General features: G+C 42.0%; 549 protein-coding genes, 17 tRNA genes, 1 rRNA gene, 1 pseudogene and 1 riboswitch (1 of these 569 only partly in view). Of the genes and pseudogenes, 315 read left to right on the top strand and 253 right to left on the bottom strand.

Going from position 1 to position 448,038, the window contains the following annotated elements; all coding sequences use genetic code 11:
- Window positions 1–302, top strand: partial view of a UbiD family decarboxylase gene (locus NITUZ_RS07870; RefSeq protein ID WP_048196804.1) — the 3' portion only. Its footprint begins 1,027 nt before the window's first position; the window shows 302 of its 1,329 coding nt (coding positions 1,028–1,329); the start codon falls outside the window, past its left edge; the stop codon is at window positions 300–302.
- Between the two features lie 16 nt (window positions 303–318).
- Here the strand turns inward: NITUZ_RS07870 and NITUZ_RS07865 are convergent, their stop codons facing one another.
- Both NITUZ_RS07865 and NITUZ_RS07860 read right to left on the bottom strand, forming a co-directional pair.
- The gene (locus NITUZ_RS07865; protein ID WP_052370134.1) at window positions 319–681 is read right to left on the bottom strand and encodes a hypothetical protein; all 363 of its coding nucleotides are present in this window, start codon (window positions 679–681) and stop codon (window positions 319–321) included.
- 83 nt (window positions 682–764) lie between these two features.
- Window positions 765–2,060 (bottom strand): APC family permease, encoded by a 1,296-nt coding sequence (locus NITUZ_RS07860; RefSeq protein ID WP_048196803.1) that lies wholly within the window; start codon window positions 2,058–2,060, stop codon window positions 765–767.
- A 233-nt stretch (window positions 2,061–2,293) separates the two neighbouring features.
- Here NITUZ_RS07860 and NITUZ_RS07855 point away from each other — a divergent pair, with 233 nt between their 5' ends.
- On the top strand, window positions 2,294–2,752 hold the full coding sequence (locus NITUZ_RS07855) for a hypothetical protein (RefSeq protein ID WP_048196801.1): 459 nt from the start codon (window positions 2,294–2,296) through the stop codon (window positions 2,750–2,752).
- Window positions 2,753–2,776: 24 nt separating this feature from the next.
- Window positions 2,777–3,685 carry a malate dehydrogenase gene (locus NITUZ_RS07850; protein ID WP_048196799.1) on the top strand — a complete coding sequence of 303 codons (909 nt, stop codon included), beginning with the start codon at window positions 2,777–2,779 and terminating at the stop codon, window positions 3,683–3,685.
- Window positions 3,686–3,718: 33 nt separating this feature from the next.
- Here the strand turns inward: NITUZ_RS07850 and NITUZ_RS07845 are convergent, their stop codons facing one another.
- Complete coding sequence (locus NITUZ_RS07845; protein ID WP_048196796.1) at window positions 3,719–4,282, bottom strand: methane monooxygenase/ammonia monooxygenase subunit C; 564 nt, start codon at window positions 4,280–4,282, stop codon at window positions 3,719–3,721.
- Between the two features lie 275 nt (window positions 4,283–4,557).
- Here NITUZ_RS07845 and NITUZ_RS07840 point away from each other — a divergent pair, with 275 nt between their 5' ends.
- From NITUZ_RS07840 to NITUZ_RS07830, 3 genes are all read left to right on the top strand, one after another.
- A complete protein-coding gene (locus tag NITUZ_RS07840; RefSeq protein ID WP_239654860.1) occupies window positions 4,558–4,869 on the top strand; it encodes an ArsR family transcriptional regulator in 312 nt (103 codons plus the stop codon).
- A gap of 250 nt (window positions 4,870–5,119) precedes the next feature.
- Window positions 5,120–5,602, top strand: a complete 483-nt coding sequence (locus NITUZ_RS07835) for a hypothetical protein (RefSeq protein ID WP_048196793.1) — start codon at window positions 5,120–5,122, stop codon at window positions 5,600–5,602.
- Window positions 5,603–5,607: 5 nt separating this feature from the next.
- On the top strand, window positions 5,608–5,943 hold the full coding sequence (locus NITUZ_RS07830; protein ID WP_155991497.1) for a hypothetical protein: 336 nt from the start codon (window positions 5,608–5,610) through the stop codon (window positions 5,941–5,943).
- Here the strand turns inward: NITUZ_RS07830 and NITUZ_RS07825 are convergent, their stop codons facing one another.
- On the bottom strand, window positions 5,944–6,762 hold the full coding sequence (locus NITUZ_RS07825) for an ATP cone domain-containing protein (RefSeq protein ID WP_155991494.1): 819 nt from the start codon (window positions 6,760–6,762) through the stop codon (window positions 5,944–5,946).
- Between the two features lie 2 nt (window positions 6,763–6,764).
- Window positions 6,765–8,402 (bottom strand): thermosome subunit beta, encoded by a 1,638-nt coding sequence (thsB, locus tag NITUZ_RS07820; RefSeq protein ID WP_048196790.1) that lies wholly within the window; start codon window positions 8,400–8,402, stop codon window positions 6,765–6,767.
- A gap of 127 nt (window positions 8,403–8,529) precedes the next feature.
- On the opposite strand from thsB (NITUZ_RS07820), the gene NITUZ_RS07815 reads away from it, so the two are divergent.
- Both NITUZ_RS07815 and NITUZ_RS07810 read left to right on the top strand, forming a co-directional pair.
- Window positions 8,530–8,967 (top strand): hypothetical protein, encoded by a 438-nt coding sequence (locus NITUZ_RS07815; RefSeq protein WP_048196788.1) that lies wholly within the window; start codon window positions 8,530–8,532, stop codon window positions 8,965–8,967.
- 193 nt (window positions 8,968–9,160) lie between these two features.
- Window positions 9,161–9,847, top strand: a complete 687-nt coding sequence (locus NITUZ_RS07810; protein ID WP_048196785.1) for a VIT1/CCC1 transporter family protein — start codon at window positions 9,161–9,163, stop codon at window positions 9,845–9,847.
- 1 nt (window position 9,848) lies between these two features.
- On the opposite strand, the gene NITUZ_RS07805 is transcribed toward NITUZ_RS07810, so the two are convergent.
- A complete protein-coding gene (locus NITUZ_RS07805; protein ID WP_048196783.1) occupies window positions 9,849–10,325 on the bottom strand; it encodes a CBS domain-containing protein in 477 nt (158 codons plus the stop codon).
- 112 nt (window positions 10,326–10,437) lie between these two features.
- On the opposite strand from NITUZ_RS07805, the gene NITUZ_RS07800 reads away from it, so the two are divergent.
- From NITUZ_RS07800 to NITUZ_RS07790, 3 genes are read left to right on the top strand one after another with little or no spacing between them, the layout of a single operon-like run.
- Window positions 10,438–10,860 (top strand): universal stress protein, encoded by a 423-nt coding sequence (locus NITUZ_RS07800; protein ID WP_048197080.1) that lies wholly within the window; start codon window positions 10,438–10,440, stop codon window positions 10,858–10,860.
- Between the two features lie 5 nt (window positions 10,861–10,865).
- Window positions 10,866–11,732, top strand: a complete 867-nt coding sequence (locus tag NITUZ_RS07795; protein ID WP_048197079.1) for a CBS domain-containing protein — start codon at window positions 10,866–10,868, stop codon at window positions 11,730–11,732.
- 44 nt (window positions 11,733–11,776) lie between these two features.
- Window positions 11,777–12,409, top strand: a complete 633-nt coding sequence (locus NITUZ_RS07790; protein WP_048196781.1) for a phosphoribosyltransferase — start codon at window positions 11,777–11,779, stop codon at window positions 12,407–12,409.
- On the opposite strand, the gene NITUZ_RS07785 is transcribed toward NITUZ_RS07790, so the two are convergent.
- Window positions 12,402–12,866 (bottom strand): universal stress protein, encoded by a 465-nt coding sequence (locus tag NITUZ_RS07785; RefSeq protein ID WP_048196779.1) that lies wholly within the window; start codon window positions 12,864–12,866, stop codon window positions 12,402–12,404. The genes NITUZ_RS07790 and NITUZ_RS07785 overlap by 8 nt on opposite strands.
- Window positions 12,867–12,870: 4 nt before the next feature.
- Window positions 12,871–13,299 (bottom strand): universal stress protein, encoded by a 429-nt coding sequence (locus NITUZ_RS07780; RefSeq protein WP_052370133.1) that lies wholly within the window; start codon window positions 13,297–13,299, stop codon window positions 12,871–12,873.
- A 266-nt stretch (window positions 13,300–13,565) separates the two neighbouring features.
- Between NITUZ_RS07780 and NITUZ_RS07775 the strand changes: the two genes are divergently transcribed.
- The 3 genes from NITUZ_RS07775 to NITUZ_RS07765 are packed head-to-tail and all read left to right on the top strand — an operon-like array spanning window position 13,566 to window position 14,808.
- Window positions 13,566–13,991: a universal stress protein gene (locus tag NITUZ_RS07775; protein ID WP_048196778.1), complete on the top strand. Its 426-nt coding sequence runs from the start codon at window positions 13,566–13,568 to the stop codon at window positions 13,989–13,991.
- Window positions 13,992–14,048: 57 nt separating this feature from the next.
- Window positions 14,049–14,525 carry a pyridoxamine 5'-phosphate oxidase family protein gene (locus tag NITUZ_RS07770; RefSeq protein WP_048196776.1) on the top strand — a complete coding sequence of 159 codons (477 nt, stop codon included), beginning with the start codon at window positions 14,049–14,051 and terminating at the stop codon, window positions 14,523–14,525.
- 4 nt (window positions 14,526–14,529) lie between these two features.
- Complete coding sequence (locus NITUZ_RS07765; protein ID WP_048196775.1) at window positions 14,530–14,808, top strand: hypothetical protein; 279 nt, start codon at window positions 14,530–14,532, stop codon at window positions 14,806–14,808.
- Here NITUZ_RS07765 and NITUZ_RS07760 read toward each other — a convergent pair whose 3' ends face one another.
- The gene (locus NITUZ_RS07760; RefSeq protein ID WP_048196773.1) at window positions 14,809–15,180 is read right to left on the bottom strand and encodes a hypothetical protein; all 372 of its coding nucleotides are present in this window, start codon (window positions 15,178–15,180) and stop codon (window positions 14,809–14,811) included.
- Between the two features lie 119 nt (window positions 15,181–15,299).
- On the opposite strand from NITUZ_RS07760, the gene NITUZ_RS07755 reads away from it, so the two are divergent.
- On the top strand, window positions 15,300–15,737 hold the full coding sequence (locus tag NITUZ_RS07755; RefSeq protein WP_048196771.1) for a CBS domain-containing protein: 438 nt from the start codon (window positions 15,300–15,302) through the stop codon (window positions 15,735–15,737).
- On the opposite strand, the gene NITUZ_RS07750 is transcribed toward NITUZ_RS07755, so the two are convergent.
- Window positions 15,734–16,153: a phosphoribosyltransferase gene (locus NITUZ_RS07750; protein ID WP_048197076.1), complete on the bottom strand. Its 420-nt coding sequence runs from the start codon at window positions 16,151–16,153 to the stop codon at window positions 15,734–15,736. The two genes, NITUZ_RS07755 and NITUZ_RS07750, sit on opposite strands and share 4 nt — an antisense overlap.
- A 103-nt stretch (window positions 16,154–16,256) precedes the next feature.
- On the opposite strand from NITUZ_RS07750, the gene NITUZ_RS07745 reads away from it, so the two are divergent.
- From NITUZ_RS07745 to NITUZ_RS07735, 3 genes are all read left to right on the top strand, one after another.
- Complete coding sequence (locus NITUZ_RS07745) at window positions 16,257–16,691, top strand: universal stress protein (RefSeq protein WP_048196768.1); 435 nt, start codon at window positions 16,257–16,259, stop codon at window positions 16,689–16,691.
- A gap of 64 nt (window positions 16,692–16,755) precedes the next feature.
- Window positions 16,756–17,517, top strand: a complete 762-nt coding sequence (locus NITUZ_RS07740) for an SDR family NAD(P)-dependent oxidoreductase (RefSeq protein WP_048196766.1) — start codon at window positions 16,756–16,758, stop codon at window positions 17,515–17,517.
- A gap of 90 nt (window positions 17,518–17,607) precedes the next feature.
- Window positions 17,608–18,114, top strand: coding sequence for a cupredoxin domain-containing protein (locus NITUZ_RS07735; protein WP_244443846.1), 507 nt, complete (start codon window positions 17,608–17,610; stop codon window positions 18,112–18,114).
- 3 nt (window positions 18,115–18,117) lie between these two features.
- Here NITUZ_RS07735 and NITUZ_RS07730 read toward each other — a convergent pair whose 3' ends face one another.
- Window positions 18,118–18,987, bottom strand: coding sequence for a CBS domain-containing protein (locus tag NITUZ_RS07730; RefSeq protein WP_244443845.1), 870 nt, complete (start codon window positions 18,985–18,987; stop codon window positions 18,118–18,120).
- A gap of 101 nt (window positions 18,988–19,088) precedes the next feature.
- Between NITUZ_RS07730 and NITUZ_RS07725 the strand changes: the two genes are divergently transcribed.
- Genes NITUZ_RS07725 through NITUZ_RS07715 form a run of 3 tightly spaced genes read left to right on the top strand, consistent with a single transcriptional unit; the run spans window position 19,089 to window position 21,382 of the window.
- A complete protein-coding gene (locus tag NITUZ_RS07725) occupies window positions 19,089–20,234 on the top strand; it encodes a CBS domain-containing protein (RefSeq protein WP_048196764.1) in 1,146 nt (381 codons plus the stop codon).
- Between the two features lie 18 nt (window positions 20,235–20,252).
- Window positions 20,253–20,990, top strand: coding sequence for a proteasome assembly chaperone family protein (locus tag NITUZ_RS07720; protein ID WP_177309477.1), 738 nt, complete (start codon window positions 20,253–20,255; stop codon window positions 20,988–20,990).
- A 5-nt stretch (window positions 20,991–20,995) separates the two neighbouring features.
- On the top strand, window positions 20,996–21,382 hold the full coding sequence (locus NITUZ_RS07715; protein WP_239654857.1) for an Hsp20/alpha crystallin family protein: 387 nt from the start codon (window positions 20,996–20,998) through the stop codon (window positions 21,380–21,382).
- Here the strand turns inward: NITUZ_RS07715 and NITUZ_RS07710 are convergent, their stop codons facing one another.
- Window positions 21,383–21,646 (bottom strand): hypothetical protein, encoded by a 264-nt coding sequence (locus NITUZ_RS07710; RefSeq protein ID WP_048196758.1) that lies wholly within the window; start codon window positions 21,644–21,646, stop codon window positions 21,383–21,385.
- Window positions 21,647–21,770: 124 nt separating this feature from the next.
- Here NITUZ_RS07710 and NITUZ_RS07705 point away from each other — a divergent pair, with 124 nt between their 5' ends.
- Window positions 21,771–22,253 carry an Hsp20/alpha crystallin family protein gene (locus NITUZ_RS07705; RefSeq protein WP_048196756.1) on the top strand — a complete coding sequence of 161 codons (483 nt, stop codon included), beginning with the start codon at window positions 21,771–21,773 and terminating at the stop codon, window positions 22,251–22,253.
- Window positions 22,254–22,266: 13 nt separating this feature from the next.
- Here NITUZ_RS07705 and NITUZ_RS07700 read toward each other — a convergent pair whose 3' ends face one another.
- The 3 genes from NITUZ_RS07700 to NITUZ_RS07690 all read right to left on the bottom strand — a co-directional run bounded on the left by NITUZ_RS07700 (window position 22,267) and on the right by NITUZ_RS07690 (window position 24,158).
- Window positions 22,267–22,854, bottom strand: a complete 588-nt coding sequence (locus NITUZ_RS07700; RefSeq protein WP_048196750.1) for a hypothetical protein — start codon at window positions 22,852–22,854, stop codon at window positions 22,267–22,269.
- Window positions 22,855–22,888: 34 nt separating this feature from the next.
- Window positions 22,889–23,746 (bottom strand): CBS domain-containing protein, encoded by an 858-nt coding sequence (locus NITUZ_RS07695; protein WP_048197064.1) that lies wholly within the window; start codon window positions 23,744–23,746, stop codon window positions 22,889–22,891.
- Between the two features lie 79 nt (window positions 23,747–23,825).
- Window positions 23,826–24,158 carry a helix-turn-helix domain-containing protein gene (locus NITUZ_RS07690; protein ID WP_048196747.1) on the bottom strand — a complete coding sequence of 111 codons (333 nt, stop codon included), beginning with the start codon at window positions 24,156–24,158 and terminating at the stop codon, window positions 23,826–23,828.
- A 95-nt stretch (window positions 24,159–24,253) separates the two neighbouring features.
- Here NITUZ_RS07690 and NITUZ_RS10195 point away from each other — a divergent pair, with 95 nt between their 5' ends.
- On the top strand, window positions 24,254–24,394 hold the full coding sequence (locus tag NITUZ_RS10195) for a hypothetical protein (RefSeq protein ID WP_177309476.1): 141 nt from the start codon (window positions 24,254–24,256) through the stop codon (window positions 24,392–24,394).
- A gap of 1 nt (window position 24,395) precedes the next feature.
- On the opposite strand, the gene NITUZ_RS07685 is transcribed toward NITUZ_RS10195, so the two are convergent.
- A complete protein-coding gene (locus NITUZ_RS07685; RefSeq protein WP_048196745.1) occupies window positions 24,396–24,833 on the bottom strand; it encodes a universal stress protein in 438 nt (145 codons plus the stop codon).
- A 140-nt stretch (window positions 24,834–24,973) separates the two neighbouring features.
- On the opposite strand from NITUZ_RS07685, the gene NITUZ_RS07680 reads away from it, so the two are divergent.
- Window positions 24,974–26,575: a peptidase gene (locus NITUZ_RS07680; protein WP_244443844.1), complete on the top strand. Its 1,602-nt coding sequence runs from the start codon at window positions 24,974–24,976 to the stop codon at window positions 26,573–26,575.
- Window positions 26,576–26,779: 204 nt separating this feature from the next.
- Here the strand turns inward: NITUZ_RS07680 and NITUZ_RS07675 are convergent, their stop codons facing one another.
- Window positions 26,780–27,109, bottom strand: coding sequence for a P-II family nitrogen regulator (locus tag NITUZ_RS07675; RefSeq protein WP_048196743.1), 330 nt, complete (start codon window positions 27,107–27,109; stop codon window positions 26,780–26,782).
- Window positions 27,110–27,241: 132 nt separating this feature from the next.
- Here NITUZ_RS07675 and NITUZ_RS07670 point away from each other — a divergent pair, with 132 nt between their 5' ends.
- Entirely contained in the window at window positions 27,242–28,516 is a 1,275-nt protein-coding gene (locus NITUZ_RS07670) for an ammonium transporter (protein WP_048196742.1), read from the top strand.
- A gap of 61 nt (window positions 28,517–28,577) precedes the next feature.
- Window positions 28,578–28,997 carry a pyridoxamine 5'-phosphate oxidase family protein gene (locus NITUZ_RS07665; RefSeq protein WP_177309475.1) on the top strand — a complete coding sequence of 140 codons (420 nt, stop codon included), beginning with the start codon at window positions 28,578–28,580 and terminating at the stop codon, window positions 28,995–28,997.
- Here NITUZ_RS07665 and amrS read toward each other — a convergent pair.
- Window positions 28,994–30,049 (bottom strand): AmmeMemoRadiSam system radical SAM enzyme, encoded by a 1,056-nt coding sequence (amrS, locus tag NITUZ_RS07660; RefSeq protein WP_048197059.1) that lies wholly within the window; start codon window positions 30,047–30,049, stop codon window positions 28,994–28,996. The two genes, NITUZ_RS07665 and amrS, sit on opposite strands and share 4 nt — an antisense overlap.
- A gap of 102 nt (window positions 30,050–30,151) precedes the next feature.
- On the opposite strand from amrS, the gene NITUZ_RS07655 reads away from it, so the two are divergent.
- Window positions 30,152–31,354 (top strand): methionine adenosyltransferase, encoded by a 1,203-nt coding sequence (locus NITUZ_RS07655; protein WP_081844904.1) that lies wholly within the window; start codon window positions 30,152–30,154, stop codon window positions 31,352–31,354.
- Here the strand turns inward: NITUZ_RS07655 and NITUZ_RS07650 are convergent, their stop codons facing one another.
- Entirely contained in the window at window positions 31,355–32,803 is a 1,449-nt protein-coding gene (locus tag NITUZ_RS07650; protein WP_048196738.1) for an RtcB family protein, read from the bottom strand.
- Between the two features lie 30 nt (window positions 32,804–32,833).
- Window positions 32,834–33,103, bottom strand: a complete 270-nt coding sequence (locus tag NITUZ_RS10190; RefSeq protein WP_048196737.1) for a nitroreductase family protein — start codon at window positions 33,101–33,103, stop codon at window positions 32,834–32,836.
- 55 nt (window positions 33,104–33,158) lie between these two features.
- On the opposite strand from NITUZ_RS10190, the gene NITUZ_RS07640 reads away from it, so the two are divergent.
- A complete protein-coding gene (locus tag NITUZ_RS07640) occupies window positions 33,159–34,070 on the top strand; it encodes a ribose-phosphate diphosphokinase (RefSeq protein WP_048196735.1) in 912 nt (303 codons plus the stop codon).
- Window positions 34,071–34,538: 468 nt separating this feature from the next.
- Here the strand turns inward: NITUZ_RS07640 and NITUZ_RS07635 are convergent, their stop codons facing one another.
- The 3 genes from NITUZ_RS07635 to NITUZ_RS07625 all read right to left on the bottom strand — a co-directional run bounded on the left by NITUZ_RS07635 (window position 34,539) and on the right by NITUZ_RS07625 (window position 37,494).
- A complete protein-coding gene (locus NITUZ_RS07635; protein ID WP_048196732.1) occupies window positions 34,539–34,883 on the bottom strand; it encodes a P-II family nitrogen regulator in 345 nt (114 codons plus the stop codon).
- 58 nt (window positions 34,884–34,941) lie between these two features.
- Window positions 34,942–35,811: a transcription initiation factor IIB gene (locus NITUZ_RS07630; protein ID WP_081844917.1), complete on the bottom strand. Its 870-nt coding sequence runs from the start codon at window positions 35,809–35,811 to the stop codon at window positions 34,942–34,944.
- Between the two features lie 147 nt (window positions 35,812–35,958).
- Window positions 35,959–37,494: an AMP phosphorylase gene (locus NITUZ_RS07625; RefSeq protein ID WP_048196728.1), complete on the bottom strand. Its 1,536-nt coding sequence runs from the start codon at window positions 37,492–37,494 to the stop codon at window positions 35,959–35,961.
- Window positions 37,495–37,593: 99 nt separating this feature from the next.
- Between NITUZ_RS07625 and NITUZ_RS07620 the strand changes: the two genes are divergently transcribed.
- Both NITUZ_RS07620 and NITUZ_RS07615 read left to right on the top strand, forming a co-directional pair.
- Entirely contained in the window at window positions 37,594–38,007 is a 414-nt protein-coding gene (locus NITUZ_RS07620) for a universal stress protein (RefSeq protein WP_048196727.1), read from the top strand.
- Window positions 38,008–38,056: 49 nt separating this feature from the next.
- Complete coding sequence (locus NITUZ_RS07615; RefSeq protein ID WP_048196722.1) at window positions 38,057–38,479, top strand: hypothetical protein; 423 nt, start codon at window positions 38,057–38,059, stop codon at window positions 38,477–38,479.
- Window positions 38,480–38,486: 7 nt separating this feature from the next.
- Here NITUZ_RS07615 and NITUZ_RS07610 read toward each other — a convergent pair whose 3' ends face one another.
- On the bottom strand, window positions 38,487–38,969 hold the full coding sequence (locus tag NITUZ_RS07610) for a hypothetical protein (RefSeq protein ID WP_048196720.1): 483 nt from the start codon (window positions 38,967–38,969) through the stop codon (window positions 38,487–38,489).
- 101 nt (window positions 38,970–39,070) lie between these two features.
- Between NITUZ_RS07610 and NITUZ_RS07605 the strand changes: the two genes are divergently transcribed.
- The 4 genes from NITUZ_RS07605 (at window position 39,071) to NITUZ_RS07595 (ending at window position 41,015) form a co-directional block, all read left to right on the top strand.
- Complete coding sequence (locus NITUZ_RS07605) at window positions 39,071–39,520, top strand: bifunctional nuclease family protein (RefSeq protein ID WP_048196718.1); 450 nt, start codon at window positions 39,071–39,073, stop codon at window positions 39,518–39,520.
- Between the two features lie 105 nt (window positions 39,521–39,625).
- A complete protein-coding gene (locus tag NITUZ_RS10305; RefSeq protein WP_244443843.1) occupies window positions 39,626–39,751 on the top strand; it encodes a DUF2225 domain-containing protein in 126 nt (41 codons plus the stop codon).
- Window positions 39,752–39,759: 8 nt separating this feature from the next.
- On the top strand, window positions 39,760–40,296 hold the full coding sequence (locus tag NITUZ_RS07600; RefSeq protein WP_155991488.1) for a hypothetical protein: 537 nt from the start codon (window positions 39,760–39,762) through the stop codon (window positions 40,294–40,296).
- A gap of 173 nt (window positions 40,297–40,469) precedes the next feature.
- On the top strand, window positions 40,470–41,015 hold the full coding sequence (locus NITUZ_RS07595) for an MEDS domain-containing protein (RefSeq protein WP_048196715.1): 546 nt from the start codon (window positions 40,470–40,472) through the stop codon (window positions 41,013–41,015).
- 2 nt (window positions 41,016–41,017) lie between these two features.
- Here the strand turns inward: NITUZ_RS07595 and NITUZ_RS07590 are convergent, their stop codons facing one another.
- Together NITUZ_RS07590 and NITUZ_RS07585 are read right to left on the bottom strand one after the other, a co-directional pair.
- On the bottom strand, window positions 41,018–41,710 hold the full coding sequence (locus NITUZ_RS07590) for a signal peptidase I (RefSeq protein WP_048196714.1): 693 nt from the start codon (window positions 41,708–41,710) through the stop codon (window positions 41,018–41,020).
- A 1-nt stretch (window position 41,711) separates the two neighbouring features.
- Window positions 41,712–42,434 carry a PRC-barrel domain-containing protein gene (locus NITUZ_RS07585; RefSeq protein WP_048196712.1) on the bottom strand — a complete coding sequence of 241 codons (723 nt, stop codon included), beginning with the start codon at window positions 42,432–42,434 and terminating at the stop codon, window positions 41,712–41,714.
- Window positions 42,435–42,529: 95 nt separating this feature from the next.
- Here NITUZ_RS07585 and trxA point away from each other — a divergent pair, with 95 nt between their 5' ends.
- A complete protein-coding gene (gene trxA / locus NITUZ_RS07580; RefSeq protein ID WP_048196711.1) occupies window positions 42,530–42,862 on the top strand; it encodes a thioredoxin in 333 nt (110 codons plus the stop codon).
- A gap of 50 nt (window positions 42,863–42,912) precedes the next feature.
- The gene (locus NITUZ_RS07575) at window positions 42,913–43,440 is read left to right on the top strand and encodes a zinc ribbon domain-containing protein (RefSeq protein ID WP_048196710.1); all 528 of its coding nucleotides are present in this window, start codon (window positions 42,913–42,915) and stop codon (window positions 43,438–43,440) included.
- 636 nt (window positions 43,441–44,076) lie between these two features.
- Here the strand turns inward: NITUZ_RS07575 and NITUZ_RS07570 are convergent.
- Together NITUZ_RS07570 and NITUZ_RS07565 are read right to left on the bottom strand one after the other, a co-directional pair.
- Window positions 44,077–44,436: a zinc ribbon domain-containing protein gene (locus NITUZ_RS07570; protein ID WP_048196708.1), complete on the bottom strand. Its 360-nt coding sequence runs from the start codon at window positions 44,434–44,436 to the stop codon at window positions 44,077–44,079.
- A gap of 31 nt (window positions 44,437–44,467) precedes the next feature.
- Window positions 44,468–44,896: an AsnC family transcriptional regulator gene (locus tag NITUZ_RS07565; protein ID WP_048196707.1), complete on the bottom strand. Its 429-nt coding sequence runs from the start codon at window positions 44,894–44,896 to the stop codon at window positions 44,468–44,470.
- An 82-nt stretch (window positions 44,897–44,978) separates the two neighbouring features.
- Here NITUZ_RS07565 and NITUZ_RS07560 point away from each other — a divergent pair, with 82 nt between their 5' ends.
- The 4 genes from NITUZ_RS07560 (at window position 44,979) to NITUZ_RS09740 (ending at window position 47,928) form a co-directional block, all read left to right on the top strand.
- Window positions 44,979–45,971, top strand: coding sequence for a cytochrome c biogenesis CcdA family protein (locus NITUZ_RS07560; protein WP_048196705.1), 993 nt, complete (start codon window positions 44,979–44,981; stop codon window positions 45,969–45,971).
- Window positions 45,971–46,105 (top strand): YHS domain-containing protein, encoded by a 135-nt coding sequence (locus tag NITUZ_RS09870; RefSeq protein WP_081844902.1) that lies wholly within the window; start codon window positions 45,971–45,973, stop codon window positions 46,103–46,105. The genes NITUZ_RS07560 and NITUZ_RS09870 overlap by 1 nt, the downstream gene beginning before the upstream one ends.
- A complete protein-coding gene (locus NITUZ_RS07555; protein WP_048196703.1) occupies window positions 46,102–46,329 on the top strand; it encodes a glutaredoxin family protein in 228 nt (75 codons plus the stop codon). Before NITUZ_RS09870 ends, NITUZ_RS07555 begins: the two co-directional genes overlap by 4 nt.
- 69 nt (window positions 46,330–46,398) lie before the next feature.
- Window positions 46,399–47,928 carry a hypothetical protein gene (locus NITUZ_RS09740; RefSeq protein WP_155991485.1) on the top strand — a complete coding sequence of 510 codons (1,530 nt, stop codon included), beginning with the start codon at window positions 46,399–46,401 and terminating at the stop codon, window positions 47,926–47,928.
- Here the strand turns inward: NITUZ_RS09740 and NITUZ_RS07545 are convergent.
- Both NITUZ_RS07545 and NITUZ_RS07535 read right to left on the bottom strand, forming a co-directional pair.
- Window positions 47,925–48,854 (bottom strand): CBS domain-containing protein, encoded by a 930-nt coding sequence (locus NITUZ_RS07545; RefSeq protein WP_244443842.1) that lies wholly within the window; start codon window positions 48,852–48,854, stop codon window positions 47,925–47,927. The two genes, NITUZ_RS09740 and NITUZ_RS07545, sit on opposite strands and share 4 nt — an antisense overlap.
- 501 nt (window positions 48,855–49,355) lie before the next feature.
- Window positions 49,356–50,330 (bottom strand): DMT family transporter, encoded by a 975-nt coding sequence (locus NITUZ_RS07535; protein ID WP_177309474.1) that lies wholly within the window; start codon window positions 50,328–50,330, stop codon window positions 49,356–49,358.
- A gap of 153 nt (window positions 50,331–50,483) precedes the next feature.
- Between NITUZ_RS07535 and NITUZ_RS07530 the strand changes: the two genes are divergently transcribed.
- The gene (locus NITUZ_RS07530; protein ID WP_048196700.1) at window positions 50,484–52,427 is read left to right on the top strand and encodes a type IV secretory system conjugative DNA transfer family protein; all 1,944 of its coding nucleotides are present in this window, start codon (window positions 50,484–50,486) and stop codon (window positions 52,425–52,427) included.
- 25 nt (window positions 52,428–52,452) lie between these two features.
- Here NITUZ_RS07530 and NITUZ_RS07525 read toward each other — a convergent pair whose 3' ends face one another.
- Complete coding sequence (locus NITUZ_RS07525) at window positions 52,453–53,631, bottom strand: hypothetical protein (RefSeq protein ID WP_048196698.1); 1,179 nt, start codon at window positions 53,629–53,631, stop codon at window positions 52,453–52,455.
- An 81-nt stretch (window positions 53,632–53,712) separates the two neighbouring features.
- Window positions 53,713–53,784, bottom strand: a tRNA-Ala gene (locus tag NITUZ_RS07520).
- 80 nt (window positions 53,785–53,864) lie between these two features.
- On the opposite strand from NITUZ_RS07520, the gene NITUZ_RS07515 reads away from it, so the two are divergent.
- The 13 genes from NITUZ_RS07515 (at window position 53,865) to hisI (ending at window position 63,847) form a co-directional block, all read left to right on the top strand.
- Window positions 53,865–55,091 (top strand): adenosylhomocysteinase, encoded by a 1,227-nt coding sequence (locus tag NITUZ_RS07515; RefSeq protein ID WP_048196697.1) that lies wholly within the window; start codon window positions 53,865–53,867, stop codon window positions 55,089–55,091.
- A 149-nt stretch (window positions 55,092–55,240) separates the two neighbouring features.
- Window positions 55,241–56,218 (top strand): ATP phosphoribosyltransferase, encoded by a 978-nt coding sequence (gene hisG, locus NITUZ_RS07510; RefSeq protein WP_048197048.1) that lies wholly within the window; start codon window positions 55,241–55,243, stop codon window positions 56,216–56,218.
- The gene (hisD, locus tag NITUZ_RS07505; protein ID WP_048196695.1) at window positions 56,215–57,474 is read left to right on the top strand and encodes a histidinol dehydrogenase; all 1,260 of its coding nucleotides are present in this window, start codon (window positions 56,215–56,217) and stop codon (window positions 57,472–57,474) included. The genes hisG and hisD overlap by 4 nt, the downstream gene beginning before the upstream one ends.
- Complete coding sequence (gene hisC / locus NITUZ_RS07500; protein ID WP_048196693.1) at window positions 57,471–58,532, top strand: histidinol-phosphate transaminase; 1,062 nt, start codon at window positions 57,471–57,473, stop codon at window positions 58,530–58,532. Before hisD ends, hisC begins: the two co-directional genes overlap by 4 nt.
- Window positions 58,529–59,503, top strand: a complete 975-nt coding sequence (locus NITUZ_RS07495; RefSeq protein ID WP_048196690.1) for an HAD family hydrolase — start codon at window positions 58,529–58,531, stop codon at window positions 59,501–59,503. The genes hisC and NITUZ_RS07495 overlap by 4 nt, the downstream gene beginning before the upstream one ends.
- A gap of 14 nt (window positions 59,504–59,517) precedes the next feature.
- The gene (locus tag NITUZ_RS07490) at window positions 59,518–60,105 is read left to right on the top strand and encodes an imidazoleglycerol-phosphate dehydratase (RefSeq protein WP_048196689.1); all 588 of its coding nucleotides are present in this window, start codon (window positions 59,518–59,520) and stop codon (window positions 60,103–60,105) included.
- Window positions 60,106–60,242: 137 nt separating this feature from the next.
- The gene (hisH, locus tag NITUZ_RS07485; protein ID WP_048196687.1) at window positions 60,243–60,845 is read left to right on the top strand and encodes an imidazole glycerol phosphate synthase subunit HisH; all 603 of its coding nucleotides are present in this window, start codon (window positions 60,243–60,245) and stop codon (window positions 60,843–60,845) included.
- Complete coding sequence (gene hisA / locus NITUZ_RS07480) at window positions 60,842–61,546, top strand: 1-(5-phosphoribosyl)-5-[(5-phosphoribosylamino)methylideneamino]imidazole-4-carboxamide isomerase (protein WP_048197046.1); 705 nt, start codon at window positions 60,842–60,844, stop codon at window positions 61,544–61,546. The genes hisH and hisA overlap by 4 nt, the downstream gene beginning before the upstream one ends.
- Complete coding sequence (gene hisF, locus NITUZ_RS07475; protein ID WP_048196685.1) at window positions 61,543–62,346, top strand: imidazole glycerol phosphate synthase subunit HisF; 804 nt, start codon at window positions 61,543–61,545, stop codon at window positions 62,344–62,346. The genes hisA and hisF overlap by 4 nt, the downstream gene beginning before the upstream one ends.
- Window positions 62,347–62,424: 78 nt before the next feature.
- Window positions 62,425–62,670, top strand: a complete 246-nt coding sequence (locus tag NITUZ_RS07470; protein WP_155991482.1) for a hypothetical protein — start codon at window positions 62,425–62,427, stop codon at window positions 62,668–62,670.
- Between the two features lie 166 nt (window positions 62,671–62,836).
- Window positions 62,837–63,085 carry a hypothetical protein gene (locus NITUZ_RS07465; protein ID WP_048196681.1) on the top strand — a complete coding sequence of 83 codons (249 nt, stop codon included), beginning with the start codon at window positions 62,837–62,839 and terminating at the stop codon, window positions 63,083–63,085.
- A 13-nt stretch (window positions 63,086–63,098) separates the two neighbouring features.
- Window positions 63,099–63,467, top strand: a complete 369-nt coding sequence (locus NITUZ_RS07460; protein WP_211198875.1) for a type II toxin-antitoxin system VapC family toxin — start codon at window positions 63,099–63,101, stop codon at window positions 63,465–63,467.
- A gap of 53 nt (window positions 63,468–63,520) precedes the next feature.
- Window positions 63,521–63,847, top strand: coding sequence for a phosphoribosyl-AMP cyclohydrolase (gene hisI / locus NITUZ_RS07455; RefSeq protein ID WP_048196674.1), 327 nt, complete (start codon window positions 63,521–63,523; stop codon window positions 63,845–63,847).
- Here the strand turns inward: hisI and NITUZ_RS07450 are convergent.
- Complete coding sequence (locus NITUZ_RS07450) at window positions 63,844–64,311, bottom strand: hypothetical protein (RefSeq protein WP_052370130.1); 468 nt, start codon at window positions 64,309–64,311, stop codon at window positions 63,844–63,846. The genes hisI and NITUZ_RS07450 overlap by 4 nt on opposite strands.
- A gap of 159 nt (window positions 64,312–64,470) precedes the next feature.
- On the opposite strand from NITUZ_RS07450, the gene NITUZ_RS07445 reads away from it, so the two are divergent.
- From NITUZ_RS07445 to NITUZ_RS07420, 6 genes are all read left to right on the top strand, one after another.
- Entirely contained in the window at window positions 64,471–65,685 is a 1,215-nt protein-coding gene (locus tag NITUZ_RS07445; RefSeq protein ID WP_048196673.1) for a threonine synthase, read from the top strand.
- The gene (locus tag NITUZ_RS07440) at window positions 65,686–67,020 is read left to right on the top strand and encodes a ThiF family adenylyltransferase (RefSeq protein ID WP_048196672.1); all 1,335 of its coding nucleotides are present in this window, start codon (window positions 65,686–65,688) and stop codon (window positions 67,018–67,020) included.
- A gap of 46 nt (window positions 67,021–67,066) precedes the next feature.
- On the top strand, window positions 67,067–68,077 hold the full coding sequence (locus NITUZ_RS07435; RefSeq protein WP_244443841.1) for an SIS domain-containing protein: 1,011 nt from the start codon (window positions 67,067–67,069) through the stop codon (window positions 68,075–68,077).
- Window positions 68,078–68,235: 158 nt separating this feature from the next.
- The gene (locus tag NITUZ_RS07430) at window positions 68,236–73,455 is read left to right on the top strand and encodes a hypothetical protein (RefSeq protein WP_048196670.1); all 5,220 of its coding nucleotides are present in this window, start codon (window positions 68,236–68,238) and stop codon (window positions 73,453–73,455) included.
- Between the two features lie 97 nt (window positions 73,456–73,552).
- Complete coding sequence (locus NITUZ_RS07425; protein ID WP_048196668.1) at window positions 73,553–74,515, top strand: hypothetical protein; 963 nt, start codon at window positions 73,553–73,555, stop codon at window positions 74,513–74,515.
- Between the two features lies 1 nt (window position 74,516).
- Complete coding sequence (locus tag NITUZ_RS07420; RefSeq protein WP_052370129.1) at window positions 74,517–78,644, top strand: S8 family serine peptidase; 4,128 nt, start codon at window positions 74,517–74,519, stop codon at window positions 78,642–78,644.
- A 14-nt stretch (window positions 78,645–78,658) separates the two neighbouring features.
- Here the strand turns inward: NITUZ_RS07420 and NITUZ_RS09865 are convergent, their stop codons facing one another.
- On the bottom strand, window positions 78,659–78,814 hold the full coding sequence (locus NITUZ_RS09865) for a type II toxin-antitoxin system HicA family toxin (protein ID WP_244443840.1): 156 nt from the start codon (window positions 78,812–78,814) through the stop codon (window positions 78,659–78,661).
- A gap of 317 nt (window positions 78,815–79,131) precedes the next feature.
- Here NITUZ_RS09865 and NITUZ_RS07415 point away from each other — a divergent pair, with 317 nt between their 5' ends.
- The 5 genes from NITUZ_RS07415 (at window position 79,132) to NITUZ_RS07395 (ending at window position 82,396) form a co-directional block, all read left to right on the top strand.
- A complete protein-coding gene (locus NITUZ_RS07415; protein ID WP_048196666.1) occupies window positions 79,132–79,731 on the top strand; it encodes a twin-arginine translocation signal domain-containing protein in 600 nt (199 codons plus the stop codon).
- Window positions 79,712–81,193, top strand: a complete 1,482-nt coding sequence (locus tag NITUZ_RS07410) for a cytochrome b (protein WP_048196664.1) — start codon at window positions 79,712–79,714, stop codon at window positions 81,191–81,193. The genes NITUZ_RS07415 and NITUZ_RS07410 overlap by 20 nt, the downstream gene beginning before the upstream one ends.
- 93 nt (window positions 81,194–81,286) lie before the next feature.
- Complete coding sequence (locus NITUZ_RS07405; protein ID WP_048196658.1) at window positions 81,287–81,505, top strand: hypothetical protein; 219 nt, start codon at window positions 81,287–81,289, stop codon at window positions 81,503–81,505.
- Entirely contained in the window at window positions 81,502–81,891 is a 390-nt protein-coding gene (locus tag NITUZ_RS07400; protein ID WP_048196657.1) for a type II toxin-antitoxin system VapC family toxin, read from the top strand. The genes NITUZ_RS07405 and NITUZ_RS07400 overlap by 4 nt, the downstream gene beginning before the upstream one ends.
- A 106-nt stretch (window positions 81,892–81,997) precedes the next feature.
- A complete protein-coding gene (locus tag NITUZ_RS07395; protein WP_081844914.1) occupies window positions 81,998–82,396 on the top strand; it encodes a cupredoxin domain-containing protein in 399 nt (132 codons plus the stop codon).
- Here NITUZ_RS07395 and NITUZ_RS07390 read toward each other — a convergent pair.
- Window positions 82,393–82,737: a hypothetical protein gene (locus NITUZ_RS07390; RefSeq protein ID WP_048196654.1), complete on the bottom strand. Its 345-nt coding sequence runs from the start codon at window positions 82,735–82,737 to the stop codon at window positions 82,393–82,395. The genes NITUZ_RS07395 and NITUZ_RS07390 overlap by 4 nt on opposite strands.
- Window positions 82,738–82,996: 259 nt before the next feature.
- Complete coding sequence (locus NITUZ_RS07385) at window positions 82,997–83,839, bottom strand: ferredoxin--NADP reductase (protein WP_048196653.1); 843 nt, start codon at window positions 83,837–83,839, stop codon at window positions 82,997–82,999.
- A gap of 125 nt (window positions 83,840–83,964) precedes the next feature.
- Between NITUZ_RS07385 and NITUZ_RS07380 the strand changes: the two genes are divergently transcribed.
- Window positions 83,965–84,038, top strand: a tRNA-Ala gene (locus NITUZ_RS07380).
- A gap of 4 nt (window positions 84,039–84,042) precedes the next feature.
- Here NITUZ_RS07380 and NITUZ_RS07375 read toward each other — a convergent pair.
- Window positions 84,043–84,573: a HEAT repeat domain-containing protein gene (locus NITUZ_RS07375; protein WP_048196651.1), complete on the bottom strand. Its 531-nt coding sequence runs from the start codon at window positions 84,571–84,573 to the stop codon at window positions 84,043–84,045.
- 96 nt (window positions 84,574–84,669) lie between these two features.
- On the opposite strand from NITUZ_RS07375, the gene NITUZ_RS07370 reads away from it, so the two are divergent.
- On the top strand, window positions 84,670–84,957 hold the full coding sequence (locus NITUZ_RS07370; RefSeq protein ID WP_048196650.1) for an AlbA family DNA/RNA-binding protein: 288 nt from the start codon (window positions 84,670–84,672) through the stop codon (window positions 84,955–84,957).
- A 7-nt stretch (window positions 84,958–84,964) separates the two neighbouring features.
- Here the strand turns inward: NITUZ_RS07370 and NITUZ_RS07365 are convergent, their stop codons facing one another.
- The gene (locus NITUZ_RS07365; RefSeq protein ID WP_048196647.1) at window positions 84,965–85,840 is read right to left on the bottom strand and encodes an isocitrate lyase/PEP mutase family protein; all 876 of its coding nucleotides are present in this window, start codon (window positions 85,838–85,840) and stop codon (window positions 84,965–84,967) included.
- A 112-nt stretch (window positions 85,841–85,952) separates the two neighbouring features.
- Here NITUZ_RS07365 and NITUZ_RS07360 point away from each other — a divergent pair, with 112 nt between their 5' ends.
- Window positions 85,953–86,738 carry a hypothetical protein gene (locus NITUZ_RS07360; protein WP_048196646.1) on the top strand — a complete coding sequence of 262 codons (786 nt, stop codon included), beginning with the start codon at window positions 85,953–85,955 and terminating at the stop codon, window positions 86,736–86,738.
- A 22-nt stretch (window positions 86,739–86,760) separates the two neighbouring features.
- Here NITUZ_RS07360 and NITUZ_RS07355 read toward each other — a convergent pair whose 3' ends face one another.
- Window positions 86,761–87,255, bottom strand: coding sequence for a PadR family transcriptional regulator (locus tag NITUZ_RS07355; protein ID WP_048196644.1), 495 nt, complete (start codon window positions 87,253–87,255; stop codon window positions 86,761–86,763).
- Window positions 87,256–87,353: 98 nt separating this feature from the next.
- Here NITUZ_RS07355 and NITUZ_RS07350 point away from each other — a divergent pair, with 98 nt between their 5' ends.
- From NITUZ_RS07350 to NITUZ_RS07335, 4 genes are read left to right on the top strand one after another with little or no spacing between them, the layout of a single operon-like run.
- Window positions 87,354–89,066, top strand: coding sequence for a succinate dehydrogenase/fumarate reductase flavoprotein subunit (locus NITUZ_RS07350; protein ID WP_048197038.1), 1,713 nt, complete (start codon window positions 87,354–87,356; stop codon window positions 89,064–89,066).
- Window positions 89,067–89,498, top strand: a complete 432-nt coding sequence (locus NITUZ_RS07345) for a succinate dehydrogenase/fumarate reductase transmembrane subunit (RefSeq protein WP_048196642.1) — start codon at window positions 89,067–89,069, stop codon at window positions 89,496–89,498. It abuts the gene before it with no gap.
- A gap of 1 nt (window position 89,499) precedes the next feature.
- Window positions 89,500–89,847, top strand: a complete 348-nt coding sequence (locus tag NITUZ_RS07340; RefSeq protein ID WP_048196641.1) for a succinate dehydrogenase/fumarate reductase transmembrane subunit — start codon at window positions 89,500–89,502, stop codon at window positions 89,845–89,847.
- Complete coding sequence (locus tag NITUZ_RS07335; protein WP_048196639.1) at window positions 89,848–90,615, top strand: succinate dehydrogenase/fumarate reductase iron-sulfur subunit; 768 nt, start codon at window positions 89,848–89,850, stop codon at window positions 90,613–90,615.
- A 1-nt stretch (window position 90,616) separates the two neighbouring features.
- Here the strand turns inward: NITUZ_RS07335 and NITUZ_RS07330 are convergent, their stop codons facing one another.
- A complete protein-coding gene (locus NITUZ_RS07330) occupies window positions 90,617–90,940 on the bottom strand; it encodes a metal-sulfur cluster assembly factor (RefSeq protein WP_048196637.1) in 324 nt (107 codons plus the stop codon).
- Between the two features lie 49 nt (window positions 90,941–90,989).
- Between NITUZ_RS07330 and argH the strand changes: the two genes are divergently transcribed.
- The gene (gene argH / locus NITUZ_RS07325) at window positions 90,990–92,447 is read left to right on the top strand and encodes an argininosuccinate lyase (protein ID WP_048196635.1); all 1,458 of its coding nucleotides are present in this window, start codon (window positions 90,990–90,992) and stop codon (window positions 92,445–92,447) included.
- A gap of 351 nt (window positions 92,448–92,798) precedes the next feature.
- Here the strand turns inward: argH and NITUZ_RS07320 are convergent, their stop codons facing one another.
- Complete coding sequence (locus tag NITUZ_RS07320) at window positions 92,799–93,128, bottom strand: hypothetical protein (RefSeq protein WP_048196633.1); 330 nt, start codon at window positions 93,126–93,128, stop codon at window positions 92,799–92,801.
- A 304-nt stretch (window positions 93,129–93,432) separates the two neighbouring features.
- Window positions 93,433–93,506: transfer RNA gene (locus NITUZ_RS07315), tRNA-Lys, on the bottom strand.
- A 97-nt stretch (window positions 93,507–93,603) separates the two neighbouring features.
- Between NITUZ_RS07315 and NITUZ_RS07310 the strand changes: the two genes are divergently transcribed.
- Window positions 93,604–93,678 (top strand) — tRNA-Asp (locus NITUZ_RS07310).
- 119 nt (window positions 93,679–93,797) lie between these two features.
- Here the strand turns inward: NITUZ_RS07310 and NITUZ_RS10045 are convergent.
- The 3 genes from NITUZ_RS10045 to NITUZ_RS07295 are packed head-to-tail and all read right to left on the bottom strand — an operon-like array spanning window position 93,798 to window position 95,114.
- A complete protein-coding gene (locus NITUZ_RS10045; RefSeq protein ID WP_052370128.1) occupies window positions 93,798–94,391 on the bottom strand; it encodes a TetR/AcrR family transcriptional regulator in 594 nt (197 codons plus the stop codon).
- A gap of 10 nt (window positions 94,392–94,401) precedes the next feature.
- Window positions 94,402–94,908 (bottom strand): RDD family protein, encoded by a 507-nt coding sequence (locus tag NITUZ_RS07300; RefSeq protein WP_048196631.1) that lies wholly within the window; start codon window positions 94,906–94,908, stop codon window positions 94,402–94,404.
- Entirely contained in the window at window positions 94,905–95,114 is a 210-nt protein-coding gene (locus NITUZ_RS07295) for a hypothetical protein (protein WP_048196630.1), read from the bottom strand. The genes NITUZ_RS07300 and NITUZ_RS07295 overlap by 4 nt, the downstream gene beginning before the upstream one ends.
- A 109-nt stretch (window positions 95,115–95,223) precedes the next feature.
- Between NITUZ_RS07295 and NITUZ_RS07290 the strand changes: the two genes are divergently transcribed.
- On the top strand, window positions 95,224–96,156 hold the full coding sequence (locus tag NITUZ_RS07290; RefSeq protein WP_048196628.1) for a hypothetical protein: 933 nt from the start codon (window positions 95,224–95,226) through the stop codon (window positions 96,154–96,156).
- Here NITUZ_RS07290 and NITUZ_RS07285 read toward each other — a convergent pair.
- Window positions 96,151–96,951: an inositol monophosphatase family protein gene (locus NITUZ_RS07285; RefSeq protein ID WP_048196627.1), complete on the bottom strand. Its 801-nt coding sequence runs from the start codon at window positions 96,949–96,951 to the stop codon at window positions 96,151–96,153. The genes NITUZ_RS07290 and NITUZ_RS07285 overlap by 6 nt on opposite strands.
- 77 nt (window positions 96,952–97,028) lie before the next feature.
- Here NITUZ_RS07285 and NITUZ_RS07280 point away from each other — a divergent pair, with 77 nt between their 5' ends.
- The 8 genes from NITUZ_RS07280 to NITUZ_RS07245 all read left to right on the top strand — a co-directional run bounded on the left by NITUZ_RS07280 (window position 97,029) and on the right by NITUZ_RS07245 (window position 104,744).
- The gene (locus NITUZ_RS07280; protein WP_048196625.1) at window positions 97,029–98,144 is read left to right on the top strand and encodes a hypothetical protein; all 1,116 of its coding nucleotides are present in this window, start codon (window positions 97,029–97,031) and stop codon (window positions 98,142–98,144) included.
- Between the two features lie 9 nt (window positions 98,145–98,153).
- On the top strand, window positions 98,154–99,311 hold the full coding sequence (locus NITUZ_RS07275) for an AAA family ATPase (protein WP_048196624.1): 1,158 nt from the start codon (window positions 98,154–98,156) through the stop codon (window positions 99,309–99,311).
- Window positions 99,308–99,634 (top strand): hypothetical protein, encoded by a 327-nt coding sequence (locus NITUZ_RS07270; protein ID WP_048196623.1) that lies wholly within the window; start codon window positions 99,308–99,310, stop codon window positions 99,632–99,634. The genes NITUZ_RS07275 and NITUZ_RS07270 overlap by 4 nt, the downstream gene beginning before the upstream one ends.
- 86 nt (window positions 99,635–99,720) lie before the next feature.
- Window positions 99,721–100,731, top strand: a complete 1,011-nt coding sequence (locus NITUZ_RS07265) for a sensor histidine kinase (protein WP_052370127.1) — start codon at window positions 99,721–99,723, stop codon at window positions 100,729–100,731.
- Window positions 100,732–100,793: 62 nt separating this feature from the next.
- Window positions 100,794–101,111: a hypothetical protein gene (locus NITUZ_RS07260; RefSeq protein ID WP_155991479.1), complete on the top strand. Its 318-nt coding sequence runs from the start codon at window positions 100,794–100,796 to the stop codon at window positions 101,109–101,111.
- Between the two features lie 77 nt (window positions 101,112–101,188).
- Window positions 101,189–102,736 carry an acyl-CoA carboxylase subunit beta gene (locus NITUZ_RS07255; protein ID WP_048196621.1) on the top strand — a complete coding sequence of 516 codons (1,548 nt, stop codon included), beginning with the start codon at window positions 101,189–101,191 and terminating at the stop codon, window positions 102,734–102,736.
- A 5-nt stretch (window positions 102,737–102,741) separates the two neighbouring features.
- Entirely contained in the window at window positions 102,742–104,229 is a 1,488-nt protein-coding gene (locus NITUZ_RS07250) for an acetyl-CoA carboxylase biotin carboxylase subunit (protein ID WP_048197030.1), read from the top strand.
- 2 nt (window positions 104,230–104,231) lie between these two features.
- Window positions 104,232–104,744: an acyl-CoA carboxylase biotin carboxyl carrier protein subunit gene (locus NITUZ_RS07245; protein ID WP_048197024.1), complete on the top strand. Its 513-nt coding sequence runs from the start codon at window positions 104,232–104,234 to the stop codon at window positions 104,742–104,744.
- Between the two features lie 5 nt (window positions 104,745–104,749).
- On the opposite strand, the gene NITUZ_RS07240 is transcribed toward NITUZ_RS07245, so the two are convergent.
- On the bottom strand, window positions 104,750–105,223 hold the full coding sequence (locus NITUZ_RS07240) for a redoxin domain-containing protein (protein ID WP_048197022.1): 474 nt from the start codon (window positions 105,221–105,223) through the stop codon (window positions 104,750–104,752).
- Window positions 105,224–105,380: 157 nt separating this feature from the next.
- On the opposite strand from NITUZ_RS07240, the gene NITUZ_RS07235 reads away from it, so the two are divergent.
- Genes NITUZ_RS07235 through NITUZ_RS07185 form a run of 11 tightly spaced genes read left to right on the top strand, consistent with a single transcriptional unit; the run spans window position 105,381 to window position 115,704 of the window.
- Window positions 105,381–105,713 (top strand): NADH-quinone oxidoreductase subunit A, encoded by a 333-nt coding sequence (locus NITUZ_RS07235; protein WP_048197020.1) that lies wholly within the window; start codon window positions 105,381–105,383, stop codon window positions 105,711–105,713.
- A gap of 43 nt (window positions 105,714–105,756) precedes the next feature.
- The gene (locus NITUZ_RS07230; RefSeq protein WP_048196620.1) at window positions 105,757–106,272 is read left to right on the top strand and encodes an NADH-quinone oxidoreductase subunit B; all 516 of its coding nucleotides are present in this window, start codon (window positions 105,757–105,759) and stop codon (window positions 106,270–106,272) included.
- Between the two features lie 9 nt (window positions 106,273–106,281).
- Window positions 106,282–106,830: an NADH-quinone oxidoreductase subunit C gene (locus NITUZ_RS07225; protein WP_048196618.1), complete on the top strand. Its 549-nt coding sequence runs from the start codon at window positions 106,282–106,284 to the stop codon at window positions 106,828–106,830.
- Window positions 106,831–106,832: 2 nt separating this feature from the next.
- Complete coding sequence (locus NITUZ_RS07220; protein ID WP_048196617.1) at window positions 106,833–107,966, top strand: NADH-quinone oxidoreductase subunit D; 1,134 nt, start codon at window positions 106,833–106,835, stop codon at window positions 107,964–107,966.
- Window positions 107,967–109,268 (top strand): NADH-quinone oxidoreductase subunit NuoH, encoded by a 1,302-nt coding sequence (nuoH, locus tag NITUZ_RS07215; RefSeq protein WP_048196616.1) that lies wholly within the window; start codon window positions 107,967–107,969, stop codon window positions 109,266–109,268.
- A complete protein-coding gene (locus tag NITUZ_RS07210) occupies window positions 109,268–109,768 on the top strand; it encodes an NADH-quinone oxidoreductase subunit I (RefSeq protein WP_048196615.1) in 501 nt (166 codons plus the stop codon). The genes nuoH and NITUZ_RS07210 overlap by 1 nt, the downstream gene beginning before the upstream one ends.
- Complete coding sequence (locus tag NITUZ_RS07205; RefSeq protein WP_048196614.1) at window positions 109,761–110,273, top strand: NADH-quinone oxidoreductase subunit J family protein; 513 nt, start codon at window positions 109,761–109,763, stop codon at window positions 110,271–110,273. The genes NITUZ_RS07210 and NITUZ_RS07205 overlap by 8 nt, the downstream gene beginning before the upstream one ends.
- The gene (gene nuoK / locus NITUZ_RS07200; RefSeq protein ID WP_048196613.1) at window positions 110,254–110,559 is read left to right on the top strand and encodes an NADH-quinone oxidoreductase subunit NuoK; all 306 of its coding nucleotides are present in this window, start codon (window positions 110,254–110,256) and stop codon (window positions 110,557–110,559) included. The genes NITUZ_RS07205 and nuoK overlap by 20 nt, the downstream gene beginning before the upstream one ends.
- The gene (locus NITUZ_RS07195) at window positions 110,559–112,130 is read left to right on the top strand and encodes a complex I subunit 4 family protein (RefSeq protein ID WP_048196612.1); all 1,572 of its coding nucleotides are present in this window, start codon (window positions 110,559–110,561) and stop codon (window positions 112,128–112,130) included. Before nuoK ends, NITUZ_RS07195 begins: the two co-directional genes overlap by 1 nt.
- Window positions 112,130–114,211, top strand: coding sequence for an NADH-quinone oxidoreductase subunit 5 family protein (locus NITUZ_RS07190; protein ID WP_048196611.1), 2,082 nt, complete (start codon window positions 112,130–112,132; stop codon window positions 114,209–114,211). Before NITUZ_RS07195 ends, NITUZ_RS07190 begins: the two co-directional genes overlap by 1 nt.
- Before the next feature lie 8 nt (window positions 114,212–114,219).
- Complete coding sequence (locus NITUZ_RS07185) at window positions 114,220–115,704, top strand: NADH-quinone oxidoreductase subunit N (RefSeq protein WP_048196610.1); 1,485 nt, start codon at window positions 114,220–114,222, stop codon at window positions 115,702–115,704.
- Here NITUZ_RS07185 and NITUZ_RS07180 read toward each other — a convergent pair.
- Both NITUZ_RS07180 and NITUZ_RS07175 read right to left on the bottom strand, forming a co-directional pair.
- Entirely contained in the window at window positions 115,688–116,539 is an 852-nt protein-coding gene (locus NITUZ_RS07180; protein ID WP_048196609.1) for a polyprenyl synthetase family protein, read from the bottom strand. The genes NITUZ_RS07185 and NITUZ_RS07180 overlap by 17 nt on opposite strands.
- A gap of 87 nt (window positions 116,540–116,626) precedes the next feature.
- Window positions 116,627–116,702, bottom strand: a tRNA-Glu gene (locus NITUZ_RS07175).
- Window positions 116,703–116,781: 79 nt separating this feature from the next.
- Here NITUZ_RS07175 and NITUZ_RS07170 point away from each other — a divergent pair.
- From NITUZ_RS07170 to NITUZ_RS09730, 3 genes are all read left to right on the top strand, one after another.
- Complete coding sequence (locus NITUZ_RS07170) at window positions 116,782–117,429, top strand: iron-containing redox enzyme family protein (RefSeq protein WP_048196608.1); 648 nt, start codon at window positions 116,782–116,784, stop codon at window positions 117,427–117,429.
- Window positions 117,430–117,459: 30 nt separating this feature from the next.
- A tRNA-Ile gene (locus NITUZ_RS07165) sits at window positions 117,460–117,533 on the top strand.
- Between the two features lie 119 nt (window positions 117,534–117,652).
- A complete protein-coding gene (locus NITUZ_RS09730) occupies window positions 117,653–118,210 on the top strand; it encodes an ArsR/SmtB family transcription factor (protein WP_052370125.1) in 558 nt (185 codons plus the stop codon).
- 93 nt (window positions 118,211–118,303) lie between these two features.
- On the opposite strand, the gene NITUZ_RS07155 is transcribed toward NITUZ_RS09730, so the two are convergent.
- A complete protein-coding gene (locus NITUZ_RS07155) occupies window positions 118,304–119,053 on the bottom strand; it encodes a hypothetical protein (protein ID WP_048196607.1) in 750 nt (249 codons plus the stop codon).
- A gap of 240 nt (window positions 119,054–119,293) precedes the next feature.
- On the opposite strand from NITUZ_RS07155, the gene NITUZ_RS07150 reads away from it, so the two are divergent.
- The 4 genes from NITUZ_RS07150 (at window position 119,294) to NITUZ_RS07130 (ending at window position 122,661) form a co-directional block, all read left to right on the top strand.
- A complete protein-coding gene (locus tag NITUZ_RS07150) occupies window positions 119,294–119,674 on the top strand; it encodes a hypothetical protein (RefSeq protein WP_048196606.1) in 381 nt (126 codons plus the stop codon).
- A gap of 154 nt (window positions 119,675–119,828) precedes the next feature.
- A complete protein-coding gene (locus NITUZ_RS07145; protein ID WP_155991473.1) occupies window positions 119,829–120,746 on the top strand; it encodes a hypothetical protein in 918 nt (305 codons plus the stop codon).
- A gap of 542 nt (window positions 120,747–121,288) precedes the next feature.
- The gene (locus NITUZ_RS09725) at window positions 121,289–121,705 is read left to right on the top strand and encodes a hypothetical protein (RefSeq protein WP_155991470.1); all 417 of its coding nucleotides are present in this window, start codon (window positions 121,289–121,291) and stop codon (window positions 121,703–121,705) included.
- Window positions 121,702–122,661, top strand: a complete 960-nt coding sequence (locus NITUZ_RS07130) for a hypothetical protein (RefSeq protein WP_048196603.1) — start codon at window positions 121,702–121,704, stop codon at window positions 122,659–122,661. The genes NITUZ_RS09725 and NITUZ_RS07130 overlap by 4 nt, the downstream gene beginning before the upstream one ends.
- 85 nt (window positions 122,662–122,746) lie before the next feature.
- On the opposite strand, the gene NITUZ_RS07125 is transcribed toward NITUZ_RS07130, so the two are convergent.
- A complete protein-coding gene (locus tag NITUZ_RS07125; RefSeq protein ID WP_048196602.1) occupies window positions 122,747–123,085 on the bottom strand; it encodes a winged helix-turn-helix domain-containing protein in 339 nt (112 codons plus the stop codon).
- A gap of 62 nt (window positions 123,086–123,147) precedes the next feature.
- Between NITUZ_RS07125 and NITUZ_RS07120 the strand changes: the two genes are divergently transcribed.
- The 6 genes from NITUZ_RS07120 (at window position 123,148) to NITUZ_RS07105 (ending at window position 125,725) form a co-directional block, all read left to right on the top strand.
- Window positions 123,148–123,423, top strand: a complete 276-nt coding sequence (locus NITUZ_RS07120) for a hypothetical protein (protein ID WP_048196601.1) — start codon at window positions 123,148–123,150, stop codon at window positions 123,421–123,423.
- Between the two features lie 71 nt (window positions 123,424–123,494).
- The gene (locus NITUZ_RS10040) at window positions 123,495–123,647 is read left to right on the top strand and encodes a hypothetical protein (RefSeq protein ID WP_155991467.1); all 153 of its coding nucleotides are present in this window, start codon (window positions 123,495–123,497) and stop codon (window positions 123,645–123,647) included.
- 37 nt (window positions 123,648–123,684) lie between these two features.
- Entirely contained in the window at window positions 123,685–124,719 is a 1,035-nt protein-coding gene (locus tag NITUZ_RS07115) for a nucleotidyltransferase domain-containing protein (RefSeq protein ID WP_048196600.1), read from the top strand.
- On the top strand, window positions 124,682–125,113 hold the full coding sequence (locus NITUZ_RS07110; protein ID WP_081844899.1) for a HEPN domain-containing protein: 432 nt from the start codon (window positions 124,682–124,684) through the stop codon (window positions 125,111–125,113). The genes NITUZ_RS07115 and NITUZ_RS07110 overlap by 38 nt, the downstream gene beginning before the upstream one ends.
- A 177-nt stretch (window positions 125,114–125,290) precedes the next feature.
- The gene (locus NITUZ_RS10035) at window positions 125,291–125,434 is read left to right on the top strand and encodes a hypothetical protein (RefSeq protein ID WP_155991464.1); all 144 of its coding nucleotides are present in this window, start codon (window positions 125,291–125,293) and stop codon (window positions 125,432–125,434) included.
- 3 nt (window positions 125,435–125,437) lie between these two features.
- Complete coding sequence (locus NITUZ_RS07105; protein WP_048196598.1) at window positions 125,438–125,725, top strand: hypothetical protein; 288 nt, start codon at window positions 125,438–125,440, stop codon at window positions 125,723–125,725.
- A 71-nt stretch (window positions 125,726–125,796) separates the two neighbouring features.
- Here NITUZ_RS07105 and NITUZ_RS09855 read toward each other — a convergent pair whose 3' ends face one another.
- The 3 genes from NITUZ_RS09855 to NITUZ_RS07095 form a co-directional block, all read right to left on the bottom strand.
- The gene (locus tag NITUZ_RS09855) at window positions 125,797–126,012 is read right to left on the bottom strand and encodes a type II toxin-antitoxin system HicA family toxin (protein ID WP_081844898.1); all 216 of its coding nucleotides are present in this window, start codon (window positions 126,010–126,012) and stop codon (window positions 125,797–125,799) included.
- The gene (locus tag NITUZ_RS07100) at window positions 126,009–126,221 is read right to left on the bottom strand and encodes a type II toxin-antitoxin system HicB family antitoxin (protein WP_048197014.1); all 213 of its coding nucleotides are present in this window, start codon (window positions 126,219–126,221) and stop codon (window positions 126,009–126,011) included. The genes NITUZ_RS09855 and NITUZ_RS07100 overlap by 4 nt, the downstream gene beginning before the upstream one ends.
- A 205-nt stretch (window positions 126,222–126,426) precedes the next feature.
- Window positions 126,427–126,624, bottom strand: coding sequence for a hypothetical protein (locus tag NITUZ_RS07095; protein WP_048196597.1), 198 nt, complete (start codon window positions 126,622–126,624; stop codon window positions 126,427–126,429).
- Window positions 126,625–126,718: 94 nt separating this feature from the next.
- On the opposite strand from NITUZ_RS07095, the gene NITUZ_RS07090 reads away from it, so the two are divergent.
- Complete coding sequence (locus tag NITUZ_RS07090) at window positions 126,719–127,747, top strand: dienelactone hydrolase family protein (RefSeq protein ID WP_244443839.1); 1,029 nt, start codon at window positions 126,719–126,721, stop codon at window positions 127,745–127,747.
- On the opposite strand, the gene NITUZ_RS07085 is transcribed toward NITUZ_RS07090, so the two are convergent.
- Entirely contained in the window at window positions 127,748–128,074 is a 327-nt protein-coding gene (locus NITUZ_RS07085) for a hypothetical protein (protein ID WP_244443838.1), read from the bottom strand.
- Window positions 128,075–128,125: 51 nt separating this feature from the next.
- Here NITUZ_RS07085 and NITUZ_RS07080 point away from each other — a divergent pair, with 51 nt between their 5' ends.
- Entirely contained in the window at window positions 128,126–128,986 is an 861-nt protein-coding gene (locus NITUZ_RS07080; protein ID WP_048196596.1) for a class I SAM-dependent methyltransferase, read from the top strand.
- Between the two features lie 2 nt (window positions 128,987–128,988).
- Here NITUZ_RS07080 and NITUZ_RS07075 read toward each other — a convergent pair whose 3' ends face one another.
- Window positions 128,989–129,486: a universal stress protein gene (locus NITUZ_RS07075; RefSeq protein ID WP_048196595.1), complete on the bottom strand. Its 498-nt coding sequence runs from the start codon at window positions 129,484–129,486 to the stop codon at window positions 128,989–128,991.
- 209 nt (window positions 129,487–129,695) lie between these two features.
- Complete coding sequence (gene pyrE, locus NITUZ_RS07070; RefSeq protein ID WP_048196594.1) at window positions 129,696–130,304, bottom strand: orotate phosphoribosyltransferase; 609 nt, start codon at window positions 130,302–130,304, stop codon at window positions 129,696–129,698.
- Between the two features lie 50 nt (window positions 130,305–130,354).
- Here pyrE and NITUZ_RS07065 point away from each other — a divergent pair, with 50 nt between their 5' ends.
- Window positions 130,355–131,440, top strand: a complete 1,086-nt coding sequence (locus NITUZ_RS07065; protein WP_048196593.1) for a nickel-dependent lactate racemase family protein — start codon at window positions 130,355–130,357, stop codon at window positions 131,438–131,440.
- Here NITUZ_RS07065 and NITUZ_RS07060 read toward each other — a convergent pair.
- Window positions 131,423–132,514, bottom strand: a complete 1,092-nt coding sequence (locus tag NITUZ_RS07060; protein WP_048196592.1) for a site-2 protease family protein — start codon at window positions 132,512–132,514, stop codon at window positions 131,423–131,425. The two genes, NITUZ_RS07065 and NITUZ_RS07060, sit on opposite strands and share 18 nt — an antisense overlap.
- Before the next feature lie 88 nt (window positions 132,515–132,602).
- On the opposite strand from NITUZ_RS07060, the gene rimI reads away from it, so the two are divergent.
- Window positions 132,603–133,103 (top strand): ribosomal protein S18-alanine N-acetyltransferase, encoded by a 501-nt coding sequence (gene rimI, locus NITUZ_RS07055; protein ID WP_048196591.1) that lies wholly within the window; start codon window positions 132,603–132,605, stop codon window positions 133,101–133,103.
- 1 nt (window position 133,104) lies between these two features.
- Here rimI and NITUZ_RS07050 read toward each other — a convergent pair whose 3' ends face one another.
- From NITUZ_RS07050 to NITUZ_RS07035, 4 genes are read right to left on the bottom strand one after another with little or no spacing between them, the layout of a single operon-like run.
- Window positions 133,105–133,377, bottom strand: coding sequence for an Lrp/AsnC ligand binding domain-containing protein (locus NITUZ_RS07050; protein ID WP_048196590.1), 273 nt, complete (start codon window positions 133,375–133,377; stop codon window positions 133,105–133,107).
- 1 nt (window position 133,378) lies between these two features.
- The gene (locus tag NITUZ_RS07045) at window positions 133,379–134,218 is read right to left on the bottom strand and encodes a mechanosensitive ion channel family protein (protein ID WP_048196589.1); all 840 of its coding nucleotides are present in this window, start codon (window positions 134,216–134,218) and stop codon (window positions 133,379–133,381) included.
- Window positions 134,219–134,992, bottom strand: a complete 774-nt coding sequence (locus NITUZ_RS07040) for a DUF432 domain-containing protein (RefSeq protein ID WP_048196588.1) — start codon at window positions 134,990–134,992, stop codon at window positions 134,219–134,221.
- A 20-nt stretch (window positions 134,993–135,012) separates the two neighbouring features.
- On the bottom strand, window positions 135,013–136,473 hold the full coding sequence (locus NITUZ_RS07035) for a KamA family radical SAM protein (RefSeq protein WP_244443837.1): 1,461 nt from the start codon (window positions 136,471–136,473) through the stop codon (window positions 135,013–135,015).
- Window positions 136,474–136,624: 151 nt separating this feature from the next.
- Between NITUZ_RS07035 and NITUZ_RS07030 the strand changes: the two genes are divergently transcribed.
- On the top strand, window positions 136,625–137,179 hold the full coding sequence (locus NITUZ_RS07030; protein WP_048196587.1) for a hypothetical protein: 555 nt from the start codon (window positions 136,625–136,627) through the stop codon (window positions 137,177–137,179).
- Here NITUZ_RS07030 and NITUZ_RS07025 read toward each other — a convergent pair.
- Complete coding sequence (locus tag NITUZ_RS07025) at window positions 137,161–137,403, bottom strand: hypothetical protein (RefSeq protein ID WP_048196586.1); 243 nt, start codon at window positions 137,401–137,403, stop codon at window positions 137,161–137,163. The two genes, NITUZ_RS07030 and NITUZ_RS07025, sit on opposite strands and share 19 nt — an antisense overlap.
- A gap of 159 nt (window positions 137,404–137,562) precedes the next feature.
- On the opposite strand from NITUZ_RS07025, the gene NITUZ_RS07020 reads away from it, so the two are divergent.
- The 3 genes from NITUZ_RS07020 to NITUZ_RS07010 all read left to right on the top strand — a co-directional run bounded on the left by NITUZ_RS07020 (window position 137,563) and on the right by NITUZ_RS07010 (window position 139,397).
- Window positions 137,563–137,814: a helix-turn-helix domain-containing protein gene (locus NITUZ_RS07020; protein WP_052370122.1), complete on the top strand. Its 252-nt coding sequence runs from the start codon at window positions 137,563–137,565 to the stop codon at window positions 137,812–137,814.
- Window positions 137,815–137,924: 110 nt separating this feature from the next.
- Window positions 137,925–139,124, top strand: coding sequence for a cation:proton antiporter (locus NITUZ_RS07015; RefSeq protein ID WP_048196585.1), 1,200 nt, complete (start codon window positions 137,925–137,927; stop codon window positions 139,122–139,124).
- Window positions 139,125–139,175: 51 nt separating this feature from the next.
- Window positions 139,176–139,397 (top strand): transcriptional regulator, encoded by a 222-nt coding sequence (locus tag NITUZ_RS07010; protein ID WP_048196584.1) that lies wholly within the window; start codon window positions 139,176–139,178, stop codon window positions 139,395–139,397.
- Here the strand turns inward: NITUZ_RS07010 and NITUZ_RS07005 are convergent, their stop codons facing one another.
- Window positions 139,398–140,228, bottom strand: a complete 831-nt coding sequence (locus tag NITUZ_RS07005; RefSeq protein WP_048196583.1) for a class I SAM-dependent methyltransferase — start codon at window positions 140,226–140,228, stop codon at window positions 139,398–139,400. It lies immediately after the preceding gene.
- A gap of 50 nt (window positions 140,229–140,278) precedes the next feature.
- Complete coding sequence (locus tag NITUZ_RS07000) at window positions 140,279–142,063, bottom strand: ribosome biogenesis/translation initiation ATPase RLI (protein ID WP_048196582.1); 1,785 nt, start codon at window positions 142,061–142,063, stop codon at window positions 140,279–140,281.
- A gap of 83 nt (window positions 142,064–142,146) precedes the next feature.
- Here NITUZ_RS07000 and rrf point away from each other — a divergent pair.
- Both rrf and NITUZ_RS10030 read left to right on the top strand, forming a co-directional pair.
- A 5S ribosomal RNA gene (gene rrf, locus NITUZ_RS06995) occupies window positions 142,147–142,266 on the top strand.
- A complete protein-coding gene (locus tag NITUZ_RS10030; RefSeq protein WP_155991461.1) occupies window positions 142,255–142,431 on the top strand; it encodes a hypothetical protein in 177 nt (58 codons plus the stop codon). The genes rrf and NITUZ_RS10030 overlap by 12 nt, the downstream gene beginning before the upstream one ends.
- Here the strand turns inward: NITUZ_RS10030 and NITUZ_RS06990 are convergent.
- The 4 genes from NITUZ_RS06990 to NITUZ_RS06975 all read right to left on the bottom strand — a co-directional run bounded on the left by NITUZ_RS06990 (window position 142,418) and on the right by NITUZ_RS06975 (window position 145,486).
- Window positions 142,418–143,893, bottom strand: a complete 1,476-nt coding sequence (locus NITUZ_RS06990; RefSeq protein ID WP_048196581.1) for a leucyl aminopeptidase — start codon at window positions 143,891–143,893, stop codon at window positions 142,418–142,420. The two genes, NITUZ_RS10030 and NITUZ_RS06990, sit on opposite strands and share 14 nt — an antisense overlap.
- Before the next feature lie 228 nt (window positions 143,894–144,121).
- Window positions 144,122–144,619 carry a universal stress protein gene (locus NITUZ_RS06985; protein ID WP_052370121.1) on the bottom strand — a complete coding sequence of 166 codons (498 nt, stop codon included), beginning with the start codon at window positions 144,617–144,619 and terminating at the stop codon, window positions 144,122–144,124.
- A gap of 64 nt (window positions 144,620–144,683) precedes the next feature.
- Window positions 144,684–145,028, bottom strand: coding sequence for a large conductance mechanosensitive channel protein MscL (gene mscL, locus NITUZ_RS06980; protein ID WP_048196580.1), 345 nt, complete (start codon window positions 145,026–145,028; stop codon window positions 144,684–144,686).
- 77 nt (window positions 145,029–145,105) lie between these two features.
- Entirely contained in the window at window positions 145,106–145,486 is a 381-nt protein-coding gene (locus tag NITUZ_RS06975; RefSeq protein WP_048196579.1) for a hypothetical protein, read from the bottom strand.
- Between the two features lie 116 nt (window positions 145,487–145,602).
- Here NITUZ_RS06975 and NITUZ_RS06970 point away from each other — a divergent pair, with 116 nt between their 5' ends.
- The 3 genes from NITUZ_RS06970 to fsa are packed head-to-tail and all read left to right on the top strand — an operon-like array spanning window position 145,603 to window position 148,897.
- Window positions 145,603–147,267: a ribulose-phosphate 3-epimerase gene (locus NITUZ_RS06970; RefSeq protein WP_048196578.1), complete on the top strand. Its 1,665-nt coding sequence runs from the start codon at window positions 145,603–145,605 to the stop codon at window positions 147,265–147,267.
- A complete protein-coding gene (locus NITUZ_RS06965) occupies window positions 147,267–148,241 on the top strand; it encodes a transketolase family protein (RefSeq protein ID WP_048196577.1) in 975 nt (324 codons plus the stop codon). Before NITUZ_RS06970 ends, NITUZ_RS06965 begins: the two co-directional genes overlap by 1 nt.
- Window positions 148,241–148,897, top strand: a complete 657-nt coding sequence (fsa, locus tag NITUZ_RS06960) for a fructose-6-phosphate aldolase (RefSeq protein WP_048196576.1) — start codon at window positions 148,241–148,243, stop codon at window positions 148,895–148,897. The genes NITUZ_RS06965 and fsa overlap by 1 nt, the downstream gene beginning before the upstream one ends.
- A gap of 33 nt (window positions 148,898–148,930) precedes the next feature.
- Here the strand turns inward: fsa and thsB (NITUZ_RS06955) are convergent, their stop codons facing one another.
- Window positions 148,931–150,568, bottom strand: a complete 1,638-nt coding sequence (thsB, locus tag NITUZ_RS06955) for a thermosome subunit beta (RefSeq protein WP_048196575.1) — start codon at window positions 150,566–150,568, stop codon at window positions 148,931–148,933.
- 135 nt (window positions 150,569–150,703) lie between these two features.
- On the opposite strand from thsB (NITUZ_RS06955), the gene hsp20 reads away from it, so the two are divergent.
- On the top strand, window positions 150,704–151,189 hold the full coding sequence (gene hsp20 / locus NITUZ_RS06950) for an archaeal heat shock protein Hsp20 (RefSeq protein WP_048196574.1): 486 nt from the start codon (window positions 150,704–150,706) through the stop codon (window positions 151,187–151,189).
- Between the two features lie 641 nt (window positions 151,190–151,830).
- Window positions 151,831–152,904, top strand: coding sequence for a hypothetical protein (locus tag NITUZ_RS06945; protein WP_048196573.1), 1,074 nt, complete (start codon window positions 151,831–151,833; stop codon window positions 152,902–152,904).
- Between the two features lie 13 nt (window positions 152,905–152,917).
- Here the strand turns inward: NITUZ_RS06945 and NITUZ_RS09720 are convergent, their stop codons facing one another.
- Window positions 152,918–153,886 (bottom strand): CAP domain-containing protein, encoded by a 969-nt coding sequence (locus NITUZ_RS09720; RefSeq protein WP_052370120.1) that lies wholly within the window; start codon window positions 153,884–153,886, stop codon window positions 152,918–152,920.
- A gap of 142 nt (window positions 153,887–154,028) precedes the next feature.
- Complete coding sequence (locus NITUZ_RS10380; protein WP_048196572.1) at window positions 154,029–154,316, bottom strand: TRAM domain-containing RNA chaperone; 288 nt, start codon at window positions 154,314–154,316, stop codon at window positions 154,029–154,031.
- A 225-nt stretch (window positions 154,317–154,541) separates the two neighbouring features.
- On the opposite strand from NITUZ_RS10380, the gene NITUZ_RS10025 reads away from it, so the two are divergent.
- Together NITUZ_RS10025 and NITUZ_RS06925 are read left to right on the top strand one after the other, a co-directional pair.
- The gene (locus NITUZ_RS10025) at window positions 154,542–154,700 is read left to right on the top strand and encodes a hypothetical protein (RefSeq protein WP_155991458.1); all 159 of its coding nucleotides are present in this window, start codon (window positions 154,542–154,544) and stop codon (window positions 154,698–154,700) included.
- Between the two features lie 9 nt (window positions 154,701–154,709).
- Entirely contained in the window at window positions 154,710–154,952 is a 243-nt protein-coding gene (locus tag NITUZ_RS06925) for an Lrp/AsnC ligand binding domain-containing protein (RefSeq protein WP_048196570.1), read from the top strand.
- Here NITUZ_RS06925 and NITUZ_RS06920 read toward each other — a convergent pair.
- Genes NITUZ_RS06920 through NITUZ_RS06910 form a run of 3 tightly spaced genes read right to left on the bottom strand, consistent with a single transcriptional unit; the run spans window position 154,949 to window position 157,422 of the window.
- The gene (locus tag NITUZ_RS06920; protein ID WP_048196569.1) at window positions 154,949–155,512 is read right to left on the bottom strand and encodes a TATA-box-binding protein; all 564 of its coding nucleotides are present in this window, start codon (window positions 155,510–155,512) and stop codon (window positions 154,949–154,951) included. The two genes, NITUZ_RS06925 and NITUZ_RS06920, sit on opposite strands and share 4 nt — an antisense overlap.
- Before the next feature lie 39 nt (window positions 155,513–155,551).
- The gene (locus NITUZ_RS06915) at window positions 155,552–156,037 is read right to left on the bottom strand and encodes an ASCH domain-containing protein (protein ID WP_244443836.1); all 486 of its coding nucleotides are present in this window, start codon (window positions 156,035–156,037) and stop codon (window positions 155,552–155,554) included.
- Complete coding sequence (locus NITUZ_RS06910; RefSeq protein WP_048196568.1) at window positions 156,019–157,422, bottom strand: rhodanese-like domain-containing protein; 1,404 nt, start codon at window positions 157,420–157,422, stop codon at window positions 156,019–156,021. Before NITUZ_RS06910 ends, NITUZ_RS06915 begins: the two co-directional genes overlap by 19 nt.
- A 134-nt stretch (window positions 157,423–157,556) precedes the next feature.
- Here NITUZ_RS06910 and NITUZ_RS06905 point away from each other — a divergent pair, with 134 nt between their 5' ends.
- Window positions 157,557–158,501, top strand: coding sequence for a sensor histidine kinase (locus NITUZ_RS06905; protein ID WP_048196567.1), 945 nt, complete (start codon window positions 157,557–157,559; stop codon window positions 158,499–158,501).
- 14 nt (window positions 158,502–158,515) lie between these two features.
- On the opposite strand, the gene NITUZ_RS06900 is transcribed toward NITUZ_RS06905, so the two are convergent.
- The 9 genes from NITUZ_RS06900 to NITUZ_RS06860 all read right to left on the bottom strand — a co-directional run bounded on the left by NITUZ_RS06900 (window position 158,516) and on the right by NITUZ_RS06860 (window position 166,977).
- The gene (locus NITUZ_RS06900; protein WP_048196566.1) at window positions 158,516–160,084 is read right to left on the bottom strand and encodes a vWA domain-containing protein; all 1,569 of its coding nucleotides are present in this window, start codon (window positions 160,082–160,084) and stop codon (window positions 158,516–158,518) included.
- On the bottom strand, window positions 160,084–160,884 hold the full coding sequence (locus NITUZ_RS06895) for an AAA family ATPase (RefSeq protein ID WP_155991455.1): 801 nt from the start codon (window positions 160,882–160,884) through the stop codon (window positions 160,084–160,086). Before NITUZ_RS06895 ends, NITUZ_RS06900 begins: the two co-directional genes overlap by 1 nt.
- A 58-nt stretch (window positions 160,885–160,942) precedes the next feature.
- Window positions 160,943–162,355: an NAD(P)/FAD-dependent oxidoreductase gene (locus NITUZ_RS06890; protein ID WP_048196995.1), complete on the bottom strand. Its 1,413-nt coding sequence runs from the start codon at window positions 162,353–162,355 to the stop codon at window positions 160,943–160,945.
- A 198-nt stretch (window positions 162,356–162,553) separates the two neighbouring features.
- Window positions 162,554–162,982 (bottom strand): RNA-binding domain-containing protein, encoded by a 429-nt coding sequence (locus tag NITUZ_RS06885; protein WP_048196564.1) that lies wholly within the window; start codon window positions 162,980–162,982, stop codon window positions 162,554–162,556.
- A gap of 10 nt (window positions 162,983–162,992) precedes the next feature.
- Window positions 162,993–163,607 carry a 30S ribosomal protein S3ae gene (locus NITUZ_RS06880; protein ID WP_048196563.1) on the bottom strand — a complete coding sequence of 205 codons (615 nt, stop codon included), beginning with the start codon at window positions 163,605–163,607 and terminating at the stop codon, window positions 162,993–162,995.
- 31 nt (window positions 163,608–163,638) lie between these two features.
- Window positions 163,639–164,904 (bottom strand): serine--tRNA ligase, encoded by a 1,266-nt coding sequence (gene serS, locus NITUZ_RS06875; RefSeq protein WP_048196562.1) that lies wholly within the window; start codon window positions 164,902–164,904, stop codon window positions 163,639–163,641.
- The gene (locus NITUZ_RS06870) at window positions 164,905–165,141 is read right to left on the bottom strand and encodes a KEOPS complex subunit Pcc1 (protein ID WP_244443835.1); all 237 of its coding nucleotides are present in this window, start codon (window positions 165,139–165,141) and stop codon (window positions 164,905–164,907) included.
- Window positions 165,110–166,531 carry a RecJ family nuclease gene (gene recJ / locus NITUZ_RS06865; RefSeq protein ID WP_048196561.1) on the bottom strand — a complete coding sequence of 474 codons (1,422 nt, stop codon included), beginning with the start codon at window positions 166,529–166,531 and terminating at the stop codon, window positions 165,110–165,112. Before recJ ends, NITUZ_RS06870 begins: the two co-directional genes overlap by 32 nt.
- On the bottom strand, window positions 166,531–166,977 hold the full coding sequence (locus NITUZ_RS06860; RefSeq protein ID WP_048196989.1) for a 30S ribosomal protein S15: 447 nt from the start codon (window positions 166,975–166,977) through the stop codon (window positions 166,531–166,533). Before NITUZ_RS06860 ends, recJ begins: the two co-directional genes overlap by 1 nt.
- A 112-nt stretch (window positions 166,978–167,089) precedes the next feature.
- On the opposite strand from NITUZ_RS06860, the gene NITUZ_RS06855 reads away from it, so the two are divergent.
- Window positions 167,090–167,419 (top strand): hypothetical protein, encoded by a 330-nt coding sequence (locus tag NITUZ_RS06855; protein WP_048196560.1) that lies wholly within the window; start codon window positions 167,090–167,092, stop codon window positions 167,417–167,419.
- A gap of 111 nt (window positions 167,420–167,530) precedes the next feature.
- Entirely contained in the window at window positions 167,531–167,800 is a 270-nt protein-coding gene (locus tag NITUZ_RS06850; RefSeq protein WP_048196559.1) for a hypothetical protein, read from the top strand.
- Window positions 167,801–167,875: 75 nt separating this feature from the next.
- Here NITUZ_RS06850 and NITUZ_RS06845 read toward each other — a convergent pair whose 3' ends face one another.
- Both NITUZ_RS06845 and NITUZ_RS06840 read right to left on the bottom strand, forming a co-directional pair.
- Complete coding sequence (locus NITUZ_RS06845; protein ID WP_048196558.1) at window positions 167,876–168,394, bottom strand: hypothetical protein; 519 nt, start codon at window positions 168,392–168,394, stop codon at window positions 167,876–167,878.
- Window positions 168,395–168,472: 78 nt separating this feature from the next.
- Complete coding sequence (locus NITUZ_RS06840; protein WP_048196557.1) at window positions 168,473–169,039, bottom strand: methane monooxygenase/ammonia monooxygenase subunit B; 567 nt, start codon at window positions 169,037–169,039, stop codon at window positions 168,473–168,475.
- 282 nt (window positions 169,040–169,321) lie between these two features.
- Here NITUZ_RS06840 and NITUZ_RS06835 point away from each other — a divergent pair, with 282 nt between their 5' ends.
- The 4 genes from NITUZ_RS06835 to NITUZ_RS06820 all read left to right on the top strand — a co-directional run bounded on the left by NITUZ_RS06835 (window position 169,322) and on the right by NITUZ_RS06820 (window position 172,077).
- A complete protein-coding gene (locus NITUZ_RS06835) occupies window positions 169,322–169,885 on the top strand; it encodes a methane monooxygenase/ammonia monooxygenase subunit C (RefSeq protein ID WP_048196556.1) in 564 nt (187 codons plus the stop codon).
- Between the two features lie 101 nt (window positions 169,886–169,986).
- Entirely contained in the window at window positions 169,987–170,346 is a 360-nt protein-coding gene (locus NITUZ_RS06830; protein ID WP_048196555.1) for a hypothetical protein, read from the top strand.
- Between the two features lie 102 nt (window positions 170,347–170,448).
- Window positions 170,449–171,099 carry an ammonia monooxygenase family protein gene (locus NITUZ_RS06825; protein ID WP_048196554.1) on the top strand — a complete coding sequence of 217 codons (651 nt, stop codon included), beginning with the start codon at window positions 170,449–170,451 and terminating at the stop codon, window positions 171,097–171,099.
- Between the two features lie 126 nt (window positions 171,100–171,225).
- Window positions 171,226–172,077, top strand: coding sequence for a DNA adenine methylase (locus NITUZ_RS06820; RefSeq protein WP_420887319.1), 852 nt, complete (start codon window positions 171,226–171,228; stop codon window positions 172,075–172,077).
- Window positions 172,078–172,079: 2 nt separating this feature from the next.
- Here NITUZ_RS06820 and NITUZ_RS06815 read toward each other — a convergent pair.
- Window positions 172,080–172,153, bottom strand: a tRNA-Thr gene (locus tag NITUZ_RS06815).
- A 94-nt stretch (window positions 172,154–172,247) separates the two neighbouring features.
- Between NITUZ_RS06815 and NITUZ_RS06810 the strand changes: the two genes are divergently transcribed.
- Window positions 172,248–172,368, top strand: a tRNA-Leu gene (locus NITUZ_RS06810).
- Window positions 172,369–172,391: 23 nt separating this feature from the next.
- Here the strand turns inward: NITUZ_RS06810 and NITUZ_RS06805 are convergent.
- On the bottom strand, window positions 172,392–172,778 hold the full coding sequence (locus tag NITUZ_RS06805; protein WP_048196552.1) for a hypothetical protein: 387 nt from the start codon (window positions 172,776–172,778) through the stop codon (window positions 172,392–172,394).
- A 107-nt stretch (window positions 172,779–172,885) separates the two neighbouring features.
- Here NITUZ_RS06805 and NITUZ_RS06800 point away from each other — a divergent pair, with 107 nt between their 5' ends.
- On the top strand, window positions 172,886–173,779 hold the full coding sequence (locus NITUZ_RS06800; protein WP_048196551.1) for an HTH domain-containing protein: 894 nt from the start codon (window positions 172,886–172,888) through the stop codon (window positions 173,777–173,779).
- 6 nt (window positions 173,780–173,785) lie between these two features.
- Here NITUZ_RS06800 and NITUZ_RS06795 read toward each other — a convergent pair.
- Window positions 173,786–173,876, bottom strand: a tRNA-Ile gene (locus NITUZ_RS06795).
- Between the two features lie 38 nt (window positions 173,877–173,914).
- Window positions 173,915–174,466: a thioredoxin family protein gene (locus NITUZ_RS06790; RefSeq protein WP_048196550.1), complete on the bottom strand. Its 552-nt coding sequence runs from the start codon at window positions 174,464–174,466 to the stop codon at window positions 173,915–173,917.
- An 85-nt stretch (window positions 174,467–174,551) separates the two neighbouring features.
- Here NITUZ_RS06790 and NITUZ_RS06785 point away from each other — a divergent pair.
- The 4 genes from NITUZ_RS06785 to NITUZ_RS06770 all read left to right on the top strand — a co-directional run bounded on the left by NITUZ_RS06785 (window position 174,552) and on the right by NITUZ_RS06770 (window position 176,886).
- A tRNA-Ala gene (locus NITUZ_RS06785) sits at window positions 174,552–174,623 on the top strand.
- A gap of 293 nt (window positions 174,624–174,916) precedes the next feature.
- Window positions 174,917–175,996, top strand: a complete 1,080-nt coding sequence (locus tag NITUZ_RS06780) for a CARDB domain-containing protein (RefSeq protein WP_048196549.1) — start codon at window positions 174,917–174,919, stop codon at window positions 175,994–175,996.
- Between the two features lie 29 nt (window positions 175,997–176,025).
- On the top strand, window positions 176,026–176,490 hold the full coding sequence (locus tag NITUZ_RS06775) for a phosphopantetheine adenylyltransferase (RefSeq protein ID WP_048196548.1): 465 nt from the start codon (window positions 176,026–176,028) through the stop codon (window positions 176,488–176,490).
- Window positions 176,491–176,556: 66 nt separating this feature from the next.
- Window positions 176,557–176,886, top strand: a complete 330-nt coding sequence (locus tag NITUZ_RS06770; RefSeq protein ID WP_048196547.1) for a hypothetical protein — start codon at window positions 176,557–176,559, stop codon at window positions 176,884–176,886.
- Here the strand turns inward: NITUZ_RS06770 and NITUZ_RS06765 are convergent.
- Both NITUZ_RS06765 and NITUZ_RS06760 read right to left on the bottom strand, forming a co-directional pair.
- Window positions 176,883–177,164 carry a hypothetical protein gene (locus NITUZ_RS06765; RefSeq protein WP_048196546.1) on the bottom strand — a complete coding sequence of 94 codons (282 nt, stop codon included), beginning with the start codon at window positions 177,162–177,164 and terminating at the stop codon, window positions 176,883–176,885. The genes NITUZ_RS06770 and NITUZ_RS06765 overlap by 4 nt on opposite strands.
- Window positions 177,161–178,273, bottom strand: a complete 1,113-nt coding sequence (locus NITUZ_RS06760; protein WP_048196545.1) for a tryptophan--tRNA ligase — start codon at window positions 178,271–178,273, stop codon at window positions 177,161–177,163. The genes NITUZ_RS06765 and NITUZ_RS06760 overlap by 4 nt, the downstream gene beginning before the upstream one ends.
- Before the next feature lie 52 nt (window positions 178,274–178,325).
- Between NITUZ_RS06760 and pheS the strand changes: the two genes are divergently transcribed.
- The 7 genes from pheS (at window position 178,326) to NITUZ_RS10020 (ending at window position 183,902) form a co-directional block, all read left to right on the top strand.
- Window positions 178,326–179,732, top strand: coding sequence for a phenylalanine--tRNA ligase subunit alpha (gene pheS / locus NITUZ_RS06755; RefSeq protein WP_048196544.1), 1,407 nt, complete (start codon window positions 178,326–178,328; stop codon window positions 179,730–179,732).
- The gene (gene pheT / locus NITUZ_RS06750) at window positions 179,723–181,354 is read left to right on the top strand and encodes a phenylalanine--tRNA ligase subunit beta (protein ID WP_048196543.1); all 1,632 of its coding nucleotides are present in this window, start codon (window positions 179,723–179,725) and stop codon (window positions 181,352–181,354) included. The genes pheS and pheT overlap by 10 nt, the downstream gene beginning before the upstream one ends.
- A 66-nt stretch (window positions 181,355–181,420) precedes the next feature.
- The gene (locus NITUZ_RS06745; RefSeq protein WP_048196542.1) at window positions 181,421–182,098 is read left to right on the top strand and encodes a hypothetical protein; all 678 of its coding nucleotides are present in this window, start codon (window positions 181,421–181,423) and stop codon (window positions 182,096–182,098) included.
- Window positions 182,099–182,354: 256 nt separating this feature from the next.
- Window positions 182,355–182,765, top strand: coding sequence for an EVE domain-containing protein (locus NITUZ_RS06740; protein ID WP_048196541.1), 411 nt, complete (start codon window positions 182,355–182,357; stop codon window positions 182,763–182,765).
- A gap of 49 nt (window positions 182,766–182,814) precedes the next feature.
- Window positions 182,815–183,054 carry an Lrp/AsnC family transcriptional regulator gene (locus tag NITUZ_RS06735; RefSeq protein WP_042683546.1) on the top strand — a complete coding sequence of 80 codons (240 nt, stop codon included), beginning with the start codon at window positions 182,815–182,817 and terminating at the stop codon, window positions 183,052–183,054.
- An 18-nt stretch (window positions 183,055–183,072) separates the two neighbouring features.
- A complete protein-coding gene (locus NITUZ_RS06730; protein WP_048196540.1) occupies window positions 183,073–183,636 on the top strand; it encodes a hypothetical protein in 564 nt (187 codons plus the stop codon).
- A 47-nt stretch (window positions 183,637–183,683) separates the two neighbouring features.
- The gene (locus tag NITUZ_RS10020) at window positions 183,684–183,902 is read left to right on the top strand and encodes a hypothetical protein (RefSeq protein WP_155991452.1); all 219 of its coding nucleotides are present in this window, start codon (window positions 183,684–183,686) and stop codon (window positions 183,900–183,902) included.
- On the opposite strand, the gene NITUZ_RS06725 is transcribed toward NITUZ_RS10020, so the two are convergent.
- Window positions 183,899–184,534, bottom strand: a complete 636-nt coding sequence (locus tag NITUZ_RS06725) for a hypothetical protein (protein WP_048196539.1) — start codon at window positions 184,532–184,534, stop codon at window positions 183,899–183,901. The two genes, NITUZ_RS10020 and NITUZ_RS06725, sit on opposite strands and share 4 nt — an antisense overlap.
- Window positions 184,535–184,703: 169 nt before the next feature.
- On the opposite strand from NITUZ_RS06725, the gene NITUZ_RS06720 reads away from it, so the two are divergent.
- Window positions 184,704–186,974 (top strand): aconitate hydratase, encoded by a 2,271-nt coding sequence (locus NITUZ_RS06720; protein ID WP_081844913.1) that lies wholly within the window; start codon window positions 184,704–184,706, stop codon window positions 186,972–186,974.
- 2 nt (window positions 186,975–186,976) lie between these two features.
- Here NITUZ_RS06720 and NITUZ_RS06715 read toward each other — a convergent pair.
- A tRNA-Trp gene (locus NITUZ_RS06715) sits at window positions 186,977–187,124 on the bottom strand.
- A gap of 100 nt (window positions 187,125–187,224) precedes the next feature.
- Here NITUZ_RS06715 and NITUZ_RS06710 point away from each other — a divergent pair.
- The 4 genes from NITUZ_RS06710 to pdxT are packed head-to-tail and all read left to right on the top strand — an operon-like array spanning window position 187,225 to window position 190,618.
- Window positions 187,225–187,758 carry a hypothetical protein gene (locus NITUZ_RS06710; protein WP_048196986.1) on the top strand — a complete coding sequence of 178 codons (534 nt, stop codon included), beginning with the start codon at window positions 187,225–187,227 and terminating at the stop codon, window positions 187,756–187,758.
- Window positions 187,755–188,993, top strand: a complete 1,239-nt coding sequence (locus NITUZ_RS06705) for a hypothetical protein (protein ID WP_048196537.1) — start codon at window positions 187,755–187,757, stop codon at window positions 188,991–188,993. The genes NITUZ_RS06710 and NITUZ_RS06705 overlap by 4 nt, the downstream gene beginning before the upstream one ends.
- 51 nt (window positions 188,994–189,044) lie before the next feature.
- On the top strand, window positions 189,045–190,013 hold the full coding sequence (pdxS, locus tag NITUZ_RS06700; protein WP_048196536.1) for a pyridoxal 5'-phosphate synthase lyase subunit PdxS: 969 nt from the start codon (window positions 189,045–189,047) through the stop codon (window positions 190,011–190,013).
- Entirely contained in the window at window positions 190,010–190,618 is a 609-nt protein-coding gene (pdxT, locus tag NITUZ_RS06695) for a pyridoxal 5'-phosphate synthase glutaminase subunit PdxT (RefSeq protein WP_048196535.1), read from the top strand. The genes pdxS and pdxT overlap by 4 nt, the downstream gene beginning before the upstream one ends.
- 21 nt (window positions 190,619–190,639) lie before the next feature.
- On the opposite strand, the gene NITUZ_RS10015 is transcribed toward pdxT, so the two are convergent.
- The 6 genes from NITUZ_RS10015 to NITUZ_RS06670 form a co-directional block, all read right to left on the bottom strand.
- Window positions 190,640–190,777 (bottom strand): hypothetical protein, encoded by a 138-nt coding sequence (locus tag NITUZ_RS10015; RefSeq protein ID WP_155991449.1) that lies wholly within the window; start codon window positions 190,775–190,777, stop codon window positions 190,640–190,642.
- A 100-nt stretch (window positions 190,778–190,877) separates the two neighbouring features.
- Window positions 190,878–191,207, bottom strand: coding sequence for a YnfA family protein (locus NITUZ_RS06690; RefSeq protein ID WP_048196534.1), 330 nt, complete (start codon window positions 191,205–191,207; stop codon window positions 190,878–190,880).
- Entirely contained in the window at window positions 191,195–191,560 is a 366-nt protein-coding gene (locus NITUZ_RS06685) for a YnfA family protein (protein WP_048196533.1), read from the bottom strand. The genes NITUZ_RS06690 and NITUZ_RS06685 overlap by 13 nt, the downstream gene beginning before the upstream one ends.
- A 41-nt stretch (window positions 191,561–191,601) precedes the next feature.
- The gene (locus NITUZ_RS06680) at window positions 191,602–193,920 is read right to left on the bottom strand and encodes a valine--tRNA ligase (protein ID WP_048196532.1); all 2,319 of its coding nucleotides are present in this window, start codon (window positions 193,918–193,920) and stop codon (window positions 191,602–191,604) included.
- A gap of 5 nt (window positions 193,921–193,925) precedes the next feature.
- Window positions 193,926–194,750 (bottom strand): 6-pyruvoyl trahydropterin synthase family protein, encoded by an 825-nt coding sequence (locus tag NITUZ_RS06675; RefSeq protein ID WP_048196531.1) that lies wholly within the window; start codon window positions 194,748–194,750, stop codon window positions 193,926–193,928.
- A gap of 53 nt (window positions 194,751–194,803) precedes the next feature.
- A complete protein-coding gene (locus NITUZ_RS06670) occupies window positions 194,804–195,082 on the bottom strand; it encodes a 4a-hydroxytetrahydrobiopterin dehydratase (RefSeq protein ID WP_048196983.1) in 279 nt (92 codons plus the stop codon).
- Window positions 195,083–195,167: 85 nt separating this feature from the next.
- Between NITUZ_RS06670 and NITUZ_RS06665 the strand changes: the two genes are divergently transcribed.
- Window positions 195,168–196,238 (top strand): zinc-binding dehydrogenase, encoded by a 1,071-nt coding sequence (locus NITUZ_RS06665; protein WP_048196530.1) that lies wholly within the window; start codon window positions 195,168–195,170, stop codon window positions 196,236–196,238.
- Here NITUZ_RS06665 and NITUZ_RS09715 read toward each other — a convergent pair.
- Window positions 196,235–197,095: a S16 family serine protease gene (locus tag NITUZ_RS09715; RefSeq protein WP_052370118.1), complete on the bottom strand. Its 861-nt coding sequence runs from the start codon at window positions 197,093–197,095 to the stop codon at window positions 196,235–196,237. The two genes, NITUZ_RS06665 and NITUZ_RS09715, sit on opposite strands and share 4 nt — an antisense overlap.
- A 208-nt stretch (window positions 197,096–197,303) precedes the next feature.
- Here NITUZ_RS09715 and NITUZ_RS06655 point away from each other — a divergent pair, with 208 nt between their 5' ends.
- A complete protein-coding gene (locus NITUZ_RS06655) occupies window positions 197,304–198,050 on the top strand; it encodes an asparagine synthase C-terminal domain-containing protein (RefSeq protein WP_048196529.1) in 747 nt (248 codons plus the stop codon).
- Here the strand turns inward: NITUZ_RS06655 and purB are convergent.
- Window positions 198,043–199,404: an adenylosuccinate lyase gene (gene purB, locus NITUZ_RS06650; protein ID WP_048196528.1), complete on the bottom strand. Its 1,362-nt coding sequence runs from the start codon at window positions 199,402–199,404 to the stop codon at window positions 198,043–198,045. The genes NITUZ_RS06655 and purB overlap by 8 nt on opposite strands.
- A 100-nt stretch (window positions 199,405–199,504) precedes the next feature.
- On the opposite strand from purB, the gene NITUZ_RS06645 reads away from it, so the two are divergent.
- Genes NITUZ_RS06645 through NITUZ_RS06635 form a run of 3 tightly spaced genes read left to right on the top strand, consistent with a single transcriptional unit; the run spans window position 199,505 to window position 201,667 of the window.
- The gene (locus NITUZ_RS06645) at window positions 199,505–200,953 is read left to right on the top strand and encodes an RtcB family protein (protein WP_048196527.1); all 1,449 of its coding nucleotides are present in this window, start codon (window positions 199,505–199,507) and stop codon (window positions 200,951–200,953) included.
- Window positions 200,950–201,366 carry a DNA-binding protein gene (locus NITUZ_RS06640; RefSeq protein WP_048196526.1) on the top strand — a complete coding sequence of 139 codons (417 nt, stop codon included), beginning with the start codon at window positions 200,950–200,952 and terminating at the stop codon, window positions 201,364–201,366. Before NITUZ_RS06645 ends, NITUZ_RS06640 begins: the two co-directional genes overlap by 4 nt.
- Window positions 201,347–201,667 (top strand): hypothetical protein, encoded by a 321-nt coding sequence (locus NITUZ_RS06635; protein WP_048196525.1) that lies wholly within the window; start codon window positions 201,347–201,349, stop codon window positions 201,665–201,667. The genes NITUZ_RS06640 and NITUZ_RS06635 overlap by 20 nt, the downstream gene beginning before the upstream one ends.
- Here NITUZ_RS06635 and NITUZ_RS06630 read toward each other — a convergent pair.
- From NITUZ_RS06630 to NITUZ_RS06620, 3 genes are all read right to left on the bottom strand, one after another.
- The gene (locus NITUZ_RS06630) at window positions 201,664–202,062 is read right to left on the bottom strand and encodes a 30S ribosomal protein S11 (protein ID WP_048196524.1); all 399 of its coding nucleotides are present in this window, start codon (window positions 202,060–202,062) and stop codon (window positions 201,664–201,666) included. The genes NITUZ_RS06635 and NITUZ_RS06630 overlap by 4 nt on opposite strands.
- A 98-nt stretch (window positions 202,063–202,160) precedes the next feature.
- Entirely contained in the window at window positions 202,161–203,108 is a 948-nt protein-coding gene (gene thiL, locus NITUZ_RS06625) for a thiamine-phosphate kinase (protein ID WP_048196523.1), read from the bottom strand.
- Window positions 203,092–204,384, bottom strand: coding sequence for a phosphohexomutase domain-containing protein (locus NITUZ_RS06620; RefSeq protein WP_048196522.1), 1,293 nt, complete (start codon window positions 204,382–204,384; stop codon window positions 203,092–203,094). The genes thiL and NITUZ_RS06620 overlap by 17 nt, the downstream gene beginning before the upstream one ends.
- A 52-nt stretch (window positions 204,385–204,436) precedes the next feature.
- Between NITUZ_RS06620 and NITUZ_RS06615 the strand changes: the two genes are divergently transcribed.
- Window positions 204,437–204,510: transfer RNA gene (locus NITUZ_RS06615), tRNA-Thr, on the top strand.
- A 181-nt stretch (window positions 204,511–204,691) separates the two neighbouring features.
- Here NITUZ_RS06615 and NITUZ_RS10185 read toward each other — a convergent pair.
- Window positions 204,692–204,868: a hypothetical protein gene (locus tag NITUZ_RS10185; protein WP_177309473.1), complete on the bottom strand. Its 177-nt coding sequence runs from the start codon at window positions 204,866–204,868 to the stop codon at window positions 204,692–204,694.
- 50 nt (window positions 204,869–204,918) lie between these two features.
- Between NITUZ_RS10185 and NITUZ_RS06610 the strand changes: the two genes are divergently transcribed.
- Complete coding sequence (locus tag NITUZ_RS06610) at window positions 204,919–205,098, top strand: hypothetical protein (RefSeq protein WP_048196521.1); 180 nt, start codon at window positions 204,919–204,921, stop codon at window positions 205,096–205,098.
- A 1-nt stretch (window position 205,099) separates the two neighbouring features.
- Here the strand turns inward: NITUZ_RS06610 and NITUZ_RS06605 are convergent, their stop codons facing one another.
- Window positions 205,100–205,360, bottom strand: coding sequence for a winged helix-turn-helix domain-containing protein (locus tag NITUZ_RS06605; RefSeq protein ID WP_048196978.1), 261 nt, complete (start codon window positions 205,358–205,360; stop codon window positions 205,100–205,102).
- Window positions 205,361–205,516: 156 nt separating this feature from the next.
- On the opposite strand from NITUZ_RS06605, the gene NITUZ_RS06600 reads away from it, so the two are divergent.
- Window positions 205,517–206,083, top strand: a complete 567-nt coding sequence (locus NITUZ_RS06600; RefSeq protein WP_048196520.1) for a hypothetical protein — start codon at window positions 205,517–205,519, stop codon at window positions 206,081–206,083.
- Here NITUZ_RS06600 and NITUZ_RS10010 read toward each other — a convergent pair.
- Both NITUZ_RS10010 and NITUZ_RS06595 read right to left on the bottom strand, forming a co-directional pair.
- The gene (locus NITUZ_RS10010) at window positions 206,077–206,241 is read right to left on the bottom strand and encodes a hypothetical protein (RefSeq protein WP_155991446.1); all 165 of its coding nucleotides are present in this window, start codon (window positions 206,239–206,241) and stop codon (window positions 206,077–206,079) included. The two genes, NITUZ_RS06600 and NITUZ_RS10010, sit on opposite strands and share 7 nt — an antisense overlap.
- Before the next feature lie 171 nt (window positions 206,242–206,412).
- Window positions 206,413–208,167 carry an AIPR family protein gene (locus NITUZ_RS06595; protein WP_048196519.1) on the bottom strand — a complete coding sequence of 585 codons (1,755 nt, stop codon included), beginning with the start codon at window positions 208,165–208,167 and terminating at the stop codon, window positions 206,413–206,415.
- A 112-nt stretch (window positions 208,168–208,279) separates the two neighbouring features.
- On the opposite strand from NITUZ_RS06595, the gene NITUZ_RS06590 reads away from it, so the two are divergent.
- Window positions 208,280–208,696 (top strand): cupredoxin domain-containing protein, encoded by a 417-nt coding sequence (locus NITUZ_RS06590; RefSeq protein ID WP_048196518.1) that lies wholly within the window; start codon window positions 208,280–208,282, stop codon window positions 208,694–208,696.
- A 2-nt stretch (window positions 208,697–208,698) separates the two neighbouring features.
- On the opposite strand, the gene NITUZ_RS06585 is transcribed toward NITUZ_RS06590, so the two are convergent.
- Both NITUZ_RS06585 and NITUZ_RS06580 read right to left on the bottom strand, forming a co-directional pair.
- Window positions 208,699–208,770: transfer RNA gene (locus NITUZ_RS06585), tRNA-Cys, on the bottom strand.
- Window positions 208,771–208,808: 38 nt separating this feature from the next.
- A complete protein-coding gene (locus NITUZ_RS06580; protein WP_048196517.1) occupies window positions 208,809–209,030 on the bottom strand; it encodes a histone family protein in 222 nt (73 codons plus the stop codon).
- A gap of 104 nt (window positions 209,031–209,134) precedes the next feature.
- Between NITUZ_RS06580 and NITUZ_RS06575 the strand changes: the two genes are divergently transcribed.
- Window positions 209,135–209,893 (top strand): TatD family hydrolase, encoded by a 759-nt coding sequence (locus NITUZ_RS06575; RefSeq protein ID WP_048196516.1) that lies wholly within the window; start codon window positions 209,135–209,137, stop codon window positions 209,891–209,893.
- Window positions 209,894–209,916: 23 nt separating this feature from the next.
- Here the strand turns inward: NITUZ_RS06575 and NITUZ_RS06570 are convergent, their stop codons facing one another.
- A complete protein-coding gene (locus NITUZ_RS06570) occupies window positions 209,917–210,909 on the bottom strand; it encodes a TIGR00341 family protein (RefSeq protein ID WP_048196515.1) in 993 nt (330 codons plus the stop codon).
- A 116-nt stretch (window positions 210,910–211,025) separates the two neighbouring features.
- On the bottom strand, window positions 211,026–211,226 hold the full coding sequence (locus NITUZ_RS06565) for a hypothetical protein (protein ID WP_048196514.1): 201 nt from the start codon (window positions 211,224–211,226) through the stop codon (window positions 211,026–211,028).
- Window positions 211,227–211,481: 255 nt separating this feature from the next.
- Here NITUZ_RS06565 and NITUZ_RS06560 point away from each other — a divergent pair, with 255 nt between their 5' ends.
- Entirely contained in the window at window positions 211,482–211,904 is a 423-nt protein-coding gene (locus NITUZ_RS06560; protein WP_048196513.1) for a hypothetical protein, read from the top strand.
- 36 nt (window positions 211,905–211,940) lie between these two features.
- On the opposite strand, the gene NITUZ_RS06555 is transcribed toward NITUZ_RS06560, so the two are convergent.
- Entirely contained in the window at window positions 211,941–212,351 is a 411-nt protein-coding gene (locus NITUZ_RS06555; RefSeq protein WP_048196512.1) for a hypothetical protein, read from the bottom strand.
- 124 nt (window positions 212,352–212,475) lie between these two features.
- On the opposite strand from NITUZ_RS06555, the gene NITUZ_RS06550 reads away from it, so the two are divergent.
- The 3 genes from NITUZ_RS06550 to cgi121 are packed head-to-tail and all read left to right on the top strand — an operon-like array spanning window position 212,476 to window position 213,621.
- Window positions 212,476–212,838, top strand: a complete 363-nt coding sequence (locus NITUZ_RS06550) for a hypothetical protein (protein WP_048196976.1) — start codon at window positions 212,476–212,478, stop codon at window positions 212,836–212,838.
- 12 nt (window positions 212,839–212,850) lie between these two features.
- Window positions 212,851–213,111 carry a MoaD/ThiS family protein gene (locus NITUZ_RS09710; RefSeq protein WP_081844894.1) on the top strand — a complete coding sequence of 87 codons (261 nt, stop codon included), beginning with the start codon at window positions 212,851–212,853 and terminating at the stop codon, window positions 213,109–213,111.
- On the top strand, window positions 213,112–213,621 hold the full coding sequence (gene cgi121, locus NITUZ_RS09705; protein ID WP_155991440.1) for a KEOPS complex subunit Cgi121: 510 nt from the start codon (window positions 213,112–213,114) through the stop codon (window positions 213,619–213,621).
- Here the strand turns inward: cgi121 and NITUZ_RS06540 are convergent.
- From NITUZ_RS06540 to NITUZ_RS06525, 4 genes are all read right to left on the bottom strand, one after another.
- Window positions 213,610–214,131, bottom strand: coding sequence for a THUMP domain-containing protein (locus tag NITUZ_RS06540; RefSeq protein WP_048196511.1), 522 nt, complete (start codon window positions 214,129–214,131; stop codon window positions 213,610–213,612). The two genes, cgi121 and NITUZ_RS06540, sit on opposite strands and share 12 nt — an antisense overlap.
- 160 nt (window positions 214,132–214,291) lie before the next feature.
- Complete coding sequence (locus NITUZ_RS06535; RefSeq protein ID WP_048196510.1) at window positions 214,292–214,558, bottom strand: winged helix-turn-helix domain-containing protein; 267 nt, start codon at window positions 214,556–214,558, stop codon at window positions 214,292–214,294.
- Between the two features lie 119 nt (window positions 214,559–214,677).
- Entirely contained in the window at window positions 214,678–215,313 is a 636-nt protein-coding gene (locus NITUZ_RS06530) for a hypothetical protein (RefSeq protein WP_048196509.1), read from the bottom strand.
- Between the two features lie 30 nt (window positions 215,314–215,343).
- Window positions 215,344–215,553: a hypothetical protein gene (locus NITUZ_RS06525; RefSeq protein WP_048196508.1), complete on the bottom strand. Its 210-nt coding sequence runs from the start codon at window positions 215,551–215,553 to the stop codon at window positions 215,344–215,346.
- Between the two features lie 102 nt (window positions 215,554–215,655).
- On the opposite strand from NITUZ_RS06525, the gene NITUZ_RS06520 reads away from it, so the two are divergent.
- A complete protein-coding gene (locus NITUZ_RS06520; RefSeq protein WP_048196507.1) occupies window positions 215,656–215,934 on the top strand; it encodes a Fe(2+)-trafficking protein in 279 nt (92 codons plus the stop codon).
- On the opposite strand, the gene NITUZ_RS06515 is transcribed toward NITUZ_RS06520, so the two are convergent.
- Entirely contained in the window at window positions 215,931–216,392 is a 462-nt protein-coding gene (locus NITUZ_RS06515) for a hypothetical protein (RefSeq protein ID WP_048196506.1), read from the bottom strand. The two genes, NITUZ_RS06520 and NITUZ_RS06515, sit on opposite strands and share 4 nt — an antisense overlap.
- 86 nt (window positions 216,393–216,478) lie before the next feature.
- On the opposite strand from NITUZ_RS06515, the gene NITUZ_RS06510 reads away from it, so the two are divergent.
- Genes NITUZ_RS06510 through NITUZ_RS06500 form a run of 3 tightly spaced genes read left to right on the top strand, consistent with a single transcriptional unit; the run spans window position 216,479 to window position 218,921 of the window.
- A complete protein-coding gene (locus NITUZ_RS06510) occupies window positions 216,479–217,480 on the top strand; it encodes an adenylosuccinate synthetase (RefSeq protein ID WP_048196505.1) in 1,002 nt (333 codons plus the stop codon).
- A 54-nt stretch (window positions 217,481–217,534) separates the two neighbouring features.
- A complete protein-coding gene (locus NITUZ_RS06505) occupies window positions 217,535–218,197 on the top strand; it encodes a hypothetical protein (protein WP_048196504.1) in 663 nt (220 codons plus the stop codon).
- Window positions 218,190–218,921 (top strand): orotidine 5'-phosphate decarboxylase, encoded by a 732-nt coding sequence (locus NITUZ_RS06500; protein WP_048196503.1) that lies wholly within the window; start codon window positions 218,190–218,192, stop codon window positions 218,919–218,921. The genes NITUZ_RS06505 and NITUZ_RS06500 overlap by 8 nt, the downstream gene beginning before the upstream one ends.
- Here NITUZ_RS06500 and NITUZ_RS06495 read toward each other — a convergent pair.
- The 4 genes from NITUZ_RS06495 to NITUZ_RS06480 form a co-directional block, all read right to left on the bottom strand.
- Complete coding sequence (locus NITUZ_RS06495; RefSeq protein ID WP_048196502.1) at window positions 218,898–219,320, bottom strand: bis(5'-nucleosyl)-tetraphosphatase; 423 nt, start codon at window positions 219,318–219,320, stop codon at window positions 218,898–218,900. The two genes, NITUZ_RS06500 and NITUZ_RS06495, sit on opposite strands and share 24 nt — an antisense overlap.
- 6 nt (window positions 219,321–219,326) lie before the next feature.
- On the bottom strand, window positions 219,327–220,016 hold the full coding sequence (gene uppS / locus NITUZ_RS06490; RefSeq protein ID WP_420887314.1) for a polyprenyl diphosphate synthase: 690 nt from the start codon (window positions 220,014–220,016) through the stop codon (window positions 219,327–219,329).
- An 89-nt stretch (window positions 220,017–220,105) separates the two neighbouring features.
- Complete coding sequence (locus NITUZ_RS06485; protein ID WP_048196500.1) at window positions 220,106–221,260, bottom strand: DUF373 family protein; 1,155 nt, start codon at window positions 221,258–221,260, stop codon at window positions 220,106–220,108.
- An 83-nt stretch (window positions 221,261–221,343) separates the two neighbouring features.
- On the bottom strand, window positions 221,344–221,838 hold the full coding sequence (locus NITUZ_RS06480) for a hypothetical protein (RefSeq protein WP_048196499.1): 495 nt from the start codon (window positions 221,836–221,838) through the stop codon (window positions 221,344–221,346).
- 207 nt (window positions 221,839–222,045) lie between these two features.
- Here NITUZ_RS06480 and NITUZ_RS10295 point away from each other — a divergent pair, with 207 nt between their 5' ends.
- From NITUZ_RS10295 to NITUZ_RS06445, 8 genes are read left to right on the top strand one after another with little or no spacing between them, the layout of a single operon-like run.
- Window positions 222,046–222,192, top strand: a complete 147-nt coding sequence (locus NITUZ_RS10295) for a DUF5679 domain-containing protein (protein ID WP_239654915.1) — start codon at window positions 222,046–222,048, stop codon at window positions 222,190–222,192.
- A gap of 60 nt (window positions 222,193–222,252) precedes the next feature.
- Entirely contained in the window at window positions 222,253–222,675 is a 423-nt protein-coding gene (locus NITUZ_RS06475) for a translation initiation factor IF-2 subunit beta (protein WP_048196498.1), read from the top strand.
- Complete coding sequence (locus tag NITUZ_RS06470; RefSeq protein ID WP_048196497.1) at window positions 222,675–222,971, top strand: DUF424 domain-containing protein; 297 nt, start codon at window positions 222,675–222,677, stop codon at window positions 222,969–222,971. Before NITUZ_RS06475 ends, NITUZ_RS06470 begins: the two co-directional genes overlap by 1 nt.
- A 37-nt stretch (window positions 222,972–223,008) precedes the next feature.
- The gene (locus NITUZ_RS06465; protein ID WP_048196975.1) at window positions 223,009–223,320 is read left to right on the top strand and encodes a translation initiation factor eIF-1A; all 312 of its coding nucleotides are present in this window, start codon (window positions 223,009–223,011) and stop codon (window positions 223,318–223,320) included.
- Between the two features lie 25 nt (window positions 223,321–223,345).
- Complete coding sequence (locus NITUZ_RS06460) at window positions 223,346–224,149, top strand: serine protein kinase RIO (RefSeq protein WP_048196496.1); 804 nt, start codon at window positions 223,346–223,348, stop codon at window positions 224,147–224,149.
- Window positions 224,146–224,709, top strand: a complete 564-nt coding sequence (locus tag NITUZ_RS06455; protein ID WP_048196495.1) for a KH domain-containing protein — start codon at window positions 224,146–224,148, stop codon at window positions 224,707–224,709. The genes NITUZ_RS06460 and NITUZ_RS06455 overlap by 4 nt, the downstream gene beginning before the upstream one ends.
- The gene (locus NITUZ_RS06450) at window positions 224,702–226,543 is read left to right on the top strand and encodes a DNA topoisomerase VI subunit B (RefSeq protein ID WP_048196494.1); all 1,842 of its coding nucleotides are present in this window, start codon (window positions 224,702–224,704) and stop codon (window positions 226,541–226,543) included. The genes NITUZ_RS06455 and NITUZ_RS06450 overlap by 8 nt, the downstream gene beginning before the upstream one ends.
- Window positions 226,521–227,627 carry a DNA topoisomerase IV subunit A gene (locus NITUZ_RS06445; RefSeq protein ID WP_048196493.1) on the top strand — a complete coding sequence of 369 codons (1,107 nt, stop codon included), beginning with the start codon at window positions 226,521–226,523 and terminating at the stop codon, window positions 227,625–227,627. The genes NITUZ_RS06450 and NITUZ_RS06445 overlap by 23 nt, the downstream gene beginning before the upstream one ends.
- Here the strand turns inward: NITUZ_RS06445 and NITUZ_RS06440 are convergent.
- Window positions 227,614–228,084: an Hsp20/alpha crystallin family protein gene (locus NITUZ_RS06440; protein WP_177309472.1), complete on the bottom strand. Its 471-nt coding sequence runs from the start codon at window positions 228,082–228,084 to the stop codon at window positions 227,614–227,616. The two genes, NITUZ_RS06445 and NITUZ_RS06440, sit on opposite strands and share 14 nt — an antisense overlap.
- Before the next feature lie 59 nt (window positions 228,085–228,143).
- Entirely contained in the window at window positions 228,144–229,328 is a 1,185-nt protein-coding gene (locus tag NITUZ_RS06435; protein WP_244443833.1) for a sensor histidine kinase, read from the bottom strand.
- A gap of 120 nt (window positions 229,329–229,448) precedes the next feature.
- Between NITUZ_RS06435 and NITUZ_RS06430 the strand changes: the two genes are divergently transcribed.
- The 4 genes from NITUZ_RS06430 to NITUZ_RS06415 are packed head-to-tail and all read left to right on the top strand — an operon-like array spanning window position 229,449 to window position 230,780.
- Window positions 229,449–229,670: a hypothetical protein gene (locus NITUZ_RS06430; protein ID WP_048196491.1), complete on the top strand. Its 222-nt coding sequence runs from the start codon at window positions 229,449–229,451 to the stop codon at window positions 229,668–229,670.
- 41 nt (window positions 229,671–229,711) lie between these two features.
- Window positions 229,712–230,065, top strand: a complete 354-nt coding sequence (locus NITUZ_RS06425) for a MarR family transcriptional regulator (RefSeq protein ID WP_048196968.1) — start codon at window positions 229,712–229,714, stop codon at window positions 230,063–230,065.
- 22 nt (window positions 230,066–230,087) lie between these two features.
- Window positions 230,088–230,486 (top strand): hypothetical protein, encoded by a 399-nt coding sequence (locus tag NITUZ_RS06420; RefSeq protein WP_048196490.1) that lies wholly within the window; start codon window positions 230,088–230,090, stop codon window positions 230,484–230,486.
- Between the two features lie 51 nt (window positions 230,487–230,537).
- The gene (locus NITUZ_RS06415; protein WP_420887318.1) at window positions 230,538–230,780 is read left to right on the top strand and encodes a hypothetical protein; all 243 of its coding nucleotides are present in this window, start codon (window positions 230,538–230,540) and stop codon (window positions 230,778–230,780) included.
- Here NITUZ_RS06415 and NITUZ_RS06410 read toward each other — a convergent pair.
- From NITUZ_RS06410 to NITUZ_RS06395, 4 genes are read right to left on the bottom strand one after another with little or no spacing between them, the layout of a single operon-like run.
- Window positions 230,777–231,565: an S-methyl-5'-thioadenosine phosphorylase gene (locus NITUZ_RS06410; RefSeq protein ID WP_420887313.1), complete on the bottom strand. Its 789-nt coding sequence runs from the start codon at window positions 231,563–231,565 to the stop codon at window positions 230,777–230,779. The two genes, NITUZ_RS06415 and NITUZ_RS06410, sit on opposite strands and share 4 nt — an antisense overlap.
- Entirely contained in the window at window positions 231,565–232,077 is a 513-nt protein-coding gene (locus NITUZ_RS06405; RefSeq protein ID WP_048196489.1) for an adenine phosphoribosyltransferase, read from the bottom strand. Before NITUZ_RS06405 ends, NITUZ_RS06410 begins: the two co-directional genes overlap by 1 nt.
- 40 nt (window positions 232,078–232,117) lie before the next feature.
- Window positions 232,118–234,268, bottom strand: a complete 2,151-nt coding sequence (locus NITUZ_RS06400; RefSeq protein WP_155991437.1) for a biofilm-associated protein — start codon at window positions 234,266–234,268, stop codon at window positions 232,118–232,120.
- Window positions 234,269–234,325: 57 nt separating this feature from the next.
- Complete coding sequence (locus tag NITUZ_RS06395; protein WP_048196488.1) at window positions 234,326–236,416, bottom strand: AAA family ATPase; 2,091 nt, start codon at window positions 236,414–236,416, stop codon at window positions 234,326–234,328.
- 98 nt (window positions 236,417–236,514) lie between these two features.
- Between NITUZ_RS06395 and NITUZ_RS06390 the strand changes: the two genes are divergently transcribed.
- The 3 genes from NITUZ_RS06390 to NITUZ_RS06380 all read left to right on the top strand — a co-directional run bounded on the left by NITUZ_RS06390 (window position 236,515) and on the right by NITUZ_RS06380 (window position 238,255).
- The gene (locus NITUZ_RS06390; RefSeq protein ID WP_155991434.1) at window positions 236,515–236,964 is read left to right on the top strand and encodes a hypothetical protein; all 450 of its coding nucleotides are present in this window, start codon (window positions 236,515–236,517) and stop codon (window positions 236,962–236,964) included.
- 65 nt (window positions 236,965–237,029) lie between these two features.
- Entirely contained in the window at window positions 237,030–237,665 is a 636-nt protein-coding gene (locus NITUZ_RS10290) for a transcriptional regulator (protein ID WP_244443832.1), read from the top strand.
- A complete protein-coding gene (locus NITUZ_RS06380) occupies window positions 237,662–238,255 on the top strand; it encodes an RlmE family RNA methyltransferase (protein WP_048196486.1) in 594 nt (197 codons plus the stop codon). The genes NITUZ_RS10290 and NITUZ_RS06380 overlap by 4 nt, the downstream gene beginning before the upstream one ends.
- 2 nt (window positions 238,256–238,257) lie before the next feature.
- On the opposite strand, the gene NITUZ_RS06375 is transcribed toward NITUZ_RS06380, so the two are convergent.
- Window positions 238,258–239,388, bottom strand: a complete 1,131-nt coding sequence (locus NITUZ_RS06375; RefSeq protein ID WP_048196485.1) for a tRNA (guanine-N1)-methyltransferase — start codon at window positions 239,386–239,388, stop codon at window positions 238,258–238,260.
- A gap of 62 nt (window positions 239,389–239,450) precedes the next feature.
- Between NITUZ_RS06375 and rnhB the strand changes: the two genes are divergently transcribed.
- Window positions 239,451–240,077 (top strand): ribonuclease HII, encoded by a 627-nt coding sequence (gene rnhB / locus NITUZ_RS06370; protein ID WP_048196484.1) that lies wholly within the window; start codon window positions 239,451–239,453, stop codon window positions 240,075–240,077.
- Here rnhB and NITUZ_RS06365 read toward each other — a convergent pair.
- The gene (locus NITUZ_RS06365) at window positions 240,065–240,742 is read right to left on the bottom strand and encodes a fibrillarin-like rRNA/tRNA 2'-O-methyltransferase (protein ID WP_048196483.1); all 678 of its coding nucleotides are present in this window, start codon (window positions 240,740–240,742) and stop codon (window positions 240,065–240,067) included. The two genes, rnhB and NITUZ_RS06365, sit on opposite strands and share 13 nt — an antisense overlap.
- Window positions 240,726–242,036 (bottom strand): NOP5/NOP56 family protein, encoded by a 1,311-nt coding sequence (locus tag NITUZ_RS06360; RefSeq protein ID WP_048196482.1) that lies wholly within the window; start codon window positions 242,034–242,036, stop codon window positions 240,726–240,728. Before NITUZ_RS06360 ends, NITUZ_RS06365 begins: the two co-directional genes overlap by 17 nt.
- 79 nt (window positions 242,037–242,115) lie before the next feature.
- Here NITUZ_RS06360 and NITUZ_RS06355 point away from each other — a divergent pair, with 79 nt between their 5' ends.
- The 7 genes from NITUZ_RS06355 to radA all read left to right on the top strand — a co-directional run bounded on the left by NITUZ_RS06355 (window position 242,116) and on the right by radA (window position 248,430).
- Window positions 242,116–243,024: a dihydroorotate dehydrogenase gene (locus NITUZ_RS06355; RefSeq protein ID WP_048196481.1), complete on the top strand. Its 909-nt coding sequence runs from the start codon at window positions 242,116–242,118 to the stop codon at window positions 243,022–243,024.
- Window positions 243,008–243,820 (top strand): dihydroorotate dehydrogenase electron transfer subunit, encoded by an 813-nt coding sequence (locus NITUZ_RS06350; RefSeq protein ID WP_048196480.1) that lies wholly within the window; start codon window positions 243,008–243,010, stop codon window positions 243,818–243,820. The genes NITUZ_RS06355 and NITUZ_RS06350 overlap by 17 nt, the downstream gene beginning before the upstream one ends.
- 104 nt (window positions 243,821–243,924) lie before the next feature.
- Window positions 243,925–245,652: a B12-binding domain-containing radical SAM protein gene (locus NITUZ_RS06345; protein ID WP_048196479.1), complete on the top strand. Its 1,728-nt coding sequence runs from the start codon at window positions 243,925–243,927 to the stop codon at window positions 245,650–245,652.
- A gap of 38 nt (window positions 245,653–245,690) precedes the next feature.
- Window positions 245,691–245,870 (top strand): 30S ribosomal protein S30e, encoded by a 180-nt coding sequence (locus NITUZ_RS06340; protein WP_048196478.1) that lies wholly within the window; start codon window positions 245,691–245,693, stop codon window positions 245,868–245,870.
- A 181-nt stretch (window positions 245,871–246,051) separates the two neighbouring features.
- Complete coding sequence (locus NITUZ_RS09700) at window positions 246,052–246,261, top strand: C2H2-type zinc finger protein (protein ID WP_052370114.1); 210 nt, start codon at window positions 246,052–246,054, stop codon at window positions 246,259–246,261.
- A gap of 23 nt (window positions 246,262–246,284) precedes the next feature.
- Window positions 246,285–246,359, top strand: a riboswitch (Fluoride riboswitch).
- An 11-nt stretch (window positions 246,360–246,370) separates the two neighbouring features.
- A complete protein-coding gene (locus NITUZ_RS06330) occupies window positions 246,371–246,748 on the top strand; it encodes a fluoride efflux transporter FluC (protein WP_048196477.1) in 378 nt (125 codons plus the stop codon).
- Window positions 246,749–247,434: 686 nt separating this feature from the next.
- Window positions 247,435–248,430, top strand: coding sequence for a DNA repair and recombination protein RadA (gene radA / locus NITUZ_RS06325; RefSeq protein WP_048196476.1), 996 nt, complete (start codon window positions 247,435–247,437; stop codon window positions 248,428–248,430).
- Window positions 248,431–248,466: 36 nt separating this feature from the next.
- Here radA and NITUZ_RS06320 read toward each other — a convergent pair whose 3' ends face one another.
- A complete protein-coding gene (locus NITUZ_RS06320; protein WP_048196475.1) occupies window positions 248,467–248,844 on the bottom strand; it encodes an SHOCT domain-containing protein in 378 nt (125 codons plus the stop codon).
- Between the two features lie 255 nt (window positions 248,845–249,099).
- Here NITUZ_RS06320 and NITUZ_RS06315 point away from each other — a divergent pair, with 255 nt between their 5' ends.
- The 6 genes from NITUZ_RS06315 to NITUZ_RS06290 all read left to right on the top strand — a co-directional run bounded on the left by NITUZ_RS06315 (window position 249,100) and on the right by NITUZ_RS06290 (window position 252,112).
- Window positions 249,100–249,630, top strand: a complete 531-nt coding sequence (locus NITUZ_RS06315; protein ID WP_244443831.1) for a hypothetical protein — start codon at window positions 249,100–249,102, stop codon at window positions 249,628–249,630.
- Between the two features lie 65 nt (window positions 249,631–249,695).
- Complete coding sequence (locus tag NITUZ_RS06310) at window positions 249,696–249,998, top strand: 50S ribosomal protein L21 (RefSeq protein ID WP_048196474.1); 303 nt, start codon at window positions 249,696–249,698, stop codon at window positions 249,996–249,998.
- Window positions 249,999–250,325: an RNA polymerase Rpb4 gene (locus NITUZ_RS06305; protein ID WP_048196473.1), complete on the top strand. Its 327-nt coding sequence runs from the start codon at window positions 249,999–250,001 to the stop codon at window positions 250,323–250,325.
- 18 nt (window positions 250,326–250,343) lie between these two features.
- The gene (locus NITUZ_RS06300; RefSeq protein WP_048196472.1) at window positions 250,344–250,910 is read left to right on the top strand and encodes a DUF655 domain-containing protein; all 567 of its coding nucleotides are present in this window, start codon (window positions 250,344–250,346) and stop codon (window positions 250,908–250,910) included.
- Window positions 250,897–251,601 carry a ribosomal RNA small subunit methyltransferase A gene (locus tag NITUZ_RS06295; protein ID WP_081844893.1) on the top strand — a complete coding sequence of 235 codons (705 nt, stop codon included), beginning with the start codon at window positions 250,897–250,899 and terminating at the stop codon, window positions 251,599–251,601. The genes NITUZ_RS06300 and NITUZ_RS06295 overlap by 14 nt, the downstream gene beginning before the upstream one ends.
- Window positions 251,582–252,112, top strand: a complete 531-nt coding sequence (locus NITUZ_RS06290; RefSeq protein WP_048196470.1) for a HemK2/MTQ2 family protein methyltransferase — start codon at window positions 251,582–251,584, stop codon at window positions 252,110–252,112. Before NITUZ_RS06295 ends, NITUZ_RS06290 begins: the two co-directional genes overlap by 20 nt.
- On the opposite strand, the gene NITUZ_RS10005 is transcribed toward NITUZ_RS06290, so the two are convergent.
- Genes NITUZ_RS10005 through NITUZ_RS06280 form a run of 3 tightly spaced genes read right to left on the bottom strand, consistent with a single transcriptional unit; the run spans window position 252,105 to window position 252,953 of the window.
- Window positions 252,105–252,272, bottom strand: a complete 168-nt coding sequence (locus NITUZ_RS10005; protein WP_155991431.1) for a hypothetical protein — start codon at window positions 252,270–252,272, stop codon at window positions 252,105–252,107. The two genes, NITUZ_RS06290 and NITUZ_RS10005, sit on opposite strands and share 8 nt — an antisense overlap.
- Complete coding sequence (locus tag NITUZ_RS06285) at window positions 252,263–252,451, bottom strand: hypothetical protein (protein ID WP_048196469.1); 189 nt, start codon at window positions 252,449–252,451, stop codon at window positions 252,263–252,265. Before NITUZ_RS06285 ends, NITUZ_RS10005 begins: the two co-directional genes overlap by 10 nt.
- 25 nt (window positions 252,452–252,476) lie before the next feature.
- Window positions 252,477–252,953, bottom strand: coding sequence for a Dps family protein (locus tag NITUZ_RS06280; protein WP_048196468.1), 477 nt, complete (start codon window positions 252,951–252,953; stop codon window positions 252,477–252,479).
- A 98-nt stretch (window positions 252,954–253,051) separates the two neighbouring features.
- Between NITUZ_RS06280 and NITUZ_RS06275 the strand changes: the two genes are divergently transcribed.
- Window positions 253,052–253,483: a Fur family transcriptional regulator gene (locus NITUZ_RS06275; protein WP_048196467.1), complete on the top strand. Its 432-nt coding sequence runs from the start codon at window positions 253,052–253,054 to the stop codon at window positions 253,481–253,483.
- Between the two features lies 1 nt (window position 253,484).
- Here the strand turns inward: NITUZ_RS06275 and NITUZ_RS06270 are convergent, their stop codons facing one another.
- A complete protein-coding gene (locus NITUZ_RS06270; protein WP_048196466.1) occupies window positions 253,485–254,519 on the bottom strand; it encodes an isocitrate/isopropylmalate dehydrogenase family protein in 1,035 nt (344 codons plus the stop codon).
- An 88-nt stretch (window positions 254,520–254,607) separates the two neighbouring features.
- On the opposite strand from NITUZ_RS06270, the gene NITUZ_RS06265 reads away from it, so the two are divergent.
- Window positions 254,608–255,351 carry a metallophosphoesterase family protein gene (locus tag NITUZ_RS06265; protein WP_048196465.1) on the top strand — a complete coding sequence of 248 codons (744 nt, stop codon included), beginning with the start codon at window positions 254,608–254,610 and terminating at the stop codon, window positions 255,349–255,351.
- A gap of 32 nt (window positions 255,352–255,383) precedes the next feature.
- Window positions 255,384–255,467: transfer RNA gene (locus tag NITUZ_RS06260), tRNA-Ser, on the top strand.
- Window positions 255,468–255,608: 141 nt separating this feature from the next.
- Here NITUZ_RS06260 and NITUZ_RS10000 read toward each other — a convergent pair.
- Window positions 255,609–255,758, bottom strand: coding sequence for a hypothetical protein (locus NITUZ_RS10000; RefSeq protein WP_155991428.1), 150 nt, complete (start codon window positions 255,756–255,758; stop codon window positions 255,609–255,611).
- 885 nt (window positions 255,759–256,643) lie between these two features.
- Between NITUZ_RS10000 and NITUZ_RS06250 the strand changes: the two genes are divergently transcribed.
- The 3 genes from NITUZ_RS06250 to NITUZ_RS10360 all read left to right on the top strand — a co-directional run bounded on the left by NITUZ_RS06250 (window position 256,644) and on the right by NITUZ_RS10360 (window position 258,041).
- Complete coding sequence (locus NITUZ_RS06250) at window positions 256,644–256,886, top strand: Lrp/AsnC ligand binding domain-containing protein (protein WP_048196463.1); 243 nt, start codon at window positions 256,644–256,646, stop codon at window positions 256,884–256,886.
- Between the two features lie 15 nt (window positions 256,887–256,901).
- Entirely contained in the window at window positions 256,902–257,813 is a 912-nt protein-coding gene (locus NITUZ_RS06245; RefSeq protein ID WP_177309471.1) for a transcription initiation factor IIB, read from the top strand.
- Between the two features lie 96 nt (window positions 257,814–257,909).
- Complete coding sequence (locus tag NITUZ_RS10360; RefSeq protein WP_275040829.1) at window positions 257,910–258,041, top strand: hypothetical protein; 132 nt, start codon at window positions 257,910–257,912, stop codon at window positions 258,039–258,041.
- Between the two features lie 700 nt (window positions 258,042–258,741).
- Here the strand turns inward: NITUZ_RS10360 and NITUZ_RS10180 are convergent.
- Window positions 258,742–258,912: a hypothetical protein gene (locus tag NITUZ_RS10180; protein WP_177309470.1), complete on the bottom strand. Its 171-nt coding sequence runs from the start codon at window positions 258,910–258,912 to the stop codon at window positions 258,742–258,744.
- Window positions 258,913–259,034: 122 nt separating this feature from the next.
- Here NITUZ_RS10180 and NITUZ_RS06235 point away from each other — a divergent pair, with 122 nt between their 5' ends.
- The 4 genes from NITUZ_RS06235 to NITUZ_RS10170 all read left to right on the top strand — a co-directional run bounded on the left by NITUZ_RS06235 (window position 259,035) and on the right by NITUZ_RS10170 (window position 260,174).
- The gene (locus NITUZ_RS06235) at window positions 259,035–259,370 is read left to right on the top strand and encodes a DUF6659 family protein (protein ID WP_155991423.1); all 336 of its coding nucleotides are present in this window, start codon (window positions 259,035–259,037) and stop codon (window positions 259,368–259,370) included.
- A 71-nt stretch (window positions 259,371–259,441) separates the two neighbouring features.
- Window positions 259,442–259,639 (top strand): CDGSH iron-sulfur domain-containing protein, encoded by a 198-nt coding sequence (locus NITUZ_RS06230; RefSeq protein ID WP_048196951.1) that lies wholly within the window; start codon window positions 259,442–259,444, stop codon window positions 259,637–259,639.
- Between the two features lie 130 nt (window positions 259,640–259,769).
- Window positions 259,770–259,931 (top strand): hypothetical protein, encoded by a 162-nt coding sequence (locus NITUZ_RS10175; RefSeq protein ID WP_177309469.1) that lies wholly within the window; start codon window positions 259,770–259,772, stop codon window positions 259,929–259,931.
- Between the two features lie 69 nt (window positions 259,932–260,000).
- Window positions 260,001–260,174, top strand: coding sequence for a hypothetical protein (locus NITUZ_RS10170; protein ID WP_177309468.1), 174 nt, complete (start codon window positions 260,001–260,003; stop codon window positions 260,172–260,174).
- Here the strand turns inward: NITUZ_RS10170 and NITUZ_RS06225 are convergent.
- Complete coding sequence (locus NITUZ_RS06225; protein WP_048196460.1) at window positions 260,164–260,988, bottom strand: SirB1 family protein; 825 nt, start codon at window positions 260,986–260,988, stop codon at window positions 260,164–260,166. The two genes, NITUZ_RS10170 and NITUZ_RS06225, sit on opposite strands and share 11 nt — an antisense overlap.
- Window positions 260,985–262,175 carry a hypothetical protein gene (locus tag NITUZ_RS06220; RefSeq protein WP_048196459.1) on the bottom strand — a complete coding sequence of 397 codons (1,191 nt, stop codon included), beginning with the start codon at window positions 262,173–262,175 and terminating at the stop codon, window positions 260,985–260,987. The genes NITUZ_RS06225 and NITUZ_RS06220 overlap by 4 nt, the downstream gene beginning before the upstream one ends.
- Window positions 262,176–262,262: 87 nt before the next feature.
- On the opposite strand from NITUZ_RS06220, the gene NITUZ_RS06215 reads away from it, so the two are divergent.
- On the top strand, window positions 262,263–263,171 hold the full coding sequence (locus NITUZ_RS06215; RefSeq protein ID WP_048196458.1) for a methyltransferase domain-containing protein: 909 nt from the start codon (window positions 262,263–262,265) through the stop codon (window positions 263,169–263,171).
- Window positions 263,172–263,304: 133 nt separating this feature from the next.
- Window positions 263,305–263,988, top strand: coding sequence for a DsbA family protein (locus tag NITUZ_RS06210; protein ID WP_048196457.1), 684 nt, complete (start codon window positions 263,305–263,307; stop codon window positions 263,986–263,988).
- Window positions 263,989–264,254: 266 nt separating this feature from the next.
- Here the strand turns inward: NITUZ_RS06210 and NITUZ_RS06205 are convergent, their stop codons facing one another.
- The 4 genes from NITUZ_RS06205 to NITUZ_RS06190 all read right to left on the bottom strand — a co-directional run bounded on the left by NITUZ_RS06205 (window position 264,255) and on the right by NITUZ_RS06190 (window position 265,791).
- Window positions 264,255–264,668 (bottom strand): type II toxin-antitoxin system VapC family toxin, encoded by a 414-nt coding sequence (locus NITUZ_RS06205; RefSeq protein ID WP_048196456.1) that lies wholly within the window; start codon window positions 264,666–264,668, stop codon window positions 264,255–264,257.
- The gene (locus NITUZ_RS06200) at window positions 264,665–264,910 is read right to left on the bottom strand and encodes a hypothetical protein (RefSeq protein WP_048196455.1); all 246 of its coding nucleotides are present in this window, start codon (window positions 264,908–264,910) and stop codon (window positions 264,665–264,667) included. Before NITUZ_RS06200 ends, NITUZ_RS06205 begins: the two co-directional genes overlap by 4 nt.
- A gap of 298 nt (window positions 264,911–265,208) precedes the next feature.
- Window positions 265,209–265,604, bottom strand: a complete 396-nt coding sequence (locus NITUZ_RS06195; protein WP_048196454.1) for a PIN domain-containing protein — start codon at window positions 265,602–265,604, stop codon at window positions 265,209–265,211.
- On the bottom strand, window positions 265,585–265,791 hold the full coding sequence (locus tag NITUZ_RS06190) for an AbrB/MazE/SpoVT family DNA-binding domain-containing protein (protein ID WP_048196453.1): 207 nt from the start codon (window positions 265,789–265,791) through the stop codon (window positions 265,585–265,587). Before NITUZ_RS06190 ends, NITUZ_RS06195 begins: the two co-directional genes overlap by 20 nt.
- A 276-nt stretch (window positions 265,792–266,067) precedes the next feature.
- Here NITUZ_RS06190 and NITUZ_RS06185 point away from each other — a divergent pair, with 276 nt between their 5' ends.
- Both NITUZ_RS06185 and NITUZ_RS06180 read left to right on the top strand, forming a co-directional pair.
- The gene (locus NITUZ_RS06185) at window positions 266,068–266,379 is read left to right on the top strand and encodes a hypothetical protein (protein ID WP_048196452.1); all 312 of its coding nucleotides are present in this window, start codon (window positions 266,068–266,070) and stop codon (window positions 266,377–266,379) included.
- A gap of 58 nt (window positions 266,380–266,437) precedes the next feature.
- Complete coding sequence (locus NITUZ_RS06180) at window positions 266,438–266,776, top strand: hypothetical protein (protein ID WP_048196451.1); 339 nt, start codon at window positions 266,438–266,440, stop codon at window positions 266,774–266,776.
- Window positions 266,777–267,187: 411 nt separating this feature from the next.
- Here NITUZ_RS06180 and NITUZ_RS06170 read toward each other — a convergent pair whose 3' ends face one another.
- The 5 genes from NITUZ_RS06170 to NITUZ_RS06150 all read right to left on the bottom strand — a co-directional run bounded on the left by NITUZ_RS06170 (window position 267,188) and on the right by NITUZ_RS06150 (window position 272,899).
- Entirely contained in the window at window positions 267,188–267,454 is a 267-nt protein-coding gene (locus NITUZ_RS06170; protein WP_048196449.1) for a hypothetical protein, read from the bottom strand.
- Window positions 267,455–267,532: 78 nt separating this feature from the next.
- Window positions 267,533–267,635: transfer RNA gene (locus NITUZ_RS06165), tRNA-Met, on the bottom strand.
- A gap of 302 nt (window positions 267,636–267,937) precedes the next feature.
- Window positions 267,938–269,503 (bottom strand): DNA topoisomerase I, encoded by a 1,566-nt coding sequence (locus NITUZ_RS06160; protein WP_048196448.1) that lies wholly within the window; start codon window positions 269,501–269,503, stop codon window positions 267,938–267,940.
- Between the two features lie 89 nt (window positions 269,504–269,592).
- Window positions 269,593–270,420 carry an SDR family oxidoreductase gene (locus NITUZ_RS06155; protein WP_048196447.1) on the bottom strand — a complete coding sequence of 276 codons (828 nt, stop codon included), beginning with the start codon at window positions 270,418–270,420 and terminating at the stop codon, window positions 269,593–269,595.
- 34 nt (window positions 270,421–270,454) lie between these two features.
- A complete protein-coding gene (locus tag NITUZ_RS06150) occupies window positions 270,455–272,899 on the bottom strand; it encodes a DEAD/DEAH box helicase (RefSeq protein ID WP_244443829.1) in 2,445 nt (814 codons plus the stop codon).
- Window positions 272,900–273,142: 243 nt separating this feature from the next.
- Here NITUZ_RS06150 and NITUZ_RS06145 point away from each other — a divergent pair, with 243 nt between their 5' ends.
- On the top strand, window positions 273,143–273,349 hold the full coding sequence (locus tag NITUZ_RS06145; protein WP_048196445.1) for a hypothetical protein: 207 nt from the start codon (window positions 273,143–273,145) through the stop codon (window positions 273,347–273,349).
- Window positions 273,350–273,395: 46 nt separating this feature from the next.
- Here NITUZ_RS06145 and NITUZ_RS06140 read toward each other — a convergent pair whose 3' ends face one another.
- Together NITUZ_RS06140 and NITUZ_RS06135 are read right to left on the bottom strand one after the other, a co-directional pair.
- Window positions 273,396–274,133: a DNA-methyltransferase gene (locus NITUZ_RS06140; RefSeq protein WP_048196950.1), complete on the bottom strand. Its 738-nt coding sequence runs from the start codon at window positions 274,131–274,133 to the stop codon at window positions 273,396–273,398.
- Between the two features lie 38 nt (window positions 274,134–274,171).
- Entirely contained in the window at window positions 274,172–274,516 is a 345-nt protein-coding gene (locus tag NITUZ_RS06135) for a Sec-independent protein translocase subunit TatA/TatB (protein ID WP_048196444.1), read from the bottom strand.
- A gap of 126 nt (window positions 274,517–274,642) precedes the next feature.
- Here NITUZ_RS06135 and NITUZ_RS10160 point away from each other — a divergent pair, with 126 nt between their 5' ends.
- The gene (locus NITUZ_RS10160; protein ID WP_177309467.1) at window positions 274,643–276,067 is read left to right on the top strand and encodes a CFI-box-CTERM domain-containing protein; all 1,425 of its coding nucleotides are present in this window, start codon (window positions 274,643–274,645) and stop codon (window positions 276,065–276,067) included.
- Here the strand turns inward: NITUZ_RS10160 and NITUZ_RS06125 are convergent, their stop codons facing one another.
- The 3 genes from NITUZ_RS06125 to NITUZ_RS06115 are packed head-to-tail and all read right to left on the bottom strand — an operon-like array spanning window position 276,068 to window position 278,669.
- On the bottom strand, window positions 276,068–277,210 hold the full coding sequence (locus NITUZ_RS06125; protein WP_048196443.1) for an MFS transporter: 1,143 nt from the start codon (window positions 277,208–277,210) through the stop codon (window positions 276,068–276,070).
- The gene (locus NITUZ_RS06120; RefSeq protein ID WP_048196442.1) at window positions 277,207–277,896 is read right to left on the bottom strand and encodes a class I SAM-dependent methyltransferase; all 690 of its coding nucleotides are present in this window, start codon (window positions 277,894–277,896) and stop codon (window positions 277,207–277,209) included. Before NITUZ_RS06120 ends, NITUZ_RS06125 begins: the two co-directional genes overlap by 4 nt.
- 41 nt (window positions 277,897–277,937) lie before the next feature.
- Complete coding sequence (locus tag NITUZ_RS06115; RefSeq protein WP_048196948.1) at window positions 277,938–278,669, bottom strand: archaeal proteasome endopeptidase complex subunit alpha; 732 nt, start codon at window positions 278,667–278,669, stop codon at window positions 277,938–277,940.
- Between the two features lie 125 nt (window positions 278,670–278,794).
- On the opposite strand from NITUZ_RS06115, the gene NITUZ_RS06110 reads away from it, so the two are divergent.
- Entirely contained in the window at window positions 278,795–279,175 is a 381-nt protein-coding gene (locus NITUZ_RS06110) for an ArsR/SmtB family transcription factor (protein ID WP_244443828.1), read from the top strand.
- Here the strand turns inward: NITUZ_RS06110 and NITUZ_RS06105 are convergent, their stop codons facing one another.
- Together NITUZ_RS06105 and NITUZ_RS06100 are read right to left on the bottom strand one after the other, a co-directional pair.
- Complete coding sequence (locus NITUZ_RS06105; protein ID WP_052370112.1) at window positions 279,176–279,544, bottom strand: PPOX class F420-dependent oxidoreductase; 369 nt, start codon at window positions 279,542–279,544, stop codon at window positions 279,176–279,178.
- A gap of 136 nt (window positions 279,545–279,680) precedes the next feature.
- Window positions 279,681–280,904, bottom strand: coding sequence for a DUF7482 domain-containing protein (locus NITUZ_RS06100; RefSeq protein WP_048196946.1), 1,224 nt, complete (start codon window positions 280,902–280,904; stop codon window positions 279,681–279,683).
- 270 nt (window positions 280,905–281,174) lie between these two features.
- On the opposite strand from NITUZ_RS06100, the gene NITUZ_RS06095 reads away from it, so the two are divergent.
- The 11 genes from NITUZ_RS06095 to NITUZ_RS06045 all read left to right on the top strand — a co-directional run bounded on the left by NITUZ_RS06095 (window position 281,175) and on the right by NITUZ_RS06045 (window position 291,071).
- A complete protein-coding gene (locus NITUZ_RS06095) occupies window positions 281,175–281,486 on the top strand; it encodes a DoxX family protein (RefSeq protein WP_081844911.1) in 312 nt (103 codons plus the stop codon).
- Window positions 281,487–281,519: 33 nt separating this feature from the next.
- The gene (locus NITUZ_RS09690) at window positions 281,520–282,158 is read left to right on the top strand and encodes a cupredoxin domain-containing protein (RefSeq protein ID WP_052370111.1); all 639 of its coding nucleotides are present in this window, start codon (window positions 281,520–281,522) and stop codon (window positions 282,156–282,158) included.
- Between the two features lie 698 nt (window positions 282,159–282,856).
- A complete protein-coding gene (locus NITUZ_RS06085) occupies window positions 282,857–283,096 on the top strand; it encodes a hypothetical protein (RefSeq protein ID WP_048196440.1) in 240 nt (79 codons plus the stop codon).
- A gap of 103 nt (window positions 283,097–283,199) precedes the next feature.
- Window positions 283,200–284,471, top strand: a complete 1,272-nt coding sequence (locus tag NITUZ_RS06080) for a Glu/Leu/Phe/Val family dehydrogenase (RefSeq protein ID WP_048196439.1) — start codon at window positions 283,200–283,202, stop codon at window positions 284,469–284,471.
- 55 nt (window positions 284,472–284,526) lie between these two features.
- Entirely contained in the window at window positions 284,527–285,048 is a 522-nt protein-coding gene (locus NITUZ_RS06075; protein WP_048196438.1) for a hypothetical protein, read from the top strand.
- Window positions 285,048–285,740, top strand: a complete 693-nt coding sequence (locus NITUZ_RS06070; RefSeq protein WP_048196437.1) for a type 1 glutamine amidotransferase — start codon at window positions 285,048–285,050, stop codon at window positions 285,738–285,740. Before NITUZ_RS06075 ends, NITUZ_RS06070 begins: the two co-directional genes overlap by 1 nt.
- Before the next feature lie 31 nt (window positions 285,741–285,771).
- Window positions 285,772–287,883 (top strand): 3-hydroxypropionate--CoA ligase, encoded by a 2,112-nt coding sequence (locus NITUZ_RS06065; protein ID WP_048196436.1) that lies wholly within the window; start codon window positions 285,772–285,774, stop codon window positions 287,881–287,883.
- 32 nt (window positions 287,884–287,915) lie between these two features.
- A complete protein-coding gene (locus tag NITUZ_RS06060) occupies window positions 287,916–288,677 on the top strand; it encodes an enoyl-CoA hydratase/isomerase family protein (protein ID WP_048196435.1) in 762 nt (253 codons plus the stop codon).
- 80 nt (window positions 288,678–288,757) lie between these two features.
- Window positions 288,758–289,108 carry an iron-sulfur cluster insertion protein ErpA gene (erpA, locus tag NITUZ_RS06055; protein ID WP_048196434.1) on the top strand — a complete coding sequence of 117 codons (351 nt, stop codon included), beginning with the start codon at window positions 288,758–288,760 and terminating at the stop codon, window positions 289,106–289,108.
- Window positions 289,109–289,236: 128 nt separating this feature from the next.
- Window positions 289,237–290,385, top strand: a complete 1,149-nt coding sequence (gene dnaG, locus NITUZ_RS06050; RefSeq protein WP_048196433.1) for a DNA primase DnaG — start codon at window positions 289,237–289,239, stop codon at window positions 290,383–290,385.
- Between the two features lie 5 nt (window positions 290,386–290,390).
- A complete protein-coding gene (locus tag NITUZ_RS06045) occupies window positions 290,391–291,071 on the top strand; it encodes a DUF120 domain-containing protein (RefSeq protein WP_048196432.1) in 681 nt (226 codons plus the stop codon).
- On the opposite strand, the gene egtB is transcribed toward NITUZ_RS06045, so the two are convergent.
- Window positions 291,068–292,360, bottom strand: coding sequence for an ergothioneine biosynthesis protein EgtB (gene egtB, locus NITUZ_RS06040; protein WP_048196431.1), 1,293 nt, complete (start codon window positions 292,358–292,360; stop codon window positions 291,068–291,070). The genes NITUZ_RS06045 and egtB overlap by 4 nt on opposite strands.
- A gap of 106 nt (window positions 292,361–292,466) precedes the next feature.
- Here egtB and egtD point away from each other — a divergent pair, with 106 nt between their 5' ends.
- From egtD to NITUZ_RS10355, 3 genes are read left to right on the top strand one after another with little or no spacing between them, the layout of a single operon-like run.
- Entirely contained in the window at window positions 292,467–293,486 is a 1,020-nt protein-coding gene (egtD, locus tag NITUZ_RS06035) for an L-histidine N(alpha)-methyltransferase (protein WP_081844887.1), read from the top strand.
- Window positions 293,483–293,761 (top strand): DUF427 domain-containing protein, encoded by a 279-nt coding sequence (locus NITUZ_RS06030; RefSeq protein WP_048196430.1) that lies wholly within the window; start codon window positions 293,483–293,485, stop codon window positions 293,759–293,761. Before egtD ends, NITUZ_RS06030 begins: the two co-directional genes overlap by 4 nt.
- 44 nt (window positions 293,762–293,805) lie before the next feature.
- Window positions 293,806–293,934: a hypothetical protein gene (locus NITUZ_RS10355; RefSeq protein ID WP_275040826.1), complete on the top strand. Its 129-nt coding sequence runs from the start codon at window positions 293,806–293,808 to the stop codon at window positions 293,932–293,934.
- Here NITUZ_RS10355 and NITUZ_RS06025 read toward each other — a convergent pair whose 3' ends face one another.
- The 13 genes from NITUZ_RS06025 to NITUZ_RS05965 all read right to left on the bottom strand — a co-directional run bounded on the left by NITUZ_RS06025 (window position 293,935) and on the right by NITUZ_RS05965 (window position 304,765).
- Window positions 293,935–294,546, bottom strand: a complete 612-nt coding sequence (locus NITUZ_RS06025) for an FAD synthase family protein (protein WP_048196429.1) — start codon at window positions 294,544–294,546, stop codon at window positions 293,935–293,937.
- A 37-nt stretch (window positions 294,547–294,583) separates the two neighbouring features.
- Window positions 294,584–295,624, bottom strand: coding sequence for a diphthine synthase (gene dph5, locus NITUZ_RS06020; protein WP_048196428.1), 1,041 nt, complete (start codon window positions 295,622–295,624; stop codon window positions 294,584–294,586).
- On the bottom strand, window positions 295,624–296,754 hold the full coding sequence (locus tag NITUZ_RS06015; protein ID WP_048196427.1) for a M20/M25/M40 family metallo-hydrolase: 1,131 nt from the start codon (window positions 296,752–296,754) through the stop codon (window positions 295,624–295,626). Before NITUZ_RS06015 ends, dph5 begins: the two co-directional genes overlap by 1 nt.
- 2 nt (window positions 296,755–296,756) lie before the next feature.
- Window positions 296,757–297,602 carry a lysine biosynthesis protein LysX gene (lysX, locus tag NITUZ_RS06010; protein WP_048196426.1) on the bottom strand — a complete coding sequence of 282 codons (846 nt, stop codon included), beginning with the start codon at window positions 297,600–297,602 and terminating at the stop codon, window positions 296,757–296,759.
- Window positions 297,599–297,766, bottom strand: a complete 168-nt coding sequence (gene lysW/argW / locus NITUZ_RS06005; protein ID WP_048196425.1) for an alpha-aminoadipate/glutamate carrier protein LysW — start codon at window positions 297,764–297,766, stop codon at window positions 297,599–297,601. Before lysW/argW (NITUZ_RS06005) ends, lysX (NITUZ_RS06010) begins: the two co-directional genes overlap by 4 nt.
- 2 nt (window positions 297,767–297,768) lie before the next feature.
- Window positions 297,769–298,950: a LeuA family protein gene (locus tag NITUZ_RS06000; protein ID WP_048196424.1), complete on the bottom strand. Its 1,182-nt coding sequence runs from the start codon at window positions 298,948–298,950 to the stop codon at window positions 297,769–297,771.
- A 115-nt stretch (window positions 298,951–299,065) separates the two neighbouring features.
- Window positions 299,066–299,485, bottom strand: a complete 420-nt coding sequence (lysM, locus tag NITUZ_RS05995; protein WP_048196423.1) for an HTH-type transcriptional regulator LysM — start codon at window positions 299,483–299,485, stop codon at window positions 299,066–299,068.
- On the bottom strand, window positions 299,466–300,656 hold the full coding sequence (locus tag NITUZ_RS05990; RefSeq protein WP_048196422.1) for an aspartate aminotransferase family protein: 1,191 nt from the start codon (window positions 300,654–300,656) through the stop codon (window positions 299,466–299,468). Before NITUZ_RS05990 ends, lysM begins: the two co-directional genes overlap by 20 nt.
- Entirely contained in the window at window positions 300,653–301,453 is an 801-nt protein-coding gene (locus NITUZ_RS05985; RefSeq protein WP_048196421.1) for a [LysW]-aminoadipate/[LysW]-glutamate kinase, read from the bottom strand. The genes NITUZ_RS05990 and NITUZ_RS05985 overlap by 4 nt, the downstream gene beginning before the upstream one ends.
- A 4-nt stretch (window positions 301,454–301,457) precedes the next feature.
- Window positions 301,458–302,513, bottom strand: a complete 1,056-nt coding sequence (gene argC / locus NITUZ_RS05980; protein WP_048196420.1) for an N-acetyl-gamma-glutamyl-phosphate reductase — start codon at window positions 302,511–302,513, stop codon at window positions 301,458–301,460.
- A gap of 27 nt (window positions 302,514–302,540) precedes the next feature.
- Complete coding sequence (gene lysX / locus NITUZ_RS05975; RefSeq protein ID WP_048196419.1) at window positions 302,541–303,398, bottom strand: lysine biosynthesis protein LysX; 858 nt, start codon at window positions 303,396–303,398, stop codon at window positions 302,541–302,543.
- Window positions 303,399–303,566, bottom strand: a complete 168-nt coding sequence (gene lysW/argW / locus NITUZ_RS05970) for an alpha-aminoadipate/glutamate carrier protein LysW (RefSeq protein WP_048196940.1) — start codon at window positions 303,564–303,566, stop codon at window positions 303,399–303,401.
- 11 nt (window positions 303,567–303,577) lie between these two features.
- Entirely contained in the window at window positions 303,578–304,765 is a 1,188-nt protein-coding gene (locus tag NITUZ_RS05965; protein WP_048196418.1) for an argininosuccinate synthase, read from the bottom strand.
- Window positions 304,766–304,927: 162 nt separating this feature from the next.
- Here NITUZ_RS05965 and NITUZ_RS05960 point away from each other — a divergent pair, with 162 nt between their 5' ends.
- The 4 genes from NITUZ_RS05960 (at window position 304,928) to NITUZ_RS05945 (ending at window position 308,106) form a co-directional block, all read left to right on the top strand.
- A complete protein-coding gene (locus NITUZ_RS05960) occupies window positions 304,928–305,926 on the top strand; it encodes an ABC transporter substrate-binding protein (RefSeq protein WP_048196417.1) in 999 nt (332 codons plus the stop codon).
- A 1-nt stretch (window position 305,927) separates the two neighbouring features.
- The gene (locus NITUZ_RS05955) at window positions 305,928–306,695 is read left to right on the top strand and encodes an ABC transporter ATP-binding protein (RefSeq protein ID WP_048196416.1); all 768 of its coding nucleotides are present in this window, start codon (window positions 305,928–305,930) and stop codon (window positions 306,693–306,695) included.
- The gene (locus NITUZ_RS05950; RefSeq protein ID WP_048196415.1) at window positions 306,696–307,454 is read left to right on the top strand and encodes an ABC transporter permease; all 759 of its coding nucleotides are present in this window, start codon (window positions 306,696–306,698) and stop codon (window positions 307,452–307,454) included.
- 79 nt (window positions 307,455–307,533) lie between these two features.
- A complete protein-coding gene (locus NITUZ_RS05945; protein ID WP_048196414.1) occupies window positions 307,534–308,106 on the top strand; it encodes a hypothetical protein in 573 nt (190 codons plus the stop codon).
- A 30-nt stretch (window positions 308,107–308,136) separates the two neighbouring features.
- On the opposite strand, the gene NITUZ_RS05940 is transcribed toward NITUZ_RS05945, so the two are convergent.
- From NITUZ_RS05940 to NITUZ_RS05920, 4 genes are all read right to left on the bottom strand, one after another.
- Window positions 308,137–309,228, bottom strand: coding sequence for an MFS transporter (locus NITUZ_RS05940; RefSeq protein WP_048196413.1), 1,092 nt, complete (start codon window positions 309,226–309,228; stop codon window positions 308,137–308,139).
- 342 nt (window positions 309,229–309,570) lie between these two features.
- Window positions 309,571–312,048, bottom strand: a complete 2,478-nt coding sequence (locus NITUZ_RS05930; RefSeq protein ID WP_155991414.1) for a methionine synthase — start codon at window positions 312,046–312,048, stop codon at window positions 309,571–309,573.
- A gap of 33 nt (window positions 312,049–312,081) precedes the next feature.
- A complete protein-coding gene (locus tag NITUZ_RS05925; RefSeq protein ID WP_048196411.1) occupies window positions 312,082–313,038 on the bottom strand; it encodes a homocysteine S-methyltransferase family protein in 957 nt (318 codons plus the stop codon).
- Between the two features lie 13 nt (window positions 313,039–313,051).
- Complete coding sequence (locus NITUZ_RS05920; protein ID WP_048196410.1) at window positions 313,052–313,822, bottom strand: methylenetetrahydrofolate reductase; 771 nt, start codon at window positions 313,820–313,822, stop codon at window positions 313,052–313,054.
- A 223-nt stretch (window positions 313,823–314,045) separates the two neighbouring features.
- Here NITUZ_RS05920 and NITUZ_RS05915 point away from each other — a divergent pair, with 223 nt between their 5' ends.
- Genes NITUZ_RS05915 through NITUZ_RS05905 form a run of 3 tightly spaced genes read left to right on the top strand, consistent with a single transcriptional unit; the run spans window position 314,046 to window position 315,302 of the window.
- Entirely contained in the window at window positions 314,046–314,600 is a 555-nt protein-coding gene (locus NITUZ_RS05915; protein ID WP_048196409.1) for an NUDIX hydrolase, read from the top strand.
- A 53-nt stretch (window positions 314,601–314,653) separates the two neighbouring features.
- Window positions 314,654–314,812 (top strand): 50S ribosomal protein L39e, encoded by a 159-nt coding sequence (locus NITUZ_RS05910; RefSeq protein ID WP_048196407.1) that lies wholly within the window; start codon window positions 314,654–314,656, stop codon window positions 314,810–314,812.
- A gap of 1 nt (window position 314,813) precedes the next feature.
- Window positions 314,814–315,302 carry a 50S ribosomal protein L31e gene (locus NITUZ_RS05905; RefSeq protein ID WP_048196405.1) on the top strand — a complete coding sequence of 163 codons (489 nt, stop codon included), beginning with the start codon at window positions 314,814–314,816 and terminating at the stop codon, window positions 315,300–315,302.
- 12 nt (window positions 315,303–315,314) lie between these two features.
- Here the strand turns inward: NITUZ_RS05905 and NITUZ_RS05900 are convergent, their stop codons facing one another.
- The 3 genes from NITUZ_RS05900 to NITUZ_RS05890 all read right to left on the bottom strand — a co-directional run bounded on the left by NITUZ_RS05900 (window position 315,315) and on the right by NITUZ_RS05890 (window position 318,961).
- Entirely contained in the window at window positions 315,315–316,259 is a 945-nt protein-coding gene (locus tag NITUZ_RS05900; RefSeq protein ID WP_048196403.1) for an FtsZ/tubulin family protein, read from the bottom strand.
- Window positions 316,260–316,329: 70 nt separating this feature from the next.
- Window positions 316,330–317,598: a tRNA (N(6)-L-threonylcarbamoyladenosine(37)-C(2))-methylthiotransferase gene (locus NITUZ_RS05895; protein WP_048196400.1), complete on the bottom strand. Its 1,269-nt coding sequence runs from the start codon at window positions 317,596–317,598 to the stop codon at window positions 316,330–316,332.
- Window position 317,599: 1 nt separating this feature from the next.
- Window positions 317,600–318,961 (bottom strand): aspartate ammonia-lyase, encoded by a 1,362-nt coding sequence (locus NITUZ_RS05890; protein WP_048196398.1) that lies wholly within the window; start codon window positions 318,959–318,961, stop codon window positions 317,600–317,602.
- Window positions 318,962–319,101: 140 nt separating this feature from the next.
- On the opposite strand from NITUZ_RS05890, the gene NITUZ_RS05885 reads away from it, so the two are divergent.
- From NITUZ_RS05885 to NITUZ_RS05875, 3 genes are all read left to right on the top strand, one after another.
- Complete coding sequence (locus tag NITUZ_RS05885; protein ID WP_048196935.1) at window positions 319,102–320,433, top strand: multicopper oxidase domain-containing protein; 1,332 nt, start codon at window positions 319,102–319,104, stop codon at window positions 320,431–320,433.
- A 106-nt stretch (window positions 320,434–320,539) separates the two neighbouring features.
- On the top strand, window positions 320,540–321,472 hold the full coding sequence (locus tag NITUZ_RS05880; protein ID WP_048196933.1) for a D-2-hydroxyacid dehydrogenase: 933 nt from the start codon (window positions 320,540–320,542) through the stop codon (window positions 321,470–321,472).
- A 168-nt stretch (window positions 321,473–321,640) separates the two neighbouring features.
- Window positions 321,641–322,486 (top strand): EB domain-containing protein, encoded by an 846-nt coding sequence (locus tag NITUZ_RS05875; protein WP_052370110.1) that lies wholly within the window; start codon window positions 321,641–321,643, stop codon window positions 322,484–322,486.
- Here the strand turns inward: NITUZ_RS05875 and NITUZ_RS05870 are convergent.
- Window positions 322,483–323,064: a hypothetical protein gene (locus NITUZ_RS05870; RefSeq protein WP_155991412.1), complete on the bottom strand. Its 582-nt coding sequence runs from the start codon at window positions 323,062–323,064 to the stop codon at window positions 322,483–322,485. The genes NITUZ_RS05875 and NITUZ_RS05870 overlap by 4 nt on opposite strands.
- A gap of 40 nt (window positions 323,065–323,104) precedes the next feature.
- The gene (locus tag NITUZ_RS05865; protein ID WP_048196392.1) at window positions 323,105–323,800 is read right to left on the bottom strand and encodes a hypothetical protein; all 696 of its coding nucleotides are present in this window, start codon (window positions 323,798–323,800) and stop codon (window positions 323,105–323,107) included.
- 234 nt (window positions 323,801–324,034) lie between these two features.
- On the opposite strand from NITUZ_RS05865, the gene NITUZ_RS05860 reads away from it, so the two are divergent.
- Both NITUZ_RS05860 and NITUZ_RS05855 read left to right on the top strand, forming a co-directional pair.
- Window positions 324,035–324,487 carry an eL15 family ribosomal protein gene (locus tag NITUZ_RS05860; RefSeq protein WP_048196931.1) on the top strand — a complete coding sequence of 151 codons (453 nt, stop codon included), beginning with the start codon at window positions 324,035–324,037 and terminating at the stop codon, window positions 324,485–324,487.
- 46 nt (window positions 324,488–324,533) lie between these two features.
- Entirely contained in the window at window positions 324,534–325,007 is a 474-nt protein-coding gene (locus NITUZ_RS05855; RefSeq protein WP_052370109.1) for a hypothetical protein, read from the top strand.
- A 217-nt stretch (window positions 325,008–325,224) separates the two neighbouring features.
- Here NITUZ_RS05855 and NITUZ_RS05850 read toward each other — a convergent pair whose 3' ends face one another.
- Window positions 325,225–325,887, bottom strand: coding sequence for a peroxiredoxin family protein (locus NITUZ_RS05850; RefSeq protein WP_048196390.1), 663 nt, complete (start codon window positions 325,885–325,887; stop codon window positions 325,225–325,227).
- 86 nt (window positions 325,888–325,973) lie between these two features.
- Between NITUZ_RS05850 and NITUZ_RS05845 the strand changes: the two genes are divergently transcribed.
- The 6 genes from NITUZ_RS05845 to NITUZ_RS05815 all read left to right on the top strand — a co-directional run bounded on the left by NITUZ_RS05845 (window position 325,974) and on the right by NITUZ_RS05815 (window position 334,045).
- The gene (locus NITUZ_RS05845; protein ID WP_048196388.1) at window positions 325,974–326,462 is read left to right on the top strand and encodes a HEAT repeat domain-containing protein; all 489 of its coding nucleotides are present in this window, start codon (window positions 325,974–325,976) and stop codon (window positions 326,460–326,462) included.
- 87 nt (window positions 326,463–326,549) lie between these two features.
- Entirely contained in the window at window positions 326,550–327,650 is a 1,101-nt protein-coding gene (locus NITUZ_RS05840) for a DNA double-strand break repair nuclease NurA (RefSeq protein WP_048196386.1), read from the top strand.
- Window positions 327,650–329,215, top strand: coding sequence for an ATP-binding protein (locus NITUZ_RS05835; RefSeq protein ID WP_177309466.1), 1,566 nt, complete (start codon window positions 327,650–327,652; stop codon window positions 329,213–329,215). Before NITUZ_RS05840 ends, NITUZ_RS05835 begins: the two co-directional genes overlap by 1 nt.
- 3 nt (window positions 329,216–329,218) lie before the next feature.
- A complete protein-coding gene (locus NITUZ_RS05830) occupies window positions 329,219–330,460 on the top strand; it encodes a metallophosphoesterase family protein (RefSeq protein WP_048196384.1) in 1,242 nt (413 codons plus the stop codon).
- Window positions 330,457–332,889, top strand: coding sequence for an AAA family ATPase (locus NITUZ_RS05825; protein WP_048196382.1), 2,433 nt, complete (start codon window positions 330,457–330,459; stop codon window positions 332,887–332,889). Before NITUZ_RS05830 ends, NITUZ_RS05825 begins: the two co-directional genes overlap by 4 nt.
- A gap of 364 nt (window positions 332,890–333,253) precedes the next feature.
- A complete protein-coding gene (locus NITUZ_RS05815) occupies window positions 333,254–334,045 on the top strand; it encodes a hypothetical protein (RefSeq protein WP_244443827.1) in 792 nt (263 codons plus the stop codon).
- Here NITUZ_RS05815 and NITUZ_RS05810 read toward each other — a convergent pair whose 3' ends face one another.
- Window positions 334,046–335,092, bottom strand: a complete 1,047-nt coding sequence (locus tag NITUZ_RS05810; protein ID WP_048196926.1) for a V0D/AC39 family V-type ATPase subunit — start codon at window positions 335,090–335,092, stop codon at window positions 334,046–334,048.
- 169 nt (window positions 335,093–335,261) lie between these two features.
- On the opposite strand from NITUZ_RS05810, the gene NITUZ_RS05805 reads away from it, so the two are divergent.
- On the top strand, window positions 335,262–335,960 hold the full coding sequence (locus tag NITUZ_RS05805; RefSeq protein WP_155991409.1) for a CPBP family glutamic-type intramembrane protease: 699 nt from the start codon (window positions 335,262–335,264) through the stop codon (window positions 335,958–335,960).
- 1 nt (window position 335,961) lies between these two features.
- Here the strand turns inward: NITUZ_RS05805 and NITUZ_RS05800 are convergent, their stop codons facing one another.
- The gene (locus tag NITUZ_RS05800; protein WP_048196373.1) at window positions 335,962–336,582 is read right to left on the bottom strand and encodes a hypothetical protein; all 621 of its coding nucleotides are present in this window, start codon (window positions 336,580–336,582) and stop codon (window positions 335,962–335,964) included.
- 56 nt (window positions 336,583–336,638) lie between these two features.
- Between NITUZ_RS05800 and NITUZ_RS05795 the strand changes: the two genes are divergently transcribed.
- From NITUZ_RS05795 to nadA, 3 genes are all read left to right on the top strand, one after another.
- Entirely contained in the window at window positions 336,639–337,811 is a 1,173-nt protein-coding gene (locus NITUZ_RS05795; RefSeq protein ID WP_155991407.1) for a hypothetical protein, read from the top strand.
- A gap of 177 nt (window positions 337,812–337,988) precedes the next feature.
- Window positions 337,989–338,807 (top strand): aspartate dehydrogenase, encoded by an 819-nt coding sequence (locus NITUZ_RS05790; protein ID WP_048196925.1) that lies wholly within the window; start codon window positions 337,989–337,991, stop codon window positions 338,805–338,807.
- 93 nt (window positions 338,808–338,900) lie between these two features.
- The gene (gene nadA, locus NITUZ_RS05785; RefSeq protein ID WP_048196368.1) at window positions 338,901–339,836 is read left to right on the top strand and encodes a quinolinate synthase NadA; all 936 of its coding nucleotides are present in this window, start codon (window positions 338,901–338,903) and stop codon (window positions 339,834–339,836) included.
- Here the strand turns inward: nadA and nadC are convergent.
- From nadC to NITUZ_RS05765, 4 genes are all read right to left on the bottom strand, one after another.
- Window positions 339,833–340,651, bottom strand: coding sequence for a carboxylating nicotinate-nucleotide diphosphorylase (nadC, locus tag NITUZ_RS05780; RefSeq protein WP_048196366.1), 819 nt, complete (start codon window positions 340,649–340,651; stop codon window positions 339,833–339,835). The genes nadA and nadC overlap by 4 nt on opposite strands.
- 32 nt (window positions 340,652–340,683) lie before the next feature.
- The gene (locus NITUZ_RS05775; RefSeq protein ID WP_048196364.1) at window positions 340,684–341,574 is read right to left on the bottom strand and encodes a sensor histidine kinase; all 891 of its coding nucleotides are present in this window, start codon (window positions 341,572–341,574) and stop codon (window positions 340,684–340,686) included.
- A gap of 138 nt (window positions 341,575–341,712) precedes the next feature.
- Window positions 341,713–341,901, bottom strand: coding sequence for a transcription elongation factor subunit Spt4 (spt4, locus tag NITUZ_RS05770; protein WP_048196362.1), 189 nt, complete (start codon window positions 341,899–341,901; stop codon window positions 341,713–341,715).
- Window positions 341,902–342,510 (bottom strand): DNA-directed RNA polymerase, encoded by a 609-nt coding sequence (locus NITUZ_RS05765; protein WP_048196924.1) that lies wholly within the window; start codon window positions 342,508–342,510, stop codon window positions 341,902–341,904. It abuts the gene before it with no gap.
- Window positions 342,511–342,751: 241 nt separating this feature from the next.
- Here NITUZ_RS05765 and NITUZ_RS05760 point away from each other — a divergent pair, with 241 nt between their 5' ends.
- From NITUZ_RS05760 to NITUZ_RS05740, 5 genes are all read left to right on the top strand, one after another.
- Window positions 342,752–343,834: an Mrp/NBP35 family ATP-binding protein gene (locus NITUZ_RS05760; RefSeq protein WP_048196361.1), complete on the top strand. Its 1,083-nt coding sequence runs from the start codon at window positions 342,752–342,754 to the stop codon at window positions 343,832–343,834.
- An 11-nt stretch (window positions 343,835–343,845) separates the two neighbouring features.
- Window positions 343,846–344,337 (top strand): GTP-dependent dephospho-CoA kinase family protein, encoded by a 492-nt coding sequence (locus NITUZ_RS05755; RefSeq protein WP_048196359.1) that lies wholly within the window; start codon window positions 343,846–343,848, stop codon window positions 344,335–344,337.
- Window positions 344,338–344,442: 105 nt separating this feature from the next.
- Entirely contained in the window at window positions 344,443–344,979 is a 537-nt protein-coding gene (locus NITUZ_RS05750) for an inorganic diphosphatase (protein ID WP_048196357.1), read from the top strand.
- Between the two features lie 61 nt (window positions 344,980–345,040).
- Window positions 345,041–345,415: a M48 family metalloprotease gene (locus NITUZ_RS05745; protein ID WP_048196355.1), complete on the top strand. Its 375-nt coding sequence runs from the start codon at window positions 345,041–345,043 to the stop codon at window positions 345,413–345,415.
- 35 nt (window positions 345,416–345,450) lie between these two features.
- The gene (locus NITUZ_RS05740; protein ID WP_420887312.1) at window positions 345,451–347,538 is read left to right on the top strand and encodes a sodium-translocating pyrophosphatase; all 2,088 of its coding nucleotides are present in this window, start codon (window positions 345,451–345,453) and stop codon (window positions 347,536–347,538) included.
- Here the strand turns inward: NITUZ_RS05740 and NITUZ_RS05735 are convergent.
- Window positions 347,535–347,834 carry a winged helix-turn-helix transcriptional regulator gene (locus NITUZ_RS05735; protein ID WP_052370143.1) on the bottom strand — a complete coding sequence of 100 codons (300 nt, stop codon included), beginning with the start codon at window positions 347,832–347,834 and terminating at the stop codon, window positions 347,535–347,537. The genes NITUZ_RS05740 and NITUZ_RS05735 overlap by 4 nt on opposite strands.
- A 69-nt stretch (window positions 347,835–347,903) precedes the next feature.
- Entirely contained in the window at window positions 347,904–348,128 is a 225-nt protein-coding gene (locus NITUZ_RS05730) for a hypothetical protein (RefSeq protein WP_155991404.1), read from the bottom strand.
- Window positions 348,129–348,348: 220 nt separating this feature from the next.
- Here NITUZ_RS05730 and NITUZ_RS05725 point away from each other — a divergent pair, with 220 nt between their 5' ends.
- A complete protein-coding gene (locus NITUZ_RS05725; protein ID WP_048196349.1) occupies window positions 348,349–348,531 on the top strand; it encodes a hypothetical protein in 183 nt (60 codons plus the stop codon).
- Window position 348,532: 1 nt separating this feature from the next.
- Here NITUZ_RS05725 and NITUZ_RS05720 read toward each other — a convergent pair whose 3' ends face one another.
- The 4 genes from NITUZ_RS05720 to NITUZ_RS05705 form a co-directional block, all read right to left on the bottom strand.
- Complete coding sequence (locus tag NITUZ_RS05720; protein WP_048196347.1) at window positions 348,533–348,715, bottom strand: hypothetical protein; 183 nt, start codon at window positions 348,713–348,715, stop codon at window positions 348,533–348,535.
- A 51-nt stretch (window positions 348,716–348,766) separates the two neighbouring features.
- Window positions 348,767–349,024, bottom strand: a complete 258-nt coding sequence (locus NITUZ_RS05715) for a DUF2024 family protein (protein ID WP_048196921.1) — start codon at window positions 349,022–349,024, stop codon at window positions 348,767–348,769.
- Window positions 349,025–349,108: 84 nt separating this feature from the next.
- Window positions 349,109–349,516 (bottom strand): M67 family metallopeptidase, encoded by a 408-nt coding sequence (locus NITUZ_RS05710; protein ID WP_048196345.1) that lies wholly within the window; start codon window positions 349,514–349,516, stop codon window positions 349,109–349,111.
- A 2-nt stretch (window positions 349,517–349,518) separates the two neighbouring features.
- Entirely contained in the window at window positions 349,519–351,090 is a 1,572-nt protein-coding gene (locus NITUZ_RS05705; RefSeq protein ID WP_177309465.1) for a cupredoxin domain-containing protein, read from the bottom strand.
- A 94-nt stretch (window positions 351,091–351,184) separates the two neighbouring features.
- On the opposite strand from NITUZ_RS05705, the gene NITUZ_RS05700 reads away from it, so the two are divergent.
- Entirely contained in the window at window positions 351,185–352,072 is an 888-nt protein-coding gene (locus NITUZ_RS05700) for a heme o synthase (RefSeq protein ID WP_048196343.1), read from the top strand.
- Here NITUZ_RS05700 and NITUZ_RS05695 read toward each other — a convergent pair.
- From NITUZ_RS05695 to NITUZ_RS05680, 5 genes are read right to left on the bottom strand one after another with little or no spacing between them, the layout of a single operon-like run.
- Window positions 352,069–352,371, bottom strand: coding sequence for a hypothetical protein (locus NITUZ_RS05695; RefSeq protein ID WP_048196341.1), 303 nt, complete (start codon window positions 352,369–352,371; stop codon window positions 352,069–352,071). The two genes, NITUZ_RS05700 and NITUZ_RS05695, sit on opposite strands and share 4 nt — an antisense overlap.
- Before the next feature lie 4 nt (window positions 352,372–352,375).
- On the bottom strand, window positions 352,376–354,547 hold the full coding sequence (locus NITUZ_RS05690; protein WP_048196340.1) for a CDC48 family AAA ATPase: 2,172 nt from the start codon (window positions 354,545–354,547) through the stop codon (window positions 352,376–352,378).
- A gap of 5 nt (window positions 354,548–354,552) precedes the next feature.
- Window positions 354,553–354,834 (bottom strand): elongation factor 1-beta, encoded by a 282-nt coding sequence (locus NITUZ_RS05685; RefSeq protein WP_048196338.1) that lies wholly within the window; start codon window positions 354,832–354,834, stop codon window positions 354,553–354,555.
- A gap of 3 nt (window positions 354,835–354,837) precedes the next feature.
- Complete coding sequence (locus NITUZ_RS09840) at window positions 354,838–355,017, bottom strand: zinc finger domain-containing protein (protein WP_081844886.1); 180 nt, start codon at window positions 355,015–355,017, stop codon at window positions 354,838–354,840.
- Window positions 355,018–355,067: 50 nt separating this feature from the next.
- Complete coding sequence (locus NITUZ_RS05680; protein WP_048196336.1) at window positions 355,068–356,204, bottom strand: NAD(P)/FAD-dependent oxidoreductase; 1,137 nt, start codon at window positions 356,202–356,204, stop codon at window positions 355,068–355,070.
- A gap of 84 nt (window positions 356,205–356,288) precedes the next feature.
- Between NITUZ_RS05680 and pth2 the strand changes: the two genes are divergently transcribed.
- The 7 genes from pth2 (at window position 356,289) to NITUZ_RS05645 (ending at window position 362,736) form a co-directional block, all read left to right on the top strand.
- Window positions 356,289–356,642, top strand: coding sequence for a peptidyl-tRNA hydrolase Pth2 (pth2, locus tag NITUZ_RS05675; protein WP_048196333.1), 354 nt, complete (start codon window positions 356,289–356,291; stop codon window positions 356,640–356,642).
- A 34-nt stretch (window positions 356,643–356,676) separates the two neighbouring features.
- On the top strand, window positions 356,677–358,227 hold the full coding sequence (locus tag NITUZ_RS05670) for an NHL repeat-containing protein (RefSeq protein WP_048196330.1): 1,551 nt from the start codon (window positions 356,677–356,679) through the stop codon (window positions 358,225–358,227).
- Window positions 358,224–359,420, top strand: coding sequence for a tRNA pseudouridine(13) synthase TruD (gene truD, locus NITUZ_RS05665; protein ID WP_048196327.1), 1,197 nt, complete (start codon window positions 358,224–358,226; stop codon window positions 359,418–359,420). The genes NITUZ_RS05670 and truD overlap by 4 nt, the downstream gene beginning before the upstream one ends.
- 68 nt (window positions 359,421–359,488) lie before the next feature.
- Window positions 359,489–360,661, top strand: coding sequence for a glycosyltransferase (locus tag NITUZ_RS05660; protein WP_048196324.1), 1,173 nt, complete (start codon window positions 359,489–359,491; stop codon window positions 360,659–360,661).
- A gap of 53 nt (window positions 360,662–360,714) precedes the next feature.
- Window positions 360,715–360,975 (top strand): hypothetical protein, encoded by a 261-nt coding sequence (locus NITUZ_RS05655; protein WP_155991401.1) that lies wholly within the window; start codon window positions 360,715–360,717, stop codon window positions 360,973–360,975.
- A 37-nt stretch (window positions 360,976–361,012) separates the two neighbouring features.
- On the top strand, window positions 361,013–362,500 hold the full coding sequence (locus NITUZ_RS05650; RefSeq protein ID WP_048196320.1) for a thioredoxin-like domain-containing protein: 1,488 nt from the start codon (window positions 361,013–361,015) through the stop codon (window positions 362,498–362,500).
- A 5-nt stretch (window positions 362,501–362,505) separates the two neighbouring features.
- A complete protein-coding gene (locus NITUZ_RS05645) occupies window positions 362,506–362,736 on the top strand; it encodes an Lrp/AsnC ligand binding domain-containing protein (protein ID WP_048196919.1) in 231 nt (76 codons plus the stop codon).
- Here NITUZ_RS05645 and NITUZ_RS05640 read toward each other — a convergent pair.
- Window positions 362,733–362,930, bottom strand: a complete 198-nt coding sequence (locus NITUZ_RS05640; protein ID WP_048196317.1) for a hypothetical protein — start codon at window positions 362,928–362,930, stop codon at window positions 362,733–362,735. The two genes, NITUZ_RS05645 and NITUZ_RS05640, sit on opposite strands and share 4 nt — an antisense overlap.
- A 22-nt stretch (window positions 362,931–362,952) precedes the next feature.
- Window positions 362,953–363,372 (bottom strand): hypothetical protein, encoded by a 420-nt coding sequence (locus NITUZ_RS05635; protein ID WP_048196314.1) that lies wholly within the window; start codon window positions 363,370–363,372, stop codon window positions 362,953–362,955.
- Between the two features lie 128 nt (window positions 363,373–363,500).
- Between NITUZ_RS05635 and NITUZ_RS05630 the strand changes: the two genes are divergently transcribed.
- Window positions 363,501–364,070: a hypothetical protein gene (locus tag NITUZ_RS05630; protein ID WP_048196311.1), complete on the top strand. Its 570-nt coding sequence runs from the start codon at window positions 363,501–363,503 to the stop codon at window positions 364,068–364,070.
- A 135-nt stretch (window positions 364,071–364,205) separates the two neighbouring features.
- A complete protein-coding gene (locus NITUZ_RS05625; protein ID WP_048196308.1) occupies window positions 364,206–364,895 on the top strand; it encodes a hypothetical protein in 690 nt (229 codons plus the stop codon).
- Window position 364,896: 1 nt separating this feature from the next.
- Here NITUZ_RS05625 and NITUZ_RS05620 read toward each other — a convergent pair whose 3' ends face one another.
- Window positions 364,897–365,166: a hypothetical protein gene (locus tag NITUZ_RS05620; protein ID WP_048196306.1), complete on the bottom strand. Its 270-nt coding sequence runs from the start codon at window positions 365,164–365,166 to the stop codon at window positions 364,897–364,899.
- Between the two features lie 86 nt (window positions 365,167–365,252).
- Between NITUZ_RS05620 and NITUZ_RS05615 the strand changes: the two genes are divergently transcribed.
- Window positions 365,253–365,600 (top strand): hypothetical protein, encoded by a 348-nt coding sequence (locus NITUZ_RS05615; protein WP_048196917.1) that lies wholly within the window; start codon window positions 365,253–365,255, stop codon window positions 365,598–365,600.
- Window positions 365,601–365,707: 107 nt separating this feature from the next.
- On the opposite strand, the gene NITUZ_RS05610 is transcribed toward NITUZ_RS05615, so the two are convergent.
- From NITUZ_RS05610 to NITUZ_RS05605, 3 genes are all read right to left on the bottom strand, one after another.
- On the bottom strand, window positions 365,708–365,893 hold the full coding sequence (locus NITUZ_RS05610) for a hypothetical protein (RefSeq protein WP_420887317.1): 186 nt from the start codon (window positions 365,891–365,893) through the stop codon (window positions 365,708–365,710).
- 80 nt (window positions 365,894–365,973) lie between these two features.
- Complete coding sequence (locus tag NITUZ_RS10155; RefSeq protein WP_177309464.1) at window positions 365,974–366,126, bottom strand: hypothetical protein; 153 nt, start codon at window positions 366,124–366,126, stop codon at window positions 365,974–365,976.
- A 97-nt stretch (window positions 366,127–366,223) separates the two neighbouring features.
- Window positions 366,224–367,258 (bottom strand): alcohol dehydrogenase catalytic domain-containing protein, encoded by a 1,035-nt coding sequence (locus tag NITUZ_RS05605; protein WP_048196302.1) that lies wholly within the window; start codon window positions 367,256–367,258, stop codon window positions 366,224–366,226.
- 80 nt (window positions 367,259–367,338) lie between these two features.
- On the opposite strand from NITUZ_RS05605, the gene NITUZ_RS05600 reads away from it, so the two are divergent.
- Both NITUZ_RS05600 and NITUZ_RS05595 read left to right on the top strand, forming a co-directional pair.
- A complete protein-coding gene (locus tag NITUZ_RS05600) occupies window positions 367,339–367,551 on the top strand; it encodes a hypothetical protein (RefSeq protein ID WP_048196300.1) in 213 nt (70 codons plus the stop codon).
- Window positions 367,552–367,592: 41 nt separating this feature from the next.
- On the top strand, window positions 367,593–369,620 hold the full coding sequence (locus tag NITUZ_RS05595; RefSeq protein WP_048196298.1) for a thioredoxin domain-containing protein: 2,028 nt from the start codon (window positions 367,593–367,595) through the stop codon (window positions 369,618–369,620).
- Here NITUZ_RS05595 and NITUZ_RS05590 read toward each other — a convergent pair.
- Together NITUZ_RS05590 and NITUZ_RS05585 are read right to left on the bottom strand one after the other, a co-directional pair.
- Entirely contained in the window at window positions 369,612–369,935 is a 324-nt protein-coding gene (locus tag NITUZ_RS05590) for a hypothetical protein (protein WP_048196296.1), read from the bottom strand. The genes NITUZ_RS05595 and NITUZ_RS05590 overlap by 9 nt on opposite strands.
- A 29-nt stretch (window positions 369,936–369,964) precedes the next feature.
- The gene (locus NITUZ_RS05585) at window positions 369,965–370,276 is read right to left on the bottom strand and encodes a hypothetical protein (protein ID WP_239654929.1); all 312 of its coding nucleotides are present in this window, start codon (window positions 370,274–370,276) and stop codon (window positions 369,965–369,967) included.
- Between the two features lie 33 nt (window positions 370,277–370,309).
- Here NITUZ_RS05585 and NITUZ_RS05580 point away from each other — a divergent pair, with 33 nt between their 5' ends.
- Window positions 370,310–370,762 carry a hypothetical protein gene (locus NITUZ_RS05580; protein ID WP_048196293.1) on the top strand — a complete coding sequence of 151 codons (453 nt, stop codon included), beginning with the start codon at window positions 370,310–370,312 and terminating at the stop codon, window positions 370,760–370,762.
- Here NITUZ_RS05580 and NITUZ_RS05575 read toward each other — a convergent pair.
- Window positions 370,759–371,247, bottom strand: coding sequence for a hypothetical protein (locus tag NITUZ_RS05575; protein WP_052370105.1), 489 nt, complete (start codon window positions 371,245–371,247; stop codon window positions 370,759–370,761). The genes NITUZ_RS05580 and NITUZ_RS05575 overlap by 4 nt on opposite strands.
- 95 nt (window positions 371,248–371,342) lie before the next feature.
- On the opposite strand from NITUZ_RS05575, the gene NITUZ_RS05570 reads away from it, so the two are divergent.
- Entirely contained in the window at window positions 371,343–372,158 is an 816-nt protein-coding gene (locus NITUZ_RS05570) for a hypothetical protein (RefSeq protein WP_048196291.1), read from the top strand.
- An 8-nt stretch (window positions 372,159–372,166) separates the two neighbouring features.
- On the opposite strand, the gene NITUZ_RS05565 is transcribed toward NITUZ_RS05570, so the two are convergent.
- The 4 genes from NITUZ_RS05565 to NITUZ_RS05550 all read right to left on the bottom strand — a co-directional run bounded on the left by NITUZ_RS05565 (window position 372,167) and on the right by NITUZ_RS05550 (window position 374,409).
- Complete coding sequence (locus tag NITUZ_RS05565) at window positions 372,167–372,454, bottom strand: hypothetical protein (protein ID WP_048196288.1); 288 nt, start codon at window positions 372,452–372,454, stop codon at window positions 372,167–372,169.
- A 28-nt stretch (window positions 372,455–372,482) separates the two neighbouring features.
- Window positions 372,483–372,719, bottom strand: coding sequence for an Lrp/AsnC family transcriptional regulator (locus NITUZ_RS05560; RefSeq protein WP_048196285.1), 237 nt, complete (start codon window positions 372,717–372,719; stop codon window positions 372,483–372,485).
- 64 nt (window positions 372,720–372,783) lie between these two features.
- Window positions 372,784–374,229, bottom strand: coding sequence for a DEAD/DEAH box helicase (locus NITUZ_RS05555; protein ID WP_081844884.1), 1,446 nt, complete (start codon window positions 374,227–374,229; stop codon window positions 372,784–372,786).
- A 106-nt stretch (window positions 374,230–374,335) separates the two neighbouring features.
- Window positions 374,336–374,409 (bottom strand) — tRNA-Thr (locus tag NITUZ_RS05550).
- 100 nt (window positions 374,410–374,509) lie between these two features.
- Between NITUZ_RS05550 and NITUZ_RS05545 the strand changes: the two genes are divergently transcribed.
- The gene (locus NITUZ_RS05545) at window positions 374,510–374,716 is read left to right on the top strand and encodes a hypothetical protein (RefSeq protein ID WP_048196283.1); all 207 of its coding nucleotides are present in this window, start codon (window positions 374,510–374,512) and stop codon (window positions 374,714–374,716) included.
- Here the strand turns inward: NITUZ_RS05545 and NITUZ_RS05540 are convergent.
- Window positions 374,696–375,262, bottom strand: coding sequence for a hypothetical protein (locus tag NITUZ_RS05540; protein ID WP_048196280.1), 567 nt, complete (start codon window positions 375,260–375,262; stop codon window positions 374,696–374,698). The genes NITUZ_RS05545 and NITUZ_RS05540 overlap by 21 nt on opposite strands.
- A 47-nt stretch (window positions 375,263–375,309) precedes the next feature.
- Between NITUZ_RS05540 and NITUZ_RS05535 the strand changes: the two genes are divergently transcribed.
- Both NITUZ_RS05535 and NITUZ_RS05530 read left to right on the top strand, forming a co-directional pair.
- Window positions 375,310–375,768, top strand: coding sequence for a peroxiredoxin (locus NITUZ_RS05535; protein WP_244443825.1), 459 nt, complete (start codon window positions 375,310–375,312; stop codon window positions 375,766–375,768).
- A gap of 48 nt (window positions 375,769–375,816) precedes the next feature.
- On the top strand, window positions 375,817–376,368 hold the full coding sequence (locus NITUZ_RS05530) for a pyruvoyl-dependent arginine decarboxylase (protein WP_048196275.1): 552 nt from the start codon (window positions 375,817–375,819) through the stop codon (window positions 376,366–376,368).
- Here the strand turns inward: NITUZ_RS05530 and NITUZ_RS05525 are convergent.
- Together NITUZ_RS05525 and NITUZ_RS05520 are read right to left on the bottom strand one after the other, a co-directional pair.
- Window positions 376,365–377,510 carry a hypothetical protein gene (locus NITUZ_RS05525; RefSeq protein ID WP_048196273.1) on the bottom strand — a complete coding sequence of 382 codons (1,146 nt, stop codon included), beginning with the start codon at window positions 377,508–377,510 and terminating at the stop codon, window positions 376,365–376,367. The genes NITUZ_RS05530 and NITUZ_RS05525 overlap by 4 nt on opposite strands.
- 142 nt (window positions 377,511–377,652) lie before the next feature.
- Complete coding sequence (locus tag NITUZ_RS05520; RefSeq protein WP_048196272.1) at window positions 377,653–379,419, bottom strand: M3 family oligoendopeptidase; 1,767 nt, start codon at window positions 379,417–379,419, stop codon at window positions 377,653–377,655.
- A gap of 71 nt (window positions 379,420–379,490) precedes the next feature.
- Between NITUZ_RS05520 and NITUZ_RS05515 the strand changes: the two genes are divergently transcribed.
- The 7 genes from NITUZ_RS05515 (at window position 379,491) to NITUZ_RS05485 (ending at window position 384,267) form a co-directional block, all read left to right on the top strand.
- Window positions 379,491–379,584, top strand: a tRNA-Val gene (locus NITUZ_RS05515).
- Window positions 379,585–379,611: 27 nt separating this feature from the next.
- The gene (locus NITUZ_RS10150; RefSeq protein ID WP_048196269.1) at window positions 379,612–379,947 is read left to right on the top strand and encodes a hypothetical protein; all 336 of its coding nucleotides are present in this window, start codon (window positions 379,612–379,614) and stop codon (window positions 379,945–379,947) included.
- A gap of 11 nt (window positions 379,948–379,958) precedes the next feature.
- Entirely contained in the window at window positions 379,959–380,570 is a 612-nt protein-coding gene (locus tag NITUZ_RS05505) for a DUF4367 domain-containing protein (RefSeq protein WP_177309463.1), read from the top strand.
- A 99-nt stretch (window positions 380,571–380,669) separates the two neighbouring features.
- The gene (locus NITUZ_RS05500) at window positions 380,670–381,851 is read left to right on the top strand and encodes a hypothetical protein (protein WP_155991398.1); all 1,182 of its coding nucleotides are present in this window, start codon (window positions 380,670–380,672) and stop codon (window positions 381,849–381,851) included.
- Window positions 381,852–381,893: 42 nt separating this feature from the next.
- Window positions 381,894–382,442 carry an IS5 family transposase gene (locus tag NITUZ_RS05495; RefSeq protein ID WP_177309462.1) on the top strand — a complete coding sequence of 183 codons (549 nt, stop codon included), beginning with the start codon at window positions 381,894–381,896 and terminating at the stop codon, window positions 382,440–382,442.
- Between the two features lie 206 nt (window positions 382,443–382,648).
- Window positions 382,649–383,908, top strand: coding sequence for a PQQ-dependent sugar dehydrogenase (locus tag NITUZ_RS05490; protein WP_155991395.1), 1,260 nt, complete (start codon window positions 382,649–382,651; stop codon window positions 383,906–383,908).
- 50 nt (window positions 383,909–383,958) lie between these two features.
- Entirely contained in the window at window positions 383,959–384,267 is a 309-nt protein-coding gene (locus NITUZ_RS05485) for a hypothetical protein (RefSeq protein WP_048196257.1), read from the top strand.
- 48 nt (window positions 384,268–384,315) lie between these two features.
- Here the strand turns inward: NITUZ_RS05485 and NITUZ_RS05480 are convergent, their stop codons facing one another.
- Entirely contained in the window at window positions 384,316–384,438 is a 123-nt protein-coding gene (locus NITUZ_RS05480) for a CxxC-x17-CxxC domain-containing protein (protein ID WP_420887316.1), read from the bottom strand.
- A gap of 171 nt (window positions 384,439–384,609) precedes the next feature.
- Here NITUZ_RS05480 and NITUZ_RS05475 point away from each other — a divergent pair, with 171 nt between their 5' ends.
- Window positions 384,610–385,557 (top strand): radical SAM protein, encoded by a 948-nt coding sequence (locus NITUZ_RS05475; RefSeq protein WP_048196252.1) that lies wholly within the window; start codon window positions 384,610–384,612, stop codon window positions 385,555–385,557.
- Window positions 385,558–385,724: 167 nt separating this feature from the next.
- Complete coding sequence (locus NITUZ_RS05470) at window positions 385,725–386,738, top strand: aldo/keto reductase (RefSeq protein ID WP_420887311.1); 1,014 nt, start codon at window positions 385,725–385,727, stop codon at window positions 386,736–386,738.
- A 10-nt stretch (window positions 386,739–386,748) separates the two neighbouring features.
- Here NITUZ_RS05470 and NITUZ_RS05465 read toward each other — a convergent pair whose 3' ends face one another.
- Window positions 386,749–388,833: a methyl-accepting chemotaxis protein gene (locus tag NITUZ_RS05465; RefSeq protein ID WP_048196248.1), complete on the bottom strand. Its 2,085-nt coding sequence runs from the start codon at window positions 388,831–388,833 to the stop codon at window positions 386,749–386,751.
- Window positions 388,834–389,007: 174 nt separating this feature from the next.
- On the opposite strand from NITUZ_RS05465, the gene NITUZ_RS09685 reads away from it, so the two are divergent.
- The 4 genes from NITUZ_RS09685 (at window position 389,008) to NITUZ_RS05445 (ending at window position 393,424) form a co-directional block, all read left to right on the top strand.
- A complete protein-coding gene (locus NITUZ_RS09685; protein ID WP_052370104.1) occupies window positions 389,008–390,507 on the top strand; it encodes a sensor histidine kinase in 1,500 nt (499 codons plus the stop codon).
- A gap of 244 nt (window positions 390,508–390,751) precedes the next feature.
- A complete protein-coding gene (locus NITUZ_RS05455) occupies window positions 390,752–391,150 on the top strand; it encodes a hypothetical protein (protein ID WP_048196246.1) in 399 nt (132 codons plus the stop codon).
- Between the two features lie 175 nt (window positions 391,151–391,325).
- On the top strand, window positions 391,326–392,399 hold the full coding sequence (locus NITUZ_RS05450; RefSeq protein WP_052370103.1) for a methyl-accepting chemotaxis protein: 1,074 nt from the start codon (window positions 391,326–391,328) through the stop codon (window positions 392,397–392,399).
- 83 nt (window positions 392,400–392,482) lie between these two features.
- A complete protein-coding gene (locus tag NITUZ_RS05445) occupies window positions 392,483–393,424 on the top strand; it encodes a TerC family protein (protein ID WP_048196242.1) in 942 nt (313 codons plus the stop codon).
- 23 nt (window positions 393,425–393,447) lie between these two features.
- Here the strand turns inward: NITUZ_RS05445 and NITUZ_RS05440 are convergent, their stop codons facing one another.
- From NITUZ_RS05440 to ileS, 5 genes are read right to left on the bottom strand one after another with little or no spacing between them, the layout of a single operon-like run.
- Window positions 393,448–393,615, bottom strand: coding sequence for a 50S ribosomal protein L40e (locus NITUZ_RS05440; RefSeq protein WP_048196240.1), 168 nt, complete (start codon window positions 393,613–393,615; stop codon window positions 393,448–393,450).
- Between the two features lie 28 nt (window positions 393,616–393,643).
- Complete coding sequence (gene sucD, locus NITUZ_RS05435) at window positions 393,644–394,507, bottom strand: succinate--CoA ligase subunit alpha (protein WP_420887315.1); 864 nt, start codon at window positions 394,505–394,507, stop codon at window positions 393,644–393,646.
- A gap of 52 nt (window positions 394,508–394,559) precedes the next feature.
- Window positions 394,560–395,672, bottom strand: coding sequence for a succinate--CoA ligase subunit beta (locus NITUZ_RS05430; RefSeq protein ID WP_048196236.1), 1,113 nt, complete (start codon window positions 395,670–395,672; stop codon window positions 394,560–394,562).
- A 32-nt stretch (window positions 395,673–395,704) separates the two neighbouring features.
- Window positions 395,705–396,034: a hypothetical protein gene (locus NITUZ_RS05425; protein WP_048196234.1), complete on the bottom strand. Its 330-nt coding sequence runs from the start codon at window positions 396,032–396,034 to the stop codon at window positions 395,705–395,707.
- Window positions 396,035–396,090: 56 nt separating this feature from the next.
- Window positions 396,091–399,285 carry an isoleucine--tRNA ligase gene (ileS, locus tag NITUZ_RS05420; protein WP_048196232.1) on the bottom strand — a complete coding sequence of 1,065 codons (3,195 nt, stop codon included), beginning with the start codon at window positions 399,283–399,285 and terminating at the stop codon, window positions 396,091–396,093.
- Window positions 399,286–399,409: 124 nt separating this feature from the next.
- On the opposite strand from ileS, the gene purD reads away from it, so the two are divergent.
- Window positions 399,410–400,675, top strand: coding sequence for a phosphoribosylamine--glycine ligase (purD, locus tag NITUZ_RS05415; RefSeq protein WP_048196230.1), 1,266 nt, complete (start codon window positions 399,410–399,412; stop codon window positions 400,673–400,675).
- Here purD and NITUZ_RS05410 read toward each other — a convergent pair.
- The gene (locus NITUZ_RS05410; protein ID WP_320409004.1) at window positions 400,670–401,239 is read right to left on the bottom strand and encodes a 5-formyltetrahydrofolate cyclo-ligase; all 570 of its coding nucleotides are present in this window, start codon (window positions 401,237–401,239) and stop codon (window positions 400,670–400,672) included. The two genes, purD and NITUZ_RS05410, sit on opposite strands and share 6 nt — an antisense overlap.
- A complete protein-coding gene (locus NITUZ_RS05405; RefSeq protein WP_048196228.1) occupies window positions 401,217–402,083 on the bottom strand; it encodes a bifunctional 5,10-methylenetetrahydrofolate dehydrogenase/5,10-methenyltetrahydrofolate cyclohydrolase in 867 nt (288 codons plus the stop codon). Before NITUZ_RS05405 ends, NITUZ_RS05410 begins: the two co-directional genes overlap by 23 nt.
- An 87-nt stretch (window positions 402,084–402,170) precedes the next feature.
- Here NITUZ_RS05405 and NITUZ_RS05400 point away from each other — a divergent pair, with 87 nt between their 5' ends.
- A complete protein-coding gene (locus tag NITUZ_RS05400; protein ID WP_048196226.1) occupies window positions 402,171–402,497 on the top strand; it encodes a winged helix-turn-helix domain-containing protein in 327 nt (108 codons plus the stop codon).
- Here the strand turns inward: NITUZ_RS05400 and NITUZ_RS05395 are convergent.
- Both NITUZ_RS05395 and NITUZ_RS05390 read right to left on the bottom strand, forming a co-directional pair.
- Window positions 402,477–402,857 (bottom strand): hypothetical protein, encoded by a 381-nt coding sequence (locus NITUZ_RS05395; protein ID WP_052370102.1) that lies wholly within the window; start codon window positions 402,855–402,857, stop codon window positions 402,477–402,479. The genes NITUZ_RS05400 and NITUZ_RS05395 overlap by 21 nt on opposite strands.
- Window positions 402,858–402,904: 47 nt before the next feature.
- Complete coding sequence (locus NITUZ_RS05390; RefSeq protein WP_048196223.1) at window positions 402,905–403,366, bottom strand: cupredoxin domain-containing protein; 462 nt, start codon at window positions 403,364–403,366, stop codon at window positions 402,905–402,907.
- Between the two features lie 211 nt (window positions 403,367–403,577).
- Here NITUZ_RS05390 and NITUZ_RS10350 point away from each other — a divergent pair, with 211 nt between their 5' ends.
- From NITUZ_RS10350 to NITUZ_RS05380, 3 genes are read left to right on the top strand one after another with little or no spacing between them, the layout of a single operon-like run.
- Window positions 403,578–403,712, top strand: a complete 135-nt coding sequence (locus NITUZ_RS10350; protein ID WP_275040824.1) for a hypothetical protein — start codon at window positions 403,578–403,580, stop codon at window positions 403,710–403,712.
- A 7-nt stretch (window positions 403,713–403,719) separates the two neighbouring features.
- A complete protein-coding gene (locus NITUZ_RS05385) occupies window positions 403,720–404,661 on the top strand; it encodes a COG1361 family protein (RefSeq protein ID WP_052370100.1) in 942 nt (313 codons plus the stop codon).
- 4 nt (window positions 404,662–404,665) lie between these two features.
- Window positions 404,666–404,986, top strand: a complete 321-nt coding sequence (locus NITUZ_RS05380) for a cupin domain-containing protein (RefSeq protein ID WP_048196903.1) — start codon at window positions 404,666–404,668, stop codon at window positions 404,984–404,986.
- On the opposite strand, the gene purN is transcribed toward NITUZ_RS05380, so the two are convergent.
- Complete coding sequence (gene purN / locus NITUZ_RS05375) at window positions 404,967–405,596, bottom strand: phosphoribosylglycinamide formyltransferase (protein ID WP_048196221.1); 630 nt, start codon at window positions 405,594–405,596, stop codon at window positions 404,967–404,969. The two genes, NITUZ_RS05380 and purN, sit on opposite strands and share 20 nt — an antisense overlap.
- A 23-nt stretch (window positions 405,597–405,619) precedes the next feature.
- Window positions 405,620–406,627: a sensor histidine kinase gene (locus tag NITUZ_RS05370; protein WP_052370099.1), complete on the bottom strand. Its 1,008-nt coding sequence runs from the start codon at window positions 406,625–406,627 to the stop codon at window positions 405,620–405,622.
- A gap of 126 nt (window positions 406,628–406,753) precedes the next feature.
- On the opposite strand from NITUZ_RS05370, the gene NITUZ_RS05365 reads away from it, so the two are divergent.
- The 3 genes from NITUZ_RS05365 to NITUZ_RS09990 all read left to right on the top strand — a co-directional run bounded on the left by NITUZ_RS05365 (window position 406,754) and on the right by NITUZ_RS09990 (window position 408,066).
- Window positions 406,754–407,038, top strand: a complete 285-nt coding sequence (locus NITUZ_RS05365) for a hypothetical protein (RefSeq protein ID WP_048196218.1) — start codon at window positions 406,754–406,756, stop codon at window positions 407,036–407,038.
- Between the two features lie 2 nt (window positions 407,039–407,040).
- Window positions 407,041–407,823 carry a hypothetical protein gene (locus tag NITUZ_RS09680; protein ID WP_052370098.1) on the top strand — a complete coding sequence of 261 codons (783 nt, stop codon included), beginning with the start codon at window positions 407,041–407,043 and terminating at the stop codon, window positions 407,821–407,823.
- A gap of 78 nt (window positions 407,824–407,901) precedes the next feature.
- A complete protein-coding gene (locus NITUZ_RS09990; protein ID WP_155991389.1) occupies window positions 407,902–408,066 on the top strand; it encodes a hypothetical protein in 165 nt (54 codons plus the stop codon).
- On the opposite strand, the gene NITUZ_RS05355 is transcribed toward NITUZ_RS09990, so the two are convergent.
- Window positions 408,063–408,416, bottom strand: a complete 354-nt coding sequence (locus NITUZ_RS05355) for a response regulator transcription factor (protein ID WP_048196216.1) — start codon at window positions 408,414–408,416, stop codon at window positions 408,063–408,065. The genes NITUZ_RS09990 and NITUZ_RS05355 overlap by 4 nt on opposite strands.
- 1 nt (window position 408,417) lies before the next feature.
- The gene (locus NITUZ_RS05350; RefSeq protein WP_048196214.1) at window positions 408,418–408,921 is read right to left on the bottom strand and encodes a HEAT repeat domain-containing protein; all 504 of its coding nucleotides are present in this window, start codon (window positions 408,919–408,921) and stop codon (window positions 408,418–408,420) included.
- 81 nt (window positions 408,922–409,002) lie between these two features.
- On the opposite strand from NITUZ_RS05350, the gene NITUZ_RS05345 reads away from it, so the two are divergent.
- From NITUZ_RS05345 to NITUZ_RS05335, 3 genes are all read left to right on the top strand, one after another.
- Complete coding sequence (locus NITUZ_RS05345) at window positions 409,003–409,605, top strand: hypothetical protein (protein WP_048196212.1); 603 nt, start codon at window positions 409,003–409,005, stop codon at window positions 409,603–409,605.
- A gap of 418 nt (window positions 409,606–410,023) precedes the next feature.
- Entirely contained in the window at window positions 410,024–410,986 is a 963-nt protein-coding gene (locus tag NITUZ_RS05340) for an MBL fold metallo-hydrolase RNA specificity domain-containing protein (RefSeq protein WP_048196898.1), read from the top strand.
- Window positions 410,987–411,024: 38 nt separating this feature from the next.
- Window positions 411,025–411,579 carry a hemerythrin domain-containing protein gene (locus tag NITUZ_RS05335; protein ID WP_048196205.1) on the top strand — a complete coding sequence of 185 codons (555 nt, stop codon included), beginning with the start codon at window positions 411,025–411,027 and terminating at the stop codon, window positions 411,577–411,579.
- A gap of 27 nt (window positions 411,580–411,606) precedes the next feature.
- Here NITUZ_RS05335 and NITUZ_RS10280 read toward each other — a convergent pair whose 3' ends face one another.
- On the bottom strand, window positions 411,607–411,909 hold the full coding sequence (locus tag NITUZ_RS10280; RefSeq protein ID WP_244443824.1) for a cupredoxin domain-containing protein: 303 nt from the start codon (window positions 411,907–411,909) through the stop codon (window positions 411,607–411,609).
- Between NITUZ_RS10280 and NITUZ_RS10275 the strand changes: the two genes are divergently transcribed.
- Window positions 411,899–412,096 (top strand): hypothetical protein, encoded by a 198-nt coding sequence (locus NITUZ_RS10275; RefSeq protein ID WP_244443823.1) that lies wholly within the window; start codon window positions 411,899–411,901, stop codon window positions 412,094–412,096. The genes NITUZ_RS10280 and NITUZ_RS10275 overlap by 11 nt on opposite strands.
- 178 nt (window positions 412,097–412,274) lie before the next feature.
- On the top strand, window positions 412,275–413,576 hold the full coding sequence (locus NITUZ_RS05325; RefSeq protein WP_048196896.1) for an ArsB/NhaD family transporter: 1,302 nt from the start codon (window positions 412,275–412,277) through the stop codon (window positions 413,574–413,576).
- Here the strand turns inward: NITUZ_RS05325 and NITUZ_RS05320 are convergent.
- The 7 genes from NITUZ_RS05320 to uvrB all read right to left on the bottom strand — a co-directional run bounded on the left by NITUZ_RS05320 (window position 413,567) and on the right by uvrB (window position 421,817).
- A complete protein-coding gene (locus NITUZ_RS05320; protein ID WP_155991387.1) occupies window positions 413,567–414,130 on the bottom strand; it encodes a hypothetical protein in 564 nt (187 codons plus the stop codon). The genes NITUZ_RS05325 and NITUZ_RS05320 overlap by 10 nt on opposite strands.
- Before the next feature lie 485 nt (window positions 414,131–414,615).
- Window positions 414,616–414,864 (bottom strand): Lrp/AsnC ligand binding domain-containing protein, encoded by a 249-nt coding sequence (locus NITUZ_RS05310; protein WP_048196197.1) that lies wholly within the window; start codon window positions 414,862–414,864, stop codon window positions 414,616–414,618.
- The gene (locus NITUZ_RS05305; RefSeq protein WP_052370096.1) at window positions 414,864–415,082 is read right to left on the bottom strand and encodes an Lrp/AsnC ligand binding domain-containing protein; all 219 of its coding nucleotides are present in this window, start codon (window positions 415,080–415,082) and stop codon (window positions 414,864–414,866) included. Before NITUZ_RS05305 ends, NITUZ_RS05310 begins: the two co-directional genes overlap by 1 nt.
- Window positions 415,083–415,115: 33 nt before the next feature.
- Entirely contained in the window at window positions 415,116–415,355 is a 240-nt protein-coding gene (locus NITUZ_RS05300) for an Lrp/AsnC ligand binding domain-containing protein (RefSeq protein ID WP_048196193.1), read from the bottom strand.
- 126 nt (window positions 415,356–415,481) lie between these two features.
- On the bottom strand, window positions 415,482–417,065 hold the full coding sequence (gene uvrC / locus NITUZ_RS05295; protein ID WP_048196191.1) for an excinuclease ABC subunit UvrC: 1,584 nt from the start codon (window positions 417,063–417,065) through the stop codon (window positions 415,482–415,484).
- The gene (uvrA, locus tag NITUZ_RS05290) at window positions 417,062–419,875 is read right to left on the bottom strand and encodes an excinuclease ABC subunit UvrA (protein ID WP_048196189.1); all 2,814 of its coding nucleotides are present in this window, start codon (window positions 419,873–419,875) and stop codon (window positions 417,062–417,064) included. The genes uvrC and uvrA overlap by 4 nt, the downstream gene beginning before the upstream one ends.
- Complete coding sequence (gene uvrB, locus NITUZ_RS05285; RefSeq protein ID WP_177309461.1) at window positions 419,865–421,817, bottom strand: excinuclease ABC subunit UvrB; 1,953 nt, start codon at window positions 421,815–421,817, stop codon at window positions 419,865–419,867. The genes uvrA and uvrB overlap by 11 nt, the downstream gene beginning before the upstream one ends.
- A gap of 110 nt (window positions 421,818–421,927) precedes the next feature.
- Here uvrB and NITUZ_RS05280 point away from each other — a divergent pair, with 110 nt between their 5' ends.
- A complete protein-coding gene (locus NITUZ_RS05280; protein WP_048196187.1) occupies window positions 421,928–422,626 on the top strand; it encodes a hypothetical protein in 699 nt (232 codons plus the stop codon).
- 1 nt (window position 422,627) lies between these two features.
- On the opposite strand, the gene NITUZ_RS05275 is transcribed toward NITUZ_RS05280, so the two are convergent.
- The 6 genes from NITUZ_RS05275 to NITUZ_RS05250 all read right to left on the bottom strand — a co-directional run bounded on the left by NITUZ_RS05275 (window position 422,628) and on the right by NITUZ_RS05250 (window position 427,438).
- Window positions 422,628–423,260, bottom strand: a complete 633-nt coding sequence (locus NITUZ_RS05275) for a pyridoxamine 5'-phosphate oxidase family protein (RefSeq protein ID WP_048196185.1) — start codon at window positions 423,258–423,260, stop codon at window positions 422,628–422,630.
- Window positions 423,261–423,431: 171 nt separating this feature from the next.
- The gene (locus NITUZ_RS05270; RefSeq protein WP_048196184.1) at window positions 423,432–423,842 is read right to left on the bottom strand and encodes a RusA family crossover junction endodeoxyribonuclease; all 411 of its coding nucleotides are present in this window, start codon (window positions 423,840–423,842) and stop codon (window positions 423,432–423,434) included.
- Between the two features lie 77 nt (window positions 423,843–423,919).
- On the bottom strand, window positions 423,920–424,429 hold the full coding sequence (locus NITUZ_RS05265) for an HD domain-containing protein (RefSeq protein WP_048196182.1): 510 nt from the start codon (window positions 424,427–424,429) through the stop codon (window positions 423,920–423,922).
- A 14-nt stretch (window positions 424,430–424,443) separates the two neighbouring features.
- On the bottom strand, window positions 424,444–425,529 hold the full coding sequence (locus tag NITUZ_RS05260) for an LLM class flavin-dependent oxidoreductase (RefSeq protein WP_048196180.1): 1,086 nt from the start codon (window positions 425,527–425,529) through the stop codon (window positions 424,444–424,446).
- A gap of 76 nt (window positions 425,530–425,605) precedes the next feature.
- On the bottom strand, window positions 425,606–426,550 hold the full coding sequence (locus NITUZ_RS05255) for an iron-containing alcohol dehydrogenase (protein WP_048196178.1): 945 nt from the start codon (window positions 426,548–426,550) through the stop codon (window positions 425,606–425,608).
- 24 nt (window positions 426,551–426,574) lie between these two features.
- Window positions 426,575–427,438: an arginase family protein gene (locus NITUZ_RS05250; RefSeq protein ID WP_048196176.1), complete on the bottom strand. Its 864-nt coding sequence runs from the start codon at window positions 427,436–427,438 to the stop codon at window positions 426,575–426,577.
- Between the two features lie 114 nt (window positions 427,439–427,552).
- Between NITUZ_RS05250 and NITUZ_RS05245 the strand changes: the two genes are divergently transcribed.
- On the top strand, window positions 427,553–428,818 hold the full coding sequence (locus NITUZ_RS05245; RefSeq protein WP_244443821.1) for a glycerate kinase type-2 family protein: 1,266 nt from the start codon (window positions 427,553–427,555) through the stop codon (window positions 428,816–428,818).
- A 209-nt stretch (window positions 428,819–429,027) separates the two neighbouring features.
- Here NITUZ_RS05245 and NITUZ_RS05240 read toward each other — a convergent pair whose 3' ends face one another.
- Window positions 429,028–429,417 (bottom strand): hypothetical protein, encoded by a 390-nt coding sequence (locus NITUZ_RS05240; RefSeq protein WP_048196892.1) that lies wholly within the window; start codon window positions 429,415–429,417, stop codon window positions 429,028–429,030.
- A gap of 75 nt (window positions 429,418–429,492) precedes the next feature.
- Here NITUZ_RS05240 and NITUZ_RS05235 point away from each other — a divergent pair, with 75 nt between their 5' ends.
- Window positions 429,493–429,699 carry a hypothetical protein gene (locus NITUZ_RS05235; protein ID WP_048196171.1) on the top strand — a complete coding sequence of 69 codons (207 nt, stop codon included), beginning with the start codon at window positions 429,493–429,495 and terminating at the stop codon, window positions 429,697–429,699.
- 235 nt (window positions 429,700–429,934) lie between these two features.
- Here the strand turns inward: NITUZ_RS05235 and NITUZ_RS05230 are convergent, their stop codons facing one another.
- Complete coding sequence (locus NITUZ_RS05230; RefSeq protein WP_048196169.1) at window positions 429,935–431,101, bottom strand: citrate synthase; 1,167 nt, start codon at window positions 431,099–431,101, stop codon at window positions 429,935–429,937.
- A 108-nt stretch (window positions 431,102–431,209) separates the two neighbouring features.
- On the opposite strand from NITUZ_RS05230, the gene NITUZ_RS05225 reads away from it, so the two are divergent.
- Both NITUZ_RS05225 and NITUZ_RS05220 read left to right on the top strand, forming a co-directional pair.
- Window positions 431,210–431,407: a hypothetical protein gene (locus NITUZ_RS05225; RefSeq protein WP_048196167.1), complete on the top strand. Its 198-nt coding sequence runs from the start codon at window positions 431,210–431,212 to the stop codon at window positions 431,405–431,407.
- A gap of 98 nt (window positions 431,408–431,505) precedes the next feature.
- Window positions 431,506–432,456, top strand: coding sequence for a DHHA1 domain-containing protein (locus tag NITUZ_RS05220; protein ID WP_081844881.1), 951 nt, complete (start codon window positions 431,506–431,508; stop codon window positions 432,454–432,456).
- Here NITUZ_RS05220 and NITUZ_RS05215 read toward each other — a convergent pair.
- Window positions 432,446–432,907, bottom strand: a complete 462-nt coding sequence (locus NITUZ_RS05215) for a RidA family protein (protein WP_048196163.1) — start codon at window positions 432,905–432,907, stop codon at window positions 432,446–432,448. The genes NITUZ_RS05220 and NITUZ_RS05215 overlap by 11 nt on opposite strands.
- A gap of 31 nt (window positions 432,908–432,938) precedes the next feature.
- Window positions 432,939–434,096 (bottom strand): TrmB family transcriptional regulator, encoded by a 1,158-nt coding sequence (locus tag NITUZ_RS05210; RefSeq protein ID WP_048196890.1) that lies wholly within the window; start codon window positions 434,094–434,096, stop codon window positions 432,939–432,941.
- Window positions 434,097–434,256: 160 nt separating this feature from the next.
- Here NITUZ_RS05210 and NITUZ_RS05205 point away from each other — a divergent pair, with 160 nt between their 5' ends.
- The 6 genes and pseudogenes from NITUZ_RS05205 to NITUZ_RS05180 all read left to right on the top strand — a co-directional run bounded on the left by NITUZ_RS05205 (window position 434,257) and on the right by NITUZ_RS05180 (window position 441,908).
- Window positions 434,257–434,814 carry a hypothetical protein gene (locus NITUZ_RS05205; RefSeq protein WP_048196161.1) on the top strand — a complete coding sequence of 186 codons (558 nt, stop codon included), beginning with the start codon at window positions 434,257–434,259 and terminating at the stop codon, window positions 434,812–434,814.
- 14 nt (window positions 434,815–434,828) lie between these two features.
- A complete protein-coding gene (locus NITUZ_RS05200) occupies window positions 434,829–435,317 on the top strand; it encodes a hypothetical protein (protein WP_048196158.1) in 489 nt (162 codons plus the stop codon).
- Window position 435,318: 1 nt separating this feature from the next.
- Window positions 435,319–436,518 (top strand): AAA family ATPase, encoded by a 1,200-nt coding sequence (locus NITUZ_RS05195; protein WP_048196156.1) that lies wholly within the window; start codon window positions 435,319–435,321, stop codon window positions 436,516–436,518.
- 46 nt (window positions 436,519–436,564) lie between these two features.
- Window positions 436,565–437,743, top strand: coding sequence for a glutamine-hydrolyzing carbamoyl-phosphate synthase small subunit (gene carA / locus NITUZ_RS05190; RefSeq protein WP_048196154.1), 1,179 nt, complete (start codon window positions 436,565–436,567; stop codon window positions 437,741–437,743).
- Window positions 437,733–440,993 (top strand): annotated as a pseudogene (carB, locus tag NITUZ_RS05185) (carbamoyl-phosphate synthase (glutamine-hydrolyzing) large subunit). The gene carA and the pseudogene carB overlap by 11 nt, the downstream one beginning before the upstream one ends.
- A gap of 279 nt (window positions 440,994–441,272) precedes the next feature.
- A complete protein-coding gene (locus tag NITUZ_RS05180) occupies window positions 441,273–441,908 on the top strand; it encodes a hypothetical protein (protein ID WP_155991384.1) in 636 nt (211 codons plus the stop codon).
- A gap of 14 nt (window positions 441,909–441,922) precedes the next feature.
- On the opposite strand, the gene NITUZ_RS05175 is transcribed toward NITUZ_RS05180, so the two are convergent.
- Both NITUZ_RS05175 and NITUZ_RS09825 read right to left on the bottom strand, forming a co-directional pair.
- Entirely contained in the window at window positions 441,923–442,396 is a 474-nt protein-coding gene (locus tag NITUZ_RS05175; protein WP_052370095.1) for a universal stress protein, read from the bottom strand.
- Window positions 442,397–442,432: 36 nt separating this feature from the next.
- A complete protein-coding gene (locus tag NITUZ_RS09825) occupies window positions 442,433–442,582 on the bottom strand; it encodes a CxxC-x17-CxxC domain-containing protein (protein ID WP_081844909.1) in 150 nt (49 codons plus the stop codon).
- A 104-nt stretch (window positions 442,583–442,686) separates the two neighbouring features.
- On the opposite strand from NITUZ_RS09825, the gene NITUZ_RS05170 reads away from it, so the two are divergent.
- Window positions 442,687–443,076 (top strand): hypothetical protein, encoded by a 390-nt coding sequence (locus NITUZ_RS05170; RefSeq protein WP_048196150.1) that lies wholly within the window; start codon window positions 442,687–442,689, stop codon window positions 443,074–443,076.
- 11 nt (window positions 443,077–443,087) lie between these two features.
- On the opposite strand, the gene NITUZ_RS05165 is transcribed toward NITUZ_RS05170, so the two are convergent.
- Window positions 443,088–443,837, bottom strand: coding sequence for a metallophosphoesterase (locus NITUZ_RS05165; RefSeq protein WP_155991381.1), 750 nt, complete (start codon window positions 443,835–443,837; stop codon window positions 443,088–443,090).
- Window positions 443,838–443,871: 34 nt separating this feature from the next.
- Between NITUZ_RS05165 and NITUZ_RS05160 the strand changes: the two genes are divergently transcribed.
- Entirely contained in the window at window positions 443,872–444,168 is a 297-nt protein-coding gene (locus NITUZ_RS05160) for a hypothetical protein (RefSeq protein WP_048196148.1), read from the top strand.
- 7 nt (window positions 444,169–444,175) lie between these two features.
- On the opposite strand, the gene NITUZ_RS05155 is transcribed toward NITUZ_RS05160, so the two are convergent.
- Both NITUZ_RS05155 and NITUZ_RS05150 read right to left on the bottom strand, forming a co-directional pair.
- Entirely contained in the window at window positions 444,176–444,370 is a 195-nt protein-coding gene (locus tag NITUZ_RS05155) for a DUF1059 domain-containing protein (protein WP_048196147.1), read from the bottom strand.
- A 75-nt stretch (window positions 444,371–444,445) separates the two neighbouring features.
- Window positions 444,446–444,742, bottom strand: a complete 297-nt coding sequence (locus NITUZ_RS05150; RefSeq protein ID WP_048196145.1) for a hypothetical protein — start codon at window positions 444,740–444,742, stop codon at window positions 444,446–444,448.
- A gap of 82 nt (window positions 444,743–444,824) precedes the next feature.
- Between NITUZ_RS05150 and NITUZ_RS05145 the strand changes: the two genes are divergently transcribed.
- Window positions 444,825–445,121, top strand: coding sequence for a V-type ATP synthase subunit F (locus tag NITUZ_RS05145; RefSeq protein WP_048196144.1), 297 nt, complete (start codon window positions 444,825–444,827; stop codon window positions 445,119–445,121).
- Here the strand turns inward: NITUZ_RS05145 and NITUZ_RS05140 are convergent.
- Window positions 445,118–445,825, bottom strand: coding sequence for a hypothetical protein (locus NITUZ_RS05140; protein WP_052370094.1), 708 nt, complete (start codon window positions 445,823–445,825; stop codon window positions 445,118–445,120). The genes NITUZ_RS05145 and NITUZ_RS05140 overlap by 4 nt on opposite strands.
- A 128-nt stretch (window positions 445,826–445,953) precedes the next feature.
- Here NITUZ_RS05140 and NITUZ_RS05135 point away from each other — a divergent pair, with 128 nt between their 5' ends.
- Window positions 445,954–446,979, top strand: a complete 1,026-nt coding sequence (locus NITUZ_RS05135; RefSeq protein ID WP_048196141.1) for a zinc-dependent dehydrogenase — start codon at window positions 445,954–445,956, stop codon at window positions 446,977–446,979.
- A 107-nt stretch (window positions 446,980–447,086) separates the two neighbouring features.
- Window positions 447,087–448,038 (top strand): 3-hydroxy-5-phosphonooxypentane-2,4-dione thiolase (lsrF, locus tag NITUZ_RS05130; RefSeq protein ID WP_048196138.1); only part of this gene is annotated, 952 nt, incomplete at its 3' end.

Raw genomic sequence — 448,038 nt, 5'->3', positions numbered from 1 at the left:
TAGAGAAGACATTTGCAGCTCATCGATCACTAAAGATGGTCACAGTAGTAGATGAGGACATAGACCCGTCAGACCCCGTAGCAGTAGAATATGCTATGGCTACAAGATTCCAAGCAGACAAGGATCTTACAATCATAAAAAAGGTGCGTGGTTCAAGCCTTGATCCGTCAAGTGATCAAAAAAATCTGCTTACCGCAAAACTTGGAATTGATGCCACAAGACCACTTTCAAAGAGAAAAGAAGGATTTGAGATTGCCAAAATTCCAAAGGCTGACAGGATTTCTCTGAAAGACTATGTCTGATTTTAAAACCTGTCGTCTAGAGCGGCATGTTCAAACTCTGAATCTTCTTGATTATCTGGTCATGGTCACCATGAACGTCGATTGAAAATATCAGCAGGCCGTCGTCCAAAAACAATGTGATAAGCTTTACCTTTTCCTTTGCGGTAATCATCCAATTTGTCTTTCCAAGTGGACCATCGAACATCTCCTCCATTTCCGCCTTTACGGACGCTACGTAATGTGCAAGATTGCCAAGCTCCGTATCTAAAAGCGGCTTTTTTGCAGGATGTCTTGCAAACGCAATCACTTTTTTGTCCTTTATCCTGCCTACGAACCTCATGGATTCATCAAGGCTCATGACGTGCTTGCACACATCCAATGGACTGTACTGTCTGTTCAATTTCTCCCCTACCGCTCAGGCATCTCCAAATTAATTAAAAATCTTTTGAAATTAGATTTGATCGGGTTTGAAGATAGGCGAATTTAAAATCGGTTCCTTTCTTTTGTCAGTTTACTGTATGCAAAATAAAACAACATACCTAACACAACTACCACCATTCCCATCATTATTATGTACGGTTCAAACTGAACTGCGCCAAATACAGGAGTAATTATGCCAAGAACTGGCAGGATTGGAAGTTTTTTCACCGACAGGGGAACCTTGAATTGCCTTTCTGCATTTGGCTGCTTGAATCTGAGCCAGATCAGGGAGAAATTTACCAGTATGAATACCATAATTATGCCAAAAACAGAGATATTTGCAACCGTGGAAAGATCTCCTACTAGGGTGAACAGAACTGAGAGAAATCCGATGACCAGCACGGCAGCCCACGGTGTATTTCTTTTGCTGTGAATCCTGCTGAAAATAGACGGAAGTGACTTGTCATTTGATATGCCATAAAGTATTCTTGAGCCTGATACCAGCATGATAAGAACAGTATTTGTGGTGGCAAAAAGAGCTATTGCAGCTATTGCGATATGGGCCTGCGGCCCAAGCGCTCTTTTTGCAACATCAGCAAGAGGCGCAATTGATGCGTCAAGCTCCTGCCAGCTCAGAACTCGGATAGCGGAAACTGATACAAGTATGTAGATTATTGCAGTTATTGATATTGCAAGTATGATTGCACGTGGTAATACCTTCTTTGGATTCCGTATTTCTTCTGCAATGTTTGCAATGTTCTCAAATCCTATGTATGCAAAAAACGCCAAAGTGAAGGCAGAAAATATCCCAGATATGCCCTGCGGAGCATCAAAATAGTCGATTGATACATCCACAAAAAGAGTCATTCCTATCCAGATTATCATCCCAAGCCCAGCTGCTTCTATCAGTGTGAAAATTATGTTCATTGATGATGATTCCCTAATTCCGATGAAATTAACAAACGAGAGTGCGATTATCACGGAGATCGCACAAAAAAGTACTGGGGGACCGAACAAGTTGGAAAAATATCCTCCAAATCCTAGTGCGATTGCAGAGGCAGAGACTATTGCAACAAAAAGTGTCAACCATCCAACAATGAATGCTGGAAAATTGCTTCCAAATGCGTTTTTCACAAACGAGTATTCTGCAGCAGCCTTTGGATACATTGATGAAAGCTCAGCATAGCTCAGTCCGGTAAAAACAGATGCAATAGCTGCTAGAGAAAATGATATCCATACCGTGTTCCCAGCCTCGCCCGCCGCATCGCCTATGAGCGCATAAATTCCTGCTCCAAGTATCAGTCCTATTCCATACATGGTGGTTTGAAATAATCCTAGATGTCTTTGTAGCCGTGCCATACTGTAATCTCAAGTTGTGCATATTTTAGCAGCTCAAACAATTCCTTATATGATTTTCAATGCTGAAAATCATGATTTTCATTAAATATGAAAAGAACGCAATAGATGTACTTGGAAGAGAGATTCCTGTTTTAGTTTCCCCAAATTACTTCCTCTCTTCCAGAACTTTCTATTATGTATCAATGGTGATAATCTGACTTGTATCTTTATGTGATGGATTGCGACATATTTTTGTGAACTCGGAGAAAAGATTTGTAATTATCGGACTTGCTTGCGGCTTTGTAGCTTTAGCTGCAATAATGGGTTATGCAAGCATGGGCTATGTGAGGCACATGAATATATTCTGGCCAGAAGAAATCCGCCAAACCTTGGAATTCAGAGAAGTCAATGGCCAAACGATAGTTGTGGGAACTGTAGGTAATGCCGGAGTAAACCCTGACTTGATAATGAGGACTGGGGATTTTACATACATTCTTACTGTAAAAAATAATGGCACAATGTCACATCAGCTTTACGTTGAAGGTATTGAAAAAAGCACAAGATTGCTAGAGCCGGGCCAGTCATACAAAATAACTCTGAACAGCAGATACGAGGCCTCTTACAATTATTATGATATCTCCAACGGAAAACATCTACTTGGAACCATCACTGCCAAATATGTAGTGCCGCTTGACAAAATTGAGGCAAAATAAATAACAGGATTTGGTCACCTCACTATGATTTCTATTATAGGTAGCGGGCGAGTTGGCTCCACAATTGCATTTTTGTGCGGATCTTCTGGGCTTGATAACATTCTACTCGTGAATCGAGATGGGAAAAAAGCGTATGGTATTGCACTTGATATTTCAAACGCAATTCCTCAAACATCGCCAATTTCAATCACAGGAACCTCTGATTACACCAAAATTACGGGCTCCGATGTGATAATCATTGCAGTAAGTGCTAGCATGCATGTGGTAAGCAGAACCGAACTACTGCATGAACACGCCTCATTGATAAGAGAAATCTCCTCTAAGATAAAGCAGCATGCCCCCGATTCCAAAATTCTAGTTGTAACAAATCCTGTGGACGTGCTCACTTATGTAATGCAAAAACATGAAGATCTTCCACCAAAAAATGTGTTAGGAATAGCATCAAGTCTTGACTCTAGCAGATTCAGATACATTCTTGCAAGAGAATTAAAAACAAATCAATCGGAAATCTCTGGAGCACTTGTGATGGGCGAACATGATGACTCGATGGTGCCAATTTTTTCAAACGCCAGATTTGGAAGCAAAAAAGTAGGTGATTTGTTGACAGGAGAAAATATGGATAGGATCAAATCGGATGTTCGAAATTATTGGAAATCTCTCCGTGATTCTCATTGGTATTCTGTATTTGGGATAGCGAAAAACACATTTGCTGTTGCAGAGGCAATAATAAAAAACCATGATTTAGAAACTTCTGCATCGGTATTGCTTGAAGGGCAATATGGGGTGACCGATGTCTGTATCGGCGTACCATTAATCGTAAATAAAGATGGAATAAAACAAATTCGTACTGTAAATCTGGAAAAGGCCGAAGCTGAAGCACTTTACATATCCTCCAACAGAGTGAAAGAAAACATTCGTAAGGTATTGCCTTAGGAATTTGAAATAAAATAAAAAAGCGGTTTTCGCTTATGGGATGGATCTGCTGTACAGTTTGCCTTCTAGGGCCATCTTGTACATTTCAGCAACATGTGGGTTCTCACCTGGTGTTTCTGCCCCTAGTTCGACCAGTCGTGCGTATACTCTAACGACATATGCTAGAGCTCCAATGAAGGCTACGACGACACCCATGTTGAACATCCAGTGGTTTGGAACTGCAAATACTTCTTCTACGAACCAAAAGTGCCACATCTCGTTGACTCCGATCGTGAACATGGTTGCAAGATAACCTATTATGGTCATCTTCAGGCCAGTATTCAGCGAGTTGTTCGGGCCTCTTAATATGGGCACTTTTCTATCATAGATTGCTACTGCTCCCCAACCTAGTGGTAGTGCTACAAAGTGTGAGTACAACCACCAGTGTGCTGGAGTGAACGCAGAGTCTCTGATAGAGGTTTGATGTAGAGAGCCGTCTACAAAGTTGTCTACTTCCACTGATGCTGCTGTGGATCCCATTGCGATGACGATGAGCCAGATCTTCTTTAGTCTCTGGATCTCAACTTCTTTTGGGAGTAATGCTGGCATTTGTGCCATAATTGACAAGATCTATTTTTCGCATATAATGGAGTAGACGATTCAAATTCTTGCGAATAAGCAAATTATGTATTTTAACAAAAAAATTATTATAAAATTTTTATTATTTTATCATAATTTTGCTGACATTTTTAATTAGATTTTTTCATATTTGTTGATCTATTGAATGTCGAACATGTGTGTTGTACATGTAAGAATTGGATTGCAATGCATTGCAATCCTGTTTTTTTAATACTTTGAAAGCAACTTGTTCTCTGATGTTGGTAAATGCCGGCTTGGACGAGAACGAAACGGACGTTGTTCTCGAAATTCTATCTGACAGATACTGCAGAAAGGTCCTGAACACTATTATCGATGGGCCAAAATCCGCATTTCAAATAAGCTCAGAATCAGACATACTTTTGAGTACAGTATATAGAAAACTAAAGACGCTGCAGCATTATAAATTGCTCAGCACAAAATGTCAGTTAAGGGAGGATGGAAAAAAACTATTCTTATATCAAAGTAAAATCCGTTCCATCTCCGCACGACTAGATAAAGACTTGCTTAATGTGGCAATAGAGCCAAACCTTTCATTATCACATTGATTGCGAGAACGTGTTATCTGGCACCTGCCGGCATTTGACAAATGACATAACGTTCTCGCATCGGTAATAGATTGATTATTGTAATTAAGCTGATCTTTGATTCGCAGCATTGCAGCTGATAATCATGTTTGCATTGCATTCATAGTGGTTAATTACATGATTCACTTATTATCATAAAATGCGTAATCCGATACTACTGTCTGCCTTTTCAACTTGTTTGATATCAATACTATTATTTATTCCACAGGGCATGACATCATCGCAAGCAGAAAATATTCCTATATCTTCAGATACTGTAGGTGGTTTGAGCATTATCGCTGAATTCAAATTCAGTCAAGGCAATGAAGTGGTAAAATCATTTAAGATCTTTAATCAAAAAGAAGGCTATAAAATATCTCAGCCTCCAAGAGAAACGCCTGTTTTCCAGCTTATCGGTGGCGTTGGCAATGATAAACCAATGCTTTACTATGTTACAGATTCCACTCTTTCACAGATGAGCGCGGTAAAAGATTACACACAATTTGATGTAGTGGTGTATTTGTATAGGGGTAATGAGCTTTTACGCGAACTCGATTACACCGACTGCATGGTAAGTGATTATAAAATCACAACACTGCATGATGGTGATGAAACATTTAGTGGAAAAACGCAATTCGTGATTGCAGATACCTTTGAGTTCAAATGTGGTGGGTATGTTCTAAAATCTCCTGTGTATGATAATTCAAAGCGGTAATGAAAATGTCAGAAATTGAAGACAGTTTTGATGAGTATAAAGAAAGGCTCTCTGGCATGCTTGAGAACAAAATTGATGTGGATTTGGCCATGAAGATAATGTATCTTGAACGGAAATTACCCGACGTTGAACCTAAAGTAGAATTAGACATAAGAGTGTCAAGTGAGTCCAATACGCTATCTTTTTTGCACAAGATTAATCAAAAGTTCGGATTCCAGACATCTGCACGCCATAATCACCTGACCGCAGTAGGGCGTATAAACATGGACAAGCTAGCAAAACTTGCATCAAATCAGGAAATAGAATGGATAACGGGATCTGCAACTCCTGCCTCTTACTAATCAAACAATGATTCGGTTTACTAATTTCTGAAGCGCTAGTATCCTTTTTGCTGAAATCCCAGTCTTTTTCACAAAATCACTAATGTCTACATCAAGCAGGTCTTTTGCAATCATCAGATTCTGCTGTGATAGCAAGTCCAACTCATGCCTGCTTATTCCAAGTATTGTAACAGGATACAACTTCTTACTCTCCACAAGCTTTTCCAGCCCATTTTGTGGCGGATAACGCCAGGACAAGATCTTCTGATTTATACAGTTTGCATAGATTGTTACTTGATCTGAAACTTTGGTATTACATGCAAGCATTTCGCGATCAAAGGTCTCAGACAGATCAAGAAATCGTGCATGCGTGTATAATGACTCTTTGAGTCCGGTGTATTGTCCTGCCAAATTATGATACTTGCATTCTACAAGCCATCTCTTGCCGTCTTGTATGGATTCTAAAATCAGGTCCACCTCATGGCCTATGCATTTGCCAGGAACCCCTGCTCGTGTTGCAGTGACTTTGTATCCATAGTTTTCAAGAACCTTACCAACAAAATTCTCAAAGGAAAATCCTGCTGGACCTAATCTCATGATTGATTCTTTGAGACGATATCGCTGTTTTACAGCAATGCCTGCATTCTCTGATAATAACTTTAACACAATTCTGTAGATCTCTTTTGTAGGCATGCCTCCATACAGCTTGGAAATCACCTGATTTGCGATCTTTTTTGCAACTTTTCTACTTGCGCCTGCCTTCATACATGTTGATTCTACCTTGCCTGGATCGAATCTTACATTTTCCCCATTTGCTTTGGTGATGATGATTTCTTTCAATTTTAATATGATGTGGGCATGGGTTCCTGACCTGCCGTAGGTGCTGATGTCCTTGATACTGCCACCACATTATCTATTCTTAATATCATGTTTGCAGTCTCAGTTGCTGATTTTATGACCTGTTCTTTTACTTTGATCGGTTCAAGAACGTTTATCTTTTCAATGTCCCCTATTCTACCGTTTACCACATCAACACCAAAATATTTCTCACCTGCGCTATGCCTTGATCTAAGCTGGGTTATGGCGTCAATTGGATTCATACCAGCATTGCGTGCAAGTGCAAGTGGAATTGACTCTAAAGCTTCGGCAAACTTTTCTACTGCAAGCTGTTCGCGCCCAGAAAGAGATTGTGCCCATCCTCTGAGCTTTGTTGCAATGTATTCCTCTGGAGCACCTCCTCCTGGGACAAAATATGGTCTTTCAATTACATCCTTTACTACCATAATTGCATCATGGATCGCTCGATCAACTTCATCAACTACCCTTTGCGAACCGCCACGAATCAGAAACGTGACAGCCTTTGGGTTCTTACATCCCTCAACATACGTCCAATTATCTTCTTCAATTTGTTTTTCTTCCACATTTTGTGCTATTCCCAAATCTCTTTCTGTAAGATCATTTACATTGCCAACGACCCGACCTCCTGTTGCCTTTGAAAGCTTGATCATATCGCTTTCCTTTATGCGTCTAACTGCCAAAATTCCTGCTTTTGCCAGATAATGTTGTACTATATCGTCAATTCCTTTCTGACATAATACGACTGTTGCTCCTGTATTCTTTATTTTGTCTACCATTTCTTTCAAGATCTGATTTTCCTCTTCCATGAAGGATTTTATCTGATTAGGAGAGTTGATGTTTATTTTGGCATCAAATTCCGTTTTTTCTATTTCAAGCGGAGCTGAAATCAAAGCAATTTTTGCATTCTTCACTCTTTTTGGCATGTTGTCGTTAACTACTTCCTTGTCTAGCACTATGCCGCCTATCAACTGACTATCTGAAATTGAGCCGCCGGATTTTTTCTCAATCTTGATGTTTGCAATTGACACTCTGTTGATCCCATCCTTTTGTTCCATTACTGCTAATACAGCATCAACTACTATCTTTGCAAGATCTGCTGCTTCTATTGCAACAAGCTTTGTAAGCATCGAAGTACGTGCAATCTTTTCCAGCGTTGCAGTATCTGAAGGCTCGATTTTTTTTGCTATCTCTGATAAAAGTGATATTGCCATTCTTGAAGCTTTTTTGTAGCCTTCAGCTATTATGACAGGATGAATATCATTGTCTATCAGACTTTCAGCTTTTTCCAAAAGTGCACCGGCTATTACCACGGCAGACGTGGTACCATCTCCAACCTCGCTGTCAGTTGCCTTTGCTACCTCTACCATCATTTTTGCCGCAGGGTGTTGAACATCAATTTCTTTTAGAATTGTAGCACCATCATTTGTAATTGTTATATCGCCTATGGCATCGACTAGCATCTTGTCCATTCCACGTGGGCCAAGACTAGACGCGATAATTTCAGCAATGATCTTTGCTGCGTTAATGTTGTTCTTTTGGGCATCTCTGCCCCTTGATTGCTTTGAGCCTTCCTTTAGAACTATTACTGGAATACCTTCTGATGTGGCTTGAATTGATGACATGAAGAAATATTCCTAAAATTGTATTTATGATCTGACCATAAATCTCATCACTGAGAATTTGAATAGTGAATTATCAGATATGAAAATCGACTTGCGATTGTATATATAAGAAATCTGCCAATTAGGCATGGCAACACAAACAATCTGGATTGGAATTGCAATAGGAGTATTTTTTGCAGGTATTGGAGTAGGCTATGCGATTTTTGGTACAACTAATCAGTCTGCTAACATGATGGGGCAAGATATGCAAAAATGGCACCAGATAATGCAAGATCCGAATCAGAGACAGCAGATGCTAAGCCAAATTATGTCAGATCCTCAAATGATGCAAGAAATGCACCAAATGATGATGAGCGATCCTCAGCATACAAAACAAATGCACCAAATGATGGCAAATGATCCTCAGCACATGGAACAGATGATGCAAATGATGATGTCAGATCCTCAAATGATGCAAGAAATGCACCAAATGATGGCAAATGATCCTCAGCACATGGAACAGATGATGCAAATGATGGGCAACAACACCACGATGGGCAAAAAAGGCCATATGATGGGCCAGTAACGATAGAACAATGCGATTGCAAGCGCTAGCAATACTAGCAAAAAAGGCCATATGATGGGCCAGTAACGATAGAACAATGCGATTGCAAGCGCTAGCAATACTAGCAAAAAAGGCCATATGATGGGCCAGTAACATCTTTTTATTTCTGTAGCCTTTCCAGATGTTTTTTAATTAGATATCGTGTGCAATTATTATGAAGTGGCACTTTGAGGATTTCATTTACGGTTCATTTGATGGCTCGGTCACGACATTTGCAATTGTAGCGGGTGCTGTAGGTGCGTCGCTTTCGCCAGTTATAGTCCTGATTCTGGGTTTTGCCAATCTTGCAGCAGATGGTTTCTCAATGGCTGTAGGAAACTATCAGGCAACAAAAGCGCGTATCGAATTCATTCAAAAGGAAAGAAAACGTGAGGAATGGGAGATCGACAACATGGCAGACACAGAAAGACAGGAAATTCGCGATATATATGCAAAAAAGGGATTTGCCAACGAACTTCTAGATGAAATAGTCAAGGTAATAACCGCAAGAAAAAAAGTTTGGATCGATACCATGATGAAAGAAGAGCTGGGGCTAATCGAAGATGGAAGAAGACCACTTGATACTGCAATAAGCACTATTGTCGGCTTTGTATCTATTGGCATGATTCCGCTAATACCATTCGTCTTTCTTTATGTGACAGAAATCCATCTATCTGTACAGAACAGCTTTCTTTACTCGACCGTTTTTACAGGCGGAGCTTTCTTTCTCATAGGATTAATTAAGGGAAAAATTGTCAAAAAATCTCTTATCAGATCAGGTACCATGACACTACTGATAGGAGCAATTGCCGCAACAGCAGCATACATTGTGGGTACCTTGCTTGGAAACCTGATAAAATAAATTAAAAACTTGCTATTTCATGCTCATTTGCGTCATCAAATATTTTTGTCAAGGCATGATAGTACATCTTGCGCGTATCTTCCCTATTGCATACGGTAAACATTCTTACAAAATCTGTCGCAGTCACAATTCCGCATAACTCATCCTCATCCAGCACAGGTAATCTTCGTATCTTTCTAGAATACATCAGGTCTGCGGCAACCCAAACCTCATCGTCTGGTCTGATGTGCACCAGCGGAGATGACATGACCTGCTTTACCTTGGTATGAATCGGATAAGCGTGAGCTGCTATCTTTATTGCAAAATCCCGATCTGTCATTATTCCCACCGGAACATTTTGCTCCATTACCAAAACAGAACCGACCTTTGCTGACTCCATCATCTTGGCAGCCTCATTAACAGTAGCCGATGATTCTACAGTGATCAGGGATTTTGTCATGATATCTTTGACAAGTATGGGATTTGGTATTTGTCTCATAAACTACTCTGCAGCACTCGGTATTTGAGATGGTATGCGAATTATCAAGATTGAAAATCAATCGGGAAAATCAAAGAACATCTTTAATTCATATGGGTCAACAACAACCACATTGACAAAAATAAAGAATATCGTAGTTGCACTTGATGGCTCTAAATCCTCGTCAAACGCTCTTGATTATGCCATATACCTTGCAAGACAGAACCAAACTACCTTGTTTGGAATCTATGTTATACCTATGTTTTCGATAAACTACAAAAAACCCTCATCTGCGCTCGCAAAAATGTTCGTTGACAACGGGAAAAAAGTACTCATGGAAGCAAAAATAAGATGTGCCAAAAACGGGGTCCTGTTCAAAGAAAAAATGGCCAATGGAAACGAGGGATTCATGGTAATCTCCTACGCAAAAAAGAGAAAAGCCAGTATCATAGTGATGGGTTCAAGGGGCAGAAGTAATGTCAGAGAATTGTTTTTGGGTAGCGTGTCACACTATGTAGTGCACAAATCTCCAATCCCAGTATTGGTGGTAAAGTGAGGAAAATGCTACTGAAAAATCCCGGATTGCGCAGCTCGTTGATAAAAAAAGCCATAACCGTAACACCACATGTAGGCGTTCTTGACGCAATAGAGATCATGCAAAAGTTCCGTATAAGCCGGCTTGTGGTAATAGACAAAAGCTACAAGCCTGTGGGCATAATAACAGAAAAGGATATCCTGCGTTCAATATTTCCGATAGGAGCAAAGCCTCTTGGGTCCATAACCGTGCAGGATTGCATGTCAAAAAACCTAATCACTGCAAAAAAACAGGATTCTGTTTACAAATGTGCCAGAATGATGAAAGAAAACAATATCAGCTCGCTTGTGATACTTGAAGACGACAAATCTCTGGAGGGCATAGTCACAAAAACGGATCTTGTATTCAATTTTCTAGTTCAGGAAACAGAACATCTGAAAATTTCAAAAATCATGACCACAGACGTTGTGACAGTGTCACCGCAAGATTCGCTATATCTGGTTGAAAGCATTCTAATAAACAACAAAATATCGCGGGTTCCTGTAATAAGAAACGAAAAGCTTGTTGGGATAATCACATTCAGAGATTTTATTCCTGTGAGAATACCTAACAGGCTTGGCACATTTACAGATCCTAATGAGCTAATGGATGTATGGTATAGTAGAACTCCGAACAAGTATAACGTAAACCAACTAAACTATGTTCTTACGTTCAGAGCAGAGGATATAATGACAAAAAATCCAGTTACAATAGAACCATCGGACGATATCTCGATTGCAGCACTACTAATGTATAGATATGACATAAGCGGGCTTCCAGTGGTAAGACAATCAAAGCTTGTTGGCATAATAACAAAATCGGATATAGTGTTCTCACTTGCCGCTGAAGCGTAATATCAAATACAAAACAATCGTAAAACAATATCTGAGGCGCAATAATGATTCATGACAGGCTTCATGCAGGCCGGCTCTTGGCAGAAAAACTTGCCTCTATAATAAAAGGCAAAGACTGCATAGTTCTGGCAATTCCAAGAGGGGGTGTAATTGTCGGTGATGCTATAGCAAGGGAGCTTGGCTTACCACTTGATGTGATAATCTCAAAAAAAATCACACCACCAGATTACCCAGAATACGCAATTGGAGCTATAACGTATGATGATATCATACATTTTGGGGATGATTGGAATCGATATTCATCAGATCCTAAATTTAGGCAAGAAATTATTAAAAAGAAAAACGAAGTCATGCGACAGATTATGACGTATCGTGGAAATACTGAATACAATTTTGACAACAAAACCGTGATTCTAACAGACGATGGTATTGCTACTGGTTCCACAGTATGTGCCATTCTAAAATGGCTAGAACAAAAGAACGTTACCGACATAATTCTGGCAACTCCGGTGATCCCGTATATCACGCATGAGATAATAAAACAATTTGGAATCACCATAATTGCCATTGAGATTCCACAAGAATTCACATCGGTCGGGCAATTCTACAGAAAATTTGATCAAATACCCGATCAAATAGTAGTCAACATACTCTCAAAGTACCGCAAATCTATCTAACTATGAGTACTGGGCAGCTTGCAAACTCTGAAACTTTTCTGCTAACACTACCTAAGGACTTTATTTTACTTATGCCATGAAGTCCCTGACTTCCAATCACAATCAGGTCAGCTTTTCTCTTTTTTGCAATTCCTAGTATGTCAAGAGCGATATCCTCATTTGCCACTATATCGTACTGCGCAGCAACTCCTTCCTTTTCGCAATGTTTTATCTGTGCAGAGAGCATCTTTTTTGCCTCGGCCCTTGCGGATTTTAGCAGCCTCTGTCTTAATTCGCCCTTTGATGCACTACGTAAAAGCCCCATTAGGGCTCCAGGGGGTACCACGTTTCCAGCAGTTATAACAGTACACAAATAGATCGTTCCACCTCCATTTCTGGCAATCTTGACGGCTTCATTTAGTGCGCTTTTTGAGAATTTGGAGCCATCATAGGGAACTAGAATTCTTTGGTAGTTCATATGCTTATTTTACTATCATGACTGGAATCTGGGATTTGTGTAGTATTGCGTTTGAAACGCTTCCAAGGAATACCTCTGCTATCCTTCCCTTACCTCTTGCGCCAATAACTATAAGATCAAACTTTTTGGATTTGGCCGTGTTAATTACTTGATCTACTGGATTCCCATAAACTATCATGTACTTGAATAGTATGCCTTTTTTTGCTGCTTTCAGTTTTGCCTTTTCCATAAACTTGCCAGCCTCTTTTTTTTGGTAAATCTTGTATGGAACGACGGATGGCATAAACTCTGCAGGCAGAAACGATATCGCATTTATTCCTAGAATTGTAGCCTGACACGTACGTGCAATTTCTATTGCCTGTGCAAGTGCCTTGAAGGAGGTTGCAGAGCCGTCCATCGGCACAAGAATTTTTTTAATTCTGGTTTGTATCAACAAGTTCCGTCCTCGTTGATTTTATTTAAACATACTATGTACTATCACCAATGGTAATCTGCAATTTTCATTATTGATAATCATGATCAGTGTTTAACTGTCATGAAAACACATTAGAAATGTACGAGAAGAAATTCTCGTGCGTGTGGACGGGAATGCGGGGTGATAACCTCAAAAGTGTACTTCGGTATGCCTTTTTTGCATTCTCGTCTTTTCTTGTTAGTAATCTACACAATGATTAAATCCGCTTCATCGCATTTTGTAGTATGGTATCTGGTTTCTCCAAGATCCTTGTATGCTGTGACGGCTCCAAATATTCAGAAGCAGCGCTCAGACGTGCCTGCGATCTTGCAAAAAAATATTCTTCACAAATAACATTAATCCACGTGGTGGAAAGAACAAAAAAATCGGATCTTTTGGCGGGAGGAGAATACACGAAAATCTTGCGCAAATATGCAAAATCCTCACTCGAAAGGGCGCAAAAGATAGCAAGAGAATGTGGCATTGAGCCAAAATTAGTCACAAAAGAGGGCAATATAGCAAGCGAGGTAATAAAATTCTCCAAATCGGATGGAACGGATCTGATAGTGGTTGGAAGCAAGGGGCTTGGCGCTGTACTACAATTCCTTCTAGGCTCGGTATCATCAAAAATAGCAAACCATTCTCTATGTTCCGTTTTAATAATAAAATAAAACCAAGACTGATAATCATATTTTATTCTTAATACAATTGGATTTGGGCAACTAAGCATGGTTCTAATCCCAGAGAAGATAAAGCAGCTGATCCGGAAAGAAAAGGCATTCGTAGTGGGGACTGCTGACAAGATGGGAATGCCGAATGTATCTCCAAGAACAACCTTCTTTTTGGCACCTGATGGTACTATATACTGGCTTGAGCTTTTCAAACATAAAACATATCGGAACTTTCAAACAAATCCATGGTGTAGTATTACAGTGTTTGACAAAAAAAGACTTGGAGGTTACCAAATAAAAGGAAAGGTGCAAGTTGTAATCGACAAAAAAACAAGAGCTGACATAACTGCTAGAATAATCGACAGGCTCACAAGAGAGCACAGACAACGCATACTCAAAGAAAATAAAAATCCACACCTAGTCAAGTTTGTACCGAAAATATTCTATTCCTTGAATCCAAATGAACTTTCAGATTCTCCACTGGGACTTGAGGCCACAGAAGAATCTCTTAATGCGGCAAACATGCAGTGGTAAAGATATGAGCATGCACAACAGAGCCGTATGTGTCTTTTGTGCAAATCCAAGACCTATATATGCTGCAAAAGTTCAGTGGTTAAAGCATCTTGCATCGCACAGGGAAGCAATGATAGCATACGTTGTAGATAATTTTGAAAAATGCCCGCTTGGTGCTTATCCAAGACACATCAGGGACAAAACAGAATACGCCGGACATATAAGATGGGCTCACACAAAAAAAGAGCTTATTGAGTGGGCATACCGTAATCTAATCGAGAGCCAGATGGCAACATATCCTTGATCATCTGAGTCTTTTGTATATTGTCTTGTATTCCTCTGCAAGTGAGTAGGCAAGATTCTGCAAGTGAGTAAACTCGATCATGCTTGTTCTGCCATGTGCAATCTGCCTTAGCAGCGTCATGCACTGGTGAATCTTGTTGTGGCTTTCCTCTGTCGTATCATTGGGGCCCTCAACCGATGTCATTGTGTGAAAACAGACAGTAAAATCAAGACAGAATTTCAGAATTATGTGCTCCCAGTTCTTTGCAGTTGTGGGTATGCCCATGCCTGCAGCAAGCTCTTTGAATTCATTGCTTCTGGTTTCCAACAAAAGATTGAGGGATTCCGTTGCCTTTTTTGGCTCAAACCCGTCAAGATTTTCAAGAATGCCCATGCCAAATTTGAATCAGAAATTACGATATTTAACAGATTACCCCGAATGTCATGTCTGATTTTACTATTCATGATAATCATGTCTTGATCTTTTAAACTGGAGATGCTCACATTCAACCAATGGCCCCGCCACTAGTTAATGAAATCATGAAAAAGAACGTAATCTCAATTGACTCGTCTATGACTGTCCAGGATGCCGCCAAAATGATGGATGATGCTTCGATTGGTGCCATTGTTGTACTTGAAAAAGGCATTGCCGTAGGTATAATCACTGAACGTGATATTGTAAGGAGAATTGTTTCTAAAGGAAAACCACTTTCGACTAACGTAAAAGAAGTAATGTCATCACCGCTCATAGTAATAAACCCAGATGATTCTGTATGGGAACTTGCACAACTTATGAAGGCAAGAAAAATTCACCGAGTTCCTGCAGTAAAGGACAACAGGTTAGTAGGAATTGTCACTACCTCAGATGTTGTAAGGCTGTGCAGTGTGGGCTCTGATTCTGAGATGACCAAAATAACAGAGCAGATTCTACTACGAATGAAACCAAACTAAATGCTTGCAGTTCCGTCTATTTTACCGTGTTCGAATCTGTCCCATGGATAAACGAGGTATTCGTTGCCTTTTGTTAACTTTGCATATATGAGTTGCTTTGGATGATTTTTTCCAGTCCTTGCATAAAGTGTCGCATACACTAAATGTTCAGGATCATCTGCTCTGTCTATCATTCTTCTGAATGTCTCTCCCGTGTCGTAAATATCATCAACAAACAGCGAGTCTGATTGGATTGCCTCTGGGTCGACAACAATCCGCCTGATATCGAGCCTGTCTGCTACTAATCTTGCAGGAACTAGTCCGCCTCTGCTGACCGTTGAAATACTAGTAAATTTACCTTTGTACTTGAATAGCTTATCCACAAGCAAGTCAACACATTTTTCTATCTCATCCCAATTTTTGTAATCGTATTGCATTTCCACGATAACACACCTTAAAGCTACTTGTTATTTTAGATAGCTGAAACTCAAGACTGAGAATTTGACTGTTATTTATGTAGGATTTTTCACCCCTTTCAGTATGGGCACGATCAAAAGAATACTGGTTCCGATCGATGGTTCTGATAATTCGTTTCGTGCTCTAGATACCGCAATAATACTTGCAAAGGGTCTTGACGCAAAAATCATAGGCTTTTACGCAGTGAACGTGCTTCCAATAACTGAGGCACAAATATGTGATCCACTCACATTTCAGATGGAAGAAAGAAAATACGCGCTCAGCATGCTTGGTAAAGCAAAATCCGACTGTCAAAAAGAAGGAGTGGATTTTGCAGAAATTGTAGAGTTTGGCTCGCCAGCAGATGTTATTTTACGCTTTATCAAAAGTAAAAATAACAAAATTGACCTTGTCGTGATGGGTTCTCGCGGCAGAACTGCTGCAAGGGAGTTCTTCTTTGGAAGTGTTTCCAACTATATACTCCACAAGTCTCCAGTTCCAGTTTTAATAGTAAAGTAAGTACGAAAATCAGACTTGAGAACCAAAACACAATTGATTTAAGATAATTAATACTAGAGTAATTATGAGATTGAAGAATAAGATAGCCGTCATAACTGGCGCTTCAAGTGACATAGGTGCAGATATGTCAAAAAAATTCGTTGATGAAGGTGCCACAGTTGTTATGATGGGACGCAACATCGCATCCTTGGAAAAGGCCCGCTCTGCATTAAAAAACAAGGAATCCGCAGTTTCCATGACATGCGATATTACTGATAACTCACAGACGCTGAGCGTGATAGAGCAGGTAGTTGACAAATACGGAAGAATAGATATTCTGATAAATAATGCGGCAAAAATCAACGATGCAATTCACTTTCATGAAATGAAGGACTCTGATATAGCAGATCTTGTCAATACAAATATTGTCGGTACATTTAACGTCACAAAAGCTGTCATACCAAAAATGCTGGATAACAAGAGCGGTTGCATTATAAATATAGGCTCTATATCAAGCGAGCGAGCAATACCAAAAGTACATCTTGCAGTGTATTCAGCTACGAAGGCGGCACTTTCTATGTTCACCAAATCAATAGCAGTAGAATACGCAAGAAAAAACATACGCTGTAACTGTCTTAACCTTGGAATAATCAACGCAGGCATGATAAAACCTTACCTTGAAGACCAGCAGGCACGCAAAGTACTAGAAGAAAGACAACCTCTTCACAAAATAGGTGAGCCTGCGGATGTCTCAAACGCAGCAGTTTTTCTTGCATCCGATGAAGCAAAATGGATTACGGGCACAATACTGAACATTGATGGCGGAAAATCGGCTTCAGAAGGGTAGCCGCCCATCTTTATCTTAATAACATACTCGTAATTTCCAACTCTGGATTTTTGCACCCAAATTATATCTTCATGTGACGAATATTTTCCGTTGCATCTTGTCAAAATGCTTGTTTTTGCAACCGCAATGCTGATTCTTGCGGCTCATTCTAACGCTGTAGCTGAGCGTGTACCAGAGTGGGTAAAAAATACTGCAATGTGGTATGCTGAGGGCAAGATATCTGAAACGGAGTTTCTGAATGCAATAAAATTTCTTTTAGATAACAAAATCATAGTATTGGAGGAACAAGCAACCAAGAAAAAGACATCAGTTGCAAATATCGTCATACCAAATGGAAATTCCAAGGTAGGAAATGTCGGGTTTTACATGCCACTGAACCTTGAGATAGAAAGAGGAACAACTGTAGTCTGGATAAACGACGATAACATAGAGCATACGATAGTAAGCCAGGATGACAAAGGTAATGTAATACCACTGTTTAATAGCAAAGCGTTAAAGACAGGCGAGAGATTCACGCACAAGTTTGATCAAGGTGGAGTATACCATTACTTTTGTACAATACACCCATGGCGAGTTGGAATGGTCACAGTATCATAAGGCTTAACGTTTTGCAATAGCATTTACTATGTCGGATTTTGTTATGATTCCCACAAGCTTGGACTTGCTTACTACTGGAAGCCCGCTTATGCCATTTCTTATCATCAACAAGGCGGCAACGGAGACGTCTTCTGAGGCACCAACAGTGATCGGATTTGCAGTCATTATGTCCTCTGCTCTGAATGACAAAATATAGGAAAGCTGGTTCATCCTAAATTCATCCGGCTTTGGATTGAGCCTGTATTCTTCAACCTCTTTAGGATCGGCAAACTGCCTTATCCATCTGGGCATCTTTGCAGGCAGAAAATCTCTGTTTGTTATAATGCCTACAGGCCGTTTGTTCCTTTCCACAACTATTCGTGAGATTTTGTGTTTTACAAGAAGGCTTTCTACTAGTAAAAGCGAATCTGCAGGCATAACGGTGATCACATGGGGGGTCATAATCTCGGAAACGGACAAAGAACTTGTAGCACGTGTCAAGAATATGGAGACTAGGTCTGTCTTTGTCACAATGCCTGCAAGCTTGCCATCATCATTTAAAACCAAAATCGAACTGATCTTATTGCCGCTCATAAGCTTTGCACAATCATAAACGGTGTCAGATCTTTTTACAGTTATCAGGTTTTTTGACATAAAATCTCTTACTAGGATCTTCTCAATTGATCTGCCTCCATACTCGTATATTGTTCTAACAAAGTCTTTTTCTGTGATCATGCCTACCGGTCTTCCATTAGAATCAACGACGGGCAGTCTGCTCAGCTTGTGCCTTAGCAAAACATCTCTTGCCTCAAGCAATGTAGAATTCTGTTGCACTGTGATCGAATTCCTCAGTATTTGATCAAGACTGGAATTTTTTAACTTCATTGCCTTCATTATATCGGCAAAACCTAGATAGAATAACATTTTGTCTGAATATCAGTATTGGAAATTGTATTACTTGTTTAATTTATTAATAATATGATCGTAGTTCAACAATGAGTCTTGATGTAATTCACGAACATATGCACAAGATAATGAGAGAAAAAATCAACTCCATCGTGAGCAAGGCTACTGTAATAGAGCCCACAATGAAGGTCTCTCAAGTAATTTCTAATATGGCCGGTTCCAATACGTTTGATGCCTTTTGTAGGAAAAACAACGCAACATTTAACGTAAACATTCGCGATCTTCTACAAAGTAAAGACATAACGCGCATGAGCGTAGAGCCGTTTTTCAACACAGTTTCAAGCCTATCTGAAAATAGCACCGTTGAAGAGGCCGTACGCATTATTACACATAACCGAATAAGATCTGCTCCTGTGGTAAAAGGCGATCAGGTGGTAGGAATAGTGGAATCAAAGAGCATCTTAAAACTGATCTCTGAGCTTGACAATAAATGGATAAAGGCAAACCAGTTCTTCACACCAAATCCAATAGTGATTGACAAGCAGACCCCGCTTAGCACTGCAAGGAGAATAATGACTGACAAGAGAATTGATCACTTGCCGGTGGTCAACAATAACGAAGTCTCTCAAGTACTGACGTCATACCATCTACTCAAGACAATTCTTCCACGGGAGCGCGTTGGCAAAAAAGACATTGGAGCAAAGAAGATACGAAACTTGGAATCCTCCGTTGGGAATCTTGGGACAAACAGGATGGCAAGTTGCTCACCACTTGATGACCTAAGTACAGTTCTTAGTACAATGCTCCACGCAAATACCACGTTCTGCCTTGTGACACTGCGTTCTGGCCTGCAGGGTATAATCACTTACAGGGATATTCTAAATTTGCTTGTCACAAAACAAAAGAGCGCCGTTCCATTGTTTGTGGTGGGAATGCCAGCAGAGGACAACTCTGATATAATCACTCGCAAATTCACAAAAACACTTGACAGATTAGCCAAAGTATATCCGGACATTCTGGAGGCAAGAGTATATGTGAAAAAATTACATGGCACTGGTAGCAGATACAACTATGAGGTCTCAACACTCATAGCAACCCCGACCAAGAGAGACAGCTTTTCTACTACCAATTATGATTTATCAAAAGCATTTGATGAGTTATCATCAATAATACTAAGAAAGCTCTCCAAGCGTGCAAAACGTCGCTACAAAATCAGCATAAGAAAGATGGTGTGAACAGATAACGGTATCACATTGACACAAAAAAAATCAAACAAAGCAAAGGCCAAATCCGAAAGAATACTGCTGCTTGGATTTCCAGGAAACGGTCTTATCGGCACGTTCACCATTTCCTACATTATATCGCATCTTCAGATGCAACTGGTAGGGGAAATCAACCATCCTGAAATGCCTCCTACCGTATTTGTGGAAAACGGTGAGATAATAGGGCCAATTAGGATCTATAAAAAAGGCGACCTTTACGCCATAATCGCAGACGTGCCTATCCATCCTGACATTGCATACGAGTTTGTACATTCACTTGCAGAATTCTGTAAGCGTGAGAAAATAAGCAAGGTGATAGTTCCAAGCGGTGTTGACACTGAAAGCGTAGACAAAAAAGACATCAAAACATACGGCCTTGCAACAGATGAATCGCTAGAAAAACTATTGTATGATAACTCCATCCCGAAATTTCTTGCAGGGTCTATTATTGGAACCGATGCTGCAGTAATAAGCACATTCAGAAATTCCAGAATTCCTTTGCTTATGCTTTATACTTCGTGCCATCCATATTTTCCAGACCCGCAAGCATCAGTGCATGCAATTACCTCCCTTGCTAATGTGATAAACATCCAGGTAGATACAACCGACATCCAAAAGCGAGTAGATTATTTGCGAATTCAACACCGCAATCTCATGCAGGAAACACTCGAAGCGCTATACCAACAAGAAAAGCCGGCTCCTTCAAACGTGCCTCCAATATACCGGTGATGATATTGAAAATTAATTGGATTGATGATGATTTTCTGCATTTGCCTATTTTGCAATTCGGTGACGACCTTGAACAAAAAATATTGAGTCCTCTATCATACATTAGAGAACATGAATCAAAATGGGTCCTAGAATTTGATCTCCCATTAGTTGAAAAAAAAGACATAGCAGTAAGCATTGATTCCAACGAGACGCTGGTGGTAGAAGCAAAACTAAAGGAAGTATATACTGATTCCAAGGGAGGACGACAATATCAGTTTGAATATTTCAAAAAAAGCCTACCAATCCCAAAAAATGTAGATGTGGAAGAGATCTCTGCACGGTTCTCTGATGGAAGATTGACAATAACCATGCCAAAATCATTCCAAGGAAATCCAATTAATATAGAATGATTATTTGAACATCTCGTCTACTTTGGCCCTGTATTGACTAACAAGATTTCCAAACTCTGCAAGATCTTGCTCAGATGGAGATTGTATCCGCATCGCATACTGACTCAAAAATACGTAAAATGCATTACTTACTATCAGATTAAAACAGGAATCAGACAAATTAGTGTTGGGAAATGCATTCTTGACGAATGGCAAATACGACTTTGCCTGACCGATAAGAAGGTCCATATGATTTTTCATAAAATCGTAAATCTCTTTTTGCATTCTAACCGTGATTGCAGCCTAAAAATAAATAAAATATTGTAAATTATCAGATCTGATTTTCAGACAAATTCCAAATTTGAGAATCTTCATTATCTTATTTAATAATATTTTACAATACAGCGCAATGACAAAAAATAACTCACAAAAACAGACTGAACTTGTCCCTGTATGGCCAATCAACTGGACAAGCCTTGATAGAGCATTCGACAACTTTAGAAGAGAATTTGAAAGATCACTTAGCGCATTTCCTACAATTCAAACAATGCTTCCAAGACCCGCTTCAATGACCTGTGATATCGCAGATGAAGGTGACAGATACGTCATAAAGCTTGACGTTCCTGGCGTAAAAAAGAACGAGATTAAACTCAACGCCTCTGATAATTCACTTGAAGTATCAGCACAACACAAAGAAGAGGAGGAAGAAAAAAAGAAAAACTATGTCAGAAAAGAAAGAAGTGAAATTTCATACTATAGAACAATACCTCTACCTGAAAAGATATTATCATCCAAAGCACAAGCGAAACTTGTAGATGGAGTTCTTAACATAACAGTACCAAAGGCAGTTCCAACACCAAAGCCGAAAAGCTCTCCAGTACAAGTCCAGTAATATTTTTATTTTTTTAGTAATCATGCTCGGAAAAATCAGAACCTAGCGGTATGGAGGCAATCACTGTTTTTTCCGTTGTCTGACATTTGAGATTCTGTTCGGGCAAAAATTCTCTAAATATTTCCTTTAGTAATTGTTCTGTAAAAAATGACCATTTTATGCCAAGTTCGTGTTGTATGATAAAATGGTGCACTGCTCCTTCAATCCTGTGGTCTGACTTCATTCCTGATGCACGCATATAATCCTCCAATGTCTCGATACATCTTTTCAGATCATACTTGCCCTTCATGAAAAGGACAGATTCTTTGATTATTGGTTTTATCACATCGACGATATCGTTGATGTCTTCGCCTTCAAGATCAATTCCTAATGATTCCATTATTTTCTTCGGGATGGGAATCATGCCTATTTTATCCGAAAACCTGTCCCAGCTCAGGTATCTTTCCAAAATCTGTCTGACTAGTACGTTCTGTGAAATGCTCTTCTGCATTGCTTCCGTTTCTAATTCCTCTACAACTTTAGCAGGAAGCCTGTAAGTTATACTTCGTGTGGTCTCTTTTTTTGGCGCATGAGGCTTTCGCTTGGGAATATTGCTTTCCAATTAACTGGAGGAATCTTTTATCGTATTTTAACAGTTATGGATAGGTACGATATATCTCAAGAACCTTGCCGTGTGGTATGACGTTACTGTATGCTCTAACAACATCGAACTTGGATACAACGCCTGTAAGTTTGGAATCCTTCATGACAACCACTGGAATTCCGCTAACTTTGTTTTTTATCATAAGCGCTGCTGCATTAGCAAGATCCTCGTCCTGCTCTACTGTAAGAATTTCGCTCTCAATCCACTCACTTACCGTTCTGGCATCTGCCCGTTCTGCAGGCAGAAGATATCTACGAGATTTAGTGTTTTCCTTAAAGTATTCGCTATGCCTCAAAAATGTATTTGTGGTAATGACTCCTTTGACAATGCCCTTATTGTCTGTGACAACTAACCTTGATACGTCATTTTTGTTAATGAGCTCAAGGGCATACTGCAACGAATCTGTCTCTCTGCATGTGACAACCTTGTCTGTCATGTAGTCCTTTACTTTGTATTTTCCAGAATATGTGGACGCAAAGGCTGCAGTAATGTCTGTCTGTGTAGTTATCCCAGCGAGCCTACCCTCATCATCCACCACTATAATCGAGCCCACCTTGAATGTTATCATACGCGTTGCACATTGCTCAAAGTGGTCTGTCTGATTTGCTTGTATTGTGATTAGGTTTTTTTTCATTATTTCCTTAAGCGTAATCTCATCGAGAGCGCGCTTTGTAGTATCTTTTTCAAGAAACCTGCTGATGTCCCGTTCTGTCACAATGCCTATCGGTTTGGTGTCCTTGACAATCGCCACTCTCTTGATAAAGTTGGTTTTCATCGTGTTTAGCGCATCATGGACCGTGTTATGCATTGACAGTGTAAAAACCGGACTCGAAAACGGTTTGGGATCCATTACAAAAGCATCCCTGTCAAGTGATTTATCATACAATATTGATTCTCAATCATGATTACCAAAAACTGGAAATTAGTCCCTAACATGGTACGTTTGGGACTATCTCGACATCAATATCTGTGCCATTGAACTTTGAGATTATGGCTCTTATCTTGCTTTTGTATAGAAAATGTTTCTTCCCCTCAGTTGTTATTGCGCCTGATATGGCAAGCAATCTGTTATCGTACAAACTCTGCAGTCTCCTGTATACAGTACTGATCGGGATCTTGCACTCCGCACTGATCTCTATTGCAGATTTTGGCGCGTTCATGGTAGTTTCTATTATTGCACGACAATATTTGTCTGAGATTATCTCAAGTATGGCGTCTTTTCTATCATCGTCGATTTTTCTTCCAACAAGTTGAATTTGCATGACATCATATTCTCATTGTTTAATATATCAAGTAGGCACGCTTTGCATTGCAATGCAATCATACTGTTTATGTCAATTTTTCTGCCTAACTCGTCATGGTTCAAACACACAATCCCAAGTTCAACTGGGGCACAATATCTGAGAAAAATTCAGGACACACGGAAAATGAATGGGGTATGGCAAAAAACCCCAAATCCCAAAGAATCGTGGCATATACAGTCTCTTGGAACAAATAATCTATTTTACTACAAGCACTGGTATTGTTGCCTTGTGTAGGACATAGTTTGAAACGCTGCCAAAGAAGATCTCTTTGACGGCTCCTATGCCTCTTGCTCCAATCACTATGAGATCGAATCCTTTATCCTTGGCAAACTTTACTATCATGTGTCCTGGATCGCCAAACGTGATTTTTTTCTCAAACAGGATACCATTTTGCGCGCAATGCTTTTCCGCAAAATCCATAATATCCTGCGCATTCTGAAGTATCTGTTTTTCTGGATATTGAACTGATCTGGCAGATCTGAATGCAGGATGTGGTGGCCTCTGCAGAACACAAATACCTACTAGTTTTGCATGTGACTGTCTGGCAAGACCTATTGCAGTATCTAAGCCACGCATGGAATTCTTGGAGCCATCAAGCGGTACCAAAATATTCTTAAATTTTGTAGATATCATACGCACCGTACAGTTTCACTCTAATTAAATAGCGCGGAAAATTCTCAACTGTGAAACCAAGCATGACGCGCCAAAATTATTTAATTTTACTCCTCCTTTGCAGAACAGATTTTTAATATAGTCTGAGTCGTCACTATATTATGCGATATGTGCTCTTGTACTTGTTACTGTTAATTTCCGCATTTTCGTTTCCGACTGCATTTGCGCAGCACCATGGGGGAGAACAAGCCCCACCAATCAGCTTTGGAGACAAAAAAGTGACTGTGAGTGCTATTCTGAATCCTCCTGACTTTATACCAGGAAAGAATACAATGGCAAATCTGCAGATAAGATTCTTTGATAGCAATACTAACACAAACATAGAACACGTAACGTATAGAGTGCAAATATTCCGCGGAGAAAGTCTTCTGGCAAATCAGATGTTCTTTGATAAGGATGGTGAGCTCAACATAAGAGTCCAACCCGTGGGTGGTTGTCAAGAAAAAGATCTCTGGAGATGCACAACCTATGAGGGAGAAAAAGATCTTGTGGTACCAAACGCACTCACCTCGTCAGGAAACAGCCTCCCAATCATCAAGGGACCTGTATTTGATAAAAGCGGAACATACACTCTCAAAGTTGCAATCATAGGAGCTACAAATCCAAAAACACAAACAGCACAAGACATTAACTTTGAAACTAGCATCAACATCGCACAAGAACAGCAATTCTCATTTGCAGCAGGAGGCGGGAATACGCCAGTTACAGTGAAAGCATTTGGTGATAGTTTGACTGGATTGAAATTTGATGAGACTACAAAAGCAATTACTTTCACAATGCCATTTCATTGGGAACACGCAGAGCATGTCCAGCTAGTAAGAAACGATATAGAGATCCCAAAATCATTTTCGCCGTACAGCTCAGTTCACAGCTTTAAAGGAACAATAAACGGAATACCAATGTTTCCAAGCGGCATTCATTATGATATCTATTCCAAAAAAGATGTAAACGTGTTGCATTTTGCAGTTGGCAGCGAAGAGCTTAAAACGATGAGCAAAAAGCTTGGCTCATCTGACAAGCACACTATGACAGTAGTGATAATGCCAGATGAGAACGCAATAATATCATCAGACGTGGCATTTTCCAACGGATACAAAGCCAAAATCTCATACGATTCCAGGTATGGGGCAAACAAGGATGTGGCGTTCACTTTGGCATTTTTTGACTCTGGCGGTGAAATCGCAAAAGATATCCGGTATGCATTCAGCGTAATGGATTCATCAGGAGATGAATTCATACAGAATATTGGTAATAATCCGCAGTTATTAGGAATCACAGTTCCAAGCGGTGTTGACTCTAGGCTTATAACAATACCAGAACAAGGTAAATACACACTCCAACTAGTGCTTGTAGGAAGAGGCCTTGTCGACTTTAACCCGTTTTCTTCGGCTACAATGAAATTTGAAATTGGTAACATGGTGCAGCCCCCCACACAAATACAAATCCCAGTATGGATAAAAAACAACGCCAAGTGGTGGGCCGATGGAACAATCGGTGATGCCGACTTTGTATCCGGAATACAATTCCTAATAAAACAAGGAGTTATCAAGATACCTCCTACAACACCTGCAGGAGCTGGTACAAACCAGATCCCAGTATGGATAAAAAACAACGCCAAGTGGTGGGCCGACGGAACAATCGGTGATGCCGACTTTGTATCCGGAATACAATTCCTCGTAAGCCAGGGAATAATCAGAGTTTAACAAGTACTGTTTTTTGAAAAATACACACACTATGCTTTAAACAGAAAATTCTGCTCTGATAGCATGTCATCGCAAGATACTTGGGTTACATGCAAAAAATGTAACCAAAAAAGTGCACTTTCAGCGATGGATGTGACCTTGTATAGAGAAAATTGGTATCACATATCATGCTGGAAATCAACAGTTGGAAAATTCTAATTTTTATTATATTGCTTTTTGGCCTTCGGCGCCTGACTTTATATCTACAGCTCTGAGAACCGGGTAAACGAAGATCTTGCCGATTGTGGCATTTTCCTTGATTATCTTGATTGCATCTTGTTCCATACTTTCATCAACTATTACCTCAAGCACATATTTGTCAGAAAACTGTGGGATGAAAATTTCAGTTCCCTTTGATGCGTGGATTTCAGGACCTGGGTTCTTGCCCCTTCCGCGCTTTTTTGAGACTGTAAGGCCGCCTACGTTAATCTTCTTTAATCCCTCACTTACTGCCATTACTTCGTTCTTTGGCAGTATTACCTCAATTCGTATCAATATCCTCCCTCAATCGTACACGGTAAAAAATTTTGTCAAAACGCTCACTTGTGATATGTGATGATTATCAATTGATAATCAAGACTGCGATCTGAGGGCAGAATTATATACGATATCAATTTTTTTGCGATTGTGCCAATAGATACAGGTGATACAGCATGGATTCTCGTTGCTGGAAGTCTTGTATTGCTGATGATTCCAGCCTTGGGTCTTTTTGAGGCAGGTCTGCTCAGAAGAAAAAACACAGTCTCAATTTTCATGCAGATATTCTTTGGTCTGGCACTTCTTAGTGTAATGTGGTTTGTCTTTGGATTCAGTCTTGTGTTCGGGCCTGATGAGACGGGCGGCCTTGCAGGCAATCTTGATTACGTATTTCTAAAAAACGTGCCTTGGGACGATTCACTTCCATACGCCCCGACAATTCCTGGAGTTCTGTTTGCTAAATTCCAACTTATGTTTGCGTGTATTACACCACTACTTCTTACTGGAGTGATTGCCGAGAGGATGAAGTTTTCCGCATTCATACTGTTTATTGTTGCCTGGTCTATACTGATCTATTATCCGCTCACCCACTGGGTGTGGGGTGGCGGATGGCTAGGGGCCCTAGGCGTTTTTGATTTTGCAGGAGGCATAGTCATTCACACAAGTGTGGGAATGGGAGCGCTTGCAGCCGCTATGGTGCTTGGCAAAAGAAGAAACTACGGACCTGCAATCATGGTGCCTCACAGCATACCAATAGCAGTACTGGGTTCATCGCTTTTGTGGTTGGGTTGGTTCGGCTTTAACGCAGGAAGCGCCCTTGCATCAGGAGGAGTTGCAGGAAACACTGTGATTGTAACACACATGGCATCATCGGTTTCAGCTCTTATCTGGGTAGGACTCTCATGGATGCGAACAGGAAAACCAAGTGTTGTGGCAGCAATTAACGGGGCAATAGCTGGACTGGCAGGAATTACCCCAGCATCAGGATATGTCAGCGTTGAGCACTCTTTTATCATAGGAATTGCAATCGGTCTTGCATCATACTGCGGCGTCCTACTAATCAAGGACAGACTCAAAATCGATGACGCACTGGATGTAAGCTCAGTCCACGGAATCGCTGGAATTATAGGCGCACTTGCAATCGGAATTTTTGCATCATCTGCAATAAACCCGACAGGTCCGGACGGACTATTATTTGGTAACTACGAACAGATCGGCATCCAAGCAATAGGCGTGGGTGTTGCTGCAGCCCTAGGATTTGGAGGCACGTATGCAATAATGAAAGTACTGAACTTCCTTATTGGCGTTAGAGTATCAAAAGAAGTTGAAGACATCGGTCTTGACATAGGAGAGCACGCAGAGCAGGCTTATGCAGACGAGGAAGAATTCAAAATCGACGAAGATCTTCAAAAACACAGCAAATAACTTCAAAATCACTGGATAAAATCTGACCAAACTTTATCTTTTTGAGCGCACACAGATCATGATGGTAAAAATAACAGACGAGATAGTGCAACTAATAATCCGAGAGGGCAACGTAGTTCTTGTGGGGAGCGTTGACAGACTAGGAAACCCAAACATTTCTCCGCGGTATGTAATGGCAATTCTGGATGATGAAAAAATTGTCTTTGCGGATGCATTCATGAATAAAACATTTGCCAACATACGGTCTTGGCCCAAGGTTACAGTTGCAGTAGTGGACAAGGCAAACCGGGGCGGCTTTCAGCTAAAAGGTGATGTCGAGGAAGTAAGCGATCCTGATATAGTAGCTCAGGCTGCAAAAAAGCTAAAAGAGCTAGGATTCCCTGCAACCAATCCCATAGTGTGGGCCCTTGGCATAAAGGAAGTCTATTCAATAAAACCAAGCGAATCATCAAAAAACCCGTTGATGTCAGCCTATGGCTAGATTACCATCTGGAATCTCTTTTCCCTGTAATCCTTATCGAGTCTTCCTGTTATCGGAATCCGATTGCCGCAAAACCTACACGAATTGCTCTCATCAAGATTCCATTCTAGTATGTCAAAACTGTACCTTCGAACAACAATTTTGCCACATTCAGGGCAGTAGGTACTCTCATACTTGTGACCCGGAACGTTTCCAATGTATACATACTTGAGGCCCATTTTTTTTGCAACATCGTAATGGTTTTCCAGTGTCTTTACTGGGGTTGGCTCAAATTCCATCATCTTGTAGTCTGGATGGAATCTCAAAAAGTGCACCGGCATCTCGGGGCCAAAGTTATCATAAACGAACTTGCACATCTTTCTTGCATGGTCTAGATCATCTCCAACCTGTGGCACCACCAGATCCGTAATCTCAACGTGAATGTCTGTTTTTTTCAGCTCAAGCAGGGTCTCAAACACCGGCTCTGAGCTGGGAATGCCAACATATCTGCGAACAAATTTTTGCTCGCCATTTCCCTTAAAATCAACCGTTATGCAGTCAAGAAACTCCTTCATCATGTTTACCGATTCTGGGGTACAGTAACCGTTTGAAACAAAAATGTTGAACATGCCGTGATTTCTTGCCAAGACTCCACAATCTCTTGCAAACTCGATGAATATGGTGGGCTCGTTGTATGTGTACGCTATTCCATGACACTTGTTATCCAGTGCGGATCTGACAAGCTCCTCAGGAGAATAATCATCGCCTTCCACCTTCCTCCTCTGACTCAGATCGTAATTCTGGCAGTATTTGCACAGCCAATTGCATCCGGTAGTTCCAACTGAGAAGATCTTCGTCCCAGGCCTGTAGTGAATTACTGGCTTTTTCTCTATCGGATCTATGTGAGCCGCCGCGACCTTGCCGTACACAAAAAGCATCAGCTTACCATCCTTGTTTCCACGAATACCGCAAAGGCCTATCTGGTCCTTGCCAATCTCACAGTAGCGTGCACAGGCAAGGCATCTTACCTTGTCGTTTGGCAGCCTCTCATACAGTACGGCTTCCTTTTCCATCTGGCCTGATCTCTGCATGATGTCATATTAATGGGGAAATCAATTATCATCCCTGAAAATTATGACTTGGCCTAATCTAGCACAATATCTACTTCACAGTAATTGTCAGAGCAGATATTTGTGGAGACTACAAAGGCAACTCCCACCTTTAAAAAACAATTTGAGATTGTGGAACGCAAAGGAATAGGACATCCAGATACGATCTGTGATCTTGTCATGGACAAAGTCTCAATTGAGCTCTCAAAACTATACCTAAAAGAAACGGGAATAATACAGCACCACAATCTGGACAAGACGATGCTTGTTGCAGGACAAACAGAGAACAGGTTTGGAGGAGGCAGTGTACTAAAGCCGATGAAATTGATAATGGGGGACAGGGTAACCATACTATCAGACGATCACAGAGTTCCAATAGGCGACTTTATGATTACTACTGCCAAGTCCTGGTTTGAGAACAATCTTAGAAATGTCAACGAACATGTGGAGTTTGCCCTAGAGATTGGCCAGAGCTCAAAAGAACTTCGCTCAATATTTGAGGGCTCCAAAACAGTTGCCTCAAACGATACGTCTGCACTTGTGGGATATGCTCCTTTCACAAAAACAGAATCGGTGGTGCTTGAAACAGAGCGGTACATCAACTCTAAAAAGTTCAAGGATGAATTTCCCTTTGCAGGCGAGGATGTAAAAATAATGGGATTCAGGAACGGACAGTGGCTTGACCTTACAGTGGCTGTTGCCTTTGTCGACAGGTACGTGGACTCGGTTGATGATTATTTTGCAAAAAAACACCGAATACTTGAGGCAATAATTGAACATGCCAGTGAAAAGACGGATCTTAACATCCATGGAGCAATAAACTGTCTTGATGATAAGGGCAGGGGAATCGACGGAACATATCTGACGGTGCTTGGAACCTCTGCTGACAATGCCGATTCCGGTGAGGTGGGGCGCGGAAACAAGGCAAACCAGGTGATATCAATTAGTCGGCCTGCAGGAGCCGAGGCGATTGCGGGCAAAAACCCGGTATCGCACATAGGCAAAATCTACAACACGTTATCGTTCAAGCTAGCAAATGACATACAACAGCAAGTGCCAGATATCGAAGAGGTCTTTGTCTGGATGTATAATATAATAGGAAGACCGGTAAACGATCCCAAGGCAGTTGTGGTACAACCGCTTACAAAAAACAACTCCGAGCTGGACACATCAGAACAGGCCCAGATAAGAGAGATAATATCCTCAGGCCTTGAAAAAATGGACCAGTTCTGCAGAAAACTATTGTATGATGAAACCCCGATAGCCTAGTTATCCTTTCATCACGCCGATCGGAACCAGTCTTGCCACTTTTGTAGCTATTCCCAATCTGTGCGATATCTCTGCTACAATATCCACGTCTTTGTATACTTGGGGGGCCTCTTCTACTACATCGTATCTGGTAGTTGATCTGAGATGAATGCCCTTCTGCTGCAGATCCTCTACTACCTGCTTGTAGTTGTATGCCTTATGGGCCGCAGTCCTTGACATCAACCTTCCGGCTCCGTGGACGGTAGAGCCAAAAGTCAGCTCAAGTGAGCTTGACATTCCGAGCAGCACCCAGCTTGCAGAGCCCATTGATCCTGGGATGAATGTGGGCTGTCCTATTCTGCGATATTTTTCTGGAATTTCCGCACTGCCTGCAGGAAACGCACGTGTTGCGCCTTTTCGGTGCACCGTGACTTTTCTCTCACGGCCTTCAATCCTGTGGGTCTCCACCTTGGCAGAGTTGTGTGCAATATCGTATACTAGTTTCATGTCAAGATCAGATTCTGACTTACCGAAAACCAGCTCAAACGACCTTCTTGTCCAGTGGGTGATAGCTTGTCTGTTGCACCACGAGTAATTCATGGCTGCCCTCATGGCCTTCTTATACGACTCGCCTTCCTCGGAGAGGTTGGGCACGCATGCAAGCTGCCTATCCGGCAGCTCGATTCCATATTTTTGGTGGCTATGCTCACAGACTACCAGATAGTCCTTGCAAATCTGGTGCCCGAAACCTCTTGAACCGCAGTGTATCAAAATGGTCACTAGCCCTTCCTCAAGGCCCATTAACTTGGCTGCTTCCAAGTCATATATCTTGTCCACCTTTTGTATTTCCAAAAAATGGTTTCCGGATCCGATGCTTCCAAGCTGTGGCATGGCTCTTCTGCGCGCAACATCTGAGACGGCATGAGGATCCGCGCCTTCCATATGTCCACCTTCCTCGCACATCCGGATATCGTCTTTTGTAGCGTAATTGTGATCAGCAAGCCAGGGAACCCCACGTACAAGTACTTCGTCAAGCTCGGAGCTTGAAAGGTCAATGCATCCCTCCTTCTTGCTCATTCCGGCAGGGATTGTGGCAAAAAGCTCGGCCACCAGTGCCTCAAGCCTCGGTCTTACTTGCGCTTCTGTGAGATTTGTTCGAACAAGCCTCACACCACAGTTAATATCGTAGCCTACGCTTCCTGGGCTGATTATCCCCTCATAGTAATCCATGGCGGCAACTCCTCCAACGGGGAATCCGTATCCCTGATGGCCGTCTGGCAAAACCACGACGTTTTTCTGGACTCCTGGCAGCATTGCGACGTTGACAGCCTGCTCTATGGTCCTATCATTGATCATTTTTTTTAGCAGGTCGTCATTTGCAAAAACCCTCACAGGCACGTTCATGCCGATTGCTGCATCAGTCTCAATTCTGTACTCCAGACTGCTGATTTTTTTGATATGTTCAAGCATGGGAAACCGCACTAGATGATCTGACTTGTCTCACTCATGGGTCTTGACATGACCTCGATCCGCGCAAAAGACAACCAGGACAGCAGCATCACCGACAGAGTCCTGTCCATGAGCTGCTTTGGCAAGCCTGCGTTTGGCGTCTTTTTTTGTTATTGCTAAAATCTTGCATGATTGTAGATTTTCTTCATATGGAGCTCGTACTGCGGTGCTGGATATTCTTTGTACAATATTGGCTGAAATCGACCTGGCTTCAAATTGCCTGACAGAATGCCTTGTGGAAATTATCTCAAAAAACGACATGATGACAATTGAGACAAAGTGCACTTTAACTGAATCATGATTATCATGTGTGGAAATGAACGTAAAGACTTTGAATTTTAGACCGATTTTGTATCTGTTGTTTACGGTAATTGGCGGCTCGCAATCAAAAGAATTGGCACGAAAAATTGCATCGAAACTGGACTGCAAATACGTTGATTCCCAGATAACCATATTTCCTGACGGCGAAAGCAAGATCACACTCCCAGAAACACCCACGGGAACCGTAGTCGTGGTACAAACCACATATCCTCATGCTGACACCAACATGATACGGACTTTGGCTCTTATCGCAAAGGCAAAAAAGACAGCTTCACGTGTCATAGCGGTAATACCATATCTTTGCTATATGCGGCAGGACATGGAGTTCCTTTCAGGCGAGATAGTCACAAGCAAAATGGTGGCAAAACTGCTTGGGGCTACAGGTGCGGCAAAAATTATCACAGTCGATATACACAGCAACCTTGCAGTAAACTATTTTGATGTACCGCTGGTGAATACAAGCGCCGTCCCAAAGATGGCAGGTTATTTTAGAAAATTAGATCTGAAAAGCCCAATGATAATATCACCGGATCTATTCTGGTCTAAAAAAGCAAAACAATTTGCTGAAATACTTGGCGCTGAGCAAATAGCATTAAACAAACAAAGGGACAGAAAAACGGGCAAGCTGAAAATATTGCATCAGAAAAATCTTGATCTTTCAGGAAGAGATGTGGTTCTAATTGATGATATGATAAGTACAGGAAATAGCATGATTCTGGCAGCCCGGTACGCTAAATCCTGCTACTGCAGACGCATTTTTGCAGTGTGCACCCATCCATTACTAGTCGACAACGCAGAAAAGCGATTGATGGATGCTGACATTGACAAAATTATCAGCTCCAATACAATAGAGAACAAAACAAATCAAGTAGATGTGTCTGACATCATAGCGCAATCCATTGAATAGTGTAGATGTGTAGTGAATGCTAATTACGAGCCGCGGTGATTTCCAAGGGTGCAATGTATGCATATCTTGTAGTATCTGTTTGAGACCTCTCTTCTACAACCACACTCACATACGCATTTTTTTACTTGCATTAGTTCTGTATGGATACACGATTATTTCAAGATGATACATTTGATTGTGAATTCTGGTGTATTGATCTATAAACCGGTCTGATGATAATTTCTAACCCTTTTTAATTATTTAGAGAAAATCACGTTTGGTAAATGTGGAGTTTTTTATTAGTTCAGGATGAAGTTGAGAGCTATGAGAGACGATAAATTCTGTCATTGCGGCTCATGTGGACATGAGACTGTGGTCGAGTGCTATCAAAAAGAATGCAAATGTTGCCTGCCTGATCACCAAGGGGCGTTTGGCAAAAACAGATAATTGCTGTCTTTTTTCTACCTGTAAAATGCTGATTCTGACAAGCTAGAGAATATTTTTGCCACTTTCCTTTGTGGCAATATCGAACGCTTCTTCCACATTTGTAACAAATATCTTGCCATCCCCTGCCTTTCCGGTGCTGGCCGCGTTCATTATTGCAGTTACTACCATGTCTATCTTAGAGTCTTCCACCACGGTTACCACCGTAGCAATTCTGTTGTATGCTGCCTCAAATTTAGCAGTGCCCCTTGAGCCCCTGAGAATCGGTCTCTCTCCTGCCCCGATTCCTTTGGACATTGTTATCGTTACTCCGCCTACCTCGCTTATCTTTAACGCGTTTACTACACTACCAAGCTTGTCTTCCTGTATTATCGCCTCAATTCTTTTCATTATGTCAAAAAACAAAGTTCTGATTTAAAACACATTCAGATGATTATCAGAATTGACACTAGGCAGTTATGCAGTGCAAATTCAGCACATCGCTTAAGAATTTTGTCCTGCTTCTTATGGTTACCTCGCTTATTCCAGACGCTCTTGCAATTTCCCTTTGCGTCTTGCTTTCCTTGTTCATAATAGATGACAGGTAAAGCGAGGTAGCTGCCATAGCTATCGGGTTTTTGCCCTCCACAAGTCCCTTTTTCTTTGCGCTTGCAAGTATGGATAGCGCATCGCGTTGTGTCTTCTCTCCTATGCCAACTGAGCTTGCTATTCTGGAGACAAAATCCGCCGAATCGTACGAGGCAAGCCTAAGATCCAGCTTTTCTACCAAAATCCTAAGATGCTTTGAAACATCGTTTACTTTTACATTTGCCGCATTTGCTATGTCGTTGAGCGTTCTTGGCACGCCCGATTCCTTACACGAGACATAAAGTGCGGCAGATACCAACGCAGAAATGTTTCTTCCACGAGTCATCTTTTTTGCCAACGCCTTTCTGTAAAGATATGCCGTCTTTTCTATCACGGTATCAGGAATTGCCAGCTTTTCTTTTACCGTATTTAGCAAGACAAACGCAGTTTTTAAGCTCCTTTCAACAGACGATGACTTGCTACGTGAATCCCACATCCTCAGCCTCTCAAAGGTGTTTTTCATATCGTATGTAAGAGAATTTCCTGTCGCGTCCTTGTTTTTTGTACCTATGATGGTAGAAAGGCCCATATCGTCAAGCGCTAGAGTACTCTTACTACCCGACCTGCTCTTTTCCATATATTGCTCAAAGCCGCGTGTCTGGTATTCAGGACCAAAAGATTCTATTTTCTCTTCCAACACGGAACCGCATTTTGTACACAATACCTCGCCGGTATCAACATCTGTTACCACCACAGAATTGCCACAAGTTTTCTGGACACACTTCATACTATCTAAAAGCACTAGAATATTGTTTTTTCAAAATATAAGGAGAGCTTTGTGGGCAAATTACGTTCAAAAAAACAAAAACCACACAAAATATTCCAGCGGTGATATCTATTATCTTTCCAGAACGAAGCTCTTCTTGATCATGGGACTCTCCTTTATTGTATGAATCACCATGTCTGCCCTCTTTCCTACTCCTATCGGGTTTATCTCTTCTAGCAAATCGTGAGCCCTGTTTAACTTTCTTGATTTTTCAGCATAAACTGTGAAGAGTATGTCGTCCTTTGATACTTGGTCGCCAATCTTTTTATTAAATACTATTCCTGCACCCTTGTCCTTTGGCGCTCCTGCACTGCGTGCAATCTCGACTATGGCGTTGTTGTTAATCCAAATGACCTGTCCTTCCTTTCTTGCCTTAACTTTTAGCGTATGACTGCCAATCGGAAGGTCGTCTGGCATTATATTCTGGTTGCCTCCTTGCAGTCCGATCATTTGGCGCAGCTTTGCCTCGGCCCTGCCTGTTTTTAACATGTTTTTTGCAAGCTCATAGCCGTTCTTCCTTCCAGTTATCTCAAAGATTGTCCCTGCTATGTTGCAGGCCTTGTCAATTAAGTCAGGCACATTAGACTCGTTCATCAAAACCTCAAGTGCCTCCCTTGCCTCAAGTGCAGGACCTACTGTATATCCTATTGGCTGCTCCCCATAAGTCAAAACGCAATGAGTGTGTATTTTTAGCCTTTTTCCAAGCTCGATTATGTCCTTTGCAAGCTGGTCTGCCTCGCTTATGGTCTTTACCTTTGCACCCCTTCCAGTAGGTATGTCTACTACTAGGTGAGTTGCTCCTACGGCCTTCTTTTTGCTCATGATTGATGGCAAAAGAAGAGGGTCAATGTACAAAGAATATTCCGTCCTAACAAAAATATCATCCGCAGGCGCCAAGTCAAGTGCACCGCCCCACACAAGACAGCCGCCACACTTTTTCACTATCTTCTTCATTTCATTGTTTGAAATATTAACAGGCATGATAGTCTCCGCCCTGTCGGCAGTTCCTGCAGCAGATGTTATTGCCCTTGATGATGTCTTTGGGATTATCAGACCGGCGGCAGCAACTATTGGAACCACCAAAAGAGTGGTCTTATCACCTGGAACTCCTCCTACACTATGCTTGTCTACAACTCGCTTTCCAAGGTTAAGCCTGGCCCCTGTCTCGACCATCGACATGGACAGACTGGTTGCCTCATCAAGGTCCAACCCTCGTATATGCAATGCAGTAACAAACGAGGCAATCTCGTTTTCGCTGAGGTTGCCGTCCACCACACCCTTTACTATCTCGTAAATTTCCTTGTAGACAAGCTTTTTTCCTTCCAGCTTGTTTCGTATGAACTGGAGCGACTTTGGAAATGACGATATCTCTACATCTATGTAGTGAGGAACCTTGCCAAGCATCATTCGTATTTCCTCGCTTATGCCGACATGGCCTTTCCTGACCGACCTTGTTGCAACATTGACTATTGCGGTAATATCTTTTCTTGATCTGAGCAAAACCCTACCAGATGCAGATATTCCTAACTCGTCTGCGTCATACTTGTTTAGAAAAACAATCGGCCTGCCACCTGATTCGACTCCAAGTATTTCCGTCTTTAGGCGCATACCGTAATGATGGAATGTCTGGATTTTACACTTTTACCAATTATCAAACCTGATTTTTGACATTCTATATTTAATCGACGCAACGCAACAGATTATCTTATGGGAAAAATAAAGAAAATATTGGTGCCTCTTGACGGCTCGAAAAACTCACTGAAGGCACTTGATACAGCAATTTTCCTTGCAAAGGACTCTGATGCAGATATCACGGCACTACACATAATCAGATTCCCAATCCAGTTCAGCAACAAGATAAAAAAACAGCACAAAAAGCTAGCTGAAAAAATAATGACTTTGGCCTCAAGAACCGCAAAAAAATCAAAAGTCAGTCTAACTCCGATAATTCGTTTTGATGGGTATGTGGGAGATCAGATAGTAAAATATGCGCATCTTCACAAATTTGATCTCATTGTTATCGGCTCTCGTGGCCCAAATCCGATTGCAGAGATGTTCCTTGGGAGTGTTGCAAACTATGTACTCAACAAATCCAAGATACCAGTACTGTTGGTAAAATGAACATACGATCTGTTTTAATGACTTGGTATAACTGTCCGGACTGAGTAGATTGACGGAATGGGAAAACGTCGTAATTGAGTTGGTGGCCCTTGCCGGAATAATATTTGGAGCGGTCTACGTGGAGCACTGGAACTATCTGAGAATGCAAAAAAAGACGGACAAGGCAACAAGAAAAAAGATGCTGTTGTTGATAAAAGAAGACCTGATAAGGAAGATACGATTCATTGACGATTCCATTCAACACCATGACTACAAACCGTTTTTTACTAGTGTGTGGGATTCTGTAATACTGTCTGGAAAACAGACACTGCTTGAATTTGATCTGATACAAAACCTTGAGCATACCTATTCATCGATGAAATACTATAACACAGAACTACAGCAAAAAGGAACCGCTGGAAACGAGCAAACAATCAAGGAGCTGTTAGTAGAAATAAGGAAAACTGTGGATTCCTCACTAAAAATACTCTAGTTGTAAATCACCTGTGAACTGCCTCAAATTCTACTGCCTTCTGTCCTATCCTCTCAAACTCCATGGCGTATCGTGGGCTCCTTTTTCTCCATTCACCCTTCACAAGGGGTTGCAACATAGTCCACATCTCAGCTATATCGTCTCCGTGCCACTCTAATACTCGTCTTTCCAAATCCTGATCGTACTTTAGAATAAATCCAAGTTTGTCATAAGCTACTGCCACATATCTTGCAGCCTTCTCTAGCCTGTCATCAAGTGGAAATGCAACCTGAACACCACTGCGTATCCTCTTCATGGTGGCATCTGTCCTTAGCATCTCACGGTATTCCCTTATCGTGTCGTTGCGTACTATGTCGATAATTCCTGTCAGAGCACTTACCAAATCCTTCTGTATTCTCACCTTGCTTTCTTTTTTGAATTTGATTACTGCAATCCCGACTGCAGACAGCGAAACGAGAAGGGCCACCAAGGATACGTACTCTGTCTCCAATACAAGACTAGAGAGATGCCTTCATAAAATAACATCATACCAATTCCCAAGACTGAAAATCAAAAACTGATTTTATCTGCGTATGGTGCGTGCAGTATGTGTTGAAAATCGACGAAAAGCCCGATGCGGACTATGAGGTAGTCAAAATTGAAGAAATAGGACTTGTGGACCAGATGACAGGAATTATGATACTCAGATCACTTGAAGGAAAAGAATTCCACATAACTGCGTTCTCATCAGAAGTGGCTGGATATATTGCCGCATTCATGGAAGGAAAGCGTCAAGAGCTGCCGACCATATACAACATGTTAGAGCAAATATGCGAGGAAAGCGAGCTTGTACTTGTAAGCGTGAAAATATATGAAAGCGGAGGAATATTCCGAGCAAACCTGTATTTTTCTGGAAGAAAGGATGTTGTATTGAGAAACTATCGCGCATCTGATGCAATCGCGCTAGCAATATTTTACAGCGTGCCTATACTTGTAAGAAAAAGCCTACTAAGGGAGCCAGAGAAGAGAGACTCAAAAAACAACCACGCAAACAAAAAATAATTCTGTTTTATTCAACAGTAAACTATTTGGGAAATGGTAGTATGTTGATTTTCTTTTCTGAAAATCTTCAAGTCAGTTTAAATGATTTTTGCTACAACAGAATATGTGGAAAAAAACATAAGGTGTCCATACTGTGACTCGCAGTTTCAAAACAAAGAAGAGCTGTCAAAGCATATAGATAGAATACATGATGGTTCCGGACTGCTAGAAGGAGACACAAGAAGGTTCTGACATACACGATGAAACTGCATTTGATTCTCATGCTATTCTCAGTTGCGGCTCCGCTAGCGTATGCGCAAAGTACCTCACCGCACGATATTGCTGAGCTTATGATGCAAAAACAGATTCTGCAGACAGAAGGGGGGCAGTTTACCATATTCTACCGATTCTCAACACTTGAGGGAGCCATAGAGGGCGGAACTGAGGATCTTGATGCAAGGCTTATCCTGCTGGAAGTGGATCCTAGCAGAACTTCACTTGTCTTCCATATTGACAATGTAAAGCAGACGGACTTGATGTCAGTTAGGTTTCCATTCAATGTCCTGTCTGCAGAAGAAGAAAAATTCATAGTTCTTGCAGACGGCCAGCCTCGCGGCTACGAATTGTCTGTGCACAAAGAATCAACAAACATCATCTTCATTTTGCCTGAAAATACCGCCAAAGTGGAGATAATTGGAACAAGTGTTGTGCCTGAATTCAGCTCAGGTCTGTTAATTCTGGGGCTGGCCGTAACCATAACAATCATAGGATTAAGCGCCAGAACGGTTAGATTCTAGATTTGAACATCGTTATATGTTTAGTATGATCTTCTTACCTTATCAGAGACAGATATTCCGTGATTAGCAATCTTTAACTATATAAAATCCGCATTTACTGTACATTGAGTCACAAATCACAAATTCATATGTGCATTTCCAGATGCAGGACACTGCAGTAATCTAGTAGAAAATTGTCAGAACAGGGTGAACCAGTAAAATTCATACAAGCTCTAAAAGAAAAAGTCAGTCTTGTCATGTTTTACGAAGACATGGCATATTCTAGATCCCTAGAGTATCTTTTTCTGAGGCTAGGGCTTGAAAGAGGCCAGAAGACCATGTATCTTTTGCGCGATACGGCAAAAAACGTAGAAGACCATGCAATTCTTTTGGGCATCGATCCAAGCCTTGTACGATCCAAAATTCAAGTGTTTAACACAACAGCCCAAAAAAGAGAGCACATCATACAAGCGGTAGAAGCATTCATTGCCACACAAAAAAACACTCCAACAAGGATCATACTACAAAATAATGAATTCTCAACAGAACAACAAACTGATCTAATCAGAATAGAAAGCGCCCTATCCGAACTATATGCAAAAAACAACATATCCGTACTTGTAAGCTATGATGCAGAGCCTCTATCTGATGCCAGCTTTATGCAGCAGGTGATCAACATGCATGACCATGTGATATTTGCGCCCACCTTTGGCAAGGGGCTTGTGATAAAAACAAGATGAGTCTATTTTTTATCTTCGTCTGGTTTTTTGATTACAGAGTCTTTAGATTCAAGATCCGTTCTATCACGTACGTTTTGCTCTTTTGATAGCTCGTCCTGCCTTGTATCAAAGCTGCGCTCCTCTGAATATTCATTATCTGTAGTTTTTTCAAAATCCGTCTTTTCTACATCTTTTTCCAGATCACCAAACTTGGGTTGCTTTGGTTTGCCGGCGTACTGTTTTACTATCATTATGCCGATAATCACAGCTATTATTATGTAGTTAATTGGTGGTGCCAGAATTCTCGTCACGTATCCTACCTGGGGTATGACATATGCTACCTTTCCTATGTATTCCTCGTCTGTTATGGGATAGTCAGTGCCTGGAATTGAGACGGGATTTGCATCTCCTTTCGTCCTGATTGTCTTTGGATCTTCATCAAGTATTGCCACCACCCTGTGCACTATCACTCGGTCGTGCCCGTTTGGCCTGTTGAAGACTATAATGTCGCCTGTACCTATCTGGTCAAAAGGCACTTTGCCGTCAACAACAAGAACATCATATACTTCCAGTACTGGAATCATGCTTCCAGATGAGACAACATAGAATGGGTTCTGGGTGCCAAAAACCACCTGCAGTCCAATCCATATGGCTGCAACGCCAACTGCAACTATGACTATATCTTTAACGATACTCTTTGCTGTCTTGGACTTCATCTTACAATTTGGTTCCGCAGCTTTCGCAAAACTTTGATCCGGCCTTGTTCTCAAACCCGCATGAACATCTAAGTGACTGGCTTGAGGACTGGGTATTCTCTCCTAATAGTATTATCTCACCGATTTTCTTTATGCTGCTCCATGGTATGGTAGAGTCAGTGCCGTCATTTTTTGTTACTATGAGAACGACCTGGTGCAAGGGATCAACTCCTACCTGTTTTGCAACGCCCACGCGCTTTGCGTTAGAATCGTAAACTAGCATACCTACAATAGAGCTGACAGAATCTGTCTGAGCAGAGCTCTGCGCCGGTCTCGGAGTTTCCGTTTGAGCAATACTTGGGGCTTGCGGCATTTGCGTGGGTTGGGCTATAGCCGGTTTTGCAAGACCTACTGAGGCCTGCTCGTCCTGCTTTTGAAATTCCCTGTATTCTGCTATGGTCGAACCGCATGTGGTGCACACATACTGGCCTCTCTCAAGAAGAATCAGGTTCTGGGCTACCTCCTCATTTGGGGTCTCGTATTCTATCTTTGGTCCTCCCTCGTAATCTTTCTCACAAGTGTTACAATAATACTTTGAAATCTTTTCCTGGTCCAGCCTGCCGATCGGAGCAAGGAACAAATCAGGTCCTCCAAGATTTCCCTTTCTTTGCTGTTCGTCAGTTACTTGGGCCATGACATATCCGCCAGATCCTCGCAGCTTTTTCAGACGGAGCTCTGAGCTCATATCGTGCATCCCGTTAAAAGGTAATTTAAGTAGCTCTGTTTTACTTGTAAAAAACATCCTTAATCTATTTAGGGAGCTTTTGTAGGACGAATTCTATGGCACTAGCTCACGTATCTAATGCAAAAGACTGGCAAACTCAGGTAATCGACTCTCCAAAGCCCGTGTTCGTGGACTTTTGGGCAGAATGGTGCGGACCGTGCAGAATGGTCGGCCCAGTAGTTGAGGAGCTTGCAAAAGACTATGAAGGCAAGGTCAACTTTGTCAAGGTGAATGTGGATGAGGCAAACGAGCTGGCAGCAAAATACAACATCTTTTCAATCCCGACACTGATGCTGGTAAGCAAAGGCCAGGTAGTAGCGCAGCAAGTAGGCGCGGCATCAAAGGAATCCTACAAAAACATGATTGACAGAGCGCTGGCAAAAGCCTAAACTCTCTTTTTGATCCCAAAATAATTATATCTGAAAACTCTATCCTCGGCATGTCCTTAGGCGAGGTCGACACTCTTAACTTACTGGCAGAAAAGCTTGATAATTTATTCAAGGATTCGCAAAACTATTACGAGTCTTTCCTTGACGCAAACACTCTGTACAAACAGGGCAAGCTCTCCGACAAAGAGTTTTTTGAGAAGATGGGCGACTATATCGTAGCATATTCGGCACTAGAGTTTCTTGCAGTCAAAGTGATATTTGAAATGAAAAAGGCGCTTGACAAGATTGGCGCAGGAAACCTTGGTACCACCCAGTCACCGGGGCTCATGCCGGGGATGGGTTCTGGCATGATGGGCGGCATGCCCGGAATGGCAGGGCGCACGCAGGTAATGCCGATGCAGACGCCGGGGGCTCCACCATCTATTGTTTCTGCACGCGATGCATTCTCGGCACCTGGAACACTTCCGGCACCTGACCCTGCACTGATGCCAAGGTCGTCTTCAACCAAGTGCAAAAGCTGTGGCTCTGATCTTAGGGCTGGCGCAAAATTCTGCACAAAATGCGGAACAAAGGTCTAGACGTTTCCCAAGACATCTAATTTTGCTGGTATTCTCTTGATCAAAATCATGTTACATACATGGTGATTTTATTTGTACACATCGCTTCTGTGGGATATATCGTAAACTTTTACAGCGTTTGACTAGTAGAAAAACAAAATTCTATACTCTCCGATGCGTATTCGATAGTGATTTTTGTAACCTTTTAACTTTTTCAAATCTAGCCTGGTCGCAGGCCAATTGGATTCGAGTTCTCTTATTGTGTCTTTGATTCTTTTTCTTAGATCTGCAGAAAACGCTTGATTTTACTAGCTATTTCTTTTTTGATTATGCCTTTAACCGGCACGTCCTAATTCAACGCATTCAAAGGTACAAACTTCATATTTGCCTTCTTTTTCTTGAATTCAAAACTTTTTACTGCTTTGTCCTCATAAGAATCTGGTTTATCTTCTAGTATCGTATTGCTCTTTATTGTCTTCTGCAGTTCTGCAATTTTTGATTTTAATAGTCGTATCTGTTTATCTGTATTTTTCCTGTATGTGGAAAATTCCTTTATAATCTTATGAAGATCTTGATGTGAAATCGATCTAGTCGCTATTGATTATTGTATGCGCAATTGATTAAAAAAGATTAGTAACAGAACCGTAACAGATCATTCTAATCCTGCGTCGCACCGCATTCAGTGCAGAATCTGGCAGAGGACGAAATCTTGGAGCCGCACTCTGAGCAAAACTTGACGTCGCCGTCTACCTTGTTTACGCTGCCGTACATGCCGGTGTTTCTTACAGCACCTGTGGGCTCGTAATGGTCCTCATCTATTATCTCGACTGGCGCAAAGTCCTTTTCCTCAACGTATGCCATTATTCTGGGGATGGTGTTTGATTTGTCCTTCGGATCTGGAATCATGTCGGCAAGCCAGAATGAGAACCTCATCAGCGTAAGCTCTGGCGTTGAAAATGCAAGAGTGTGGGCAGACATATAGTCCTGCGCAGCCTTTTTGCCCTCAAAGACCTTCATGAGATGGCTTTGCTTTGAAGATGTATAATGTTTACTGGTTTGAGAGTGATTCTATTCTGCCCCTGTATTTTTCCTTGTAAAGACTCCTGCACGATGTGCAGCAAAAAAACCTCTCATAGTTTCCGAATTTGAGAACGGTGGGCTTTGCAGCAACGAGTCCATTACAGTAATCGCATGTCATCTTTACAAGCATGTCCTGGCTGAGCTTTATCTTGCGATTTTTTATCACATCTGTCCTTATGTTTTCAATCTTTTTTCCAGCTGACTTTTCAAGCTTACCCGTGTCTATTATTGGAAGAACTGCCTTTATCAGACCAATGTTAACTAGCCTCTCATACCTTGCCTTTACTGTGGGTGTGCTTACCTTTATCTCACGTGAGATCTGGCGGAACGATTTGCGCCCATCCTTGCTTAGAGATTCCAAGATCGCCTCATCAATGCTGTCAAGTCGAAACGGCATTGATTAAAATGCATACTACCGTGTATTAACTTTACAGTTGTAAAGCCCGCCATTCAAGTATCACGGTGTATAATATTATTTGATGTCTGTTGTAATTGCAAAAAAATCTGGAGTGGCAGCAGCGTTCGTACTGTTCTCGCTGATATTTCTCGGGCTGGTATTCTCACTTACAAATGATGTTGCCATTAGGGCAGGAACTGACCTGTCATATCCTTCTTGGCTTGTCATATCATATGTTGCAGGTCTATCCATGATAGTGCTGCCATGCACACTGCCGCTTGTATTCATCATAGTTCCGCTGTCGATGGGGCAAGGATATGCAAAAGGCCTTGCAATGTCGCTTCTCTTCGGGGCCGGCCTTGTTAGCACCATTAGTCTTTACGGGCTGGGAGTAGCATATGCAGGCAAGAGCGCCTCGCTTGACCAGATATCCACCGCAATGTTTGCAGTCGCTGGTATTGCAGGATTTGTATTCGGATTGTCCCAGCTTGGTCTCATACGTTTTAGGATGCCATCGTATTCAAGAACGCCAAAGTTCATACAGAATAGGGGCGATTACACAAAATCCTACTTTATGGGAGTGTTGCTTGGCAACGCCGGAGTCGGCTGCCCCAACCCGATGTTCTACTGGCTTCTCATATATGTGGCAGGAACCGGTAGCCTTGAGATAGGAGCTTCGCTTGGATTTGTTCATGGAATAGGACGGGCCGTCCCTCTTGTGCTATTTTCATTGCTTGCAATACTGGGAATAAACGCAACAAAGGGGCTTGCAGCAAACAGGATCAAAATAGAAAAGGCAACAGGATGGATGTTAATTGTAATAGGCGCATTTCTGATAATCAACGGCATTCCAGGAGGGCACGAATGGTATGAGAGTACAATAGTGCACATCGGATGGAATAACATCATATCCATGACTGGACTGCCCGCTGAATACCATGTGAGCCATCATGTGCACCAGAATGTGTTTGGTTTTAAGGTTCCGCAGGATGCCGTGCCGTTCTTGTTTGCAGCATTGCTTGCGTTTCCGATATTCTGGTATGTAATAAAAAGGAGATCTGATGTGGAGAAATGATGAAGGATCCCGTATGTGGCATGGAAGTTGACGAAAAGCACGATCATGCAGAACATGAAGGAAAAAAGTACTATTTCTGCTGCGCAAGCTGCAAGTGGGCCTTTGAGCGTGACCCAAAACAGTTTGCAAAATGAAAATCCAAATTCTGACAACACCGGGGTGCTCTGGCTGCAAAACCGTGGAAAAGTACCTTGACGAGCTTGGTCTGCACTATGATGTAATAGACGTCACGGAGAACCCCGAGTTTCTGCAAAAGTACCAGATATTTACGGCGCCTGGGATAATAATTGATGATAAGCTAGAATTTGCAGGCACACCTAGCAAAAAAAAGCTTCTCAGCATGCTAAAACTAGAATGACGCACATTTTCTGCGCGCATGTAATTGATAAGTAAAAGCATTAAGCATCCTGCATACCAAAAGAGTCGATTGAAGATCATACTGTTGTTATTTTTTCTCTCAATAGCTATAATCCCTGCATTTGGAGAATATGTGGAACCGTCGCAACAAGAACACCTGTTATACAACAGTATACGGCAAGAGTTTGAAAAGCTGGACGTGCCAAAAAGGGACGTAAGCGATGTCCTAAGATCGTTTGATGAACTCGTCAGAATATCAATTCCTTGTGATGCTGCAGACATTAACAACTTTATAAATGCCACAATCAGTACGAGGCTTGCAAAATTTGATACGGGACTTGCACACACGGAAGGGGCCGTAACAGGCGGAATATACATCTGGAAATGCGCCATTACATCATATGCAGGAAATATCACAATAGAGTGCCAAAACGAGCTGATGTTAAACCCGGAGGCAATAAAATCTTCTGCAGAAAAGGATCCGCGAATACAGCACGTGGAGGAGATGGTGGTATTTTACCATGAACTGTTGCACGGCCAGCTTATGATGGACGCAATAAAGTCATCGGATTTATGGAAAAACAGCACATGCAACAAAAAGCCTCAGGACAGGCTTGACTATTCCTATACGGACGCAAACCACCAAGTAATATCGCCTCTTCAAACAGAGTTTGCGCAAAAGCTGGTGGAAAAACATGGCGGTATTATGAGGGTGGAAAAGATAACTCCAGATGAGACCCTGTCTGGGAGTTTTACAAAAAAAGTGGGAAGTCTGTACGACTATCCAGAATATACCAGTGGCGGGATCAACATATCGGCAAGATCATACAATATCAGCACGTTGCAGATAACATCGGACAAGACAGACATCATAGTATCCGGAACGCTTGGCAATAAGACGCAGTCTGGCACGATATGGCTGTACGTATTTGGTAAGCAAACCTCTGCCGAGCCGGTGCTGCCTGCAGAACAGCCTGAAACGCCAAGCCCTTCGGGACAAGAAATACCGTCATGGGTGAAAAGGACCGCAGGCTGGTGGGCTGATAACACGATAGGCGAAAAAGACTTTGTGCTCGGCATAGAGTATCTGGTGCAGAACAAGATAATCTCAGTACCCTACACTGCAAAGAGTGCAAGCTCTGGCAGCATGCCATCGTGGATAAAGACAAACGCAGGCTGGTGGGCAAGCGGCATGATATCCGATTCTGAATTTGTTTTTGGAATACAGTATCTAATACAGCACGGAATAATCAAGGTAAAATCAGAATCAGAGGAGCCCGTGCCGCAAACGGCGACCGAGTATCCAATACAAAAGCAGACCTTCGTGCAGGTAAGCGCGGACGTGGTGGAGAGAAATTCTTACAAAAGTTCCCAGATCCAAATAACAGGCAAAGTTGAAAACTACAAGGCAGGAACGTCGGTGTTAATAGAGATTGTAAAGCCTGACGGCAAGTCATTCCAACTGAAAGGAATGGTTACTAACAAGGGCGTGTTCACCGTACCTCTGATAATAGATGGCAATTACCAGCCAGGAAAGTACATTATTCATGTAACATACAACGATCATGAAATAGGCTCAGACTCGTTAATGGTAAACTAGCCGTATTCTTGCATCCTCTCGGACAGCAGGGCAAGACAGATATCCCACGGGCTTATCGTCCTGTCTTTGAATATAGCATAAGGGTGCATCATACCAAACATTATGCTTGCAAGCTCGTTCACCTTCAGGTCTTTTGTGATTACTTTTGCGTATTCAAGACCAAAGCCGACAATGGGCAGATCCAAAAAGTTGTCCGTATTTCTCAGGTAGTTCAGGTCTGTAGCTATTTTTTCTATTATTATTCTGTCGCTGACAAACTGGTTTGTGTTCTCAAGCAACAACTTGCGCGTTCCGTGCTTTAGCATGAGTTTGATTACTTCGTTCACGGTTGCATCCATGGAAAAAGTCACGGTCTTTTTTTTCGGAAGCTCTGATATTGACATATCAGTCATGGATGATTTGCCAATCTCCAAAATCTTTCTTGCAGATATTGCAGAGTACCCGCCTATGGAATTTGGTATTATGGAAAACGCTCTTCCAGTTTTTTGCCATTCTTCGATTATTTCCTTTAGTTTTGTTGTTCCTGATATCTTTGTTATTTGTAGCGACATTATGTTTTCTGCAGTAGTATGATCAAATATTCTGGACGTTGGGTTTGCAAGGACTTTTTCGATTACTTCTCTTCCTCCTATTATCCCGACTGGTTCGTTTTTATCGCCTGTAACTACAAGCGAGTCTGTCATCGACTCTAAATACGGTACGAGGAGGCCCACTGCTTCTTCGACCTTGGCTTGTTTTTGTATACTCACACACGGTGTACTCATCAGAGATAACGGCAAAAGATCCCTTATTGCAATCTCTGATATCTTCATAGTGTTCTTGTAATGTGGGACGGTTTTAATTAGGTGCTGATTATCAGAGTTGGGAAACAATAAATGCTCGTTTGACGTGATCATCATTTCACGCGTTACTTCATCTAACCACAAAATTAACAGTTTGTTGGAATAAATTATGTTTCTTCAATATCTTATTTCAAAATTTATCATATCTTTTCTAACGTTATCTTGACTTGTTCACCTTCAAACGATGTTAATTTTTTATGTAATCGTTTTGGAATAACTATAACACGCATCTGTCCTTGATGAGCAATTATTGCCACAAATTTCAGTGTTTCAGTCACTATTTGTTTTAAAAATTATATGTATAATATATGACACTATATTGATATAGTATAATATATTATACTATATTAAAATTGAAACAAAACAGAGCAAATGAAAGTACGCCAAAAAAGTGGAAATGTTGTAATGAACTCGTTGCACCAAAAAATCTTGCACAACATTTCAAAGAAAAGCATCTAAATGATGGAAGAAGATTTACAAAAGATGAATTTATTATCTTAATCAGTAATGTAATATTTTTAATAGTCACTATTGTCATTTTTTAAAATTTTTTGAATATGATTTTTACATAACTGGGATGTATAATTAATCCGTCATTTTTGTTCTTAATAGTATTATTCCGATGAAAACCATTACAAATGCAATTAGATGAAGAGATATTATTTTTTCATTTAAAATAATATGTGAAAAAATAATTCCAAACAATGTTGTAGTTGAAAAAATCAGAATCGTCCTTACTGCTCCAATATTTTTGATTGCAACTACTATGAATAGCACAGATATGCCTATGCCTAGCATACCTGAAATTAGTATAGTTGGCATATATTCAAATTCGAATTCTAATGGAATTTGTAATAAAAAGACTAGTGAAATAGTCACAATGCCACCTACAAATGATATTATCTGTAAAATTCGTTTAGCATCTATTTTGTCGCTCAAATATCTGTATACATTCATTTCAATTCCATAAAACAAACCTGCAAATATAATCAAAAAATCGCCATAAACAAACTGTGATATCTGATAGTTGTTTGCGGCTAAATCAATGTATACTGGAATTATAATTGAGCCACATAATATTGTTGAATATGAAAAATATTCTTTTCTCTGTAATGCTTCTCTAAAAATAATTGTAGCTATAATTGATGTAAAAATTATATCGCTATTACCAAGTATTGCCGAATTTACAGCGCTAGTGTTCTTCAGACCTAAATAGAATATGGTTGTAGCAATGATTTCTGTAACGCCAATAATGATCAATAGTAAAAAGTTTCTTATTCCGACTTCATTTACTGGATTCTTTTTAGGTAGCAATCCAGTGAACATGATACTATTTAACAAATAGATAATTGCTACCATAGCGATTGGATTTAATCCTGAGAAAGAAGCATTTCCTTCTAATATTGGCTTTGGTAAGACATCAGCCATGGCGCCTAATATTGCTGCTAATATCGCAAACAAAAAACCAATAGAATATCTTTTAAGTTTTTTATGACCTGTAATTGTAGATTTAATTGATTTTATGATTGTTAATGGTTTCCAAAATAATTTCCATACCACTTGCATAAAATCTGTAATATTGCATAAAAAGATGATCTTCTCTCTAGACGATCTTCATACTCTATTATAAAAGGATAGTAATGTTATCAGAATCTCTGATAGTCTTTATTAATTACCGAATTATTTTTTTGTATGCCACGTTATATGTAATTGATGGAATTTGGCAATCTTTCTAATATGTTGAGAGATAATGTAATTGGGATTGCACCAGAAGATCTATCGAGACATGTATATGTATTAGGTGGTACAGGAAGTGGAAAAACTTCACTAATTAGAAATTTGTACAAACATTTAGAAGAAGCAAATCATAGTAAGTTACTATCAAGTTCTTTAATCTACATTGATGTAAAAGATGAAGATGCTAATTTATTTTTACGTCAATGTAGTAAAAAATCATTTGATAATGATCAAGTTCAATTTTTCGATCTGAATCATACTGATTTTACAATTAATTTGTTAGAATTACCTAAGCATAATTTAGAAGATAGAGATTCTGTAGTAAGTAGAATGGTAGGACATGCTGTCGAAATGTTCAAGGAATTTTATTCACAACCGCAGACATATGTGCAAATGGAACGAATCTTGCGACTTTTATTATTTTATCTCTATTCAAATACTAATGCTCCATCAATTACTGATCTTTATAGTTTAATAGTACGTCTGCAAAATGATGGTAAATACGCTTTAGATAAAATTCTCACTCCGTATACAAAATTATCTAATTTAGAGATACGACAAGCATTATCATCAATTTCCGTTCTATCAAAAGATGTGTGGGCTCCACTATTAAACAGATTTGAAATGTTTGCAACAGATAATTATCTCAAAAAAAGGTTTGATGTTACATCCACAAATATAGATTTTGAAAAAATACTTTCTCCAGGACAAATCACCATTTTTCGCATTTCTGACACCGAAACTCCAAAACATGTGCACAGTATGGCAATTATGGCTGTGGTGTTAAAAATTTGGTTTATGGTACAATATAGAGCAACCCAAATTAAACAACAAGAACGTTCGCTCGTTTTACTGGCCTTGGACGAATTCCAAAAAATTAAAGATCTATCAATCATTACCACAATGCTCTCTCAGGCCAGATCTTATAATTTGGGATTAATTTTATCGCATCAAAATTTATCACAAATTAATGAAAGCCTTTTGGAAATCATAGTTGGAAATACAGCTACTCAATTTTTTGGTCGAGTTTCAGGATTAGATGCAGGTAAGATTGCAAAAATTATAGATCCTCATTTTATAATAGAATTAACAGATCAAATTGCAACTCAACCTGATTACGTATTTACCGCAAAAACTAGACCTCCTTTTGGTCAACAACAAAGTACGCCTATACAGCTAAAACTAGATCCTCCTCCAGAATTATTACTTGATAATGCAGAAACAAATTGTTTTATTGAAAAAATGACAGTACAACATAACAATAACATAATAAGATCTGATTTTTCCTTTAAACATACTATAAAAACAGAATGGATGAAACAACTTTCTGCACCATATAGAAATAAAGATGAATGGGAAATCCTGCTATTCCTTAAAAAACAAAATGGTATTATTACTGAAATTGTTGAAGCTACAAAAAGCACTAATAGAAACAAAACTAAAGCAATAATTCAGTCGCTCATAGCAGAAGGATTGATAGATACAGTAATGCTGAGAAAGCAAGGCAGTACAATAGTTAGAAAATACTCACTTTCATTAAAAGCAATTAATACATACTTTACAGTATCATTTGATGTTATTGGTTATGCTACTGATGTAGCACAAGTAGCAAAAGCGGCACATCAGTATTATTTGAATAAACGATTTTTTATTGTTATAGCAAATCAAAATAGGCAAAATAAAACAATGAGTGATATGGTTGCATATGATTATGATAACAACATTGCTATATCCGTAGAAATTGAATCCAGATCTGAAATAAGCAGTCATCCGGAACAAGTACGATTTAATATGATAAAATGGAAAGAGTTAGGATTTTCTGAATGTCATGTGTGGGCAAAAACTACTGACAGATTACAAAAAATAAAGTCAAAATTAGGATCAGAATATGACAAAGTCAAAATATTTCATGTAGATTAATTCATTTCATTCTTAATCTGATTTTTTAAATTGGAATTCCTAATCTAAAAACAAACTTATCGTGACTTAATCCTCTTAATGTCTTGCGCCTATATGATAATGGAAGTGTAGGATCTGTTGGCATGGATACAAAAACAGGAAATTCCTCTGCTGTTAAACATAAAAATGGTACAAAATCTCGTCCCTTGCCCCATCGCATATCTGACCACATATCTGAATTTTCCTTTAAAATTCTCATAGAATAATCGCTGATTATAGAATTATTTTCAATCCATGATATTCCCCTATCGTAATCAATGTCATAAACGAAGCAATTAAGAGAATCACCAACAAATTCTAAAGAAGCAAAAACAGATGATATGTTTTGTAATGTATTCTGTATTTCTGTTCTTTTTCCTCTGATCATTCCTCTTATCGCTAATGTGTATGGGGTTGAGCTTGCTTTCAAATGATACATCTTTTCAATTTTTTTACCTATCTGGTATGCCGATGAAGCAAGTTCATTATGGTTTGGATATTCTTTCAAAACTAATCTTGGAATAAGATAAGGACCGAACCCATTAATTGACGTCTTTATTTTCTTTTTTTCAGCATCTTTCAAATATCTACTTAGGTTTTCTGCAGTGGTTTCTGCAATTTTATTCCAGTTCAAAGATTTCGTAAAAACAAACTGAATCATAATTCCGGAGTTTCTGTTTGCTGTCATAGCCTGAATCAGTTTATCTATTATTGGCTGCTGGTTTTTAGCTAAAATTGTAAAATTAAACTGTCGTACAAGCTCAAAATCAAAAAAGCAATATTCTTCATTAGTTATGTCGCTTACTTCATCTGATATTGGAAGTATTTTTTCATTTTTCTTTTCATAATCAACATTTAATGCTTTGACAAATCCTTCAATATCGTCTATACTTGATCTAACTGCTAACCGAATATTATCGGTTCCAGCTTGTTTGTAAATTTCAAATGATCTACTTTCATCAGTTATTATGTGATTTAATGTCATTTTATTTTCAACTAGGTTTGGATATATCTCACAAAGTTGTATGGTTTTTCTTATAGGCTCATAAAGATAATTTGCATACATTCCTGCACCAAAATATTCTATGTTTGGTGTGCCGTTTTTCTGAAATCTTTTTATGAATTTTACAGTTGATTTTTTCTGGAAGAATCTTAATTCATTCGTTTTATATCTAAACCAAACCACGTAAGTACATCGTATTTGAATTTTTTAAGTTTATAGTATTAGAAATCAGTAGTTCATTTGTAACACAAAAAAGTTACCTAGTGGACTGGGAGGGAATTGAACCCTCGACTTCTGCATTGCGAATGCAGCGCTATACCACTAAGCCACCAGCCCTTACTGTAGGGGCTGTGGAGGCGCTATTTTTACTCTATACTTGCAGAATCGTTATTTTCAAGACTGCATAGCTAGTATCATTGAGCAAAATCAAGGATTACTCTCTTGCAGATCATGGCAGATCCTCATATTTTTGGGCAAAATCGCACATGAAAATACTGGAACACTCGATCTCAGAACTAGCCAGAAAAAAGCCGCTCCAAGGATACACGATTGCCTCTTCGCTACAGCTTACAAAAGAGACCTCAGTACTCCTTATGGGAATCAAGAGTCTTGGCGCAAACGTTATCGCAAGCGGAGGAAATCCGCTTACCACACAAGATGACGTAGCGGCATTTTTACACTCCGAGGGAATAACAGTTTACGCCTGGTCCGACCAGTCAAAAACAGAGTATGACTGGTGCCAGAATATGGCACTTTCTCACAAGCCTGATATAATAATCGATGATGGGGGCGACCTTAATGCAAAGGCTCACTTTGGAAGATTCAGCAAACTGCACATACTTGGAGCAACAGAAGAGACCACTACTGGAATCACAAGATATCTGGCAATGCAAAAGAAAGGAAAGCTCAGGTATCCGATAATTGCAGTGAACAATGCAAGGACAAAGATGATGTTCGATAACAGGTATGGCACGGGTCAGTCCACAGTAGACGCGTTGCTAAGGAGCGCAGGCGTGCTTTTGGCATCAAAAAAAGTGGTCGTATGCGGGTATGGATGGCTCGGCAAGGGAGTAGCACAAAGATGCGCAGGCATGGGCGCCAAAATACTTGTCACCGAAGTAGATCCAATAAAGGCACTCGAAGCTCATATGGATGGATTTGAGGTGCTCACTATGAAGAAAGCCTCCAAACTTGGAGACATTTTCATTACGTGTACTGGCATGAGTGATGTCATAAGAAAAGAGCACATGTTACAGATGAAAAACGGAGCAATACTTGCAAATGTTGGACATTTTGACGTGGAAATTGATACGCGGTTTTTACTTGGCAAAAAGACAAGGCAGGCAAGACCCAATCTGGACGAGTGCACGCTTGGCGGCAGGAAGCTCTACCTTGTGGCAAAGGGACGAGTAGCAAATCTGGTTGCAGCCGAAGGGCATCCGCCGGAGGTGATGGCACTGTCTTTTTCAAACCAGATCAGATGTATATTGCATCTTGTAAAAAACGGCAAAAAAATGCGCAGCCTTGTGCATGGGGTCCGACAAGAAATCGACAATGCGGTAGCACTTGATGCGCTAAAGTCAATGGGCGTGAAAATCGATACGCTCTCAAAGAGACAAATTCAATATGCCAAGAGCTGGTAGGCTAACCATTACTGGACAAGTCCGTGGAATCATCTAATTTCAGTAAATCCAGAGCAATGCTATATTTTGCACTGCCTGTGGGGAAGATGAGACTATCTGCAAAATCTCAAAGTCGCTTTGTTTATAGAATGCCAAATGACACACAAAGCATGGCCAAGGTCAAGTTTGCAATACCAAAGGGAAGCCTTGAGGAGGCAACTTTCTCACTAATGGAAAAATCTTGGACCAAGGTAAAAAGAAAGAGCCGGACCTACATTGTGACACTTGATGATCCTGACATAGCAGTAAAGATGCTCCGGCCACAGGAGATTCCGACCTTTGTATCTGACGGACTGTATGATGTCGGCATTACCGGCAAGGACTGGATAGGGGAGACAAAGTCGGACGTTCAACCCCTCTTGGATTTGGAATATGGCAGAATAAGGCTAGTAATTGCAATTCCAGACTCTTACAAGTTCAAATCCCTTGATGAGATGATCGCCTCGTATGCAAAGCAAAAAAAGATTCTTAGGATTTCATCAGAGTATCTTACCACCGCATCAAAATACATTAAACAACAAAACTCTTACAAGAAATATTTTGGAAGCAAGGATCCTCAGATTGTGACGCCCTGGTTGAGAATAGGAGCAAACAAGAGTGTCCAGATACACCTCTCGTTTGGCGCCACGGAGGCAAAGCCGCCGGATGCAGTAGACGCAATAATGGATGTGACAGAGACTGGAACCACGCTGGAGCAAAACCAGCTAAAAATAGTAGAGACAGTGCTAGAGTCGACGGCGCACCTTATTGCAAACAAGAAAGCACTCAAGGACAAGGAAAAGCGAGAGAAAATCTACGATATTGTTACCGTAATGAGGGGGGCAGTCCAGGGAAGAAAGTTCCTGCACATCTACCTTAACGTGGAGGAAAAAAACCTCTCAAAACTATTATCTAGTTTACCGTCGCTGAAAAATCCCACCGTCAGCCCGCTGAGCGCCAAGGGATGGTACGGGATAAACACGGTAGTGCCAAAATCAGAATTTCACAAGATGATTCCAAAGCTGCGCAAGATAGCACAGGGCCTTGTAGTTCACGAGCCAAGGCAAATTCTGGAGCTTGAGGAGATAAAACGTGATGAAGAAAATTGAGAATCATCAAAGTGACAAATCCCGATTCATTTGCAAGACAAAAAGAGCCCATATCTGACTTAAAACAGGTCAGAGCCATACTCGAAAAGGTAAGGCAGCAAGGAGATACCGCACTTAGGGAATTTGAGTCAAAGTTCAACAAAGTCAGCCTGAGCTCGCTTAGGGTATCAAAAAGCGAAATCGCTGATGCCTACAAAAATGTCACAGAGGATCAGCTTGATGCGATAAAGATGGCAAGAAAAAACCTTGCAAGGGTAGAGTCCACACTAAAACAACATCTAAAAAAAATCCAGATAGCATCTGGTGGAACCAAGATAGCAAAGTCGTTTGTGCCGCTTGGCCGCGTTGGCTGCTACGTTCCAGGCGGACTTGCAAGGTACCCAAGCTCTGCTGTAATGTCGATTGTACCTGCAAAGATTGCAGGCGTCGGGCAGGTAATAGTTGCCACTCCTCCAAACCGGCAAGGCAAGATAGATCCGCTGGTGCTTGTGGCCTCTGATCTTTGCGGGGCTGATATGATATTCAAGGTGAGTGGGGCGCACGCAATTGCAGCACTTGCATACGGGACAGAATCAATCCCACAGGTTGACAAAATAGTGGGACCTGGCGGTGCGTTTGTAACCGCGGCAAAACACCTTGTCTCTGAGAGGGTATCAATTGACATGCTTGCCGGACCCACAGAGCTTGGCATAATAGCTGATGACATGGCAGACCCTGAAATCGTGGCAGCAGACCTGATATCTCAATCAGAGCACAGCTCAGACACCGTATGCTTTCTTCTTACAACATCAAAAAAACTCGCAGACAGGGTAAAACAGTCAATAAAAAAACAAGTGCCTACTGCAAGGCGGGGCAAGATAGTAATGCAAAGCCTGGAACAAAACGGGTTTATCGCATTATGCAAAAGCCAATCTGATATGATAAATCTTGCAAACCGTCTTGCCCCCGAGCACCTCCAAATAATGACGAAAAATCCAAAAAAGATATCTGACAAAATAAGCACGGCAGGACTTGTGCTTGTGGGAAACCACACTCCCTCGTCTGCAAGCGACTATCTTTTTGGAACAAACCACATACTTCCGACCAACAGACTTGGCAGGAGCAGAGGCTCGCTTTCCGTTCTTGACTTTGTAAAAGTACAAACTACGGTCGAGTCATCAAGGCAGGCATTGAGGAAAATAGAGAAAAATTTGCGCACACTTGCAGAATCAGAAGACCTGCCAAACCACTATGAGGCAGTGAGGAAAAGGCTATGAGCTTTGAGAAGAGGCTTGATGAGCTATCAAAGCTGCAAGGATACCAAAAGCCGGCATACCACCAGGGAGTGCTCAAGCTAGACTCTAATGAGAATTTTGCAGTATCAAGACAGTTCCAACAGGAGATAATCGATATTGCAAAGAAAAACGCCGATATCAGAGAGTATCCGCTTGGCAAGTCAGAGCGCCTCATTGCGGCACTATCAAAATACATCCAAGTTCCTGCAAACATGATAGGTATAGGAAATGGCTCTGATCAAATTCTTGACATAATACTCTGTAACATTGCCTCAAAAAAGACAAGGATTCTCACATCGGATCCGACATTTGGATTCTTTGAGGAAAGGTGCAAGCTGTATCAAATTCCAACAATCAAGGTGCCGTTCTCAAAAGAGATGACGCTTAACGTACAGGATTTCGTATCGCGCTATAAAAATGCGGACATTCTATACCTTGACTCTCCTAACAACCCCACCGGGTTCCAGTTCAAAAAGGAGGAAATCTCTGATCTGATAAAGAGATTTTCCGGACTTGTGATAGTAGATGAGGCGTACGGCGAATTTTCCGACTATACTGTTGCAACAATGACAAAAAAGTTTGAGAATCTGGTAGTCGTAAGGACGTTCTCCAAATCCTTTGGCATGGCAGGACTGCGCCTTGGATATGTGGTTGCCAGCAAAAAATTCATCGACGTGTTCTCGCGCGTCCTGCAGTATCCGTATCCTATCAACACGATGGCAATAGAAGGCGGCATTGCCGCACTGCAAAAATCGCATCAGATATCTGAAGTAATCTCACTTGTAAAATCAGAGAGGGCGCGAATAATCAAAAAGCTGAGGGAAACGGGCGCCTTTGATGTGTTTGACTCCAAGGCAAACTTTGTGCTCTTTGATGCGCGTGGTGCCGACAAGAGAATCTATACTGCTTTACTAGAGCAGGGAATATCGATTCGCAAGCTAGGCAGAATAGGCAAGCACGAGGGGTGTCTGCGCGTCACGGTCGGCACCAAGGACATGAACTCTAAATTCCTTCTTGCAATGCGTGACTTTTTGCAATGACTTATGTTCACAAATCCGACGGAATACTGGTAAAAGAGGACATGCTGGACAAGGTCGGTTCCATAGATGCCATTATCTTTGATTGCGACGGGGTACTAGTCGATGTCTCAAAATCGTATGATCTTGCAATTATCCAGGTAACGCAGTATGTTCTTGAAAAGTTTGCCGGCATCCAGTCAATACAGATAACTCCGGAAATAATAGGAGGCTTTAAGGACTCTGGAGGATTTAACGACGAGGTAGATGTCACATACGCGTGCATTTTGTGCCTTGCGGCTGCGGAAAGGATGGGCATTGATGCAAAAAAATTCATACTTGCCGCAATAAAAAATGCGGACAAGAGCGGAATCGAATCAATCGAAAGATTTCTTCTCTTGCAAAACGCAGACGTTTCTGATATCAAAGAAGCACTTGACTATCCCGGACCGCATGCGACAAACCCGCTTTATGTAATATTTGACCAGATGTTCTACGGGCCGGAACTATACTATAAGATATTTGGGAAAAAATCCTCGTTTGAGCAGCCAGGGCTGATAGAAAATGATCTGGTCATTATTACTGACACTCTGCTTGATGCACTTGGAGAAAAATTTGGCAGGAAAATTGCCATAGTAACGGGCAGAGGACTTGTATCGGTAAGGTATTCGCTTGGAGAACTGCTTGACAGATTTGATGTTGCAAGCTCTATGTTTCTTGAGGATGAGCCGCGCAGCATGGCAAAGCCAAACCCCGAATCGCTACTATCTACAATCAAAAAGCTTGACTCAAAGCACTGCCTGTATGTTGGCGATTCCATGGAGGACCTTCTTATGGCAAATCAGGCAAACCGTCTTGGAATAAAGACGACATTTTGCGGAATCTACGGGACAAACAAAAACCCAAGGGCAAAAAAAGAGTTCTTTGTTGGCAAGGGCGCCCCACTCATTTTAGAGTCAATCAATTTACTGCCAAAGGCATTAAATCTGGCATAGCCGGACAACACTAGATGGCCGCACGCACTGCAAAAATAAAAAGGGAAACAAAAGAGACCTCGATTTTCGTTCAGGTTAATCTGGATGGCAGTGGCAGAACATCAATAAACACGGGAATTGACTTTTTTGACCACCTTATCGGCTCGTTCGGCAAGCACGCAATGCTGGACCTTACAGTAAAGGCAAAGTCAAACGATAGGATACTGCACCACCTAATAGAGGACACAGGTATCACAATAGGTGCAGCCCTTGACAAGGCACTTGGAAGCAGAAAGGGGATAACAAGATTCAGCTATGCGTCAGTTCCGATGGATGAGTCGCTTGCAGAGGCATCAGTCGATCTGGTCAGGCGCCAGTACAACAAGATAACACTCCTGGTGAAAAGGGCGCAGATTGAAGGAATGTCAAAGGAGGATGTTGAGCACTTTGTCTTCTCGCTTGTACAGAACATCAACAGCTGCATTCACATCAATGTAAGATACGGGGACAACGACCACCACAAAATAGAGGCTGCGATAAAGTCGCTTGCAGTTGCGTTCAGGATGGCGGCAAGCCCGGACAAAAAACAAAGAGGCATACCGAGCACAAAAGGCTCAATGTAGGATCTGTTACGGATGCGAGCGGGAAAGCCCGAACCGTTTACGGTCGGGAGTATGTCAGATAAGGCAAAACCTCAAGCCGTCTTTTCACTGAGCTCGGCATATTTTTATGAAGTATTGGACGGATATGATCTGGGTCAATGCAAGTAGCGATATTTGATTACGGTGCAGGAAACATATTCAGCCTAAAAGTTGCGCTTGAAAAGCTAGGCGCACAGGTTGACGTCATAACAAGCTTTGATGGCAAAAACAACTATTCGGGGATTTTGCTTCCAGGGGTGGGAAACTTTGATCCTGCCATAAGGAGCATCAGGGAATATTCCAGGACAAAGTTTGAGGACTATGCGAAGGACACGCCGGTACTTGGAATCTGCCTTGGCATGGAGATGTTCTTTGAGAAAAGCGAGGAGGGAAAGGAAAGCGGCCTTGCAGTCATGGAAGGCGAGGTGGTCATGCTTCCAGACAAGTTCAAAATACCTCACATGGGATGGAACAGCCTGAAGATAAAAAAGCAAAACCCGCTCTTGGACGGAGTGCCGGACATGTCGTGGGTGTATTTTGTGCACTCGTACAGGGTAAAGCCAAAAGATGATGATATCATAGTGGCAGATGCAGACTATGGGATCGAAGTTCCTGCAGTCGTCAGCAAGAAAAATCTATTCGGAACGCAGTTCCACCCAGAAAAATCTGGCAAGGTAGGCTCTACCATGATAGAAAATTTTCTCAGAGTGTGCAAAAAGTGAAGATAATTCCGGCAATAGATATCATGGAAGGCCAGGTTGTAAGGCTGCTCAAAGGAAATCCAAATGAAAAGACTGTATACGGGAACGATCCGGTACAGATGGCACTAAAGTGGGAAAAGCAGGGAGCTGATATGCTGCACTTGGTGGATCTTGATGCCACCTTGCAGAGAGGCTCCAACCATGGTATGATAAAAAAAATCACACAATCAGTTTTAATTCCGGTACAAGTGGCAGGAGGACTACGGGACAGAAAAATCATCGAAGAATCCTTGCAAATATCACAAAGAATCGTAGTAGGCACAATTGCGCTCAAAAATCCCGAATTATTAATGGAAATATCAAACAAATTCGGCAAGGACAGAATAGTGATATCGGTGGATCACAACAACGGCATGGTAGTTACCCATGGCTGGCAGCAGAGAACTGACATTGACCTGTTTGACGCCCTAGATGATTTTGCAAAAAAAGGATTCACAGAATTTCTTATAACCAACATATCAAGAGACGGAACACTGGAAGGTCCTGATACTGAAAACCTGCAAAAAGCATGCAAAATATCTGGAATTAACGTAATTGCAAGCGGCGGAATATCAGGACCAGCAGACATTCCACATGTTAGGGAATGCGGTGCGTACGGGGTAATTTTGGGCAAGGCATTATACGATGGAAAAATATCAATCAAAGAGGCAAAGACAGCATGAGCCTTACAAAAAGAGTCATTCCATGCCTTGATGTGGCAAACGGCCGGGTGGTAAAGGGGCTTCACTTTGAATCAATCAAGGATGCAGGAGATCCTGTGCTTTTGGCACAAAAATACAGCAACGAGGGAGCCGACGAGCTTGTCTTTCTTGATATCACTGCCTCGCAGGAGCAGCGCGAGACCATCCGATCTCTGGTATCAAAAGTAGCACAGGTAATTGATATCCCGTTTACAGTGGGTGGCGGAGTCAAGACACTGCAGCATGCCCGTGACATACTGCTTTGCGGCGCAGACAAGGTTGCAATAAACACGGGCGCTGTAAAAAATCCGCAGATTATAACAGATCTGATGAACTTGTTTGGGCGCCAGTGCGTCGTGGTCGCAATTGATGCAAAAAGAAACTATGATGTATCAAAGGGCAAAAACATCTTCTCTGAAGGGGATAAAAAATTCTGGTTTGAGCTTTTCATTTACGGTGGCAAAAAAGAAACCGGAATCGATGCCATAGAATGGGCAAAAAAGGTGCAGGACCTTGGGGCAGGTGAGATACTTCTAACCAGCATAGACAGGGACGGCACCAAGGACGGGTATGATCTAGTTCTCACAAAGGCAATAGTGGGTGCGGTAAAAATTCCCGTGGTAGCATCTGGCGGATGTGGTGAGCCCTCGCACATGCTTGATGTGTTCAAGAAAACCGACGTTGATGCTGCTCTAGCTGCCTCTATTTTCCACTATGAGAGACATTCTGTGGACAGGGTCAAAGAATTCCTAAAGAAAAATGATGTCCAAGTTCGATTGTAATCCTAATTTTGTTGCATATTTATTGTGCTCTATTACATATTTGCAATACTTTGTGAGCGACAGAGTGTAATACATGCTATGAGCAATCTGAATATTAGGATAACTCCAAAGATAAAGAAGCAAATGGACAAATTGGAAATAAACTGGGAAGAATATATCCAGAAAATGATTGAGCAAAAAATCGTGGAGGAAAAAAGAAGATATGCAGCACAAACCATGGATGCAATTAAAAAAGACCAAACGTGGGGTTTGATGCCCAGCTCACTCTGTAAAACAGGATCGCTACGTCTGAAGAGATTGTACTTAATGCAAGCGTTGCAGTAAAATGACTAAGCTGAATAATTCCTACAATGTAATATTTGTAAAGTAACGATGAAAGAACAATTGAACATTAATTATACATATCCTTGAAAAATGCGTTTCCGGTGTGACTGAGAATTTTGAACCGGAACTATCATCTTTTTATATAATGTAATACATGTAATACATTGTGAAGAAAAATTTAGTGACTGTCCGAGATGTGGATGATGAAATACTTGGTCTGTTCAAGGCCAAAGCAGCGGAACACAAAATGAAGATGGGCGAGGCTCTAACTGAAGCAATGCAAGTCTGGATAAGAACCAAAGCACATCCAAAAAAGGGCGGAAAAACATTCTCAAAAATCAAACCGTTTGATTGGGGTAAAGGAACAGAAAAGCTAAGCGTACAGATTGATGATATTTTGTATGGTGTTTCTTGATACAAGTTTCATATTGGCATACTTTAATACTAGCGACCAAAATCATTCTAGTGCGTTAAATACTGCAAAAATACTCGCGGTACAGGATTCTGCACTTTATGTGACTGATTACATATTCAGCGAGGTTGTCACGGTAAGCTTTCTTAAATTAAAATCATTAAAAGAAGCAACACGCATAGGTAAACTGGTTCGTCAATCCTGCAATATGATATATACTGAAAAAAATGTTTTTGAGAGTGCTTGGCAAATATTTTCAGAACAGCGTCTGCAACTAAGCTTTGTCGACTGTATAACAATTGCAACAATGAAAAATCAAAAAATACGTCAAATCGCTACCTTTGATCGTGATTTTACAAAGATCGAAGAAATGGATGTTGTATAATACACAATATTTTATTTCAACATCTATATTTGAGAATGTAGAAAATATCGAATATGAAAAAATCACTATCTGACATTGATTTTGCAAAAGGCGACGGACTGGTTCCCGTAATAGTGCAGGATGTCAACACAAAGGATGTGCTCACGCTTGCATATGCAAACAAAGAGTCACTAGAGCTTACAAAAAAGACTGGAAACTCGTGGTTCTGGAGCAGGTCAAGAAACAAACTCTGGATGAAAGGCGAGGAATCAGGCAACGTGCAAAAGGTAAGGCAAATCCTAGTTGATTGCGACTCTGATGCTATAATTTATCTGGTAGAGCCGACAGGACCTGCATGTCATACGGGAGAAAAGGTCTGCTTTCATAACAAACTAGACTAGCATACGCGCTCAAATATTGCAATTTCTGACGGTATGGTCTCGTTTATGATTTTGAACTTTAATGGCTCATATCTGGTTCCTTGGAATACCACAGACCATTCTCCTATCAGATCTGCAGTGCTGCAGATACCTCTTGCCTTTGACAGCGATGGCTTGAAGTATTGATTAAAGCCAGACTTGATACTGCCATCAAATGGAATCACTATGTACTTGGTAGTGCCGTTTGGCATGACAAACGCGATACTTCCCACATCATATGGGCTCAGATCCCTTGCTATGAAAAATATGTTCTCGCCTATCTTGTATTCATATTTGTTCACTCCGAAATGTTCAGACCTATTCCAGTGCGCAAATTCATCCTCGGGTTCGGTGCTGACTTCGACAGGTCCGGCAAATAATATGGCAGATATTACGGATACAACTACTGCGACTACGATTGCGATTCCAATTATTTTTGCCTTCATCTTAGTTTCTCTTCCTAAAATACATAAAAAGTCTTGTAATCAACTATTGCTGGTGCAATAAGCGCAGTTAACTATTATTAAATTTATTGGACTTAAAGTTAAGTGTCACTAAACTTGATATTAGGACATTTTAACTAGATAACAGGCACGGATCATTTTATGTCAAAAATATCACTCCAGTGCAGGGAATGCAAAAAAGAGTACGAGTCCACATTCAAATACATCTGTGATGAGTGCTTTGGGCCGCTGGATGTAAAATATGATTTCTCTCCAGTATCAAAGAATGCCTTTGATGGACGTGAGCACACATACTGGAGATATTTTGAATTATTACCAATACAGCAAAAATCAAACATTGTTAGCATTCACGCTGGCATGACGCCATTAATCCGGGCAGAAAAGCTTGGCAAGGAGCTTGGCCTGAACAACTTGTATATAAAAAACGATTCAGTAAACCCCACATTCTCATTTAAGGACAGACCAGCTGGCGTTGCTGTGTCAAAGGCAAAAGAGTTTGGCCTTTCTGCAGTGGGATGCGCATCGACTGGAAACCTTGCGTCTGCTACGGCGGCGCATGCAGCAAAGGGGGGATTCCCATGTTACGTGTTTGCCCCAAGCGATATAGAGCATGCAAAGATTGCACAAGCTCTTGCATACGGTTCCAAATTCATAGCAGTTGATGGAACATATGATGATGCAAACAGAATTGCTGCCCAGATTGGAGACAGCAAAGGAATAGGAATTGTAAACATCAACATGAGGTCGTACTATGTAGAAGGCTCAAAGACACTTGCATACGAAGTAGCAGAGCAGCTTGGCTGGCAAGTACCTGACCAGCTAATAGTTCCTGTGGGAAGCGGTGCAATGCTAAATGCAATCTGCAAGGGATTTGAGGAGCTCCAAACCGTTTCATTACTAAATGACGTTTCAAGAATGCGCATGATAGCAGCTCAACCTCATGGATGCGCGCCTGTAGTTGATGCATTCAAAAGAGGCGATACCGAGGTCATACCTGTTGAGAATCCCGATACTATAGCAAAAAGTCTTGCAATAGGCGATCCGGGAGACGGAAGATATGTGCTAAAAAGACTAAAACAATACAACGGGTACGCAGAAGAGTCAAACAACAAGGAAATACTTGATGCCATTTTGCTCCTTGCCAAGACCGAAGGTGTGTTCACCGAACCGGCAGGCGGCGTCTCAGTAGCAGTACTCAAAAAGATGGTCGAGGATGGTAAAATAGACAAGAATGATACTACAGTCTGCTATGTGACAGGGAACGGTCTGAAGGCTACAGAATCAATAATGGAAGTTTTGCAAAAGCCACAAACAATGAAAGCAGATGTGGCAAAGATTTCAGCAGTGGTGCAATAAATGGCAGATATTACATTTACAATTCCATCAGTACTAAACAAGGGAGGCGGAGAAAAAAAACTCCAAATCAGCGCAAACTCTCTATTGGAATCTTTCAACAAAGTTTCTGAAACAATGGGTGATGACTTTAAGAGGCGCGTTCTAAACGATGACGGAACTCCACGTTCACTTGTCAATATTTACATCAACGGAAAGAACTCGCGCTTTTCTGGAGGAATCAACACCGAACTAAAGGACGGCGATGAGGTGTACATACTGCCTGCTGTTGCAGGAGGTTCTGATCTTTCCAGCAAGGAAATAGACCGGTATTCGCGCCAGATAATGCTAGAGGAGATTGGATACCAGGGACAGCAAAAGCTACGAGCGGCAAAGGTGTGCGTTGTCGGAGTCGGCGGCCTTGGCAATCCAATAACTACAAGACTTGCTGCCATGGGAATTGGAAAATTAAGAATAATTGATAGGGACGTAATAGAATTATCAAACCTTCACAGGCAGACAATGTATGACGAGGACGATGTTGGGCAGGTCAAAGTAGAGGTTGCAGCAAGAAAGCTCAAAAAGCTAAACCCTGATGTGGAAATCGAATCGCTTCCAATATCGATAAACGATTACACAGCACTTGATGCAGTTGAAGGATGCGATGTTGTAATAGATGCACTAGATAGCGTGAACGCAAGATATGCTCTGAACAAGGCATGCGTTGAGAAAAAAATTCCGTTTGTCACTGGTGCTGCCGTAGGGGTGTCGGGCCAGGCATTTACGATTCTTCCAAAACAAAGTGCGTGCTATTCGTGCATGTTTCCTGCACTTGATGAGGACTCGATGCCTACTTGCAGCATAGAGGGAGTGCACCCATCAATTCTTTCCATAGTGGGCGGAATAGAAGTGGCAGAGGCAGTCAAGATAATCCTTGGCAAAAAGCCAAGCCTCTCTGATAAAATACTTCACATAGACATTGAGACCATGGCATTTGACTTTACAAGGACGTTCAGAGCAGAAGAATGCTACGTGTGTGGTACTGGCAAACTGGAATCTGCACCAAAGCAGGAACTCATAATAGAAGAATTGTGCGGAAGAAACAGGGGCAAAAGGACTTTCTCTATTACGCCAACTCAAAAATTCGAAATTGACACTGAACAAATAACAAACATTGCAAAAGATCTGCAATTCCGCGTGGAAAATCAGGGCGAACTAGGACTCTCAATGAGGACAAACGAGCTGTCCGTGAGCTTTATGAAACGTGGCTCTGCTGTCATAGTTGGACCAAAAGACGAAACTGACGCAGTATCGCTATACAAAAAACTGCTTGGCAAAAAACAAGTCGTTCCAAGCTGATTGCATTCTAAATCCATATATTATAACCAATCAAAACAACACTCAATTGCTTAGCATATCTACTCTAAAAAAAGTCGACAAGCATGGAATGCATACTGTGTATGACAGGTGGCCGCAGATTGCACACAGTTTCTACTATACAAAACATCAGCCTATTGACTACAAGGACATAGACCATATAGTGTTTGCAGGAATGGGGGGCTCAGGAGCTATAGGGGATCTGTTTTCTGCCATTCTCTCAAAGACAAATATCCATGTAAGTCTTGTCAAGGGATATCTTTTGCCAAAAACCGTGGATGCAAACACACTAGTCATCACAGTGAGCGTTTCTGGAAATACAGTAGAAACTCTCAACATCCTCAAATCCGCAAGCAAGCAAAAATGCAAACTTGTTGCGTTCTGTTCCGGCGGACAAATGGAAAAATTCTGCGCAAGAAAAAAAATAGAGCATCGGTTGGTTGAAAATATTCATTCTCCGCGCTCATCACTTGTTAACTATGTGTATTCTATTCTTGGAACACTAAATTCTGTAATCCCGATAAAAAAATCTGATATTTTAGAATCAATCGCATCATTAGAAAAGCTTGCTAATAAGATAAACTCGTCAAATCTCTCACAGACCAATCCATCATTGGATGTTGCAAACTGGCTATCTGGCATACCATTAATCTATTATCCGTGGGGCCTACAGGCAGCCGCAGTGCGATTCAAAAGCTCGCTGCAAGAAAATGCAAAATCACACGCAATAATTGAGGATGTAATAGAAGCATCGCATAATGGCATAGTATCCTGGGAAAAACCCTCTGTTGTAAAACCGATCCTTCTGCAGGGACAGGACGACTATATCAAAACCAAGGAAAGATGGAAGATAGTCAAGGAATATTTTACGAAAAACGATATTGACTATAAAGAAGTAATTTCAACGCACGGAAGCATATTGACCAAGCTCATATGTCTAATCTACGAGTTGGACTTTGCTTCAATTTATTATGCAGTGTTAAACGACACTGATCCATCCCCTGTAGATTCCATAGGTTTCATTAGAAAAAGACTTTAAGCATACTTTTCACCGTATGAAATGTAAAAATTACAAGATGCGATCAAAAAACTCGATCAGGATTGCTCTGGGCTTGAAATTAATAGAAAAAAGTGGCTGATTGTGGACAAATTGTCCATTAGTCTTATATACTGATTTTCGAACAAAAAATCAATAACATGAACAACGAGATAGGACGTAAAATAACTAGTCTTACATTAATGACAATTATGCTAGCTGCAGGCTTTACGGCATTCGCACCAAGTGTGATGCCACAAGCCGCAGCAGCAAATGCAAACTTGTTCGTATCGGCTGAAAACTCTCAATTCCAAAACTACTTTGCAGGACCTCAAGTCATCGAAGTAGTCGTAATTGATAGTGATATCAAAGATACAGACAAAGGTAAAGGTGAGCCAGACGTGACTGTCAACGGCAAGAAACTAAGAATGATTCAAGCAGTTGACGGTAATTGGTATGGTTACTTTGCAGACAGAAACCAAGCCCAAATCGCAGACCAAACCGTGGCCGCCGCAGGTGTCCAAGGAGTAGGTCTTGACTTTGGTAGCTTCTGTTCTAGCACAAGTACTGTTACTGGATTCTCCGTATCCGAGACAGTTGGTATTGCAATCCCAACGGATAGCAACCAAGGTACTCAGGGTACAGCGCCAATAACAGGAGTTTGTACCGTGGCAAACACGAACACAACTACCATCATGAATGTGATTAGAGAGCCAAAGGAACCAAACAACGGCACTGGCACTGCAATCCGAGGACAAATCGGCCTTGCAGGTGCGGGAGCAGGAAGCCACTTGAAGGATCCATGGCCTTTCATTCAACTATTCAACTTGAACCCAACAGGTAACGTAGTGGTACAGTACAACAAAGGTGGTGGAGTACAATCAACCACACTAAAGTTTGATACTGTCGATCAATTTGCAAAACTGCAACTTGACCGAGCTTCTTACCCACGAAGTGCTCAAGTCCACGTCACAATCACCGATATTCAACTAAACGTAGATCCAACCGATGAGGACTCTTGGACATTCGCTACAAATGCCACCCAAGGAACAAAGACTGTCTACCAGACCTTCAATGAGAATGGTCAGGCAGCAGGTGATGGAGTAGCAAACGGTAATGTAGACATTACCGGCAGCCTCGCAAACCTGATGTTCGAGGACAACGGCATTCTGAAGCTGAATACCAATGCAGCCCAAAATCACATCGTACGCATTCAAGACAACGACGACTCACGTGTTCGTGACTTGACTGCAGGCGCAGGCACATTTGCCAACGCTACAGCCAATCCAAAGAACGTGATCACATCTGGTTCAGCAACATCTGGTGTATTTACACAATTCAACCAGCCAATCACAATTACCGAATCAGGACCAAACACTGGTGTCTTCGGTACTTATGATGAATCAGACAAATCTGTTCTTGTAATTGCAAGCGGTGCACCTAGAGGTCAATCTGCCACTATTGATTATAACAATAAGGCACAGACAATCCTTGTAGGATTCGGATTTGCATCTATTGATATCCAGCCAACCGATGTAGAGTGGAACTCTGGTGAAGAGATCCCGGTCGTACTTACTGACTCTGATGCAAACAAAAACAGCAGAGCAGATGAGGACTTGGATGTCAACAACCCAGACGTTGAACTCATTCCAGCACTGTCCACAGGTGATCCATTCACACTGGGAGAGGCAGGAAGTGTTGAACCAGGAAAAGTAGAGGCAATCTTTGTCAAGAACTTTACCGGAACTTCGACTTTAGGTAAAGTCGCAGCACCATTATTCGGTCTCAGTGTAGCAGGTGCACATGCAAAAGCAGACGTCGTTGTACAAAAGTTCAGCGAACGAGCTTTGCTGACACCAAACAAGACACTGTCTACAACCACATTGATCGTAGATCTGGAAACTACTGCCGATGAGCTTCGCAAGTCAATCAATGACCCAAGATCCTCAGTGACACCGCGTTTCCACGGATTCAACCTCTTGAACCTAGATTTGAGAGGAATCAACTCTACTATCACATCTGTGGATGTATACCTCTTGAACAGCACTGCAACCAATGGTCCGCTGACCAAATACAGCACAGGCCAGATAGATGTTAACTTGGGCGGAGCTACGACAGCACTGTCACTGGTAAACGGTACAGCGCCACAGTCGCTAGTAATGCTTAACCAGACATCGGAATCAACTGCAAACCAAGCGCTTGCATTGAGCCGTGTTGTTAACAACCTCTTTGACATGAAGTCAACTGACAAGATTGGACTTATGTTCAACTTTACACGTGTAAGCAATGACGCATCAGTAAAGCCAATTATAGCCGACTTCTTCTCATTCGGATTCAAGGGCGATGGCACAAAGAAATCAGATCGTGTCAACAACCAGATAATCAGAGTCGAGGCAGAAGAGACAGGCGATAACACAGGAGTGTTTGAAGGCACACTTGAATACATAATGCTAAACCAACTCAACATCCTTGATCACAGAACATACCTTGGACTCACCACTATTGCTGATGATCCAACGTTCATCGTGCACCAAGACCTAGATGATGAGGAATCTCCAAGAATCAGCTACAATGATCGTGGAGCGGACGGCGTTGTGACTCAGGTATCAGACCAGCAAGCAGCTCCGGCACACTCTGGTGTAGTATCATTTGACAAGCCGACATACAAGAAAGCAGATACAGTAATAGTTACTCTACAAGACCAAGACCTAAACACTGATGTAGATCTAATCGATATCTACACATTCGTAGATGTTGCAGGTGATCCGGCACAGGGTACAATAGGTAGAGCAGGTCTATTCACATTAGCAACTGGCGATCCACTAGGCCGATTATTAGATATCACCTTTGATGATCAAACCTGGAGAACCGATTCCAACTCCGCTACTGCAACCAACATTGCCAACAAGGCAACATGCGTGAATGCTTTAGTAAATGAAGGAATCGACACTGGTATTGTTTCAGCAGGATTCACACTGATTGAGACAGGCCCAGCAACAGGCATCTTCACGGGTGACTTCCAAGTCCCAGGCAAGGTATGTCTTATTGGTGACTCAACACCAAGAAACACACAAGGCCTTGACATGGAGGTAAACTATGTCGACTTTAGAGACGCATCAGGACAAATCATCGAAGTAGGCGACGGTGCAGGCATTAGGGCAAACACCGGTTCAGTCAGCCTTGACAGAACCGTTTACCCAGTGCCATGGGGCACAGTTTCCAACTTTGTTGGTGTAGCTAGTGATGAGACAGTACCAGACGGAAGATCCATCTTCCCAGTTCACTTGACTGCAGTTGGCGACAACGCCATCACTGCACCGATGACACTGGGTGACGGAAGTCTGACAATTCACGTACAAGTGAACGATCCAGACTTTGATGTATCTGCATCTGGTGAGGATGTAATAGCCGAGAACGCAACCACCACAACTGGTGCTGACGCAAAACGCGGCCCAGTAAAGGTAACAGTATCAAGAGCTAACCAAAAGGTGACTCTTGCATATGCAGGTGGACCAATTGTGAACAACGGCCTAATTGATGTCGGCGACAACGCTGCCACCAACCAACTATTCGATATCAGACAACTAGGTCCAATTACAGAGACTTCGCCATCAAGCGGAATCTTTGAGTTTGACTTGGAAGTAAGATACACCGATGGTCCGGCATCATCTAACTGTCCAACAACAGCTGCAAATGGCTTTGCTTCACTGCGAGTGCCAGGCACACTGAATGCTGCTAATACAAGATTTGACCAACCAGATGCAAACAACCCGCACTGTATCCTACAAGGTGATATCATCACCGTAGAATACACTGATCCGGCTGATGCATCCGGTCGCAAGAACACAGTAACTGACTCTGCAACATTTGACCTAAGAAACGGTGCATTACAATCTGACAAATCAGTCTATATCATCGGTTCGGACATGATCCTTACCCTGATAGAGCCAGACTTTGACCTTGATAATGACTTGGCAGAAACATATGATCTCGATCTAATAGAATGGGATTCAGATGCCGCCACACTCACTATGGGTGACCTTGGTGGACAAGCTGCCAACTTTGACCCAGAACCATCAGACTTGAGGGAAACTGGAGACAGCACTGGTATCTTCCAGGCAGTCATCGAGATTCCAAGATCGCTCAACAATGATGCTCTGGAAAGAGGCGAAGAGATTGTACTAGAATACACCGACTGGGGTCCATCTGGTGCCAAGTATGTAGGCGCAGAGGACGAGGACATCAACTTGACCATATTCACATCGAACTTTGGTGCAACAGTTGAGCTCGACCAAAAGGTCTACACATGGACAGACAAAGTCTACATTACCGTAATCGCACCTGATCACAACTTTGATAGCAACCTAATCGATGAAATCGGCGGTACACAAACCGATCCATTGAGAGTGGCTACCAGAGGCGATAGGCTTGATAGATACAGGCTAACTGAGACAGGTACAGACACCGGCATCTTCACTGGCGAAGTAATCCTCACAGGATTCCAGCCACACGATGCAGACGGTGACGGTGATGACACAGATGCTCCAGCCACTAGAGGCGGTGCAGGCCCAACCAACGGCTTCTTACAAGCACGTGACGATGACGGACTGACAGTATCCTACGAATTCTCGGAGGATGAAACTGTCGTAGGCTCGGCATTGATCAGGTGGAACATTGGAGAAGTAATGTGGCTTGAGGCAAGCTACCCAGCTAGCGGAACAGGTGTTGTTAGAGTAATTGACCCAGACATGAACCTAAACCCAGAAGCAGTTGATAACTTTAAAGTCGACGTTTGGTCTGATTCAGACGCAGGCGGTATTGACCTTACTGTAACTGAGACTAACGAGGCTACCGGAATATTCGAGGGAACCGTGTTCTTCACGACCACCGATTCATCATCCGGCCACAGACTCAGAGTCGCAGAAGGTGACACAGTCACAGCAGAATATGAGGACAATACACTGCCAGCTCCGTACACCAGAGCAGATGAGCTCGATATTACCGGCACTGCGTTTATCGGCACAGTAGTACCACCTCTTGAGAGAGCACCAGCTTCTAACCCAAGAGTTGTTGACTCTTTCGGCAACACACTAGATGATGTGTCCGTTGACCAACAGGTACAAATCACTGCCGATCTAACCAACGGCCAGGACAGAGAGCAACCATTTGCATACTTGGTCCAGATCACAAACGAGGACGGAGTAACAGTATCACTAGCATGGATCACAGGTTCACTTGCTCCAGGTCAGTCATTTAGCCCAGCATTGTCATGGACTCCAGCTGAAGCCGGAACATACACTGCAACAGTGTTTGTCTGGGAGTCAGTGGAGAACCCGACAGCGTTGAGCCCACCTGTATCAGTAGACATAACTGTCAGCTAAGACTACAAAATCAAACTATCCCTTTTTTCTTTTTTTAAAAACAACTTCTAGCGGACGCTAAAAAAAGCGTTATTAGCAGAATGATTCAATAACATGTATGAAAATACTCGTGACATTAATCGCGTTATCTTTTGTATTGCAGCCTGTATTTGCACAAAACACACTTGAATTTCAGACAGACAGCCAGCTGTACTCACCTGGCAAGCACCTTTTCGTATACGGCAAATCACTTCCTCGCGATGATGTAATACTGAGAATATTTGCGCCAGACCAAACCATAGTGACATTTACCCAGATTACATCAGATGACAAAGGAAACTTTTACATGCAGCTTTTCATCTGGCCTGAGGCATCAACAACATTCCCGTTTGGCACTTATACAGTTGAGGCAATTAGTACCCAAAGGACCGGACTTTCCCAGAAAGTTGACATCAAGTTTCTATCCTCAACAGAATCAGAAAAGGTGCCAATAGAGAGAGCCATAAACACCCTTGTGTTTGCGCCAGAGACTGCTGCAATAAACCAGCCAATGAGGCTTTTCGTGCAGACAACAAGCGACGGTCAGCTGGTAGGCGGCAGCCCGGACAAGCTGCTCGGCACATCGCACGTTCACCTGCCTGATGGGCAGGTAGTCAACCTATCAGATTCCTTCAAGACGCTACACCAGGGACTGTACTTTGCAGAATACACGCCAACACAGGAGGGAATCCACATATTCCATGTTGTGACATTCTCGCAGGGAACAATCTCGCACGGCTCGGCGGCAACATCGGTTTTGAGCCAGGACATAGGTGGGCTCTCAAGACAGATAATTGAGCTTAACAAAGTGCTAAGTGATACATCTGGCGAGCTTGCAAATCTAAAATCAGAGATATCCGGATTTGGCTCCTCGCTAAGTACTGCAAGCGAGGACATTGACAGCAGCGTTGATGCAATATCAAACTCTGTTGATAATATAGAGATGGCATCAGGGCAGCTAAACGCATTATTGTTTCCAATAGTGGCATCCATTGCTGTTACGGTCGCCCTTCAGATAGTCATTTTGGCAAGACGCAGATAACATGCACAAGCTAGCACTCTTTGTATTTGCCATTGCACTGGTGTCATTTTTCTCAAACTCTGAGGGATTCATAGAAAACGAAAAGATATTTCCAAGACCACAGATAACCCAGTCCTCTGAGTTACTGCAGGTACCGCAAGAATTTTTCCAGGACCACCGCATCTCCAGATACCTTGTGTTCGGACCGCAGGATGATATTCCAATGTCAAACGGACTGTTCTCCATAATCACAATGCAGGAGCAGTCTGCAACAGCCCTTGGAACCAAAGGCTACCAAATAATCAGAGACCTTCCCCTAGAGTTCGACGCAAACGAATACTCTTCGATGAACCAGATAAGAAAATCAATCGATTCAGAGGCAGCATATGTAAAATACAACTATACTGGAAGCGGAATCAAAATTGCCATAGTTGACACAGGCGTTGACTTTTCCAACCCTGACCTGCAGGGAGCAGTTGCACGTGATAAATACAATCGCCCCATAATGCTTGATGCAGACGGACAGGGACTGGTACTCACAAATGCCACTTTTATTGCAAACATCAACAAGTTCGGAATCATAGAGAACACAACAAAGCAGATAATCGATGAGAAAAACAAGACGCTGCAAAACAATGCAACCTCTACCGTATACGTGACAAAGAACGGCGTCTACCTGTCATTGAAAAAAGACAAGGGCACAAACATACAGGTGTACAATTCGTTTTTTCCCAATACGGGGCCCAGTCCCGTTTTCAACGCCACCATAATCGATGATTACAAGATCGGCAAGAGCAACCGGGATTTTATAAAATCGGCAAGCGGCGTGTACCATTTTGGCATGGTATACCAGGGCGCCGTTTCAGGGCCGTTTGCAAGCGTGCAGGTCGTACCTGTACTGGTAGTAGACTCGGTAACGCCAGGATTGTACGATACCATAATACCTGACATGTCAACATCATACAAGGACTATACCAGATTTGATCTAAGGCCTGGCCAGAAGCCATCTTATGACTTTGACTTTACTGACGAAAGACCAATCAGACTTGGCGATGGCAACGAGTTTCTAATTTATGATTCCAACAAGGACGGCAAGCCAGACTATTCCGCAGGAACGGTGGGCGCCCAGATACTTGATGTCCACGGAGTGATATCGCAGAACAAATCCGCAGTCGACAAGATACTCAAGGCCACAAACGGAACGCTGCTTCCAGGACTTGACCCCAAAGGAAATTTTTTTGGCGTAATGTCTGATTTTGTCGGACACGGAACCTCAAGTGCCGGTACCATATCATCAAGTGCCAAAAACCAGTACGATATCTACAACAACACCAAAAAGTACACGCTTCCCGGAGTAGCTCAAGGCGCAAAAATAATCCCGATAAAGGCGCTCTGGTTCGGCGATACGCTTTATGCCTGGATGTGGGCAGCCGGATTTGATAACATAAACAGCACGTGGCATTTTACAGGAGAGCCACGTGCCGATATAATCTCTAACAGCTGGGGCATCTCCACATTCCCATCGCTCAAGACCGTGCCCGGAATAGACACAATGTCGCTAGTATCAAGCGTGCTTTCAACACCGAACTCTATTGACCCAAGATATCCTGGCCTCACAATAATATCTAGTGCCGGAAATGCCGGCCACGGATACGGTACGATGGGACTGCCAAACGCATCACCGTTTGTTATCACGGTGGGCGCAGTCACAAACAACGTAAACGTCGGGTATGGTGCCTTCAAGGGGCAGCCAAGGTTTGGCAACACCACAATTCATGCAAACGATATCGTGGATTTCTCAAGCAGAGGGCCGTCAGTACTTGGCGATCCAAAACCTGACATAATGGGCACAGGGGCATACGGCTTTGTCCCATCAAACGTGATAAACTCAAAGCCGAGCACAAAGCGAGAGCCGTTCACAATGTACGGCGGAACAAGCATGGCAGCGCCAGTAGTTGCCGGCTCTGCTGCAATACTGATGGAAAGCCTCAAGTCGCAAAACCAAGACTATACTCCATTTACAATAAAGAGCATGCTCATGTCCACTGCGACCGACCTTGCAAACGATCCGTTCACGCAGGGCTCAGGACTTGTAAATCCATACCGCGCAGTTCAGCTCTTGCGAGGCGAGGGCGGAATGTTTGCAGTGTACAACAATTCGACCTATTCCAACATGAAAAAAATCCTCGATGTCCCACTAAAGACGCTCAATGCAACCGCTTTTGGAATAAGCAACCTGTCACTTCCTGAGAAAAGCCAGCAGCAGACAAGCTGGTTTGGCGGAAGGATTGCACCCGGAGAGAAATCAACCACCGTATTTACCATAGAGAATCCGACAAACCAGACAATCACAGTGAGTATAATGCCAAAATCGCTCCAGCTGGTATCCGAATCATCACTGCACTCGAGCACAAGACTTAACCTGACTGATTCCATATACAACAAGCCAGGAACGTACCGGCCAGACTATATCCGGCTCTCCGAGGTCAAATCCGGCAATCTCTCATCATTATTTGATGAGAATACCATCCCTGATGACTCGCTACTAGTGCTGAACCTGAACTTTGCGTTTCCTGACTTTATGAACAAGACCGAAAAACAATACGCAGCTGACATGAAGATCGCCTCATTATACCTTTATGACTGGAACGATAAGAACAAGGACCAAAAAATTTCAAGCGACGAGCTTTCCATGGTGAACCGTGCAGGCTCCTGGGGAACAGGACAGGAACTGCGTGTAACTGACCCAAAATCAAAGTTCCAGCATACACCGCTTGTCGGGGTGTATGCAGTGCCAACAAAATACTCGTACTGGCTTGGCGATACCAAAAAGAACGCAACCTCGATGGACTATACCATAACTGCAAGCTATTACAAAAAGCAAGAGTGGAGCAGCATCTGGCTTGACACCGGCACAGTAAGAGTGCAGCCAAAATCTACATCCAGCGTCACAGCCACAATAATTGCACCCAAATCTGCAAGCCCCGGGCTGTACCAGGGATTTTTGGAGTTTAGCAGCGCAAACCACACTGTCAACGCACCCGTATCCTATGCGGTGACCACTCCCATACCAGAGCGGGAAAAGACCATAGTAATTCCAGGCTCGCATGGCCAGATAATTTACGGCAACGGATACTTTAAGGGCGCATTTGATATGGTAAACAGGTACAATGCAGGAGATTGGCGCCAGTATTATTTTGAGGTGCAAAACCCGACAGTAAACATTGCATCAATTGACATATCATGGAAGGACCCTGATACCAATCTCTCCGTGTTTGTTATCGACCCGCAGGGAAGGATAGTGCAGACAAACGCGCCGCCAGGAGCATTCGGGCATTTTCTTGACTGGCCCTCATCTGACTGGCTTGGCACCACGATATTTAGCGAGGGCGGCGGATTCTTCCCCGTAAAGAACAAGGACGCAACATCATCAATACTACTTGTGCCGATAAACCAGACAGGAACGTACACTTTGCTGCTCCACAACACGCTATATGGGGGAAGCTCAAAGACAGAGCCATTTACAGTACTGGCAAGGTTCTCATCTCTGAGCAAGGATGACACACCGCCGCAAATATCTGCCGACATTCCGTATTATCTTAATGGCCAGATACCGGTGCCGCAAATAACAGACGAATCACCAACAACTGCAAAATATTACATCGATGATCACATGTGGAATCCGGGCGATTTTATCCCCGATGGGCATCACACACTTAGAATAGAGGCAACAGACAACGCAGGGAACATATCATACAAGACAGTCGAGTTTGTAATGGACAGAACACCACCAAAAATCATCATACAGAATAACACCATAACTGATGGTATGGTGGAATTCCAAGTAGAAGAGCAAAATCCTGCCACAGTATCGGTGACGCTTGCAGACGGGCAGAGGCTGTACAATATAACTAGGATAATGCTGCCTGATATCCCAGGACCGCAAAGGGTGCTAGTGTATGCAAGCGATCTTGCCGGCAACTATGCCAGCACCACCGCATTTTTTCAAATCAAGACAGAATCAATAGAGGTGGTTCCTGAGCCAAGCAGAAAAGAAGACAGCCTTCCCTTATTGATGGCAATAGGAGGCGCAATTGCGATCGGCGCATTATCTGCCATACTGTTTGTGCAAAAAGCAAAAAAACACTGAATTCCTACAATCTTTTAGAAAATCTTCCTTGCTTTTGCCATCTTTTCCAAGATCGCCCTCAAGGCTCCTTCCGCTATTGGATCATTTGGTACTGGAACCGGTCTTCCATCACAGTACATGGTGATGTGACTGCCGCGCTGTCGTACTGCATAAAACCCGAATTTCTGCAAAACCCCGATTCACGCCAATATGATTAGGCGACTCAATTTTGTTTACTATTTCATCTGGCACGGGTTCTAGCATATCTCTATGATCTCTCATGTTTTTCTTCAGCTCGTTAATGGTTTTTCCTTTAGATGGTATTAGGGAACTCTAGACACTGACCAGTGTAGCAAACTTCTCATTTTTATCAAATGTTACCTTGATATGATATCCTGATTATTTACCGTTACCTTGGCTGTCTGTATACTGTTATCACTTTTCCCTTATTACCAATCTTGGATCGAAAAAAGGCTTATTTGACAGCCCATTTGACGTAAGAACGTACATGCCTGAACAAAGCCCTAGTACACTATCAAGAAGGGACTTTTTAAAGCTCATGGGTGCTGCAGGAACTGCGCTCACATTTGCCCCATTTGTTCCGTGGGGCAAGTTCATGCCAAACCCGGACGCTGCAAAACTAGAAAAGGTACCGGTAATTTTACCTGATGGAAACCAGGCAAATGTTAACACTTTTCCAGTAAATCATGCCGAAGTCATTACGTACCCGCAAACCGGGGACAGGGTGCTAGATGAGGAGGCATTCAGGAAATGGCAGTTCATCAGGCTTCCTGCAGAACTTGGCGGCGAGAAAAATGATGTGAGCTCGTTCCGAGCATACAGCATGGTCTGCCTTCATCTGTGGTGCCTGTGGAAGTACTGGCCTCAAGAGGGAAGAAAGAGAGGTGAGTGTCCGTGCCATGGAAGCATGTACAATCCTCTGACTGGGACTGCATTTGCAGGACCTGCATCGCTTCAGGCGCCACCGTCAAACACGCTGGCAAAACTGGAACTGGAGGCAGATGCCAGCGGGGATCTCTGGATTCTTCCAGCAAAGTTCTCGCCAAATGAAAATGGAGTAGTGGGGTATGGCCGTTTCGTTAAGTAGGCGCACAGGCGCAGTCAACTTTTTCTACTGGCTGTGGGACGGCCTTGAGAGGACCATATTCACTGGAATAAAATTCTCGTTCCCATCAAGATTTGTCAGCCCGTTCGGATTTTTAGGAATGCTCACATTCATCGTATTTGTAATACTTGGGATCTCCGGCGCGCTGCTAATGTTCTATTACATGCCAATACTTGATAGGGCCTGGGACAGCGTAGAGAAGATAAACAACGTAGTTCCCTACGGATTCCACATAAGAAACATCCACTACCACGGCTCCAACGCCATGGTGTTGCTTGCCATACTGCACATGTATTACCAGTATTTCAGCGGGCGATACAAGATAAGAAACGAAGTCCTCTGGGTAACAGGTGTCATACTGGGTACCGTGACAATACTTGAGGCGTTCACAGGATACGATATAATATTCTCAGAGAGGGCCGAGCTTGCAATCAGCATAGCTGCATCACTTACCAACTCTATACCGATAGCTGGGCCCACCATACGCGATGCCATGTTCGGCTCGGGATTTTCCGACTTTGTGCTAAGATTCTACGCGCAGCACGTGTTCATTCTGCCACTGGTGATGCTCGGACTTATGGCTGTTCACTTTCCAAGATTTCTGGTATTTGACGTGCCGATGGTCATGGCAATTTCTGGGGCCATACTGATAACGGGAGGAGTATTCCCAATTGACATGGGCTTCAAGTTCGAGCCCACCGTGCCGCCCGGCATCACAGTTCCAGAGTGGTACCTGACGGGTCTTTACGCCTTTTTGAGGACCCAGTATGACAAGTTCGTAACGGGAGTGCTCTGGCCAGGCCTATTCATAGGGGCGTTATTGCTAATACCATTCATGGATAGATACAAAAAGTTCTCATGGAAGGACAGACCGATTATCACGGCATTTGGAATAACAGGAATTGCCCAGATAATGGTGACCACATACTGGGGCTTTTACATCCCTCCGGACACTACCATTCCACTGGTGCAAAGGCTGGTAATTGACCCTGTCTTCTTCTATCTGGTCATGATACTATTGGTGCCACTTGGCTTTGGATTCAGCTACATGATGATAAAAATGGCCCAGGAGGCAGAGCGCAAGGCAAAGCTAAGAAAGGAAAAGGGGCCAAAGCAGGTAGCAGAGATAAGACTTTCACAAAAGTGGCTCAACTGGATAATCGTCGGCCTCATCGCGTTCCAAGTATACCTGAACATTGCCGCCTACAATGCGGCCATCACTGGACTGAACAACCTCTCGCTGTTCTTTACCGGCCTGATACTGATAGTGTTTGCAGGACTGTTCCACGTATACAGGTATGCACTAAGTGAGGCAAAAAGGCCGCCGCCACCGCCACCGGCACAGACACAAGAGCCGCAGATAGAGGCACCGCAGCCATCCGAAATAAAGCAGGAAGAGACAAAGGAGCTCCCAGGCGAGGCTCCAAAACCCGAGTCAAAATAATTCTTCCATCTTATTTTGTTACAAGATCCTCGTCGGATTGATATTTTTGGTCGCATCTAATGTTAAAATATTACACTGCGTAATACGTAATGTATGGCAACAATAAATGTGCGATTATCTGATGAGGAAAAATCGACACTTGAAAAATATGGTAAAATATCTGATGTTGTGAGGGAGGCAATACGCCTGTACGTTAACAACAAAAAATCCGTGGAAACTCTGAAAAAATTAAAAGAATACCAAAAGAAAAACCGTGTGACTACAACTGAAGAAATAGTTGCCATGATAAGAGCTGACAGAGATACACGTTGAGAGTCGTAGTTGCAGATACAAGTTATATCGTGGAAGGACTTTTCAACAACGCCTCATTATTCGATGATCAGATTGTCTGTACTGCTAGTTATGGTCTGCATGAGATTCTAAATGCTGTATGGAAACACCAAACATTGCTAAGACGGATTAAAGATGGTCAACCTATAGTGGATGCACTTTTTGATCTGATATCCTCCGGCACAATACAACTCCTGACACCAAAAGTTGAAACTATGAAAAATGCATATGATTTTGCGGTAAAAACCAAAGTGCCTGTCTACGACACCATGTTTGTCGCACTTGCAAAAGAGATGAGAGTGGAATTGTTGACATTTGATAAAAAGCAGGCGGCGATCTTTAATCACTGGAGATACGACTTTTCTTAGGCAAGCTTTATAAGAATTACAACATCCCAAAAAATCGTTGAGCAATACCCCAACATCAAGTCATGCATATGGGATTGGCATAATAGCAGTCATTGTCGGCGTTGCAATGGGAATAGGATACTATCAAATGTATTACCTTCCAGAAGAATCGGCAAAGCCGTCAGTCTCGCACGAAATACTAGAGCCGGTCGATGTCACAAAAATTGACATAATCCCCGGATCCGCACTTCCGGACCAAAAGGACAACTTTGTGCCAAAGCTTGTCAACATACAGCTTGGAATAGACAACAAAGTTATCTGGCACAACTCTGATGATACGCCGCATACTGTTACGCCAGACCACAATGTGGCCGATTCGTACAGCGGTCAGTTTGGCTCGCCAGGGGTCATAAAGGCGGGGGAGACATACGAGTTCCTGTTCACAGAGGACACCGAAATAGAATACCATTGTCAACCGCACCCGTGGATGAAGGGCAAGCTGATTGTAACAAAGCAGAGATTCTAGGCAAGCTCTGCAAAAAACACGTCACTTTCAACCTCTTTGTGCTGCTCTATTATTGATGCCCGGAATTTGACCTCGTACCTTTTTTGCGGCTCAAAAGTAATTATGGCGGAAAACTCGGCCCTGTTCTGAAGCATGACGTCCTTGCTGATAAAAAGGCGCGAGCTCCTCGATGAGATCTTTTTGCCGTTAAGCGAGGTAAACAGCATCAGCTCATTGGAGTCAAGTATCTGGGTGTTCAGCACTACCGAGTCGTAGTTTCCGGCATAGTTTACCGTAATGGCACCTGAAAACTCGACATTCGGTCTGATGCTCTTGTTCATTTCTATGAGGATGTCCTTCAATTACACTCTGGCAGCTCTTTTTCTGATAAATAATTTTTGAAAATAAAACAAGCCACTGGCCCGCAAAATGCCAATAGCAATTCCCGCATTTTTGGTAGGCAAATTTAGCAGTGACCTGTATTGCTTAGGCTATACTAATTCACAGTAATAAGAATGCTCTAGATTTTATCGCATTATTCCATAATTTTAGAATGACAGATTCAATGCATAGCATGTTGCAAACTCTCAACCTAACAATATGAGAGTAAAATGAATTGTCTTACCCGTACGACTCGAACTTTACTTCAAAGCTTCCGTCAGGACGCTTGTTTCTCTCGGTGACAAATCCCTTTGCCCCAAGATAGTCCATGCAGCCATCTATAGTTCCCTGCCAGCCACATATGTAGAACATTGTGTTCTGCGGCGTGACCTTTTCTCCTATCATCTGCTCAAGGGGCGAGGGCTCACCGTCCTTTGATCTAAGAAAAGTCTCCACCCTGCCTGCCTGGCCGCTCCACGACCTGTTAAACCATTCCTGCGGCCTGCTTATTGCGGCGCGGTATCTAAAGTTCCACTTGTCACGTCCCCTGTCTATGCTCTCCATCTCCAAATCAGTGAAAAGCTGCTTGTAGCTTAGCTCATCGACATAGCTTGCCCCATGCAGCACAACAATCTCCCTTTTATCACCTATTGCGTGCAAATGCTGCGCAAAGCTGACAAATGGGGCAATCCCGGTTCCTCCGCCAAGGCATACTATACGTCGTTCATCTTTTCTGCCGTCCGGGAGTTTGTCATTGATGAGCAGTGCTGCGCCCGTTGGCTTGACCCATGTTACCTCATCGCCTTCCTTTGCGTTGAACAGCTGTGTTGTAAGCCTGCCAGGTAATGGTTTTCTTACCCACCTGATTACAAGCTCGATGAATTTTTTATTCTCAGGATGTGATGCAATGGAATACGCGCGCCTGATGACCTTTCCCTCGCTTGGCACATTCATCCCTATTGTGATGAACTGTCCTGCCTTGTAGTCAGGGATGATGCCGTCGTTTGGAACTAGCCTGAAAATAGCCAAGTCCTCTTTTAGTAGTTGAACATAAGTAAGGGTAGCCTTGTTTTCTACAACCACAGACAGACCTCGGCTATGACGGTTAAATATTTTATGTTAGTTGATAATCAATTTTTTCCACTTCTAGCTAAACGTAAATAATCAGTCTACAGCTTGGTAATCGATCAGAAGTTTTCTGGTTAATTGGGCCGGTCGTCTAGACTGGTAGGATACGCCCTTGGCATGGGTGAGATCGAGGGTTCAAATCCCTCCCGGTCCATTTATCATTTTACCGACTCTAGCATCTGCCTTATCTCCGGATCCTCACTCTCAACGCTCTCAAGCAGGTCGGGGCTGCCTATGTCTATTGCTGATTTAATCGCACTCTTTCTGACCTCGATGTTCGGATCGGCAAGGCACTTTGCTATTGTCTGCACTGCCTGGCGCGCCTTCAGGTGTCCTAGGGCACCAACTGCACAAGATCTTACCATCGCGCTCTGATCATCTGCAAGTGCGATTATAGACGGTATGGCCTCATGCGAGTTCCTGTTGGCAAGAACGAGCGCCAGGTACCCCCTGACGTTCTTGCTCTGATGCCCAAGACTTTTTACCAGAATATCAGATATCTCGTTACTGTTTAGCAATAATGCACTGAACGCCTCACCCCTTATCTCAATGTCAGCATCATCAAGCCTTGATACTATCTTGTCTATTATTTTGGGATCGTCCGTCTGGGAGAGCGACTCGAGCATCTTTTTCTTTTCATCCTTTGTTCCTTCCCTCAATATCTTGCAAATCCGCTCAAATGAGCTCATTTTAGATTGGTATTGCCGCAATGCAAATAAGAAATTTTGGAATATGCACGCAAAATCCGTTTTAGCTTTAAATTATCCAAATATTCCTATGATGACATGTCCAGCGAAAACAGAGACGTAATTTTCATTGGCAAGAAACCTTTGATGGCGTATGTAACATCCACGCTCATTCAATTGGCGAACTTGCCAGCAGTGCATATCAAAGCCAGAGGACTCAGCATAGGACGTGCAGTAGACGTTGCACAAATCATCTCGCGAAAGACAGAGAATGCTGGATACTCTATAGGCGAAATAAAGATAGGCTCTGAACAGCTCGAATCAAAAGACGGTAAGTCACGAAACGTATCGACAATCGAAATCGAAGTAAAGAGAAACGCACCTTAAGGTCTCTTTACTTGTACTTTTTTATTTTCTCACTTTTGTAGCGCAGCTCAAGGTTCCTGAACTTTGGAAGCTCGACAATATCGTTGAACTGATCAAAGCTTACAAGATTTTTTCCTACCTTTGATGTTGTGCCGGATTTTCTTAGCTCTTTGAGCACCCGCATAGTGGCAAACGTGTTGGCATATAGCACCGAGAGCGGGTACAGCACTATCTTAAAGCCCATCCTGTAAAGCTCCTTTGATGGTATCAGGGGCGTAGCACCGCCCTCTATCATGTTTGCCACAAGGGGGGCGTTGATGGCCTTGCCTATCTGCCTCATCTCATCTATGGTCTTTGGCGCCTCGACAAATACAATGTCGGCACCTATCTTCCTGTAGTATCTGCCCCTCTCTATTGCCTCATCAAGGCTTCTTGTTGCCCTAGCATCGGTCCGCGCAACTATGACAAAGTCCTTACTGCGTCTTGCATCTAGCGCAGCCTGGATCTTTTCTGCATACTCTTCCTTTTCCACAACTTCCTTGCCTGCCATGTGGCCGCACCTTTTGGGCCACCTCTGGTCCTCAAGAAACATCCCTGCAGCCCCGGCACTTTCAAGCTCGCTTACAAGCTTCCAGACACTCAGCGCGTTTCCGTATCCTGTGTCAGAGTCCACTATTACAGGCACCGATACTGCCCTGCAAATTCTTCTTGCGTTATCTACAGTTTCCGTCGCTCCGATGAATCCATAGTCGGGCATCCCAAACAAAGTTGCAGACGTGCCGTACCCTGTCTGGAACATTGCCTCAAATCCTGCCTTCTGAGCTATCTTTGCGCCGATGGCATCGTACACTCCGGGGATGACAAGCGGCCCTGGCCTGCTGATGAGCTTTCTGATATTCAACAAACAGGATCACAGACGAGAATTATTTATCGATTCTCCATAGGAGGCCGATCAGAATACAGGCAGGTACGTATCCTACATAGGATTTAATTACGTCTGGGCTCGAGTTTAGCCAATGATAAAGGCACTATTTACATTGCTAATAGCTGCTGCTATGCTGTCATCAGTATCATTGCTAACAGTTAACGTGTATGCAGAAAATGCAAACTGTAGCAGAGACTGCGAAGCGCCAACACTTGGCGTCTTGGACAACGGACAGAGAGTCGTGGAAAAGGGATTGACAATCAACGGCAGAGCCTTTGATGTTGCCCACCAAATCCAGACTGTCACCACAACAAACGTAAAGACCGGCGGACAAGTAAAGGCAACCCTGATAGTACATGAGAACAACGGAATATCCGGAATACGAGAGGTTGCGCTATCAATTGCCGACTATAAGGACGACCGCAACAGGAACGAGATTGCCACAATAATATACAACCAGGCCTTCACAGGAGTGCAAAGTGTCAGTCTTGTTGACCCAGAAGGCATCCTAAAGGACGTCTCTGTCAAGCCGACACCGATTGACCAGTTCACGACAAGCCTGGAATTCTCTTTTGTCGTTGCCAAGCCAGTTGATGCGTCTGCAATACTGATTCAGACTGTGGATGAGAGCAGAAGCTCAAGGACCAACGTCTTCCTTGACGCAATAGCAGTAACTGGAAAGTCGATGGTTGAAAAGCCAGCAGAGCCTGCAAGGGATGTACCTGCACCACTGCAACAGGTAAAGAGCGGCGTCAAACCGCAAAACGTAGAATGCAGACAGGGAATGGAGCTGATATTCCGCACATCAAACGGTGCGCCCGCATGTGTCTATCCGTTCACAGCCAAAGTTCTAAAGAACTTGGGCCTGGCAAACTAGACTTACAACCTTTTTCTTATTTTTACTCTATCTTGATTTCTTTCTCGTTCTCGTCAAGCTTGCGCAGCTCCGACTCGAGAAACTTTCTGTACTTTTGCAGCTCTTCTTTTGTCATCTTTGAGCTGTTCTGGCCGAGAACTGATGCCATCATGCCCATCCTCTCTATCAGGTCCATGGCCACGAACCTGCCTACATTTTTGACCCTCATGAGCACGTCAAGCTGATTCCTCACTATCTTGCCTACCGCCTCTATGTCGTCCGCTGTGGCGCGGCCCTTCTTTGTTATCTGGTACTTGCCGTCCTTTGACTCTTCAATCAGCCCCTCATCTAAAAGCCTGCCAAGAAGCGGATAGATTAGTCCGGGCGAGGGTCTCCACCTGCCTTCACTTTGTTCCACGGCAGCATCGATGATCTCCTTTCCGGTGTGCGGCTTTGCCTGCAGCAGCTCCAGGATGTAATACCTTGAGAAGCCCCTTGGCACGGAGCTTGCGACGCGCTGCAGCCAGTCTGATGCCATCACTAGCGATATCGCTAGCGATAAATATAAGCATTCTGCGATCCGAAAAATCCAGTTTCAACACATATTTAGGCGATTTTTTGAAGCAAAAGATAGCCATGGTCGATTCCTTAGAGTATGATTTGATTATAGTGGGCTCCGGCCTTGCAGGACTGCGCGCAGCAATCGAGGCTGCAAAGACGGGCCCGTCGCTGAAGATCGGGGTAGTATCAAAGGTGCAGGTGATGCGCTCGCATTCAGTGTCTGCCGAGGGCGGAACTGCCGCAGTACTGTTTGAGGAGGAAGGTGACACCATAGAGTCTCACATTTACGATACCGTAAAGGGAAGCGACTTTCTTGCAGACCAGGACGTGGCAGAGCGATTGTGCAAGGAGATGCCGCGCGAGGTCTACCAGCTGGAGCACTGGGGCATGCCCTGGTCAAGAAGAAAGGACGGAAGGATAGGACAGAGAAACTTTGGAGGATACAGCTTTCCGCGTGCAACTTATGCATCAGACAAGGTCGGATTTTTTGAGATGCAGACACTCTATGATACGTGCCAAAAGTTTGACAACATAGAATTTCTAAACGAGTGGTTTGTCACAAGCATAATCCATGATGGGCAGCAGTTCCTTGGCGTGACTGCAATCGAGCTCTCAAGCGGAACGTTTTACACCATAAAGGCAAAGGCACTGATAATATCGACTGGCGGCGCAGGAAGAATCTACAGCTTTTCAACTTATGCGTTATCATCGACCCCGGACGGCCTTGACATGGCGTACCGGGCAGGGCTTGCACTAAAGGACATGGAGTTTGTCCAGTTCCATCCTACAGGAATACTTCCCTCCGGAATACTGATCACAGAGGGGGCAAGGGGGGAGGGTGGATACCTGATAAACAAGGACGGCGAGAGATTCATGAAAAGATACGCCCCAAGCAAGATGGAGCTTGCACCAAGGGATATAGTATCAAGAGCGATAATGACAGAAATACGGGAAGGCCGCGGCTTTCAGCACGAGACAGGCGTTGACTGCATGAAGCTTGACCTGCGACATGTAGGAGATGCGGTAATCAGGGAAAAGCTAGGCGCCATACGAGAGATTAGCATCAAGTTTTCCGGAATAGATCCGGCACAGGAGCCAATGGACATCAGGCCAGTATGCCACTATATGATGGGGGGAATACACACTAACATAGACGGCGCAACGGAGCTAAAGGGCGTGTGGGCCGCAGGCGAGGCAGCATGCAACAGCGTTCATGGGGCAAACAGACTCGGGGCCAACTCGACCTCAGAGTGCATAGTGTGGGGGAAAATAACCGGCGAGCTTGCAGCAAAGTATGCAATGAACGCCAAACACTCATCGCAGTTTCCGTATCATCTTGTGACGCTTGAGGAAAAGAGAATCTACGATGGAATCTTCCGGGGACAGGGAGAGTACAACCCATACGAGGTAAGACAGGAGCTCACAGATATAATGAACGAAAAGGCGTACGTGTTCAGAACCGAAAGCGAGCTTGTTGAGGGATTAAAAAAACTCCAGGACCTGAGAGCAAGGACATGGAAGCACGTAGATGATAAGGCAAAAGAATACAACACAAACTTTACCAACGTGATGGAGCTTGACTCTATGTTCAGGGTGGCAGAGGTCGTACTTATTGGCGCAATCAACAGAAAAGAATCGCGAGGCTCGCATGCAAGACTTGACTATCCGCAGAGGGACGATGCAAACTTTTTACACCACACACTTGCATACTATGATCCAAAAGGTCCAATTATGAAAAAGCACCCAGTAACCATTACAAGGTACCAACCGGTGGAGAGAAAATACTAGATGAAGCGAAACGAAAACAGGGAAGGCATCAAGGGAATGGCAAACCCAGGCCGATACGGAATAGAAAGGCTCGCATACTGGCTGATGAGGATAACGGGGCTAGGTCTGCTGGCATACTTTATCGGCCACATCTACGAGACAAGCTCGATTCTGAGCGGCAAGGATGCATGGGACTCGATGCTAGAGATGACGCAGACAACCGAAGGACACGTACTGCTTACACTTGTAATAGGAATGTGCGTATTTCATACTGCAAACGGGATACGCGTGATGCTGGGCCACGGAGGAATCGGCGTAGGCAAGCCGGCAAGGCCTGACTATCCTTACATTCCGGCATCGCAGAACAACATGCACAAGCTCTGCATTTACGCATCAATCGGGCTTGCCGCACTTGCAATGATGTACGGGGCATCCGTACTGTTTGGTGAATAGAATGCGAGAAAGCACTGTGATGAAAATACACTATGCCACGGCGCTTGGCGCAGTAGTGCTGGTAGCAGTGCATATTTTATTTAGAATTACGATGATGGACTATTCCGAATCACTGCACTATGAGAACGTGCTTGCAAACTACAAGTTCGTCCCTTATGCGATAATGCTCGAGCTCATACTGGTGCTATTATCAGTGCACGGCTTTAACGGCCTGAGGGTCATACTGCTTGAGCTAAAGCAGGGAAGATCATACGAGAAGGCAGTGACATACGGCTGCATCGCTGCAATGGGCGGCCTTATTGCGTATGGTTCAAGGACTATATTGATGGCAAGCATGGGGATGACATAGATGAGCCAGACGCGCGATATTGCAAGGGAAGACTCGTCAACAGAGATATCATCATCAAGGACTGTAACTTTGCGAATTGCCAAATACAACCCGGAGCACGATTCCGCCCCGCAGTTTGCAGACTACAAGGTGCCATACGAGAGGTGGACTACCGTGCTTGATGCCATACTTGATGTCAAAAAGCACCTTGACCACTCTGTGGCAGTAAGGTACTCTTGCAGGCAGGCCTCGTGCGGCTCTTGCGGAATGAAGATAAATGGCAGGCCGCGACTTGCGTGCTTTACCAAGATATCGGAGCTGAACTCGGATGTAATAACAATAGAGCCGATGAACAACTATCCTGTTGTAAGGGATCTTGTAGTTGACCTAAAGCAGCTAATATCAAACCACAAAAAGATGATGCCATTTGTGGTACGAGAGGACTCGGAGATCACATCCCCGACAAAAGAGTTCTCACAGACGCCGGAGCAGCTTGAAGAATACATCCAGTTTGCAAACTGCATCAAGTGTGGATTGTGCAATTCGGCGTGCCCAACTATGGCAACTGACTCGTCATTTCTGGGGCCGCAGGCGCTTGCCCAGGCGTACCGCTACGTGGCAGATAACAGGGACAAGGGCAAGGACAAAAGACTCAGGATAATAGACGAATCGCACGGGATATGGAGATGCCACTTTGCCGGCTCTTGCAGCCAGGTCTGCCCCAAGGGCGTGGACCCTGCAATGGGAATTCAGCTTTTACGGGGATATCTGTTAGGATTTAAAAAATGATCTAGTTTGGCTTTTTCGGGTTAGGGCTGTTGTTTACCTGGTTGTTTATCTGCTCTGCCATAAAATGGTTTGAGACATTTACCTTGACGTCATTGATGCCGTCAAGCTTTAGCAGGTTATCGTGTATGTCCTGAGCTATCTTAAAGCCGAACACTGCAGGACAGAAGGGGCTTGTGAGATGCAAGTCGACCTTGACGTTGGAGCCTTCTATATCCACATTGTCTACAAGCTCAAGGTCTGTAATTGACGTGTTTATCTCAGGGTCTACAATTCCTGAAAGCTCATCGAAGATCTTTCGTCTCAACTCTTGTAAATCCTGAGTCATAAACAACAAATCGTTCATGCTATATATAACCATTATAATTGCTAGTTTGATGTATCGGTCGCGTTTTGACCAAAGCTTGGACAAGTTCACGCTAGACTATGTCTCATCGATTTCCGATGATTCTGAGATTGCCATGTATGATATCATCGGGAGTCAGGCCCATGTGATGATGCTGCATGAAAATAAAATTTTGAGCAAAGTGGAGACAAAAAAAATTCTTGCAGCCCTTGAGAAAATAAAAAAAGAAAATCTGTCCTCATCTGATGCAGAAGATATTCATGAATTAATAGAATCACGTGTGGTAAAAAAGATCGGCCTGAAGATCGGAGGCAAGATGCATACTGCAAGGTCAAGGAACGACCAGGTGGCACTTGATCTGCGCATGAAGGTACGCGATGACACAAACATATTATGCAAGTGCATACTGGATTTGATAGATACACTGGTATCTGTTGCAGAAAAGCACACTGATACGCCAATGCCGCTTTATACACATCTTCAGCAGGCGCAAATAGGTACATTTTCACACTTTATGTTATCGTATACAGACTCTTTGTTCCGCGACCTTGACAGGCTGTATGTCACTTATGGAAGGATTAACGAGTCGCCTCTTGGCGCAGGCCCTGTTGGCGGAACAAGCATACCTATTGACAGGAACAGCACTGCAAGGATGCTCGGCTTTAAGGGGCTGGTGGAGAACTCGATTGATGCCACAAGCGGCAGGGACGTGATAGCCGAGTATGCAAGCAATGTGGCAATACTAATGACCGGTCTTTCCAGGATGGCAGAAGACCTGATAATCTGGTCTACCTCAGAGTTTGCGTTCGTAGAGTTGTCAGATAAATTCTCATCACCATCAAGTGTGATGCCGCAAAAAAAGAACCCGGATATTTTAGAGCTTACGCGCGGCAAGGCTGCAAGGGTGATTGGAAATCTGGTGGCAGTGCTTACCACACTCAAGGGGCTTGCCTCAGGGTATGGACGGGACCTGCAGGAGATCAAGCCGTCAGTTTTCTCTACATCGAAAATAGCCGTATCGGCCCTGGTGGTGCTCAATTCCATGTTTGCAACTTTGCATGTAAACAAGCAAAAGATGAGAAGAGTGGCCGGCTCCGGCTACCTTGCCGCCCTTGATGTTGCAGAGGCACTTGTAAACGAGGGGATTTCGTTCAGGATTGCACACAAGATAGTAGGCCAGCTGGTGCACACTGCCCACCGCTCAAACAAATCGCTATCTGAACTGAGTTTGGCGGAAATCAAAAAGTCGCTAACTGAGAAGCAAATAGAGCCAAAGAAACTGCTCAAGGTAATCTCCTCAATTGATATCAATACCTCACTGGAGGGCAGAGTGTCAAGGGGCTCGTCTGGCTTTGCAGAGCAAAAGAGGATGGTTGCAGACAGGCGTGCAAAGGCCCAGGCATATCGCTCGGGAACGACAAAAAGGGCAGCCGATGTGGATGCTGCACTCAAAGGACTTTCTGTAAAGATCCACTCGATAATAAAATAATGTGTAATCGCAGAAAAATTAGCAATACCGCAAGACGCAACATCTCATTTTAAAAAAGGTACAGCCAGACGCTGTACCACTTTATGATCCGCCTGATTTTACAAGCTCGTATTCTTTTGTAGCCTTTTCTATTGCCGCGTTGTATTGGACTTTAGCTATTTTTGTCTCATCACCGTTTGCATCTGAGATTGCCTTCTGGTAGGTTTTCTGTGCATCAAGTACTGCCTTTTGATAGGCAGTCTTGCATCTTTCAAATCGGTCTGGCTTGGTTTAGTCAGTGACTTGTTGTATTGTTCTTGGGCTTGTGCTATTTTATTATCTCTGATTTTTTTTGCGTTGGCAATAATCTGATCAAATGTTTTTTACTTCTTGGCGCTTTTGCTCATCATTGAGTTCTTCTAGTGTCTTCTCTAGTTGTATTCTTGCTTTAACAACGGTGTCGGTGAACTCTATTTCAGATTCGTAAACTGACTTGTTGTATAGTTCCTTTGGGGTATCTGAAAATACTACTTGTGGATAAGCCGCAAATGCAGTCAACATCAAAACGGCGACAAGAGACGGCGTTATGGATTTGGTCAAGTTTTGCATTTTTTCTTCCTGTGATGATGCTAGTATACATGTGGCATTCGTGAGTACAGTATCAAGTGTTTCAAAACTAATGCGTGGCTGGGGATACGACATATCGGCAACTTCACAACTGATTCCAAAAAACTTAATTGATAGGGACAAATAATCATGCCTAAATTTCCTTTTTGACAAACTCTGGTATTTTTGAAAGAGGAATCTCCTGAACGAATCTGATCACATCGTTTAGCTCCTCGTGCTGATGTTTGTCTACAAGCTTCTTTTCCAGTTTGAAAATCCTGAACGTGGCATTCTTTTGGCGACTACGAACAGGTAATGCCCTCAGGAATAGGAAATCTTGAGAGTTTTACGCCTCCAGTTGAACAAATCAGGGAATTTTGGATTGGTGTAAAAATTTTAGCGGGTTCGCGGGGATTCGGACCCCGGACAGCCGGATTAAAAGTCCGGTACTCTACCTGGCTGAGCTACGAACCCTTCGCAATTCTGCAAATTGTGTATAATTTAGGCCTTTACTAGGCAATTCTGCAAATTGTGAAACTTTAAAAAAGGAAATTCAAACACAAAATCTAGCGCCCTTGTAGTATAGCCCGGTCTAGAATTCGGCCCTGTCACGGCTGAGACGCGAGTTCAAATCCCGCCAAGGGCGCCTTCAAATCTTTGAGCTAATCAATCTTTAAAAATGATTTTTGCGTAATGGTATGGTGGACTGGGTATTTCTTCTTTTAATGTCTGTTGTATTAGAGTGCTCAAAGGCCCACCCGTAGATCATCCGGACCCTGTGATTATAGCGTGCATGGTCTTGACCCATGCGCTTTTTATGGTCTCATCGTTCTTGTTTGTCACCCTCATGACGGTAAGGCCGTTGTAAAGTGCAATCATGCCTCGGGCAATAGCTCTAAGATCAACATCGTCCCTGAAGAATCCACCATCCGTCCTCATCTGCCTTAGAAACTCTGTGACAATCTCGTCGAGATTTTTTCTCTGCTGGATTATCATCTGCTTGATCTTTTTGTTGTGCAGTGATTCTGTCACCCCTTCAAGCCAAGCTCTCTCGGTGTTCTTTTCCTTTGCAACCATATCGTCGTAAAACTTGCCCAGATCAGATGCAAGATTTGATTTGTTCTTAAAGAGGCCTTCTCTTATCTCCATTAGCGTCTGTTGGTTCTGCTTGCACATATGATAGAACAGGTCTTCCTTGCTCTGAAAGTACAGATACAAAGTTCCCTTGCTTACCTCTGCAGTTTTGGCAATATCGTCCATCTTGGTGTTGGCATAGCCGTTTTTTGAAAAGTTTTTGAGCGCAGCCTGATAAATGAGGCCTTTCATCTTTGCCCTGTGTTCCTCAGATACCTTTGGCATAAAGACACGCTCAGTCCATCTTATATGAAACGCTCGGTTCTGGCTCTTCCATCTTTATTACAATGCAGTTGCCAAGCCTGCCAAATATTCTCTGGCGATTTTTTCTTGTCAGCAAGAGCCCTAGTATGACGTCAATCACAAACAAAAACGATTTGCCAAAGCTATTCACAAGACTTTGCTTTACTGATATGGGGCCTCCATCAAGGTTTACTGTCTTGATGTTAAGCACTTTCTTTCCAAGCGACTGTCCGTATCTGAATTCCAGTATTGCCCAATAGACGAAAAATGTCAGACTGGAGCCAATTCCAAAGAAGAATCCGTGCGCTGCCCAGAGCCTTGGTTGGTGTTCAAAATTCACCCCGCCCATCCAGAAAAGATCTCCAGGCCACAGTGCAAATACCAAAATCGAATGCACAGTGAATATTCCTATCCAAATAATGACAAAATCAACAAGCCACGCAAAGAACCTATCGCGCCACTTTGCAATCCGAATCTCCCTGATTCCGTTCTCTGTCATGCCCTACTCCACTCGTAACTGCAATCAAAGCACACACCGTCATTTTGCTGACCGTGCCAGGATATGAACACCTCAAGTGATCCGCATGCAGGACAAGAAAATCTCAGGTGGGGAAACTTGGGTCCGTAAATTCTCAGAACGTATGGCTTTTTGAACATTTGAGAATTCATCCATATCTTGGATGTCTGGATCACTTGAGGATTCATCAGTCAGGGTCAAATGTTCAGATATAAAAATATAACTGACTGACTGGTCAGTTTGGTTCAATTCTATTTTAATCAAAGGTTATAAACCAAACACTCCCTATCCTAGGAAATGAGAAATCAAAAACTATTGCTTGCAGCAGTAATTACAGCGGCAATCTTCTGGCCTGTACATGGCATGGCGCAGAATGCGGAAGAGACGCAGCCAGCACAGATTCCTTTAGAGGATGCAGAGATTGCACAAGTAACCCAAATTGCACTTGATTTTGTAAGATCAAGTTCGACATTTGCATTTGACGGCATGGAGGACACACTAGTGGTGGACTCTGTTCATGCCATGGAGTCATTTCCAGTGCAGTATAGGGTGCAAATATCGTTTGATTCTGCACACGGCGGATTTGGAGACAGGGAAGGCCAAGTACTCACGCAAGTGATAACTCATCACAAAATGGACCTGCTAATATCAGAGGGAATAGTAATATCTGCAGTAACGGACGGGCAGTGGGATGAGCTCAACAATCAATTTGTACTAAAGCATCAGCATTTGCCCATACTTGCCCAGCTTGGCAAGCAAGTGCAGATTGGTATGGACCAGAGCGCTGTTTTCGAATCAGAAGGCCTGCAAATAACACTAAAAAGAATTGAGGACTCGAGGTGCCCATCAGATGTGACATGCATACATGCAGGCGATGTGAAGGCAATTGTGAGTGTGACTTATTATGATGCAGATATGGGCCAGTTTACACTAATTAACACTGGAAGCGGCAGCAGCGAAGAGATTGTGCAAAGGTATTCTATAATGCTCACTGATGTTACACCGTATCCAACAAGCTCGCAACCTGCAGGAGATTACACTGCAACAATTCTGGTATCAAAGACTGCACCGCCATCGCCAATACAACAGATCTCAGGTGGAATCCTGCCTGAAAACGTGCTGTGCAATGACGGTCTTGTGCTGATACAAAAGGCGACAAAGCAGTCTAGCGCGTGTGTGAGGCCGGAAACTGCACAAATACTTGCAGAGCGCGGCTGGCTCGTGCTATAGTTTTATCTGTTGCAATATCTCCTTGAGCAGCTCATCATTTGCAGCTGCGATAAAAGATAATCTGGTATCGTAGGAAAGATCAGAGTCAAGATTCTCAAGGTTCTTGTCCAAAATCTTGCCGCCCGCCTCCCTTGCTATAAGGTATCCTGCGGCCATGTCAGTTACACGAATCTTTTCGCGCAGGTCTATGTAGATGTCAATCAGTCCGCGTGAGAACAGTGCAAGCTCAAGTGCGTTTGCGCCCAAATGCCTTGCGTGGTTGGAATTCTCAAAGAGCGGCTGTATGCGCTTTATGAGGCTCGGCTTTGCCCCTGAGACATTAATCCCGACTATCTTGTAAACCGGTTTTTCTTTATGCACATGAATTCTCTTACTATTACAATAGGCCCCCCTGCCCCTTGCAGCCCAGTACATATCACCTGTAGAAAGGTCGGTTACCACCCCAGCAGTAACTGAGCTAAGCTTATCCTCTGTTGCAAACGCAAGAGAGCAGCAGAAAAATGGAATTCCGCGTACTGCGTTAGCAGAGCCATCTATTGCATCCATTATGACAAAACCTTTCGGATTTTTTGAAAGCTCTACTCTACCGCATTCCTCGCCGAGCACAATGCATTCGAACTTTATTTTCTTCAGATAGTCAAGGACAGTCTTTTCTGCAACAACGTCTATCTTTCTTGAAATGTCGCCACCAGCTCCTACGCCATGATCTTTTGCGGCGGCCTTTGTGCCGGCCAGACCCTTGACGTTTTCATACACAAGTTTTGATGCCTCCTTGAGAACGTTGATTGGTTGCACGCCATGTCTATAGTTTTTCGTAATTTAATCTAAGAAAGTCTTGAAAGGATAAATAATCACAAAAGAGTCGTGTTCTTGTGAGCGGCAAGGACCAATCGGTTGTAAGCAAAGAAGCTCTAATGTCTACAAAATCAGGCAAGCAGATAATCAAGCAGGGGCTTTTCAAATCAAAGGGCTTTAGACTGTTCAGCCAGTATAAGGAGGAAGCAGAGGCAGAGTTTCCCAAGTTTGCAGAAAGATTCACAGACGATCTGCTACGGGAGATAAAAAGTGACGCATCACCGGCATCCACGCAAACAGAGTTTGCGCAGGAGGTCGGTACCACGGAGATAACACTGCAGGACTCACAAATCCCTTCAATAAAATCAAGGCTGGAAAACCGCGAGATCCTCAGGGACAGGGTACTTAGAATTCTGAATTCAAATTTTGTCAAGATGACGCTTCCTGTATTCAACGCCCTTTATGATGCAGCTGCAGCATACCATAACAACAAGGATGCGCAAATGCGCCAAGATTTGGTGGATGGACACATAATCGCAATAGATCTGAGCGAGCCGATGGACAGGATAATTGACAAAGACGAAGATCTTGAATATCTTGATGATTACAAGCTTATGAACCCATACATTCTAAAGATTGCCCGGGCCAAGATTGCCAAGGCAGGTGAGCAGGTGCTTCAGGAGTTCGAGGACGGATTCAAGGATGCAAGACTTGGTCAGTACATAGACGCCAAGCTAAAGATGAACCCAAGAAAGATAACAGAAGAGCAGATGAACCAATGTTACAAAAAATATCGCGCAGTAATGGGTACTGCTGGCAGGAACATGGCACTTGCAAAAAATCCGCTAGGGGAGCTATTCTACCTTGGGATGGCAAGGGCTGCAGAATGCGTCGGATGCGGCAACGAGATAGAGGACTCGATAAAAAACAAGTTTGTCAAGGTGCCATCATGGCCATTATACTATACACTACTAACAAATGATGTGAAGCAGGGCTTTGATTTTACAATGAAAAAAAGTGAACTGTACCTTTCTGATGCAAGGCTTGCAATGGAGCTTTTGCCAAAGGACTTTACACACTCTGAATTCCTGGAATTCCTGTTCCTTACTGTAGAACACTACAACCAGTACTGGTACAACCAGCTAGGCAAGCTCAACATATGGTCAGAGCTGTCTGCAAACCTTCCGAGGTAATAGCATATGATGTGGTCTGAAAAATACCGCCCGCAGAAAATTTCAGACATGGTTGGCAACGAGGAGGCGCGCAAGTCGTTTGTTGAATGGCTTGCCAAATGGAAAAAGGGAACAAAGCCAATACTGCTCGTGGGACCGCCTGGCATAGGCAAGACCACGCTTGCAAAGGTGGCTGCAAAAGAGTTCGGATACGATCTTGTGGGACTGAACGCAAGCGATGTGAGAAACAAGGCCAACATAAAGGAGATACTCGCACCGCTACTTGGAAACACGTCACTTCTTGGAAGAGCTCTGATTTTCGTTGACGAGGTAGATGGAATACATGGGAGGGCCGACTTTGGTGGTGCAGAGGCTCTAATTGACATACTAAAGGAGCCCACGGTGCCGATAATACTTGCAGCCAACTCTGAGCAGTCAGATAAGATGCGGTCGATAAAAAAAGCAACAAAGACTATCCATCTCAAGCCACTGCCTCCAAGACTGCTTGCGCTTTACCTGCACAAGGTACTCAAAGAAGAAGGGGCAAAATTGAGCCCGGGTGCCATGATAAAAATAATCACCGAGTCAAGGGGGGATATCCGCTCGCTCTTGAACATAGCGCAGGCAAACGTGTCTGGATTTGAGCCTGCGACTGAGAAATCATTTGAAATGTTGGATGTAGAATCTGCGATTGGTGCATTCTTTAAGGCAAAGTCAAGGGAGGAAGCACAGGCCGTCCTGTATTCTATGAGAATTGATCCGAGAGAAAAGATCTCGGCGTTCTATTCCAGCATAGTGACAAGCAGCCTTGCGGCAAAAGAGATGGCGCGCATGCTTGATATCATCTCGCGAGCAGACGTGCTTTACGGAAGAATAATGAGAACGCAAGAATGGAGACTTCTTCGTTACCTTGATAACATACTCCTGGATCTATATGGGCAGGGCATACCTGTACAGTACTCCCAGTACAACCTGCCCTGGCCCACGCTTAATAGGATAAGGTGGGACGGCAAAAAGATAAAAGAGATCTCTGGCGCTCTAGCTAAACAATTTCACATATCAAGGAGCACGTTTGCGACGTTTTTCTTCCAGTATGTACTGTTTTGTATCAAGAACAAAAAGCTAGAACTTGATCTGGGCTCCGAATACGAGGAGACAATACAAAAAGAGATGGAACTTTTAAGATGAGCTGGCGCAAAATAGCAATGAAGTTTCCCGGCACCTGCATAGTGTGCAACCAGAAAATCGAGGTAAACGAGATAGGACTGTGGTCCAAGGGGGCGGGAGTAAAACACGAAAGGTGCGCTGCCAAGGAAATAAAGGAGCTGAACTGCGCAATATGTGGCGGTCCGACAGGTTGCGCAAGGTGCGAATTTCAGGATGACTGCGACAGGGAAGCGGTCTCAGGAATGTGTGTGTGCAAAAACTGTCTTGATTCCAAGGATCCGTATTTGGCATACAAGAAAGCCGTAATGAAGGGGTTTCCTGTCTTTGAGATGAACTCGGACTGAAAATCCGCTGAGGGGCCTCTCAAAGCAAGCTCATCGTTTTGATCAAATTAGGTCATATCAAACCATACAAACAACATAAAAATTACTTGGCAAAGTTCATCAACAAGAAAAGCGAGGAAGCCCAAAACAGGGATGGAAGAGTGATCTTTTTCTCAAAGACGCCGCCTGATCCTGGAGAAACAGAAGGCGGTAAAACAGACACACAACAGGAGATAACAGAGTTTTCCAAGCTTGTAAAAAATCAGGAAGAGAAGATATTTGAGGGAAAAAAGAAGGACCGTATTGCTACCGTTACTGATCTTATAGAGGAAGAAAAAAAGGCAATTGCCAACATACAGGTGCTGATAAAAAAGCAGTCGCAGAGCCTTGAGCGCGCAAGAAAACTGTTCAGAGAAAAACAGTCTATGCTTGATGCAGAGCTTAACCGCAAGTCAAGCATGTTCACAAATGACAAATTCAGTATCATGGGACATCTTTCATCTAAAATGGCGCACGACATACGAAATCCGCTCAACGTCATCAAGGTACAGGTGGACCTTTTGAAGCTACGATACTCAAAACAGGAGGATACCATGATGCTTGACTCGCTAAACAGGATGGAAAAGGCAGTGTACGGAATAACCAATCAGCTCAACGACGTTCTGAACTTTCTCAGAGAGTCGCCAATACAGTGCGAAAGCGTCAGCTTTTTGAAGATACTGGAAGAATCACTTTCATATATCCAAAAACCGGATAATGTGAGAATAGACATGCCATCAGATGATGTTATGCTGTTTTGCGATGCCAACAAAATGCAGCGTGTGTTTGTAAATATGATCCAAAACTCTATACAGGCAATGGAAAACGGAGGCACGATCACATTCAGCATTATAGATGGCCAGAACGAGACGAAAATAGAGATAAGCGACACAGGAAAGGGCATAAATGAAGAGCTTTTGCCAAAAATATTCGAGCCACTGTTTACCACAAAAAATGACGGAACGGGGCTGGGCCTGCCAATATGCAAGAAGATAATTGAGGATCACGGAGGCTCGATTTCCGTTAGGGATGGGCCTACGACCTTTACCATAACGCTTCCAAAATCCGAGCCGAGCTAGCGCACAAGTGCGCTCATACCTTATCTAAAAGATTAAAATCTGACTTGATGGAGCCTAGTGTAATGGCAGATGAGAGCACCAAGATGGAGACAGCAAAGCAGGAGCAAAAAATCGAATACCAAGTACCTCCATACAATCCCACACACGTGCTGAGCCCAGAATACGAGGGAACATCAAACTATGAGGTCGGAATAGCGCAGTTAAGAAGGGAAAAACTAGAGCGGCTGGAAAGGCTCAAGGCGGACCCGGAAGCAAGCCAAGCCCAAATTCGTCAGGCAGAAGAAGATCTAAAGACACTTGAATACCTTTATGAGAATTATCACATCGGCATGAATGTCTTTAGGACTGCAAAAGGCGGCAGGGACAAGCTAAGGGAATAGAGATGCGATCTGGCTGGAACGTTAACCTGAAATCTTAAATTAATATAGCCTCTGGCATTTCCATAAATGCGGGCTGTATGCATTCAGATAAAATTGAAAAATTTTTAGAAAAACAAAAGACTGCGTTGGCTGCAGGAGGACAGGACAGAATCATAGCCCAACACGAAAAGGGGAAGCTGACAGCAAGGGAGAGAATATCATTATTGCTGGACGAGGGAAGCTTTACTGAGATTGACGCACTTGTGACTCACCACTATTACGAGTATGACATGCAGAAAAAGAAATTCTTCACGGACGGTGTGGTTACAGGCTATGGTACGGTTGCTGGTAGGCAGGTCTTTGTATTCGCATATGATTTTACCGTGCTTGGAGGAACGCTCAGCCAGATGGGGGCAAAAAAGATAACAAAGCTGATGGATCATGCAGTGCGCACAGGCTGTCCAATAATAGGAATAATAGACTCGGGAGGAGCCAGAATCCAGGAGGGCATACTAAGTCTTGACGGATTTGCCGACATTTTCTACCATAACGAGCTTGCATCAGGAGTTGTACCGCAGATCACTGCAAGCATCGGCCCTTCCGCAGGTGGTGCAGTGTACTCTCCTGCTATGACTGACTTTGTAATAATGGTGGAAAAGGCAGGAACCATGTATGTTACAGGACCGGAAGTAGTAAAGACTGTTCTTGGGGAGGAGGTCTCATTTGAAGACCTTGGAGGAGCCATGACACACGGAACAAAAAGCGGTGTTGCTCACTTTGTCGCAAAAAATGAATATGATTGCTTTGATAAAATAAAGACGCTTCTTTCCTACATACCATCAAACAATGCGCAGGAACCTCTTGTTGTGCAGACTGATGATGATCCGAACAGGATGGACCACAACCTTATCAACAAAATACCGGAGAACTCCCTACAACCCTATGATATGAAAGAAATCATCATCTCTGTAGTTGACAACCGCACGTTCTTTGAGGTGCATGAACTGTTTGCGCAAAATGTCATAGTGGGATTTGCAAGGCTGAACGGAAAGACAGTTGGAATAGTGGCAAACCAGCCGCTATACCTTGCAGGGGCACTTGACATAGACTCTTCTAACAAGGCATCAAGGTTTATTCGATTCTGTGATGCGTTCAACATTCCAATAATCACTTTTGTCGACACGCCCGGATACATGCCAGGAACCAACCAGGAGCACAACGGGATAATAAGGCACGGCAGCAAGCTGCTGTACGCGTACTGCGAGGCAACAGTGCCCAAGATCACACTCGTAGTAGGCAAGGCGTACGGAGGTGCCTACATAGCAATGGGAAGCAAGAACCTTCGAACCGACATCAACTATGCATGGCCTACGGCCCAGATAGCTGTGCTCGGTTCAGAAGCAGCAGTCAAGATCATGAACAAAAAAGATCTTGATGCAGCAAAGAACCCAGAGGAGCTAAAAAAGCAGCTTACAGCAGAGTTCAACGAAAAGTTTGCCAACCCGTATGTTGCAGCCTCTAACGGCTCGGTGGACGCGGTAATTGATCCTGCTCAGACAAGACCGATGCTCATAAAGGCACTTGAGATGCTTGCAAACAAACGCGACAAACAACTTCCTCGAAAACACGGAAACATCAACCTGTGAGCGATATGATAAAAAAAGTTCTAATTTCCAACAGGGGAGAAATCGCGCTCCGAGTGATACGCACATGCAAGGCGCTTGGAATAAAGACGGTCGCAGTATACTCTGATGAGGACTATAACTCACTTCACGTCAAAAAGGCAGACGAGGCATACCATATAGGAAAGGCTGCACCAAAGGAAAGCTATCTGAATCAGGAAAAAATAATGCAGGCAATCTTGGCATCAGGAGCTGACGCTGTGCACCCTGGATACGGGTTCCTCTCTGAGAACTCTGACTTTGCAAAATTGTGCGAGGACAACAAGATCAATTTTATCGGCCCGTCTTCTGAGTCGATGGATCTTTGCGGTGACAAGATGAGATGCAAGGCCGCAATGCTGAAGGCAAAAGTGCCGACCGTCCCTGGAAGCCCTGACCTTGTAAAGGATGTGGAAGAGGCACTTGATATTGCAAACCAAATCAAGTATCCCGTTCTTCTCAAGTCAGTGTACGGCGGAGGGGGCAGGGGTATCAGACTTGTAAACAACGACAAGGAGCTACGTGAGGCTTACGATACGGTGACTGGAGAATCTATTGCGGCGTTCGGCAAATCTGCAATACTTGTAGAAAAATTCCTAGAGAAGACTCGTCACATCGAGTACCAGATGGCAAGGGACAAGCACGGCAACACTGTCCACCTGTTTGAAAGAGAGTGCTCAATTCAGCGACGCAACCAGAAGCTAATCGAGCAGACGCCTTCCCCGGTGGTAGACCAAAAGACAAGAGACATGGTAGGTGAGCTTGTGGTAAACGCTGCAAAGGCAGTAGACTATACCAACCTTGGAACAGCCGAATTTCTCAGGGCCGATAACGGCGAGTTTTACTTTATCGAGATAAACGCAAGACTGCAAGTTGAGCACCCAATCACGGAACTAGTATCGGGGCTTGACCTGGTAAAACTGCAGATTGACATTGCCAACGGTGAACCACTGCCGTTCAAACAAAAGGATCTTAGGATGAATGGGTACGCAATAGAATGCAGAATAAATGCAGAGGATACGTTCCTTGACTTTGCCCCTTCTACTGGACCTGTGCCTGATGTCACAATACCTTCAGGGCCTGGTGTCAGATGTGATACATACTTGTACCCTGGATGCACCGTATCGCCATTCTATGACTCGCTGATGGCAAAGCTCTGTACTTGGGGACAGACATTTGATGAGTCAAGGCTTAGAATGCTTAACGCACTAAATGACTTTTACATACAGGGTGTGGAGACATCAATTCCTCTCTACAAGACAATACTAAAGTCAGAAGAGTACAAAAGAGGAGATCTTTCAACTGACTTTCTGAAAAGATACAACATGATAGAGAGGCTGGCGCAGGATCTCAAGGAAGAAAAACTTGCAAACAAGGACACCGCGCTTGCTGCAGCAATAATACACTCCGAGTATCTCAAAGGACGAGTAAAGAACAGTGCTGACACCGACCGCTCATGGAAAAACATGCTGGGATAAACATGGAATACAAAATCGAGGACGTCACAGGAACATTCAACGGCCAGATTACCAAAAATCTCGGCAACAACGAGTATTTGATAAAGATAGGATCCGATGAGCACAATCTGAGGATTCTTGCCATGGACTCTAAGGGAATCGAGTTCATACTTGATCAGAAATATCACAAAGTCAAGTATCTTGAGAATACTACATCTCAGATGAACATGGTGGTGGACGGAGTGCCTATGAAGATTGGCATGAACTCGCAGTTTGATTCTATAGTATACAAGAATTCCGGCGGCGGGGACAGTGCCAACTCGCAGACAAACCTGCACAGCCAGATCCCTGGAAAGGTGGTCTCCATCAATGTAGGAGAAGGAGACTCTGTCAAGAAAGGCGACGTAGTATGCGTGCTAGAGTCGATGAAGATGCAGGTATCAATCAAGGCGCACAAAGACGGCAACGTAAGAAAGATCAAAGTCAAGACCGGCGGCTCTGTCGCAAAGAACGACGTGCTTGCAGAAATAGAATAAAAAATTTAATTGGATTTTTTTAGAAAGTCGATTATTTCCTGGTAGTTGGGTTCCACAAGGGGATTGTCTGAGACCCACTTGTATCTGACTATCCCGTTCTCGTCCAGTATGAACACCGAACGCTTGGCTGCATCATATCCTTTGACGTGCAAAAGATCCGGCATCAGTATGTCATAGTCGCGTATGGTCTTGGACTTGTAGTCGCCAAGAATGGGATATTTGATGTTGAACTTTTCAGCGAACGCCTTGTTTGCAAATGGCCCATCGTTGGAGATGCCGATTACCTGAGCTCCGAGATTTTGTATCTCGCCCCATCGGTCCTGAAACGTGCACATCTCAGTGGTGCACACAGGAGAGCTGGCTGCAACGAAAAACGACAGGACAGTCTTTTTGCCCCTGAACTCGGAGAGCTTTCTGATTTTCAGATCGGTATCGACCAGCTCAAATTCCGGAGCCTTATCGCCTACATTTACTGCCATGCATGAAAAACTCAGCCCGTCATATATCAATCAAACAGATGCGATTTCTGATCGCAAAATTTCATCCAATTTTTTGCATAGCTTTTTATATAAACAAACTGGGTTGGAAGCTGATTTGGTTGGGGAATATGCAGCTGACTATAGTCATGTTCTTCTGATGTTTGGCTTTGCTATAGTGGCAGTTGGACCTGCATTGTTGATATCACGTATGATCTCGCCTCGTAGGAGGAGCAATCCGGTAAAATTCCTGCCAATGGAGGCAGGCCAGGTACCAAAGGGCGAGGGAAGAACCCACTTTATGATGCAGTATTATGCGTACGTTCTGATGTTCGTCATATTTGATGTGATGGCAATATTCCTGTATGCTTGGGGAAGTTCGCTTTTGAATCTGCCCAAGACTGCGACCCTGCCTATTATCGCGTTTTTGGGGATAATGTTTGCTGCCATGGCATTTGCACTATACCAGTCAAAGAGGAGAAACATATGGTAGGTCTTTATACGATTGCATCTGATATGGGAGGTAAGGGTTCGAATTGCTAAAGGATCTTCTGACACCTCAGAATGCCAACGTATTTGTTGGAAAGCTAGGTGACGTCCTTGTCAAAGCAGTTGATGCCCCACTAGGATACGCAATCAACTGGAGCAGACTGTGGTCATTGTGGCCAGTTCACATCGAGACGGCATGCTGTAGCGTAGAGTTCGGCGCAGCGTCAAGTCCAAGATACGATGTGGAAAGATTCGGCATCATCGAGGCGTTCGGGTCCTTGCGACAGTGCGATCTCGTGGTGGTTCAGGGAACCATTACAAGAAAGATGGCGCCAAGACTGCGACTTGTCTACGACCAGATGCCAGAGCCAAAGTACTGCATAGCAATGGGTGCCTGCGCAATCACGGGAGGACTATATTTTGACTCTTACAACGTCCTGCCAGGAATTGACGGCATCATACCAGTGGACGTGTATGTGCCGGGATGCCCCCCTAGACCTGAAACCCTCATACAAGGATGCATGCTATTGCAGGAAAAAATCAAGAGGATGAAGGCTAGGTAGAAATCTTACATGAGCGAACCACAACAAGAAACAAAACCGGTAGCGGCAGAGCAGCCAAAGGAGCTTCCTAAATTTGAAAAGTCGATTGCAGACAAGATAGAGAAAAAATTCGGCGGCAAGGCGGCAATAGAGTTTGTCAAGCCGACAAGAATCAGGGTCAAGGTTGCCAAAGAAGACGTGCTTGACGTAGCCAAATTCATTCGAGACGAACTTCATTTTGATCATGCTGAATCAGTAACGGGGGTGGACTACCCCTCGGACAAGGAAATTGAGGTGGTGTATCATCTTGGCTCGTACACGGATCCAGAGCTTTCAAAGCAGATTCTTGCTCTTGCCACAAGGGCGCCAAGGGAGGAGAACCCAAATCCGGGAAACGACTCGACGCGACTTCCCAGTCTTAGAGATATATTCTACAGCGTAGAGTTCCATGAAAGAGAGTGTTTTGAGATGCTTGGAGTTTACTTTGAAGGTCATCCTGATAACAGAAGACTGCTGCTTCCAGAGGACTGGGCCGACCTTCCACCACTTCGCAAGGACTTTAAGATAAAGGGACGATAAATATGAGCACACAACTTCCGCCTGGACTGCAAATGGAAAAAGTCGACGAGCGAATAATGACGCTCAATGTAGGACCGCAGCATCCTGGATCTGGCCACATGAGGCTGATAGTGAAGATAGATGGCGACTATATTGTATCGTGCGATCCTGACCCGGGCTACGTTCATCGTGGAGAGGAAAAGATGGCAGAGTACAGAAACTACATACAAAACATACCGCACCTTGAGAGGCCTGTAATACACGATTCGTGCAACATATTGTATCCGTACTGTCTTGGGGTAGAGGAGCTTCTTGGAATAGAGGTGCCGGAAAGGGCCAAGTATCTGAGGGTGATTGCATCTGAGCTCAACAGGTGCGTTTACATCCAGTATTGGCTTGCAATTTACGGGATATTTCTTGGCCACTCTACTATGTTCATGTGGCCTGCAGGCGATAGGGAGCTTTTCATCGACGCACTAGAGAAGATGACAGGTGCTAGGGTGACACACGCATACTTTGTGCCAGGAGGAATCAGAAATGATGTACCTGCAAACTTTGAGGACATGCTGCTCAAGCGAGTCAACTATTTTGAAAAGCGCATCAAAGAATACGCCGCAGTATTTTATGATAACCCAATTCTCATATCCAGGACAAGAGATGCTGGCATACTATCAAGAGAGGACGCAATAAGGCTTGGCACTACGGGCTCGACGCTGCGTGCAAGCGGAGTGGACTTTGATCTTAGAAAGAAAGAGCCGTACGATGTGTATGGGGAACTTGATGTTCATTCAAACGTACTAAAGGAAGGCGACGCATACGCGCGATCCAAGATACCTTGGCTTGACATGCTTGAAAGCTGCAACATCATAAGGCAGGCAGTGCAAAAGATGCCCAAGTCCGGCTCTGTAAGAGTGAAGCTAAAGCCAAATCCGAAGGGAGGCAACGATGAGGTCTACAAGAGAGTAGAGTCGGGCCGAGGCTCGCTTGGATGCTATATTGTATCTGATAGCAAGCCAGAACCGTACCGGGTAAAGATGAGCGTCGGTTCGTTCAGGAACATGATCTGTCTTCCATATCTTCTCAAGGGTGAAAAGCTAGGAAACATGCCGGCAGTTTACTGGAGCTTGAACTACTGGCCAGTGGAGGCTGACAGATAAATGTCAACGATAGCACCAAAATTCAGACTAAGCTATTTTATCAAGTCCATTCTGGACAACACGTTCTGGGCAATAACACTGCTCACACTCATAGGCCTTCCTTTTGTCCAGGTTATACTGTTCTACCTTGAGCTGCCGGTAATAGGCGGCAAGCTGCTAGACCCATATCTTGCGCTGACAATACTTGCGGACCCTTCAAGGCAGATACCTCTACTCAAATCGTTCATGCAGACGGAATTTTTCAAAATAGCAGTATTTCCTGGCTTTGGATTTGCGGCGCTTCTTGCAGCAGGAACCATATTCGTAGAAAGAAAGATGCTTGCAAAACTACAGCTAAGAGTGGGGCCGTTCTACTGCGGAAAAATAGAAGGGTTGTTGCAGCTTATGAGCGATGGAATCAAGCTTTTATCCAAAGAAATCATAATTCCTGCCAAGGCGGACAAGCCCATATTCTGGGCAGCGCCGGTGCTTTTTGTGGCAACTGCTGCAGCATTTGTCTCGCTTATTCCTGCTGCAGGGGGTGGCTGGGTGGTGGCAGATCTCGATGTGGGGCTGATTGCAGTCTTTGCAATAATAGGATTCTTTCCTGTCATAACTGTGCTATCGTCATGGTCTGCTAACAGCAAGTTCCCATTCATCGGCGGGATCAGGGCACTACACCAGATGGTCTCATTTGAAATTCCACTTATCCTGTCTGTTCTTGGAGTTGTCATACTTACTGGCACACTCAACCTCACCGAGATTGCAGAAAGCCAGGACACTTACTGGTGGATAATATTCTTGCCTATTGGCGCAATCGTGTTCTTTATAGCAATGCTTGCCGAGCTTGAAAGGATTCCGTTTGATCTTCCGGAGGCAGAAAGCGAGATAGTTGCAGGATGGCTCACCGAGTTTTCAGGAATGATGTATGGACTGGTGCAGCTTGGAACCTATCTGAAGCTGTACGCGTTTGCAGCTCTGTTTGTTGTACTGTTCCTTGGAGGATGGAACGGCCCGAACGTATGGCCGCCGTTCCCGGAGGAGATAATCGAGAAGGGAATAGAGGTGGGTCCTGTCACGGCGCACTTTCCAGGGCTGCCACTGCTTGATCAGCAGATGCTCAATGACGTCCTGTGGTTTGTGATCAAAGTTGTCGGAGTGATATTTTTCATACTGCTGCCAAGAGGTGTGTTTCCAAGAATCAGAATCGACATGCTTTTGCACATCGGATGGTACAAGCTAATTGGCCTTGCGTTTGTTAACATCTTTATAGCTCTCGGCTTGCTGTATGCCGGGGTACTAGGTCCGGAGGGAATATTGTAATGGGGACAGCAACTGGAATCATCAAAGCACTAAACTCTGGAATAAAGCATCTTGCGGTAAAGCGATTCACACTAAGATATCCTGAACAAAAACTAAAGTTCGTAGGAGACGGCTACCAGTTCGATCCTACAACCGGTGTAGGTATAGCAGGGTACAAGGGAAGACACATGCTGTTCCATGACCACTGCACGGGGTGCCAGCTGTGCTCCATTGCCTGCGAGGGAGTGGCAGAGGCAATTGCCATGGTAAAGGTCCAGGAAGAATGGAAGCACAACAAAAAGGGAATCATGCCACAGATAGACTATGGCAAGTGCGTCTTTTGCGGTCTTTGCGTTGATGCGTGCCCATTCTACGCACTATACATGACAAACGATTACGAGTTATCATCATTTTCAAAAGAGGCGCTAATTTACACACCTGCTCAGCTGCAGGTAAAGCCTAATGTCCAGCAGGACGCAGAGCTGATATTTGACGACCCAAGAGGTGCCAAGCATGGCTGACGCTGTATTTCTGGCATTGTCAATTATGACAATAGGCTCTGCCATTGCCGCACTTGAGGTCCGCTCGCTCATTTACGGCTCCATTGCTCTGATGGGAACACTTGGTGGAATTGCCGGATTTTTCCTTCTTTTGGACTCGCCGTTTGTAGCTATGTTCCAGATTGCCGTGTATATTGGCTCAATAGCAGTGCTGATACTTTTCACCGTAATGCTTGTGCGCAGACAGCTGATATTTATCAAGATAGAAGACAAGCGAAGGCGATATGCCGGAATCGGCCTCATGCTTGTAATGATGGTAGGACTAGGTGCCGTCGTATTGGGCTCTGGAATTAAATCAATCCAGACAGATGCTCCGCCGGTAGACTTTAGGGAAATCGGAGGCGACTTTCTGACATACTACTGGCCGGCGCTAGTACTGATGGGATTCATCTTGGCAGCGTCAGTAATAGGCGCACTTACTTTAGCTAGAAGGGAGGATGTAACAAATGAGCAACACACTGCTTGACTTTATGATTGTCTCAATTGCATTGCTTGCAATTGGAATCTACGGGGTATCTGTAAAGAGAAATGCAATACGCATGCTCTTTGCTATCGAGATAATAGTGAACGCAGCCAACCTCAACCTTGTTGCATTCGCAAGGTACTTGCCTGGAAGTGAGGGCCAGACATTTGCGCTGTTCTCAATCGCAATTGCCGCAGCCGAAGTGGGAGTTGGCCTGGCGCTAATAATCGTGGCATACAGAATGTACAAGAACGTTGACATTGCAGAATTCAGGAGTTTGAAGGGCTAGTGGAATACGCATTATTACAGGCAGTTTTCCTGCCTCTTCTACTGGCACCAGTGGCTTACATCATCGGAAGAAGGATGGGTACGAACGCAGCAACTTGGTTCACGTTTGCCATTCTGGCGTACACCACATTCCTGATAATTAATGCTTCACTGCAACCCAGCTACGAAGAGCATTATGTCTGGACGCAGATGTTCGGCGAGTTTGGCTTCAAGCTTGACGGGCTTGCAATACCGTTTGCAATCATAATCTATGTGCTGAGCACGATTCTTGCACTTTATTCCAAGCCATACATGCTCCACAAGTTCAAGGAAATGTATGAGGAACAGGTGCACGGCCACAATGCGGGCTCACACGGAACTCAGACGTCGCTTATCGAGTCTGCCGACCTTACAAAATACATCAACAAGCAGTCTGGAATCTACTTTGCGCTATACCTTGCATTTGCAATGGGAATGCTTGGAACTGTCCTTGCAACCAACCTGATTCAATTTTACATATTCTTTGAGATAATGCTGATTCCGGGTTTCTTCCTTGTGGCATTCTGGGGAGACGGCCCAAGAAGAAGAATCTCGCTAATGTTCTTGTTCTGGACACACGTTGGCGCAGTGGTCCTGCTTTTGGGATTTCTGACAATCGGACTCAGTGTTGGAAGCTTTGACTTTGCAGCGATCCAAGAGTCCAAGATACCAGAGGACGTGGTGATGCTTGCAGCCGTAGCGATAATACTCGGACTAGGCGTCAAGCTTGCAGCATTTATGTTCCACATATGGTTGCCGTACGTCCACGGTGCAGCTCCGACACCAATCAGCGCGCTCTTATCACCTGCCATGATCGGCATAGGCGCATACGGAATCTTTAGACTGATAATCGAGTTTCTGCCAAACGCGTACGCCGACCTTGCAATATGGCTCCACATATGGGGACTATGCACCATGATATACGGCGGGGCTATGGCGCTAATGCAAGATGACGTAAAGCGACTACTTGCATATTCTAGCGTGAGCCAGATGGGCTACATCCTGTTTGGCATAGGCTCTTACTCTGCACTCGGACTTACTGGCGCAGAGTTCATGTATGTTACACACGGCCTCGGCAAAGCTCTTCTCTTCATGACTGCAGGCATACTTATCACGCAGTGCGGCACGCGAAGTCTCTCAAAGCTTGGAGGACTTGCAGGCAAGATGCCCATAACTGCAGTGTGCGCAGTAATAGGCGCGCTCACAATAGCAGGCGTTCCGCCTACTAGCGGATTTATGGGAGAATGGACACTGTTTGCAGGCGCACTTGATACCGCGGTAAAGGCAAACGCTGCAAACGGCGAGATTCTAAGGTATGTCATATTCGGTCTTGGCCTTGTTGCAACCGTACTGACAATGTCTTACATGCTCTGGATGCTAAAGCGAGTATTCTTTGGAAAAATGCCAGAGCACCTCTCTCACGTAAAGGAGGCAAGCTGGTACATGACTGCACCTATGATGGTTCTTGCAGGATTTACCATAGTTGTTGGATTATACCCTGACATCTTTTTTGACAAGATCTTACCATACATGAAAGGAGTGCTTGGTGCATAATGGTAGAATCCAGCATGATGGGATTTGCATTTGAGTTTGGCGGAATTAACGCCTGGCTGGTATGGATACTGCCATTTGTGGCAGCACTGATCATACCTGCGGTGGGCAAGGTGTCCAAGGGTGCCACTGGCGGTGTAGCAGTTGCATTTGCATTGATGAGCGCAATCTCGGCTGCAACCCTTCTCCCCGGTGCCCTAGAGTCACACGAAGTGCATGATCAGGTAAACTGGATATCGTCAATTGGAATAAAGGCAGGAGTTCTTGCTGACCCACTGGCCGTAATAATGGCAAACGTGGTTGGATGGATTGCGTTCCTGATTATGGTCTACAGCACGGGATACATGAAGGGAGACAAGGATATTGTCAGATTCTGGTTCTGGATGACTTTCTTTATCGGCTCAATGCAAATTATCGTATTATCTGACAATCTACTCATGATGTTTTTTGGATGGGAGGGAGTAGGGCTTGCTTCATACGCTCTTATCAGCTTCTGGTACCGCGACAAGGACAAGGACCATGTCGGTGTAAAGGGCCGCACGGTGCTAGGTCTTGCAGATTATTACGCCCCGACCCACGCAGGAATGAAGGCATTCATCATGACAAAGGTAGGAGACATCATGATGCTTGCTGGCATGTTCCTCATATTCGCCTTTGCAGGCACGTTCGGATTCAGGGAACTGATGCACGAGACTACCTGGGCTGCACAGATGCAAGCGCAAGGACTTTTGGTTCCAGCAGCAGTACTATTGTTCGGTGGTGCAATTGGCAAGTCGGCCCAGTTCCCACTAAACGAGTGGCTGCTTGAGGCAATGACAGGGCCTACCGCAGTATCGGCACTCATTCACGCTGCAACCATGGTAAAGGCAGGAGTGTTCCTTGTTGCAAGACTTGGCCCTCTGTTCTTTGCGCTCGGAGCTGCCGGGTTCCTAGTTGAGGACTTTTTCATGGTAATAGCTTGGGTTGGCGCAATCACTGCACTGCTGCTGGCAACGCAGGGAATGGTAAACTCGGAAATAAAAAAGGTACTGGCATACTCGACAGGCTCGCAGATAGGCTACATGATGATGGCGCTCGGAGTTGCAGGGCTGTCGCACCAGTTTGTAGACGGATACACCGCAGGATTTTTCCACTTGATATCTCACGCAATGTTCAAGGCATCGCTCTTCATGGCTGCCGGCTCACTGCTCCATACTGTAGGCTCTAGATTCATGACTGATATGGGGGGACTAAGAAAGCACATGCGCAAAACGTACGCATTCATGTGGGCAGCAGGGCTTGGGCTGATGGGCGCGCCGTTTATCACTACAGGATTTTGGAGCAAGGATGCAATATTTGCGGCAGTCTACGAGTCTGGAAACGTGTGGGCTTTACCTTTGTTCATAATAGCAGTACTCACTGCAATAATCACCGCGTTTTACACTACACGAATGATCGGAATGGTGTTCTTTGGGGACAAGAGCAAGCACATTGAGCACATGGAAAAGGAGGGACACCACATCCACGAGGCACCTATGTCAATGTGGATTCCATATGGAATACTTGCGGCACTCACAATAGGAATAGGAGTGATAGGACTTTCAGCAGAGCATGGCATACACGAGCTGTTCACAGAATACCTTGCACACACGTTCCACATCGAGTCAGAGCATATAGTAAAGACTAACTCTGAGATGCCTGCATTCCTTGAGGGAATCAATCCTGTTGCGCTTATGGCATCACTTGCTGCGTTTGGAATAGGGATCTCGCTTGGGTACGTCTTCTATATAGGCAGGTTTGTCGACCCGGTCAAATTTGTAAACTCTAACCTATTCTTCTATTCACTTCACAAGGTAATGCTAAACAGGTGGTACCTTAACGCGATGGTCTACTGGTGCTTTGTTGTGGCACCACTCTGGATTGCAAGGGGCGTGTGGCGGTACTTTGAGCGAACTGCAATTGACACCGGCATGAATGTGGGATTTGAGAGGGCAGTTGCATGGGGTGCAAAGGTGGTCCAGGGAACGCAGACAGGAGTTGCACAGTCATACCTTTACGTATTTGGAGCAGGAATTCTCTTTGTGATCCTGTTTTTGTTCATATAGGTGATTAGATGATAGAGATTACTTCAACTCCGATAATACTGATAGCGATTCTAGGCACAATAGGAATGATACTGCCTATAATCAGCATCGCAAGAAAGGAAAAGGGTTCTAACTCACTGTATGCTGCAATCGCATTTGGCGCACTGATTGCCGCAATGGGATATGTTGTATATGAGATTGTAACTGAGAAGATCCCATCGGCTACAGTATTCTCAGTGGATGTGCTATCAAATGATGCGTTCAGCAGCCTCTTTGCAATAGCGATGCTGATTGTGGCAATAATGACTACTGTGGGCTCGTTCAACTTTATGAGAAACCAGTCGCATCATGCTGTGTACTATTCGCTAATTTTACTCTCTACAATAGGAATGGTGCTTGTGGCGTATTCAACTGATCTGGTCATGCTCTTTGTGGCATGGGAACTGATGAGTATCCCGACATACGTTCTTGCAGGATTTATGAAAAAGAATCCTAGCTCAAACGAGGCTGCACTCAAGTACTTTTTGTTCGGCGCAGTATCATCTGCGATTATAATTTACGGAATATCGATAGTGTACGGTCTTACGGGCTCTACTAACATCGGCGAGGTCATAACGGGACTTGCCAATGTGGACCCATCACTTATGCCGCTTGCACTTCTTGCAGTTGGAATGTTCATCGCAGGATTTGGATTCAAGATGGGTCTCGTGCCGTTCCACATGTGGCTACCTGATACGTACGAGGGTGCACCACCGACTATTACAGCGCTTCTTGCGGCTGGAACCAAAAAGGCAGGGTTTGCGGCCGCCTTACGTGTTGTGATAATGGGAACTGTGGCACTAAACCTTGACTGGACGCTCGCACTGGGGGTGATTGCAGTGATGACGATGACTGTAGGTAACATAGCTGCGGTGATGCAAAAGAACATCTCCAGAATGCTTGCATATTCTAGCATAGGTCATGCCGGATACATATTGATTGGGCTTGCGGTCTCACCGTTTACGACGCTTGGCCTGCAAGGCTCTTTATTCCACATTCTAAATCACGCAGTCATGAAGGGTGCTGCATTCATAGCGATTGCAGGTATAGTCACCACGCTTGCTGTTACAAATCTTGACAAGCTCAAGGGCCTTGGAAGAAAGATGCCGATCACATCGCTTGGACTTGTGATATCGCTTTTGGCACTTGCCGGAGTTCCGCCTACGGCAGGATTCTGGAGCAAATTGATGCTGTTTGGCTCTGCACTGGAGCCCGGTCTGCCTGCGTGGGCCGGATGGCTTGCAATAGCGGGCGTTCTAAACTCTGCTCTGTCTTTGGCATACTATGGTTGGATTATACGCAAGATGTACTTTGAGGGAGAGACTGAAAAGAGAGTATCGGAGCCAAAGTCGATAATTGCGGTAATGATATTTTCTATAATCTTCCTTGTAGCAATAGGTGTCTATCCGGATCCGATAATCCAGTTTGTGGAAAATGCAACGCCGGTGCTAGGCACGATCACAGTTTCAAAGTAGTAAGCTTTAGCAGATATTCTAGATGCGACTTGGCATCATTATCGGGAATTATCCTAAGGCTTGATGCGGCCTTGTTTGCATAATCTTTTAACATCTTTTCCATATGGTTGAACACATCACGCGGATCCAAGCTGCGCTTGACAAGCAGATTGAAAAGCTTGTCTTCATTCTTCCAGTCAATCAAATCGTCCCTTATCTGGTATGCGATGCCGATGTTCCGGCCGTACTCTGAGAGGGAGATTATCTGGTCTTCGTTTCCGCCTCCAATGATTGCGCCAAGTCTTGCCGCTGTCTCAAAGGCAGTGGCAGTCTTGTACTCTATTACCTTCAGATAGTCATCAAAGGTAAGATCTTGGCTTGTCTCAAGGCGCGTCTCGATGACTTCGCCCTCGCTCATGAGCATTGCAGTGTTTGCCAGATCTCTTGTGATTCTCGGGTTGTTCAGCCTTGATGATATGTTGAGGATTAATCCCAATACGAAATCGCCGGTAAGTATGCTGGTGTTGTACCCGTACTTTATGTGGAATGGGTCTTTGTGCCTCCTTGATGTCTCGTTATCAATTATGTCATCATGTATGACCGATTCTGTGTGCAAAAACTCGACAGCGCAGCCTGCCACAAATGCGCGCTCGTCGACCTTGCCCACACACTCCGCTGCAAGCAAAAGTATCAGTGGGCGGATCCTCTTTCCGCCCTCAATTGCGTACATGAGAGGCTGCATGAACTCTGATTTTGAGTATAGCGTGAGCTCTTCTTCCAGTGCTATGTCTATTTTTGAGATGTATTCTTTGTAAGTTTCAAGGAGCGGGTTGATTTTGAGATTTTTTCGATCCAAAAATACTCGAGGATCCTTTCGTTTGTGAATATTAATAGTTTGTAGGCAGAATCAGTACCATATCACTATAATTCGGAATTGAAAAGGTGCTCCCGCCGGGATTTGGACCCGGGATCTCCGCCTTGAAAGGGCGACATGCTTGACCGGACTACACCACAGGAGCCCGCTTGCAACGCCGTCTTCAGACCTTAAAATCCTTTGGCCATGAAAGATTTTTTTATTGGCATCATTTTGGTATTGGTATGAATTCTCTTTCAAAAAAAATTGATGCTATCATAGAAGAAAAAAGCTTACTCAAACATCCGTTCTATCAGATGTGGAGCGAAGGCAAGCTATCACAGGATTCTCTTGCTGGATACTCTAAAGAATACTTTCAGATGGTAAAGGCAGTTCCCTCCTTTGTCGAGCAGATCTTACAGTTTGCGCCTTCCTCTATGACTGCAGTGATAAGGCAAAACATGGAGGAAGAGGCAGAGCACCTGCAGCCGTGGGTGCGCTTTGCAGTCTCACTTGGAGTTGGTTCAGACGAAGTGGAAAATTATACTGGTCTGGCAAAGACTGGTAGCGCAGTATCGGAACTATCGCAACTGATGGTCTCACTTGAGAGTGGGGCTGCTGCAATGTATGCGTTTGAGAAGGAAATTCCAAACATTTCCCACACAAAGCTTGACGGGCTTGCCAAGTTCTACGGCATAAACTCGGATGAGGCAACCGAGTATTTCAGACTGCACATGGAAGCTGACATAAGACACGCTGCAACGTGGGCAAACATATTGGACAAAATTCCAGAGGAGCGACACGCGGAGCTTTTAAAAGTTGCAACAAAGTCGATGGATGCACAGAACCATCTGCTTGATAGCTGTTATGAAAACTACTGCCAAGCTCTATAACATTTATACTGAAAAGAAATCTGTTTTTTGGGGCCCATAACTCAGCTTGGTAGAGTAACCGGCTCATAACCGGTGAGCCAAGGGATCGAAGCCCTTTGGGCCCACTCCTACTTATGGATCGAGCCCTGCTTTAGCACGACCTTGCCGTTTGGAAGGGTTCCGACAAGTTCAACATACAAAATTCTGAGCAATTTTATTAACCTAGGAACTTGCTAAAAAAATAGTGGAGGAAACTAGGGAAGGAGATGCCGAAATCTTTGACAATATACAGGTGTTTTCTTCAGACGATGAAAAATTAAAGGCGCTGGGAGAGTTACTGAGCAACAAGTCCAGTAGAGACATTATTAAGTTGTTAATAGACAAGGAAATGTACACAAATGAAATTGCTAATAAGCTTGACATGCGGATAAGTCTAGTAATTCATCATCTAAAAAAACTAAACGAGTTGGGACTGCTGCAAACTACCAACAAGGAAATTATAAAAAAAGGAATCAAACACAGACATTTCCGCGTCAATTCAACACTCTTCTTACTGCTAAATGAAACAAAAGAAAACATTGAGGATAATGGCGTCCTAAAGAGAATCTTCAAAAGAGGAATAAGGTACAGCGTACTAGGTGCGTTTTTTACATTTGCCGTTGTTTATTATCAGTTTTTCAGCATAAGACGGCCAGACGGAACAACGTCAGAAATAACATCGCTAACAATACCGCTGGTCATATTAGTAACTGGCTTTGTACTCCACCACATAGTTCAGGCTATTCTGAATAAAAAGCATTAGCCATTTAGCATACAAACTATCACTACCATCTGTGGATGAAAGCAGTGTTGGATTGGCACATATTAAATAAAAAAAAGAAAGAGAGGGGTATTTCTAGAGGTGCCAGTCTGCGACGTATCCGCCCCACCACCAGACAGGCCATGTGTATGCCAGAACCTCTGGATTGGGCTCACCTGGGGAATGATGCTCGCTGTGATACCAGTCTCCGCCACTCTCGTATATGATTGACTGGTATCGGAATGAATCTGTGGTGCAGCTGTAGAGAGTTCGGGGATCGTGATAGTCTGCACCATAGTTGTATGATGCATAGTACGGCACCAGATAGTACCCACCAGGCAACGCGTTTATTGCAGCAGTCTCAGTTGACCAAGGGCCAGATGTTGTCGTGTCGGGCTGGGGATGGGGGTTTTCTCCAGATCCTCCACAAACGTCCTCGGCGCTAGCAAACTGAACGCCAAGTATTTTGGCAGGACTGTCGCCTCTTGTCTTGCCCTCCTCAATGGACCTGCTATAGTCGCTGAACTTTGCATACTCCTCCTCTGCCAAATACATTCTCTGGTTCGGGTTGTCGTGTATGCGCTGAATCATGTTGTTCTGAGCCTTTAGGAACTCGCTTGCGATCTGTATGGACTCATCGCTTACGCCATTTTTCTTGGCAGATTCGATGTCCATTATTCCTATTTTACTGTCGTCCATCTTAACAAAGGGCTGTAACTCCTTTAGCGCTCTGTCGACTTGCTTGGCAGAATATGCTTCGTTTGCAAATCCAACTGATGCAGCGGGAACTGCAACTGCCACAACAAGCAACGCAAAAAGAGCTGCTTTTAGTTTCTTTGTGATCATTAAGACTAGACATAGAACATTTCTCTAATAAGAAAATCTTCAATCCAAATTGAGCTAATTCTTATATGCGTACTCTGATAATGTCATACCAATTTTGCAGAAATGGAAGACAAAAGAATGTAAAACAAAACCTGATAACAAAATGATAATGATCGTTACAATATGCTTTGCTCAAGACTTGACAAGAATATCTCACTCCCACCCATTAACTATAATAGTTGACAAGCACTTGTTTAGAAAATGAAAACCATGCACAAAATGATTATAGTGGGAATCGCAGCTGTGGTGATTCTTGCATTGCTTGTCAAGATAAAGCCATTCTATGACTCTCCTGCAGACCATATTGAGGAGCTCAAAAAGATACCAGAAGTAGCGGCATTCTATCAGCGGTATGGACATCACAATGTCATTGTATTTCCAGATGGGGTGTACACCTATCAGGTAGGATTTCAGGCAACAAACGAAGAGGGTAACTGGATAATGCTTAGGATCAACTACATATACGGCATGCCCCTTTCTACCATTGCCTTCTGTACTCCAGACGGAATAGAGAGCCAATACAGAATAACAGATGATGTGCTAGTATATTTGAAAGAACAGAATTGTTTTGGAAATAATTGATTGAAATATTTTACATCTTACAAAATTATCTGAAAACGTCTACAATTGTGTCCAAAAACTGTATTTTTACGAACAGGTTTTCTTGTAATACTTAAAAATTTCTTCAATCTGGATTGACTAAATTGTTTTATGATTTCCAGTTATGGAAATGGTAATGACAAAAAATAACAGAAAAATAACTTCAATAACCTTGACATCCATTATTGCTGCTGCGTTGTTAACAACTTTTGCAGTAGTAACTGTAGAACAAATTGAAGCCGTAGAAAATGACAAGCCCAAAAAATACACCGTTAATATCATTTCCAGCGAGGTAACCGATGTATACTATTCTGGTGATACAAAGGTTCAGCGACTAAAAGTGACCATAGAAGCCAATGAACTTCCAACATTTGAAGAATTGGTGGAAGCCAATCAAAACTACTATGATTGGTTAGAGACTAATTTTGGAGATGCCGGTTCTGACAAAGTTGAAGAATTAAAAGCAAAACTCAAGACAACCGTTGAGAACAGACCCAATGTTATGACTGTAAATATGGTCAGAATAGGTGAGCACTCTATTCTATTTGGGGATGAATCATATGATTCCCCGATGGGCAATGCATTAGATCCAGTAAATATGGTATTTTATGAGGATGCAACCACATCTCAAACCGATACCGTTATTGACACATATGCAACCAATAATTGGGGCGGTGATAGCGTATCGCCACAACAATACGTCCTAATCAATAACGTGCCCCATGGAGGCACTTTGGATTGGGTGGAAAGTGATCATCAACAATACACGGGAAACATAGTTGGTCAAAGAGAACACATACGTTTGTTTGGCGGTGATTTTGACACACATGGTGTTTATGATGATTGGTCTGTAGGAACTGCTCATCAAGAGACGTGGAACTGGGGATGTTTATGCCATCAAATTGACTCTTGGGAAACTGCAGAGTCTGATCTTACTGATGATTTGGATGGTCAGACTGGTGTAGGTAGTATAGGGACATACAATCAAGGCAATTCAGGTTATTGGCAAGGCGAATACAATGATGGAACAGCTAGTCTTATCGAGCTGACATAAATAACCATCTCTATTTTTTTTGGTAATGCGAATACTAATTGTTTTTTTAATTTATGGTACTTTGGTTGCGATTGCAAATATCTCCATAATTGGACAATCAGGAGAGCATATTTTTTATTATGTTCTAAATTTTCCTGTGGAACGATTCGTTATATCTCCAATTTTATTGCATCAAGCCAACGAAACAAATTACTTTATCAGTTCCCATGAAATTATAATTCTAAGACTGGTGTCTGGTCTTTTGTTTTGGGGAATGATTGGTGCTATAATACAAATTGGGAAAAAACAATTCTTAAAGAAAAAGTTGTTGTAGGTGTATTTTAAGCCCACCAGTGGCTTTCTGCCGTTTTTGATGTAAGGACTTCGATCCCTATGTGCAAGCGCATCCCTTTGGGCCCACCTTCGGTTTCACAACTCTGAGAGGATCGAAGCCTTTTTTCAAAATTATCTAATTGATGAAAGATGAGCAAGATTTAAGGAAAATAATGCTAATTATTATCATGAACAAATTCGTAATCTTGTTTTGTTCAATCATTTTTGGGATGTCTGCATCTCTTACTTATGTTTCTGCATCATGTGCTCAAAATACGGATTGGCAGGAGGCTCCATGTTTTGATGTTTTACCCGTAAACCGCGAAGAATACAGAACAGCTTGGGAATCATACTATGATCACAAAGGTTCAGAGTGGATGGAACAAAAAAAGCTGGAAATGTTTGATGCAAAAAATAATGGTACATTAGCTGACTGGATGAACGACAACATTGCAAATCACAACGTGTTTTCTTATTATCACTCTATAGGAGAGATATCTTTTCCTTCAGAATATGACCGTCCTTTCTTTGAGGATGATTTCAGGTACTATGCACAGTTCCAACAAGTATTGCTGTTTATCATAATAATCGGAATAATTTTGGCGTCAATAATCGTAGGAGTATTCATAATTAAAAAACGAAAATGAAAACTGTACTCTTAGTTTCAATCATTGCCGTAATAGGAATCTCGTTTACAGCACTGGTTTTTGTATATCAGGATATGCAAAATTGTCAAGTACAAGGTGGTACAGTTACAGGATTTTTACAATGTAGCAAAAGCGATTATGATCTGGCGCAAGAATTGTTCCAGCAAAAGTATGGCCCAGTGCATGGACTTGTCATTGACGGCGCATCTTCTGCCAGAATAGAATTAACCGCCTCTGCCGTGGACGGAAGTTCAATAACGATGATAATCCATGAGGGAAGAAACGGCCCGTATAGAATAGAATTGATATGCAAGAACGAGGCTTTGGGGACGACAAAAATACCATTCGAAGACATTAACAGATATCTGCAACAGGAAGACTGTTTTTCGACACCCGACAAAGAAACTATTTCCAGACTGTTGACTCAAAACCAAATTGAATACATTCCAGACAAAATAATTGTAGCTAGTGGGCCTCTGCTTAATGGAGATCAACGGTGTGGCGCTGTAATAGATGTCAATTCTGTGACTCACTGGTTTGCAATAGACTCGATTTCAAGGCCGCAAAAGATGAACATTTTTTCTGAGAATCCAAACCCATGTAAAGTAAACACAGGGTCTTGTTTTTGTGATGTACAGGTGGATCTGACTGCATTGACATTGGATAGATTGTCATATTTCAGCCTAGAAGAGGAAGAAAAAGTTGCAAATACGCTGATAGATTATTTGGTAAACGAAAACATCAATAGGACTCCAAAATTTATGATTGGTAAATTTAACATAAACTACACCGATCCGTCTGCGATTGGATACTGTGGCGAATTAGGGGGATATAACACAATTAACTATTTTGAAGGGGCAATAGTAAATGATCAAGTCAAGGATTATGGATTAGCGAAAGAACTTTCGCCTCTATGTGCAATATCTGAAAATGCAAAATGGTGGGAGAAAAAATAATGAAGGGATACTGTAAGCGTCCCAATTCACTTTCTGTCTGTTTTAGTTTGTCGTTTTCTTTTGATTATTGATATCAATATTCAAATTATTTTGCAGGAATGGGTTTCTTTAATTTCGACTCTTCCTCATCTGCAATCTGTAAGGAAAGTTTCTTTTCCATATTCACTAGGTCCGTGACCACGGGATTCTCATAGTTGACCTTGTAGAGTTTTGCTTTTCCTATGGCCCTGTTTACTTTTACGATTCCAACGCCTTCTAAATCATCAAAATACTTGTAGAAAGTCTGCTTGCTCATACCTAGCGCGTCTATGATCTCTTTCTTTGTGAAATCATTTGTTGGAAAGTCTAGTAGGTAATCCAGAATCTTCATCTTTGGCGAGTAGCCTAGAACTCTCATTAGAAGAGACTGATTTTCCATTGTCATAGTATTACTTGATGTTTAAAAGTATATAAGTTTAGACTTCCAAAGGTATGATAAGTGTACTTATGAAACGTGAATACCCGGATCAAGAACTCAAGGCACTGATACTCAACTTCATCATGAGAAAGGGAAGATGGGGCGAGCATTATTTTCCTATTGATACAATGGCAAAGTGGCTTGGGCAGGTAGTCCAAAACAACGGCAAGAATGTTAGAAAGAAGGTTGATGAGCTGGCAAAGGACGGATATCTGATTTTGTGGAAGAGAAACACAACAGCATCGCTAAATCCAAGAGCAAAGCGCGAGATAATTGAATTCATTGAGAAATATTTGGTGGAGTGACTACTTGTTCATTGAATCTCTGTCCTGATGATATTTTGGATATTTTTAAACGAATTTTGTATAATGAAAATATGGATACTGGACATGATCTGCGAAGACCACACTGCAAAATGGCAGAGCCGGAAAAATTTGTCAGTCATTCAAATGGAACCATCTTCTACAGGTGTAAGAACTGCAACTATTTGGGAACCATCGAGGTTTTTACAGAGACCCACACATACTAACTATTTATAGAAGAAATACTATTTCTATTTAGTGAATATGCATTCATCAAATAGAAACACCAGTTTAATACAGACAGAAAATATCATTGTAAACAAGGTAGTCGAATACCTAGAGAAGAAAAGCTGGAAGGTACAGTTTGAGGTAAAAATGAGAGGCAGAATACCAGACATAGTTGCCACAAAGAACGGTGAGATAGCGGTAGTCGAAGTAAAGGGCGGCTCTGGCGACATACGCCGCGGAATAGAGCAGGCATTGCACCAAAGGAATACGGTAAATTTTTCATATCTTGCCATACCAAAGGACAGGAGCGATAACTCCATTGTGAACTCTTGTGAAAATCTGGGAATAGGATTGCTGCTAGTCAGTGATTCTGTCAAAGAGATGGTCGGTCCAACAAGAAGCGACGCCTTACCATCCGTCAAAAAACTTGTTTTTGGAGAAAAGAAGACCAAGCAGAAATCTGTTTCCATCAAGAGCTCTTTAGAACACTTGTTCAGGTCTAGATCACAGGTACTCATTTTAAAGCTGTTGTTTCTCAATGCAACTAGCGAGTTTCATATGAATGACATAGCAAGAAGAACCGGGCTTGCCCCATCAACCATAGCCAAGGAAATGCCTCAACTGCAAAACATAGGACTGGTTTCAAGAAAAAGCCAGGGGCCGTTGGTATTCTACAAGATCAATGATAAAAGCGTGATTTTTGAGGAGATGAAAAGAATATTTTTGAAATTTGAAATGCTGGACGAAGTGATAATGAAAGGACTGTCCAACAAGGACATCAAATATGCGCTCATCTACGGCTCGTTTGCCAAAGGAACGGAATCGGCCACAAGCGACATAGATCTATTGGTTGTGGGTGATATCGATGAGGACTCTCTTATGAAATCTGTATCGAAAACAGAAAGGATATCCGGACGTGAGATTAATTTCGTATTGTGGAAGGAAGAGGATCTAATGGAAAAGGCAAGGAAGAACATACCTCTCATAAAAGAGATATCAAAGACTCCGATAATGATGATAATTGGTGACGAGCATGAATTTAAGCGACTTGTTAAAGCAAGATCTGGTTGAAAAATTCGAATCTGATAAGGATCAGGTCGGAAACGAAATGGAAGGCGCAGGCAAAAATCTAGCCTCTGCAAAGAACATGCTTGGAATAGATGAATGGGAATGGGCTCATGCAGCTGCCTACAACGCAATGCTGCACGCAGGAAGGGCTCTGATGTTTTACAAGGGATACAGGCCAAAGGGTCATGACCATCATATTGCAGTGGTGAATTATACAATCGCAGTATTTTCAGCAAAATTCCCAGAAGATGTTTTGGGATATTTTGTTAGAGGTAGGAAGCTTCGACACGAATTCATGTATGACAAAGTGGATATCATAACTTCTGACAAAGCAGCCAAGATGGTAGAAAAAGCAGAAGCATTTGTGAACAAAGCAAAAGAGATCATGAAGATTTAGTCAAAATAAAAAATTAGGTTGGTGGGCTTACAATACACCAAGGCTTTCTGCCTGTTTTTGGTAGGGCTTCGATGAGCTGAGTCTAGTGAAACCCTTTGGGCCCACGGATTTTTCTTTGGTAAATTCTCCGCTCATTCCATACTTGTGTTTATATAGAAAATCAACTAATTCTAACATATGCAAAAAGTGCACAAAGAACAAGAAAAACTAAATCCAGAAATTGAAAAAAAGATTAAACTGATTGAATCCGGTAAAGCAAAAGGTAAAACTTACACACCAGATGAATATCTAAAACATGTCAACAAAGTTTTAGATGAATAATCTTTGTGGCGAATTCGACCATTCGATGATACTATAGACAAGAAACTAAAGAAGTTCAGATCAAATCAACCACTAATTAAGAATTTTACAAATTTCGTAGAAGAGCTCAAAGATGTCGATGATCCGGCCACACTAGGAGAGCCAAAGCACGGAACCTACAAAAATTGTACTGGAAGACACATGACAAAATCCCATACATTGATCTATTATGTTGATTATAAACAGAATATTGTGTGGCTAGTTGATCTTGACGATCACAAAAATCTCTATGGAAGAGATAACAGGCTCTAAATTCTTGAGTTCAAAAAATAATGAAGGGATACTCTAAGCGTCCCAATTCGCTTTCTGCAGTTTCTAATGAATTAAATCTCTTTGAGAAACTGTTCTTGAGAAATTCCGGCTTGGTCTAATATTGACCTCAACGTACTCGGTTTTATTGGGTCGTGCCTTGGCAAAGGAACAATATTTCCGGAGGAATTTTTAAGAATCATATGGCTTCCGCGTTGTCTATCTAAAACATAACCATATTTTGACAAAACTTTCAGAATTTCGCGCCAGTTGTGATTTCTTAAACTCATGTTGGAATGGTTACAACTATCTTCTCATCTGGCGGACAATCTTTTTCAATTGATTCTAAGACAAGCTGTATCACTTCCTTCATATTTGCGAGCAATTCTTCCATGGTTTCACCTTCACTAATCGCTGCAGGAAGCTCAAGACATCTTCCAGAATATCCTCCAGTTGGATCCTTTGTAGCTCGAACGGTGAATTTTCGCTCTTCTACCATGAAGTAATTTATCATGTTTGCTATATAAAATTAGGTAAGAAAAAATTGGAAAGTGGTATTGTCAGCCCACCGATGACTCTCTGCCTGTTTCTGTCAGTTTTCATCTATTACGTACTGACGCAGATCTTCATATCATCAATCATTTCGATAATTTGAAATTCTATTGAATAAATAAGGTTAAAAAAATGAAGTGATTTTGCGTCTTTTAGGCATTCATGTTGTCCTTGTTCTTCCCAGGACAAGACTTGCCTTCTTTACCTTCGTAAGTCTTCTCAGGATGGTTCTCAAGGTTTGCGCCGTCGGTGGACTCTGCAAATGCTGTGGCAATGGGGGATATCACAACTGCAAACATGGCCACCATGGCAATAACTGCCAGCATGTGGATTTTCTTAGGTGTTACCATCGTTCTCAGCATAGATGGGAAAAAATCGCTATTAAATACTTGGTAACAATGTTACTGATAATACTTAATTCAGATATCGTATCTACTACATAACATGAGGAGGAAGCAATTTTTTGCAATGAACCTTGCAGCTACCTTACTTCTATCACTGTTATTCATTCCAGTAAGCGCGGTCCAGCTTGAAGACCGCTCACATGTCCATAATCACATTGATATTGCATACAAATCACCGCACTCGCAATTTGCAGACAAGGTTCCTCTAACCACAATCAAGTGCTCTGAAGACCTTGAGCTCATTATGAAAAAGACAAACGGGATGCCTGCGTGCGTAAAGCACTCTACGGCAACAATACTACTTGAGCGAGGATGGGGTATCCATGTGCTGCCTGACTACAAAAACGAGGACAACAACTCTGATCTTCTCAAAGAGAGCAAGAGCTCGTTTGCAGTAAAGACTCTAGATGTGACCTATTTTGAAAACTATACTGGATACCTTGCAATGCCAGATACGGAAGATCAGCAGTCATTTCCTGCAATAATACTGATTCATGAGTTCTGGGGTCTTAACGAAAACATGAAAGAGATGGCAGAACAGCTTGCATCCCACGGATACTTGGCACTTGCAGTGGATCTTTACGGCGTAGAAGAGGCGGCCGCAACCTCGGATGAGGCAAGGCAGCTAATGTCTGCATACGATCAGGAACAAGGAATCAAGAACATGAGGGGTGCAGTAGAATACCTGAAGACAAACTATGGGGCACAAAAGGTTGGCTCTATAGGCTGGTGCTTTGGAGGCGGCCAGTCTCTTGTCCTTGCATTAAATGAGCAGATGGATGCGACTGTAATCTACTATGGCCGAGTCATATCGGACAAGGACCAACTATCCTCAATAAACTGGCCGGTGCTTGGAATATTTGCGGGCCTTGATACAGGAATAACTGTGGAATCTGTTAACGAGTTTGAGAAGGCCCTTGATGAGCTTGGAATTCCAAACGAGATCCACATATACCCTGATGTCAATCACGCCTTTGCAAATCCATCGGGAGCAAGGTACGCACCAGAGGAAACCAAGGATGCTTGGGAAAAGACACTTACATTCTTTGAGAGCACACTAAAGCAGTGACTAGTAGTCTATTTTTGCAATCCTGACATTACTTCCATGAGATTCTAGAAAATGCCCCAAAAAATTCTTCAGCTGCTCGCCTATTCTATATCCTAGGGCGCCCTCAAGCATTCCAGACATCTCTATTACTGACTCCATCTCGGTGCTTATCTGCACATTAAAAAAAGTCCATCCTGCTTTTGAGAACGGTTCGCCTATCTTGTATCCGTCCTTCACATCGCACTTTTTCTCAAGCTCAGCCATTGCCTTTCTAATAACTCCGATTTCTTCGTCATATTTTCTTGTGCTAAGCTGGAACAGTGGATTCATTATTGGAGTCTTTTCCAATCCCAGTTATAATCTGCGTCGGGCTCATGCTTACCTATTTACCCGGCAAAGATGCCATCAGTAGAATTGAAAAAGATATCACTTGTAGACCTGTTTTTGTGGACTATTAGGCGCAACGAAAAGGACGTGGTGAACATGTACGATTCACTCTCTGGCATAATGAAGATCTCAACTGGTGGTGACATGCTAAACTTTGGATTCTGGAACGAGAATTATGATTCCCCCCTCTCCGCGCAGAAAAACATGTGTACCGTATTTGCAAGAATGGCTAAGCTGGAATGTGGGCAAAGAATAATTGATGTTGGAAGCGGGTTTACAACTCCTGCATCAATCTGGCATGAACAGTACGATCCGCTGGAGGTAACATGTGTTGATATCAACTTTGAACATCTGCGTAACGCAAAGCAAAACCGCACGCAGCGTGCAAAAAACATGCGTGTAAACGCAACTGCTCGCATACTACCATTTTGCGACCAATCCGTTGATAGGGTAGTGGCATTGGAATCAGCACAACACTTCAAACCGCTTGAGAATTTCATCTCAGAATCGTACAGGATACTAAAAAAAGGAGGCATTCTTGCCATGGCAATACCTGTAGTCCAAAAGCCCACCTCCGTGGTGGATCTTGGGGTTCTTGCGATGACCTGGTCATCAGAGCATTATGAAGCAGCTTTTGTCGAATCTGTAATCCGGCAGCAAGGATTTGAGATCATCTCGTCAGAGAAAGTCGGCTCAAGCGTCTACGAGCCACTCACCGAATATTATGTGAAAAACCGCAAGCATCTAAAATCAAAGATTGCCGAGCAGTATCCGTTCTACGTTGAAAGAATTCTTTACAACTCACTTCAAAAAATGAAGAACGTCTCAAAGAAGAAAATAATAGACTACATGTTAATAGCATGCAAAAAATAGTTTCATTTTATCAAGACAACAGGACAATGCGCGTTTAATGCAACGCTCGTTGAAACTCTACCGAGCATCATTTCTTTTGGCATGCCCTTACCATGGGTTCCCATGACGATGTAATCGACCCTTCTGATGCTTGCAAAGGAGATTATCGACTCTGCTATCTTGGTGGATTCTAGAATCACCGAATCAAAATGAATTCCAAACTTTGCTGCAACTGCGTCCATATCTTTGAAGATCTGCTTGAGCTCCGAGTTTCTGCTTTTGCTCATTGCTTTCTGCCTACTGGGAGTGTCGTTTATCCACTCCGAGTCCTGGTCTTCATCAGTTACTGCTACGGCAATTACTGATGCGCCGTATTTTTTTGCCAGATCTAATGCGTGCCCGAATGCGCGTACTGCGTGTTTAGAGTTATCAAAAGGTACCAATATGTTTTTGACAAGTGATGTTCCTACTGCATTGCAGTGCTCAAGGTCACTGCAGACTATCTGGGGCCGCACTTCCATGCGTTTTATGACATTCTCAAGATAAAATAGACAAGTTTGTGCGTACTGAAAAGTCTACTTTGCACAGCCTCAAATCAATTTAATATGCGCATACCAAGCATGTATTGGCTGCAATGAAGAATCAGAGTTATATCTGAAGCAATGATGTGAAGGCATTTGTCTGAGCTGCCATTATTTTAAACCGACTTTCGTATACCAAAAACGAATCATTACTGACTGGATGTCTGGGCATGCACTTTCTTTAGCGTCTGCTCGCTTATCATTCTTGCTTGGTGCAAAATCTCTGCTATTTCTGAAATGTCCAAGACTTGGTGTAGGGTGACACCTTCCATTTGCAGTGCCTGATGCGCGCCTTCCATTCTGTTCACTATCACATAACAATCTGAGATCTTGGCACCTGCCTCCTTTAGTGCCTTTATCCCGTTTATGATCGAGCCTCCAGTGGTTGCAACATCGTCTACTAGAAGAATCTTCATTCCATCCTCAACTATTCCTTCTATCAGCTTGCCAGTTCCATGAGATTTTGCCTCGCTTCTGACGTATACTAGGGGTTTTACGGTCTCAAGTGCAAGTGCTGATGCGATTACTAGGCCGCCGGTTGGAACGGAGGCAACTGCATCAAAACTGTCAAAACCTATCTGCTCTGATATGAGGTTCTGTAGGTACTTTATCATGCGCCGGAACTGGTGTGGGTAGCTTGGAACTATCCTTAGGTCTACATAGTAGGAGCTCTTCTTTCCGCTTGCGAGCGTAAAATCGCCGAACCTGATGATTCCACTCTGATGCAAAAACGTTGCAAATTCTTTTACAAACTCCACACCAAAATTTACTAAACTGGATTTATTTTGCTTTGTTTTGTTGGAATATCGTGCCTGAGATCTGGTTAAACTATGGACTGACAGACGTTGTGCTGGATATAAAGGCAGAAAACCTTGATCAGAAAATAGAGTATTCCGGCCCAATACTTGATGATACGATACTATCAGAGAGGCTTGATGCAATCGATCTGAGCAAGCCGCTGGATCTTGTCGTCCTCAATTATACTGCGGCCGTGCAAAAGACGCTATTGCTGATCTACGACAAGTGTGCTCAAAAATCGGTGCCCAAGCCAAAGATATTTGCAGACAAGCAAATAATGAATTTGGTAAGATCGGGACTGCCGCAGGACGGCCAGGTGTTAGCCTTTGACGGAATGGAGAAGGCAAACCCGGATCTTGTCTTTGTTGGAGAGATGGAGTTTGACGGCCTCTTTGGGTTTAACGCTGTCTGCACAAGGCTTTTGCGACGATTCGGAAAAGACAGGATGCTTTCCGCATACGAAAAAAGACAGGGCAACCTCCCAAATTCCGGCGAGCAAACACAGAGCATTAACATTGCAAAAGAGTTTGCCGATTCATTTGATGTCTTGGCAGTCGAGCTTGTGGCCCATCAGGGAGGCATAGCCGATGTGGCAGTAGGACACCCATCAAACACACTTTCGATATCTGGAACACTGCGCACGTTTTCAAAAAAGGTAGAAAAACATAGAGCTCTTCTTATCAGCACTGGAAAGGATGCAAGCAACGATACTTTTGGTAGATCTCTTGGCTCTCTTTGGAATTGCTACAGGGCAATAAAGGATGATGGGCTTGCGATGCTGGTAGGTGAGTGCAGGGCTGGAATCGGCTCTGAGGCAATAAGGCAGTTCATAGAGGGCCGCATGAGTATAGAAAGACTGCAAAAGCCTGCCAAATATGTGGACGGAATGGAAGATCTACTGTATCTTTCTGAGATTCAAAAAAAGATTCAGATTGGACTTGTTTCAATTCTTCCTGAGCTGTATCTGAAAAAACTTGGCATTCTCTCGTTTGATGGAGTCAAAGAAACACTAGAATATGTTCTAAAGCATCAGGGTGCAAGACAAAAGATATCCCTTGTCCCGGACGGAGCAAGAATACTACTTGAACCAAATTGAGTGCGGGATCGGCGCGCACAAGAACGCTATGACTATCACTGCAATGTAAAGATACTTTCTGTTCTTTGAGAGAGGTGAGACATCATCGAGTGGTCTTACGCTAGTATTTTTTGAGCTAAACAACAGGATAAAGAGCGCCATTATGTGATATTGCAGCGCAAAAAGTAATGCCACACTACCGTATGTTGCAAAGCGGTGCATTCTCTGACCAAATAACGCCCTTGCCATGTGGCCCCCGTCAAGCTGCCAGGCGGGAAGCAGATTCAAGAACGTGATCAAAAACCCCAGCCATGCGGCAAACAATATGGGTGACATTATAACTTGAACGTCAGAGCCGCCCTTACCGTACGCAGAAAGCGCAATCTGCATTAGTATGCTATCGTTAAGCTCCTGAAGGCTTCCCTCTGGAAGGGACTGGGCCACAAACTCATCAAGAACGGGCGATGTATATGCCCCGTAAAATGATACTATTATGGCAATCACAAGACCTGCAAGCGGCCCGGCAATGGCAATATCGAACAAGATATCGCGGTTTATGGTGAGACCGCGTGACTGGATAAGGGCACCAAATGTGGGCAGTCCAATCACCGGTATTCCGGGGATAAAATAAGGCCACGACGTGCGTACCTTGTGTATTCTTGCAGCCACAAGATGGCCTGCTTCATGAACGCCAAGTATTCCTACCAGTGAAAGCGTGTACAAAGCTGCAAAGTCAAAGGGATCCCCTATGAAAGCAATTGAATTAACGCCCAATGTTCTGTAGTATCCATCAACCATGACAAATGCTACTACCACGCCAAACAGGATTCTTTGAATCTGGGCCCTTGAGAGAAATTTAAGCCCTCCTGGCTCTGGCGGTAGTCTGTTTACTTGGATTAGCAGGCGTTCATTTGATTTTTTCAGGAAGCAGACGATTCCAATACTTTCAAGCTTTTGGGCAAGCGTGACAAACTTTAGCTTAAAATCCTCGTCGTCTATCTCAAATTCCATCTTTTCCAAAGTTATGTTGATGTCTCTTACGTTGAAAATCGATGATACTATCGAGATGACCTGTTCTTGCGTTGGCTCACCCATCACAAATTCATTTGACTGCTAGCAATTAATTGATTTGTGCTATTTTCATGCTCTAACATTAAATATCTGAGCTGAAAAATTGACTCAAATGCAAATCATCCTCAGGCAGGTAGGGGATTATATTATCAGAAGGTGCGATCTTAGCGATTTAATTCCAGTAATGGAGATAAACCTGAAGACTCTGCCGGAGCACTACTCGGATTATTTCTATGAAAGTCTGCTTGCGGAAATGCCGGAAGCGTTTTTGGTTGCAGAAAAAAATGGCAAGCTAGTAGGGTACATAATGTGTAAAACAGAATACGGATTTTCAAACTTTAAGAAACTTGGCTTTGTTAAAAAGGGCCACGTGGTATCTGTGGCAGTACTTGAAGAACATAGGAGGTTTGGTCTTGGACGGGCCATAATAGAGGAGGCAATTAATGGTGCAAAATCAAAGCGTTGCGATGAGCTGTACCTTGAAGTCAGATGCAGCAACAATGACGCAGTCAGGCTTTATGAAAAGATTGGATTTGTAATAAAACAGAGACTAAAGGCGTACTATCGCGACGGCGAGGACGCTTTTTTGATGGCAATAGAGTTTGAGTACTGATTTAGCCTAAAAGACCAAGATCGTCACTTGATCTTAGCGTCAGGGTTCCTCGTATGGCCTTGATTTTTCTTAACTTGTACACAAGCGCCTTTTTCAACTCTTCATTCGAGTCTGATTCTAGCGTTACTAGTATATCATACTGGCCGTCGGTTTCCTTGATGTCAGTGACCGTGCTTATCTTGCGAATTTCTTCGACTGCTTCCTTTGTCTTTCCCTCAAAACATGTTACCAGAACGAAAAGCTTTGATTGCTCGCCATCTTGATTCTCTGACACGCTATCGCTCCGCCTTTGAGGTATCGGCATAGTGTATGGTTCTCTGTGGGAACGGAATTTCTATTCCTGCTTCGTCGATATCTTTTTTGATATCCTTGAGCAAAGTCGGTCCAACATCATCCCAGTTGTCTCGAGGAATCCAGGTGAGAACCTTCAAGTTCACGCTAGAGTCACCTAGTGAGTCGGTTCTAACTTCGGGCGCAGGCTCACGCAATATGTACTGGTTTTTTGAGACTGCCTTTCGTATTACGCTGATTGCGTTATCGACGTCTTCTTTGTATGCTATTCCTACCATGACTTCAATTCGTCTTACTTCGCTACCTGAAACATTTCTTATCTCAGATGTGAATACTTTTTCATTGGGAACGCGCATTATTGATCCATCAAAGAGCCTTATCCGTGTGGAAAATATTGTGACATCCATGAGCCTGCCGTAAATGTTGCTTGCCTGAATCTCTATCAAATCTCCCGTCTTTGCAGGTCTATCAAACATCAAAAATATTCCTGATATGGCGTTGGAGACAACTGACTGCGTGGCAAATCCTATCACTATACCAAATATGCCTCCTGCTACCATCAACCCGCTAAGATCTATTCCTTGGCTGGTTGTGACAGCAAGCAGCGTCATGATTATGATGCCGTAATAGAGAAGCTTGTGCAGATTTTTTGCGGTATTATCTGGCAGATTTGCGGCAAAATATTTTTTGAATATGGTGCTTATGATCCTGGCGATGATAACACCAACTATCATGATTATGGCGCCTAAAATCAGAGAGCCTACGGCAATTTCGTTTCCAAGAATATTGACTGTGTTGCTATCTGAGAATATCTCCCAGCTCATCTAGTCAAATCCCCTTTCCATGGAAAATTTGTAGTCAGTTTTTTGCGTATCGCGTATTGCTTTCTTCCATCCCTCTATTCCTGTTATGGGGTTTTGTACCATGTCTATTACGCGCACACCTATCCTGTTTTTTATTATCGCGTCAAGGCCGTCCATCATTACGTTTGTCTTGTGAAAATGAAGATCATGATCGGTCACGGGAAATACAAGCTTTCCTACAAAAACTCCTTCGTCTGACTCGTTCACAATTTTGATCTTCATTTGTGCATGCATAAATAACTGCTGAATAGTCGGAGATTCTAACTCTATCCGCGCATATTTGCAGAGCTTTCCTTCTTCTGGATTTCCATAAAGAGCAAAATGAGTGCCTACAGGGTCACAGGAAAACCCGTCTATCAGCCCTGAATGTTCCTCCTCGACAAGAAATATTCCTGTCTCTATTGGAAACGATACTATTACTTCCATCGAAGAGTTTTGCGATATATAGATCTGTTCATTGAATCGTATGAAAAAAAAATCCGTTTTGTATGTGGGCGTATGTATTGGTAAAATTGGCATCAGTCCGATCTGAAAGTCTGCTGTTTTAGGGTGAATTATTTTCTTGATTATTTCTTCACCAAATGACTCTCTTTTGTAGGAAAAACTGTTATCGTTTAGCTGTCTGCATGTTATCTTTTGACTTGGCAGGTTCATCACAAGCTCTTCTTTAATCATGTATCTGCCAAATTCTGGATAGTCATTGCCAGCTAGGCTTGAAAACTCACTAGTGGACATTTTGTAAATACTCAGGGTTGTTAGGGTTTTTTGTTTATAATACGTTGCTCTTCTAATCGTTCTTTGAATTTTATCTCGTGATTCTTTGCTGCTTGCTTGGCGTTCAGCTTTTTGCCCATGGCAATCTTTGCCGCCTTGGAACGTTTTTTCAGTATTCGTTCCAGCTCATCAGTGTAGAAGAATTTCTTACCTGAAAACGGCTTGAGATCGTCAATCCAAATTGCCTTCTCGTCATACTTTGCCAGAAACGGTCTTTGCACCCACTTTGGGTTCCTTCCCTGCAGGAATCGTAATACCATTGCGCGCTTTTTACCTATGTCTACAGTTCCAAGCACCTGTATCTTGCCTGGTGTAGCAGACATGCTTGGGCCACGAACCGTTCTGGCAAGTCCGCTTACCTTTTGGTATGCGTCACGAAATATTCTCTGGGCTTTGACAAGAGGCACACCAAAAAAGTCCTGAGCTCCTGTGTCCCTTGCGACAAACATGTAGTAAGGAATACAACCAAGACTTACCTGTCTTTGCCACATCTCTGCCCACACATGCGCATTGTCATTTATGTGCGCAAGTATGGGAGACTGGGTCCTTATCTGTGCGCCCGTCTTTCGTATTCTGTATATTGCACTCTTTACTGCCTTTGTTGATAATTCTACTGGATGGTTAAAGTGTCCCATGAACGCAAGATGAATTCCTTTCTTTGTTACACTCTCAAACAGCTTTAACACCTGGTCTGCATCATCGTCGGTAAGGAATCTGTATGGCCAATAGGAAAGCGATTTCGTCCCGATTCTAATGGTCTTAAGGTTTGGAAGATCCGCATCTGCTAGCGCATTAATGTATTCTGATAGTATGGTTGATTTCATTATCAGCGGATCTCCTCCGGTAAAGAGGACATCGGATATCTCTTGGTGTTCTCTGAGATACTGGACAAGTGAGGCAATCTCTCTGCTAGCAAATTTTAGCTCATCAATACCCACAAACTGTGGCCATCTGAAGCAGAATGTGCAGTATGCATGACAGGTCTGTCCCTGACTTGGGAAGAAAAGCACCGTCTCCTTGTATTTGTGCTGTAATCCATAAAGCCTTGTGCCATCCTTGAGCTGCGGTATGTTACTCATCTGCCCTGCTGGATGCGGATTGAGCTGCATCCTGATGTTATTGGCAACTGCCTGAATCTCCATTCTGTTGGCGCCGCTTTCCATGACTTGCTCCATCTGTTTGTAATGGGCCGTCTTTAGCATCCTTTTTTGAGGAAACGTAAGTATGAACATCGGATCCTTGAGCGGATTTGTCCAGTCTATGAGCTGGTCTACAACATAGTTGTTGGTCTTAAACGGCAGCACATTTGCCACAACCTCGATTTCATGTTGTTTCTCCTCTGAAAGGTTCTGAATCTGAGGTATTGTTCTAAAATTGTAAATTGTATAAGACTTGTACTGGGGAGACTCGTACTCGCTCCAAACAGGTTCTAGATCTGACATCTATAACAGATCTTTTTAATCATTGTTAAATGTAATCAAATCGATGCCGTATTTTGTAATTATTTGTACTCATTTGTACCGCAAGTCTGTAACAATGCCGGTCATGTGAAAAGATACTTTAATTGTAGATTCCTAACATTACTGGCTTCTTATGACAATCGACTACAAGACAGAAAAAACTGAAACAATTACGGCAAGAATAAGCAAACAGACGCTCGATAAACTTAGATCCTATGCCAAGGCGGAAAACACGACGCTAAACTCTGCGATAAACCAGCTGCTTTCACATGCTGTGGATTGGGATATTGTGGCATCAAAGACGGGTTGGGTGCCTATACCAAAAGACATCCTGATGTCGTATTTTGAAAAACTTGATGACAAGACAATAATAGAGGTTGCAGACGCAAGCGGCAGAAACGTTCCCAGAGATCTCCTCCTTGCAATGAGAGGCAAGTTTGACGTAAAGGAATGGGTGTCTATTTTACGTAGCAGGGCAAAGGCAGCTGGATTTCATTTCAGTGAAATTCCTGAAGACGACTATGTCAAATTTGTAATGAAACATGACATGGGAGCAAAATGGTCGATATACTTTCAGACATATTATGACTCTGCATTCAAGGCACTTGGGTGCGAGGTGGAATTTAGCATGACAAACAACACCATATCCTACAAGATAAGCCGCAGAGACTATGATCCGGACAAATAAAAAGAGCTTCTCTTTAATTCAATAAACATTATGATGTTGCCAGCTGCAAGGTAGGACAATGCCAGATGTGCAGTACCATACGAAACCTCTGGAAGCAGAAATGGTTGTATATCAAGCATTATCATAACAAGACCTGCTTCACCTATTCCTGATAGTACTGCGCCAAAAATGAAAACAAGCGAGCCAAAATCAAGCTGTTGTTTTGAGAGCAAATATTCGTTCATGCAAGAAATTGTTTCTAACTACTGTTAAATCTAGCCAAATTTGTGGTAAAACTCCAATCATATGTGTTCAACTGTGATTGTTTGTGTTCTGTATATCAAAAAATCACCAATTCTGTAAATTTAAAAATTCATTTACAATGTATCAAATTAAAATTGCACTTGGATGAAATTGACGTAAAGAATGATTTGAAATCTCCGATGATTTTTGATAACGTTACAAAAAGAATACTTGCAGAAATTACAAGCGCCCCCAAATCTGCAATAGAAATATCAAAAAGTACGAATATCCCACTGACTACAGCATATCGGCGACTACACTCACTGGTTGAACAAAAGTTGGTAAGGATTTCTGGCATTATCATTGAAGGAAAAAAGAATTTCTTGTATGAAAGTAAGATAAAGACAGCCTAAACTCTTGTTTTATTGTTGTGGAAACATTTGTTAAAAATTACGCATATACTGGAACAAAATCAACAATGTGTGAAGGAATTTTTATAAAACATGACAAGTCGCAGTAGTAAGTGTCCGAGTTTTTCATCAGTGTAATCATAATGCTTGTGGCCGCAAGGGTATTGGGGGAGGTAGCCCAGCGTATGAAACAACCTGCGCTTGTAGGCGAGCTTTTTGCAGGCGTGTTAATAGGACCTTCATTGCTTGGTTTGGTGCACGTGGACACATCACTTAAGGTGATTACTGATCTTGGTGTGTTCTTTCTGATGTTTCTAACAGGACTTGAGATGCATCCTAACGAGATAAAAAAGGCAGGCAAAAAGGCATTACTTTTGTCTACTGTGGCGTTCTTTGTTCCGTTTTTGGCTGGAACGGGTATGTCGCATCTACTCGGACTTGATCTCATTATGTCGCTTTTCATAGGACTAACACTTGCAATTACCGCAGTCCCAGTGTCTGCCGTCGTATTGATGGAGTTTAATCTACTCAAGAGCAAGCTTGGGAGCACTGTGATGACTGCAGGAGTGATTAACGACATACTCTCGCTTGTAGTGCTTGCAATAATTTTACAGATGGCAGCAAATCCTGATCAAGAGCTGGACTATGGCAATATCGGATTCTCGGTGGTAAAGATTGCGGCGTTTGTTGGAGGAATATTCCTACTTGACTTTATCCTTGGCAAGACAAAACATTTCCTTCCACGCGCAATGACTCCGTGGTTTGAGAAGCTAAAGACAAGAGAGGCATCATTTGGAATATTACTTGTATCTGCAATCGGACTCTCACTAATAGCTGAGCAGGTAGGATTGCACTTTGTAATAGGGACATTCTTTGCTGGCCTTGTCATATATCGCGAGCTCATAGGAAAGGAAAACTTTGAACGCGTCAGCGGAATATTTTCTGCAATCACGTTTGGATTCCTGGCACCAATCTTCTTTGCCTTTATCGGAATTGAGCTGAACATATATTCAATAGCAGATCATCTGCCGCTTTTTGCTATTCTGCTCGGGGTGGCAATTGGTGGCAAAGTAGGAGGTGGATTCATAGGTGCCAAGCTTGCTGGATTTTCAAAATCCGAGAGCAAGACCATAGGCTATCTTATGAACAACAGGGGAATGGTAGAGCTTGTTATTGCCACCATAGGACTTGAGGCAGGACTCATTGACGTAGGCATGTTCTCAGTAATCGTAGCAGTAGGCTTTATCACTACAATAATGTCGCCGATAATGGCAAGATCCTCGTTGAGGCGTTCGCAGGAAACGCCTTCCTAGACCAAGAACTTGAATATTACGTTGATATATTACAAATAAAGGATTTATCTGATGACCCGCCGCAAAATGACTGGAATCCTGATATTCTGCTCGTGCATAGTGGGGTTCTTTGTATATGCTTACCTTCTGATGCTCTCAGAGTGGAGCCCAATAGTACTCCATCTTTCCGTGCTGATGATTGCAGGCGGAATACTTGGCGTGGTATCGTGGATTGGATACATGATGGCAACTACAAAATCCTCACCATCATCAATACTTCCAGATGACAAGTAGCTATTTTGTAATCCTGACATCTACTACCGTCTGATAGTATCGCGGTCCGACTGCGCGTACCATGCGGCCTCCTAGTATTTCGGATTTTACTAGAGTTACCTCCATGTAATGCTGTTTTGAGATTTGAACTGCATCCTGCCTTTTGTCTGCATGCTGGTGAGAGTAATAATGGATGATTCCACCGCTTTTAGTAGCTGAAATGGCAGATGATAGAAACTCGTCTGATCTTTCAGGAAGCAGCATCAGAGTTCTATCTCCTTTATCGTGCAGATGTTCTCTTATTACCTGTGAAGCATCTCCATGAATTGATATGACCGTTCCTGCAAGCTTTTTGTTCAATCTAATGTTCTCATCGCAGAGTTTTGCTGCCTCTGGATTCAGATCAATGTTGTAAACTGTGCATTTTTTCTTTTTTGCGGCAACAATTGAGAACATACCGACTCCGCCGAACATATTGATTACAACCTCGCCGTCTTGGACCATCTGGGCAATTCTATTGCGTTCAGTAGAGAGACGGGGGGAGAAAAATGCTTTTTCAACGTCTACTTTGAACCTGCAGCCGTACTCTTTGTATTCTGTCTGGGTGTTGTCCTCCCCTGCTAGTATTTCAAGACTCCTTGTCCTAAAGTCTCCTGCCACGGGGGTTGCCTGGTAGAACACAGAGCGAGCAGGATGGACATTCTCAAGCAAGGTCTCACCTATTATCTTCTTCTTTGAGATAAGCGAGTCTGGTATGCGGACTATGATTATATCGCCTACTTGGTCAAACGCAGAATAAAGCTCGGAAGCTTCCTTCTCAGAGAGAATTCCTTCTAATGCCTTCTTTAGCATGCGTGTCAATTACTGTGGTGGAAGAAATAGAGAATTTATTTTATGGGCAGCTAGCGCTTGTAGTAAAAGTTCCCAGAGTCTTTTTGCTGCTTATCAAGCCTACTTCCTGCCTTGTTTACTCGCGGTCTTAGGGTCTGCTCATCGCGTCTGAAAGTGATGTCAAGGGAGTGAAGGAACCTGTTCATTGCTTCTGCCTTTCCAAGCGGCGCAGTAGCGCGGCCCTCAAGACCTGAGACGCCCTCAAATATCACTATCGAGTCGGAAATCAGGTCCATAAGCTGTATGTCATGATCTATTACAATTGCCGATTTTGCATAAGAGCGGACAAATTTTTGCAAGAATTTGGCAATGGCTATCCGGTCCTCTACATCCAAGAACGCAGACGGCTCATCAAGTGCGTAAACGTCGGCTTTTTTGAGAAGGCAAGTTGCGACAGCAACTTTTTGCAGCTCTCCACCTGAAAGATTCTTTATTGATTTGTTGTACAATTTTTTGATCTTCAGAGGATCGAGTATCTGTTCCTCCTCAGCACTACCCATTATAGGACCTTCGTTTGCTTTGTCAAGCACTGATATGACTTCGACATCGTAGTCGTTCGGGATGTATTGTGGCTTGTAGGATATTGTGATTGCTTTATCAACAGATCCTTCATCGGGCTTTTCCACACCTGCAATCATCTTCATCATGGTTGTCTTGCCAAGTGCATTTGCACCCATTATCCCAAGAACTTCACCGCGTCTGACCTGACCTGGCTCGATTGTCACTGAGAATGCTGGATATCGTCTTACAAGCTTGGGGTAGGTTATGACCACCTCGCCCTTTTCAAAGTCGTCCTGTGATGTCGATACATCAAAGCTGAACTTTTTGTCACGGAATCTGACGTTCTCGTTTGGTAGATATCCATCCAAGAATACATTGATACCAACCTTTGTGGACAAGACATTTGAGACTATTCCATAAGCTGAAGGTTCTCCGTAAAGTATCTCAATATAGTCTGATAGAAAGTCAAGCAGTGTCAGATCATGCTCTACTACCATGACGCTTTTTCCTATGTTTGCCAGACTGTGGATGACTCTTGCAACCCCTCTCCTCTGGAACACATCGTTGTACGATGACGGTTCATCAAAAAAGTAAAAATCTGCATCCCTTGCAGCAGCTGCCGCCACTGCGATCCTTTGCAGCTCACCTCCGCTAAGCTCCTTGACATGATGCTCTACTGCGTTTTCTAGTCCAAGCTCCCTTACCAGCTCTGGTACGACGCCACGCTGGTCATACTTGTCCAAAAGCTCCTTTCCAGTTCCGTCAAATATCTGAGATATGTTGTAGACCTGCTGTGGTTTTATTGAGGCCTTTATCTCTTGATTTTTTATCTTCTCAAAATGCTCTTTGAGCTCAGTTCCTGCAAAATGTTTGAGAACCTGCTCCCATCCTGGAGGATTCTCGTAATTACCAAGATTAGGCATTAGGTTGCCAGATAAGATGGATACTACAGTGCTCTTTCCCATTCCATTCCTTCCAAGAAGACCAACCACCTCACCTTTTTTCGGCGTTGGCAGCTTGTATAGTCTGAACGAGTTCATCCCATACTGGTGAATCTTGTCCGTTGCAATCTCTGTTGCAAGATTTACTATTGTTATTGCCTCAAATGGACATACTTTGACGCAGATGCCGCATCCATTGCAAATGTTCTCGTCAATCTGTGCCTTTTTTATCTCCTCATTCAAGACTATGCAGTCGGCCCCAGACTTGTTTACAGGGCAGTACTTGATGCATTCAAGACCACATTTTTTTGGCTGGCACAGTTCCTTGTCTAGGACGGCAACTCGGTGTGTCACAATCGTATCCTCCTCTTGTTTAATTTATATCTGACAAGCGGCATCAGAGTAATCTTAATACAGAACAATTATCGAGTTTATTTCAAGCCGGCCACAGCGTTGGGGCGCGACCCAGTCTCTTTCCGAACCTGGAAGTCAAACCCAATGTCGCTACTGTGCTACTAAGGTGCGAGAGCCCTTGGGAAGCAGTAGTGCTGGCATCTTTTAAAGACTATAAAGAGGATCTGCTTATCTGTATTATGCCTACATGCACAGTTTGCGGCCAGCAGATTGCAAACGATATATTGTTTTTGAACCACATGATGGAAAAGCACGGCTTCAGAAATCCAAACGTCGGAACTCCGGACAGAAACTCTAGGGGTTACTAAGATAATCCAAAATCAACCTAACACCAAAACCTGTGGCGCCCTTTGGATTGTATGATTTATCCTTTGAGCCGGTCTGAATCCATGCCGTGCCAGCTATGTCAAAGTGAGCCCATGGGGTATTTCCTACGGCATTTGCAAGAAATGCTGCAGCCGTTATGGTACCTGCAACCCTGCCAGGGCCAACATTTTTGATTTCAGCATAGTCTGATTTTATCATCTCCATATAGTCATCGTTAATCGGCAGCTGCCAGACCTGCTCTCCTGTCCTCTCTGATGCTCTGATAATCCTTTCTGCAATCTTTTTGTTATTGCTAACAAGTCCTGCCACATTCGTTCCAAGCGCTACAATGCACGCTCCAGTCAGGGTTGCAAAATCGATCACTTCTTTTGGCGAATACGTCTTGATTCCGTAGGATAACGCGTCAAAGAGAATCAGTCGTCCCTCTGCGTCCGTGTTCAAAATCTCAGCAGTCTTTCCGCCGTACAGTCTTATTATGTCTCCAGGACGATACGACTCGCCTCCCGGCATATTTTCAACCGATGGAATTATTCCAACAAGATTCACCGGAAGATTCAGCCCAGCCACGGCCTTCATTATGCCAAGTACTGTACAGCCTCCACATTTGTCAAACTTCATCTCATCCATCTTATCTGCAGGCTTTAGCGAAATTCCACCTGTATCGAATGTGACTGCCTTTCCTACAATTAGTATTGGCTTTTCTCCTTTCTTTCCAGAGTACTCTAGTATGATAAGCTTAGGCTCATTCTTACTTCCCTGACCTACTGCCGATATACCGCCAAATCCCTTTTGCTTTAGCTCGCTCTTTGAGAGTATGGTACACTTTAAGTTAGACTTTGCTGCAAGCGATTTTGCAAAACTCGCAAGCTGTTCTGGATTGCATTCATTTGGAGGCAGGTTCGCAATGCTTCGCGCGTAAATTACTCCGTCCGAAACTGTTTGGGCTCTTGAGATAATATCTGATACTTTCTCACGTCCTGTTGCAAGAAGAGTCAGAGATGGAGTTTTCTGCTTTTTATCAGGTTTGTACTTGTCAAACGAATATGATGCAAGGTGTACTCCCTCGATGGCAGAGTTGGCGGCAACTTTTGTCTTTAATGGAAAGCGGTCTGGAATAACAAGACAGATCTCGCTAAGGCCCATCTCAGAAGTCTTTTTTGCAATCTTGCCTGCTGCAAGCCTTACCTGCTCATGCGTGATCTTGTGCCTTGGCCCTATTCCTACTATGATTATTCTTTGCGCTGGAATAATCTGGTGAGTGTGGACAACAGATATGCTTCCAATTTTGCCCTTTGTCTCCTTGCATGCTTGCCTTATTCCAAGCTGCAGCATCTTGTCTAGATTCGGCAGACCGAAAGGCTCTTCCGATTTTTCTGATACAAAAAAGCATAATGCCTCAGTCTTCTTTTTTACAGGGTCCACTGACTCTACCCTCACAGTCATATTCTAGCTCGATTTGTCTTCAGTATTATACATTTTGCAGTATCTGATAAATAGTGGGCCAGCTGCAAAATTGACATGTCAAGTACAAAATGCGTTTCTTGCGGAAAGAGCTTCTTCTCTCCATTCGGATCAAACAAGTGCAATTCTTGCGCAAAAAAAGACGGCACTGATATGAGCAGCGCAGGACACGACTCATGTGGCTGCGGACATCATCACCACTAAATTTTTCTATTTTACCAAAATAACTGGGCATGATGCCTTTTGGATCACGTCCATTGCCACACTGCCAATCATGAATCGCCTTGGACTGCTTCTTGCGCGAGTTCCCATCACTATCAAGTCAACTTTGCGGTTAGTGGAAAACGACAATATTGTATCTGCAACATTCTTTGAAAATACCATATCTGACTTTAATTGTACGCTGAATTTTTTTGCTGCATCCTCTAAAAGTATGAATGAAGTACTTATCTGACTCATCTTTTCCTTCTCTATTATCTTCTGATGACTGCTCATGTCTAAAAATGAGCTTGACAAGACTTCACTGTACATTATTGTGAGAACGGAAATTCGCGCATTGTATTTTTTTGCAAGGTCTAAAGAAAACTCGAATGCCCTATGTGACATATCAGAGAGATCAAATGGCACAAGAATGTGCTTGATAAGGGATGGAGAGATCTCCTCACACGTATCTATTTGGGGACATATTATCTGTGTGTCTTGAGCCAACTATTACATTTGGCGTATTTTTCTTATATTGTAGAGTATGTTCGTTTTTGCAGAAATAGCGGCCCTAGGATGGCTTTGTTTTATCTTCGACAAGTTTGAGCCTTGAAAGCTGCTTGTAGAGAATAAACACCACAAACGCAATTATTGCAAAGTCTATCACATTTGCAATAAAACTTCCATACGCAAAGGTGGATTTGTTCACTGTGAACGAGAGCATCTTGAGCTCACCTGCATCCTGTAGCACTAGGCCTATAAGCGGGTTTATCAGATCTGATACAAGCGAGCTTACCAATTTTGAAGAGGCCGCACCTATGACAAATGCTATTGCAAGTCCTATCACACCAAACGTCTGAAGAAAGCGGACAAATTCTTGGAGTAGTCCTTTTCTCTCAACCGGCTTTTCTGACATAAATCTGCATCGCATGAGATCAGCTAATCAAGATAATGCGCAATTTTTTTACATGTTCGTGTGAGCTTGCTTTCAGCTTACTGTATTGTTATTTTCCTACTGTGTGTCAGAAGGCTTGCTGAGCGGACAAATACAGCCTTTACAGTCTTGCAGCCAGTATCGCATGCAGCAAAATCAACGCTGTTGACAGGCTTTCGTGCTTTTGCAGAAAACAAGGATCGGACCAGTGCTGCAAGAGCTGCGCGTCCTCCATACGCTGTCTTGCCATCAATAAACCAAAACATCTCAAGTGCAGAGGAATCAAGAATCTGCTCTCTGATCTTCTCTCCGATATTGGTATAGTGCCCGATAAGGGAGAATCGGCCCCCTGCAAGCAGACTAACAATGCTGGCAAACTTGGTGCAAAGATAGCATCTGTTATCATACAGCACGATGGGGGTTAGACTTTGCAGATCCATCATACACTCTATACATCCTTGAGATTAAAATTTTGAGAAATAGCTTTTTATTGAATCCAGCGACAGCCTCAACTTATGAGCAGGCAAATCTGCCGAGTTTTGCATTCTGATAAGACATGGGCCTAAATTATTATAGAATTAAAAAAAATGCGCGCAAGGCGCGCAAGCTGGTCATTCGCGCCACATCGATCGCAGGCTCAGGACATCCTGGAGGTTCCTTCTCGATGGCCGAGATAATGGGCTGTATTTTCTTCAAGCATCTAAGATATGATCCGAAAAACCCGCAATGGGAGGATCGTGACAAGTTAGTACTATCAAAAGGCCACGCATCACCAGGACTTTTCTCAAACATGGCGCTTGCAGGCTATTTTGATATCTCAGAGCTTGATACGCTAAGACAGCTTGGCAGCAGACTGCAGGGACATCCGGATCTAAAATGCCCTGGAGTCGAATTTTGTGGTGGCTCTCTTGGCATAGGGCTATCATTTTCGATAGGGAGTGCTCTTGCAGCACGTATTGATGGCAGGCCAACAAGGGTGTTCACTGTGATGGGGGATGGAGAGACTGACGAAGGCCAGGTATGGGAGGCGGCAATGACCGCATCAAAATACAAGGTTGATAATCTGACTGCGATACTTGATAGGAATTTTATCCAACAAGACTCTTACACGGAAAAAATAATGCCGCTTGATGAGGAACTGGTGGGAGATGATCTCTCTGAGATGTGGCGCGACGCAAGCAGATGGAAAGTGGGCGACAAATGGCGCTCGTTTGGGTGGAATGTCATCGATATCGATGGACACAGAATAGAGCAGATTGACAATGCAATAAAAAAGGCAATGCAAACCAAGGGCGTGCCGTCAATAATAGTGGCCCGAACCATCAAAGGAAAGGGCGTAGAACACATGGAGGACAACCCAAAATGGCACGGACAGGCGCCCAAAAAAGAATTTGTGCCGATAATAGACATGGAGATTGATTCGCAGTCGATGATTGCACCTTCAATTATCGCAGGCGATATGACCAACCTTGAGAATGAGGTGAAAAGATGCGTCAACGGCCGTGCCGACTATATCCACCTTGATGTGATGGATGGGCAGTTTGTACCAAACAAGACGTTTGATCATACCAAGATAAAGGAGCTCAGGCCTCTGACGGTAATACCGTTTGACACTCATCTTATGATAAACGAGCCGGTAAGACATGTGCGAGACTACATCGAGGCGGGCTCTGATATCATTACTGTTCATGCAGAAGTGTGTGATGCGTCCAGCTTTGGACAGATAAACGACATGCTGAGGGCCTCGGAGGTGGGGGTTGGACTTGCAATCAACCCTGACACAGAGCTACCGGAATGGTCAAAGGAATTCATACCAACGCTTGACCAGCTGATAGTGATGTCTGTGGTGCCAGGCAAGTCAGGACAAAAATACATCGAGGCAACACATGAGAAGATGCATAGATTGATAGGCATACTGCAAGAGAACAAATTTGAAGGATATATTGAGGCTGACGGTGGAGTCACACTTGACAATATAGGATCGTGTTTTGTTGATGGGGCAAGGGCATTTGTTGGTGGAAGTGCAATTATCGGCCAGCAGGATGTGCGCGGTGTAATACGTGAATTCAGAAACAAGATAGCGTACGCAAGGCGCAGGATGCTTATTCAAAAGGCATATGAACTTGGCGGCAAGGAGCTGGTGGCAAAATGGATCGACCTACACATTATTGGAGAGAAAAAGAATCAACTTTTGCAAATTGCCAAGGAGTTGGGATATTGATGAGCTCTGTACAGATGACTGACATGCGCACATTTTACGGCAAGACACTAGTTGAGCTTGGTGATGAGAACCAAAACATCGTGGTGCTTGGTGCAGACACGACAGATTCGCTCAAGACTGCCGACTTTGGTAAAAAGTTTCCAAATCGTTTCTTTAATGTGGGGATTGCGGAAGCAAACTTGGTATCTGTCTCTGCAGGACTTGCAATATCTGGCAAGATTCCGTTTGCAAGCACGTATGCAATCTTTCTTCCCGGAAGATGCGTTGATCAGATAAGGAATGCAATAGCGTATCCGTCGCCGCCAGGAAAAAAGGGACTTAACGTCAAGCTCGTAGTCTCACACGGCGGGATATCTGTGGGAGCTGATGGGGGCTCACACCAGCAAATAGAAGACATTGCGATAATGAGGGCAATACCAAACTTTACGGTGTTCATACCAGCTGACACCGTAGCAGTTTCAAAGCTGACAAGACTGATGTCTCAGATATATGGGCCGTTTTACATGAGGATGGCCCGCTCGACAACTCCGTTGGTGCATCAGGATTCTCAGGAATTCCAGATAGGCAAGGGAATTACCATGAGGGATGGTGAGGACTGTACAATTGCAGCATGCGGAATAACAGTAAAAATGGCCCTTGATGCGGCAGACTCGCTAAAGCAAGAAGGCATTTCCTGCAGAGTAGTCGACATGTTTTCAATAAAACCAATCGATGCAGATCTGCTAGCCAAGTGCGCAAAAGAGACTGGCTGCATTGTAACATGCGAGGAACACAACGTGATGGGCGGCTTTGGCTCTGCAGTATCCGAAGTTGTTTCTGAAGTCTATCCTGTACCAATAAAGCGTATCGGGGTTCAGGACAGATTCGGAGAATCTGCCAGAGACAGCGAGATTCCTGCGCTTCTGGAAAAGCACGGTCTTACATCAATTAATATAGCAAAAGCAGTAAAAGAAGTGATAGGCAGGAAAAGATAATGAAGATTTTCTTAGACACCGCTAACTTGCAATCAATACGAATGTACAACGACATGGGACTCCTTGATGGAATCACGACAAACCCTTCACTACTTGCAAAAGAGGGCGGTGATCCGCAAAAGGCGATGGAGGAGATAACGCGAATCATAAAAGGTGACGTAAGCCTCGAAGTGGTTGCAACCGATTACGAAGGGATGATGGATGAAGGACACAGATTGAAAAAATATGGACAAAATGTAGTAATCAAAGTTCCAATAACCGCGGATGGCCTGAAGGCCTGCAAGAGCCTGACTCAGGAGGGCATACCGGTAAATGTTACTTTGGTATTCTCGCCAAACCAAGCAGTACTTGCAGCAAAGGCAGGTGCCAAATATGTTAGCCCATTTATTGGAAGACTGGACGATATAGGTCAGGACGGGATGGGCCTTATTGAGGAAATAAAACAGATATTTGCAAATTATAATTTTAAAACTCAAATTCTTGTGGCAAGCGTAAGACACCCAATGCATGTGGTGCAGGCAGCAAAAATTGGGGCAGATGTTGTAACACTCCCACCAGATGTTTTGGGCAAGATGCTCAAGCATCCTCTGACTGATATAGGTCTGAAGAATTTTCTTGCTGACTGGGAAAAGCTAAAACAATCAAACCATAGCTAATATTTGCGGTTCAATAAAATGAAAAAAATGGATTTACATGTCCATTCCACCCATACCGCCCATTCCTGGTGGGCCGCCTGGGCTTGGAGCATGTGTTGAGGGTTTTGATGCCGCTATGACATCGTCTATTCGCAATATCATGCACGCCGCCTCCGTTGCCGCGTTGACGACCTGCTCTTTTACCGCAAGAGGCTCGTAGATCTGCTGGGAGCCAAGGTCTGCCACCTTGCCGTTTGCTACGTCAATTCCAAAAGTGGCCGCACCTGCAGTTCCCTTTGCTCTTAGCTGTACTTGCGTATCAAGTGGATCCATTCCTGCATTTTCTGCAAGCACAAGAGGAATGGTCTCTAGACCTTCTGCGAATTTTTGCGCTGCTAGCTGTGGGCGCCCTTCGAGGCTATTTGCCCATTCTCGTAGTTTTGCAGAGATGCGAGCTTCTGGGGCTCCACCTCCGACTAGGACGTATGGGTATTCTACCACGTCCTTTACTGCCATGAGGGCATCGTGGATGGATCTTTCTACTTCGTCGACAACTCTCTGAGAGCCGCCGCGAGCCAGAATCGAGACTGCCTTGGGATTCTTGCAGCCCTCGATGAAGACCCATTTGTCAGATTCTACCTGCCTTTCTTCAACAGTTTTGGCAGTTCCCAAATCCTTCTCTGTCAACTCGTTTATGTTGGTGACAATTCTTGCACCAGTTGCTTTTGACAGCTTGGTAAGATCGCTTTCCTTGATCCTTCGAACTGCCAAAATATTCGACTTGGCAAGATAGTATTGGGCCATGTCGTCAATTCCTTTCTGACACAGGACGGTGTTTGCACCTGATGCAACTATCTTGTCGACAAGCTTTTTGAGCATCTTGTTCTCCTCGTCGATGTACACTTGCATCTGCTCTGGTGAATTGATGTTTATTTTTGCATCAAATTCCGTCTTTTCTATCTCGAGCGGTGCGTTCAGCAATGCGATTTTTGCATTGTCTATTCTCTTTGGCATTCCGCCATGAACCACTTCCTTGTCTAGGATGATTCCATGGATGAGCTCAGTGTTCTTGATGGACGAGCTTCCCTTCTTTTCGACCTTGATATTGTCGATGTCTACTTTGTATTTGTCGCCAACTTTTTCCGCAACGGACAGAACCGCATCGACTACAATGTCTGCAAGCTCATCCGAGTTTGAGGAGACGAGCTTGGAAGAGAGTGTGGTCACTGCTACCTTCTTGAGGAATTTCTTGTCCAATGCGTCTATTTTGATGCCTATCTGGCGTAGCTCTGCAATGGCCTTCTCGGCTGCCTTTTTGAAACCGTCGACTACAACTGTCGGATGAACATTCTTTCCGATCAACTCCTCTGCTTTTTCTAGCAGAGCACCTGCAAGGACGACAGTTGAGGTGGTTCCATCGCCAACTTCATTATCAGTGGCTTTTGAAATCTCGACCATCATCTTTGCAGCAGGATGCTGTACGTCGATTTCCTTGAGTATGGTTGCGCCATCATTTGTGATGGTTACATCCCCAAGTGTATCAACAAGCATCTTGTCCATGCCGCGCGGTCCAAGGCTAGTTCTTACGAGTTCGGCAATCAGTTTTGCAGCGCTTATGTTGTTTTTCTGGGCATCGTTACCCTTAGTTTGGGTTGTGCCTTCTTTCAGAAGGACGATTTGTGGTGTTGTCACAAAATCACCGCTATCGTAATTATATCTAACGGTTAATAAATTTTTGTAATAAAATATTTGATATGTAATTTATTATTTTCAAATAGAGAAAAAATTAAATAATGTCATAAATATTACATACATCAAGTGATCGATATGTGGTTTGATAATGAATTCGATAGGATGTTTCGAAGATTGTCGGACCGATTTTTTAACATGGATGACGACTTCGAACAAATGTGGACTCGTGCAAAAACAGAGCCGTATTTTTACGGTTACACACTAACTGTGGGTTCTGACGGTAGGCCTATTGTCAGACAGTACGGGAATGCGATTCCCGGTCTTGCGGCAACCGATGTTAGAGAGCCGTTTGTAGATGAAGTGGTAGACAAGGACAATAAAACACTCAAGCTAATTGCAGAGATGCCAGGAGTTGACAAAAAAGACATCAAGGTGACTATCGAGGACAAGCATGCAAGGATCAGTGCAGAAAGTGGAGCACGAAAGTACAATGCAAGAATTCCACTAAAATACAAGATAGATGAAAACTTTGTAAAGGCAACTTATGCAAACGGCATACTCGAAGTATCACTAAAACTTGTAGAGGAAAAACCCAAAGGAAAAACGATAGCCGTAGAATAGGTGATTGCTATGCTGGCAACAACAAAACTGCCTCGTAACATAATTGTAAAAATCCAACAAAGCATAAGGTGGTTGCAGAATGCCGGACGAAAGCTGTAGGAAGTGTGGCGGAGATGTTCACGTTTCAAACTGCACGCAGTGCAAAATGCCTGTTGAGCGCATTTGCAAAAAATGTGAGAACATAATTCGCCATTTTTGTCGCTATTGCACACAGAATATGGCCTCTATGTCCTATGCCTGTGCGGTGAATGCATAGTATCTGCCTACCTCCGCTGTGCATTCACCGCTTTGTATTTTTGTTAAAAAGGGTGTGATTATATGAGAGACTGGATAAGAGTCACAATTTCTATGGATGTTAAGATAAACAAACAATTAAAGGAAAAACAACACCAGCTTATGTTAAACAATGATAATGTAAGTTTCTCTCGTCTTGTCAATTTGGTTCTTGAACGTGGTTTGAGATCTGACGTTGCCGATATTTGAGCCTTATAGGGTGTGTTCAAATTGCAAATTTCCATCATGTACAACAGAATTCTGTCTATCGATTGACTAAGCAGACTTGTCTTAAAGTATATTTTGATGTCTGTTTTGTTCGTATCGAACAGACAGTTTCTTAATCTCTTACTATTGGACCGCAAAATATGGGATTGGGAGTCGCTCTGATGGGTGGCATTGCATGCGCCTCAATGATCGCAGTTTTCACTTTGTTGAGCTCAATGACGACTCAAACGCACGAATTAAACTCGGTCAGAACTCAAATAATGGATAGAGAGATACAGCTGTCTAAAACAAACATCGACATAGAGTCATTATATGCGCAAGGAGGGAGCAATTTGGTAAGCTTGACACTCTCTAATGTCGGTAATGAAAAATTATGGGATTATGAAAACTTTGATGTTCTGATCACATATGATGCTGATGTTGGGGGTGTACCTACATTAACGGCGGAACGCTTTACGTACAGTAAAGATTCAGCATTCTCTCAAGACGGAATATATGGTGGCAGCACTCAATTTGCAAGACCTGATCAAGATATCTTGAAGGGAGGTTGGACAGATACTGTTGGTGGTGATGGTGATGGCACATTATACGAAGAAATTGACGAGAGTGTAAGAAATGATGCTGATTTTACGCGTTCTGCTACATTGACAATACTTGGTCAGTCTGATACTTGGCAAGTGGGCCTCTCAGATGTACTGGATCCTCAAACGTCATCAAATCATGTAGTGCGATATGTGTACAAAAAAAGTACAGGCGGAGGCATAACAGTTGATCTTACTGTCCGACTCTTGCAAGGCACCACACAAATTGCTTCTTGGACACACAATAATGTTGACAGTACTTTCACACTGGCAACACAAACGCTCTTGGAATCTGAAGCAAATTCAATAACAAACTATGCCGATCTGAGACTAACTTTTGTTGCAACTTATACGGGTGGTATTCTACCTGGAAGAGAAATTGACGTATCTTGGGCAGAGCTTGAAGTTCCGGCCGCATCTGGAGTCTATGACTGCTCCGCAGTCATACTTCCTCAGAAACATTGGACTATTGACAGGATAAGTGATGATCTTATTGATCCAAAACTGCTGAATGCTGAAGAGGGTGCTTTAATATGCATAAAACTCTCATATCCGGTTGCCGCCAATGGCGATGTAGATGTGACAATAACCACTGATGTGGGGAAAACAAAAACAGCATCATTAGCTGTTTGATTTGTATGATATGTCAAATTGAGTCTTTGATATTTGGTTCTATGAATATCTGGTAAACAGTTGCTGGCACATAATCGTGATTAATTTGGAGCCAGACGGTGAGAGTGTAGATGCCTGGCTCTACAGCTATTCCTGTCATGTCAAATTCGACATCGATTTCACTCTGGTCTTGCACCATGTTTTTCGCTATTATCAGTTCGTAATCACGAGGTTTTTCATAGTAAGAGTTTGGAGGCAGAGGAGGTTCTACTACTGCTATCTGTCTGCCAAACCCATATGTTTTTTCATTCTTGTGGGCCTCATAAGATCCAGTGGTAGGGAAGGGATCGTAATACACGGAAATATTGTAAAGTCTGCCCTCAGAGAGTGTACCAATTATCTTTATTCTATTAGGATCGTGTCCTATGGGCTCTGTCAGATTGATATAGTTATATTCAAAGTTCTGCACCAGCACAAACGAGTATTCATCGTATGCTATACCAAAGCTTACGTGAGTGTGGTTCGGATCTAGTATGTTCCCTTTATTTCCCCACTCATAGTACTCATCATCGAACATCATTGCATATTCAATCTCTTCTAATTTCTTAATTGGATCAATGATCTCGCATTTTGATTGTTTGCATTGTTCAATGTCTGTGATGCCTCTGAATGCAACATTTTGTCCAATTCCGCCAGCCCCTCCATACCTTGCATATGTCATGTACGGCTTTTCACCATTTGTCAACCAATGTGAGACAGTCCTTGTCATCAAAATCTCTTCTGCATGCGTTTGCGCAGCTTTGTTTGCACTGAGCGCAAGAGATCCAAGCCCGTTGTCTTTTCGATCCTTGTTTACAAGCTCTAATGCATGTTGCACAAGATAATCATGACTTATCTGTTCTGTTGGTAATTCATACATGGCCCTGCTAACTGTGATTCCAAAATAGATTGCAGCTGCAAGCGATACAACTGTAACAGTTACCATGATATTCTTTTTGGACATTCTTTTTTCACTATTTCTAATTTATAAAAAATCGTCTAATGATTTGTACTTGACTGAGAAAACATCCAGTTTGATTTGATAAAAATATTTCAAAAAGGGAAACAATTTTCTTTACAGTTTTTCCTGTAAAGAAACCTTGGTTTTATGCTATTTCTGCAATAGCAAAGCGTCTGCCAACTTGTGTGATCTTGACTTTGGTTTCTTGACCAGGCTGTCCGCCTTTCACAAATATGACAAATCCTTCGATTCGTGCTATTCCGTCGCCTTGTCTGCTTGTTTCAGTAATGGATACGTCGTACTCTTTTCCAGTTTCTACTGGTTTTGGAGTGTCGTCGAACTGTCTGTCGTTAAAACGTCTACGTCCGCCTCCTCTGTATCCGCCACCGCCAAATCTTCGATTTTGTCGATCGGAACTGTCGTTAAAGCTCATTTCTTACCTCCTTTTCGTCTTACCCTTTCTAAATTGACTGCTCATATATGTCAATTCGCTTGATTATCAGTAATTTGATGGTCCAGGGCGTAAAATACATCTTTATAATAAATAAATTTACAATTTTGCGATATTTGTTTGGATTTTCCAGTATTATTGTTTGCATTTTGCCGTTTACTATAAACAGATTTACAATTTTTGTATAAATTATGATATATATGTACAATGCATACACATAACATGACCTATTGCATAGAGTGTGGCGATGATGCCGAGGTCTGTTATTGCGGTAAAGAAGGGCAGCCTGCAGCAGATTATGTTGATTCTCCAACTGAAGAAATTCTTAGTCTAAAGTGCTACTGTGAAAAGCACAAACCAAAGTGAGGTGTCAAGTTGTCTCGCGCGTACGTACTCATCCACTGCGACATGGGGTATGAGGAGCATGTAATAGACTTTCTCAAGTCAATAAAGAGTATAAGTGAAGTTAACGGTGTTTTTGGCGCTTATGATATTGTTGTAAAGGCAGAGGCTCCTACCAGCGACGGGTTGGAAAATGTTGTGGCAAATATCAGAAAAAATCAGAGAATACGTTCAACCCTCACACTCCCTATAATAGAAGGACAGGGAAAGTCCTAGTTATCGTATATCATTAACTTCTTTTCTTCAAGAAGTGAGTGCAGGTTGTTTACAGATCTGTATACGTCCGCTTCTTTTTTTGCTCCTGTGCAGACAAGCTTGCCTGATGCAAACAGCAGAATAACCGTCTTGGGATCAAGCATTCTGTGTATGAGACCTGGAAACTGCTCTGGTTCATACATGCTCCTTGGAAGAGTCCTTGCCGCATGCTCTAGGTGAATCTTGCCACCAAGGTTGATTGCAGCCACTATGTTCTGCACTACTATCTCAGCATCATTTTTGATCTTGATTCCTCCTTTGCGGAGTTTTTCTACAACTGTCTGAACTGCCTTGATTGCCATCTCTTCTGATTTTGCTCCAGTACATACCATCTTGCCTGTTCTGAAAATAAGCGTGGCAGTTCTTGGTGATTTTAATCTGAACACAAGTCCTGGAAATTGGTCTGGGTGGTATTCAGTGTCAGGAAATTTCTTTGTAACTTCGTTTAGGTCGATTTTTTGATCAACTGATGCAGATGCAACTACATTCTCAATGCTTACTATGGGTTTTGTCTGTGGCAACTGCCGTTCTTAAATACCTCCTTTATATATACACAGAGCCTAATGATGGTTGATCCACTGGGTACGATATTCCTCATCAAAGATATCGGAGGCAATCTGCACGTCATTTGGCCCTGTAGCTCCAATCTGAACATCAAAAAGACCGAGTCTACCCTTGCATGGTATTGGTATTGAAAACGCCTTGGCATTTTTTAGCAAAAATCCGTATCTTTTTGAAGAAAACACGCTTGAGGCAAGATGATATCTGGCATCATCAATCCATTCTCTTTTGGCGCCGTATTTTTTCACGTCATACAGCGTGGCTTTACCTATTATTGCGCCCGTAACAAGATGTTTTCCTTCAACATGCAGCCTCCTACAATCACTTTTCCTTATTTTTAATGGTGCATGAATTAAGATATCGCCTCGGAAATTCGTATTCCAACTGCGTAACTCTATTTTCTTTTTACCTGATATTATCAGGTATGCAAAAGGCTGTGAGACTGACAGGCACTTGAACGATGTCATTACATTCTGATACTGCATCTATTAGGGCCCATCTCCAGGTCCGGAATCTGTGCCTGGGATACTGGAATCGTTCCCTTGTTAATCTTGATTATCATAGAATAGTTCATCGGTCTTGGGGTAGTAATGCTCACCACTTTTGAGACAAATGCAGCCTTGTCAAGATCAAGAAGAGGAAGCTTTTTTGCGTCTTTTATCGTGGTGACAAATAATCCTTCACTTGTAGGTTTTACCCCCTCGCCATGATGGGTTGGAAATACTTTGGCACTATCTGGGAATTTTAGAATCTTACTGTGAAGTGTTTCGTATAGGTTTGCCGCAAATTCCTCTGCCTTGTCTCTGAGGTCTGGCCTGCCTATTCCTTCAACAAACAGCGTATCGCCGCTGAAAATATACATATCATCAAGTGAAAACGACATACTGCCTTGCGTATGGCCAGGTGTGTGAATCGCCCTGAGATGTTTTGAGCCAAATGAAATGGTCATCCCATCCTCTACCTGCTCACTTTCCATCCTGTATTCCTCAAGCTTGCTAAGATACAGCTTTGCTCCAACAAGATGCGACAGATCTTTTGCAGCGGAAACATGATCAGCGTGTTGGTGGGTGTCTATCACCTTGGTGATTCTAAGACCTTCCTTTTGTGCAAATTCTACATATTTTGATGCAGGATGAGTCGGGTCTATTACCACTGCCTCGCCGTTTGATCCTACTATGTGCGAGAGGCATCCTTTTCCAACCTTCTCAACCTGTATTATTGTAACATCGCCTTCCTTTAGTGATGTGGCGTTTAGCACCTGGTTCCACATGGCCATGCCGCCAACAAGCGATGTTGCCTCTATTCCCTTTTGCGCTAATGCAAAAGTTGCAACCATGGAACGGTTTCCATGCGAGCATACGGTGACCACTTTTTTGTCCTTGGGTATTGATGATTCGTATCCTGATGAGAACAGTTGCGACAGTGGAATGTTGACAGCACCTGGAATCTTAAACTCTGAAAATTCTGAAGGCTCCCTTACATCTAGCAAAAACACATCCTCGTTTTTCTTGAGCGAATCCCACAGGCTATCACCGCTGATTGTTGTGTCCTGCGAGCTTTTCACTAGTTCTGATGTCCAACTTTTAATTCCGCCCTTCAGGTAATGTGCATCAAATCCGAATCTGGCCATCATAGTTGCGTTTTCCTTTGCTATCGTCTCGTCCTCATCTACAAGTATTATCTTCATGTGTGGCGGAAGCTTTGACATGATGACTTGTTTTTGCTGCATAGAGTCGCACACGGCGTTTGCGGCACCTTTTATGTGTCCTTCCAAATACTGCTGCTTTGATCTGATGTCAAGAACAAGCACTGGCGCTTTAGTTTCAATAATTCTGGCCAGCTCTTCAGGGCTTATCTCAAGTGGACTCATTCATTCTATGTCGTTTTCTGCCAAATTTAGAATTTTGGGTTCACCAAGACCAATATGAGAATATGTTCAACTGCAACTAGTTTGTCCGATTTAAAAAAACACAGACAATTAACAATTTTCCCTAAAATCCTACTGTGGGTATATTCATAGACGGTCACCATGTGGATGAAACCCTGCTTGCCAAGGCAAAGGAACAGGCAAACAAGGAATCGGGCAGGGATATTGCTACTCTAAGCATGCTTTACAATCCAAAGGATCAAGAACTTTACTGCATTATTGATGCCTCAGATGAGAAAACAATTCAACGATATCACGCAGAACTTGGCCTTGATTGCGACTTTGTCACCCCAGTAGAGCACATTCACACAAAAGCAGTCCAGAATGCCGAAAGGCTAAAAGCAATAGGCGAATTATCGGCCAGGCTTGCACACGATCTAAGAAACCCACTCTCGGTGATAAAAAATACCGTCGAGATAATGGAACACAAGCAACGACTCTCTATTGAAGACAGAATAGTCTATTTTGGAAGGTTGCACAGAGCAATAGATAGAATATCTCACCAAATTGAGGACGTTCTTGATTTTGTAAGGCCGATAAACCTGACACTACAAAACAATCTTGTCAACGAAATAATCGCATCTGCCATCGAGAAAATAACCGTGCCGGACTTGGTCAAGATCAATACACCTGCAAACTATGTGCATGCAGTATGTGACTTTACAAGAATGGAAGTTGCAATCAACAATCTTCTGATGAACGCAATTCAAGCTATGAACAATGCAGGACAGGTCGACGTTATACTAACTGAGAATCAAAAACAGGCCGTGATTCAGATAAAGGACAGGGGATGCGGCATACCTCAAGAAATAATGCCTAACATCTTTGAGCCGTTGTTTACGACAAAACAGGAAGGAACCGGTCTTGGGCTTGCCAGCTGCAAGAAAATAATAGAGCAGCACGGAGGAACAATTGAGGTATCAAGCGTTGTGGGAAAAGGAACTACCTTTACAATAACACTTCCAAAACAGTCGATACATCTGGAAAAACAGATCAACGAGAATAGCGAGGTTGCAGCCTAGTCTTGCAGAAAAAGCTAACTTGCTTGCAACACGCTGAGTACACGATTTGGTATGTCCTTTAATCTTGAGACTGCAAGCGTCCTTTCATAGTCAAGATATCTAAGATTGCTTGCAATCTTTGTGGCGCTAAAGGTATCGTGCCCTATGCCTATTGCCACCATCTTGATTCCAACTGACCTTAACGACTTTACCATGGCCCTTACCGCATCAGGATCGGACGGCTCTCCATCGGAGAGTGTCAAGAATATGTCCGGCTTCTTTGAGCGCAAAATAGGGTACATCTTCTGGTATACGTCGGCAAGGGGGGTGCCTCCATTTGCCTCTATCTGCGCCAATCTTTTTGCCGTCGCACTGTTCCATTTTGCATCCTCCGACTTGATGAGCCAGCAGACCACCTGCTTTTGCGAAGTGTTGAATGCGTAAACTGAGAACCGTATCTTCAGAAAGGAGAGAACTTCGCAAAGCGCCAGTGTTGCTTTCTTGTATTGCGTCTGAACGTCATTGATGCTTGAAGAATGGTCAAGCAAGATCACAATTTTTGCGTTTATCGACTTTTTGATATCTGTCAGAAACGGTTTGTAATGGCCCTCAACATACGATTCCTCATCGAACTCATCGCCGTTGATTACGTGCTGTTCCTTCCAGCTAGTCTTCCATTCCTTAAACTTTGTCTTCAGGTTGCTTATCAGGTCCTGATCGTAAATTCTGGTCTCATCAACGTTGGTCGAGCCTGGCACGTGTATGCCTATTGCTTCACTACCAAGTCCCTTGTTCTGGCTCTTACGCGTCTCCTCCCTTAACACCTTGAACTCTTCTGCCACCGCCTTTCCCTCAAGGACGTTTTTGACATCCACCTTGCCAAAATCAGCCTCGCGATTCTCAGCAATCTTGTTTACCGCCTTTACCAAATCCTGCTTTGTCACTGCAAGGCCTGGCGCCTTCCATGGAACTGAAAGCGGAATGGTGACAAGGGCGTCGATATCAAGAATACTAAGAATCTCTGGCACTTTTTTTTCCAGCCACTCGGTATCGTGTTTTTTTTCCAGCGCCTCCCCTACTATTTCCTTGGCACGTGCAGAAGCTCTTGTTATTTTTTCAGCATGACTTGGCTGTATCTCGCCCTTCACATCGCCGAATAAAAAATGCTGGTAGAATGCTTCGACAATCCTTGTTTTTCCAAGAACATTTGCAAGCTGCGGCCTGTAAATCCACTGGTAGGTATAACCGAAAATAATTTCCTCGTCCATTCCACGCCATATCTTTCTGCCTAAAAGCTCTATTCTTCTTGTCTCCAGCGTGTTCAAAATGAAGCCAAATGCATGATCGTTGCTGAGAATCTTTTTGCAGAATTTTACACGCATGGCCTCATACCATATGGAGACTCGGAACTGTCGATACCTTTCAAAGTCGTCTCCGATGTATCTTTCGGGAGAAACCAGGCTTATTTTGCTGTCCTTTATTTTCGTCTGCGTTTCCTTTTTGTCGGAAAACTCTACAACGACCTTCTCTCTTTCAGACCATCTTCTTGCCAGAAAAGTTGCGATCTCGACTAGCGTATCGTATCCTAAGCGTAATGACTGCATTATCTTCCAAACATAGATGTTATGATGTCGTTTACCTTCTGATACTCGACGCTTCCCCACTGGGCATAAACATTTCCAAACACAATGTCTGCTGCCTCCTTTGGACTAATTCCCAAATCCACAAGCTTTGCAAAAGCGATGGTTTCGCGCAGGCTCGGAGAGTAATACAACTCTTCTACCGCAGCTGCCTGCCTTAACACGTTTGCCAGCTTTATTCCTTGGATTATCTTATCATCATGATTTGCCGAGACGTGTCTTTTCACAATCTCCACTTCAGTTGCCTCAGGCGGATAGTCGAGCCTTATTCTCACAGGGAATCTGCTTAGCAGTTGCGGAGGAAGTTCCTTTGTGCCCACATGTGTGAGCGGGTTTATCGTCGCAATCACAAACCATCCCTTCTGCGCCTCTATCATCTCTCCTGTGGATTCTTTGAGTACAATCTGCCTTCTATCATCAAGTGCCTCATCAAGCCTTAGCAGAACGTCAGCCTCAGCAGCATTCAACTCATCAAGGTATAGTATACTGCCTTCCTTCATAGACTTTATCAAAATTCCCTCGTCAAATCCGATGTTTCCATCAGTCATCGTCTTTGTGCCTACAAGATGTGATTCGCGTGTCCTTAAGCTAAAGTTTATCGATTCAAGCTTTGTGCTTTTCCTTGCGGCAAACTCGCGCACAAGCGATGTCTTGCCCGTTCCTTTTGGGCCTATTATCAAAACAAAAAGTCCTGCATCAAATGCCTTGTCCAGAATCTCTATGGAGTTGTTCCAGTCCAGATATGTTGACTGCGCCTGCAACATTACTCTCTGGGAGTTTTCCATAACATAAAAACGATTGCGCTGTATGCGGAAGAAAAAATCAGTTGTTCCATTTTTCTAGCTGAACATACGATTCCTGCATGGCCTTTTGCAGCTTTTTACTCCATTCTTCAAAGCCCTCTGGACTTTTCGGATAGTTTCTATAGTGCTCTGTCAGCCACCTGTTCTGCTGTGTTGTGTATCGAAGACCGTCAGCAAGCTTTTTGTTAAGAGCTCCACGTATTATCATGCCCATCTTGCCTATCATGCTAAAGTCGGGGTGCTCACCGCGGCTGATTGCCTCAACGTCCATGTTTCCCAAAAAGTGCTTCATTCCATAGTTAATCTGCTCGTTTGTCAGCATCTGCAGCAGCCTCCTGAATACTTCAAGGCCTGCAGTTTTGTATCCGTATTCTCTGACATAATCCACATTGTACTGCCAGAGGCCTTTCTCTGTGACATCGCCTGACTCTATTGCATCAACTACGTTCTTTCCTATTATGGTACCAGCAATGAGGGCAGGCCCTATTCCGCCTGCATCAAGAGGCTTTGGCATCCATGCGGAATCTCCCACCAGCATGAATCCGTTTGCAACCATGCAATCGTTTTGTCTTCTTACTGAGACTTGAAAGTTTCCAGTTGCATTGTGAGCGTCTTCTGGATCTGTAGACAGCCTAGGATTTCTAATGGCCCTGTTTCGCGCAACGTACTGATTTATCAGACCTGTGACATCGTCGTGTTTTCCAAGTCTTTTGTTTCTTTTATCCAGTAATGTCTTTTCAACTCCGAGTCCGATGTTGACTTTGTTGGGACCCTTGGGAAAAACCCAGCCGTATCCTCCCGGAGCTATGTCCTGATCAAGATGAATCAGACAGTAATCAGGATCAAACTCGGTGAGATCTTCTTCTCCCTTGTCAAAATACATGATGTGTCTGCCTGTCGATTCCAAGTCAGTCCTGTCTATTTTCTTCTCCATCTTCGTGGTGTTCCTAATTCCGTTTCGCAGCATCGAGGTGACTCCGGTGGCATCAATTACGACCTTGGCAGTTTTCCTGTATGGCTGGTTGGTCTTCTTGTCCAGTCCTTCGACACCGACTACTTGGTTGCCCTCGTAAACAAGTCCTGTCAAGTTTATCTCAAAATCGACATTGATTCCGCGCTTGAGGGCCTCTCTGTACTGGCTTTGCGGAAGCTGCTGGCGGTTGAGCAAGTATCCATCACCATCAAATGGAATTGCAGTTTCCCTGTCAGGAGATAATGCCATGACGCCCTTTACCCTGTGCTCGATTTCCGGCTTGCCCCAGACTGACTTTATTCTTGTACCCATATAGTCAACTGCCTCCTTGGAGACTGCATCTCCGCAGACCCAGCCGTTAATCGATTTGCGGCCAAGCAGTATTGGCGGGTTCCTGTCTATTACTAAAATTGATATTCTTTGATTAGAGTAATGCGCAGCAGACTGTGCTGCAACCATTCCGGCAAGTCCTCCCCCAGCAACAATCAGGTCATAATCGGTTTTCAACTATCAGACAGCTGAAACATCATTATTTAAAATAATGCACAAGGTTGATTTTTTGGGTCAGATCGTCGCGGCGTCTTCACAGCTGCGTTTGCTCAGACTGGAGCGGCTTTGTAGCTCTTCATTCCCATACCTATACTATTTGAAATGATATTAAATGGTGCCTCTCAAAATCTCCGAGTATGTCTTGGACAGATTCTTCTGGCTGTAAACGGGAGTGTATATTCGCAGCTTGACTGGATCCTCATCTCCAAGTACAATTCTTTTTTGTACCAGTCCCTGCTTTGATATCCTCAAAAATAACGACGAGTCGTCACACCTGCTTTCAATGTCCTCCAATATCATCTCGACATCGGATTGTGAAATGCCAGATACGAGAGTCTTTACAAACTGCCTTGATTTTTTCTTTTTCAGCTTGGCCTGGAGCAATGTTATGGGATTGTCAAAGTGGCCTCGCAGGTCCTGAGACACAAAGTCCTCCACATCTAGATCAAACACATCTTTGAATGCATCGAATATTTTCTGCGGATCTTCTGTTGCATGAACAATGACTTGGATGTCTACCTCAAGCCGTTTTTCCATGAGTGAAAAATTATGCCTGCAGCAGTGCTACTTCGGCTTCAGCGGTTCTGATCAGCTTTACTTTTTCCAGTCCTACATGTCTCATGCGTATGACTTTTTTTGCCGCAGCCATGATATCGGAGTTTATCTTTCCATAACATGTTGCCTGCACAAACTGGTCTATTGTCATCTCTTGTATGTTCTTGCTCATCACGTCCTTTGCAATCAGTCTTAACGCGTGCTTTCTTGACGTGTTGAGCTTTTTGTGAGTCAGGGCGATCACCTTGATTCTAAAGATATAATTGTCTTTTGTTTTTACATCCATAACATAGTTGACCTTGCTTGATCCTCTTCTGATGAGGCTTCTGAGGAACTCTTTTGCGTACTCGTATCTTTTGAAAATGGAATATGCCTTGTCTCCTTCAATCTTGACTATTTGAAAGTAAATCTTGTATTGGTACTGTGATGGGTCTCCTTTCAGTATGTCAAAAAGCGTAACCTCGACCACACGACCTATTGCCTTCTGCTCGTCAGTTATCGGTATGTATGCTAGCGGGGCGTTGTTAAACGATTCTGGGGCAATTACTGTGACCCATTTTTTCTCACGCCACTTGTCCTTTACTTTTCCGCCCTTTCTTCGAGCCAATTACTAACGGCGTCTAAATCCAAAATATAAGTTATGAGATGATATCTGAACCAAGATATTTTTGCAGCGGCCTTGGCACATCAAAATGGCCGTCCTTTGCCTGAAAGTTCTCCATTATGGCAACAAGCGTTCTTGTGGTGGCAACAAGCGTGCTATTGAGCGAATGGACGTACTGGGTCTGATCGTTGGTCTTGTCCCGGAATCTTATCTTGAGGCGTCTTGTCTGAAAGTCAAGGCAGTTGGAGCAGGAAACCATCTCGCGGTATGCATTCTGTCCGGCCATCCACCCTTCGATATCGTATGTCTTTGCGGAAACCTTGCCAAGATCACCGCTTGATAGGAGCATGACGCGGTATGGTATTCCAAGACTTTGGTAGAATTCTTCTGCAACTGCAAGCATCCTTTCGTGCTCTGTCCATGATTCCTCTGGTCTTGCAAATACATACTGCTCGACCTTCTCAAACTGGTGCACGCGGAATATGCCCTTCTGGTCGCGTCCGTGGGCACCTGCCTCCTTTCTAAAGCAAGGACTCACGCCAGCATAACGTATAGGAAGATCCTTTCCATCAAGTATCTCATCCGAATGCATGGCAGCTATTGCATGCTCTGATGTTCCAATTAAAAACAGGTCTTCGTCCTGCACCTTGTATATTACATTTGCAAAGTCGTCTGCAATTATTGCTCCTTCCATCGAGCTTTTGTTTATCATGTATGGTGGCTGAACTGGCGTGTATCCTTTTTTTTCCAAAAAGTCAAGGGCATATCCTATGAGTGCGTGGTTTAGCTTTACAAGTGATTTTTTCAGATAGTAAAATCTAGCACCGGCTGTCTTTGCAGCCCTTTCAAGGTCCACAAGATCAAGGCTCTGTGATATGTCGATGTGATCCCTTACTTGGAAATCAAAGATTGGCACTGTGCCCCACCTTCTTACCTCTTTGTTTGCCGATTCATCAGGGCCTATTGGAACTGATTCGTGGACAAGATTGGGAATGGTCAGAGCAAGCCTGGAGTAATCTGATTCTACTTTTTGTTGTTCTACCTCAAGGGACTGGAGTTCCTCTGATACCTGTTGCATCTGCAAAATTGCAGAGCTTGCATCAGTGCCAGATTTTTTTCTGGTAGCTATTTCCACCGCCACGATGTTCTTTTTCTTTCTCAGCTCGTCAGTTCTTACAATAAGCTCGCGCCTTTGCGCATCAAGCCTTAGCAGGAGATCAAGGTCGTACTCGACATTCCGGTCCCTGAGCATTTTTTTGATAATCTCCGGCTTTTCCTTGATGATCTTAGGATCAAGCATTCACTCTATCACCCTGAGCGCCATCTGCACGTGCGCCAACACTTCGTCGATAGTCGATGTGAGTTTTTTCATATTATCAGTACTCTGGAAGTTAAAAACAAGTGCGTTATCAAGATTTTCCACGGTAAGGGAGAGGCCTTTGGGAAAATCCACATTGTCCGGTTCCAAGGCGTTCTTAATCGCAGCAGCCTTTTTTTCCGAAATGTTACTTAATGTTATTCTGATTTTGGCTTCCATTTACACTATCTTCTATAAAGTCCAAAAACCCGTCAAGCTTATCTTTTGTTATTTTTGCCCCCGCCGCTCCATCGTGCCCACCGCCTATTCCGTTGAACTTTGCCGCCCCCGTCTTCATCAGGACGCTCAAATTGACATGACTCTTGCATCCAATCGACTTTCTTGACGAGAACTTGATCGTGTTCTCCTCACCGTTGGTTCTCAAGATGACTATCTTGCCGGCATTCTTTGGTGAGCCAGCAAGAAGCGACGATATGGTTCCGGTCATGGTCTCTGGAATGATTCCCTCTCCATTTACCATGATGCAGTTAGCTGAGCCGCTTATTCTCCATCTCTCATTGCTCAGAATGTTCATGTAGTCGCGAATCATCTTTCGGTATTCTACAAGTATGTTCTCGCCTTCCTGCAGCATCCTGTTCCTATCGCCCATGCAGATTGCAATGCCGACTCCTGCCCTTCCTATCCTGCCGCAAGAATTGAGCATGGTGGAAAACTCGCGAGCATCCCTAAGGAAGCTGCGCCTTTCCTCGCTGGGAAACGTGTATGTGTATCCAATTAGCTCTTCCATTATCTGCGATGCGTTCTGCGAGCTTGCATATTTTGTGATTGCCTCGATCAACTGACGCTTCTCATCGTCTGTAAGGTCCGACGGTGTCCTCCATCGCCCTCCATCCTTTAGGCCGATTCCAGCCGACGTGAGCAATGAGATGCAGGCATCTCTGTTCCATGTCAATCCCTCTATGAACGGCTGGGACGTGAATGCAAGCGAATCAACAAGAGGGCGCGTCTCGCGTCCTACTAGCAGCAGGTCCATGTCTACCTGAAGATGACCTGCCGACTTGGCCTCCTCGGCGATCTCGGCATTCTTTCCATTGAATGATTTTTTCTCGCCAACATCCTGTCTGTCGCCAAGCGCTGATACCACTGCTATCTGGGCCAAGTCGGAGTTGTTCCTGTCAATTGACTTTGCCGCAAGGTAAGCCATTCCTCCGGCACAAATCTCCGAGCCTCCATCGATTCCATATTTCCAAGCATTGATGACCCGTGGATTATCGTGCTCTTCAGGTGGTATCTCATGGTGATCCAGGACAAACCAGTTATGGCCTAATGCCTCGTCAAGCTGTCCTGCGAATCCGCCGCCAAGGTCTGTGATGATGTAAAAGTCTCGCCCATCTGAGCGCATCTGTCTTATTACTTCATGACTCATCTCCTTTGCAGTCTTGGCAGTCACCTTTGCACCTGCGCGTATGAGCGACTTTGTTATTATGCTGCCAGATGTTATGCCGTCACAGTCAATGTGGGTGATAATCTGAATATCTTTTTTTGATTTGATTAACTCGGATAAACGATCAGAAAAGTTTGAAAGAGACTCGTCCAGACTTTGCACCATTACTCAAGCTGAGCTACTACTGACTTATATTTCCAGTTTTGAGGCAGCACCCCGATTTTCTTATAGTATGTGGATATTCTGTGCACCTTTGCTTCCACGAGCTCAAGCGATCTGACGTTTCTCTTATCAGAGTTATTGCTCTTTAGGTGTCTTTGCAAATTGACTGCCTTTTTGACAATGTTGTTCAGGTCTTCTGGGAGTTCCGGTTTTATCCCGTTGTCCTCAAGTATCTTTTTGACCGATTTTTTGACTATGGGCTTTACAAGCGGAACTGCATGCTGGTCTCTGAGCTTTATGCCAATCTGGCTCATCGGCACGCCGTCCTTGCCGTACTTTACAACCAGCTCCTCGATCTCCTTTGGATCTGATATCCAGGATGGAGTCCTGTATGAGATCGGCCTTGTGGAATGAGATTGACCGTGTCTGTGTGTATGTACGCGTCCCATGTGGGAGGTGGATTCTGGTTCAAACATAAACGTTGCCCCGACAATTAACAAAATTGCCAATTAGAAAAAAGTTAAATAGAAACCTTGGCCCCCATGACAACAGGTAAACACTATGAATAAGACATTATTTGGAACCGCAATCCTCGCATTTGCCATCATTTCAGTTGGAATGGTGACACAGCAAGCATTTGCCCAGTACATGGGAAATGTTGACCCAGCTGGAAAGACGGGCAAGAACACACTCGAGGAGACGCTCAAACTCCAAAGAGAAAGAGTAGAATACGCACAAGAAAACCCAGCTACAGGTTCTGGAACTCCATACCTTGCAGCTGATGGTGTATTGGGCGCATCTGCAATCGCAGCAGCTGTCTTTGGCGGAATCGCAGCGGCATTCTTTGTCAGAGCACGCTCTGGCAGATATGCAGCACAAGGACGAGGATAAACCAACCTCCTTTTTCCATTTTATTAATCCAACCTACCGGTAGCGGCGATCATTTGCCAAACTCGCCTGTCAGAGAAATGTATATATCGCACATTAATAGGTTGTATCTCAATGACTCCATTACTCGGTACAGTGTATAGCATTCTGTCTACCGTATTTGGACAACTAGGACCAAACTATGACCCATTATTCTACGATGTAATGGTATACATATTTGGTACCATGATGTTTACTATATTCCTCCTGGGAATCATAGCATACTGGCTTAGAGTTCACGGCTGGTCATACAAAGACAACCGTGAAAGATGGGTTGACGAACTAGACAGACACTTTGAAAGAGAAGGTATCGGATTGATACCAGACAACGGAAAGTACTGGTAAAACTCTCTTTTCATTCTTTTTAGATTTTATTTTATTCTCAATCAAATCTGCTTTGCCAAACGGCATTTGCGCACTTTACTTGGGCGGTGCAAAGTCCCTATCCTGGAACTCGTCATATGCTTTTGATATGAATTCCGCTCTATAGTGGGCACCGTCGACTAGAGGGGTGCGGATAAAGTCTGCGGACTCTTTTCCATCCATGAATATTTTTGATTTGGATTCCTGCATATCTCTTAGTGGGAACTCCCACATCCACAAAAAGTGGCCTATCTCAAAGGGGTACTCTTCAGTCCATGCCGCATAGATGGTGCCGTCGTTAGAAAGCGTATAAAGCGACCTCTGGCAACCTTCTTTGAATCCGACTTGGGCCGGTATTGGATACTTTTGTTTGTCAACGTATACTTCGAGCGTGGCAGTTATCACAAATCTTGTATCTCTGTCATTTATGCAGACTTTGAGCGGGTTGTCTTGGTTTAACACAACCTGGATGCCAGAGCTTGCAGCGGCAACTCCGACGCCTACTATGGCAGTCATGATGAGATATTTTAGCGTCTTTTTGCGCTTGCTTGGGTCTCCCATTCCGGGCCAGATCATACTGGTGGCATGAACGGAATGGCATAAAGTCGTTTCTAAGCGAGTTCTAATAAAATGAAAAAGAGGTGTTAGGTTGGTTTAGATTACTTGCCAGGGGCGAGTTGCAAACGTGATCACGTAGCCAACTGCAATGATTATTGATTGGTACATGATGTTTGTGTATGGAATTGGTTTTAGTATTGGTTCACCAGATACTACAACTGTTTGTCCTGGGCCTAATCCTGGTCCAACACTAGCTACATTAAGCTGTGTGTGTACGTGGTATACGCCTGGCTCTAATGCCTTGGCTCTGATTTCGTAATCGATAACAGCGTTACCTGGTATCTGGAAGACGTTTCCTGGTGGGCTTCTTGCTAGAATTTCCCATCTGTTGCCTGCGTTGGTGGACTCTGAGAATATAGAGTTCCATCCTCTGAGGTCTCTTTCAACCAGACTGACGAACTTGCCACTAATGACCAGCTCTTCACCTGTGTTGAGTGACTGTCTGTTGAATGTCTCGTCTTCAATCTTTACGAAACGGCTTTGAAGTTGTGCCTGTACACCGTGTGCTTCTGCATTTTGGACCATCTGTGCCACGTGTGGACCAAATGTTCCTAGTGCTAAAATCACACCGAGCGCTACTACGAATATTTTCTTGTCGACCATAGTTATCCCGTTAATTAATCAAAAACTAACATAGAACGATATATGTTTTACCGTTGTTGTCATGCGGTGATCATAAGATGGTATAGATATGCTGTTGATCTTGCTGTGCTACATCAATGTTGAACATAGAAAATGTCAAAACATGACTATAAAAAAATTACGAAGGATGAATTCAGTATGAATGATAAGTATATTTTTTATCATGGTTTTTTGTAATTTTTTTAAGAATTTTGACTAAAAAATAACTCATGTTTTATATATGAAAGACAAACAATCTCTCTCATGGCACAGATGCCGGCATTAATCCCAAAAGAAGTTGAGATCCAGAGACTAAAGAAGATCTGGCTCATCGTCATCGCAATGGGATCCACAGCAGCATCAGTGGAAGTAGACAACTTTGTAGACGGCTCTCTACATCAAACCTCTATCAGAGACTCTGCGTTCACTCCAGCACACTGGTGGTTGTACTCACACTTTGTAGCACTACCACTAGGTTGGGGAGCAGTAGCAATCTATGATAGAAGAGTACCAATCCTCAGAGGCCCGAACAACTCGATGAACACTGGCCTGAAGATGACCATTCTTGGTTACCTTGCAACCATGTTCACGATCGGAGTCAACGAGATGTGGCACTTTTGGTTCGTAGAGGAAATCTTCGCAGTTCCAAACCACTGGATGTTCAACATGGGTGTCGTCGTAGCCTTCATGGGCGCTCTAGCATATGTCGTTAGAGTATACGCACGACTGGTCGAACTAGGTGCAGAAACACCAGGTGAGAACCCATATGTTGCTGAAATGTACAAGATGGCCCTAGAAGGCAAACTGTACAGCAGATCCATCCCATAAGCGAAAACCGCTTTTTTCTTATTTTTATTATAAAGGCCTAGATCGGCCGGTCTTGCGTTTTGTAGAAAGGCTTAAAAGTATTCTGCCGGTTACTAAACCAAATGACTCTACCAAAAGGATTTGGCTCAGGTGGCGGAGGCGCAACCAGTGCTGACGTAGAGAAGATGATTGGTCGTCGTGTAGAAAACATGACAGGCATAATCACGCTTTCATACATAGCAGCATGGCTGGCAACATTTGGTGGAACAGCTGCAGGATACTTCTATTATCCTTGGGCTTATCCAACACCAAGCGGTCACTACGCCTTTATCGTCCTGACAATAGTTGAAGCAATCGGTTATCTCTTCTGTGTTAAAGTAATGGAAGAGGGCACCAAGAAGAAGAGCAACGGCATCGTCGGTGCTGCGCTTGGTGGAACCGCTGTTGGAACGATCTTAATATCCCTATTCGTCGGCGTATAGGGAAAGTTCCCGACTTTTTCTTATTTTTAATTCTCTTCTACAACATACCGATCTTCATAATTGTCTAAAATTTTATATACTCAGGGTATCTGTAGGGGATTAATGGTCTGGCTTAGACGATGTACTCACTACTTGTTCATAGTAGTGGTTGCAGTCAACTCTACCCTGCTAACAATTAATGCAGGAGACTACATCTTCTACACTGACTGGGCCTGGACTTCGTTTGTCGTATTCTCAATATCGCAAACACTGATGTTAGTAGTCGGCGCATGCTACTATCTGACATTCACAGGAGTTCCAGGAACGGCAACGTATTACGCGTTGATCATGACTGTCTATACGTGGGTTGCCAAAGGTGCATGGTTTGCACTCGGTTATCCATACGACTTCATTGTCACACCAGTTTGGCTACCATCAGCAATGCTGCTGGATCTGGCATACTGGGCAACAAAGAAGAACAAGCACTCGCTGATACTATTCGGCGGTGTAATGGCAGGACTATCATTGCCGCTGTTCAACATGGTCAACTTGATCACGGTTGCTGACCCGTTAGAGACTGCATTCAAATATCCAAGACCAACACTGCCTCCATACATGACTCCGATCGAGCCCGCTGTAGGCAAATTCTATAACAGTCCAGTTGCACTCGGTGCAGGCGCAGGTGCCGTACTATCGGTAACTATGGCCGCGTTGGGATGCAAGCTAAATACGTGGACGTATAGATGGATGGCAGCTTGGTCCAAGTGGGACTAAAACCCTACACCCTTTTCCTTTCTCTTGTTTTTGAGCACCCAACCGCAAGGTATTGATTAAAAAATATTGTACACGTTGTGATCTTTTGTTGTCTTGCGGGGCGATATGACTCTGTCTGATTAGTTACTGTTGAGCCAGATACTGAGCGTTGAACCAAAACCATTCGTCAAGTGGGCTGGAGGAAAAAGACAGCTTCTTGATGTCATAGAAAAACATCTGCCGCGCCGGTTCGAGACGTACTATGAGCCGTTTCTTGGAGGCGGTGCAGTTTTGTTTCGCATGCTGGCACAAAACCCTGATGCCAGGTGCAAAGCATCCGACCTTAACTCTGACTTGGTGCTTGCGTACGTAACAGTCAGAGACAGAGTGGACGAGCTAATACAATCGCTTCAAAATCATGCTAAAAATTACAAAAAAAATCCGGATTCTTACTATTATAAGGTGAGGGAACAGGAGCCAAAGGACCAGATAGAGAAGGTCTCGCGACTGTTGTTTTTGAACAGGACGTGCTTTAACGGACTGTATCGCGTGAATAGCAAGGGCAAGTTTAACGTGCCGCTGGGCAGATACTCAAATCCGAACATTGTCAATGAGGAGAATCTGTATGCTGTAAGCAACATTCTGCGCATAAGAAAAGTGCAGTTCAGCTGCCGTGATTTCACTTCTGTTCTTGATGATGCAGACCGAGGCGACTTTGTCTACTTTGATCCGCCCTACCAGCCGGTGAGCGACACAGCAAACTTTACCAGCTACACTAACAGGGATTTTACATACGAGGATCTGCAAAAACTCGTCAAGGTATCCGAGAAGCTATCTGAGAGAGGCTGCAATGTACTCCACTCAAACTCAAACTCGCCTGAAGTACGGGCGTTATTCTCAAAGGACTGGAAGATAGTTGCAATACGCGCCAATCGGGCCATAAACTCGGACTCTAGCAAACGAACAGGGCACACCGAGCTCCTGATAAAGAACTATTGAAAAGCTCCGAGCGGGATCCGAACCCGCGACCTTTACCTTACCAAGGTAACGCTCTACCAGGCTGAGCTATCGAAGCACAAATTTTTCCTTGGGTAATTCCTTATTATGTCTAATTGAAACTTGCGCAAAACGCTAAACTGTTAAATCTTGCCCGGAATCTAAGCTAAACTGCAGGGATAGCCGAGCCTGGCCAAAGTAAGCAAAATTGCTTTTGGATGCGCGGGACTTAAGATCTAATAATGGGTGATCCCGTCTCTTAGGGGTTCGTGGGTTCAAATCCCACTCCCTGCATCTTTTTTTAAAACTAAAAACGTCTACTTGGGATGTTTTATTCCTCTAGAGTTGAGAACCTCATAGACATCAGGAAGTGAGAATACATAACCAATATGGACGCAGTCTTTTTCCTCGCAGAGCTGGCAAAATAGTTCTCCCCTCTGAATTGTCACCTCGGCGATCCTGTTCTTGATGTTATCCTTGAGAACGACTCTGTCCTCATCAATGGTTATCTTTTCTATTTTTGGCGCGTATCTTGCAAAGGTCTTGTCTTTTTGCATCGTCTGCTCCAGCATGTATGTGACATACCCTGAAAAGCTGTTGATGCCTTTCATCATCAGCTCGGATTTGCTCTTTTCGAATACCTCAAAGAACTTGTCATAGACTTCCTCCGAGACTGTGATTGATTTGAAACCTGCCTTTGGCATTTTACTTACCTGTTACCGTACCATAAGGTAATGTACTATTTAATACTTCTTGTCTCCCAATCGTTGACAAATACACAAATAATTGACTTTGGCACTAAAAACAACTCATGGCTCGTGGTTACAGGCAGGATCAGATTCAGCAAAAGCTCATAGAGATACTCTCAGAATCCAAGACTGGCCTTTCTGGCGTAGAGATAGCAGACAAGTTAGGAATGAACCGCGCAACAATAACAAAATACCTCCAGGTCTTTGCAGCCGAAGGAATAATCAAACAAAAAAACATTGGAAATGCAAACCTGTGGTTTGTCGAGTCGGGAACAGAAAAACTCGAGTTTCCGCAAGACTATTTTCGCGTCAAGGACAAGTTTGTTGAATTTCTAACATCTGGAATGCAGCAGCATGCATACCATCTGATAAGGAACGCGCAGTATTCTGGTGCTGATACCACAAAGATCCTCATCGAGGTAATTATCCCTGCAATCGAGCAAGTCGATGAGATGTACGTGAAGGCAAAGATAGGAAAGAGCGAGGCAAAGCTATTCTACAATGTCATATCGGGCTCTATTAGGATGCTCTTTTTGGGCCACCAAAGCACCGAGTCAAAAAAGAATGTGACTGTCTTATCAGCAGATGGAGCCAGTCTTCTGTATTGTAAGGCCGCATCGTGCGCGCTTGCCTCGCACGGATGGAACGTCTTTGAGCTCGGGGACATGTCGGACAGCATTGACGTGATGTATGATATTGATTTGCAAAAATTTCTCACAAGGATATGGAAGCAAAAACAGGGGATAATGGTAATACTCGTGTTTTCCGCAAGCGAGGAAGGGGCAAAATTCTTTTCGGAGTCTGCAATGTCAATAAAGCCCAAATTTGGGAAAAATCTACATGTTGCAGTCTATTCAAGGGCCTCAAAAAAACTCGCAACCAAGGCAGAGTTTGTCACGGATAGCTTTGATGCAATAGTGCAGTGGACAGATTCTGTAGCAGGCACACTTTCATAAAAATAGTGGGCCGAGAGAGATTCGAACTCTCGACCTTTCGATCTCTGAAAGGTTGTTTTATCAGTCGAACGCTCCAGCCAAGCTGAGCTACCGGCCCTAAAAAATCTCAACTGTGACTGTATTTTAAGTGTGGCGTCAGTTCTTCCATTTTATGGAGCAACCAATTGACGGATCAAAATCTTTTGCAATCTGGTTACCTGCAAGCAGTTTTTCTATGTTCAAAATCATGGTCTTCTCCGTCGCCTTGTCTTCAGGTTTCATCGCGTTGTCGATTCTACCATGAAATACAAGCTTGCGATTTTTGTCAAAAAGGAACGGGTCTGGGGTGCACACCGCACCATATCGTTTTGCCACCTGCTGTGTATCATCAACAAGATATGAGAACTTGATTCCTTTTTCTGCTGCAAACTTTTTCATATTATCAAAACTGTCATCAGGATATGCAATAGAATCATTGCTGTTGATTCCAACCACTGCCACCTTGTCTCCGAATTTGTTCTGGATTTCGTTTATTGCGTCTACCTTGGCTTTCACATAAGGACAGTGGTTGCACATAAAGATCACAAGCAACGCCTCATAGTTTTTGTAGCTTGCAAGCGAGTGTTTCTTGTCGTCAATCCCGAGAAGCTCAAAGTCCGGGGCAGAGTCACCTTTCTTTAGAACGACTTGGGACTCCATTACTACCATATTCTGCACTCGATTTTATGGAAATAAAAATTCTTGCACAGGTGAGGACAACAATTAAAATCAACACGATCAAGTCACTCTCGTGGGGCTGATAGTTCAGTGGTAGAATGCCCGCCTTGCACGCGGGAGGTCAGGGGTTCAAATCCCCTTCAGTCCACTTTTTCATCCTTATTGGCAGATCTGCCACCAAGAGATGGATTTAAATATGATATTTTGAGAGTACCAATAACATGGCACAATCATTTGCAGCAGAATCAATCGCTGTGTGGATACCGCTTATCGTCGGTTTGGCACCGGGACTAGTGTACTGGTTTGTTATAACTGGCATGAGAAACAGAAAGTAACCTTTCTTCTCTTTTATTGTTATTTTAATTTTGTAAAAGCTTCTAGTCCACATTGTTTAGATTATGATATTTCTTATGAGATTAAGTCCAACCGCATACCGATAACATGAAGCAGCTGCTTGCAGGCATTCTTGTATTGTTCTTACTGCTCCCTGTAGCACAATCATTTGCGCAGGTTACAAATACGCCTTCTACACTTGGCGTAAAACTCACATCCACACAGCCGTTCATATTCAAAAACGATGAAGGATATACTGTGGTAATAGGCGAAGTGGAAAACACCAGAAGCTTTGCAGTAAACAATGTAAAAATATGGGTTGGTTTTTACAGCAGCACAACGACAGCGCCTGGCGGACAGCCTCCACTTGAAACTGTCACAGGAACATCACTACTTGATGTAATTCCGCCAAATTCCAAGTCGCCTTTCATTATAATGTCCAGCACGCCAAACTCTAACATATCTGAGGTCAACATCAACGTGCTGGGATTTAACTCGGTATCATCAAAGCAACAGCTACTGGAGATATCTGCGCCATCCGCATCAGTGGGCAACACGGTAAAGGTCACCGCGGAAATCACCAACAAAGGTCAGCAGGATAGCATTGATACGAATGTCCATCTAATAGCGTATGATGCATTCAATCCGCCAAGAATTGTGGGGATAGAAACTGCAACCGTGGACCGAATCACAAAGGGCAGCTCAGAGCAGATCACATTTGATGCAAAAATGGATTACAGGGCCACCTCATTCAAGCTTGTAGCCGAGTCCGATAACTATCAGTCAAAGATTACGGGAATACCAAAGGTCACACTTGATTCAATAACAAAGCTGATAACAATAGGCAATGTGCGCATAACAGAATCTGGCAACCAGACATCCGAAGTCAGAGTGGGAACACCGGTCCAGATAAGCAGCGATTTGTCAATACAGTTTGGCGCGAAGACAAATCAGCAGCAAGGATATGTCTACTATGCGCAGGTAAAGCAGTTTGGAGACAAGGCACCTGTGGAGTTTTTGGGATTCTATGAGGGAGTGTTCGATTCGGCGCAACCGCAGACTGCAGCCGTCACATGGGTTCCAGAAAACGAGGGCGCATTCTTTGTAGAAGCATACGTGTGGGACATGGACGGTGTGGCGCTTGCAGCTCCGAGCAAGACAATCTCAATAATACTGGTAAAGCCATAGATTTTATTTTAAAAAAATGCTAGTACATCATGGGCCGATACAAGACGGTTGCAATGGGGGGAACTTTTGATATCATACACAAGGGCCATCTGGCACTGCTTGATGCAGCATTTCTGGCATCCTCGCACGTCATAATCGGTCTGACAGGAGACGAGCTTGCAAAGGCAAAGGGCAAGAAGATTTTTCATACATATGAGCAGCGGCTTGGTTCGCTAAGGTCACTTGTAGAAGAAAGATTTCCTGGCAGGTCTTATGTGATAAGCAAGCTTGAGAATGACTTTGGGCCTGCAGCAATAGAAGGCGACGTTGACGCGCTTATAGTGAGCTCGGAGACTGAACATCAGGTAGAAGTCCTTAACAGGAAGAGATCTGAAAGGGGGCTAGGTAAGGTGGAATCTGTGGTTGTGCCTATGGTGCTTGCAAAGGATGGCACGAGAATATCTAGCACGAGAATAAGGAACGCTGAGATAGACACTGACGGAAACCTGACATAGTTGACAAACTGCTTTTGTATCTTTGATTTATTCGAATAAAACGAAAACCCACAAGCAAGACTTGACGTGACAATCATTAACCATATGATGAAAAAGTTTGCAAGCAACGTGACCAACCTGCAAGAAGGACTACATCCTGAACATCTTGGATTCTGGTATGATAAAATAATAAGAGAAGCTAAGGATATGGCTCCGCCATGGCTGGTCGACAAGATAAAGGTAAAGCAGGATCCGATACTGCCTATGAAGTTTAATCTGGATATCTCAAAAAGGGCCGTGCGCTATTTCATGATGGCAGTGGATAACAACCTGCATCTGATGCCAAGCTCAACTAAGCTATATTTTCTGAAGGTACAGGAAACTCTGTCCGATGAGATGGACAAATCGCTTGTCTAGCCCTTTGTTATCTCTACAATGTCATTGTTTACGCGAGTTTCCAGCAACTGATCATTTTTTTCTATTACTGACTGGATAAAATCGGCAAAGACATCCGCCTGTCCTGCGTCCTTTAACAGTATGGAATGGGCCGAGTGGTCTTTTAGCGATATTACAAGCTCGTTATCATATGTGTTTAGTATTGAGGTAATGTATGTCTCTTTTCCCTCTTTTATGAAAATCAGGCTTGCAAGCTTTATTGCCTCATGCTTGTCTTGACAGGCAATCTGTACTTTCATTTCTCACTCAGAAGAAATCTCTCTATCTGGTCCTTTGCCTTTTCCCTTTTCTGTTGGTGTTCCTCTAGGAAAGAGTTTACCTTATCAATCAAAATTGCCTTGAGCTCGCCCGTAAGCATCTTGCCTGATTTGTAATCATCGTAGATTGATTTGAGTTTCTTATCATCAGGCTCAAAGAATATCCTCAGATACTGATATGATACATCGATGTCAGGGTTGCCGCCGATTCTCCTGTGCTCTTCCACAGTGGGCTGGCCGCCTGAGAACGCGTATTTGTTTATCTTCTTTTTTACTACCTGCGGTGAATCTGTAGTATAGATGGTGCCACTCTCCTCTGATGCAGACATCTTACCGCCAGGTCCTGTGAGCGATGGTATCATGATGTTGTGAATTAGGGCCGGCTTGGGCCTGCCTATTTTTGGCGCGACATCTCTGGTTATTCTAAAATGGGGATCTTGGTCGACCCCGAGCGGAATGAGGACTTGACGATCCTCAATAAAACACGGAGCGGATTGGAGCGATGTGTAAAATATCATGCCTATGTTTGTCTCGTTCTTAAAGCCGAAGACTGCTTTTGTGTTAGAAAAATTGATCTTTTTTGCAACCTGCGCTGCTATGGGGTAAAGCGTCCTGATGTTATTGGTGTTAATTATTATCTTGGTGTTCTCTGGTTTGAACCCAAGTGCGATAAAGTCCAGGGCGTTCTCATATGCAAATGACTTGGTCTGCTCAAGAGTGAGATTCTCCTTTGCATAAAATTTTTCATCATCAGTAAGCTGAAAATACATGGTGGTCTGGAATTTTTCTTGCAGCCACTTTGCAAAGACCCATGGCACAAGGTGTCCTATGTGTGTGTGCCCTGACGGCCCCCTGCCTGTGTACAGGAAAAACTTTTTCCCGCTTTGGTATTCATCTAATATTTTGCCCAAATCCCTGTGGGAGAAGAAAATGCCCCTCCTTAGCATAAAATGAATCTCGCCTGCAGTCTTTTCGATTTTCTTTAGGATCTCGCCTGTGATCTTTTCAGTTCCGAACTGCTTGATGAGCTTATCGTAATCGATTTCGCCCTCTACATGCCATGGGGTGACAATGAAATCATCAGAAGGCATTCACGGTTGAATTAGGTTAAGGTTTAAAAAGTCTTTTCGGCTCGTTTTTCTGTTGTCTCACGTTCTTCATCCGATAGAAAAGACGATAATCAAACTTTTGAAAACCGTCCCGAGTTTGACGGAACAGGAAATTGCAGAAAAATCATCACTCTCAGCTGATCAGACAAGACGGGGAATAGAATGGCTCAAACTAAAAAATCTGGCAAACGTTGTAGAGTCCGAGGAACTGTTCGTCTCGCTAGGAAAGAACGGTGTTGTGGCAAGACAGGAAGGATTACCTGAAAGAAAACTTGTGAATTTGCTTGTCGCAAAACCTGTCTTGCTCGACGAGCTTAGAAAAAAACTGTTAGATGAGACAAACATTGCAATTGCCAATGCGAAAAGAAACGACTGGATAACAATAACAAAGTCAGATGTCGGCAGCCTAGTCTCGCTCAAGAAGGAACCGGAGCAGACAAACGAAGAGAGGCTCATCTTACAAATAGGGGAGGGCCGGCTTCCTGTGGAAAAAATCTCAGATGCGACCGCACTAGAGTCGCTCAAAAAGAGACCCGATTTTGTAATAATTGAATCAGTAAAGTCAAAAATAATATCACTTACAGAAGGAGCTAAATCCATTGATACTGATGCTGCCGATTCGGGGGCAATAGACGTCGAAGCTGACGTACCAAGGATTTTTGCAGCAAGAACTCATCCGCTAAAAGATACTATAAACGAAATAAGGGAGATATTTGTAAGTCTTGGATTCTCTGAGATAGTTGGCAGCTTTGCACAGCCAAGTTTTTGGAATTTTGATGCCCTTTTCACACCTCAAGATCACCCAGCGCGCGAAATGCAGGACACGTTTTACATAAAGGACAAGCTGGCAGAAAAGTTTGCAACTCCTGCACAAGTAAAGCGTGTATCTGACTCACATAAAAAAGGCTGGAAATATCAGTGGAATATTGATGCTGCAAAAAAGATGGTGCTGCGAACGCATACTACGTGCGTTACGATAAGATATCTGGCTGAAAACAGGCCTGATGAGGCAAGGATCTTCTCGCTTGGACGTGTATTCAGAAATGAAAAGGTCAGCTACAAACACCTAGTTGAGTTCAACCAGGTGGAAGGAATAGTGATAGGAAACAAAGTGTCTTTGCGCGACTTGATGGGAATACAGACAGAGTTTTACAGGAAAATGGGACTGAACAAAATAAAATTCTGGCCTACATTTTTCCCATACACAGAACCATCACTGCAGACTATGGTGTACAATGACAGGCTTGACAAATGGGTTGAGCTGTTTGGCATGGGAATATTCAGACCAGAGGTAACAAGGCCGTTCGGAATTACAAAACCTGTCCTCGCATGGGGAGGGGGGATTGAGAGAATAGCGATGCTAAAATACGGACTGGATGATGTTAGGGAATTTTACAACAACAATCTTAGCTGGCTTAGGAGCGTTCCAAAATGCCAGTAGTGACACTATACCTGCAAAGACTTCAAAATCTCGTGGGGAAAAAGGCGACAGTAGAGAAGATCGTCGAGACCCTACCTTTCCTTGGACTTGACATAGAGGAGCAGACAAGTGATTATGTGAAGGTCGAGTATAGTCCGAACAGGCCAGATTATGCCACGGATGTTGGAATTGCAGCGGGTCTGCAGGGTCTGCTCGGAATAAAGAGAGGACTACAAGCAATAACAGTAAAGAGATCACAAAAATTTTCAGTGAAGATAGATCCATCTGTAAGAAAGATCAGGCCACACATCTCAGCACTGGTAGCAAGGGGAGGCAAGCTCGACGATGAGGCAATACGTCAGATAATTGCGCTGCAAGAGGATCTTCATTTTGGTATAGGCAGACGCAGAAAAAAATCATCAATCGGGATTCACAATCTTGATGTGATCTCATTTCCGCTTCTTTATACTGCAAAGCAAAGAAATCACAAATTCATTCCACTTGATATGTCTGCAGAGATGTCAGCTGAGCAGATTTTAGAGCAGACTGATGTTGGCAGAAATTATGGAATGATAATTGAAGGTTCCAAGGTACCAATGATCCTTGACGCATCGGCAAGCACGATATCTTTTCCACCGATAATTAACTCTGCACTAACTGCAATATCTACGTCTACCACAAACCTACTTGTGGAGGTGACAGGCAACGACAAAAATGCGGTGGATGATTCGCTTGCAGTGATTGCATCTGCGCTCTCAGGGTTTGGATTTGACATCTTTGGCGTCAATGTGGGACAGAAAAACAGCTCCGATATCTTCAAGACAAGAAGTATCGCACTTGATACGTCTTTGGTGAACCAGACACTCGGACTGCATCTTACTGCGCAGCAGATCTGCGCTGCGCTAAAAAAATGCAGATTGGATGCTGTAGCAAGGAAGAAGAAAATAATCTGCACCATTCCAAGGTTCAGATTTGACATTTTTGGTGCAATGGACCTTGTAGAAGAGGTCGCATTAGGATACGGAATACAGAATCTTGGGCCGACATTGCCTGCATCATCGTCAGTAGGACAGAAAAGCCCGATTACAATCCGAACAGACTTGATAGGGCAGATAATGGTGGGGCTGGGATTTACAGAGGCGCTAAATTCGGGGCTTACTAGTAGACAAATTCTTTACGAGCGCACAAAGCGTGACGCCTCAGATATTATTGAGGTGGCCGAATCAAAAAGCCAAGAGCACACAGTTCTGCGCGACATGCTGATTCCTGCATTACTTGATACTCTCTCAAGAAATGTCCACGAACCATATCCTCAAAAACTCTTTGAGATCGGGACGGTGTTCTCAAGCGACACACCGATTAAAGAGTCACTCAACATTGCTTGTCTTAGCGCACACAAAGATTCTGGATTCACAGAGATAAAATCAATTCTTCAGTCTCTTCTCAAAACCGACTCTAACATAGAATGTCAGACTAGGACATCTGAGAGCGCAATGTTTGCAAAGGGTAAAACTGCTGACATTGTAGTTAACGGCAAGAAAATTGGCGTGGTAGGCCAAATCGATCCGCAGGTAGCTGAGAACTTTAGAATACGCGTGCCAGTATCTGGATTCGAGATGACGCTAACAGAATTCATTTTGTAGGTACTGATAATTTATCAGTAACAAAGCTGCGTAACTCCTTAAAAGAAAATAGTGTTACGCACTGCAATGACAAAATCATATGTGAAAAATTTCGGAATGTTGGCATTATTGATGGCAGTCGCAGTTGCGCCTGCTACCATGGCATTTGCACAAAATAATGCGGATGCAGACGATGCAAAAGACAGAAAGGATGCAATAAAGGATCTCAAAGACGAGTTCAAGCAGAAAAAAGAGACTCTCAGGGAAGAATTCAAACAAAGACAGGAGACACTAAAAGAACAGATCAGAGAAGAAATCAAGATGCGCAAAGATCTACTGAGGAATTCTGATAGATCTGCCACACTGCAATTTGACGGAACTACAAGCGGGTGGGCAGTAATAGCAGGTTCTGCGCATCCATCTTCGATAGTACTTTCAGGTGATGCATATCAAATTGGCGGGGCCAATTGGAAGGTAAAATCAAATGGAACGCTTACTGTAGCGGATAGAGCGGTATCATTAGATCTTACAGGTCATGCAAGGAGCAACCTGATAGTACTTCAGGGAACTGGAACATTTGATGGTGAGCCAATAAGGGTTCACTTGAAGGGACACTTTGCTCCTACGGGTGATGAAAATGTGTTTGCGATTGCATTCACAAATGCAAGCGTCCAGTACCTGGAAAGTGGAATACGAGTTCAGCTAATGCAAGTCGGCTCAGCTGTCGTAACTCCAGTCGTTGCGCCAACTCCACCTGCTCAGTAACTGAGCATTTTATTTCCTTTTTTAGGTCTGACTTAATATTTGAGATAATACTATCACTTGTTGCCCTAATAAGACACACAGACGGACTGGAATGACTATGATGCTAAAACATGAATTTCGGTTTCACCCAGGTGTGCGACATGGGGCAAAAATACCCCGGTCACAGAGCATGCTTGAGGAATAGGCTAAAAACCTGTGAGAGTATGTGAGTCAGTGCCGGGGTACAATTTATTACATTTACAAGATCACAGACTGCATGGCAAACTACTGGCTTTGCAAGCAGGAGCCAAGCACGTATAATATAGACAAACTCCAGAAGGAAAAGACCACAACATGGGACGGTGTTCATAACAACCTGGCTTTAAAACACATAAATCAGATGAAAAAAGGCGATCTTGCATTATTTTACCACAGTGGAGATGAAAAGCAGATAGTAGGCATAATGCAGATAATATCTGACGCATATCCAAACCCAAAGGAGAAAAACAAGCGTTACGTTGTAGTTGATGTCAAATACAAAAAAAGACTAAACAGGCCGGTCACACTGGATGAAATTAAGGGCAACAGGATGTTTGCCGACTGGGAACTCGTACGAATCTCGCGCCTTTCTGTAATGCCTGTTTCTTCAAAGATCTGGTCTGAAATAATACGAATTTCTCAAAAATAGAAACTGGGCAATAGGTTTATTGATATAGCCCGACGTGTATACTTTAATCATGGCGACAGCATACGTTTTAATAAATTGCGAACTTGGTTCCGAAGAAGCCATCATCAAGCAACTAAAGTCGCTTGAGGGTGTAAAGGAAGTTCATGGCACATTTGGTGCATACGACATCTTGGCCAAAATCGAATCTCCAACTGTTGAGGCTTTACGTGAGACCATCACTTGGAAGATACGCAAAATCGAGAAAATCCGATCTACTCTGACCCTGATGGGTATTGAGGGTCAATCTTAACTACTTCTTTTTATTGTTATGCTGCTGAATTTTGTATTTGTCATAGATAAGGACGATCTTGGTAAACGCACAAAGGAATTCGAATATGTCAAGTTGATGGCACAATTTTACAAAAAATGGGTGATGGATACATTTTCAAAAGACGTTCAGGTGCAATGCGATGAGATGGTGGCGCACAGGCAGGGATTGCTCTCGCGGCTTGACACATCGGTGCTCTTGGAAGATCACAGGAGTAGGGGTAAGAATACATTTCACTTTTACTTGTGTCACTTCAGACCGTTGTGGACTGACTGCCCGTGTGAGGGATACTATGCGGAAAATTTTGCTATGATTCTCTGGCAGAAACCGAAGGATGAGGATGATGTTTTGTTCTTGGCGCAAAAAAACTGCACTGTGGTCTCGCACGAGCTATCGCACGAGTTTTTACGACAAAATAAAGTAAAAAAACAATCTGATATAGTTCACGATGCTTGGTCAAAGCACGTGTTTGGTGGTTTACCTTTTGAGCAATACGGAAAAAACTTTGAGAAGACGAGCACAAATCCGTATTTTTTGACAATTGACACATCAGGATTTAGGTAATAATAGAATCACCAGTTGTTTTAATTTTCGCACAACAATGCAATTCAATGTTAAAGTGCAAAGGTGCGTGTAAAACAAGATATGCGGAATTTCTGGGCCAGGTATCGCTCAGATATAACGGCCAGAAAAGATGTGGTACATGCGATGTCTACTTGAAATGGGATGATGCAAAATGTCCTTGTTGCAACTCGGTGTTACACAAGAGGCCGCGCCACTCTAGAGCTAAAATAAAATACTATGAAAGTGAGGGAACTCGGTGGATTTAGCTACACTTGGTTACAGAATAGATTCTATTCTCAAAGTTTGCTGTCTTGATTTCCAGTCTATTCTCTGCGTCGGATTTGCGTGATTTGCTTAGTTTCTCAAGCTCTACTAGTGATTCGCCCTTGAATCCGACAGAGGTTCCAAATATTGCATCTGTCAGCATGGTTCCATGGTCGCCTCTTTTCACGTCGTCTACAATTCCGTAAAATTTGATGGCTTCTCTTTTCTGGACAGGGGTTCCAGTTGATTTGTTAAAAGCTACGGCTATGTACATGCCGTTGTTTTTTACCGCTACAGGTACTTTGTGATTTTTTCCTGACGCGCCAGGAATGGTCTCATTAATCAAAATATCGCACTTGTGATACATGCTTGCCACATAGGCATAGAACCTATAGTCTGCAAATTTGCCTGCATCATCACTCTCACAATCTATGAAGATTCGATGCAGCATGGTGAGAGCCTGATCGTTCATACTTTGAAGCCTGTCATCGAGTCGGCCTCTCTCTAAAAGATTTGAATTGCATTCTTTTGCAATTTTTTTCAAAATGAAATCGGGAAGATTGTAGTTTTTCAGGGCAGCAATAAACGCACCTGCTTGTGACATGCCAAAAGTCGGAAATCCTTTATTGACCAAACAGATTTCCACCTCTTACAGACAAAATATACACCATGACCTGCACCTACTAGTATAGACTGTTTTTGGCTTATAACTGTTAGGACAAATCATGATTTTGCATGATGAGGATCCAACTCTGATTTGATTTATAACTAATTAATGGTTAACATAGATGCGATACCCGGAAATGGAAATTCAGACTACATCTGCACTTGTCCTTGATGTTTACAAAAAGCTAGAGCAAAACATTTCAAAATTCAGAAAACTGGTCAACCGACCTCTGACATTGTCAGAAAAAATTCTAATAGGTCATATGTCAGAATATGACCAAAAAGAGCCGGAACGAGGTAAAAGCTACGTCTTCTTAAAGCCTGACAGGGTTGCACTGCAGGATGTAACGGGACAAACTGTAATGCTAGAATTTATGCAGGCAGGCCTAAAACAGGTTGCGCTTCCGACTACGGTTCACTGCGACCATTTAATTCAGGCCAAGGTAGGTGCTGAGGAAGACACCCGGCTTGCCATATATGAAAACAACGAAGTGTACAAGTTTTTAGAATCCGCTGCAAGAAAATACGGTGCGGGATTTTGGAAGCCCGGAGCTGGAATCATTCATCAGGTGGTCCTCGAAAACTATGCGTTTCCTGGCGGCCTTATGATCGGAACTGACTCTCACACACCCAATGCTGGTGGTCTTGGTATGATTGCCGTCGGTGTTGGAGGTATGGATGCTGCAGAAGTGATGGCAGGTATGCCTTGGGAGCTATTGTATCCGAAGAGAATAGGTGTGTATCTTAAAGGACAGATGAATGGGTGGACTGCCCCAAAAGACATCATCTTGTATGTGGCCGGACAGCTTACCGTATCGGGAGGTACCAACGCTGTAATCGAGTACTTTGGCCCAGGCGCAAAGACAATAAGCTGTACAGGAAAAGCCACAATCACAAACATGGGCGCAGAAATAGGCGCTACTTGTTCAATATTTCCATATGATGAAAAAATGGATGTCTACCTTAGGGCTACAGGGAGAGCAGAGATTGCAGATGTTGCAAACAAACACAAAGACTTGCTCACAGAAGATCCGGAAGTGGAACAAAATCCTGAAAAATATTTTGACAAGGTAATAGAGATTGATCTTTCAAAACTTGAGCCGCACATAGTGGGGCCACACACACCTGACTTGGCAAGACCGATATCAAAACTTGCAAAAGATGTAAAAGAGAACAAATACATTGATGAGATCTCGGTCGCGTTGATTGGAAGCTGTACAAACTCATCGTACGAGGACATGTCACGAGCATCCTCTATCGCACAACAGGCGATAAGCAAAGGAGTCAAGGCCAAAGTTCCGTTGCTTGTGACGCCTGGTTCTGAACAGATACGAGCTACAATTGAGCGTGACGGGCAGATGCAAGTACTCAAAGAAATTGGAGCTACAGTACTTGCAAATGCATGTGGACCGTGCATAGGACAGTGGAGCAGACCGGAGCTAAAAAAAGATGAGGCTAACACCATAATCACATCGTTCAATCGAAATTTTCCTGGAAGAAATGACGGGAAGAGAAACACTATGAATTTTATTGGTAGTCCAGAGCTGATAATTGCGTTATCTCTTGGAGGTAAACTATCATTCAATCCAGTATCTGATGAACTGGTTGCCAAAGATGGAACAAAGTTCAAACTGCAACCTCCTGAGGTTGCGCCAGAAGTGCCTTCAAGTGGATTTAAGACCGGTATTGATGTTTATGTCCCGCCTGCACAAGACCCAGATTCTGTGGAAGTCCTAGTTGACAAAAACAGCACCCGTCTTCAACTATTAGAACCGTTTGAAAAGTGGAACGGAAAAGATCTTACTGGGATGCCAGTCATGGTGAAAGCAAAGGGCAAATGCACCACAGATCACATATCGCCTGCAGGGCCGTGGCTAATGTACCGGGGACACCTTGATAAGCTAAGTGATAACCTTTTGCTTGGCGCGGTAAACGCGTTTTCAGGCGAAGTAGGAAAAGGCAAAAACATTCTCACAGGAAATGTAGAATCGCTTCCAAGCATAGCCCGCCAGTACAAATCGCGTGGGCTCAAGTGGGTGATAATAGGAGATAACAACTACGGGGAAGGCAGTAGTAGAGAGCACGCGGCTCTAACGCCAAGATATCTAGGATGCGGCGCAGTGATTGCAAAAAGCTTTGCAAGAATACATGAGACGAATCTGAAAAAACAGGGAATACTTGCGCTTACCTTCTCAAACCCTTCAGACTATGACAAGGTACGTGAGGATGATAGAATCTCACTTGTAAATCTTGACAAGTTGGCACAAGGAAGATCTGTAAAGTGCATACTAGATCACTTGGACGGCAGCAAAGACGAGATTGAACTATTACATTCGTATAACTCTGCACAAATAGAATGGTTCAGACAGGGCTCTGCGCTAAATGTGCTAAGAGAGAAAAATAAGTAACGTGGGGCCGACCGGAGTTGAACCGGCGATCTACAGGTCACTGCAGCTCCAAACTCACATCATCTTGTGAAATCAGTTTGGGTTTTTACTTCTGGAGCCTTTAGCGATGACTTTCATCATAGTCGCCCTACCAGGCTAGGCTACGACCCCACAACTAAGAAAAACTGGGACTTGGATTTATTCTATCTGTTATTGGTTGTCTTGATTTTCTTGAATTAGATTTATTATCGAATTGGAAGGCAATAAGTTGATGGCAAAACCCCTGATACTTATCATATCTTCAATACCGATAATTCTGGCAATCATGATTGCAATTCCGATGATTACCAACCCACAGATTCCGTTCAGTGCTGCAAACGCGGATGATAGAATATCAGTAGAGTTCACAAAACATCATCTAAAAAAGATCTCACTTGGAGTAACGGATAGACTCACACCGCAAAAGACGGAGATTCTTACAATATCAAATGATGGGGTGGCAAGATATTTGCTCACAGAGGCAGGTTCAGCGTTTCCTGAAAAAACATTCGTATTGGAGAAAGCAGAAGTAAAAAAGATCACAGCGCTTGTCAAGGAGACAGGATTTATGCAGATACCAATTGATGTGATTTCAGCTGATGAGGAAAAAACAGAATATGTTAAATTTTCACTCAAAATAATCTTGAATGGGAACACAAAACAAATTCAATGGGTAGAGCAGAACGCCACATCAACTCTGATACCGCCTATCGTGACACAGGTGGGATCAACTCTTGATGCACTGCTCAAGCAAGCCGGCCCATGAGCGGAATAAATTACTCTCCAATAGGGCGCCCGTTTATCATTTCGGCAGTATTGCTTTCGTTTTTTGGCGTGTCAATAGGCTCACTTTGGATGTTCTCGCTTCTTGGGATTAGGATTGCAGAAGTCTCTGATCTATTTCAAATTCACAAGACAGTGCAGACTGAGGGTTTTCTCACATTGATGATAATGGGTGTAAGCTATATGATAATTCCGAGATTTCGTAACGCCGCGCTTCCTTCTAACAATCTTGCTGCACTCTCATTTGTGTTGGTACTTGTCTCGCTGATATTGGAATTAGTGCAAAAAGTGAGCAGATCTGAGAGCCTTGCATATTCGGAGCTTATTCGATTGGGGGGAATAATGATATTTGCATCCATGAGCATTTACACGATAAGAATTGCTCCAAAACTGCTCAGAGAGGCAGACTACTTTTTCATAATGGCGATAATAATGCTATCTCTGATACACATTCTACCGTTAGTAACTGCGGCTGAAATCAACACACTAAATTACATACAGGTGTGGCTGATGTTTCCAACTCTTATGATATTTGGCGTCAAGTACAAAACACTTCCGTCTTTTCTTGGATTCATAAGGCCGAGAAGAAATCTTACTGTGGCTTGTCTTGCAGCGGCGGCGGTGGGTTGCGCACTGGGTATTGCTTCAATGTATTATGGTGATGCTGTAATTCTTATAGCGTTCAATGTAGTGATGATTTTAACTGCGTTGCTTTTTGCCGCATCATCGTACATTTACGGTGGTTTTGATAACAGTGAGATATTGAAGATGATGCCGGGGGAGAAAAAGGCCAGATACGATATGATTCAACGACACACTAGGATTGCGTTTTTGTTTCTGATTGCAGGATTCACAATGGGGATAATGTTCTACCTGTACAATGGTTTCCTATTTTATGATCTTGCAATACATTATACTGCAATAGGGTTTATCGGGATAACAATAATGCTATTCCTGCCGCTTATGCTGCCTCCAATAATAGGCAAATCAATAGAATTTCTAAAGTTCAGCAGAGTGCCTCTACTTTTGATTGTGGCAGCGCTTGGACTTCGCACTGCAGGCAATTATATTATTGAAAAATCTGTCCACAGCGACCTTACTGTTGTTTTTGCTACGTCGGGATTGTTAGTTCTTGCAGGTATGCTCTGGTTTATCGTGATGATTCATAAATCCATGTCAGAAATTCCATCAGTTAATGTGGAATTTAAAAAGAAGTAGCAGCATTATGCGACGACTATTATAAATAATCAATTGGCTGAATCTGGTAATATGATTCCTCTTTCTGGCAATATAGAAGGTGCTAAGGGAAGGATTAGCGAGAAAGTTGGCGAGTTTACGATCTCTAGGGGCACATCGACACTAAAACGTGGATTCGCACACATGCTCAAAAACGGCGTGGTAATGGATGTGACAACCGTAGAGCAAGCACAGATTGCGGAAGAGGCAGGAGCAGTATCGGTCATGGTCCTTGACAAGCTTCCATCTGATGTTAGGAAGGCAGGAGGAGTTGCAAGAACTGCCAGCATACGTGTTATAGAAGAGATAATGGATGCAGTTACTATTCCGGTTATGGCAAAGTGCAGGATAGGGCACGTGTATGAGGCACGGGTGCTGGAAGAGACAAACGTGGACATGATTGACGAATCTGAGGTGCTCACGCCAGCTGATGAAACACATCACATATGGAAGTGGGATTTTACAACGCCATTTGTAAACGGTGCAAGATCGCTTGCGGAGGCTTTGCGAAGAATAGAGGAGGGTGCAGCAATGATAAGAACAAAGGGAGAGCCTGGAACAGGGAACGTGGCTGAGGCAGTAACCCACATAAAAAAAGTAAATGAGGAATTACGATTAATTAAATCAATTTACGACTCTGGGGACAATCAGGATCTGGTGAAGATGGCACGTGAGTTCAAAGTCTCGTACGAGCTGGTAGAACAGACTGCAAAGATTGGGAGGCTGCCTGTTGTAAATTTTGCTGCTGGGGGAATAGCAACGCCAGCTGATGCAGCGTATCTTATGTCGCTTGGATGCGATGGTATTTTTGTTGGCTCTGGAATATTCAAAGCTGACGACGCAAAGGAAAGAGCAAGAGCCATAGTTCTTGCAACCACATTCTGGGAGGATGCAGATAAGGTAAAAGAAGCTCAGAGGATGATTGATGAAAGACAGTCTATGCTCGGGCTTGATGTTAAGAATCTTGAATTGAGAATGCAGGAGCGTGGTTCCGCGGCATGAATATTGGCGTTTTGGGTGTTCAGGGCGATGTAGCAGAGAATGTTTCAGCTACAAAGACTGCGATGGCAAAGCTTGGCATAAAGGGAACGGTCAGGGCAGTAAAGACACCTGAGCAGATCTCCAAGCTTGACGGCCTGATAATTCCTGGCGGTGAGAGCACGATGATCGGGCAGATGTCACTTGTAAGCGGTGCGATAAAGACAATCAAGGAAAAGATCCAATCTGGAATGCCAGTCTTTGGCATCTGTGCAGGTCTGATTCTGCTATCAAAAAATGCAAAGGACAGGGTAGTGGGAAAGACCAACCAGCCACTGCTTGACCTGCTCGATGTCCGCGTGGAACGCAATTCCTTTGGAAGGCAAAAGGATTCGTTTGAGGCCGAGGTTTCGGCGCAGCCGCTTGGAATTGCAAAGACAAAGGGAGTCTTTATCAGGGCGCCTTCAATCGAGGATATTGGCAAGGGCGTGGAAATAATATCAAAATTCAACGAGAAAATAGTCGCAGTAAAGCAGGCAAATATTCTTGCAACGTCATTTCATCCGGAACTGACTCACGATGTGTCCCTGCACCAGTATTTCGTAAGCATGGTTGCAAAGAAAAAATAAGATAGGTGTCTTGTCAAAATCTTAGGGGAAGCGGAAACCTCCAAGTTTCCATTTCTGCGTTGTAAGAAGCGAGTTGTTATTGAGTATGTTGGAAAATGACTTTTCATTTGATATATTCTCAGATTCTGTTTTGGTGGGTTTTTTATTCTGTTTTTCCATGTATTTTATTGGCGTTCTTGTATTTTAAATTGGATCAAAGTGGCAATTATTGCCTATTTTCGCATTTTCTAGCGCACTTCGGCGTATTTTTATTCGACGACTAACGCGGATAATAAAACATAATAGCGACCCCTATTAGTACCACAATTGAGCCTGCAATCTCATATCTGTCTGGCTTTTTCTTGTCTACCCAGTACCCCCAAATCACCGACATGATGACAAATATTCCTCCATAAGTTGCATACACCCGACCGAATTCTGCGGGTTGAAGTGTGGGTACTATGCCATATGCAAATAGAATTGCTCCGCCAACAAACCCAAATATTTTGCCTTTGTGTTCACGCAACCACTTCCACACAAGGTAACCTCCGCCAATCTCTAACAAAGCTGCAAAAAAGAACACCGCCAGTGTAGTTATCACTTCGACCAAATTTTCTCACCCTTCCTTGGATAATAGTATATGATCAGAACTCCGACCGCTACTATAGTTGCACCAATTATATCATAACTGTCTGGGTTTATACCGTCGATGAGCCATCCCCACAAAACTGACATTACTACAAAGATACCGCCGTATGCAGCATAGATTCTATGAAAATGTGATTTTTGCAATGTTGGAACCACGCCGTATAAAAAAAGAATGAATCCGCCAATTGCACCGACCCACCACGAAAAGTCATCTCTTAGCCACAACCACACAAGGTAACCTCCGCCTATCTCACACAACCCTGCAAGAAAAAATAATAACAGCGACGTAGCTGCTCGTCTTGCTACAACATTCATAAAAAACAATGGCAGTGGTGTGTTATCTATCTTTAATGATGTTATGTGCTTATTCTATGCATCGATATGAGGTCTTTTGCAAATGGTTTTAGATATTCAGGAATCTCAATTGATATGGCATCCTTTAGGGAAAGGCCCTTTGATTTTTTCTCATTCCACACTCTAGAGTTGAATTCTTCTATCTCCTTTGTGAATCTACTCATGTCCTCAGCTCCCTGTGGCTCTGGATGTCTTTGTTTGTGGATCGTCTCTTTGGAGTAAAGTGTCTGCCACATAAAGTCGGTGATGAACGGGGTAATGGGGGCAAGCAAAAGTAAGATAGTTGATAATACTTTGTGCAGAGTGTAGATCGCGGCATTTTTTTCACTTTCAGTAAAACCGTCACCATAGGCTCGCGCCTTTACCATTTCGATATAGTGCGCAGCAAACACGTTCCATGTAAACTCGCGTACCGCGATTGCGGGTACAAAAAAATTATAGTCCGAATAACCATTCCTGCATTCCTTTATGAGGTTATCAAGCTCAGATAAAATCCACCTATCAGTTTCTGTTGGGTTGGCGTCCTTGATAACAGGATAGCTAGAGATGAATCTTGAGACATTCCATAATTTGGAGAGGAATTTTTTTGTAGTTTCTATTTTTTGCTCGCTGCATCTAAAGTCGTATCCGTGATTGATTTCACTTGCACTCCAGAATCTAAAAGTATCAGCCCCAAATTTTTGTATGACGGGAAGCGGATCGACTACATTTCCTTTGCTTTTACTCATCTTCATACCCTTTTCATCAAGGCCGTATCCCATTATCCATGCCTCTGACCATGGAACCCTACCAGTAAGCTGCTCACATCTTAGGATGGTGTAATAAAGCCATGTCCTGACTATGTCCTTTGCTTGAGGCCTTAGTGTTGCAGGGTAGGTTTTTCTGAAGAATTCAGGATCACTTTGGAACTTTGAAATAAACAAAGGTGACACGGAAGAGTCCATCCAAGTATCAAATGTCCTTGTCTCTCCTACAAAGTCTTTGGAGCTGCACTTTGTACACTTTGCAAACGGAGCTGAATCTTTCCACGGCTTGTAGTATCTTCCAGGCTCTGGAACGTGCGGCTCTGAGCAGTTCTTACAGTACCAGATGGGAATCTCAGTACCATAGAATCTCCTTCGTGATATGGGCCAGTCAATTGTGATCGAATCAAGCCAGTTCATCAGAATCTGCCTGTGCATTTCTGGATGGAATGTTATCTTCTGGGCTAGATTCCGAATCTTTTCTACAGATTCAATCTGTCTTACATAATACTCTTCCATCGGGATTATCTCAATTGGAATCTTGCTTCTCTCAGAGATGGGAGTTCTGTGTGTGATGTCTTCTATCTTTTCTATTAGGTCTGCGGTCTTTAGATCCTCGATGATCTGGGTGCGCGCAGCCTTTACCTTCATTCCGGCATACTTGCCTGCAGCTTCAGTCATGAGGCCATTCGTTCCTATTGCCACTATTTCTTCAAGCTTCATCTCGCGGAATAATGCAACATCGTTCTGATCACCGTAACTGCACACCATGACGGCGCCTGAACCAAATTCCATTTGAGCTGAGTGGTGTTCTCTGATCGTGACTTCGCGGTTTACTACTGGAACTATTATCTTTTTTCCAATCACGTCCTTGTATCTCTGATCCTCAGGATTGACTATTACTGTCTGGCAAGCACAAAGCAGCTCTGGTCTTGTACTTGCAATTATGATCGTCTTACCAGTGTCCTTTACTTTGAATTTCATATAGACCAGTTTTGTAGGTATGTCTTGGTACTGAATTTCGGCATCAGCTATGGTGGTGCCTGACACCCAATCATAGTTATTCGGTCTTGTTGCTTTGTAGATGATTCCCTTCTTCCAAAGCTCTATGAACGTTGCCTGCGTTAGGATGCGGTATTCCTCAGAATCTGTTCTGTAATACTGCGCAAAGTTTGCGGACAGCCCAAGGCTTTTCATTATTTGTATCATTTCTGCCTCAAGGTCATCAAGTGAACTCTTACAAAGCTCAAGGAATTTACTGCGTTCCGTTTCCTGCATGCGTATGTTGTGCTTTTTTTCAGTATAGATCTCGACTGGAAGGCCGTTTCTGTCTATACCTACTGGAAAATAGACGTTATTTCCTGCCATTCGTGCGGTTCTTGCAATCATATCTATCTGAGAATAGTGGGCTGCAGCCCCTATGTGCCATGGCCTTCCTGAAGGATATGGAGGAGGTGTATCAATAACAAAGTTCTTTTCCTCCGGTACAAAATCGTGCAGATGTAATCGTTCCCATTGTTCTAGCATTTGGCTTTCAAGCTCTGGGTTCCATGCTGTCTCTTTGATCTTTGGCTCCATGGTGCTTATGCCTTTGAAATTTTTGAAATTAGGTGAGCTCCTTTGTTATAGCCCTCATAAATGTAAACGCCAACAGCTTCTATGTTCTTTGGCAGCATGGGGACTAGAATTTTTATTATTTCAGTAGAAAGGTTTTCCACCGTTGCTTCTCCCTCAAGAAGATACGTTGTATGTTTTGGTACCTGCATGTCAAACATTCCTTTTGGTCCCTCAAATGCAATCCTAAAATGAGAAGCGTCCTCTGCCTTTAGGTATTTTCTATTTATGAAAAATTTGTGATCAAGAACACCAATAGTTTCCTTGATTATCTTTTTTGCTTCACCAAAGTCTATTAGCAGGTTGTTTTTCATGTCTCCTACAAGCTCAACTAGTACAGTTGAAGTATGTCCGTGTAGTATTGAGCATTTCTCCACTAGCGGCAGTATGTGGGCGTAATCGAATGCAAATGATGGATCTTCGATGAAAATTGATCCTGATTGTGCATCACGCGTATCGTAGAAGAACACTTCATCAAGCTCCTTTAGCTTTGCTGCAAATTTTGTACTACCTACAGCAGCTATCTTCGTTTCAGGGCTTTCCTGCTTTATTGCCTTGTATTTTTCAATCTCTTGCTCTGAGTCGATTACCTCGATAAGCTTGCCGTCGCTTGTCATAAAATCTATGAGTACTGACTTGCCGCTTGGAAAAGTTACTTTGTGCTGGTACGTGTAATCCAGTCCAAGAAATGAGAGCATCTGGGCAACTGAGAGTTCCGTGCGTGACTTTAAGAGCGTGCCCTTCTTGTCTATGTATCTAAAATCGGAATCAAGTATAGTCGGTGTTGTGCTCATTTGGTGAATTTGGTCTCTTATCTTTATATAAACTGATTATGATTTTTTTCAAATCATTGAAGCGAGTTTAGAATCTTTGCCAAGGCAATATCGTTTTGAGTGATTCCGCCTGCGTCATGAGTTGTCAAATCTACGCTTAACTTGTTGTATACGTTAAACCATTCTGGGTGGTGGTTAATCCTCTCTATGTGTAGAGAAGCCCTTGACATAAAGCCAAATGCTTCCACAAAGTCGTCAAATACAAAATCCTTGTGCAGTTTACCATCCTTGATGGTCCAACCGTCAAGGCCGGTAAGCTCAGTTCTTATTTTCTCGTCTGAAAGCTTTTCCAGTCTCACAATATCGTTACGTCTGCTACAGATTAATAATTTTCTTGTTTAGACAAGTTCTATATTTGCATGATATTTGAGAAAGTCCATGAAGGCACTAGTATACGAACGGTATGCCCCGGATGATGATTATGCCAAGATTCTACAAATAAAAGAGGTACCTGACCCAGTACCGAAAGCAAACGAGGTTGTATTTAGGGTAAAGGTTGCAGGACTAAATCACGATGATATCTGGGGGATGCGCGGAAAGCCACTTCAGATTCCCCTGCCGCATATATCTGGTTCAGATGCAGCAGGAGAGGTTACGGCAGTTGGTGATGACGTTACTGGCATAAAGGTAGGAGACAGAGTTGTTTCACACGGCAACCTCTCGTGCAGAGTATGTATGTCATGCACTAGTGGAAGGGAGTTTGACTGCAAAAATAGAAAAGTATGGGGATTTCAGACCGGACCCCTGTGGGGCGGATACTGCCAGTATACACACCTGCCTGAGGTAAACGTGGCAAAAATTCCTGATAATGTAAGCTACGAGGAGGCCGCTGCAGCTTCGATGACTATGATGACTGCCTGGCACATGTTAGTGGGGCGTGCAAAAATAAGACCTGGCCAGACGGTTCTTGTGATGGGTGGAGGTTCTGGCATGGGAATCTTTGGAATTCAGATTGCCAAGCTTTATGGCTGTGATGTGATAGCCACGGCAAGTGCCAACAAGCTTGAGGAATGCAGAAAGATTGGGGCTGACTTTGCAGTTGATCACAGGAAAGAGGACTGGCATAAAGAAGTATTTGCAATATCAAAGGAAATTGCAAAAGACAAAAGTACGGCACCTGGAATAGACGTAATATTTGAGCACATAGGCGGGTCTCACTGGAATAAGGAGCTAACCCTGCTAAAATATGGCGCCACATTGGTAACTACTGGAGCAACTACCGGCTATGAGGCAAACACTGATCTGAGGCACATTTTCTTTAAGGGAACAAATGTTTTGGGCTCTACACTTGGCACAAAATACGAACTTGAGGATGGACTATATTGGATGTCCAAAGGAAAAATAAAATCTATCATAGACTCGATATATCCGCTTGAAGAAGCAGTACAGGCACACACAAAGATGCTAAAAGGAAACCTGTTTGGTAAGATATTGATGAGGCCGGATTAAAAATATTGCAAGACTGTTTTCAGGTCGGCTGCCTCCACCACCTTCATCCCGTACTTTTCTTCCATTATGGGTGATAGCGGTCTTGCCTCGGATTTGCAACTGCGGTACAAGAATGGACCTTCCTTTGATTCCTGACATTCTTGCACATATGTTATGGCAAGTCCCTTTGGAACAATGAATGTCTTTGCACCAAACTTTGCTGCCGCCTCGGCCTTCTCAAATATACCGCCAACTGGTCCCATTGAACCGTCTTCCCTGATGGTGCCTGTGAGCAAAACTTGTTCTGAGACATCCTTATTCTGAATTTCCATTATGAGCAGGACAGTCATTGCCATGCCTGCACTTGGGCCGTCTACTGCCTGCAACTCCTCATCGTTTTTTGCTGAGATTGAAAATATGATGTCGTTATTTGACAGGTCGACATTTGTATATTCCTGTGCCACCTTTACCGCTGTCTTGGCCGATGTCTGAAAGTCGACACCTGTTGGAATTGCCGTGTTTACAAGAACAAGACCTGTGCCCTCGCGTATGTCTACCCTGATGTTCATGGCAGTGCCCTCGTATCTTACGTCCTGGAAAAACCCCTCACTTATCAAGACAGGTCTTACTGCCACTGCTGTGATTGTCTTGGCACCTGTTTCTGCTTGGAATATCTTTTTTGGCGCCTCTTCTACAACTTTTTCTTTCATACTGACCTGTTGTTGCAGCTTAACTGTCTGCGCTTGCAGTGCGTCAAGCTGACCTGTAATCGTTGATATCCTTTCAGTTAATTTTGCATTGCTATCAAGTAGTGTATAGTTGTAGAAAATAGATATTGCCAAAACTATCATAAGAACAATGGTGATTTTTCCGGTCATCTTTATCGCCATGGATTATCTGATGACAATTTTATTATCTTTTGTCTTACAAACATTCTGCGCCATGCAAACTGATAGAAGACAAATCGGTACATCCACGTGGACGTATATGTATTACCGAATAAAATGTTGCTTAACAAATATCCGTAATCTTAATCTAGACTTTTTTCATCGCAACTTCTTTGTAGTGGTGTAATGCCAGAAATTCATGCAAGACCAGTTATTGGAAAAAATCAAAAATGCAATCTTGAATATGGTGAAGGAAAAGAAAATAGGCATTGCGTTTTCTGGCGGCGTTGACAGTACGCTTGTTGCAAAAGTATGCCACGATACAGGCTATGATATAACTTTGCTTACGGTGGGCTTTGCTGGCTCGCACGACATAGTGTTCTCAAAAAAAATTAACAAGTTTTTACAATTCAAGCATCGTGTCCTTGAGATAAATCCTAGAGAATTTACCAGAATATCAAAGCAAATACGTGCCAGAATAAAGACTGAAAACCTCTCATGGAACGAAAATTGCATAGCGTTCTATTATGTGGCCAAACTTGCCAGAAATCTTGGGATAGACACGGTAGTGACAGCGAACGGGATTGATGAGCTGTTCTGCGGATACAACGGCTACAGGCAGGCAATAAAGGAAGGGCCTCAAAAGATAATGGATCTTATGGCATCAAAGCTGGAAAATGAGATTGCGATGATGAAGGCAGTTAATGATGTGAGTGGAGAGTTTGGAGTCATAATAGTTCAGCCCCTGCTCTCAGACGAATTTATCAAATATGCAAAATCAATACCTCTATCCTATAAAATAACAGATGAAAACGATCTTTTAAGAAAACATATAGTTAGAAAAGCGGCAATATTGGCAGGCGTACCAGAATCGTCTGCAAACGCAAGAAAAAAAGCACTACAATACGGCTCACTAATTCACAAAACTCTGATTCGCTCTAGATGAATTTCTTGCAGACCTTCCTTACCATGGTGTTTACGTTTAATATTATCTGAGGAGATGCGCCAAGGTGGGATTGCGGCAAAAATATTCTTTCTATCTCACTTTCTGTCAGCTTTGATGAGATCGAAGGGTCTGCTTTCACTGCATCGATATAATCAATTCCGTTATCATGAGCTTCAAAGGCTACTCTCTGGACGTCACGGTATGCTTCAAAACGCGGTACTCCTTTTCTGATCAGGGCCTCTAGAACAAACTCTGCAAATATCTGACCTCTTGTCACATAGAGATTACTTTGTATTTTCTCTGTGTTTACCTTGAGCTTTTCAATTATTCTTATCATCGTTTGCAGCATCTCATCTAACAGTATTGAACACATTGGTATTGTGAATCGCTCGTTTGCAGAGTTTGACAGGTCGCGTTCGTGCCACAATGGTATATTCTCGAATGCAGTGCTCATCTGGCTGCGCAGCATCTTTGAGAGCGAGGAGATGCGCTCACTTTTTATCGGATTTCTCTTTACTGGAACAGCACTGCTTCCCATCTGGCCTTCCTTAAAGTGCTCTGACACCTCTCCGATTTCCGTTCTCTGCAGGTTTCTTATCTCTATTGAGATTTTCTCAAGCGTGCTACCTGTCAAGGCAAGCTGAAAAATATATTCTGCATAACGCTCTCTCGGTATCACCTGGGTTGTCACTTCCGCCGGGTATAGGCCAAGTCTCCTTGCAACTCTTCTTTGAACCTCCACTGCCCTTGCGCCCATAAGGGAGCCGGTTCCAACTACGCCGAGGGTCTTGCAGATAAGAACGCGCTTTTTCATTTCCTCTATTCTTTCGATGTGTTTTGCCATCTCTGCGGCCCAATTTGCAAACTTTAATCCGAACGCAATTATGCTTGCATGCTGACCATGTGTCCTTCCAACTGCAGGAATATCCTTGTATTCCATTGCTTTTTGTGCAAGAATGACGGCAAGTTTGGCAATCTTTGGCTGTATTATGGAAAGCGTGTCTTTGATCTGCATTGAAGTGCTAGTGTCGACCAGATCGTTGCTGGTGAGCCCATAATGTACCCACGGACGGGCTGGCGCGGAACATTTCTCACTTAATGCCTCAACCAAAGCTGCGGTATCGTGGTCTGATTTTGCCTCCAGCCGCTTTACTCTTTTTGCTGTTATCTTGCCTGATCTTGACACTGAAAAGATGTTCTGTCCTGCAGATTTTGGTATCATTCCAATCTCGCTCTGAGATATGGCAACAGCTCCTTCAATCATTAATTGGTAATCAATTTTTTTCTGATCATCAAATATTGTTAGCATCTCTTTTGTGCCATATCTGCCTCCGTCTATTGGTAAAATTGCCACATTCTTTCCAATGGTGCATCAAAAATAAATCTACTTGTGACTTAACGCACCTGTCGACATAACAATACCTTAAATTATCTTTAACAAGGCTTAACCGATAATGTCATCGCTTACGCCAAAGAAAATCCGGGATATGGAATACCGAATAGAAGCTGATCCTAGTAAAGGCATGAAGGTGCCTGTGACGATATATGCAGACCAAAATCTTCTTGCGAAAATGCTTACTGACAGGACAATTATGCAGGCAGTCAATGTATCTACCCTGCCTGGAATACAAAGCCATGCAGTGGTCTTGCCTGACGGGCACGAAGGATATGGATTTCCAGTTGGTGGAGTGGCTGCAATGGATGCTGAAGAGGGAATGATATCGCCAGGAGGAGTTGGATATGATATTAACTGCGGTGTGCGGCTACTGAGACTGAATCTTACAGAAAAAGAAGTGAGGCCGAAGCTGAAGGAGATTGTAACTGACCTTTTTAACTCAATACCGTCAGGAGTCGGCTCAGAGGGCGCAATAAAACTAAACTATTCCCAACTAGATGAAGTTCTGGTAAGGGGGGTAAATTGGGCAATTGATCATGGCTATGGAACTAAAGATGATGCAGATGTTTGCGAAGAAAACGGACAAATCAAAAACGCAGATCCAAACAAGGTCTCAAACACTGCAAGAAAGCGAGGAGCACCACAACTGGGAAGTCTTGGATCTGGTAACCATTTTCTTGAAGTCCAGAAAATTGATAAAGTCTATGACGAGGAAGCGGCAAAGCGAATGGGAATACAAGAAGGAAATGTTACAGTATTGATTCATTGCGGTTCTAGAGGATTTGGACACCAGATCTGCTCTGATTATCTACGTATATCGGAGCAAGCGCTACGAAAATACAACATTGATCTGCCAGACAGAGAGCTTGCGTGCGTACCGAACACATCAGAAGAAGGCGAATCGTATAGAAAGGCAATGTTTGCAGCATTAAATTTTGCATGGAGCAACAGGCAAATGATAACACACTGGACCCGCAAATCATTTGAGCGAGTCTTCAAAAGCACAGAGGCAGATTTGGACATGAAACTAGTTTATGATGTTGCACACAACATTGCCAAAGTTGAAAAGCACAAAATCGACGGCAAAGAAAAATCAGTAGTCGTTCACAGAAAGGGTGCAACGCGAGCATTTCCTGCAAATAGGGAAGAGATTCCCTCCAAGTACAGAGATCTTGGGCAGCCGGTATTGATTCCAGGTTCTATGGGTACTGGCAGTTGGATATTGCTTGGAAAGCCAAATTCAATGAACCTTAGCTTTGGCTCAACTGCACACGGTGCAGGCAGAATGATGTCTCGCTCAAAGGCAAGACGTGATTATACTGAGGAACAAGTCAAAAAATCACTAAGTGATAAAGGAATTTTCATAAAATCGCTAACAAGGGACGGCGTAGTGGAAGAAACGCCGGAGGCCTACAAGGACGTGGATGCGGTAGTTAATGTCTCACATGAGCTTGGCATTGCTACCAAAGTGGCAAAACTCGTACCGATAGGTGTGATAAAAGGTTGAGCGATGAGGACAAGGAACTTGAAGCCCTGAAGGCGCGACGTCTGGCAGAAATGAAAAAAAACGTCTTCTCACAACTACAAAAAGAACAGACGACTCAGAAGAAACAGGAAAGGCCGCCGTATAGAGATATAGTAATATCAAAGTTGGGCTACCGTGGAATGGAAGTATTGCAAAATGCCGAGTCACAATATCCGAATGAAACCAAGATGATAATTGAGAAGCTAGGCGAGCTTATCTATACTGGAGAAATAAACGAAGAAATCGACGGTGGAAAACTTTTGGCATTATTCAGATCAGTGGGAATACACGTGCGTATGGAAACTAAAATCAACATAGAGCAGGACGGCAAATTTGTCTCCCTCTCAGATAAATTGAGTAGTAAAGAGAAAGAAGATGATTCAAGCAATATTTGAAATAAGTACGACAAATTATCTTGAGGACAAACGTCTGATAAACAATGCACTATCTGGAATTGCGGGCAAGTGTGGACTGCAAAATGAATTCGAGTTTAGCGAGCCGACATCAAAGTTTGGATGGACATTCTTCAAACTCTGGATAAAGCCTAATCTGCACCAACAGATTGAACAGAGACTTGCTGATATGATAAAGAAATCAAAAGGAAGCAAGGCAGATGAAAAGTTTACGAACTTTCTATCTGATCTGTTTCAAGCTAGCGGATGCAGTAAAATCAAAGTTAAGCTTATCGAGGTTTAGACTCTTCGTCCTCTTTTTCCGCCCTTCTTTCTGGTGGTATCGTGCGGAATCGGGGTTACATCATCGATTCTTCCTATTCTGAAACCGCCTCTTGCAAGAGCTCTTATTGCGGCCTGCGCCCCAGGTCCTGGAACTCGTGAGCCGACTCCACCTACTGCTCTGACGCGTATGTGGAATCCGGTGAACCCTTTTGCTTTTGCTGCCTCTACAACTGCGTTTGAGGACTTCATTGCAGCAAATGGTGATGATTCGTATCTGTCTGCAGTAACATGTACTCCTCCTGAGCTGATTGCTACTGTCTCTGCACCTGTCAGGTCCGTCATGTGCACTATGGTGTTATTGTAGCTGCTGTAGATGTGCGCAATGCCCCATTTTTCAACAGTCTCTTCTGACATTGGATACTGAAACCTTGGAGGGTTTAAAAAACATTAGGACACGCCAAACCCAGAGTCGGCGTGATTTTCCTGTTTGGTGCAGGATCTGGAATTTGTCATCAATTGGAAAAATGCCTCCATCCAAGATCTCTTATTGGAGCTTTATGCCCTTGAAGGAAGACTCCAGAACCATTCTGTACGTGGCCAATTTCGGTTAGAGGGACACCATTTTTTTTGGCAATCTGTTTTATTCGGATAACGTCTTTTTGCCTTGCAGTTATAACAATCTCATATTCTTCTCCTCCATTGAAAATGAGCGACAATGGATTCATGTTATTCATTCTTGCAAATTTATCAAGTGCCGCATCTGCAGGTAGTTTTACAATGAGGAATTTTTTCTTGCTCTGAGCTGACATCTCAACTAGCGTGGTTGACAAACCATCGCTAGAATCCATTGCAGATGTCATGTATTTTGCAGCATCGATACCAAATTCGAGCCTTGGTACTGCATGATACACTGATCTTTTTGCAAGGCTGGCAAATTTTTTATCTGATTTTCTTTTACCGAGTATTATTTCTAGCCCTGCTGACGTCCTACCGAATCTCCCAGTGACTAATATGGAATCGCTTGCCTTTGCACCACTCCTCCGAACTATCTTGTCCGCAACGCCAAACATTGTAACGGAAATAACGAGCTCCTTTGCCTCATTGGTGTCGCCTCCGAGGATCCTTACGCCAAATTCCTTTGATGCTGCCCTGAAGCCTCTTGCAAGCCGCAGTATATGAGATCTTGAAAATGATCTTGGGATGGAAATTGACACTAGACAGTAAAGCGGCCTTACTCCTTTTGCAGCAAAATCAGATACGCAGGCAACAACGCTTTTTCGTGCAACATCCTCAAGTTTCATACCTGGCGGAACGTCAGTACTGAAAACCAACGTATCGGTTTTGAGTACACCAAACTTCCTTCCAATTCTAAATGTCTCCACATCTTCATGAGTATGTTTTCTGTTACTGACAATACGTTGAAACAAAGATATGATCTGTTTCTCATCTAATCTGGTCATAGCTTTGCTTTACCAGAGAGGTTATCTCTTTTTGAATTTGTTTTGCTTTCTGTATGTTATTTGATTCGACCGAAATCCTGATTATGTCTTCAGTATTTGACTTTCTGACAAGCGACCACGTATTCTCATCGACTATTATCTTTACCCCATCAATTGTAATGATCTCACTGAATTTACTTCTGACGTTTTTCTCGAATTTTTCTAACACTTTATCATGTAGATGCGATTGCGCATCAATCTTGGTTCTTAATTGAGTATAATTTGATACAAAAGAGATTATCTCATCAACTATCTTCTTTCCGGTCATGGCTGCTATCAGGCCTGAAGTTAGTATCCCATCGCGACACATGTTGAACTCTGGCAAAATGAATCCACCACTGCTTCCCTCTCCGCCGGCCTTACAGTTTTTCTTTAACATTGTATCTATGACGTTTGCCTCGCCCACTTTTGAGCGCACTACTGTGCCTCCATTATTTTGTATGTATTTCTCGACTGCAATACTAGTGTCTATGCTAAGGCAAAATTTTTTGTATCCCAACTCCAACGCTTTAGGAATTCCAAGCGCCAGTGTGGTGTCTGGAGATTGTTTTTTTCCGTCTTTTACTACAACAAGTCTGTCTCCGTCAAGGTCGAATGCAAATCCGATATCGGAGCGTTTGCTTGCCGCTACCAATTGCGATAGCTTATCGGATGTGGGATCGGCTCCACGCATAGACTTGTTTTGGTTTATAATATGTACGTGACATCCTATCTTTTCTAAAACGGCTGGGGCCACGACGGCAGCGGCGCCTCCGCCTATATCTATTGCAATTTTTGGCCGGTGACTTACTTTGCCGATAATACTTGCTGCATCTGCTGCATAATTGGATGTAGCACTAAATTCCTTACCTATTTTTGTCTTGGATGGTTTTTTCTCCTTTAAGATTTGAGCGAACTCTTTCTCATTTGGACCCCTTCCATTTATGATAAATTTGAGACCGTTCCACTTGAGCGGATTGTGTGAAGATGTTATTATTAGACCTGCGCCGTACTTGCGGGCCTCCCTGAAGACCACTGGAGTTGGGGCCATACCCAAATTGTATACGTCAATTCCTCCTGCCAGCAACGAAGCTATTGCCGTCTCCCTGAGAACATCGCTTGACGGTCGTGTGTCGTTAGCGACAACGCATTTCCCGGATTTGATCATGGGAGCAAAGTTCGAACAAAATCTGAGGATGTCGATTAATGTCAAATCCTCCCCAAAAATCCCTCGTATTCCGGAAATGGATTTTTTCAATGGTACCAAGTCCTGAATGCTTTTTATAAACTCTGATAACAAGTGCGTTCATGCCTCGATAGCTCAGCCTGGTGGAGCGAACGCCTCGTAAGCGTTAGGTCCCGGGTCCAAATCCCGGTCGAGGCTCTACTAATTATTTTTAAAATGCTGAAAAACTACTCATCTAGGGTTTCAATATCAACTTCTAATTCTTTTGCAAGGCCTTGCCACCACTTGCTTATTTGTTCTGTCATTCTCCCCAAAAATACCATAAAATGCTCCTTTATAGATCTGTCGGTTTCAAGATTTGTTAGCTACTGCTTGAGGATCAGCTGACAAGATCATTTTTGCGTCTTTTGGATCTCCTGTACAGAATTATCGCAAGAGCACCACCTGCACATCCCCAAAATATCGGCCATCTAAGTGGGTTGTCTGCCATGCCAATCCAAGAATAAATTGTGCCTCCAATCAATGCGAATCCGATGATCTCGAGGATCTTACTCATGGTATGTCTTTCCCTCTAAAAGATATATTATTTGGTGTGTGCATTCTAGCGTGGGCAAATATCTATTGGTAATTCTCATTGTTATGGTGATGGGAATGATATTTTCGATAATGACAAATCCGCCCAATTTGGTAATGTTTTACGGACATTTAGCCGGGGCTCTGGTAGTGGTGGCATATTATACCTATAGTGGCAGAAAGAAAAGACAAAATGAGAAGAAAAGAAAGTAATCTACATCTCAAGACCGAATGATTCGGCCAAATCGTGGAATCTCTTGTATGATTCAAGGTATTGCTTTCCTTTTGGTGTTATGACAAAGGTGTTCTTGCCATCAAACTCTATTTTGTTGATAAGGCCTGCGCCTGTCAGGTTTTCAATGAATTTGGCAAGTCTTGAATGGGAAAGATTAGCCCTTGTAAGCAGGGTTGTTACCTTGATGCCTTCTTGTCCACACTGGTCAGTTGCTACAAGTAGATCTGCTACAATCTGCATGCTAGTTCTGTATGTGGTCATGGTAGTTGATCCGCTTACTAGCATATAAGGCTATTAACGTTTCTCATGATCATCGCACGCATGATGCGTCACATGTGTACGATATGCGATCCATTATCCCGATCATATTAATACTCTGGTCTGCATTTTTTCTCATTGTCCAGCCCTATTTCCTGGTTCGATGATTTTCTTGGGGTGGCGTATAGGTATTTTGATCTTAGGATGAACGTCATACCGTTATTCTCCGACAGAAAGAAGGCATCTGATCTGTGGCATGAGAACGTGCATTGGTGGCCCGATCCTGATATAAAAATCCGATTCGTAGAATCTGGCGATAGGTACTGGTTTATACTGGCTTCAGAATCTGTAAGGCCTGATCACAACACGTCTTTTTTCAAACTCCTGCCTATGTCTGAGAACTATCTGAGGTTCAAAAAAGGCCACCTAGGTGAGGCGTATCTGCGGTTTGCGTCATATTCTGAAAAGGAGGAAAAAGACGTCAAGGATGGAGCTGTCTGCAACTGTGGGCATACAAAGAAAGATCACAACGGTAGTTGCACCATAGACGGCTGCACATGTACCAAGTTTACTACTTTTGAGTTAAAGATGCTAAAAAAGAAAAAGACCGTAACTAACATCAAGTTTTTAGAGGAAAAAGACGTCAAGGACGACTCGATATCGTGGAACTGCCTCTATGTTAACAAATACAAAAATTCTCAATGACCGTCTTGATTGACGCGTTCATGTTTTCCTGGATAATGCTCAAAGATTTTCTTTGAGTAACACTTGCCGCACAAAAAACCCTTGACATTCCATTCCTTCATTGGGTTGTATTTGTGCTCCATCGGGCCATTACACAAAACACATTTTTCATCTATCAAGTGATCTCGCAATTTTAAAATCTATATAAAAACCATCGTTGCCTTTCGACATTCTTGAAATTTGTTAAATAATGGTGTGTTCAAGAAAAAAGCGCGATAGAGTGTCTGGCCAATGTAAACCTCCTGCAATTTTTACTTTGGTTGGACTTCTATCGCAATATTGTCTGCAGGTTATAGAATGTTGTTTACTAGTTTTCTTATTGATTCTATATCTTCCTCTTCTTGGCGAATTTTTTTATCCACTACACGAAGCATAGCCTCATTCCATACGTGGTGCGAGAAGAAATTATGTTTTGTATTTGCAATTTCCATCTCGTCATCTACTGCAGTATCTTCAAGGAATTTGGTTACTATCACGTCTACCAACCTTAGGATTCTTTCGTTAAGCTTGTAGCTCTTAAAGATGGGTTCTAGCTTTGCGACATCTTCTTTAAAATCGCCTTTTGTAAGTAGGATTTTTTTATGAACTACCCTAAAGTATACTGCAACGAAGAAAAGCGTGGCATATCGCTTTGTCTTATGTCCTCCACGTTTTCCATATCCGATTGATTTCTTGGCAAATTCTTTTACCAGATAAGGATAAAGCAAAAGCCTGTAGTCATCCCTTAGATTTTCGTTGAACACATCATCATATTTGCTTCCGCGAGGTAGAAATTGCGCAGGAGAGCTGTATGCTTCTGTAGGCCGCTGTTCTATTCCTGCTACAAGTGATTGGATTGCATCCTTTGCAACTATTACTTTTTTGTGGTTGTCTGGAAGATATTTGTTGTAAATAGAATCACCAGTAAACTCGGTCTGCTGTGACTTGGTTTTTGCGTCAAACGAACCTGCCTGGATCTCATAAAAATATCCATAATTCTCAAGTTGCGACTTGATGGATTTATGAAAATCCATTAGGGAGACAAGATCCTTTCCTCTCACAGAGTTCTGTGAGTTTCGATACTTTGTGATGTTATTCTGATCATGTTCGTCATCTGCCTTGATTATTGTAACTGTAATGCTGCCATCAAGGTTGTTGGTTCTCTTTGCATGATCCAATATAGAATTGGATGTCTGCGCTCCGTTTACTATTTGTGGCGCATGAAGCATTAGTGTGTTGTCTTCAAGCTGCTCAAAATCAGAAACTACTATAGTGATGCCGTTATTATAATAAAAGAATTTGTCAGGGGACAACTGCAACGTCTCTCTGATGCCTTTATTGACATTGGTCTTAAACTGCATCCATTGCCTTATGTTTGACTCAAATACGTAATCGCGATTTTTTATCACAAAATCGGTTAACTCTCTGAGTTTGAGTATACCTACTACCGTATTTTTGTAGAGGATTTTATCCTCCAGTTTTATCTTCGATTTCTTACCAGCTGCAGGTTTTTTGATTCTATCCCATAGCGACTGTACTATCTTGTTGATGTCTATGATCTCGACGGAGTCATCGGAAACACCTTCCACTGACTGATTTGTCACATAACAACATTCTACTTTGAGGTTTTTTTCTTGTATTTTTGTAACAAGGTTTGCAAGCTCTGGTCTCATTTTAGTAACATCCCTGTTAAGTAGGCGCTTGACATCCTCCTTGAACTTGATTATTGCTTCCTGCGAGTGTGCTGTACCATATTTTGATTGAAACAGTCTTATTTTGTTATCCGAAAAATCTACTGGCAAGTAGGCGTCTATTCCAAGATCGTTTGCCCCATCTACTATGGCATCCGCAGCGTCATCCTCAGTTGCTTCAAAAACTCTGGTCAATACCCAGTGTAAAAAGTTGTATCCTTTCTCGACATCGCTTTTACCGCTTTCTGCATACTCTCGTATGCTATCTTTGATATTCTCGGAGAACCCTTCCATAGGTTGCTCCTGTCTTTTCTGTATTAGCAGCGATTTTGAGCCCGGAATGTATTCTAGTAACCCACTGCCTTTTTCTGCCACAACATGGGTATGAAACTCTGTATTTAGAAGGGCTGGTAATTATGTAATAACCTGATCTAAGCGGTTCTTAAAACGTACACAAAAATAATCCAGCTATTCAATTGCAAGCGTCTTGTCAAAAAAGATCATAATTACATGCATTGCGGCAGTATGCATAATAATTCTGGTTGGAATAACTGTGGGAGACAGTGTTGAAAAAGCCCCAGAACCAGAGCCTGAACCCGTCACGCAAGATCATACCAAAGTGATGATTGCAGTACTGTCTTCACGACCGGGATGTGAGCAGACAAACTCTTGCTACCTGCCGCCCAACGTGACAATAAATTCTGGCCAGACAATTGTCTGGATAAACGATGACAGGGCATTTCACACTGTTACTGGAGGATATTATGATGTGTTTGATGGAACATTTGATAGTGGACACATGAATCCATCAGATACGTTCTCTTACACTTTTGATGACGTAGGCGAGTTTCATTATTACTGCAGATTACATCCGTGGATGGAAGGCACAGTCATTGTAAATTAGAAAGGTGAGGAAGGGATTCGAACCCCTATAAATTCGCTCTGCAGGCGAACGCATAGCCGCTCTGCCACCTCACCAGTAAGAAAAAATCAATTTGCCAACAATTAAACTCTTTTTATGATTTGATGAATGTCTTTGATGCCAGCTTGACATCCTCGGCACGGATAGTCTTTCTGCCTGCGTGTTCTGACATGTCCACTGCGCTTTTTGCAATGGTTGTAGCTATTTCTTCTATTATTCGCCTGAGCTCTTCTGCAGATTCATCACTGACTCTCTCGGCTCCTGCCTTTTTTAGAATCCTATACATGGCAGATAATCCAAGCTCGGATGATTTCATCAATTCGTTGAGTATGGCCGCAGGATAAAGTGTTGTGAGTTAAAAAATTCTACACAGTTATGGATTTCTGCAAACAATAAAAGCATCTGCAGACAAAAAAAATTATGGCCTTTATTTTGGATGCTCACATACATCTATCAGATCCGCTCTATGCCGAACACATCGATTTGATAGTGAATTCAATGGAATCTACTGGCATAAAGGCCTGCGCCGTATCAATGGATAACAAATCATCTCAAATGACGCTAAAGCTGGCTGAGAAGAGCAAAAACATACTACCATTTGTAGGAATTCATCCTGAAAAAGCATCCGATGACTTGGACACTATGGTCTCCTTTATTGACAAAAATTCCCAAATCTCTGGAATAGGCGAGATAGGGCTTGATAGGTCATACTGCAATGACGATGATCAGTTCAAAAGACAGGTCACCGTGTTCAAAAAACTACTTGAGCAAGCAGAAACACTACGTAAGCCAGTATCCGTTCATTCTAGAAAGACTTTGGATGATATATTTGAGATAATACCATCATACAACATAAGCGGATTCTTACTTCATTGGTTTGATGGAAGCAAAAAGCAGCTAAAGCAAGCAATGGATCTTGGATGCTATGTTTCATACGGTCCTGTCATGGTGTATTCACAAGATAAGCAGGCACTCGCATCACTCTCTAACAGAGATAGGATTCTAGTTGAAACTGACGGTCCGGTAAAGTTTTCACATTGTTTTGGAAGGAAGGAGGCACAAATTACATTCATACCTAGCGTGGTATTTGCTTTGGCTAAAGTACTTGAACAATCATACGATGAGACAGTTTTCATGCTTCAAAATAACTCCGAACGCTATCTTGGGCTTACAAGCTGATGTTTGTACTATCAGTACTCTTGTTATAACCAAAACGTCAATGTTCCCAATATTATACTGAGAACTACAAACACGGAGATTGTGTATGTTATGTACTGCCTTGCCTTCTGTCGCTCATAGTAGCGTCTTGGAGTAACTCCCATTATGTAAAATATTGTCATTGTACCTAATATCAGACCAAAAAGGTTCGCAATGGTCAGTGTTAATGCGTTGATGAATATATCATAATCAAAAAGCGCAACACCTATTCCAGTAACAACTGCAGGTGGTACTAATGCAGCCGCTATTGCAACTCCAACCAGTATGCCTGGTATATCTGACGACATGGCTATACCGCCTGCCAATCCAAGCAATATGGCTACTGCCAAAAATACGGGAGACATCTCGGTTCTGGAGAGAATTTCAGGTGTAATCGGGACTTCCATGAATGTCAGGCTGAGTCCTGTTAGAGCGGCCCCGGTAGCGCCTACTATTGTGGTTAATACAAAAATATTCAGTGCTGATTTGAACATTTTTTGAGGCCGCCCCACCGACGCGTTAAACGCAAATGCTGTAATTGGACCAAGAAGAGGAGATAGTAGCATTGCTCCTATTACAAGGGAGGCATTATTGGTGTACAATCCGACCAGGGCAACAGCTGATGCGATCGTAATCATGATCAACACGGCGGGTTTGATTTCCACCGACGGTTCAGTGAGAGCATGAAACTCCTCTGTAAGCTTTTTAGTCTTTTTCATCTCCTTTTTCTCAGTTTGCACATTCTGCAGGTAATCAGAAACTGTTGCTTCTATGTTTTGAATGGTAAGGTAGATTTCCATCTGTTTTGTGTCTATTATCTTATTTAGATCTGCAGTCACAGTATTTGATATTCCCTCTGGTACTATGGTTGTATACCGTAGCAGCTTTGATTCACCAGACATAACAAGCTCAACATTGTAAGGAACCCTGTATTTTTTTAGGACATACTCGATGCTCTGACTCTGTTGCTCATGGCAAGTGAGCTCTATCTTCCTCATTACATACCCATTACTATCTGACTAGGTTATTTTGAGTGGTAATTTTTTGTAGACGAATAGTTCAGTTTTCTCAAATAAGTGATAAAATAGAAGCTAGCTATGCGAAAGAACTAAGATTATCTTATTGATACTCGTCTTTTTGCAGGTCTTCTTCGCACTATTGGTTTCCTGCTCTTTTTTGTAATTCTACTTATGGTTTTGCCTCGAAGCTGTGCCTTGCGCCTCTGCAAAATTCTAACTTTTTCATGCTCTCTATTTTCCAATATTTTCTCAAGCATTCGTGTTAGCGCATACACTTCTTTTTTTGAGAGTTTCATATTTTGCATTGTATTATGATCGTTTTAAGTCTTCATATACTGGGATGCAATAATTGACAAAAGTATTTTGGATATCTCTGCATTTATCTAATTTTGAAAAACTCTCTTGTAATTTTATTGTCTTGTATATTCTGAAGAATAATGTTTGAATACAATGATCACTGATACTCGATAATTCAATTTAATTATTTTAATACTCGTTGTTTTTGTGATATATTTGTTAACAGTTAAGTAATATCTGATATAATGATTTGTATGAAACAAACGGAACGAAGTCTGAAAGAAATTCTGTCTAATCTTCCAGATGACAAACTCAAAATGTTAGCAGAAGGCATCGAAATGAGCCCATTCCCAGTACTCATAAATAAAGAATACAAAAAACGATTTGGCAATAATAACACAAAACTCAAACACACGTTGAAAAAACAAATCAGAGCAAAACAGCTTGCAGAAAAAAAATTACTAAGAAGCCTATATGCTGAAATGAAAAAATTCGAACAACAGGAAATTTCAATATCTGGCCTAGAACAGCTTTCGGCACAGTCAATAAAACAGATTCAAGAAAGGCAAAAAAGAGCACTAGACCATATGTTGTTACTAACTACTGAATTGTCAAAATTGCACGAATACAGAATCCTCTTAGAGGCGGACTTGATCTCAGACACATCGCACAAGTAATGCAATATGTACCGATCTGATAATTCATACATATTGTCAGCTTGTCAATATTCTATTTAGAGCAGAAACTGTGCGTATGACGCATATTCTATACTTTTCATATTTTTTACTTGTATTGACTGTAACGCCAAGCAAATCGAGCTCCCTTATGTAATTGCATATGCGCTGCTCGTTTGGGGCCAACTTATGCGCGTATCTATTTCTGATTCTGAATAACAACTCTACATTCTTTTTCACTCTGCCTTTGATCAAACCTGCTTCTTCCAAAATATCCATCTTCAAATTGGTGGTAAACAGCGTGCTGTCAAGCGCTTTTGATGGAATTCTAAATTTTGTCTCTAAAATTCTATCGAGCATATTCTCAATGTACATGTGGCCTACAATGTACAGGTCTCTTTCATTTGTTGTATTGAGAATTTCTTTTAGATTCTGACTGGAAAACTGCATTACCAAAGTATTGCTTACTGGTAAATTCAAACATTTTGCAGCAATTCATGTATGTATTTTCTCACATCATCAGATGTGCAAGTTAGGTGATAACTATAAAATACCCCCACAAATAATCCACCGAGTGGATAGAATAAGAAGACTTGTAATGCAGGTACTTGACAAACACAAGAACGAGTTTACCACAGATTTTACAGAAAATAAAAAAATTTTGGATCAAATTGCAATTATTCGCTCAAAAGGCTTGAAAAATGAAATGGCCGGATTTATTACAAAGTACATAAAATTAGAGGCCGCAACGAAGGCACAAAAACAACAAAGGGAAGCACGTGCCGAAGCTGAACGAGAAGAACAGGCAGAAGAAATTGAAGAAACAACCGCCCAAGTAGAGCAGACATCCGAGCAGGTAGAGGAAGAAAACACATCAGAGATAGATTCTGAGCAGGAAGAAATTGTCATGGAGAGCCAAGCTCCAGAATCCAATTGATAGCATTCTGATTTGATTACAATAAAACTATTGGGCGGCGCAAGAAAATCGTTTGATTCAGAAAGCATCATACTTGATGTTAATTCGATAACCATAGGTGACCTACTTGAACATCTGTTGTCAATAAAGCCAAATAACACACTCGATCTTGACACAAAAAATATCCTAGTTGCAGTAAACGGAATTGATTCTTCGGCGCTTGAAGGTCGTAATACATTGATACAAACAAACGATACTGTGAGCATAATCCCAGTAATCCATGGAGGTGCCTGATTGAAATTCAAAGCAGAGAGTCTTTCTGTTCAGTTGTTTCACATTATACATAAAAAGGGTCAGAATTATCGCTTTCTGAATTCTATTCGAGAAAGGTTTCCTGACTTGATCTTGGAAGGAATATCGCAAAAATGTATTCTGAGCCTCACACATGCAAAAAAAATCATATCGTTGTCTCTCTTTGCGCAAAAACAAGACTTGCTTTTATCAAAAAAACTCCAAACCGACATCTTGCTACGTTTTGCGTGCACTACCCAGATATCTGAAGCAATGATGGTATCTGACATAGAGTCAGAAAACGATTTCATGCTTGTTGCAATTGGGAGAGAAATTCCAAAAGACTTGTCCTTCTTTATCTCCAAATACATAAAAAAACAATCTGATTTTCGCAAAAACCACGCGTATCTAAAAAAACAATTCAGGATATCAAAAAAACATCTTTCTGCAGTACTTTCCGATTCTCCTCTCGAAGATTTGATGGTGGAAAAGGCAGCAGTTTTATTCAAATGAGGCTCGCTTTAGGCGTTCTACGCTTAAAACGTCCTCGTCTTTTACCAGCGAAATGCCGCACATATTGCCAAGCGTCTGAATAAGAATAATCCAATCATAATTTTCAAGCGAGACTCTGTTTGGCAGCTTTTCTGCTATGCTTGTTATGATCTCAGACGATTTAATGTCTGAATCCCTTTTCTCTATTGTAATTCTGTATGTCTCATCTGGTTTCATTTTGTGTGCCTGAAATATTGCAGAATCTGCGATGGAGCTGATGTCGCATTCTACAACTTGGAACATTGGTATTATTCTCATGGTGTATCTTATTGCCCACGGTTCTTCCTCGAATTTTTTTTGTACGTGTTTAATTATATCGGTGTGGCAGAGTGTGGTCTTTACTGTGATGATTCCTGAAAATTTTGTTATCGTTATTTCCGGAGATTTGTCTCCAAGCTCCCTTAAAAAACCCTCAATCTCTTTACTTGTCTCCCCTTCAAAATGCCTAGCACAGGTGACAATTAATTCCAAGTTGCCTTGAATTTACATTCTGTTGTATTATACTGTTTGAATGTACTCTAAAAAATAAATAAAGACTGGTAATAGTTTCATACATGAGCTCAGAGGAAGAAAATGACTTTGAAGACGAATTTGAAGACTCTGAAGATGAAGAAATAGAGGAAGAAGATTTCTAGATTGTCAGGCCGAAACTGTCTGCAAATCTGTTAAACGTATTATATGCTTGGAGAAACTCCCTACCTACATTACTTATCTTGTACTTGCAGGCTCCGTCGGAATTTGTCTGTTCCAAGAGTCCTTGTGATACAAGGGTATTCAAAATTTTGGATATTCTACCATGTGAGATGTTTGCTTTGCGAATCAGATATGTTATGGATGCTCCATGCTCGTCTGGCAAGTCGTCTCGCGCCGTGGTAAGGATATCTCCTATTATTTTCATATGGGTGCGGTACACTGTAGTTCTAAGCAAATTTACCAAGTTATGTCTGCCGTAATCTTCCAATATATTAAAGGGCAAATTTTTTTTGACAAAATCATCTCACGGAAGTAAATTTAGCCTCAAATGTTCTCGTCAAATTTGATTTTTTTAAGCGGTACCTTGGTTACAGGTACAAATAGCATCAGGAGACCTGCAATCTTGACAGTTATTGAAACCACATTTAGCACAGATTGTGGAAATACAAAATAATACCAACCGAGGAACTCACCAAACGCAAGTGCGCCAAGACCTGCGGCCACAAACAAAGCAGTTCTGCGCCTGCTCTCAAAATACGACATTATAGTTTCGATTGAACCGTAGATTAACAAAATGAATGAAAATGATCTGATGATGTTCTCAATCGATACGAACGAAATCAAAAACAACGGCAGTATTACAATGGATCTGAGATAGTTGGATTTTGGGAAAAATGATTTGATTGTGTGTGAGAAAGCAATGAAAAAGTATCCTATGGTTTGCACTCCTATGCCCACTGTCTGCACCCATCTTACCTCTTGAGGCGCTGTGTAAGTGCCGACCATCTGACCTATCCACATTATGATAAATCCTGCACTAATTGATAGAAATGCAAGAGTCAGCCTAAATAATGTAGGACTGCCAGTGTTTCTATAGCCTATTGCGGAAATTATTCCAATAACAAGGCCTACGACAAAACCGATCAGATTAAGAATACTTTCTAAAAATAATTCTGCCATCACTGTTACTTGCAATTATTTATTTTAAAGTTAATCCCATTCATCAAGCGTGCCTGCACTTTGACCCTCAGTAGAACCTGCATAATCGCCTAAAATGTCAGAGTATGTAACATCATTATGAGCCACAAATCTGACATATTCACCGTATGTCATGTCCAGATCACACTGTCCACATTTTACAAAAGAAAAATCTGATGCAAGCTCTGCAATTCCTTTACATTTTGGGCATTTTATCTTCACACAAAGTTCTTGTTGCGTTTGATTATTATTCATTGCCAAGCGTGTCTAATACGGCCACAATTAGCCCAAGAATTAAATTGAATTTGCTTTGTGCGGTAGATAATGGCAAGAAACTGCACAAAATGCAAGTCTGAGATCCCAGATTCTGAGCAGCTTGATCCTGTGGCTTCTACCTATCCATGCTGCAACAAATGCTGGGAAGAATGGAAGACGTACAGAATAATGGTGATGAACGAGCTGAGGCTGGACATGTCGCTTCCAGAGCACAGAAAACTGTTAAAAAAGAACGAGAAAATCTTTGTCGGAGTACTCACGCCTCAGGGGGATATTATTGACTTTACAAATGAGAATAATCGCAAGCCCGACAAACCTCAAGTCTAGATTCCAAGATGCGCCTTTGCATTCTGCGGTATAATCCACTCAAGACTGCTTCTTTCCTGATCCGTAAGCTTGGAAAATATCTGTCTTATTGTGTTTGATATGGCCTCCTTCTTGGGTTGTTCAAGTTCTAAGAATATTCCCAGTATGCCGTCGAGATTGAACAGAATCAACTTTTGAGGGTTTTTCAATATCTCTCCAATGTATGTTGAGAACATAACTTCTCTTTTATCCTCCTCTATTGAAGCAAGTATCTCAAGCCATGTTTTGAATAATTTGGCAAAATTTGGAAACGGGATGGTGGGGCCAGCAGCAAGAGCGTTATTGATGACCTCATGTCTGTCTGGAACTGACATGGTAAAGAACTCGTCCATTCTCTTCTTTAAAATGGGTTTTCGAAGGAAGTCTGGGAGACTTGCTAGATTTACAATTATGTTCCCGGCATGGTTCTGAGCTGCCACACAGGCTTTCAGATCGCCAAGATTAAAAATTCATCTCTGCGATCAAGTCCGTCTTGGCTTAAATTAAGTTAGAACTTGGAAACAACATGCCATCACTTGTCATTGTTGGAGGATTCTTCGGGGATGAGGGAAAGGGCAAGATAATCTCGTATCTTGCACAGAAAGACAAACCTACAATTGTCGTACGAGGTGGCGCAGGACCAAATGCAGGACACACTATAGAAGATGGCAATAAAAAATACAAAGTAAGGATGCTGCCAAGTGGCTTTCTTAACAAGAAAGCAAAACTGATGATTGGCCCTGGAGTGGTAGTAAACCCTGATGTTCTGCACAAGGAGATATCGGAATTTGATGTAGCGAGCAGAACTTTTGTAGACTATAACACAGGTATAATAGAAAAAATTCACACCGATGCTGATTCGGCTGGCAGATTGAAGGAAAAGATTGGAAGCACCGGCTCTGGCACAGGACCTGCAAACGCAGACAGAGCAATGCGTACGCTAAAGATGGCACGTGACATCCCGTCTCTAAAACAGTACCTTGCCGACGTGCCTGCAGAAATCAACCTGGCCCTTGAGCATGACGAAAACGTACTAGTTGAAGGCACACAAGGCACATTTCTATCTCTATTTCATGGCTCGTATCCGTATGTCACTTCAAAGGATGTGACTGCCTCAGGAATATGCGCAGATATTGGCCTTGGCCCCAAAAATGTAGATGATGTGATGGTGGTATTCAAATCATATGTAACACGCGTGGGCGAAGGGCTGCTTGAGGGAGAGCTCTCAAAGGAGGAGACAGCAGCTAGGGGCTGGGCGGAGATAGGCACGGTTACAGGCAGGCAAAGACGTGCAGCCGAATTCAATTTCAACATGGCCAAGCGTGCAGTCATGCTCAACAGCGCAACACAAATAGGGCTGACCAAACTGGACGTGCTCTTTCCTGAATGCGCACACGCACAATCATTTGATACACTCAGCGATAAGGCAAAGGCATTTGTTACAAAAATCGAGGACGAGACTGACGTGCCTGTGACGTTGATTGGCACCGGGCCGGGCGTGACCGACATTATAGATTTGCGAAGTTAGTTTTTTCAAAAAATTTTTGATAAGCTTTAATTTGTCAATTATTTTACAGAGGTTGTGGAAAAACCACTTTCGCCAAAATATATTCAAGTTGCCTCGACACTGGAATTTTCACGCCTAGTTTGTGCACTTGAGCGTACCCCGCGCATATCGTTCCTACATGAGCACGACGGTAAGAAAATACTTTCAATTCAAATGGACCTGCTAAAGACAAGCCCGATAATATACTACGTGCCTGCCGAAAAGATGGGGCACTATCTTGCGTACGGATTTAAGAGTGGCAAGGAAGACTGCACAGTTGTTGACGCAATATCTGAGCCTACGCGATTATATTCACCAATAGTAAAGATCAAGTCACTTCCACCCTCGCTCAGGCAACAACTGCAAGATGAGCACAAAGAAAGATACGAACTTATCGAACTGGAGGATCTGGCAAGCCTAGCGAAGATGAGCTATGGCTATGACGAAGCACCGTTCCCGCTTTTTGCATTCCCATATAAGGACAAATGGTTTGTGGGCGTCTTTATGAACTTCAATGAAGACGGGCCGTCTTATTTTTGTCACGTAACACTTGATTCTGAGCCGTCGCAGCCGTTCCTCAAGTATGCCATGAATAACGGAAACGTGCCGGTATTCACAGACAACCTCAACGAACATGGCTATTCCTACATCAAGATAATAAAGCTCAAAGAAACGCATCCGCTAATCAGCTATGACTAGCTACAGGCAAGCAATTCGGAGCCTCGCATCAGAAAAGAGCCCGCTGATCCTTGCAAACGATTATGATAAAGCAACTAACTTTGAGTCAAAAACTCTGCAAAATATAAGAAATCTGAGCAGATACATCTGCGCCATCAAGATGAACTTTCACGTGTTGCTTCCTCTTGGCTACAAACAGATAAAAAAAATAACAAAAACTGCACATGATTCTGGTCTTGTATGCATTGCAGACATCAAACTAAACGATATAGGAAACACCAACAACGTTACTGTTCGGACACTCTGGGACATGGGCTTTGATGCCGTTATCGTCAATCCTATGATGGGGCCTGCAAACCTGCAAAATCTGGTCCGCCTTGCGCACAAAAACAGGAAAGGCATAATCTCGTTATGCCATATGAGTTCACCTGAGGCCAAAGTTACGTACGAGCTTCCAGTAGACTCGCAAAAAACTCCACTTTATCATTTATTTCTCAAGTGGGCAATAAAGATGCAGACAGATGGAATCATAGTTGGAGCAACATTCCCTGAAATTGTGATGTTTTGTAAGAAAAAAACCAAAAACAAACTTGAGATTTACTCGCCGGGAATAGGAACACAGGGTGGTGACATACAAAAAACAATCGCCGCCGGATCATCCTACCTGATAGTCGGTAGAACTATACTTGCAGCAAAAGACCCAAAGCAAGCTGCCAAATCACTATTTGATCTGACCAAAAACTAAACTTCTTGCCTTTGCCAACAGAGTTCTTGCATTCTGATATGTGATCTTTTTGTAAGCTTCATCAAATTCGAGCCATACAAAATCAAGATGCTCATCAGATAGTATGACATCTGATGTCTTTGTCTTTGCTAAAAAGAAGACAACCTCCTTTTGTATGGTCTTGCCGTCGTACTGATAACTGTACTGAATTTTTTCCTCATATCCGTCTACGAACTCTATGTCTGTTATGCCTGTTTCCTCACGTGCCTCCCTAAGGGCAGCCTCCTTTAACTGCTCATTCTTTTCGATTCTTCCTTTTATGAAATCCCAATGCCCTGACGGATAGTGTAAAAGCAAAAACTTGACTTTTTCACCTTCGTGGCGAAACAAGAGTATTCCAGAAGATCGCTCATCTACCATAAATGCTCATTTTCCTATCCTTCTATTTCTCTTTTGGAACGTTCGTATGGCCCTTAGCAGGTCGATTTTTCTAAATTCTGGCCACAAAATGTCCATGAAAATAAGCTCGCTGTAAGCTCCCTGCCACAACAAAAACCCACTCATTCTCTGCTCCCCAGAAGTTCTTAAAATAAGATCAGGAGATGACTGTGGCAGATGTGCGGTGTAAAGATTTGATTCCACAGTCTCTTTATTTATGTCGTTAATTTCCAACGTGCCATCTCTGACTTTTGCCGCAATTTTTTTTACTGCGTCTACAAGCTCCATCTGCCCTCCATACGCAATTGCTATGTTCAGATAATGTCGGTCGTAATTCTTGGTAGTCTCATCCAGTCTGTTTAGAACATCGTTGATAAAATCTGGTAAAAGCTCCGTTCTTCCTATGGCCTTGACGCGCATTTTGTTTTTGTGGATTCTTGGGTCGTTGTAAAGTTTCTCTAGTCGTTGATGGATAAGATCAAAAAGATAGTCTAGTTCTTTATCTGCCCTTGCCAAGTTTTCAGTGGACAACACGTACAGCGTAATTATTTTGATATCGAGCTCTTCACACCAATCAAGAAGATTTTCAACAGCATCGGCTCCTATGTGATGTCCTACCTCGCTTGCGGCAAGGGCTTTTTTTGCCCATCTACGGTTGCCATCAAGAATGACTGCCAAATGGTTTGGTATCTCTCCCTTTCTGATTTCAGATTCTAGCCTCTTTGTGTAAATCCTGTAAAACCAAGAGAGGAAACTAGCCGTCTGTTTTATTCTGTTAACACTTCTCCCCCCTTCTTCTTCCTATACTTGCGGAATAAGAAGGTGGCAGATATCAGTGTTATTAAAAGCCCTGCCAAAAATGGCGGAATCAGAGTGAATGAACTCTCATCGTATATCAGCAGGTTTGTGAACTGGTAGACTGTTGGATATAGCGAGACTAGTACTATGAGTCGTAATATGTCGGTAATCTGTCTTAGGCTGCCTTTTAGCCAGTGGCTGAGTAGAATTCCTCCAAACACTGAGCCTGTGCCCATCCACAAAAATGGCAGTGCGCCAGCAATGAACTCTCCTAATACAACTCTGTCTGCAAACAGATTTGGTATGCCAGAGTCCAATATCTGCGGATCGAGTATGTTTGTGTGAATTGCAGAAAAGCCAGATAAAATTCCTGCAAGTCCTATGATGATTCCTGTTATGAAAGTGAATGTTCTTATCAAACTTGCAGGTGTGGGTTTTGAGAGGTTAGTCAGAGCTCTATCTACATCGAATGCGCGAATCAAAAATGCGCCGCCCAAAATACTAACTAGCACTGCAAAGATCTCTTGTGTGTATCCAAATATTGTTCCAATTCCGCCAATCACAAGCAAAATTCCAGGCACACCCAAAAAGAATTTTGAGTATTTTGAATCATAAGCAATCATCTTGAGGTATTTGCCAAAAACAGCGTAAGAGTATTCCACACTTCGGCTCACCTTCATCACAACTCTTTGCACAGATACAATCGGTATTACATTCTGAATTATGGGGATAACTGACTCGTCGTCTTCACCATCTGACACTATCACTGCACCGTTTGCAGAAAAACTTGCAAGTACAGATTTTACTTCACGAACGATTTTTTCATCTGCCTGCACTCCTCTATCTTCAACTCCAGCTACTACGATGACTTCTGCTTGGTACCCTTTTCTTGCCAAATCTTCATACGTTTTTACTGCAAAGAAGATCGAGTTTGCATCAGCATCTTCCGGATCCTCAAGGGCTAGCTTTTGGGCAGCCTCTATGCATGCGTTCCTTCCCACAACAGGGGTGACAACGCCGGCCTTATCGCCTACATCATTGTCTCTGTCAACACAAATTACAAGCAGTCTGCTAGTTATTGGCGCTTGTACGTCCTTTTCCAGCTTGGAGTTGTTAAGAGACATTGCTGTTCTCTATTACAAAATTGCCTATTAACACTTTCCAACTATTAAAAATATTACAGATAGGAATTCAGGCGTAAATCAAACTAGGGTCTGGCCAAGTTAGATTGCGATAAATACTCATTAGCCCGGGCTATGTATTGTTCAAGTTTGCCGATGTCTTCAGTTATGTCTGACTGAGGGTTGTCTTTGAGCTTCTTGGCAACCACTACTGTCTCAGCAAGATATGAATTGTATGAGCGCAGATGCTCTAAGAAAGCAGCATATGATTCGTTCCATTCTGTTGGTATCTCGCTTTCTAAGATCTTTATTATGAATGAATTTACTTGGGAGCGTGAAATCTCTGCAATATTGACATAGTTGTCTGGGGTTATTTGCCCATTGAGCATCTTGTTGAACTCTTCGGAGGTTGACTCTGATACTATTTTTTGCTGTTCGATTAAGGCGTCTATGTCTTGTTCTGGGTTTGAGATGACAAATCTGGTTGGGATGTCTTGAGGTATCATCCATACTGCAAAACTGGCAGCTGTAATTGCGGCTAGTACTATTCCAGTGATGATGATTCCTTTCTTTGATTTCAACTTTGTTTTTGTAGAAAATTTGGTGTTTATAATATAACTGAAATGATACAATGATCGTCAAAACTGATCGATAATTTGGATCAGAATTCGTCATCTATTATATATTAGATCATAATGTAGGCAATTTTACAAGGTACTCATCCATACTATAGTTAAATAATTTTTACAGCCTCTTGCTAAATATACGCACTTCGTAGTCCAGTCACAATGGCTCAAGCTTACTGTGTAAAATGTAGAGCAAAAAGGGACATCAAAAATCCCAAAGAAGTGAAGCTAAAAAATGGTCGACCTGCCGTAAAGGGCACTTGTCCAAAATGTGGCACAAATGTCTTCAAGATAGGCAAGATGGACTAAAGCTAACCACTCCTTTTCTTTAACTTAAGATAATATAGGCAGACTAGTCTATTTTTGGTAATGGCAAAGGCAGACTACGAAAAGCTACTCAAGCGCATTCAGGACAAAATATCAGAAAAAAAGACGGGCACGGGCGAGAGATTTGAGATTCCATCTCCAGATGTCATGTGGGAAGGGCAGCGAACTATACTGCGCAATTTCATGGACTTTCCAAAGGTGCTCAGGCGTGATGCAGACAAAATTCTACAATATCTTTCAAAAGAATTTGCAACCCCTGCAGAACGCAGCGGCGATAAGGCCATATTTGTTGGGAGGCGAGAGCCACACGACTTTACACGTTTGCTTGAAATTTATGTAAAAGACTATCTGGAATGTCCCACATGTAAGAGTCCTGATACGAAAATTGAAAAGGAAAACAGAATTTCGTTTCTTGTATGTGAGGCATGTGGAGCAAAATCCTCGCTTAAAGGTAAATATGCATAATGCGGTTTTTTGTCAGGACGTCTAACTATCAGAACAGCAGGATGCTGAATATTTGTGATGAGGATGTGCTTGAACGCGTTGTCAAAAACAATGACGTTGAAATAAGAATCAGTAAAAGCTACTATGGACAAAGACTGGTGGACGGCATGGAGGCAGAGGATCTGATGAGAAAGTCATCTATTATCAATATAGTTGGCAAAGAGTCAGTCGAAATGTCAATTGATCTGAAAATAGGTTCTAGAGCAGGAGTCAAAGTAATTGATGGTGTACCATTTCTGATTGTTTTCAAAATGTAACATCACAATTATATACAAAATTTTCTTTACAAGACTGTTGGGAAAGCGTAAAGTTCTAAATGAAAGTGAGCTTAAAGACATACAACTACCACAACAGGGTGAGCTCTTGGGTAGAGTGATAAAGCTACTTGGCAGTGATCAGGTTCTGGTAAAATGTACTGATGGTAAAACAAGGCGAGGCCGAATAAGAGGCAAGCTTAAGCGTCGCATTTGGATTAGAGACAACGATGTTGTGATAATAGCTCCGTGGGATTTCAAACAAGATGACAGAGGAGACATAACATGGAGATTCACACTCGCACAAGTTGACTGGCTTAAAGAAAATGATCATCTTCCAAAAGATTTCTAGTTTGTTTTTGCTATGCTGATGACATATGTCATCTGACGATTACGAGGATATTGTCGATTCAGATCTTGATGATCTTGAAATTGACGAAAAATTCGAGCGTATATTTGCAAAAAAGAAAAAAACACTAGATGACGGCTTTAAGAAATTCAAAACGGTAAATCAGGTTCTTGACAAATCCACAATGTTCACAATGTATGAGATGATAAACGCAAAGATAATCTCGTATGTTAACGGAATAGTAAGAGCAGGGAAGGAATCCGTTCTATTCTGGGCGGTTGGCCCGGACGGAAAGGATGTGGCACTCAAGGTGTATCTGGTATCTACGTCCAGCTTCAAAAAACGTATGCCCTACATAATGGGAGATCCACGATTCTCACGCGTCAAACATGGCACAAAGAATATGGTGTATCTTTGGGCAAAAAAAGAGTTTAGGAATTTACAACTATGTCATAAAAAAAACCTACCCGTAGTACGACCCATTCATGTAGAAAAGAACGTCCTTGCTATGGAGTTTGTTGGAAAGGATGGAGTCCCTGCTCCAACACTTCATGAAATTGAAGTGGATGAAAGCGATTATCAACAGGCAGTATCCTTACTAACTAGGTTGTATAAAGAAGCGCATCTTGTCCACTGTGACTTTTCTGAATACAATGTTTTCAAAACGGAAAATAGGCTCGTATTGTTTGATCTGGGTTCCGCAGTCGATACAATGCACCCAAATGCTCAAAATTTCCTTGAAAGAGACATTAAAAATATGTCGTACTTCTTTGCAAAAAGAGGCTTGATAGTACAAAACCCGGCTGATGTGCTAGAAAAAATAATATCATGAGCTTTGAGAAATTAATAAGAATTCCAGCTGACCGTGTAGGTGCCCTTATTGGAAGATCTGGTAAAGTAAAGGCAGAGATAGAACGAATCTGTTTTGTCAAACTTCAAATCGATAGCGAAACGGGAGAAATCGAAGTCACCAGTAACGGCGCAATTGATCAGATCCAGCCGTTTAAGGCAGTAGAAATCGTTACAGCAATTGGGCGTGGTTTTTCGCCCCATAATGCGATGAAGCTGCTCAAAGAAGAGTATTTACTGCATGTAATGGATCTGAGAGATTTTGTTGGCAAATCGCCACAACAAATTGAAAGGATAAAAGGAAGAATAATTGGAGAGGGAGGTAGGGCCAGAGTAAACATGGAAAATTTAACAAATACTAGCATTTGCGTTTATGGAAAGACGGTCTCAATAATAGGAGAACCGCATCAGATCAAAGTTGCAATCTCTGCCATCACCTCGATTTCTACTGGCAGCAAGCACGGTTCTGTTTATGGCAAACTTGAGGCAAACAGGCGAAGGGAAAAACTAGATAGACTACAGTTGTGGGAAACAGATGTCTAAAGAAACATTTAACCAAATCTCGCCTAGCGAGTTCTTCTACAGAAATAGAGATCTTGCTGGATTTAGCAATCCTACACGATCACTATATACTGCCGTAAGGGAATTTGTTGAAAACGGCCTTGATGCATGTGACCAGCACGGAATACTGCCTGAAATACATCTGACAATAAAAGCTGTCGAAGCTGAAAAACCCGATCCGAAACCATATGTGCTAACCGTCAAGGACAACGGTCCTGGAATGGATTCAAAACACATTCCACTTGCATTTGGAACTGTACTTTATGGCTCAAAGTTCGGGCTCAAGCAAGCAAGAGGAATGTTTGGGCTTGGAGCAACCATGGCAATTCTTTACGGACAGATTACTACTAACAAGCCTGTCAACGTGTCAAGCTCAATTGATGGAAAAACATCACATGAATTTGAGATGATGCTTGACATACAAAAAAACAAACCCGTTATCATCAAGCACAAAACAACAAATGCAACAAAAAAAGGACTCACCGTGAGCATAACACTGGAAGGCGATTATTCCAAAGCCGGTGCCAAAATAAGAGATTATGTGTACCAGACTTCGCTTATTACTCCATACGCAACTATAACATTTGACGATCCCAAAGGGGAAAGATTCCACTACAAACGAATAGTCAATACCATGCCCCCACCACCTACAATAATCAAACCGCACCCGCATGGAGTGGATGTTGAGACAATTAGACGCATGATACTTGATACACACTATCAGATTCCAGTTCTGGATAATGCAATGATAGACAAGGTGAAAAAAGAGCTCGGCTTGTCAAAAAAGAATCTGAATTTTGAGGGAATAATGACTAGGGCAGAAAAAAAATGGTCGTCATTATCAAGACCGGTGCGAGTGATAGTGGCAATAATGTCTTTTCTGCAAATGGATTTTGAAAAAATAATGAAAATTCGTATAGATGATGTTGATCTAGTCCACAAGCATCTAACGTACTGGGATTTCGGAGAATCAAAATCGGTGACAATTGATATGCCAAAATCAAATCCGTATTACAGACAGCTTGCAAACACAGTGCAAGGCGAATCAGTGGTGTCGTTTCTCACAAAGCGATTCCAGAGGATAGGGCAGGCTACTGCAATAAAGTTTGCAGAATTTGCAGGGTTAAAGCCTGATAAGAGGATAGGCTCACTCACAAACGAGGAGCTGGTCAAGCTAAGCGATTCACTTCAAAAATATGAAGAGTTTTTATCTCCTGATCCGAGCTGCCTTGCACCACTGGGAGAAGAGCCGCTCTCAAAGGGCATAGTACAATTTTTCAAGCCCGATTTTCATGCGGTCATACAGCGTAGCGCATCTGCATACTCGGGATTCCCATTTGTGGTGGAGATGGGTATTGCGTATGGTGGACAGATTCCCACGGGAAAGATGACTGTATACCGATTTGCAAATAGGATACCATTGTTATACGATGAGGGCAGCGACGTGGTTGTTCAAGTGGTAAACGAGATGGACTGGTCCAGATACAAGGTAAAAAACGACTCCCCGCTTGTAATTGTAAGCCATATCTGTTCCACGCGTATTCCATACAAGACAGTAGGCAAGGAAAATGTAGCTGACAGACCAGAAATTGAAAAAGAGATCCGGCTTGCATTGCAGTTTCTTGCAAGAAAGCTATCCGCATACATGTCAAAAAGGGGGCAGGCAGAAATCGAGAAGAAAAGATCGAATCTGTATCAAAAATATCTGCCGCTCATAGCCCAGTTTGCAACCGAGCTGGCCGGAAAGACTAAAGAACCTGATTACAAAAAAATACTCAAGGATTTGAACACAAATGTCGAAGTCAGCGAAGAGTAAAGCAGAAAAGATTGCATCCGCAAAGAGGGATTCTTTACTTGAATTGCTCAGAACGGAAGGTGCAAAGATATATGCTGACCTTGACAAAGGACAATTCCCACAGTTTTACGTGCCAAGTAGATCCGTTAGCAACATAGTCTATGATAAAAAACTCAGGCAATACATACTAGGTAAGGCAGCAGGGCTTAGAAGCTCGCGTAACATGTCACAGCTACGCTCCTTTACTCAGCTCATATGGCTCGCATTCTTTGCAAACAGGCTGGTTCATGAAAAAAAATCATCAACGCTCAGAGACATTTACTATTCATCACAGGCATTCGCAATTGATTTTGAGGACCAGCCAGAATCAGATAACATAATTGTGGATTTGGAGGCAGTACTTGCAAGGCCAAGAGAAGACTTTCACATATTCCCGGAAGAGCGAAGCAGTGTATTTGGGGATCTTACAATAGAGTATACAGTACCTGGTTATGAAGGAAGAAGAACTAATCTGTCGGACCATCCAGACGGATATCTTATCGGGCCCAGTTTGAGCAGCGCGGAGCTAGTTGATACGAGCGCCGAACTTGTGATTGCAATAGAGAAAGGTGGTCTTTTTACAAGGTTTGTTGAAGAAAAGGTAGACAAGAAATTCAAGGCAATAATAATAGACACTGCAGGCCAAGCACCACGTTCTACAAGATACCTGCTAAAGAGACTTCACGACCAGATGAAATTGCCTGTTGTAATACTTACCGACGGAGACGTTTACGGGGAACATATTGCAATGGTAATAAAATCCGGGTCTGCTAATGCAGCCCATCTGCGAGATCTTACAGTTCCTGACGCAAAGTGGGTTGGCGTCTGGGCATCGGATATTGAAAAATACAAACTCCCAACAATACCTATGACAGAATCTGACATCAAAAGGATATATGATTTGCAAAAGGATCCTAGATATCAGGAAGGAATATGGAAAAAAGAACTTGAAATATTTCTTAAAATAAAACGCAAGGCCGAACTCGAGGCTTTCTCAAAGTATGGACTTACAAACATCACAGACAAGTATCTACCAGAAAAACTAGAGATTGCTAAGAGCCTGTAGGCCTGCCAATTCGCAGTGTAAGCACGCCATTCCTGTACTTGAAATCTTGAATCTGCATATCTGAGGCGCCTTCTATTGGTACTTCCTTTGCAAAGTTTCCAGAGCCTCGAACGTAAAGCACTCCTTCAATCAGGCGCACAGTTATTTTGTCATCTGGGCCTGGAACTTCTGCCACAAATACGACCTCGCTATCGCCCTTTATCAGATCATACACCCAGTTTTTGCTTTCAGTGTCGCGTACAGTGTACTTTGGTTTTTCTGTCTTTGCCATCTTTTTGATGACAAATCCCCAGTAGATCATAGTAATGGAGGCAATTCCTATTAGAATGAAACTAACTGAGCCGTGACCGTATCGGAGTGACATTATGTATACTAGTCCCAAAAACAAAATGATCATTATGGGTACTATGAAGTTGAGCGAGGATGCATTGGAATAGGTTCTTTTGTAGCTGGACAACATTTCACTATCCTTTTACCAAAATATAAAGCATCAATGGGTGGTATTTTGAAAATTTCCTAGTAAAGAGGGATTTTGATTGAAAAAATGGTCGGATTTGTACTTGCAGAGATCTTACCACCGTGCTGGTTGACTATGTTTTTAACACTTGCAAGACCAAGTCCTGTACCTTCCTGCTTTGTGGTGAACAACGGATCAAATATCCTTCCAAGTACTCTCGGATCGATTCCTGGCCCATCATCTTCTACTGCTATGAGAAGATCTTTCTCAGTCTTTGATGCATGTATTACTATTTTGCCCTTCTTGGCGCCTATTGCCTGTATGGAATTGAGTATGAGGTTTGCAAAAACGACCTGCATCTTGTGAGGATCGCACAAAAATACAATATCCTCCCTTGGAAAGAAGATTGAGACATTTGATGGTACCATCATGGTCTGTATAGCGGAAATTATTATCTCGTTTAATGATGATGTTTCCTTTTTGAGAGGTGACTCTCTTACAAAATCAAGCACGCCATCAATCTGATGCGTCATCCGGAAAATCGATTTTTCTATGACTTCTATTCTCCTTTTTGTAAGCTCATCAATATTTCCGTTATTGTTATGCTTTAGGAGATGTACAGTTCCTTTGATTACTGTTAATGGGTTTTTCAGATCATGGGCAAGCCGTGATGCAAGTTCTCCTATAGCCGATAACCGCTCAGAGCGGATTATCTGTGCTGTTTTTTCTCTTATCTCATCTTCCAATTTGTGATTTGTTGACTTTAGATTCTTCTCGACTAGGAGGAATTTTGCAAGAGTTTCTTCAACACTGGTACTAAATATCTTCGAGTTTTTTTTCTCATAGTCTAACTGTTTTTCCAAGTTTGTTATTCTGTTCTGTATTTCGTTTTCCACAAGCATTGAGATACCTTTGATTATCTTGTCTGACTCAAACTCGCTTCCGAGATTTTCAAACTCGGTACCTGTTATTGGATCAGATGTGTCTTTTTGGAAAGCTCTTACATCTGCATCGAAATCTTTTTGTTTTTTGCCTATTGCCTCAATTCTGGCTTTCTGTGCTACTATCTGTTTGCTCATGGCGCTTATGCTGTCGTTGACATCTTTAATGTCCGAACCCAAGACATGGATGACTTCCTCTGCAGAGCTCTCTGACGGTGTTTTCTCAAGGTAGATCTCTTTTTGCGTTCCATCGAATGCATCGGCAGCACCTTTTGTCTCTCTGTTAAGATACTTTCTATTCAAGCTTGTATTTTGTGTGTCAGTATGGGAAGTTAAAGCCAAATGTGTTCGAAACGAACGGATGCGTTAATACGTACATTTACAGCATATTTACTTTTTATTACTGGTTTTCAGAGCACCCATATGGACAAAAACCCGAATATAAGGCCGACAAAGGGAATATTCCTTAAAGGCTCTATCATAGGGGTGATAATCACGATTCCGTCCCTAGTTGCATTCTTTGTTAGCTGGATTGTCCTTGAGGATAAGATTACTGCACTTATTGTGGGAGTAGTGGTGCATTTTATAGGAATGGGGTTTTCGTTTAAGATCTCAAAAAAACTATTCCGGATCAAGACCGAATAGTATTCTCAAAATTAATTATTCGGTGTGTGATACAAAATGCATTGAGTCTTGAAAAAATCTCAGATGATCTTGTGAGCGAGCTTAAACTCAGTCCACTCCAGGCCAAAGTATTCTTGCATGTGACACTAAACGGCAAGATGAACACTGCCCAGATTGCCAGGGATCTTGCAATAAGCCAAGATGAAGCACAACAGATTGCAAAGAGCTTGGTCGATCTTGGCGGATTTATCGATATCTCCTCGACAGATTTTGAGGCCATGCACCCACGATTTACTGCAGTGAATATGTATAGGCGGATGTGCGCCAAGCATAACATAGAGTTTAAGAAAAATCTCGTGGTCGATAACATCGGCGTGGCTTTGGAAAGACACTATGATCGTGCAAGGACTAAATAATGCTTTTTTACGCCAAAATGCAATGAGCGTGGACACGGAAACGTGCAAACATCAAATAGTCTACTTTGGAGTGACCAACGTCAACTATAACCAGAGAACTATAGGCTCTGTTGATGTCTGGAGATGTGCAATATGCAAAAAACGATTTTGTGAAGAAAAACAACTGGGAATAGACTCGATCGTTGATTATGTCGGAATGCCAAAAATTGATCCTGATGAAAAATGGGCCGTGCTCGTAAGAAAACTATTCAAGGGAAAGGATAGGTGGAAGCTTGTAAGACTAAAGCAGAACGGTACCATCAAGGTAGAAAATCCAGATGATAAAGTAATAGAACTGCCAGTCAAAAACTTTGCTGTAGATGATCCAAACCACGCCAGCTTTTTAATCGATGATCACATCAACAAGGCAATCGAAATCTAGGTGAACGTATTGGAAATTACAGTCCGTGTAAATGACGTGAAAGGAAATCAGATGGCAGCAAAAATCACTGGAACGTTTACAATTGGTGACACTACATTCAAGTTTACTGCGATTGCCTTTGGTCGAATAGGAGGACACAACATTGGAGCCAAGGTATCAAAGTCGACGGAAAAATCGCTCCAAAAACTTGGCTACGATGTGAACGAAGTAATTGACACGCTACAAAAAAATTTGGTCACTGGAAACATAATACTTCCAGAAGGACTAAGCAGAGACTCATTTGCAGACGGTTAGAATTCAGCTTCTTCTAGCGCCTTGGCGCATGAACAGCTTCTTGATTGAGGAATGAGGTCTGGTATTGATGTGAGGATCTTTTTCGTGTTCTCTACATTCTTTTTGAGTGTCTCAAGAACCTCCTTTGCAGTAACTGGTTTTTCCGCCCAAACGTCATAATCAGTTACAGTGCATATTGACGCATAGCACATCTGGGCCTCCCTGGCAAGCTGACATTCTGGAACGAGTGTCATCCCAATAATGTCTGCACCCGTGGACCGAAAGAACCTTGATTCTGCCTTTGTGGAAAATCTTGGCCCCTCAATGCAAACATAAGTTCGCTCGCTGTGTATTGGTATGTTTTGTGCCTTCGCAGCTTCTTTGAGCGCACCTTGGAGTTCAGGACAAAATGGATCTGCAACCGAGATGTGGATAACCCTGCCTTCCTCAGAAAAAGTACCATTTCTTGATTTTGTAAAATCCAAGAACTGATTTGGCAACACAAATGCTCCGGGGGCAAGCTCCTCTTTGAGGCTTCCAACTGCCGACGGTGAAACTATTCTCTTAATTCCAAGCTGCTTGAATGCCCAAATATTTGCTCTAAAGTTTATCAAATGAGGAGGGATCGTGTGTTTTTTACCATGTCTTGGCATAAATGCAATTTTTTTACCCCTGAAAATCCCCACAGTGATAGAATCTGAGGTCTTGCCGTACGGAGTCTCGACCGTGATTTCTTTCGGATCTTCTAAGAGTCCGGAATCATAGATGCCGGTGCCACCGAAGATTCCTATGTCTGCCTGTTCCACTAGTATCTCACCAGCGACTCGCACTTGTATTTTTCAATCTTTTTGATCCCTTGCAAATCCGTGAGCTCTACAATGAATGCAAATCCTGCAACTTGGCCGCCTAGCTTTTCAATTAGTTCTGCAGCAGCTTTTGCAGTTCCTCCTGTTGCCAAAAGATCATCACAGATTACGACTCTCTGATCTTTGTTAACTGCGTTTCTTTGGATCTCCATGGTTGCTTTGCCGTACTCGATATTGTATGATCTTTTGACTGTACTGCCTGGAAGCTTGCCTTGCTTTCGTATCATTATCATGCCCTTGTTGTAGCGCAGGGCCATGGCGCAAGCAAGCGGGAATCCTCTTGATTCTATCCCTGCAAATATATCTACATCATTTGTGTGAAATTTCTTTGCAAACTCGTCTACCACGTGAGACAATGCGGCCGGATTTTTCAAAATTGGACTGATGTCGCGAAACAGAATGCCCTTCTTTGGAAAGTTTGGATATTCTGTGATAATGTTCTGTAGGTTCACAAAAAATAACCTTCTGTGGAGTAATAAAAATTGTTCTTGTCTACTGTATTGTGAGTTTAGTCTCGGCGTTATCGTTTCCTAGCTTTGCCACAATTTTATACTCACCAGGATCTATGCTTCCTGGAACCTTCCACGTTATCTGGAAGCTTCCTGTACTGGTAGAGAATGTGTTAAGCTCGGCATATTTTGCTCCCTTTGGATCAAACATTGTCACAATCACAGTCTGTGTTTTTCCGCCGCCTGCGCCAACTATCTTGACAAGGTCGCCACTACGGTATGGTGTAGACTTGTCCACATTAACTACGAATGCCTGCTCTACTGTGCCTACAACTTCCACTTTTGTTTCAGCGTAATTTGGACCGCTTGTGCCCCTGACTACCCACATTCCCTGCTTTGCATCTGCGGGAATCCTGAACGTTCCTTCTGAGAATTTGCCTTCCTTGTCAGTGAATACTTCTTTTCTTTTGATTAACTCGCCTGACGGATCGTACATTTCAAGTTTGATTAGCACGTTGGGTTTTGAGGATCCAAGTAAGAGCATTCCTTCGCCAAGCAGATATGTTTGCTTGGTCGCCTGTAGCTTTATCTCGCCAGAGCCTGTTGACAGCCCTACTGCAAAGACCTCGCTTACCTGCGATTTTAGGTATTTTAGCACAACCGAATAGACTCCTGATTTGTAGCCGCTCAGATTTATCTCGTAGTCTTTTCTACCATCAAGTCCCAAAGTAACACTGTCGGTGAGTTTTGCTCTGTCTGATGGGTCTATTATCAAAAGTGACACTGCTGCCTTTGCCGGCCCTTGTATGGTGAGCCTTGCAGTCTCAGTAGAAGCATAATTTAACTTGTCAAACTTGGCAACTAACTGCTCGCTTGGAGCCTCGCCAAGTCCTATTCGAAGAATCTCGCTGTCCTGTCCCTGTGTGGCAATTACTACATACGTTCCTTTCGTCGATGTCTGCGTGGTCTGGAATCCAAAATTTATCGTGCCAGTCTCATTCACAGTAAGAATATCTGAATAAATCTCCTTTCCAATTGGATCCTTTATGAAGATCTCAACAGGTTGCGTTGTTGAGGCCGTTCCATTAAAGAGCATTCTGTCTCCTGGCTCATACCTGATTGACGATGGTGTAATTCTGATTGTCTTTGTGACTGATATGCTTATTGTTTTTGTTATGGTCTCCTGACCGTTAGTAAACTCGATTGTTCTGGTTCCAAGCTCTGCATCTGGAGGAATGACTGTCTCATGAGACCATTTTCCTTGCGAGTCAACTTGAGCCACTGCCTCGTAGATCTTTTTACCTGATGCATCCTTGGCAGTTATAGCTACTGCGGAACCGGGCTTTGCCATGCCACTTACAGTGGCAGTATCTCCTGGACCGAATATGTTACTGCCTGGGTTGACAACCAGTTTTTGCGTACTTGGGACTGTAGCAATGTTTTCCCCTCCCACAATGCGTATACTGAGCGTCTTTTTCTGTCCCTGATCATCTGATAATGCAAACTCGACTCTGCCTTCCTGCTTGTTTAATGGAATCTTTGCACGTCCCAGAACGTTGCCTGAACCGTCAGATGAAAAATCGTCAAGCTTTTCGTTGTCAATTAAAAAGTTAAAATGTGAATTAGGCGGGAACCCTTCTCCTATCACTCTGATTTCATCGCCGTTCTTGGGGCTCTCAGGAATTATCCTGAACTTTGCACTGTCCAAGTTAGTAGGCGCTGCTGGTGCTACGGGCGTTTGTGGAGTGTCTTTTGGGGTCTGTATTGAAGTATCTTGTACTGGTTTTCCTATCTCGGTTCTACCGGTTGTAAGCTCATTGCCTCTTGTATCGAGTGTTCTCCAGTTGATTGCCGGGTTACCAACTTCAGTCTTTATGCCAAACTTTACAGACTCGCCTGGTTTTAGCGGCTTTGACGATGTGAATATTAAAAGTCCTTCAGCCGACTTTGTGCCTGTCCAGCCTTTCTCTGTCTTGAACGACTTGAAATCGCCAATATCTTTTCCTAACCATATCCTGACAGTGTTTATCTCAACAGTATCGTTGTTTGTAAATTCTATAATTGATGTCTTTTCAAATCCTGTCCCCTTGGCTGCCGTCTCAGCAAATGCTGCGGGAACTCCGATAGCAACGGCTGCAAAGAGCATCAAAGCCACAAATAGCATCCTCATACTCATCTTAGAATCAATAAACATTATTTACTTACCCTTTTTGACAATTGAGGATTACTTATGCGTAAAATTATTTAATGACTATTTTGGTCTGTTGCGCTGATATTTGCTCAGACCCACCTGGGCTGTGATGTTCTGGTGCTGTCTTATTCTTTCAGCAATGAGTCTGAAAAAGCCCCGGAACTGGTCTTTTGTCTTATCAGATAGAAATTCGGCCTCTTTGAGGGATATCTTCTCACAGATGTACCTTGCAATTTCCTCAACATCGAACTCTTCCCACCCATCATCTTTGTGTTCGTACCAAATATCGTTGAGAGCATCGACTATGCCTTTTTTACCTCTTGCCAGGATCTCCTCCTTTGTCAGGTTTCTAAAGCCCTCCTTTCTGAGCTTTATCTCATAGGTCTGGTTTACTGCATGGAGGTAGTCATCTGGCACTATGAGATCCTCGATTGACTCTATTGGCTTTCCTCCTTGCTCAAGATACAATATTTGCATGTCTGTGAACTCTTTTGCCTTCAGTTGTTCTGCAATCTTTTTTGATTCTGCGGTGTTGTCTAGCACTACGAAGACGTTATGTCCATGATTTCTGTAAAATATCGCAAGCGGCAGCACAGAATTTTTGCTATATGAAGCTACTACATTAAGTGGGTTCATGGAAATATTTGGATCCTCAAGGAACTTGTCAAATGCGTTAAGGTACATTGCATCTGACATGGTTTCCACTATGATGACGGGCCTTGAGTTGGTTCCTATCTCTCTGTCTACTATTGACTCTACAAGGCCTCTTGACAGGCCATACAGGATAGGAATGAGTGTGGCATCGTCAGCATCCCAATAATCATAATGGATTCGTGAGAGATGTTTTCTTTTGTCAAGCTCAACTACCAGCAGATTTCCTGGCGTATAATCAAATATCATAAACGGTGAGTGCGTTGCGTAAAGTACCTGGTTTGAACCTGCCAAGTTCTTTAACAGGTCGGATATGCCCATCTGTTGGGCGGGGTGCAGGTTCCTTGCCGGCTCATCAAGCAACAAAATTGCCTCTTTTAGTTCTGCCTTTTGCGTTTCGGCGGCAAAATTGACAATGAACGAGAAAGTCCATTTGAATCCTTCTGCGCGTCTACTCAACAGTCCGGTGTTGGTGACAGTTCCATCCTTGTGAACGTCCGATATGACCACACTCATAACATTGCCTGGATTGTATCTCAGATCGACATGGATTGGGTCGCCTTTCCATGCAGGGTTGAGCCTGTCAGTGAGCCTCCTGCTAGCAGTGTTTAGCAGTTTGATAAGCTTGGGCGGGCTGTTCTTGTATTCTTCAAGCTTGTCTGTGTCAAGCTCTGCAAGATAAAAGAGGTTTCTGACTGTCTCTGCCTTGTCGAACTCTTCGGCATAGTCAAGACCTTCTGGCCTTTTTATCTCCTTGATGTATTCGTCTAAATTGATATTGCCATAGATCTTTTTGTAATCGGAAAAATACACAAATCTGGGATGCAGATGCTCCAAAAGGAAATTCTCAAGTGCTGTTTTTTCGGTAGTACCAACAAGCAACTCATCATAAGTTTTTTCAGCGTTCTGGTAGAACTGCGACCATCCTGATACAATGTACGGCTCGTCTGCTGCAAGCATATTGAGTGCGTTGTTAAAGACCGTCATCTCTTGCAGAAACTCGTCCCTATTCTTTGGGGGCGGGCCTTCAAAGAACTTGGTGTCCAGCTGTATTCGTATGTGGTTCGGAATGGTGGATACAAAGTCCAAAATCTTTTCAGTATAGTTTTCCCAAGAGTTGAGTGCCTTGTTTTTCTCATCGCTCAGCTTGACATCTCCAAATTCGTACTGTACTCTTGGAACCTTATTGGTTCTGAATATCTTAAGGTGCGTTATCTCTGGTAGGTGTGGAAACCTCTCCTTTATCAGCTTGGTCTCGGATGCAGATAGGGCAAACTCTCCCTCAACGAGGGTCATTTCGGATTTTAGCTCCTCTGTCATCTCATCACACAGGTCAAGCTCAGATACACGCTCCTCCTTGTTTAACAAAGTTAGGGCCTGCAATATGGTGGTCTTGCCAGATTCGTTCCTCCCAACGAATGCGGCTAGGTCCCCAACTCTGATTTCTCCGGAATCATGTATGCACCTGTATGCTCTGACTCGAAATTTTCGTAATCGCATCTAGCGCCTATTTGGGTGGCAACGATTTAACTTATTCGACACAGTCTTACGTGCAAGTTTTCTAAATGGATATAAAGGTAAAAGGATGCAAAAACTTGATGGCAATCAAAGGAGTGGCAGTAGCGTCTTTCATAATTCCAATCGTATTCTCGTTTGTATATGGCGGATTTGTTCTCTCACTTGCTCTAAGCGATGCTGGAAGCTCAGACATCTTCAGCTCAAAACCTAGCTCATCATTGCAGTTTGTAGGAGTTGATACTGAGTATTCTATTTCTGGCAGAATAACTGCCCAAGTATCAGTAAGTGATCCTACATTTGATTGCGGCGACCTATACATTACACTCTTTACAGTTTCTGGCTCCCAAAAGAATGCCGTAACACAAGGTGCATTCTTTGATCAGTGTTATGGGGATGAGGGCACACTACCTATAGGTGAGCAATTCTCTGAAACACTTGGTGCAGCTGGGACTTACCAAATAGAAGCGCAGCTATTTGACAAGGAAGGAGACAAGTTCCTTACAGCCACTCAAAAATTCACAGTACGCTAGATTTTCAATGCGATATTATATATTGAAACATATCCGGATATCAACTGTAATACCAAGTGGATAAAATGGCAAGAAAAGCTGCGGATTCTAAAGATTTGAAAAAGGATAAGAAAAAAGACGAGAAAAAAGCAAAATCAGCAAAAGAAAAAACGCCAGCCAAGGAAGAAAAGAAATCTGCCAGAGAGGAGAAGAAAAAGAAGGAAACAAAAGAAGAGAAAAAACCCAAAGACAAGAAAAAAGAAAAGCTGGCAGAAGAGTCAGAAAAGACCCTTGAAGAGGAGATGGAAGAGCAGCTTACAGATGAGGAGATTGAAAACTTTCAGATCGACAAAGTCGATATGGATAAACTCACAAACAAAGTCTGCTTGTTTTTGTCAAATTATGATGACGGTATAATTCAGTCAGAATTGTGGAAAAAATTCAAGCTAACCAGCCGGGACGGCTCAAGACTTGCACTAAAGCTTGAGAGAATGGGAATAATCACACGTGAAAAGATTCTAGAAAACAAAAGATGGACGTACGTGCTCAAAATAAAAAAGACACCGGTCTCCACAGAATCAATTGAAAACGCTCCCTGCCTTGTATGTCCAGTGGAACAAAAGTGTAGCATTGACGGAGAGGTCAGCCCAAGAACATGTCAGTGGATAGAAGAGTGGACTATTGCTGAGCTCAGCAAGCCAAAGAAAAAGAAAGAACAATGAAGCTGCTTGATGCAAAACGTGATCATTATAGAAAACTGGCCAAGGAGCATGGCTACAGAAGCAGGGCAACTTACAAACTATTACAACTTAACAACTCTTACAGAATAATCGGTCCGGGATTCTACGTGGTGGATTTGGGGTGTGCACCGGGGGGTTGGACTCAGATTGCAGTCAAGCTAGCTGGAAACCATGGCAAAGTGGTGGGTGTTGATACTGTTTATATGGATGAGATTGATGGCGCTCATTTCATCAAGGGAAGTGTGGAAGACGAACTTGTGGCAGATGAAATATTGGAGTATCTTGGGGCGCGCGCAAATGCGGTAATATGCGACATATCTCCTCACATTACTGGCCATTGGTCTATGGATCATGCAAAACAAATTTCACTGAACTATTCATGCTCGAAAATAATGGACAAAATTTTGGCTCCGAAGGGAAACGCACTATTCAAAGTATTTGACGGCGAATATTCAGTTGAATTTCGAGACTATCTGAAAAAAAAGTTTGCCAAAGTACATCTTAGAAAACCTAATGCTAGCAGAAAGCCAAGTAGCGAGATGTATTTTGTCTGTCTTGGTTACCGCCCGTAACGCTAAAACATTTCTTTGATCTTTCCTATCGGCGCACTAGTCCTAAACCCGGTCGGATTAAACGAGGTTGGAGTTGCATCAAATCCATCTTTCTGCAGTCGTTCAATTATCTTCAAGAGTGAAATAGGGGACGAATGACGCATCTCGGCAATTTCATCGAGTGTGTAATAGCATGGACCCATGTCTGCCTCAAGAATGCATTTTCTTATTGTCTTCTCACATGTCTTATCTATCTGGAATTTTGGAATCTCATCTAGCATGTTGAGAAGAAATTCTTTATCAAAAAGGCGGTCTATCCATAGTGGCCCTGCATGTTCTGTCTTTGAGCTGCACTGATTACATGATGCAACTTGTTCGTGTGATGCGCCTCTCTGGCCGCACGTTCTGCAATGCCAAATGTACCCTATCCTGTTCTGCGTGTCAGGTTTGTTTAGGACACGTACGTATATTCGGTAATAGTGCATGTTGTTTTCTACAAAAACTGGCGTGATCTCAACGTCAAGCCTTGCAGCTATCACGTTGATGAGGCCGACAACAAGTCTTGCGGCAATCTCGTCACTGTATGACGTTTTGATTGGAACTCCGTGGTATTTTTTCTTGCATGCATCCTTGAATATGCCGTGCAAAACTTGAAGATCCGTGGCGGTCACTGAGAACAATCCTTTATGCACTGTGGCCCGTATTCCGCAGTCCACGTGCCTTGCAGGGGAACCGAAAGGATCTACATCCACTATGGCACCGCGGTGGCCTTTCTTTGAAAAAGTGCTCAAGAACCTGCATACCTCGTTCTCGGAAACCTCAAAATTAGTCAACCCATTAAGTTCTGCTGACTTTTTTGCAAGCTCAAGAGCGCTGGGGTTCAGATCGTTTATGATCACTCGAACATCACTGATCTCGTTTGCCACGCGCAGGCCTCGCGCCCCAACGCCTGCTAGCGAGTCAAGGAACAGTCTTGGCCCGTCAAATTTTTTCAAGAACGCAGAATACGCTATTATGGAAAAATCCCTGCTCAACTTTGCTTTGGGATTGAAGAAAGCAACATTTTGCGGTGGGACCTTGTCGGTAATTGACTGTTTGAGCGCAAGTATCTTTGTGGTTCCCTCTGTTATTGTGGTGATCTGGTCCAGTTGCAATTAAGATCGTCAGCTTTTACACCGCTAATGGTTTAATACGTTAATCTATCTGAGAAACAGCCGTGATTGTCTGCGGAGTGGATGAGGCAGGAAGGGGTTCTATGGTCGGACCGCTGGTGGTTGCAGGCATTGCAATTGAGCGCTCAAAAATAAAGACACTTGAACAATTAGGAGTTAGGGACTCTAAAAAACTAACACCAGCATCAAGACGAAGGCTGTACAGACAGATTCTAAATTTGGCAGACGATTATGCCGTGTTTCGTATATCACCAAAGATAATTGATATGCACGTGGCAAGACATCAGCTAAATCATCTGGAGGCATTGTATATGGCCAGGATAATAAAAAAACTAGGGCCGCATACCTCATACGTTGATTCCTGCGATGTGAATGCCTCAAGGTTCGGCAAGGAGCTTGAAAAGCTGAGTAATATCTCTAACATAAAGGCATATCATCACGCAGATGCCAAGTTTCTCGTGGTCTCGGCAGCCTCAATAATTGCCAAAGTAACAAGAGATAGGGCAATTGAAAAACTTGCCAAATCATATTCTATTGGAAGCGGATATCCGTCAGACTCGAGAACTATAACTTGTGTGAGGAACTGTTTTGCAAAGACCGGCAAGATGCCTGATTTTGTTAGGAAAAGTTGGGCCCCTGCGCAAAAGATTGCAAACTATCAGGCAGCGTGAAACTTGGCAACTACCATGGCATGATCCTTATCGTACGGCTCAAGCCCGATTGCCTGAATTACTGTAAAGTCTGACTCAAGCTTTCGTATCTCGCTTTCTATTATTTTACTTGGTGATTGTGTGACATCGATGCTGCGTGCCTTGATTGTCATGAACATGTATCCGCCGTCCTTTAGAAATTTTTTGCAGTTTGCTATGGCGATCTCAGTCTGGTCTGGCTGTGCAATATCAGAGTACACAACATCGACCTTTCCATAAATTGAAAAATATTGCTCAGGATGGCGAGCATCTTGCAGAATAGGAATGATGTTCTTTCTGTATGATGCAACTCTGTCCAAAAAGTCACGCGCAACTCTACTTGCATGCTCTACTGCAAAGATCATCCCGTTATGATCTACGATATCTGAGATGTGGCTTACAGTGGTACCGGTAGATGCTCCAAGGTAAAGCACCGTGGTCCCCTTCTTTATAGGAAAGACATCCAAGCCGATTGTCAGAGCTGCGGCAAGTTTACTCCTGAACGGATCCCAGATTCTGTATTCTACCTTGCCTTTCTTGTATAACTTCTCGCCGTACACTTGATTTCCTTCAACATAGTTGATGGTGGCCAGTCTTTTCTGTCCGTCTACTGAGAGCCAGAAAATCGGACTATCTTCTTTTTCCAAACTTTTTTCGCTTTTTTACGTCAGCTCTGAACTCTCTACGGGTACTGCCACCCCTTGTACCGTCTCTCCGCCTATCACCAAATCTGCCCTCTCTTTGTCCCTCTCTGAATCGGTCCTGTCTGCGCCTTTCACCGAATCTTTCGCGACGTTCCTCGCGTCTTTGAGGTGGTGCTCTCTGGGTTGGTTCCTTGTATTTTTCACCAATCTCGTTGACTCGAACGTTTAGTTTCTCAAGAAGTGTATGGTTCAGTCCACCACCGTAGACATCTACCCTTGATGCGATTGCCGCCTTTGATGCAATGGCCCTTGCCATCTTGCCCCTCTGCCATCTTGGTGCGGCGTGGACTATGGGATGCTGGAACAGAATTCCGTGCTTTGGAGGCTCGGTTCCTGTTTTTAATGCTCTGAATAATGCCTTTTCGGCCCCAAGAATCTGAATCGTGCTGGCCGGCATGGTTGCAAGCTTTTTGAGACTTCCTGCCTTTGAGAGAATTCGTGCTCCTACTGCAGCTCCCAAGATTGCTGAAAGGTTTGGCGCAACGCTTTTCATCTCAGATTCAATGTGACTTTCCATTGCGCGCCTTATCTCGGCCATCTCTAGAATCTGTTTTGCAATTGATTGCACTATCACTAGGTTTTCTTTTGATATGTCTCCTCCCTTGCTTTTGTCCTGAATCACCGAGAGCATTTCTACCTTAGAGTCAGGAAACCCAGCGTCCTCATACACTGTCTTTGAGAGGTCTTGGCGTTTTCCTGCCATTACTATCTGCGCATAGCCGTTGATGCTATCAATTATGTTATCTAGTTCCGGAAAGTGAAGGCCGTACCATTCGCGCAATCTTGATGAGAGGCCGTTTATCATAACGTCGATTTCATCAAGCGCTTTTATTGCTTGAATGATGTGCAGGTCTGGACTTTGCGATATTTCAGTTACCCTTGCAGACGATAGTTGAAGCGCAAAATCCCTGAGCTTTGTCATTGCGTCCTGCTGGTTTTTTGCAAATTCTGCATCTATGAGGATCTGCGGCTTGGTTGCCTGGATCTGTTCTATCTGCTTTTGCTCCATCATCTGCACATCTAGCGATTCTTTCTTGAGTGCCTTTAGCAGGGCCTCATCGTTTACCATAAGAGGAGACTGAGCCTTGGAAAGAAACTCGATGATATCTCTGAGATTGTATTGAGCATTCTTTACTGCAACAAAATCGGAGGCCGGCTGTGAAAACGGAAATGATCTAACGTGCTTGCCGTCCTGTGATATGGCAATTCCAAGCTCCGTTAGAATTACAAAATACATAAAATAATGACTGATCCCCTTACTAAAAAAGCTACTACGTCGACTAAACATTATATGACTACGCAATCAACTCAAGCAAGTGAATCCGGACCTTTCAGTAACAATTGGGCCCATGACGCTTGAAAGGCCGGCCATGCTCGCATCGGGAATTCTTGGGATATCCCTTGAGGTATTCGGCCGTCTATACAAGAACGGCGCTGGCGCCGTAGTCTCAAAATCGCTAAGCAGGGAGCCATGGGAAGGATATCCTAACCCGACAATCGTGGGAATAAAGGGAGGCTACCTTAACGCAGTCGGACTCTCAAACCCAGGCGCCCCGTACTTTGCAAAGATGATATCGCAGAACAAAGAAGTCCCGATAATTGTCAGCCTCGTAGGATCAATTGAGGATGACTTTGAATTTATGATAAAACAGTTTGAGAATGTCAAAGTGATAGGATACGAACTAAATCTTTCATGTCCGCACGTGGAGAAAGTAGGCCTCGAAGTTGGCGACGATCCAAACCTTGTTACAAAAATAGTCAAACGCGCTAAATCTGTGACAAAAGTTCCAGTGATAGCAAAGGTGGGCCTTGGAACTACAAATTATCTTGACACCGTGGGGGCTGCACTGGAAGGTGGGGCTGATGCAATAACTGCAATCAACACGATACGGGCTATGGGAATTGACGTTGAAACGCAAAGACCTATTCTGAGCCACAAAATTGGCGGACTGTCAGGTACTGCAATACGGCCTGTCGCAGTAAGGTGCGTATATGAGATTGCCTCAAAATACGGCGTCCCGGTGATCGGATGCGGCGGTGTGTCAAACTGGGAAGATGCAGTTGAATTCATACTGGCAGGTGCGTCCGCTGTGCAGGTGGGAAGCGCAATAGGTGATGGATGGATTGATGTGTTCTCGCAGATTAACGATGGGGTTTCAAACTATATGAAAAGAAAAGGATACACAAAGATATCGGAGATGGTTGGACTTGCAAGAAATTACTAAGAGACCGCAGATCAGAACAATTGAGAAGATAATAGATGAAACGCCTACAGTACGTACACTGATAATATCAGACGAGGTACTTGCCAATGTCTTGCCAGGGCAGTTCGCAATGGTGTGGATACCTGGAGTAAATGAGCTTCCAATGAGTGTCATGATTGCAGAGGAAAAAGGCAAGGCGGCGTTTACGGTGAGAAAACGCGGAGAGTCTTCTACTGCGCTGTATAACATGAAGGTAGGGCAGCAGATTGGGGTGAGGGGGCCGTATGGCAACTCTTTTGATATCCGGGATGGCAGAATACTGCTGGTAGGTGGAGGCACAGGACTTGTACCGCTGATGCGGCTTGCCAAGTATGCCAGGCCCACTAACGAGGTTACCATTCTGATGGGCTCAAAGACAAAAGAGGAGGTCTTTTTTGAAGATGTCTCAAAGAGAATAATGGAAAACGGCAAATACCGAGTGATAGTAGCTACAGAGGATGGCTCTTATGGCCAAAAGGGGTTTGTCACTGATATAATGGAAAAACTTGTTCAGAGCGAAAAGTTCGATGCCGTGTACACATGCGGGCCAGAAGTGATGATGTACAAGGTAGTTCAACTCGCAAACTCAAAGCGCATCTTTGTGCAGGCAAGCCTTGAGCGCATGATGAAATGCGGTATTGGCATATGTGGAAGCTGCTGCATGGATGATGTACTTGTATGTCATGACGGGACAGTTTTTGACGGAGCGTTCCTAAGCAAGAGCAAGGAGTTTGGCCACACACACAGAAGCAAGTCTGGCATCTTGGAAAATTATTGATCCCTGCAGTGAGGTACGTAAAAATTCCAAAATACCCCATTCCATAGGCTGATTTGTACCTAAACGTTTAAAACAAATAAAGAAAGACACGCGTACTAGGAGAAATGGCGCATCCAAAGATTGTACTTACCGCAGACCGTACCTTGATGTCAAATTATCGTGGAATATCGCTTGCAACATTCTTTGGCTGCGCACCTGCACTTGATCCTCATCGAGATCACAATAGCTTTTGGTACAAAATACTCAAAAACCAAGTGACGCCAAAAATTCTCTTTGATTTTATCTGCAATCCGATTCCGCACACAAATGGTGTTGCAAATTACGCCCCTTACGGGTTGCGTAAAGTAGAAGCAGGACTGCTGCGTGACGGATTCAAACGTGAGGACGTGGTAGTGGCGCATCCGGATCACATAGACAAATTCATCGGCCCGGAAACACAGGTCGTTGGCACATACGAGATGGATCCGCTCGGGATGGGACCGGTAACAATGACGTTCACTTATGGTAGAAAACAGATCTCGTATGATGAGTACTATAACGCTTATCTTCACAAAAAAATCATAGAGGCCAAAAAGAAGAATGGCAGCAAGGCAAAGGTGATTGCCGGAGCGTCAGGTACATGGCAGTACAACTACGACCCAGAGAAAATCGAAGAGTATGATCTTTATGCCGTCTTGGAAGGTGAGCTTGGTGGAATAGCACCTGAAATCGACGGTCATGCGGGCAGATTTTTCAACTATCTAATTGACGGCGAATTTGAGAACATGAATCCGTTCAGGAAGAGAAGCGACTTTAAGGTTGATATCAAAGAATTTGAGAGAAACGGAAGAAAACTACATGGAAGGTTTGTGAACTTTTGGGACAGGCCGGAAATTGATGAGATTCCAGATATTGTGGAACCGTCGATGCACGGAATGATAGAGGTGATGCGTGGATGCGGACGTGGATGCAAGTTTTGTGATGTGACATTACGCGCGCTAAGATACTATCCTCCAGAAAAGGTAAAGAAGGAAATCGAGGTCAACATAAAAAAAGGCGGACTAAAGAACGCCTGGATTCACAGTGACGATATCTTTGTTTACGGTATGGACCCACGAACTAGCAAACAGATGGAGCCAAACCGTGAGGCACTGGAAGAACTATTCACGGCGGTAATGGAGGCAGGAGTACAACACACAAACCCGACACACGGAACGCTGGCAGGAGCAATTGCAGACGAGAAGTTGATACCTAACATTTCAAAAATAATAAAGTCAGGACCGTCAAACCTGATTGGCATTCAGTGCGGATTTGAGACGGGAAGTCTGAGGCTGATTGGCAAGTATGCTGACAGAAAGCTTGCCCCGTTCATGCCTGAGGAATGGCACTGGGTGGTAAAAGAAGGAGTAAAGACACTCAATGAGCACTACTGGGTTCCAGCATTTACACTGATAATGGGTCTTGATAATGATGAAACGCCGGAGGATTCTTGGGAAACGATACAGCTTATCAGCGAGCTTGAAAGGGAGCAGCCTGACTGCATGTTCACCACAACCCCGCTCACATTCGTTCCTATAGGGTTGCTTGAGAAATCAGAGTTCTTTAACATAGGAAATGAGATGAATCCTGCCCAGCTTGGCGTCATGTACAAGACTTGGCAGCACAACTTCAAGTATGGAATTCAAAAATTCATGACAAAAACTGGAAGCCATGGTTCGGCACAAAAACAGTTCTTTAACATGCTAGCTCGCTCGCTAGGGGGCGTTCCACTTGGTGCAATGGAGCGCTTTGCAAGAAGAAAGGGAAGAGAACACGAAAAGGTAATTGAGACCATCAAGGCAAAATACTGGTAACGCAAATACATAAATCAGATTCGCTTTCATTCTAACTTATGGCAACTCACGGATCCATTACAAAGGCAGGAAAGGTCAAAGGCCAGACGCCAAAAGTAGAAGGCCGCAAGCGAGTGGGCACTATATCTATTCTAAGAAACAAGAACAACTTTAGGAAAAGATTTGCCTTGCACAGAACTCCTGGCCAGAACAAGCCTGGACAGCGAAAGCGACGATAGGCGATTTTTCATATTTTTAGTCACAATTAGAAGTAATGCTAATTTACTTGGCAATACAGACAAGATCACACGGAATTGGCAAGTTTTAGGTGAGGTTATCAGGGTCTGGGACGTGCGAATCCCCGGGCTTTTGATTCCTTACCGTATGAACTTTTTATATGATTGAAGCGTAATTAGTGGGTTGGGTCTTTTCAATCGCAACAAGAATATCTGTGAGGATTGCAAAGAAAGACTGGAAACTTTTGAGGATCTGATATCTCACGCAAGGCGCGTTCATCACAGAACCATTCTCAAATGTACGGGCTGTGGAAAACAGTTCATACACGAAAAGGACAGGTTGCACCATGCGCGCCAGGAACATGAGAACAAGGTCAAGAGCAGGTACCGATAGAGATAAAAAATATCAGCTCACTCACAGAACAAGGCTATGACATTAGCCGTGGCGCAAGCCAGAACCGCATCGCGCATGCTGATAATGTCTACACAAAGGTAAGTAGACTATGAAAGGAATAGAGATACTATTATTGGCAGCGGGCGGAGTTATCGGCACACTGGTACGATATAGAATAACCGAATCTCAGCTTGTACTTGGGGCATTCTATGCTAACGTACTGGTCGTAAACGTAGTTGGGAGTTTTATTCTGGGAGTGTTTGTGGTACTCTCGCAACAGTGGAACCTTGATACCAAGTACGCACTTTTTGTGGCAGTCGGTTTTTGCGGCTCACTGACCACAATGTCAGCTTTTGCACTTCAATCAACTACTATGATAGATAACAAACAGTTTGGATTACTGGCAGCAAACATACTTGCAAACGTAGGCCTCTCAATAGGAGCAATATTTGCTGGCAGAACACTAGCTGAGTTGGTATTGCGATAATCCTAAGAAAACATGCGAAACTGTTTTATCTTATTGGAATGGGATTACCTCATACTTTGTCGGTATCTTTGATATCACGACTTGGGATCAGACGATCCCAAGTTATTGTTCATTTTTTATATTCTGGCTTGATAAATGGCAGATCGGTTTTTAATTAAGTAGGTATGAACATCATACATAATGGCACTAAAAAAGTGCAAGAATTGCGGCAAGGAATTTGAGGGAAATACGAGGCAGTTCTGCTCATGGCAGTGTAGTGAAGCCTATGGACATGATTTAAAAAGTAGGCTTGATAGCGCGATAAAAAATGACAAAGGCCACACCGATAGATTAAGTGTGGATTAAGCTCAACTCAGCAGTGTATCAACCAGATCCATTTTATCAAAACCCATACCACATTATAGCATGTCCTTCCGTTGTGATGCATGCAATCTTCAATTCTTTTCTGCCAGCGGATTAACTGCTCACAATGAAAGGGCACACAAGACGATAAAAAAGGACAGCCAAGTGTTAGATTCGTTTAGCTAGCCACACAAACAGAGAACACGATGAAGCGCGTCCATGCAAAGCAGTCGATCTAGGTAAAATCTTTAAGGCTTTTGGGTTTTATGTGATCGTGGTGTGCTTGATTAGGTTTTCCTCTTTGACCAACATGTTTAATAAGGTAAGGTACGGTACCATACGGTATGGATGATATACGACTAGACAGCCTCGATGGCGTAGGACCTGTAACTACAAAAAAACTAACTGATGCAGGGATACACAGTATAATGGATTTGGTTGTCCGTGGCCCAGTGGACGTTGCCGAAGTAACTGGCATGGACAAGGAAACCGCAGAAAAGATTGTCACCAAAGCAAGACATCTTTTGATGGAACAGGGTCTGATAACAAAAGACTTTGTTACTGCCACTGAGATTTACAAAAGAAGGCAGGATATTGGCAAAATCACAACAGGAACAGAATGCCTTGATCACCTGCTTGATGGCGGGCTAGAGACACAAGCACTCACGGAAGTTTATGGAGAATTTGGATCTGGAAAGACCCAGTTTTGCCTGACAATGTGTGTGATGTGCCAAAAACCAAAAGAAGAAGGTGGCCTTGGTGGGGGAGTTCTCTACATAGACAGTGAGAACACTTTTCGACCTGAAAGAATAGTTTCGATTGCAAAGGCAAAAGGAATGGAGCCGGAAAAAGTTCTTGACAATATAATAGTTGCAAGAGCATACAACTCGGCACACCAGACACTGATTCTTGAAGAGGCAGGACCTATAATAGAGCAACATAATATCAAGCTGATAATAGCTGATTCTGCAGTTGGATTGTTCCGCTCAGAGTATCTGGGACGTGGAACTTTGTCTGAGAGGCAGCAAAGGCTCAATAGGTTCATGCATCTGCTTGTCAGAACCGCCGAAACGTACAACTGCGCAGCAATTGCAACAAACCAGGTAATGGCTTCTCCAGACGTATTCTTTGGCGATCCGACAAAGCCAATTGGTGGAAATGTAGTTGCACACACAAGTACCTACAGGATATACTTCAAAAAGTCGGGCAAAAAGAGAATTGCCAGAATGGTTGACAGTCCTCATCACCCGGAGGAAGAGGTCATATTTACTGTCACAGAAGGCGGAATTGCAGACCCTGAGGACGAAACAAAGAAAAAGAAAAAATCCGAAGAAGAATAACTACACTACCGCGATTTTTTGCGGGATCTTAATTTTTTAGATCCTATCGAGAATCTTTTTCTTTTTTGACTGGAACTCTGACTCAGTAATGACACCTGCCTTGCGTAGCTCTGCAAGCTTGGCAAGTGTCTCGAGGTTTTCCTTCTCGGAAGCGGCAAGCTTTCTTGCAGCTGATAATCCCTTTGTCAGCTCCTGCTCGCCGCGTGACTTTATCTTGACAGCTTCAGTCTTTGCATGCTTGCGCAGCTCGCGACTTCTTTTTTCCGCCTCGCTTGCAGCTATTTTGCCGTATTCTACTGCATCATCTAAAATCTCATCAGCTCTCTTGATTCCCTGATTTACCGCCTCGTCTATTGCCTTATCAGCCCTTTTCAAAAACCTCTCAATGTAACCTGGTTTTTTCTGCTTTGCCATGTGCTGTAGTATGATTTTTGTGTATTATCTTTTTTGATCACTTTCGGTTAAACTTAATAGACATGCAGCCACAACAAAAAGGAATTTGTCTGAATACAAAAAAAGCATCATAGTTTTACGAAAAAAACTCGATGAACTTGAGGCAAAAAAATACTTGAGGACAAAAAGACAGGTCCGTTCAAAACACTTCTAACAAAGCCTAACAAGGCAGATGTCAGTATTAGCTCGTTTGCACTCAACTATGAAGCAATGGTGATGATTGAAGGAAACTACTCGGCCAACTATTATCGCAAGGCAACACACTCGATCAAAGTAGACTATAATGTATCGGAAGTCGTTCTTGGTGATGGAATATTTCCAATACGGGAAAAATCTGTATGGAGGAAGATACTTGGAACAAAGAAGGGAAAGAACACAGTGGATCTGGAGCTTGAAGAGCACGTATTCGTAGATGATGACTATACCAGATTCTTCAACCATCTTGGCGATGAGGTAGATTTTGGATTCAATTATGATTCGAAAATAATTGAAAACTATCCGGATAGGATATTGCAAGAAAAAGAGCATACGGTAAAAAGACCCAGGCTGACAGAGCAGGAAGTTATAAAAAAATTCGAGTCATGCATAAAAAGACCAAAGGAAAAGAAGATCAGAGATCTTGACGAGAAAGTCACGATACGGAAGGTGACTGAAATCTATGTGCCGATATTTGAGGCAAGGTTGGTGGGGCCCAAAAGCAAGGTGGATCTTTTGCGAATTGATGCCTCTAGAAACAAACTGCTTTGAATTTGTAGCCTGAGGCTCAACAAGTATCAAAAGTAATATAATGAGGAGGAGGAGCCCTTGATTTTATGACTACTAAGAAGCCGTCTGGCCACTCGCATGGGTTTAGACACAAATCAAGGGCAGCTCTTACAAAAGAGGCTCCACGAGGAGTGGCATTTCTGATGAGAGAGTATCATGTAGGAGACCAGGCTCTGGTAATCATAGATCCAAGACAGCACAAGTCGCTGCCACACAGGAGATACCATGGAAAGGTAGGCACAATAACTGAAGTAGGCAGAAGGGCAGTTACTATGGATGTTAAGCTGGGTAACAAGACGAAAACCTTAATCACTAGATTGGACCATATCAAACCGTTCGGTGTAAAGTAAATGGAACAAGTAAAGAAAAGCCAGCCAATATCGTTGGCAGAAGTTAAGGAAATCTTGGAAAAGGAAGATGCTGAAAAAATGGACCAGATTCAGCGTTGGACGTATGATTATGTTACCAAATTTGCCAAAGTTGACTCTAAATCTGCAAAAAAGATAAAACAAGAGCTCAAAAAAGAGTGTGGCCTCACCGAGGAGGAAGCAGTAGAAATTGTGAATATAATGCCTACCTCGCTTGCTGAACTACGCGCATTCACATTCGGATGGAAAAAGCTCATCCTAGCTGAGACGCTAGAAAAAATACTGCAAATCATCAAGGGGAACTCTTAATCGTAACAAGTGGTTTTTTTGGAACGAAGTGCAAGCCCGCCACGCAAGTATGAGGAATACGCATATGTCCTAGACTATGTCACGCGCGGCAAGTCAACTACGGTGCGTGGACGCGAGGGAATTATAATCACTGCAATAGGGGAGGACAGACTCACATTATTAGAAGTTCTAGGAATGCCTAACACTACATTTGATATCGGCGAGAGAATCTACATTGGAAAGGAGGGAAGGACAAAGATAATGTCCGTTCTTGGGAAGCTAGAGTTCTCAAAAATCTCTGCAGCCGCACAATCGGAGCTAAGAAACGTGGTAAACCAGATAGTTGCAAACAACGAGAAGCGATTTGTTGATTACATCAATCACGCTCAGCCTCTGACACCACGAATCCACGCACTTGATCTCATCCCCGGAATCGGCAAGACATACATGAAGGCAATACTTGATGAGCGCGAAAAACAACCATTTGTAGACTTTAACGACCTGCAGAACAGGGTGGGCCTCAAGGAACCAATGAAGCAGATTGCAGACAGGATCATGGATGAGATTACTGGCGAAGTGAAGGTAACTCTCTTTGTCAAAAAGTAAACGGCAAAGACTAGGGCAGCACTTTTTAAAATCTCAAAGCATCGCAAGGGATATGGTCGATGCGGCAAATATAACAAAAAAGGATATCGTCTTTGAGATAGGAACGGGCAGGGGAATACTAACACCGCTTTTATGTCAGAATGCAAAGCACGTAATCTCAGCTGAGGCAGACAGGGACCTATACTCTGAGGCGCTTGTGAGTTTTGCCGACATAGAAAATCTTGACCTTGTGCGTGCAAACGGCTTTGAGATTGCGCCTAAATTCTCCGTGTTTGTCTCCAGCCTGCCATACTCAAAAAGCAGGCAGGCAATAGAGTATCTGGCGCAGGCAAGCTTCTCTCGTGCGGTAATAATGGTGCAAAAAGAGTTTGCCGACAAGCTAGGCTATGAAGGCAAGGCTATACGTGCAATATCGGTGATTGCAAATCATGCGTTTGAGATTGAAAAGATTATGGACGTTGGAAGACACAACTTTGAGCCGCCTCCAAAGGTAGACTCGGTAGTACTGCGTCTGAGGAAAAAGGCAGTCTTGTCAGAAAAGCTTGTACGTACAGTCAATCTACTTTTTTCATACAGGCGCAAGACGATTTCCAACATTGCAAAAAAATTCGGAAAGAGCATACAATCAGAGAAGCGACTGGAAGAGCTTGGGAGTGACGAGGTGATAAGACTTGCAAAACAGCTCATCTAGTGAAGAAACGTATATCCCTGCAGAGGATACAATGTTTTTTGCAGGATATCTGGAAAAGGAATCTGGATCATCGGCACTTGAAATAGGTACTGGCTCTGGGTATTTGGCAGAAATACTTGAGCATAATTTTGATCTAGTGGTAAGAACTGATCTTGACTTTAACTCGCTTGTGGGACAAAGGGATACCAACTGCGTATGTTGTGACGGGGCAAGCGCATTGCGCAAAAAATTTGATCTCATAGTCTGCAACTTTCCATATCTTCCATCAGAGCAAATACTTGACATAACAACTGATGGTGGGCCTGAAGGCACACAGGTTCCATTACACATAATAGAGACTACTATATCATGTCTGAAAACTGAGGGCAAGATGCTACTTTTGACGTCATCGCTTGCAAATTATGGAAAACTAGTCCGGGAAATGGAATCAAAAAATCTATCAGTTAGGATAATTGCAAAAAAGAGAATGTTTTTTGAAGAGCTAGTGCTTGTTGAAGCCAGATTTAGTTGAGGGGGGCCCTGCAACACGGACATCTCCAGTATTTTGAGACAAGATGCAGCTTGCAATAGTTACACCACTTTCTGAACGTGGTGTTCTTCAGATGCCTTGGCGACTCGGCACTAAAATACCTGCAAATGCTACTGCAGTCCCTTCCGAGCCTTACTGCCATTTCTTTTTCACCCTTGATTTTGTGCGTAGCTTAATGTTGCAGCACGGGCAGCGTATTGTGTCTGCCACAAGGAACGTGGTGCACACCGAACACCACTTTTGGCCCACTCCGTATTTGAAGTGCGTTGTTACCGCCCTTGCCTTGTATCTCTCACAAATGTCGTTGCAGATTTGTGCCATTATTTCACCTTAAAAAATTGGGGAGTTATTTCTCCAGCATGGATCTGAGCATCCATGCGGTCTTTTCGTGCTTTTCTAAAAGTCCTGTGAGAAAGTCTGCCGTTCCAGCGTCGTTGTGTTTTACGCAAGAATCAACATCTGCGCGTAGCGTGCGGATGACTGTCTCGTGGTCCACTAGCAGGTTTGCTATCATGGTCGATGCATCAGGATACACGCCTGGGTGTTCCTCAAGCCTTGAGGTCTTGGCAAATTCTGCAAGTGTAGCAGGAGTCATTGCTCCAAGTGAGCGGATTCTCTCTGCGATCTCATCGATATCGCCATCTAGCGCCTCGTACTGGTCTGAGAACAGCTTGTGGTATTCACTGAATTGAGGCCCCACAACGTTCCAGTGGTAGTTTCTGGTCTTGGTGTAAAGCACGTATTCGTCTGCGAGAACCTTGCTGAGGATCTTGTTTACCTCTGCTCTGTCTCCGTCAGATATTCCGATGTTTATTTTACTCATGGTCTTATTAGGAACTATTCCTATTTAATTGTTGTTATTAATTAGGAATTATTCTTAATAAGAATTAAATATTAATAAGAATAATATCCATCTGTAACATGAAGCAACAGATCGAGGATCTAGTAGCTACCCTAAGAAAGGACGGATTCAGGGTTACGCCGCAGAGAATAGCGATCGTAGATTATGTCATGAATACGGAAGAACACCCAAGCGCGGAGCACATACACAAGGTGGTACAGAAAAAATACCCGATGGTGAGTCTTTCCACCGTATACAAGACGCTTGACTTGCTCAGAGAGAAAAGACTTGTCAACGAAATCGAGGTCAACGGAGAGCTTCGATTTGATCCGAATACTGGAGAACACGTAAACCTTGTATGCCTCAACTGTGGTATGATAGTTGACGGCATCGAGGATGAGCTCATCGAGATTCAGAACAAGATAGCAAAGAAAGCAAAGTACATGATAATACGGGGAAGCTTGGATCTGTTCGGATACTGCGCTAACTGCAGATCAAAGTTTGAAAGCTAGGCTACTTTCTTAGTCTTTCTTTTGCAGCGCCAATTATGGCATCTGTCATCTGGGTGGTGGTTGCGTTGCCGCCGATATCAAATGTAACTGCCTTGCCCTCGTTTATGACCTGCTCTGTTGCGGAGAACACGGCTTGTTTGATGTGTGGCTCACCAAGGTATTCTGCCATCCAAGCGCCAGAGAGTATTGCTGCTGTCGGGTTTACTTTGTTTTGACCCTTAAAGGACGGGGCGCTACCGTGCGCTGCCTCAAACATTGCATATCTATCGCCCATGTTTGAAGAGTATACTAGTCCGATTGAGCCTATTATGCCTGAGGCTAATTCTGATACTATATCCATGAACAGATTGGTGCTTGCAAGAACGGAGCCGTTGAACTGGGATGGGTTTACTACAAGTTGTTGCATCATGTTATCTATGTATAGTTCCTGAACCTCAAGTCCGGGGACTGTTTTTGCAGCCAAGTTTATCTCGTCTAGGAATATACCGTCAGTTACCTTGAGTATGTTGCGTTTTGTTATTGCGACAAATTTTTTCATGTTGTATTTTCTTGCCCATTCTACTGCCGAATTTGCAAACCTGCGGCAGCCCTGTCTTGTTATCTTTCTTATTGCTATGGCTGCATCATCTGTGAGCTGGACTTCTATTCCGGTGTAGAGGCCTTCTGTTGCCTCCCTAAAGCAGACAAAGTCAAGGTCATAGTTTGGGGTGATACGCTTGTACGTCTTGATGGGTCTTATGTTAGAGTATAATTCAAATTTTTGGCGCAATGTCACTGCAACACTTCTTGGTGCACCAGGCTTTGGGATTGTAGTTGTCGGTCCCTTAAAACAGGCATCAGTAGTCTCTAATAGTTTCATGGTGGACTCGGGAATGTAGGTGGGATCCTTTTCACCGTTTTTCTGCCACTGCTCAGAGCCTGCATCGGCCAAAATCAGCTCGGACTGTGTATTGCACTCTTTTAGCACCCTGATCATAGAATCAACCACCTCCGGCCCTATGCCGTCTCCTTTGATGATGGTTGCTTTTTTGACCAATTTACTATGCAGAGTCGAATCTGCTAATTTAACTCTAAGTTTGAATTTGTGGCAAAAGCTAATTTACCATAATCTGTGTCATTGAGTCATGATAATAGTCCAATTATCTGACATACATGTTGGCTCGCAGTTCCAAGAGTCTGTATTTGAAAAGGTAATACAAGAGGTCAACGAACTAAAGCCGGACGCAGTCATTGTTACCGGGGATCTTACAAACGAGGGGCTTGCAAAAGAGTATGAAAAGGCAAAAAAACTACTTGCAAGAATTAACACGGGCAAGATAATTGCAATATCTGGCAATCATGACTATAGGAACACTGGGTACTTGTTGTTCAAAAAGCATTTTCCATTTGAGACTGTAAATGAGCTTGGAGGTGATGTCGTAGTTGTGACAATAGGGACTGCAAGGCCTGACAGGGATGAAGGTGAAGTGGGATACAGGCAGAATCTGTGGCTTGAGAGGACGATGAAAAAATACGAAAACAAGATAAAGATTCTTGCAATGCATCATCATCTGATAGGAATTCCAGACACTGGCTCTGCCCGGGTCGAAGTAATTGATGCAGGGGACGTTCTGAGAACTATACTTTCAACCAAGGTCAATCTTGTATTGTGCGGCCACAAGCACAGGCCATGGATATGGAATCTAAAGGAATTATCTATTGTGAATGCGGGCACTGCCGCCTCTGAGAGGATGAGAGGTCTTTTTGAGAACACCTACAATATCATTACAATAAAGAACAAAAAGATTCACGTGGACCTGAAGATTGTTGGAGGCAAGAGGATGCGCCTTGAGAGTATTGTTGAGAATTACACTAGGACCGAGGAGTGATTTATTTACAGAGTAACTGTTAGCAGACTTGAGCGGGGGTCGCCTAGCCTGGTAGGGCGTGGGATTGCTAATCCCATGTCCGCAAGGACCCGTGGGTTCAAATCCCATCCCCCGCGCCTTTTTGTTGGGGGTAAAGACAGAGACTGTTTATTTGACCTTTTTAGACTGGTCGGAGACAAATTTTAGAAAATTTGAAAAGACAGAGCGCTTCCGTTTGACCTTTTTTGTATAATCATGTAATGGAAACAAGTTTCGTCTTATGCACGTATTGTCTTGTTGCAAACCTGTCCGCAGTTATCGCATGTCCAACTAATCATCTTCTTAGAATCCATTCCATAATCTTCCTGCTTTCCTAACATCTCGAATTTGGATTCTTTTAACAATTCTCCACAATTCTCGCATCTCATTGCGCACTTTAATCATCGTTCATTGAATTTAGGTCTTTGCAAGTCTGGTTTTGCTGATAAAATTCAATGTGTGATCTGTTTTCTCATATGTGTCTTTTCGTGCTCAATTACCTTGAAAAAAGTGTCAATCCAGCCAACCCATCGAAAATTACAGTCTTTACAGTTATAGATCATTCTTAACTCTTATCATCTTCTGACTTTGCGGTCTCAGTGACTGTCTTTTGTCTCTGTCTTAATTTCGAAAATAGATTTTTTAACATGCCTAAATATAGCGTTACTCACATATAAGGCAAGTAAGGTTGGCAAAAAACTTAGGCATAGCTGAGTAGTTACTTCAGACCTTCACCATGGATATGCAAACTCACACCACTATGCTATGCTAATTACACCGATACATCATATGAACGCAACAATGAGCCAGTTAATTAGGCTGAATGATGTTTAATGGTGTAGTGAATTCCGCATCGTTCTGGCCTAAAAAAGTCTGCTCTGACTGCAAGCGAGTAAAATGCAAAAAAGGGTGCAATTGCGATTGTCATTGGAATCCATGAATGTTGTTGAAAATCTGATACCTGTTGTTTAGATAGACTAGTGTGGTTTTTTGAAAGTATTTTGCACATCCGACAAATGTATGCAGTATATTTGGAATTTTAAACAAATATGCACAAATTATACATATAAATCAATAAATTCACAATAATATAAAGCAACACTATATATGTGTTAATTGCTATAGAATAACATGAGTTATTGCGTGGATTGTAGAGACTTGACATTTGTTTGTTGTAATCTTGAAAAAAAGATAACGCGTGATTGTGTAGATGCGCAGAAAGAATGTCATGGCCCAGTGTTATTGCAAAAAACACATGCTGGTGCAATAAGCGTTTGACAACTGCGTACGTTTTGATAAACTGTGAGCTTGGCTCTGAGGAAAAAGTGTTTTCAGAATTAAAACTGATCAACAAGATAAAAGAAACACGTGAAGTGTTTGGCGCATATGATATTATAACAAAAATCGAGGCATCCTCTGCAGAAATAATCAAGGATATAATAGCTACAAAAATTCGAGGTATGGAAAGAGTTCGTTCTACCCTAACTTTGATGGGCAGCGAGAAGGAACAAAATTAGAGAAAAAATACTGGAATGACAATCATGCAAGCTTTGAACGCTAATGGCAAATGTACTAGATGCGGTGGCCCATTGCTCACGGACGGATCTACTGGTGAGCAATTCTGTCAAAAATGTGGTAATGTGGTAGTGGAATGCATCGAAGATTATCGCCCGGAAAGACGTTCGTTTTCTGATGACTCTGTTGATAAAAGTAGAACTGGAACACCGAACTTACTTGCAATACATGATAGGGGACTGTCTACAACAATAGGAACTGAAAGTAGAGATGCAACAGGAAAATCTCTCTCAACTCTGATGAAGCAAAACATGCGACGCCTTAGAATTTGGGATAGCCGCAGTCAAACCCACGAATCGGCGGGCAGAAACCTTAGAGTAGCATTCATAGAGCTTGACAAACTAAAGGACAAACTCACACTTTCCGATTCAATAACTGAAAAGGCTGCCTATATCTACAGAAAGGCAGTTGGCAAAGGCCTTGTCCGAGGCAGATCCATTCCAGAGGTTCTGGGAGCGGCCGCGTATGCTGCATGCAGAGATACTGGAATTCCGAGGACGCTAAATGATGTATCGGTGGCACTTAACATTAAGAAAAAATCCATCTCAAAGAGCTATAGAATGCTTGTCAAGGAACTGGATCTAAAAATGCCCGTGGCCGATTCTATAATCTGTATCTCCAAGATAGCAAGCAAAATCAATCTTGATGAAAAAGCAAAGCGACACGCACTTGAAATACTCAGAGATGCAAGTGATATGGAGATAACTGCAGGCAAGGGGCCGATGGGACTTGCAGCAGCTGCAATATACATATCATGTTTGAAATACAACATCAAAATATCACAAAGAGAGATCTCTGTGGCATCTGGTGTTACTGAAGTGACGATACGAAACAGATCACATGGCCTGAGCAAATCGCTTACCCTTTGACAACAAAACATCTATCGAACTGTATCTAGATGGTCAATTTGTTCGCAAAACGATAGTTGTCTATCTACAATATGTGGTACATACGCATACTGAATAATGACAAAAACAAAAAGTAATGCGGCAAATCAAAAAAACAACAAGACAAAGCCTGAAAATCTGATGAAAAAGGAATATTTGGAATCATATATGGAATTAAAAAAATCCATCCTTGAGAGTCAGAAAGTCTAGAAAAGGAAACTGACATGATGGTGGATAAGGATGCCTGCTCACACAATGCCAAAGTCAAGATGACTGACTTCAAAGACAGATACGAGCGCACTAAATGTCATAAGTTCATCGTTTACGATGCATCACTACCAATGATGTCTAAACCATATTGATGATGCATCTAAAGTGAGTTTAAGACTGATTGTATCGTTTGCTTTCATAATAGGTTGCAAATTAGGCACATAGATTACGAACTATTTTATTCAATGACTATGTATTGATGTTGTGGTAATTATCTGGATTGGAATTGGCATAGGAATCCTACTTGCGGCAATTCTGATAAAAAAGATAATCACCACATCCCCAAGAACACCACTCAAATTCGGCATGCGTTGCAACAAATGTGGATACAAAACAAATGGCTTGAAATGCCCGCGCTGTGAAAACGCACCTGACCATCAGCGATGGAAATAAACGGTGCGTCTTATTACATGGAGAATCTATATATGGTTACGCTCGGCTGAGTGGTCGTTGCTTGTAATTTCTTGATCTGGTCCGTAGCTTTGCCTTACAACACGGACAGTGAATGTTATGCGCTTCAAAAAAACATGAACATAGTGAGCATCTTTTTGCACCGTTTTCATAACGGCCAATTATCTTATGGAATTTGCAGATGCCTTTACAAGTAAACGTCATTCGTACTCCAGATTTTGTGTTCTAATCAGCTCGCAAATGTGAAAAACGTCATGGTCTTTTGCTGTTTTTCATTATCTGTGTATGGCTTGTTACATTCTACACATTTTGCCGAGTCGATATTTGCGTCAAAACTAATCTCGCCTATGCACTTGTCACATATGCTGCATCTGACTATCTTGGTATCGTAAATATTCATAATGGTCTAACATATGCGTCAAAATAAGAGATTGCTTAACATTGTTAATCAGAGGTTAAAAATTGTTATTCTCTTCTATAAATATGGAGCCGCTTAGCGTACTCTTTGATCATAAATGCAATATGCTATTACAAGAAAGGGAAATACTATTTGCAGGATTAATTAATAAAAATGGGAAGATCATTTCCGGCGGGTTCAAACCTGGCATAAATCTGATCGGTGAATTTGAAAGGGAAATGGTGTTTATGGAACACGTTTTGATGGCAACAATGAACAAAGACTTTGATGGGTGTCTCGGCCGTATATTGTATACTGTATCAAAAAGAGAAAAAGTAATCATGATTAATTTTTCAATAGGCTCGTTTTTGTTTTTGGTTGCAGTCGATCCAATGGAAAATGTTGACAAAGAAGTTACAAAAATTCAAAAAAGCCTTGACAACCTTGCATTCTGTGTTTGATGTCGTAAAGTTACATATGGGAAATCAGACAATCCAAAGATAATATATCCTTGAATTGTTATTATGTGTCTGTGACAAGAATAGTAAAAAAGGACGCAACCAGTCCGCTTGAAATTAAAGTCGGTGGAGAGTCAAAATGGATATGCATGTGCGGACTATCGGAGAACCAACCATTCTGTGATGGCTCCCATAAAAAAACTGCAGGCGAAGAAGCTGGCAAGATCTACTTTTACGAAAAGGACGGAACAAGAAGACAGGTATCAATTTAGGAGTGCATACCGTGCAGGGCAGATAGGCGATATTCGGTGAAATTCTGTCTGCAGTTACCCTCAGCTATTTCTGTATCTATATTGGCGTTGGATGCTTAAATTTAATAGACGACTCTGTGATTGCTGAATAATGGGCAGACGAAAGACACAGAAAATCATCAAAACAGCCCCAAAGAACGTAACTACAGGCTTGTGCCCAAAATGCCAGACTGTGGGCAGAATCTTCCTGATTGGCCAAGTAGGCGCCGAGCATGCCAAATGCGCAGCCTGCAACCAGGAATTTGATTTGTAATAGCTGACTGAACTGCTTCAAAAATTAACCCATAAATTTTTAAGCTCTTTTTCTAATGATACAGCAGACATGGCTTCAACTGAGGGCGAGACAATTTATGAGCGCGTGGCAAAGCTAGAAGACGAGATTGCTTCATTACGAAATGAGGTGGATGTACTAAAAAAGGCGCTCAGAAACAAACTTGCAAGACATGAAATCTCACAAATCAAAAAAGGCAAAGACATCACGTCGATTATTGATTAATCTTTTCTCTAATTTCCCGTATCATTTCCAATACAAAATCGACATCGGGTGCTTCCGGTGCGATCTCAAGGTACCTGTTAAGATATCTTAACGCCTCCTCGTTGTGCAGCAACCTGTATTCTAGTATTCCCTTGTCGCGGATTTCATCGGGTGCTTCCGGCTCTACTGCAAGTATCATGTCTGCGCATCTCATTGCTTTCTCGTAAGCGTACGACTGGGAGTACGAGTTTTTCAAATTTCTTATTATTCTGACCAGTATTTTGTCCTCTGGCAACTCATCCAAAAACTCTGGCTCAAACTCTATCTCCTCGCCAAAATTTCTGAACAAAATATCCTCAAGATCCTCAATGTCAAGCAGTCTGCCTCCTTCAAACGGGTCCAGTATGATATCTTCTCCATGCTTTACAACAACATGGCTTGGGAATCCGCAGATGCGCAAATCAAGTCCTATCTGTCTTGCAACCTCTACATAGATAATTGAGAGTGTGATTGGTATGCCTCTTTTTTTCTCAAGCACCTCGTTTAGAAAATTATTCTTAGGATCGTAATAGTCCTCTCTATTTCCATGAAAACCCAGCGTCTGAAAAAGATGCTCGTTGAGCATAGATATCAGATATGTGGGATTTTTCACATCCGAGAGAATCATCTTGAGCGATCTTGCAATCTCGTTTATCTTTTCGATCTCATCATTCACTTTCAGTTGTGGGTATTCTAGCAGCTGGGCAAGCTTGAGGCATTTTTCAACAAGATTGTATCTTGCATCGCTTGAGAATGACACCCATTCTGCCACAAACGGGTCGAATTTCTGGCTCAAATCCTGCTCAGGTACCTTTGATGATCTTTAAGCTCGCGCGTAGTTGGCGGGTTTTTTATCAAAATATTGAACGTATTCTTGCCGTGACTTGAATGGACTGCCGAAACAAGATCCTTTCCCATGTGCTTTCGTACCGTGTATGATGATATGTCCGTTCCCATGAACATGGTAAGATATTGGTGAAAGTCACTATCCTCCTTTAGTATGTTCTGCACGCAGAATTCTGCCATTCCCTCCATCGTGGAAAAGATTGCATGGTGCTTTTGGATTGGCGCAAGCCATCTCTGATAAATCTCCAAAAGCTGAGGCACCATCTGGGATATTCCGGGGTCCACTTCAACCTTTGTGAATGTCATCACGTCGGGACCAAGAACATTTACAATGAAATTGTCCGGGTTTAGCATGAAAAACAGGTTGGCCCTCTTTGCAATGGGGAACTCGTCTGGGACATCGGGGAGCTGAAGATATTCTGAAAGCCTCGCAACCGTGGAATCATTCAGATCGAGGATGATTTTTGCAAGCTCCTCGTTTATCCTATTTACCTCTACTACTGCAGCCCTGTTCCCCTCGTATAGGTTTGTCTGAATGGAGTGGGTTATCTCTTCTAGCACAGTCATTTTCAGAGCTCCGATGTATCCTGCCTTTACTGATTCATATCGTGCATCAAATGGCTGACCTTGTTTGTAAAGTATTATTTGCGGATAGCTCGTAAGAACAAAATTATTAAGGTAAATCGTTCCATCAAGATAGTCACCATAGGTGGTGGATATTTTGGAAATGTACGACTTTGCATAGGTGGAATAGACTAGAAATTTTGCAATATCGCCTTTTATGACGCTAACTAGCTGCTGCCTGTCTTCCTTTGCGAGCGCGGCAAAGAGATCGTCTACAAAAGCCCTTGACTGTGGACTCGAGAATACTTTGCGCCCTTTGATTTTTTTTAATTCCTCAAGTCCCGGAAACTGTATCTTCACACTATCTGGCACGGAAATGCCAGTAAACTCGAAGAGTTTTTGCTTCAGTTCCGGCGCAATCTGGCTAACTATCTGTTCTGGAGTATCAAATCTCGCACTAAACTCGGAGTCTTCGGAAATTCTTGAGGAGAGTCGAGCAATGTCTTTTTCCTCATTTGTCTCAACTGAGATCTGGTCAAGAAGGGCGTCTGCAAACTCTTCAAGCTCAGTCATTATTGGTTGAGCTTTTTTGTTCTAATTTAACATTAACTGGGTTTGCAAAATAAGTATTAATGCAAACTGCGATCCTTACAATTTACTTTGCATGAGTATAGTCTAAAGCATCTAAGATGCATCAAATGTTTAGGCAGGCTTGAAGCTGACATCTTGAGCCAAGGCTTTGAGATCGAAGAAGGATTCCTGCACTGCAAAAACTGTGATACCAGATTTCCCATAATAGACAAGATTGCAATTCTGCGGGATCTTGGTAACTATCTGTCTGTCAGGCCAAGACTTGGCGGGGAGTTGGTACTTGTCTCGAGGACTGATACGATGAAATCTTTCGTAAAAAAGGCGTTGGCGCAAATTAAGAGAGGACAAAAGGATCTTTCAGTAATTGAGAAAAGGTGGGCACAAATCTATGCAAAAAACAGGAACTCTAAATTTTACATGACAATCAAGAATGTTTTTGATTCTGCAAATATTACTGGCACTGCAATAGAGCATGGATGCTCTATTGGAATAATTGCAGAGTATCTGGCAAGGACTAACTTGCATGTGTTTGGAATTGACAGATCATATCATGCTCTATCATACGCAAAAAAATCATACACGGAGAATCTGGACTATTTCGTGGCAGACTCGCAAGAGCATCCATTTGGCAGATCCAAATTTGACATTGTGGTAGCTCTGAACCTGTTTGAGCTAATCGAGCCGACACCACTGCTAAAATTACTCTCACGCCAGGTTGCATGGGGCGGACTACTTGTTATTTCAGATCCATACGACTATGAACGGGGAGAAAGTTCTGTAAAGACGCCGCTACGAGAGGACTCTGTGCGAGCCGAACTTGAAAAAAACGGGCTTGCGGTAACAAAAGATACAACAAAACCGTCGTTTATTCCATGGACCTTGAGACTGTATGACCGGGCCATACTACAATACAAAGTTGATCTTATCATAGGAAAAAATAATCGCAAAAGGCATGCCGCTAAAATAAAGTCATTTTGATATATTGTTACAGTATAGTTCAAAGCAACAGCGTTCTGTCAGTCTGCGATAATAACAGACCTGTCCCCTACCTTTTGCAGACTGACAGATAATTTGGGGAATATTTTTTAAACTATGAAAAAGAGCCGAATTTATGGGAAAGAACAAAAAACCTGCAAAGAAATCAGGCGGTACAAAATTTATCATAATAGGAATAATTGCCGCAATAGTGGCGGTGGGAGCATACAGCGCTATTAACGGCAATACCAATTCTGGCTCACGCCTCTCACTTGATACCTCCAAGGGCTCCCCGATATTAGGTTCCGAATCCGCACCGGTAACAATTGTAGAATTTGGAGACTACCAATGCCCATTCTGCCAAAGATGGAACATTAACACAAAACCGCTGGTTGTAAGAGACTATATCAACACAGGCAAGGTAAACATGATCTACATGGACCTTATGGTTGTGGGGGCTGACTCTCTTAAAGCGCATGCTGGAAGTTATTGCGCCGAAGAACAGGGGCTTTATTGGCAGTATCATGACTTTTTGTACGCAAATCAGGGACATGAAAATGATGGCTGGGCAAACTCGCAGAATCTAAAAACGTTAGTATCTCAAATGGATGGCATCGACGCACAAGCGTTCTCACAATGTCTTGATTCTGGCAAATATGAAAGCAGGGCAAAGGAGAACAATAACATTGCAATGAAGGCCGGTGCAAGATCTACTCCATCGTTTATAATAATTGGCCCCGACGGAAAAGGCACACAAATAACAGGCGCGCAGCCATATTCGACATTTCAAGAAGTAATAGAGCAAAAATTAGCCGCTTAGCTACGATGGTATACTGGTACATTCTTTAATACACACATCATAATTGAGCCTAAAATTGAGTTCAAAAATTATACTAGTGGTGGTAGTTTTTGAACAGTACGAAACCGTAAACGTGTAGAAGGTGGATTCACACTACTTGCATTCGCTGCCCTCAAATTCTTGTTTTTGAAACCAATTATTTGAACCTCATGACGCTAACATAATAGATCAATTTTTCATTTTATCGCCTTTTATCTGCAGCACAAACTGTAAATCAAGAATTCAAGTTAAATGGTTCGTAGATCGATTGAATTGCATTCTTTATCAGCCGCAACCAAAAGTTTTCTGTCTGACGAAACAAGCAACGAATTGGTCTTCTTTGCAGTATAGATGTACAGACAGTCATAGAAATGCAACCCAAGTTTTAAGGACATACCAAGTATGTTTGGCAAAACATTCCAATCATCACTTGAGATCTCTATTGGAACTCTTATGAGGTTCTCATATGCTTCCACTGCATATTCTTTTTGCACGATGCGCTTTCGAACCATCTTGTATAGCACACTTCCCACCTCATGATAAATTATACTTGGAGCAAACAGGATTGTCTTTGGGTCTGAAATAAGATTAACCGCATTATGTGAGTATTCTTCCTCAACCACCAGCTTGACAAGCACACTGGCATCTACAGTGTATCTCATCGTTTTTCGCGAGTTTGCCTAACTAGTGCTTCGGAAGTGTATGATGTTTTGTTCTTTGGGACTTTGCTTTTGGCTCTAAATTCAAGGAAATCTGCAATACCTTGTTTTCTTTCATATTCTTTTATCTTGCTCTCTATTGTCTTTCTTAGCACTTCACTCCATTTTACATTCATGGAGCGCATCTTTTTCTTAGTACGCCTTGATACTTTGACTGAGACAACGGCGGTATTGGTATCTTGCATAATGATGTAATGGCGTTCTTGATTATTAAGTATTACCGATGGGTAGACTTGATAGTATTACCGTTCTTATTTCATCTGGTTTCAACGTATCATCTTTTAGTATGAAAATCATATCAATTTTATATGTGCCGGGGATGGGCTGACATTATTCACATTTACTGCCCTCAGTTTCTTGTTTTTGAAACCAGGCATTCTATTTCCTAATGTGCCAACACAGGGATAAGTTTTTCTTTTTTATACAAAACACATTGAAACTTTACATGATTCGATTTCTACAGAATATAGCATGTCAATTCGCTTAACGTTTCTTTCTTTTGAGCATGTCAGCTTCTTTGATGCCTTCAAAATCAGGGTCACCGGTAAGTACTCGTGCATTCGATGACCTTGCCGTCTGCAAAACGAATGCATCCCCAAGGCTAAAATTCGGTCTCCGCTTCTTAATGGACGAATGCAATAAACCGACATTTTTGGCAAAATTCTCATCGCCTACTATTACTTTCGATAGGGAGATAATAGAGTCAAATGCAATAGAAGGATCTTTTCCCATCCTGTTTACTTTAGATACTACCTCTGCTACGGTTACGATGTTGGTGAGTGCATTGCCACCTTCAATGCTTGGTTTTGCTTTGTTGCCAAGCTCGCTCCCATCCAAATACTCCATCCATGCCCAAGAATCAATGACGTATTTGTTCATCCATCTCATCCTCTCTGGTCATAGATCCAACCCCCTTAAGTGAACCAAACCCGCTTTTCCTTACCTTACTTATCCTCAATCTGACCATCTCGCCTTCATGGATATCTTCATCTTCTGCTACCTCCTTTGGTATTCTGACTATCAGAGAGCCACCAAGCTTTCTGGCTTTGGCTAATGTTTCATGCATGATTAAGATAACACGCACATATATTTAACTATTAATTTAATTTTATTATCTTTTATATTTAATTAGTGTTAAAAATAATTGTATATGCCGGGGGGAGCTGACATTACTCGCATTCGTTGCCCTTGGTTTCATCCTTTTGAAACCAAGCAATCCAATCTTTAATACACTAACATGATGATAAGTTTTCACATCATGAGTGGTTTAGTTTTTCTAAAACAGAATACAATTTTACTCAAAAGTAATTTTGTTTATTAACCAATAGCCATAGTATACCTCATGCTGGTGTTAGGAGATAGCAAAGACTTTACTCCAGTATACAAGTCGCTCTCAGATAACGATTCAAGAAAAAAACGAATTAGAGACGTTAAAGTTGCATTAGAAAATGATCAAATCATCGGGGATGCAATTCCATTTGATAGATGGCCCAAAAAGTTTCGCAAGGAATTTGACTGCTTGTATCGTTTCAGACTATCTGACTCAGATAGATTACTATATACTATTACGGTGGACACACAAACCAACCAGAAAATAGCCCTGATGCTAAAAATAATACCTCACAAGGAATACGATAAGCTTTTCAAGTATTAGTACGTATATCTATTATACGTATATTTTATATATCTTTATGTACTATTACCAAAATAGATTGAAAGTATTAACAGATAATCAAAAAAAGACGCACAAGCCATATCTTGGAATTGTAGAATATCTGGACTTCCTCTTAAAAGAGACAAAAAAGGTCAATCCTACAATACGAAATGTCGCAACCGTAGCCAAGATAATCTCTGAGAACAAATACTTTGAGACAAAAAGCCAACTGAATAAAAGATTGCCAAAGGCAATGCAGTATCCAACATTTAATTTCATACTGGATTATCTACAAAAAACCAACATGATACAGCTAAATACTGATGGCTCTATAGTATGGATCTATCCAACCAGTCAAAAACTAAAGAGGAGAATCAGTCAGGCAAAACCCCTCTAACCTTGAAATCTTGAAATATCTGGGTAGGTGCCACCAACTCTTTCATTACACCAAGACGATCTTACTTTCAAATCTTACTCCTATTCTCATCTGCGATATTTCGCCAGGTCTGAACGCTCCTTCGAACATACACATAACCATCGACTTGTCTCCCATTGGAAATCTGCTGACAGCTGGTATGGCTCAATATAGAAACAAGTTCATCTGGTGTTAGCAAATCATCTGCCTCTACATCTGGTCTGTATTCGCTATCATACTTTGATGGTCTTATCCATCGCACCTCATCAACATAATCAGTATCAAAAGTCCTTTCTCCAATCTCTCCAGTCTTTGCAAAGTGCACCAGTCTTAGAAGAACAAGTGCAAAGGCTCTCTTTGACTCTCCTTTGTAATTGTGCGAGAGGATCTCTGCTAGGATTGATTCGCAGTCCTTTTTTTGTGCATCAACCGGCTCACATTCATTTTCTCAAACAGTTTCAACAAGGTAATGACACGATCGCCATAGAAGGCGCTCCTCCCATCTATAAGTCCTGCAAGTTTCAGCTTTTCGATGAATCGTATTCCGATCTCTCCTTGCTCAAGTTTTGCTAGTCTGTTTTTGCAGCTTGCCGCCGATGCAGCATAGTTGTGTATGTCGTGTATCTCCTCGTACTGCAGCGCAAAGTGTCTTTTTTTCACCTTATTATCAAATGATTCATTATGAGTTAAGGCCGAATCGGGCTCTTTTTGGGGTGGGCAGTGCATCCGAATGTGTAATGCCGGGGGTGGGTTTTGAACCCACGACCTCCAGATTATGAGTAATGCCCTTTTATCGGAGGGATAGAAGACTGGCACTCTAACCAGGCTGAGCTACCCCGGCACTAAAACGGGCTAATTGCATGGTGCAATTAAATGATTCTGCAAATAGTAACTCAAAAACTTTGAATTATCAACTGACTTACAAAACATATGAGATGGTCTGGATGGCCATTGACAGCTATTGCGATTACTACCTCCATTCTTGTCTCAGTCATTCTATTCAAGTATGGGATATTCTTGTTCTTTTTACCTTTGATTTTTGTACCTTTTTTACATTTTTTTAAGACAAAAAAGAAACTATGTCATGTCTGCGGACATGTGTCTGTAGGTAACTATTGTCCACAGTGCGGCGCAAAGCTTGACTTATTGTGATATCACGTCTTTCCACTTGGCGTTTACATTTTTGACCCAAAGGAATTTTTTTTGCAGGGATGCAGTGTATAGCTTTTCCCAATCTGCCTTTACTTCGTCAGTCCATGCCTTAAAGACGCGCGGGTCGATATAGTTTCGAAGCGAGGTTCCAAGATTATAATCGCGAGTTCTTTCCGCAAGGTCTATTGCAAGTTTGAGCTTTTCCTCTCTTTCCTTTAATCGCTCTTTTTGCTTTTCGGTCTTTGGTTGCATCTCTTTGAGCTTCTTTAGTGTTTCACGTTTTTTCTGTAACGTTTCTTCAAAGTTCTTTGGAATGGTTCTTTTGTGGTTGCACATCATAGCTGCCTGCAGATTTGCCATCTTTGCAATGTAGAGTTTTTCGTTCTCTGTCTTGTCCTTGACATCAAGCTTGTTCTTCAGGTATTCTTTTACCTGTGTCGTTGCAAGGTATGTTCTGAAGACCTTGGCAGTCATGCCCTTTACTATGCTTCCTAAGAACGCATTAACATGTCTTGATGTAATACCGTCAAATATCTCGTCCTTTGGGAACTTGTTTGAGACCAGCTTTTTGAGGTTATCATATAGCACCATGTCGTTTCCTTCTACCTTGATGGTCTCCTCCCACCTTACAGAGTCTTTTCCAAGAAAATCAAAATGTATTGAACCATTGTCAAGTTTGATATGCTCCTTTCTTAGGGTGGTGGCGCCTACAGTATCTGCCTCATCAGGGTCTTTTTCGTCTCCGACCCTCATCGAAGTTCTGTATATCAGATAGCAGACAGTTGCTATCTTTGAAATTTTAGGATCCTTACTCTTCATTCCAGAAATTATCTTTTCTTCAACCCTTTTGATCTCCTTTCCAAGCTTTGCAGCCTTGTCATATTTTGCCATGTCGCGTTCCTGCTTTAGTCCTGCCGTATCGGCAAGCCAAACGTACTTTATCTTACCTGAAATGAAATCATCCCAGCACGCAAGCCACATAGAATCGTGCTCGTGCACTATTTTTTTCCAGTTGCCTGGGGGCACTTTGGCGTCCTCACCAAGATTCAGCGTAACGTCTTTGTGGGTTATCTTGGGCTTCCATTTTCCACGCAGTGGATGGTCTCCGCGCCCTATGAATATTCCAGGGGGCTCTGCCATATAGTTGGCAACTTCTACCTCGGAGCCGTCAAGTATTGCCTTGCCGTATATTGCCTTCATCTTCTCGCGCATCTCTTTTCTTTTTTGCGCAAGGGCTTTTTTCTCCTCCTTTGACATCAAAAGCCTTGCGTCCTTTTCCTTGTCGACTACCTTGAACGCCTCGCTAAGGTCAATGTCAGTGATCTTCAGATCCTTGTATTTTCCATCAAAGGTGGCAGCAAAATCGGCAACAAAGTTTTTTTGAAATACTGCGTCCTTTACATACGGGGTATCTTTTTTCTTTGCCCACTGGTATATCATCTCCTCCTGCAGTATGTTGAGCTTTACTGGTTGACCCTTTATCTTTACAGTAATTCCGCGACTTTCATAGTCTGGCGGAAAGATTATCCCGTTATGCTGTAGTGTTTTCCATTTCATAATTCATCATTTTGAGCCTAAATTGAGGACTTTGATAAAATCTGAATACATTGAGTATATCAAGTTAACCTATCTTGGACAAGTGCAGGCTAGAAAAGCTCTTTTTTTAGATAGTTTTCGAACTCAATGTCAGTTTTCATCTTTTTTGCTTCCAGGAACATTATGGCATCGTTGCCTACCGGATAGCGTGGAAGCGGATTTTTCTCTTTTAAAGCCTTGACTATGACATCGGCCACCTCTTTTGGCGGCGTTCCCATCTCCATCATCATCTTGATTCCACCTACTACCTTGTTTGTTATGTCCTTGTAAGGCGAGTCTGGCTTTGGCGCGCTTGGCATCCTCATGGCATTGAGAAAATTTGTTTTGATAACGCCTGGTTCAATTATTATGGTGTTTATACCAAACGGAGACATTTCATACCTTAGCGATTCGCTTAGCCCCTCTAGCGCAAACTTTGAGCTGATGTATGCGGGTGTTCCGGGAAATCCTATTCTGCCTGCAACCGAACTGATGTTTACAATTGTACCTGACCCCTGCTTTCGCATTATGGGTGCGACTTGTTGAATGAGTCTTATTATTGAAAAAAAGTTTGTCTCAAACTGCTGTCTTATCTCATCCAACGTGAGATCTTCAAGACATCCGAATATGCCATAACCTGCATTGTTTACTAGCACGTCAATTCTTCCTACTTCTGACATTATCTTGGATATGGACGATTTTACAGATTCTGGTTTGTCTACATCCAACTGTATTGTAGAGATTGGAAGATTTTCCTTTTTTGCAGTATTCAAAAGCGTTTCTGCTTTTTTTAAATCTCTCATTGATGCAAATGTCTGATATCCATCTCTTGCCAGAGCTAACGAAGTCTCAAACCCAATCCCGCTTGAGCTTCCAGTAACAAGTGCGACTTTTTGCATATTTTAATGCGGTTCTGTTATTAATTAAATTCTGCTATACTAGTGGTCGATCCCCTTCTGCAGGCTCTATCATGTCTATTCTCTCACCATTGTTTATTCTCTGCAGTATCTCAAGAGATGCTTTCTTGTGCAAAAACTCATTATTGTTTCCACATCTGTACGAGAACGTGCATCGTGGGCATCCTGATTCGCCAGTACACGGACATTCCTTGACTATGAAAAGGCTTCGCTCAAATGCCTTCTCCAGTCTGTCGTAGAGTGCCTTACTTGCGCCATTGCCTCCTATTGCCCCATCATATATGAAGATAAGACCTGATGTGCCAAGCGATATACCGCCAAGATCTTGTGAGACGCCTCCAGTTACCATGTTACTTCCCTCTATTATGACATGTTCTGTGGCATGGTAGCCACTGGCCTCGGTATATTCGGGATTCTCTGAGCTCTGAATCTGGTCCTGCGGCCTTGGAACATGGATTGCTATTCCCTTTGTAACAAAGTCATATTCTAGAGGATTCTCTAGTAGAATTTTCTGCCCCTGTGTTACTTCTTGGCCAAGCTCGATGTTGGCATAACCGTAGACGCGCTTTTGTATGTGAAGTTTGCAAAAACACGTTTCAATCCCGAACACTCTTCTTTTCTCGTAAATAGTCTCTATTGTAGGCCATTCCTCAGTTAGCGCCTTGGTATAATACGGGTAGTTTTTTGGGAGTATAGCAAGCTTGGCATATTGCTTATTTGGATAGTCAAATTCGACTACCCTGTAGCGCACACCTGCCAGAAAGTAGATTGCTGATTGATGCAGCTCCTCCAGTGCCATTGGAAGAACCCTTTCACCAATCTTTTTTTCACCATGATAGATGTCAATAGACCTGCCTATTCCCCTTATGCTGTATTCTCCCTGAATCTGCTTTATTGCGGCATAGTTGGGCGTGTATCTGTTCTCTTGCAGGAAAAGTTTTCCTGCCTCAAGATGTCTGCGTATTGTGTCCGAATGCTCTGGCATTTCATGCATGGCAATAGGTTTATCGCAAGCCATGGCAAGCACATGAAATTCTTCTACAAACGGATTCATGGGATCAATGTATGTTTTTTCCACATCCTCAAAATAATCCTCTGGATGGTTTTTGTAATATTGTGAGATTGGATCGTTCCCAAGCGCTAAAAATGCAAATCCTCGTTGCCCCTTTCTTGCAGCCCGCCCTATTCTCTGCATCAGTCTGTTAACTGGAATCGTTGATGAAATCACACCATCGACATTTCCGATATCTATTCCAAGCTCGAGTGTGGGAGTACAAGAAACTGCAGATATCTTGTCTTCCTTGAATGCTTTTTCGACAAAGCTTCTATAATTTGCCATCAATCCTGCACGGTGTACTTTGATATTGATTTTTTTCTTTTTTGCCTGTATTGCGACAAGCTCGGCGTTTAGATGTGAGTTGCTAAATACCATTGTCTTGTGTTTCTTTACTGTGAGCTTTTCTAATAGTTCGACCATCAATGTTCTCTGAGTCCGAAGTGACGGAAATATCATGACAAAATCCGTCTCTCCTTTCTTGCCGGTGCCTGTAATTTGTGTCATGTTCTCCCCAAACAGTTTTTCGCAGAATTCCTTTGCATTGTCTAGTGTGGCCGATGATGCTACAAATTGGATCTTTTTGCATACGCGCTTGAGTCTCTTTATGATATAGTGGGCGTTTGAGCCAAATATCCCCGAATAAACATGAGCCTCATCCACTATCAGAAATCTCACGGTTGCGAGCAATGATGCAAACTTTGTTCTGTACATCAGATGGTAGTGCAACACATCAAAGTTTGTCACTATTATCTGGGGAGGATTGTCAATAATTTCTATCCTATCTTTTTGCTTTGTGTCTCCGTCAAACACTTCGGCCCTGATTCCAGCACTTTTTGCCATCTCCTGAATCTTTGGAAGTTGGTCGCGTGCAAGGGATTTAGTGGGATACACAAATATTGCCTGGATGCCACTTGACTGTCTCTTATTAACTATTTTTTGTATTACTGGAATGGTAAAAGCTTCTGTTTTGCCGGACGCAGTAGGAGCAGTAATTACAATGTTTTTCCCAAACATTATCTCCTTTATAGAGTCCTCCTGGAATCTGTAAAAATAGGAAATCTTCTTTTCTGTCAGATATTTTATAATGCCGTCATCAAGGCCGAATTCGTCAATTGCAGCACCCACTTCTGGCTCAGGCGATTTTATCTGGGTATAGTATGATATGTAATCCTTGTCTGAAAACAAGACTTCTTTTGTTATCTGTTCTGGAACAAAAGAGCCGATCATATTGTCGACTTCTTTTCTGTCTCGTATGATGCCAGCGTTCTTAAGGTCTGAGTTTAGCTGTCTTTTGTTGGGGGTTTCTCCATGATCGTATCTTGCAAGAAATTCTAGGTATATCTCATCAGGGTTTTTTGTATATTCTATGATGTCTTGGAGCGAGCAACCAGAGCAGGTAATCATGAATTTTTTATTGAATGTTTTTTGTATCTGGATGGCCGTATTGCATCTGGGACAGGAATACCTCAACTATCTCGTCTCTTTTAGGTGTGGTATGGATATATTGTTTGGTGGTACTGGGCATATACGGAAGATTGTGCACCTGTACTGTGTCATACCTGGTAGATCTAGTCAACCTTAACTCAGTAATTATGATAATATGATAAACTCGTCCTAGTTATCTATCAGAATTTGTTCTTATAGACCATGGGAAGTAGCGCCGGTAGCTATGTACGAGGCGTAGCTGCAATTCACAGAAAATACCAGACAGCCCTAAAGCGCGCAAAAAGCAGACAATCAGTTCTTAATGCTTATTGGAAGCACAAAAAAGAATCTGAAAGGCTGCTTGCCAAACATCTCAAAGATGAGATGGCCGAGGTAAAGCGCATCAAAGGCAAGATGGAATACAGATAGAATCATACGGAATTGGGACGCAAGTCCAAATCCGTCCTTTTTGTCTTTAGGCTTTTACGCGATAAAGGTTGTTCTCAAGCCGTTTTCTTGCAAAGTCGTGATATTTTTTTACAATTTCAAATCCTAGGTAGTTTCTTCCCATCATCTTACTTATCATGGCTACCTGTCCGGAACCTAAAAACGGATCAAATACGACATCACCTTTCTTGCTTGAATACTCTAGAATCTTCCTGACTAGTTCTGCAGGCAGTTTGGTGGGAGTTTTCTTATCACCCGTCCAATACTCTCGCTTTATATCCCAGACGTCTTCTTTGTCCTTGTAATGTAGGCTGCGCCCTTCGGGTGTTTTTTGATTCTTTGCAAACCTAGAATACGGATAGAACCTGCGTTTTTTTGGATTTTTGCAAACATAGATGCAATGGTAATGCGAGGTAACAAATTTTTTAGATGTGACGACTCCAAACTGGTACTTCCATATTATGTGGTTTATTGTGGTGAATCCTACATCGTCAAGTGCATTCAATATGTCTTTAAGATTGTTCCAGCCGGAAAATACATACATGCTGCCAGATTCTTTTGTGATTCTAAATGCTTGCTCCATCCATCTTACTGTGAAATTGTAGTAATCTTTCTGTTTTATCTCGTTATATCCCTGCATAACTCGCGAGGCGGTCCTGTTATAGTTCTGCTTTGTAGCTTTAAACTCAATTGCAAAAGGTGGGTCGGTTACAATCAAATCTATTGTATTTGCAGGAATCGATTGCATTCCATCTATGCAGTCCATATTGTATATCCTATTGTTTGCTATTTTTACCAAAAATTTCAGTCCTTTGAAACTACATCGTTGCTTTGAGCTGCCATCTTGTCTGCAATGGCTTTTCTGAGTTCATCATTGGTCATAACAGAAAAATCAATCCCTAATGATTTTGCAATAAATTCCATCTTTTGCCTCTCATTTTGAACTGGTGCGGTTATGTTCAAGTTGGCATTAACTGCACTGCCTAGCTGACTTTGTATTTCGTTTTTTGTCTTGTTGTACTGGCCTACTGCTTTTCCCAGCTTGCGCGTTACATCTGGAAGTCGGTTGGTTCCAAGAAGGGCAAGCAGGCCTACAAATATGATTATGATCCATTCGCTGCCGAGTATGTTCAGCGAATATTCTAGCATGGGTGGATTTACGCCTCACTAAAAATAAAGCTTCGTAGAATATGTCTACATCTATCTAGTATTCACTACACAATTCTACACAATCTACTTAAAGCATTAAAGGCATGCCTGTATTCTAGGTAAGAATTGAAGACATTGCTTGCTGTGTTGCTAATACTTATCGCCGTTTCGATAGCTGTTTTACCAGCCTATGCTGTTGTAGTGGAATTCTCAACTGACAAGACATCTTACAAAAAAGGTGATAAGATAGTATTTTCTGGTAAGGCAGATGCCAACCACGCAGGCAAGATGATCTCAATTAAGATCTATGGGCCAAAAGGAGAGTTTGTGGCCCTAACAGGAGGCAGGACGGATTTTGATTCTGCGATTATAGTTACCCCTCTTGATACTACCAAAGGCAAGTTCGCGGAAAACTCTGCCAAGCAGGGAAAGGGAATATACAATGCAACTGTGATTTACGATGATGAACCACTCTATAAGGGAAAGTGGACAATCTTTGACTTTTCACTTGATGGTTCACCGGTGTCCCCATCGGCTGCAGATATTTTGAATCAACAATCGCAGTCAACACAACAACCGACACAGCCCACACAACCTACCCAGCCGACACAACAACCTACACAACCTACCCAGCCAACACAACAACCGACACAGCCCACACAACCTACCCAGCCAACACAACAGCCCACTCAGGAGCCCACTCCTCCCCAAACACCTACGTGCGGACCTGGCACCCACCTTGAGAACGGCGTCTGTGTTATCACCCAATCCGAACCAAAACCAAAAACCACCCACATACCCGGATTTCCAGATCCTAACAAAGATCCACAGTATTATGTTGATAGATACACCAACGAGCCTGCATACAAAGAATGGTTTGACAGGAACTTTCCAGGGCAGACAATCTATGAGGTGGTAGGGTTACCAGACCCTTCTAAAAGAGAGGTGATAACCACCCACATACCCGGATTTCCAGATCCTAACAAAGATCCACAGTATTATGTTGATAGATACACCAACGAGCCTGCATACAAAGAATGGTTTGACAGGAACTTTCCAGGGCAGACAATATACCAAGTCTTAAAGATTACAGAACCGGAACCTGCACCTGAACCTTCATCATGCGGACCTGGCACTCATCTTGAAAATGGAATTTGCGTATTGGACGAGCAGAAAAAAGGCGGAGGCTGTCTTATCGCAACAGCTGCATACGGAACAGAGCTTGCACCACAAGTACAACGACTGCGAGAAGTTCGTGACAACGTACTAATTGGCACCAGATCTGGGAGTACCTTTTTGGAAGGATTCAATCTGTTATACTATTCATTTAGTCCGACAATAGCTGATTGGGAGCGACAAAACCCAGCATTCAAAGAAACTGTCAAGATTGCATCAGTGCCACTCCTTTCGACACTCTCGATCCTAAATTATGTTGAAACCGATTCAGAAGCAAGCATTCTGGGATATGGTATAGGATTAGTACTGTTGAATGTGGGAATGTATTTTGTAGTGCCCGCACTCATAATTCTCAAAATAAGAAAACTATTCTGATCACGCAGCATCAATTACACTCTTTCGTACTGCATTAAGGGCGGTTATGCCTATGCCAAACACAAAAAACACAAAATATGGTACCGCATTACCTGAAAACTCTGAGATCATGCCTGCTGCAAGAGGCCCCGCCGCCCAGCCTATGCCAAATATTGTCTCATATGCACCTATGATGGCACCAGAAGACTCTTTCTGGGTCTTTTTTAGGATAAGCTCCAACGTCATGGGAAATATTATGCTGAATCCAAATCCCATCAACAGCATTGCCACTGCAAACTCTTCTAGCGAGTTTGAATAAAATGAGAGTAACAGTCCTGCAGAAACACACAGTGTGGATGCAATTAGCACCATGCCTGCGTGCCTTGCCAGCCTCTCAGTTAACGCAAGTGTGATCACTCGTGCTGCACCAAAGACAAAGTAGAGTATCTCAATCTGTGTTGCAGACATACTACGATCGTTTAGGAATGCAGGATATATTGTCAGAATCATGCCAAATGAGGATGCACAGTATATGAGCACTGCAATAACATGGGGAAACCTTTTGATCTGTTTGATGGAGGAAAATGAAAAAGCCGTTCCATACTTTTGGTGACCGTTCTTTGATGCTTGCAATGAAAATATGATTGCAGATGCCATGATGAACGTGGCAATTTGAAACAGCATGCGGTAGCTGACGTCCATGGTTTCAAGAAGAAAAGTTCCTGCAAGTGGCCCTATCATAAAACCCGAGACGAAAAAGCCTGTGAATCTACCTATGTTCTTTACGCGAGATTGAGGGGTGCTAGTGTTGGATATGATAGACTCTGAAGGCGGCCAAAAGAATGCATGCGCAACACCTGTCATAGCACGAAGTGCCATTATCTCGGGAACTGTTTTTGAGAAGGACAGCAGTATCGTGGCTGCAGAGTTTATTATTATTCCAATTGAGAGTAGACTTGCATTGTTGAATTTGCTGAGTAGTACTCCAACCAGTACTGGTATGAACATGTATGGGACAAAGTTCGCAAGTCCAATAAGTCCAAGCTCTGCATATGATGCACCTATCTCGTTTTTTGCGAATATTGGTACGATAGGATTGTGTATGCCATATGATATACCTATGAGCAGTCCGATGGCGTTTACCAGTACAAGCGTTCGGTTCATTTGTAAGCTGCGACCATTATTGCGCCGCCCATAAGATCTTTTTCAAATTCGACGCGTGAAAATTTCTCGAGTAGCATTTTTTCAAGTTTGCTGTTCTTGGGCCATCGTTTGTAAGTGCCATACAATGTGGCAAACTTGAGGCCTAACCTGCCTCCAACTGCAAACGCAATTATTGGAAGAATTGCCCTCAGGTAGAACGTAACACCTGCGCGCGCAATTGCTCCGTCCGGCTTGCCAAGGTCAACTATCACAAAACGTCCGCCATTTTTTAAAACACGGTGAATCTCTGATATGGCAATTTTCAAATTGATTGCGTCACGAAGTGAATAACCGCACAAGACGGCATCAAACTGGTTTTCTCTGAACGGGATGTGCTCAAATACGCCGCATGACATGTCGGGAGTCGTCTTAAACAAGGTACCAGTGTTTTTTAACATGGGAACCAGCGGATCGTATAGTGTGATTGTTATCTTGCCTTCGCATATGCTTTCTGCAGTCTTTGACATGTTGCCAAAACCTGATCCTGCATCTAGAATCGAATCACCGGGATGGACTCTTCCGTTAATGCCACGGTTTCTGTGCTCGATATCTTTTCCAAGTGATATGTATGAATTAACCTTGTCATATACTGGGATTATCTGGCGTAGTACTTCGATTACCTCGCCCCAGTAGCTTCCAAGACCCATTTAGAAGAACACCAAGTTAGGATAATTTGTAGTAATGCGGTTTAGGATTGCTTTGGAAACTTTTGTTTTGCCATCTTTGAGTACTTGTCGATATCTGCATCGGATATTTTCTCCAAGATTTTCTTCTCTTTTGTGACCTTGGCCATCTTGATATGTTTTGTTTCGTCCTTGTACTCTCCTTTTAGGTCTATTGCCGCAATGGCAAGAGCTGCCGCATCGTCAATTGACATCTCGCCCTTGTAGTTTTTCTCCAAAAATGCATTTACATCTTCGGCGCCAGAGCCTATGGCAACAGCTGCGTATGAAACAAACGTGCCGCTAGGATCTGTCACATATACTAGATTTCCACGCTGGTCCACACCAGCAATTATCAACGATACGCCAAACGGCCTTACACCAGAATATTGTGTGTACTGGTGGCACTTGTCCGCAAGGTGCTTTGCTACCGTCTCAACGTCCACTTGCATATCGTAGATTAGTTTGTGACTCTGAGAAAATGATCGTGCATCGTCCACCTGCGTGCGTGCATCTGGGATGTATCCTGCAGCGGCAACGCCAATGTGGTCATCGACCTGAAATATCTTTTGAGTAACACCTGCAACCTGCAATTTGCGAGGTATCTCCTCAACTGCCATAATTACACCATCTTTTGCCTTTATTCCAATTGCCAGAGTTCCTCTTTTAACAGTCTCTATCGCATACTCTACTTGGTATATTCTTCCATCAGGAGAATACATTGTAGGGGTCATATCGTACCCGCGTGCTGGCATCATAATGATTACAGCATCGCCAGTTGTCAATTTAAGCGTTAGTTGGCTCTCTGGCATGGATTTGGAGCAGATTTGGAAATAGTGTTTTAAGTGAGAGCGGCATTTTTGATCGTGTTCGGGAAATGAGCATGGAAAAGCTAGTAGAAATCAAGGAGACAATCAAACAAAAGGCAGGTTCGGCTTCTCGCAAACCGGATCGCGATGCACAAAGACTGTTGCTTTACGTATTTACTGGCACGCGTGGAGGCTTTACACGGCTGCAAATTCTGACACTGCTCTGCAAAAGACCTATGAATACTAACAATATTGCCCTTGAGACGGGCCTTGACTACAAGGCAGTTCAGCACCATCTTTGCATCTTGGAAAAAAACAATCTAGTAACAAAGATGGGGCAAAAATATGGTGCATTATTTTGCATTTCAAACTATCTTGAGGCAAACATACTTGCACTTGATGCGGTTCTGGCAAAACTAGAACAACAATTAAACCGCAAAATAGTATATCTGTAGTCAGATCATGATTGCAATTACTATTGGCTCGTCCTTTTTTACAAACATGCCTACAAGCTTTGCTCTAAAACCGTACTTTTTGTGACGCAACTGGATTGCCTTCTGAGTTTCAGACTCGTTGGCAAATCTTGCTTTTGCAGTAACCCATTCTCCTTTTGGTTCTCCTCTCATGCTGCAGGGCATTATCTTTACGTCTTGGTTGTTTCGTATTCTCTTTACTTTGCCGGTATTCTTTGTAGTCATTACGAATATCTGCTCATCAAAGACTACAAACCAGACTGGCGTTCGTACTGCCTGCCCGTTTTTCTTGTACGTCTCCAAGTTAATGTATTTGTGATCTTGTAGCTTGGCAATCTTGTCAGAGCTCACAATGTGTATTTGTATTGGGTATGTAAAACCTTTATCGATTTAACAAATATTCTAGTCAATCTAGCGTATTTGTAGCCTTGCAATTGTTTTACATACAAATCAAACTTGATGAAATACGCTGATTTGAAAAAATAGGTTATTGGAATGGATCGATAAATGGACAGTTCACTATGTGATCTTTTTCCATTGGTCTTGCCAGTTCCACATTGATTAGCCCTGCTTTTTTGTATGCATTGATATCGTCTATTGTCTCAAGTACTGCTGCTGACGCTGGGTCTTTCCAGCCGATCATGAATATTCTCCACATTGGAGAATAATTTGCATCGCCGGGTGCCCCTGCTGCGATACCTGCCTGAAAGCCCATTGGTCCAGAACCTTTGATTCCATTCATGAATTGGAACAGATCTACTGCCGCAGAGTTTGCAATTAGCTTTGCAGATGTTGGCGAGCTTACAACTCCCATCATCTCAGCTGGCATCTCTGGAGTGGCATCAGTAACTATGTAATAGATGGTCCTTCCATCTGGACCCCAGCCTCTATGTGCCACAAATGTGACCTTCATGTTCTTTGTATCGATATCTAGCACCTGCGCATCACCATATGGCGTCATATCGTCTAATTTTTTGTCCTGCTTTACCTTCATTTGTCCTCCTGGCCATACTATCTGCGGCATGTTTATGACTACGGGAAGATCCGTGAGAGTCACAAGCCCATCTGCAGCCGCCTTAAGTATTGCATCTTCAGAGTTCAGCGATTGTGCCTTTGCAGGATTGTTCCATGTGACGTGTATGTGGGATGTTAAGGCACTATATGCTTCTGGCTGTGACGGGGTGCTTGTAAATACCTCGCCTTGGAATCCATGTATGCCATCGCCTTTTACCCCATTGGTAAAGATGTATGTCTTTGAGAGTGCCTCCTTTGGAGTATTACCAAGAAGTGGTGCAAGCTCCACTTTCCATCCTTGTTTTTCGGTGATAGTATCAGCGTGCACTTTCTCACTAGAATCAGTTATGATGTAGTAGACTGGTTCACCATTATACCATCCTTTATGCATTGGTATGGTTGCAGGAACGCTTGCACGTGCAAGACGCAAAGTCATTTCCTCAGAATGTTTGTCCTCACTTGTAGTTTTAGACGTGGGTTGTTTTGTGGATGTGACTGACTTTGGCTGAGAAAGTGATTTTTCTGTTCCCATTTCAGAACAAAGCCTGTCGCCACATACTTTGAAGGCATTCTTAGAACCGTATGAGGCAGTTCCTACGCCTTTGGATTTTGCAGCATCAGCGTCTATCGATGTAGTTGTCAGTGCTACAGTGAGCAGTGGCAATATCAGCAGTAATGTGTAGTATTTTGCATTCATTATTAGCAACGATTAGATGATCACTTAAAAGAATTTTTCCAGATCCAAGTTGGAAAAATCTTTTTTTATAATTGAACTAAAATAGCATTGATTCGATTCATAGACAGCATGTTTTAGTCATACATACAGTTTCGAATCGAATCATTCTAATTTCTATTCAAATATTAAAATTCATTTTGAACTATTCAAGTTATAATCAAACTTCTTTCTGATTTGAAAAATTCCGGATAAATTTTTTTATTATACGGTAATTTTTTGTCTGATATGTTGATGGGTACAACAATTAAAGAAAATATACTGTATTACATAACTCATTGGGGAATACGTGCATCAATAGGAGCAATTTTCATTTTTCATAGCATAAAAAAGTTTGATCCGAGCTGGCAAACTTGGCTTGTAAGTAACGACTTACCAGCGGAGCTTCAAATGCCTATAGCTCTTGCAGAGTTCTTAGGTGGAATATTTCTCATTTCGGGTATATTTACTAGGATCACTGGCGCGATATTTTCCGTAATTCTGTTAGTGCCAATATTTAAGATCAAAGGATTAGACAAGTTTGCAGGAGGATCTTTTACAGGTTAGGAATTTGATTTAGTCATGCTAGCGGCATGTCTGATGATTATAGTTGTAGGACAACCAATAACCCTGGTATTTACTGTCACAAACGCAAAAGACGGTTCAATGGTAACTCATCCGGACATGCTGCTTAAAGTACGAACAGGTTCAATGGTCACAGTAAACTCGGCACCGTCGGGGGGCATGATGATGCCTATGAACGGAGCTTATCATGGACATACGGGCGTTATGACATATACAACGACGTTTCCAAGAGCTGGCCAATATACCATGAACCTAGATCTGAACTCACTTCCGGTATCGAATTTGATGTTCGGTAGTGCGCAAGCCAGATTCGTCTTGAACGTGGCCGAAGCAGCAGGAGGCGGTAATATCATTTCAACAACTGCTGCATCATCAGGACCAAACACCGTAAACATAGTAGGCATGGAAGCGCCGTTTTATGCACCAAATTTGATAAATGTTAAGGCGGGTACGACTCTGACATTTGTCAACGTAGATGGCAACATGCATACTGTCACGACTGTCAAAAAAGGAACAACTGAACCTGATGGAAGAATAGATAGTGGATTAATAAAAGCAGGAGAAACGTTTACAGCAAAATTTGATACGCCTGGAACATATGACTACTTTTGTGCCATACACACAGGCATGAAGGGAACTGTAAACGTATCCTAAACTTTTTTATTTTCTCTAATCAAAATATGTTTTTCACGCCTTCTCAGTCTATACTAATCTCATAAAATGATCTTCTTCAAAACAAGATGTCCTATCATACTCTTCAAATAATTCCACAAGTCTTCAAACCGGATAAATCGTGAAAGTAATATGTACGGAGAGTTATTTCTCTAATTCTTCTAAATTGTATTCTTTTTCAAACTCGATTAGGGTACTAATTGATGATGACTAAAGCCTACCAAACACTTGGCAGACAGATTGGATTTTGTTGATGACCTAAGACATTCTCTAGGATATACCATAATTGAAGCATCAGAGCCATTCAAAGATGCTGCTGGAACTATTTCCTTGAGTGAAACATCGGCTCATGAATTTCATAGACTTCTTAGGAACGTTCATTGGAGATAATAACCAGCAAACAAAAATCATGGCTGAGAATATCTATTCCATGATGGCCGACGGATTAAAGAAACTTCATGAATCTACTTGATGATACAAGAAATCGAACTGTACTAAAATTAAATTCAGATTGTCTATAATCCACGTATGTGGGAATGCCTTACACTCAGGATACAACAAAAAACATTTAAATTTTATAATTGAATGCTAATATCTAGTGTCGATAATCACATAATCTGCAGTATTTTTGAATTTTTCTGACCTTGAATTTACAATTTTATCTTCTGTTTAATATCGCAATGAACGACCAACAAAAAAAGAAAAACACACTAAGAATAGTGGACAAGTCTAGTGTCAACTATACCTTCATTGACAATAATTCAATCCTCAATCAATTTACCTATGAGAAAAACGAATCAGATAACAAATCAAAAAAGCTTAGAAAAACGTCGATCAAGGACATACAGATTCAAGATCGTAATAAGGTGACTAGCAAGAACATAAAATCCTTACAAGGACATTCGCCAGTTTATGAATAGTTTGATTTGTACTGTTATGGCTTTTGTAGCGGCCAAGGAAGATTTGATGAACCCATTCTCAACAGACTTAAATAGAATCTGACTTCAGAAGATCACGATCAATTTGGTTCAGGGAGATCCATGGAAGAATGCTCTAAAACAACTTGATGATGCTTGCTCGATATTGAAAATCGACAAGGGAGTACGAGACTATCTTGCGGAACCAAACAAAGTGTTGCGTGTGAAACTTCCTGTAAAGATGGACAACGGAAAAATCCGAGTCTTCATAGGATTTAGAAGCCAGCACAACAATGATCGAGGCCCGTACAAGGGCGGTATCAGATTCTTTGATCCGGAAGGAGGACTAGAGTACATGGAAAAGGAGGTCAAAGCATTATCTGCTTGGATGACCTGGAAGTGTGCTGTAGTTGATGTTCCTCTGGGCGGAGGCAAGGGCGGAATCTATGTCAATCCAAAAAAGGAAAAACTCAGTGAGAATGAGCTGGAGAGACTGACAAGAAGATTCGCATTTGCAATTTCTGAAATCATCGGTCCAAAAAAGGACATTCCTGCACCTGATGTATACACAACAGGCAAGGAAATGGCCCAGATCATGGATGTGTACAGCAAACTCTCTGGCATGGAAAACGAGCCTGGCGTAATCACAGGAAAACCAATAGCGCTTGGCGGTTCGCTTGCAAGAAATGTTGCAACAGGTCTTGGATGTGCGTACTGCATACGTGAAGCAGCAAAGACAATCGGATTGAAGCTCAAAGGCGCCAAAATAGTCATACAGGGATATGGCAATGCAGGTACTTTTGCAGCTGAATACCTTGAGAAGATGGGCGCAAAAATAATCGCAGTCTCAGACTCCAAGGGAGCAATCATTAATCCAAAAGGTCTTGACTCAAAAAAAGTATTAGAATACAAAAACAAGACTGGCTCTGTTGTAGGCTATCCGGGAAGCAAAAAGATTTCAACTGAGGAACTGCTAACCACAAAATGTGATGTGTTAGTTCCTGCAGCTCTTGAAAACCAGATTAATGCAAACATTGCAAAAAAACTCCAATGCAAAATAATTGCTGAAGCTGCAAACGGCCCAACTATGCCTGAAGCAGATCCAATTATCTATGGCAAAAAGATTATGGTGCTTCCGGACATACTTGCAAACTCTGGCGGTGTTTGTATCTCATATCTTGAATGGGTACAGAACAACATGGGATACTATTGGACGTTCGATGAGGTTGCAAAAAAGATGGAAGATCACATAACGCGAGGATTCAAGGACACACTTGCCTTGTCAAGAAAATACAAAATCGATATGAGGCGCGCCGCAATGGTGTTAGCAGTAAACCGGGTTGTTGAAGCATTCAAAGCTAAAGGCCTTTGGCCATAAACTCCTCTTTTTCATTTTATTATAGCTAAAAATTGACCTTTTTTGTACCTAGTTCATGGCAAACATACACGCTCTGGCAGTTGTTACGGCAATAGCGGTAATTGTTGCAACGGTAGCATATTCTGCAGCAGGAGCATACTCGGCAAGCAATCTTCAGTTCAGATGGAACGATCAGGGCAGCTTTGACTATTTATCCACAATGTTTGGAGGAAGAATAAGTGCCTGTAACAGCTCTGATCTGCCTGCAAATCTAAAATCTTATTCATTTAAGATGACATATGATGGTGAAAATCTTGGAGCGCTGCAAACTGGAGGCGCAAACATCTTACCACATTCTACATCTGTAATGAGCGCCAAATTCTCGACGGAAGACAAACGGATATCTGAAATGTTCTTTTCATTTCTTGACACGGAAATTGGTGGAACAGATGTCACAAGAATTGATTCTAGGAAAATGAGTGTTGAGGAAACAATAGAGTCATCTATAATAGGATTCATTCCTATCTCATTCTCAAAACAGTATTCCGGAGAAGAGTTCTCTCATATGATGAATCAAAAAACAAAATGTGATGTATAATGTCAGACGTACTTGTAATACAAAACGCTCGTCTTGAAGGTCCTGGAACAATAGGAGATCTCTTAAAGGCAGACGGATTCAAGATTCAAACCATATTTGCTAAAAAAGAAAAAATTCCTAAGCTTAATCATGCGATGGTACTAGTTCTGGGCGCTCCAGAAAGCGCAAATGATGATCTGAAATACTTGCAGAATGAGATTGTACTCATACAGGAATCAGTGCGTGCAGGCGTGCCGGTGCTTGGTATATGCCTTGGCTCACAACTTATTGCAAAAGCTCTTGGTGCTAGAGTGTATCCAGGACCAAAAAAGGAAATCGGCTTCTACCATGATCTTATCGTAGAGCCCAAATCAAAATCGCATCTTTTTGAGGGAATAAGCAGCCCATTCACCGTGTTTCATTGGCATGGTGATACATTTGATATTCCAGATGGAGCCGAGCGCCTTGCGTATTCTGATCTGTATAATCAGGCGTTTCGATATGGGAGCGCAGTCGGTGTACAGTTCCACCTTGAGGTAGACAGGAACATTGTACGGTCCTGGCTTGAGAACACTACGGAAAACATCAATCTTCCATACATTGACCCGAACAAAATTCTCTCAGATATTGAATCCGAAATGCCCAAAATTGAAAAAAACATGGAATTGTTTTACAAGAATTTCCGATCGGAGCTAGGACTGACCAAAGTTTAATATATCAAGCTAGGCAGTGTTCGATCACATTATGAGCTCAACTCAAAAAATATTTGAAGAGACAATTAAAACAAGTCACAAAGTTATAACCGAAGAAGCATCCAAATCCATACTAAAGACATACGGGGTCAAAGTTCCACCATATGCTCTGGTAAAATCTGCAGACGAGGCAGTGGCAGCCGCAAAAAAGATCGGCTATCCACTGGTAATGAAGATCGTCTCACCACAAATTCTGCACAAGACGGACGTAGGCGGTGTAAAGGTCGGGCTCGATAATGATGCTGATGTGAAAAAAACATTTAACGACATGTATGGAAGACTCTCAAAGAAAAAAGGAGTCGAGGTAAAAGGAGTTCTTTTGGAAAAGATGGTTCCAAAAGGAATCGAGCTTATAGTAGGTCTGCAAGTTGACCCACAGTTTGGCCCAGTGATGATGGTAGGACTGGGAGGTGTAATGACCGAAGTGTTCAAGGATGTAGCATTCAGGATGCTACCAATTACAACCGCAGACGCAAAATCAATGTTAAATGAATTAAAATCATCAAAGATATTCAAAGGCTTTAGAGGCAGCGAGCCAGTGGATATGAACATGCTTGCAAAAGCACTTGTTCAGATTGGCAAGCTTGGAGTGGACAATGCAAAATACATCAACAGTATAGACTTTAACCCGGTGGTAGTCTACCCCAAGTCATACTTTGTAGTCGATGCAAAGATAATACTTGCAAAAGAGATAAACAAGAACGCAATATCTAAGGCAAAGCCGGATGACTCTTTCATGGAGACATTCTTTACCCCCCAATCCGTCGCACTGGTTGGCGCATCAGCTACGCCTGGAAAGGTAGGTAATTCTGTACTTGACAGCCTCGCAAAGCACGACTACAAAGGCAAGGTATATCCAATTAATCCAAAGGCAGAGGAGATTCTGGGGCTCAAATGCTATCCCTCACTTGAGGCAATCAACGATAAGATAGATCTAGTAGTTGTCTGTGTAGACCTATCCGTAACTCCGCCTGTACTTGAAGCATGCGCAAAGAAGGGAGTTCACAATGTGGTGATAGTGTCTGGTGGAGGAAAGGAACTTGGAGGCGAGAGAGCGGACTATGAATCTCAAATAAAGTCGCTTGCATTAAAGCACAAGATCAGGATCATTGGCCCTAACTGCATAGGAATGTTTAACGCAGCTAACAGACTTGACTGCGCGTTTCAGGGCCAGGAAAGAATGGTGAGGGCAAAGCTTGGAAATGTTGCACTTTTGTCCCAGTCTGGCACTATGGGAATCAGCTTCCTTGAAACCGCCGATTCATTTGGACTCTCAAAGATGGTCAGCTATGGAAACCGTTCGGACGTTGATGAAGCAGACATGATTTGGTACCTTGCAAACGATCCGCAAACAAAGGTAATTGCATTATACGTGGAAGGCTTTGGGGACGGACGCAAATTCATCAACACTGCCAAGCGTGTCATGAAGGAAAAGAAAAAACCCGTGGTGATATGGAAGAGCGGAAGGACAGAGGCAGGCGCAAAACAGGCTGCATCTCATACCGGCTCACTTGGCGGCTCTAACGCAATAATAATGGGGGCTTTCAAGCAAGCAGGAATAATTTCAGTTGACAGCTACCAGGAGCTTGCAGCAGTAACAAAGGCTCTTGCCTGGCAACCTCCAGCAAAAGGCAATAGAGCGGCAATGTGTAGTAACGGAGCAGGTCCAATGATCGGTGGAATAGATCACTTTGAGAGACTCGGACTCGAACTTGGCAAGGTAACACCAAAGACGCTCAAGGAGCTAAAGGAGCACTTTCCACCAACCTATGTGATAGGAAAAGGAAATCCAGTAGATGTAACCGGAGGCGCAAACGCAGACGATTATAGGTATACAATACAAAAATTCATGGACGATCCCAACATCGATATAGTAATGCCGTGGTTCGTTTTCCAAGACGACCCGCTGGAGGAGACAATAATAGACTATCTTGGCGAGTTCTCAAGGCAGAGAAAAAAGCCTATTTTGGTAGGTGGAAACGGAGGACCATACACACAAAAGGTATCTGCGTTGATTGAAAAACAGGGCGTTCCTGTATATGATGATATCAGAAATTGGGTTGCGGCAGCGGCCGCACTTGCTCAGTGGGGCAAGAACTCCTAACATTTATTTCAAGCAAAAAAAGGAATCAAGTAATGGCTTTAGTTACAACATCAAAGTCTAATGGAGTTGCCACTGTAAAAATCAACAGACCTGACAAACTCAATGCAATGAACATGGATGTTGCAAGGGAGATAATCAGTGTCTTCAAAGAGCTAGACCAAGATGCCGAAACCAAGGTGATAATACTTACTGGTGAAGGCGACAAAGCATTCTCAGCTGGTGCTGACATTGAATACATGTCAAAGATAACACCTGACCAGTCAGTAGAGTATGCCAAGCTTGGACAGCTTCTGACTGCCACTGTAGAAGAGGTTTCAAAACCTACGATTGCAGCAGTTAACGGGTTTGCGCTCGGCGGAGGATGTGAGCTTGCCATGTCTTGCGATATAAGAATTGCAGCAGACACAGCAAAGCTTGGCCAGCCAGAAGTCACAATCGGAATTCCACCGGGATGGGGTGGAACACAGAGACTGATGCGTATAGTAGGAATTGCAAAAGCAAAGGAGCTTGTCTACACCGGAAAGATGATCAAGGCAGATGAAGCAAAAGAAATTGGACTTGTAAACAGCATAGTACCGCTTGCATCGCTGATGGAAGAGGCAAACAAACTGGCACAGCAGATTGCGGCAAACTCTGTACTCGGAGTAAAAATGTCCAAGGTTGCAATCAACAGAGGAAGAAATGCAGATCTAGAAACCGGCCTTGGAGTTGAACTCTTAGCTTGGAGAAACTGCTTTACCGATCCTGACAGAGAAGCTCGCATGACTGCCTTTGTCAACAAATCAAAAAAATAAGCTACACCTAACTTTTCCTTTTTATTCCTAGTCGATTTTGTGTGAAAAGATTATTATAATTTGGAGCGCCAAACAGGTTCATGGCAACTGAACAAACACAGAAACTAATCACAGTGACGCCAAAGGCAGCAGAGATGATCCTCTCATTCATGAAAGAGGAGGCAGAAAAGCCAGAATACCTGCGAGTCTATGTTCAAGGCGGAGGATGCTCAGGCCTTTCCTACGGAATGGGATTTGAGACCAAGCCTGAAGAAGACGACACTATCATCGAAGAGGCTGGAGTAAAGCTTCTAGTTGACAGCTACAGTCAGGAACATCTCAAAGGAGCAAACATCGACTACATTGAGAGCCTAATGGGTTCAGGATTTAAGATAAACAATCCGAACGTAACAAAATCGTGCTCTTGCGGTCACTCCTTTAGCACAGAATAAGCCAATACTTTTTAATTTTTAATTTGTTCCTAGCATGTGCTATACAAGCTAGATTTGGAATTCGGATAAGCACTTATATCTGCGATTCAAAAATGATATTCATTGAATTTTAGGAGGTATACTAACAGTTGCCACAAGGAGGAATTGTCAAATATCACGTTAAGCTATCCTTTGAAGTTGATGGACTTGTTGAACGTGCAGACATAATAGGTGCAATTTTCGGTCAGACGGAAGGACTCTTAGGACCGGAGATGAACCTAAACGAACTGCAACGAGTCTCAAAGGTTGGCAGAATCGAGGTAACGACAAATTCTACTACAAACACGACAACGGGTGATGCCCTAATTCCAATGAGCACCGACGTTGACACTGCATCTCTTATCGCAGCTGCGATAGAGAGTATTGACAAAGTAGGCCCATTTGACTGCAAATTCAGACTTACGGCAATCGAAGATGTACGTGCTACAAAAAAAGACGATATCATAAAAAGAGCCAAGGAGATCAAGCAGCAGTGGGCAACAAAGACAATCTCAGAAGGGGAAACGATGCTCAAGGACATACATGCTGGAACATCCGTGTCAGGCAAGCTTACCACATATGGAAGAGGAAAACTCCCATGCGGTGCAGGTGTTTTTGACTCGCCATGGATAATCCTGGTTGAGGGTCGCGCAGACGTAATCAATCTATTGCGTGCTGGAATCGATAACGCACTTGCAATTGATGGAGCGCGTATTGATGAGTCAATCAAGGATCTATGCGACACAAAAGAAAAAGTAGTTGCATTCTTGGACGGGGACAGAGCAGGCGGGTTCATCCTCAAGGAGCTAAAAAGTGTAGTAGATATTGACGTAATTCACAGGGCACCGGAAGGAGTGGAAGTTGAAGAGCTGACACCTCAGCAAATCACTGACATTCTCAAAAACACAATCGAGGAAATGAACAATCCAAAACCAAAGCCGTCACTGTCTGATCCAAACGACAAGCCGATGGCAGAGATTGCAGAAAAGACATTTTCTCAGGTCAATGAGACTCTGGAAGCAATAGGACTTGACGCAAACAAGAAAGAAGTCTTCAAGGTCCCAATCAGCGAACTGGTCTCAAAACTTTCGGTGCAATCTGGAATAAAGTACTTGATTCTAGATGGGATAGTGACTCAGAGATTGGTAGATGGCGCAAAACAGGCGGGAATTGAGTGCATAATAGGACACAGAATTGCCAACTTGACAAACAAGGATGGAATCTCACTCAAGACCTTCACTGAACTTGGCGTCGCGTAGGCCAAATGTCTGAGCTGAAAATCCAACATCTGATAACGTTAACTGAGCTCCTATCAAAAGGAGCCAAACACAATTTTATTTCAATTACAACTTCGTCTCTTGGAAAGAATATTCACAAATCTCAACAGGCAGCATCAAAGCATCTTTTAGAACTAGAAGAGGGTGGGTTAATACAGAGAATGATGTCTGGCAGGAAGATATCTGTAAAGCTGACCAAGAAAGGTTATGACCAGATTGCAGACATGTACAATCTGATAAAAAACAGCCTTGAGTCAAGTCCATCTGAGATTGAAATTGGCGGCATATTGGTTTCGGGGATGGGTGAAGGAGCATACTATATGTCGCTAAAAGGATACACAAAACAATTCAAAACAAAGATAGGATATGTACCATTTCCGGGTACGCTAAATATCAAAATTGAAAAAAAAGAGCACATTGAATCCCTGCGCCAGGTGAACAACATGCCTGGAAAGCAGATCGACGGGTTCTCTGACGGAAAGCGTACATATGGCTGGGTTAGATGTTACTCATGCACTTTGAACGGCAAGATTCCATGCAACCTGATATTTCTTGAGAGGACGCATCATGATCTTTCCGTGGCTGAGCTAATATCCGAGTTTGACATACGTAAAAAGACAGGACTCAAAAACGGCGACAGAATAACTATCACAATACCTGTATCCTAGACGTCATCTGCGCACCTAAATCCTGAGAAGAGCCATCTCTCATCTAGTCTGAAAAAGTTTCTATAACTTGCACGAATGGAATCTCTTGGAGTTGCAAAGGATCCACCTCTGAGCACTTTTTGATTGGTAAACCATTTATCATTATATTCGGAAAATCCTGACTTGAACCCCGGGTATCCAACAAACTCGGATGATGTCCACTCCCAAACATCGCCTATCATCTGATGGCACCCATAGTGACTTGCACCTTGTGGGAATGAACCTATTTTGGACGGGCCCCACAAGTATGATTCTAGCAGGTTTGCATGATTCCCAGAAGGAGAGTCATCGCCCCATGGGAACACAGTTTTGATCTGCCTTTCTTCATTCCAGCAAGCTGCCTTTTCCCACTCTGCCTCTGTCGGAAGGCGCCTTTGAGCCCATTTGCAGTAGGCGTCAGCCTCGTAATAGCTAACATGACATACTGGCTCTGATGGGTCTACAATGCGAGAGCCAAGAAAGTCGTTGATGTGCCACTTGCCGTCTTGTTTGTACCAGTACATTGGAGCAGTCCATCCATTTTTTCGTACTGCATTCCAGCCGTCCGAGAGCCAGTATCTGTGGTCATCATACCCTCCTGACTCGATAAACTCCATGTACTGTCCTGCAGTTACAGGAAAGGCATCTATTTTGTACTCATTTAGGTAGACTTTGTGCTCTGGAAGCTCAATATCGTAACAGAATTCTTTGCCAGAATATCCAAGATTGTAGATGCCTCCCTCTATATGGATCTGTTTTTGTTTTACCGACAGAACATCATCACGTCGATTTCTTATCTTAGGGTTGTATTTTTCAGCCAAAATATGCTGCAAATCGTACACTAAAAGCTCTTGGTGCTGGTATTCATGGTGTATTCCAAGCTCGATTATCTTTTCAGTTGAGGCATCAAGATGCACCGTATTTAGAAATGTGATAATTTTTTGCGTGATGAGATCATAATATCTTTGTATTTGCTCTGTAGTTGGCCTTGAGACAGCCCCCCTGCTTGCCTTATCATGTTGCTCTCCAAATTTATTATAATAAGAATTCAGATATTTTGAGAATGTCACGTCATGGATCTTGTAATCCTTGTCTATTTGCTCTAAAATCTTCTCAAAGAGCCAACTGACATGCCCAAGATGCCACTTTGGTGGGCTTACATACGGAGCAGTTTGTACCGTATAGTCATCTTTTTCTAGTGGGCATACGATTTGCAGCGTGGTTGCTCTCAGCGACTTGAATTTGTCTACAATAGAGTACGTGGCAAGCATGATACTGAAACTTGTTTTTAATATTCATGTGTTTCCATCAGATCTGATTTGGACTTATAGAAGATTTTTAAAACACGGAATGGGAATATTTCCATAAAAATAGCTTATGAGATCAAAAATACAAAACAAATACACCAAGGTTCAACTTGCGCCGAACTGCTTTATTGTAAAGTCGAACACTTTGCACTCTAATGATTTCAGCGCAGATATTGCCTACGGTCTGAGCAGGAAAAACAAGTTTATCCATTCAAAGTACTTTTACGATAAGAACGGTTCATACCTATTTGATAAAATATGTGATCTTCCAGAATACTATTTGACAAAAAAAGAGATGCAGATTCTGTCTGAAATCAACAAAGACCTTCTGGAGCACCTTGACGGACATAACATGGTAGTAGAGCTGGGAAGTGGTGCTGCAACAAAGACAAGACATATTTTTGAGACTCTTTCTTTACTTCATCAAAGAATAGAATACTATCCAATTGATATCTCCGACATCGTAAGGGAAAGTAGTCAGAGGTTACAAGATGAATTTGATAATCTACACATAACTGGCATAGTCGACCAATATGAGAATGGGCTTGATTACATCAGGGACATTTCTGGAAAAAAACTCATAGTGTTTTTTGGGTCTAGCATAGGAAACTTTGATCATGCTGAAGCCACAGAATTCCTCAAAAAAGTCAACCTCGCTATGAATAAAGGAGATCTTTTCCTTCTTGGAATAGATTTAGTAAAAAACAAAGAAATACTTGAGCGCGCGTACAATGATTCTGAGGGCATCACAAGACAATTCAATCTTAACCTACTATGCAGAATAAATGACGAGCTTGGTGGAAACTTTGATATCGACTCATTTGAGCACGTGGCTATCTATAACTTGCAAGCAAAAAGAATAGAGATGTATCTAGAATCAAAAGCAGAACAGCAAGTAAGCATACAAGATATTGGAATGACAATCAACTTTAGAGCAGGAGAGAGGATCTGTACTGAATATTCATACAAATACACTATATCTCAGATACGAACTATGGCCAAGAAGGCTGGATTTGAAATAAAGAGCATCTGGACTGACAAGCAAGACTATTTTGCCCTAGCATTGTTCTCAAAGGAACTGAAAAAATGAAGGCAATTTGGAATGGTGTTGTACTGGCAGAAAGTGAGAAGACAATAGTAGTTGAAGGCAATCACTACTTTCCGCCCGATTCGATAAAACCAGAGTTTTTCAAAAAATCAGAGACAAAGACAATATGTGGTTGGAAGGGGGTTGCAAGTTATTACTCTGTTCAGGTTGCAGATAGGACTAACAAGGATTGTGCTTGGTACTATGAGGAGCCAACTGACGCAGCAAAGCAGATCAAAAACTATGTGGCGTTTTGGAACGGAGTTAAAATCATCTGATTGCGGTTGGAAGCACTAAAAAGGATCGCTAGAACAGTATCTGCATGGTAAAATTCAATCCTTTTGATCCAAGCTATAAAGGCATTACAAGCTGGATGAGCCGCCGCGTGATGATATACCTAGGCTTGGCACTTTTGGCACTGATTGTTTACAGATATTTTGTTCTGGAATGACTACAACCCGTGGATTGCCTCGCCGTACTCTTTTTCAATTTTTGAACTGGAAAACTCTGGTATGGGGGACTGTAGCCTTGCCACCTGGACTTCCAAATTTATCTTTCTGCAGCCATCTATGATAAATTTCTCCTGATGTACTTGGTCGTATCCAAGCGCAATAACATTCGGCTTTACTATCTCGACCGTCTTGAAGATATCTCCATCATTTCCAACTATGCACGTATCTACCATAACAAGTGAATTGATAAGTTCCTGCCTGAGTGTTTCATGATGCAGGGGCTTTCTCTTTTTCATCTTTATTGCAGTATTATCTGTCGCAACAACCACAACCAGCACGTCACCAAGCGCTTTTGCTGCATTTAGAGTGTGAATGTGTCCTGGATGTATGATGTCAAAGACACCGCCGGCAAGAACTATGCGCAGCGCGCTTCTTCCAAACTCTGTTAGCCGGTTTTTCTCTATTGCGCCGTTTTTCTCCAGCGCGCTGATCCTCTGTGAGAGATACTCCTCACTCAGGCTTGTCTTCTTTATACATAGTTGCATCGGATCTTCCTTTGTGATGGAGCAAACGTACCATACTGCTAAAATCTTCTTATCAATTATATCCAAACTATATGCACTACCATCCTGTTATTTTTAATGTGATCTATGAATTCATTTCGGGTTCTATTCCCTTTGCAATTCGTAGCGCATCAACAAGACCGTCGGCATATCCTATGCTGAGTATGGCAAGCTCGTCCTTTCCCTGCTCAAAAAAGCGTTCTGCATCCCTGATGTACAGGTCTGCATTTTCAAGAACTCCTGCAAATTCCTTTGCATCACTGTAATGAGGAGCAATTTGCTCAAGCGCACGTCTTACCATGGGTACATATTTTCTCATCATCTGTGCTGATATTTTTTCAATTTTCGGTGTGTTCTCCTCAGGCATGTCGGCGCATTCTGCGAGTGCCTTCAAGGCATCGGATTCGGTAAAATGAAGCGTTCCAGGTATGACTATGGTGTGAGGTGCCTTGCCAAAGTCCTTATCAAGAAGGCTTGATATCTTTCCGGCAGTTATCTTTTGGTCCTCAAACCCTATCCTTGAGGCAACTATTGCATACAGTGAATCAGAAACTACTTTGCGTACTTGTTCTCTTTCTTCCTCAAGCAGGCTCTTGAATGCTTCCACAGGACTCAGAAAAAATCCCCTGTTCTGATTATACTCGAGTAGTACGACAGTGTGGCTTCCAAGCTTTAGATTCTCAAATATTGTATAGTATGCGGTGCTCGGCCTAATCCCGCTCATAATTGTGACCGTCCTGCCTACCTTGTAGTAGTGTAGGCCACACTCTCCTATAAGCGAGGTAATTGCTGATGATGCGTGGACCGTATCTGTCTGTATGCCTTCCAGTACAGCACGTACGCGCAGCTCTATGTGAGTTGTGGCAATGTAAGGGTCTCCATATGATAGTAATGCGACTTTTTTTCCCCGTGCGGCATCTAGAATCTCCCTTCCATCCTCTACTAGCCATCTTGGACCGAGTCTAAATTCTCCCTTGACAATGCTTCTGATCTCATACGAGTTTTGTTCTTTTATGGGACTTGTAAATTGCTCAAAGTACACTATATCGCATTCTGATATTATCTGTCTTGCTCGAAGAGAAAGTGAGTCGGGGCCAGTTATGCCAATACCGATAAACCAGAGCATCAGCTATCTTTTTTCGAATCGTGCAGTCGCTTAAGGTGGTGTAGTGTGTTTTTGATTACCTCAATTCCGCGCAGAAATTCTGACATGGACACGCGTTCATCTATTGTATGTGATGCGTGAGGATCTCCAGGACCATACGTTACAACTGGTACATTCCATAGGGAGCCTATGATGTTCATGTCTCCAGTTCCAGTCTTGCGTATGAGCGCCGGCCTTGCACGCTCAACTTCCATCACACCTAGCGTGAATGCGCGTACCAATGGCGAATTCATGGGAGCCTCAAACGGTTCAGTCTCGTCTATTACAGAATACATTGCCTCTACTCCGTATTTGTTTGCAAGATCTGTTACCTTGGAGGCAATCTTTTCTCCTACCATCTTTACGTTCATGGTAACGGGAATTCTTATGTCCATGGTGGTAGTGCATTCTTTCGGGGTCACATTGTGACTGTCTCCGCCTTTTACTTCGGTGATGGTGCATGTGAGCATCATCCCTTTTGATTTACCATCTTGATTTTCTTCTAGATGGTGTTTTAACTCCTGGCTGAATCTCATTGACTCCTCTATTGCATTTTTAGCAAGCCACGGAGCAGAAGCGTGAGCAGAATCGCCTACATTTATTTTCAGGTTTATCGCAATTCTTCCCTTGTATGCTATTGTGACATTTCTTATCCCACTCGGTTCTCCAAATACAGCATAATCGATGTCCAGTTTCTGCTTTGCAAGATTCTTGATTCCAGTTGCGTTTCCTTCCTCATCCACTGCCCCAACAAAGATTATCGTTCCGTTGTTCTTTTGCAGCGTTGCAGCTGCCAAAAGCATTGCAATTAATGGTGCCTTTGCATCGGATGCACCTCTGCCATATAGATAGTCGCCCTCCTTTCTCACCTTGATTTTACCTGGAACCGTATCCATGTGGCCGCAGAGCAACACGCGAGGAGAACCTGAACCTATCTGTGCAATCAGGTTGCCTACTTCGTCAGTATGAATATTTTCAAAACCCAAGTCATCACACTTGTCGGCAAGATATTCTGCCATCGGCTTCTCGGAAAGAGACGGGGTGTATAGTCTTAGTGCCTTCTCCAGTATCTTTATTGAAAACCTTGGCGTAATGGTAAATGAAGAGTCCATTTCTATTTTCCTGAATTTACTGCGTATTCTAAGATTAGGCCTGCTATATCCGTGCCCGTAACGCGCGCAACATTTCTGTATTCAGTCGTGTTGTTTATTTCGTGTACTACTAGTCCTCTGTCAGTGCTTTCCATAAGATCAATTCCGACTATCTGACCCTTTACAGCATTTTTTGCCTTTATGCAAATATCCTCAAGCTCAGGTGTCACCTTGCATACTTCTGCGGTTCCACCAAGATGCGTGTTTGTCTTCCAATTGCCATCTCCAGAGTTTCTGTAGATAGCGCCTACTACGCTGTCTCCTATGACGACTGCTCTTATGTCTCTTGGTGGCCTCTGGACGAACTCTTCCAAGTAGTGAATCTGATAAATCGGATACATTTTTTCCCTTTCCTCGATGATGCCTTCGGCTGCCTCTTTGCTGTTTAATTTAGTTACCATTCTACCCCAACTGCCAACCGTCGGTTTTATCACGCGCGGATAGCCAAGGCTATCAAGTGCCTCAAGTGCGGATTCTTTTGTAAATGCAACTGTAACATACGGCGTGTTAATTCCAGCTTTTTTTAATAACATGTGTGTGAACAATTTGTTTCCCGCATAGATGCCAGTGTGAAGTGAGTTTATCACGTTTGCACCAGCTCCTTCCAAGGCTGCAGTAGAGTGTAGGTTTCTGTAATAGCTAACGCATCTTTGCAGGACTGTACCGAAATCTGATTTTTTGTCCAGATCGATTACAAGGTTCCTACAATCTACCATTTGTATATTGATGCCCCTTTTCTTTGCAGATTCGACAAGGGCCTTTTCTTCAAGTCGGATGGTGTCGTAGAGAACCGATATTGGGGGACTCACTGACCCCAGTCCTCTCCAACGCTCTGAGCTGGTTTTAGCTCAAATCCGCCAGAAGATTTTACAATCTCAAAGCTTGCACCGCAATCAGGACAAGTTACAAGCTCGCCTTCTAGAGCATCCTTTGGGATTGAAATATCAGAGTCACATTCTGAACATTTTGCCATAGTTACTCATTACTGCCCTTTGAGTCATTAATTATCTTTCTTTCAAGCTTACCGTCCAGAGGTATCTCCAAAAGATCCCCCATTCTGAGGTTTTTAAGCCCAAGAGCTACTGCTTTTGCTTGCTCATCGTTCTTATCCAGGCCTAAAATCGACATCAGATATGCAGAACCTGTCTTTCCTGCAAGCTCGCCAAAGACTATTCTCCGCCTGTTTCCTACCACTCTTGGAGGAATCGGCTCATATGCCGCAGGGTTTCTCAGTATCGCAGCAAGATGAGTGCCAGCCTTGTGCTTGTACGCGGTAGGACCTACTATGGGTTTTGAATCGTATGGAACTATTCCAGTATAATCTTCTATCAGCTTTGAGAGATCAGTTAGCATGTCGAGCCTAAAGTCGTTTGGAGATCTGTACAAATATGTCATGGCAACTGCTACTTCTGCAAGCGCAGGAATGCCTGTTCTTTCACCCACACCGTCTATTGTGGTGTGTATCTGGTCTGCGCCTGCATCGACTCCTGCAAATGCGTTGGCAAGTGCAAATCCCATGTCGTTGTGGCAGTGGACATCCAAAGGTACCTTGATCTTATCTTTTACCATTTTTACAAAGTTGTACATGCCCTTTGGTCTCATGACTCCTACTGTGTCTGGTAAACTAATTCTGTCAACCCCTGCCTCTTCTATTGCCTTGCATATTTTGAGCAAGAACTCTGGGTCTGCCCTACTACCGTCTTCCACAGTGAATCTCATCTTCAGACCGTGTGATTTTGCATACTCGACAGTTTCTACTGCTCGTCGCATTGCCTCTTCGCGAGTGATTCTCAGCTTGTCCTTTAGGTGAATGTCTGAAATTCCAAGATATGTGGCAGTCCATTTGGGATCGCACTTTAGTGCAACATCCACATCCTCTTTTAGGGCGCGTACGTGCGCCACAATATCTGCTCTTAGGCCTTGTTTTATGATTGTCTTTGTTGCCTCAAAGTGGTCTTCTGATACCACTGGTGATATCTCAATCTGGTCCACACCGAAATAATCTAACATCCATGCAATCTGAATGCGTTGTTTGTTGGTAAACGTCACTCCTGGGTGCTGTTCGCCTTCTCTAAGAGTACTGTCCAGCACGTGTATTCTTCTTGGCTTTTTGTCATACTCGTTCCACAAGTGGGCATAGTAATTTGGATCGTTCATAGCAGAGTTGTTACAGGAATGTGCCCGTTATAAAGATAATCGTACTAGAAGCGGCACTAATCAGATAAAATACATCTATTTTAGGCCAAAAACAGAGTTTTGAGCTCGATTTTCGTTAAACAACTTCGCGCAATATGATTACAGTGTTGGTGTCTGAAACACCCGGCACCTTTCGCAACTGATCAATTGAACCATTTATTTCAGTTATGTTTGGGGCCGAAAGAATGACTGCAATATCATATTGTCCTGTTATCTCATAGACTGTCTTTATTCCTTCAAGCTTGGTAAGTTTGGTTGATACTTTGGATGTATCCATCGACGATTCGACTGAGATTAGAACGATTGCCTTTGTAGAGTTCTGCTCGCCTATTTCAACTGTGAATTTTTTGATTATCTGGCCGTCAATAAGGTTCTTTACCCTTCGTCTCACAGCTGATTCGGAAAGCTTTAGCTTCTTTCCGATATCTACAAAAGACTCTCTAGAGTCCTCTTTTAGGATCCTGATTATTTCATCATCAATCTTGTCCTTGTACATTCTTTTTTCTCTCCGTTTCTCTAGCAAATAATCTGTCTAGTACTTCTAATACTTTGTTAACGTCATCCTCTGAAGTGACAAGTGGTGGCAGCAGCCTGAGTATGTTGCGTCCTGAGTATAACAGCAGGACTCCTTCTGAAATGCCGTCAAACAATATGTCTTTTACCTCGAATTTCATCTCTACTCCAATCATCAGTCCCTTTCCCCGTATATCGCGTATGATGCTGTGTTTTTCTTTTAGCCGTTCAAGTCCTTCCCTGAATGTTTTGCCTACTTTGGCCGCATTTTCGATGAGGCCATCCTGTGTTAGAGCCTGCAGTGTTGCAACCCCTGCGGCGCATGATAGTGGATTGCCGCCAAAAGTGGATGAGTGTTCACCCTTACTCATTGCAGCAAGTATCTCTGGTTTTACAAGAGTTGCACTCATTGGAACTCCGCCTGCTATACCTTTTGCAAGGCACATTATATCTGGGGCCGTACTCCAGTGATCGCACGCCCACATTTTGCCTGTTCTGCCTAATCCTGCTTGAATTTCGTCAAATATAAGGAGAATTCTGTTTTCATCACAGAGCTTGCGAACCTGTTGGAGGAATCCATCTGGTGCAACGTGTATCCCTCCCTCGCCCTGTATGGGCTCCATTATGATAAATGCAGTATCCTTGTCTATTTTTGAGCGTAGTGTTTCGATATCGCCAAAAGGAGAAAATACTGCCTTTTCTACAAGCGGCATGAATGATTTTCTGTACTTTGGATTAAACGTGATAGATAGCGCCCCCATCGACTTTCCATGATACGAGCCGTTCATTGCGATCATTCCTGACTTGCCAGTGTATTTTCTTGCAAACTTTATCGCAGCTTCAACTGCTTCGGCTCCACTGTTTCCAAGGTGGACATTTGTGAGCCCCTTCGGTGCTACCTTGATGAGATTTTCTAAAAATTCCTCACGAGTCTTGTTGTACAATGACGTGTGGACTGTAATTATCTTATCAATTTGGGATTTTATTGCCGCGACAACTCTTGGATTTCTGTGACCAACTAGGGCAACACCGTATCCACCCATACAGTCAATGTATTCTTTTCCGTTGATGTCCCAGACTCTTGATCCTAATCCTTTTTCAACTGTCACTGGGAACCTTTGGTAGAGGCTACCAAGAAAATCATCTTCACTCATTTTGAAATTACCGTGCAGTTTTGATGAGAAATTGCCGAGGATATAGGATTTTCTCGCTGGCCGTTTGCAATCAATGCTTCCATGACGCCCATATCAAGTGCCTCCGTTGCCGCAAGTATCTTCTTTTCCATACCAAAGCCCACCTTGGGTCTTATTTCCTTTGCCTCTGCATTTGTTAATTTTTGTACCAGTCTATCATTCATTAAAAGACCGTCAACATTGGTCAAAAACAAGATCTTATCGCTCTTTATTGCCCCTGCCACATTTGCAGCAGCCCTGTCTCCATCTATGTTTAACAGGTCGAATTCTTTGCTTAATGCAATCGGTGATACTACCGGGGTATATCCATTATCTAGTAGCATCTTTAGGAGCGCGCCGTTTACCTCTGTGACCTTGCCTGTGTATCCGCCATCAATCATTTGTTTTCGTCCTTTCTCATTTATGATGACCAGCTTATCTTTTCTTTCTGCCATGAAGACCTTGCCATCAACTCCGGATAAGCCTATTGCGTTTACGCCATTTTTTTGCAACATCTGAACTATGGTCTTGTTTATCTTGCCTGACATGACCATGGTAAAGATCTCGGCTGTCTCCTTATCCGTGTATCGTGATTTAATTCCGCTAGGTGATACAACAAACTTTGGCTCTTTACCTAGCATCTCGCAAGTCTTTGTTACCTCCTTGCCGCCGCCATGAACAAGTATTACTCCCTCACTTTCTGCAACTTTTTTTATGTCTTGTATGGTGGATGGATGAAGATTTTCTACTACACTTCCACCAATTTTGATTGTAATCATTTGCTCAAACAGGGGTAAGCGGTGAGTATCTTAGCCCATCCATTTCGTCAAAGCCTGCCATTATGTTCATATTCTGTATGGCAGAGCCTGCTGCACCTTTCATCAAGTTATCTGAAGCAGATAGCGCAACAAGTCTGTGATTGTCCTCATCAATATCAAATCCTATGTCACAGAAATTAGAGCCGACGACAAACTTGGGATCTGGAAACTTGTACAGTCCCTTTTTGTCACGTATGAGCCTGATGAATCTTTCCTCTTTGTACATCTCACGGTAGACCCGCCACAATTCTATTTCCGTTATGTCTTTTGTAAGAAAAGTGTGATTGGTACACAATATGCCCCTTACAATATCTACTGCATGAGGACTCATTGAAACTTTGATCTTTTTTCCTGCAATCTCACTTAGCTCTTGCTCAATTTCTCCTGTGTGTCGGTGCTTTGCCGGTTTGTATGGCCTGATTACACCTGAGCGCATTGCATGGTGCGTGCCTGCAACGCTCCCAGCTCCTGCTCCAGAGGAGCCAATCTTCGAGTCGACTACTATGTGTTCTGTATCGATTAGGTTGTTTTTTACAAGAGGCGCAAGGGCAAGCATCGAAGTTACCGCCATACATCCTGGGCAAGATACAAGCTGGGCGTTTCTGATTTTCTCTCTGTGCAGCTCTGGAACTCCAAAGACTGATTTTGCCAAGTATTCTGGATGTGGATGTTCCCACCCATACCATTTTGTGTATCCTTCCTGATTGTGAAGCCTATAGTCGGCAGAAAGGTCTACTACCTTAAGCCCTCTATCGTAAAGAGCTTTGACAATCTCAGTAGCTGTGCCATGTGGAACTGCGGTAAACACAAGATCACATTTATCTGACATTTTATCATAGTCTAACTCTGAAAATGTAAGTTCTGTAAATCCCTTAAGAGCTGGCTGGACTCTGTGAAGATACTCACCGACATACTGTCTTGATGTCACCATGGTGATCTCTACTTTTGGGTGTGTAACTAAAAGGCGTAGCATCTCTCCGCCAACATATCCTGATGCTCCAACTACTCCTACTCTTAACATACGCTTTCCCTCATGATGTGGTATAATTTATTTTCTAATGTAGTTCAAGGCGAACTTTATCATTTCTTCTGGAATGTTCTTTTTTGCAACTCGCGCCAGACCTTTGAATTCGACAGTATTATTCACTTCGTGGATTACCAAGCCGCGACTGTCATCCTCCATCAGATCGATGCCCAAAATACCACCGCCTACTGCCTTTGATGCCTTCAGACACAAGTCCTCCATTTCTTTTGTCACTTCACAAATCTCAGGATCGCCTCCTAGTGCGATGTTTGTCTTAAAGTCGCCCTGCGACTTTCTGTACATTGCCGCAACTACCTGATCGCCTACAGTTATGGCACGTATGTCTCTTGGCGGCCTCTTTATCATTTCTTGAAGATAGTAAATTCTATCGTGCGAGCCGTCCTCAATGTCTCGCATCTCTATTATTGCTTCAGTGGTATCCTTATCACGTAATGGCAATATTCCTCTTCCCCAACTGCCTATTATCGGCTTGATTACTATGGGGTAGCCAAGCTTTTCGATCATCCTCATTGCCTCCTCTGAGGAGAATGCAAAGTATGTCTTTGGCGTGGGAACACCGTGTTTTTTTAACAAAAGTGAGGTCACCATCTTGTTTCCACACACTTCTGCGACTTGGTGTGTGTTAATTACTGGGACATCTAGGAACTCAAGGCAGGCTGTAAAATGGAGCCCACGATAGTAGCTTACGCAGCGTTCAAGAACTACGTCGCCAAAATCAATGTCTGACCTTCTAGTCTCAGTACTCATCTGGGTTATCTTGGCATCTATTACGATGGTGTTGTGACCCATCTTGGATGCTTGATCCTCAAGCATCTTTTCTTCTAATCTGAGTCTATCAAATACGATGCAGACCTTGGCCAACTATTCTCCCCAGTCTTCTCCGACGCTTTCCGCTGGCTTTAGTTCTACATTGGAACCATTCTTCTTTGCTATTTCAAAGTCGGCTCCGCATTCTGGACATGAAACTATCTCTCCAACTGCTGCATCATCTGGGATGTTGATTGTTGCATCACATTCTAAACAATTCATTACGATCTTTTTCACCTCTTGTCTGCTAATTTATTAGCTTCTGTTGTCTGCAGTCCCCACAACTCAACAAAGCCTGTGGCCTTTCTTTGATCAAATGCAGATCCCTTGCCATAAGTTGCAATGTCGTGTCTGTATAGTGAGTGCTTTGATTTTCTGCCTACTACACGCAATCCTCCTTTGTAAAGCTTTAACCTGACAATTCCAGTGACTGTCTTTTGTGACTGGTCTATGAACTTGTCAAGGTCTCGCTTTAGCGGGTCCTGCCACAATCCTGAATATGCAAGCCAAGCCCATTCTTGGTCCACTATGCTTTTGAACTTGTTTTCGTGCTTTGTATGTACCATTTTTTCAAGGTCTGAATGTGCCTCTATTATGCACATGGCGCCTGGTGTTTCGTACACTTCTCGCGACTTTATGCCTACTACTCTGTCTTCTATGTGATCGACAATTCCTACACCGTTTGCTCCTGCTACTTGGTTCGCATACTCGATTAGTCTTACCGGATTCAATGTTTTCTTATCGATTGAGACTGGGACACCGTTTTCAAATTCAATTTCCATATATCGCGGTTTATCTGGTAGGTTCTTTGTCTTTACCCAGATAAACGCATCATCTGGCGGCTCTGCATATGGGTCTTCTAGGTTTCCTCCTTCTATTGCCCTGCCCCATAAATTCTGATCAATTGAGAATTTTTTTGATACGCTATCAATTGGAATGCCGTGTTTGTTTGCAAATTCCAGCTCTGTTGCTCTATCTAAATTCAAATCTCTGATGGGCGCAATTATTGGAAGGTTGGAACCGGAGCCAAAGGTGACATCAAATCGCACCTGATCGTTACCCTTTCCAGTACAACCATGCGCAAGTGCGCTGACCTTTTCTTTTTTAGCAACCTCTAAGACTTTTTGCGCAATCAGTGGTCTTGCAAGTGATGTTGCAAGACAGTACTTTTTCTGATAGAGGGCATTTGCCTTTATGGCCGGATGAATAAATTTTTCAACAAATTCTTTTTTTGCATCAATGTTATAGTGTCGCAGAACGCCAAGATGTCTTGCTTTTGCAGCAATTTTTTTCTGGTCGCTTCCCTCACCTACATCTACCGTGACCGTTATCACATCCATATTGTGCTCTTCTTGTAGATATTTTACAACGACAGAAGTATCAAGGCCACCTGAAAAAGCAAGTACTGCTTTTTGTTTCATTAGAGCTTTTCCGTCAATACAATTTGCATTTATCTTTTGTGCTGATCTGTTTTTGTTGTTCTATTTTCAATACTCATTTCAAAAGTTTGGAAAATAGTTTGAGCTAAATAGGTAGAGCTAAAATCCGATCACTATTTAACCGAAGTTTCATAACGCTGTTTTATGAAAATTCCCATTCTGGCAGGAATAGCAATAGCTATGGTGGGAATTCTGGCAATCATGCTGGGCTCTGCGCAACCTGACTCTGACCAAAACAGAGTTCGAGTCGCCTTTTTTGCCAACATAGCTCATGCCGTGCCTATAGTGGGAATTGAAAACGGAGAGTTTGCTAGTTATCTTGGAGATGTTCCAATTCAGCCCATAATAGTTGACAGCGGCCCGCAAGCAATTGAAGCGCTTTTTGCAAACTCGGCAGACATGGCGTATGTGGGACCGTCCCCATTTATCAACGGCTATGTCAAATCTGGAGGAGAAGGATTGAAGATTCTTTCCGGTGCTGCAAGCAACGGAGCAAGCTTTGTGGTTCAAAAAGACACGGATATTTTATCTGCCGCAGATTTTGCTGGAAAGAAAATAGCTGCTCCGTCAATTGGAAATACTCAGGATGTATCTTTGCGCACTTTTCTTTCTGAGAACGGCCTAAAGCCTGCAGAGAAGGGAGGCAATGTCATAGTTTACAATATTGCAAACTCTGAGATATTCACATTGTTTGCAAAAGGGGAAATAGATGGTGCATGGGTTCCAGAACCACTGGCAACAATCTTAGTGGAGCAGCTTGGAGGCAAACGGCTTTTCAACGAAGAAGATTTGTGGCCAAACAAGCAGTTCTCATCAGTTTTATTGATTGCACGATCAGATTTTGTCGAAAAACATCCTGAGATTGTTAAAAGATGGATTGAAGCGCACAAAAAGACGATAAAGTGGATTAACGAAAATCCAAGAGAAACTGAGATCACATTCATAGATTTTTATAAAAAACATACAGGCAAGATGCTGCCTGAGAGTATAGTGCACGGCGCATTTTCCAACATCATAATTACTGAGGATGCCAATTCAGAATCAATACGTGTTTTTGCTGAACGTGCTAACTCGCTAGGCTATCTTGGACGCCATGGCTACAATCTGGATGGCGCATTCTATCAAGCACAGGCAGGTGTCTGATATGGCAAAGCTTGAAGCAAAAGGAATTGTAAAATATTTTGATCACGACGGGCATAAACTGAAAGCACTTGGTGGTGTGGACCTTATAGTGGAGGATGGCGATTTTGTTTGTCTTGTGGGGCCATCTGGATGCGGCAAATCCACTTTCTTGAGAATTGCGGCGGGGCTTGAAAAACCGGATGACGGGCAGATTCTACTGGATAATCGACCAATCACAAAGACAGGGCCAGACAGAATACTGGTCTTTCAGGAAGGTGCTCTATTTCCATGGCTTAAGGTACGAGATAACGTGGAATTCGGACTCAAGATAGCAGGTATACCAGAATCGGAAAGACAGCAGATATCAGACAGATATCTTGAGATGATGCAGCTAACCAAGTTCGCAAACTCGTATACGTATCAACTTTCAACCGGCATGAGGCAGCGAGTGGCTATTGCCAGAGCTCTTGTGATGGATCCTGACGTGCTTTTAATGGATGAACCGTTTGCCGCACTTGACGCACAAACACGCGATCTACTTCTGGTTGAAATGCAGATGATCTGGCAGAAGACAAAGAAGACCATAGTGTTCGTTACCCATAGCATATCTGAGGCAACAGTACTTGGAAACAAGGTTGCAGTATTCACACACCGGCCATCCACTGTCAAAAAAATAATACAGATTGAACACCAAAGACCTCGCCTTGTAGAAGACAACTCGCTTTACAAATACCAGCAAGAGATTCTCACAGAACTAAGACCAGAAGTAAAGGCAAAGGGGAGCGACTAGATGACATCAAAGATAGTCGGAAAGAAAATTGCATTTTATGTGGGACTCGTTCTTGTTTGGCAGGCTCTTGACGCATCCAATATCTGGAGCGATAATGTGTTCCCATCTCCAATTGAGGTGGGGGAAGACTTGTGGTATGGAGCATCTGATGGAACACTCTGGTTTGGAATAGGCACTAGTCTTTGGCGTCTTGTGGTCGGCTTGTTGATTGCAATCGCTGGGGGTATGATTCTAGGCGTATTCATGGCTAGGGTTCCAACCGTAAATCAGACCATCGGCTCCATAGTGCTAGGTCTGCAGTCAATACCCTCAGTTGCATGGGCGCCTCTTGCGATAGTCTGGTTCGGATTAACTGATGCTGGAATAATCTTTGTGACTGTGGCAGGCGCAATATTTGCAGTAACAATAAACACGTACACTGGAGTTAAGAACATCAATCCTGACTATATTGCAGCTGCGCAGAATATGGGGGCACGAGGCACACAACTGATCACCAAAGTATTGATCCCGGCCGCATTTCCATATATGATATCTGGTTTCAAACAGGGATGGGCATTTGCATGGCGTGGCGTAATCGGTGCCGAACTGTTATTTTCATTTTTAGGTCTTGGATTTTTGCTTAATGTTGGCAGGCAGCTAAACGACGTTTCACAAGTAATAGCTATGATGATAGTAATAATGCTAATTGGGATCTTAATTGATGGTCTCATCTTCAAGAGAATCGAGGAAAAAGTAATGGCAAGGTGGGGCCTGAGATGACGCACTGCACGTGATTTGCAAAAAGACACACCGCATCCGGATGGCTACTAACTAATAACAAATTGCTATATCCTACACAATGAATGCAAAACAAATTGGTGCACTGACTGCACTTGTTGCAACCGTGCTAATGCTTGTAAACATAAGTCCAGCTTTTGCGGACGCCAAGACGTCAGGTGACAAGTATACCGTAAGCATGCTTGAAAAAAAGCAAGCCAAGGGGGCATCCAAGATGATAAAGACACTTGAGGAATACAAGAACACACTAAAGCAGCACAAATTCGATAATAAGAACACGGAAAAACGAATTGCAGACAAGACAAACTCAATTGAAAATAAGATTGGCGGTATTATCAGTATGTTAAAAAACAAGGTTCCAGTCCAAGATACGTCTTTTAGCGCACCCAGCGTGGAAATTATGGCGATAAACAAGCTCAGGTCTAGCATATCTGATGATGTTGGAATCGCAAGGGTGGTCTACAAGGCAACCGCAGGAGATGTGGCAGTTTTGGACGCAAAGGTGGTAATTGATTCTGGTGTAGAGAGACTAGAAAACCAGATCCGAAACCTGTCGGCGTCCAAGTCTACAGTGCATACTGTCTACATGAAGGTGGCAAATCCAAGCTCTGTCAGCATATTGGTAACGCAATAGCAAGCTGAACACTTTTTTTTATTTTTACGCCTATTTGATTTTTAGCGAAATGGCAAATGCAACTATGCATATTGCCACCGCAAAATACATCACAGAAATTTGGTCATAATAAAACGCTATGGTGCCTGCAACAACAGGGCCTATCACATTTGCAATTGCTATTGTGGAATTAAATATTCCAGTGGATGTTGATTTTGGATTGTTCTCCATAAGATGTATGCTTCCACCAATATACAAAAATGCCCAAGTAAATCCTACTAGTGCCATCCAGGGTATTGCCATCCACCAGCTACTCATTACTGCCATGCCCGCAAATACGAACACAGTCAGGCCTATACCTATTTTGAATTTGGTCACGTTTTTTGTGCGGATTTTCGTGCCCATCAGATTCATCAGAACAAAAGCAGTTATCGTGTTTGCAACGTACACCATTGATACCTCGTACAGCTTTGCGCCAAGGGACTGCGTGAGTACCAATGGCAGAATCGTCCATACTGCAGTGGCTCCAGTATGTCGGAATAATAGTGAGAGGAAGAGAAACCTGTTCCTTGCAATTACTGATTTTGTTGCGCCTGTTTCTTTTACAATTGCATACTGGGGCATACGCATGGTAAATACGAGTCCTGTAAGAAACAGGGCAGCACTGATAAGAAAGATTGTCTTCTCGTTGTTTGCAATTCCTGCGGCAACAATTCCAGCAAGCCAACCTAATGCATGAAATGAAATAACGGATGCAACTTTTGTTTTATCTTTACCTGATTCGTATGTGTATGCGAGCATAGCAGGCACCATCATGCCGCTTGCAACTCCTGCTCCGAGGCGTACTAGCAGAAGGTATAGCGAGTTGTCTGCAACATAATGCAAGCCAAACATTGCAGCGCAGGCAAGAAATCCTACTCTGATAAAGATTAGTCTTTTTCCACTCGCATCGGAAATCCTGCCAAAATACATGCTGGATAGTATCTGGGCAAAGAAAAACGAAGCTATGGTGATTCCAACTTCAAAGATGGATGTTGTCAGATTTTGCGCAAGAATCGGCATGAAGATGTATACTATAGATACACCTGCATGTTGGAAGAAAGTTGCACTGCGAATTAGATTGCTTATACCTATCTGCTGCATGAAGATTCGTTTCTCAAATAACCAATAATTAATAATTTGTGTTTGGTTTCTTTTAACACAAAATAATCTTTGCAAGCCAAGGCAAAGCAAATCATTGTTGACAAAAACGTCGCTAATGCGTCCAAGCTCAAAACTATCAAATCCCCATCGCTTTCAGATGAAGAAATTAGAAACGTAAAACTAATGCGGAGTAAGAATTGGAAGACAGTTGACTCCGCTGAGGACCTGATAAAAGATCCGCACAAACAAATGTGGAAAGTTAAAAGGAATCAAATTTTATAATCTAGTACAAACTCTTAGGAAGAGATCCACAAAGACGTGTATGTGGAAAAGACTGATGATTTAGAGAACAAAATACTCTGCTTGTGGATGGTGTACGACTATGGCAGCAGTGGACTGCTCTGGTATTATCTGTCCTGCCTCAGTTAGCGTCATGCCTGATTTTTCAGGCTCTAGTATCTTCCACACCAGATGGTGTTGCGATACATCAGGACAGCTAGGATACCCCCAAGAATATCTGAGCCCTCTTTTTCCTTCAAGGCCAAGCTCGCTTTTGATTCTCTGGTTTATCATCTCTGCCAGAGCTTCTGCAGTTTCCACCGCAAGACCGTGCAGATAGTATGCGTCTGTATATCGGTCTTGCTTATTCCATAACTCTATTGTCTCTTGTACCTTGCTTCCAACAGTTACTGCCTGAAACGCTACAATGTCATTTTCGCCAAAATAATCCGTAAGACACAGATGCTTGCTCTGTGAAGACCTTGGGAACTCAAATTCAATCTTTTGGCCTCTGTGTTCTACCACTAGCTTGCCATCTACATTGTGACAAACATAATAGCCGTACACGGCACGCGGCTCAAAGAGATGCTCGTCTAGCACTTTTTTCTTCCACTCATTGAGCAGCCTCTCGCCCTCTGTCTCAGGATCGTCTATTCCTCGGCCCCTTAGGCCCCACGATAACACAAAGAGCGATTTTTTGGAAAGATGGGTCCATACTTGATCTAAATTGATATCTTTGGGCTCGATCCTTATTGGAGCATCTATTACTCTGGGCATCGGAGGTGTTACGGGCTTTATTCCAGAATGAGGAAGGTCACCTTGCGGTCTTTCTACCTTTGTTTCAGTCCATTTTTGGATTTTCTCTTTCCATTCTCTGATGAACTGACCACGCTCTACTGACACAATTTTATCCATTGTCTTGAGGCCTTCGAACATGGTCTTGCAGTAAAACACTCCGTGCTCGTAGATCCCGCCTTCCTTTGCAATCCTGTTGATATAATTGGAATTGATTGCAGCACCTCCGCACAGAATCGGGATGGAGAATTTGTTTTGCCTTGCATGTTCTACAAAATACTGCATCTGTTTTGATGTTGAAACAAGCAGAGCGGAAAGTCCAACTGCATCTGCCTTCACCTCTTCTATTTTTTCGATAAATTTTTGGAGTGGAACCTGCTTTCCGAGATCGTATACAGTGTAACCATTGTTCTCAAAGATTGTCTTTACAAGGTTCTTTCCAATATCGTGCACATCACCATACACTGTACCTAACACAAGCTTTCCCTTGCTGGAGCCCTTCTCCTTCAGTAGGTATTTTTCCAACTCTGCTACTGCTGCCTTCATACATTCTGCTGACTTTAGCACAAAGGGTAGTATCAGCTCGCCAGCCCCGAATTTGTCACCAACCTCTTTCATTGCAGGAAGAAGATCATCATTTAGTGTCTGTATAGCCGCAGGATGTGTTATATGCTTTGCAATCTCTGTAATTCTTTTCTCATTTGCATTACCGGGAATCTTTTCCATTATTGCAAGAATTACATCCTGCTCTATCCCATCCTTTAATCTGTTTACGATTCTAAAGTGGGCACGTTTTCCCGCTGGCCAACTTGGGTCGACGTCAATTTTTTTTGAGGTCGTTATCTTTGTGTCTATTTTCTCAAAATGATTGATTATATCTGCAAGCGCATTTGGATGTCTGTTAAATATGAGGTTCTCTGCAAGCTCACGCTCTTTTGGGTCTATCTCGTTGTATGGGGTAATTTCTTTTGCATTTACTATGGCAGCGTCAAGACCTGCCTTAACTGCGTGATGCAGGAAGACAGAGTTGAGCACTTTTCTTGCAGCAGGAACAAGACCGAAACTGATGTTGCTCAAGCCCAAGACTGTAAATGCATTTGGGAATCTCTGCTTTACTAGTCTGATCCCATCAAGCGTGTTTCTTCCAGCATCCTGAAACTCTGTCTCGCCTGTTGCTAACGTGAATGTGAGAACATCGAACATGAACTGCTCTTCGCGTAGACCATATTTTTTTCCAGTCTCGTATAGCAGTTCTGCAGTCGCGACTTTTTCTTGCGGCGTTTTTGCCATTCCCTTGGGACCTATACATAATGCGACTGCTGGGAGACCATATTTTGCCATTAATGGTGCGAGTTTGTGAAATTTGCTGCCATCCCCCTCAAGATTGATGGAGTTTATGATTGGCCTGCCTGGTATCTGCTCTATTGCAGCCTGTACCACTGCCGGGTCAGTAGAATCTATGACAAGCGGCGCGTCAACCTCAAGCGATAATCTCTTTACGAGCTTTTTCATAAATTCAAGCTCATCAGATCTTTCAGTTGTTGCAACGCAGACATCAAGACAGTGTGCTCCGTCCTCTACCTGAGCTCGCGCAAGATCAATTAAACCATCAAAATCATCCGATAGCACTAGTTGCTTTGCTTTCTTTGATCCTTGGGTATTGAGTCTCTCACCTATGATAAGTGGGGGTGGAATCTGTCTTAGATCAACTGCCTTCATTGCTGAGCTTACTCGTGGGTACTTCAATGTGACCTTCTTGAACAAGTTTTTTCTAAATACTTAACTTGTCGGTTTCCTCTCATCGATTACTTTTCTTAGTGCGGCTATGTGGGCAGGGTTTGTGCCGCAACATCCCCCTATGATGCGAACTTTATTGTATTTTGAAACAAAATCCTTCAGGGCCTCTGCCATCTTCTCAGGGCTCATCTTGTATACTGCCTGCCCTCCTTGGTTTTCCGGCATTCCTGCGTTAGGAACCACAAGCAGGCTGTGTTCATCTTGCTCATCAAGCCAGCGGACGCTTGGAATCATCTCTATTGGACCTGTAGAGCAGTTAAGTCCGAAAACGTCGATTCCCATATCTGATACAGTAGTGTATGCTGCCTGGATGCTTGTTCCAAGGAGCATCTTGCCATACTGATCAAGCGTGACGTTTGCTATCAGTGCGACTTTTTTCCCCACATCTTCCATTGCCTGTTTTGCACCTTCGATTGCAAGCTTTACTTCAAGTATGTCTTGACTTGTTTCAATAAGCAGGGCATCGACTCCTCCGAGTATTAGGCCTTGGGCCTGTAGTCTGTAAGCTTGCCTTATATCGTCTAGTGGTTTTTGCCCAAGATCAGGATCATTTGAGCTTGGCAAAAAGCCGGTGGGTCCCATACTGCCTATCACATATCGTGGTTTGTCCGTGAACTCTGATGCAACTTCTACTGCAAGCGAGGCAATCTTTTTGTTTATTTCCACAGTCTGGTCTCCATATCCATACTCGTCAAGCTTTAGTTTGTTGGAGCCAAACGAGTTTGTCTCTATGCAATCAGCTCCTGCCTCAAGATAACTTCGGTGTATCTTCTTTATCCATTCTGGGTGAGTTAGAACCAATCCATCGTTGAATCCGTCTTTTCCATCGGGAAAATCCTCCGGCTTTGGGTTGAACTTTTGAATCTCAGTTCCCATGGCTCCGTCAAATAAAAGGATCTTTTCTTTCAATGCGTCAGTAAATGCCGGTTTTTCTTTCATGCATGATGTATGTTTATTTTCTTTTTAATCCTTTAATGCCTGCAAGAACTTTTGTTGCTGCGGCAAAGTCATTAGGAGATGTGATCAGTACATCTTTTGTCAATTTGTAAATCTCAACAATAAAATCGAGTATGGATTCCTCGTACCTTGAAAACTCAATTCCGAGCATTCTTGCTGACCTTGTGTTGTTTTCAGACGGTATCATAATACATGGTATTATCTTGAATCCCTGCGGCTTTAGTCTGTCTACTATGCGGAACACCTGGTCTTTTGACTGGATTACCTGTGTGACAAAACCTGTTGGTTCAGCACTTATCTTCTTTGTAATCTTGTCAAAGTCTGGGTCTGCTGGAATTGACAGAAAAAAATCAAGATTTTTTCCAAATCCCAAGTCCTTGAAATGACGTACGATATCACTTGGTACTAGTTTGGAATCTTTTGGGCCCTTTGGTGGTTCATCTCCCTTCAAAATCAAAAGACCATCCAATCCCAAAAGGATCGCATCGTATACTGACTGGGTAAGTGCAGTGATGTTTCTATCACGAACCCTAAGACTGGCAGTTATATCCATCTTTATTCCGTCATTGCGTATTATGGCTCCAGTTGTAATTGGTGATATTCTTGGAACCCCTAGCACAGAGTCGGTAAGATGGATCCCATCGCATAGATTGCTGATCTTGCTGATTCTTTTTTGAATTCTTTTCAATGATGCCTGTACTTCTTTGTGAGACAGCACTTTATCCTCAATGACACGAGGCGGATTTATCTCGTATCTTATGGTCATTTGTTTAGTCTCTAATTAACTTGATTATAACCTTTGAACAAGTTTCAAAATTAGACTGCCGGGAGATTGGAAAAAGAACAGGCGCGTTATCTCCAATCTCCCAGCCTATGGGCAAAAGCCCCCAAACCTTTCGCACGATTTGGTTGTTGCAACATAACTTACACTACAAAAGTATATTGGGTTTAGTTAACAATGTTAACTTGCAACAGCCAAAGAGGATCATATGACGCTAGAGCAAATCAAGAGTATACTCTCATCACAAATTCATCCGTATCTTAATACTGACACAAAACATGCTGCAGTAATGGTGGCAATTTACGGCAAAGAACCATGCGTGATAATGACTGAAAAGCCAAAGACTATGGTACAGCATGGCGGGGAAGTTTCATTTCCTGGGGGAAAAATGACAGACTCTGACCATGACCTGCTTGATACTGCAATACGTGAAACAGACGAAGAAATCTCATTGAATATATCGCGACTTCAGGTAATCGGGCAGCTTAGGCCCGTGCAGACCAGAAATTCTGGATTTACAATAATACCGTTTGTGTCAATACTTGATTCAATTCCACCATTGACACCAAATTCTGAAGTTGAGCAGATACTTCACATACCTATTCTACCTCTTCTGAGAACTCTTGGGGAAGATGATGACATAGAACACAGATCATTATTTGAGGCATACAAGCTTACATACGATAACAAGATAATCTGGGGAGCCTCAGCAAGAATCTTAAAACAAATATCGGACATCTTCAAACAGTGTAATCTGCTCTAAATGCTTGTTGTTATCAGATTCATTTAAAAAGAGGATAACTTGCCTCAATTTTTATGGCGGCAAGAAAGCATTCTGGAAGAAAAATCAGACTGCTAAAGAAAAAAAAGCAAAACTCTGCAGTACCAGCTTGGATAATACTAAAGACCAAAAGACAGGTCAGATCAAATCCCAAGCGAAGGCAGTGGAGACAGACTGACGTGGAGGTAGGATAAAGTGTCGCAAGAAGCTGAACGCGTTTACACTATTAACCTAGGTAAGGTATGGCTCTCTCCAAACAACCAGAGAGCAAAACGTGCAATTAATATGATTAAAGAATTCTCAAGACGCCACATGAAGACAGAACAGATAAAAATTGATCAGGAACTGAGCCAGGTCGTCTGGCAGAGAGGCATTAGAAGTCCGCCAAGAAAGATTCGAGTAAAAATGGCAAAGACAGACGATGGTTATGTGCTGGTCTCTCCATACGAGGAAGATGTAAAGCCAAAAACTGAAGAAAAGACAAAAAAAGAAAAATCAACTGATGCAAAGGAGCAAAAAGAAGAACAGGTAGAGACCAAGGAAAAAGTTGACGAGTCCAAACCCAAAGAGGAAAAGGATGCCAAACCAAAAGAAGACAAAAAGGAAAAGCCAAAAAAAGAATCCAAATCTGAAAAGCCTGATAAGCAATCTACGGCAAAAAAGCCCGCCAAAAAATCAAAATAGCTAGTTTCTAAATTATTCCATCTGGTACAGTTCTATGCCTGTTTTGATGCTTGATTCTGGTTCATCCCAGTCCAGTGTTCTATCTTGTGGTATCGTGCCGAGTGGATCGTAAGAGTCAAACTTGGTTGCCCCTTGCACCGCAGTAACCATGACTACCTTGGACTTGTCTCCTTGGGTGGTTGCAAGGCTGACACTCGTATTCTGCTCATTAAAAATATCGGAAAGCGTGTTTGTAATCGAGTTTATTTTTCCTATTGATACATTGTCGGTTCCAAATACGTAAAGCATTGTTTTTTTGACTGCATTTGGGGGCGCGTCTTCGTAGAGCATCTTGATGGAATCACGCAAGGATGCTTCCACATCTGAGAGATCCCTGCTGGTTGTCAGTATGTTAATGTCGTTTGAAATTGATGATGTGTGCAGTGAATTTACTACATACATTACGGCTGCATTTGTTATCTCGTAACATTTGCTTACTGTCAAATCAGGATTGCTTTCTAAGATAGCGTCGTTGTCTATTACGATGGTGGAATCTGAGCTAGTACGTAGCCTCTTTAACGATACGCCTGAGAGAAAGATTCGTTCCTTTTCAAATCCGAAAGGCATAAGTGCAAACGAGAGCACCTTTTTGCCTTCTTCTTTGGCAGCTGAGGCAACAAGTGGGGAAATGGCACATCCTGCCTTTCCGGCAAGATTTGCAAACACAATTACCGTCGAGTAATCAGAAATTCTGCCCCTTATCTTATCCATGACCTTTTGTGTCTGAGCACGAATCAAGTATGATGACGGGTTGACATAAGATTCTGTGTGTACTTTTATGTCGTTTTCTGAGCCAAGGTCATTGCTATCATGACTTATGGCTACCCAGTTCGTGCCAGTGAGGTTGCTTGCTTGTGCGGCCAACCTTGCGCCTGCACCGCCTATACCTACCAATAAAACTGGCTCCCTAAAGTCCATGGGGGTTACTTGCGAAATAGAATAAAAAACCTTCTTACTTAATTTTGATCAAAGTTCCGATCTAAAGTTTTTAGCTAGTGAGCGACCCGTAAAGGCCATGAGCAGTGGCTTTTGTGATTTTTACGTTTTTTCTTTGTCCTATCTGCACGTTTTCATCCACAAAGACGGATTTGTACGCAAAGTTTCTTCCCCTTATCTGATCGGCAGTCTGCTCATCAAACAAAACACTGCCTTCCCACCCAAGCCATTTTTTGTTGTTATCGAGCGCTATCTTGTTTATCAACTCAAACACTACCTTACTTCTCCGCTTTACTTCTGATACATCTATCTGGTCCATGCCTGCCGCCGGAGTTCCAGGCCGTTGACTGTACCTTGACAGGTTTACCACGTCAGGCGTGGTCTCCTCTAAGAGGTGAAGTGTTTTTGCAAAGTCTTCCTCGCTTTCTGTGGGAAAACCGACTATGATGTCCGTAGATATCGTAAATTCTGGGAATGTTGAACGGAATTTTTTTACCACATCCCTGAATGTTGCTGCTGTATGACCACGTTTCATGTCTGCTAGGACATTATCGCTGCCGCTTTGGACAGGGACATGCAAGAATTTGAATACCTTTTCACTCTCAAATGATGCTAAAAGTTGATCCTTTATTCTTGGCATGTACATAGGATTCATCATTCCAACTCTGATCATGAATTCTTTTGGGATCTCTGATACTTTGTTTACAAGCTCTGGTAACGTGGTACCGATATCTAGCCCATAGCAGCCATTATCAGTTGATGTAAGCCATACTTCCTTGCATCCATCGTCCACCTCTGATGATACCTGTCTTACAATATCTCCAATTCTAAATGATTTGAGATCGCCTTTTGCAATCTTTGTCTGGCAGAATGTGCACTCACTCATGCAACCGCTTGCTATCTCTACAATCCCTACAATGGGATTAAGACGGACCTTTGGCAGTCCTATTTTTGTTACGTCCGTATCTGATAACTCTACTTGTTTTCTTCCAAGCAGTGTTGAATCGATTATCTGTAGCGTCTTTCCTATGGAGTTAGGCCCAAGAAGACTTGCATTAGAAGAAAACCGTTCAACTGTTCTTGGCTCTGCTTTGGCAAGGCAACCTGCTACGACAAGCGGTTTTGTTTTTAGCTTCTTTATGCGATTTACCATCTTATTTGCAGTAGCATCCTTGACAGAGCATGTCACGATAAGGTTCAGATCGGAGTCTTTTGCGCTTGAAGCAAGTGTGTGGCCTCCATTCACAATAAGGCCTGAGATCATTTCGGCATCTGCAAAGCTTGCAGAGCAACCATATGACTCCACCCAGATCCTTGCCATTTTACTTGAAAAGGGCGTCTACCTGTGACGCTGTCATAAGGTTTTTGGAAACGACTAGCTCGCGAATGGTCTTTCCAGTTTTCAGAGATTCCTTGAAAAGCTCAGCCGACTTTTGGTATCCTATCTTTGGAGCAAGCAAAGTCACTATGACTGGACTTTTTTCGATGTTCTGCTTTAGTCGCTCCTCGTTTGCAGTAAGGCCGTCAATTAGATTCTTTGAGAAGATGGGCAGAAAGTTCTTGAGCATATCTGTTGAATCTAGTACTGCCTTTAGCATGCCGGGCAGCATGACATTGAGCTCAAACTGGCCCCCTTGCGCAGCATTTGCAACTGCCGTGTCATTTCCAATTATTGCAAAACATATCATGTTAAGGCACTCTGCCAGAGATGGATTGACCTTGCCTGGCATGATGGATGAGCCTGCATGGACTGCCGGTATGCCAATCTCGGAGAGGCCGGCTATTGGACCTGACGCCATGAGTCTTATGTCATTTGCTATTTTGTTCAACTCTATTGCAAGATTTCTAATTGATGATGATGCGTTTGCTACTGCAAACTTTGACTGTAGCGAGTACTGCATATCTTTTTCCGGTTTTAGATGAAGACCTGAAATCTTGGCAAGCTCGGAAATTGCAATGTTTCTGTAACCTTTTGGTGTGTTCGCACCGTTGCCTACTGCTGTTCCTCCAAGTGCGACAAGTTCAAGCTCTTTTGTTGCAGCACTTACTGCGTTTCGTGCTTTTGTAATTGATGTGGCATAGGCTGCAAACTCACTCCCTAATGTAACTGGCAAGGCATCCATAAGATGTGTTCTGCCAATTTTTTTAAATCCTGAAAATTCTTTTGCTTTTTTTGCAAGTGATTTTATCAGAATGTCTACTGCAGGAAGTGTTTCTTTGAGATTAAGAAGTATGGCAACATGCATGGCAGTGGGAAATGTGTCATTGCTTGACTGCGACATATTGACATGATCATTTGGGTGGAGAACATCGTATTGACCCTTTTTCTTTCCTAGAACTTCAAGCGCAATATTGCATATGACTTCATTAGAATTCATGTTAAAGGCCGTACCGGCGCCAGAATTTATCTCCTCTATTACAAATTGGTCGTGGTGCTTTCCTGCAAGTATTATATCGCATGCCTTGATGATTGCCTGACCTCGCTTTCTATCTATTGCTCTGGTGCGTATGTTTGCAACCGCAGCTGAGCGTTTTATCATAACATATGCTGCAATCAAATGCTTGTGTGATTTCTTACCAGTAACATGGTACTGCTGGATCGCACGTCCTGTGAAAGCGCCATAGTATGCATCAGAAGGAATTCTAACTTCGCCTAGTGAATCCGTGTCAACTCTATATTTCATACACCTTTGACTGAAGATAACCAAAATAAATTCCCAGCGGGCGTAAAATTTGCATAAGAAACGTCATAGTTCGACGGAAATAATGCGAATTATTATATAGGTTGGTAGAAGTCTCAAACACGATGAATAAGCGATATAGTATGCTATTTTCCGTTACAGCAGTAGCGGTTTTAGCAGCAACCTTATTCGGAAGCACATACACACAATCACAAATTGTAGGTTCTACAATGGCAGCAAAAAGCAGCGACGACCTGATTTCAAAAATCCATGATATGGGTGGCCTGAAATTGGTAATGCCGCAAGCTTTTGCAGCAGTTGATTGTGCAAACATCGAAGAAGGAAGGAATGTCGTAGAGTTCAATCTTACAGGCGAAAGTGCAGACCTGCCAGTAATTGGCGGCGGCACATACAAGGCCATGACTTTCAGCGGCCAGGTCCCAGGACCGACCCTTAGAGTCACACAAGGCGACGTCGTAATGATGACCCTGACAATTCCAAGCGATGAGCTTACTCCACACGGAAACGACATGCACGCATCTGAGATGAGTGCAGGAAACTTTGGCAAGGTATTGCCAGGTCAGTCACACACATACTGCTATGTTGCACAAGTGCCGGGTACATTCAAGTACCACTGCTCTGGTGTTGACGTCGCAGCAATGGACCAACACGTCCTCTCTGGCATGTATGGCATCACAATCGTTGATCCACTCAACGGTTATGCACCACTTGTTGTTGACAAGACAACAGTAAAGAACGGCCAAGTTGTTAAAGACAGACAAGTTTATCCTGCAGATGCGCTTGAATTCCAACTGCAATACAATCAGTTGTATCTAACTGACGCAGGCGGATATGATCAAAGCAAGATGTTCAAGCATGAGACCACTTGGACAGTTGTTAACGGTATGTCATTTGGTTATGTACCAAATGCTGCACACAACGAGCTTATCATGGGAGATGCAAAGAAGAACATCTTTGTTGCACAACCATGGAACAGCCCGGACCTAAAGCAATACCAGTCACAACTGTTGTTCATTGAGGAAGGACAAAAGGTACGATTCTTTATCGAAAACCAAGGAAACGAACCAGTATTCTTCCACATTGTAGGTGAAATCATCGACCGTGTAGTTCAAGCAAACGTAGTGCAAGCAAAAGGAACTGAGACTTGGCTTGTCGGAGGCTCACAGGGCATGATTGCCGATGTGGTCTTTGACGAACCAGGCGTATACGTTGCAGTAAACCACGACTATGCAGCAATCTTCACAGGTGCAGCATCAGTTATGGTAGTCGGTGACCCGTTCAACCTGAATCAACAGTTGGGTACCAACGCAAAGTCATATGCTGAGCTCTTAGGTAACCCAAGCGATGCAATCCCACCAATGGGCAAGAACAGCATTGCACATCCAAAGGTTAACCTCCACGGCTTGTACACAGATGAACGTGCTAACGAACTAAAGGCAGAACTAGGACTATAATCCTCTATTTTTCTTCTTTTTATTAAAACTCCAAAATGATTTACCGATATACTGATCGCAGATTTTGGCCTAATGATTATATTCTGTGCAAAAAAAGCCTCACTACATGAGTCTTAATCAATCTGTTTTAATTTGTGATCAGGTGGATGCGGTTCTAAATAACATTCTTCAAAAAAACGGCCTGCATATCACATATGAGCCACAAATAACAAAGGAAGATCTCGCAAAAAAAATCGGCGAGTTTGACATTATCATAGTAAGAAGCAGGACTACAATAACTGCAGATCTGATAGAAAAGGCAACAAAGTGTAAGATCATTGCACGAGTTGGCGTAGGACTTGACAACATAGACACAAACGCGGCCAAGGCAAAAAACATCCGCGTGATAAATGCCGTGGAAGGCGCAATGAATGCAGTGGCAGAGCTTGTCATAGGACTGATGTTATCTATGGCCAGAGAAATTCCGCGGGCCGACAGGGAAATTCGTAACGGAAATTGGATAAAAAAAGAACTCATGGGTTCCGAACTTGCAGGAAAATATCTTGGAATAGTTGGGCTTGGTAATATTGGGAAAAGACTTGCAAGACTTGCACGCTCACTGAACATGAACATAATAGGATATGATGTCATTCCAATTGATCCAGAATTTGCAAAGGAAGTAGGTCTGATCAAAGCGGATCTTGAAACGCTTTTGCAAAGCGCGGATTATATCTCACTACACGTCCCGCTTTTAGACAGCACAAAACACATGATAAACGCAGAACGAATCTCAAAAATGAAAAAGACTGCCAGAATAATCAATACTTCAAGGGGCGGAACAATAGATGAGAATGCACTGTATGAGGCAATAAAATCCGGCAATCTGGGAGGAGCCGCACTTGATGTCTTTGAAGTTGAGCCTGCTACAGGAAACAAGCTTGCAACATTACCTAATGTGATATGTACACCTCATATAGGCGCACAGACAAAAGAGGCACAATCACTTGCAGCCAACGTCATAGCAGAAAAGATAATCCAGATACTACGTGGCGTTATCTAGGTAATGTAACCTGACAGCCATATTTTTGACCAATCAATCACAATAAAATTATCTTTTAATTTATCATAAATTCTGCAAATTCTACACTGAATTGAACGTAATTGTTGCTTGCCTAGCGTTTAAGTCAAAGAGCAAGCATAAAATACAGATTTTAGGTGGTCAAAGTTGTTGAAAGCGTTTCTTGTCCTTGCTATTATTGCCTTCGGTATGATTACTCCCTCAGGCATATTTGCAGAAACTGACTCCGTCGAAGTCAATGGCAAAGTGTATACTGTAGAATATACTGCTACTGGGCTTGAGGTTTTGGGACTTGACACTGACGACCAGCCGCCTACTTTGATAATACTGATGTCTACTACGGATGTCCAGGGTACTCTGGAAGTGATATTGGACAGGAGCTTTCTTGACGCAAAGGCAGATGATGGCTCCGATGAAGAATTCCTAGTTCTCATAGATGGTCTTGACACGACATTTGCAGAATCATCAACTAGCACACAAAGAATTTTGCAAATACAAATTCCTCCAGGAACAATCTCTGTTGATATAATAGGAACTGACTTTGGACTTGCACCCGTAGGAGAATCTATGGAAGAGCCTGCAGAACCTACTGAACCGGCTGAAATACCTGAGGAGATTCCTCAAGAGCCCCTAATACAAGAAACACCTGAGATGAGCTGCGGTCCTGGAACCATACTTGTAAACGGCCAGTGTGTGGTAGAGCAAGTTTCTCCGCCGGTGGCAGAAACACCTGAGACTGAACCGCCTATTGAAGAATCAATATGCGGACCAGGCACGGTGTTAAAAGATGGCGCGTGTGTTCTTGATCAGAGCTGCGGTCCTGGAACCATACTTGTAAACGGCCAGTGCGTACTGGATGAATCCGCTTCGGAGCCAAAATCGAGTAGAGGTATGGCATTTGAGTTTGTGGCCCCAATGGTTGCAGCATTTATTATCGCAATGATAATAATGATTGTTCTGTGGGGAATCGGCAAAGCTGGAAGAAAGAAAAACTAGACGATCTTCTGGTCGATTAGATATTGTAGCGCATTGAGAAACTCGACATCTGTTATCTTTCGCTCAAGCCACCATCCTGCATTGTTTTTGTACCATTGTGGAATCTTCATGGATTCTTCAGGATTTATTGAGATTGCACCCTTGTCTGACAGGAACTTGAGCAAGCTATAGTCGGAAATAATTCCATCTGTCCACTGTGATATTATGAGATTGCTACCAAAAGGTAAAAAGGCATTGCCTGCGTCCACAATCTCAAACTCTGTAGAGGCATCGGCGCCAGCGTATGTTATCTGGATCTGGTATCTGCCTTCCTTGTATAGCTGCGGATCAAACGCGTTTGGCGTTGTAATTGATGTGTTCATATCTTTTATTGGAATCGGAATTGCCGAACTTTTAACTCCATCAGGTCCTACTATGTGCATGACTGCAACACTGTCTGAAACTTCGGAGACGGTGATTATGACTGTAAGGTAGTCACCGTAATTGTAGGTGGTTTTATCCGTTGTAACATCTACTGTGAGTGCAAAAGCTATGTGCACTGGAAGTATCAATAGTACAAAAAGCGCGTAACGTTTCACATAATCGGCAGACATTGGACCAGAAAAAAAGCTTATGGTTCTAGCGTAGTTTCTTTGAAAGAATGTCTATTGCTTCGCGTATTTTCACATTGTCTTTTACACCCAATCTTGCAAGCTCCTGCTCTATTACCTTGAGCGGATCAGCTGTTTTAGATTGCTGGTTTGTAGCATTTTCTATTTCCTGCTTTAGGTATTGTATCTGTTCTTCCTTTTTGTCAATTTCTTTACGAGTCTTTTCTATCTGCTCTGCATGATACGATATTTTCTCCTTGAGATGGTTTTTCTCATTTTCAAGATGTACTAGGAGAGATTTTCTATCCGCTTCTGTAACATATTTGCAGTTCACTTTTTCCAATTCATCTCTGGGTTTAACTTTGTCTGCCTGAAGTGATTCTATCTCTTCTTTGAATCTTTTTTCTGCCTCTTTTAGTTTGTCAAGCTTGTTCTTTTTTTCAACAAGATGGGCATTTACAAATTTGAGATATTGATTTGTGTTGTTGATCTGATCCATGAATTCCTCAGATTTTTCCTTGATCAGTTCTGCCTTTGTAGATTTGACTTGATCCCTGCCAAAGATGATCATCCTGTCTGTTACTGCCATGGGATCCGCAGCATCAATCTTCGTTCCAACTCCGGTTATATGGGACCACTCATCTTCGGCGCTGGTATTCTGGCCATAGTGTTTTTTGAGCTCTTCTTGTTCTCTTGTTATTTTGTTTATGTGCTTCTCAGTCAATATGATGTCTTTGGACTTCTATGATATGACGTGCTAGTCGTCTGTATTGGACAAGCTAGAAATGTTTATCATATCAACACTCTCACATATTGTGAGTTTCACATCCTGAAATTCCTGCTAGTGAAAAACTCTAGGAGAATTCTGACACTAGCGGACATTCTTTTTTCAATTATTGATCTTGTTGGCGTACTAAGAGCTGTTAGAGATATAAATAGGACTTGGGTAGCGGCGGTAATGCGCACAAGACAAGACGTAGCATGGCTTAACATGTGGAGGGAAAACTCACCTGAAATACGAAAGAGAGCCATAATCTGGAGGAAACAAAGCGCCTTTACCAGGATTGACAAGCCTAGCCGAATTCAGAGGGCAAGACGACTTGGCTACAAGGCAAAGCAGGGGATGGTTGCAATTCGAGTGCGCGTTGGAACTGGCGGTATGAGGCGTCAAAGACCTGTTGCAGGAAGACGACAAAAACACCTAGGTGTTACTCGCATGAAGGCAGAAGTCAACATGAAGCAGGTTGCAGAAAGAAGGGTTGCTGAAAAATACAAGAATCTGAAGCTACTGGGATCTTACTTTTTGTACAAAGATGGATTTCATTACTGGTTTGAGGCAATACTTGCAGACAAGTCTCATCCTAGAATTGCAAAAGACAAAGAGCTCCGAAAGCGAGTCCTCTCAACATAAATTGAATCTCTTACTGCTTTTGTTGTTTCTATTACCACTGATCTTGTTGCCGGCATATGGGCAGCCTCTGTCCGATAGAACGGGGATGAAAACTACCTTTGAGGTTACTGTGGATGGAAAAAAATATCCATTGGAGATAGTTGGAAATTTTGATGTGAAAAGTGTAGACCTGCAAGGCAACAAGCTAGAGATTGAGATCTACAGCAGTCTCTCAAACAATCTCGGGGAAATGCAAATTCCTCTTAACGTAACACGGGAGCCAATACAATTCTTCATTGATGAGCAGGAGTTTTTTCCCAAGGTTCTAAAAAATGATAAAATTCACTTTGTAACACTGCAATTTGCGGGTAATGGAACTCACAGACTTGTTATTACTGGAGCTCCAGAACCGTCAGTTCAGATGGAAGAAAAAATTGTAAATGGACAGATCCCGTATCTACCTATTGTATTAGCTGTGATTGCTGCAATAACTGTTGGAACAATACTGGTATACAGAAAAAGAAAACAAAAGAGCTCCTAAACTACACGCCATGTATTTTTGACTTTGTATTTAGGAGAAGCTCATCTGACCTTGAGTGTGTCTTGAAACACTCTACAATGTTTCTGAGCAACTCGTAACACGTGTTTGCTTGTATGCGCAGAACTTTATCATTAATTAATTCCAGCAAACGAATTTTTTTACTATAATACAATATCTTATTTAATAACTATGATTTTGAAAATCTGATACTGTTAATCTATTCGTTGAGCAACTGTTGCACGAGTGGTTCAAGATGCCCCATTTGGCCAAATGAAACATCACGCAATATTCCTTTTCTGTCTACTACTATTGCAGAGGGGGTTCCACGCAGGGCATATTTGTCAAATGTTTCTGCAGAATATTCTTTTGACTTAAAGTACTGCTCCACTCTTGCAAGAATCTCTTTTCTGTAGGTTTCTGGTTGATCATCGAACTCTGGAATCTGACTTTTTATGAAAGCAAGCATCTTTTCTTGGCTTGGGGCACCACTCTCTTTTACAAGGTTATCCATACCAAGGGGAAATGGTATCTTGTAAGGCAACTTGTTTCCATCGACAATCTTTCCGTATTGGGTGAGTGCTTTTTTCGTTTCACCTATGACCTCACCAGTTTTTGCCAAAAGTTCCAAATTCTCAACCGTGTTTTTGTCAAAATCCTCAAATGCAGTTGCGATGCCAAGAACCCTTACTCCCTGATCCTTGTACTTGTTGTAGATGTTGATTGCCTCAGGTATTCCATACAGGAAACAGCCAGGACAGTTAACTTGGAAAACTTCGACCACCACGATTTTGTCTTTTTCTTGATCGATATTAGTCGGCATGCCTTGCACCCATTTTGAAACTCCAAGGTTTGGGGCCTTCTGTCCAATCTGCGCCATCATAAAGTGTGGTGATCTCACTGCACTTTAAAACGTAGCGTGAACCTTGCATACAATAATATATTTGCAGGAATCTGCTCACATCAGAAATGGATGTAATTCCAGAATCCCGCCTTGCATTATTTGCTGAAATGGAAGACCGCTATGAAAAAAAGGACGTCGACTATTTTGTCAATCTCCTAGATAATGATGATTACGTCATAAGGACACGAGCTACATGCATACTAGTGGATTTTGGGGGGGAGGACAAGATACCGTATATTGCCAAAGTCCTAAAAAACGATGAGAATGAGCTTGTCCGACACGAGGCAGCCTTTTCTCTTGGACAAATGGGATACAGAAGCGCAATTCCTCATCTTGAAGATGCCACAAAGAACGATCCTAGTATGTTTGTCCGACACGAGGCAGCCATAGCACTTGGAGTTGTCGGGGCAAAAGAGGCAAAACAGACGCTAGAGCAGGCATTGAAGGATCCAAGCATTCCAGTGCAGGAATCGGCAGTAGTTGCACTATCAAATCTTGTCTTTATGGAAAAACTATCAAAGAATGAAAAATTTGCCAAACTTACTGGTGGATGAACCAACTAACAGGTAAAATCACGCTGACTTGAGGTTCACTAATCTGTTAAGGAAAGCGTATTAGATTAGTAGAAAATCAATCATAGTATGGCAGAAAATCCGGTGCGCTCATTAATTGAGAATCTTGGTAAGGAACTAACACAAAAACCTCCTTCGGATCGATTGTTTCCTTACGGCAAGGTACAAGGAAAGGTGATAGCGCCAGAGAATTTTATGCAAATTTTGGAGACTACAAAACCGCGAAAGATTGCTTTCGTAGATGGAGGTGATGGCATTCTGGAAGAGTCGCCAAACTTTATGATAATACTGAACAGAGTGTATTTCTCGATTTTTGAAGGAAAGAAAAGAATCTCGGCATCAAAGCTCAAGCAAAGAATAGAGTTTTTTTCGTATGTAGTGTCTGAAGTTCGCGATAATGAAGATAAAAAGACAGTAAGTTATAATACGAAATTATTCCCCTATTCTAAATCTGATCTAATATATCTTCCAGATGAAACGGATCTGGAATACAAAACTGACAACACGAATGTTCTGCAAGAGTCACGATTAGTATCCCTCTCAAGAAGATTTGCAGAATGGAGTTTGGCAGAAAAGGTAGCATCAGAAGAATTGAATGAGGGGGACATACTTATCATGGATGGCTCTCTACAAACGGGATACAAGAACGAGTCAAAATATGCATCAAGATTGTATGATTCTGCGCAAAAAAGAGGTGTTATAGTATGTGGTCTGACAAAATCGAGTCGACTGATAATGGAATCAGGCGAGCCTCTGCTTGCACGAATACAGGAGATAGCGGAAAATGTTCCATTCGAAACATGGTTTGTAGAGATCGCAGACATGGCCTCTTCTGATAATAGAGGTCACATGCTTGCAGCCAAATTTCATCCAAAGTCAAAACATGTGTTCCGATTTGAAATACTACGTGATCAATTCAACAGAATGGATGACTTGGAAAAAAATGACGTTCTTGCAAGCATTGCTGCAAATTCACATGATCTTGCAATGCCTGGTTACCCGTACGGCTCAATAGATGCTGACAGATTCGCACAAGTCCGGAAAAATGAACTTGAGATGTATCGTGGTCTTATGGTTGCTGAAATGACAAAAGTAGCCGAATGGAAAAGACTACAAAAATACACGCTTACTACAAAATTCCACGATGATCTTAACTTGGTGACAAGCTGATGAATCAAATCGATATAGTAGGACAAGTAATAGGCGGCTCATTTGGTGATGTCATAGTCAGGGAAAAATCTGGCAAGAATCTGGAGATTGGTGATCTTTTAGTTTCTGATGAGAATGACTCTATTTTGATTTTGCAAGTATTCGCATTAGAGTATGGAAGCCAGATCCAAGACAAGATGCAACAGATGATGTCGGGAGTTAATCTGGAGCAGGGAGGTATCAATGCAGAGTTCTATGAGCCGGAATTTGTCAATTACGTTCTTGCAAGAATAAAGCCGCTTGCACGTGTTTCCAAGTCCGATAACAAGGTAACATTGCCAAAATCTCTACCGATGTTTTTTAACAAGTTAAGATTGGTACAATCATCTGATCTGACATTTCTCAAAAAAGGTGGGGAACAGATCTATCTTGGAAAGATAAGAAGTGGAAGCAAGATCGTAGATGCAGAAGTATGGCTACGAGCAGAAGACGTATTTACGCACCACATACTAATTCCCGCTACTACTGGTAGAGGCAAGAGCAATCTTGTCAAGACTATACTGTGGCATGTTCTTGATTCAAACAGCGTTGGCGCACTGGTTCTTGATGCACACGATGAGTATTATGGTAGAAAAGATCCGGGGCTAAAGGATCATCCCTTGGCAAAGCAGAATCTTGTATACTATACACCAACACCGCCTCCAGGCTCCAACAGACTTGTAATAAACCTGGAATCTATACGACCTGAACATTTTCTGGGCATTGTGGAGTTTTCTGACGCCCAATGGCAGGCAATTAGAAGCTATAATGCAAAGGAGCGCGAGTTCTGGATTAGCAGGATAATGACAGAGCCACTGATCTCACTTGGCGTTGGAAATGGCGCCGAAACACACGTTGCAACACTTGCTGTGCTAAAAAGAAAACTGCGACTGATTCTGAGTCTTGAAGTTGATGAACAGGGTAGGATCAATTCAAAGAATGACGTATTCGATGCGGGCACAAAAGGACTTACCACTGTGGACGACATTGTACGTGATATAGAAGCGGGTAAAATTGTGGTACTTGATACATCGCGTCTTGGAAATGAAGCTGAGCTAATAGTGGGAAACATTATTGCATCAAGAATATTTGAAAGATACAAAGAACACAAGGCAAAAGGGGAGCTTGACAGAAAACCCGTAGTCACAGTGGTAATAGAAGAGGCACCTCGTGTGATCGGTGAAGATAAGATAATTCCAAGAAATGAGAACATATACAGTACTATAGCGAAGGAAGGGCGCAAATTCAAGATAGGACTCACAGCAATAACACAACTGAGCAGTGTCATACCGCGAACAATTTTGGCAAACATGAATACAAAAATAATTCTGGGAAATGAGATGGTTCAGGAACGTAAGGCGATAATAGAGAGCGCATCGCAAGATCTCTCAGAAGATGATAGGAATATCGCAAGCCTTGACAAAGGCGAGGCAATAATTTCAAGTATTTTCGTTCCATTTGCAATCCCGATTAAAATTCCTCTTTTTGAAGAGCTAGTAAGACAAAAGGATCATTCAAAAGAGATACCAAAACCAAAAGTGTATTAGAAGATGAAATTTGCACATCTTGCCGACATTCATCTAGGATTTCAAAAAGTAGAATCACTGCAGAAAGTGGAACAAGATGTCTTTGAGCGAGCGATCGATGATTGTATAGCAAGAAAAGTGGATTTTATCGTCATATCTGGCGATTTATTTCATGTTAATATACCTGAAATGAGGGTCCAAAAATTCGCATTTCGTAAATTCAGACAAATACATGATATGGGAATTCCAGTATACGTAGTGTATGGAAGCCATGATTTTAGTCCTGTCTCAAACTCTGTAATTGATCTTCTAGTTGAAGCAGGCTACCTGAAAAAAGTTACACTCGATGTTGGAGGAACAGATGATAAAATTCACCTTGATTTTGTAGTAGATAAAAAAACAGGAGCGCTAATTGCCGGACTTTCCGGCCTCAAGGCAGGAAAAGATGTTACATGGTATGAAAGGCTTGATAGAAAATCACTAGAATCAGTTACCGGCTTTAAGATATTTCTGTTTCATGGGGGACTCGATGAGATGAAAACCGAGGAGACATCAGAGGGAGATTTCATGCCGATGTCATTACTTCCAAAAAACTTTGACTACTATGCAGGCGGCCATCTACACACATTCTCGCATCAGAGCTATCCTGGATATGACAACGTTGTCTATCCGGGAACCTTGTTTTCAGGATATCATTCTGATCTTGAAGAAAACGCGCGTGGAAGAAAAAGAGGCTATGTATTAGTTGATTTTGATACAAAAATTAACAGAGTTGAATTTATTGAAATTCCAAATACCGATTACGAGCTTGTAGAAATCGATGCACATGGGAAGATATCAAAAACTGTCAACACAGAACTAATGACGAAAATCGCTCACATTGATCCGTCAGGGAAAATAATAATCGTCAAGGTCTCAGGTGAACTTTCACAGGGAAAGACATCTGAGATCGAGTTTTCATCACTAAAACACACCTTAAGGGAAAAAGGTGCACTTGACGTAAAGGTAAATCAAAGCAAGTTAACCTCACGTGAATACAAGATAACAGAAGCTACAGGAAGAAACAGAAGTGAAATAGAACTTAATGTATTCAAAGAAAACATAGGCGAGCTAAGATTGGATCAGAAGGAACTACTATCAGACTCTGGAATCCTGATGGCAAAGAAATTACTTGCTACACTTAACAAACCGATTTTAGAAAACGAGAAAAAAACAGACTATATCAAGAGAATAGAACAGGATGCGATGGAGGTGCTCGGGCTATGATACTGAATTCAATTGAACTAGAAAATATACGAAGCTACCAGAAAGAAAGAATTGATTTCCCAAGAGGCATCACATTATTTGAGGGGGATATAGGATCTGGAAAATCCTCGGTGCTTATGGGTATAGAATTTGCTTTATTCGGCCTTGGTTCACAAAGACCAGAATCATTGTTAAGCAAGAAAGCAAGTGAGGGCTCTGTGATATTGGAGTTTGAAGTGGATGAAAAAAGATACATCGTAAAACGAAAGTTAAAGAGAAAAAATGATTCTGTAAGTCAAGACGCAAAGGATTCTTATCTTATATATGATGGACAGACTGAACCGCTATCACCATCTGAATTAAAACAAAAAATACTTCAAATTCTTAAATTTAACGAGCCATCAGATCCACGTTCTGAAAGCCGTATATTCAGATATGCCGTGTTTACGCCCCAGGAGGAAATGAAACAGATTCTACGCGATACTGGTAAAAGACTTGAAACGATTCGTAAAGCCTTTGGGATAGAGGATTACCGAATAGTAACTGATAATGCAAAAAACCTATCTGGCAAACTAAAAGAAAAAATGGTCGAATTTGCAGTTAGATTTGAGAAATTAAACGAAGATGAACAAAGCCTTAGCATCTCAAAGAAAAATGCATCTGCACTAGAATCCCGATTAGAACGACTGGTCTCGGATAAGGACTCCCTTGAGAAAAGAAAATCCAGCATCACAAAAGCAATTGACCTGATCAAAGAACAAATGATGCAAAAGGAAAAATTTGATGTACAGCTTGACAAATTAAACGCTCAGATAAAAAATGCAAATACCAACCTGTCTATTTTTGATTCACAAATCATATCATCAAAGAAAACAATCTCAGAAATAGAGTCAGAATTAGAATCACTTGAGAAAATTAGATCCCCTACTGCTAGATCCATATCTGAAATAGATGTGGAGATAAACAATATGTCCCAGATTCGTGACAAGATACTTGACGCCAAATCAAAAACGACCTCGTTAGAATCTGATCTTGCAGCGCTGCAAAAGAGTCTTGGAGAATTTGTTAATCTGTCGAAAATTGAGCCTGATAAAATCAGGACAGAACTAGGTGACATTCGTAATAAGTTAGAATCAATTAAGGCAGAGTGTGCTGTTGTTGAAAAACAAAAGATTCTGCTTGAAAAAGAGTGCAAGGATATTGAACTTCTTTTATTAGAGCTAAAAAATCTGGGTGCAAAATGTCCTCACTGTGAGCATGAGCTTACACAAGAACACAAGAAAAAAGTGGAAAACGAAAGACGTGTCAGATTACAGAGTCTGCAAGATAATCTAAGACAAATTGAGGATGCTTCTCTGCGTATTTCTGAAACGCTCAAGCATCTCATTCAAGAAGAATCGGCAAAAGACCAAAAGCTGCGCCAAATTGAACGTACTTTACCGCTACGAGAACAGTGGTTTGAAAAGACCAATCTCTTAACTTCAATAAAGGCAGAAATTCCACACCTTGAATCACAATTTGCCTTGTCAAAAGAAGAATCATTCCCTCCACTGCCGAACGAGGATGCCTTGAGTTATCTCAGGAGATTGAAGGATGCAAAAAGAGAATTCGAGGCGTCACGACAGCGAATATCTACTCTTCAATCACAAAGAAAAAAAGAAGAACAACTACTAAATGATGCACAAATTAAATCAAAAGAGCAGCATACTTTGATCCTTGATATCAAAAAAGAAATTGAACGCATCTTAAATGATCTAAATCGTCTATCTGGCCTAGAACAAACCTACATAGACAAAACAAAAGAACAAGCAGATATTGAAAGACAGCTTGAAATGACAAAGAGTGATCTGATAAGATATACCCAGTTACTAGAAAATGAAAATGCAAACATTACAAATCTTGAACAAAGAATATTGGAAGCAAAACACTGGCGTGCACAACACTTGAGATTTTCTAATTATTATGCTTGGCTGCGCGAATTCTTTATTCCGACTATAGATAAAATAGAAAAACAAGTTTTGCTCTCAATACAACAGAATTTTAATGAAATATACAAAAAATGGTATTCAGTTCTGATTGACGATGTCACTAAAGAATCAAAAATAAATGAAGAATTCACACCGCTTGTAGAACAAGATGGATTTACTCAAGATGTGGAATTTTTGAGTGGAGGTGAAAAAACTAGCATTGCGCTAGCATATCGCCTTGCGTTAAACTCGATGATGAGACGGGAATCGGACGGACTGAAGTCAAATCTACTCATACTTGATGAGCCAACAGATGGGTTTTCCAAAGCACAATTATCAAAAGTGAGAAATCTTCTATCTGAACTAAAGTCACAGCAGATCATATTGGTCTCGCATGAAAAGGAGCTTGAAGCATACGTCGATAATATCTTTCAGATAACAAAAGATTCTGGCATCTCAAGGGTTTTACGTGTTAGCACCTAGTCTGAATTGGAATATAGGATTAGATACTCCTCTGGGTTTTTTCGTCGCTTTTTTGACTTTAATGCATCTTGATACAGCTCATAATGTTCAATTAAGTAGAGCCTACTTCCGAATGACCCAAATGGATCTATTCCAACCAAATTGAATCCTGATTCTGGCGTCAAAGCCAGTTTCTCTTCATTTGTGATCTGCATTCAGTGTTTATTATATGCAGGTACCTATTAACTGCGATTGAATATGTTATATAAAAATTACATTTTTTTAGCCTAGAAGTAATAAATACTATGTATATTATCGAATTAATAGATAAATATTATACGAAAATGACCAATAGTCTTAAAAATATTAATGACGTACGGATATGGTGCTGCATTATCCAGATTCTATAATCGCACATGCTGTAGAAGACAAGATGGCAAAAAAAATGCATAAGCATCTAGAGTCACTTGGCCTTGACTGCAAACTTATTCCTGACGGTACAATGGATTTTGAGTATGACTATCCAAGATCCTCCCTTGATGGACCAAACCCTGGTGTTGCAAGCAGAGGCGTGATGAAAGTCAATGACCATATTGACTATATTGACATTCTTAAGAAAAAAACTGTAACAAAAAGCGAATTTGCACCTGGCGGCATGTATGGCATGGGAATTGCAGAAGGGACAATGTGGAAGCTTCGATACTTTCTATCATTCCCATCTGAAATTAACATCGGACCACTCAACATAGGTACATTGACAAAGATACTAAAAGGTCGTATACACTCAAAAGTGGAAGATTTCATTTGGGATGGATATGGCAAGCTTACAACACTCCCACCAGGGCTTATTCCTGACGATGTAATTGCGGTGCTAAGTGGTGATGCTGTGTTAAGAGAACTCATGATGCACTCTTTACTTAAAGAACGTATCATCACAGTATCCGTATACACGCCAAAGACAAAAGTAAACTATGATTATTTACAAATAGTCAAAGATGATTCCTACTGGTACAAATACAAGCCAAAAAAAGAGTCATATGCAAAAATCCTGATCACATCAGAATGGAAATCACAAAAAGATGCGTTTCCAGACAAAGAGACTCTTGCAATGTATCAAAAAATTGCAGAAGACATCAAGACCATGGTTGACAAACTCAAATATCATCTGACAAAATAATCATTCTTTTTCTTTTGCAAACACTTTATTCATAACTGTATCTGCGGATATTTTTTGTTCGACTGCAAACGTTATGGCACACAAGTTTCTAACTTCGTATTCTAGAAGTTTTATGATCGAAATTATGGTGGAAAAGTTGAAAATACGCACAAATTCTGCATTATGCGCATCAAATATTCTCCTATCAAAAGCATGTTCAAATTCGCTTATAGCATCAATTGCGTTTTCCTGTTGTGGCACCAAGTTCTTGTATTTGGTGTTTAAAAGCTCATTGAATGTGCTCTTGATAGAATCGGCTGAAATCATGCGGGTTAGAAGCTCCTTTGAACTCGATGATATCTGCGGCACTAAAAGATTTTGAATTTGATTTTCGTCAAGATCCCAAAATTTAGCACGAAGAATACACATCATATTGTAATAATCTATTTCCATTCCACATAGATTGTGCAATGAAAAATCTGATGAATTTCGCAGAACGTGTGAGAGATTTTCATAGAAAAACTTGTCAAAATATACATCAAGAATCTGGATCTGTTTTTTTTCATTGTATATGGAATATGCTTTATCTACCTCATCACCAATCCCAATCGATTTTAACACAGTTACCGTCTCTTCTACATCTTTTGCAACAAGTGCTTTTAGTACGATGTCTCTTTCATGAATGAGTTCTTCAGCATGTAAGCTAATTGACGCTGCAATGTCTTCGTGTTCTCTACTTAGCACCTTTCCTTTTAGAATTATCTTCAGATTTCTTATTATGAATCTCAAATAGTATGCAAACAAAATGTTGGAGCCACCCACTGACATCATCATAGAGTGGTGTATGTCTGCCAATCTGTCTCTTAAGGCAAGCTCAATTTTTTGTGCAGTGTATGGTTTCGTAACTTTTGAAACAGAGTCTGCATAGGTGGTGTTCTTGATCCTAGTTATCAATTCCTCGAGGTCTCTTGATTCTGCCAGCATCTGTAGGTCTTTTTCGCTTAGTAGCTTGCCCTTTAGGCTGTATGATTTTACTCCGGCATATACAAGCAGCGATGCCGTCGCCATGTAAGTCAAATATACTACTAGTTAATGATTTTTATTAAAATATAATAAAATCAATAAAAAATGTAATTAATTGATCCGAATCACTATAAATTATATTTTAAATTGATTTTATTGTAAATTTTAGAAGACAGTAAACACCTAAACAAACGCCAAGATTCAATCTGACCTGTTGCATCCAAAACAAATCTATGATATGAATCCGAGGTCATGGACAAAAAAATTCCAAAAAAATTCCATCTCATACCTAATCCAGATGGCCGCATTCTATCATGCCCTCAGTATTACAATAATGTATGCGTCCTCATTTGGCATATCTCATGTCATCTCCGATTATGAGGCTCCATCATTTCCAATTTCAGTCGTTATGACGGTAACATCTGGTCCTATCGAAGAGATCTTGTTCTTTGGTCTTGCTTACTATGTCGCTGGTACCCCACAAGCAATCCTGTTTACAGGTGCTATATGGTCAGTGGCGCACATTTTCAGCACGCATGTGTTTCAGATAAACACGCTTGGCTATGCGAGTTTTCTATTTGCAATACCTCATATGTTTTTCTCAATACGAACGTGGTTAAGCGGAAAAGGTTGGTTTGCAATTTTATTTCATTCTGTATGGAATACCGCCTTTCTTCTGTCCTATTGCTACCTTGGCATAAAGGAATGTTCAGTCGTGGGAACTGTCAACTATCTGACTGTGGACTTTCTGGCAATAGGTTTGGCAGCGTCACTAATCTCAATAATCTGGACTTTACATAATAAATCAAAAATCTCTAAGACCGTGTATACAAAAATCCTAATTTTTTCTATTACGGCATTCTTATTATTTGAAGTTTTAATTAATTTCATATACATTAAGATGTTGCTGTAATCTAGGGCTCTCGTGCGGTCTTTAATTTATTATAAAATTCGATGGTCGAATCAATATATTCGTCAACATTTTTCTTTATTTTTGGCATTCTTTTGTACAACTCTTCCCATATTCTCATATATTCTGGTTTTCTTACCAGCAGAAATTCCCCGATATAAAGTAGCATATCTCTGGGTATCTTCTCTGGTTCCTTGAGCATATCTATCTGCTCTTCGACTCCTGCAAAATAATGAACATATTTCTTGAACAGAGTTATGCTGTTCTTAGAGCTAGACACATTCTTGACATCAAATCCTTCTTCGTCTAGCTCTGATAGGAAATCTTCAAACCGTATCCACTTCAAATAATATCGTTCTAATCGGTCCTGTATTGATTTATCCTTACTGTAAAAATAAACAATGCCTAACAGTGTAGGCCCGTAATGGATCTTTCTTCTACTGGTGTCTTTTAAACTCGAGTATGTTTTGAGCCATTTGTACTTGACCATCTCCTTAAAATGTCTGTGTATGGTTCCAATCGGACTATCTGATTTGAGGTTTGCAGTATACAGCGTGAGTGGACCTTCATCTAATACCGTCCTAAACAGGCGTGCCTGTACCTTCTCATGCGTGGACATATCCATTTTCTATTACCTATATGATAATAATGGATATATCTATTTTTATGGATATATTGTATGTGAAAAAGATAATTTTGCTATCTTTTTTGATGGTGCTATCTGTTAGCACTGCAACTGCGCATGCTGCACAATTTTTGTGGGATGCCAGAACAGAAGAAACACAACTCAATCCAAAGATTACATTCCAAAGAACTATTTCACTTGAATACCTGCCAGATAGTATAGTGGCAAAGGAATTACAGGGAGCTCAAGTTACAGAATATTTTTTATCAGATTCGTCAACAAACGGAATTTCTGAATTGGTAGAGAAAATAAATAAACACTTGGAAGAACACGGTAGTCATGTTAGGGTGTCTGATGCGGTAGTAGAATACACCGTTACATTAACGGGGCGTCCAACAAGTGCCACAGTTGACTATAAACTAGTTCTCATTCCAACAATTTCTGACTTTTTGATCCGAGAGTATGATATCGGAAGTCCAGCATTACTTGATGTATCATGGAGATCTATCAGAGTGAGTGGGCCTGTGATGATTGGGGGAATTGAAATTAATCTTCCTGTATCATTCTTACAAAAACACTTTCCCAATACGTATAATGAACTTGCTGGAACTGGAGCAGAAACTATATTGCTGTCAAATCTACTTGATGCATCTGGCGTGGGTCTGCCTCTAGCAAAATGGCATTCTTTGTTTGATCCGACTCCAATAATATCTGATGCTCAGAGATTCGGATTCAATGGTGACATTGTGACAACTTACTCGATGGGTGAGAGCAGAATAGGCGTTTCTGCTAAGGAAAAGATCTCCGAAACGTCATCTGCTGATTATAAATTGACTAGTATTGAGGCATCTGATAGTGCTACTATACTTGTGCCCGGATATGCAACTCCTGACATCCTCTTGGGTATTGAGGTTATAGGCACCAGTCCAAACGCATTAGATGGTTCTCAATTCAACGATCAGGGGCAGTTTCCAGTGTTTATAATATATGGAATGACTGGAATCGCAGCCTCAGGGGCAGTCGTTTTCTTCTGGTGGAGCAACAAAAAGGCAAAACATGATGAATTCCTTGGCCAGTCTGGGATAGATCCAGCGTATCTTAGAGGTGTTCAGACAAGTACGGCCTCGGGTGGATACCATACAAACCGCGGTGAGGCGCATCTTATAACAAATGATTCTAAGACAGACGCATACAAAGTTAGGGGAACAATGCCGAGGGACTGGAAATAATATCTCTTACTTTTTTCTCCATCTTCTAGCAGCCTTTTGATCTGCTGCTCTTTGATGTTTGCCTGACTTTCTTTTTGCCATAGTTTAACTCAAAAATTCGGTTAGTTATCTGTTGTCTTTTTGTCAAATTATGCCAATAACTCAGAGTTCATTTACTTGTTTTCTATCATAATTGATATGAAAAAAATAGGTCTACTGGGATGCGGGGCAATAGGAACCCAAATAGCACTGGCAATAGACTCTGGCAAAATTCCTGCAATTTTGACACATGTGTATGATTTTGATAGGTCAAAATCAGAAGCACTTGTATCGCGACTCAAAAAAAGACCACAAATAGCAGAAAACCCACACATGCTATCATCTAATCCAGTCGATATTGTAGTTGAGGCAGCATCGCAGGACGCAGTACGCAATCACGCTTTGAGCATTCTGCAAAACAGACGCGACTTGTTGATTATGAGTGTTGGTGCATTACTTGACGAATCGGTACTTGAAATTCTACTTGATGCATGCAGAGAATTCAAAAGGACGATATATCTTCCGTCCGGAGCTCTAGCAGGTTTAGATGCAATCAGATCAGTTAAGGAGGAGCTTGAATCGGTACTTCTCGTCACTACAAAAAACCCGAAATCACTCAAGGGAGCCAGATTCTTCGAGGTTAGCAAGATTGATACTGATTCCATAACGACAAAAACAGTTCTATTTGAAGGATCTGCAAAAGACGCAGTGAATTTATTTCCAGCAAACATTAACGTTGCAGCACTACTTAGCCTTGCAGGTCTTGGAAGCCACAATACAAAGGTAAGAATAGTTGCCGACCCACAAACTGATAAAAATACTCACCAAGTAATAGCACAAGGAAAATTTGGAAGCATATCAATAACTGTAGAAAACGTACCTGATTCAACAAATCCAAAGACAAGTCGCCTTGCTACGCTTTCTGCAGTAGAATGTCTGAGAGCCGCTTGCTCAACTGATATGCGAATAGGCTCCTGATCTGGCAAAAATTGCCATGATCGACTGACTGGTTGAAAATTCCCACTCTAACCCGAGTCTTTAAATGAATATTGGAGCCAAGCTTATGATCGTATGCTTACAGACAAGATCCTCAAGCTGAAAAAAGAAAAAGACGTGGTCATTTTGGCACATAATTATCAGCTTCCAGAGGTTCAAGATGTGGCCGATTTTGTAGGTGACTCGCTAGGTTTATCGCGACAAGCTGCAAAGACTCCACACAAGACAATATTGTTTTGCGGCGTACATTTTATGGCGGAAACTGCGGCAATAATCTGTCCAGACAAAAAGGTCTTAATTCCAGACCTGTCTGCAGGCTGTTCATTATCGGACTCTATTACCATATCGCAACTAAAAGAATGGAAAAAGTCCCACCCCGGTGCAATCACAGTGGGCTATGTAAATACTACTGCCGAGATAAAATCAGAGCTTGATTATTGTTGTACTTCATCAAATGCAGTCAATGTAGTAAAATCGATCCCAAAAGACAAGGACGTTTTATTCTTACCCGATATGTTCCTTGGCTCATATGTTGCCAAGATGACGGGAAGAAAAAACATGTACATCTGGGCAGGAGAATGTCACGTGCATGCGGGGATCAGATCAGATGATATTCAAAAACAGCTTGACTCTTATGCAAATTCGGAATTGCTAATACACCCAGAATGTAGTTGTACCTCGCAGATAATGTATGATGTTGCAGTTGGCGACTATTCTAACAGACAGGTGCAAATACTTTCAACTGAAGGAATGATGAATTATGCAAAACAGTCTACTGCAAAGAACTTTGTGGTGGCCACGGAAACTGGAATTCTCTATAGAATGCAGCAGCAAAACCCAGATAAGAATTTCATACCTGCCTCAAAAGGTGCTGTATGTCAGTATATGAAGATGATCACACTGGACAAAGTCTACGCATCATTGTTCGAAGAAAAATACGAAGTTATCGTCCCAAAACAAATTGCAGATAAGGCAAGAGTTGCAATAGAGCGTATGCTTGCAATAAGTTAAACTTCCAAACTAAAATCAATCGCTTTAACAGAATTTGTAATACTTCCCATCGAGATCATATCTACTCCAGATTTTGCATACGCTACAATGTTTGCAGAACTTATGCCTCCGGACGCTTCAATTTTCACCTTATCACGCAGTCCAAGCCTGTCAAGTGATGCGATTGTTTTTCTTATCTTGGTGACGGTAAAATTATCCAGCATTATAATGGATGCACCCATTTTAGCAGCAAGTATTGCATCTTTTTCTGTCTCAACTTCAACTTCGAATATCTTGTCTTTCTTACGTGCTCTTTGAATTAAAATCTCAAGTGAGCCTTCTGTGGCGATGTGATTATCTTTTATCATGATCATATCGGCTAGCGTGACTCTGTGTTTTTTACCGCCTCCTATTTCCACTGCTTCTTTATCAAAATAACGCAGTCCGGGTGCCGTCTTGCGTGTTGAGTACAATCGAGCGTTGGTATTTTTTATCATTCTTGCTAATTGATTTGTAGTGGTAGCAATTCCACTCATCCTTGATAACAGATTTAACGCAGTTCTCTCACAGCTTAGAATTTTTCTTGCAGGCCCAGTAACGATCAATACTGTCTGATTTTTGTGTATGGTGGAGCCGTCTTTTTTTAGGATCTTGGATCTACAACCATTCATGGCAAAGAGCATACTTGTAAATCTGATTCCAGCAATAATGCCTTGCTCTCGTGAAACAATTCTAGCACAAATTATCTTGTTTGTTATCAGTGAACTCGTAATGTCATTCTGTACGTTGTCTTCTCTGAGAAACCTTGCTAGCTCAGCTCTTACGTTGAACGCCATTGCGTAATTCCTCTCATAAGTACTTAAATTCTCTACGAAAATGAAGCCAAAACAGAGTTTGTCCTTGCTTCCATACTGTCCCAATCGGAGTTTTTTGGAATACGTATGGTGAAGGTAGCTCCTTTACCTGAACTTTGTACACTAATTGTTCCACCATGCTGCATTATGATACTTTTGCAGCTTGAAAGTCCCAGCCCTGTACCGACCTGTTTTGTTGTAAACAATGGCTCAAAAATCTTATCTTGTATTTCTTGTGGAACGCCTGGACCGGAATCTGTTACATTAATTAAAACAAAACTGTCATCTTCACGATCATCGAATATTTCTATGCTGATATCTCCATCGTTTTTACCTATTGCCTGAATTGCATTTACAATCAAATTCACAAAAACAATTTCCATCTTTTCAGGATCACAAAATACGGTTGCGTCCTTAAGCGGTGGATGAAATGAAATGTTTGATGGCATCTGTATTCTCTCAATCACGTCATGACAGATAAGAGAAAGTGAATATTTTTCTCGTTTTAGCTTGGGCATCCTTACATAATCGAGTACGTCCTCAAGTTGATGTGAAAGTCTGCTTATTGCTCTGTCTAGCCTTGCCCACTGTTCACTTGATTTCTCATCTAGGTGTTTTTCAAGCTTTACTCTTAGAATTTTTGATGTGTTCGAAATCACATTGAGTGGATTTCGTAAATCATGTGCAATTCTTGCGGACAGCTGTCCTATTGCTGAAAGTCGTTCTGCCTTCAAAAGCTCTTCGTCTTTATGACGTACTTCTTCTTTGAGGTTGTCTCTTTGCTGTATTATCTCTTGTTGAAGTTCCTCGAGCTTTGCCATGTTATCTTGTAGTTTCATATTGAGAGATTCAACATCCGCTTTTGATTCTTTAAGCTCCTTGATTTTTGCAACAAGTATTTTCATTAACTCCTCATTGGAGAATTCTTTTATGAAAAAATATGGACTCTGATCTGGCACAATGGGTAATATCTATTGGATATTACTATGAATTTGTGTGTGTTTTAATCAAACAAAATATTTTTAATTGACTTGTAATAGTGTCTACGCTACTTTTATTGCATATTTGCCCTTTTGAGTTATGCCTAGAGTTTTTGCAATATGAGAATTCTCCGGGTCTGCAACTAACACAACTCCCGTCCAGTCTGGCGTAAGATCTGATGACTTGCATAGCGGACATACTTTTCCAACAAAGACATACTTGCACTTTCTGCAAGCCATTTCACGCACCATTTACTTGTTCACTTCAACTAGCTTTTTTTTTGAGTCTGTCTTGTCGCCAGAATCTTCCTTACCTGATTTTTTTATCTCTTCTGCAATCCAGTCCTCAGCTCCCAAAAATGGCTGTCTGCACGTGATCCCTATCTTCCCCATAGTTGCTGCCTTGCCAAGTGAGACTGCAGTAATTCTGGCCCTTATAGTGGAGCCTACTTTTAGCGTACGGTTCGACTGTTTTGCAATTATTATGCCTGACTTGACATCGCTTTGCAGATAGTCATCCATCACTTGTGAGAGGTGTAGGAGTGCATCGGTGGGCCCTATTCTGACAAATGCGCCAAAGTCTGTAATATCGACAATTTCTCCCAAGACAATTTCCTGCAGTCTTGGCGTGAATGTAAGTGCTTCAAATTCTACTCTGTGATATGTACCGCCGTCCCCTGCAATCATTTTTCCCATCTCATCAACTTTTGCCTCCAAAATCATAATGATGTATCCTAGGTCTGCGTTGATCATACTTTCGTATTTTTCTTTGAGAATAGCAACAGCTGCTTTTTTGAGCGAAGTTCCAAACATGCTGGGTGGGATCCTAACTACATCCTCTAGGGTAGATATAGAAAACAACTGTGCAACCTCCATGGGCTGAATTTATGAATCTTTGGGTAAATTCTGAAGATTTTTTATCTCTTACAACGAATAAATCAATTATTTTGAGATATTGCTAAATGCCAAATTAATTTTGCCAAAATTTGACCGCGTAAGATTTTTTTGCTTAGGGCTAGCTAATCTGCAAATCTTGTGAAAAAAATTTCGTTGTTTTGAAAAACGACCTATCTTTAAATATCGTAAATGAAATTTTTTTTGCATGGTTGGCGTAGACCAAGTACTAACAAAGCTTGCAACTGTAATTGATCCTGACCTCAAAAAGGACATCGTTTCAATGGGAATGATAAAGGACTTGGAGTTAAACGATGGCAACCTCAAATTCACGTTGGAGCTGACTACTCCGGCATGTCCATTTAACGACCAGATTGAGCAGGACGTAAGAAAGGCTGTAGGTGAAATAGAAGGAATTAGAAATTTTGATCTTAATGTAACTGCCAAAGTAATGGAAGGCAGGTCACTTGCAGCTGACGAAGCAATGTCAACAGTAAAAAACATCATCGGCGTTGCTAGCGGGAAGGGCGGAGTTGGCAAATCTACTGTCTCTCTAAATCTTGCCCTTGCACTTGCACAGTCTGGCGCAAAGGTGGGACTGCTTGATGCCGACATTTACGGTCCAAGCATACCATTGATGCTTGGCATGCAAAAAGCATTCATGGAAGTAGACAACAACAAACTTCAACCGGCAGATTCACATGGAATCAAAGTTGTATCGTTTGGATTTTTTGCAGAACAAGAACATCAGGCTGCAATATACAGAGGACCTATAATCTCTGGAATACTAAAGCAATTTCTAGTCGACACTAATTGGTCTGATCTTGATTATCTGATAGTTGATCTGCCCCCTGGTACAGGTGACATACCGTTAACTCTGGCACAGACGATTCCAATTACTGGCATACTGGTGGTGACAACACCGCAGGATGTAGCATCAAACGTTGCGGTTAAAGCAATAGGAATGTTCAACAAACTCAACGTGCCAATAATTGGTGTAATTGAGAATATGAGCTATTTTGTATGCCCAAAATGTAGTGACAAACACTATGTCTTCGGTGAAGGCGGAGCAAAAAGAATCAGTGAAAAATACAACATTCCGTTTATTGGAGAAATTCCCCTTAACTCTGGCATCATGCAGGGTTCAGACAAGGGCAAACCTGTGATAATCACTGATCCAAATTCGCCCAGTGCGGAGGCAATAAGGGCGGCGGCAAAAAATGTGGCAGCTCAGTGTAGCATACTTGCAGCCAAGCTAAAGGAAGAAATGCAGGGCGATGCCGCAGCTTAGCCTGAGAAGATGTGAAACTAAATACAAAACTCAGAGAACAGTTGAAAATTCCCCTTGGTGTACTAGTTGAGGAAAAACATACCACAAAAGAAAACATTCTTGGGCACATCTCGGAAAGCTCGTACGTGATAACTGTAGGGGATGCGACAACTGAAAAAATGCTCAATTTTGGCATAGTGCCCTCGCTCCAAATAGTTGACGGACTGGAAAAAAGATCAAAAAGACAGCCCCCAAAAAGCAACGCAACAAAGATGCATTGCCATAATCCACCAGCACAGATAACAGAGGAGAGTATTCGTACTATAAAGCAAGCATATGCGTCAGCGCCTCCGACACAAATACTTGTGACTGGAGAAGAGGATCTACTTGTAATCCCAGCTTGTATCTATGCCCCTGATAATTCAGTGGTACTCTACGGCCAACCAAATGAAGGGCTTGTAATAGTTCAAGTAACGAACGAAATTAGAAATAAAACAAAAAAACTTCTACAATCAATGGAATAAGGGTATGATGAGACGGTGGCTGTATGATACATGATTACACACTAAACTCTGACCCTTTCTTTATACTCCACAACGCTTAGATTAATCAAATTTGGCACTATTTGTATGAGCAAAAATTTTTGGCATGACATTGAAACAGGCACTGACATACCGGAGATTATCAACGTAGTGGTGGAAATTCCAAAAGGCTCGCAAAACAAGTATGAATACGATAAAAAACACAATATGATGAAGCTTGACCGCGTACTTTTCTCCCCGTTTCACTATCCAGGTGATTATGGAATCATTCCACAGACGCTCTCAGATGATGGAGATCCGCTTGATGCATTGGTGCTTGTGACAAACCCTACCTTTCCGGGAATCTTAATTGAATGCAGACCAATAGGACTTTTACGGCTAAAGGATCAGGGCAAGTCTGATGATAAGATAATCTGTGTTTCCACTACAGATCCGCGCTACCTTAACACCAAGGATGTTTCCGATATCGAATCCCACCACTTAAAGGAGATGGCTCACTTTTTCCAAGTGTACAAAGATCTCGAGGGAAAAAAGGTGGAGGTGCTTGGCTGGGATTCGGCAGACAAGGCAAAATCCGTGATAATGGACGCAGTAAAAAACTATAGACAAATTCTGCGCAAATAGACAAATTCTTACACAAGATTTGACACCGCGGAATAAAGGACTACTTTCCAATTTCCATTAAATGAAGCTTGATCCTGATCTGCGTCTTGCAATATTGGAGAAGGTGGGAATCTTCGCATCACATCTTTCAATTGCCGAGCCTAAAGTACTGCTTACAACAAAAGAGGTTCTTGAGATCCCAAAGGAGCTTACAGCTGGCCGCAGAACCACTGCATACAAGTACTATGGCGTTTCATACATGCTACACAATCTTGTATTTATCAATGTGAAAAAGATCCCTGATGAAAAAACGCTTGAAAATACCATAGCGCACGAGCTGGTCCACCTGAGATTTCCATACCTTGCCCACGGCAAGCGCTTTAACAAATATGTACGTCAAGTTTTACGAGGCAAGAGATTCCACCCATACCAAAAGAGAAGCGCTAATCCGGCTTGATTTATATTTCCTGCATATAGGCATGCAGGTATAAAATGGAGCTGCAACTAGAACAATTAATTCCAATCGCTGCAGCAATAGCATCATTTGCAGTAGCTGCAGGATTTGCCGCTTGGGTAACAAAACAGAAGGCTGGCACCAAGGAAATGATGGACATCTCAGATGCAGTAAGAATAGGTGCAGCAGCATTTCTTAGACGTGAAATGAAAATCATAATTCCGATAGCAATCGGGCTTGCTGTGGTAATAGGATACTTTATCGGTTTTTCAAATGGTATAGCCTTTGCAGTAGGAGCAGCACTGTCGGCAGTGGCAGGTCTAATTTCACTTAAAATTACAGTAAAGGCTGCAGTCCGGGCTGCAAACGCGACGGGCAGCGGCATAGGCAAGACATTTGCACTTGCATTCAGAGGAGGGGCAACAGTTGGATTGGCAGTACCTGCAATGGCACTACTTGCACTCGCATTATTATTTTACATATTTCCAGACCCAATCACAATAGCTGGCGTTGGAATTGGAGCCAGCCTGATTGCGCTGTTTATCAGAATAGGCGGTGGCATATTCACCAAAGCTGCAGATATGGGGGCAGACCTTGTAGGAAAGGTTGAAGCCAACATACCTGAAGACGATCCACGAAATCCTGCTACAATAGCAGATAACGTCGGAGACAACGTAGGTGACGCTGCAGGCATGGGCTCTGACGTTTATGAATCATACATTGTAACAATACTTGCATCAATACTGATTGGAGCTTTAATTGGTCTGCCGCAAATAATGATGTATCCAATACTAATTGGCGCATCCGGACTAATTGCCTCAATTATAGGAACTGCAACAATCGGCTCAAAGAATGTCTCAGATGTTATGGGGCCACTTAACCGCTCATTTTACGTCTCAGCTGCAATAGCAATCGGTCTTAATTTTGCATTCACATACATGTTTGTAGGAACCAATTCACTTGCAATGGCCCTGTTTGGAGCAACTGTCATAGGAGTTATACTAGTGCCTGTTATACAGAGAATAACTGACTACTATACAAACTACAAGTACCGCCCTGTTCAGGAAATCCAAGAATCTGCAAAATGGGGGTATGCATCGCTTACCCTGATGGGAATTATCAAAGGAATGCAATCAACGGGCCCATTCATGATAGCACTTGTAGCTGCAATCATAATCTCATTTTCCATTTCTGCTGCATCGGCACCTGACCCATCGCAGGCACTGCTATATGGGATATTTGGTACCTCGCTTACAGCTATGGCAATGCTATCTCTGGCAGGGATAGTCCTTTCAATTGATGCATTTGGGCCAATAGCTGACAATGCAGGGGGAATTGTCGAGATGACAGGCATGGGAGAAGAAAATCGCAAAGTCACAGACCAGATTGATGCTGTTGGCAATACTACCAAAGCAGTTACCAAAGGATTTGCCATTGCGTCAGCTGGACTTGCAGCTCTTGCAATGATTCAGGCATTCCAATATGAGGCAAAAGCGTTCCTGACACACCATGCGGAAACCACTTTTTCTCATCTCTCCCCTGAGAGCTTTGCAAAGCTTTCTGATTACACACTTACAAACCCTGCAATAATCGTGGGCCTTTTGGTGGGAGGACTAATCCCATTTATCATAACAGGCCAGCTCATAAGCGGCGTATCGCGCGCTGCATCAAAAATGGTTGATGAGGTAAGACGACAGTTCAAAGCTGATCCTGATATTCTGACTGGTAAATCAAAACCTGACTATGCAAAATGTGTTGACATTGCTACGATTGCGTCTCTGAGGGAACTCTGGAAGTCTGCAGTGATTGCAATATCTGCTCCAATCGTGCTTGGGGTTTTACTTGGCCCTACCGCGGTAGCAGGACTTTTGATGGGGGCTGTTGTTACCGGAATATTCCTTGCATATCATCTTGCAAATACCGGTGGCGCATGGGATAACGCAAAAAAACTAGTGGAAATGCAAGGACACAAGGGAACAGATGAACACAAAGTTGCAGTTGTTGGTGACATAATAGGCGATCCGTACAAGGATACGGCAGGTCCTGCACTAAACACCGTAATAAAACTACTAAATACTGTAGCAATCGTATTTGTATCTGCCTTTGTAGCGATACTTGTTCTCTAGAGTGCCTTTCTGATTGCCCATTTTACCAAAGACGAGCTTGCAACAATTAACGCAAGTCCTTTCTCTGTAACGCTGTATTCAACTTTGAACGGTGGATTGTTGCCAAAAACTGAGCGCTTGATGAGGGATTCTTTCTCAAGATACCTTAGTGTCTCTGCAAGCGTAGATGGAGATATGCCACTTAATGACTCTAGTAATTCGTTGTAACGCATCTTTTTATGGGCTCGAAGTTCCCATAATACCCTGAAATTCCATCGTTTCCCGATAAAGTTGGAAATTTCATAAAGAAACGGCACTATATAGTCTGTACTGTGCAATACTTGTCACGGTTTCGTTACATGTCAAGTTTTAAAAACTAGTCGTTCTTATTCCCTCATCTTACTGAGAAATTCTGCAATTTCCTTCTCATCTACCACCTCTCCAAGCTCCGCAGCTATGTTTTCTATGATATCTTGGTACTCTTTACCGTAAACGTCCCTTAAGACTGATTTTAGATATTCTGGCTTTTCAAAACAATCAAAAATCTTGCAGTTGTAGTCGCGCTCAAGTCTGGCCAGTACAAGATGGTATTGCGGTCCCCCCTTTCTCATGAGGACCACTTCTACGGAAAAGGTAACCATTGCTTTATAGTTATTATCAGTCATTTACAGTATCTGATACGATACAGCAAAAAAACCCTGTCTGTGCGTTAAGTACAACTAAGGTTGCGATTCACAAGCGTAACTCGTGCATGCATTATACTAATTTGAGACAGCTTCGAATTCCCGAAGTTGATGTTTTAAATAATTTCACCTAAATCCAATCTTTGATTTGGGTCTTACAAAGAAGCGAGTTACATTCACCATTGATAAGGAACTTGACAAAAAAATACGCCAATTGCAAGTAGATCTTATTACAAGCACGAATCGAGGGTGGAGTTATTCTGCCGTTCTGGAAATGCTGATAGAAGAAGGGCTCAAAGGGTTTAACGCAAAACGAATGCAGAAAAAGTAACCTACTCTAGGACGCGCGTCATATCAAGTTCGTCTATCTGTGCCTCGATCGTCTTCTTGAGCGTATCCTTGTGCTCGCGGCAGAACCAGAAATACCCATCTATTGTCTCAAAGCATCCGCAAATCCATTCTGTCTTCTTATCGCCTTCAACTGTCATCTTGCGGTAGGATGGCTCATCTGGCATGTATTGATTGGCCTCCCAGCCAATTAAAGTGTTAAAAAATTAAAAAAAGGCTTATGGACAGCCTTCCATCTTCTGGATAAAGTATCCTTTTTGTTTTATTGCGTCTTCCACTGGTTTTGGAGCGCCCTGTGAATGACAGAACTGACACTCTTCAGTAGTGACTCTTGCATCTCCTTCACCAATGCTTTTGAGCCATTCTTTGGCGTACTCGATTGCCTTTGCGTGATCCTTCACGTCGGTAATCACATCAAAATGCATCGTATGGCCGTCTTTGGCCTCAACATATGTGTCGTAGACATGTATTTGCATCATGGCTTATCTTGGAAAAGGGGATATTTAATTCAAGAAAGGACTGGAAGAAAAATTCCAAAACCCGATAACAAGCATTTGGAATCACACTATCTTTATTGTAAGTGGTACTGCCTCGTTTTCCAGAACGTATGCTTTGAACTGGCCTGATTTGTTTGAAAAGATTACCCATACTACTGGATTAACTTCCATGAATCTTTTATCCATCGCAGAGGGTGCCGCCTCTGAGTGAGGATGTGAGTGAAATATGCCGACAACGTCCAGTCCTGCACTCTCGGCATCCCTGTATCCTCTTATCAAGTCCTCATTTGATATGGAAAATTGAGTCTGCGATTTTTGCGAGTTTTCGACCAAAAACACCTCTGATATCTTGACTTGATCGTCCTCATCCTTGCCAAATAGTAACGCGCAAGATTCATCGGGGAATGTACTCTTGGCATGTTTTACAAGCGTGTCCAGATGATGTTTTTTTATTGCGATTGATTTTGGCAAAACTATTCTACGATTACTTTGCCAGTCATCCACGGGTGGACTTGACAGTAGTATGGATATTGGCCTTTTGTTTCGAATGTAAATGAGAATAACTTGCCTGCCATGAGCAGTCCGCTGTCAAATTGACCTATTGGACCTGTCTTGACATCTCCACTTGTAACCGTGTGTGCAGCAGTATCATCATTTGTCCAAGTTATGGTGGTTCCTATTCCTATCCTGATCTCACTGGGTGCAAAGCATGCATTTTCTTTCTCGCATCCTGGCATAGATGTGCCAAGAGGAATTGAAACTATTACTGCATCTTCCTGTGGTGATGGCTCAACTGGCTTGGGCTCTTGATCCGTTAAGACCTCGGATTCAACTGGTTGCGATACTTCAGGTGCTACCATTTCTGATTCTGGCTCAACTGCTGGCTCAGATTGCATCTTCTCTTCCGGTATTGAATTTGGATCCGTTACAGTTGCATCTTCTGCAAGTCTTTCTTCTTGCTGTCCTTCTGTCAGCTCAAATGCCGCCGTCATCCACGGGTGGACTATACAAAGATAATCGTACTTACCTGGCGCAAGCGTTGATGTATCCAGTCTGTACACTTCACCTGCGTTGATCACACTACTGTCAAATATTCCGTCAGTGCTGGTTACAGTGTGCATCGTATCATCATCATTGGTCCAGACAATTGTATTGCCAAGTGGTACTTGAGCAAAGTCAGGCTCGTAATCTGGATTGCCCTGAGTTGCAGAACCCTTTAGTATTGAAATTGGAAATTCTGGAGCACTTTTAGGCTCTTCAAGTATGAACGATGCTGTCATCCACGGGTGGACTATACAAAGATAATCGTACTTACCTGGCGCAAGCGTTGATGTATCCAGTCTGTACACTTCACCTGCGTTGAACAAGTTGGAATTAAACGTCTCTCCTGCATCTGCAGAGCTCGTAACAGTATGAGATACATCGTCATTGTTGGTCCACTCTATTATGTGTCCAATTGGAACATGTGCTTCATCAGGCTCGTAATCTGGATTGCCCTGAGTTGCAGAACCCTTTAGAATTGATATTGCAAATACAGGTGCCGTAGTAGCTGGTTTCTCAGACGGCTCCTCCACTGGAACTGGTGGCGGTACAAGGTATGGGGATGGACCGTATAATCCAAATCCGACATATGCTGAGATGGCAGCCCCTACCGCCAGTATGAATATTATTGAAATCGGTTTTGTATACTCGGGCATTTTCATTGCAACGTATGCTATTACTATTGCTGGAATGGTTACGATTAGCATGACTCCTGCAAAAGTAGGCAGTGTCGTAATTGTGGTAAAACTGAACGCTGCAACCGCAAATGAAAGTGAGATTCCAAGGACTACCAGAGTTGTTGCCTTTGCTCTATTGCTGGTAGATACACCGCCATCAAGTATTCCTGCTGCCAAAAATATCAGACCAACGAACATGGTGAGCCCTGTTAGAGCATGCATGCCGTCTATAAACGTGTGAGCTATGCCTGCATATGAAACGGTAACTCCTGCCAAACCTATGGCAGTCAGACCCATTCCTGGCATCATCAGGTCCCAGTTACTCATTTGTGCTTGATGCCTAAAGTGAGGTACTTAATCGTTTTGTAGCAAGATCGGGGTCGAAGAAATTAAATGCCTTAGGCAAGCGCACTCAGTGAGTTTGGGAGCAAAAGAAATCCTAGAGGTATCAAAACCGAGAATCGTAGTACTGCTTGTCATTACGGCAGTAACATCAATGTATGCTGCATCAAAACTGGTCGGACCTGAGCTTGACCTATTAGGATTGGTACACATAATAATTGCCGGTTCGCTGGCGTCCGCAGGTTCTAGTGCTCTTAATCACTACTATGATAGGGACATCGATCCTCTAATGAAGCGTACTAGTACAAGACCAATTCCATCAGGAAAGATAAAGGCATCTTACGTTCTAATTTACGGCCTTGGAGTCAGTGCCGCATCTGTAATTTATGCTGCAGTAACACTAAACTACACGTCCACATTTTTCATTGCCCTTGGCATTTTCTTTTATGTGATAATCTATACTGCGTGGCTTAAGCGAAAAAATTCTTCAAACATAGTGATAGGCGGATTTGCAGGAAGTGCGGCATCGATGGCAGGATGGACTGCTGCCACTGACTTTGTACCTCCTGTCGGAATTGATCTACTGGGATTTCTCGTTGGATTTCTGGTGTTTGTTTGGACTCCGTCACATTTTTGGTGTCTTGCCATGAAGATACGCGATGATTATGCAGAAGCACGCGTTCCTATGCTTCCAGTACTGATTGGAATGCAGAAAACATCCAAGTACATACTTGTCAATACTGCAATCTTGTTGCCATATTCTCTTATGTTATATGCATTTGGGCTCGGACTTGTTTATGTTGCAATAGCTGCAGCAAGCGGCGGACTCATGCTGGTATATCACTACAAGCTTACAAAAAATCCGACAGCTGATTTTGCGTGGAAGGCATACAAGGTTACTGCACCGTATCTTACCATAATATTCGTCGCAGTTGCTCTAGATGCCGCATTCCATTTTAGAATCTAAGATTCTTCTAGGCCTGGAAATGATGCCTCGTAATCTTTTTCCATCATTTCCTTGTTCTGCTGTTCATACTGGTCTTCTTCTTCCTCAATTACGGAAACTTCTATCCGTCTTGTATCCTTTGTCAGCCATGAAACCTTGATGAGGCCCATTATCTCCAAATCAAGGAGTATCTTGTTGAATTTGTCTTCGGCCAAAACCATTCCTGACTTTGAGAGGCTACGTACGAGCTCTTCATCGGTGAGTGAGCCTGCCGTCTTTATCTTCTCAAATACTGTGTTTCTCAGTGGTAATTCTGTCATTTTCTTAACCGTAAAACGTCTTGTCTATTGCTTTGGGAACTACATTAGAAATAGTTTCCCTTATTGACGTATACCATTGGTCTACTTCTTTTGTAATTGATGGGTGTACTTTTTTGAGCGCTGCTGAAAAATCGACACTACCTACTTTTGCAGCGTTATTTTGCATTGCGTGAACGCCTGCTTCTCTGCACAAGGCTGCAAGGTCGGCCCCGGTGTAGTTTTGTGTTGATACTGCAATCTCATCTAAATCGACGTCTGCTGATAGCGGCATCTTTTTGGTCAATATCTTGATTATCTGAAGTCTGCCCTTCTCGTCAGGTTGCTGAACATACAGGACGGGTTCAAGTCGACCTGGTCTTAGCAACGAGTGATCCAAAAGGTCAGGCCTGTTTGTAATTCCTATTACTGCAACTCTGGACGAACCGCTTTCTTCCATTTCGGTTAAAAGCTGACTGAGGATTGTCTGCCCTATGCCTGCCTCTTCACCGGATTTCATTCTTGCAAGCGAGTCCATCTCATCAAATATTATGACACACGGAGCTGATGTCTTTGCCTTTCTGAATATCTCTCTGATTGCCTTCTCTGACTCGCCAACCCATTTTGAAAGGATTTCAGGACCTCTAACTAGAATCATGTTCCCACCGCTCTCTGTTGCAACCGCCCTTGCAAGAAGGGTCTTTCCGCATCCTGGCGGTCCGTACAAAAGTACTCCTCTTGGGGGCTTTATGCCCATGTTGTAGAATTTTTGCGGTTCTCTTAAAGCTACAATGAGGTTGTCTTGGAGCGTACGTTTTACCTCATCCAGTCCTCCAACATCGTTCCAAAACACCTTGGGTCTTTCTACGTAAAACTCTCTCATCGCGGTAGGCACTACCTCATGCATGGCATCGTAAAAGTCCTGAAGCGTTATCTCCATTGACTGTAAAATTTCAGATGAAACCTTCTCTGTTTCAAGATCTATTTCGGGAAGATACCTCCTTATTGCCTTGAGTGCTGCTTCTCTGCACAGAGATTTGATATCTGCACCTGTGTATCCGTGTAGCTCTGATGCGAGTCTCTTTAATTCTACGTCTTCTGCTATCGGCATTCCGCGTGTGTGAATCTGCAAAATCTCTAAACGTCCGTCGGCGTTAGGAACTGAGACTTCAATCTCTCTATCAAACCTACCAGGTCTCCTTAGTGCAGGATCAACGCTGTCGGGTCTGTTGGTTGCACCAAGAACTATGACGTTTCCTCTGTCTGTGAGACCATCCATGAGTGCCAAAAGCTGTGCTACAACGCGTTTTTCGACATCTCCATATGCTTCCTCTCTTTTTGGTGCAATGGCGTCGATTTCGTCGATGAATATTATGCTGGGTGAGTTATCTTTTGCCTCCTTGAATATGTCGCGCAATTTTGCCTCTGTCTCACCATAGTACTTGTTCATGATTTCAGGTCCATTAATTGAAAACATGTTTGCCTCTGATTCTGACGCCAGGACTTTGGCAATGAGCGTCTTTCCGCATCCTGGCGGTCCGTACAGCAATATTCCTGAATGCGGTTCTATTCCAAGCCTTATGAAAATCTCAGGATGTCTTAGCGGCAACTCTACTATTTCTCGCATCACCTTGATCTCGTTTTTGAGTCCTCCTACTTCTTCATACGTGACACGAACTTTTTTGTCAATGGACTTGTCTGTGGATATGGAAAATTCAGTAGTTCTATCTATTGTGACGATTCCTTTCGGGGATGCCTTGCTGATTTTAAAGTCCATGGGATTTCCAAGAATCATGACTGAGATTTCGTCTCCTTGGCAGAAAGGCAATCCCTTTAGTCTGTTTTTAACAAAATCTGTAAATTCCTTGTCAACTGTCACCACATCGCTTACTGGAACCAGCACAATTGACTTGGCTGTCTTGGCAGTTGCCTTTTTTATTTTTACAATGTCATTGAGAGCGCCACCAACATTCTTTCTTGTCTGCCCATCAATTCGTATTATGTCTGCAAACTTGTCGTCTTCATCAGTCGGCCATACAACGGCACAGCTGGTGCGTTTGCCTGTTATCTCTATGGTGTCACCTGGGTTTACTTTCAGATAATCCATTGCGTCCGGGCCTATTCTCGCTCGCTTCTTTCCAACGTCCCTTTGCTTTGCTTCGCCTATCCGCATCTGCAAAGGTTCGTCCTTTCGGGCCACTTAGATCACTTCACATCTACTGATTTTCTGCTCATGTTGAGCACTTCAAACTCGCTTACGCCGTCAACTGATCTTACTGAATTCTCAAGCATGTCCATTTGTCCTTCCTTATCATCTAGATCGAATTCCGCCTTAAGATAGTATAGGCCAAAAGCTAGTGGTTCTTTGGTGTATTTTCCAAGCTTTATGTCTCCTTGCATATTTGCAGCTATTTTTTTTGCCAGATCGTCCAAGTTAACTTCAGTTCCTACTGGTAGAATCTTGGTGATCAGTAAAAGTCGTGCCATTTTCTATGGTCCTGAAAAACTGCATGATCTGCATGTAAACGGCCTTGCAGCCTCTCTACAGCTCTCGCATCTCCAAATCAGCACTGATCCGCATTCCGGGCAGTTGAATTTTACGCATTTATCATTTGGCATGATGTGTCTGTGACAGCAGCTGCATATTGGCAGTGTCATTGATGTTGACATGTAGCTGGTTTTTTAGAACTGCATTTATAGCTTGCTCATAGAAAATTGGACTAGCTTAGAAGCTTTTTGATTTCAGCCCCAAATATGGTCTGTGCCATTTTTAGAGATCCTCTCAGACCCAGCATTTTGACTATTGCAGAGGTGTGAAAATCAAAATCGTCACTTTCGGAAATATCTTTTATCATATCTGCAGTTATTGATGAGAATAACTTGTCTATGGTTGGATTGTCTAGGCGTTCAAGCATTTTGCGTGCAAAAAGTTGTTTTTCAAATTCATGTCCAAATTTTTTATGCCATGATTTCCTGTATTCGGCAAGAGCATCACGATTTCCAGTATTCAAAAATCTTGCAATTGCCTTTCCTGCAAAAATCCCCCCTATTCCGCATGAATAAATTCCTCCTGCAGTTGTAGGTTTTGATTGACCTGCAGCATCACCGACTACAACCGTATCACCGACTATGAATTCTTGTATGGGGCCGTTTACCCAGATTGGGGCAAACACTTTTCTGATTACTGAGTGCTTACCTTTCTGCTCTAAGATTTTCTCAATTGCGTCCATTGCATTAATTGCTCTTCCGGCAACTCCTATCTTGCCAATTCCATTCGATTCCGGTATAATCCAAGAAAAAAATCCCGGATACTTTTGAGCGTCAAAGTTGACCTCCACTACTCCTTTTTCTATCCAGTCTGCATAAACTTCGTACTGGGCAGACTGAAGCATACCAGTTCGATCTTTATTTACCAGTGACGATACACCGCGTGCATCAACTAGAATCTTGTAATCGAATGTGCCTGAATTTGTAACTGCTTTTCCGTCTTTTGCAGTCTTCAAAGTTGTTTTTACCTTGATATCTGCCCCATTTTTTTGCGCCTGCAATGCAATCTGCTTGTCAAACTCTCGCCTATTGATCACTAACACATTCTGTTTTTTTGCATTAACTGTAACGCTTGCACCACCAGGTGAGATAAGGCGTGCAAACTCAATCTGACTATCTAGCGTTTTGTTTGATGGTATGATGCCCAGATCTTCAAGACCTGATGCACTAACAAGGCCTCCGCAGTGCTCTGGGCTACCTATCTCAAAATCCTCTTCAACTACCAAAACACTATGACCACTTTTAGCGATTTCACGGGCACAAAAAAGTCCGGCAACGCTTCCGCCTGCCACAACTACATCAAATGACATTTTGTTTGCTTTCGCGTGCGCATTAATTTAACTTATCACGCTAACTAGCGCAAATTTTTTCAATGGTCTTTTTGTGAGTTGTTTATGGGAGAGATAAAACAGGTAATTGTAGTTAGAACCGATCTGGGAATGGGAAAAGGCAAAATCGCAGCACAGGTAGGTCACGCCTGCGTTCTTGGCGCAGAAAATGTACGTAAATCTCACCCTGACTGGTTTTCGAAATGGTGGGGCGGTCAGGAAAAGATAGTGCTAAAAGTAAACACTGAAACTGAGCTTGAACAGATAAAGAGAACTGCAATTGATCTGAATCTTCCATGGTCTGAAGTTACAGATGCTGGTCATACCCAAATTGCACCTGGAACACTTACATGCATTTCAATTGGACCTGCTCCCGAGGATCTGGTTGATAAAATCACAAAACACCTCAAGCTGTTATAAAAAAGATATAACATGGTAGCCTTGAAAAGCACATGTGAAACAAAGGACAAAGGGAATAATAGTGGCCGCATTTTTTGCGGTAATTCTTGTTACTTCTACAGTCACACTCGCACTAAATTCCGGGCCTATGCAAAATCCAGAGGCAAAGCTTACCATAACTGGAACTCCTGAAGACCACTTTCCTGATCTACGAAGGGAACAATTCTGCCAATCAAGCGAGGCAAAATCAAACGCATATGTAACAGAATACAAAATCCCAACAAAGTGCACAATGCCGCTTGCAGTTACTGTGGATGAGGCTGGAAATGTCTGGTTCGCACAGACCACTACTGGCATGGTTGCAAAGTTTGATCCACTCTCAAAAAAGTTTACCGAGTATGAAAATCCTGAATGGACAGAAATGACAAGAACGATGGTATGGGGTATGGATTATTCTAATGGAAATGTCTGGTTCACAGATGATGCACATAATGCGATTTGGAGATTCTCAACACAGGACGGAACGTACCATCCAATAGGATTTCCACCAAGCACCGAGTCGCTTCCACAGCATCTCAAAATCAGAAATAACCACGTTGTAGTCAATGACTTTTACGGAGGCAAGATAAGCTTCTTGGACTTGAATCAGAACCGCACGTATCTTAATGTTCCATCTCCAATAGCTGGCTCGTTTACTGGAGGGTTTGATTTTGATTCGAAGGGAAGCGTATGGTACACAAACTGGATGTTAAGGCAAGGGGGGGCCCTGGTAAAGTTCGACTATGCACAGTTTTCCGGGCTTTCTACCATACCTGATAACTCTACATCACTACAGTATTCTGATGTGTTCAATCTGCCTCCAGACTTGGGCACTCCAGTAGGGCTTGCAATTGACAAGTCAGATAATGTCTGGATTGCAGATACGTCCAGCAGCTCCTTTTTTAAGTTTGATCCTGTACTACAAAAGTTCACAAAATACATGACATCTGATGCAATCCCAGAAACGTATGGCAATCGCACTGGCGTGATAAAAACACCTGTCACAGGACCCTACTGGATTCAAACGGATGGGGACAAAATAGTGTTTAATGAACAGATAGGAAACGCAATTGCAGTATTTGATACTATCACAGAGTCATTAATTGAATATCACGTGCCTTCAAAGAACCCTAACTGGGCAGATTGCGGAGGCAATAAAGACTGTGGCATTGCCCAGGTATTTGGCTTCAAGGCGGCAGGTGACAAAGTCTGGTTCACAGAATGGGTCGAAAATAACATCGGAGTTGTCGACCTGACAAAACCGCTTCCTGTGGAACTGAGCGTATCGCAAACAACGCTCAAAATACCTCGTGGCCAATCGGCCCAAGTAGAGGTAAACCTGAGCACAACCAGTAGCGCCGATGTTTCATCAAAGACATCCTCTGTGTTTGGCGATGTAACAGTTGATCTTGTGCCGCAAAGTGTAGTTGCAGGTGCAACAAAAATCATACCTGTGCTCATAACTGCTGATGAGTCTGCACTACCCGACACGTACAAAATATTGATTTCTGCAAGAACTACAGACGTGACTGTTTCGCAATATATCACAGTTATCGTGACACAGTGATACCAAAAATAGATGAAAACATTGGAATTCTAGTCTACACGACGCGATTTGAAGGTAGCAGCGGCGTAATTAAAAACAGATTCGAGGATTTTGTGGTAAGCGAGATTATATCGGAAAGAGTGAGGATATCAAGCTCGCAAAATGATGGATTTGCTGTCTACAAACTAAAAAAATACGGAATCGATACGACACACGCTCTAGAGAGAATCTACAGGGTACATGGTGCAAGACTGAAAGCACTTGGCCTAAAGGACGCATCTGCACTCACAGAACAATTCGTATGTTCTACTGGAAAAAACAAAATACTGTCAGACGTTACTGATGCAAAAATATCGCTAACTCTGATTGGCTTTGTTTCAAAACCTCTATCTGCAAAGGATATGATTGGAAATAGGTTTACCATAAAGGTCACAGGCCTGTCTGCTGACATATCTGCGTTTAATGAATACGATCGCATATTGAATTTTTATGGATATCAAAGATTCGGCTCTAAACGAGCTGTAACTCATCTTGTTGGAAAGGCGCTAGTGCAAAGACGATTTTCCGATGCACTAAGTCTTGCGCTCTCTTTCATATCTGAGTATGATGATGAAAAGAACACTGCGCTCAGAAAAATTATGTCAGACCCATCTAAATATGCAGAAGCATTGCAGCAGATTCCACCTGGGATGGACATTGAAAAAATACTACTACAAGAAATGATAGCACATCAAAATCCACAGAAGGCCTTTGCCAGATTACCTCTCTCAATGAGGAGATTCTACGTGGACGCGTATCAGTCATACCTATTCAACCTAACTCTGAGCAGCGCATACCAAAGCGGTGAAGAACTATTTGAGCCTCAAGCAGGCGATGTCTGCTATGACAAAAATTCCAACCTTGGAAGATTCGAAATGGATCCGAATCAGAAACTTGCGATTCCGATAATTGGATATTCGTATTTTAAAAAGACACGATTTGAGAGCATACTTGGTAGGATACTTGAAAATGAGGAGATCTCTGCAAAAGACTTTTACTTTAAGGAGATGCAGGAACTAAGCTCGGAAGGAGGATTCAGATCTGCCTGTATAAAATGTGCAGATTTTGCTGCCTGCGCTGACACAATAAAATTCATGCTACCTCGAGGCTCGTATGCGACGATTGTCCTGCGTGAGATCTTAAAGCCAAAAGACCCTCTTCTGGCAGGTTTTTAAAGAATTTAACTTGGGCGTGAACTGTTTTGATTACAAATTAATATCTGTATTTTCGGGCAAAATCAATTATGTTTGATGAGGTCAGCTCTGGCACAAAAGCAGCTCAGATTTCCATCATAGTTCCCACGTATAATGAATCAAAAAACATACTGCAAGTGCTAAAATCAATTGAGGAAAACCTTCCAAAGAATGCCACCGCCCAGACCATAGTGGTAGATGATAATTCCCCTGATGGAACAGGTAAGATAGTGGAAGAATATTTGCAAAGTGTAAAAAAACTCGCAAATCATACTATTGATATTATACACAGAAAGACAAAAGAAGGACTTAGCTCTGCAATACTGAAGGGAATTCAATACGCTACAGGAAATACCATAGTAGTCATGGACAGCGATCTGTCTCATCCTCCAAACCTCTTACCGAAAATGCTTGACGCGTTAAAACATACAAAATACGATATTGTCATCGCATCGCGCTATGTAAAGGGCGGTTCAATTGATGGCTGGACACTGAAAAGAAAGATAATGAGCAAAACTGCTACTTTTATTGCAAAACACGGACTGGGAGTTTCTGCAAAGGACCCGATGTCAGGATTTTTTGCATTCAGGCGCCAGGTAATTCAAGGACTCAAATTTGACGCCATAGGTTATAAGATGCTCTTGGAGATTCTGGTAAAAAAGAAGAATGCAAAAATCCTTGAGATCCCATATACGTTCACAAATCGCAAATTTGGCTCAAGCAAGCTTGACTTTAGGACTGTAACTGACTATCTTCGTGCCGTCTGGAATTTGTATCGCCATGGAAAGGCAGCAGCTCGTGAAGAAAAACGACCATCAGTGGGATTTCTCTCAAAGGCAGGAAGGTTTTACAGCATAGGTGCAATAGGGCTTGGGATAAACTATCTAATTTCGTCGCTATTTTCTGGCGTGGTAACTCATCTATGGTATATTCATGCTACAATTATAGGCATAGTTGTATCTATGACAAGCAACTTTGTTCTGAATAAGATGTGGACATTTGAGGACCGTGACTTTACACCGAAGCATACATTGATACAATATGGTAAATTCATAGGGTTCAGTTCACTAGGAGCGCTTGCACAGATAGGTATGGTTTACTTGCTTGTTGACCAATATCGTATAGACTATCCTATAGCGTTGATCACAGCAGTATTTTGTGCCGCACTTAGTAACTTTATTTTGAATAAAAAATGGACGTTCAAAGAAAAAGTTTGGAGCTAAACACGTCGATCTGATTCATAAAGATAAAATAGCTACCAAATCAACGGCTACCGATGATGGATCCGATCTTCATCATAGGCATAGTGTTTCTAGTGCTAGGTGCTGGCTTTGGCGGTTACGTGGTATTGCACAAACAGATGGTCATGGTCCCACTTGAGGAACAAGAAAAAGCTGAGCTGGAACTGATGACGTGCGATGAGATAAAGCTAAAGCACGAGCAGGGACAGTACTGGTCATTCACTAACTGGAAAATTGCAGATGCCAAGGTCAAATCATGTGCTGGAATTACTGTTCCCACTGGCGGCGGACACTGATTATTGATTTTTATTTTTGAAACTACCAAAACAATACATGTTTGAAGGTTTCTTTACCGTTACAAAGGCTCCAGAATTTCCAGACGGATTTGAATGGATAAATACAGACGAGCCACTGAGCTCTGATCGTCTTAAGGGGAACGTGGTGGTGCTGGATTTTTGGACTTATTGCTGTATCAACTGCATGCACACGCTTCCAACTCTGGCAGAATTGGAGAAAAAATACAAAGATCGGCAAGTTGTATTCATAGGCGTTCATTCTGGCAAATTCTTCGCAGAGCAAGACGCGGATAACGTCCGTAATGCCGTGCTACGTTATAACATAAGTCATCCTGTGGTAGTGGACAGAAAAATGCAGATCTGGCAAAGTTTTGGCATAAATGCATGGCCAACCATCGTGATAATTGATCCGTGTGGAACCGTAGTTTACAAGCAGGCAGGAGAGGGCAGGAAAGAGGAAATCTCCGATGTAGTTGATGTATTGTTAGAAAAACATTCCAGGAAAGGCACGCTTGCTAGGGAACTGCCCACAATTCACAGTTCTAAGAAAATACCTTCCGCTCTCCTCTCATTTCCTGGCAAACTGGCAATCTCCGATGTAGGCAAAATTGCAATCTCTGATTCAAATCATAACCGGATATTGATATCTGATCTATCTGGTAAAATAGAGCATGTTATTGGAAGTGGTCATGAGGGCCTTGTGGATGGCTCGTTTGATTTGTGCAAGTTTTTCAGGCCACAGGGTCTTGCATGGAACGATAAGATTCTATTTGTCGCAGACACAGAAAATCACGCAATACGAAAAATTGATTTTGAGACCAGAACTGTTCTTACTGTGGCAGGCACCGGTGTGCAGGGACCATGGATCTCACCAGGAGGTGATGGCACTTCAACCGCACTTAGTTCACCGTGGGATGTTGCCTGCAAAGATGACATCGTGTATGTAGCCATGGCCGGGAACCATCAGATTTGGACATATGACATACAAACAAAAATGGTATTGCCTTTCGCAGGCACGGGACAAGAGAACATAATTGACGGACCTGCAAGAGATGCACAGTTAGCGCAACCAAGTGGCGTTTTTGTACATGGGGATAAATTGTATTTTGCAGATAGCGAAGTCTCTGCAATAAGGCAGATTGATCTATGTACGAAAACAGTAAAGACGCTGGTGGGACATGGCCTGTTTGAGTTTGGACATCGCGATGGTCATATGGATGATGCATTGTTCCAACATCCGTTGGGTTTATGCGTCTTTGGTGAAACAATATTTGTAGCTGACACATACAATTCCGCAATAAGGACAATTGATCTTAAAAATAATCAAGTACTGACGCTTGTAGGAAAAACAGAGAAAAATCTATTGTGCCTGCCTGATAATCCTGAGTGTAGCATACTTCCACTTTATGAGCCAAGTGATGTAAAATACTATGGAGATAAATTGTACATCACGGACACGAACAATCATCTCATTCGTGTATTTGATTTACGTACAAACTCGCTCAATATCTTGAATCTAAAGTGATTGTGATGCAGAAAGCGTACTTGCTGCTTAGCTGTGAAATGGGAACAGAAGAATCTGTGATATCTGCCCTTAAATCCATTGATGGAATTAAGGCCGCGATTGTAACATACGGGGCATATGACATTGTAGCAGAAATTCAGACTAATACACAGAGGGAAATGGATGATGTAATATCTTTTAAGATACGGCAACTAAAGCATGTCAGAAGCTCAGTCACATTACATGCAACAGACTAGCGTCGCAAGAAAAATGCTCCTACGGTAGAAATTATTGCTCCTACAATTATCATTGCCATTCCATAATCAATCCAGTCTCTATTGTGATACATAAAAGATGATTCGGGGCCTATCTCACCCATTCCCTGGAACTGAAATATCGCTCCAAACAAGATTATAATCAATCCAATAATTATCGCTAGTTTACGGTGCATAAATCACTACATAGATACTATGTTAGCAGAACTGCTTTAGTTTTTCTAATGCAGTGCTGATGTTTTGTAAATCAATTAACGCAAATTTGTTACCTGATAACACATTTGCATAAAACTCGTCAGTATTATTCTGATGTTTTTGAATATCTGACATGTAGCATTCAAGAGCCTTTTCTATTAGTGGTATGTCTTCTTGAATTCTATCTAACAACTGTGGATTCTGTAGTGCGTTTTTTATTTTTTCCATCAGTTGTTCTACACGCGGACATGTTTTTGCCGCTTCCTGTTGAACGATCTGTACGAACATTGGTGTACTCCTCAGCTCAGGCGATCTGTCTATTGACTTGAGCCTGCGTACATAGTGCTCTAGGGCTCGTAGTATTATTTCATAACCTCCCTCATCTTTCAGAAAAATTTTCCCTATCCAAACATCCTGAGGCATTTTCTATGTTGGAATTTACACAATAAATTGTTTATTCAGATAACTTTGCTGTATATTGATAACTTGCTAAAAATATAAGATGATAATCGACCAATTAGTTTTTAACAACTTGTTGCATTAACAATGACATGAAAAATCTACTCTCTTTGATGGCCTTGGTAATTTCAGTTGTGATGGGTAGCACTGTGCTTATTGAAAGCCAGATTGGCGTAGCTGATGCTGCTAAATCAACAGGAACCAAAAACCAACCCTTCGGCAAAAACGCCCCTGTCAAAGTATGTGGTGATCAACTCTGTGCCTTGAGTCCATCTATGTCGGGCGACTCACAGACTATGGCATCAGATGCTGTCAGCTTGGAATCGATTCTAAAACAAATGGATCTGATACATAAAAAGCACCAAAACCAACTCAAAGAAAAATGGGCTACTCTTAACGCTGATGAAAAAGCACAATTTAGCAAAAAACTACAAGATATGCTGAAAAAAATGGAATCAATGAGTATGGTTGAACATATGGATAAAATGATGAAGGATGGTAAACATGACAAAGAAGGCCACGATATGAAAGGTGACCATACCAAGAAAGAAGGCCACGATATGAAAGGTGACCATACCAAGAAAGAAGGCCACGATATGAAAGGTGACCATACCAAGAAAGAAGGCCACGGTCAGATGAAAGGCGAACACAAAACGCAATGACATCTGTCGCCAAATTTTTTTAATATACTGCAATCTGTTACTTTGACTTTCTATTATACATCGTAGCAAAAATTGATTAATTGAACAAATGATTTTCCTTCATTTTCTTTAATCGGATTTCATAAATCCAATAAAATGTACAACTGGAACGCGGATCTCTCTGAGTCGCGACACTTTTCGTTCTTAAATTTGGCTTTATTTGGCGGTGCCGCATTGCTTGCGATACTGATGTTTCTGGTATTCGCTCCGCAAATACACGCAATAACAGCTGAAGCCCCATTACTGTCTGAGATCATGTATTTTCCATCAGTGGCAATAGGATTTTTGTTTGGACTAAAAATAACGGAACGAGCGGTAAAACCATCAGAGACTCGAAGTCCAATAAAAAGAGGAATAATCAAGATATTGTTGGGATTTTTTATAATAGGTGGTCTATTTAGCTCCGTTTCATTTGCATTAAACGGCGGAATTCACATGCCTGAAAAATCGGTTCTTGATGTTGGCCTTGTTGACTGGATGTCCTCATTTGTCTCAAATAATGGTGGCCTGACATTTCTGATAGTATCTAGCATATCGCTTATGGCAATAGCGACAAAACGAATCATCGGTCTTAGTGGAATAGTCAACAGTATAGTGAGCTTTGTTGGAACGTTCATTTTCTTCTCGATGATTGCTATGAGTCTAGCACATACCGAACCGTCAAACTCGCAAGTGTATCTATATGCATTTTACCATGCTGGCATAATAGGAGGTGCATTGTTTAAAATGAATCAGTTTACATCAAACCTGAATTTTTGGGAGGATTTTTCCAATGGATATAGGTAGACTAGGGCCTATTATCCATATTCATATTCTCGTCAAGACCGATGGATAAGTTCTTCCCAGATTCTGCGGATTCTTGTTTTTGCTTCATTTCTTCCAGCATCTGGTTGTATTCAAATTGTTTTTGCTTTCCTACTCTGTCTGAGTATAATACATCATCGCCAATTGCAAGATAGAGCAACGCGATTACCACCAGCGATGCTGCAACCATTATCATAGAATAACCAACAGTTCTGTAGTTATGCGGTTCTGCCATGTTATGTTCAATTTCCAAGGAAAATTCATGCCTATTAAAACCATTTGTGAACTATCGTGATCCCCAATAAAAAAGAAAAAAAGCTACCAAAACCTGAACAAATTATGACATTGCAGATACTAAGCTACGAGTTTTTGGGCCCAATACCTCTCTCAAAATGGGGTCCTCCGATGGATGAAGTGCTGTATCTTTTACTTAAAAGATCAAAGGATACCTTTGAGATATTATACGTAGGGCAATCTGGAAAAACGACTGAGGCTGATTTTTTCACGAAGAACGAGCATTTTAAATGCTGGATACAAAACGCCGGCTCTGAGTCAAACCTATACCTGTCCATTTATCCAATGTGGAACTCAGAGCCGGAAAAACGAGAAAGACTGGTAAACAAAATCGTTTCAAAATACGCGCCTATCTGCAACGAAAAAAACAAAACAGACTCCGGGGAATCTTAATCATGAATTGCCCTTGCTGCGGTGGTACTATGGAAAAGTCTGTAGATCTTGGTAATTCTATACTTGTCAGATGCAAAGAATGTGGACTTTCTGATACTGTTTTAAAATCATGATTTTTGTTTGTTCTTTACCTCAAAAAGTTGCAAAGTCAGCAGATCTAATGCTTTTTTGAGGTGCTCAAACTCATTAATGGAGTGAATATGTCCCTCTGTGAGTCTTCGTAGTATCTTTACTGTACCTTTTTGGAACTCATCCTGCGCTAGGATCTCAAGAGCATTAATCTTGGAGAGCATGTTATCTAGCTCTTTTTTTAATTCCTCTGAGGACAGATGTTCTTTCACAGTTTTATTGTTTCTTAGATACTATATGAACTTCACAAAAGCTCCTCATCAAGTTTTTCAATAGAATCAACATATTGTCTGCACGTGCATCCTGGAATGGCGCACCTACCTAGTTTCATCAGTGAACTGCTATTCATGGCCGATTCATGTATCTGTGCTACGTGATGACATCGCTTGCAGTTCATTATTGTAATTCTGCGATGCTCTTTTATCAAGCTTAGGTGAGAAGACCCTAGCTTTTAGCCATAGATAATAGTCCGACATACTTGTTCAGTAGTTCACTTAAGGAGTCAGGACTGCACGCGCTTCTATTTTTGAATATTTGAGATCTCTTAGAACATCATTTGCCTTCTCTAACGGGAATGTTTTGTAAACTATTTCAAGTTGGTTCTGTTCTGCAATTCTGACTACATCCGCCATGTCTTTTCTTGAACCAATCAGAGTGCCTCTGATTGTTTTTTCTTGCGTCACATCAAAGTTTGGTATGTTTCCAAACGTGCCTATTACGATAGTGCCGCCTTTTTTGACTGCGTTTATTGCAGTATCTGTTACAGATTCGGAAGGCGCAAAAACAATTGCCGCGTCCAAAAGTCCTTCTTCTTTTCTTACATTGGTTAGGAATTCAGTCTGATTAGGATCGTACTGGATCACATTATCTGCTCCTATTCTCTTTGCAACATCAAGATGTGATTTACTTCGTGCAAATCCTATTACTCTGCAATTAAATATTTTTGCAAACTCAACTGCTAGGTGTCCTACTCCTCCAACTCCAAATACGCCTATCTTTTTATCCGTTGACGGCTCTGCGGCAACTACAGCTTTGTACGCAGTAATTCCCGCACAAAACAACGGTGCCGCATACTCGGGCTTCATAAAATCTGGTACCGGCGTTGCAAAGTCCTCTGTTATCGTAATGTATTCTGCATACCCTCCTAACAGCGACTCACCTGTGATCTCTGCCATATCACAAAGATGCTCTTTTCCATGAACACAATAGTCACAACTCAAACATGAGCCATAAAGAGGCGAAATCCCGGCTCTTTGCCCAACTCTGAACTTAGTAACCCCACTTCCGATTTGAATTACCGTGCCTACAATTTCGTGTCCTGGAATGGTGGGTAATGCTGGCGGTATTCCGTATTTTACCCAATCCCCCTCTATACCGTGAAGTTGAGATCTGCAAACCCCGCAAGCCTCAATCCTAATCAATATCTCATTGGATTTTTTTATACCGTGCCTTTCAATCTGCCTTAGATTTAGTGGATTTTCCTCAATAGGGGACAATTTTTCAAGAATCATTGCTCGCATCAATTCCATGTGGGCTCAAAAACAACCAGCATTTTAAACTGTTTTCAAGGTTGCCAAAAAATTAAACCTAGTACATATGTTCTGCTTTCATGGATCATATCACCGATGAGGATCGCAGGCGTATTGAGCTCTTGGAGATTGTATCAAAGAATGGGTTAAGAGCACTGAATCTGAGCGAGCTTACACAGCTTCGTGTGTTGGTGGAAAAAAAGGACTATTCTTATAACAAAAAGGCCCACAAATCAAAGGCAAAGCTTCTTGCAAAGATAAATGCCGCAATATTTGATCTAGAGGAAAGATAGAAGATCAAAAATACAAATACTCTGCTACATCAAAACACACTGTGCCTGAAAATCAGCTTATCCACGAAACTAGTCCTTATCTCTTACAGCACGCACACAATCCTGTAAACTGGTACCCATGGGGAGAAGAAGCTTTGAAAAAAGCGATTACTGAAAACAAGCCAATATTTCTTAGCATAGGGTACAGTTCGTGTCATTGGTGTCATGTTATGGAACATGAATCATTTGAAAATGAAGATATTGCACAAATCATGAATGAGAATTTTGTTAGCATTAAGGTCGATCGTGAAGAGCGTCCAGATCTCGATGACATCTATCAGAAGGTATGTCAGATGGCAACAGGACAAGGTGGTTGGCCGCTTAGCGTATTTCTCACTCCAGATCAGAGGCCGTTTTACGTCGGTACGTATTTTCCGGTACTTGACAGCTATGGTAGACCTGGATTTGGAAGCATTTTGAGGCAGCTTGCACAGGCTTGGAAAGAAAAACCCTCAGATGTGAACAGAGCCGCAGAAAATTTCATGGAAACACTACAAAAGGCTGATCTTATCACCACGCCAACTAAGCTGGATAAAACACTTCTTGATGAGGCAGCAATGAATCTATTGTCTATATCTGATAGCACATATGGTGGCTTTGGCGGTGCCCCAAAATTTCCAAACGCAGCAAATCTTTCATTTCTTTTAAGATATGGCAAGATGTCAAAAATTTCAAAATTCAACGAATTTGTACTAAAAACACTGAACAGGATGGCAAAAGGAGGAATCTTTGATCAGATAGGCGGGGGGTTCCATAGATACTCCACTGATGCGAGGTGGCTCGTACCGCATTTTGAAAAAATGCTGTATGACAACGCACTTTTACCTATAGTGTATTGTGAGGCATATCAGATAACCAAGGACCCGTTTTATCTTGAGGTGATAAGGAAAACACTGGATTTTGTTTTGCGTGATATGCGCTCTGCGGAAGGTGGATTCTATTCTGCGCTTGATGCTGACTCTGAAGGTGAAGAAGGCAAATACTATGTCTGGAATAAAAAAGAGATCAAAGACGTGCTTGGAAAAGACGCAGACGTATTCTGTCTTTATTTTGATGTCACGGATGGAGGAAATTTCGAAGGCAAATCGATTCTTAATAATAATATTAATCTCTCCACAGTTGCCTTTCAGTTTGGAATAACGCCAGATGAAGTACGCCGTATTGTATCTGAGGCAGAGAGAAAACTTCTTACATTAAGATCAAACCGCATAAGACCTGGTCTTGACGATAAAATACTCACATCATGGAATGCGTTAATGGTATCTGCGCTTGTAAAGGGATACAGAGTGACTGATGACATCACGTATTTTGACGCTGCCACAAAATGTGTAAACTTTGTTGAACAAAATATGCTCTCAGATGGTCTGTTGTTGCGTACCTACAAAAATGGCCGCGCCAAAATCCGTGGCTATCTTGAAGATTATGCATACTTAATCAATTCATTAATAGATGTTTTTGAGGTAAATCCGGAAATAAAATATCTTGATACCGCGCAAAGCTTGGCAGAATATCTTGTGAAACATTTCTGGGATGCAGAACATGGAAGCTTTTATTTTACTGCAGACAATCATGAGCGCCTGATAATAAGGCCAAAAAACAATTATGATCTTTCCATGCCATCTGGAAATTCGGTTGCCGCAGGTGCCATGCTAAGATTGTATCACCTGACACAGAAAAAAGAGTTTCTTGATATTGCCATTAAAATTATGGAGTCGTTTGGAACCATGGCTGCAGAAAATCCATTCGGCTTTGGGTATCTTCTAAACGTTCTCTATGCATATTTGCAAGGGCCTACCGAAATAACCGTTCTTGGAACATCTGATAAACAGATCTATGCTTATCTCACAAAGAGCTTTCTACCAGAATCGATTCTAGTTGTGATAAATACTGCCAGTCAGCTTACCCATCTCTCAAAATATCCATTCTTTGCAGGAAAGCAATTTTCTGACAAGACTGCCGTGTTTGTGTGTAAAAATTTTAGCTGCTCATTGCCGCTTTCAAGCATTTCAGAAATCGAGCAGTTACTTTGATTTGAATATGTTTACTTCTAATATCTCTCCAACTTGAGGCCTGCCCATCCGTTCATATCTTGTTCTGGGCATGGTAATAGATATCGTGGTTTGCTCATAACTTTTGATCTTGATTGTTGGTTGAGCTTGTAGTATTGCTTCAAGCAACGGCTGTACTTGTTCTCTTAATTCAGGATCGAGTTTTTTTGCAACCGAATCTAATATCATCTGTTTTTGTGAGATGGGTTCAGTCTGCACATCTTCTGCCATAGATATCTGTACAATCTGACCGTTATCTACTATTTGCTGAATTTTGTAGCGAGTGATGTCTGACATAAGGCAATTCTATTAGATGTGAATTTATTTCATTCTGGAGACTGGGGTTTGTTTATTGCGTCTTTTATGGCCGCGGATCTTTCCTTTAGTATTTGGTGGAACTCCTGTAGATCCTCAAGCTCGACGGTTCTATTTTCATTTTCATATGCTCTCAGAAATGCAGAATAAATGCATCCTGCAATTACCCCAAAGGCGGCATCTGATACTGATTCTACCTCGGGAGAATATGTCTGGGCAATTTGTCTGTATGATGGCGCTTCTGAGACATAATAATCGATCAGGCCTTCTAAAAATTCGCGCGTGCCCTTTGTGATTGACAACCTGTTTTCTTGTATTTTCATGATTTATAATAGTTGACACAAATCTTTCATTGCATGTGGAAGCTGGATCTTGACGAGGATTATTTCAGAGTTTTTGATAAAAATCATCAGATAGCGGGATACTTTGTGCCTGATTATGGTACCATAGTGCCAGAAGAAAAAGCAATGGAGGTAATAGAACAAATGCACAAAAAGCATGAGAGTGTGCCGGGAGGCTATCTTACCGTTCCAATGGTAAAATTTGGTGTGTTTGGCTCAGATGAAGAGATGGATGTATTGTATCTTCACAGTCAAATTGAAAGTGTATTACAGCGTGTAGATGCGTGGAAAGACTTTCTATTAGAAAACCAAATGCAGCATGGAATACGAGTAGCTCACACCGACCAAGACATGCTCAGTCTTACATTTCCTATAAAATTCAAAGAATCAATACCTCTTGAAAAAAGCCGTATTCTTGATGCAATATCTCCTACGCTAGATCTTCTTCAACAAAAAGGGCTTCTCTAGCCTGTTCCGCGTGCTTTCTCATAAGATGCAAGAGCTGCCATCTCACTCTCAAACGATTCTTGCAAGAGAAGATCTGAGCGAATCTTATTGGATTCATCGCCGTTCCGTATCCATTCTACTAAGAATTGATCACTTTCGATCTGCTTTTGTGTTGACATCTTGAAGAGTTTGACCGAAGACGAAAATGATTCTGGAGGCATCAATTCGTCATATTTTGCCATGATCTGATTCATTTTTTCAAAATGTTCGTCTGCAAATCTGAGAAATTCTTCTGTCGTTATATCTTTCTCATCTAGCATGATTTTTTTTGAATAAAACTCGTTTTGGGTTTGCTTTAGCTGATCCTGTATTGCCTGCAGCTGATTCCCAAAGCTAAATCCTCTTGCTTTTGCTTGATCGGCTGAATAAACAAAGAATGACGCAAGCGCAATCACGACTATGCCTATTCCTATTGCTGCATACGTAGATTTCCTACCTGATTTCAAATTGTTTGATCTTTTTTGTGATGTTTGATATTAACTTAGACGCATGAATAGTATGCATGCTTAAATCTTAATAGTTGTAAAATGAACAAGAAATTATGAATATGGTATTGCCTGCAGCAGCATTTTCCATACTGATTGTAATGGTGCCTGGCATATCGTACTCAGAGACATTGAACTACCAGATGCATGGATGGGGATATAGAGTTCTAAGTGATTCCATTACGGACACTTCGATTCGCCTTGATCTAAATAAAGAAACTGCTAGCAACAAAGCGGTGTTTGAGCAGGGCCATCTCTCAATTGGAGGTAGCGCACAACAAATCAACAAACTAGATGCATTATTTCTCCAAAATGAAAGAATGCTCCGATTATCAGGTGTTATGTCTGATGGAACAATGCTAGCTGCAACTGGACGATTGCTTGCAATTAACGAATATGGGGCAGTGTATGATTTACGCGGAAATGTTGTGAAAAATGGCGTCATGGAAAAAATATTTCTTTATGTAACGCTGCAGCAAATAGAAAATACAACTGAAAAGTCTGAATATACTGTAAGCGAGGATTCGAAGCAGGATTCGATATTTCTTGTCAAGCATAGTGATGTGGTAGAGTGGAAATCAAAATACGAATTCACTGCAAGAGTGTTTGATCCTCTGACTAATCTTGGTTCAAATTTCTATCATCCATTTGGATTTTTCAGGGGAGTTCACATTTCTGCTACAATAACAAACCCTGCTGGAAACGTAATAAACACCATTAATGGAACCACTGATGATGCTGGTTATTTTGTAGGCTCAATGATAATTCCTGATAATTCGATGCGAGGAATGTACAGATTAGACGCACAAATAACAGACGATGCGTTCAAAACAAAATCAGTACAACTGTTCTTTGAAGTAATCCCTGTCTAGTTCTGGAATTAGTCTATGTAATTTCCTTGTTCGTCTGCCTTTAACTCGATCTGCATTACTAGGCCCGAAATGAACGATTCGTTTCTTATGGTTCTGACCCTTGCAATGTCAAGATGGTAAGGCCATATCTCTACTACAATCTCTCCTACCTGAACGTTATCGGGGGCGTCTGTAATCTTGATGTCTTCTTTCTTAATTCCGTAATCTTGCAGTTTTTTCAAACAGTGTTGGACCAGCGGCTCTGGATTGTTGTGGTTTATTGCCCAGACTGTGCCGGTATACTCTATTTTCTCCAATTTTTTTACCTGTAAAATAGGGCTATATCTATGCTGAGGCCAACACCTTAAGTGTCATAGTGCTCATGACTCGTGAGAGCCGCCTTATCTTGTTTGAAACCGTCTTGTCAAACTCCTCAGCTGATTTTGCATGAATTTCTATTATGATGTCATAGGCACCAAAAGTAAGATAGCAGTTTTTCACTTCGGGAATCTGCTTTATCTCGTCTAGCAAATATTCTTCTGCTCCAAGATCACAATTTAATAAAACAAAACCGATTTCCATTAATCTTAGTTATATTGAACTGTTAAAAAGATTTATTCTATATTTACCGAAAATGCGTTCTGGCTTACCAGCGTCTCCTTTGGGATGGCTTTCTTGATACGTGGTGCATAGTTCGCCTGCTCTCAGAGCTTGATTCTCTTGAATTATCCCTTCTACTGAAATCTCTTTCTTCGGTTCTGCGGTAAGTGTTATTTCTTTCTTCACGTCTTCCAAATCCGCCTCTTCCGCCTTCACGTCTTCCAAAACCTCCTCTTTCTTCACGTCTTCCAAATCCGCCTCTTCCGCCTTCACGTCTTCCAAAACCTCCTCTTTCTTCACGTCTTCCAAATCCACCACCTCTGCCAAAAGTTCGTCTTTGTCCCACTTCACGTTTTAGTGGGTCTGGTATATTGACTGGTATTCCGAGTTTTTCGTTAAGGTCTATCATGTCTACCTTGATCTGCTGCTTTATCAAATTAAAATCGCCAATCGATGAATATGATACCAGTGTTACTGCACGACCTTTTGCGCCAGCTCTTGCAGTTCTTCCAATTCTGTGAAAGTATACCATTTCTTGATTTGGGACATCGTAATTTACTACTAGTGCTACTTGTGGAACATCTATTCCTCTTGCAGCCACGTCTGTTGCTACCAGTATGTCTGCCTGACCTCTTCTGAACTGTGACATTGATGATTCTCTTCTGTGCTGTGACATATCTCCTTCAATTGCGACCGCGTTAAACCCGCTTTGTCTGAGCGAGCGTGCTACTTCTCTGGTCCTATTTTTTGTTGAGCAAAACACTACTGTTTGTCTTTTTTTATTCTCTTGTATTAACTGAATAAGATACTGCATCTTTTCTCTATCTTTAATCACTAGATATGCTTGCTCTATTCCTTCTCCACTCAGGTCATCTGCATCCAGTAGGAATTGTTTTGGATTGTTAAGATAATCCTCTGCCAGCCTTAGTATCTCTGGAGGCATAGTGGCAGAAAACAATGACATAACTTTGGTCACTGGAGTTAACTCCAAGATAAATCTGATATCGTCAATAAATCCCATATCCAGCATTGTATCTGCCTCATCGAGCACAACGTACTTTACTTCATTAAGTTGGATTGAACCCTGCTTGAGATGATCAATTAATCTGCCTGGCGTTGCAACGACTATCTCTACTCCGTGCCGTAATGCCTGAAGCTGAATTCCCATTCCTTGTCCTCCGTATATTGCTACTGTTTTTACTCCTGTGTATTTTGCGAATTTTTTAATTTCTGTTGTAATTTGTACTGCAAGCTCCCTGGTTGGCGCTATGATTAGACCCTGTATGGTCTTGTTCGGTTCTATGTTTTGCAACATTGAAATAGAATAAGCTGCTGTCTTACCAGTTCCTGTGTGGGCCTGTCCGATTACATCCCTTCCTGAAAGCAGAACCGGTATGGTTGCTTCTTGAATAGGGAATGGTGCTTCAAATCCTATTTCCTTTAGTCCATCTATGATGGATTTTTTTATTCCTAATTGTTCAAATGTTGTCAATTTATTTCCTAAGCAATGACAGAGAAAAGCTCATTGCTTGTTTTCCGTCATTATAGCCTAATACTGGTAACGCTTCAGCTCTACTAATAAACTAATAGAAATCAAAAGCCAATAGAGGGATTTGGACCCTCGACCCTCTGATTACAAGTCAGATGCTCTGCCAGGCTGAGCTATATTGGCACGATTTTGTAAGAAAAACAAACCGTTTAAAATGTTATCAAAAATTTGACACTCTTATGACCGATTAATGTTTAATAGGCTGGCAACTCAAGTCCGGTAAATGAGGTACATCCCGCCAAAGAAACTCAAAGTGCTGATGATCTTGTTCTTTGGGACTGGGATCTGGGGCATTGTAGCTGGCTTGTTCGTCATAAAACCATCAATCTTTTTCATCGTCGTCTTTGGTGTAATCAATTTATGTCTTGGAGCGTTTTGCGGCTACAAACTACTAATGCAAGAACCCCCTTCAGATAAGGGTAAAAAGTAAAGCCGCTACCACCATTATGTTGGTAGCAAAATGCATAGCGTATGCATTTTCAAGACCATTCCTGTCATAGATGTATTTGAAGACAAATCCTATTGGAATTAACATGATTGCCATATGGATCTTGATTCCCATTGCAATATGAGCTGCAGCCCAGATCAAAACTCTCTTCTTTGACTTTCTAAAGTAAAACTCTTCTGCGTGGTTTATGTGGATGAACATATAGATCAAAAGCGGTATGAATGGAACCACGCCCCAAAGACCATTCATGGCAAATGGGCCAAAGGCAATGTTGTATCCAAGCCAACTCCAGTTAAGGATTGGAAGGTTCTCAGCATGTGGATATACTAGTAGTAGATAAGCTACCATTATACCAAAGGCTGCAGGTGCATATATGATGGAGCGTATTCCCTTCCTGAGATCTAGAATTCTGCGTTTTGTCTCTTTGATTAATATTAATGATGTTGCAACTGTGAAAATATAGTATCCGATCATAAATCCTTCTGATTTGAAGATATTCTCAAACGTCAGCGGAAGAGATGATTCCATACGATGCATCACCTCTCCTTAAATAATAAGATGTGTGTATGATGCGTATGAATGTAGGTGATATAGCTCCTGATTTTGAACTACCGGCAAGTGATGATTCAACAGTACGGCTGTCATCATTTAAGGGTACAAAAAATGTAGTACTCTGTTTTTATCCGAAGAACCATTTGTTTATGTGCCCTTCAAAAAAAGTATTCAAGATGGCCCAGAGCGTAATTAAGGCCTACCCTGAAATCCTAAATGCTGATTCGGTTCTATTTGCTATTTCAGTAGACACAGTAGATGATCAGAAAAAATTCATCCAAGAATACCGGATCCCATATCTGCATCTTTCGGATACTTCAAAAGAAGTATGCAAACAATACGCAGGACTTAACATTGCTGGCCTTGCTAGGCGTACTACATTTATCATAGACAAGAATGGAGTAATACGTAAAATATTCACAAATATTGACGTTGAAAAACACGGGCAAGAGATTGCCAAATCGCTTGCGGAAATCTCGTAACCTGTGAACACGAAGTATAAATAATAATGATAATTCTCAAAAAACAATTTGCTAGACCTAGTTGCAAAAAAACTGTTCCTTACAAAAGGTAAGGGTGTTCACGAAGACCGACTTACAAGCTTTGAATACGCATTAAGGGATGCTGGAATTGCAGGAACCAATATCGTCCTAATATCTAGTATTTTCCCACCTGGCGCAAAGCTCGTACCGCGCTCAGAAGGATTAAAACTCATCAAACCAGGGCAGGTATTATTTACGATTTATTCTAGAAACCAGACAAACGAGCCGCACCGACTCATATCTGCATCTGTAGGTATTGCCCAGCCGTCTGATCCAAAACGCTATGGGTACCTTTCTGAATACGAAGCATTTGGCCAAAACGAAAAGCAGGCAGGTGATTACGCCGAAGACATAGCAGCCCAAATGCTTGCATCATCACTGGGAATAAAATTTGACCTTAACAAAAGCTGGGATGAAAAAAGACAGCAATGGAAAATTTCTGGTCAGATATACAAGTCGATGAACATAACCCAGACAGCGGTGGGTGACACAAAGGGAAGATGGACTACTGTTTTTGCAGCAGCAGTGCTGGTCCTCTAATGCTTGTTTCTCATTCCTCTAAGATAAAATAATACAGCTACAGCAGCTGCAACGCCTATTCCAATTATGATGTAAGTCTCCTCTATTCCAAGCTTAGTTGGAATTTGCATCTTTGGTTCATCAAATGTGATCAAAAGATCTTCTCTTCCTGCAGATGTAGTGGTTCCAAATAGATAGATTGCTTCTATTCTTTTCTCAGAATCTGTGTTGACAAACCAGCCCGCGCTTGAAAGGTCTGCTGGTATGGTTTGGTTATTTTTGACTGTTGATTTTATTATGCTACGTGCGTGTATGTCAATTCCGTCATCTTGCGGCAAAATAACTACTTGCACAAGTGAATTTAATGGAAAGAACCCAACTGAATAGTACCCTGACCTCTTAATCTGGTCTACTCTGAGATACTGTAGTGGGTCAACTTGCTTTAATCCTCTTGCCACATGTGGATATTTTTCTGCAACCTTTAACTGCATAACTGAAATATCGCCTTTTGGTAAAATACTGAACGTCATTCTAGAATTGTCGCTTTTTGAGAGCTCTGTGGCAACATCATAAAAACCGCCAAAGCCGCGTATTTGTTTTGGAATCAGTGATGCTGAGATTCGATTGAACATAAAATCCGTACTCTGCATGGGGGCTGTATACACGGCTGATACCGTACCCGTCCCTGAAACATCTCCGGTCGTTTCAAGCGCTTGATTGGTAACGTCCCCATAATGGATAAACACAGAGTGGAATTTTGTCTCAAGAGAAAACGCTTTGTTAATTTCCGTTATTAGCGAGTTTCCGATCTCCTTTGCGCGCTCTTGCGTTGCTCTGATTCCTCCCTCGCCTTGTATGCGTTTTGTGTTTATGAGGATACATATCTGCTCTTGTACTCCTAGAACACACTGATCCTCGTTTGTGATTATAACTGCTACAATGTCTGTGTTGTTTCTTATCTTGGCGTCAAGCTCAGCGGGGATTTGGAATTCCTGTATGCTGGTAGTTTGTAATGAGACAGAGGCAGTCACATTATTTGATAGTCTTTGGTCTACAAAGATGGTGGCAACCTCATGAAACGTTGCAAGACGCGGCTCTTGCGCAAGCGCTTCTGCACCAAAAAAACTGCTGATTACAAAAAGTACGATAAAAATTTTAAACACATTTCACAAGCACCTGGTTTTTACTATTAATCTTGCGTTGTACTCAAGGTTTAAATCCAAATGATGATTTGGAAACACAGACATCGAATTCAAACCGAAGGGGAACACGCTGGCAGCCAGTGCGTAAGGCTGCCAGCCCCATTTAGTTTAGTAAAGTTAACTCTTTTACCTGGGATCTTATGTAATCAAATCCGTCCTGCCAGAATCTCTTATCCCTGATGTTTATTCCGTACTGGTCAAGAAGGATTTCTGGCTTTTGAGAGCCGCCTGCTGCCAAAATCTCGATATATGGTTTCTCAAAAGAGATGCCCTCTTTCTTGTATCTTTGATACAGTGAAAGTGATAACAGATTGCCAAAAGAATAGGCATAACAGTAAAACGGCGTATGAAAAAAATGAGGTATGCAACTCCACTCTATGGCAAAATCCTCGCTTAATTCTACTGAATTTGAGAATTGGGACTTGAGATTTTCAGAGTATTTTTTTGATAACTCATCAACCGTGGTGCCTTTTGCAATTTGATCATGCGCATCTATTTCGAATAGTGTGAAGAATGCCTGACGCATTACGGTTGCGTAAAGGTCATCGATTTTTTCTGAGAGTATGAGGCGCCTTTCATCATTACTCATCTGGTTTGATATGTTATCGTATAGCAAAAGCTCTGAGAACGTCGATGCTGTTTCGGCAAGCGGCAACGGTGCCTCTGATACTAGGATTGACTGTTTTGATGCCGCTACACTGTGCACTGCGTGCCCGAGCTCATGAGCAAGGGTAAAGACATCCCTGGACTTGCCGGTATAGTTTACAAGGACATATGGTGTAATGTTTGGAGATACCGTACTGCAAAATGCGCCGTCTCTTTTCCCTTTTCTTATTTCTGCATCTATGTGATTTTCTGCGAATACTCGTTTTGCATAATCTGATAATATGGGACTAAATTTGGCAAGTGATTCAAGAACGAGTTTTGTGGCCTTTTCATAGGTATAGTTTCGCTCTTTAATTTTTTTCAGATTTGGGGCGTACAAGTCATATCTTCTGAGTTTTTTCATTCCAAGTGATTTTGCCTTGTATGAGAAAAAATCATAGAATACATGCGCATTTTCTTTACATACTTCAAGAAGACTTTCGACCGTCTTGTTATCAACATCATTTCCTATGTTTCTAATCGATATTGGTGAAGAATATCCTCGAATTTCAACCCCTTCGTCTTTCCAGTTGAGTACAAGATTCTGATAGATCTCGCCAAGAACACCTTTGTTTTGTTGGTATTTTGTAAGAAGTGTCTTGTAAGCCATCTCACGTATTTTTGGATTTGTATCTCTGACAAGTACTGTGAGTTGCTCACGCGTCATGGTTTTCTTTTTGCCATTTAGCGTAATGTTGTACTCAAAAGCATTTGTTATCTTGTCATAAATCTTGACAAGCGCGGTAGGGCCTGTAACATCCAGCGTGTTGATTATTCTCTCTTCTGGCTCAGATAATGTGTATTTTGCTAACCGCCGTTTGTGTCTGAGGTATTCGCCAAGTGTGCCTGCATTATTGATGAGCCGCTGTGCGTTTTTTTCATCTATTTTGCGCTTCCACCATAGATCGAAAAAAAGCATCTTATTTTCGATTTCAGAGCCAAGCTTTGCCACTCTTGTTACAAGTGAGGTTGCTTCATCTGATTGGGTATCTGCAGAATAAAGGAGCGATGCATACCCTCCTATAATACTGGCGTTTTCTGATATTAGTTCTATGCTTTTTAGTATTTTGAGAAATTCTGATGATGGAATGCTTGGTTTGAGATTATCTTTTTGGTCCTCAAAGCGTTTTACCATTTCTTGAAGATTTGCTATCTGCCTTGCAAATTCTGGACTCTTGTGATCCTTTACCAGCTGCCTTAGATCCCATTTACCCTGCCTGTACATCTAGAATCTGTTTTGCCTACTCCTGTATATGATTTCTAACGCCTAAATAACGCCTGATTTTCTGATTATATGGACCGATTGTCTAGTTGGTTAGGATGACGCACTCACACTGCGTAAGGATGTACAATCCCGCAAGGGTCATGGGTTCGAATCCCATTCGGTCCAACTCCATCTGATAACACATACTATGTGTTGAAATCAGAGGATCTGAATCTTGACAAGACTTGGGTTCTTTCTCTCAACACCGGCCATTCTTGCAACAAAGCCAGTAGCTCTTCATCGGCATATCTGCTACAAGTAGGATATGAAACTCCTGACGGAAATGGACTTACCTTTGAAACAAATGACTATACAGGCTTGCAATTCGCAAGAGCCCCCAACACATGGGCTTTTTGGAATTCAGCAGACGGATTCAATGGAAAAACACTTCGACCAAACGACGGAACGTACTTTGTGACATTTTGTGGCGGCGCTGCAGAACAATTCTGGCACAGCAAACACGGTCAAGGAACGCCGGTGAGTTGTTGAGGAGTGAGAAGATGAATAAAAAAACTATAGGAATAATCTCATCAGGTCTTGCTGCGACAACACTAATTGTGTTTTTCGTAGCTTATGGACTTGAACTACCTCAAGAACAATCACAAAAAGAGAATGGACTAGTTCCATCCGATGTGCCATTTTTGAGCATAGCTCCAAAAATACCAGTAAGTACGCAAGAGGAAGCAGCCACAAAAACATCACAAAAAGTAAGCTTTCCAACATACCTACCTACTGGTTACAAAATCCAGAGAGCTAGTGTTGCCGAAGATATAAAATCAACCATAATCATGGCTTCTTCTCAACCTATCACTCCAGAAACAACAATAGGTGAATTCACCTTTAAACAAAAAGGAATCACTATCTACATGGAGCCTCTTGGAGATACTTTCAATGAGAAAGAATGGACTAATCTCTGGATTGAAGACAATACTGGTAGGCAAATAACCGTCAATGGCTTCAATGGTGTAATAAGCGATGCAAAACAAATCAAGCGATTTGATGAAACAATAGATGAACCTGCACGATTAGTACTGTTCAAGGATGGCTTGATGATATCGCTAAAAGCGATGTTACCTTCCGAAGAACTAGTAAAAATTGCAGAGTCATTATGATCCCTTTTTTTATTTTTGTTTTAATGTTTTATTTTCTACAAATAACATAGAAGATTCCATAACACACTTTAAGAATCTGAAATAAATAACGAGTAGCAAATGAAATCAGTTCTAATGATTATTTCTGGACTCTTCTTTGTGTGTTTATTGTCAGCTGCGTACGCAGATCCAAATGTTAAATTTACATTATTTGATATTTTATTATCACCACAGGATTTTGATAGGCAGGGACCATTTCACCAGATATTAATCCTCAAGCCGGGCGAGGAAGCAACGATCCCAATCAGAATTAATAATACCGATTCAACTGAGCATGAAATTAATTTCAATATTCCTTTTCCTGAAAACACACAATCTTTTATTGAAGAATATTCGTTTGAGCCACAAACAATTCGTGTTCCATCAAACTCTGAAAAACAAGTCTTGCTACATCTTAAAATCAGAAACAACACCGATACACCGTGGGGAACAGTAGAATTTGTAGCACAAAGCAAGATCTTTGGTATGAGTGGGAAATACTTCTATCTTGTAATTGGTGACAAAGACAAAATCACTGAATTAGATCCGTTGATTGACTACTCATTGAGGGATAGCTTGCCAATTCCTGCAGTTCCAAATCTTTCAAATGATTTCCCAACAAATCCTTCTGAACTTCTACAAGAACTGGACAAAATAATGCCAAAGGATTTTGTTGCCCCAAGATACCTTCCAAAAGGATACTCGTTTCAAGGGCAAAGCACGCCCCCTCCTTTTCTTGGGTTGATTTTTGCACCAGCTAAAATCACAAACACTACAGAATCAAGTAATTTTTTACACTCTGATTCAATACTGATATATTCTGAAGCAAACTCTCCAAACTTTAATTTGACTAGCTGGATGCAAGCTTATGTTGCACAAAATGAGGGAAAAGAGATCATGATAAATGGCTTGAAGGGAATAGCGATTGAACTAGAGGAGAGAATGACTACAGAAGGAATCAGGTATGAATATCCAGCTGAGCTATTTCTTTTTACACCAAATACCATGGTTGAGCTACGGGGAAACGTACCACTTGAAGAACTCATTACTATGGCTAAATCAATGCATCCAGTTGATGAAAATCCAGTAAAAACATCAGTACTGTCTCCTCTTATGCAATTCAAGGCTGGAACACCGTTACAACAAGTTAGTTGTAAAGATGGATTAGAACTACTAATGAAGACAAGCAATGAAAATCCCATTTGTGTTATACCTGAAACAAAATCAAAATTAATTGAGCGAGGCTGGGCAAAACTGTTGTGACTTAGAGCCTATCCTAAAATCATATCATCCTGAATGCATGATGTGTCTGCAATTCCGGATTTTACCGTCATCCGAGTCAACAGGCTTGACATCAAACAAAAACCAATCAAATCAAAACACAACATCGTTTTGGCAATCGATTCTACAGGCATCAAGCTAACAAATCGGGGTGAGTGGCTGACACAAAAATGGCAAAAGAAAAGGAAGGGATTTTTGAAAATACATGTAGGCGTCGATATAGAGACAAAACAAATCCTGGCAGTAAAGGTAACAGATGAGCATTCACATGACTCAAAACACCTCAAATATCTGGTACAAGAGTCTGCCAAACACGGAACAATAATCAAGACATTGTGTGATGGTGCCTTTGATTCCAGGGAGTCATTCTCCTATCTGGATGGGAGAAACATCATCCCTGCAATCAAGGTGAGGAGAAATTCCGTGCCAAAATCAAAAGGATGCTACCTGCGAAAGATTGCTGTAATGGAACAGCTGGCAGATTATTCCAAATGGGCATCTAGCGTAAGCTATGGTTCTAGATGGATTGTAGAATCTGTGTTCTCCAGTATGAAAAGAATGTTTGGTGAGTAGGTCAGATCCGAGAAGAAACGCAACATGATACAGGAGCTGATGCTCAAAATATCATTGTACAACATGTTTGTGATGGCATAGACTGGTACGATAACCTACTGGAAGGTATGGAATTATGTGGATTTGTGCGACAGAGCGTAGTTTTACTACTTGTTTCATAAGAGACGTAAAGGATTAAAATAATTGCAGTAAACTATTCAGCTAGATTGTTCGCTAAATACATAGTACTCTCCGCACTACTATTGACTCTTCTGACATACACTCAGAATGTCCTAGCACAGGAATTTCCACAACATGGCCTAAGAGTGGAAACCATTACAGATAATCTGACAATTCCTTGGGCAATTGCGTTTTCTCCTGATGGAAGAATATTTGTGACTGAAAGAACTGGAACATTGCGCGTAATCGAGAATGGCTCCTTACAAAGCGATCCAGCTTTGAAGCTAAATGTAGGAAGAGCTGAGGGCGGCCTGCTAGGACTAACCTTAGATCCAAATTTTGAACAAAATCATCACTTGTATCTGTACTATACGTATTCCGAATTTTTATCAACGTATAATCGGGTTTCAAGATTTACAGAGTCAAATAACAAAGTTGCTGACGAGTTTATACTAATTGACAAAATTCCCGGGGCTCCCATTCATGACGGAGGAAGAATAAAGTTTGGTCCTGATGGCAAGCTTTACATAACTACGGGAGATGCTGCTATCGCATCACTTGCCCAAGATCCAAACTCACTTGCTGGGAAAATACTGAGAATAAATCCTGATGGCACCATACCAGATGACAACCCGTTTGAAAATTCACCGGTATATTCATATGGGCACAGAAATCCGCAAGGCCTTGATTGGGATCCTAAGACGGGCATGTTGGTTGCAACTGAGCACGGCCCATCCGGAGAGCGTGGGTTTGCACACGATGAGATCAACATAATTCATCCCGGTAAAAATTACGGCTGGCCGGAAGTCATTGGCAATGAGCATGACTCTAGATATGTAAACCCGTTATTTCATACTGGAAATGTAGCATGGGCTCCATCAGGGGCAGCCTTTTATGATGATGACAAGATACCTGCTCTGAAAGGAAAGTTCCTTGTGGCAAACCTACGAAGTGTGCATCTGCACGCCTTTGAAATTGACGCAATGCACGGTAAAATTCTTTCAGAACAGTCTTTATTTTCAGGAACTTTTGGCAGGCTTCGCGATGTCCACGTTGGTAATGATGGCTTCATCTATTTGCTTACCAGTAACAAGGACGGTCGTGGCTCCCCTGCACCAAATGATGATAAAATCCTGAAAATACTGCCTATGATGCCAACACTACCTCCACTAAAACAGATGCGAGAAGGAATGGCTGTAGAATGCAGCGACGGCTTTGAACTTGTAATTAAGGCATCCAATGGCAATCCAGCATGTGTAAAACCTGCAACAAAGCTTAAACTCATGGAGAGGGGTTGGGCACACTGATCGTAGCCCTAAAAATAAATTTAATTAAAACAACACATTCTTTACATACTATGTTATTTGGTGTATTTGCTACCCACAATCCTGAATCCTGTCCTCTGAATAACAAAAATAGCAAGAGAATATTCATAGAGATGGGCGGCAAGCTTAAAAGCGCTCAGAGAAAATTCAGAATCGCAAAGATAATCGGATTTTACATGTCAGTACTTGAACATCAATGGGTGATAATGATGGATGCAAAAGATGCACACGACATAGAAAAATTCTGCATCGAAGTAGGAATATCTGCAATAAGTACTGTAAAAATAGTGCCTATGAGCGACTTTGCCAATTCGTTAAAAAAATTCAAGTCATTAGAATAGAATGCAGAAAAAATTTAGACACAAAAATTACTTCTAGTCTTTAAAACCCTAAAATCTTCTTTGTGTTCTGTGTTTTGGCAAACATTCGCGACAGTAAACTGGCCTTCCTTCCTTTGGTTCAAAAGGTACCTCTGCTTGTTTGCCACAGTCTGAGCAAGTACATGGGTACATTTTTCTATCTGGATTGTCCATTGGCCTTCACCCCTCTGGGCCACATAATAACCATTAGTTCTAAAAAAATCACCAATCCTGTCTTATTATTGAATGCTTGTTGATCTTAGTGTGGTGGAGTAGCAATATGACATGCGTATGGTTTTTTTGTCACTATGTAGTTAAGTTACCATGGAAATAATGGGTCGCGGCCTTAAGCAAATTCTTCAAGAATCTCCTTGCTATTTTCATATATTTTCCAAATTTTTGGCGTATAGACTATTTGGCAAAAAAAGCCCACTTTATGGCTCTGCTGATATAATCAATGTCTGCAACCTCCATTGCACACATTGCTATTGGTGGCTAAACAGAAAGGAAAACGAAGAGATGACTTTAGAGGAATGGAAAGAGGTGATCGATAACAAATTCAAAAGACAACACGTGTTTATCATAACGTTAGTTGGCGGCGAGCCAACATTGCGACCCGACGTCGTAGAACTATTCATAAAGGAATTTCCAAAGCGGGTGTGCCTTGTAACAAATGGAACAAAACCGCTAAAAAAATACAATGACATCTACTTTTATTGGATATCAATTGACGGGACACAAGAAATACACGATAAAATACGCGGACACGGTGCATATTCTGCAACAAGGAAAAACGTAATGGACTATGTACAAAAAAACGGCAGTAAAGCATACAAGGACATCTGGATTACAATGACCATTAACTCACTAAACTATCATACTGTAAGTGACGTAATAAAAGAATGGCGTCAGTATTCTAACAAAATAGGATTCCAATTCCACACTCCTTTTGCCAAAGGTGATCCACTATGGATGCCGTTTGGTCCAGAACGTACGCAAGTCATAGACAGTATAATATCTATGAAGAACAAATATCCGGATTACATTATAAATCCGACAAAGCAGCTCGAGTTAATGAAGAAAAATTGGGGAGGGCACGGAACAACACCCATTGACTGCCCAACTTGGGCAATACTGTCCGTGGATCACATGGGAAGAGAAAAGCGCCCATGCTGCATTGGTAGTGCAGAAAAAGATTCGATGAAACCTATATGCGAGGACTGTGGCCTTGGATGCTATTCGGTTCTTGTAGGTTATGGATTCAGAGGCTAACAAACTTACAACATTCAATAATATGGTGGACGAAATTATTTTCTACACAATATGTTTTATGCGGTTATAATATCGCACAAATTGATTGAACATCAAAACTCCCACAAGAAACTAATGTCAATCTAGCAAATCACTACGTTTTTGTTTTTCAACATGTATGTATGCGTATGGCTACAACAATTGAAATGCATAAACTAGCTGATAATCTGCAAATTTGTAGGATATTAAATGGAATGTGGCAAGTCTCCGGCTCTCATGGCAGTATAAACATGATGACTGCGTTAAACGAGATGATCAAATACCATGATTGCGGCTTTACAAGCTGGGACATGGCTGATATCTATGGTCCTGCTGAAATGCTTTTTGGTAGATTCAATGATGTGCTAGCATCAAGAAACGATGTCGAGACTACAAAATTAACTGGACTGACAAAATTTGTCCCCCATCCAGTTACAATGACAAAACGTCTTGTTGAGAACGCAGTTAGACGATCTCTGCAAAGAATGCATGTTTCCATACTGGATCTGATCCAGTTTCATTGGTGGGATTATCAGAATTCTAGCTATCTTGACGCTCTAAGACATCTTGACGATCTAAAGCATGCTGGACTTTTACGCCATTTGGGGCTGACCAATTTTGATACCCAAAGAATGCAGGAGATATCTGATGCAGGACTCAGATTTGTCTCAAATCAAGTCCAGTATTCAATACTTGACCAAAGACCTGCGGTCCAAATGGAACAGTTTTGTAAGAAAAACAAGGTCGGTCTTTTAGCCTATGGTACATTGGCAGGAGGATTTTTCTCAGAAAAATATCTTGGAAGGCCAGAGCCATCATGGTCTGATCTGAACACGGCGTCCCTTCAAAAATACAAACACATTATTGATGTTTGGGGAGGCTGGGACTTATTCCAACAGTTGTTAAGAACGTTGTCTATAATAGCGAAAAAACACGGTGTAAGCATAGCAAACGTTGCAACAAGGTACATTCTTGATAAGCCTCATGTATCTGGTGTGATAATAGGAGCAAGACTTGGCATTTCAGAACATATTACTGATAATGCAAAAACATTTGATTTTCAGCTTAATCCTGATGACCAGGCACAAATAGATGAATTTTCAGCACTGTCAAATAATTTGTTTGATCTAATAGGAGACTGTGGTGATGAGTATCGAAATTAAAAAAAGGGGATTAGTTTTTAGTCAATCTTATCTTTGCCAGTATTGACTGTTGATTCGGTGCCTGCTTTCGCTCTTCTGAATTCTCATTTAATTCCAGCTTGAATTTTGCTACTGTCGATTGTAACTGCATTGCAAGATCTGCCAACTGGTTTGCTGCGTTGGAAATCTCATGCGTCTGTGATGTTTGTTCTTCAACTGCAGCAGATGCTTCTTCTGTTGCCGCTGCATTTTCTTCAGAAACTGCGGCAATTTCTACTACGTCCTCTGAAACAGTCTTGACTTTTATCATCTGCTGATATGTGGATTCTGAAAGATTCCTTACTGTATCTGAAACATTCCTGATGTTCGCAGCTATGTCGTGCAGTGTTTTTAACGAAGAGTCAATTACCATCTTTCCCTGATTTACTTCGTTTGCACTAGTCTCAATTTCTCCTACTACTTGTTGAGCATGTTCTTGTATTTGCTTTAGTTTGGAATCTATCTCATCAGATGATCTTGCAGAGCTCTCAGCTAAACGTCGAACTTCATCTGCCACAACAGCAAATCCTCGTCCTGCTTCACCCGCTCTTGCAGCCTCGATTGCAGCATTAAGCGCCAATAGGTTGGTCTGATCTGCGATCTGTTTGATTACCTCTAGCACTGCAGTTATTTCATTGGTCTTTTCTGCAAGTGCCTTTACTTTTTGTGCAGATTCGTTGGTTACGCGAATTATTTTGTTCATTCGCTCACCTGCTTCCTTTGCTGACTCGGTACCTTTTTCTGAGAGCAATCCTACCTGATTTGAAATTTCAACTGATTCTTTTGCGTTAGTTGACAGATCGTTCATGGATTTGGCCAGCTCCTCTACTACGTGCTTGGATTTCTCTATACGCTGCGCCTGAGTCTGAGAGCCTCTTGATACTTGGTCCACAGTAGTTGCAATCTGCTGTATTGCCGAGTTCAATTCTGTTCCTGAGGCTGAAAATTGTTGTGCGCTTGATGAGACTGACTGCGATGCAATCTGCACCTCACCTAGAACCTTTTTGAGATTCTCTACCATCTGTCTTTCGGAATTGACAAGAATTCCTATCTCATCTTTTGCCTTTGACTCTGGTATTGTAGCTGTTAGGTTGCCTTCACTTATCTTCTTTGCAACATCTGCTGCATCTCTGATTGGTCTTGAAATTGATTTGGACATAAAGAATGCAAATGTTCCAACTACTGCTGCAATAATACTTCCTGTAATAACATACATGTTTTGCAATGCTACAACTGGAGCTACAATCTCGGCCACATCAAATTCAGCTATTACAACAAATCCTAATTCTGGTTCACATTTTGACGTGCCAAATATCGGAACTCCTCTGTAATCTGGATAGATCAAAGCCGAGATGTCCTTGCCTCTCTCAACGCATTCTTTTACAGGAAGTGTGTCTACTCTTTGGACAAATTCCAGACCCTCGCTGAACCTGGATGGACTTATCATCACTTTGTCAAAGTTGACTATGTATGTCTCACCAGTCTCGCCCAATCCTTCTCTATCTAACAATACTTGGTCAAGTGCTGGAACACCGGTTTGCGCAATTAGAACCCCAATCTTTTTGTTTTGCTGATCAAAGATTGGAACTGTTGTCACTGCCACTCTTTTTTGACTATCTTGTGTATATTCTCGGTATGGTCGCTCAAGGCCCATTTGGAAGAACTTGTTAGAAAAGTAGCTCTGGCCTATCATTGAACGATCCTGAGCATACAGCACATCCCCGTCAATTGAGACTATTCTGAAGTTATGGTATCCGCTTTCTCCTCCCGTGGATTCTCTGATGCGATTCAATACGTTATCCAATGCAGTCGGATCCTCTGATCCTAGGGCCGCATCTATTATTTCCGGCGTCTGGGCTGCTTGAACTAGCTGTTGTATTCTAAATACGTTAAGCTGTTCAAGAGACTTTGCTCTGTCATTTGTGAGTGTTTTTAGCTGGTCTGATGCTCTCTGCTCTAGCGATTCCTGAGAATTACTGAAGCTGATTACCGAGATTACTACCATTGGAATCATTGCCACAGTAAGAAACAGACAGATGAGCTTCACATTCAGTGAGCGTGTCAGTATATTCTTCATTATCACACCCTTTAGTTTTTGTAATTATAGGCTCATGCTTGTTCGAGCCAAACAACTATGAAAGTATGATGATTCGCTTTTATTATCTTCCTAGGTTATCATAACATTATTTGTCTTTATGTGTCCAATTTCATTTATCAAGTGTTTTTAAAACGATATCGAGGAACCGTTAGCGTGCTGATAAGACATAAACTGTTACTTGGCTTTCTTATAATAATTGCAATAACCATCCCTAATGGAGTAATAGGATATCTCAAAGTTGAACAAAGCCTCACAAAAATCGAAAACGACATTTTCATAAATCTACATGACGTCAAAACTGCGTCTCACCTTAACAATCTGGCCATTCACATGAAATATTATGATGAGGTGTTGACACAGGCTGCAAGAAACTATGCCTTTACAGGCAACGAGAAGTGGTCGAATCTTTATTTTGATACTGAACCAGAGCTGAATAGGATAATCAAGGAGGCCATATCAATAGGAGATGAGCAAGAGAGATTAATTTTTACAAATATAGGCGATGCGAATTCTGCTCTGGTGGATCTTGAACATAAAGCAATCCAGCTTAGAATGGAAGGAAAACCTGAGCAGGCTGTCACATTACTGGAAAGTCAAGAATACTGGCAACACAAGGACATGTACAAAAACACGCTTGAAAGATATGCAAAAATCAAGGGCTTTGAATATGATAACGCGTATGATATGTCAACAGCTAATTTGGAAAATTCCATACGTGATGTGGGGCTAGTTCTTGCTGAGGCAAAATCGTTACTCTATGTGGGAATTCCGATAGTATTGTTAATTGCGATATTGTTGAGTTATTATATATTCAAATCCCTTGCCACACCAATAAATCAACTAAAACAGACAGTTGAGAAGATATCTGGTGGGAATTATGATGTGGAATTCCCAAAGAACAGAACAGATGAGATAGGAGATCTTGCAAAGAGAATGGAGTCAATGGTACGATCATTTAGGGCTGCGCTTGAAACCGAGTTACAGCTGACTTTGGCGCAAGAAAAATTAAAGACAGAAAAACTTACTGCTATAGGTGAGCTTGCCGCACGAATTGCTCACGATCTTAGAAACCCGCTTTCTGTCATCAAAAATGTATGCGAAATAATGAAAATGCAATATGGGCAAAAAGATCCTAAAATTCAAGAGCATGTTATGAGGATGGAAAACTCCATACAGAGAATGTCCCACCAAATAGACGATGTCCTGAACTATGTTAGAAACACCCCGATACAAAGGGAGGTCGTTTCATTAAAAGACATAATATTGCGTTCGATTGAAGACTTGCAAATACAGAAAAATGTAACGATAAACCTACCAAACAACGATGAGAAGATCAACTGTGACGAGCAAAAAATACGTACTGTGGTCTCTAATATAGTCCTAAACAGCGTTCAGGCAATGGGCGGAATAGGCACAATAAGCATAAAAATCAAAGGCTACACAAAGCATGTCAGCATAGAAATATCTGATTCCGGTCCTGGAATTCCCGAAGATATTCTTCCAAAAATATTTGAACCCTTGTTTACAACAAAACAGACTGGAACCGGCCTTGGGCTTTCAAGCTGCAAAAACATTGTAGAACAACACAATGGGACAATCACTGTAAAAAACAACCCCACTACATTCACCATTACACTTCCACGCCTCTCTTAAATCTAAATTTTATATTCTCACCAATCGGAATAATATTATGTGCCAGCATGATTCCACTGACTCATTTCGCCGTGGACATAAGAGAATGGATGATGGCAAGAAGGACGGGGATGAATTCGAATCTCACTTTAAAACCTCCATGCTTTTCACAAAATCGATGAAGGCACTATAATTTTGCATATTTGTTGTATGTGTGTTTTCTACAAACACGTCCTAATACGAGGGTTTTATGAATCGTGCATGTTTGGAATCTCTTCACACCAATTCTGAGTTCAAAAAAATCAGCCTGTTGCCAGACCATCTTACAATTGAAACGATCGCCTCATCTCATTCGCCTACTCAACTAAAACACATTGTAGAAAACAAGGCATCTGATGCAGCAACACGCGCAGCTAATCTGTTATTACAGGATGCATCACTTACAGATAAATCATTTAAAATGGTCTCAATAATTGCATCAGGTATCGGCTCTTCTGTTCTGCAATATTATTTCAGAGCTGGAAGGGCCTACATAGAAATAAACCACAAATTAGGGCTTGTAGGTAACATGTTTTTCAGGGCAGCATTTGATGATTTGTTTGGAACTGGAAAATATCATCTAATTGAGCAGGAAAACAGTCTTTGCATAATATGTAGGACATAGAAGTTTTTTAGACGCAAATAACAAAAACAAACTTACCACAGTCTGCAGCAAGTGTTGCAATTATGCTTTTGTTACTTGCAGTCTTGTGAAATTTCTACAAAATTTGCTTATAAAACACAGTGTTTGTTTAAAATAACAATACAAAATATTCTATTGGGTTTGTCCAAGTATACTCGTGCAACAATCCGAACTACAGCAAGGAAAAAAATTCACGCTTGAAGAGGTAGTCCAATTCACCGACTTGATTGCTGAAAAACTCAACAATGCAATAGACAAGGTAGACAACATAAATCACAAAACACACGTTCTCTCAGTAAATGCGTCTATAGAAGCTGCCAGAGCTGGAACATACGGGCGACCATTTGGAATAGTTGCAACTAATATGAGTGAGCTCTCAGAAGAGACCACCAAAATCACTGAAAAGATGCGAAATGATACAAAAGAAATCCTAAATGTGGGGGCAATGATAAAAGTACAGGCAAAAGACTACAGAGGAAACAGACTTTCTGATCTGGCGCTTGTTAACATAGATTTGATTGATAGGAATCTCTATGAAAGAACTGCTGATGTCAGATGGTGGGCCACTGATGGCAGTGTAGTTGATGCCCTTACAAAAAAGAATGCCGAATCATATGATTGTGCATCAAAACGCCTTGGTGTGATCCTGCAGGCGTATACGGTGTACTATGATCTCGTTCTAGCCGATACTGATGGAAAAATAGTGGCAAATGGCAGTCCAGAAAAATACTCATCAACAAATCTTTCCGTTGCTGACTCTAAATGGTTTACAAGTGCTATGAAGACAAAAAGTGGCAACGAATTCGGTTTCGAATCAGTTCACCATTCTCCTCTGGTAAGTAACAACCTTGCACTTGTCTATTCATGTGCTGTGAGGGAAGGCGGCAATACAAAAGGTGGTATAATTGGGGTTTTGGGCGTGATTTTCAAATGGGAGTCTCTTGCACAAACCATCATACAACAAACGCCTATAGATGACGAAGAAAAAAAGAAAACCAGAATTTGTATTACTGATGATGATGGATTAATTCTGGCGGACTCTGATGGCAAGATGCTCAAAGATAAGATCCAGTTTGACAAGAAAACAAGCCTCTATGCGGAAAACAAGAACTATCTTTTTTCGGAATATATGGGCTATGATGCATGCCTTGCCCACGCACATTCTCAAGGATTTGAAGGTTATTCTACGGGATGGCATTCTATCATAATTCAAAAACTGGCAAATATGTAAAAAACCCGCCCCTGATCCCCAACTTAACCACTCGATCTGTAACCAATGTATATTATGTGTCTCCTATCTGACTGATTTGATACATGAACGATATCGGCTTGCTGTGGATACTGTTCTCCCTATTTGTTGGCATCTCTTTGGCAATAGATCTTGGCGTATTTTCCAAACTACGCAAAAATAAACCGGAACATGACACCCCACCATTCAAAACTGCGCTAACTTGGACTATAGTGTGGATTTCACTAGCAGGAGTGTTTGCTGGAATAATTTACTTTGACATGGGAGAAGAAAAACTAGTGGAGTTTGTCACTGGCTACGCACTAGAGAAATCATTGAGTGTTGATAACATGTTTGTATTTTTGCTGATCTTCACATCGCTGAATATCCCCCATAAATTCCAGCACCGTGTACTCTCAATGGGTATTCTTGGAGCAATTGCAATGAGGATACCTCTAATCCTTGCCGGCGTTGCCCTTCTTGAAACATTCCATTGGATGATCTATCTATTCGGGGCGTTTCTTATCGCCACCGCAATCAGGATGCTGATGCAAAGAAAGGAAAAGAAGATTGAGGTTGAAAAGAATCTTGCCATTCGCGCACTCAAAAAGATAATGCCTGTAGACTATGAGGTAAAGTCTCCCAAATTCTTCATAGTAAAAGATGGCGTAAGATATGCAACTCCTCTTATAGTCGCCCTTGTAATAATAGAGTTTACCGACTTGTTGTTTGCCTTGGATTCAATACCTGCGATCCTGGCCATAACTACTGACTCATTCATTGTAATTACATCTAACATATTTGCCATCTTGGGATTAAGAAGCCTGTATTTTCTTTTAGCGGGCATAATGGAAAAATTCTACTATCTAAAACCTGGCCTGATAGCAATACTTCTGTTCATAGGTGTTAAGATGATTGTTGCAGAAAAAATCGAGATTCCTACAGTATTATCGCTTTCTGTCGTGATGGGCATCCTTGGAATAGCACTTGCACTATCATTTGTAAGGGCGCGCAGACACAGAGATTAGCTAAAAAGAATACTTGCCCGAAGCTACTTTTTGGCGCCAAGTGTTCTGTTCTTCAGCCTCAGAAAGCTTCCATGGCATTTTCTGCATCTTGATGCTGCCAGTGAATTTCTGACCCCGCAGTTTAGGCAGATCTTCATATGAAGTCGTGCTGCTTGTGCGATTCTCTTCTTTTCTGGATCAGTTATTGGCATCTTAATTTAGACCTCAATGATGTACTTTTTAGTCTTTGGATTTTTCCAGCTTGCCTGCAAGCAAAATGGCAACTTCGTTAGGCCTTTTAGCCACTGGTATGTTGGCCTTGTTAAACATGGCAATCTTTGATTCTGCTGAACCATACGTTCCCATTACAATTGCGCCTGCATGACCCATTCTTTTTTCCTTTGGTGCACGGCGGCCTGCAATGTATGCAACAATCGGTTTTTTGAAATTGGTGTCAATTATATGCTGAGCCAAAATCTCTTCAGAGTCTCCGCCTATCTCTCCTACTATTACCATGCCTTCAAGACCTGCGTCATCTTTGACCATATCAAAGGCGTCTATGAGACGAGTCCCATTTACTGGGTCTCCTCCAATACCAATTGTTATTGATTGTCCAAAGCCGGCTTTTGTCAATGTGTTTGATATCTCGTAGAGCAAAGTGCCACTCTTTGAGAGTACTGCAATATTGCCTGGTTTGAACGGGCTTGCCGGCATGATTCCGATCTTTATAAGTCCTGGAATCATCACGCCTGGCGTGTTGGGGCCTATCATTATTGCATCTTTTTGTTTTGCGATCTCTAGCACTTGCATTGTATCTCTGATTGGAACGTGTTCTGGGATTGCTACCAGCAGCTTTATTCCTGCATCAAGAGCTTCTTTTGCAGCGCCCAAAAAGAACTTGGCTGGAACAAATACTATTGAAATTTTGGCACCGGTTGCATCGACTGCCTCTTTGACGGTGTTGTAAATTGGTACTCTATCATCAAACTTTTGTCCGCCTTTACCCGGTGTAACTCCTGCTGCGATGTTTGTACCATAATCTAGCATGGCTCTTGCATGAAGCGAACCAAAAGTGCCTGTTATTCCCTGCACAATCACGGGCATTCTCTGATAATTACCGTTTGAATCTTTGTTGCCACGTAGAATTTCATAAATGTTAGCCACGCTTGCTTACCTCCATTACTACGCCGTTTATTGCATCTTCTACGGAATCAAACATGCGTGTTTTCGTGTTCTTTAACATTTCTTTTGACTTTTCCGATTCTGAGCCCATGAGTCTTGCATAAACTGGAAGATCAATCAGCTTGTCATCATACGCTTTGATAAATGCAGATGCAACAGTGGTAGTCTTTACAATGCCACCATACAAATTCACAAGAATTGCTTTCACTTTTTTCATTTTGCTGATTAGCGTGAGTGCCTCATAAACTGATTCTGTTGTTGCTCCTCCTCCAACATCAAGGAAACATGCTGGTTTTCCACCGTTATCTGCCAGCATATCTAATGTTGACATGACGAGGCCAGCGCCATTTCCAACGACTGCAATGTTGCCATCTAGTTCCACAAGTGTAAATCCGCTCTTTTCAGCACGTTCTTCAAGCTCTGTTTTTTCTTGATACTTGCCCATTTCAGGATGTCTGAAATTAGAATTATCATCCGTTATCACCTTGCCATCAAGTGCTAAAAGTGAACCATCTTTGAGAAGTGCAACCGGATTTATCTCTGCAAGCTCGGCTTCCTTTTCGATAGTAAGCTTTGATAGCTTTTGCAACATGTCCACAAAATCTGAAATCGCTCTCCCTTCCAATCCTATCTGCTTTGCAATCTCCTCTGCAAGTGCCGGACTTACGTCTCCTAGACCGACCTCTCGAATTACCTGGTTTTTGACAGACTCTATTTCTACACCACCCTCGCCTGATGCTATAACGGTGTAGCAGCGTTTACTTCGATTCAAAAACAGCGAGAGGTAAATCTCTTTTTCATACTCCGCCATCTTTTCAAGTAGTATTGCACGGGTTTTCTCACCTTTTATTGACATCCCGAGAATTTGCGGATATTTTAGCTCAAATTCGTCCGTATTGTGGCACTTTTGGATGCCTCCTGCCTTGCCGCGCCCGCCTACGGGAACCTGAGCCTTGATTACAAACGGAAATCCAAGCTCTTGAGCATGCTTTCTTGCCTCTTCGATGTTCTTTGATGCCATGCCTCTTGGAGTCTTTATGCCGAACTGACCAAAGAGCTCTTTTGCTTGGTATTCTAAAAGTCGCATGGACAAATTTTTTTACAGGTCTTTATATTCTGTTAGCTCATCTGTTCTTCAAGAAGTTCTATTGTCTGCAAAAACAGATCCTTGCTTTTTCGTAGCAATCTAGGGGGAAACTCGTCGAACGTGTAGATAATCTGTTGCCTGAACGTAGGTGGAACAATGCCGCCTGATATCACAAGCTGTTCTATGACATATCTTTCTGCCAGAGTGCATACGATCTCCTCATATGAGCTGTCCTCTTCTTCTAATACCTGCCTGTAAAGCACGATTGGCGAGCCGGTCTTGGAGACTATGCCCGATGCCTTTTTCAACAATTCCTCAAGGTGTTGAACCTGCCATGCATCTAGGCTTATCTGTTTTACCATACCTGTTATACTCAATTTTGATATTTAACCTGCCTGATTTGCTAAAAGCTAGCTTCTCACTCTACTGTAATTCGGATTTTTTGACCATCAATGTCGTCATCTTTGTAGTTTTTACCAATTCCAGTAAAGTCGATCTGTTTTACTCTCACCAAAAATGCCAATTCATCTGATCTTTCCTTGACCATCTCCAAGGATTCTTGATCAAGTTCCAGAATAGACGCAGTGTGCAAAATATCTGTCGGATTGTAGCCTCTTTCCTTCCTTAATGTCTGTAGTCTTCTTGCCAGATCCTTTACTAAACCGCGTGCCATCATTTCACGATTTCTTGTGGTAGAGATAAACACCATGAAATTGTCTCTTTGCGAGAATGCGTAACCGTCTTTTGAATCGAAACTGACTATAAAGTCTTCCTTATCAAGTGTGATTTTCGTATCTCCTATCTCAAAGGTGTAGGCGCCTCCGCTCAATAGGCTGGAAACTATGGTTTCTGGCTGGGTGGCTGAAAACTTGGACAGCAACAATTCCATATGCTGCTTTGCCTTTGGCCCGATTCTTTTTCTTTCCAATTCTACAATAGGTTTGATTGGGGCGCCTATTTTTTGTAGCTCTGATAACAACTCCAGCCCTGTCTTGCTTTCAATCTCGACTATTTTTACCTCCTCTACGTTCATCTGGGACATCATGAGGTCTCTGAGTAATTCCAATTTTGTCTTCTGCCCCTTTCTTAAGCAGATTATTGCCTCATCGAGCGGCCATCTTCGTTTTAGCTTAGCCTTCATTCTTGCTGCAGCAGAAATTGAAACTACTTCTTTCATCAGATCAAATGACTCCTCAAGTTGCTCATCAAGCAGCTCATGCCTTACAGTCGGCCAGTCCTGCAGTAGAATACTCGTATCATCAAATGTACACAGATACAAGTATTCGCTGGTGTAAGGACATAATGGGTGTATGAGTATGTCTAGAGTTCTGAGCACTTCATGCAAAACTGCATAGATGGCAAGACGTCGGTTACCCTTTGAACTATCTTCGTCCCAGAGCTCTGCCTTAGTGATTGGTATGTATACCTGACTGAGCAAATTTATTACAAAATCTTCAATAGACCTTGCAGATTCGTGAAATCTGCATCTGTCGTTATTTTCTTGTATGTCTAACACAATCTTTTGTAGCTTGGATAAAATCCATCTATCTGGAGTTTCGAGGAGCCTGTTTTGATGCGCCCATGATACGGGCGTCTTGGAATTATCAAACTTGTCATATTCGCTGTTCTGTTTGAAGTACAAGTGCAGATGATATAGCGTATTGAGGATTTGATATGGCCTTGACATCATCTCATCGGTGCTAAAATTGATGGGCTCTATCGGACTTGATTTCCAAATAAAGTAAAACCTTACCAGATCTACGGAGTATTTTGTAAGCATTTCCTCAGCGTCCATTACGTTGCCTAGGCTCTTGCTCATCTTGTTTCCGTTTTTGTCAAGAACATGTCCTTGAAACAAAAATGACTTGAATGGCGAGATGGGCTTGTCATTTAGTATGACGTTCTCAATTAACAATGTGTATGCCCAACCTCTGGTTTGATCTATGCCTTCGGTAAGAAACGGAGCGGGAATCCCTTTTTTGTATTCCTCATCTGTGAGTGAGGAGTAGGGGGCTGAACCGCTGTTATGCCAAGTATCCAGAACAAATTTTTCTCGTTCCATTTGGGTACTGCATTTTCTACATTTGATTAAAACCCTGTCAATCCATGGTCTATGCAACTCAAAATTTGGACCGTCAGGAAGATCTGAGGCTGCTGCAACTATTTCCTTTCTTGAATAGAGTCGCTCAATATGACCACAGTTCTTACAATTCCATATTGGCAATGGGCAGCCCCAGAATCGCTCTCGTGAGATACACCATGGGTGCTTTTCTTTTATTATGGCTAGGAATCTATTTTTTGGCTGATCAAAAAAATACTCCACATTTGATGCAGCCTCGACTGCTTTCTCGCCGAGTCTATCTAACATGTAAAAGAATTCTCTTCTTGCCAACCACACTATTGGATGTTTTGAACGCCAGCACAGTGGATATTTGTGTTTTATTCTGCCTATTCTAACAAGAGCGCCGGCATTTTTTAGATCTTCAACAATCTGCCTGTCGGCATCTCTCACAAACATTCCTGAATAAGAGCCTGCATCATCCGTGAACTTTACCTCATCATCAATAGGACTAAAGATAGGCACGCCTCTTTTTTTTGCAATCTCATAATCATCCTCGCCGTTTGCAGGCGAGAGATGGACAAGCCCACTGCCAGTATTTGCATCCACAAACGATTCGGCAACTGCAAGGTGAATCGTGGACTGTTTGGACATTTCCTTTAATTTTGGAATCTTATCAAGAAGAGGATGAATGTATTTCACTCCATCAAATTCTGCTCCTTTGAGCGTCTTGATTATTTGATAGTTATCAATTTTTACTTCCTTCATTAATTCTTCAAGTCTTTTTTGCCCTACAACCCATGTCTCATTTTCTACTTTTACATAATGATAATCTTCATCTGGGTTAAGCCCAACCATTGCATCCGTTACAAGAGTAAACGGCATGGTAGTCCAAATTATAAGATAGACATCATCATTTGCAAGCTTTACCTTGTAGTAAAGTGACGGGTCTTGAACTATATCGTATCCTTGGTTTACTTCCCCATGACTGAGTGATGTCTGACAGCTTGGACAGTATGCGACTACTCTATACCCTTCTGTCAGAATGCCTGTCTCATGCGCTTTTTTCAAGAATTGCCATTCACGTTCTATGAATTCGTCTTTGTAAGTCCAATATGCATTATCTTGGTCAAATGACATACCAAGCAGCCTGTCTACCTGGACCCATTTTTCGTTGTACTTGTGAACTATCCTTTTGCATTCTGCCACTAATTTTTCAATTCCTACCGTTTTTAGAATCTCTGATTTTCCGCCTGTTATTCCGAGCTCTTTTTCTGCCTGCAATTCTACTGGCAAGCCCTGCGTATCCCATCCTGCGTTAAATCTAACTCTGTAACCTTTTAGCGTCATGTACCTGTACCATAAATCCTTGATGACTCGTCCTCTGAGATGACCTGCATGCGGGATTCCATTCATAGTTGGAGGCCCTTCAATGAAGACTATTTCGCCCTGTTTTTTAGAATCCCAAATAATTTTGCGTAAATCGGCGTTTTTTAAATGGGCTCTGATCTCATCTTCAATTTTTTTTGAGTCAAAATCTCTTGCTAACTGCAATACTGATTTGATGTTTGATCTGATTTTATAAAGCTAGACACATGCGAATTGTTTCTAAACAACTCATCTGACATTGCTTTGAAGACAACTTGGATTAATATACGAGATTCAAAAACTCGCATTATTGAGAAATATTCTTGTAGTTGGATCGGGAGGACGTGAACACGCCCTAGGCTGGAAGCTATCTCAATCAAGACTGGTAGATAAGATCTTTTTTGCACCTGGGAATGGGGGAACTACAAACAACGTCGCAATATCTGCGGAAGACATAGACAGGTTGGCAGAGTTTGCAAAGAAAAATGACTGCTTTACTGTAGTAGGACCAGAAGTGCCTCTATCTCTTGGTATAGTTGACAAGTTTATCGGTGAAGGATTGAACATATTTGGGCCCACAAAGGCAGCAGCTCAGCTGGAATCAAGTAAAATATGGGCAAAAGAATTCATGAAAAAGTATGGCATCCCAACTGCGCCTTTTGCAGTATTTGATAATGCCGACAAGGCAAAAAACTATGTTAAATCCTTGGATTATGATGTGGTAATCAAAGCAGACGGACTTGCGGCAGGAAAGGGTGTAATTGTATGCTCTAGTAAAAACGAAGCATTTGAGGCAATAGACACGATGCTGATAAAGCAAACGTTTGGAAATGCAGGAAAAAAAATCATAATCGAAAAAAAAATTGATGGTGTAGAGGCATCGTATATTGCATTATCTGATGGCAATGTGGCAATACCGATGGCGACAAGCCAAGATCATAAACGCATCTTTGATGATGATAAAGGACCAAATACTGGCGGCATGGGCGCATATTCTCCTACGGGAGTCATAGATCAAGACCTAGCAGATGTAATACAACAAGATGTAATTGATAGAACTGTGGAATCTATGAAAAAAGAAGGGATCCAGTTCAAAGGCTTTTTGTATGCAGGCATAATGATCAGTGGCGGAAAACCATACGTTCTTGAATTCAACACAAGAATGGGTGACCCAGAATGTCAGCCCATATTGATGCGTATGGATTCTGATTTGTATGAGTATCTTAAAGCAAGCTCAGATGGAAGTCTTGATAATCTGCCACCAATATCGTGGAAAAAACAAACTGCTGTCTGTGTGGTCTTGGCATCCAAGGGGTATCCTGACTCTTACTCAAAAAATGAGCCAATATCTGGCTTGGAAAATATATCTGGAAATAATATTATGGTGTTTCATGCAGGCACTAAAAGGGAAAATGGTAAAATATTGACAAATGGCGGACGGGTTCTTGGCGTTACTGCACTTGGGGATACGCTGCAAGACGCAATCACAAACGCCTATTCTGCCGTGGCCAAGATCACATGGGATAACAAGTACTGTAGAAACGATATTGGAAAAAAGGGCCTTGCCTATCTATGATGTGTTTATCACATCGTCTTCTGTGACTATCCATTGTATGGTTATGTCGTGCTTTGATCTTGGAATGCTCTTTACTAATAGCTTTGAATATGTTAACGCAATTGTTGTTGCAGTTGTGTTTGCTAGAAATCTGTCATAATATCCCATTCCGTACCCTAACCTTTGACCTTCTTTTGTCATTGCGATGGCCGGCACCAGTATGATGTCAAAGTTGTTAGTTATAGGGCAACTTAGCTTTGGCTCCATTATACCGAATTCGCCTTTTTCCAATTCGTCAAAGCTTCTTACCTCACAAAAGACAATCTCATCTTCTACCACTCGAGGAAGTGCAACCGTCTTGCCGTCTGCTAATATCTCTTGTATTATGCTGCCTGTCTTTACTTCACTTCCGATAGAATAATACCCCGCAATTTTTTTTGCAACCCGATAGACTTCAATTTTTTTCAGATTTTTTTGAATCTGCTTACTTGCTATACTAATATAGTCAGCTGATATGGTGTCGCGTTTTTGTAATAACAGCCTACGAAGACTAGATTTTTCCTTATCTTCTTGCAAATCTGGCACTCATTGATGCTGCAGTGACTGTGTTTTTTAAAAGCATTGCAATTGTCATGGGGCCAACACCTCCTGGCACAGGTGACGCAAATGCTGCCTTTTGTATGATACTATCAAAGTCACAATCACCGACTAACTTTCCATTCAATCTTGCTGTGGCCACATCAATGACGACTGCACCTTCTTTTATCATATCCTCAGTTAAAGTAAATTTAGCTCTGTCTCCTACACCTGTTATGATTATGTCTGCCTGTCTGCAGATCTCCTTGAGGTTTTTTGTTTTTGAGTGACAAGTTGTTACCGTTGCATCTCTTTCAAGCAGTAAATGATACAACGGTTTTCCAAGAAGATTACTCCTGTTTATTATTACTGCATTCTTTCCGTTAACGTCTATTCTATAATGATCTAACAGTTCCATGATTCCTGAGGGTGTACATGCTTTAAGAACTGCTTTTTTCATGGAAAGCAGTCCTGCATTGTGTGGAGTAAGTCCATCTACGTCCTTTAGCGGTGATATTCTTGAGGTTGTCTCAAACTCATCAAGTTGTTGTGGTAGAGGAAGCTGCACTAAAATTCCATGAACCTCAATATCCGCGTTTAGTTTGTCGATAAGCGTATTAATCTCAATCTGAGTCAAGGTCCTCTCTAGCTTGTGATCCTTTGTTTTTATTCCGACATCAGCGCATGCTTTTTGTTTGTTTCTCACGTATGTGGCAGAAGCAGGATCATCGCCGATTAAAACAGTTGCAAGACATGGCTGTATACCTTGTGATCGTAATTCTTCAACTGCCTTTTTTACTCGTTCTTTTACTATGTTTGAAACTAGAACTCCGTCAATTTTGGTGCCGACCAATATCTGTCTGTAAGATTAATTGTATTTAATGTAATCAAATGGAAATTTGGTCTTATGCTTAATTAGAACTTCAAATTCTAAAAATTAATGACGGTCACAAAGAGATACAGGGATAAAATCTACATAGTAAAGGACATAATTGTACTGCTTGCCCAGCATGGTCATCTCAATCAGACCGCGCTTGTAAGTTATAGTGGTCTTAATCTAAAAAAACATAAGCATATACTGGAAGAACTGGAATCCAACGGAATGATCGCAAAATCAATAGTAGAAGATGGTAAGCGCATAATAACAATTTACAAGGTAACTTCAAAAGGACTAGACTTTTGCAGGAATATAATTGAGCCTTACGAAGAACTGTTTCCAAGAAAGCCGTCAGGAACACAAAACAATCTACTCATCATCCTCATCTAGTTTGAATTGAGATGATATCTTCTCATCGATCTCTTCTTTCCGTTTGATGTACTTTGCATATCTTTCATTCCATGATTTTAGCATAATGTACTGTCTAATTCCTAGCATCAACCACACTATGGAAATTACTATTACAGTGCCAAGCAGAGCAGAAAGAAACATACCAAATTCATCATATTCATCAAGTATGAAGTAAAACTGTTCATGCGTAATTAGATATACTGACATGCCTATTGCAAACGGCGCTAAAATCAACGCAGATATTGAAATTCCAACAAGAAGCATTCTAATCTTCTGTATTTTGTCTACAAAAGATTCTATTATCTCCAATACTCCATTTCTTGAGTCATTATCTGACAACGTCAATTCCTCTTACAATAAAAAAAGCATATGTGATGTATTTCATATTACTCGATCGTTATACTACCTGTCATTTCTGGGTGCAGAGTGCAATGGAAGTAAAACTGTCCTGCCTTATCTGCAACAAATGTAATTGATTGGGTTCCAAAGTACCCAATGTCGTTGGTGTGTACGTTGAATTCATCCAAGTTAAGATTATGTTTATCATGATCTTCATTTATTATGTGCAGTGAAATAAGCTCCCCAACTCTGGCATGTATTATTGGCTTGTATGTGGGCTCGATGTTTTTTTTAGCACCTTTTGTAGATGTTGTAACAAAAATTGGACCGTTTTTAGAGTCTATCACCTTAATGTAGTGGTTTGATGGGGCTCCAAACACAGGATGTGTGGAATTAACAGGTATTGTTGATACCACTGCAAAATATCCAACTGCAACTAGTACGACTGCAACTAATCCTGGCAATAATATCTTACGAAACGATCTACTCGAGTATGTACTTTTTTTCAATACCCTAAATCATGTCCTTGAATATATAACGAATAATTAACATAGTTAACTATGATCAAGGTAGGGATAGCAGATTTACGCATATGCATTTTAATTATATCTGTTGCACCATCCCATATGTGATAAATAATTGATATTCTCGTTCAATTCTGGTTATGCACGAACGCACTTTAAATCAGTTTAAATTTAAGAAATTATAATCTGTTTTGAATTGAGCAAAGAAAAACACGATGATAAACATCCAGACTTGTTCTTTACAGAACTTAAAAAAGAATCCGAAAAAATCAACGAATTTGCTAAAAGACAAAAAGAACTCAAACAAAAACACATACAGTCTATGCGGTAAAAGATAGATGAAAAAAATCCTGTTGATGCTGACCTTGATGGCATTGCCTGCAATAATACAGGCGACTGAAGGTGCAACTATAAAACACACTATGGACGGTGCAATGGATATCTCTATGAGTTATCCTGACATCGTTATGTCTGGAAGAGATTTTGAGCTAACCGTATTTGTCCAAAATAATGGTTGGGAAGACAAACAAGATATTCGATTTGTAATTACTAGTCAAGACGAGTCAATTCTGATAAAAAACAACACTGTTTCAATCGAACGGCTCTCCAAAGGCAGCTCTTACGGAAGTACAATCAAGTTCACTGTAGCCTCTGATGCCAAGCCGGGAACACACTATCTTAACATGTTATACTCACAAGTGCTTTTGAGCAACAATGAAATACCAACTCCGCTGAATTCGAAAAACATAGCAATTCCAATAGAAATAAGAAACGAACCCAAGATTCAGATTAACACGATAGTGCCGTCCGCAATATTTCCTAATGCAGAATTCCCCTTTGATGTGAATATACTTTCATCTGATATAGATCTAAGGGATGTTACCGTCAAAATAATTGCTCCTGACGATGTTACGTTCAGAGGGCAATCAACACATACTTTTTCTTTCATATCAAGAGGTGAATCATTACAAATTCATTCCCAAATTATTACAGAAGATGTCGAAATTACATCTGAGCACAAAGTACCATTCGAGGTGGTGGTTAGTTATACCGATGATGTTGGTAAGGAGAAGACTACCTCAAAGACTGTTTCATTACTCCTAAGGCCTAGAACCCTTATGGAATTCACAACAGATGGGGGTGTCTGGATTGGTGGGTTTTTCCTTGCTCCATATGTGAGTATAGGAACATTGGTAGGCATACCTGCAGGGACACTCTTCTCAATACTGGTTCATCGTCTACAAAAGAAAAAAAGTGGTAAAAAGCGTAAAACAAAGTGATAATATGAAACTAGAATTTGACACAAAACAATATATCGGGAAAATCAAAGAATCCAGCAATTATTTTCATACTTTTATCAATAGAGATAATATTGCGGCTGGGATTTTGGTACTCGAACCAGGACAAGAAGACACACAAACACCGCACGACTCTGATGAAATCTACTATGTGGTTCGCGGTGATGGCTTTCTTAGAATAAACAACAAAGAATACCGTGTTTCAGAGGGCATGGCATATTATGTACAAAAGCAAGTACCGCACAAGTTTTTTGGCAACAAGATGGATCTTGTAGTCGTTTATTTTTTCAGCGGTCCTGATTTGTGATTACGGTACGTCTCCCAACAATCTTTACTTTTCCCTCTGCCACAAGTTTAATTGCCTGTGGGTAAATCTTGTGTTCTTTTGCTAGAATTCTTCTTGATAGTGTTTCTTCGGTATCATTATCTCTGACAGGAACTATTGATTGCAAAATTATGGGTCCTGTATCTACGCCTTCATCCACAAAGTGTACCGTGCACCCAGAATATTTTACGCCGTATTCTACTGCCTGTCTTTGAGAGTGTAATCCAGGAAAAGATGGTAGTATTGCAGGATGTATGTTGAGTATCCGGTTCTTGTATTTTCTGATGAATTCGGGGCTAATTATTCTCATAAATCCTGCAAGGCATACAAGTCCGTCCTTTTCAGTAACGCCATACTTGTATAATATTTTGATTATCCTTTGGTCATACTCCCAGCGTGTGCCTGAAAATCCTCTACTTTCGACTGTTTCTGTACTGACTCCTAATTTTTGAGCTATTTCAAGCCCGACGGCATTTGGATTATTTGAAATTACAACCGCAGGTTTTATGGGAATTTTCTGTTTTTTGACTGCTTTTAAAATGGCCTCCATATTGCTTCCCCGCCCAGAAATCAAAATTCCAAGATTCATCAAAAACTCTGCTCATACCTGTAATATCACTGTTTTATGCCTTCAGTCTTGGGGAGTTTGACTGTAAACACAGTACCTTTTCCTACTATACTTGAGCAGTCTATGTTCCCACCGTGGTTCTCTATTATAGCTTTGCAACTTGCTAGACCAAGACCTGTGCCAGTCTGCTTTGTTGTAAATAATGGCTCAAAAATGTGCGACAAATTATCCTTTTCAATACCGTGTCCATTATCGATTATATCTATTGCAGTAAAATATTCATTGTCGGACGCTTGAATCATAACTTTTCCTTTTTTCTCTATTGCCTGTATGGAATTCAAGATAAGATTTGAAAAAACTATTTCAAGCTGTTTTGGATCTCCATATAACATAACATCTTCATCAGGAAGTATGATTTTGATGTACTCAGGTATCTTAAGATCATTGAGGACGTTTTTTAGTATGCTCAAAAGTGATACATATTCAGCTTGCAGATTACTGGTCCTGACATAATTGAGGACATCCTTTATCTGCTGTGTCATTTTGGTTACTGCTCGTTCAATTTTCTCATAATGATCTTTGGTTTTTACATCCAAATTTGGCTGTTGTATCTTTAGAATTTCTACTGTATTCTTAATTATGGTGAGGGGATTTTGTAAATCATGTGCAAGTCTTGATGCCATTTCGCCTACAGTATGAAGTTTGTCCTTCTTTAACGACATACCGCTCTCATCTTGTTGGTTTGGCTGCTTAGTTTCTTTGACATTTTCCTGCATCGATTCTTCATGGGCGTTTTTTAACAGCCGCTCGGCATCTTCTCGTGCGATTCTTATCATACGCTCGGCGTCTTCATGGGCGTTTTTTAACAGCCGCTCGGCATCTTCTCGTGCGATTCTTATCATACGCTCGGCGTCTTCATGGGCGTTTTTTAACAGCCGCTCGGCATCTTCTCGTGCGATTCTTATCATACGCTCGGCGTCTTCATGGGCGTTTTTTAACAGCCGCTCGGCATCATTAACACTCTTCTTTTTATGCCCACTTTCTTCATAATGCATACAATACTATGTTATTCGTTAGATTATTTGAGTTCGTTTGTACTATACAAACAGTACAAGTTTGAACCAATCGCATGAGTCAAAATCGACACTCATTAATTATACTGGAATAAACAAGTAATATCTATGGATATAGATGATGTTCAAATAAAGAAGGCTTTGGTGGCCTTTTCTATAGAAAAGGCATTACTTGAAATGGGCGAACCAGTATTTCAAAAGGTAACTGAAATACTAAAGAACGACTACAATTGCTATGTCCCTGATTGTTACGACCATCCAGAATATCTAAAAAGGGTTCTTGCTGATCTGTATGGGAATGCACATACTGCGATAATCTCGTCAATTAAAGAGAGTCTTAGGGAATTCTCCCATCAAACTCCTGTTCAAAAATTCCTTGTCGCATTGGAATAACAATGCAGACCGTATTTGATACTCTTTTTGAAAAAAAATATCTTATAGCGTCACTTGTTACGTGCACTGCATTAGTTCTTCTTTCTAATTATCTTGGAGTCGAATCTGCAATAATTATTGGGAATCTACTTTACATTCCGACATCTGGGACTCTCCTAATTCTGGCAATATTGATGCTAGTCCGTTTTGGAACGTCTGGATATCATGGAGTTGCATGGTTTGCTTTTGCATGTTATTCGGTATCCTGGTTTGTGGCAGAAATGCTCTGGATAGTACAGGAATTGTATCTTAACATCGATCCGTTCCCATCAGCAGCAGATATTTTCTATATTATTGGGTATCCGTTTCTTTTAATGTTCTTTGTTGCATACCTGCAGCCCGTTAAGGTGAATATAACAAAAAAAATGTTTGCGACGTCGACTGTCTTTGCAGTTGGCATACTGGTACTTGGACTATATCTGACGCTTGGACATGGAACTACTGACGATCTCTTTATGATGGTCATAGCTACGGCGTATCCTGCTTTTGATTCGATGATAATAATACCGGCATTGTTAGGAGTAGGGCTATTTTTCAAAGGAAAGGTCAATCTTATGTGGACTTTGATTTGTTTTGGTGCAATTTGCGTTTTTACTGCAGATACTGCATTCTTACTTGGGCAAAATGATGATACCTATTATACTGGAAATCCACTGGAAATTCCATTCTACTGGAATTACATTCTACTTTCATTTGGCGTTTATAGCCATCTTGGGCTTTTCAGGAAAGAGAGTTATTCTAGGTAGCTGGCACGCGCGTTTTTCTGAATTGTTTCCAAATTTGGTAGGGAGTTTTTTTATACAAAGGGTGCTGATTACTGCCAATTGACTCAAACCGAAGAAAAAATAACTATGATGCGAGATCCGCTTTTTGTGATTAGCGCGTCTATTCAAATAATAAAACAACGCAAATCTGACGAACAGATTGACATGGAAATAAAGAGAATTCAATCCGCATTGGATAAAATAGGAAAAATAATGCAGGTTTAGATGGTACTTAGCAGCTGGTTTATTCTTTCCATATCGTAGGGCTTGATGAATATCTCTGTAGGTTTTAAGATCTCTAGCCTCTTTGCAGTATGCTCGCGCAGATCTGCAGTTACAACTACTATTTTGGAATCTTGATTTATCTTGCGTATGTTCTCTAATGCGTAAAAACCATCATATTCTGGCATCATCAAGTCTAGAAATACGATGTCCGGCATATGAGTTTTGTATAGCTGCACAGCTTCTTTTCCATTATATCCCCTTCCTAATATCGTGACATTTTTTATTCGTAAATAGTCGCAGAACACGTCCACCGTATCTACATCGTCATCAACTACGATTGCAGTAACCATTTTAGATGATTGAGGAAGGCTTGTAGTCACCTGACTCTTGCATACGTTTTAATCTCTTTATCACAAATGCCGCAGTCTGTCTTACGTCTTCGTTTGGATCGTTAAGGGCGTCATTGATAAGTCCTATTGCTTCTGTAGCCCGCATCAAACCGAGCGATTCTAGCGCCTCATGCTTTGTAAGGCCACTTTCATCGTTTAATGCTGAATTGATAAGGTGCGGAATCTTGCTTCTCATGTTCCTTGCTGCAATCTGGTAACATGCTTCATGTTTTACCACATTGTTATCATCGTTTTCTAGTATCCATCCCATCAAATCTGCCACCTGATTAAAAATGGGATCCTTGTCATTTCGATTTTCAGCAATTTCACCAGCAAGCCATGTGGCATCCCAGCGTTTTGATTCATCTTGGTCGTTTTTGATAATCCTCTCACATTGTGCTAATCTCTCAGCTACAGGTAACTGTCTAATATTGTCATCATCAAAAATGAGAAGCGCCAATACCATATTTGGAAACGTGTTTATGCTATTAAACTCTTATGCCCAATGATGGAAATGGTAATATAGTATGATGGGAAGAATAGATATATGTCTGGTCTTGACCGGCTTCTGGCAAAGTCCCTTGACACCACTATCAGGGAGAATCTTGGCGAAAAAACAGTACAAAAAATTGAAGCCAGACTATTTGAAAAATATGGGCTGTCTCTTACCCAGTCAATAGAGCAATTCCAAAAACTTGATGCTGTATTAAGAGAATTTTTCGGTGCTGGCGCAGATGGAATTGAGCAAAAGTTCTTCAAAAGTGCGTGTGACATCAAGCTTATCGACGGCGACAAATGGGTTACTATAGAAAATCAAAAACTTACTGAAATAATCTTGGATTCATTTGGTGATGATGACAAAAAAAACATACTGACTACCTTGAATGGCGAATCGATGATTATATCTCAGATAATAGAATCATGTCGTATGCCACAAACGTCTGGGTATAGAAAGATAAACGCACTCATAAACGATGGCCTGCTTACTATGGATGGTTACGTGTCTATGCCTGATGGCAAAAAAGTTTCAAAATACAGAACCATATTTGATAACGTAAAAATCGATATAGTCAAGAACAAAATAACAATTTCAATCCATCTGGCAAACCACGATTATGAGGCCAGTACTGTCCTTGCTACTTGCACATAATGCAATTCTGATATTTAAGATGTCTTCTGTATGTTTGCTCATTAAATGAACGTTAAGAATTCGTATTGTTATTCTAAAGATTTTTTGCAAAATTGATTCAAACGGCTATTTTTCCAAACAAATATTCAGGGAATTAACGATCGACATTAAATATTTTGAACTCGTATATCAGACGATTCGAAAATGTAAGGGAAAATAGAGTGTCCAGCGGCGTCGCTTGCCGGGTACAAGTCAACCTTGTATTCTCTTACACCAAGACACAATGGTGTCGATTCGAATCCCGGAACGAGACGACGGGACACTCTGCATCCTTTTTTCTTTGATTTCTACAAAAATCGTTTTCCTTCTAGTCAACATTCGGTTAAACCTGTGGCTTAAATCACCTGTTTATTGTCTGAGATATAGCTTGAAGATCAGAATGACAAAAAACGGTATTACTTGCATTTCTGACGGTAAAACTGTTAATATTGATCCCAAAACTGCTTTGTCGGGTTCAATTAATTTTGTATCGCATGCTCATTCTGATCACCTTCCCAGCCGTAGTGATGGTGTGGTTCTCACTACACTGGAGACAAGGGAAATTGCAACACTGAGAGGAAAAGATCTCTCAAATCACGTGGAATATCTTGATGAATTCGGCCTTTATGATTCTGGACATATACTAGGATCAAGAGGATTGCTCTTTGAAGATCTATTTTATACTGGCGATATATGCACGCGTCATAGAGGTTTTCTGAAGGGAGCGACAATCCCAAAATGTAAAGTTCTCATAACCGAATGCACGTTTGGCAGGCCCGAATTTATCTTTCCTAGTTTGGATGAGATTTTAAAAAAAGTAAATGAGTTGATTTCTGAACTATATCACAAAGGCCGCCCTGTCTTGCTTTTGGGGTATCCGTTAGGCAAAGCACAAACCATCACTCATTTGTTTGGTCATTGGGAACCGCTTTATTATCATGATTCTGTGAAACAGATGAACGATCTTCATCGCAAGCTTGGCGTATCACTAAAAGATGGTATTGGCCATACAGATGCGCAAAACAAAGGACTGCTTGATAAAAAGCCTTGGGTAATGGTATGCCCAATGATGTCTGATAACGCCACCTTTGTAAAAGACATGAAGTCAAGATATGGAGCAGTAACAATAGGCTTTTCTGGATGGGCTAAATCTCAAAGCATGCCATTTGCAAGAAATAACGACTACGCAGTACCACTTTCAGATCATTGTGATTATAATGAACTGATTGATCTAGTGAAGAGATCTGGAGCAGAAAAGATCTATACGGTACATGGTTTTGTTACCGAGTTTGCCTCTGATCTAGTCAAAATGGGTTATGATGCCAAGCCTTTGAGCGAGAATAGCCTTGATAATTTCATTTGAATCAAAAATTTAAATGAGAACTAGTCTGCTTTTCAATAGTGTCCACTGAGTCATTAAGAAAAGATCATCTGTTAATAGAGAAGGTACTTAAATCAATGCAAGTTACATTGGAACTCTTGAGATCTGGTAAGAAGATACCTGAGAGCATACTTGTACCTGTCGTTGATTTTTCTAAGAACTTTACCGATGTGTGTCATCATGGCAAAGAGGAAGAATCGCTTTTTCCCGCCTTGGAAAGAGCTGGAATGCCGCGCCATATGGGACCGATTGCAGTAATGCTGATGGAACATCAAGTGACAAAACAGATAGTCCAAAGAATGGATGCGTCATCTAAAGAATACCTAAGGTCTGGTTCTTCTGAACAACTCGTACATGACATATCTGATTACATAGAGCATGTTTCAGCACATCTTTGGAAAGAAAACAATCGTCTGTTTGTGATGGCAGAGATGCGATTACAGGGATTAACAGAAGAAATCACTGCTCAACTCGATGATGTGGAGTCTAAAAAACTAATTCAATTAGGAAAAACACGTGCAGATTATGAAAAAATGACGGATGATCTTGAACAGAACATTTCGAAACTAAATTAAAAAAACTAAAAAATTTGATTTGTGGATTTATTCCACTATTACTTTACCTGTCATCCATGGGTGGACGATACAGAAGTAGTCGTACTCACCTGCTTCATCAAAGGTATGCTCGAATGTCTTGCCGGCCATGAATATGCTGCTGTCAAACACTCCATCTGGTCCACCTGCGTTGATATTCCCACTTGTTACTGTGTGTGCTGCGGTGTCATCGTTTGTCCACGTTACGGTGCCACCTATTCCTATTGTTACTTCAGCTGGTATGTAGCATTCGTTTGTAGCTTCACAACCTGGTACTGATGACCCACTTGGTATTGACACCTTGGCAGACATTGCTGGTGCCGGAGCTGGAGCTGGCGTTGGTGCCGGAGCTGGAGCTGGCGTTGGTGCCGGAGCTGGAGCTGGCGTTGGTGCCGGAGCTGGAGCTGGCGTTGGTGCCGGAGCTGGAGCTGGCGTTGGTGCCGGAGCTGGAGCTGGCGTTGGTGCCGGAGCTGGAGCTGGCTGGACTAAAGTAGTCTGACTCATTCCAGCAAATGACATTGCAACTGCCACTAACGCAACAGTGAATCCTATTGAAAAAGCGATGCCGAATTTATCTGCGGCTGTCATGCCGCTTGTGGCATTTAAACGGTAAATAAAGCTAATTGCATTTTTTACCTGTCAATACCCAAATTATGGTCACTTGTCATCAAAAATCAATGTTATCTGTAGATTCCAGCGTTCCGGCATTCATTCTCTTCGGACTTGTGTATGGCCTTATAATAACCCGTAATGTACGTGGAATTCGACTACCTATATGGGCAATAATGTCTATAGGCGCACTACTGTCTTTGATGTTACAACTTATCACATTTGAGCAGGCCCTTAAGGCAATAAATTTTGAAATTATTTTTTTTCTTTTTGGAATGTTTGTGTTAGTATCTGGATTGGAATCATCAGGTTTGCTCAAATATATTACAATCAAAATTCTCGAACGTGCAAGAACTCCAAATAGAATACTTGGATTCATTCTCTTGATTCTAGGATTATTATCTGCATTTCTTATCAACGATACAATTGCTCTTGTGGCCACTCCAATAGTTATAGGACTTGCCACTCAAATGAAGATTAGACCTGTGCCGCTTTTGATAACCCTTGCTTTTGGAGTAACGATAGGCAGTATGCTGACTCCTATTGGAAATCCACAAAATCTTCTTGTTTCTCTGAATAGTGGCATGGATAATCCTTTTTTGAACTTTATGTTCTATCTTGGCGTTCCAACTTTCGCATGTCTTGCAGTAACGTATCTGATATTATCAAAGTTTTATAAAAAAGAATTTGATAATTCTATGATCCCGCCTAGTCTAACATCTGAAAATATAATAGAAAATCCAACATTAGCAAGAATTTCTTTGATTATAACATTGTCTGTAATAGCAGGATTCTTTTTGATCGGATTTATCAAAACAATTGGGGTTGATACTGACATCAATTTTAGTTATCCTGCACTTGTAGGTGGCTTGTTACTCCTAGTAATTACTAAACAACGAAAGAAGATATTTTTACAAATTAATTGGAAAATAATTGCTTTTTTTGTCTCAATGTTCATTTTTATGGCTGCAATGTGGAACGGCAAAGTAATAGACGTCTTTGCATCAGTGTTTCCAACATTAACCTCATCAGACGAACTGGCCGCAATTTTTGCCATTATTTCCACGAGTGCAGGTCTGAGTCAAATAATGAGTAACGTCCCATTTGTTGCAGTCTATCTTCAAATAATGCAGAATCTGGGGGTCTCTAGTACGGATACTTTATTGTGGATTGCGCTTGCTTCAGCAAGTACCTTGGCAGGAAATCTGACTATACTTGGAGCTGCTAGTAATATCATAATTTTAGAGGCTGCAGAAAAACACAAAACTGAGGCATTTTCATTCTGGGAATTCTTCAAAATAGGCTCTATTGTGACTGTTGTAACCATGGCTATACTTGGAATGTTTTTACTGTTGTACTCCTATATCTGAAGTGGTTTTATCTTTATTTTATAATTTGGATTCATAATTTTTTTTGTTTTGATTATAAAATTACATAGCTCGTCAAATAACTGCTTAAAATATCTGTATGGATTCTCTGTTGATTCTACAAATATAATGACACGTTCTTTGTCTGCTCGTATAGTGTATTTGAAGTGCAGTTTATTTCGTATTATCTTGATTATGTTTCCGTGCATTGCTTGGTTTCTTAATGTCTGAAGGCGCCAAAGACTACTATTTTTTGTATCCAATTCGTAGTTGTATTCTGGGGTTGAAAAATAATTAGAAATTGTTTCTTTAATTTTTCCCTGTATTCCGTCATCTAGTAAGCGTTTTTTTAATCCGTATATGTAAAAGACATTTTCTTTGTCAAATATTTCAAATCTTGAATTTATCTCTCTTTTTATTACTTCAATTGCGCCTGATGCAAAAAACAAGAATTCCTGTACGTGTAATTCCAGATTGTTTTTTTCTGCAATATTCTTGGGCAATTTTTTTGCTATGTTTGTTAGAACATGATTTGCAGCCGTAATTTTAAAAGTCAACGGATCCACTTTTTGACGCAATTTGCTATTTTCTGGCATATTTGCTGTGTTTTGTTTTGTGCCTTAAAATGTAAACGCATCTTTTAACATCAAATGTATGTCTTCTTTAAAATGATCCTGGTTTTTTACTAGTCGTAAATTTTCAAGCAAAGTCTCTATTATGGTGCATTGGTTTTTTGAAAACTGGTAATAACATTCCAAGACATCTTCACATGATTTTGCATATTTGTATTGAGCCCAAAAATTATCTGACATGATTTGATAGTTGTACAAAAATATGCGAATTGGCTCTTGAACATTCACGGAAGAGTCAAATCTTAGCATATTTGTGAGTAATTCTTCAAGTCTTGAGTCTAAACGTGCTTCATAAATTGCCTTGTATATACTTGCAATCGCCAGAACATTACTTTTGCAAAAAACAAGATAAAACTATCTGCTTACAAATCTAACAAATGTTTGTCAATACTGTATACAAATGAATGATTTTACATTGTTTGCCCCTGCCCCTCAACTACAGTTAGAGTCATGGTACTTATTATGTGCTCAATTTTTCTAATTTTTCCAGTGATTATTTTTTCTAATTCTGAATGTGTATCTGACTCTACCTTACATACTATCTCGTAATAACCGAACACATCATCTGCTGATTTCACTCCTGGCAAGTTTTTCAAATTACGTATGACATAGTATGTTTGATCTGGCTCACAATGAATTATTACGAATGCAGTTGGCATTATTTTGAACCCTCATTCACCATCATGGTAATTGCTGATTCTATATGCTCAATTTTTCTGAGCTTTTCTAAAACTATGTTACGAAGCTCCTCATCTGTTGTAGCTGTGATTTTGCTTACTATGTCATAGACACCAAACACTCCTTGTACTTCATGTGGAAGTTGTGTTTGACTAAGTATTGATTTTATTTTGTTTATTACGTCTAATTCATGTTTCATCTTTGTATTGACTAAAAAATAAGCTGTTGGCAACTATGCCTGTCCTTCTACACCCATCAGCGTTAGTGTAGATCGTATTTTATCAATTTTCCGTATTTTCCAAGTAATTATCTCACGTAATCTTTCCACTGATGCAGTTTCTATTTTTACAAGAATATCATATGCTCCAAACACTCCTCTAACTTCCTTTACTTCGGCTATCTGTTTTACTTGATTTATGACCGTTTGTTCGGAACCGAGCTCACAATTAATTAATACATATGCAACTGCCATTTGAATTCCTCATTAAAATATGTCTTTTCAATTTCATATTGTCAAATAATCACTTTGACGTATTTATCATGGGTTATTAAAAAATTAAAAATTTGTTCAATTACATCTTTATCTATCTTGTATTTGTTAATCTGATCTTGGAATACGTAGCGCACGATTGTATGCAAGACCAAACCTATGTGCTTCATCCCTTGCAAATTGCAAAATTTTTAGTGCTCGTTTTGTTTTTTCGATCATAATGGGCTCTCTACTTTTTGGTATGAATATCAATTCATCTTCTTTTGCGAGAGATATGCATGGTAAATGTAGTCCTAGCTCTGTCAGTGCTGTTACTGCTGCGTTTAATTGACCCTTGCCGCCATCTATTAATACCAAATCTGGCATCTGGAATTTTTCTTCATCAAGTCTGAAATATCTTCGCTTTATGATTTCATTAATCATAGCAAAGTCATCTTGACTTTTGACAGTTCTGATTTTGAATTTTCTATATCCATCTTTATTGGGTAATCCATCTACAAATCTAGACATAGAGCCAACAGCATAGTCTCTTCCATGATTTGATATGTCAAAACATTCTATTATTTTTGGTACTTTCGGAAGATTGAGTATTTTTTGTAGTTCTATTAGAGCAGGATCTATACCTTTTGCCTGTAATAATTCGATATTCTTCAGAATAAGGTCTATCATTTCTTTTCTCTTTCCTACAGTTGGAACTTGAATGCTTACTTTGTATCCTGCTCTTTTTGTTAGTAGCTCTTCGAGTATGTTTGCATTATCTGGCATCTCATTAACTATTATGTGAGAAGGAATCTGATTTGTTGTATAATATTGAAATAAAAAGTTTGAAAAAGAATTATCTCCAACAAGATCAAATGAAAATCTATTGCTGTCTCTTATGACGCCATTTATTTTCTTAAAATTCATCACTGTAGCCACTTGCTCGTACGTTAATATGCCAAAATATTCTTCATCTATCATTCTGACGCTTTCCATTTTCTGCCTTGTATTCAAACTTCCAAGTCGGTGTAGCGTATCGCGTATCTCACGTGCACGTTCAAACTGAAGTTTTTCTGATGCTTCACGCATCTCCGCCTCGAGTGTTTTTATATATGCGTGAAGGTCTTTGCCCCTAAGTATTGCTTCTAGATTTGATACATGTTTTTCATATCTTGTTCTGGCTTCTTCAAACTCGCATGGTGCTTCACAATTTCCAAGATGGTACTCAAGACAGGCCTTTTTCGGTAATCGTTTACAAATTCTTATTTTGAATGTTTTTCGCAATGATCCTATTGTTAATAACTTTGAACTTCCTTGAGTAAAAGGGCCAAATATCTTTCCACCCCCCAGAAATCTTCCATTTCTGGTTCTTCTTGCAACAACTAATCTTGGATACTTTTCGTCGCTAAGCCTCAAGTAAGTGTATCTTTGTTGGTCTTTTAATTCTATATTGAAGATGGGTCTGTATTGTTTTATCATATTAGATTCGAGCAAGAATGCCTCACTCTCATTATCTGTTAGAACAAATTCTATGTCTGTTATACGTTCTATGAGTTTTTGTGTTTTGTAATTCTGATTTTTCAAAAAGTATGATCTAACTCGATTTCTGAGACTCTTTGCCTTTCCAATGTAAATTATCTTATTCTCTTTATCCTTCATCAGATAGATGCCTGGATGATCCGGTATGTTTATGCTTTTGATACTAAATGTCAATTTATCAATTTCTTGAGGTATCTGCCTGTGTAGCTTTTAGGATTTTTTGCAACTTCATGCGGTGGACCGGCGGCAATTACACTGCCACCTTTATCCCCTCCCTCTGGACCTAAATCAATTATCCAATCAGAGTTTCTGATTATATCCATATTGTGTTCGATCACCACCACCGTGTTTCCAAGATTTGCTAATCTGTTCAATACGTCTAATAGCTTCTGTACATCCGCAAAATGTAGTCCTGTGGTGGGCTCATCTAGGATGTATAACGTCTTACCAGTATCGCGTTTTGATAGTTCTGATGCAAGCTTGACTCTTTGCGCTTCACCTCCTGAGAGCGTAGTAGATGATTGTCCGAGCTTAATGTAACCAAGCCCGACATCGAATATCGTTTGCAACATTCTCTTAATCGATGGAATGTTTTCAAAAAATGACAGTGCTTCCTCGACTGTCATATCTAATACATCGGCAATGCTCTTGCCCTTGTATAGCACAGATAATGTTTCTGAATTGTATCGTTTACCTTTACATTCATCGCATCTTACATAGACATCTGATAGAAATTGCATCTCGATTTTTTTAACACCGTCTCCCTCACACGCAAAACATCTGCCATCTGCCACATTGAATGAAAACTGGCCTGGCAAATATCCGCGTTCCTTTGCAATTTCTGTATTGGCAAACAGGTCTCGTATGTGTGTAAACACACCAATGTACGTAGCTGGGTTTGATCTTGGCGTTCTGCCTATTGGGGATTGATCTATTGCGATGACCTTGTCAATGTTTTCTGTACCTGATATTCCTGCATGCTTTCCAGGCTTTTCGGTTGTTTTATAAAATTGTGCAGTAAGTGCCTTTAACAGAATTTCGTTCACTAAAGTGGATTTTCCAGAGCCTGAAACGCCTGTAACCGTAACAAGAAGTCCTAGTGGGAATTCTACTGTTATATTTTTTAGATTGTTTTCTGCGGCGCCCTTCACTATTATCTTGCCGCTCTGATTGCGAGTTTTATTCGCTAGTCTTATTAGATTTTTGTCTTTTAGATAATCCCCTGTCACTGACTTGTGGTTGTTTAAGATCTGTTCTACAGTTCCTTCAAAGACAACATTACCGCCGTGAATGCCTGCACCAGGACCCAAATCAATTATCCAATCCGCATTACGTATGACTTCTTCATCGTGTTCTACTACGATAATTGTATTGCCAAGATCCCTTAACTTTATCAACGTCTTTATCAAACGTGCGTTATCTCTCTGATGCAGTCCTATTGTAGGTTCGTCAAGTACATACAATACTCCAGTTAAATTAGAGCCAATTTGAGTTGCAAGTCTTATTCTTTGAGATTCACCTCCAGAAAGTGTACTGCTTTGTCTGTTCAAAGTAAGATAGTTCAATCCTACATTTTTTAGAAATTCTAGTCTTTCTATGATCTCTTTCAAAACATCTTTTGCTATGTATTTTTCAGTTTCCGTTAATTTTATTGTCTTGAAAAAATCATAACATTCATCAATTGACATATCGCATACATCAAAAATCCCAACTCCGTTTATCTTAACTGCTAATGCTTCGGGTTTTAGTTTTCTCCCATTGCATTCGTTACATGGTATGTCGCGCATGAATTGTTTGAGCCAGTCTCTTTTTGATTCGGAATCTGTATCCATAAACAATCTGTGCAGTGTGTTAAGTACGCCTTCAAAAGCGTTAGTATACTCCCAAAAGGAGTCACTTGACTGCGATTCATACTGAAAATGAATTCGTTGATCGGTTCCGTATAGTATTGCATGAATTTGTTCTTTTGTCATTTTGTTGATTGGGGTCATCAAATCGAAGCCAAATTTTTTTCCTACTGCCTTCAGCTCCTGTTTTCTAAATGATGAAAATCTGCCATTCCATGGAACTATCGCTCCATCGAGTATTGACTTGTTTTTATCTGGTATAACAAGATCTGCGTCAAACTCCATCTTTATTCCAAGGCCATGACATGCCTTACATGAGCCAAATGGTGAATTAAAGGAAAATGTCCTTGGCTCTATCTCTCCAATTGTTATCCCACAATATGGACAGGCATTATTCTGCGAGAATATTCTTTCTTCTTTTTCGGATGAAATGAGAACGGAGCCTTTTGCTGCCTTTAGTGCAGTTTGTATCGCTTCAAAAAGCCGCGATTTTTCAGACTTTGATGCGGTCAGCCTATCTACTATTATCTCAATATTGTGCCATTTTTGTCTGTCTAGTGAAGGTATTTCATCTTCCAAGAGTATGATCTGACTGTCTACTCGTGCACGAGAATAACCGTCTTTTTTTATTTGTTCAAAGAGTTTCTCATAAGTTCCTTTTTTTCTTTGAACTAGCGGTGCTAATATCAGAATCTGTCTTTCTGCAAAATCTTTGAAAATTGATTCGCATATTGACTCGATAGACTGGTTTGATATTTTTCTGCCACATTTTGGACAATGTGGAATGCCAATTCTTGCATACAGCAATCTGAGGTAATCATAAATTTCTGTAGTGGTACCAACCGTGGAACGTGGGTTCTTTGAGGTCGTCTTCTGCTGAATTGATATTGCGGGTGAGAGCCCTTCTATAGAATCGACATCAGGCTTATCCATCATTTCCAAAAACTGTCTTGCGTATGCAGACAAAGATTCGACATATCTTCTCTGCCCTTCAGCATATATGGTATCAAACGCAAGAGTGGATTTGCCTGATCCTGATAATCCTGATATTACTACTAGCTTGTTCTTCGGGATATCTAGATTGAGATTTTTTAGATTATGATGTCTTGCGCCGCGGATCTTTAGTCTATCGTGCATTCTTTTTTTCCACCTCTATCTGTATCCTTCGTAGCCTGTCTCTGCACTCTATGGCTCTCTCAAAATCAAGCTCCTCGGCATATTTTTTCATCATGGCTTCGATTTCTATTGCATCTCTATTCAAATCATGCTGGGTCTTGTTCTTTAAATCGTCAAATGACGTAACTTGTTTTGGTATTGACTTTATTATGGTCTTTGGCGTTATCTTGTGTTTTTTATTATACTCTATCTGTTTTGCCCGCCTGCGTTCTGTTTCATCAATTGCAGCTTTCATTGATCTCGTCATAATGTCTGCGTACAGTATGACGGAACCATTGACATTTCTGGCAGCTCTACCAAAAGTTTGGATCAGACTAGTATAGTTTCTTAGAAATCCTTCCTTATCGGCATCAAGTATCGCAACAAGGGAAACTTCAGGAATATCTAGGCCCTCTCTCAACAGATTTATGCCTACTAGAACATCAAATTCGCCTAGTCTTAACTGCCTTATCAATTCTGTTCTTTGCAATCCTTCAATTTCAGAGTGAAGGTATCTTACTTTGATTTCTTTTTTTGAGAAATATTCTGCTAAATCCTCTGCCATTCTTTTTGTAAGTGTTGTTACAAGCACACGCTGATTCTTTTTCACGCGTTCGATGATTTCAGATATGAGATCATCCATTTGATTTTTTGTTGGCTTTACTTGTACTTGTGGATCTATAAGTCCTGTGGGTCTGACTAGCTGTTCGACAATCTGCGATGATTTTTCTTTTTCATATTCTGATGGTGTAGCTGAAACAAAAATACAGTTTTGAATATATTGTTCAAATTCTTCAAACTTTAGTGGTCTATTGTCAAAAGCACTTGGTAGTCTGAAACCATACTCTACGAGAGATTTTTTTCTAGTATAGTCGCCCCCATACATGGCGTGTAGTTGTGGTATTGTGACATGTGATTCGTCAATTACTAGCAAAAAATCATTTCCGAAAAAATCTAATAAACAAAATGCTTTCTCACCAGGTTTTCTTCCATCAAAATGCCGTGAATAATTTTCAATTCCTGAACAATATCCTAATTCTTCAATCATCTCCAAGTCAAATTTAGTGCGCATTTCCAATCGCTGTCGTTCAAGCTCGTTTAGTTGTGGAAGTCGTTCTTTAAGCTCATCTCTAATTGATTTGATAGCTTTTTGTCTCACATCATTTGCAATTAGATAATGTTTTGCAGGAAATATTTTGATTGACTGTAACTTACGCTTTTCCTTTAATGTTATGTGGTCAAGTACAGTGATCTTTTCTACTTTATCCCCAAACATAGAAATTCTAATGACATCTTCAGAATATGCTGGAATGATATCTATGGTATCTCCTTTCACTCTAAAATTGCCTGGGGCTAATTCAGTATCATTCCGTTCGTACCTGGCATTAATCAGTCTTTTAATTATCTCTGTACGAGAATTCTGATTCTCAATACTTATTGTAGTGGCCATTTCTTCCCAATCTTTTGGTGAGCCAAGTGAATAGATGCAGGAAACTGTTGCAACAATAATTGTAGGCTCGCCAGAAAGAAGCATAGCGGTGGCTTCAAGACGCATTTTCTCGATTTTTTCGTTTATCTGCGTATCTTTTTCTATGTATGTGTCTGTCTGAGGAATGTAGCTTTCTGGCTGATAGTAGTCATAATATGATACAAAATACCCCACGTTGTTTTTTGGGAAGAATTGCTTTAACTCAGAGTATAGCTGTGCCGCAAGGGTCTTGTTATGAGATATGACAAGTGTATTCTTCCCAGTATTTGCGATTGCGTTTGCAATGGTGAACGTCTTGCCACTTCCAGTAACCCCCAACAAGGTCTGTGTCTTGTTTTTTCTTATTCCTTCTACAAGCTTTGATATTGCTTGAGGTTGATCACCAGTGGGCTTGAAGTCTGATTCTAGATAAAATCTATGTATCTGCTGCAACATATACGATCGCTCAAATCGAAATATAAGGCATGGTGATTATGTTATCTACTATATTCCATACTGATAATTTATGAGGATTTCTTTTAAGTAATTTATGAAAACAAATTTTAGTGCAAGGCAAACCTAACGTACATCATGTAGGTGTTGCATTAATAGCTGTTTCTGTGATTTCTGCGTTTTGGGTTTTTGGATTTGAAGACAAGATGTCCACAAGAACAACTATTGTGAACGAAATTCAAACACCGGAGTCTATAATATCTGAAACATATGGTGTGCAATCATCTGGTGTCAGTTTGTCATCTGATTCCACATCACCATCATCTAATGACTTTCCTCGATCATCTTATGGCAGTTTGGATAAAATCACAACATTAGATCGTACAGTACAGCAACAAAGATCCGAAAAATCGCGACTGAGTGAATTTGAAGCAAAAGAATTCAAACTTGAGATGAGCGGAACTGCGCTTGCAAGCCCATCAACAATGTTAAAAGATGCGTCATTGTTAATAAAAATGAGACCTGTAGCGGGAATGAATCTTGAAGAATTCAAAGTAAGTGAGGCGAGATTAATTCTCGATAGTACTGCAATGAACTTAAATCTGATAACAGTGAAAATTGTAGACCATGATATGGTGTTGATTATAGGCTCTACCAATAAAGGCGAATATTTCGTAAGGGCACAAATTAGTGAAAAAATTTTATCAGATAATAACAATAGACAAAATGTTCTACTACATGATCAGCCATTTTATATTGTTAACAAAGATATCCCATACAAACTGAATCTCACTGGCACGCTAACATCGTGATTTACCAAACTGGCTCTTCTACCATTTCAAGATTGCTTTCTGTAACCTTGAAACCCATGATTTGCAATGTCTCTAACGCGGTTGAAGAATTTCGCTCAAAGATTTTTTTTGCAAGATTCTTTCTCGCATTTTTATCCAAATGCTGTCCTATCTTGTACTTTCCTCTCATAGTTTGAGGCACAACCTTGATGATGGCAACTTCGTCAACAACTGGCATGTCTGGTGTTATCCTCTCATAACCCCCTTCAGGCTGATATTTTTCCATCAATGCGTTTAGAGCCATGGATTTCTCATCATTTTTTGACACTATAGTTCCATAACCTTTGATGACCACACTGATGTATAGTGTGTCTGCTTGTGATGCATCTGTAGGGGAGCTAAAATATGATGGAAGAAATTCTAGCTCTCGATCTATCTCAAACCCAACTTTTGGATCGCGTTTTATGTTCTCAATTTTCTCACCACGCGTATGCGAATGCATGTAGATGGCATCATTGACAAAAACAAAATTCATTGGTATTATTTGTGGAAAGCCATCTCTATCCATTGATGCAATTCTACCTATGTGCTCTTTATTGAGAAATTCTATTATTTTCTGCTTTGATTTTATCTCCAATCTGCCTAAAAGCTGCACGCTCTAATCCATTCTTTCTTCATAAAAAATCTAACCCTTACAAATGAATTGGCTTGGGGAATTCCCCAAGCCACTGGGTACAGGTGTTGGTTGGCTTAGAGTCTGCTAAACTCGTAATGACTTACATTTGATTTTACAAATAAAACAATTGCGTATGATTTGTCAGCATGTTTACGAATACGACCATTCGTAAATTGAAAATGTAAATCCTTCATCACTTTCCGAATCAATTACCTTCTTCTCAAATATGATCCTGTACACTGTGGAATCATCCTTTATTATGTCAAGTCCGGGTTCAGCGTCTTTGCCAGATGACATTTCTTTTGAGAGAACTGCAAGCAGCACATTTGAAAGAGAATCGAGATCCTTTTTTGCATGTGCAGAATCCTTCTTTAGATAGAAAGTTACGCTTATCCATAATGGTTTACCCTCACATCGTTTTCTTACACTGTCTATGTTCTTTCCAAGTTTTTTTTCTATCGCAATTTTGATCTTCTTTTTACCTTCTTTAGCATTCTTCCCTATGGTTGCAGGAATGAATCCTCTTACCTGAACATTCTGCAATAATATGTCTCCTTTCATGATTGGCGTTGATCTAGTCTGGATTTAAGATAAGCCTGCAAAGAAAATCTGATCTACAAGTGTACTTTTTGAATTTATTATATTGATAGTGGCCTTTGCTTAAAGTACAGTAACGTCTCATTCACGCCGTCAAGGAGTTTTTCAATACCTGGGGTTCTAGCGCGATTCTTAATGATCTGTTTTCTAAGTATGCTCAAATGGTGCATGTTTTGCTTAAGTAATTTGGTACGTTTAGTTCGTGACATGTCTGATTCTTTTATGAATTTCATGTTTGCTGATATCTCGCAAAGTTTGACTAAAACAGATTCCCACGGTGCATTTTGTAGCTGTTTTACATATTGCTCTTCTTGCACTGCTTTAGGCAAAGACTTGTCTTTTGCTATGGATGCCACAATAATTGCTACCTCTCGTCCAAATCTCTGAAAAATCTCCTCAAAATTTGACCCTGTATTCTGTAAATAAGCAGTACATAGTATCTTTTCATCACCTACTCCTACGGACTTGAGCCTGAACACTATGCTTTTACAGAATGGAATATCTGCATTTCTGATACGTGCAAATGATTCGGCATCCTCAAGTATTGTCAACTACAAGAAAGCGTTTACTTGTGCTTTTCTTTAAAGTATGGCATTACTTTTGAGGCAAACTTGTCAATAGAACCAAAATAATTTGAACCCCAGAACCTGATCACAAAGTGATTCACTCCAGCTTTTATGAATCTCTCAAATACTGGAATTACGTCATCTGGGGTTCCTACCGCTACTGATGATCTTGCCACTGCATCTGGAATCGTGGTTGCCCCCTCACGCATTTTTATAATCCAATCTTGATTTGACATCGAGTACTCGGTAAAGTATTTCTTAAAATCAAATCCCTCTATTTGTTTTATGTTGTGAACCCGTAACACTTCTGGCTTGAAGAGACTAACCTTCACGGCTTCTTTCATTTTTGCCCATGATTCTTCAGCATCTTCTGAAAAATACACATCGATATCCAAGGCATATTGGAAATTATCTTGTTCTTCTTGCGTTCTACCTTCTTCCTTCATGGATGCTTTGATTGTTTTTGCATGGTCTTCGAATAGTTCTGGTGTATATCCTATTGGTAGCCAGCCATCTCCATACTTTCCTGTCATCTTTAATGTACGTTGACCCCCTGCCGCCATGTATATTGGTGGGTGTGGTTTTCTAATTGGCTTCGCTTGAAGACATGCCTGTGTTAGTTTATAGTATTTACCTTCAAAATCAACCCGGTGTTCAGGCGATGACCCATACAACAGCTTGATTACTTGAAGCTGTTCTTCCCACTTGCTTACTGGATTGTCAAATGGTATGTTGAATTCTTTTAGATTTTGAGCTTCACCTGCACCTATTCCTAACGTGCCCCTGCCCTTTGATATTCTATCTAGTGTAATTGCAGCAAGTGCAATATTTGACGGATGTCTTCTAATTGCATCTGTAACACAAGTCCCAAGTTCCACTTTTTGCGTAGTTGCAGCTATTGCAGAAAGCATTACCCAAGGATCAAGGACTGTAGCTTTTGACCATTGTGGAACATTAGAATGATCCATATACCAAATTGAATCGTAACCTGTCCTGTCAGCAAGAATACACGCTGTAAGAATCTGATCTTCACTAAATCCTGCACGAGCCACGTTTAAGCCGTTCTGTATTCCGAACTTGAGCATCTTTCCTCTGGTCAGATTTTGCGGTATTTAAGTTTAGAAGAAAAAACGAAATATTGCGTCCAAATAAAAGAAAGGGTTAGAGCCTTCCTTCTACTATGTCTTTAAGGCACTGAATGACGTCTTCTTTTGAAACTGGCCTTGGGTTTGGATCAAGATGACCTCTGTCTGTCATAACTACATCTGCTGCCTGATCAAGTGGTGTCTTCAGGGTAAGTCTGTCGAACTTTAGCTTTTCAACAACCTCCTTGAATCTATCATAGAAAATAGACTTGTTGAACTTGTGCGCTACTGTAGTACACGATGACAGTGAGTAGCCATGTGGAACTCCCTCATTTGAGAACACGTATGATAGAGCATGTCCTAGCGTGGTAGAACAATTACCAAATCCAATTCCAGATATCATTGAACCGTATGGATAGTTTTCAGGCTTGTCGTTCATGATTGCATCATAAAGAACTTCGAATGCTTCCTTACACATAGTTCGAGTGAATTCATTGCCAAGTTTGCTATCGTATCCTTCGGTCGCTTGTGCACATGCATCGCATACTGAGTTCTTGATTATTTGTTCGGGTGTTCCCTCCATGAAATATGCATCTACTACTGCTCTGTCTGCAAGAAATCGATCTTCACGAAGAAGTTTTTTCTTTCCGTCAAACTTGAGCACGCAGTATGTTGTCATCTCTGCACCTGTTCCAAAAGTAGTCGGAATTAGTATTTTCTCTAACTTCATCTCGGCTCCAGAGTATTTTGCAACATCTAGTGAGCTGCCGCCACCAAGACCTATTACACACGATGGGTTTTTGTCCTTGAACTGTGATATTACCGTTTTTACTGTTTCAATTGACGGTTCTGGCTCTACTTTGTCAAACAACATGTAGTCTTTGATTCCCATCTTGCCTAACCATTTTTCAGATATTGGCGGTGGTGCAGTTGTTACCACAAGTGCATTTCGTGGATATTCTGCTTCTGAGAGTGCGTTTTCTCCAAAATGAATAATTTTTGGAATTTTGATTGTGTGCATAATTGGGTCTGGCGTTTTATACTATTATACCTTACACGAAGAAATAGTCTCACCAATCAGCCTTGATGCAAGATGTGAGGTTACATTGTTCAGATCGTGTGCAGGACATACCTCCATTATATCCATTCCAATCATTTTAGAGGTAATTTTCTTGATAAAATACACGGCATCCTGTGTGTGGAGACCCATTGGAACGGGTACTGAAACTCCTGGAGCGTACGCCGGATCCAGGCAGTCCATGTCAAATGAGATGTATGTATTCTCTTTTATTGTATCTGAGATTAGTTTTGAAGTATAATCTACCCCTTTTTCTACAATATCAAAGGGTGTAATCACATTGAGCCCAGATTTTTTCAGGTTAGTTATCTCTTCTTCTTCTGGGCTCCTGATGCCTATCTGCAGGCTAGTTTTTACATCTATGTAATCTAACGAATCTGTGATTACAGAGCCATAATAATTGCGTGTATGTGAGACAAAATCTGGATGTGCATCGAAATAAACTAATGATATTTTACCATATTTTTTAGCAAATGCCTTAAGAATGTGGGTAGTAATGGAATGATCACCCCCGATAGATATCGGTATTTTTGGGAATGAAAGAATACTCTCAAAGGTCTGTGCTATGTGGCTTTTCTTGATATTCCCATAGTCATAAATCTCAGCCGACCCAAGTCCATTTACCGGGTGAGCAAGACACAGGAATTCTTTCTCATAATAGACATCTCTTGTATTTGATATTTTTCGTATCGTGTCTGGGGCCATTGCAGTACCCATCTGCACAGAGTGTGAACCTGATTCATCAGGTATTCCTATTACTATGATATCTGATTGTTCAATACTTTTGGCGTTTGCCCAGCAGATTTTGAGATCTTTTTTGCCTTTTTTCACACCGAATTGCAGATTACCTACAAGAAAGTCAGGAAATAACTCTTTCTGAAAATCTCATATGAATTCATGTATGTCACAGATGATCTTAAATTTGTATTGAGTACTCAATGTTTTGTGATTAAAAACAAAATACGTATGTGCGATAATAAAACAAGCGATGCGCTTGAAATAATAGACGCTGGTCTTGTGGCTGCACAACCAAAATATTTTCTTAGAAAATTCATAAAGAAAAACAAGCTTTTGGTAAGATCTAAAACCATATCTCTTTCAAAATTTCGCCGCATTTACTTGGTTTCAGTTGGTAAAGCTGCAGATAGCATGACAGAATTTGCTTGCACAAAAATAAATTTTGATGGTGGTATTACCATCATTCCTAAAAATTACAAAGTAAAACATATTGGAAAAAACATCGACATCATACATGCATCCCACCCAATCCCAGATCGTTGCAGTGTGATGGCTGCAACTTTTGTGATCAAATTATTACAGTCTTTGAACCCAGATGATTTCGTAGTGTTTTTGATATCTGGTGGTACATCGTCACTATTGGCGTTGCCATGGGGGGTGGACTTGAACCAAAAAAAGAAAACGACTGAAATTCTTTTAAAATCGGGCGCATCAATTCATGAAGTCAACGCTGTAAGAAAACACATTTCTGCAATCAAGGGAGGTCAAATACTGCAGCATCTTAAGTGCCAAGCAGCCTCATATGTAATGTCCGATGTGGTTGGCGATGATTTGAACGTCATAGCGTCCGGTCTTACATACTGTGACAACAGTACATATGCTGATTGCTTAAAAATAGTTACAAAATACGGGCTCGAAAAACGTCTTCCTCCTTCTGTAATGAGGCATCTCAATGCTGGCGTGAAAGGATTACTTCCCGAAACTCCAAAGAGGCCAAAAATCCCAAATATAATTGTGGCAACAAATGCTGATTGCTTGGAAGCTATGGCCTATAAAGCAAAATTGCTTGGATATGATACAAAAATATTGCATTCAGTACATGGCCCAGTAAACATAACCGCAAAGAAAATTATTGAAACCTTCTCATTTAAGAAAAAATCATGTCTCGTTTTTGGTGGCGAACCAACAGTATTTGTACACGGTGCTGGTAAAGGCGGACGCAATCAAGAACTTGTATTGCGTATTGCTGGAAATATCAAAGACAATGTTGTGGTTGCATCTGTTGGAACCGATGGAATTGATGGTAACACAAAACATGCCGGTGCGGTATTCTCATCTGCATCAAAAAATCACATCGCAACATATCTTAAAAATAATGACTCCAATTCGTTTTTTAGAAAATATGGTGGACTTATATTGACAGGACCAACTCATACTAATTTGATGGATATTGGGTTGATTTTAAGTGAGTAGCTACTGTCTTATGATCATACCTTCCTATTAGTTTAAAATAAACAAACAGATCTACTTATGTAATATCGTTACTATTGGAGCATGAATCTTAAAAGTGTTGAAAATATATCTAAAAAAGAAGCAGAACAATTCGAAGTCACATGCAGTCATTGTGGCAAAAAAATAACACTGCCTCATCTAATATTTCATATTGGCACTGAACATGGTGTTTAATGTTCTGAAAGAAGCGATGATGCAAAATTCTCACTAGGATCTATTTTCTCATATATCAAGTTGAGATTTCTTTGTCTTGCAAGTTGGTCTATGAATAACTTACGCTTCTTAGCAAATTCATCTGCTGTAGTTTCTTTTTCAGCTAGATGATTTAACATCTCACTAGAATCCAATTTGACTCGTACGGTATCTTGGTTTTTTATAATAAATACTCCAATACTCCAAAAGATCCCAACATGCAATGCTATGTATTTTGATTGAAGAACAGTAACCTTGTCCCGATAGATATCTGCCTGTTCTCTGAACTGTTTTTTTATCGAGTCGGCAGTTTTGATAAGCCATGAGATCCTCTTTGAGTTTCCGTCAGAATACAAGATGTGTTCCATGTCAATCAAAAAGTCGTGGCTTGTCTATATAATTTGAATTCAGGTCTGAATAATAAATCAAAAAACATAACACTGATGCAAAAGTCATTTGTATTCTTTACACGTATGGTTGATGAATTAGTTCAATTCTCGGATTCTGACCCTGAGCTTGCTGAGGGAATAAAATGGCTTGACTCGCAAGCCCAGAAAAAAGGAATATCGTTTTATGAGATGGTATTTCAGGTTCTGTACAAGCATGACGTATCCTCACGTGCAAAACAGTGGCTTAATTCAAGAAACTAATTCGAATCTGTCCGATTGCATTCTAAATGTCCTAACCATGGATAAATACTAGTTTGCTCTTCGATCTGTGAATAACTCACTCGCTTTTCTGAATTCAACTTTATGTTTCCCAGGGATTATCTTCACTGGGGGTTCTACCTTGGGTTTTGCTTTCTGTTTTTTTACATTCTTTTGCTTTCTTGGTTTTTTCCCATAATCTTCCCATTTGATCCAAACCATAACTGATGGCCTCTTCTTATTGACGCAATTCTATCGGCTTGTATTCGCATCCTTGTGGTCCACAATATTTTCCTACATATGTTGCCTTTGGCCTATACAAAACAGGTTTTGGAGCAGCACGTGCAAATTTCTCCTCAATTACATGCGATGTCCATCCTGCAACACGAGATATGGCAAATATCGGAGTATTGAGATCTGGAGGAATCTTTAGCATATAGTATAACGATGCACTATAAAGGTCAACATTTGGATAGATGTCTATGCCTTTCTGTTTTTTCATTTCTCTTATAGTGGTCTCTTCAACAACTTCTGTAATGTCATACCATGGCTGTCCTGTTTTCTTGGCAAGCCTCTTTGAAAGCTCCTTTAGAACTTGAGCCCTAGGATCATACGTTTTGTATACTGCATGTCCCATGCCCATTATCTTCTCTCCTCTGTTCAACCTCTCTTTTACCCACGATTCTGCATTGTCGACACTTTTTATCTCAAGTAACATTTTCATCACTTCGTGATTTGCGCCTCCATGTAGAGGGCCTGACAGAGCGCCGATTGCCGCACTAACCGCTGAGTACATATGTGCTCCAGTCGATGCTACCTCACGTGCTGCAAAAGTTGACGCATTGAATGTGTGATCTGCGTGTAAAATTAGACAAATATCGAAAATTCTCTCGGTTTCGGCATCTGGTTTTTCCCCAACGAGCATGTTAAGAAAGTTTGCCGCATGTGATAGTCTTGGATCTGGATCCACAATGTCCTTGCCCGTCCTTACACGTTCCCAGCTTGCTACTATGGTAGGCATTTTTGAAATAAGGTTTATGGCGCTTTGATAGTTGATCTGCTCATCGTTTTCACCCTTATCGTCATAGTATCCTGCTAATGCAACGACGAATGCCTGTAGCATTACCATAGGATCTGCATTCTTACGCCAGTTTCTCATGTTTGATTGCATCTGACGCGGCATGTCTCGAGCATCAATCAATCTCTGTTTGAATTCCTCAAGCTCAGTCCTTGTCGGCAGGTCGTCATTCAAAAGAAGATAACTAGTTTCCTCAAAGGTCGAATTTTTTGTCAAATCTAAAATATCATAGCCGCGGTAGATCAGCTTTCCTCTCTCGCCGTCTATATCTGATATTTTTGTATCTGCCACCTCAATGTCTCGGAGGCCAATGTTTTTTGTATCCAATTCTATATTTCTGCCTTGAAATTTCCTATTAAGTTTTGCACTCTGAATTTAGCATTTGGTCTAATATGACAAAGCTAGTTGGTATAGTCTTATTCGTCATTTGTTATCATGACAAAAGTAGAACGCGACTTTATGGCACATGTGGACAAATTGATATTGGAGGCCTCAGCGGAAACTCTTGCCATGCTGGCAGAAATGGACAAAAGAAATCAACTCTCGACACTGACATTCTATGATGTCTATTTACTTTTGTCGGAAAAAGATAAACAAATTTTGGTTGCAAATAATCATCCAAAAAAAGACTAATCAGCTTTTGGGTTTAAATATAGTAGTTAAAGATTGCACGTGTGGTAGCGAAAAAAACCTCAAAATCTACAAGATCTAAAATCCTGTGCTTATCGCACATGGAAGATGCAGACGGAATTAGCTCTGCCGCACTTATTCGCCAAGCATTTGGCGGTGAAACCGTTTTGGTGGATTATCCTGGATTAATGCCTGCACTTGAAGCCCTTGAACATGATGAAAAACTCAAGTCGTTATACATATGTGACCTTGGTTTGAGCAAAAACAATCAAGATCAATTTGTAGAAATTCTGTCTTCGTTAAAAAAGAAAAAGGTGGCTATAACATATGTTGATCATCATGACATTGATCCGGAGATTGTAAAGAAATTACAAAAGGCAAAAATCAAAATAATTCACGATGTTAATGAATGTACTACGGTTCAAGTATACGGTGCATTCAAATCTAAACTATCTGATCACGCCGCGTTCATAGCTGCATGCGCTGCAATAACTGACTATATGGAAGATAGGCCGAAGGGATCTAGGCTACTACAGATTTATGACCGACAGTTTGCATTAATATCTGCAACAGTTCTTACGTACAACATAGTTGGACACCAAAAGGATCCTGACTATCTGTTGTACCTTGTAGAAATGCTTAGTGAATCAAAATATCCGCATGAAATTCCAAACTCTTTTGAGTTTGCACAAATTCAAGTTGAAAAGTTAGCCACCATGATAGAGAAGGTCAAAAAATCTCTTAAGAAAATGAAGAATCTTGGTTATATGGAAATCATTGATGCTGGTGCAAGTGGAGCCGTGAATTTTGTATTGGGCTTATCTGGGAAAGATGTAGGTGTGGCGTACAAAGAAAGAGTTGATCATGGAATCTATGCCGTATCGATTAGGGGTTCGAAATCGTGCTCCATTCATCTTGGCCGACTTGTAAACTCGCTTGCTCAGGATTTTGGCGGTTCAGGAGGAGGTCACGATAAAGCATGTGGTGCAGTCATACCAAAAGACAAAATCATATCATTTATCAAGGCCCTTAACACAAAACTTAACCAGTAGAAATCTCGGCTATCATATCAATTTCTACGGTGGAATTAAGCGGCAAACTCGATGCACCTATTGCAATTCTTGAATGTTTTCCACTCTCTCCAAAAATCTCAAATAGAAAATCAGATGCGGCATTGATTATCTTTGGCTGTTCTGAAAAACCTGCATCGGAATTTACAAATCCTGACACTCTGAGAATTCTTGTAATTCTCTCCAAGCTGCCCAGGTTTGCCTTTAACTGAGCCAAGATGTTGATTGCACAGAGTCTGGCTGCTTGTTGGGCCTCTTGTATGGATTTCTCCGTGGGGACTCTGCCTGTAAACATCACTTTTCCGTCTTGTATTGGAATCTGTCCTGACACAAATGCAAGATTCCCAGATACTACCACGGGCACATACGAGCCTGCCGGTTTTGGAGGGATTGGTAAAACAATTCCAAGTCTCTTTAGATTGTCTTCAATCACAAGATGTGTGTGTCTTGTATGGTTTTTAGTTTTATTGGTCTATCTTTATGTGCACAAATTCGCCTCTATGGGAGTCGGAACGATAGATCAACTTTGAATGGTATCCTTTTTGTTCAAGATAGTTCTCAAGTAGCATTGCCCACGGTAGTGAATGTCCACTGTTAAGTTTCGATTCTAGTATGATGTTTTTTGATCTTTCGTCATACTGGGCACTTCCTGAACATGTTATTTCTAGCGTAGAGTTTACCAGATCAAGAATCTGTTCAAACGTTTTATCTTTTAATGAGATACCATTTTTTTCTAAAAATTTTACATAATCGACGAGTTTTATTTTGGAACCTATGATGGAGTTGAGCGTGAATCCCAAACCATTCTCGTTTACGATGTTGATTATTCTACACACTTCAAGCGCTTGACTCTTTGTCATCTCAGTCAAATTATCAATTTTGAGTGCATCTTTCCATATCTGATCAAACAATCTTGTCTGATTTGCGCCCAAGACGTCTGTAGATGAAAACACCGCCCCTCTGCCATTTGTATTGTCAATCAACAATAGCTCCGTATCATCGAAGATAAAACAATTCTGAATAATCTCAGAAGATCTAATCTTGATTCCTTCCGGCATTGCCCTGAATGATTCACTTCCAATTACTTGGGTTGGAATAATCAGACGCACGTCCAAATCTCTTCTGAGTACTGATAAGAGTTCTTCTTTACATTCTGCTAATATACTCATGCCCCACGCATCCGTGGTTATACACATTGATGATTTTGCGCCACCAATCATCGTTCTTAGCTGCTTTACAACATAGTTTGAATGAAGATGAAAGTACCTTTTCTCCTCAGCTCCTCTTGCCTTTTTACTCTCCTCGCTTATTTTCTTGAGTTTTGATACAAGGGTATTCATTGCATCAACTTTGTTTATCTGTTCATGAACAATTTCATCAAATGCATCCTCTGGCGCAATACCGGTGCACATGACAGGCTTACTTTTTGATATAATTGCAAGTTTTTTCTGCTGCAGCTTTAGTAATACTGGATAGACTTTGGTTCTAGGAAGTTCGGCATAATATGCAACTTCGCTAGCCGAAATTGTCCCATGCGTTATAAGTGCAACATATGCTCTTGCCTCGTATTTTGATAGTCCAAATTCTTCTAAACTCACGGTTAGCCCATGTTCTTTTGCCATCACGTTTTCTTTGAAGATTATTAGGTAAAATCCATTGTCAATTTCATTGAACAAAACCTTGAAAAAAAACTCCAGATGTAACCGCAGCGTATTGTTACTGCGGTTAACCTAAAACTTGGTACACCGCTCTAATATAGATAAACCCTGTATGTGATCAGACATGGTCGCAAGCTCGGTATTTGTAAATAACAAAGTTCAGATTCTCCCAAATCCATACGCATTGACAATAAAGCCCCGTCTTCAATATTCTTCGTTTTTGGCTGATTCAATACTACAAAAACTCTACAGAGAGCAAAACCAAATACAAGAGTCTAATCAAGCATTATATCATGAAGTAACGTCTTGGAGGGATAATGCTCAGCTAAAACGACAGGTTGAACATGAAGTCACCGTCACCATGTCAGTAGAGGTGGTCAAACTAATAAGACAAAAGCTTGCATCTGTGTCTCAGATGAGCAATCTTGCTCAAACCGTCTCACCTTTAATATCTGTGATACGTATGGTTAACTCTAATCTCTATCTTAAAATGCCACATGTCAGCCAGGATCTTATAGAGCTTTCCGGGCTTTTGGGCAGCATAGTGATGGATTCAGGAAGTCTGATTGAAGCCAAATTTGACTTTAAGCAGACCAATCTGGAATCTAAACAAATACTTGCTGAAGTAAATTTGATAGTGGAATCTAAAATCCGCACCTCATACCCTAATCTAAATTTGTAAAAAGGTCTATCATTATGAAATCCTTTGAAACAGGTCGCCTAGAACAGGATGTGGAAAAGATCAGGCAGCTCTCAAATCTTGTAAAGAAAAGAATACTCGAATCAAATCCAAGATATGAGCGTAAAATCAATAATCTCACGAATGAAGAATTGGAGGATTTTGATACTATTCTGTGCCTGGCGGAGCAAATCCTGATGAAATACCAACAAAAAAAGGACACGTACGCGCTCCTCAAGGAATTCACAGAGATGATGAGGAATTGGTCGTGTTCTTTAGAGGGTATAAACGATTCAATTAATGAACTTATAATTTCAGCCCAATATTCTGTATCTGAAATCAAGACTGTTCAAAATGATGTTTCATCAAGCCTCTCACTTGAGCGCAAAAAACACTGTGCACAAACTGCAAATAATGGTACAATAAATTTAACAAAATCTGTTACACCTGTTTACACACCAGAATACCTACAAAATCCTCAAGCCCAATATGAGCAGGTAGTGTAAAATGAGTCTAGCACCACAAGAATTAGAAAACAATGCAAGCAAGTACGCATCTGATGCAATACGACTTGATTCCCAAGGGGCAAGAGGTATGGCAATTGCAAACTACCAAAAAGCTATCGACGCTCTTGTAAAATTAATCCACTTGTATCCTGATAACAAATTAAACAAGGTCTATACGGAACGATGCAGATCATACGAAAATCGAATAAAAGCACTTCAGATGACACATGGTGTAGACATCGAGCCTGCTGTGGACCCCAAAGCAACACCAGCCGAACAAAAGGCTCAGCTTGAGAAGAAAAAGGACGAAGATGACTTTGATGATATGATAATGAAGGAAAAGCCAGACGTAACATGGAAAGAAGTGATAGGACTTGACGATGCAAAAACTGCTTTACGTGAATCAATAGTATATCCAACCCAAAGGCCGGATTTATTCCCGCTTGGATGGCCGCGTGGCATACTACTGTATGGCCCTCCTGGCTGCGGAAAGACGGTATTGGCCGCTGCAACTGCCAACGAAATTGACGGCTACTTTATTGTAGTTGATGCAGCCTCGATGATGAGCAAATGGCTAGGCGAAGCAGAAAAGAACGTATCTAAGGTGTTCAGACTTGCTAGAGGTTATGCCGAAAAAGAAAACAAACCTGTAATATTGTTTATAGATGAAATTGATTCACTTCTTGGCAACAGAAATTCTGAAGTCGGAGGCGAGGTTAGAACAAAAAACCAATTTCTCACAGAAATGGACGGAATAAATGGCAAGGGCAAAGACATTAAACTATACGTGATTGGGGCTACTAACAAACCATGGAGCCTTGATTGGCCATTCTTAAGGAGATTCCAAAAGAGGGTTTACGTACCGCTTCCGACACTTGAGGCAAGGGAAGCTCTTTTTGAGTTGTATACTGCGCAGCTGAAAAAGGATGATAGGGTAAGACCATCAGAGCTAGCAAAGATCTTTGATGGTTATTCAGCATCTGATATTAAGGATATTTGTCAGGGTGCACAATTAAGAATAGTAAATGAATTGTTCAGCAACCCAGCATACCACGAACCCGTAGCAGGTGAAGCGCCTCCACAACCAAGAGAGCTTAACATGACTGACTTTAGGGAGATAATGACTAGACGAAAGCCAAGCGTTTCGATGGATATGATCCGAGCTTACTACAAGTGGAGTGAACAATTCAAAGCATTATAGCGTTTTTAGTGCGATCACAACACATAAAACTTAAATTTACAAGTAAATCCACATTTCGAGGGTCACAATTTCAGTAAAAAAAGCCCAATGGGCAAACAAACACGGAAAACTGGTTTTAGCAGATGGTACCGTTTTTGACGGGTTGGGATTTGGATACCCAAAGACCATCTTTGGCGAACTTGTGTTTAATACGGGTATGGTAGGTTATACAGAAACCCTGACGGATCCATCATACGCAGGCCAAATACTGACTTTAACATATCCACTGATCGGTAACTATGGCGTCCCAGATCCAGACGTGACTGACGAGTCGGGCATACCTGAGTTTTTCGAATCTGACAGAATTCAGGCACGAGGCCTTGTCATCCACGAGCTCTCTGAAATAGCAAGTCACTGGAATCTGAAAATGACGCTTGATGAATGGTTATACAAACAAGGCGTTCCAGGCATATCTGGAATAGATACCCGCAGTTTAACTAAAAAACTACGAACCAGTGGTGTCATGATGGCCGCATTAGCAGTGTCAGATTCTGAAATAGACGTGGATACAGTTAAAGAGCAACTCTCACAAGCAAATCCGTACACCTCAGAACAATTCATGGATACTGTATCGATAAAACAACCACAGATATTTGGCACTGAAAAAGACTGTGTAGTCATTATAGACACTGGTGTTAAGAACGCCATATTGCGAAACGTGCGCAATCTTGGATACAAAGTAGTGAAGCTTCCTTGGAATGCAACAATTGATCAAGTGTTATCATACAATCCAAAAGGGGTTATACTGAGTAACGGCCCGGGTGATCCAGAAAAATGCCCTCAGACAATTCAAACAGCAAAACAACTGATTGAAAAGAATATACCGACACTTGGAATCTGTCTTGGGGCACAGATAATAGGACTTGCTGGAGGAGCAACTACGTACAAGCTCAAATACGGTCACAGAGGCCAGAATAAATCCTGTGTAAATCTTAGCAACAACCAAGTTTATGTAACCAGCCAAAACCACGGTTATGGAATTGATCCAAATTCCCTCAAGAACACTGATTTTGATTTATGGTTTACCAACGCAGACGATGATACCGTTGAAGGCATTCGACATAAAAACAAAAAGATCATTGCAGTACAGTTCCATCCGGAAGCTTCTCCAGGACCATATGATTGCAAGTATGTGTTCGAGGAGCTTGACAATCTCATAAAGGAGGGGGAGACTAATAAAAAATGAGCAACTAAAGAAAATTTTGGTGTTGGGTAGTGGGGCAATCAAAATCGGAGAAGCAGGCGAAAGTCGCAAAAACGACCGCTAATTCGACTACTCCGGTAGCCAGTGCCTCAAAGCCATTCGCGAAGACGGTCTGAAAAGTGTACTTATCAATCCGAATATAGCAACGATTCAGACTGACACAAGATTTGCGGATAAAGTGTACTTACTGCCTGTTACTGTAGAGTATGTAAGCTCAATAATCGAGGCAGAACGCCCTGATGGAATAATGTTGGGTTATGGTGGGCAGACCGCATTAAACTGTGGTGTAAAATTGAGCGAACAGGGTATTTTGGACAAATATAACGTCCGTGTACTTGGAACTCAAATTCCTGGCATTCAAAAAACAGAAGACAGGCAACTATTCAAGGATTCGATGATACAATGCAATGTACCTGTTCTGAGAAGTAAAACTGTTAACACATTCGAGGATGCAAAAAAAGCAGCTGACGAACTAGGGTATCCTGTAATAATCCGGGTAGCATATACTCTAGGCGGCAAGGGTGGTGGTGTAGCACACAATGAATATGAGCTGCATGAGATTGTTGAACGAGGCCTCAATGCAAGTCTTGTGCATCAGGTTCTAATTGAAGAGTACATCGGCCACTGGAAGCAGATAGAATACGAGGTAATGCAAGATTACGAAGGAAATAACGTCATTGTATGTAATATGGAAAACGTGTTTTCCATGAGAGTGCACACAGGAGATAACGTTGTGATTGCGCCATCGCAAACGATAAACAACCGAGAATATCACATGCTGCGCTCAGCTGCACTTCGTGGAACAAAACATGTTGGAATTATAGGCGAGTGTAACATACAGTTTGCACTTGATCCACAGTCAGAAAGATATGTCGCAATCGAGATCAACCCTAGACTCTCAAGATCTTCTGCGCTTGCAAGCAAAGCTACTGGTTATCCACTCGCATACATGTCTGCAAAAATCGGTCTTGGACACTCTCTTCCGGAACTTGTGAACAGTATCACAAAGACAACTACTGCCTGTTTTGAACCATCCCTTGACTATGTGGTAATAAAGCATCCAAGATGGGACTTTACCAAGTTTGAAATGGCAAACCGCAAGCTCGGTCCAACCATGAAGTCTGTAGGTGAAGTAATGGCAATAGGAAGAACATTCGAAGAATCACTACAAAAGGCAATACGAATGCTTGAAATCGGTAACGACGGCCTTGTGCTAAACCGTATGAATGGCAATACGTATGATGTGGAAGATATCGAAAACCATCTATTGAATCCTAATGATCATATTCTGTACTATGTGGCCGCTGCAATAAAGAAAGGCATATCTGTTGAAAAAATATACAAATTATCGGCAATTGACCCATGGTTCATAGAAAAAATCAAAAACATCGTGAATATGGAATCAGAGCTGACAGAAAATGATCTAACAAAAGATCTTCTCAAGAGAGCAAAACAGATGGGATTTTCTGACAGGCAGATTGGAAGAGCAAAAAGTAAAGATGAGTTGGAGATAAGAAAGGTTAGAAAAGATCTCGGAGTGTTGCCTGTCATCAAACAGATCGATACCCTGGCAGCAGAATGGCCAGCAAAGACAAACTATCTTTACCTGACGTATGGTGGAAATGAAAACGATATCTCTGTAACTCCGGATCAACGTGGAGTTATAGTTCTGGGAGCAGGACCATATAGAATAGGTAGTAGTGTGGAATTTGATTGGGGTACGGTCAACATGGTCTGGGGACTAAAGGATAATGGGGAAGATAATGTGGTCGTGGTAAACTGTAATCCTGAAACAGTATCGACTGATTACGATATATGTAGCAGGCTGTATTTTGAGGAACTTACTCTTGAGAGAATCTTGGACATTGCAGAGTTTGAGAGTCCGAAAGGCATAGTGACTTCAGTTGGAGGGCAAACTGCAAACAATCTTACTCCAAATCTTGCAAAATATGGAATACGTCTCTTGGGCACCTCGGCAGATGATGTTGATAGGGCAGAAGACCGCTCAAAATTCAGCAGTGTGCTTGATAAACTACACATAAAACAGCCACCATGGCAAGCATTCACAAATTTTTCAGAAGCAAAATCATTTGCCACAAAAGTAGGGTATCCTGTTCTAGTTAGGCCGTCGTACGTTCTGTCTGGTGCTGCAATGAAAGTGGTCTGGTCACAAGAAGAGCTAACAAAATATGTGACTAATGCAACTACGTTGTCTCCAGATCATCCTGTCGTGATTTCTAAATTCATGCTTAACTCACTTGAAGTTGATGTGGATGGGGTATCTGATGGTAAGCGAGTTATAATAGGCGCAATAGTGGAACATATTGATGCAGCGGGGGTGCATTCTGGTGATGCTATGATGGTTATCCCGCCATGGAGACTGTCCAACAAACAAGTTGAAACAATAACTGATTATGCAAACAAGATTGCCAAATCATTCAATATTAAAGGGCCGTTTAACTTGCAGTTTCTGATAAATAATGATCAAGTATATGTAATAGAGCTTAACATACGTGCATCACGTTCAATGCCGTTTGTCTCAAAACTTATCAAAACAAATCTTATCAATCTAGCTGCAACTGCAGTTCTTGGAAAAGAACTACCGGACATACCGTCGGATAAATGGAAAAAAACACACACTTATGGAATCAAGGTACCTCAGTTCTCATTTATGCAGCTTGATGGGGCCGATATTGTTCTTGGGGTTGAAATGCAGTCTACGGGAGAGGCAGCCTGTTTTGGTGATAGTTTTTACGACGCACTCTCAAAAGGCTTAATTTCGGTTGGATATAACATGCCAAAACAAGGGACGGCACTTATAACAATAGGTGGTGCCGAAAATAAAGAAAAGTTGCTTCAAACCATGGCTTTATTGAAGAGTCTTGGATTCAAAATATTGGCAACAGAACACACTGCCGAGTTTCTATCGGAGAAGAACATATCGGACGTAGAGATAGTATACAAAATAAGCGAACCTGAACGCAAGCCGAACATTTCTGATCTTCTCTATCAGAGGAAAATCAATTTTATAATAAACATTCCTTCCACATCTACGCTTGAAAAATACGTGGGCATGTTGTATGATGAATATCAAATTCGTAGGAAAGCAATTGAGCTTGGAATTCCAGTTCTTACTACCACTGAACTGGCAGAATCATTCGTTAAGACACTAGATTGGTTGCATCACAACGAAACCACCAAAAAACCATTGGAGCCATACGACCCACTGTAGATGTTATTGAATATGCACTTCAATACATGCAACTACACATGAGCTCAAAAAAACACAGACGGGTACGTTATTTTCAAACCATTTAAAGCCGATAATTACAGTATTTGCTCACGGATCGTACAGAAAATCTGAGGGCGACGACCACTCGCCAGAGTCTTAACACTGCTCTTCAACCTCTGGCGAGTCCCTCACTTTCATACAAATGATTAGAAGGATTTATCAAATATTGAATGCATTTCTAATTGCGCTTTGAAATACGCCTTACTTGTTTTCATGGTGATGATAACATCGGTAGCTGGACTTACTACTGGAGAATATCTGTATGGTTTGCTACCATATGCACACGCAACAGAAAATCTCTTTTATGGCTCATCTGAGTTTGAAAGTCTTGCATCGACACAGCTTGACAATTCATCAATTTTTCAGATAAACATACAATATGATGTAGGGCCTAATGAAATATTTAACGCCAAGCCAATATTTTCTTTTTATCCTGAGAGTGTAACCTCTTTTGTAAGAATAGAAGAAGGTTCCATCGACCGACTTACTCGTGGTAGTACTGGAACAATCACAAATGCAATTACTGTTGATTCGGAATTCTATCTCAATAATATATTCATCAGTGTGTATTTTGCTGGAACTGATGATGAAGGAAATTATTATGAAAGTGGATGGATTGATTCTGTTTTAATGGAAATAGGCCAACAAAGCACCCCAATAATTCCTCCTGTGACAAACAATCAAGATCATCTGAAATCTCTACCGCCGCTAAAGCAGATGCGGGCTGGAATCGCTCCTGAAGATATTACTTGCAAGGAAGGCTTTGTCATCGCTATAAAGACTAGCAATGGAAATCCCTCGTGTATGAAACCGGGAACAAAAGCCAAACTACTTGAGCGTGGCTGGGTTAGTTGACAAGTGCAGTCTGTCTAATCTCTAAGCGAGAGAACAGGAACGCTTACTTTTTCAAGTATTGCCCGTATGATATCTGCAGAAAGGTCTATGTCATATTGTGGTTCATGAGGGTAATCCATTATTAGCAGGTCTATCCTGTTTGATTTTACATAGTCTGTGACCCAGTCAGTTATTGCATCAGTTAGCACGAGCTTGGTAGTGACCTGCACATTCGCGTTATTGGCAAACGTTTGCAATTTTTTGAGGGATTCTAATGATTTTGCCTTTTGTTTGGCAACACTTTCTTTGTCTGCTTTAGTTTCAAAGAAGTGAAATCGTGGCGGGTGTTTATACACACAATCGACAGCAAAAATATTAGAGTTGAACTTTTTAGCGATCCCCAGTCCTACAAGAAATGATTTTGCTTTTATTTTAGGCCCTACAAAAACTACTAAAATGTGTTTGAACATAGTTGTACTGTGCTCGTATACTATTTTGCTCTTTTGCATTAAAAAATAAAAATTCAGTAAAAATATTGTTTAATGTTAATATCTTCTCTGAAATCGTGGTTTTTGGTGCTTTGGAAAACACTCTCTACAATAGACTGGTCTGTCTGGTTTTGGTTCAAAAGGTACCTCGGACTGTTTACCGCAGTCAGAACAAGTACACGGGTACAATTTTCTGTCGTATGACATGATTAGCTCATATGTACACTCAATAAGAATGATTGTATTTATATCGAATTTTGACGTTGTTTTCTTCATGCCAACAATTATTAGACATCGTGCAAGGTAAATGCATGCCAAAATCGCGACAAGACCATACATCGCTAGTTAAGAGTCTAATTGATCATTTCACTAGCAACGGGCTTGAAATTCAGTACGCAAATTATGATGGGTATGAAAAACCGTTTGTGATTAACAGACATGCTCCAGACATTATTGCATTTGACCGTCAGAATCAACTTGGCTACATTGGAGAGGTAAAAACATGTTCTGAGCTTGTAGAGCAAACAACAAGAGAACAGTTTGAAGACTTTTCAAACAAGTTGATGAAAAGTGGGAAATCCGAACGTGTAAAATTACCTCTTTTTATTGCTGTTCCACATGAATGCGAGTCCAAAATTCCTCAGACTTTGCGTGATTACAAACTAGACAGCAGAAAAAACATACACGTAATAGGCTTCTGACTTTAAACTACTCATAAAACTTGCGGTAATAACGATTCATCGCCAATTATGGTACCATCTAACGTGACAAGCTTGGCAGATACTGAACTTCGGATCTTTTCTATTATGGGAGAAATCGATTTTCTATACTGTGTTTTCTTAGTCGCATAAAAATATCTGTTAAAAGAAGGAACTATGATGATTTCAAGCTGACCACTCTTTGATGGAAACAAGTTTTCTTTTTTTGTTTTCAACGAAATCCATATTTGCTGGCCATTGAGGATTGAATTCTCGTCAAAGAAGACAGGGTGAACATGACCTATGATTATTTTATCTACTTCTGCAAAGTTTTCTGATGGCAATGTATGCCCATGTGTTAATAACGTATTCTCAATTATCATGCCTGCTGAGCTTATTAGATTGATATTTTCTGGAATAAGCTGCTGTATATTACCATCATGATTTCCTGGTATGATGGAAACGTCGGCCATATTGCTTAATTCCTTTAAAAATTTGGGAACCTCGTCCCACTCGTTATTTGAAATTCTGCTTATACTTGATTTGATATCACCTAAGAGTATGACCTCATCTGGTTTTTGCGATTTGATGATGTCATGCATCTCGTCTAACAGTTCCTGCAGTATTGTATTTCTACCCACAAAGATTTTTTTCTGAGCCAGTTCTGCTTCAAAACCTATGTGCATGTCAGTAACAATCAAATATTTTCTTGTTCCTTCTAACATCAGTGCTGGTTTTGATGGTATTGGCCTAGTTGTTGCCACCAAAAATATAGAGTTCGTTTAACATTAAATTCTTGTGGGCAAAGACAAAAAGGACATCATCATATCAGAAAAAAGAGTAAAACTACACATTTTTGCACCTAGCAGGAGACAGATATGGACAATAGTGGGAATGGGAAAAGAATATTGGATTGATCCTGATCTTGACTATTGCTCATGTGAAGGATATTATTTTGGCAGATTAAAGAACAAGAAGATGTGCTATCATCTTGATTCAATAAAAGAAGCAAATCGGGCAAATAACATAGAAGTGATCACATTCTCAGATTCAGAGTACTATGATTTTTTAAAAAGCCTTCTTGCAGAATTGTAATTTCTTACTATTCATTTTTTATAGAGTCTCTGGAATGACCCTTGTTGACTATCATTTGTATTATGGCATCCACCGAGTAGTCTATTCCATGTTCACTTTCAAAGTGGTCTCTGAGTTTCTTTATTAATGACAAGCTTTTCTGTCCTTCCAGAACAAAACCACACTCAAATCCATAGTCATTACATGAAAGTTTTATTGTCATCAAAGCTGAAAAAAAATTATTGGTTTATAACCTTTGTTCTACAATGTTAACTCATCATTTCAGATGTGGGTATTTTCAGATCTGTATTTTGAGTATGTCTTCTTTTGTTACTCCTTTCCATAACCCAATCATGCCGACCGGTTCGGCCGGTTCCACTTTGGTTATTTTTTGTATCTTGATATGATCTGGGTTGGGAGGCATCCACAACATTGCCATGTAATCTCCTACACTACCTACTTTATTTGGTACCGCAGTGACTATTTTTTCACGTTGGAATCCGTTTGCTATTAGGGCATCAACTGATTTCTGAAGCAGATCCATTCTCCCATGAACAAAAAGATAGACATCTTTTGTCGTGTCTATTTGTGACATCTGCGATTGATATCAAATGATGTTAAATCAATGTTTCTGAGTTGGAAAAACGGTTAAATTGGTACCTGAAACATGCACAAGTGTGAAAATAGTAACAGTTGGAAGTCGAATATTCGTGACGTCCTTTCAACTTGCTGGCGTTCAAGGTATTATAGCAGACAATCCACAAACCGCATTTTCCGAGATAAAAAAATTATCTGATGATCCGGATGTGGGGTTGGTGCTTGTAAGTGAAGATATTTCAACTCCTATTAACATGGATCTTACAAAACTACGTGCGACCAAATCAAAGCCCCTGATATTCTCGCTTCCATCAGCTGGCTCGGCCAAGCAAGAAGTTGATTACAGAAAGATGCTCAAGACAATCTTGGGCGTCTAAAGTCTATCGTATTTTGCATCCTCAAATTTGTTCTTATCTAACTTAGGCCCTCTTTTCGTATTTACGTAGGTTCCAATATACGCAATACCACCACAAATTATTCCTGCGGCAAACAACACGGCAAATGACATGATCGGCATCTTTACTGTCTCGATTATTGTTTCTTGCATATTTGTCACACCTGTTATTGAATTTGTAAACCCTGCCCCTACAAAGCCAGTGATTATTAACAAAATCGTGGTTGCCGCCCCGCCTACATTCGTTCCAATCAGATGAATCCATACCAAATAGTTCTTTGCACCCCGAATTGGACGGTCTAAATTTGATTCTAAATGATTATAGAATATTGCAGTAATAGCTATTGCTACGACTAGTGTGATATACATAAAGTATCCGAAAAAGAACCATTTGGCAGGACCATCAAGTGATAGTGATAGGAATTGAATTATGCTGATGTCTGAAAACATTACTTGCATTAAAATGAGCGAAACTGTCAAACCTGTTATTATTGAGCTCTGGATGATGGCAGATACAACAAAACGATTTCCCCATATGCTAGGTCTTTTCTTATCGGAAACTTCTAGAAATCGACGTCTCTCGGATTCTTTCTTCTCAATTTCTGCATAATCATAAAATTTCTTAAGCAATCTTGATTCTTCTTCCTCATCAAATCCCTCATAATTGGAACTATCCCACCGTGACATTGAGTACAGTGAATTGATTTTGATAATAATCGATTTTATGTTCGATCTGAACGGAATGTTTAATTTTTTTTACGAACCGTCAAAAATCAGTCAATGTAAATATAGCACAGATCTGGTAAAAATCACACATGAAAACAGCATTCGTAAAAGGCCCTTCAAGCGTTGAAGTTGTAGAATCAACAATATCGAAACTTGCCCCTGGTGAGATATTGGTAAAAATGCAATCTTGTGGGATATGCGGTTCTGACGTTGAAAAGGTGTTTGGCAAATACGGACAACCATCAATGCGCCTTGGACACGAACCTGCTGGAATAATAATTGCTGTGGGTGATAAGATTAGTGAATTCAAGGTAGGAGATAGAGTCTTCACACATCATCATGTACCTTGCTATTCATGCCATTTTTGTGTTCATGGTAATGAGACAATGTGTCAGAGATATTCTGATAGTAACTTGAATCCATGCGGACTGTCAGAAGAATATATCGTGCCTGAATGGAATGTATCTCATGGTGGGGTATTGAAAATCCCGGATCATATGTCATTTGATGAGGCAGCGATGATAGAGCCTTTGGCATGCTGTGTTCGGGCCTGGAATAAATTTTCGCATAGGCTTGGCGATTCAGCTGCCATATTCGGTACTGGTCCAACTGGAGTGATGCATGCTATGATCGCACAGTCAAATGGATTTTCTCAAGTTTTTTGCTTTGATGTAAATGACTTTAGATTGGACTTTGCAAGGCAGCTTGGTGCGTTACCATTAAAATCAGGTAGTGAAAACTCGATTGAAACCCTAACGTCAAATACTCAGGGGCATGGAGTGGACGTATCGATAATTGCCACTAGCCATCTTGGCGCTATAACAGATGCTATTGCATGCACAAGAAAAGGAGGCACGATTATACTGTTTGGTGTGCCAACAAAAGGAGCCACTATGAACATTGATATGAGTATCATTTATGCAAAAGAACTCACATTGGTTCCGACATACGCAGCGTCTGACATTGACACCAAACAAGCATTAGAACTAATCGCGACCGGTAAAGTTGATGTAAAAAAGCTAATTACCCATCGATATTCTCTTGCAGAATCACAAAAAGCATTTGAACATGCCCATACTGGTCAGAACGCCATGAAGATCATTATTCATAGTTAGACCTATGACGCATCTGTGTTATTTTATTCGTGAATCAAGCCAAAATTTGACAGAACCTGCTTGAGAAAAGATTAAGAAGGGTCCAAAATTTCCCAAATGCGATACATATGGATTGGGGTTTAAAAAACAGAATTTCAAGTATAATCAAACCGCAGAACAATCGTGGAGTTATGCTTGCCGTAGATCATGGCTATTTTCTTGGGCCTACAGAGAAGCTTGAGGTTCCACGAAAGACAATTGCACCGCTCTTAAAGTACTGTGATTCGTTGATGGTTACACGAGGTGTAGTGAGGACATCTGTTGACGCTACATATCCTGTTCCAATAGTACTACGAGTCTCTGGAGGCTCTAGCATAATTGGAGAAGATCTATCTAATGAAAAAATAACTACTAGCATAAAAGATGCCATAAGAATAAACGCAAGCGCTCTTGCTATGTCAATATTTGTAGGCGCAAAATACGAACACAATTCCTTGGTGGGCCTTGGAAATCTGGTAAATGAAGCAGAAGAATACGGTTTACCAGTTCTAGCAGTGACAGCAGTTGGTAAAGAACTTGAAAAGCGTGACGCACGATACTTATCGCTTTCATGCAGAATCGCCGCCGAATTTGGTGCACATATGGTCAAGACGTACTATTGTGACAATTTTGAGAAAGTGGTAAACAGCTGTCCAGTTCCTGTAATCATTGCAGGAGGACCTAAACTGCCTGAACGTGACGCACTAGCATTGACATACAATGCGCTTAAAGCAGGTGCTGCAGGAGTTGACATGGGACGCAATATTTGGCAATCACAATTCCCAATACCTATGATCAGAGCCGTACGCGCGATAGTTCATTCCAATTATAACCTGAATCAAGCATACGACTTGTTCAAAAAACTTTGTAAAGAATATCCTCAAAACAATAGAAATTCACAGCCTCTTACTGCAAGACTTCCACAAAAACAACAAAAGCCACAACAAAAACAACAAAAACCACAACAACAAAAACCACAACAACAAAAACCACAACAAAAACCACAACAAAAACCACAACAAAAACCACAACAAAAACCAC

Source organism: Candidatus Nitrosotenuis uzonensis (assembly GCF_000723185.1).
GTDB classification, from domain to species: domain Archaea; phylum Thermoproteota; class Nitrososphaeria; order Nitrososphaerales; family Nitrosopumilaceae; genus Nitrosotenuis; species Nitrosotenuis uzonensis.
Note: the sequence above shows the minus strand (reverse complement) of the source record. Positions and strands in the feature narration are given on the sequence as shown.

Bases quoted from the DNA above. Each gene is read 5' to 3' on its own strand.
- NITUZ_RS07860 (WP_048196803.1), bottom strand. From the start codon at position 2,060: ATGGCACGGCTACAAAGACATCTAGGATTATTTCAAACCACCATGTAT.
- NITUZ_RS07850 (WP_048196799.1), top strand. From the start codon at position 2,777: ATGATTTCTATTATAGGTAGCGGGCGAGTTGGCTCCACAATTGCATTT.
- NITUZ_RS07845 (WP_048196796.1), bottom strand. From the start codon at position 4,282: ATGGCACAAATGCCAGCATTACTCCCAAAAGAAGTTGAGATCCAGAGA.
- NITUZ_RS07835 (WP_048196793.1), top strand. From the start codon at position 5,120: ATGACATCATCGCAAGCAGAAAATATTCCTATATCTTCAGATACTGTA.
- NITUZ_RS07830 (WP_155991497.1), top strand. From the start codon at position 5,608: ATGTCAGAAATTGAAGACAGTTTTGATGAGTATAAAGAAAGGCTCTCT.
- thsB (WP_048196790.1), bottom strand. From the start codon at position 8,402: ATGTCATCAATTCAAGCCACATCAGAAGGTATTCCAGTAATAGTTCTA.
- NITUZ_RS07815 (WP_048196788.1), top strand. From the start codon at position 8,530: ATGGCAACACAAACAATCTGGATTGGAATTGCAATAGGAGTATTTTTT.
- NITUZ_RS07810 (WP_048196785.1), top strand. From the start codon at position 9,161: ATGAAGTGGCACTTTGAGGATTTCATTTACGGTTCATTTGATGGCTCG.
- NITUZ_RS07805 (WP_048196783.1), bottom strand. From the start codon at position 10,325: ATGAGACAAATACCAAATCCCATACTTGTCAAAGATATCATGACAAAA.
- NITUZ_RS07795 (WP_048197079.1), top strand. From the start codon at position 10,866: ATGCTACTGAAAAATCCCGGATTGCGCAGCTCGTTGATAAAAAAAGCC.
- NITUZ_RS07790 (WP_048196781.1), top strand. From the start codon at position 11,777: ATGATTCATGACAGGCTTCATGCAGGCCGGCTCTTGGCAGAAAAACTT.
- NITUZ_RS07785 (WP_048196779.1), bottom strand. From the start codon at position 12,866: ATGAACTACCAAAGAATTCTAGTTCCCTATGATGGCTCCAAATTCTCA.
- NITUZ_RS07775 (WP_048196778.1), top strand. From the start codon at position 13,566: ATGGTATCTGGTTTCTCCAAGATCCTTGTATGCTGTGACGGCTCCAAA.
- NITUZ_RS07770 (WP_048196776.1), top strand. From the start codon at position 14,049: ATGGTTCTAATCCCAGAGAAGATAAAGCAGCTGATCCGGAAAGAAAAG.
- NITUZ_RS07765 (WP_048196775.1), top strand. From the start codon at position 14,530: ATGAGCATGCACAACAGAGCCGTATGTGTCTTTTGTGCAAATCCAAGA.
- NITUZ_RS07760 (WP_048196773.1), bottom strand. From the start codon at position 15,180: ATGGGCATTCTTGAAAATCTTGACGGGTTTGAGCCAAAAAAGGCAACG.
- NITUZ_RS07755 (WP_048196771.1), top strand. From the start codon at position 15,300: ATGGCCCCGCCACTAGTTAATGAAATCATGAAAAAGAACGTAATCTCA.
- NITUZ_RS07750 (WP_048197076.1), bottom strand. From the start codon at position 16,153: ATGCAATACGATTACAAAAATTGGGATGAGATAGAAAAATGTGTTGAC.
- NITUZ_RS07745 (WP_048196768.1), top strand. From the start codon at position 16,257: ATGGGCACGATCAAAAGAATACTGGTTCCGATCGATGGTTCTGATAAT.
- NITUZ_RS07740 (WP_048196766.1), top strand. From the start codon at position 16,756: ATGAGATTGAAGAATAAGATAGCCGTCATAACTGGCGCTTCAAGTGAC.
- NITUZ_RS07730 (WP_244443845.1), bottom strand. From the start codon at position 18,987: ATGAAGGCAATGAAGTTAAAAAATTCCAGTCTTGATCAAATACTGAGG.
- NITUZ_RS07725 (WP_048196764.1), top strand. From the start codon at position 19,089: ATGAGTCTTGATGTAATTCACGAACATATGCACAAGATAATGAGAGAA.
- NITUZ_RS07710 (WP_048196758.1), bottom strand. From the start codon at position 21,646: ATGCAAAAAGAGATTTACGATTTTATGAAAAATCATATGGACCTTCTT.
- NITUZ_RS07705 (WP_048196756.1), top strand. From the start codon at position 21,771: ATGACAAAAAATAACTCACAAAAACAGACTGAACTTGTCCCTGTATGG.
- NITUZ_RS07695 (WP_048197064.1), bottom strand. From the start codon at position 23,746: ATGGATCCCAAACCGTTTTCGAGTCCGGTTTTTACACTGTCAATGCAT.
- NITUZ_RS07690 (WP_048196747.1), bottom strand. From the start codon at position 24,158: ATGCAAATTCAACTTGTTGGAAGAAAAATCGACGATGATAGAAAAGAC.
- NITUZ_RS10195 (WP_177309476.1), top strand. From the start codon at position 24,254: ATGGTTCAAACACACAATCCCAAGTTCAACTGGGGCACAATATCTGAG.
- NITUZ_RS07685 (WP_048196745.1), bottom strand. From the start codon at position 24,833: ATGATATCTACAAAATTTAAGAATATTTTGGTACCGCTTGATGGCTCC.
- NITUZ_RS07680 (WP_244443844.1), top strand. From the start codon at position 24,974: ATGCGATATGTGCTCTTGTACTTGTTACTGTTAATTTCCGCATTTTCG.
- NITUZ_RS07665 (WP_177309475.1), top strand. From the start codon at position 28,578: ATGGTAAAAATAACAGACGAGATAGTGCAACTAATAATCCGAGAGGGC.
- amrS (WP_048197059.1), bottom strand. From the start codon at position 30,049: ATGGAAAAGGAAGCCGTACTGTATGAGAGGCTGCCAAACGACAAGGTA.
- NITUZ_RS07650 (WP_048196738.1), bottom strand. From the start codon at position 32,803: ATGCTTGAACATATCAAAAAAATCAGCAGTCTGGAGTACAGAATTGAG.
- NITUZ_RS10190 (WP_048196737.1), bottom strand. From the start codon at position 33,103: ATGTCGTTTTTTGAGATAATTTCCACAAGGCATTCTGTCAGGCAATTT.
- NITUZ_RS07640 (WP_048196735.1), top strand. From the start codon at position 33,159: ATGAACGTAAAGACTTTGAATTTTAGACCGATTTTGTATCTGTTGTTT.
- NITUZ_RS07635 (WP_048196732.1), bottom strand. From the start codon at position 34,883: ATGAAAAGAATTGAGGCGATAATACAGGAAGACAAGCTTGGTAGTGTA.
- NITUZ_RS07625 (WP_048196728.1), bottom strand. From the start codon at position 37,494: ATGCGCCTAAAGACGGAAATACTTGGAGTCGAATCAGGTGGCAGGCCG.
- NITUZ_RS07620 (WP_048196727.1), top strand. From the start codon at position 37,594: ATGGGAAAAATAAAGAAAATATTGGTGCCTCTTGACGGCTCGAAAAAC.
- NITUZ_RS07600 (WP_155991488.1), top strand. From the start codon at position 39,760: ATGAAACTGCATTTGATTCTCATGCTATTCTCAGTTGCGGCTCCGCTA.
- NITUZ_RS07590 (WP_048196714.1), bottom strand. From the start codon at position 41,710: ATGAAGTCCAAGACAGCAAAGAGTATCGTTAAAGATATAGTCATAGTT.
- NITUZ_RS07585 (WP_048196712.1), bottom strand. From the start codon at position 42,434: ATGAGCTCAGAGCTCCGTCTGAAAAAGCTGCGAGGATCTGGCGGATAT.
- trxA (WP_048196711.1), top strand. From the start codon at position 42,530: ATGGCACTAGCTCACGTATCTAATGCAAAAGACTGGCAAACTCAGGTA.
- NITUZ_RS07575 (WP_048196710.1), top strand. From the start codon at position 42,913: ATGTCCTTAGGCGAGGTCGACACTCTTAACTTACTGGCAGAAAAGCTT.
- NITUZ_RS07570 (WP_048196708.1), bottom strand. From the start codon at position 44,436: ATGAAGGTCTTTGAGGGCAAAAAGGCTGCGCAGGACTATATGTCTGCC.
- NITUZ_RS07565 (WP_048196707.1), bottom strand. From the start codon at position 44,896: ATGCCGTTTCGACTTGACAGCATTGATGAGGCGATCTTGGAATCTCTA.
- NITUZ_RS07560 (WP_048196705.1), top strand. From the start codon at position 44,979: ATGTCTGTTGTAATTGCAAAAAAATCTGGAGTGGCAGCAGCGTTCGTA.
- NITUZ_RS09870 (WP_081844902.1), top strand. From the start codon at position 45,971: ATGAAGGATCCCGTATGTGGCATGGAAGTTGACGAAAAGCACGATCAT.
- NITUZ_RS07555 (WP_048196703.1), top strand. From the start codon at position 46,102: ATGAAAATCCAAATTCTGACAACACCGGGGTGCTCTGGCTGCAAAACC.
- NITUZ_RS07530 (WP_048196700.1), top strand. From the start codon at position 50,484: ATGGAATTTGGCAATCTTTCTAATATGTTGAGAGATAATGTAATTGGG.
- hisG (WP_048197048.1), top strand. From the start codon at position 55,241: ATGGCCAAGGTCAAGTTTGCAATACCAAAGGGAAGCCTTGAGGAGGCA.
- hisC (WP_048196693.1), top strand. From the start codon at position 57,471: ATGAGCTTTGAGAAGAGGCTTGATGAGCTATCAAAGCTGCAAGGATAC.
- NITUZ_RS07495 (WP_048196690.1), top strand. From the start codon at position 58,529: ATGACTTATGTTCACAAATCCGACGGAATACTGGTAAAAGAGGACATG.
- NITUZ_RS07490 (WP_048196689.1), top strand. From the start codon at position 59,518: ATGGCCGCACGCACTGCAAAAATAAAAAGGGAAACAAAAGAGACCTCG.
- hisH (WP_048196687.1), top strand. From the start codon at position 60,243: ATGCAAGTAGCGATATTTGATTACGGTGCAGGAAACATATTCAGCCTA.
- hisF (WP_048196685.1), top strand. From the start codon at position 61,543: ATGAGCCTTACAAAAAGAGTCATTCCATGCCTTGATGTGGCAAACGGC.
- NITUZ_RS07470 (WP_155991482.1), top strand. From the start codon at position 62,425: ATGAGCAATCTGAATATTAGGATAACTCCAAAGATAAAGAAGCAAATG.
- hisI (WP_048196674.1), top strand. From the start codon at position 63,521: ATGAAAAAATCACTATCTGACATTGATTTTGCAAAAGGCGACGGACTG.
- NITUZ_RS07450 (WP_052370130.1), bottom strand. From the start codon at position 64,311: ATGAAGGCAAAAATAATTGGAATCGCAATCGTAGTCGCAGTAGTTGTA.
- NITUZ_RS07445 (WP_048196673.1), top strand. From the start codon at position 64,471: ATGTCAAAAATATCACTCCAGTGCAGGGAATGCAAAAAAGAGTACGAG.
- NITUZ_RS07440 (WP_048196672.1), top strand. From the start codon at position 65,686: ATGGCAGATATTACATTTACAATTCCATCAGTACTAAACAAGGGAGGC.
- NITUZ_RS07430 (WP_048196670.1), top strand. From the start codon at position 68,236: ATGAACAACGAGATAGGACGTAAAATAACTAGTCTTACATTAATGACA.
- NITUZ_RS07425 (WP_048196668.1), top strand. From the start codon at position 73,553: ATGAAAATACTCGTGACATTAATCGCGTTATCTTTTGTATTGCAGCCT.
- NITUZ_RS07420 (WP_052370129.1), top strand. From the start codon at position 74,517: ATGCACAAGCTAGCACTCTTTGTATTTGCCATTGCACTGGTGTCATTT.
- NITUZ_RS07415 (WP_048196666.1), top strand. From the start codon at position 79,132: ATGCCTGAACAAAGCCCTAGTACACTATCAAGAAGGGACTTTTTAAAG.
- NITUZ_RS07410 (WP_048196664.1), top strand. From the start codon at position 79,712: ATGGCCGTTTCGTTAAGTAGGCGCACAGGCGCAGTCAACTTTTTCTAC.
- NITUZ_RS07405 (WP_048196658.1), top strand. From the start codon at position 81,287: ATGGCAACAATAAATGTGCGATTATCTGATGAGGAAAAATCGACACTT.
- NITUZ_RS07395 (WP_081844914.1), top strand. From the start codon at position 81,998: ATGGGAATAGGATACTATCAAATGTATTACCTTCCAGAAGAATCGGCA.
- NITUZ_RS07375 (WP_048196651.1), bottom strand. From the start codon at position 84,573: ATGAGCTCATTTGAGCGGATTTGCAAGATATTGAGGGAAGGAACAAAG.
- NITUZ_RS07370 (WP_048196650.1), top strand. From the start codon at position 84,670: ATGTCCAGCGAAAACAGAGACGTAATTTTCATTGGCAAGAAACCTTTG.
- NITUZ_RS07360 (WP_048196646.1), top strand. From the start codon at position 85,953: ATGATAAAGGCACTATTTACATTGCTAATAGCTGCTGCTATGCTGTCA.
- NITUZ_RS07355 (WP_048196644.1), bottom strand. From the start codon at position 87,255: ATGGCATCAGACTGGCTGCAGCGCGTCGCAAGCTCCGTGCCAAGGGGC.
- NITUZ_RS07350 (WP_048197038.1), top strand. From the start codon at position 87,354: ATGGTCGATTCCTTAGAGTATGATTTGATTATAGTGGGCTCCGGCCTT.
- NITUZ_RS07345 (WP_048196642.1), top strand. From the start codon at position 89,067: ATGAAGCGAAACGAAAACAGGGAAGGCATCAAGGGAATGGCAAACCCA.
- NITUZ_RS07340 (WP_048196641.1), top strand. From the start codon at position 89,500: ATGCGAGAAAGCACTGTGATGAAAATACACTATGCCACGGCGCTTGGC.
- NITUZ_RS07335 (WP_048196639.1), top strand. From the start codon at position 89,848: ATGAGCCAGACGCGCGATATTGCAAGGGAAGACTCGTCAACAGAGATA.
- NITUZ_RS07330 (WP_048196637.1), bottom strand. From the start codon at position 90,940: ATGACTCAGGATTTACAAGAGTTGAGACGAAAGATCTTCGATGAGCTT.
- argH (WP_048196635.1), top strand. From the start codon at position 90,990: ATGTATCGGTCGCGTTTTGACCAAAGCTTGGACAAGTTCACGCTAGAC.
- NITUZ_RS07320 (WP_048196633.1), bottom strand. From the start codon at position 93,128: ATGTCGTATCCCCAGCCACGCATTAGTTTTGAAACACTTGATACTGTA.
- NITUZ_RS10045 (WP_052370128.1), bottom strand. From the start codon at position 94,391: ATGCCAAAGGTATCTGAGGAACACAGGGCAAAGATGAAAGGCCTCATT.
- NITUZ_RS07300 (WP_048196631.1), bottom strand. From the start codon at position 94,908: ATGACAGAGAACGGAATCAGGGAGATTCGGATTGCAAAGTGGCGCGAT.
- NITUZ_RS07295 (WP_048196630.1), bottom strand. From the start codon at position 95,114: ATGAATCCTCAAGTGATCCAGACATCCAAGATATGGATGAATTCTCAA.
- NITUZ_RS07290 (WP_048196628.1), top strand. From the start codon at position 95,224: ATGAGAAATCAAAAACTATTGCTTGCAGCAGTAATTACAGCGGCAATC.
- NITUZ_RS07275 (WP_048196624.1), top strand. From the start codon at position 98,154: ATGTGGTCTGAAAAATACCGCCCGCAGAAAATTTCAGACATGGTTGGC.
- NITUZ_RS07270 (WP_048196623.1), top strand. From the start codon at position 99,308: ATGAGCTGGCGCAAAATAGCAATGAAGTTTCCCGGCACCTGCATAGTG.
- NITUZ_RS07260 (WP_155991479.1), top strand. From the start codon at position 100,794: ATGGCAGATGAGAGCACCAAGATGGAGACAGCAAAGCAGGAGCAAAAA.
- NITUZ_RS07255 (WP_048196621.1), top strand. From the start codon at position 101,189: ATGCATTCAGATAAAATTGAAAAATTTTTAGAAAAACAAAAGACTGCG.
- NITUZ_RS07250 (WP_048197030.1), top strand. From the start codon at position 102,742: ATGATAAAAAAAGTTCTAATTTCCAACAGGGGAGAAATCGCGCTCCGA.
- NITUZ_RS07245 (WP_048197024.1), top strand. From the start codon at position 104,232: ATGGAATACAAAATCGAGGACGTCACAGGAACATTCAACGGCCAGATT.
- NITUZ_RS07240 (WP_048197022.1), bottom strand. From the start codon at position 105,223: ATGGCAGTAAATGTAGGCGATAAGGCTCCGGAATTTGAGCTGGTCGAT.
- NITUZ_RS07235 (WP_048197020.1), top strand. From the start codon at position 105,381: ATGTTTGGCTTTGCTATAGTGGCAGTTGGACCTGCATTGTTGATATCA.
- NITUZ_RS07225 (WP_048196618.1), top strand. From the start codon at position 106,282: ATGAGCGAACCACAACAAGAAACAAAACCGGTAGCGGCAGAGCAGCCA.
- NITUZ_RS07220 (WP_048196617.1), top strand. From the start codon at position 106,833: ATGAGCACACAACTTCCGCCTGGACTGCAAATGGAAAAAGTCGACGAG.
- nuoH (WP_048196616.1), top strand. From the start codon at position 107,967: ATGTCAACGATAGCACCAAAATTCAGACTAAGCTATTTTATCAAGTCC.
- NITUZ_RS07210 (WP_048196615.1), top strand. From the start codon at position 109,268: ATGGGGACAGCAACTGGAATCATCAAAGCACTAAACTCTGGAATAAAG.
- NITUZ_RS07205 (WP_048196614.1), top strand. From the start codon at position 109,761: ATGGCTGACGCTGTATTTCTGGCATTGTCAATTATGACAATAGGCTCT.
- nuoK (WP_048196613.1), top strand. From the start codon at position 110,254: ATGAGCAACACACTGCTTGACTTTATGATTGTCTCAATTGCATTGCTT.
- NITUZ_RS07190 (WP_048196611.1), top strand. From the start codon at position 112,130: ATGGTAGAATCCAGCATGATGGGATTTGCATTTGAGTTTGGCGGAATT.
- NITUZ_RS07185 (WP_048196610.1), top strand. From the start codon at position 114,220: ATGATAGAGATTACTTCAACTCCGATAATACTGATAGCGATTCTAGGC.
- NITUZ_RS07170 (WP_048196608.1), top strand. From the start codon at position 116,782: ATGAATTCTCTTTCAAAAAAAATTGATGCTATCATAGAAGAAAAAAGC.
- NITUZ_RS07155 (WP_048196607.1), bottom strand. From the start codon at position 119,053: ATGATCACAAAGAAACTAAAAGCAGCTCTTTTTGCGTTGCTTGTTGTG.
- NITUZ_RS07150 (WP_048196606.1), top strand. From the start codon at position 119,294: ATGAAAACCATGCACAAAATGATTATAGTGGGAATCGCAGCTGTGGTG.
- NITUZ_RS07145 (WP_155991473.1), top strand. From the start codon at position 119,829: ATGACAAAAAATAACAGAAAAATAACTTCAATAACCTTGACATCCATT.
- NITUZ_RS09725 (WP_155991470.1), top strand. From the start codon at position 121,289: ATGTCTGCATCTCTTACTTATGTTTCTGCATCATGTGCTCAAAATACG.
- NITUZ_RS07130 (WP_048196603.1), top strand. From the start codon at position 121,702: ATGAAAACTGTACTCTTAGTTTCAATCATTGCCGTAATAGGAATCTCG.
- NITUZ_RS07125 (WP_048196602.1), bottom strand. From the start codon at position 123,085: ATGACAATGGAAAATCAGTCTCTTCTAATGAGAGTTCTAGGCTACTCG.
- NITUZ_RS07120 (WP_048196601.1), top strand. From the start codon at position 123,148: ATGAAACGTGAATACCCGGATCAAGAACTCAAGGCACTGATACTCAAC.
- NITUZ_RS10040 (WP_155991467.1), top strand. From the start codon at position 123,495: ATGGATACTGGACATGATCTGCGAAGACCACACTGCAAAATGGCAGAG.
- NITUZ_RS07115 (WP_048196600.1), top strand. From the start codon at position 123,685: ATGCATTCATCAAATAGAAACACCAGTTTAATACAGACAGAAAATATC.
- NITUZ_RS07110 (WP_081844899.1), top strand. From the start codon at position 124,682: ATGAATTTAAGCGACTTGTTAAAGCAAGATCTGGTTGAAAAATTCGAA.
- NITUZ_RS10035 (WP_155991464.1), top strand. From the start codon at position 125,291: ATGCAAAAAGTGCACAAAGAACAAGAAAAACTAAATCCAGAAATTGAA.
- NITUZ_RS09855 (WP_081844898.1), bottom strand. From the start codon at position 126,012: ATGAGTTTAAGAAATCACAACTGGCGCGAAATTCTGAAAGTTTTGTCA.
- NITUZ_RS07100 (WP_048197014.1), bottom strand. From the start codon at position 126,221: ATGGTAGAAGAGCGAAAATTCACCGTTCGAGCTACAAAGGATCCAACT.
- NITUZ_RS07095 (WP_048196597.1), bottom strand. From the start codon at position 126,624: ATGGTAACACCTAAGAAAATCCACATGCTGGCAGTTATTGCCATGGTG.
- NITUZ_RS07090 (WP_244443839.1), top strand. From the start codon at position 126,719: ATGAGGAGGAAGCAATTTTTTGCAATGAACCTTGCAGCTACCTTACTT.
- NITUZ_RS07080 (WP_048196596.1), top strand. From the start codon at position 128,126: ATGCCATCAGTAGAATTGAAAAAGATATCACTTGTAGACCTGTTTTTG.
- NITUZ_RS07075 (WP_048196595.1), bottom strand. From the start codon at position 129,486: ATGGAAGTGCGGCCCCAGATAGTCTGCAGTGACCTTGAGCACTGCAAT.
- NITUZ_RS07060 (WP_048196592.1), bottom strand. From the start codon at position 132,514: ATGGGTGAGCCAACGCAAGAACAGGTCATCTCGATAGTATCATCGATT.
- rimI (WP_048196591.1), top strand. From the start codon at position 132,603: ATGCAAATCATCCTCAGGCAGGTAGGGGATTATATTATCAGAAGGTGC.
- NITUZ_RS07045 (WP_048196589.1), bottom strand. From the start codon at position 134,218: ATGAGCTGGGAGATATTCTCAGATAGCAACACAGTCAATATTCTTGGA.
- NITUZ_RS07040 (WP_048196588.1), bottom strand. From the start codon at position 134,992: ATGTCCACTAGTGAGTTTTCAAGCCTAGCTGGCAATGACTATCCAGAA.
- NITUZ_RS07035 (WP_244443837.1), bottom strand. From the start codon at position 136,473: ATGTCAGATCTAGAACCTGTTTGGAGCGAGTACGAGTCTCCCCAGTAC.
- NITUZ_RS07030 (WP_048196587.1), top strand. From the start codon at position 136,625: ATGACAATCGACTACAAGACAGAAAAAACTGAAACAATTACGGCAAGA.
- NITUZ_RS07025 (WP_048196586.1), bottom strand. From the start codon at position 137,403: ATGAACGAATATTTGCTCTCAAAACAACAGCTTGATTTTGGCTCGCTT.
- NITUZ_RS07010 (WP_048196584.1), top strand. From the start codon at position 139,176: ATGACCCGCCGCAAAATGACTGGAATCCTGATATTCTGCTCGTGCATA.
- NITUZ_RS07005 (WP_048196583.1), bottom strand. From the start codon at position 140,228: ATGCTAAAGAAGGCATTAGAAGGAATTCTCTCTGAGAAGGAAGCTTCC.
- NITUZ_RS06990 (WP_048196581.1), bottom strand. From the start codon at position 143,893: ATGACTGTGAGGGTAGAGTCAGTGGACCCTGTAAAAAAGAAGACTGAG.
- mscL (WP_048196580.1), bottom strand. From the start codon at position 145,028: ATGTCAGAAAAGCCGGTTGAGAGAAAAGGACTACTCCAAGAATTTGTC.
- NITUZ_RS06975 (WP_048196579.1), bottom strand. From the start codon at position 145,486: ATGGATCTGCAAAGTCTAACCCCCATCGTGCTGTATGATAACAGATGC.
- NITUZ_RS06970 (WP_048196578.1), top strand. From the start codon at position 145,603: ATGGGCCTAAATTATTATAGAATTAAAAAAAATGCGCGCAAGGCGCGC.
- NITUZ_RS06965 (WP_048196577.1), top strand. From the start codon at position 147,267: ATGAGCTCTGTACAGATGACTGACATGCGCACATTTTACGGCAAGACA.
- fsa (WP_048196576.1), top strand. From the start codon at position 148,241: ATGAAGATTTTCTTAGACACCGCTAACTTGCAATCAATACGAATGTAC.
- hsp20 (WP_048196574.1), top strand. From the start codon at position 150,704: ATGTGGTTTGATAATGAATTCGATAGGATGTTTCGAAGATTGTCGGAC.
- NITUZ_RS06945 (WP_048196573.1), top strand. From the start codon at position 151,831: ATGGGATTGGGAGTCGCTCTGATGGGTGGCATTGCATGCGCCTCAATG.
- NITUZ_RS09720 (WP_052370120.1), bottom strand. From the start codon at position 153,886: ATGTCCAAAAAGAATATCATGGTAACTGTTACAGTTGTATCGCTTGCA.
- NITUZ_RS10380 (WP_048196572.1), bottom strand. From the start codon at position 154,316: ATGAGCTTTAACGACAGTTCCGATCGACAAAATCGAAGATTTGGCGGT.
- NITUZ_RS10025 (WP_155991458.1), top strand. From the start codon at position 154,542: ATGCATACACATAACATGACCTATTGCATAGAGTGTGGCGATGATGCC.
- NITUZ_RS06915 (WP_244443836.1), bottom strand. From the start codon at position 156,037: ATGCAGTATCAGAATGTAATGACATCGTTCAAGTGCCTGTCAGTCTCA.
- NITUZ_RS06910 (WP_048196568.1), bottom strand. From the start codon at position 157,422: ATGAGTCCACTTGAGATAAGCCCTGAAGAGCTGGCCAGAATTATTGAA.
- NITUZ_RS06900 (WP_048196566.1), bottom strand. From the start codon at position 160,084: ATGCAGTCATTACGCTTAGGATACGATACGCTAGTCGAGATCGCAACT.
- NITUZ_RS06895 (WP_155991455.1), bottom strand. From the start codon at position 160,884: ATGTTGCAGGCGCAGTCAACATATCTGGACTGGAACAACTCCATAGAG.
- NITUZ_RS06890 (WP_048196995.1), bottom strand. From the start codon at position 162,355: ATGGTTGCAGCACAGTCTGCTGCGCATTACTCTAATCAAAGAATATCA.
- NITUZ_RS06885 (WP_048196564.1), bottom strand. From the start codon at position 162,982: ATGGAAAAACGGCTTGAGGTAGACATCCAAGTCATTGTTCATGCAACA.
- serS (WP_048196562.1), bottom strand. From the start codon at position 164,904: ATGCTTGATCCTAAGATCATCAAGGAAAAGCCGGAGATTATCAAAAAA.
- NITUZ_RS06870 (WP_244443835.1), bottom strand. From the start codon at position 165,141: ATGGAAGCCAAAATCAGAATAACATTAAGTAACATTTCGGAAAAAAAG.
- recJ (WP_048196561.1), bottom strand. From the start codon at position 166,531: ATGGTGCAAAGTCTGGACGAGTCTCTTTCAAACTTTTCTGATCGTTTA.
- NITUZ_RS06860 (WP_048196989.1), bottom strand. From the start codon at position 166,977: ATGGGACGCGTACATACACACAGACACGGTCAATCTCATTCCACAAGG.
- NITUZ_RS06855 (WP_048196560.1), top strand. From the start codon at position 167,090: ATGAATAAGACATTATTTGGAACCGCAATCCTCGCATTTGCCATCATT.
- NITUZ_RS06850 (WP_048196559.1), top strand. From the start codon at position 167,531: ATGACTCCATTACTCGGTACAGTGTATAGCATTCTGTCTACCGTATTT.
- NITUZ_RS06845 (WP_048196558.1), bottom strand. From the start codon at position 168,394: ATGATCTGGCCCGGAATGGGAGACCCAAGCAAGCGCAAAAAGACGCTA.
- NITUZ_RS06840 (WP_048196557.1), bottom strand. From the start codon at position 169,039: ATGGTCGACAAGAAAATATTCGTAGTAGCGCTCGGTGTGATTTTAGCA.
- NITUZ_RS06835 (WP_048196556.1), top strand. From the start codon at position 169,322: ATGGCACAGATGCCGGCATTAATCCCAAAAGAAGTTGAGATCCAGAGA.
- NITUZ_RS06830 (WP_048196555.1), top strand. From the start codon at position 169,987: ATGACTCTACCAAAAGGATTTGGCTCAGGTGGCGGAGGCGCAACCAGT.
- NITUZ_RS06825 (WP_048196554.1), top strand. From the start codon at position 170,449: ATGGTCTGGCTTAGACGATGTACTCACTACTTGTTCATAGTAGTGGTT.
- NITUZ_RS06805 (WP_048196552.1), bottom strand. From the start codon at position 172,778: ATGCCAAAGGCAGGTTTCAAATCAATCACAGTCTCGGAGGAAGTCTAT.
- NITUZ_RS06800 (WP_048196551.1), top strand. From the start codon at position 172,886: ATGGCTCGTGGTTACAGGCAGGATCAGATTCAGCAAAAGCTCATAGAG.
- NITUZ_RS06790 (WP_048196550.1), bottom strand. From the start codon at position 174,466: ATGGTAGTAATGGAGTCCCAAGTCGTTCTAAAGAAAGGTGACTCTGCC.
- NITUZ_RS06780 (WP_048196549.1), top strand. From the start codon at position 174,917: ATGAAGCAGCTGCTTGCAGGCATTCTTGTATTGTTCTTACTGCTCCCT.
- NITUZ_RS06775 (WP_048196548.1), top strand. From the start codon at position 176,026: ATGGGCCGATACAAGACGGTTGCAATGGGGGGAACTTTTGATATCATA.
- NITUZ_RS06765 (WP_048196546.1), bottom strand. From the start codon at position 177,164: ATGAAAGTACAGATTGCCTGTCAAGACAAGCATGAGGCAATAAAGCTT.
- NITUZ_RS06760 (WP_048196545.1), bottom strand. From the start codon at position 178,273: ATGCCTTCTGATGATTTCATTGTCACCCCATGGCATGTAGAGGGCGAA.
- pheT (WP_048196543.1), top strand. From the start codon at position 179,723: ATGCCAGTAGTGACACTATACCTGCAAAGACTTCAAAATCTCGTGGGG.
- NITUZ_RS06745 (WP_048196542.1), top strand. From the start codon at position 181,421: ATGACAAAATCATATGTGAAAAATTTCGGAATGTTGGCATTATTGATG.
- NITUZ_RS06740 (WP_048196541.1), top strand. From the start codon at position 182,355: ATGGCAAACTACTGGCTTTGCAAGCAGGAGCCAAGCACGTATAATATA.
- NITUZ_RS06735 (WP_042683546.1), top strand. From the start codon at position 182,815: ATGGCGACAGCATACGTTTTAATAAATTGCGAACTTGGTTCCGAAGAA.
- NITUZ_RS06730 (WP_048196540.1), top strand. From the start codon at position 183,073: ATGCTGCTGAATTTTGTATTTGTCATAGATAAGGACGATCTTGGTAAA.
- NITUZ_RS10020 (WP_155991452.1), top strand. From the start codon at position 183,684: ATGTTAAAGTGCAAAGGTGCGTGTAAAACAAGATATGCGGAATTTCTG.
- NITUZ_RS06720 (WP_081844913.1), top strand. From the start codon at position 184,704: ATGGAAATTCAGACTACATCTGCACTTGTCCTTGATGTTTACAAAAAG.
- NITUZ_RS06710 (WP_048196986.1), top strand. From the start codon at position 187,225: ATGGCAAAACCCCTGATACTTATCATATCTTCAATACCGATAATTCTG.
- NITUZ_RS06705 (WP_048196537.1), top strand. From the start codon at position 187,755: ATGAGCGGAATAAATTACTCTCCAATAGGGCGCCCGTTTATCATTTCG.
- pdxS (WP_048196536.1), top strand. From the start codon at position 189,045: ATGATTCCTCTTTCTGGCAATATAGAAGGTGCTAAGGGAAGGATTAGC.
- pdxT (WP_048196535.1), top strand. From the start codon at position 190,010: ATGAATATTGGCGTTTTGGGTGTTCAGGGCGATGTAGCAGAGAATGTT.
- NITUZ_RS10015 (WP_155991449.1), bottom strand. From the start codon at position 190,777: ATGGAAAAACAGAATAAAAAACCCACCAAAACAGAATCTGAGAATATA.
- NITUZ_RS06685 (WP_048196533.1), bottom strand. From the start codon at position 191,560: ATGAATGTTGTAGCAAGACGAGCAGCTACGTCGCTGTTATTATTTTTT.
- NITUZ_RS06680 (WP_048196532.1), bottom strand. From the start codon at position 193,920: ATGGAGCCAAAGATCAAAGAGACAGCATGGAACCCAGAGCTTGAAAGC.
- NITUZ_RS06675 (WP_048196531.1), bottom strand. From the start codon at position 194,750: ATGAGCACAACACCGACTATACTTGATTCCGATTTTAGATACATAGAC.
- NITUZ_RS06665 (WP_048196530.1), top strand. From the start codon at position 195,168: ATGAAGGCACTAGTATACGAACGGTATGCCCCGGATGATGATTATGCC.
- NITUZ_RS09715 (WP_052370118.1), bottom strand. From the start codon at position 197,095: ATGACCGGAAAAATCACCATTGTTCTTATGATAGTTTTGGCAATATCT.
- NITUZ_RS06655 (WP_048196529.1), top strand. From the start codon at position 197,304: ATGCAAGACCAGTTATTGGAAAAAATCAAAAATGCAATCTTGAATATG.
- NITUZ_RS06645 (WP_048196527.1), top strand. From the start codon at position 199,505: ATGTCATCGCTTACGCCAAAGAAAATCCGGGATATGGAATACCGAATA.
- NITUZ_RS06635 (WP_048196525.1), top strand. From the start codon at position 201,347: ATGATTCAAGCAATATTTGAAATAAGTACGACAAATTATCTTGAGGAC.
- NITUZ_RS06630 (WP_048196524.1), bottom strand. From the start codon at position 202,062: ATGTCAGAAGAGACTGTTGAAAAATGGGGCATTGCGCACATCTACAGC.
- thiL (WP_048196523.1), bottom strand. From the start codon at position 203,108: ATGACCAGATTAGATGAGAAACAGATCATATCTTTGTTTCAACGTATT.
- NITUZ_RS10185 (WP_177309473.1), bottom strand. From the start codon at position 204,868: ATGAGTAAGATCCTCGAGATCATCGGATTCGCATTGATTGGAGGCACA.
- NITUZ_RS06605 (WP_048196978.1), bottom strand. From the start codon at position 205,360: ATGCAGATTGTAGCAGATCTACTTGTAGCAACTGACCAGTGTGGACAA.
- NITUZ_RS06580 (WP_048196517.1), bottom strand. From the start codon at position 209,030: ATGAAATCATCCGAGCTTGGATTATCTGCCATGTATAGGATTCTAAAA.
- NITUZ_RS06575 (WP_048196516.1), top strand. From the start codon at position 209,135: ATGGCCTTTATTTTGGATGCTCACATACATCTATCAGATCCGCTCTAT.
- NITUZ_RS06570 (WP_048196515.1), bottom strand. From the start codon at position 210,909: ATGAGGAAGATAGAGCTCACTTGCCATGAGCAACAGAGTCAGAGCATC.
- NITUZ_RS06565 (WP_048196514.1), bottom strand. From the start codon at position 211,226: ATGAAACTCTCAAAAAAAGAAGTGTATGCGCTAACACGAATGCTTGAG.
- NITUZ_RS06560 (WP_048196513.1), top strand. From the start codon at position 211,482: ATGAAACAAACGGAACGAAGTCTGAAAGAAATTCTGTCTAATCTTCCA.
- NITUZ_RS06555 (WP_048196512.1), bottom strand. From the start codon at position 212,351: ATGCAGTTTTCCAGTCAGAATCTAAAAGAAATTCTCAATACAACAAAT.
- NITUZ_RS06535 (WP_048196510.1), bottom strand. From the start codon at position 214,558: ATGAAAATAATAGGAGATATCCTTACCACGGCGCGAGACGACTTGCCA.
- NITUZ_RS06530 (WP_048196509.1), bottom strand. From the start codon at position 215,313: ATGGCAGAATTATTTTTAGAAAGTATTCTTAATCTGATCGGTTTTGTC.
- NITUZ_RS06520 (WP_048196507.1), top strand. From the start codon at position 215,656: ATGGCAAGAAACTGCACAAAATGCAAGTCTGAGATCCCAGATTCTGAG.
- NITUZ_RS06510 (WP_048196505.1), top strand. From the start codon at position 216,479: ATGCCATCACTTGTCATTGTTGGAGGATTCTTCGGGGATGAGGGAAAG.
- NITUZ_RS06500 (WP_048196503.1), top strand. From the start codon at position 218,190: ATGACTAGCTACAGGCAAGCAATTCGGAGCCTCGCATCAGAAAAGAGC.
- NITUZ_RS06495 (WP_048196502.1), bottom strand. From the start codon at position 219,320: ATGGTAGATGAGCGATCTTCTGGAATACTCTTGTTTCGCCACGAAGGT.
- NITUZ_RS06485 (WP_048196500.1), bottom strand. From the start codon at position 221,260: ATGTCTCTTAACAACTCCAAGCTGGAAAAGGACGTACAAGCGCCAATA.
- NITUZ_RS10295 (WP_239654915.1), top strand. From the start codon at position 222,046: ATGGCTCAAGCTTACTGTGTAAAATGTAGAGCAAAAAGGGACATCAAA.
- NITUZ_RS06475 (WP_048196498.1), top strand. From the start codon at position 222,253: ATGGCAAAGGCAGACTACGAAAAGCTACTCAAGCGCATTCAGGACAAA.
- NITUZ_RS06470 (WP_048196497.1), top strand. From the start codon at position 222,675: ATGCGGTTTTTTGTCAGGACGTCTAACTATCAGAACAGCAGGATGCTG.
- NITUZ_RS06460 (WP_048196496.1), top strand. From the start codon at position 223,346: ATGTCATCTGACGATTACGAGGATATTGTCGATTCAGATCTTGATGAT.
- NITUZ_RS06455 (WP_048196495.1), top strand. From the start codon at position 224,146: ATGAGCTTTGAGAAATTAATAAGAATTCCAGCTGACCGTGTAGGTGCC.
- NITUZ_RS06450 (WP_048196494.1), top strand. From the start codon at position 224,702: ATGTCTAAAGAAACATTTAACCAAATCTCGCCTAGCGAGTTCTTCTAC.
- NITUZ_RS06445 (WP_048196493.1), top strand. From the start codon at position 226,521: ATGTCGAAGTCAGCGAAGAGTAAAGCAGAAAAGATTGCATCCGCAAAG.
- NITUZ_RS06430 (WP_048196491.1), top strand. From the start codon at position 229,449: ATGGACAAAAACCCGAATATAAGGCCGACAAAGGGAATATTCCTTAAA.
- NITUZ_RS06420 (WP_048196490.1), top strand. From the start codon at position 230,088: ATGAGCGTGGACACGGAAACGTGCAAACATCAAATAGTCTACTTTGGA.
- NITUZ_RS06415 (WP_420887318.1), top strand. From the start codon at position 230,538: ATGGCAGCAAAAATCACTGGAACGTTTACAATTGGTGACACTACATTC.
- NITUZ_RS06400 (WP_155991437.1), bottom strand. From the start codon at position 234,268: ATGTTTATTGATTCTAAGATGAGTATGAGGATGCTATTTGTGGCTTTG.
- NITUZ_RS06395 (WP_048196488.1), bottom strand. From the start codon at position 236,416: ATGCGATTACGAAAATTTCGAGTCAGAGCATACAGGTGCATACATGAT.
- NITUZ_RS06390 (WP_155991434.1), top strand. From the start codon at position 236,515: ATGGCAATCAAAGGAGTGGCAGTAGCGTCTTTCATAATTCCAATCGTA.
- NITUZ_RS10290 (WP_244443832.1), top strand. From the start codon at position 237,030: ATGGCAAGAAAAGCTGCGGATTCTAAAGATTTGAAAAAGGATAAGAAA.
- NITUZ_RS06380 (WP_048196486.1), top strand. From the start codon at position 237,662: ATGAAGCTGCTTGATGCAAAACGTGATCATTATAGAAAACTGGCCAAG.
- NITUZ_RS06360 (WP_048196482.1), bottom strand. From the start codon at position 242,036: ATGTATTTTGTAATTCTAACGGAGCTTGGAATTGCCATATCACAGGAC.
- NITUZ_RS06345 (WP_048196479.1), top strand. From the start codon at position 243,925: ATGGCGCATCCAAAGATTGTACTTACCGCAGACCGTACCTTGATGTCA.
- NITUZ_RS06340 (WP_048196478.1), top strand. From the start codon at position 245,691: ATGGCAACTCACGGATCCATTACAAAGGCAGGAAAGGTCAAAGGCCAG.
- NITUZ_RS06330 (WP_048196477.1), top strand. From the start codon at position 246,371: ATGAAAGGAATAGAGATACTATTATTGGCAGCGGGCGGAGTTATCGGC.
- radA (WP_048196476.1), top strand. From the start codon at position 247,435: ATGGATGATATACGACTAGACAGCCTCGATGGCGTAGGACCTGTAACT.
- NITUZ_RS06320 (WP_048196475.1), bottom strand. From the start codon at position 248,844: ATGGCAAAGCAGAAAAAACCAGGTTACATTGAGAGGTTTTTGAAAAGG.
- NITUZ_RS06315 (WP_244443831.1), top strand. From the start codon at position 249,100: ATGATTGAAGGAAACTACTCGGCCAACTATTATCGCAAGGCAACACAC.
- NITUZ_RS06310 (WP_048196474.1), top strand. From the start codon at position 249,696: ATGACTACTAAGAAGCCGTCTGGCCACTCGCATGGGTTTAGACACAAA.
- NITUZ_RS06305 (WP_048196473.1), top strand. From the start codon at position 249,999: ATGGAACAAGTAAAGAAAAGCCAGCCAATATCGTTGGCAGAAGTTAAG.
- NITUZ_RS10005 (WP_155991431.1), bottom strand. From the start codon at position 252,272: ATGGCAGTAAGGCTCGGAAGGGACTGCAGTAGCATTTGCAGGTATTTT.
- NITUZ_RS06285 (WP_048196469.1), bottom strand. From the start codon at position 252,451: ATGGCACAAATCTGCAACGACATTTGTGAGAGATACAAGGCAAGGGCG.
- NITUZ_RS06280 (WP_048196468.1), bottom strand. From the start codon at position 252,953: ATGAGTAAAATAAACATCGGAATATCTGACGGAGACAGAGCAGAGGTA.
- NITUZ_RS06275 (WP_048196467.1), top strand. From the start codon at position 253,052: ATGAAGCAACAGATCGAGGATCTAGTAGCTACCCTAAGAAAGGACGGA.
- NITUZ_RS06265 (WP_048196465.1), top strand. From the start codon at position 254,608: ATGATAATAGTCCAATTATCTGACATACATGTTGGCTCGCAGTTCCAA.
- NITUZ_RS10000 (WP_155991428.1), bottom strand. From the start codon at position 255,758: ATGAGATGCGAGAATTGTGGAGAATTGTTAAAAGAATCCAAATTCGAG.
- NITUZ_RS06245 (WP_177309471.1), top strand. From the start codon at position 256,902: ATGACAATCATGCAAGCTTTGAACGCTAATGGCAAATGTACTAGATGC.
- NITUZ_RS10360 (WP_275040829.1), top strand. From the start codon at position 257,910: ATGACAAAAACAAAAAGTAATGCGGCAAATCAAAAAAACAACAAGACA.
- NITUZ_RS10180 (WP_177309470.1), bottom strand. From the start codon at position 258,912: ATGAATATTTACGATACCAAGATAGTCAGATGCAGCATATGTGACAAG.
- NITUZ_RS06235 (WP_155991423.1), top strand. From the start codon at position 259,035: ATGCTATTACAAGAAAGGGAAATACTATTTGCAGGATTAATTAATAAA.
- NITUZ_RS10175 (WP_177309469.1), top strand. From the start codon at position 259,770: ATGGGCAGACGAAAGACACAGAAAATCATCAAAACAGCCCCAAAGAAC.
- NITUZ_RS10170 (WP_177309468.1), top strand. From the start codon at position 260,001: ATGGCTTCAACTGAGGGCGAGACAATTTATGAGCGCGTGGCAAAGCTA.
- NITUZ_RS06220 (WP_048196459.1), bottom strand. From the start codon at position 262,175: ATGACTGAGCTTGAAGAGTTTGCAGACGCCCTTCTTGACCAGATCTCA.
- NITUZ_RS06210 (WP_048196457.1), top strand. From the start codon at position 263,305: ATGGGAAAGAACAAAAAACCTGCAAAGAAATCAGGCGGTACAAAATTT.
- NITUZ_RS06205 (WP_048196456.1), bottom strand. From the start codon at position 264,668: ATGAGATACACTGTAGATGCCAGTGTGCTTGTCAAGCTGGTGGTTGAG.
- NITUZ_RS06200 (WP_048196455.1), bottom strand. From the start codon at position 264,910: ATGCAAGATACCAATACCGCCGTTGTCTCAGTCAAAGTATCAAGGCGT.
- NITUZ_RS06195 (WP_048196454.1), bottom strand. From the start codon at position 265,604: ATGAACAAATACGTCATTGATTCTTGGGCATGGATGGAGTATTTGGAT.
- NITUZ_RS06190 (WP_048196453.1), bottom strand. From the start codon at position 265,791: ATGCATGAAACATTAGCCAAAGCCAGAAAGCTTGGTGGCTCTCTGATA.
- NITUZ_RS06185 (WP_048196452.1), top strand. From the start codon at position 266,068: ATGCTGGTGTTAGGAGATAGCAAAGACTTTACTCCAGTATACAAGTCG.
- NITUZ_RS06160 (WP_048196448.1), bottom strand. From the start codon at position 269,503: ATGAAATGGAAAACACTACAGCATAACGGGATAATCTTTCCGCCAGAC.
- NITUZ_RS06155 (WP_048196447.1), bottom strand. From the start codon at position 270,420: ATGCAAAAAGTCGCACTTGTTACTGGAAGCTCAAGCGGGATTGGGTTT.
- NITUZ_RS06150 (WP_244443829.1), bottom strand. From the start codon at position 272,899: ATGATTACCTGCTCTGGTTGCTCGCTCCAAGACATCATAGAATATACA.
- NITUZ_RS06145 (WP_048196445.1), top strand. From the start codon at position 273,143: ATGGGAAGTAGCGCCGGTAGCTATGTACGAGGCGTAGCTGCAATTCAC.
- NITUZ_RS06140 (WP_048196950.1), bottom strand. From the start codon at position 274,133: ATGGACTGCATAGATGGAATGCAATCGATTCCTGCAAATACAATAGAT.
- NITUZ_RS06135 (WP_048196444.1), bottom strand. From the start codon at position 274,516: ATGCTAGAATATTCGCTGAACATACTCGGCAGCGAATGGATCATAATC.
- NITUZ_RS06125 (WP_048196443.1), bottom strand. From the start codon at position 277,210: ATGAACCGAACGCTTGTACTGGTAAACGCCATCGGACTGCTCATAGGT.
- NITUZ_RS06120 (WP_048196442.1), bottom strand. From the start codon at position 277,896: ATGGGTCTTGGAAGCTACTGGGGCGAGGTAATCGAAGTACTACGCCAG.
- NITUZ_RS06115 (WP_048196948.1), bottom strand. From the start codon at position 278,669: ATGATGCCAGCACGCGGGTACGATATGACCCCTACAATGTATTCTCCT.
- NITUZ_RS06110 (WP_244443828.1), top strand. From the start codon at position 278,795: ATGGAAAAGCTAGTAGAAATCAAGGAGACAATCAAACAAAAGGCAGGT.
- NITUZ_RS06100 (WP_048196946.1), bottom strand. From the start codon at position 280,904: ATGAATGCAAAATACTACACATTACTGCTGATATTGCCACTGCTCACT.
- NITUZ_RS06095 (WP_081844911.1), top strand. From the start codon at position 281,175: ATGGGTACAACAATTAAAGAAAATATACTGTATTACATAACTCATTGG.
- NITUZ_RS09690 (WP_052370111.1), top strand. From the start codon at position 281,520: ATGATTATAGTTGTAGGACAACCAATAACCCTGGTATTTACTGTCACA.
- NITUZ_RS06085 (WP_048196440.1), top strand. From the start codon at position 282,857: ATGAACGACCAACAAAAAAAGAAAAACACACTAAGAATAGTGGACAAG.
- NITUZ_RS06075 (WP_048196438.1), top strand. From the start codon at position 284,527: ATGGCAAACATACACGCTCTGGCAGTTGTTACGGCAATAGCGGTAATT.
- NITUZ_RS06070 (WP_048196437.1), top strand. From the start codon at position 285,048: ATGTCAGACGTACTTGTAATACAAAACGCTCGTCTTGAAGGTCCTGGA.
- NITUZ_RS06065 (WP_048196436.1), top strand. From the start codon at position 285,772: ATGAGCTCAACTCAAAAAATATTTGAAGAGACAATTAAAACAAGTCAC.
- NITUZ_RS06060 (WP_048196435.1), top strand. From the start codon at position 287,916: ATGGCTTTAGTTACAACATCAAAGTCTAATGGAGTTGCCACTGTAAAA.
- erpA (WP_048196434.1), top strand. From the start codon at position 288,758: ATGGCAACTGAACAAACACAGAAACTAATCACAGTGACGCCAAAGGCA.
- NITUZ_RS06045 (WP_048196432.1), top strand. From the start codon at position 290,391: ATGTCTGAGCTGAAAATCCAACATCTGATAACGTTAACTGAGCTCCTA.
- egtB (WP_048196431.1), bottom strand. From the start codon at position 292,360: ATGCTTGCCACGTACTCTATTGTAGACAAATTCAAGTCGCTGAGAGCA.
- egtD (WP_081844887.1), top strand. From the start codon at position 292,467: ATGAGATCAAAAATACAAAACAAATACACCAAGGTTCAACTTGCGCCG.
- NITUZ_RS06030 (WP_048196430.1), top strand. From the start codon at position 293,483: ATGAAGGCAATTTGGAATGGTGTTGTACTGGCAGAAAGTGAGAAGACA.
- NITUZ_RS10355 (WP_275040826.1), top strand. From the start codon at position 293,806: ATGGTAAAATTCAATCCTTTTGATCCAAGCTATAAAGGCATTACAAGC.
- dph5 (WP_048196428.1), bottom strand. From the start codon at position 295,624: ATGCTCTGGTTTATCGGTATTGGCATAACTGGCCCCGACTCACTTTCT.
- NITUZ_RS06015 (WP_048196427.1), bottom strand. From the start codon at position 296,754: ATGGACTCTTCATTTACCATTACGCCAAGGTTTTCAATAAAGATACTG.
- lysW/argW (WP_048196425.1), bottom strand. From the start codon at position 297,766: ATGGCAAAATGTTCAGAATGTGACTCTGATATTTCAATCCCAAAGGAT.
- NITUZ_RS06000 (WP_048196424.1), bottom strand. From the start codon at position 298,950: ATGAACGATCCAAATTACTATGCCCACTTGTGGAACGAGTATGACAAA.
- lysM (WP_048196423.1), bottom strand. From the start codon at position 299,485: ATGTACAAGGACAAGATTGATGATGAAATAATCAGGATCCTAAAAGAG.
- NITUZ_RS05990 (WP_048196422.1), bottom strand. From the start codon at position 300,656: ATGAGTGAAGATGATTTTCTTGGTAGCCTCTACCAAAGGTTCCCAGTG.
- NITUZ_RS05985 (WP_048196421.1), bottom strand. From the start codon at position 301,453: ATGATTACAATCAAAATTGGTGGAAGTGTAGTAGAAAATCTTCATCCA.
- argC (WP_048196420.1), bottom strand. From the start codon at position 302,513: ATGTTAAGAGTAGGAGTAGTTGGAGCATCAGGATATGTTGGCGGAGAG.
- lysW/argW (WP_048196940.1), bottom strand. From the start codon at position 303,566: ATGAATTGTTTAGAATGTGATGCAACAATCAACATCCCAGATGATGCA.
- NITUZ_RS05965 (WP_048196418.1), bottom strand. From the start codon at position 304,765: ATGAAACAAAAAGCAGTACTTGCTTTTTCAGGTGGCCTTGATACTTCT.
- NITUZ_RS05960 (WP_048196417.1), top strand. From the start codon at position 304,928: ATGAAAATTCCCATTCTGGCAGGAATAGCAATAGCTATGGTGGGAATT.
- NITUZ_RS05955 (WP_048196416.1), top strand. From the start codon at position 305,928: ATGGCAAAGCTTGAAGCAAAAGGAATTGTAAAATATTTTGATCACGAC.
- NITUZ_RS05950 (WP_048196415.1), top strand. From the start codon at position 306,696: ATGACATCAAAGATAGTCGGAAAGAAAATTGCATTTTATGTGGGACTC.
- NITUZ_RS05945 (WP_048196414.1), top strand. From the start codon at position 307,534: ATGAATGCAAAACAAATTGGTGCACTGACTGCACTTGTTGCAACCGTG.
- NITUZ_RS05940 (WP_048196413.1), bottom strand. From the start codon at position 309,228: ATGCAGCAGATAGGTATAAGCAATCTAATTCGCAGTGCAACTTTCTTC.
- NITUZ_RS05925 (WP_048196411.1), bottom strand. From the start codon at position 313,038: ATGAAAGAAAAACCGGCATTTACTGACGCATTGAAAGAAAAGATCCTT.
- NITUZ_RS05920 (WP_048196410.1), bottom strand. From the start codon at position 313,822: ATGACCATAAGATACGAGATAAATCCGCCTCGTGTCATTGAGGATAAA.
- NITUZ_RS05915 (WP_048196409.1), top strand. From the start codon at position 314,046: ATGACGCTAGAGCAAATCAAGAGTATACTCTCATCACAAATTCATCCG.
- NITUZ_RS05910 (WP_048196407.1), top strand. From the start codon at position 314,654: ATGGCGGCAAGAAAGCATTCTGGAAGAAAAATCAGACTGCTAAAGAAA.
- NITUZ_RS05900 (WP_048196403.1), bottom strand. From the start codon at position 316,259: ATGGACTTTAGGGAGCCAGTTTTATTGGTAGGTATAGGCGGTGCAGGC.
- NITUZ_RS05895 (WP_048196400.1), bottom strand. From the start codon at position 317,598: ATGGCAAGGATCTGGGTGGAGTCATATGGTTGCTCTGCAAGCTTTGCA.
- NITUZ_RS05890 (WP_048196398.1), bottom strand. From the start codon at position 318,961: ATGAAATATAGAGTTGACACGGATTCACTAGGCGAAGTTAGAATTCCT.
- NITUZ_RS05885 (WP_048196935.1), top strand. From the start codon at position 319,102: ATGCTATTTTCCGTTACAGCAGTAGCGGTTTTAGCAGCAACCTTATTC.
- NITUZ_RS05880 (WP_048196933.1), top strand. From the start codon at position 320,540: ATGAGTCTTAATCAATCTGTTTTAATTTGTGATCAGGTGGATGCGGTT.
- NITUZ_RS05860 (WP_048196931.1), top strand. From the start codon at position 324,035: ATGCGCACAAGACAAGACGTAGCATGGCTTAACATGTGGAGGGAAAAC.
- NITUZ_RS05850 (WP_048196390.1), bottom strand. From the start codon at position 325,887: ATGATGGCGCAGATTGGACAGAAGGCCCCAAACCTTGGAGTTTCAAAA.
- NITUZ_RS05845 (WP_048196388.1), top strand. From the start codon at position 325,974: ATGGATGTAATTCCAGAATCCCGCCTTGCATTATTTGCTGAAATGGAA.
- NITUZ_RS05840 (WP_048196386.1), top strand. From the start codon at position 326,550: ATGGCAGAAAATCCGGTGCGCTCATTAATTGAGAATCTTGGTAAGGAA.
- NITUZ_RS05835 (WP_177309466.1), top strand. From the start codon at position 327,650: ATGAATCAAATCGATATAGTAGGACAAGTAATAGGCGGCTCATTTGGT.
- NITUZ_RS05830 (WP_048196384.1), top strand. From the start codon at position 329,219: ATGAAATTTGCACATCTTGCCGACATTCATCTAGGATTTCAAAAAGTA.
- NITUZ_RS05825 (WP_048196382.1), top strand. From the start codon at position 330,457: ATGATACTGAATTCAATTGAACTAGAAAATATACGAAGCTACCAGAAA.
- NITUZ_RS05810 (WP_048196926.1), bottom strand. From the start codon at position 335,092: ATGGCGACGGCATCGCTGCTTGTATATGCCGGAGTAAAATCATACAGC.
- NITUZ_RS05800 (WP_048196373.1), bottom strand. From the start codon at position 336,582: ATGGATATGTCCACGCATGAGAAGGTACAGGCACGCCTGTTTAGGACG.
- NITUZ_RS05790 (WP_048196925.1), top strand. From the start codon at position 337,989: ATGAAAAAAATAGGTCTACTGGGATGCGGGGCAATAGGAACCCAAATA.
- nadA (WP_048196368.1), top strand. From the start codon at position 338,901: ATGCTTACAGACAAGATCCTCAAGCTGAAAAAAGAAAAAGACGTGGTC.
- nadC (WP_048196366.1), bottom strand. From the start codon at position 340,651: ATGGCGTTCAACGTAAGAGCTGAGCTAGCAAGGTTTCTCAGAGAAGAC.
- NITUZ_RS05775 (WP_048196364.1), bottom strand. From the start codon at position 341,574: ATGAAAATACTTGTTGCAAAAATCAAGGAGCTTAAAGAATCAAAAGCG.
- spt4 (WP_048196362.1), bottom strand. From the start codon at position 341,901: ATGGTGCGTGAAATGGCTTGCAGAAAGTGCAAGTATGTCTTTGTTGGA.
- NITUZ_RS05760 (WP_048196361.1), top strand. From the start codon at position 342,752: ATGGTTGGCGTAGACCAAGTACTAACAAAGCTTGCAACTGTAATTGAT.
- NITUZ_RS05750 (WP_048196357.1), top strand. From the start codon at position 344,443: ATGAGCAAAAATTTTTGGCATGACATTGAAACAGGCACTGACATACCG.
- NITUZ_RS05745 (WP_048196355.1), top strand. From the start codon at position 345,041: ATGAAGCTTGATCCTGATCTGCGTCTTGCAATATTGGAGAAGGTGGGA.
- NITUZ_RS05740 (WP_420887312.1), top strand. From the start codon at position 345,451: ATGGAGCTGCAACTAGAACAATTAATTCCAATCGCTGCAGCAATAGCA.
- NITUZ_RS05730 (WP_155991404.1), bottom strand. From the start codon at position 348,128: ATGAGAAAGGGGGGACCGCAATACCATCTTGTACTGGCCAGACTTGAG.
- NITUZ_RS05720 (WP_048196347.1), bottom strand. From the start codon at position 348,715: ATGCCAGATGAGCCATCCTACCGCAAGATGACAGTTGAAGGCGATAAG.
- NITUZ_RS05715 (WP_048196921.1), bottom strand. From the start codon at position 349,024: ATGCAAATACATGTCTACGACACATATGTTGAGGCCAAAGACGGCCAT.
- NITUZ_RS05705 (WP_177309465.1), bottom strand. From the start codon at position 351,090: ATGAGTAACTGGGACCTGATGATGCCAGGAATGGGTCTGACTGCCATA.
- NITUZ_RS05695 (WP_048196341.1), bottom strand. From the start codon at position 352,371: ATGACAGAATTACCACTGAGAAACACAGTATTTGAGAAGATAAAGACG.
- NITUZ_RS05685 (WP_048196338.1), bottom strand. From the start codon at position 354,834: ATGGCACGACTTTTACTGATCACCAAGATTCTACCAGTAGGAACTGAA.
- NITUZ_RS09840 (WP_081844886.1), bottom strand. From the start codon at position 355,017: ATGTCAACATCAATGACACTGCCAATATGCAGCTGCTGTCACAGACAC.
- NITUZ_RS05680 (WP_048196336.1), bottom strand. From the start codon at position 356,204: ATGTCATTTGATGTAGTTGTGGCAGGCGGAAGCGTTGCCGGACTTTTT.
- pth2 (WP_048196333.1), top strand. From the start codon at position 356,289: ATGGGAGAGATAAAACAGGTAATTGTAGTTAGAACCGATCTGGGAATG.
- NITUZ_RS05660 (WP_048196324.1), top strand. From the start codon at position 359,489: ATGTTTGATGAGGTCAGCTCTGGCACAAAAGCAGCTCAGATTTCCATC.
- NITUZ_RS05655 (WP_155991401.1), top strand. From the start codon at position 360,715: ATGATGGATCCGATCTTCATCATAGGCATAGTGTTTCTAGTGCTAGGT.
- NITUZ_RS05650 (WP_048196320.1), top strand. From the start codon at position 361,013: ATGTTTGAAGGTTTCTTTACCGTTACAAAGGCTCCAGAATTTCCAGAC.
- NITUZ_RS05645 (WP_048196919.1), top strand. From the start codon at position 362,506: ATGCAGAAAGCGTACTTGCTGCTTAGCTGTGAAATGGGAACAGAAGAA.
- NITUZ_RS05640 (WP_048196317.1), bottom strand. From the start codon at position 362,930: ATGCACCGTAAACTAGCGATAATTATTGGATTGATTATAATCTTGTTT.
- NITUZ_RS05635 (WP_048196314.1), bottom strand. From the start codon at position 363,372: ATGCCTCAGGATGTTTGGATAGGGAAAATTTTTCTGAAAGATGAGGGA.
- NITUZ_RS05630 (WP_048196311.1), top strand. From the start codon at position 363,501: ATGAAAAATCTACTCTCTTTGATGGCCTTGGTAATTTCAGTTGTGATG.
- NITUZ_RS05625 (WP_048196308.1), top strand. From the start codon at position 364,206: ATGTACAACTGGAACGCGGATCTCTCTGAGTCGCGACACTTTTCGTTC.
- NITUZ_RS05615 (WP_048196917.1), top strand. From the start codon at position 365,253: ATGACATTGCAGATACTAAGCTACGAGTTTTTGGGCCCAATACCTCTC.
- NITUZ_RS05610 (WP_420887317.1), bottom strand. From the start codon at position 365,893: ATGCTCTCCAAGATTAATGCTCTTGAGATCCTAGCGCAGGATGAGTTC.
- NITUZ_RS10155 (WP_177309464.1), bottom strand. From the start codon at position 366,126: ATGAACTGCAAGCGATGTCATCACGTAGCACAGATACATGAATCGGCC.
- NITUZ_RS05605 (WP_048196302.1), bottom strand. From the start codon at position 367,258: ATGGAATTGATGCGAGCAATGATTCTTGAAAAATTGTCCCCTATTGAG.
- NITUZ_RS05600 (WP_048196300.1), top strand. From the start codon at position 367,339: ATGGATCATATCACCGATGAGGATCGCAGGCGTATTGAGCTCTTGGAG.
- NITUZ_RS05590 (WP_048196296.1), bottom strand. From the start codon at position 369,935: ATGTCAGACATCACTCGCTACAAAATTCAGCAAATAGTAGATAACGGT.
- NITUZ_RS05585 (WP_239654929.1), bottom strand. From the start codon at position 370,276: ATGAAAATACAAGAAAACAGGTTGTCAATCACAAAGGGCACGCGCGAA.
- NITUZ_RS05580 (WP_048196293.1), top strand. From the start codon at position 370,310: ATGTGGAAGCTGGATCTTGACGAGGATTATTTCAGAGTTTTTGATAAA.
- NITUZ_RS05570 (WP_048196291.1), top strand. From the start codon at position 371,343: ATGAATATGGTATTGCCTGCAGCAGCATTTTCCATACTGATTGTAATG.
- NITUZ_RS05560 (WP_048196285.1), bottom strand. From the start codon at position 372,719: ATGGAAATCGGTTTTGTTTTATTAAATTGTGATCTTGGAGCAGAAGAA.
- NITUZ_RS05545 (WP_048196283.1), top strand. From the start codon at position 374,510: ATGAGGTACATCCCGCCAAAGAAACTCAAAGTGCTGATGATCTTGTTC.
- NITUZ_RS05540 (WP_048196280.1), bottom strand. From the start codon at position 375,262: ATGGAATCATCTCTTCCGCTGACGTTTGAGAATATCTTCAAATCAGAA.
- NITUZ_RS05535 (WP_244443825.1), top strand. From the start codon at position 375,310: ATGAATGTAGGTGATATAGCTCCTGATTTTGAACTACCGGCAAGTGAT.
- NITUZ_RS05520 (WP_048196272.1), bottom strand. From the start codon at position 379,419: ATGTACAGGCAGGGTAAATGGGATCTAAGGCAGCTGGTAAAGGATCAC.
- NITUZ_RS05505 (WP_177309463.1), top strand. From the start codon at position 379,959: ATGAATAAAAAAACTATAGGAATAATCTCATCAGGTCTTGCTGCGACA.
- NITUZ_RS05500 (WP_155991398.1), top strand. From the start codon at position 380,670: ATGAAATCAGTTCTAATGATTATTTCTGGACTCTTCTTTGTGTGTTTA.
- NITUZ_RS05485 (WP_048196257.1), top strand. From the start codon at position 383,959: ATGTTATTTGGTGTATTTGCTACCCACAATCCTGAATCCTGTCCTCTG.
- NITUZ_RS05480 (WP_420887316.1), bottom strand. From the start codon at position 384,438: ATGTACCCATGTACTTGCTCAGACTGTGGCAAACAAGCAGAGGTACCT.
- NITUZ_RS05475 (WP_048196252.1), top strand. From the start codon at position 384,610: ATGGAAATAATGGGTCGCGGCCTTAAGCAAATTCTTCAAGAATCTCCT.
- NITUZ_RS05470 (WP_420887311.1), top strand. From the start codon at position 385,725: ATGGCTACAACAATTGAAATGCATAAACTAGCTGATAATCTGCAAATT.
- NITUZ_RS05465 (WP_048196248.1), bottom strand. From the start codon at position 388,833: ATGAAGAATATACTGACACGCTCACTGAATGTGAAGCTCATCTGTCTG.
- NITUZ_RS05445 (WP_048196242.1), top strand. From the start codon at position 392,483: ATGAACGATATCGGCTTGCTGTGGATACTGTTCTCCCTATTTGTTGGC.
- NITUZ_RS05440 (WP_048196240.1), bottom strand. From the start codon at position 393,615: ATGCCAATAACTGATCCAGAAAAGAAGAGAATCGCACAAGCAGCACGA.
- sucD (WP_420887315.1), bottom strand. From the start codon at position 394,507: ATGCCCGTGATTGTGCAGGGAATAACAGGCACTTTTGGTTCGCTTCAT.
- NITUZ_RS05430 (WP_048196236.1), bottom strand. From the start codon at position 395,672: ATGCGACTTTTAGAATACCAAGCAAAAGAGCTCTTTGGTCAGTTCGGC.
- NITUZ_RS05425 (WP_048196234.1), bottom strand. From the start codon at position 396,034: ATGGTAAAACAGATAAGCCTAGATGCATGGCAGGTTCAACACCTTGAG.
- NITUZ_RS05400 (WP_048196226.1), top strand. From the start codon at position 402,171: ATGACGGTCACAAAGAGATACAGGGATAAAATCTACATAGTAAAGGAC.
- NITUZ_RS05385 (WP_052370100.1), top strand. From the start codon at position 403,720: ATGAAAAAAATCCTGTTGATGCTGACCTTGATGGCATTGCCTGCAATA.
- NITUZ_RS05380 (WP_048196903.1), top strand. From the start codon at position 404,666: ATGAAACTAGAATTTGACACAAAACAATATATCGGGAAAATCAAAGAA.
- NITUZ_RS05370 (WP_052370099.1), bottom strand. From the start codon at position 406,627: ATGCATTATGAAGAAAGTGGGCATAAAAAGAAGAGTGTTAATGATGCC.
- NITUZ_RS05365 (WP_048196218.1), top strand. From the start codon at position 406,754: ATGGATATAGATGATGTTCAAATAAAGAAGGCTTTGGTGGCCTTTTCT.
- NITUZ_RS09680 (WP_052370098.1), top strand. From the start codon at position 407,041: ATGCAGACCGTATTTGATACTCTTTTTGAAAAAAAATATCTTATAGCG.
- NITUZ_RS05355 (WP_048196216.1), bottom strand. From the start codon at position 408,416: ATGGTTACTGCAATCGTAGTTGATGACGATGTAGATACGGTGGACGTG.
- NITUZ_RS05350 (WP_048196214.1), bottom strand. From the start codon at position 408,921: ATGGTATTGGCGCTTCTCATTTTTGATGATGACAATATTAGACAGTTA.
- NITUZ_RS05345 (WP_048196212.1), top strand. From the start codon at position 409,003: ATGTCTGGTCTTGACCGGCTTCTGGCAAAGTCCCTTGACACCACTATC.
- NITUZ_RS05340 (WP_048196898.1), top strand. From the start codon at position 410,024: ATGACAAAAAACGGTATTACTTGCATTTCTGACGGTAAAACTGTTAAT.
- NITUZ_RS10280 (WP_244443824.1), bottom strand. From the start codon at position 411,909: ATGTCTGCCAAGGTGTCAATACCAAGTGGGTCATCAGTACCAGGTTGT.
- NITUZ_RS05325 (WP_048196896.1), top strand. From the start codon at position 412,275: ATGTTATCTGTAGATTCCAGCGTTCCGGCATTCATTCTCTTCGGACTT.
- NITUZ_RS05310 (WP_048196197.1), bottom strand. From the start codon at position 414,864: ATGCCAACTGCATTCGTAATAATTCATTGTGAGCCAGATCAAACATAC.
- NITUZ_RS05305 (WP_052370096.1), bottom strand. From the start codon at position 415,082: ATGAAACATGAATTAGACGTAATAAACAAAATAAAATCAATACTTAGT.
- NITUZ_RS05300 (WP_048196193.1), bottom strand. From the start codon at position 415,355: ATGGCAGTTGCATATGTATTAATTAATTGTGAGCTCGGTTCCGAACAA.
- uvrA (WP_048196189.1), bottom strand. From the start codon at position 419,875: ATGCACGATAGACTAAAGATCCGCGGCGCAAGACATCATAATCTAAAA.
- uvrB (WP_177309461.1), bottom strand. From the start codon at position 421,817: ATGTTGCAGCAGATACATAGATTTTATCTAGAATCAGACTTCAAGCCC.
- NITUZ_RS05270 (WP_048196184.1), bottom strand. From the start codon at position 423,842: ATGAAAGGAGACATATTATTGCAGAATGTTCAGGTAAGAGGATTCATT.
- NITUZ_RS05260 (WP_048196180.1), bottom strand. From the start codon at position 425,529: ATGCTCAAGTTCGGAATACAGAACGGCTTAAACGTGGCTCGTGCAGGA.
- NITUZ_RS05255 (WP_048196178.1), bottom strand. From the start codon at position 426,550: ATGCACACAATCAAAATTCCAAAAATTATTCATTTTGGAGAAAACGCA.
- NITUZ_RS05240 (WP_048196892.1), bottom strand. From the start codon at position 429,417: ATGGAACACATCTTGTATTCTGACGGAAACTCAAAGAGGATCTCATGG.
- NITUZ_RS05235 (WP_048196171.1), top strand. From the start codon at position 429,493: ATGCAAAAGTCATTTGTATTCTTTACACGTATGGTTGATGAATTAGTT.
- NITUZ_RS05225 (WP_048196167.1), top strand. From the start codon at position 431,210: ATGACAAAAGTAGAACGCGACTTTATGGCACATGTGGACAAATTGATA.
- NITUZ_RS05220 (WP_081844881.1), top strand. From the start codon at position 431,506: ATGGAAGATGCAGACGGAATTAGCTCTGCCGCACTTATTCGCCAAGCA.
- NITUZ_RS05210 (WP_048196890.1), bottom strand. From the start codon at position 434,096: ATGGCAAAAGAACATGGGCTAACCGTGAGTTTAGAAGAATTTGGACTA.
- NITUZ_RS05205 (WP_048196161.1), top strand. From the start codon at position 434,257: ATGGTCGCAAGCTCGGTATTTGTAAATAACAAAGTTCAGATTCTCCCA.
- NITUZ_RS05200 (WP_048196158.1), top strand. From the start codon at position 434,829: ATGAAATCCTTTGAAACAGGTCGCCTAGAACAGGATGTGGAAAAGATC.
- NITUZ_RS05195 (WP_048196156.1), top strand. From the start codon at position 435,319: ATGAGTCTAGCACCACAAGAATTAGAAAACAATGCAAGCAAGTACGCA.
- NITUZ_RS05180 (WP_155991384.1), top strand. From the start codon at position 441,273: ATGATAACATCGGTAGCTGGACTTACTACTGGAGAATATCTGTATGGT.
- NITUZ_RS05175 (WP_052370095.1), bottom strand. From the start codon at position 442,396: ATGCAAAAGAGCAAAATAGTATACGAGCACAGTACAACTATGTTCAAA.
- NITUZ_RS09825 (WP_081844909.1), bottom strand. From the start codon at position 442,582: ATGTCATACGACAGAAAATTGTACCCGTGTACTTGTTCTGACTGCGGT.
- NITUZ_RS05170 (WP_048196150.1), top strand. From the start codon at position 442,687: ATGCCAAAATCGCGACAAGACCATACATCGCTAGTTAAGAGTCTAATT.
- NITUZ_RS05155 (WP_048196147.1), bottom strand. From the start codon at position 444,370: ATGACAATAAAACTTTCATGTAATGACTATGGATTTGAGTGTGGTTTT.
- NITUZ_RS05150 (WP_048196145.1), bottom strand. From the start codon at position 444,742: ATGTCACAAATAGACACGACAAAAGATGTCTATCTTTTTGTTCATGGG.
- NITUZ_RS05140 (WP_052370094.1), bottom strand. From the start codon at position 445,825: ATGTCACGGTGGGATAGTTCCAATTATGAGGGATTTGATGAGGAAGAA.
- NITUZ_RS05135 (WP_048196141.1), top strand. From the start codon at position 445,954: ATGAAAACAGCATTCGTAAAAGGCCCTTCAAGCGTTGAAGTTGTAGAA.